The 437703-nt window shown below is 60.7% G+C and carries 486 protein-coding genes, 5 tRNA genes and 2 pseudogenes (2 of these 493 running past the window's edge); 235 read left to right on the top strand and 258 right to left on the bottom strand.

Going from position 1 to position 437703, the window contains the following annotated elements:
• Together ffh and KBY49_RS05840 are read right to left on the bottom strand one after the other, a co-directional pair.
• A protein-coding gene (ffh, locus tag KBY49_RS05845; RefSeq protein ID WP_254933784.1) for a signal recognition particle protein crosses the window boundary here: on the bottom strand, positions 1-52 show its beginning. The gene continues 1412 nt to the left of window position 1, outside the view; the window shows 52 of its 1464 coding nt (coding positions 1-52); its start codon is at positions 50-52; its stop codon lies off the left edge, out of view.
• A 55-nt stretch (positions 53-107) separates the two neighbouring features.
• Positions 108-2087 carry an ARC6/PARC6 family protein gene (locus KBY49_RS05840; RefSeq protein ID WP_254933783.1) on the bottom strand — a complete coding sequence of 660 codons (1980 nt, stop codon included), beginning with the start codon at positions 2085-2087 and terminating at the stop codon, positions 108-110.
• A 147-nt stretch (positions 2088-2234) separates the two neighbouring features.
• Between KBY49_RS05840 and pdhA the strand changes: the two genes are divergently transcribed.
• Positions 2235-3350 carry a pyruvate dehydrogenase (acetyl-transferring) E1 component subunit alpha gene (pdhA, locus tag KBY49_RS05835; RefSeq protein WP_254933782.1) on the top strand — a complete coding sequence of 372 codons (1116 nt, stop codon included), beginning with the start codon at positions 2235-2237 and terminating at the stop codon, positions 3348-3350.
• Positions 3351-3379: 29 nt separating this feature from the next.
• Here the strand turns inward: pdhA and KBY49_RS05830 are convergent, their stop codons facing one another.
• Positions 3380-4306, bottom strand: a complete 927-nt coding sequence (locus KBY49_RS05830; protein WP_254933781.1) for a sigma-70 family RNA polymerase sigma factor — start codon at positions 4304-4306, stop codon at positions 3380-3382.
• 265 nt (positions 4307-4571) lie between these two features.
• Here KBY49_RS05830 and mnmA point away from each other — a divergent pair, with 265 nt between their 5' ends.
• The gene (gene mnmA / locus KBY49_RS05825; protein ID WP_254934043.1) at positions 4572-5720 is read left to right on the top strand and encodes a tRNA 2-thiouridine(34) synthase MnmA; all 1149 of its coding nucleotides are present in this window, start codon (positions 4572-4574) and stop codon (positions 5718-5720) included.
• Between the two features lie 30 nt (positions 5721-5750).
• On the opposite strand, the gene KBY49_RS05820 is transcribed toward mnmA, so the two are convergent.
• Positions 5751-5990 (bottom strand): 2Fe-2S iron-sulfur cluster-binding protein, encoded by a 240-nt coding sequence (locus tag KBY49_RS05820; RefSeq protein WP_254933780.1) that lies wholly within the window; start codon positions 5988-5990, stop codon positions 5751-5753.
• Positions 5991-6136: 146 nt separating this feature from the next.
• Between KBY49_RS05820 and KBY49_RS05815 the strand changes: the two genes are divergently transcribed.
• Positions 6137-7021, top strand: coding sequence for an aromatic acid exporter family protein (locus tag KBY49_RS05815; protein WP_254933779.1), 885 nt, complete (start codon positions 6137-6139; stop codon positions 7019-7021).
• Positions 7012-8133: an FUSC family protein gene (locus KBY49_RS05810; protein ID WP_254933778.1), complete on the top strand. Its 1122-nt coding sequence runs from the start codon at positions 7012-7014 to the stop codon at positions 8131-8133. Before KBY49_RS05815 ends, KBY49_RS05810 begins: the two co-directional genes overlap by 10 nt.
• A 23-nt stretch (positions 8134-8156) precedes the next feature.
• Here KBY49_RS05810 and KBY49_RS05805 read toward each other — a convergent pair whose 3' ends face one another.
• The 3 genes from KBY49_RS05805 to KBY49_RS05795 form a co-directional block, all read right to left on the bottom strand.
• The gene (locus KBY49_RS05805) at positions 8157-9701 is read right to left on the bottom strand and encodes a cobyric acid synthase (protein WP_254933777.1); all 1545 of its coding nucleotides are present in this window, start codon (positions 9699-9701) and stop codon (positions 8157-8159) included.
• A 2-nt stretch (positions 9702-9703) separates the two neighbouring features.
• Positions 9704-10054, bottom strand: a complete 351-nt coding sequence (locus KBY49_RS05800; RefSeq protein WP_254934042.1) for a type II toxin-antitoxin system death-on-curing family toxin — start codon at positions 10052-10054, stop codon at positions 9704-9706.
• A gap of 330 nt (positions 10055-10384) precedes the next feature.
• Entirely contained in the window at positions 10385-10780 is a 396-nt protein-coding gene (locus KBY49_RS05795) for an Npun_F0494 family protein (RefSeq protein WP_254933776.1), read from the bottom strand.
• Between the two features lie 29 nt (positions 10781-10809).
• Between KBY49_RS05795 and KBY49_RS05790 the strand changes: the two genes are divergently transcribed.
• Entirely contained in the window at positions 10810-11406 is a 597-nt protein-coding gene (locus KBY49_RS05790) for a nucleoside triphosphate pyrophosphatase (RefSeq protein ID WP_254933775.1), read from the top strand.
• Between the two features lie 104 nt (positions 11407-11510).
• On the opposite strand, the gene psbC is transcribed toward KBY49_RS05790, so the two are convergent.
• Both psbC and psbD read right to left on the bottom strand, forming a co-directional pair.
• Positions 11511-12872, bottom strand: a complete 1362-nt coding sequence (gene psbC / locus KBY49_RS05785) for a photosystem II reaction center protein CP43 (protein ID WP_254934041.1) — start codon at positions 12870-12872, stop codon at positions 11511-11513.
• A gap of 7 nt (positions 12873-12879) precedes the next feature.
• Positions 12880-13938 (bottom strand): photosystem II D2 protein (photosystem q(a) protein), encoded by a 1059-nt coding sequence (gene psbD / locus KBY49_RS05780; protein ID WP_254933774.1) that lies wholly within the window; start codon positions 13936-13938, stop codon positions 12880-12882.
• A gap of 195 nt (positions 13939-14133) precedes the next feature.
• Here psbD and KBY49_RS05775 point away from each other — a divergent pair, with 195 nt between their 5' ends.
• Both KBY49_RS05775 and KBY49_RS05770 read left to right on the top strand, forming a co-directional pair.
• Entirely contained in the window at positions 14134-14694 is a 561-nt protein-coding gene (locus tag KBY49_RS05775; RefSeq protein WP_254933773.1) for a photosystem I assembly protein Ycf4, read from the top strand.
• The gene (locus KBY49_RS05770; protein WP_254933772.1) at positions 14694-15404 is read left to right on the top strand and encodes a peptidylprolyl isomerase; all 711 of its coding nucleotides are present in this window, start codon (positions 14694-14696) and stop codon (positions 15402-15404) included. The genes KBY49_RS05775 and KBY49_RS05770 overlap by 1 nt, the downstream gene beginning before the upstream one ends.
• A gap of 15 nt (positions 15405-15419) precedes the next feature.
• On the opposite strand, the gene ilvN is transcribed toward KBY49_RS05770, so the two are convergent.
• Positions 15420-15950 (bottom strand): acetolactate synthase small subunit, encoded by a 531-nt coding sequence (gene ilvN / locus KBY49_RS05765; protein WP_254933771.1) that lies wholly within the window; start codon positions 15948-15950, stop codon positions 15420-15422.
• A 34-nt stretch (positions 15951-15984) separates the two neighbouring features.
• A complete protein-coding gene (locus KBY49_RS05760; RefSeq protein WP_396099558.1) occupies positions 15985-16977 on the bottom strand; it encodes an alpha/beta fold hydrolase in 993 nt (330 codons plus the stop codon).
• An 84-nt stretch (positions 16978-17061) separates the two neighbouring features.
• Between KBY49_RS05760 and KBY49_RS05755 the strand changes: the two genes are divergently transcribed.
• The 4 genes from KBY49_RS05755 to KBY49_RS05740 all read left to right on the top strand — a co-directional run bounded on the left by KBY49_RS05755 (position 17062) and on the right by KBY49_RS05740 (position 19577).
• Complete coding sequence (locus tag KBY49_RS05755; RefSeq protein WP_396099448.1) at positions 17062-18219, top strand: N2,N2-dimethylguanosine tRNA methyltransferase; 1158 nt, start codon at positions 17062-17064, stop codon at positions 18217-18219.
• Positions 18174-18275, top strand: coding sequence for a cytochrome b6-f complex subunit PetM (gene petM / locus KBY49_RS05750; protein ID WP_254933770.1), 102 nt, complete (start codon positions 18174-18176; stop codon positions 18273-18275). Before KBY49_RS05755 ends, petM begins: the two co-directional genes overlap by 46 nt.
• Before the next feature lie 41 nt (positions 18276-18316).
• Positions 18317-19279 carry an NAD(P)H-binding protein gene (locus tag KBY49_RS05745; protein ID WP_254933769.1) on the top strand — a complete coding sequence of 321 codons (963 nt, stop codon included), beginning with the start codon at positions 18317-18319 and terminating at the stop codon, positions 19277-19279.
• 82 nt (positions 19280-19361) lie between these two features.
• A complete protein-coding gene (locus KBY49_RS05740; RefSeq protein ID WP_254933768.1) occupies positions 19362-19577 on the top strand; it encodes a hypothetical protein in 216 nt (71 codons plus the stop codon).
• 6 nt (positions 19578-19583) lie between these two features.
• Here the strand turns inward: KBY49_RS05740 and KBY49_RS05735 are convergent, their stop codons facing one another.
• On the bottom strand, positions 19584-20330 hold the full coding sequence (locus KBY49_RS05735) for a pseudouridine synthase (protein WP_254934038.1): 747 nt from the start codon (positions 20328-20330) through the stop codon (positions 19584-19586).
• A 215-nt stretch (positions 20331-20545) separates the two neighbouring features.
• Here KBY49_RS05735 and infA point away from each other — a divergent pair, with 215 nt between their 5' ends.
• Positions 20546-20812 (top strand): translation initiation factor IF-1, encoded by a 267-nt coding sequence (gene infA / locus KBY49_RS05730; RefSeq protein WP_094560946.1) that lies wholly within the window; start codon positions 20546-20548, stop codon positions 20810-20812.
• 36 nt (positions 20813-20848) lie between these two features.
• On the opposite strand, the gene trxB is transcribed toward infA, so the two are convergent.
• From trxB to KBY49_RS05715, 3 genes are all read right to left on the bottom strand, one after another.
• On the bottom strand, positions 20849-22246 hold the full coding sequence (gene trxB, locus KBY49_RS05725) for a thioredoxin-disulfide reductase (RefSeq protein WP_254933767.1): 1398 nt from the start codon (positions 22244-22246) through the stop codon (positions 20849-20851).
• Between the two features lie 148 nt (positions 22247-22394).
• Positions 22395-22661 carry a hypothetical protein gene (locus KBY49_RS05720; protein ID WP_254933766.1) on the bottom strand — a complete coding sequence of 89 codons (267 nt, stop codon included), beginning with the start codon at positions 22659-22661 and terminating at the stop codon, positions 22395-22397.
• Between the two features lie 126 nt (positions 22662-22787).
• The gene (locus tag KBY49_RS05715; RefSeq protein WP_254933765.1) at positions 22788-24260 is read right to left on the bottom strand and encodes a DEAD/DEAH box helicase; all 1473 of its coding nucleotides are present in this window, start codon (positions 24258-24260) and stop codon (positions 22788-22790) included.
• 131 nt (positions 24261-24391) lie between these two features.
• Here KBY49_RS05715 and KBY49_RS05710 point away from each other — a divergent pair, with 131 nt between their 5' ends.
• The 5 genes from KBY49_RS05710 to KBY49_RS05690 all read left to right on the top strand — a co-directional run bounded on the left by KBY49_RS05710 (position 24392) and on the right by KBY49_RS05690 (position 28770).
• Complete coding sequence (locus tag KBY49_RS05710; RefSeq protein ID WP_254933764.1) at positions 24392-24580, top strand: hypothetical protein; 189 nt, start codon at positions 24392-24394, stop codon at positions 24578-24580.
• 113 nt (positions 24581-24693) lie between these two features.
• Positions 24694-25851 carry an NAD(P) transhydrogenase subunit alpha gene (locus KBY49_RS05705; RefSeq protein WP_254933763.1) on the top strand — a complete coding sequence of 386 codons (1158 nt, stop codon included), beginning with the start codon at positions 24694-24696 and terminating at the stop codon, positions 25849-25851.
• Entirely contained in the window at positions 25848-26159 is a 312-nt protein-coding gene (locus KBY49_RS05700; protein WP_254933762.1) for an NAD(P) transhydrogenase subunit alpha, read from the top strand. Before KBY49_RS05705 ends, KBY49_RS05700 begins: the two co-directional genes overlap by 4 nt.
• Position 26160: 1 nt before the next feature.
• Positions 26161-27621, top strand: coding sequence for an NAD(P)(+) transhydrogenase (Re/Si-specific) subunit beta (locus KBY49_RS05695; RefSeq protein WP_254933761.1), 1461 nt, complete (start codon positions 26161-26163; stop codon positions 27619-27621).
• Positions 27622-27666: 45 nt separating this feature from the next.
• Complete coding sequence (locus KBY49_RS05690; protein ID WP_254933760.1) at positions 27667-28770, top strand: alpha/beta fold hydrolase; 1104 nt, start codon at positions 27667-27669, stop codon at positions 28768-28770.
• Here KBY49_RS05690 and KBY49_RS05685 read toward each other — a convergent pair.
• Both KBY49_RS05685 and KBY49_RS05680 read right to left on the bottom strand, forming a co-directional pair.
• Positions 28712-29077: a ferredoxin gene (locus KBY49_RS05685; RefSeq protein WP_254933759.1), complete on the bottom strand. Its 366-nt coding sequence runs from the start codon at positions 29075-29077 to the stop codon at positions 28712-28714. The genes KBY49_RS05690 and KBY49_RS05685 overlap by 59 nt on opposite strands.
• Complete coding sequence (locus KBY49_RS05680; protein WP_254933758.1) at positions 29074-30324, bottom strand: 1-deoxy-D-xylulose-5-phosphate reductoisomerase; 1251 nt, start codon at positions 30322-30324, stop codon at positions 29074-29076. Before KBY49_RS05680 ends, KBY49_RS05685 begins: the two co-directional genes overlap by 4 nt.
• A 63-nt stretch (positions 30325-30387) precedes the next feature.
• Between KBY49_RS05680 and KBY49_RS05675 the strand changes: the two genes are divergently transcribed.
• Complete coding sequence (locus KBY49_RS05675; protein WP_254933757.1) at positions 30388-30783, top strand: hypothetical protein; 396 nt, start codon at positions 30388-30390, stop codon at positions 30781-30783.
• A 126-nt stretch (positions 30784-30909) separates the two neighbouring features.
• Positions 30910-31143, top strand: coding sequence for a hypothetical protein (locus KBY49_RS05670; RefSeq protein ID WP_254933756.1), 234 nt, complete (start codon positions 30910-30912; stop codon positions 31141-31143).
• 22 nt (positions 31144-31165) lie between these two features.
• On the opposite strand, the gene KBY49_RS05665 is transcribed toward KBY49_RS05670, so the two are convergent.
• From KBY49_RS05665 to polA, 4 genes are all read right to left on the bottom strand, one after another.
• Positions 31166-31576: a PIN domain-containing protein gene (locus tag KBY49_RS05665; RefSeq protein WP_254933755.1), complete on the bottom strand. Its 411-nt coding sequence runs from the start codon at positions 31574-31576 to the stop codon at positions 31166-31168.
• Entirely contained in the window at positions 31577-31822 is a 246-nt protein-coding gene (locus KBY49_RS05660) for a type II toxin-antitoxin system Phd/YefM family antitoxin (protein ID WP_254933754.1), read from the bottom strand.
• Positions 31823-31893: 71 nt separating this feature from the next.
• Positions 31894-33387, bottom strand: a complete 1494-nt coding sequence (cysS, locus tag KBY49_RS05655; RefSeq protein WP_254933753.1) for a cysteine--tRNA ligase — start codon at positions 33385-33387, stop codon at positions 31894-31896.
• The gene (polA, locus tag KBY49_RS05650) at positions 33384-36350 is read right to left on the bottom strand and encodes a DNA polymerase I (RefSeq protein ID WP_254933752.1); all 2967 of its coding nucleotides are present in this window, start codon (positions 36348-36350) and stop codon (positions 33384-33386) included. Before polA ends, cysS begins: the two co-directional genes overlap by 4 nt.
• A 155-nt stretch (positions 36351-36505) precedes the next feature.
• Between polA and KBY49_RS05645 the strand changes: the two genes are divergently transcribed.
• Positions 36506-37759, top strand: a complete 1254-nt coding sequence (locus KBY49_RS05645; protein ID WP_254933751.1) for a cation:proton antiporter — start codon at positions 36506-36508, stop codon at positions 37757-37759.
• On the opposite strand, the gene gltX is transcribed toward KBY49_RS05645, so the two are convergent.
• From gltX to rplS, 5 genes are all read right to left on the bottom strand, one after another.
• Positions 37691-39133: a glutamate--tRNA ligase gene (gene gltX, locus KBY49_RS05640; protein ID WP_254933750.1), complete on the bottom strand. Its 1443-nt coding sequence runs from the start codon at positions 39131-39133 to the stop codon at positions 37691-37693. The genes KBY49_RS05645 and gltX overlap by 69 nt on opposite strands.
• A gap of 24 nt (positions 39134-39157) precedes the next feature.
• Positions 39158-39231, bottom strand: a tRNA-Asp gene (locus KBY49_RS05635).
• A 118-nt stretch (positions 39232-39349) separates the two neighbouring features.
• The gene (locus KBY49_RS05630) at positions 39350-39538 is read right to left on the bottom strand and encodes a hyperconserved protein Hcp (RefSeq protein WP_006043540.1); all 189 of its coding nucleotides are present in this window, start codon (positions 39536-39538) and stop codon (positions 39350-39352) included.
• Positions 39539-39574: 36 nt separating this feature from the next.
• Positions 39575-39647: transfer RNA gene (locus KBY49_RS05625), tRNA-Trp, on the bottom strand.
• A 62-nt stretch (positions 39648-39709) separates the two neighbouring features.
• The gene (gene rplS, locus KBY49_RS05620) at positions 39710-40207 is read right to left on the bottom strand and encodes a 50S ribosomal protein L19 (protein WP_254933749.1); all 498 of its coding nucleotides are present in this window, start codon (positions 40205-40207) and stop codon (positions 39710-39712) included.
• A gap of 131 nt (positions 40208-40338) precedes the next feature.
• On the opposite strand from rplS, the gene map reads away from it, so the two are divergent.
• Entirely contained in the window at positions 40339-41199 is an 861-nt protein-coding gene (gene map / locus KBY49_RS05615) for a type I methionyl aminopeptidase (protein ID WP_254933748.1), read from the top strand.
• A 4-nt stretch (positions 41200-41203) separates the two neighbouring features.
• Here the strand turns inward: map and KBY49_RS05610 are convergent, their stop codons facing one another.
• A complete protein-coding gene (locus tag KBY49_RS05610) occupies positions 41204-41920 on the bottom strand; it encodes an SDR family NAD(P)-dependent oxidoreductase (RefSeq protein ID WP_254933747.1) in 717 nt (238 codons plus the stop codon).
• Positions 41921-42049: 129 nt separating this feature from the next.
• Here KBY49_RS05610 and KBY49_RS05605 point away from each other — a divergent pair, with 129 nt between their 5' ends.
• Both KBY49_RS05605 and KBY49_RS05600 read left to right on the top strand, forming a co-directional pair.
• A complete protein-coding gene (locus KBY49_RS05605) occupies positions 42050-43123 on the top strand; it encodes a phosphotransacetylase family protein (RefSeq protein ID WP_254933746.1) in 1074 nt (357 codons plus the stop codon).
• Between the two features lie 36 nt (positions 43124-43159).
• Entirely contained in the window at positions 43160-43672 is a 513-nt protein-coding gene (locus KBY49_RS05600; RefSeq protein ID WP_254933745.1) for a DNA-protecting protein DprA, read from the top strand.
• 14 nt (positions 43673-43686) lie between these two features.
• Here KBY49_RS05600 and KBY49_RS05595 read toward each other — a convergent pair whose 3' ends face one another.
• Positions 43687-44124 carry an MAPEG family protein gene (locus tag KBY49_RS05595; protein WP_254934037.1) on the bottom strand — a complete coding sequence of 146 codons (438 nt, stop codon included), beginning with the start codon at positions 44122-44124 and terminating at the stop codon, positions 43687-43689.
• Between the two features lie 63 nt (positions 44125-44187).
• On the opposite strand from KBY49_RS05595, the gene KBY49_RS05590 reads away from it, so the two are divergent.
• Together KBY49_RS05590 and ggt are read left to right on the top strand one after the other, a co-directional pair.
• Entirely contained in the window at positions 44188-44679 is a 492-nt protein-coding gene (locus tag KBY49_RS05590) for a YajQ family cyclic di-GMP-binding protein (protein ID WP_254933744.1), read from the top strand.
• A 2-nt stretch (positions 44680-44681) separates the two neighbouring features.
• Positions 44682-46535 (top strand): gamma-glutamyltransferase, encoded by a 1854-nt coding sequence (gene ggt, locus KBY49_RS05585; RefSeq protein WP_254933743.1) that lies wholly within the window; start codon positions 44682-44684, stop codon positions 46533-46535.
• 5 nt (positions 46536-46540) lie between these two features.
• On the opposite strand, the gene KBY49_RS05580 is transcribed toward ggt, so the two are convergent.
• Entirely contained in the window at positions 46541-47065 is a 525-nt protein-coding gene (locus KBY49_RS05580; protein WP_254933742.1) for an HdeD family acid-resistance protein, read from the bottom strand.
• A gap of 151 nt (positions 47066-47216) precedes the next feature.
• Between KBY49_RS05580 and KBY49_RS05575 the strand changes: the two genes are divergently transcribed.
• From KBY49_RS05575 to KBY49_RS05540, 8 genes are all read left to right on the top strand, one after another.
• Positions 47217-47714 carry a DUF2231 domain-containing protein gene (locus KBY49_RS05575; protein WP_254933741.1) on the top strand — a complete coding sequence of 166 codons (498 nt, stop codon included), beginning with the start codon at positions 47217-47219 and terminating at the stop codon, positions 47712-47714.
• Positions 47714-48337 carry a DUF2231 domain-containing protein gene (locus KBY49_RS05570; RefSeq protein WP_254933740.1) on the top strand — a complete coding sequence of 208 codons (624 nt, stop codon included), beginning with the start codon at positions 47714-47716 and terminating at the stop codon, positions 48335-48337. The genes KBY49_RS05575 and KBY49_RS05570 overlap by 1 nt, the downstream gene beginning before the upstream one ends.
• A gap of 47 nt (positions 48338-48384) precedes the next feature.
• Entirely contained in the window at positions 48385-49281 is an 897-nt protein-coding gene (locus tag KBY49_RS05565) for a cytochrome c oxidase subunit II (RefSeq protein WP_315856998.1), read from the top strand.
• A 3-nt stretch (positions 49282-49284) separates the two neighbouring features.
• Positions 49285-50952, top strand: a complete 1668-nt coding sequence (locus tag KBY49_RS05560) for a cbb3-type cytochrome c oxidase subunit I (RefSeq protein ID WP_254933738.1) — start codon at positions 49285-49287, stop codon at positions 50950-50952.
• Positions 50953-50955: 3 nt separating this feature from the next.
• Positions 50956-51558, top strand: coding sequence for a heme-copper oxidase subunit III (locus KBY49_RS05555; protein ID WP_254933737.1), 603 nt, complete (start codon positions 50956-50958; stop codon positions 51556-51558).
• Between the two features lie 43 nt (positions 51559-51601).
• Positions 51602-53146, top strand: coding sequence for a GMC oxidoreductase (locus KBY49_RS05550; RefSeq protein ID WP_254933736.1), 1545 nt, complete (start codon positions 51602-51604; stop codon positions 53144-53146).
• A 4-nt stretch (positions 53147-53150) separates the two neighbouring features.
• Positions 53151-55844: an MGH1-like glycoside hydrolase domain-containing protein gene (locus tag KBY49_RS05545; protein WP_254933735.1), complete on the top strand. Its 2694-nt coding sequence runs from the start codon at positions 53151-53153 to the stop codon at positions 55842-55844.
• Positions 55845-55916: 72 nt separating this feature from the next.
• Positions 55917-57509 (top strand): GMC family oxidoreductase, encoded by a 1593-nt coding sequence (locus KBY49_RS05540; protein ID WP_254933734.1) that lies wholly within the window; start codon positions 55917-55919, stop codon positions 57507-57509.
• 12 nt (positions 57510-57521) lie between these two features.
• Here KBY49_RS05540 and KBY49_RS05535 read toward each other — a convergent pair whose 3' ends face one another.
• Positions 57522-57992, bottom strand: coding sequence for a DoxX family protein (locus tag KBY49_RS05535; RefSeq protein ID WP_254933733.1), 471 nt, complete (start codon positions 57990-57992; stop codon positions 57522-57524).
• Positions 57993-58147: 155 nt separating this feature from the next.
• On the opposite strand from KBY49_RS05535, the gene glgX reads away from it, so the two are divergent.
• The 4 genes from glgX (at position 58148) to KBY49_RS05515 (ending at position 63417) form a co-directional block, all read left to right on the top strand.
• Positions 58148-60214 (top strand): glycogen debranching protein GlgX, encoded by a 2067-nt coding sequence (gene glgX, locus KBY49_RS05530; RefSeq protein WP_254933732.1) that lies wholly within the window; start codon positions 58148-58150, stop codon positions 60212-60214.
• Positions 60215-60415: 201 nt separating this feature from the next.
• Positions 60416-61375 carry an SMP-30/gluconolactonase/LRE family protein gene (locus KBY49_RS05525; RefSeq protein WP_254933731.1) on the top strand — a complete coding sequence of 320 codons (960 nt, stop codon included), beginning with the start codon at positions 60416-60418 and terminating at the stop codon, positions 61373-61375.
• 31 nt (positions 61376-61406) lie between these two features.
• On the top strand, positions 61407-62546 hold the full coding sequence (locus KBY49_RS05520; RefSeq protein ID WP_254933730.1) for a major royal jelly family protein: 1140 nt from the start codon (positions 61407-61409) through the stop codon (positions 62544-62546).
• A gap of 136 nt (positions 62547-62682) precedes the next feature.
• A complete protein-coding gene (locus tag KBY49_RS05515) occupies positions 62683-63417 on the top strand; it encodes a hypothetical protein (protein WP_254933729.1) in 735 nt (244 codons plus the stop codon).
• A gap of 32 nt (positions 63418-63449) precedes the next feature.
• Here the strand turns inward: KBY49_RS05515 and KBY49_RS05510 are convergent, their stop codons facing one another.
• Positions 63450-64439, bottom strand: a complete 990-nt coding sequence (locus KBY49_RS05510) for a VOC family protein (protein WP_254933728.1) — start codon at positions 64437-64439, stop codon at positions 63450-63452.
• A 43-nt stretch (positions 64440-64482) separates the two neighbouring features.
• Complete coding sequence (locus tag KBY49_RS05505; RefSeq protein WP_254933727.1) at positions 64483-65472, bottom strand: DMT family transporter; 990 nt, start codon at positions 65470-65472, stop codon at positions 64483-64485.
• 72 nt (positions 65473-65544) lie between these two features.
• Between KBY49_RS05505 and KBY49_RS05500 the strand changes: the two genes are divergently transcribed.
• Entirely contained in the window at positions 65545-66351 is an 807-nt protein-coding gene (locus KBY49_RS05500) for a glucose 1-dehydrogenase (protein WP_315857005.1), read from the top strand.
• 8 nt (positions 66352-66359) lie between these two features.
• Positions 66360-67142: a potassium channel family protein gene (locus KBY49_RS05495; RefSeq protein WP_254933725.1), complete on the top strand. Its 783-nt coding sequence runs from the start codon at positions 66360-66362 to the stop codon at positions 67140-67142.
• Here KBY49_RS05495 and KBY49_RS05490 read toward each other — a convergent pair.
• Complete coding sequence (locus tag KBY49_RS05490; RefSeq protein ID WP_254933724.1) at positions 67129-68499, bottom strand: NAD(P)/FAD-dependent oxidoreductase; 1371 nt, start codon at positions 68497-68499, stop codon at positions 67129-67131. The two genes, KBY49_RS05495 and KBY49_RS05490, sit on opposite strands and share 14 nt — an antisense overlap.
• A gap of 93 nt (positions 68500-68592) precedes the next feature.
• Here KBY49_RS05490 and KBY49_RS05485 point away from each other — a divergent pair, with 93 nt between their 5' ends.
• The gene (locus tag KBY49_RS05485) at positions 68593-68847 is read left to right on the top strand and encodes a Nif11-like leader peptide family natural product precursor (RefSeq protein WP_254933723.1); all 255 of its coding nucleotides are present in this window, start codon (positions 68593-68595) and stop codon (positions 68845-68847) included.
• A 25-nt stretch (positions 68848-68872) separates the two neighbouring features.
• Here KBY49_RS05485 and KBY49_RS05480 read toward each other — a convergent pair whose 3' ends face one another.
• Genes KBY49_RS05480 through hemL form a run of 7 tightly spaced genes read right to left on the bottom strand, consistent with a single transcriptional unit; the run spans position 68873 to position 75908 of the window.
• Positions 68873-69589, bottom strand: a complete 717-nt coding sequence (locus KBY49_RS05480) for an ABC transporter ATP-binding protein (RefSeq protein ID WP_254933722.1) — start codon at positions 69587-69589, stop codon at positions 68873-68875.
• Positions 69586-70359 (bottom strand): ABC transporter ATP-binding protein, encoded by a 774-nt coding sequence (locus KBY49_RS05475; protein ID WP_254933721.1) that lies wholly within the window; start codon positions 70357-70359, stop codon positions 69586-69588. Before KBY49_RS05475 ends, KBY49_RS05480 begins: the two co-directional genes overlap by 4 nt.
• Positions 70356-71234, bottom strand: a complete 879-nt coding sequence (locus KBY49_RS05470; RefSeq protein ID WP_254933720.1) for a branched-chain amino acid ABC transporter permease — start codon at positions 71232-71234, stop codon at positions 70356-70358. The genes KBY49_RS05475 and KBY49_RS05470 overlap by 4 nt, the downstream gene beginning before the upstream one ends.
• 6 nt (positions 71235-71240) lie before the next feature.
• Positions 71241-72173, bottom strand: a complete 933-nt coding sequence (locus KBY49_RS05465; protein WP_254933719.1) for a branched-chain amino acid ABC transporter permease — start codon at positions 72171-72173, stop codon at positions 71241-71243.
• Between the two features lie 3 nt (positions 72174-72176).
• The gene (locus KBY49_RS05460) at positions 72177-73358 is read right to left on the bottom strand and encodes an ABC transporter substrate-binding protein (RefSeq protein ID WP_254933718.1); all 1182 of its coding nucleotides are present in this window, start codon (positions 73356-73358) and stop codon (positions 72177-72179) included.
• Positions 73359-73413: 55 nt separating this feature from the next.
• The gene (locus KBY49_RS05455) at positions 73414-74607 is read right to left on the bottom strand and encodes an ABC transporter substrate-binding protein (RefSeq protein ID WP_254933717.1); all 1194 of its coding nucleotides are present in this window, start codon (positions 74605-74607) and stop codon (positions 73414-73416) included.
• A complete protein-coding gene (gene hemL, locus KBY49_RS05450; protein ID WP_254933716.1) occupies positions 74607-75908 on the bottom strand; it encodes a glutamate-1-semialdehyde 2,1-aminomutase in 1302 nt (433 codons plus the stop codon). The genes KBY49_RS05455 and hemL overlap by 1 nt, the downstream gene beginning before the upstream one ends.
• Positions 75909-76040: 132 nt before the next feature.
• Between hemL and KBY49_RS05445 the strand changes: the two genes are divergently transcribed.
• Complete coding sequence (locus KBY49_RS05445) at positions 76041-77513, top strand: FAD-linked oxidase C-terminal domain-containing protein (RefSeq protein ID WP_254933715.1); 1473 nt, start codon at positions 76041-76043, stop codon at positions 77511-77513.
• Between the two features lie 3 nt (positions 77514-77516).
• Here the strand turns inward: KBY49_RS05445 and xth are convergent, their stop codons facing one another.
• Positions 77517-78323: an exodeoxyribonuclease III gene (xth, locus tag KBY49_RS05440; RefSeq protein WP_254933714.1), complete on the bottom strand. Its 807-nt coding sequence runs from the start codon at positions 78321-78323 to the stop codon at positions 77517-77519.
• 89 nt (positions 78324-78412) lie between these two features.
• Here xth and KBY49_RS05435 point away from each other — a divergent pair, with 89 nt between their 5' ends.
• Entirely contained in the window at positions 78413-78748 is a 336-nt protein-coding gene (locus KBY49_RS05435) for a hypothetical protein (RefSeq protein WP_254933713.1), read from the top strand.
• Here KBY49_RS05435 and KBY49_RS05430 read toward each other — a convergent pair.
• Positions 78681-79601, bottom strand: a complete 921-nt coding sequence (locus KBY49_RS05430; protein WP_254933712.1) for a lipopolysaccharide assembly protein LapB — start codon at positions 79599-79601, stop codon at positions 78681-78683. The two genes, KBY49_RS05435 and KBY49_RS05430, sit on opposite strands and share 68 nt — an antisense overlap.
• A gap of 22 nt (positions 79602-79623) precedes the next feature.
• On the opposite strand from KBY49_RS05430, the gene KBY49_RS05425 reads away from it, so the two are divergent.
• The 6 genes from KBY49_RS05425 (at position 79624) to KBY49_RS05400 (ending at position 84454) form a co-directional block, all read left to right on the top strand.
• Positions 79624-80265 (top strand): hypothetical protein, encoded by a 642-nt coding sequence (locus tag KBY49_RS05425; RefSeq protein WP_254933711.1) that lies wholly within the window; start codon positions 79624-79626, stop codon positions 80263-80265.
• Positions 80266-80299: 34 nt separating this feature from the next.
• A complete protein-coding gene (locus KBY49_RS05420; RefSeq protein WP_254933710.1) occupies positions 80300-80974 on the top strand; it encodes a hypothetical protein in 675 nt (224 codons plus the stop codon).
• Positions 80971-82200: a nickel pincer cofactor biosynthesis protein LarC gene (gene larC, locus KBY49_RS05415; protein ID WP_254933709.1), complete on the top strand. Its 1230-nt coding sequence runs from the start codon at positions 80971-80973 to the stop codon at positions 82198-82200. Before KBY49_RS05420 ends, larC begins: the two co-directional genes overlap by 4 nt.
• Positions 82197-83144, top strand: coding sequence for a lysylphosphatidylglycerol synthase domain-containing protein (locus tag KBY49_RS05410; protein ID WP_254933708.1), 948 nt, complete (start codon positions 82197-82199; stop codon positions 83142-83144). Before larC ends, KBY49_RS05410 begins: the two co-directional genes overlap by 4 nt.
• Positions 83145-83235: 91 nt before the next feature.
• Positions 83236-83853: a YqhA family protein gene (locus tag KBY49_RS05405; RefSeq protein ID WP_254933707.1), complete on the top strand. Its 618-nt coding sequence runs from the start codon at positions 83236-83238 to the stop codon at positions 83851-83853.
• 142 nt (positions 83854-83995) lie between these two features.
• Positions 83996-84454, top strand: a complete 459-nt coding sequence (locus KBY49_RS05400; RefSeq protein ID WP_254933706.1) for a Fur family transcriptional regulator — start codon at positions 83996-83998, stop codon at positions 84452-84454.
• Between the two features lie 13 nt (positions 84455-84467).
• On the opposite strand, the gene KBY49_RS05395 is transcribed toward KBY49_RS05400, so the two are convergent.
• The 6 genes from KBY49_RS05395 to KBY49_RS05370 all read right to left on the bottom strand — a co-directional run bounded on the left by KBY49_RS05395 (position 84468) and on the right by KBY49_RS05370 (position 89641).
• A complete protein-coding gene (locus tag KBY49_RS05395; protein ID WP_254933705.1) occupies positions 84468-84611 on the bottom strand; it encodes a hypothetical protein in 144 nt (47 codons plus the stop codon).
• Between the two features lie 66 nt (positions 84612-84677).
• The gene (locus tag KBY49_RS05390; RefSeq protein ID WP_254933704.1) at positions 84678-85745 is read right to left on the bottom strand and encodes a GTP-binding protein; all 1068 of its coding nucleotides are present in this window, start codon (positions 85743-85745) and stop codon (positions 84678-84680) included.
• Positions 85746-85896: 151 nt separating this feature from the next.
• On the bottom strand, positions 85897-87048 hold the full coding sequence (locus tag KBY49_RS05385; RefSeq protein ID WP_254933703.1) for a fatty acid desaturase: 1152 nt from the start codon (positions 87046-87048) through the stop codon (positions 85897-85899).
• A gap of 18 nt (positions 87049-87066) precedes the next feature.
• On the bottom strand, positions 87067-87906 hold the full coding sequence (locus KBY49_RS05380) for a metal ABC transporter permease (protein ID WP_254933702.1): 840 nt from the start codon (positions 87904-87906) through the stop codon (positions 87067-87069).
• Positions 87899-88693, bottom strand: coding sequence for a metal ABC transporter ATP-binding protein (locus tag KBY49_RS05375; RefSeq protein ID WP_254933701.1), 795 nt, complete (start codon positions 88691-88693; stop codon positions 87899-87901). The genes KBY49_RS05380 and KBY49_RS05375 overlap by 8 nt, the downstream gene beginning before the upstream one ends.
• Positions 88694-88699: 6 nt before the next feature.
• On the bottom strand, positions 88700-89641 hold the full coding sequence (locus tag KBY49_RS05370) for a metal ABC transporter solute-binding protein, Zn/Mn family (protein ID WP_254933700.1): 942 nt from the start codon (positions 89639-89641) through the stop codon (positions 88700-88702).
• A gap of 185 nt (positions 89642-89826) precedes the next feature.
• Between KBY49_RS05370 and KBY49_RS05365 the strand changes: the two genes are divergently transcribed.
• The 3 genes from KBY49_RS05365 to KBY49_RS05355 all read left to right on the top strand — a co-directional run bounded on the left by KBY49_RS05365 (position 89827) and on the right by KBY49_RS05355 (position 92232).
• The gene (locus KBY49_RS05365; RefSeq protein WP_254933699.1) at positions 89827-90264 is read left to right on the top strand and encodes a transcriptional repressor; all 438 of its coding nucleotides are present in this window, start codon (positions 89827-89829) and stop codon (positions 90262-90264) included.
• Between the two features lie 51 nt (positions 90265-90315).
• Positions 90316-91713: an iron uptake porin gene (locus KBY49_RS05360; RefSeq protein ID WP_254933698.1), complete on the top strand. Its 1398-nt coding sequence runs from the start codon at positions 90316-90318 to the stop codon at positions 91711-91713.
• 123 nt (positions 91714-91836) lie between these two features.
• Entirely contained in the window at positions 91837-92232 is a 396-nt protein-coding gene (locus tag KBY49_RS05355; RefSeq protein WP_254933697.1) for a MerR family transcriptional regulator, read from the top strand.
• Positions 92233-92245: 13 nt separating this feature from the next.
• Here the strand turns inward: KBY49_RS05355 and KBY49_RS05350 are convergent, their stop codons facing one another.
• A complete protein-coding gene (locus KBY49_RS05350) occupies positions 92246-94414 on the bottom strand; it encodes a glutamine synthetase III (protein WP_254934036.1) in 2169 nt (722 codons plus the stop codon).
• 112 nt (positions 94415-94526) lie between these two features.
• Positions 94527-94985 (bottom strand): 6-carboxytetrahydropterin synthase, encoded by a 459-nt coding sequence (locus KBY49_RS05345; RefSeq protein WP_254933696.1) that lies wholly within the window; start codon positions 94983-94985, stop codon positions 94527-94529.
• Between the two features lie 68 nt (positions 94986-95053).
• Between KBY49_RS05345 and hisIE the strand changes: the two genes are divergently transcribed.
• Positions 95054-95749 (top strand): bifunctional phosphoribosyl-AMP cyclohydrolase/phosphoribosyl-ATP diphosphatase HisIE, encoded by a 696-nt coding sequence (gene hisIE / locus KBY49_RS05340; RefSeq protein ID WP_254933695.1) that lies wholly within the window; start codon positions 95054-95056, stop codon positions 95747-95749.
• On the opposite strand, the gene KBY49_RS05335 is transcribed toward hisIE, so the two are convergent.
• Together KBY49_RS05335 and KBY49_RS05330 are read right to left on the bottom strand one after the other, a co-directional pair.
• On the bottom strand, positions 95688-96446 hold the full coding sequence (locus KBY49_RS05335; RefSeq protein ID WP_254933694.1) for a peptidase: 759 nt from the start codon (positions 96444-96446) through the stop codon (positions 95688-95690). The two genes, hisIE and KBY49_RS05335, sit on opposite strands and share 62 nt — an antisense overlap.
• A complete protein-coding gene (locus KBY49_RS05330; protein WP_254933693.1) occupies positions 96446-96946 on the bottom strand; it encodes a DUF2214 family protein in 501 nt (166 codons plus the stop codon). Before KBY49_RS05330 ends, KBY49_RS05335 begins: the two co-directional genes overlap by 1 nt.
• A 179-nt stretch (positions 96947-97125) precedes the next feature.
• Between KBY49_RS05330 and KBY49_RS05325 the strand changes: the two genes are divergently transcribed.
• From KBY49_RS05325 to KBY49_RS05305, 5 genes are read left to right on the top strand one after another with little or no spacing between them, the layout of a single operon-like run.
• Positions 97126-98049, top strand: coding sequence for an RNA polymerase sigma factor RpoD/SigA (locus KBY49_RS05325; RefSeq protein ID WP_254933692.1), 924 nt, complete (start codon positions 97126-97128; stop codon positions 98047-98049).
• 38 nt (positions 98050-98087) lie between these two features.
• The gene (locus tag KBY49_RS05320; protein WP_254933691.1) at positions 98088-98465 is read left to right on the top strand and encodes a YkvA family protein; all 378 of its coding nucleotides are present in this window, start codon (positions 98088-98090) and stop codon (positions 98463-98465) included.
• Entirely contained in the window at positions 98434-98829 is a 396-nt protein-coding gene (locus tag KBY49_RS05315) for a hypothetical protein (RefSeq protein ID WP_254933690.1), read from the top strand. Before KBY49_RS05320 ends, KBY49_RS05315 begins: the two co-directional genes overlap by 32 nt.
• 57 nt (positions 98830-98886) lie before the next feature.
• Complete coding sequence (locus KBY49_RS05310; RefSeq protein ID WP_254933689.1) at positions 98887-99174, top strand: hypothetical protein; 288 nt, start codon at positions 98887-98889, stop codon at positions 99172-99174.
• A 15-nt stretch (positions 99175-99189) separates the two neighbouring features.
• The gene (locus tag KBY49_RS05305; protein ID WP_254933688.1) at positions 99190-99684 is read left to right on the top strand and encodes a phosphate-starvation-inducible PsiE family protein; all 495 of its coding nucleotides are present in this window, start codon (positions 99190-99192) and stop codon (positions 99682-99684) included.
• Here KBY49_RS05305 and KBY49_RS05300 read toward each other — a convergent pair.
• Together KBY49_RS05300 and KBY49_RS05295 are read right to left on the bottom strand one after the other, a co-directional pair.
• On the bottom strand, positions 99620-100156 hold the full coding sequence (locus tag KBY49_RS05300) for a Nif11 domain/cupin domain-containing protein (protein ID WP_254933687.1): 537 nt from the start codon (positions 100154-100156) through the stop codon (positions 99620-99622). The two genes, KBY49_RS05305 and KBY49_RS05300, sit on opposite strands and share 65 nt — an antisense overlap.
• Before the next feature lie 19 nt (positions 100157-100175).
• Positions 100176-100652: a GNAT family N-acetyltransferase gene (locus KBY49_RS05295; RefSeq protein ID WP_254933686.1), complete on the bottom strand. Its 477-nt coding sequence runs from the start codon at positions 100650-100652 to the stop codon at positions 100176-100178.
• Positions 100653-100755: 103 nt separating this feature from the next.
• Between KBY49_RS05295 and KBY49_RS05290 the strand changes: the two genes are divergently transcribed.
• Positions 100756-101121 carry an AbrB family transcriptional regulator gene (locus KBY49_RS05290; protein WP_254933685.1) on the top strand — a complete coding sequence of 122 codons (366 nt, stop codon included), beginning with the start codon at positions 100756-100758 and terminating at the stop codon, positions 101119-101121.
• A 77-nt stretch (positions 101122-101198) separates the two neighbouring features.
• On the opposite strand, the gene KBY49_RS05285 is transcribed toward KBY49_RS05290, so the two are convergent.
• Together KBY49_RS05285 and KBY49_RS05280 are read right to left on the bottom strand one after the other, a co-directional pair.
• Positions 101199-103955, bottom strand: a complete 2757-nt coding sequence (locus KBY49_RS05285) for an AAA family ATPase (protein ID WP_254933684.1) — start codon at positions 103953-103955, stop codon at positions 101199-101201.
• Positions 103952-105199 (bottom strand): DNA repair exonuclease, encoded by a 1248-nt coding sequence (locus tag KBY49_RS05280; protein ID WP_254933683.1) that lies wholly within the window; start codon positions 105197-105199, stop codon positions 103952-103954. Before KBY49_RS05280 ends, KBY49_RS05285 begins: the two co-directional genes overlap by 4 nt.
• Positions 105200-105258: 59 nt before the next feature.
• Between KBY49_RS05280 and KBY49_RS05275 the strand changes: the two genes are divergently transcribed.
• The gene (locus KBY49_RS05275) at positions 105259-105633 is read left to right on the top strand and encodes a c-type cytochrome (RefSeq protein WP_254933682.1); all 375 of its coding nucleotides are present in this window, start codon (positions 105259-105261) and stop codon (positions 105631-105633) included.
• Here KBY49_RS05275 and KBY49_RS05270 read toward each other — a convergent pair.
• Genes KBY49_RS05270 through KBY49_RS05255 form a run of 4 tightly spaced genes read right to left on the bottom strand, consistent with a single transcriptional unit; the run spans position 105630 to position 107335 of the window.
• Positions 105630-105899: a YciI family protein gene (locus KBY49_RS05270; RefSeq protein WP_254933681.1), complete on the bottom strand. Its 270-nt coding sequence runs from the start codon at positions 105897-105899 to the stop codon at positions 105630-105632. The genes KBY49_RS05275 and KBY49_RS05270 overlap by 4 nt on opposite strands.
• A gap of 21 nt (positions 105900-105920) precedes the next feature.
• Positions 105921-106739: a tryptophan synthase subunit alpha gene (trpA, locus tag KBY49_RS05265; RefSeq protein WP_254933680.1), complete on the bottom strand. Its 819-nt coding sequence runs from the start codon at positions 106737-106739 to the stop codon at positions 105921-105923.
• Positions 106736-107074, bottom strand: coding sequence for a DUF3007 family protein (locus KBY49_RS05260; protein WP_254933679.1), 339 nt, complete (start codon positions 107072-107074; stop codon positions 106736-106738). The genes trpA and KBY49_RS05260 overlap by 4 nt, the downstream gene beginning before the upstream one ends.
• Positions 107075-107335 (bottom strand): NAD(P)H-quinone oxidoreductase subunit L, encoded by a 261-nt coding sequence (locus KBY49_RS05255; protein WP_254934035.1) that lies wholly within the window; start codon positions 107333-107335, stop codon positions 107075-107077.
• A 61-nt stretch (positions 107336-107396) separates the two neighbouring features.
• Between KBY49_RS05255 and KBY49_RS05250 the strand changes: the two genes are divergently transcribed.
• Positions 107397-107479: transfer RNA gene (locus KBY49_RS05250), tRNA-Leu, on the top strand.
• A 396-nt stretch (positions 107480-107875) separates the two neighbouring features.
• Here KBY49_RS05250 and KBY49_RS05245 read toward each other — a convergent pair.
• The gene (locus KBY49_RS05245) at positions 107876-109693 is read right to left on the bottom strand and encodes an SLC13 family permease (protein WP_396099556.1); all 1818 of its coding nucleotides are present in this window, start codon (positions 109691-109693) and stop codon (positions 107876-107878) included.
• Between the two features lie 125 nt (positions 109694-109818).
• On the opposite strand from KBY49_RS05245, the gene KBY49_RS05240 reads away from it, so the two are divergent.
• The 6 genes from KBY49_RS05240 (at position 109819) to KBY49_RS05215 (ending at position 115530) form a co-directional block, all read left to right on the top strand.
• Positions 109819-110265 carry an Rrf2 family transcriptional regulator gene (locus KBY49_RS05240; RefSeq protein WP_254933677.1) on the top strand — a complete coding sequence of 149 codons (447 nt, stop codon included), beginning with the start codon at positions 109819-109821 and terminating at the stop codon, positions 110263-110265.
• Positions 110240-111553 carry a chromate efflux transporter gene (gene chrA, locus KBY49_RS05235; protein WP_254933676.1) on the top strand — a complete coding sequence of 438 codons (1314 nt, stop codon included), beginning with the start codon at positions 110240-110242 and terminating at the stop codon, positions 111551-111553. Before KBY49_RS05240 ends, chrA begins: the two co-directional genes overlap by 26 nt.
• A 15-nt stretch (positions 111554-111568) precedes the next feature.
• Positions 111569-111910: a DedA family protein gene (locus KBY49_RS05230; RefSeq protein WP_254933675.1), complete on the top strand. Its 342-nt coding sequence runs from the start codon at positions 111569-111571 to the stop codon at positions 111908-111910.
• Positions 111911-112122: 212 nt separating this feature from the next.
• A complete protein-coding gene (locus tag KBY49_RS05225) occupies positions 112123-114909 on the top strand; it encodes a cation-transporting P-type ATPase (RefSeq protein WP_254933674.1) in 2787 nt (928 codons plus the stop codon).
• A gap of 4 nt (positions 114910-114913) precedes the next feature.
• Entirely contained in the window at positions 114914-115123 is a 210-nt protein-coding gene (locus KBY49_RS05220; RefSeq protein ID WP_254933673.1) for a hypothetical protein, read from the top strand.
• Complete coding sequence (locus tag KBY49_RS05215) at positions 115078-115530, top strand: chromate transporter (protein ID WP_254933672.1); 453 nt, start codon at positions 115078-115080, stop codon at positions 115528-115530. The genes KBY49_RS05220 and KBY49_RS05215 overlap by 46 nt, the downstream gene beginning before the upstream one ends.
• Before the next feature lie 100 nt (positions 115531-115630).
• Here KBY49_RS05215 and KBY49_RS05210 read toward each other — a convergent pair whose 3' ends face one another.
• From KBY49_RS05210 to KBY49_RS05175, 8 genes are all read right to left on the bottom strand, one after another.
• The gene (locus tag KBY49_RS05210) at positions 115631-116458 is read right to left on the bottom strand and encodes a nucleotidyl transferase AbiEii/AbiGii toxin family protein (RefSeq protein WP_254933671.1); all 828 of its coding nucleotides are present in this window, start codon (positions 116456-116458) and stop codon (positions 115631-115633) included.
• Positions 116455-117063, bottom strand: coding sequence for a type IV toxin-antitoxin system AbiEi family antitoxin domain-containing protein (locus KBY49_RS05205; protein ID WP_254933670.1), 609 nt, complete (start codon positions 117061-117063; stop codon positions 116455-116457). The genes KBY49_RS05210 and KBY49_RS05205 overlap by 4 nt, the downstream gene beginning before the upstream one ends.
• A 157-nt stretch (positions 117064-117220) precedes the next feature.
• Positions 117221-119578, bottom strand: coding sequence for an EcoAI/FtnUII family type I restriction enzme subunit R (gene hsdR, locus KBY49_RS05200; protein WP_254933669.1), 2358 nt, complete (start codon positions 119576-119578; stop codon positions 117221-117223).
• Positions 119575-119958, bottom strand: coding sequence for a HEPN domain-containing protein (locus tag KBY49_RS05195; protein WP_254933668.1), 384 nt, complete (start codon positions 119956-119958; stop codon positions 119575-119577). Before KBY49_RS05195 ends, hsdR begins: the two co-directional genes overlap by 4 nt.
• The gene (locus KBY49_RS05190) at positions 119945-120328 is read right to left on the bottom strand and encodes a nucleotidyltransferase domain-containing protein (RefSeq protein WP_254933667.1); all 384 of its coding nucleotides are present in this window, start codon (positions 120326-120328) and stop codon (positions 119945-119947) included. Before KBY49_RS05190 ends, KBY49_RS05195 begins: the two co-directional genes overlap by 14 nt.
• A 44-nt stretch (positions 120329-120372) precedes the next feature.
• A complete protein-coding gene (locus tag KBY49_RS05185) occupies positions 120373-121629 on the bottom strand; it encodes an ATP-binding protein (RefSeq protein ID WP_254933666.1) in 1257 nt (418 codons plus the stop codon).
• A gap of 207 nt (positions 121630-121836) precedes the next feature.
• On the bottom strand, positions 121837-122970 hold the full coding sequence (locus KBY49_RS05180; RefSeq protein ID WP_254933665.1) for a restriction endonuclease subunit S: 1134 nt from the start codon (positions 122968-122970) through the stop codon (positions 121837-121839).
• Positions 122970-124706 (bottom strand): N-6 DNA methylase, encoded by a 1737-nt coding sequence (locus tag KBY49_RS05175; RefSeq protein ID WP_254933664.1) that lies wholly within the window; start codon positions 124704-124706, stop codon positions 122970-122972. Before KBY49_RS05175 ends, KBY49_RS05180 begins: the two co-directional genes overlap by 1 nt.
• A 155-nt stretch (positions 124707-124861) precedes the next feature.
• Between KBY49_RS05175 and KBY49_RS05170 the strand changes: the two genes are divergently transcribed.
• Both KBY49_RS05170 and KBY49_RS05165 read left to right on the top strand, forming a co-directional pair.
• Positions 124862-125482 carry a DedA family protein gene (locus tag KBY49_RS05170; protein WP_254933663.1) on the top strand — a complete coding sequence of 207 codons (621 nt, stop codon included), beginning with the start codon at positions 124862-124864 and terminating at the stop codon, positions 125480-125482.
• On the top strand, positions 125479-126750 hold the full coding sequence (locus KBY49_RS05165) for an MFS transporter (RefSeq protein ID WP_254933662.1): 1272 nt from the start codon (positions 125479-125481) through the stop codon (positions 126748-126750). Before KBY49_RS05170 ends, KBY49_RS05165 begins: the two co-directional genes overlap by 4 nt.
• On the opposite strand, the gene KBY49_RS05160 is transcribed toward KBY49_RS05165, so the two are convergent.
• Positions 126741-128648, bottom strand: coding sequence for an APC family permease (locus KBY49_RS05160; protein ID WP_254933661.1), 1908 nt, complete (start codon positions 128646-128648; stop codon positions 126741-126743). The genes KBY49_RS05165 and KBY49_RS05160 overlap by 10 nt on opposite strands.
• Before the next feature lie 57 nt (positions 128649-128705).
• On the opposite strand from KBY49_RS05160, the gene KBY49_RS05155 reads away from it, so the two are divergent.
• From KBY49_RS05155 to KBY49_RS05135, 5 genes are read left to right on the top strand one after another with little or no spacing between them, the layout of a single operon-like run.
• Positions 128706-129779 (top strand): amino acid ABC transporter substrate-binding protein, encoded by a 1074-nt coding sequence (locus KBY49_RS05155; protein ID WP_254933660.1) that lies wholly within the window; start codon positions 128706-128708, stop codon positions 129777-129779.
• Positions 129779-130774, top strand: a complete 996-nt coding sequence (locus KBY49_RS05150) for an ABC transporter permease subunit (RefSeq protein WP_254933659.1) — start codon at positions 129779-129781, stop codon at positions 130772-130774. The genes KBY49_RS05155 and KBY49_RS05150 overlap by 1 nt, the downstream gene beginning before the upstream one ends.
• Positions 130774-132024 (top strand): amino acid ABC transporter permease, encoded by a 1251-nt coding sequence (locus KBY49_RS05145; protein ID WP_254933658.1) that lies wholly within the window; start codon positions 130774-130776, stop codon positions 132022-132024. The genes KBY49_RS05150 and KBY49_RS05145 overlap by 1 nt, the downstream gene beginning before the upstream one ends.
• A complete protein-coding gene (locus KBY49_RS05140; protein WP_261346204.1) occupies positions 132021-132761 on the top strand; it encodes an amino acid ABC transporter ATP-binding protein in 741 nt (246 codons plus the stop codon). The genes KBY49_RS05145 and KBY49_RS05140 overlap by 4 nt, the downstream gene beginning before the upstream one ends.
• Before the next feature lie 8 nt (positions 132762-132769).
• On the top strand, positions 132770-133786 hold the full coding sequence (locus KBY49_RS05135; protein WP_254933657.1) for a DUF475 domain-containing protein: 1017 nt from the start codon (positions 132770-132772) through the stop codon (positions 133784-133786).
• Here the strand turns inward: KBY49_RS05135 and KBY49_RS05130 are convergent.
• Complete coding sequence (locus tag KBY49_RS05130; protein ID WP_254933656.1) at positions 133740-134471, bottom strand: TrkA family potassium uptake protein; 732 nt, start codon at positions 134469-134471, stop codon at positions 133740-133742. The two genes, KBY49_RS05135 and KBY49_RS05130, sit on opposite strands and share 47 nt — an antisense overlap.
• A gap of 6 nt (positions 134472-134477) precedes the next feature.
• Positions 134478-135875, bottom strand: a complete 1398-nt coding sequence (locus KBY49_RS05125) for a TrkH family potassium uptake protein (RefSeq protein WP_254933655.1) — start codon at positions 135873-135875, stop codon at positions 134478-134480.
• A 395-nt stretch (positions 135876-136270) separates the two neighbouring features.
• Between KBY49_RS05125 and KBY49_RS05120 the strand changes: the two genes are divergently transcribed.
• The 6 genes from KBY49_RS05120 to KBY49_RS05095 all read left to right on the top strand — a co-directional run bounded on the left by KBY49_RS05120 (position 136271) and on the right by KBY49_RS05095 (position 143587).
• Entirely contained in the window at positions 136271-136519 is a 249-nt protein-coding gene (locus tag KBY49_RS05120; protein WP_254933654.1) for a FeoA family protein, read from the top strand.
• Positions 136516-138351: a ferrous iron transport protein B gene (feoB, locus tag KBY49_RS05115; protein ID WP_254933653.1), complete on the top strand. Its 1836-nt coding sequence runs from the start codon at positions 136516-136518 to the stop codon at positions 138349-138351. The genes KBY49_RS05120 and feoB overlap by 4 nt, the downstream gene beginning before the upstream one ends.
• A 106-nt stretch (positions 138352-138457) precedes the next feature.
• Entirely contained in the window at positions 138458-140374 is a 1917-nt protein-coding gene (locus KBY49_RS05110) for an NAD(P)H-quinone oxidoreductase subunit F (RefSeq protein WP_254933652.1), read from the top strand.
• Positions 140374-141849, top strand: a complete 1476-nt coding sequence (locus tag KBY49_RS05105; RefSeq protein WP_254933651.1) for an NADH-quinone oxidoreductase subunit M — start codon at positions 140374-140376, stop codon at positions 141847-141849. Before KBY49_RS05110 ends, KBY49_RS05105 begins: the two co-directional genes overlap by 1 nt.
• A 26-nt stretch (positions 141850-141875) precedes the next feature.
• The gene (locus KBY49_RS05100) at positions 141876-143153 is read left to right on the top strand and encodes a CO2 hydration protein (protein WP_254933650.1); all 1278 of its coding nucleotides are present in this window, start codon (positions 141876-141878) and stop codon (positions 143151-143153) included.
• A gap of 20 nt (positions 143154-143173) precedes the next feature.
• Positions 143174-143587, top strand: a complete 414-nt coding sequence (locus tag KBY49_RS05095) for a fasciclin domain-containing protein (RefSeq protein ID WP_254933649.1) — start codon at positions 143174-143176, stop codon at positions 143585-143587.
• A 20-nt stretch (positions 143588-143607) separates the two neighbouring features.
• On the opposite strand, the gene bioA is transcribed toward KBY49_RS05095, so the two are convergent.
• A complete protein-coding gene (bioA, locus tag KBY49_RS05090; RefSeq protein WP_254933648.1) occupies positions 143608-144876 on the bottom strand; it encodes an adenosylmethionine--8-amino-7-oxononanoate transaminase in 1269 nt (422 codons plus the stop codon).
• Between the two features lie 194 nt (positions 144877-145070).
• Here bioA and KBY49_RS05085 point away from each other — a divergent pair, with 194 nt between their 5' ends.
• The 4 genes from KBY49_RS05085 (at position 145071) to KBY49_RS05070 (ending at position 148157) form a co-directional block, all read left to right on the top strand.
• Positions 145071-146390, top strand: coding sequence for a cation:proton antiporter (locus KBY49_RS05085; protein WP_254933647.1), 1320 nt, complete (start codon positions 145071-145073; stop codon positions 146388-146390).
• A 30-nt stretch (positions 146391-146420) separates the two neighbouring features.
• Positions 146421-147503 (top strand): calcium/sodium antiporter, encoded by a 1083-nt coding sequence (locus tag KBY49_RS05080; RefSeq protein WP_254933646.1) that lies wholly within the window; start codon positions 146421-146423, stop codon positions 147501-147503.
• Positions 147504-147678: 175 nt separating this feature from the next.
• A complete protein-coding gene (locus KBY49_RS05075; protein ID WP_254933645.1) occupies positions 147679-148002 on the top strand; it encodes a helix-turn-helix transcriptional regulator in 324 nt (107 codons plus the stop codon).
• 26 nt (positions 148003-148028) lie between these two features.
• On the top strand, positions 148029-148157 hold the full coding sequence (locus tag KBY49_RS05070; RefSeq protein ID WP_254933644.1) for a hypothetical protein: 129 nt from the start codon (positions 148029-148031) through the stop codon (positions 148155-148157).
• A 258-nt stretch (positions 148158-148415) separates the two neighbouring features.
• Here KBY49_RS05070 and KBY49_RS05065 read toward each other — a convergent pair whose 3' ends face one another.
• On the bottom strand, positions 148416-148730 hold the full coding sequence (locus KBY49_RS05065; protein ID WP_254933643.1) for a DUF5615 family PIN-like protein: 315 nt from the start codon (positions 148728-148730) through the stop codon (positions 148416-148418).
• Positions 148727-148960 carry a DUF433 domain-containing protein gene (locus KBY49_RS05060; RefSeq protein WP_254933642.1) on the bottom strand — a complete coding sequence of 78 codons (234 nt, stop codon included), beginning with the start codon at positions 148958-148960 and terminating at the stop codon, positions 148727-148729. Before KBY49_RS05060 ends, KBY49_RS05065 begins: the two co-directional genes overlap by 4 nt.
• Before the next feature lie 494 nt (positions 148961-149454).
• Between KBY49_RS05060 and KBY49_RS05055 the strand changes: the two genes are divergently transcribed.
• The 3 genes from KBY49_RS05055 to KBY49_RS05045 all read left to right on the top strand — a co-directional run bounded on the left by KBY49_RS05055 (position 149455) and on the right by KBY49_RS05045 (position 150867).
• Positions 149455-149757 carry a hypothetical protein gene (locus KBY49_RS05055; protein ID WP_254933641.1) on the top strand — a complete coding sequence of 101 codons (303 nt, stop codon included), beginning with the start codon at positions 149455-149457 and terminating at the stop codon, positions 149755-149757.
• 394 nt (positions 149758-150151) lie between these two features.
• On the top strand, positions 150152-150472 hold the full coding sequence (locus KBY49_RS05050; protein WP_254933640.1) for a type II toxin-antitoxin system Phd/YefM family antitoxin: 321 nt from the start codon (positions 150152-150154) through the stop codon (positions 150470-150472).
• Entirely contained in the window at positions 150469-150867 is a 399-nt protein-coding gene (locus KBY49_RS05045) for a type II toxin-antitoxin system VapC family toxin (protein ID WP_254933639.1), read from the top strand. The genes KBY49_RS05050 and KBY49_RS05045 overlap by 4 nt, the downstream gene beginning before the upstream one ends.
• Positions 150868-151027: 160 nt before the next feature.
• On the opposite strand, the gene KBY49_RS05040 is transcribed toward KBY49_RS05045, so the two are convergent.
• From KBY49_RS05040 to KBY49_RS05030, 3 genes are all read right to left on the bottom strand, one after another.
• The gene (locus KBY49_RS05040; protein WP_254933638.1) at positions 151028-151252 is read right to left on the bottom strand and encodes a hypothetical protein; all 225 of its coding nucleotides are present in this window, start codon (positions 151250-151252) and stop codon (positions 151028-151030) included.
• A 478-nt stretch (positions 151253-151730) separates the two neighbouring features.
• Positions 151731-152144, bottom strand: a complete 414-nt coding sequence (locus tag KBY49_RS05035) for a type II toxin-antitoxin system VapC family toxin (RefSeq protein ID WP_254933637.1) — start codon at positions 152142-152144, stop codon at positions 151731-151733.
• 3 nt (positions 152145-152147) lie between these two features.
• A complete protein-coding gene (locus KBY49_RS05030) occupies positions 152148-152402 on the bottom strand; it encodes a type II toxin-antitoxin system Phd/YefM family antitoxin (protein ID WP_254933636.1) in 255 nt (84 codons plus the stop codon).
• Between the two features lie 132 nt (positions 152403-152534).
• On the opposite strand from KBY49_RS05030, the gene KBY49_RS05025 reads away from it, so the two are divergent.
• Positions 152535-152885: a hypothetical protein gene (locus tag KBY49_RS05025; protein WP_254933635.1), complete on the top strand. Its 351-nt coding sequence runs from the start codon at positions 152535-152537 to the stop codon at positions 152883-152885.
• Positions 152886-152944: 59 nt separating this feature from the next.
• Here the strand turns inward: KBY49_RS05025 and KBY49_RS05020 are convergent, their stop codons facing one another.
• From KBY49_RS05020 to KBY49_RS05005, 4 genes are all read right to left on the bottom strand, one after another.
• A complete protein-coding gene (locus KBY49_RS05020) occupies positions 152945-153340 on the bottom strand; it encodes a DUF86 domain-containing protein (RefSeq protein ID WP_254933634.1) in 396 nt (131 codons plus the stop codon).
• Positions 153324-153641, bottom strand: a complete 318-nt coding sequence (locus KBY49_RS05015; RefSeq protein ID WP_254933633.1) for a nucleotidyltransferase family protein — start codon at positions 153639-153641, stop codon at positions 153324-153326. Before KBY49_RS05015 ends, KBY49_RS05020 begins: the two co-directional genes overlap by 17 nt.
• 70 nt (positions 153642-153711) lie before the next feature.
• A complete protein-coding gene (locus KBY49_RS05010) occupies positions 153712-154422 on the bottom strand; it encodes a GAP family protein (RefSeq protein WP_254933632.1) in 711 nt (236 codons plus the stop codon).
• 66 nt (positions 154423-154488) lie between these two features.
• Positions 154489-154623 (bottom strand): hypothetical protein, encoded by a 135-nt coding sequence (locus KBY49_RS05005; protein WP_254933631.1) that lies wholly within the window; start codon positions 154621-154623, stop codon positions 154489-154491.
• 232 nt (positions 154624-154855) lie between these two features.
• Between KBY49_RS05005 and KBY49_RS05000 the strand changes: the two genes are divergently transcribed.
• The gene (locus KBY49_RS05000; RefSeq protein WP_254933630.1) at positions 154856-156094 is read left to right on the top strand and encodes an NAD(P)-binding protein; all 1239 of its coding nucleotides are present in this window, start codon (positions 154856-154858) and stop codon (positions 156092-156094) included.
• Here KBY49_RS05000 and KBY49_RS04995 read toward each other — a convergent pair.
• Positions 156091-156291 (bottom strand): hypothetical protein, encoded by a 201-nt coding sequence (locus KBY49_RS04995; RefSeq protein WP_254933629.1) that lies wholly within the window; start codon positions 156289-156291, stop codon positions 156091-156093. The genes KBY49_RS05000 and KBY49_RS04995 overlap by 4 nt on opposite strands.
• Before the next feature lie 92 nt (positions 156292-156383).
• Between KBY49_RS04995 and KBY49_RS04990 the strand changes: the two genes are divergently transcribed.
• Together KBY49_RS04990 and sepF are read left to right on the top strand one after the other, a co-directional pair.
• Positions 156384-156821: a hypothetical protein gene (locus KBY49_RS04990; protein WP_254933628.1), complete on the top strand. Its 438-nt coding sequence runs from the start codon at positions 156384-156386 to the stop codon at positions 156819-156821.
• Positions 156822-156829: 8 nt separating this feature from the next.
• Positions 156830-157108, top strand: a complete 279-nt coding sequence (gene sepF, locus KBY49_RS04985; RefSeq protein ID WP_254933627.1) for a cell division protein SepF — start codon at positions 156830-156832, stop codon at positions 157106-157108.
• A 24-nt stretch (positions 157109-157132) separates the two neighbouring features.
• Here sepF and KBY49_RS04980 read toward each other — a convergent pair whose 3' ends face one another.
• Together KBY49_RS04980 and KBY49_RS04975 are read right to left on the bottom strand one after the other, a co-directional pair.
• On the bottom strand, positions 157133-158086 hold the full coding sequence (locus KBY49_RS04980; protein WP_254933626.1) for an isopenicillin N synthase family oxygenase: 954 nt from the start codon (positions 158084-158086) through the stop codon (positions 157133-157135).
• 10 nt (positions 158087-158096) lie between these two features.
• The gene (locus KBY49_RS04975) at positions 158097-159650 is read right to left on the bottom strand and encodes a bifunctional aminoglycoside phosphotransferase/ATP-binding protein (protein ID WP_254933625.1); all 1554 of its coding nucleotides are present in this window, start codon (positions 159648-159650) and stop codon (positions 158097-158099) included.
• 102 nt (positions 159651-159752) lie between these two features.
• Here KBY49_RS04975 and KBY49_RS04970 point away from each other — a divergent pair, with 102 nt between their 5' ends.
• On the top strand, positions 159753-160622 hold the full coding sequence (locus tag KBY49_RS04970; RefSeq protein WP_254933624.1) for an acyl-CoA desaturase: 870 nt from the start codon (positions 159753-159755) through the stop codon (positions 160620-160622).
• Between the two features lie 65 nt (positions 160623-160687).
• Here the strand turns inward: KBY49_RS04970 and KBY49_RS04965 are convergent, their stop codons facing one another.
• Positions 160688-161068 carry an RNA-binding protein gene (locus tag KBY49_RS04965; protein ID WP_254933623.1) on the bottom strand — a complete coding sequence of 127 codons (381 nt, stop codon included), beginning with the start codon at positions 161066-161068 and terminating at the stop codon, positions 160688-160690.
• Positions 161069-161328: 260 nt separating this feature from the next.
• Between KBY49_RS04965 and KBY49_RS04960 the strand changes: the two genes are divergently transcribed.
• On the top strand, positions 161329-161811 hold the full coding sequence (locus KBY49_RS04960; RefSeq protein ID WP_254933622.1) for a thermonuclease family protein: 483 nt from the start codon (positions 161329-161331) through the stop codon (positions 161809-161811).
• 34 nt (positions 161812-161845) lie between these two features.
• Here the strand turns inward: KBY49_RS04960 and KBY49_RS04955 are convergent, their stop codons facing one another.
• Positions 161846-162238 carry a hypothetical protein gene (locus tag KBY49_RS04955; RefSeq protein WP_254933621.1) on the bottom strand — a complete coding sequence of 131 codons (393 nt, stop codon included), beginning with the start codon at positions 162236-162238 and terminating at the stop codon, positions 161846-161848.
• Positions 162239-162280: 42 nt separating this feature from the next.
• Positions 162281-163378 (bottom strand): TrkA family potassium uptake protein, encoded by a 1098-nt coding sequence (locus KBY49_RS04950; RefSeq protein ID WP_254933620.1) that lies wholly within the window; start codon positions 163376-163378, stop codon positions 162281-162283.
• A gap of 133 nt (positions 163379-163511) precedes the next feature.
• Here KBY49_RS04950 and KBY49_RS04945 point away from each other — a divergent pair, with 133 nt between their 5' ends.
• The 3 genes from KBY49_RS04945 to bchL all read left to right on the top strand — a co-directional run bounded on the left by KBY49_RS04945 (position 163512) and on the right by bchL (position 167409).
• Positions 163512-164753, top strand: a complete 1242-nt coding sequence (locus KBY49_RS04945; RefSeq protein ID WP_254934033.1) for a ferredoxin:protochlorophyllide reductase (ATP-dependent) subunit N — start codon at positions 163512-163514, stop codon at positions 164751-164753.
• Positions 164754-164759: 6 nt separating this feature from the next.
• Positions 164760-166349 carry a ferredoxin:protochlorophyllide reductase (ATP-dependent) subunit B gene (locus KBY49_RS04940; RefSeq protein WP_254933619.1) on the top strand — a complete coding sequence of 530 codons (1590 nt, stop codon included), beginning with the start codon at positions 164760-164762 and terminating at the stop codon, positions 166347-166349.
• A 175-nt stretch (positions 166350-166524) separates the two neighbouring features.
• Positions 166525-167409, top strand: coding sequence for a ferredoxin:protochlorophyllide reductase (ATP-dependent) iron-sulfur ATP-binding protein (bchL, locus tag KBY49_RS04935; protein ID WP_254933618.1), 885 nt, complete (start codon positions 166525-166527; stop codon positions 167407-167409).
• Positions 167410-167423: 14 nt separating this feature from the next.
• Here bchL and KBY49_RS04930 read toward each other — a convergent pair whose 3' ends face one another.
• From KBY49_RS04930 to pyrC, 5 genes are read right to left on the bottom strand one after another with little or no spacing between them, the layout of a single operon-like run.
• Positions 167424-170558 carry an efflux RND transporter permease subunit gene (locus KBY49_RS04930; protein WP_254933617.1) on the bottom strand — a complete coding sequence of 1045 codons (3135 nt, stop codon included), beginning with the start codon at positions 170556-170558 and terminating at the stop codon, positions 167424-167426.
• Positions 170559-170588: 30 nt separating this feature from the next.
• Entirely contained in the window at positions 170589-170804 is a 216-nt protein-coding gene (locus KBY49_RS04925) for a DUF3136 domain-containing protein (protein ID WP_254933616.1), read from the bottom strand.
• A 42-nt stretch (positions 170805-170846) separates the two neighbouring features.
• Positions 170847-172172, bottom strand: coding sequence for a cation:proton antiporter (locus tag KBY49_RS04920; protein WP_254933615.1), 1326 nt, complete (start codon positions 172170-172172; stop codon positions 170847-170849).
• Positions 172173-172178: 6 nt separating this feature from the next.
• The gene (locus tag KBY49_RS04915) at positions 172179-173801 is read right to left on the bottom strand and encodes a bifunctional orotidine-5'-phosphate decarboxylase/orotate phosphoribosyltransferase (protein ID WP_254933614.1); all 1623 of its coding nucleotides are present in this window, start codon (positions 173799-173801) and stop codon (positions 172179-172181) included.
• Positions 173798-174832, bottom strand: coding sequence for a dihydroorotase (gene pyrC, locus KBY49_RS04910; protein ID WP_254933613.1), 1035 nt, complete (start codon positions 174830-174832; stop codon positions 173798-173800). Before pyrC ends, KBY49_RS04915 begins: the two co-directional genes overlap by 4 nt.
• A 66-nt stretch (positions 174833-174898) precedes the next feature.
• Between pyrC and KBY49_RS04905 the strand changes: the two genes are divergently transcribed.
• A complete protein-coding gene (locus KBY49_RS04905) occupies positions 174899-175147 on the top strand; it encodes a DUF3136 domain-containing protein (protein ID WP_254933612.1) in 249 nt (82 codons plus the stop codon).
• A 174-nt stretch (positions 175148-175321) separates the two neighbouring features.
• Positions 175322-175864 carry an adenosylmethionine decarboxylase gene (gene speD / locus KBY49_RS04900; protein WP_254933611.1) on the top strand — a complete coding sequence of 181 codons (543 nt, stop codon included), beginning with the start codon at positions 175322-175324 and terminating at the stop codon, positions 175862-175864.
• Here the strand turns inward: speD and KBY49_RS04895 are convergent.
• Both KBY49_RS04895 and KBY49_RS04890 read right to left on the bottom strand, forming a co-directional pair.
• On the bottom strand, positions 175820-176143 hold the full coding sequence (locus KBY49_RS04895; RefSeq protein ID WP_254933610.1) for a hypothetical protein: 324 nt from the start codon (positions 176141-176143) through the stop codon (positions 175820-175822). The genes speD and KBY49_RS04895 overlap by 45 nt on opposite strands.
• A gap of 48 nt (positions 176144-176191) precedes the next feature.
• Positions 176192-176446 (bottom strand): hypothetical protein, encoded by a 255-nt coding sequence (locus KBY49_RS04890; protein WP_254933609.1) that lies wholly within the window; start codon positions 176444-176446, stop codon positions 176192-176194.
• A 153-nt stretch (positions 176447-176599) separates the two neighbouring features.
• Here KBY49_RS04890 and KBY49_RS04885 point away from each other — a divergent pair, with 153 nt between their 5' ends.
• The 3 genes from KBY49_RS04885 (at position 176600) to pstS (ending at position 179714) form a co-directional block, all read left to right on the top strand.
• Complete coding sequence (locus tag KBY49_RS04885; RefSeq protein ID WP_254933608.1) at positions 176600-176740, top strand: hypothetical protein; 141 nt, start codon at positions 176600-176602, stop codon at positions 176738-176740.
• 147 nt (positions 176741-176887) lie between these two features.
• Positions 176888-178495, top strand: coding sequence for an iron uptake porin (locus KBY49_RS04880; protein ID WP_254933607.1), 1608 nt, complete (start codon positions 176888-176890; stop codon positions 178493-178495).
• 244 nt (positions 178496-178739) lie between these two features.
• Positions 178740-179714: a phosphate ABC transporter substrate-binding protein PstS gene (pstS, locus tag KBY49_RS04875; RefSeq protein WP_254933606.1), complete on the top strand. Its 975-nt coding sequence runs from the start codon at positions 178740-178742 to the stop codon at positions 179712-179714.
• A 75-nt stretch (positions 179715-179789) separates the two neighbouring features.
• Here the strand turns inward: pstS and arsJ are convergent, their stop codons facing one another.
• Both arsJ and KBY49_RS04865 read right to left on the bottom strand, forming a co-directional pair.
• Complete coding sequence (gene arsJ / locus KBY49_RS04870; RefSeq protein ID WP_254933605.1) at positions 179790-181055, bottom strand: organoarsenical effux MFS transporter ArsJ; 1266 nt, start codon at positions 181053-181055, stop codon at positions 179790-179792.
• The gene (locus KBY49_RS04865) at positions 181052-182101 is read right to left on the bottom strand and encodes an ArsJ-associated glyceraldehyde-3-phosphate dehydrogenase (RefSeq protein ID WP_254934032.1); all 1050 of its coding nucleotides are present in this window, start codon (positions 182099-182101) and stop codon (positions 181052-181054) included. Before KBY49_RS04865 ends, arsJ begins: the two co-directional genes overlap by 4 nt.
• A 147-nt stretch (positions 182102-182248) precedes the next feature.
• Between KBY49_RS04865 and KBY49_RS04860 the strand changes: the two genes are divergently transcribed.
• The gene (locus KBY49_RS04860) at positions 182249-182572 is read left to right on the top strand and encodes a helix-turn-helix transcriptional regulator (protein ID WP_254933604.1); all 324 of its coding nucleotides are present in this window, start codon (positions 182249-182251) and stop codon (positions 182570-182572) included.
• Between the two features lie 9 nt (positions 182573-182581).
• On the opposite strand, the gene KBY49_RS04855 is transcribed toward KBY49_RS04860, so the two are convergent.
• Positions 182582-183529, bottom strand: coding sequence for a cation diffusion facilitator family transporter (locus KBY49_RS04855; RefSeq protein WP_254933603.1), 948 nt, complete (start codon positions 183527-183529; stop codon positions 182582-182584).
• A 160-nt stretch (positions 183530-183689) separates the two neighbouring features.
• On the opposite strand from KBY49_RS04855, the gene KBY49_RS04850 reads away from it, so the two are divergent.
• The 6 genes from KBY49_RS04850 (at position 183690) to KBY49_RS04825 (ending at position 188472) form a co-directional block, all read left to right on the top strand.
• Complete coding sequence (locus tag KBY49_RS04850; RefSeq protein WP_254933602.1) at positions 183690-184331, top strand: Crp/Fnr family transcriptional regulator; 642 nt, start codon at positions 183690-183692, stop codon at positions 184329-184331.
• 75 nt (positions 184332-184406) lie between these two features.
• Positions 184407-185099 carry a response regulator transcription factor gene (locus KBY49_RS04845; protein WP_254933601.1) on the top strand — a complete coding sequence of 231 codons (693 nt, stop codon included), beginning with the start codon at positions 184407-184409 and terminating at the stop codon, positions 185097-185099.
• Positions 185092-186219, top strand: a complete 1128-nt coding sequence (locus tag KBY49_RS04840; RefSeq protein ID WP_254933600.1) for a cell wall metabolism sensor histidine kinase WalK — start codon at positions 185092-185094, stop codon at positions 186217-186219. Before KBY49_RS04845 ends, KBY49_RS04840 begins: the two co-directional genes overlap by 8 nt.
• Positions 186220-186242: 23 nt before the next feature.
• Positions 186243-186965, top strand: a complete 723-nt coding sequence (locus KBY49_RS04835) for a Coq4 family protein (RefSeq protein ID WP_254933599.1) — start codon at positions 186243-186245, stop codon at positions 186963-186965.
• Positions 186962-187942, top strand: coding sequence for a cysteine synthase A (cysK, locus tag KBY49_RS04830; RefSeq protein WP_254933598.1), 981 nt, complete (start codon positions 186962-186964; stop codon positions 187940-187942). Before KBY49_RS04835 ends, cysK begins: the two co-directional genes overlap by 4 nt.
• 44 nt (positions 187943-187986) lie before the next feature.
• Positions 187987-188472, top strand: coding sequence for a CAAD domain-containing protein (locus KBY49_RS04825; protein ID WP_254933597.1), 486 nt, complete (start codon positions 187987-187989; stop codon positions 188470-188472).
• 17 nt (positions 188473-188489) lie between these two features.
• Here the strand turns inward: KBY49_RS04825 and gorA are convergent, their stop codons facing one another.
• The 3 genes from gorA to KBY49_RS04810 form a co-directional block, all read right to left on the bottom strand.
• On the bottom strand, positions 188490-189851 hold the full coding sequence (gorA, locus tag KBY49_RS04820) for a glutathione-disulfide reductase (RefSeq protein ID WP_254933596.1): 1362 nt from the start codon (positions 189849-189851) through the stop codon (positions 188490-188492).
• A gap of 64 nt (positions 189852-189915) precedes the next feature.
• The gene (locus KBY49_RS04815) at positions 189916-190254 is read right to left on the bottom strand and encodes a P-II family nitrogen regulator (RefSeq protein WP_254933595.1); all 339 of its coding nucleotides are present in this window, start codon (positions 190252-190254) and stop codon (positions 189916-189918) included.
• 6 nt (positions 190255-190260) lie between these two features.
• Positions 190261-191712, bottom strand: a complete 1452-nt coding sequence (locus KBY49_RS04810; protein WP_254933594.1) for an ammonium transporter — start codon at positions 191710-191712, stop codon at positions 190261-190263.
• 132 nt (positions 191713-191844) lie between these two features.
• Between KBY49_RS04810 and KBY49_RS04805 the strand changes: the two genes are divergently transcribed.
• The 4 genes from KBY49_RS04805 to KBY49_RS04790 are packed head-to-tail and all read left to right on the top strand — an operon-like array spanning position 191845 to position 194786.
• Positions 191845-193134 carry a glutathione S-transferase family protein gene (locus tag KBY49_RS04805; RefSeq protein ID WP_254933593.1) on the top strand — a complete coding sequence of 430 codons (1290 nt, stop codon included), beginning with the start codon at positions 191845-191847 and terminating at the stop codon, positions 193132-193134.
• 42 nt (positions 193135-193176) lie between these two features.
• Positions 193177-193767, top strand: coding sequence for a DUF2808 domain-containing protein (locus tag KBY49_RS04800; protein ID WP_254933592.1), 591 nt, complete (start codon positions 193177-193179; stop codon positions 193765-193767).
• Positions 193768-193814: 47 nt separating this feature from the next.
• Positions 193815-194474, top strand: coding sequence for a M23 family metallopeptidase (locus KBY49_RS04795; protein ID WP_254933591.1), 660 nt, complete (start codon positions 193815-193817; stop codon positions 194472-194474).
• 33 nt (positions 194475-194507) lie between these two features.
• Positions 194508-194786, top strand: a complete 279-nt coding sequence (locus tag KBY49_RS04790) for a DUF427 domain-containing protein (RefSeq protein WP_254933590.1) — start codon at positions 194508-194510, stop codon at positions 194784-194786.
• A 12-nt stretch (positions 194787-194798) separates the two neighbouring features.
• On the opposite strand, the gene KBY49_RS04785 is transcribed toward KBY49_RS04790, so the two are convergent.
• The 3 genes from KBY49_RS04785 to KBY49_RS04775 all read right to left on the bottom strand — a co-directional run bounded on the left by KBY49_RS04785 (position 194799) and on the right by KBY49_RS04775 (position 196008).
• A complete protein-coding gene (locus KBY49_RS04785; protein ID WP_254933589.1) occupies positions 194799-195383 on the bottom strand; it encodes an SgcJ/EcaC family oxidoreductase in 585 nt (194 codons plus the stop codon).
• Positions 195269-195529: a hypothetical protein gene (locus tag KBY49_RS04780; RefSeq protein WP_254933588.1), complete on the bottom strand. Its 261-nt coding sequence runs from the start codon at positions 195527-195529 to the stop codon at positions 195269-195271. The genes KBY49_RS04785 and KBY49_RS04780 overlap by 115 nt, the downstream gene beginning before the upstream one ends.
• Before the next feature lie 86 nt (positions 195530-195615).
• Positions 195616-196008, bottom strand: a complete 393-nt coding sequence (locus KBY49_RS04775; protein WP_254933587.1) for a Hepatitis C virus core protein — start codon at positions 196006-196008, stop codon at positions 195616-195618.
• A 53-nt stretch (positions 196009-196061) separates the two neighbouring features.
• On the opposite strand from KBY49_RS04775, the gene arsS reads away from it, so the two are divergent.
• The 4 genes from arsS to KBY49_RS04755 all read left to right on the top strand — a co-directional run bounded on the left by arsS (position 196062) and on the right by KBY49_RS04755 (position 199174).
• Positions 196062-196997 carry an arsenosugar biosynthesis radical SAM (seleno)protein ArsS gene (gene arsS, locus KBY49_RS04770; protein ID WP_396099553.1) on the top strand — a complete coding sequence of 312 codons (936 nt, stop codon included), beginning with the start codon at positions 196062-196064 and terminating at the stop codon, positions 196995-196997.
• A gap of 64 nt (positions 196998-197061) precedes the next feature.
• Positions 197062-198114 carry a methyltransferase domain-containing protein gene (locus tag KBY49_RS04765; protein WP_254933585.1) on the top strand — a complete coding sequence of 351 codons (1053 nt, stop codon included), beginning with the start codon at positions 197062-197064 and terminating at the stop codon, positions 198112-198114.
• Positions 198105-198680, top strand: coding sequence for a hypothetical protein (locus KBY49_RS04760; RefSeq protein WP_254933584.1), 576 nt, complete (start codon positions 198105-198107; stop codon positions 198678-198680). Before KBY49_RS04765 ends, KBY49_RS04760 begins: the two co-directional genes overlap by 10 nt.
• 41 nt (positions 198681-198721) lie before the next feature.
• A complete protein-coding gene (locus KBY49_RS04755) occupies positions 198722-199174 on the top strand; it encodes a translesion error-prone DNA polymerase V autoproteolytic subunit (protein WP_315856995.1) in 453 nt (150 codons plus the stop codon).
• A gap of 27 nt (positions 199175-199201) precedes the next feature.
• Here KBY49_RS04755 and KBY49_RS04750 read toward each other — a convergent pair whose 3' ends face one another.
• The 3 genes from KBY49_RS04750 to KBY49_RS04740 form a co-directional block, all read right to left on the bottom strand.
• Entirely contained in the window at positions 199202-199327 is a 126-nt protein-coding gene (locus KBY49_RS04750; RefSeq protein WP_254933583.1) for a hypothetical protein, read from the bottom strand.
• A gap of 121 nt (positions 199328-199448) precedes the next feature.
• Positions 199449-199592 (bottom strand): chlorophyll a/b-binding protein, encoded by a 144-nt coding sequence (locus KBY49_RS04745; protein WP_254933582.1) that lies wholly within the window; start codon positions 199590-199592, stop codon positions 199449-199451.
• A 76-nt stretch (positions 199593-199668) separates the two neighbouring features.
• The gene (locus KBY49_RS04740) at positions 199669-200034 is read right to left on the bottom strand and encodes an AbrB family transcriptional regulator (protein WP_254933581.1); all 366 of its coding nucleotides are present in this window, start codon (positions 200032-200034) and stop codon (positions 199669-199671) included.
• A 229-nt stretch (positions 200035-200263) separates the two neighbouring features.
• Between KBY49_RS04740 and KBY49_RS04735 the strand changes: the two genes are divergently transcribed.
• Genes KBY49_RS04735 through KBY49_RS04720 form a run of 4 tightly spaced genes read left to right on the top strand, consistent with a single transcriptional unit; the run spans position 200264 to position 202577 of the window.
• A complete protein-coding gene (locus KBY49_RS04735) occupies positions 200264-201217 on the top strand; it encodes an orange carotenoid-binding protein (protein ID WP_254933580.1) in 954 nt (317 codons plus the stop codon).
• Positions 201214-201984 carry a fatty acid desaturase gene (locus tag KBY49_RS04730; RefSeq protein ID WP_254933579.1) on the top strand — a complete coding sequence of 257 codons (771 nt, stop codon included), beginning with the start codon at positions 201214-201216 and terminating at the stop codon, positions 201982-201984. Before KBY49_RS04735 ends, KBY49_RS04730 begins: the two co-directional genes overlap by 4 nt.
• 50 nt (positions 201985-202034) lie before the next feature.
• Positions 202035-202352: a hypothetical protein gene (locus KBY49_RS04725; RefSeq protein ID WP_254933578.1), complete on the top strand. Its 318-nt coding sequence runs from the start codon at positions 202035-202037 to the stop codon at positions 202350-202352.
• 9 nt (positions 202353-202361) lie between these two features.
• Positions 202362-202577, top strand: coding sequence for a chlorophyll a/b-binding protein (locus tag KBY49_RS04720; protein WP_254933577.1), 216 nt, complete (start codon positions 202362-202364; stop codon positions 202575-202577).
• On the opposite strand, the gene KBY49_RS04715 is transcribed toward KBY49_RS04720, so the two are convergent.
• Positions 202570-203001 (bottom strand): DUF1499 domain-containing protein, encoded by a 432-nt coding sequence (locus tag KBY49_RS04715; protein ID WP_254933576.1) that lies wholly within the window; start codon positions 202999-203001, stop codon positions 202570-202572. The genes KBY49_RS04720 and KBY49_RS04715 overlap by 8 nt on opposite strands.
• A 38-nt stretch (positions 203002-203039) precedes the next feature.
• On the bottom strand, positions 203040-203552 hold the full coding sequence (locus tag KBY49_RS04710) for an NADPH-dependent FMN reductase (RefSeq protein ID WP_254933575.1): 513 nt from the start codon (positions 203550-203552) through the stop codon (positions 203040-203042).
• Positions 203553-203885: 333 nt separating this feature from the next.
• Here KBY49_RS04710 and KBY49_RS04705 point away from each other — a divergent pair, with 333 nt between their 5' ends.
• On the top strand, positions 203886-204548 hold the full coding sequence (locus KBY49_RS04705; protein ID WP_254933574.1) for an outer membrane beta-barrel protein: 663 nt from the start codon (positions 203886-203888) through the stop codon (positions 204546-204548).
• 143 nt (positions 204549-204691) lie between these two features.
• Here KBY49_RS04705 and KBY49_RS04700 read toward each other — a convergent pair whose 3' ends face one another.
• Both KBY49_RS04700 and KBY49_RS04695 read right to left on the bottom strand, forming a co-directional pair.
• On the bottom strand, positions 204692-205120 hold the full coding sequence (locus KBY49_RS04700) for a cupin domain-containing protein (protein ID WP_254933573.1): 429 nt from the start codon (positions 205118-205120) through the stop codon (positions 204692-204694).
• An 18-nt stretch (positions 205121-205138) separates the two neighbouring features.
• The gene (locus KBY49_RS04695; protein WP_254934030.1) at positions 205139-206335 is read right to left on the bottom strand and encodes a type III polyketide synthase; all 1197 of its coding nucleotides are present in this window, start codon (positions 206333-206335) and stop codon (positions 205139-205141) included.
• A gap of 29 nt (positions 206336-206364) precedes the next feature.
• On the opposite strand from KBY49_RS04695, the gene KBY49_RS04690 reads away from it, so the two are divergent.
• Both KBY49_RS04690 and KBY49_RS04685 read left to right on the top strand, forming a co-directional pair.
• Positions 206365-206724: a hypothetical protein gene (locus KBY49_RS04690; protein ID WP_254933572.1), complete on the top strand. Its 360-nt coding sequence runs from the start codon at positions 206365-206367 to the stop codon at positions 206722-206724.
• 30 nt (positions 206725-206754) lie between these two features.
• Positions 206755-207717 carry a Gfo/Idh/MocA family protein gene (locus KBY49_RS04685; RefSeq protein ID WP_254933571.1) on the top strand — a complete coding sequence of 321 codons (963 nt, stop codon included), beginning with the start codon at positions 206755-206757 and terminating at the stop codon, positions 207715-207717.
• Positions 207718-207719: 2 nt separating this feature from the next.
• Here the strand turns inward: KBY49_RS04685 and KBY49_RS04680 are convergent, their stop codons facing one another.
• Both KBY49_RS04680 and KBY49_RS04675 read right to left on the bottom strand, forming a co-directional pair.
• A complete protein-coding gene (locus KBY49_RS04680; protein ID WP_254933570.1) occupies positions 207720-207929 on the bottom strand; it encodes a hypothetical protein in 210 nt (69 codons plus the stop codon).
• A 378-nt stretch (positions 207930-208307) separates the two neighbouring features.
• Positions 208308-209384, bottom strand: coding sequence for an ecdysteroid 22-kinase family protein (locus KBY49_RS04675; protein WP_254933569.1), 1077 nt, complete (start codon positions 209382-209384; stop codon positions 208308-208310).
• Positions 209385-209512: 128 nt separating this feature from the next.
• Here KBY49_RS04675 and KBY49_RS04670 point away from each other — a divergent pair, with 128 nt between their 5' ends.
• From KBY49_RS04670 to KBY49_RS04665, 3 genes are read left to right on the top strand one after another with little or no spacing between them, the layout of a single operon-like run.
• A complete protein-coding gene (locus tag KBY49_RS04670) occupies positions 209513-210007 on the top strand; it encodes a 2,4'-dihydroxyacetophenone dioxygenase family protein (protein ID WP_254933568.1) in 495 nt (164 codons plus the stop codon).
• On the top strand, positions 209962-210417 hold the full coding sequence (locus tag KBY49_RS11745; RefSeq protein WP_396099380.1) for a CidA/LrgA family protein: 456 nt from the start codon (positions 209962-209964) through the stop codon (positions 210415-210417). Before KBY49_RS04670 ends, KBY49_RS11745 begins: the two co-directional genes overlap by 46 nt.
• Complete coding sequence (locus tag KBY49_RS04665) at positions 210414-211097, top strand: LrgB family protein (RefSeq protein ID WP_254933567.1); 684 nt, start codon at positions 210414-210416, stop codon at positions 211095-211097. Before KBY49_RS11745 ends, KBY49_RS04665 begins: the two co-directional genes overlap by 4 nt.
• A 51-nt stretch (positions 211098-211148) precedes the next feature.
• On the opposite strand, the gene KBY49_RS04660 is transcribed toward KBY49_RS04665, so the two are convergent.
• The gene (locus KBY49_RS04660; RefSeq protein ID WP_254933566.1) at positions 211149-211946 is read right to left on the bottom strand and encodes a sulfite exporter TauE/SafE family protein; all 798 of its coding nucleotides are present in this window, start codon (positions 211944-211946) and stop codon (positions 211149-211151) included.
• A 191-nt stretch (positions 211947-212137) separates the two neighbouring features.
• Between KBY49_RS04660 and KBY49_RS04655 the strand changes: the two genes are divergently transcribed.
• Genes KBY49_RS04655 through KBY49_RS04645 form a run of 3 tightly spaced genes read left to right on the top strand, consistent with a single transcriptional unit; the run spans position 212138 to position 214500 of the window.
• On the top strand, positions 212138-213091 hold the full coding sequence (locus tag KBY49_RS04655; protein ID WP_254933565.1) for a hypothetical protein: 954 nt from the start codon (positions 212138-212140) through the stop codon (positions 213089-213091).
• A complete protein-coding gene (locus tag KBY49_RS04650) occupies positions 213084-213968 on the top strand; it encodes a sulfotransferase domain-containing protein (RefSeq protein ID WP_254933564.1) in 885 nt (294 codons plus the stop codon). Before KBY49_RS04655 ends, KBY49_RS04650 begins: the two co-directional genes overlap by 8 nt.
• Positions 213958-214500, top strand: coding sequence for a hypothetical protein (locus tag KBY49_RS04645; protein ID WP_254933563.1), 543 nt, complete (start codon positions 213958-213960; stop codon positions 214498-214500). The genes KBY49_RS04650 and KBY49_RS04645 overlap by 11 nt, the downstream gene beginning before the upstream one ends.
• 1 nt (position 214501) lies before the next feature.
• Here KBY49_RS04645 and KBY49_RS04640 read toward each other — a convergent pair whose 3' ends face one another.
• Together KBY49_RS04640 and KBY49_RS04635 are read right to left on the bottom strand one after the other, a co-directional pair.
• Positions 214502-214789: a PqqD family protein gene (locus KBY49_RS04640; RefSeq protein ID WP_254933562.1), complete on the bottom strand. Its 288-nt coding sequence runs from the start codon at positions 214787-214789 to the stop codon at positions 214502-214504.
• 167 nt (positions 214790-214956) lie between these two features.
• Positions 214957-215958, bottom strand: coding sequence for a carbamoyl-phosphate synthase (locus KBY49_RS04635; protein ID WP_254933561.1), 1002 nt, complete (start codon positions 215956-215958; stop codon positions 214957-214959).
• A 444-nt stretch (positions 215959-216402) separates the two neighbouring features.
• Here KBY49_RS04635 and KBY49_RS04630 point away from each other — a divergent pair.
• The 3 genes and pseudogenes from KBY49_RS04630 to KBY49_RS04620 all read left to right on the top strand — a co-directional run bounded on the left by KBY49_RS04630 (position 216403) and on the right by KBY49_RS04620 (position 219489).
• Positions 216403-217474: pseudogene (locus KBY49_RS04630) on the top strand (site-specific integrase).
• A gap of 338 nt (positions 217475-217812) precedes the next feature.
• Positions 217813-218364, top strand: a complete 552-nt coding sequence (locus tag KBY49_RS04625) for a hypothetical protein (RefSeq protein ID WP_254933560.1) — start codon at positions 217813-217815, stop codon at positions 218362-218364.
• Between the two features lie 339 nt (positions 218365-218703).
• Positions 218704-219489 (top strand): transposase, encoded by a 786-nt coding sequence (locus tag KBY49_RS04620; RefSeq protein WP_254933559.1) that lies wholly within the window; start codon positions 218704-218706, stop codon positions 219487-219489.
• 274 nt (positions 219490-219763) lie between these two features.
• On the opposite strand, the gene KBY49_RS04615 is transcribed toward KBY49_RS04620, so the two are convergent.
• The 18 genes from KBY49_RS04615 to KBY49_RS04530 form a co-directional block, all read right to left on the bottom strand.
• Positions 219764-220726: a carbamoyl-phosphate synthase gene (locus KBY49_RS04615; RefSeq protein ID WP_254933558.1), complete on the bottom strand. Its 963-nt coding sequence runs from the start codon at positions 220724-220726 to the stop codon at positions 219764-219766.
• Between the two features lie 68 nt (positions 220727-220794).
• Positions 220795-220977 (bottom strand): hypothetical protein, encoded by a 183-nt coding sequence (locus KBY49_RS04610; RefSeq protein ID WP_254933557.1) that lies wholly within the window; start codon positions 220975-220977, stop codon positions 220795-220797.
• A 19-nt stretch (positions 220978-220996) separates the two neighbouring features.
• Positions 220997-221287: a DUF5615 family PIN-like protein gene (locus tag KBY49_RS04605; RefSeq protein ID WP_254933556.1), complete on the bottom strand. Its 291-nt coding sequence runs from the start codon at positions 221285-221287 to the stop codon at positions 220997-220999.
• Positions 221284-221505: a DUF433 domain-containing protein gene (locus tag KBY49_RS04600; protein ID WP_254933555.1), complete on the bottom strand. Its 222-nt coding sequence runs from the start codon at positions 221503-221505 to the stop codon at positions 221284-221286. Before KBY49_RS04600 ends, KBY49_RS04605 begins: the two co-directional genes overlap by 4 nt.
• 54 nt (positions 221506-221559) lie before the next feature.
• Positions 221560-221715: a hypothetical protein gene (locus KBY49_RS04595; RefSeq protein WP_254933554.1), complete on the bottom strand. Its 156-nt coding sequence runs from the start codon at positions 221713-221715 to the stop codon at positions 221560-221562.
• A gap of 151 nt (positions 221716-221866) precedes the next feature.
• Complete coding sequence (locus KBY49_RS04590; RefSeq protein WP_254933553.1) at positions 221867-222151, bottom strand: transposase; 285 nt, start codon at positions 222149-222151, stop codon at positions 221867-221869.
• Positions 222152-222337: 186 nt separating this feature from the next.
• Positions 222338-223330, bottom strand: coding sequence for a carbamoyl-phosphate synthase (locus tag KBY49_RS04585; RefSeq protein WP_254933552.1), 993 nt, complete (start codon positions 223328-223330; stop codon positions 222338-222340).
• Between the two features lie 543 nt (positions 223331-223873).
• Positions 223874-224863 (bottom strand): carbamoyl-phosphate synthase, encoded by a 990-nt coding sequence (locus KBY49_RS04580; protein ID WP_254933551.1) that lies wholly within the window; start codon positions 224861-224863, stop codon positions 223874-223876.
• A 265-nt stretch (positions 224864-225128) separates the two neighbouring features.
• Positions 225129-226025 carry a dihydrodipicolinate synthase family protein gene (locus KBY49_RS04575; protein WP_254933550.1) on the bottom strand — a complete coding sequence of 299 codons (897 nt, stop codon included), beginning with the start codon at positions 226023-226025 and terminating at the stop codon, positions 225129-225131.
• 258 nt (positions 226026-226283) lie between these two features.
• Positions 226284-226793: a VOC family protein gene (locus tag KBY49_RS04570; protein ID WP_254933549.1), complete on the bottom strand. Its 510-nt coding sequence runs from the start codon at positions 226791-226793 to the stop codon at positions 226284-226286.
• A 6-nt stretch (positions 226794-226799) separates the two neighbouring features.
• The gene (gene corA / locus KBY49_RS04565) at positions 226800-227816 is read right to left on the bottom strand and encodes a magnesium/cobalt transporter CorA (RefSeq protein WP_254933548.1); all 1017 of its coding nucleotides are present in this window, start codon (positions 227814-227816) and stop codon (positions 226800-226802) included.
• 200 nt (positions 227817-228016) lie between these two features.
• Positions 228017-228472 (bottom strand): DM13 domain-containing protein, encoded by a 456-nt coding sequence (locus tag KBY49_RS04560; RefSeq protein WP_254933547.1) that lies wholly within the window; start codon positions 228470-228472, stop codon positions 228017-228019.
• 32 nt (positions 228473-228504) lie between these two features.
• Positions 228505-229452 carry a DMT family transporter gene (locus tag KBY49_RS04555; RefSeq protein ID WP_254933546.1) on the bottom strand — a complete coding sequence of 316 codons (948 nt, stop codon included), beginning with the start codon at positions 229450-229452 and terminating at the stop codon, positions 228505-228507.
• Positions 229453-229469: 17 nt separating this feature from the next.
• A complete protein-coding gene (locus KBY49_RS04550) occupies positions 229470-230183 on the bottom strand; it encodes a DUF4079 domain-containing protein (RefSeq protein ID WP_254933545.1) in 714 nt (237 codons plus the stop codon).
• A 92-nt stretch (positions 230184-230275) separates the two neighbouring features.
• Entirely contained in the window at positions 230276-231556 is a 1281-nt protein-coding gene (locus KBY49_RS04545) for a 2Fe-2S iron-sulfur cluster-binding protein (RefSeq protein WP_254933544.1), read from the bottom strand.
• 83 nt (positions 231557-231639) lie between these two features.
• A complete protein-coding gene (locus KBY49_RS04540) occupies positions 231640-232515 on the bottom strand; it encodes a hypothetical protein (RefSeq protein ID WP_254933543.1) in 876 nt (291 codons plus the stop codon).
• A 2-nt stretch (positions 232516-232517) separates the two neighbouring features.
• Positions 232518-233078 carry a peptide deformylase gene (gene def, locus KBY49_RS04535; protein WP_254933542.1) on the bottom strand — a complete coding sequence of 187 codons (561 nt, stop codon included), beginning with the start codon at positions 233076-233078 and terminating at the stop codon, positions 232518-232520.
• A gap of 5 nt (positions 233079-233083) precedes the next feature.
• Positions 233084-233371 carry a hypothetical protein gene (locus KBY49_RS04530; protein WP_254933541.1) on the bottom strand — a complete coding sequence of 96 codons (288 nt, stop codon included), beginning with the start codon at positions 233369-233371 and terminating at the stop codon, positions 233084-233086.
• A 59-nt stretch (positions 233372-233430) separates the two neighbouring features.
• Between KBY49_RS04530 and KBY49_RS04525 the strand changes: the two genes are divergently transcribed.
• Positions 233431-233820 (top strand): hypothetical protein, encoded by a 390-nt coding sequence (locus KBY49_RS04525; protein WP_254933540.1) that lies wholly within the window; start codon positions 233431-233433, stop codon positions 233818-233820.
• On the opposite strand, the gene KBY49_RS04520 is transcribed toward KBY49_RS04525, so the two are convergent.
• Positions 233817-235316 (bottom strand): glycosyl hydrolase family 57, encoded by a 1500-nt coding sequence (locus KBY49_RS04520; protein ID WP_254933539.1) that lies wholly within the window; start codon positions 235314-235316, stop codon positions 233817-233819. The two genes, KBY49_RS04525 and KBY49_RS04520, sit on opposite strands and share 4 nt — an antisense overlap.
• A 336-nt stretch (positions 235317-235652) precedes the next feature.
• Here KBY49_RS04520 and KBY49_RS04515 point away from each other — a divergent pair.
• From KBY49_RS04515 to KBY49_RS04500, 4 genes and pseudogenes are all read left to right on the top strand, one after another.
• Positions 235653-236550, top strand: a pseudogene (locus KBY49_RS04515) (GNAT family N-acetyltransferase).
• Positions 236551-236763: 213 nt separating this feature from the next.
• On the top strand, positions 236764-237081 hold the full coding sequence (locus tag KBY49_RS04510; RefSeq protein WP_254933538.1) for a hypothetical protein: 318 nt from the start codon (positions 236764-236766) through the stop codon (positions 237079-237081).
• Between the two features lie 337 nt (positions 237082-237418).
• The gene (locus tag KBY49_RS04505; protein ID WP_254933537.1) at positions 237419-237712 is read left to right on the top strand and encodes a hypothetical protein; all 294 of its coding nucleotides are present in this window, start codon (positions 237419-237421) and stop codon (positions 237710-237712) included.
• 36 nt (positions 237713-237748) lie between these two features.
• Positions 237749-238045, top strand: coding sequence for a hypothetical protein (locus tag KBY49_RS04500; protein ID WP_254933536.1), 297 nt, complete (start codon positions 237749-237751; stop codon positions 238043-238045).
• Here the strand turns inward: KBY49_RS04500 and KBY49_RS04495 are convergent.
• Complete coding sequence (locus tag KBY49_RS04495) at positions 238042-238599, bottom strand: helix-turn-helix domain-containing protein (protein ID WP_254933535.1); 558 nt, start codon at positions 238597-238599, stop codon at positions 238042-238044. The genes KBY49_RS04500 and KBY49_RS04495 overlap by 4 nt on opposite strands.
• Positions 238600-238700: 101 nt before the next feature.
• Positions 238701-239759 carry an extracellular solute-binding protein gene (locus KBY49_RS04490; protein WP_254934029.1) on the bottom strand — a complete coding sequence of 353 codons (1059 nt, stop codon included), beginning with the start codon at positions 239757-239759 and terminating at the stop codon, positions 238701-238703.
• Between the two features lie 235 nt (positions 239760-239994).
• Between KBY49_RS04490 and KBY49_RS04485 the strand changes: the two genes are divergently transcribed.
• The 5 genes from KBY49_RS04485 to KBY49_RS04460 all read left to right on the top strand — a co-directional run bounded on the left by KBY49_RS04485 (position 239995) and on the right by KBY49_RS04460 (position 244617).
• Complete coding sequence (locus KBY49_RS04485) at positions 239995-241512, top strand: iron ABC transporter permease (RefSeq protein ID WP_254934028.1); 1518 nt, start codon at positions 239995-239997, stop codon at positions 241510-241512.
• 59 nt (positions 241513-241571) lie between these two features.
• A complete protein-coding gene (locus KBY49_RS04480; protein WP_254933534.1) occupies positions 241572-242687 on the top strand; it encodes an ABC transporter ATP-binding protein in 1116 nt (371 codons plus the stop codon).
• A gap of 404 nt (positions 242688-243091) precedes the next feature.
• Positions 243092-244108: a fatty acid desaturase gene (locus KBY49_RS04470; protein ID WP_254933532.1), complete on the top strand. Its 1017-nt coding sequence runs from the start codon at positions 243092-243094 to the stop codon at positions 244106-244108.
• Positions 244109-244132: 24 nt separating this feature from the next.
• Positions 244133-244348 carry a hypothetical protein gene (locus KBY49_RS04465; protein WP_254933531.1) on the top strand — a complete coding sequence of 72 codons (216 nt, stop codon included), beginning with the start codon at positions 244133-244135 and terminating at the stop codon, positions 244346-244348.
• A complete protein-coding gene (locus KBY49_RS04460) occupies positions 244336-244617 on the top strand; it encodes a hypothetical protein (protein WP_261346200.1) in 282 nt (93 codons plus the stop codon). The genes KBY49_RS04465 and KBY49_RS04460 overlap by 13 nt, the downstream gene beginning before the upstream one ends.
• Positions 244618-244986: 369 nt before the next feature.
• Here the strand turns inward: KBY49_RS04460 and KBY49_RS04455 are convergent, their stop codons facing one another.
• The 4 genes from KBY49_RS04455 to KBY49_RS04440 form a co-directional block, all read right to left on the bottom strand.
• Positions 244987-245187, bottom strand: a complete 201-nt coding sequence (locus KBY49_RS04455; RefSeq protein ID WP_254933530.1) for a hypothetical protein — start codon at positions 245185-245187, stop codon at positions 244987-244989.
• A 186-nt stretch (positions 245188-245373) separates the two neighbouring features.
• On the bottom strand, positions 245374-245919 hold the full coding sequence (locus KBY49_RS04450) for a mobile mystery protein B (protein WP_254933529.1): 546 nt from the start codon (positions 245917-245919) through the stop codon (positions 245374-245376).
• The gene (locus KBY49_RS04445; RefSeq protein ID WP_254933528.1) at positions 245916-246377 is read right to left on the bottom strand and encodes a mobile mystery protein A; all 462 of its coding nucleotides are present in this window, start codon (positions 246375-246377) and stop codon (positions 245916-245918) included. The genes KBY49_RS04450 and KBY49_RS04445 overlap by 4 nt, the downstream gene beginning before the upstream one ends.
• A gap of 247 nt (positions 246378-246624) precedes the next feature.
• Positions 246625-247290, bottom strand: a complete 666-nt coding sequence (locus KBY49_RS04440; protein WP_254933527.1) for a DUF6816 family protein — start codon at positions 247288-247290, stop codon at positions 246625-246627.
• On the opposite strand from KBY49_RS04440, the gene KBY49_RS04435 reads away from it, so the two are divergent.
• Positions 247289-247384 carry a chlororespiratory reduction protein 7 gene (locus KBY49_RS04435; protein WP_254933526.1) on the top strand — a complete coding sequence of 32 codons (96 nt, stop codon included), beginning with the start codon at positions 247289-247291 and terminating at the stop codon, positions 247382-247384. The two genes, KBY49_RS04440 and KBY49_RS04435, sit on opposite strands and share 2 nt — an antisense overlap.
• Before the next feature lie 103 nt (positions 247385-247487).
• Here the strand turns inward: KBY49_RS04435 and KBY49_RS04430 are convergent, their stop codons facing one another.
• From KBY49_RS04430 to KBY49_RS04420, 3 genes are all read right to left on the bottom strand, one after another.
• Positions 247488-247745, bottom strand: coding sequence for a helix-turn-helix domain-containing protein (locus KBY49_RS04430; RefSeq protein ID WP_254934026.1), 258 nt, complete (start codon positions 247743-247745; stop codon positions 247488-247490).
• Between the two features lie 35 nt (positions 247746-247780).
• Complete coding sequence (locus tag KBY49_RS04425) at positions 247781-248242, bottom strand: helix-turn-helix domain-containing protein (RefSeq protein WP_254933525.1); 462 nt, start codon at positions 248240-248242, stop codon at positions 247781-247783.
• Between the two features lie 279 nt (positions 248243-248521).
• A complete protein-coding gene (locus KBY49_RS04420) occupies positions 248522-248962 on the bottom strand; it encodes a thermonuclease family protein (protein ID WP_254933524.1) in 441 nt (146 codons plus the stop codon).
• Positions 248963-249030: 68 nt separating this feature from the next.
• Between KBY49_RS04420 and KBY49_RS04415 the strand changes: the two genes are divergently transcribed.
• Together KBY49_RS04415 and KBY49_RS04410 are read left to right on the top strand one after the other, a co-directional pair.
• On the top strand, positions 249031-249273 hold the full coding sequence (locus KBY49_RS04415) for a hypothetical protein (RefSeq protein WP_254933523.1): 243 nt from the start codon (positions 249031-249033) through the stop codon (positions 249271-249273).
• A 93-nt stretch (positions 249274-249366) separates the two neighbouring features.
• Entirely contained in the window at positions 249367-249756 is a 390-nt protein-coding gene (locus KBY49_RS04410; RefSeq protein ID WP_254933522.1) for a DUF4236 domain-containing protein, read from the top strand.
• Positions 249757-250288: 532 nt separating this feature from the next.
• On the opposite strand, the gene KBY49_RS04405 is transcribed toward KBY49_RS04410, so the two are convergent.
• The 4 genes from KBY49_RS04405 to KBY49_RS04390 all read right to left on the bottom strand — a co-directional run bounded on the left by KBY49_RS04405 (position 250289) and on the right by KBY49_RS04390 (position 251911).
• Positions 250289-250573: a DUF1651 domain-containing protein gene (locus KBY49_RS04405; RefSeq protein ID WP_254933521.1), complete on the bottom strand. Its 285-nt coding sequence runs from the start codon at positions 250571-250573 to the stop codon at positions 250289-250291.
• A gap of 7 nt (positions 250574-250580) precedes the next feature.
• A complete protein-coding gene (locus tag KBY49_RS04400) occupies positions 250581-250865 on the bottom strand; it encodes a galactose oxidase (protein WP_254933520.1) in 285 nt (94 codons plus the stop codon).
• Between the two features lie 541 nt (positions 250866-251406).
• On the bottom strand, positions 251407-251661 hold the full coding sequence (gene brnA / locus KBY49_RS04395; RefSeq protein WP_254933519.1) for a type II toxin-antitoxin system BrnA family antitoxin: 255 nt from the start codon (positions 251659-251661) through the stop codon (positions 251407-251409).
• Complete coding sequence (locus tag KBY49_RS04390) at positions 251648-251911, bottom strand: BrnT family toxin (RefSeq protein WP_254933518.1); 264 nt, start codon at positions 251909-251911, stop codon at positions 251648-251650. The genes brnA and KBY49_RS04390 overlap by 14 nt, the downstream gene beginning before the upstream one ends.
• Positions 251912-252245: 334 nt before the next feature.
• Here KBY49_RS04390 and KBY49_RS04385 point away from each other — a divergent pair, with 334 nt between their 5' ends.
• Complete coding sequence (locus KBY49_RS04385; protein ID WP_254933517.1) at positions 252246-252386, top strand: hypothetical protein; 141 nt, start codon at positions 252246-252248, stop codon at positions 252384-252386.
• 102 nt (positions 252387-252488) lie between these two features.
• On the opposite strand, the gene KBY49_RS04380 is transcribed toward KBY49_RS04385, so the two are convergent.
• The 4 genes from KBY49_RS04380 to gloB all read right to left on the bottom strand — a co-directional run bounded on the left by KBY49_RS04380 (position 252489) and on the right by gloB (position 255017).
• Positions 252489-252562 (bottom strand) — tRNA-Pro (locus tag KBY49_RS04380).
• 86 nt (positions 252563-252648) lie between these two features.
• Positions 252649-253047, bottom strand: a complete 399-nt coding sequence (locus KBY49_RS04375; RefSeq protein ID WP_254933516.1) for a Rid family detoxifying hydrolase — start codon at positions 253045-253047, stop codon at positions 252649-252651.
• A gap of 30 nt (positions 253048-253077) precedes the next feature.
• The gene (locus KBY49_RS04370) at positions 253078-254208 is read right to left on the bottom strand and encodes a hypothetical protein (RefSeq protein ID WP_254933515.1); all 1131 of its coding nucleotides are present in this window, start codon (positions 254206-254208) and stop codon (positions 253078-253080) included.
• A gap of 68 nt (positions 254209-254276) precedes the next feature.
• Positions 254277-255017, bottom strand: coding sequence for a hydroxyacylglutathione hydrolase (gloB, locus tag KBY49_RS04365; RefSeq protein WP_254933514.1), 741 nt, complete (start codon positions 255015-255017; stop codon positions 254277-254279).
• Positions 255018-255053: 36 nt separating this feature from the next.
• On the opposite strand from gloB, the gene hisG reads away from it, so the two are divergent.
• The 3 genes from hisG (at position 255054) to KBY49_RS04350 (ending at position 258061) form a co-directional block, all read left to right on the top strand.
• Entirely contained in the window at positions 255054-255710 is a 657-nt protein-coding gene (gene hisG, locus KBY49_RS04360) for an ATP phosphoribosyltransferase (protein ID WP_254933513.1), read from the top strand.
• Positions 255710-257509 (top strand): ABC transporter ATP-binding protein, encoded by a 1800-nt coding sequence (locus KBY49_RS04355; RefSeq protein WP_254933512.1) that lies wholly within the window; start codon positions 255710-255712, stop codon positions 257507-257509. Before hisG ends, KBY49_RS04355 begins: the two co-directional genes overlap by 1 nt.
• A gap of 63 nt (positions 257510-257572) precedes the next feature.
• On the top strand, positions 257573-258061 hold the full coding sequence (locus KBY49_RS04350; protein ID WP_254933511.1) for a GNAT family N-acetyltransferase: 489 nt from the start codon (positions 257573-257575) through the stop codon (positions 258059-258061).
• Here KBY49_RS04350 and KBY49_RS04345 read toward each other — a convergent pair.
• The 3 genes from KBY49_RS04345 to KBY49_RS04335 are packed head-to-tail and all read right to left on the bottom strand — an operon-like array spanning position 258058 to position 260581.
• Positions 258058-258816 carry a TIGR04283 family arsenosugar biosynthesis glycosyltransferase gene (locus KBY49_RS04345; RefSeq protein ID WP_254933510.1) on the bottom strand — a complete coding sequence of 253 codons (759 nt, stop codon included), beginning with the start codon at positions 258814-258816 and terminating at the stop codon, positions 258058-258060. The genes KBY49_RS04350 and KBY49_RS04345 overlap by 4 nt on opposite strands.
• Positions 258807-259454 carry a TIGR04282 family arsenosugar biosynthesis glycosyltransferase gene (locus KBY49_RS04340; RefSeq protein WP_254933509.1) on the bottom strand — a complete coding sequence of 216 codons (648 nt, stop codon included), beginning with the start codon at positions 259452-259454 and terminating at the stop codon, positions 258807-258809. Before KBY49_RS04340 ends, KBY49_RS04345 begins: the two co-directional genes overlap by 10 nt.
• 8 nt (positions 259455-259462) lie before the next feature.
• Positions 259463-260581 carry a trypsin-like peptidase domain-containing protein gene (locus KBY49_RS04335; RefSeq protein ID WP_254933508.1) on the bottom strand — a complete coding sequence of 373 codons (1119 nt, stop codon included), beginning with the start codon at positions 260579-260581 and terminating at the stop codon, positions 259463-259465.
• Positions 260582-260663: 82 nt separating this feature from the next.
• On the opposite strand from KBY49_RS04335, the gene dnaA reads away from it, so the two are divergent.
• Complete coding sequence (gene dnaA, locus KBY49_RS04330; protein WP_396099359.1) at positions 260664-262076, top strand: chromosomal replication initiator protein DnaA; 1413 nt, start codon at positions 260664-260666, stop codon at positions 262074-262076.
• A gap of 20 nt (positions 262077-262096) precedes the next feature.
• Here the strand turns inward: dnaA and KBY49_RS04325 are convergent, their stop codons facing one another.
• The 8 genes from KBY49_RS04325 to KBY49_RS04290 all read right to left on the bottom strand — a co-directional run bounded on the left by KBY49_RS04325 (position 262097) and on the right by KBY49_RS04290 (position 269123).
• Entirely contained in the window at positions 262097-262525 is a 429-nt protein-coding gene (locus tag KBY49_RS04325) for a hypothetical protein (RefSeq protein ID WP_254934024.1), read from the bottom strand.
• Between the two features lie 102 nt (positions 262526-262627).
• Positions 262628-263548: a CbbX protein gene (gene cbbX, locus KBY49_RS04320; RefSeq protein WP_254933507.1), complete on the bottom strand. Its 921-nt coding sequence runs from the start codon at positions 263546-263548 to the stop codon at positions 262628-262630.
• The gene (locus KBY49_RS04315) at positions 263545-263805 is read right to left on the bottom strand and encodes a 4a-hydroxytetrahydrobiopterin dehydratase (protein ID WP_254933506.1); all 261 of its coding nucleotides are present in this window, start codon (positions 263803-263805) and stop codon (positions 263545-263547) included. The genes cbbX and KBY49_RS04315 overlap by 4 nt, the downstream gene beginning before the upstream one ends.
• Positions 263806-263839: 34 nt before the next feature.
• The gene (locus tag KBY49_RS04310; RefSeq protein WP_254933505.1) at positions 263840-264976 is read right to left on the bottom strand and encodes a CO2 hydration protein; all 1137 of its coding nucleotides are present in this window, start codon (positions 264974-264976) and stop codon (positions 263840-263842) included.
• Positions 264976-266478, bottom strand: coding sequence for an NADH-quinone oxidoreductase subunit M (locus KBY49_RS04305; protein ID WP_254933504.1), 1503 nt, complete (start codon positions 266476-266478; stop codon positions 264976-264978). The genes KBY49_RS04310 and KBY49_RS04305 overlap by 1 nt, the downstream gene beginning before the upstream one ends.
• A 6-nt stretch (positions 266479-266484) precedes the next feature.
• Positions 266485-268329, bottom strand: a complete 1845-nt coding sequence (locus KBY49_RS04300; protein WP_254933503.1) for an NAD(P)H-quinone oxidoreductase subunit F — start codon at positions 268327-268329, stop codon at positions 266485-266487.
• Between the two features lie 12 nt (positions 268330-268341).
• Positions 268342-268815 carry a ferritin-like domain-containing protein gene (locus KBY49_RS04295; protein ID WP_254933502.1) on the bottom strand — a complete coding sequence of 158 codons (474 nt, stop codon included), beginning with the start codon at positions 268813-268815 and terminating at the stop codon, positions 268342-268344.
• Positions 268815-269123: a BMC domain-containing protein gene (locus KBY49_RS04290; RefSeq protein ID WP_261346194.1), complete on the bottom strand. Its 309-nt coding sequence runs from the start codon at positions 269121-269123 to the stop codon at positions 268815-268817. The genes KBY49_RS04295 and KBY49_RS04290 overlap by 1 nt, the downstream gene beginning before the upstream one ends.
• Between KBY49_RS04290 and KBY49_RS04285 the strand changes: the two genes are divergently transcribed.
• Entirely contained in the window at positions 269122-269559 is a 438-nt protein-coding gene (locus tag KBY49_RS04285) for a hypothetical protein (RefSeq protein WP_254933501.1), read from the top strand. The genes KBY49_RS04290 and KBY49_RS04285 overlap by 2 nt on opposite strands.
• On the opposite strand, the gene KBY49_RS04280 is transcribed toward KBY49_RS04285, so the two are convergent.
• The 9 genes from KBY49_RS04280 to KBY49_RS04240 form a co-directional block, all read right to left on the bottom strand.
• Positions 269556-269807: a carboxysome peptide B gene (locus KBY49_RS04280; protein ID WP_254928147.1), complete on the bottom strand. Its 252-nt coding sequence runs from the start codon at positions 269805-269807 to the stop codon at positions 269556-269558. The genes KBY49_RS04285 and KBY49_RS04280 overlap by 4 nt on opposite strands.
• Positions 269807-270088 carry a carboxysome peptide A gene (locus tag KBY49_RS04275; protein WP_254933500.1) on the bottom strand — a complete coding sequence of 94 codons (282 nt, stop codon included), beginning with the start codon at positions 270086-270088 and terminating at the stop codon, positions 269807-269809. The genes KBY49_RS04280 and KBY49_RS04275 overlap by 1 nt, the downstream gene beginning before the upstream one ends.
• A 1-nt stretch (position 270089) precedes the next feature.
• Positions 270090-271643: a carboxysome shell carbonic anhydrase gene (locus tag KBY49_RS04270; protein ID WP_254933499.1), complete on the bottom strand. Its 1554-nt coding sequence runs from the start codon at positions 271641-271643 to the stop codon at positions 270090-270092.
• Positions 271644-271649: 6 nt separating this feature from the next.
• Complete coding sequence (locus KBY49_RS04265; protein WP_254933498.1) at positions 271650-274025, bottom strand: CsoS2 family carboxysome shell protein; 2376 nt, start codon at positions 274023-274025, stop codon at positions 271650-271652.
• A gap of 140 nt (positions 274026-274165) precedes the next feature.
• The gene (locus KBY49_RS04260; RefSeq protein ID WP_254933497.1) at positions 274166-274507 is read right to left on the bottom strand and encodes a ribulose bisphosphate carboxylase small subunit; all 342 of its coding nucleotides are present in this window, start codon (positions 274505-274507) and stop codon (positions 274166-274168) included.
• 32 nt (positions 274508-274539) lie between these two features.
• A complete protein-coding gene (locus KBY49_RS04255; RefSeq protein WP_254933496.1) occupies positions 274540-275952 on the bottom strand; it encodes a form I ribulose bisphosphate carboxylase large subunit in 1413 nt (470 codons plus the stop codon).
• 63 nt (positions 275953-276015) lie between these two features.
• Positions 276016-276327 carry a BMC domain-containing protein gene (locus KBY49_RS04250; protein WP_254934022.1) on the bottom strand — a complete coding sequence of 104 codons (312 nt, stop codon included), beginning with the start codon at positions 276325-276327 and terminating at the stop codon, positions 276016-276018.
• Between the two features lie 247 nt (positions 276328-276574).
• Positions 276575-276856: a P-II family nitrogen regulator gene (locus KBY49_RS04245; RefSeq protein WP_254933495.1), complete on the bottom strand. Its 282-nt coding sequence runs from the start codon at positions 276854-276856 to the stop codon at positions 276575-276577.
• Between the two features lie 3 nt (positions 276857-276859).
• A complete protein-coding gene (locus KBY49_RS04240; RefSeq protein ID WP_254933494.1) occupies positions 276860-277855 on the bottom strand; it encodes a sodium-dependent bicarbonate transport family permease in 996 nt (331 codons plus the stop codon).
• A 112-nt stretch (positions 277856-277967) separates the two neighbouring features.
• Between KBY49_RS04240 and KBY49_RS04235 the strand changes: the two genes are divergently transcribed.
• Positions 277968-278573, top strand: a complete 606-nt coding sequence (locus tag KBY49_RS04235) for a non-canonical purine NTP pyrophosphatase (protein ID WP_254933493.1) — start codon at positions 277968-277970, stop codon at positions 278571-278573.
• Positions 278574-278575: 2 nt separating this feature from the next.
• On the opposite strand, the gene KBY49_RS04230 is transcribed toward KBY49_RS04235, so the two are convergent.
• The gene (locus KBY49_RS04230; protein ID WP_254933492.1) at positions 278576-279391 is read right to left on the bottom strand and encodes a BMC domain-containing protein; all 816 of its coding nucleotides are present in this window, start codon (positions 279389-279391) and stop codon (positions 278576-278578) included.
• A 119-nt stretch (positions 279392-279510) separates the two neighbouring features.
• Between KBY49_RS04230 and KBY49_RS04225 the strand changes: the two genes are divergently transcribed.
• Positions 279511-279972: a hypothetical protein gene (locus KBY49_RS04225; RefSeq protein WP_396099352.1), complete on the top strand. Its 462-nt coding sequence runs from the start codon at positions 279511-279513 to the stop codon at positions 279970-279972.
• Positions 279973-279988: 16 nt separating this feature from the next.
• On the opposite strand, the gene KBY49_RS04220 is transcribed toward KBY49_RS04225, so the two are convergent.
• The 3 genes from KBY49_RS04220 to psaM all read right to left on the bottom strand — a co-directional run bounded on the left by KBY49_RS04220 (position 279989) and on the right by psaM (position 281615).
• The gene (locus KBY49_RS04220) at positions 279989-280963 is read right to left on the bottom strand and encodes a protochlorophyllide reductase (RefSeq protein WP_254933491.1); all 975 of its coding nucleotides are present in this window, start codon (positions 280961-280963) and stop codon (positions 279989-279991) included.
• A gap of 31 nt (positions 280964-280994) precedes the next feature.
• Entirely contained in the window at positions 280995-281318 is a 324-nt protein-coding gene (locus tag KBY49_RS04215; protein WP_254933490.1) for a hypothetical protein, read from the bottom strand.
• Positions 281319-281510: 192 nt separating this feature from the next.
• On the bottom strand, positions 281511-281615 hold the full coding sequence (psaM, locus tag KBY49_RS04210; RefSeq protein WP_254933489.1) for a photosystem I reaction center subunit XII: 105 nt from the start codon (positions 281613-281615) through the stop codon (positions 281511-281513).
• Between the two features lie 139 nt (positions 281616-281754).
• On the opposite strand from psaM, the gene KBY49_RS04205 reads away from it, so the two are divergent.
• Together KBY49_RS04205 and KBY49_RS04200 are read left to right on the top strand one after the other, a co-directional pair.
• The gene (locus tag KBY49_RS04205) at positions 281755-282294 is read left to right on the top strand and encodes a CRR6 family NdhI maturation factor (protein WP_254933488.1); all 540 of its coding nucleotides are present in this window, start codon (positions 281755-281757) and stop codon (positions 282292-282294) included.
• A complete protein-coding gene (locus KBY49_RS04200) occupies positions 282264-283010 on the top strand; it encodes a lipoate--protein ligase family protein (RefSeq protein WP_254933487.1) in 747 nt (248 codons plus the stop codon). The genes KBY49_RS04205 and KBY49_RS04200 overlap by 31 nt, the downstream gene beginning before the upstream one ends.
• Here KBY49_RS04200 and KBY49_RS04195 read toward each other — a convergent pair.
• Positions 282973-284226 (bottom strand): site-2 protease family protein, encoded by a 1254-nt coding sequence (locus KBY49_RS04195; protein ID WP_254934020.1) that lies wholly within the window; start codon positions 284224-284226, stop codon positions 282973-282975. The two genes, KBY49_RS04200 and KBY49_RS04195, sit on opposite strands and share 38 nt — an antisense overlap.
• Positions 284227-284394: 168 nt before the next feature.
• Between KBY49_RS04195 and KBY49_RS04190 the strand changes: the two genes are divergently transcribed.
• Positions 284395-285039 carry a phosphoribosylanthranilate isomerase gene (locus tag KBY49_RS04190; protein ID WP_254933486.1) on the top strand — a complete coding sequence of 215 codons (645 nt, stop codon included), beginning with the start codon at positions 284395-284397 and terminating at the stop codon, positions 285037-285039.
• Positions 285039-285584, top strand: a complete 546-nt coding sequence (locus KBY49_RS04185) for a hypothetical protein (RefSeq protein ID WP_254933485.1) — start codon at positions 285039-285041, stop codon at positions 285582-285584. Before KBY49_RS04190 ends, KBY49_RS04185 begins: the two co-directional genes overlap by 1 nt.
• A 25-nt stretch (positions 285585-285609) precedes the next feature.
• Here KBY49_RS04185 and folE read toward each other — a convergent pair whose 3' ends face one another.
• The 6 genes from folE to KBY49_RS04155 form a co-directional block, all read right to left on the bottom strand.
• Positions 285610-286350, bottom strand: a complete 741-nt coding sequence (folE, locus tag KBY49_RS04180; RefSeq protein ID WP_396099348.1) for a GTP cyclohydrolase I — start codon at positions 286348-286350, stop codon at positions 285610-285612.
• 9 nt (positions 286351-286359) lie between these two features.
• Positions 286360-287088, bottom strand: a complete 729-nt coding sequence (locus KBY49_RS04175) for an SDR family oxidoreductase (RefSeq protein ID WP_254933484.1) — start codon at positions 287086-287088, stop codon at positions 286360-286362.
• Between the two features lie 19 nt (positions 287089-287107).
• On the bottom strand, positions 287108-288097 hold the full coding sequence (locus KBY49_RS04170) for an acetyl-CoA carboxylase carboxyltransferase subunit alpha (protein WP_254934018.1): 990 nt from the start codon (positions 288095-288097) through the stop codon (positions 287108-287110).
• Between the two features lie 38 nt (positions 288098-288135).
• The gene (locus tag KBY49_RS04165; protein ID WP_254933483.1) at positions 288136-289197 is read right to left on the bottom strand and encodes a long-chain acyl-[acyl-carrier-protein] reductase; all 1062 of its coding nucleotides are present in this window, start codon (positions 289195-289197) and stop codon (positions 288136-288138) included.
• Positions 289198-289262: 65 nt separating this feature from the next.
• Entirely contained in the window at positions 289263-290060 is a 798-nt protein-coding gene (locus tag KBY49_RS04160) for an aldehyde oxygenase (deformylating) (protein ID WP_254933482.1), read from the bottom strand.
• A complete protein-coding gene (locus KBY49_RS04155) occupies positions 290057-290860 on the bottom strand; it encodes a creatininase family protein (protein WP_254933481.1) in 804 nt (267 codons plus the stop codon). Before KBY49_RS04155 ends, KBY49_RS04160 begins: the two co-directional genes overlap by 4 nt.
• Before the next feature lie 50 nt (positions 290861-290910).
• Between KBY49_RS04155 and KBY49_RS04150 the strand changes: the two genes are divergently transcribed.
• The 4 genes from KBY49_RS04150 (at position 290911) to KBY49_RS04135 (ending at position 294381) form a co-directional block, all read left to right on the top strand.
• Positions 290911-292227 (top strand): S1 RNA-binding domain-containing protein, encoded by a 1317-nt coding sequence (locus tag KBY49_RS04150; RefSeq protein ID WP_396099344.1) that lies wholly within the window; start codon positions 290911-290913, stop codon positions 292225-292227.
• Positions 292224-293102, top strand: a complete 879-nt coding sequence (locus tag KBY49_RS04145) for a Tab2/Atab2 family RNA-binding protein (RefSeq protein WP_254933480.1) — start codon at positions 292224-292226, stop codon at positions 293100-293102. Before KBY49_RS04150 ends, KBY49_RS04145 begins: the two co-directional genes overlap by 4 nt.
• Complete coding sequence (gene pgeF / locus KBY49_RS04140; protein ID WP_254933479.1) at positions 293102-293920, top strand: peptidoglycan editing factor PgeF; 819 nt, start codon at positions 293102-293104, stop codon at positions 293918-293920. Before KBY49_RS04145 ends, pgeF begins: the two co-directional genes overlap by 1 nt.
• A 98-nt stretch (positions 293921-294018) precedes the next feature.
• Positions 294019-294381 (top strand): AbrB family transcriptional regulator, encoded by a 363-nt coding sequence (locus tag KBY49_RS04135; protein WP_254933478.1) that lies wholly within the window; start codon positions 294019-294021, stop codon positions 294379-294381.
• Here KBY49_RS04135 and KBY49_RS04130 read toward each other — a convergent pair.
• Complete coding sequence (locus tag KBY49_RS04130) at positions 294320-296041, bottom strand: NAD(P)/FAD-dependent oxidoreductase (RefSeq protein WP_254933477.1); 1722 nt, start codon at positions 296039-296041, stop codon at positions 294320-294322. The two genes, KBY49_RS04135 and KBY49_RS04130, sit on opposite strands and share 62 nt — an antisense overlap.
• 98 nt (positions 296042-296139) lie before the next feature.
• Between KBY49_RS04130 and KBY49_RS04125 the strand changes: the two genes are divergently transcribed.
• Together KBY49_RS04125 and KBY49_RS04120 are read left to right on the top strand one after the other, a co-directional pair.
• On the top strand, positions 296140-296283 hold the full coding sequence (locus KBY49_RS04125; RefSeq protein WP_254933476.1) for a hypothetical protein: 144 nt from the start codon (positions 296140-296142) through the stop codon (positions 296281-296283).
• A gap of 10 nt (positions 296284-296293) precedes the next feature.
• The gene (locus tag KBY49_RS04120; RefSeq protein ID WP_254933475.1) at positions 296294-296764 is read left to right on the top strand and encodes a hypothetical protein; all 471 of its coding nucleotides are present in this window, start codon (positions 296294-296296) and stop codon (positions 296762-296764) included.
• 57 nt (positions 296765-296821) lie between these two features.
• On the opposite strand, the gene KBY49_RS04115 is transcribed toward KBY49_RS04120, so the two are convergent.
• From KBY49_RS04115 to hemH, 5 genes are all read right to left on the bottom strand, one after another.
• Positions 296822-297037 carry a GIVxVP protein gene (locus KBY49_RS04115; RefSeq protein ID WP_254933474.1) on the bottom strand — a complete coding sequence of 72 codons (216 nt, stop codon included), beginning with the start codon at positions 297035-297037 and terminating at the stop codon, positions 296822-296824.
• Positions 297037-297438, bottom strand: a complete 402-nt coding sequence (locus KBY49_RS04110) for a nuclease (RefSeq protein ID WP_315856993.1) — start codon at positions 297436-297438, stop codon at positions 297037-297039. The genes KBY49_RS04115 and KBY49_RS04110 overlap by 1 nt, the downstream gene beginning before the upstream one ends.
• Positions 297435-299207, bottom strand: a complete 1773-nt coding sequence (ilvB, locus tag KBY49_RS04105) for a biosynthetic-type acetolactate synthase large subunit (RefSeq protein ID WP_396099549.1) — start codon at positions 299205-299207, stop codon at positions 297435-297437. Before ilvB ends, KBY49_RS04110 begins: the two co-directional genes overlap by 4 nt.
• A 163-nt stretch (positions 299208-299370) precedes the next feature.
• Positions 299371-299955, bottom strand: coding sequence for a M23 family metallopeptidase (locus tag KBY49_RS04100; RefSeq protein WP_254933472.1), 585 nt, complete (start codon positions 299953-299955; stop codon positions 299371-299373).
• Entirely contained in the window at positions 299936-301111 is a 1176-nt protein-coding gene (hemH, locus tag KBY49_RS04095) for a ferrochelatase (protein WP_254933471.1), read from the bottom strand. The genes KBY49_RS04100 and hemH overlap by 20 nt, the downstream gene beginning before the upstream one ends.
• A gap of 162 nt (positions 301112-301273) precedes the next feature.
• Between hemH and KBY49_RS04090 the strand changes: the two genes are divergently transcribed.
• The 5 genes from KBY49_RS04090 to KBY49_RS04070 all read left to right on the top strand — a co-directional run bounded on the left by KBY49_RS04090 (position 301274) and on the right by KBY49_RS04070 (position 305753).
• Positions 301274-302482, top strand: a complete 1209-nt coding sequence (locus KBY49_RS04090; RefSeq protein WP_254934015.1) for a site-specific integrase — start codon at positions 301274-301276, stop codon at positions 302480-302482.
• Positions 302483-302522: 40 nt separating this feature from the next.
• Positions 302523-303191: a cob(I)yrinic acid a,c-diamide adenosyltransferase gene (gene cobO / locus KBY49_RS04085; RefSeq protein ID WP_254933470.1), complete on the top strand. Its 669-nt coding sequence runs from the start codon at positions 302523-302525 to the stop codon at positions 303189-303191.
• A 101-nt stretch (positions 303192-303292) separates the two neighbouring features.
• Positions 303293-304003 carry a UMP kinase gene (pyrH, locus tag KBY49_RS04080; RefSeq protein WP_254933469.1) on the top strand — a complete coding sequence of 237 codons (711 nt, stop codon included), beginning with the start codon at positions 303293-303295 and terminating at the stop codon, positions 304001-304003.
• 44 nt (positions 304004-304047) lie between these two features.
• Positions 304048-304587, top strand: coding sequence for a ribosome recycling factor (gene frr, locus KBY49_RS04075; protein WP_254933468.1), 540 nt, complete (start codon positions 304048-304050; stop codon positions 304585-304587).
• An 11-nt stretch (positions 304588-304598) separates the two neighbouring features.
• Entirely contained in the window at positions 304599-305753 is a 1155-nt protein-coding gene (locus KBY49_RS04070; RefSeq protein ID WP_254933467.1) for an NAD(P)/FAD-dependent oxidoreductase, read from the top strand.
• Positions 305754-305761: 8 nt separating this feature from the next.
• Here the strand turns inward: KBY49_RS04070 and KBY49_RS04065 are convergent, their stop codons facing one another.
• The 5 genes from KBY49_RS04065 to KBY49_RS04045 all read right to left on the bottom strand — a co-directional run bounded on the left by KBY49_RS04065 (position 305762) and on the right by KBY49_RS04045 (position 311160).
• The gene (locus tag KBY49_RS04065) at positions 305762-306148 is read right to left on the bottom strand and encodes a Crp/Fnr family transcriptional regulator (protein WP_254933466.1); all 387 of its coding nucleotides are present in this window, start codon (positions 306146-306148) and stop codon (positions 305762-305764) included.
• On the bottom strand, positions 306145-307320 hold the full coding sequence (locus KBY49_RS04060; RefSeq protein ID WP_254934014.1) for a transaldolase: 1176 nt from the start codon (positions 307318-307320) through the stop codon (positions 306145-306147). The genes KBY49_RS04065 and KBY49_RS04060 overlap by 4 nt, the downstream gene beginning before the upstream one ends.
• A gap of 29 nt (positions 307321-307349) precedes the next feature.
• Complete coding sequence (locus KBY49_RS04055) at positions 307350-309158, bottom strand: penicillin-binding protein 2 (protein WP_254933465.1); 1809 nt, start codon at positions 309156-309158, stop codon at positions 307350-307352.
• 23 nt (positions 309159-309181) lie between these two features.
• Entirely contained in the window at positions 309182-309682 is a 501-nt protein-coding gene (locus tag KBY49_RS04050; protein WP_254933464.1) for a hypothetical protein, read from the bottom strand.
• Positions 309683-309747: 65 nt separating this feature from the next.
• Entirely contained in the window at positions 309748-311160 is a 1413-nt protein-coding gene (locus KBY49_RS04045; RefSeq protein ID WP_254933463.1) for a CPBP family intramembrane glutamic endopeptidase, read from the bottom strand.
• A gap of 77 nt (positions 311161-311237) precedes the next feature.
• On the opposite strand from KBY49_RS04045, the gene KBY49_RS04040 reads away from it, so the two are divergent.
• Positions 311238-312581 carry a histidine phosphatase family protein gene (locus tag KBY49_RS04040; protein WP_254933462.1) on the top strand — a complete coding sequence of 448 codons (1344 nt, stop codon included), beginning with the start codon at positions 311238-311240 and terminating at the stop codon, positions 312579-312581.
• A gap of 3 nt (positions 312582-312584) precedes the next feature.
• Complete coding sequence (locus KBY49_RS04035; protein WP_254933461.1) at positions 312585-313880, top strand: dihydroorotase; 1296 nt, start codon at positions 312585-312587, stop codon at positions 313878-313880.
• Here the strand turns inward: KBY49_RS04035 and lepB (KBY49_RS04030) are convergent.
• Positions 313837-314520, bottom strand: coding sequence for a signal peptidase I (gene lepB, locus KBY49_RS04030; RefSeq protein WP_254933460.1), 684 nt, complete (start codon positions 314518-314520; stop codon positions 313837-313839). The two genes, KBY49_RS04035 and lepB (KBY49_RS04030), sit on opposite strands and share 44 nt — an antisense overlap.
• Positions 314521-314582: 62 nt before the next feature.
• On the opposite strand from lepB (KBY49_RS04030), the gene KBY49_RS04025 reads away from it, so the two are divergent.
• A complete protein-coding gene (locus tag KBY49_RS04025; RefSeq protein ID WP_254933459.1) occupies positions 314583-316136 on the top strand; it encodes a hypothetical protein in 1554 nt (517 codons plus the stop codon).
• Here KBY49_RS04025 and KBY49_RS04020 read toward each other — a convergent pair.
• Both KBY49_RS04020 and KBY49_RS04015 read right to left on the bottom strand, forming a co-directional pair.
• On the bottom strand, positions 316105-316446 hold the full coding sequence (locus KBY49_RS04020; protein WP_254933458.1) for a Spx/MgsR family RNA polymerase-binding regulatory protein: 342 nt from the start codon (positions 316444-316446) through the stop codon (positions 316105-316107). The genes KBY49_RS04025 and KBY49_RS04020 overlap by 32 nt on opposite strands.
• An 8-nt stretch (positions 316447-316454) precedes the next feature.
• Positions 316455-316814: a 2Fe-2S iron-sulfur cluster-binding protein gene (locus tag KBY49_RS04015; protein ID WP_254933457.1), complete on the bottom strand. Its 360-nt coding sequence runs from the start codon at positions 316812-316814 to the stop codon at positions 316455-316457.
• Between the two features lie 81 nt (positions 316815-316895).
• Here KBY49_RS04015 and KBY49_RS04010 point away from each other — a divergent pair, with 81 nt between their 5' ends.
• Positions 316896-317564, top strand: coding sequence for a class I SAM-dependent methyltransferase (locus tag KBY49_RS04010; RefSeq protein WP_254933456.1), 669 nt, complete (start codon positions 316896-316898; stop codon positions 317562-317564).
• On the opposite strand, the gene KBY49_RS04005 is transcribed toward KBY49_RS04010, so the two are convergent.
• Both KBY49_RS04005 and KBY49_RS04000 read right to left on the bottom strand, forming a co-directional pair.
• Positions 317547-317816, bottom strand: coding sequence for a hypothetical protein (locus KBY49_RS04005; protein WP_254933455.1), 270 nt, complete (start codon positions 317814-317816; stop codon positions 317547-317549). The two genes, KBY49_RS04010 and KBY49_RS04005, sit on opposite strands and share 18 nt — an antisense overlap.
• Before the next feature lie 223 nt (positions 317817-318039).
• Entirely contained in the window at positions 318040-318420 is a 381-nt protein-coding gene (locus KBY49_RS04000; protein WP_254934013.1) for a resolvase, read from the bottom strand.
• A 173-nt stretch (positions 318421-318593) separates the two neighbouring features.
• Between KBY49_RS04000 and KBY49_RS03995 the strand changes: the two genes are divergently transcribed.
• From KBY49_RS03995 to KBY49_RS03980, 4 genes are all read left to right on the top strand, one after another.
• Positions 318594-320399: a proline--tRNA ligase gene (locus tag KBY49_RS03995; RefSeq protein WP_254933454.1), complete on the top strand. Its 1806-nt coding sequence runs from the start codon at positions 318594-318596 to the stop codon at positions 320397-320399.
• A gap of 35 nt (positions 320400-320434) precedes the next feature.
• Positions 320435-320869 (top strand): photosystem II protein Psb27, encoded by a 435-nt coding sequence (psb27, locus tag KBY49_RS03990; protein ID WP_254933453.1) that lies wholly within the window; start codon positions 320435-320437, stop codon positions 320867-320869.
• A gap of 80 nt (positions 320870-320949) precedes the next feature.
• Positions 320950-322263 carry an adenylosuccinate synthase gene (locus tag KBY49_RS03985; RefSeq protein ID WP_254933452.1) on the top strand — a complete coding sequence of 438 codons (1314 nt, stop codon included), beginning with the start codon at positions 320950-320952 and terminating at the stop codon, positions 322261-322263.
• A 6-nt stretch (positions 322264-322269) separates the two neighbouring features.
• Entirely contained in the window at positions 322270-323262 is a 993-nt protein-coding gene (locus KBY49_RS03980; RefSeq protein ID WP_254933451.1) for an adenosine kinase, read from the top strand.
• Here the strand turns inward: KBY49_RS03980 and KBY49_RS03975 are convergent.
• Positions 323213-324097, bottom strand: a complete 885-nt coding sequence (locus KBY49_RS03975) for a precorrin-6A/cobalt-precorrin-6A reductase (RefSeq protein WP_254933450.1) — start codon at positions 324095-324097, stop codon at positions 323213-323215. The genes KBY49_RS03980 and KBY49_RS03975 overlap by 50 nt on opposite strands.
• Positions 324098-324110: 13 nt before the next feature.
• Between KBY49_RS03975 and KBY49_RS03970 the strand changes: the two genes are divergently transcribed.
• The gene (locus KBY49_RS03970; protein ID WP_254933449.1) at positions 324111-324641 is read left to right on the top strand and encodes a single-stranded DNA-binding protein; all 531 of its coding nucleotides are present in this window, start codon (positions 324111-324113) and stop codon (positions 324639-324641) included.
• A gap of 27 nt (positions 324642-324668) precedes the next feature.
• Here the strand turns inward: KBY49_RS03970 and KBY49_RS03965 are convergent, their stop codons facing one another.
• Positions 324669-324875: a hypothetical protein gene (locus tag KBY49_RS03965; protein ID WP_254934012.1), complete on the bottom strand. Its 207-nt coding sequence runs from the start codon at positions 324873-324875 to the stop codon at positions 324669-324671.
• A gap of 22 nt (positions 324876-324897) precedes the next feature.
• Here KBY49_RS03965 and KBY49_RS03960 point away from each other — a divergent pair, with 22 nt between their 5' ends.
• Genes KBY49_RS03960 through KBY49_RS03950 form a run of 3 tightly spaced genes read left to right on the top strand, consistent with a single transcriptional unit; the run spans position 324898 to position 327518 of the window.
• Entirely contained in the window at positions 324898-325452 is a 555-nt protein-coding gene (locus tag KBY49_RS03960) for a DUF2854 domain-containing protein (RefSeq protein WP_254933448.1), read from the top strand.
• 14 nt (positions 325453-325466) lie between these two features.
• Positions 325467-326366, top strand: a complete 900-nt coding sequence (argB, locus tag KBY49_RS03955; RefSeq protein WP_254933447.1) for an acetylglutamate kinase — start codon at positions 325467-325469, stop codon at positions 326364-326366.
• A gap of 18 nt (positions 326367-326384) precedes the next feature.
• Positions 326385-327518, top strand: coding sequence for a DUF3153 domain-containing protein (locus tag KBY49_RS03950; protein WP_254933446.1), 1134 nt, complete (start codon positions 326385-326387; stop codon positions 327516-327518).
• A 29-nt stretch (positions 327519-327547) separates the two neighbouring features.
• Here the strand turns inward: KBY49_RS03950 and priA are convergent, their stop codons facing one another.
• A complete protein-coding gene (priA, locus tag KBY49_RS03945) occupies positions 327548-329812 on the bottom strand; it encodes a primosomal protein N' (protein WP_254933445.1) in 2265 nt (754 codons plus the stop codon).
• Positions 329813-330183: 371 nt separating this feature from the next.
• On the opposite strand from priA, the gene rpoD reads away from it, so the two are divergent.
• From rpoD to KBY49_RS03920, 5 genes are all read left to right on the top strand, one after another.
• Positions 330184-331542, top strand: coding sequence for an RNA polymerase sigma factor RpoD (gene rpoD / locus KBY49_RS03940; protein ID WP_254933444.1), 1359 nt, complete (start codon positions 330184-330186; stop codon positions 331540-331542).
• Between the two features lie 88 nt (positions 331543-331630).
• Positions 331631-332707: a glycosyltransferase gene (locus KBY49_RS03935; RefSeq protein ID WP_254933443.1), complete on the top strand. Its 1077-nt coding sequence runs from the start codon at positions 331631-331633 to the stop codon at positions 332705-332707.
• A 7-nt stretch (positions 332708-332714) separates the two neighbouring features.
• Positions 332715-334550: a glycosyltransferase family 39 protein gene (locus tag KBY49_RS03930; RefSeq protein WP_254933442.1), complete on the top strand. Its 1836-nt coding sequence runs from the start codon at positions 332715-332717 to the stop codon at positions 334548-334550.
• Between the two features lie 35 nt (positions 334551-334585).
• Positions 334586-336106 (top strand): glycosyltransferase family 39 protein, encoded by a 1521-nt coding sequence (locus KBY49_RS03925; protein ID WP_254933441.1) that lies wholly within the window; start codon positions 334586-334588, stop codon positions 336104-336106.
• Between the two features lie 4 nt (positions 336107-336110).
• On the top strand, positions 336111-337394 hold the full coding sequence (locus KBY49_RS03920; RefSeq protein ID WP_254933440.1) for a ChbG/HpnK family deacetylase: 1284 nt from the start codon (positions 336111-336113) through the stop codon (positions 337392-337394).
• Positions 337395-337416: 22 nt separating this feature from the next.
• Here KBY49_RS03920 and KBY49_RS03915 read toward each other — a convergent pair whose 3' ends face one another.
• Complete coding sequence (locus tag KBY49_RS03915) at positions 337417-338385, bottom strand: glycosyltransferase family 2 protein (protein ID WP_254933439.1); 969 nt, start codon at positions 338383-338385, stop codon at positions 337417-337419.
• Between the two features lie 91 nt (positions 338386-338476).
• Between KBY49_RS03915 and KBY49_RS03910 the strand changes: the two genes are divergently transcribed.
• The 3 genes from KBY49_RS03910 (at position 338477) to KBY49_RS03900 (ending at position 341947) form a co-directional block, all read left to right on the top strand.
• Entirely contained in the window at positions 338477-338884 is a 408-nt protein-coding gene (locus KBY49_RS03910; protein ID WP_254933438.1) for a DUF1824 family protein, read from the top strand.
• 83 nt (positions 338885-338967) lie between these two features.
• A complete protein-coding gene (gene hemC, locus KBY49_RS03905; protein ID WP_254933437.1) occupies positions 338968-339930 on the top strand; it encodes a hydroxymethylbilane synthase in 963 nt (320 codons plus the stop codon).
• Positions 339931-340048: 118 nt separating this feature from the next.
• A complete protein-coding gene (locus KBY49_RS03900; RefSeq protein WP_254933436.1) occupies positions 340049-341947 on the top strand; it encodes a chloride channel protein in 1899 nt (632 codons plus the stop codon).
• 4 nt (positions 341948-341951) lie between these two features.
• Here KBY49_RS03900 and KBY49_RS03895 read toward each other — a convergent pair whose 3' ends face one another.
• From KBY49_RS03895 to KBY49_RS03885, 3 genes are all read right to left on the bottom strand, one after another.
• Complete coding sequence (locus KBY49_RS03895; protein WP_254933435.1) at positions 341952-342131, bottom strand: hypothetical protein; 180 nt, start codon at positions 342129-342131, stop codon at positions 341952-341954.
• A gap of 110 nt (positions 342132-342241) precedes the next feature.
• A complete protein-coding gene (locus KBY49_RS03890) occupies positions 342242-342829 on the bottom strand; it encodes an inorganic diphosphatase (RefSeq protein WP_254933434.1) in 588 nt (195 codons plus the stop codon).
• Positions 342830-342859: 30 nt separating this feature from the next.
• Entirely contained in the window at positions 342860-344395 is a 1536-nt protein-coding gene (locus KBY49_RS03885; RefSeq protein ID WP_254933433.1) for a carboxypeptidase M32, read from the bottom strand.
• An 80-nt stretch (positions 344396-344475) separates the two neighbouring features.
• Here KBY49_RS03885 and KBY49_RS03880 point away from each other — a divergent pair, with 80 nt between their 5' ends.
• Positions 344476-344928 (top strand): DUF2721 domain-containing protein, encoded by a 453-nt coding sequence (locus tag KBY49_RS03880; RefSeq protein WP_254933432.1) that lies wholly within the window; start codon positions 344476-344478, stop codon positions 344926-344928.
• Here the strand turns inward: KBY49_RS03880 and KBY49_RS03875 are convergent.
• Positions 344925-345227: a hypothetical protein gene (locus tag KBY49_RS03875; protein WP_254933431.1), complete on the bottom strand. Its 303-nt coding sequence runs from the start codon at positions 345225-345227 to the stop codon at positions 344925-344927. The two genes, KBY49_RS03880 and KBY49_RS03875, sit on opposite strands and share 4 nt — an antisense overlap.
• Positions 345228-345265: 38 nt before the next feature.
• Here KBY49_RS03875 and KBY49_RS03870 point away from each other — a divergent pair, with 38 nt between their 5' ends.
• Genes KBY49_RS03870 through KBY49_RS03850 form a run of 5 tightly spaced genes read left to right on the top strand, consistent with a single transcriptional unit; the run spans position 345266 to position 347653 of the window.
• Positions 345266-345748, top strand: a complete 483-nt coding sequence (locus tag KBY49_RS03870; RefSeq protein WP_254933430.1) for a secondary thiamine-phosphate synthase enzyme YjbQ — start codon at positions 345266-345268, stop codon at positions 345746-345748.
• Positions 345749-345756: 8 nt separating this feature from the next.
• A complete protein-coding gene (locus tag KBY49_RS03865) occupies positions 345757-346227 on the top strand; it encodes an HIT family protein (protein WP_254933429.1) in 471 nt (156 codons plus the stop codon).
• A complete protein-coding gene (locus tag KBY49_RS03860) occupies positions 346220-346519 on the top strand; it encodes a hypothetical protein (RefSeq protein ID WP_254933428.1) in 300 nt (99 codons plus the stop codon). The genes KBY49_RS03865 and KBY49_RS03860 overlap by 8 nt, the downstream gene beginning before the upstream one ends.
• Positions 346516-346845 (top strand): 4a-hydroxytetrahydrobiopterin dehydratase, encoded by a 330-nt coding sequence (locus KBY49_RS03855; RefSeq protein ID WP_254933427.1) that lies wholly within the window; start codon positions 346516-346518, stop codon positions 346843-346845. The genes KBY49_RS03860 and KBY49_RS03855 overlap by 4 nt, the downstream gene beginning before the upstream one ends.
• A 34-nt stretch (positions 346846-346879) precedes the next feature.
• Positions 346880-347653 (top strand): Coq4 family protein, encoded by a 774-nt coding sequence (locus KBY49_RS03850; protein ID WP_254933426.1) that lies wholly within the window; start codon positions 346880-346882, stop codon positions 347651-347653.
• Between the two features lie 18 nt (positions 347654-347671).
• On the opposite strand, the gene clpB is transcribed toward KBY49_RS03850, so the two are convergent.
• Complete coding sequence (gene clpB / locus KBY49_RS03845; RefSeq protein WP_254933425.1) at positions 347672-350302, bottom strand: ATP-dependent chaperone ClpB; 2631 nt, start codon at positions 350300-350302, stop codon at positions 347672-347674.
• A 115-nt stretch (positions 350303-350417) separates the two neighbouring features.
• Positions 350418-350702 (bottom strand): hypothetical protein, encoded by a 285-nt coding sequence (locus tag KBY49_RS03840; protein ID WP_254933424.1) that lies wholly within the window; start codon positions 350700-350702, stop codon positions 350418-350420.
• 77 nt (positions 350703-350779) lie between these two features.
• On the opposite strand from KBY49_RS03840, the gene KBY49_RS03835 reads away from it, so the two are divergent.
• Complete coding sequence (locus KBY49_RS03835) at positions 350780-351010, top strand: hypothetical protein (RefSeq protein ID WP_254933423.1); 231 nt, start codon at positions 350780-350782, stop codon at positions 351008-351010.
• A gap of 54 nt (positions 351011-351064) precedes the next feature.
• Here the strand turns inward: KBY49_RS03835 and KBY49_RS03830 are convergent, their stop codons facing one another.
• The 9 genes from KBY49_RS03830 to KBY49_RS03790 form a co-directional block, all read right to left on the bottom strand.
• Entirely contained in the window at positions 351065-351406 is a 342-nt protein-coding gene (locus KBY49_RS03830; protein WP_254933422.1) for a c-type cytochrome, read from the bottom strand.
• Between the two features lie 98 nt (positions 351407-351504).
• Positions 351505-352533 (bottom strand): NAD(P)-dependent oxidoreductase, encoded by a 1029-nt coding sequence (locus tag KBY49_RS03825; RefSeq protein WP_254933421.1) that lies wholly within the window; start codon positions 352531-352533, stop codon positions 351505-351507.
• A complete protein-coding gene (gene hemE, locus KBY49_RS03820) occupies positions 352530-353588 on the bottom strand; it encodes a uroporphyrinogen decarboxylase (protein ID WP_254933420.1) in 1059 nt (352 codons plus the stop codon). Before hemE ends, KBY49_RS03825 begins: the two co-directional genes overlap by 4 nt.
• Positions 353589-353614: 26 nt before the next feature.
• Positions 353615-355939: a 1,4-alpha-glucan branching protein GlgB gene (gene glgB, locus KBY49_RS03815; RefSeq protein WP_254933419.1), complete on the bottom strand. Its 2325-nt coding sequence runs from the start codon at positions 355937-355939 to the stop codon at positions 353615-353617.
• Between the two features lie 50 nt (positions 355940-355989).
• Positions 355990-356784 carry a DUF3887 domain-containing protein gene (locus KBY49_RS03810; RefSeq protein ID WP_254933418.1) on the bottom strand — a complete coding sequence of 265 codons (795 nt, stop codon included), beginning with the start codon at positions 356782-356784 and terminating at the stop codon, positions 355990-355992.
• A gap of 36 nt (positions 356785-356820) precedes the next feature.
• Positions 356821-358437: a CocE/NonD family hydrolase gene (locus KBY49_RS03805; protein WP_315856992.1), complete on the bottom strand. Its 1617-nt coding sequence runs from the start codon at positions 358435-358437 to the stop codon at positions 356821-356823.
• Positions 358438-358722 carry a hypothetical protein gene (locus KBY49_RS03800; protein WP_254933417.1) on the bottom strand — a complete coding sequence of 95 codons (285 nt, stop codon included), beginning with the start codon at positions 358720-358722 and terminating at the stop codon, positions 358438-358440. It abuts the gene before it with no gap.
• A gap of 50 nt (positions 358723-358772) precedes the next feature.
• The gene (locus KBY49_RS03795) at positions 358773-359177 is read right to left on the bottom strand and encodes a DUF4332 domain-containing protein (protein WP_254933416.1); all 405 of its coding nucleotides are present in this window, start codon (positions 359175-359177) and stop codon (positions 358773-358775) included.
• Between the two features lie 9 nt (positions 359178-359186).
• Positions 359187-359654 (bottom strand): Ycf51 family protein, encoded by a 468-nt coding sequence (locus tag KBY49_RS03790; RefSeq protein WP_254933415.1) that lies wholly within the window; start codon positions 359652-359654, stop codon positions 359187-359189.
• Between the two features lie 79 nt (positions 359655-359733).
• Between KBY49_RS03790 and KBY49_RS03785 the strand changes: the two genes are divergently transcribed.
• The 4 genes from KBY49_RS03785 to KBY49_RS03770 are packed head-to-tail and all read left to right on the top strand — an operon-like array spanning position 359734 to position 366717.
• The gene (locus tag KBY49_RS03785) at positions 359734-364047 is read left to right on the top strand and encodes a translocation/assembly module TamB domain-containing protein (protein ID WP_254933414.1); all 4314 of its coding nucleotides are present in this window, start codon (positions 359734-359736) and stop codon (positions 364045-364047) included.
• A gap of 56 nt (positions 364048-364103) precedes the next feature.
• Complete coding sequence (locus KBY49_RS03780; protein ID WP_254933413.1) at positions 364104-364997, top strand: ROK family protein; 894 nt, start codon at positions 364104-364106, stop codon at positions 364995-364997.
• 22 nt (positions 364998-365019) lie between these two features.
• Complete coding sequence (locus KBY49_RS03775) at positions 365020-366324, top strand: glutamate-5-semialdehyde dehydrogenase (RefSeq protein WP_254934010.1); 1305 nt, start codon at positions 365020-365022, stop codon at positions 366322-366324.
• Between the two features lie 9 nt (positions 366325-366333).
• Complete coding sequence (locus KBY49_RS03770; RefSeq protein WP_254933412.1) at positions 366334-366717, top strand: dihydroneopterin aldolase; 384 nt, start codon at positions 366334-366336, stop codon at positions 366715-366717.
• On the opposite strand, the gene KBY49_RS03765 is transcribed toward KBY49_RS03770, so the two are convergent.
• Entirely contained in the window at positions 366706-367308 is a 603-nt protein-coding gene (locus tag KBY49_RS03765) for a DOMON-like domain-containing protein (protein WP_254933411.1), read from the bottom strand. The genes KBY49_RS03770 and KBY49_RS03765 overlap by 12 nt on opposite strands.
• A complete protein-coding gene (locus tag KBY49_RS03760; RefSeq protein WP_254933410.1) occupies positions 367305-368444 on the bottom strand; it encodes a phosphotransferase enzyme family protein in 1140 nt (379 codons plus the stop codon). Before KBY49_RS03760 ends, KBY49_RS03765 begins: the two co-directional genes overlap by 4 nt.
• Before the next feature lie 54 nt (positions 368445-368498).
• Here KBY49_RS03760 and KBY49_RS03755 point away from each other — a divergent pair, with 54 nt between their 5' ends.
• Positions 368499-368936 carry a 23S rRNA (pseudouridine(1915)-N(3))-methyltransferase RlmH gene (locus KBY49_RS03755; protein ID WP_254933409.1) on the top strand — a complete coding sequence of 146 codons (438 nt, stop codon included), beginning with the start codon at positions 368499-368501 and terminating at the stop codon, positions 368934-368936.
• An 86-nt stretch (positions 368937-369022) separates the two neighbouring features.
• Positions 369023-369595 carry a triacylglycerol lipase gene (locus KBY49_RS03750; protein WP_254933408.1) on the top strand — a complete coding sequence of 191 codons (573 nt, stop codon included), beginning with the start codon at positions 369023-369025 and terminating at the stop codon, positions 369593-369595.
• Positions 369596-369652: 57 nt separating this feature from the next.
• Here KBY49_RS03750 and KBY49_RS03745 read toward each other — a convergent pair whose 3' ends face one another.
• The 5 genes from KBY49_RS03745 to thrS form a co-directional block, all read right to left on the bottom strand.
• Entirely contained in the window at positions 369653-371797 is a 2145-nt protein-coding gene (locus KBY49_RS03745) for a M3 family metallopeptidase (protein ID WP_254933407.1), read from the bottom strand.
• A complete protein-coding gene (locus KBY49_RS03740; protein WP_254933406.1) occupies positions 371794-373347 on the bottom strand; it encodes an NAD(P)H-quinone oxidoreductase subunit 4 in 1554 nt (517 codons plus the stop codon). Before KBY49_RS03740 ends, KBY49_RS03745 begins: the two co-directional genes overlap by 4 nt.
• 62 nt (positions 373348-373409) lie before the next feature.
• Positions 373410-374363 carry a homoserine kinase gene (thrB, locus tag KBY49_RS03735; RefSeq protein ID WP_254933405.1) on the bottom strand — a complete coding sequence of 318 codons (954 nt, stop codon included), beginning with the start codon at positions 374361-374363 and terminating at the stop codon, positions 373410-373412.
• 51 nt (positions 374364-374414) lie between these two features.
• Positions 374415-375419, bottom strand: a complete 1005-nt coding sequence (gene glk / locus KBY49_RS03730) for a glucokinase (protein ID WP_254933404.1) — start codon at positions 375417-375419, stop codon at positions 374415-374417.
• Between the two features lie 8 nt (positions 375420-375427).
• Positions 375428-377146, bottom strand: coding sequence for a threonine--tRNA ligase (gene thrS, locus KBY49_RS03725; protein WP_254934009.1), 1719 nt, complete (start codon positions 377144-377146; stop codon positions 375428-375430).
• A gap of 145 nt (positions 377147-377291) precedes the next feature.
• On the opposite strand from thrS, the gene KBY49_RS03720 reads away from it, so the two are divergent.
• Positions 377292-377660, top strand: coding sequence for a DUF2605 domain-containing protein (locus KBY49_RS03720; protein ID WP_254933403.1), 369 nt, complete (start codon positions 377292-377294; stop codon positions 377658-377660).
• Here KBY49_RS03720 and trpS read toward each other — a convergent pair.
• From trpS to KBY49_RS03700, 4 genes are all read right to left on the bottom strand, one after another.
• Positions 377657-378694, bottom strand: coding sequence for a tryptophan--tRNA ligase (trpS, locus tag KBY49_RS03715; RefSeq protein ID WP_254933402.1), 1038 nt, complete (start codon positions 378692-378694; stop codon positions 377657-377659). The genes KBY49_RS03720 and trpS overlap by 4 nt on opposite strands.
• A 5-nt stretch (positions 378695-378699) precedes the next feature.
• Positions 378700-379287 carry a hypothetical protein gene (locus KBY49_RS03710; protein ID WP_254933401.1) on the bottom strand — a complete coding sequence of 196 codons (588 nt, stop codon included), beginning with the start codon at positions 379285-379287 and terminating at the stop codon, positions 378700-378702.
• A 16-nt stretch (positions 379288-379303) separates the two neighbouring features.
• The gene (locus KBY49_RS03705) at positions 379304-379852 is read right to left on the bottom strand and encodes a hypothetical protein (protein ID WP_254933400.1); all 549 of its coding nucleotides are present in this window, start codon (positions 379850-379852) and stop codon (positions 379304-379306) included.
• Positions 379853-380057: 205 nt separating this feature from the next.
• A complete protein-coding gene (locus KBY49_RS03700) occupies positions 380058-381383 on the bottom strand; it encodes an Nramp family divalent metal transporter (protein ID WP_254933399.1) in 1326 nt (441 codons plus the stop codon).
• Between the two features lie 88 nt (positions 381384-381471).
• Here KBY49_RS03700 and KBY49_RS03695 point away from each other — a divergent pair, with 88 nt between their 5' ends.
• Entirely contained in the window at positions 381472-382629 is a 1158-nt protein-coding gene (locus tag KBY49_RS03695) for a DUF4336 domain-containing protein (protein WP_254933398.1), read from the top strand.
• 44 nt (positions 382630-382673) lie between these two features.
• Here the strand turns inward: KBY49_RS03695 and KBY49_RS03690 are convergent, their stop codons facing one another.
• The gene (locus tag KBY49_RS03690; protein ID WP_254934008.1) at positions 382674-383021 is read right to left on the bottom strand and encodes a DUF760 domain-containing protein; all 348 of its coding nucleotides are present in this window, start codon (positions 383019-383021) and stop codon (positions 382674-382676) included.
• Between the two features lie 40 nt (positions 383022-383061).
• Entirely contained in the window at positions 383062-383685 is a 624-nt protein-coding gene (lepB, locus tag KBY49_RS03685) for a signal peptidase I (RefSeq protein ID WP_254933397.1), read from the bottom strand.
• A 49-nt stretch (positions 383686-383734) separates the two neighbouring features.
• On the opposite strand from lepB (KBY49_RS03685), the gene menD reads away from it, so the two are divergent.
• From menD to murF, 5 genes are read left to right on the top strand one after another with little or no spacing between them, the layout of a single operon-like run.
• Complete coding sequence (gene menD / locus KBY49_RS03680; RefSeq protein WP_315856991.1) at positions 383735-385504, top strand: 2-succinyl-5-enolpyruvyl-6-hydroxy-3-cyclohexene-1-carboxylic-acid synthase; 1770 nt, start codon at positions 383735-383737, stop codon at positions 385502-385504.
• A 9-nt stretch (positions 385505-385513) separates the two neighbouring features.
• The gene (menB, locus tag KBY49_RS03675) at positions 385514-386377 is read left to right on the top strand and encodes a 1,4-dihydroxy-2-naphthoyl-CoA synthase (protein ID WP_254933396.1); all 864 of its coding nucleotides are present in this window, start codon (positions 385514-385516) and stop codon (positions 386375-386377) included.
• A gap of 59 nt (positions 386378-386436) precedes the next feature.
• Complete coding sequence (gene glgA / locus KBY49_RS03670; protein WP_254933395.1) at positions 386437-387909, top strand: glycogen synthase GlgA; 1473 nt, start codon at positions 386437-386439, stop codon at positions 387907-387909.
• Between the two features lie 9 nt (positions 387910-387918).
• Complete coding sequence (locus KBY49_RS03665; protein WP_254933394.1) at positions 387919-388614, top strand: hypothetical protein; 696 nt, start codon at positions 387919-387921, stop codon at positions 388612-388614.
• A complete protein-coding gene (murF, locus tag KBY49_RS03660) occupies positions 388614-390020 on the top strand; it encodes a UDP-N-acetylmuramoyl-tripeptide--D-alanyl-D-alanine ligase (RefSeq protein ID WP_254933393.1) in 1407 nt (468 codons plus the stop codon). Before KBY49_RS03665 ends, murF begins: the two co-directional genes overlap by 1 nt.
• Before the next feature lie 88 nt (positions 390021-390108).
• Here murF and KBY49_RS03655 read toward each other — a convergent pair whose 3' ends face one another.
• Both KBY49_RS03655 and KBY49_RS03650 read right to left on the bottom strand, forming a co-directional pair.
• Positions 390109-391623 carry a cryptochrome/photolyase family protein gene (locus tag KBY49_RS03655; RefSeq protein ID WP_254933392.1) on the bottom strand — a complete coding sequence of 505 codons (1515 nt, stop codon included), beginning with the start codon at positions 391621-391623 and terminating at the stop codon, positions 390109-390111.
• Entirely contained in the window at positions 391614-392789 is a 1176-nt protein-coding gene (locus KBY49_RS03650; RefSeq protein WP_254933391.1) for an FAD-binding domain-containing protein, read from the bottom strand. The genes KBY49_RS03655 and KBY49_RS03650 overlap by 10 nt, the downstream gene beginning before the upstream one ends.
• A 189-nt stretch (positions 392790-392978) precedes the next feature.
• Here KBY49_RS03650 and KBY49_RS03645 point away from each other — a divergent pair, with 189 nt between their 5' ends.
• Positions 392979-393260 (top strand): hypothetical protein, encoded by a 282-nt coding sequence (locus KBY49_RS03645; protein WP_254933390.1) that lies wholly within the window; start codon positions 392979-392981, stop codon positions 393258-393260.
• On the opposite strand, the gene glmU is transcribed toward KBY49_RS03645, so the two are convergent.
• The 4 genes from glmU to KBY49_RS03625 form a co-directional block, all read right to left on the bottom strand.
• The gene (glmU, locus tag KBY49_RS03640; protein WP_254933389.1) at positions 393253-394602 is read right to left on the bottom strand and encodes a bifunctional UDP-N-acetylglucosamine diphosphorylase/glucosamine-1-phosphate N-acetyltransferase GlmU; all 1350 of its coding nucleotides are present in this window, start codon (positions 394600-394602) and stop codon (positions 393253-393255) included. The genes KBY49_RS03645 and glmU overlap by 8 nt on opposite strands.
• A gap of 34 nt (positions 394603-394636) precedes the next feature.
• Complete coding sequence (gene aroA, locus KBY49_RS03635; protein WP_254933388.1) at positions 394637-395932, bottom strand: 3-phosphoshikimate 1-carboxyvinyltransferase; 1296 nt, start codon at positions 395930-395932, stop codon at positions 394637-394639.
• A 64-nt stretch (positions 395933-395996) separates the two neighbouring features.
• Positions 395997-396437, bottom strand: a complete 441-nt coding sequence (locus KBY49_RS03630) for an Rrf2 family transcriptional regulator (RefSeq protein ID WP_254933387.1) — start codon at positions 396435-396437, stop codon at positions 395997-395999.
• Between the two features lie 2 nt (positions 396438-396439).
• On the bottom strand, positions 396440-398008 hold the full coding sequence (locus tag KBY49_RS03625; RefSeq protein WP_254933386.1) for a UbiD family decarboxylase: 1569 nt from the start codon (positions 398006-398008) through the stop codon (positions 396440-396442).
• 52 nt (positions 398009-398060) lie between these two features.
• On the opposite strand from KBY49_RS03625, the gene KBY49_RS03620 reads away from it, so the two are divergent.
• From KBY49_RS03620 to sds, 4 genes are all read left to right on the top strand, one after another.
• Positions 398061-398843 carry a 2-phosphosulfolactate phosphatase family protein gene (locus KBY49_RS03620; protein WP_396099312.1) on the top strand — a complete coding sequence of 261 codons (783 nt, stop codon included), beginning with the start codon at positions 398061-398063 and terminating at the stop codon, positions 398841-398843.
• A gap of 40 nt (positions 398844-398883) precedes the next feature.
• Entirely contained in the window at positions 398884-399702 is an 819-nt protein-coding gene (locus tag KBY49_RS03615; protein ID WP_254933385.1) for a carbon-nitrogen hydrolase family protein, read from the top strand.
• A gap of 66 nt (positions 399703-399768) precedes the next feature.
• Positions 399769-400593 carry a glutamate racemase gene (gene murI / locus KBY49_RS03610; protein ID WP_254933384.1) on the top strand — a complete coding sequence of 275 codons (825 nt, stop codon included), beginning with the start codon at positions 399769-399771 and terminating at the stop codon, positions 400591-400593.
• Positions 400594-400616: 23 nt separating this feature from the next.
• The gene (gene sds, locus KBY49_RS03605; RefSeq protein WP_254933383.1) at positions 400617-401588 is read left to right on the top strand and encodes a solanesyl diphosphate synthase; all 972 of its coding nucleotides are present in this window, start codon (positions 400617-400619) and stop codon (positions 401586-401588) included.
• A gap of 22 nt (positions 401589-401610) precedes the next feature.
• Here the strand turns inward: sds and KBY49_RS03600 are convergent, their stop codons facing one another.
• Entirely contained in the window at positions 401611-402276 is a 666-nt protein-coding gene (locus KBY49_RS03600) for an HAD family phosphatase (protein ID WP_254933382.1), read from the bottom strand.
• A gap of 94 nt (positions 402277-402370) precedes the next feature.
• Here KBY49_RS03600 and acs point away from each other — a divergent pair, with 94 nt between their 5' ends.
• Complete coding sequence (acs, locus tag KBY49_RS03595; protein WP_254933381.1) at positions 402371-404350, top strand: acetate--CoA ligase; 1980 nt, start codon at positions 402371-402373, stop codon at positions 404348-404350.
• Here acs and KBY49_RS03590 read toward each other — a convergent pair.
• Both KBY49_RS03590 and KBY49_RS03585 read right to left on the bottom strand, forming a co-directional pair.
• Positions 404347-405075 carry a DUF1350 family protein gene (locus tag KBY49_RS03590; RefSeq protein WP_254933380.1) on the bottom strand — a complete coding sequence of 243 codons (729 nt, stop codon included), beginning with the start codon at positions 405073-405075 and terminating at the stop codon, positions 404347-404349. The genes acs and KBY49_RS03590 overlap by 4 nt on opposite strands.
• A 5-nt stretch (positions 405076-405080) precedes the next feature.
• Positions 405081-405539 carry a peroxiredoxin gene (locus KBY49_RS03585; RefSeq protein ID WP_254933379.1) on the bottom strand — a complete coding sequence of 153 codons (459 nt, stop codon included), beginning with the start codon at positions 405537-405539 and terminating at the stop codon, positions 405081-405083.
• A 114-nt stretch (positions 405540-405653) separates the two neighbouring features.
• Between KBY49_RS03585 and KBY49_RS03580 the strand changes: the two genes are divergently transcribed.
• Entirely contained in the window at positions 405654-406481 is an 828-nt protein-coding gene (locus KBY49_RS03580) for a 3'-5' exonuclease (RefSeq protein WP_254933378.1), read from the top strand.
• Between the two features lie 92 nt (positions 406482-406573).
• Here the strand turns inward: KBY49_RS03580 and KBY49_RS03575 are convergent.
• The 6 genes from KBY49_RS03575 to KBY49_RS03550 all read right to left on the bottom strand — a co-directional run bounded on the left by KBY49_RS03575 (position 406574) and on the right by KBY49_RS03550 (position 409963).
• Positions 406574-406647: transfer RNA gene (locus tag KBY49_RS03575), tRNA-Pro, on the bottom strand.
• A 12-nt stretch (positions 406648-406659) separates the two neighbouring features.
• Positions 406660-406989, bottom strand: a complete 330-nt coding sequence (locus KBY49_RS03570; RefSeq protein ID WP_254933377.1) for a hypothetical protein — start codon at positions 406987-406989, stop codon at positions 406660-406662.
• Positions 406986-407153 (bottom strand): hypothetical protein, encoded by a 168-nt coding sequence (locus KBY49_RS03565; RefSeq protein ID WP_254933376.1) that lies wholly within the window; start codon positions 407151-407153, stop codon positions 406986-406988. The genes KBY49_RS03570 and KBY49_RS03565 overlap by 4 nt, the downstream gene beginning before the upstream one ends.
• Entirely contained in the window at positions 407153-407446 is a 294-nt protein-coding gene (locus tag KBY49_RS03560; protein WP_254933375.1) for a hypothetical protein, read from the bottom strand. The genes KBY49_RS03565 and KBY49_RS03560 overlap by 1 nt, the downstream gene beginning before the upstream one ends.
• A 15-nt stretch (positions 407447-407461) precedes the next feature.
• Entirely contained in the window at positions 407462-408139 is a 678-nt protein-coding gene (msrA, locus tag KBY49_RS03555; RefSeq protein ID WP_254933374.1) for a peptide-methionine (S)-S-oxide reductase MsrA, read from the bottom strand.
• A gap of 57 nt (positions 408140-408196) precedes the next feature.
• Positions 408197-409963, bottom strand: coding sequence for an ABC transporter ATP-binding protein (locus KBY49_RS03550; RefSeq protein WP_254934005.1), 1767 nt, complete (start codon positions 409961-409963; stop codon positions 408197-408199).
• A 52-nt stretch (positions 409964-410015) separates the two neighbouring features.
• Between KBY49_RS03550 and KBY49_RS03545 the strand changes: the two genes are divergently transcribed.
• The 9 genes from KBY49_RS03545 to KBY49_RS03505 all read left to right on the top strand — a co-directional run bounded on the left by KBY49_RS03545 (position 410016) and on the right by KBY49_RS03505 (position 420732).
• Positions 410016-410333, top strand: a complete 318-nt coding sequence (locus KBY49_RS03545; protein ID WP_254933373.1) for a DUF3288 family protein — start codon at positions 410016-410018, stop codon at positions 410331-410333.
• 153 nt (positions 410334-410486) lie between these two features.
• Positions 410487-411530, top strand: a complete 1044-nt coding sequence (trpD, locus tag KBY49_RS03540; protein WP_254933372.1) for an anthranilate phosphoribosyltransferase — start codon at positions 410487-410489, stop codon at positions 411528-411530.
• A complete protein-coding gene (gene carA, locus KBY49_RS03535; RefSeq protein ID WP_254933371.1) occupies positions 411527-412696 on the top strand; it encodes a glutamine-hydrolyzing carbamoyl-phosphate synthase small subunit in 1170 nt (389 codons plus the stop codon). The genes trpD and carA overlap by 4 nt, the downstream gene beginning before the upstream one ends.
• A gap of 23 nt (positions 412697-412719) precedes the next feature.
• A complete protein-coding gene (locus tag KBY49_RS03530; protein ID WP_396099306.1) occupies positions 412720-413127 on the top strand; it encodes an STAS domain-containing protein in 408 nt (135 codons plus the stop codon).
• Between the two features lie 34 nt (positions 413128-413161).
• Positions 413162-413545 (top strand): ribonuclease III domain-containing protein, encoded by a 384-nt coding sequence (locus KBY49_RS03525; RefSeq protein ID WP_254933370.1) that lies wholly within the window; start codon positions 413162-413164, stop codon positions 413543-413545.
• An 18-nt stretch (positions 413546-413563) separates the two neighbouring features.
• A complete protein-coding gene (gene rlmB / locus KBY49_RS03520; RefSeq protein ID WP_254933369.1) occupies positions 413564-415282 on the top strand; it encodes a 23S rRNA (guanosine(2251)-2'-O)-methyltransferase RlmB in 1719 nt (572 codons plus the stop codon).
• A gap of 73 nt (positions 415283-415355) precedes the next feature.
• On the top strand, positions 415356-415595 hold the full coding sequence (locus KBY49_RS03515; RefSeq protein ID WP_254933368.1) for a DUF1816 domain-containing protein: 240 nt from the start codon (positions 415356-415358) through the stop codon (positions 415593-415595).
• Between the two features lie 30 nt (positions 415596-415625).
• Positions 415626-417086: an Asp-tRNA(Asn)/Glu-tRNA(Gln) amidotransferase subunit GatA gene (gene gatA, locus KBY49_RS03510; RefSeq protein ID WP_254933367.1), complete on the top strand. Its 1461-nt coding sequence runs from the start codon at positions 415626-415628 to the stop codon at positions 417084-417086.
• 115 nt (positions 417087-417201) lie between these two features.
• Positions 417202-420732 carry a DNA polymerase III subunit alpha gene (locus KBY49_RS03505; RefSeq protein ID WP_254933366.1) on the top strand — a complete coding sequence of 1177 codons (3531 nt, stop codon included), beginning with the start codon at positions 417202-417204 and terminating at the stop codon, positions 420730-420732.
• Here the strand turns inward: KBY49_RS03505 and KBY49_RS03500 are convergent.
• The 3 genes from KBY49_RS03500 to ruvA all read right to left on the bottom strand — a co-directional run bounded on the left by KBY49_RS03500 (position 420729) and on the right by ruvA (position 422232).
• Positions 420729-421202: a PAM68 family protein gene (locus KBY49_RS03500; RefSeq protein WP_254933365.1), complete on the bottom strand. Its 474-nt coding sequence runs from the start codon at positions 421200-421202 to the stop codon at positions 420729-420731. The two genes, KBY49_RS03505 and KBY49_RS03500, sit on opposite strands and share 4 nt — an antisense overlap.
• A gap of 21 nt (positions 421203-421223) precedes the next feature.
• Entirely contained in the window at positions 421224-421493 is a 270-nt protein-coding gene (gene rpsO, locus KBY49_RS03495) for a 30S ribosomal protein S15 (RefSeq protein WP_254933364.1), read from the bottom strand.
• A 76-nt stretch (positions 421494-421569) separates the two neighbouring features.
• A complete protein-coding gene (gene ruvA, locus KBY49_RS03490; protein WP_254933363.1) occupies positions 421570-422232 on the bottom strand; it encodes a Holliday junction branch migration protein RuvA in 663 nt (220 codons plus the stop codon).
• A gap of 21 nt (positions 422233-422253) precedes the next feature.
• On the opposite strand from ruvA, the gene KBY49_RS03485 reads away from it, so the two are divergent.
• On the top strand, positions 422254-422748 hold the full coding sequence (locus KBY49_RS03485) for a hypothetical protein (protein ID WP_254933362.1): 495 nt from the start codon (positions 422254-422256) through the stop codon (positions 422746-422748).
• On the opposite strand, the gene KBY49_RS03480 is transcribed toward KBY49_RS03485, so the two are convergent.
• On the bottom strand, positions 422726-423601 hold the full coding sequence (locus tag KBY49_RS03480; RefSeq protein WP_315856990.1) for a DMT family transporter: 876 nt from the start codon (positions 423599-423601) through the stop codon (positions 422726-422728). The genes KBY49_RS03485 and KBY49_RS03480 overlap by 23 nt on opposite strands.
• A gap of 52 nt (positions 423602-423653) precedes the next feature.
• Here KBY49_RS03480 and dnaG point away from each other — a divergent pair, with 52 nt between their 5' ends.
• On the top strand, positions 423654-425762 hold the full coding sequence (gene dnaG / locus KBY49_RS03475) for a DNA primase (protein ID WP_254933361.1): 2109 nt from the start codon (positions 423654-423656) through the stop codon (positions 425760-425762).
• Here dnaG and KBY49_RS03470 read toward each other — a convergent pair.
• The gene (locus tag KBY49_RS03470) at positions 425714-425983 is read right to left on the bottom strand and encodes a hypothetical protein (RefSeq protein ID WP_254933360.1); all 270 of its coding nucleotides are present in this window, start codon (positions 425981-425983) and stop codon (positions 425714-425716) included. The two genes, dnaG and KBY49_RS03470, sit on opposite strands and share 49 nt — an antisense overlap.
• 136 nt (positions 425984-426119) lie before the next feature.
• On the opposite strand from KBY49_RS03470, the gene KBY49_RS03465 reads away from it, so the two are divergent.
• On the top strand, positions 426120-426365 hold the full coding sequence (locus tag KBY49_RS03465; RefSeq protein WP_254934002.1) for a hypothetical protein: 246 nt from the start codon (positions 426120-426122) through the stop codon (positions 426363-426365).
• 13 nt (positions 426366-426378) lie between these two features.
• On the opposite strand, the gene KBY49_RS03460 is transcribed toward KBY49_RS03465, so the two are convergent.
• Genes KBY49_RS03460 through KBY49_RS03450 form a run of 3 tightly spaced genes read right to left on the bottom strand, consistent with a single transcriptional unit; the run spans position 426379 to position 428313 of the window.
• Positions 426379-427683 carry a Y-family DNA polymerase gene (locus KBY49_RS03460; protein ID WP_254933359.1) on the bottom strand — a complete coding sequence of 435 codons (1305 nt, stop codon included), beginning with the start codon at positions 427681-427683 and terminating at the stop codon, positions 426379-426381.
• A gap of 7 nt (positions 427684-427690) precedes the next feature.
• Positions 427691-428056, bottom strand: a complete 366-nt coding sequence (locus tag KBY49_RS03455) for a S24 family peptidase (RefSeq protein ID WP_254934001.1) — start codon at positions 428054-428056, stop codon at positions 427691-427693.
• Between the two features lie 29 nt (positions 428057-428085).
• The gene (locus KBY49_RS03450; protein WP_254933358.1) at positions 428086-428313 is read right to left on the bottom strand and encodes a hypothetical protein; all 228 of its coding nucleotides are present in this window, start codon (positions 428311-428313) and stop codon (positions 428086-428088) included.
• 57 nt (positions 428314-428370) lie between these two features.
• Here KBY49_RS03450 and KBY49_RS03445 point away from each other — a divergent pair, with 57 nt between their 5' ends.
• The 3 genes from KBY49_RS03445 to KBY49_RS03435 are packed head-to-tail and all read left to right on the top strand — an operon-like array spanning position 428371 to position 431677.
• Entirely contained in the window at positions 428371-429003 is a 633-nt protein-coding gene (locus KBY49_RS03445) for a succinate dehydrogenase (protein WP_254933357.1), read from the top strand.
• Positions 429000-430922, top strand: coding sequence for a fumarate reductase/succinate dehydrogenase flavoprotein subunit (locus tag KBY49_RS03440; protein ID WP_254933356.1), 1923 nt, complete (start codon positions 429000-429002; stop codon positions 430920-430922). Before KBY49_RS03445 ends, KBY49_RS03440 begins: the two co-directional genes overlap by 4 nt.
• Positions 430919-431677, top strand: coding sequence for a succinate dehydrogenase/fumarate reductase iron-sulfur subunit (locus KBY49_RS03435; protein ID WP_254933355.1), 759 nt, complete (start codon positions 430919-430921; stop codon positions 431675-431677). The genes KBY49_RS03440 and KBY49_RS03435 overlap by 4 nt, the downstream gene beginning before the upstream one ends.
• Here KBY49_RS03435 and KBY49_RS03430 read toward each other — a convergent pair.
• The 4 genes from KBY49_RS03430 to KBY49_RS03415 are packed head-to-tail and all read right to left on the bottom strand — an operon-like array spanning position 431628 to position 433959.
• On the bottom strand, positions 431628-431963 hold the full coding sequence (locus tag KBY49_RS03430; protein WP_254933354.1) for a hypothetical protein: 336 nt from the start codon (positions 431961-431963) through the stop codon (positions 431628-431630). The two genes, KBY49_RS03435 and KBY49_RS03430, sit on opposite strands and share 50 nt — an antisense overlap.
• 39 nt (positions 431964-432002) lie before the next feature.
• Complete coding sequence (gene gap, locus KBY49_RS03425; RefSeq protein ID WP_254933353.1) at positions 432003-433004, bottom strand: type I glyceraldehyde-3-phosphate dehydrogenase; 1002 nt, start codon at positions 433002-433004, stop codon at positions 432003-432005.
• Between the two features lie 25 nt (positions 433005-433029).
• Complete coding sequence (locus KBY49_RS03420) at positions 433030-433455, bottom strand: hypothetical protein (protein WP_254933352.1); 426 nt, start codon at positions 433453-433455, stop codon at positions 433030-433032.
• Positions 433456-433467: 12 nt separating this feature from the next.
• Positions 433468-433959 (bottom strand): pentapeptide repeat-containing protein, encoded by a 492-nt coding sequence (locus KBY49_RS03415; protein WP_254933351.1) that lies wholly within the window; start codon positions 433957-433959, stop codon positions 433468-433470.
• Positions 433960-434029: 70 nt separating this feature from the next.
• Here KBY49_RS03415 and KBY49_RS03410 point away from each other — a divergent pair, with 70 nt between their 5' ends.
• From KBY49_RS03410 to secD, 6 genes are all read left to right on the top strand, one after another.
• Positions 434030-434392, top strand: coding sequence for a YraN family protein (locus KBY49_RS03410; protein WP_254933350.1), 363 nt, complete (start codon positions 434030-434032; stop codon positions 434390-434392).
• A gap of 39 nt (positions 434393-434431) precedes the next feature.
• Positions 434432-435253, top strand: coding sequence for a 16S rRNA (adenine(1518)-N(6)/adenine(1519)-N(6))-dimethyltransferase RsmA (gene rsmA, locus KBY49_RS03405; RefSeq protein WP_254933349.1), 822 nt, complete (start codon positions 434432-434434; stop codon positions 435251-435253).
• Between the two features lie 9 nt (positions 435254-435262).
• Positions 435263-436228, top strand: a complete 966-nt coding sequence (gene ispE / locus KBY49_RS03400) for a 4-(cytidine 5'-diphospho)-2-C-methyl-D-erythritol kinase (RefSeq protein WP_254933348.1) — start codon at positions 435263-435265, stop codon at positions 436226-436228.
• The gene (locus tag KBY49_RS03395; RefSeq protein ID WP_254933347.1) at positions 436228-436557 is read left to right on the top strand and encodes a DUF3082 domain-containing protein; all 330 of its coding nucleotides are present in this window, start codon (positions 436228-436230) and stop codon (positions 436555-436557) included. The genes ispE and KBY49_RS03395 overlap by 1 nt, the downstream gene beginning before the upstream one ends.
• Positions 436558-436621: 64 nt before the next feature.
• A complete protein-coding gene (locus KBY49_RS03390; protein WP_254933346.1) occupies positions 436622-437605 on the top strand; it encodes a pyruvate dehydrogenase complex E1 component subunit beta in 984 nt (327 codons plus the stop codon).
• Position 437606: 1 nt separating this feature from the next.
• Positions 437607-437703, top strand: the start of a protein-coding gene (gene secD / locus KBY49_RS03385) for a protein translocase subunit SecD (RefSeq protein ID WP_254933345.1). 1382 nt of this gene lie beyond the right edge of the window; the window shows 97 of its 1479 coding nt (coding positions 1-97); its start codon is at positions 437607-437609; the stop codon falls past the right edge of the window.

Raw genomic sequence — 437703 nt, 5'->3', positions numbered from 1 at the left:
CCCTCAGGCTTTTGACGGCATCTTCAAACCGCTGGGATAGCTCGTCGAACATCAGGCTGGGTACTCAGCAGTAAGAGGATCGTAAAAACTGGCCAATGGCTTGGCAGCTATTGGTTAGGGACTTTTTCGTAATAGACCAGTCGCCAACTGCCTCCGTCCAGGCCAAAAACGTAGCGATTGCGCAGGGTCATGGTGCTGGTGGGGCCCTGGGGCTTGCCGGCCGCATCGAGCACGGTTTCGCGGTATTCGAGGCTCACGTCGGCGGCAATGCGGTTGGCCCTGCGTTGATCGATCTCAAAATTGGTGATGCGGGTGCTGATCTGCTGGGTGGTGCCGCTGGCCTGGTCCGTGGCCCGTTGGGCCTGGAGGTGTTCGATCGGCGCTGGCCTGGCCATGGCCTCGAGGCTCTCTTTGCTGTTTTTGCCAGCCAAAACCTCGGCCTTTGCCGCTAGCCAGGCCTCCAGCAGGGCGCGCACCTGGTCATCGTTGGGCTCAGCGGCTACGAGGGGCACTGCCGCCGGCACCAGCTCCGGGGGCTTGGGGGGGGCTGGTTTTGGGGCGGCGGGCTTGATAGCCAGTGCCGGTTTGTTGGTGGCGCTGGTTTGCGGTTGGTTTGCGAGCTTCGAAACCACCGCAGCTGCCCCCACTGCCACGACTAGGGCTGCTGCAGCGGCGCCCCATTGGTTTTTGCTGGGCCTGCTGGGGATCAGGTTTTGGGGCAGGCCCCAGTTTTGGGGCCACTGCAAGTTTTCGGGCCAGCGCCAGTTATCCGGCCACTGCCAATTGGGTAGCAGCGAATCCAGCCAGGGTTCGTCCTCTAGATCGTCTTGATCGTCTTGGTCGTCTTGGTCGTACTGATTTGCTTGGGCGGGGCCTACGGCAAATGGGTTGGGGCCCCCTAGGGCCAGGGACGGGGCCGTTTGTTCAAACGGTGCTGGGATTTTGGGGTCATGGCGTTCCACGTAGGCCTGCACATCGCGATCGGCGAAGTAGGCCTCCAGGTCGGCATCGGCCTCCAGGTCGCGATAGCCGGGCAGCACATCGCGCTTGAGCCAGTCGCTGCAGTGGGCGCAAAGTTGGGCAAGGGGGTCGCTGCTCTGGCTGGCTACCCACTGCTTTTGGGCCGGGCTGGCACCCTTTTCAAACAGGGCCCTTGCCTGCTCCACTTCGCCCAGAAGCAAATGCAGGCAGGCCAGCAGGGTTTCGGGCTGCGCTTCTTTGCAGGCCTGAAGCCGTTGTTTGGCGGCGGCAATGCGATCGGGTTTGCGTTGGACAAAGCCCGAGGCGGTGAGGGCTTTTGTGGCCAGGGAATCGGCCTTGGCCGAGCGGGGCATTTCGCCTTCATCTGCCCAGCGACTAAACAAATCCACCTGTTCTTGAACGGTCAGGAAGGCGCGGATTTGCTTGAAGAAGGCTTCAAATTGCTCGCTGTCCAGGAGCGGATCAGCGATTCCATCGAGGCCGCCGCGGCGTTTGACCAAGTCCTCGAGTAAGGCCATGCCCTCGGCCCGTTCGCCGCTGGCGGTGAGGTTGCGGCTCAGTAGATCGAGTACCCGGTAGGGGGTGAGGCCCTCCAGCTCATCGCTGAGTTGCTGGCGTAGGGCGGGCCATTGGCCCATGCGCTGGAGCACCTGCAGACCCTGCTTGAGGATTTGGGCGGCGCCCTCATAGCGGCGTTGGGCGTGTAAATCGGCTGCTCCGGCCAGGCCCGCCAGACCAGCCAGAAGGGCCAGGTCTGCCTCGCGCCCACTGCCTAGGGCTGGTGCCTGGGGTGGTTGCAGGCTGCGACTGGCTAGTTCAAAGCACTCCAGGGGCTGGCCTGCCTCGAGCAGCAGCAGCAGACCACCCACCTCCAGGCTTGAGGACACATCCAGGGCTGCAATGGCCGCGCCGGCCGCCGTCGAGATGGCCGTAAGGTCGGTTTCGTAGGCCAGGCGCCGGTCGCTATCACTGAGGAGATCTGCCGTTGCCCGCAGCAATTCTTCTCTGGCCTGCAGGGTTTCCGGGGTGAAGCCCTGGCTTGGCGGGCGATCGAGCCGTTGCTGCAGGGTGTGCAGAACCGATTGGGCATCGGTGGTTGGCCCCACACCAAGCAACCGGAAGTGATCAATCGGTAGTTCCAACCTGCATCGCCCTTAGGTGGGTGACTTTAGGCAGGGTCAACGGTTTTGGCCGCAATTGGCCGACCCATTGGTGCTGGACCCCGTACAGTTAATTGAGGCATTGCACCCGAAATGACACAGGCAGACATGGGTCAGGAAACAGCGGCGGCCTCCGGTGTGCCCTCCTGCTCCGCCGATTCCACTCACGTGGCCGGTCCCCATGCCCAGCGCCTAGAAAATCTCTATCCGGCGACGCCCGCCGTAATCAACCGCGAGGAGGGCCTGATGCTCTACCGCGACATGACCCTGGGTCGGCGCTTTGAAGACAAGTGCGCCGAGATGTATTACCGGGGCAAAATGTTTGGCTTCGTGCACCTCTACAACGGCCAGGAGGCCGTCAGCACGGGCGTTATCAAGGCGATGAAGATGCAGCACGACTGGTTCTGCAGCACCTACCGCGACCACGTGCATGCCCTTAGTTGCGGGGTGCCTGCCCGGGAGGTTATGAGCGAACTGTTTGGTAAGGAGACCGGCTGCAGCAAGGGTCGTGGCGGCTCGATGCACCTCTTCTCCAAGGAGCACCACCTGCTGGGCGGCTACGCCTTCATTGGCGAGGGAATTCCCGTGGCCCTGGGGGCCGCCTTCACCAGCCGCTACAAGCGCGATGCCCTTGGCGATGCCTCCAGCGACTCAGTTACGGCTGCCTTTTTCGGCGATGGCACCTGCAATATCGGCCAGTTCTATGAATGCCTAAACATGGCGGCGGTGTGGAAGCTGCCGATTTTGTTTGTGGTGGAAAACAACAAGTGGGCCATTGGCATGGACCACAACCGCGCCACCAGCGACCCGGAAATCTGGCGTAAAGCAGCTGCCTTCGGCATGGCCGGAGAAGAGGTCGATGGCATGGATGTATTGGCGGTGCGGGCTGCCGCCCAGCGAGCGGTTGAGCGGGCCCGGGCCGGGGAAGGCCCAACCGTTTTGGAATGTCTCACCTATCGCTTCCGCGGCCACTCCTTGGCCGACCCCGATGAACTGAGGGCAGAGGAGGAGAAGGAATTCTGGGCCAAGCGTGATCCGATCAAGGGCCTAGCCGCCCAGCTAATTGAACTAAAGCTGGCCAATGCCGATGAGCTCAAGGCCATCGAGAAGGAAATCGATGGGGTGATAGCCGACTGCGTTGAATTCGCCCTGGCCGCCCCCGAGCCCAAGCCGGAAGAGCTCACCCGTTACATCTGGGCAGAAGACTGACTGAGCCCTGGCTGATTGCCTACTGAGCCCTAGAGGCTGGTGGGCATCCTTCTGGTCAGGTTGCGCAATTTGCGCAAGGCCTTCAATTCCACCTGGCGCACCCGCTCGCGGGAAACATCCAGCAGCCGGCCGATCTCGGCCAGGGTGTGGCGCTCTGCCCCTTCCAGGCCAAAGCGCAGGTGCAGCACTTGGCGCTCCTGGTCGCTGAGGTGGCTCATCCAGCGGCCCAGTTGCTCCTGGTGCATGCCCCGCTCGACCCGCTCCAGGGGCTCCTCTTCGCTGTTGTCGGCAATCAGATCGCCCAGGAAGCTGCGGCCTTCATCGCCATTGATTGGTGCATCAAGGCTTGAGGTGGTCAGGGATTGGCGCAGCACGCTGTCGAGTTCTTCGATCGAAATCCCCATTTCCTCGGAGATTTCACTGCGGCTCGGCATGGCCCCCAACTTGTGGGCCAGATCCAGGCTCACCTTGCGAATCGCCGTCAGGCGTTCGCTCAGGTGCACCGGCAGGCGGATCGTGCGGGATTGGCAGGCAATCGCCCGGGTCATGCTTTGGCGAATCCACCAGAAGGCATAGGTGGAGAATTTATAACCCCTAGTGGGGTCAAACTTTTCGACGGCCCGCTCTAAACCAAGGGAGCCCTCTTGGATTAGGTCAAGTAATTCAAGGCCTTTGCTTTGATATTTCTTTGCGACGCTAACCACCAGCCTGAGATTGGCTTTCATCATCCGCGCCTTGGAGCGCTTACCAATTTTTATTGTTCTTTTTTCCTTTTCTGTTAGCTCCCGATCTCCATCTTCCAGGATCGCCATCATGGCTTGCACCTGGTTGCCGAGTTCGATTTCTTCGGCTGGAGTTAGTAAGGGTTCGCGGCCAATTGTGGCCAGATACCAAGTGATCGGATCGCTACTTCGACGCCTACTGCTCTCGCTAGCCCGTGGGGAGGTGGAAGTCATGGGCTGGGTTTGGGTGCGGCAAATATGGGCTTCTTTTTTTGAATAGCCGAATGTTTTCATCAACGCTTTAGCTTTCAAACGCAAAACAACACATTCGCGGGCTTTTTGTTAGCCAACTCTGACGCAACCGCCTGGGGCGTGCGGCACGGCTTGGGGTTGGCATTCCCTCCATGATGGGAGCAAATCGGCGCCCGTCGCCCCGCCTGTCTTTTCCTTGAGCGCTACCCCTACCCCCCTAGTGGCCGCTTCGCCTAAGGCGGCAAAGATCGTTGCGGCCACCCCTGCGGGGGCAGAGGCCCTGGAGCGGTTGCGTTCTTGGCCTGGGGAGCATCGGGTGGCGGTGGGCCTTTCCGGCGGGGTAGATAGTTCGCTCACCGCAGCTCTGTTGGTGGAGGCGGGCTGGGACGTGGAAGGCCTCACCCTTTGGTTGATGAGTGGCAAGGGGGCCTGCTGCGCTGAGGGCCTGGTTGATGCGGCTGGCATCTGTGAGCAGTTGGAAGTGCCCCACCACGTGGTGGATCTGCGCGCCCACTTCCAGGAGCAGATCGTCGATTTCCTTGTTGCGGACTACGGCTCTGGCCTTACCCCCCTGCCCTGTTCCCGCTGCAACCGGGAGGTCAAATTTGGACCGATGCTCGCCTGGGCCAAGCAGGAGCGCGACCTGGAGCGAATTGCCACCGGGCACTACGCCAGGGTGCGCCAGGCCAGCCAAAGCGACAACGGCCGCCATCAGCTTTTGCGGGGCCTAGACGGCCTAAAAGACCAGAGCTACTTCCTCTACGACCTGCCCCAGGAGGTTTTGGGCCGGCTGGTGTTTCCCCTGGGGGAGCTCACCAAGGCCGATACGCGCCTGGAGGCTGCCCGCCACGGTTTGCGCACGGCCCAAAAGCCGGAAAGCCAAGACCTCTGCTTGGCTGATCACCACGGCTCAATGAAGGCCTTTTTGGATGCCTACCTGCCCGAGCGACCCGGGGAGATCGTGCTTGTCGATGGCACTGTGGTGGGCAGCCACGATGGCATCGAGCACTTCACCATCGGCCAACGCAAGGGGTTGGGGGTGGCCTGGAGCGAACCCTTGCATGTGGTGCGGCTAGATGCGGCCTTGAATCGGGTGGTGGTGGCGCCCCGCGCCCAGGCTGCCCGCTCCGAATGCATTGTTGGTGCGGTGAATTGGGTTTCGATTGGGGCCCCCTTGGAGCCGATGCAGGTGGAGGCGCAGGTGCGTTATCGCAGTGCCCCTGAGCCGGCCCTGCTCACCCCCTTAGCTGCCACCGATGCTGATGCGGCGGCGGATCGACCCAGTCGCTGTCAATTGCAGTTTCGCGATGAACAATTTTCGATCACCCCTGGCCAGGCGGCAGTTTTCTATGCCGGTGAGGTGTTGCTGGGTGGCGGCCTGATTCAGCGCGATTAAGGCAGCTTGGTTAAGGCAGCGTGATAGCAGTTACCAGAAGGGATCACTGACCAGCTCCACCCTGATCTCACTAATTGCTTCACTAGGAACAGTGGCGATGCAGGCCCGCACGGTTTCACCGTTGACATCGATTTCGCAGGCGCCGCAGCTGCCCCCCAAGCACCCCGTCGGAATGTCGTAACCGGCCCTGCTTGCGGCCTCAAGCCAATCGGTGCCGCCAGCTACCAGGCAGCTGCTGCCATCGGGCCAGTGGATCAAAACCTCACTCATGGCGTGTTCAGAAGGGGCTCCAGATTCACGTGCGGGGTCACCAGGCCTTTGTAATTGGAATCTCCTCTTCCCTAATCAGTGGTTTGGCATCAAACTCTAGGGAAATGTCCAGTTCCCACAGTTCTTGTTCTCCTGTCAGTTGGGTTTTGAATAAGGTCGTTCGCTTGACGCCGGATTTGTTGAGACAGAGTCTACGTCTGGCTGCAGTCATGTTCGGGACAGCAGCAATTGCTCTGTGGAGTGATCGCACGGCCTATCTCTGGTATTCGCTATATGCGGCGTTGATCGTTGTTGATGACAATGATGAGCTCACAATCCCGGCAGCTAAGGGAAGAATTTTTGGCACGATTCTGGGAGCATTAATTACCTTTCTTGTGCATACAATTGTATCCGGTTGGGTGGCGGTTTTGATCGCTTGTCTTTTTTGTCTTCCTTTGCTCCGCCTGATGGGTTGGCAAGGCGGTCTGTCCACTGCGATGACAATAATAGTGATGTTTTTGATGATTCCCGGCCAGGCGGATTTCAGCTGGAATTTTGTATTCAATCGCAGCCTAGATGTAATCATCGGAATAGTGGTGGCTGTGACTGTCTCTTTCCTCTTTTGGCCGCGCAATCGTCTGGTTGAGTTGGAGCGGCTTGATCTAGCACTAGATCATCAAATCAGATTGATTGGCGGATTCCATCTGATGTCTCCGATTCAACAGGCAACTTCAGCACACCTGATTAATGCAGAAGGCAGTCTTTTAAAATCGGCAGAGATTGATCTAACCGAGGGGCTGCTGCGTTTAGCCCGACTTGTTGAATTGGCGATGCGAAGCCAACAGGCCGCAATAGTACGCCGCAAGCGCTGGTGGCAACGTTTGCTGCTCTGGGAGACTTTGCTTCACCATTTCCTAGAACTTGAACGCCATCAAGCGCTGTTTATATCGGGGAAGCGCTCGCCGTTGCTTACTGCGGCCATCGATGATGAGCGGCAGCGGGTCCAGCAGGCCTTGCACAGCATGACCCTTTGCCGCAACGCATGTCGCTGATTCAGCGCGAAGACCTGCGTTTGGCTATCTCCATCGGCTTAGCGGCCGGGCTGGGCAGCCTCAGTTCCGTGCCAGATGGCTATTACATGCCGCTAACGATTGCTGCGGTGATGGCTGGAAGCTACGGAAGTTCCTACGTCTTGGGGCTGCAGCGAGTGGTCTGCACGGGGCTTGGAGCCATTGTGTTGTTGATTTGTCAGCCAGCCCTAGCCTTGCTGCCATTTCCGTTTGGCCTGGGCCTGACACTTGGCCTAATCAGGTTGATTGGCGGTTTACTGGGGCTGCAGGCTGGCTATAAAATTGCAGGCTTGGTGGTGATTATGGGTTGGACGATGCAGTCCACCGCTGCTATCGATAGTTCGCTACGGCTAAAGATCATCTGGACTGCCCTAGGAGTTCTGCTGGCGCTGCTCAGCCTGCATCTGTTCTGGCCAAATACGGCGATTAGAGATCACCATCGCAATGTTCAATCCTTGTTGGCAATGCAGCGTGAGGCGTTGCTTCAGGCGAGGGTTTTGATGACGGGTTCTACGGAGATTTGGCTGCAGCCAAGCGAACGTAAACAGATGCATCGGCAGTTAATGCATGCTCTGGTTGAGTTGAAAAAAAGTCGCCCTGCCGCGATTGTTGAATTAGGTGTTAATCCCTATGGCCAGCCCCTAGCCCACCTTTGGCACGAGTTGGAACGTTGTTGTGCGGCACTTGCTGGCTGTATTACTGCCTTGAGAGCTTTGAGAGAATCCCAGGAGTTTTCTGCTGAAATCGAGATTCTGCACTGTCAAGAAGCGGCACTTCTGGCAGGATGTATCGATCAACTTGGTGACTGGATAGCGCGCCTTCAGGCTAATCCACTTCAACTTTATTCAATTCAGTTACAGCAGAAACCTAAATTTATAAGAATCGATCTCGAGCGCCTAATGGATAAGTTACGAACTCAAGAAGAGGCTATTATTGCGCAGCACAAAGAGGTTTCTTTTTCGTCTTCTGTGCATTTTAGCCGATTGGCTCGGCGTTGCTTGCTTTGTTATCAAGTTGGGTCGATTATCAAGAATATGGATCGTCGCTGGCTGGAATTGTCAACCAGGCGTTACGGGGCGACAATTAATCATTAGGGGCCAGTGGATTAATACCTCACTCATTGCCTGTTCAGAAGGGGCTCCAGATTTACGTGCTGCTCAAAGGCATCGGCCAGACGATCAAGCAATGCCTCCCTTTGTTGGCTGTGGTGGGGTTGGCATTCATTTAGGGACGCCAATCCTTTGCGCTGTCGCAGATGGTTGAGCCAGCGCCTTCGCCAGGGGCCGCTCTCAAATACGCCGTGTAGGTAGGTGCCGGCCACGTTGTTTGCCACCCAGCCCAGCTCGGCGTCGGCGCAGAGCGGCTGGCAGGGGGCTAGGGCCTGGGTGCTGCCGCGGTGAAGTTCGAAGCCTTCAATTTGGAGGGTTTCGCAGTTGCTCCCGTTGCTGTTGAAGCTCAGCGCAGCTGGCCAAAGGGCCTGGCTACTGCGCTGTAGCAGGGCTTTGGGGCCGCCGAAAACGGTGCGCAGGGGCAGCAGGCCCAGACCTTCTGTTTGGCCAAATCCCTGGCCAAATCCCTGGTTGTTATCGCCCCCTTCGCCGCCTTCTAGTCCGCCAGGGTCACTGAGCTCCAGGCCAAGGATTTGCATGCCGCCGCAGATACCAAAGACGTGGCCGCCCTTTGACGCAAAGCTCTGCAGTTCGCTGCATAGGGCCGCAGCTTGCAGGGCTTTTAGGTCCCGCAGGGTCTGCTTGCTGCCGGGCACAATCACCGCATCGGGGCTGCCCAGCGCCTCCCCCGGGGCGACCCAGCGCAGTTGCACGCTTGGTTCGGCCTCCAGGGGATCCAGATCGGAAAAATTGCTGAGCGATGGCAGCTTGAGCACCACGATCTCAAGCTCAGCGCCAATCTTGCGGCCGCGGCGCTCCAGCAAGTCGAGGGAGTCTTCTGCCGGAAATAACTCATCCAGCCAGGGCATTACGCCAAGCACCGGAATCCCGGTTTCCTTTTCCAGCCAGCGGCGCCCTTCGTCAAATAATTCGCGGCGGCCCCGGAAGCGATTGATCAACAGGCCCCTAATGAGGGGCCGCTCCACTGGCCGCAGCAGGGCCAGGGAGCCCACCAGCTGGGCAAATACCCCGCCCCGCTCGATGTCGGCCACCAGGATGCAACGGGCCCTTAGGTATTGGGCCAGCCGCAGGTTTGTCAGGTCGCGGGATTGGAGGTTCACCTCCACCGGGCTGCCGGCCCCCTCCAGCACCAGCCGACCGCCGGGATAGGCGGCCTGCAGTTGCTCGAGCCCGGTGCGGATGGCGGCCCAACCGGGGCGAAACCAATCCCGGTAGTAATGCTCAGCCCGGGCATTGCCCACGCTCTTGCCCAGGTGGATTACCTCGCTGGTGCTGTCACCCTGGGGTTTAAGCAGCACCGGATTCATGGGGCACTGGGGCTCCAGGCCCGCCGCCCACGACTGCAGCGCCTGGGAATAGGCCATCTCGCCGCCGGCCTGGTCCACCCAGGCGTTGTTGCTCATGTTTTGCCCCTTGAAGGGCAGGGGCGTTTCGCCGCGACGTCGCAACACCCTGCAGAGGGCGGCCGTCATCAACGACTTGCCGGCACCGCTGGAGGTGCCAAGCACCATGAGGGGAGTGGGTCGTGCCATGGTCATTCTCTGCTGCCGCAGTGGCTGTTGAACCAGGCCTCCAAATCCGGCCCTGCCAAATCTCCTGCCGCGAGCCGCCGGATCGTCGACACGACGCTCTCGTTGGACGCATTGAAAGCACAGCCGTTCAGGCCAAGGAAGACCAAGGCAACAAGCAATCCCGTGCGCTTGTTGCCATCTGAAAATGGGTGGGCACGAACGATGGCCTCTGCATAGGCTGCTGCAATAGCTGGAATTGACTGCAGCTCGCCGTAGCTCCAGCGCTGTTGCGGCCTGGCCAGAGCTGCTTCCAATGTGGACTGGGATCGGATGCCCTGAAGACCACCATGCTCAAGAATCTGCTGATGGTGCATCGCTGTCACGGCGATAGCAGGAACCCAGCGGGGTTCCGATAGCAGGTTCAATGGGCGAGCTCTCTGAGGGCGTTTTGATACTGGCGGGCTGCGTCGGAAGCTAGGGCGAGAGCTTCCTGCACAGTTGGATCGAAGGGGGTCAGGAGTATGCCTTGCTCAGTTTCAATGGCCTGGATCCGGTCGCCCGGGGCGAGATGGAAACGACGTGCCATTTCGCCTGGAATTGTGGCGGTAACGGATCCGCCAGTTTTCCTCAACGTGATTTCCACCGTGGACAATACGTACAAGTTGTACAAAAATGCTACAGCGCAATTAGGGGGCTGGGTTCGTCTACCAGCGTGGTTTGTGTCTCCTAAAAGCGTTGCGCAGCGATTTAAGTAGGCCAGCCCGGGGAATCTCCCCTTGCCAGCCCTGCAACACTCGGCGGCCCATTGGGGTGAGGCGCACCCTGTGGGTGAGGCCCTGGCCATCCACTTCACGGCGTAGCACCCCAAGTTGGATCAGCCAGATCCAATCCGCCTCCATCCGATCGGCAGCCAATGGGCGGGGGCAAAGTTTGCGGGCATCAGGTCGCTGGTTGAGTTCAGCGCTGCCAAGGGCTGTGCCAGCCACAAGCCCATAGAAGGCCCGCAGGTAGGGGAGGCAGCGCAGGGCCAGGGAGGCCCGATCGATGGCCCTTTGATCGTGGAGCAGATCGCCAACGGATGGGGCCGACTGGTGTTGCATGGAGTGATTCTCCCTAATCCCCTGCGCCGATGTTGGTTCTTGCTTCAGCTTCCCCTGCCCGCCGTCGCCTGCTGGAGCAGGCCGCCATCCCCCACCGGGTGCAGGTGAGTGGTGTTGATGAGGATTCGATCGTTGATTCAGACCCCATTGCCCTGGTGCAGCGCTTGGCCCAGGCCAAGGCCCGGGCGGTTTCGTTGTTGGCCCACGGCGCCGATCGAGATGGCCACGTCGTTGGTGGCCAGGCCGTTTTGGGCTGCGATTCTCTCTTGGTGTTTGAGGGAGAAGTGTTTGGTAAGCCGGCCAATGCAGAAGAGGCGATTGCGCGCTGGCGGCGGATGGCCGGGGCCTGGGCGGAGCTGCACACGGGCCATTGCCTCCTGCCAGCCCCTGTAAATGCTGATGAAGGGCAAGGCGAACGCCTCACAACGGTCACCACCCGGGTGCAGTTTGCCTCGGTGGGCGAAGCTGAGATCCATGCCTATGTGGCCACTGGTGAGCCTTTGCAGTGCGCCGGTGGCTTTGCCCTGGAGGGCCGGGGCGGAAGCCTGGTGGAGCGAATTGAGGGCTGCTATTCCAATGTGATTGGCCTGAGCCTGCCCCTGCTGAGGCGGTGGTTGGCGCCTTAGCAGGGGTTAACACTTTCCTTCCCAGCAAAAAGCCCCCGCCTGGGGGGCGGGGGCTAAGGCGAATCAGGCTGACTGATCTGTTTAACCGGATCAGCTGAGCTTGATCAGTCGAGATCTGGCATGGCCAGGGTGGGCTCGGCCTGACGGTCGATACCCTTCTCAAAACCGGCAGCAGCAGCGCGGGCGCGGCCTGCATGCCAGAGGTGACCCACCAGGAAGAAGAAGGCGAGCACAAACTGCGTGGACGCCAGCCATTGGCGGATGTTCACGAAGTTCACCGAGTTGGGCTCGGTGATGATGCCGCCCACGGAGTTGAGGGAGGCGTTGGGGGCGTGGGTCATGTATTCAGCCGCGCGGCGCACTTGCCAGGGCTGAATGTCGTTCTGGAGCTTGTCGAGGCTCAGGCCATTGGGGCCGCGCAGCGGCTCCAGCCAGGGACCACGGAAATCCCAGAAACGCATGGTTTCACCACCAAAGATGATCTCGCCGGTGGGGGAGCGCATCAGGTATTTACCAAGACCGGTGGGGCCCATGGCCGAACCGATGTTGGCGCCCAGGCGTTGGTCACGCACCAGGAAGGTGAAGCTCTGGGCCTGGGAGGACTCGGCGTTGGTGGGGCCGTAGAACTCCGAGGGATAGGCGGTGTTGTTGAACCAGATGTAGGACGAGGCGATGAAGCTCATGAAGCTCAGGGCGCCGAGGCTGTAGCTCAGGTAGGCCTCACCGTTCCAGATGAAGGCACGACGCACCCAACCGAAAGGCTTGGTGATCGCGTGCCAAATGCCACCAAAGATGCAGATCAGGCCGATCCAGATGTGGCCGCCGATGATGTCTTCCATCGAGTTGACCCCGATGATCCAGCCTTCGCCACCAAATGGGGCTCGGGTCAGATAGCCGAAGATCACGCCGGGGCTAAGGGTCGGGTTGGTGATGATCCGAACGTCGCCACCACCTGGGGCCCAGGTGTCGTAGACGCCGCCAAAGAACATCGCCTTGAACACCAGTAGCAGCGCACCCACACCCAGCAGGATCAGGTGGTAGCCAATGATGTTGGTCATCTGGTTCTTGTCGCGCCAATCCTGGGCGAAGAACGAGGAGTAGTTCTCCAGGATTTCCGGACCGCGCAGGGCGTGGTACAGACCACCGATTCCCAGCACAGCTGAGCTGATCAGGTGGAGCACACCCACCACGAAGAAGGGATAGAGGTCGGTGACCTCACCGCCAGGTCCCACGCCGTAGCCCAGGGTGGCCACGTGGGGGAACAGGATCAGACCCTGCTCGTACATGGGCTTGTCGAAGGTGAAGTGACTCACCTCGAACAGCATCATGGCGCCGGCCCAGAAGACCATCAGGCCGGCGTGGGCCACGTGGGCTCCCAGCAAACGGCCGGAGAGGTTGATCAGGCGGGCATTGCCCGCCCACCAGGCATAACCGGTGGAGTCGAGGTCTTTGCCCCCGACCACCATGGAGGAATTAAAGGGCGTTTCCACGGGGCAGAACCTCTTCAGGGAAGACGAAGTTTTCATGCGGCTGGTCAGCCGGTGCCATCCAGGCACGCAGACCTTCATTCAGCAAGATGTTCTTGGTGTAGAAGGTTTCGAACTCAGGGTCCTCAGCGGCGCGGATTTCCTGCGACACGAAGTCGTAGGCGCGCAGGTTGAGGGCCAGGCCAATGATGCCGATGCTGCTGGTCCAAAGACCCATCACAGGCACAAACAGCATGAAGAAGTGCAGCCAGCGCTTGTTGGAGAAGGCGATACCAAAGATCTGGCTCCAGAAGCGGTTGGCGGTGACCATCGAATAGGTCTCCTCTTCCTGGGTCGGCTCAAACGCCTTGAAGGTGTTGGCCTGGTCGCTGTCCTCAAACAGGGTGTTCTCCACCGTTGCACCGTGGATGGCGCACAGCAGGGCACCGCCGAGGATGCCGGCCACTCCCATCATGTGGAAGGGGTTCAGCGTCCAGTTGTGGAAGCCCTGCAGGAAGAGCAGGAAGCGGAAGATTGCTGCCACACCAAAGGATGGGGCAAAGAACCAGCTGCTTTGACCCAGGGGGTACATCAGGAAAACACTGACGAACACCGCAATCGGGCCTGAGAAGGCGATGGCGTTGTAGGGGCGAATGCCGACTAGGCGGGCAATCTCAAACTGACGCAGCATGAAGCCGATCAGGGAGAAGGCACCGTGCAGGGCCACGAAGGGCCAGAGGCCACCCAGTTGGCACCAGCGCACGAAGTCGCCTTGGGCCTCAGGACCCCATAGGAGCAGAAGGCTGTGACCCATGGCATCAGCCGGGGTGCTCACCGCAGCGGTGAGGAAGTTGCAACCCTCCAGGTAGCTGGAGGCAATGCCGTGGGTGTACCAGGAGGTAACAAAGGTGGTGCCGGTTAGCCATCCACCCAATGCCAAGTAGGCAGTTGGGAAAAGAAGCAGGCCAGACCAGCCCACAAATACGAAGCGGTCGCGCTTAAGCCAGTCATCAAGGATGTCGAACCATCCCCGTGCTGCTGGCTGGCGCCCTACAGCGATCGTCATGGTGGTGAAACTGTGCGGAAAACCCGCGGGACTGATGGATACCGCGAGATGGTAACAACGGCGGCGGGTTCTGCGGGCCCAGTTGACACGGGCTGAAACCCCAGCCCTGGATTGATTTTTAGGTATTTCTTCTGATTTCCGCCCCCCTGGTCGGGCCCCACGCCAGGATGGCTAGGTGTTGTAGCCCTATTTCCCATGGCCACTCCAGCCGCGCCCACCCAGGCGGCAGACCTGTTGGAGCAATCGGTTTTGGGCTCCAGGCGGCTCTCCAATGTCTTGGTGGCTTCGGTTGTTACGACCGGTGGCGTGGGCTTTGCCCTGACCAGTGCCTCAAGCTTTTTTGGGGTGGATCTGCTGCCGATTGGCCACCCCGCTGAATTGGCCCTAGTGCCCCAGGGTTTGGTGATGGGTCTTTACGGCCTGGCCGCAATTCTGCTTTCCACCTACCTCTGGGTTGTCATAGCCATAGATGTGGGCGCTGGCTCAAACCGTTTCGACCGCGCTTCCGGCAGCGCCACCATTAGTAGGCAGGGTTTTCGTCAAAAAATTGATGTGCAAATTCCGCTGCGCGACATCCAGGCCGTGAAGGTGGATGTGCGTGATGGGCTGAGCCCAAGGCGGCGCATTGCTTTGCGGGTGCAGGGTCGCCGGGACATGCCCCTGACCCAGGTTGGCGAACCAATGCCCCTCGCCGACCTGGAGCTCTCGGGAGCCCAGCTGGCCCGTTTCCTGGGTGTTCCCCTGGAGGGCGTCTGATGGGCCGCTGGTTTTATGGCCTGTTTTTGGGCGGCCTACTTTGTCTTAGCCCCTTTGCCCTCGGCGCCTGCGCCGCCGATCAATCAACCCAATTGTTGGGCTGTAGTGCCACCGGTGCTCCTTGCCTGAAGGGGCTGGCCACTGTGAAGATCCAAACGGCTAAGGGGGAGGTGGAGATCCAGCTCGATGGGGATGCAGCCCCCCTGACCGCAGGCAATTTTGTCGACCTGGTCAAGCGCGGGGTCTACGACGGCACGGTCTTCCACCGGGTGGTGCGCGAGCCGGTGCCCTTTGTGGTGCAGGGCGGTGACCCCGCCAGTGCGGATCCGAAGGTGCCCGTCAACCAATACGGCACAGGTAGCTATGTGGATCCCAGCTCTGGGGAATCCCGCCTGATCCCCCTGGAGATTCGGCGCCAGGGGGAGCCCGAGCCCCGCTATGGCGTACCCGTCACGACCCCCGGCATCACCCGCCAATTGGTGCTGGCCCACCAGCGTGGCGCAGTGGCCATGGCCCGCTCAGCCGATCCCAATTCAGCCAGTTCCCAGTTTTATGTGGCTCTGCAGGCCTTGCCTGAGCTGGATGGTCGCTATGCGGTTTTTGGCCGGGTAAGTAAGGGTATGGATGTGGTCGACAAGATCCAGCAGGGCGACAAAATCACCAAGGCCACTGTCATTTCCGGGGGCACCCTGGTCCAGGGCAAGCCCTAGGTAATCGCCGATCGGCTAGGCCGGCACCCGCTTTTCGGAGCTGGTTGTCTTCAGGTATGCGGTGTTGACCCCTGAGGCGCGCTCCAGGGAAATACGGCCCGTGCGGGCGATTTCGAGGATGCCGTAGGCCTTCATCACCTGTTCTAGGGCCACCAATTTGCCGGGATCGCCAACCACCTCCAGGGTTAGGGCGTCGTCGGCCACATCCACCACGTTGGCCCTGAAAACCTGGGCCAAATCCAATATGGCGCTGCGGTTAGCGGCCGGTGCGGCCACCTTCAACAGCATCAATTCCCGCTCCACGGCTGGGATTGTCGAAAGGTCGATCACCCCGAGCACGTTGATCAGCTTGTCGAGCTGCTTTGTCATCTGCTCAACGGTGTGGGCGTCGCCATCCACCACCATCGTTAGGCGGGAGATCCCCTTGCGCTCCGCCGGTCCCACGGCCAAGCTTTCGATATTGAAGCCCCTACGGGCGAACAGTCCTGAGATTCGACTCAGGGCACCGGACTCGTCTTCGACCAGCACCGAAAGGGTGTGCTTCATCTGTTGCCCGGCCTGGGCTGTGGCTGTCTTCAAATTATGCAGGGAGCTCCCCCTGGCAATGGGGTAGTTGTTCAAGCCATTGAAGTAGGGCCTGGTTGAAGGCCTGGGGCACCTCGTCGTGGGGGCAATGGCCGCAGTGCTCCAGCACTACTAGGGGCAGCTGTGGCCGCAGGGCCTCCACCTGGCTGGCCACCTCGATCGGCACCAGTTGGTCGGCCCGGCCCCAAATCAGGAGTAGGGGGCGCTCCAATCGCCGCAGCAGGGTTGGCGCCAGGGCGCCGTGGGGCCTCAGGGCCATGGCGATGCTCATCGACCTAAGGGCCCTGACCGCCCCAGGCCTGCGGGCCGGCTTGGCAATCAGCCTGTGCAGATCCCGATCCCCCATCACCGCCGTCAGATAGGCCGACTGAATTCCCAGATCCAGCAGGGGGGAATGGGCCAGTAGCGGTACGAGCAGCTCCAGGGGGAGCAGCCTGCAGAGGCTGATCACCAGCCAACGCTTAAGCCGCCGCCGCCAGGGTTTGCGCCTTGGTGAGCGCAGGGGAACTGCCATCAGCAGGCTCGGGTCCGCCAGGGGAGCTGCCGCCACCGCCCGCACCCAGGTCGGGTGGAACACGGCTGCGCTGAGGGCCACCAAGCCCCCCAGGGAATTGCCCACCAACACCGCCGGGGAGCGCACTACCTGCTCGAGGAAGGCCTGCACCTGTCTTGCCCAGAGCCTGTTGTCGAGCCACAGGCGCGGTTGGCAGGAGGCCCCAAAGCCCACCAGATCAAGGCCATAGACCCGCCAACCCGCCGCCGCCAAGGGGGCCGCATTGCGGCGCCAGTGGCCGCTACCAGCAGCAAAGCCATGCAGCAGCAGCAGGGGTGGGTGGAGCGGATCACCTAGCACCCGCCAATGGCAAGTCACGCCGCGCCACTGCCATTGGTGGTGGAGTCCCCAATCGATGTCGCCGGTCGATGGGGCGTCAGGCTGGGGACCTGCAATCCCCCCGCGCCCAGGCAACTGCTGACCAAAGCTGTGGATCACTATTGCGAGGGTTTGGTCAGCCTGCAGCTTGGCGCAGGCTTTTTCCGACCGCAATCAAGGCCTTCCAGGGATTTAGGCGTCTTGCTGGCCCGCACCCTCGCGGCCCAGGGCCCAGTAAGGGTGCTCGATCTGATGGCGGGCTGCGGCATCAGGGCCCTGCGCTATGGCGTTGAGGGAGGAGCCGGCGAGGTTTGGGCCAACGATGCCGACCCCGATCGCCTGCCCCTGCTGCAGGCCAACTTGGCCCCCCTGGCGGCTGGCAAATCAACTTTGCGGCTGCGGACTACGGCCCGCACGGCCCAGCAGCTCTTGGCCGATTGCCTCCAGCGCCAGGAACGCTTCGAGTTGGTGGATTTGGATGCCTTTGGCTGTCCAACGGCCCTGTTGCCCCTGGCCCTAGAGGCGGTGCAATTTGGCGGAGCGATTTATTTGGCCAGCACCGACGGACGCTCCCCCACGGGCCACGACCGCCCGGCGGCGATTCGTTTGCTGGGTGCCGCCGCCCGGGCCCATCCCGCCAGTTGGGAGCTGGCCCTGAGGCTCCAGATCGGGGTGGTGGCTCGGGCTGCCTGGGCCATGGGCCGGGGCGTCGAACCATTGCTGGCCTTTAGCGAGGGGCGCACCTTTCGCACTGCGCTGCGGTTGCAGCGCCAGCCAGCCAGGGCTGAGGAGGAGCAGTTGGGGCTGATGGCCTATTGCCATGGATGCGGCGATCAGCAGGTGCAGAGCCTGATCAAGTTGCGCCAGTGGCAGCCCTGCAGTTGCCCGGTTCCGGTGCCCTTGAGCATTAGCGGCCCCCTTTGGATTGGCCCCCTGCAGAAACCAGAATTTTTGGCTGCTTTGCATAAAACTGCTTTGCACATAACTGCTTTGCACAAGCCAGATCGCGAGTCCGATGGGCAGTTCTCGCCAGCGTCGCTGCGGTTACTGGGCTGTCTGGCGGCGGATCCGGGTCTGCCGGCCCGCTGCTGGCCCAGCGCCGAGGTGGCCCGACGGCTCCAAACGGGGCCTCCACCACTGGCAGCACTTGTTTTGGCCCTGCAAGAGCAGGGCTATCGGGCCGGCGTCAGTGGGGTGATGGCTGGACAGCTACGCAGCGATGCCCCCTGGCCCGTGATTTTGCAAACCGCCAGCCAATGTCACCGCAGGGCCCCGGCAACTGCTAAACAGGAGAGCCAATCCCATGCCGGTCTATGGCCTCTGAAATCTTCGGCATCGCAGCAGCTTTTTGGGTGCTGATCCCCGTGGGCCTGGTGGGTGGCGCCCTGCTGCTCAAATTCGCAGACAACGACTAATCCCGCGTGCCCCTAGGCTCGGGCCCGCTTGATGGCTGAGTATGCGGGTTTTGGTGGTTGGCGCAACGGGAACCCTGGGTCGCCAGATAGCGCGCCAGGCCCTTGATGCTGGCCACCAGGTGCGCTGCATCGTCCGCTCTCCCCGCAAGGCGGCTTTTTTGCAGGAGTGGGGCTGTGAACTCACCCGCGGAGACCTGCTGGAGCCCGACAGCCTCGACTACGCCCTAGAGGGTCAAGAAGCCCTGATCGACGCCGCCACTGCCCGGGCAACCGATCCAGGCAGTGCCTACGAAATCGATTGGACCGGCAAGCAAAACCTTTTTGCCGCCTGCCAGCGCTCCGGCATCAAGCGGCTTGTGTTTGTGTCTCTGTTGGGGGCAGCCAAACACCGCGATGTGCCCCTGATGGATATCAAGGCCTGCACGGAGGAATGGCTTAACGCCTCCGACCTCGACTTCACGATCCTGCAGGGGGTTGCTTTCATGCAGGGCTTGATCAGTCAATTCGCCATTCCGGTGCTGGAGGGTCAAACCGTTTGGGTTAGCGGCTCCCCAACGCCAATTGCCTACATGAATACCCAGGATATGGCCCGCTTTGCCGTGGCGGCTTTGGCCCATCCGGAAACAGCCCGCCAGACCTATCCGGTGGTGGGCCCCAAGGCCTGGATCACCGGCGAAATCACCCAGCTTTGCGAGCGTTTCACGGGCAAGGACGCCAAGGTATTCCGGGTGCCGCCGGCGCTCCTGAGGCTGATGCGCGGCGTTACCAGCTTTTTTGAGGCCAGCTTGAACGTGGCCGAAAGGCTCAGTTTTGATGCCGTGACCGGTGGCGGCCAAGGCCTGGATGCACCGATGGAGGCCAGCTATGCCGCCTTTGGCCTCGACCCGGCTGAAACCACAGGCCTTGAGGCCTACCTCAAGGAGTACTACGACACCATCCTCAAGCGGCTGCGAGATATGGAAGCAGACCTCGACAAGGACGCTAAAAAGAAGCTTCCCTTCTGAGGTTCGGCCCAGGTTGCCGGTTCGGGCCACTGGCGTGCCGGGCAGTTCGTCTGTACTATTGCCCAATTGAAGTTTTCAGGCGATGTCCGTTGCCCAGATCAAAAACCTGCAGCGCCGTTTGGCCAATTTGGAAAGCGAAGCGGTCGATGAGTTGAACCGGGCCTGCGGCCATGAGCTCTGGCAAACCATCGGCTTTGATGCCCTCGACAGCCTGGAAGATCCCGATCGACGCTCAAGGGCCAACTACTACTACGGTCAGCTCCAGACCGTTCGTGAGCTCAAGGATGTGGTCGGCTAAACCGCCCTATCCACCTCCGCCTCCCCGGCCGGATTTCCCGCCGCCAGCCCTGCCGCCGCGCCCCGGCGAGGGGCGACCCTGCTGAATTCGACCGGGTGAAGTGCGGACCTGCGAACCCCGTTTTAGGTCTTTAGAAGGCACCAGGAGTTGATCTAGGCGTTGTTCTTCTGCGGGGCTTACTCGCCGCCATTGCCCGGGCTTAAGACCCTCCAGATCTAGGGGTGCTTCACCGTCCATCAGGTCAATGGCCACCCGAAGCAGCCTTAAGGTGGGCAGTCCCACGGCGGCCGTCATCCGCCGCACCTGGCGGTTGCGGCCCTCCCGCAATTCCAACTGTAGCCAGCTGGTGGGAATGGCCTGCCGCTCGCGGATCGGCGGATTGCGTTCAGGCAGGCCTGGATCTGGCAGCAGCATGGCCTTGGCGGCCAGGGTGCGCTGGCCTTGAATGGTCACGCCCTGGCGCAGGCTCTCCAATGCTTCGGGATGCTCGGCGGCATTGCCTTCCACCTGGGCCCAGTAGCGCCGCCAGTGGCCAAAGGCGGGATCGGTGAGTCTTTGCTGGAGCCTCCCGTTGCTTGTCAGCAGCAGCAGACCCTCACTGTCGGCATCCAGCCGCCCGGCGGCGTAAACCCCAGGCATATCAATAAAATCCTCCAGGCATCTCCAGGCACTTCCGGCCTCTGGGGTGAATTGGCTCAGGACCCCGTAGGGCTTATGGAAAATGAGGGTGGTCAGGACGGGCGCATTTTCCAGAGGTTCACCACCCCGATCGAAATCAACAGCAGGCCGAGATCCATTGAAATTGGGGGCAGGACCATGGCTGTTTTGGGTAAGGATGCGTGAGCACCTTTGCGCCCAGACCCTATCGCCTCCAGGCTGGCACTGGTCTCGCGGCGGCCATCGGTCTCGCGGCGGGCGCCAATTAGGATGAGATCAGCGTTCTGTTTTTTGCGCGAGTAACCAGCTGCATGATTGAGACCTCCGGCGTGATTGAAAAGGAGCAGGGAAACGGGTTTTACCTAGTCACCTTGGAGCAGCCGGCCGGTCACCAGTGCCTCTGCCGTGCGGCGGGCAAGCTCACCAAATTCCGTATCAAGTTGCTGGCCGGAGACAAGGTGTTGGTTGAGATCAGCCCCTACGACCTGACCCGCGGGCGGATCACCTATCGGGAACGCAATGCGGCCGCCGGTCCTCGCCCAGGGGGCAATCGCCCTGGCGGCCCCCGTCGTCGCTAAAGCTTGGCCTTGCCTGGGGCAGCAGACCTGCCCTTTTTAGAGAAGCGCTGAGATGGCCTCCTTAAAGACACTGCGCTGCTTGACGCCCCGGAAGGTTTCCTTCAGCTCTTTTTGGAAAAACAACTGAACGGTGGGCGTTCCAGTTATGCCGGCCTGCTGAGCAATTTCTTGGTCGGCATCGATGTCTATTTCCACTCCTTGGGCTGCCCCAGAGAGCTCCTCAAGAACCCGCTTTAGCTGGGGTTTGAGCACGTGGCAGGGGCCGCAACTTGGCGAGGTGTACATCACCAGTAGGGGCTTGGGGCTGTCGTGGTACAGCTTGCGCAGGGCATAGCTGCCTTTCTGCCAAAGGTGTGCCGGGTCAAAGTTTTCTGCATCACTCTCGGCTGTGGCGACCTTTTCGCCCGCGGGGGCTGGATCCACAGGGTTGTGGCTCACCGTGACAGCCAGGTCGTGGTGGGTCAGCCAGCGCTCTGCCGCCAGGGCCGCCTGGCAGCCACTGCCCGCTGCCGTAATGCCTTGGCGCCATTCCGCATCCGCCACGTCGCCGGCGGCATAAACCCCCTCCAGGTTGGTTTCCGGTCGACCTGGCTTGGTCACCAGGTAGCCGTGGGAATCCAGCTCCAGCTGGCCCGCCACTAGCCGGGTGTTGGGGGTGTGGCCAATGGCATAGAAGAGCCCGCGCACCTGCAGAACTTCTGGGTTGTTGGCTGCTGCTGGGCTGCTTCCTGATCCTGGGTGGCTGGGCTCGACCAGGCTGAGGCTTGCAAGCCACTGGTCGCCGTCCACATCCAGCACCTGGCGGTTCCAGTGCACGGTGATGTTGGGGTTGGCCAGCACCCGATCGGCCATGGCACCACTGGCCCTGAGGCGCTCTCCCCGCACGATTAGGTGAACCCTGCTGCCGTATTTGGTGAGGTAGACGGCCTCTTCGCAGGCCGAATCTCCGCCGCCCACAACCGCCAGCTCTTCCCCGCGAAATTGGGGTGTGGCCCCATCACAGATTGCACAGGCACTGATCCCCCTGCTCCAAAAACGTTCCTCGCTGGGCAAGCCAAGGCGGTTGGCCTTGGCTCCTGTGGCCATGATCACGGCCTGGGCGGAGATGGTTTGACCCTCGGCCTCGATGCGAAAGGGGCGACTGGAAAGATCGATCGCGTCGGCGTCGGCCTCCACCAGTTGGGTGCCCCAGCGCACGGCTTGGGCGCGCATGCGGTCCATCAGCTCAGGGCCCATGATCCCGTCGGGGAAGCCTGGATAATTCTCTACATCCGTGGTGGTCATTAGCTGACCGCCGGGGATGCCTCCGTCTTGAAAGCCAGTGATCAGAATGGGATTGAGGTTGGCCCGGGCCGCATAAATCGCCGCGGTGTAGCCGGCGGGCCCGGAACCCACGATCACCAGGTTTTGAACTTCCGGACTGCCCGTACCCATGGCTTAAGCGGATTGACTATGACTTAAGCCTATCGGGTCGCGCCGATAGTCGCGTTTGCCCCCGTCCCCCGCCCCGCCCCCCCGCAAGAAGGTCGCCGCCATGAACGGAAAAGGAGGGAATTTCCTTTCGATTCTCTTTAGATTTGGCTCAAATTTCCAGGATTCCGTCTTCTTCTCGCTGGCGCATTCCGTATTGAGCGCTGGAAGTACTGAGCCACTGCTCTAAATTGTTTGGCACCATCAGAACCGTTGTTTCAAGCAATTCAGGATGGTCGTCGAGGCAGAGCAGCCATTCGCGAAATTCTTCGCTGAGGGCATAGCTTTCTTCATAGCGCTCAAGGGAATCATGGGTGGCGACTCGAGCCAGTGCCCAACTGACTGCAACGCTTAATCTTCGTTCGATTGAAGCTTCCATTCCTCCCCCTTCCCCCTTGGATGGCGCCATGTTGCCGGTCGCTGGCCCTGGCGAAGGTATCGATTGAAACAATGTCGCAATTATTGGTTTTAGATTTGCTCTTAACCGGCTCTTATTGAGGGTTAATTAGGCGCTTTTGCGGCGAATCTGGGGCAGTTGGGGACCGCCGATGCGCAGCACCCCTCCGAGCTGTTCACCGATTGCTTCTAGGGGCAGCCCGGCGGCCCCCAGCCCGCCACCAGGATCCGGGGCTGGATCCAGGCCCAGCTTTGGCCGCAGGAGGTAGGGCTCGCTTAGCGACCAGGTGCGCGCGTAGCTGATCAACAGGGGATCGGCGGGGGCATAGACGTAGGAGGGATGGCGAGGAATCGTCTCCAGGGCCGAGCGCTGGCCGTCCATGCGCACTGCCCGGGTGATCGCCTGCACAAAACGGCTGCGGGTCACCACGGTGGTGAGATAAGCCACCACCCGCAACCTGGGGGCATCAAAGCCTTCGGCGCACATGTCGATGCTCACCAGCCAATCGGCTTCACCGGCCTGAAAGGAGGCCAAGCGCATGGCGGCTTCCGGGTCCTGGGAGTGCACCAGATGCACCCGATCCCCCTGCTCTTCAAGCAGGGCCGCCAGTTGCCGGGCGTGGGCGATGTCCCGGGCAATGGCCAGGCCGCCCGCCCCTGGGTGCTCCTGGCGCACCAGCTCCAGCCGGCTGCGGGCATTGAGCAGCAGCCGCAGGGCGATGCTGCTGTCGTCGCCCAGCTGGATGGCCCTACGCAAATTGCGGGAGCGCCAGCTTTCCCTCTCCTCCGCCGAGAGGGGGGAGGTCTCCCGATCGCCGGGCTCGTGGCGCCGCCCATGCTCAACCCAGCCATCTTGAAAGCGAAATTCCAGGGGGCGCACATCCCCCGCATTGATCAGCTGACGGGGTTCCACGCTGAGGTCGGGGGCAATCCGCTCGACGATTTGGTCCCCATCGCGGACCTTCACCCGCTTTGCGGCGCAAAAGGCCAGGTTGTCGGCTCGAAATGGGGTGCCAGTTAGGCCCAGGCGCAGTTGGGCCGTGCCGGTCAGGCGGCTAAAGGCATGACCCCAGGCGGCCGCCTCCGGTTCATCCGGATCCAACCCAAGGTGGTGCACCTCATCGGCGATGGCCATCCAGCGCCCAAACCCGGCGTGGGGCAATTCCTCCAGCAACCGCTGGCAATGGCGCCCAGCGGCCTGATAGCTCAATTGCAGGCCATGCCAGGTCTCGTTCTGGGGGATCGCCGCCAGGCCCTGGTCTGGATCCCACTCCAGCAGCCGCAGCCCCAGGCGCTCGGCGGCTTGTCGCCATTGGCGGGCGATCGAGCTGCGGTGGGAAAAGACCAAAAAGCGTTCAAGCCTTTGCTCCCGGTGGAGCTTCTGGAAACCAAGCAGGGCTCCGAGGGTTTTGCCTGCCCCTGGTCCCGCATGGATCAGCACGTCAGCCTCCGCGCCCCGCAATAGGCGGGCCCTCAGCAGTTGGATCAGCTGGCGCTGCCAATCCCTCGGCTCCAGGTTGGCTGGCCTGGGAGTTTGGTCATGGGCTGGCCTGGGAGCCAGGTCAAAGGATGGTGGGGCCATCTCCTTGCCTGGATCGGGGTCTGTGCATCGCCGCATTGTGGGTGCAGAGCGGGCCGATTAGGTGTTCTGGCCTATGGGCATTTGCTGCCGCTTCTCTAGCTTTTGTTCATATTCTCTGGCTTGACCGTTCCATGGCCCAGTCGTCTCCCCAGTCGGAGCCATGGGTGCTCCCCCTGGCCCAGCGCAGGCTCCATCTGGTGGCCTGTCTCTGGCTTGAGTGCGACATAGACCCGATGATTTTGCGGGCCAGGTTGTTGCGCCGTCAGGGTTGTGTCCCCCAGGCGGAAGCGATTGAGCAGGAGCTGCTGCCGGTGGTGTGACGCCGCTGCTCTGATGGCAATGGGTGGGCAACTGCGCACATTTGCCGCCACTGCCTGGGCTCCTGTTGCACATTGAACTGAGATTAGGAGCTACGGCTCCAGGGGGATCAGGTTTGCCAGATGTATTCATCCCCAGGGAAGAGCGCCACGGCGAGAAACGGGTGGCGGCCACACCGGAAACGGTGAAAAGGCTTTCGACCAAGGGCTTTACCTTGCATGTTGAGCAGGGAGCCGGGGTTGGGGCTGGCTACGCAGACGCCGATTACGCCGCCGCTGGGGCCGCATTGATCGGCGAGCCGGAGCGGGCCTGGGCCTCCACCGATGTGGTGCTCTGTGTGAACACCCCGCCAGCTGAATCCCTCGGGCGGCTCAAGGCTGGTGCCCTGCTGGCGGGCCTACTTTCCCCCTATGGCGCCGAACCGATGGTGCAAACCCTCAATAGCCGTGGGGTTTCAGCCTTCGCCCTGGAGTTGTTGCCCCGCATCAGCAGGGCCCAGAGCATGGACGTGCTCTCGTCCCAAGCAAATATCGCCGGCTACAAGGCGGTGCTGCTGGCGGCGGCGGCCCTGGATCGCTACATGCCGATGTTGATGACCGCTGCTGGCACGATCCAGCCGGCCCGGGCCCTGATCCTGGGTGCTGGCGTCGCCGGGCTCCAGGCCCTGGCCACGGCCCGTCGCCTGGGGGCAGTGGTCTATGTGAGCGATGTGCGGGCGGCAGCCAAGGAGCAGGTGGAATCCCTGGGGGGTCGCTTCCTGGCACCACCGGAGCAGCAGGAGGCCCCCGCCGAGTCCGGTGGCTATGCCAAGGCTGCCAGTGAGGCCTTTTTGGCTGCCCAGCGCCAGCAACTTGCCGAGCAACTGGCCCAGGCCGATATGGTCATTTGTACGGCCCAGGTGCCGGGGCGTCGGGCACCGCTATTGATCGATGAGTCGATGCTCGACGGCATGCGCCCAGGTTCGGTGGTGGTTGATTTGGCCGTTGCCCAGGGGGGCAATTGCGCCTGCACCCAACCAGGCACCACGGTTGATCGCAATGGAGTGCAACTGGTGGGGGGTGATGGTCTGCCCAGCAGCGTTGCCAACCACGCCAGTGCGCTCTATGCCAGGAATCTGGCGGCCCTCCTGGAGCACGTCGTTTCCGACACTGCCGCGGAGGCCTTTGCCCTTGACCTGGAGGATCCAATCGTGGCCGGATGTCTGCTTACCCATGGCGGCGCATGCCGCCTTCCAGAAATTGTTTCTACGACCATTAAGGAGGTGGTTTCATGACTTCCCTTACCCAGGCCCTGTGGGTGCTGTTGCTCGGGAGCCTGTTGGGCCTTGAGCTGATTGGCAAGGTGCCCCCTACCCTGCACACCCCCCTGATGTCGGGGGCCAATGCGATAAGCGGCATCACGATGCTTGCTTCTATCACCCTGATTGCCCAGGCCCAAAACAACCAGGTGCTGTTGGCCATGGGTGCCCTATCCCTGGGCTTTGCCCTGTTCAACGTGGTTGGGGGCTTTCTCGTAACCGACCGGATGCTGGCGATGTTCTCGCGGCCATCCAAAAAGGCCAAATCCCAACGCGGAGCCTGAAATGCACCCCACTTTTATGGCAATTCCTGCTGTCTTGACCGAGTCGCTGCCCTACGTAATCGACCTGGGGGCGGTGCTGCTGCTGGCCCTGGGCATTAAGGGCCTTTCGAAGGTGAGTTCGGCCCGCACCGCCAACGGCTTGGCTGCCCTGGCCATGGGCTTGGCGACCTTGGGCCTGTTGGTGCAGCTGCAACCTGGCCCCACGGCCTGGCTGTGGATCGCCGGCGGCTCCGCCCTTGGCGGCCTGGTGGGCTGGTTGATGGCCCTGAGGGTGCCAATGACGGCCATGCCTGAAACCGTGGCCCTTTTCAACGGCTGCGGCGGCATGGCATCTCTTTTGGTTGCCATGGGCGTGGCCCTGTTCCAGAGCAGCGAGCCCAACCTGGTGGCCCGCATCTCCATCGTGATCTCGGTGTTTGTGGGGGCGATCACCTTTAGCGGTTCGATCGTGGCGATGGCCAAGCTGCAGGGCTGGCTAGATACCCCCGCCTGGACCCAGAGCTCCCTGCGCCATGGGGTGAACCTCGCCTTGAGCGGCCTGGCCCTGGCCGGTGCCATTGGCCTGCCGATGCAGCCCGATGGCTGGGCCCTATGGCTGCTGCTAGGCGCTTCCACCCTGCTGGGCATTGGCGTCACCCTGCCGATCGGTGGTGCCGACATGCCTGTGGTGATCTCCCTGCTCAACTCCTATTCCGGGGTGGCAGCTGCGGCCGCCGGCTTCGTGGTGGGCAGCCAGCTGCTGATCGTTGCTGGAGCCATGGTTGGGGCGGCGGGCCTGATCCTCACCCAGGTGATGTGCACTGCTATGAATCGTTCGCTGGTTTCGGTGCTGTTTGGCGGTGCCCTGGGTGCCGCTGGCGGCTCCGGTGCTGGTGGAGCCGGCTCAGGGGAATCCAGCTACACCCGGATTACCAGCTGTAGCGCTGAAGAATGCGCCATGGCCCTGGAGCAGGCCGAGCGGGTGGTGTTCGTGCCTGGCTATGGCTTGGCCGTGGCCCAGGCCCAGCACGCCCTGAGGGAGCTATCCAAGGTTTTGGAGATCCACGGTGTCGAAGTCACCTATGCGATCCACCCTGTGGCTGGCCGGATGCCTGGCCACATGAATGTGCTTCTGGCTGAGGCGGATGTGCCCTACGAACAGTTGATCGAGATGGATGCGATCAATCCGGAATTCCCCCGCACCGACGTGGTGATCGTTTTGGGCGCCAATGACGTGGTCAATCCAGATGCCAAAAATGACCCCACCAGCCCCCTCTACGGGATGCCCGTGCTGGAGGTGGATCAGGCCAGGCAGGTGTTTGTGGTGAAACGCAGCCTTGGCGCCGGCTATGCCGGCATTTCCAATGCCCTCTTTGAACTGCCCCAAACCGCCATGGTCTTTGGAGATGCCAAGGCCGTGCTCAACGGTCTGCTCAGCGAATTGCGCAGCATGGGCGTCGGCAAGGTGGCCGCTCCCCTCTAGGGGCGGTTTTGCTGGCAGCTGGTTGGCAGGTCTGTAGTTAGTGGGATGGCGTCGGGATTGGAGTCGGGATTGGCAATGGAGGGCCCTTTCCAGCAACGCTGGCCCTGGCTTGGCCCCGACCTCCAAACCCTCAGGGATAGCGTTTGGCCGGCCTGCTTGCCGGCGGATCGGGGCATCGCCCGCAGCATTGAGATTGGCCCGGGGGAAGAGCTAATTGCCTTTGAGGACAGGCCATGGGGGGCGGCTCTCTCGCCAGGGCCGCCGAGGGGCTGGGTGCTGCTGCTCCATGGCCTGGGCGGTAGCAGTAATCGCCAGGGGGTTCGGCGCCAGGCGCTGGCCCTGCAAGCCGCGGGCTTTGGGGTGTGGCGGCTCAATTTGCGCGGTGCCGGTGCCAGCCGCCCCCTTGCCAAAGGCACCTACGCGGCCAGCTGCAACAGCGATCTGTTGCCGGTGCTGGCCCAATGCCGCCAATGGGCGGGTGGCCTTCCCTTGCTTGGGGTAGGGCTTTCCCTGGGGGGCACGATGCTGCTCAACGCCCTCGCCGCCCAGCCCGACGGCCTCGATGGCCTGGCCCTAGTGAGCAGCCCCCTGGACCTACTTGCCTGTGCAAGCCAAATCGAACTGCCCCGCAATGGCTTGTATCGGATTTGGTTGCTCCAGCGCCTGAGGGCCCAAACCCTGGCCGATCCCTTTGGTCTTACTGCCGAGGAGCGGCAATCACTGGAGGCTGGCGGGGGACCCCGCACGATTCGGGGTTTTGATGCGGCGATCACCGCTCCGCGCTGGGGCCATCGATCGGTCGAGGCCTACTACCAGGCGGCCTCCCCCCTGGCTTGGCTGCCAGAGCGGGCCCCGGACTTGCCCCCGACCATCTTGATCCATGCCGCCGACGACCCCTGGGTGCCAGTGGCAGGCGCCCTTCAATTGCGGCAAGCCGTCGAGCAAGCCGTCGAGCAATTTGGCCCAATCAATTTTGAGGTGCTGATTTCAGCCCAAGGCGGCCACAACGGATTTCATGGGCGCAAAGGCCGCACTGGGCGATCTGGCCGCAACCCGGATGGCTTTAAGGCCTCCTGGAGTGATGGCCTGGTCAGGAGCTGGTGCCTGCAACGCAGCTCGGGGGGGCGCCTTGGAAGGGCAGCCGCTTGATGATCCACTCCTCAATCGGCCGTTGGCCGATCACGTGTTCCCTGACGATTCGCTCGATTTGATCGGGCCCCACGCCGCCATAGACGATTCCCTCCGGCCAGATCAACAGCACCGGACCCTGGCTGCAGATGCGCAGGCAGTCGGCCTTGGTGCGCAGCACGATGCCCCCAGGCCTGGCCGGATCCTCTAGCCCCAGCTCACGCACCAAACGCTTGAGGGTTTCCCAGCTGGCAACTCCGAGCTCGGGATCGGGGCAGCAGAGCCCCTTGGTTGGGGTCGCGCAGAGCAGCAGGTGATGGGCAATCACGCCGGCAACGCCGCAGTTGCCTTGGTTTCCAGCTGGGCTGCAGCCTCCCGCACCGCCTGACGGGACCAGCTGTCTATGGCCAGCACGTCGTCGAGGGAGGGATCGCTAGTGAGGTCGCCCCGGTGGCGATCACAGACCCGCTCGATCAATTTTGGAATGTCGAGGAAGTGGATCTGCTCTTCTAGGAAGAGGGCCACGGCCTGCTCGTTGGCGGCATTCATCACCGCGGGCATGGTGCCGCCTGCCCGCCCGGCGGCATAGGCCAGCTGCATGCAGGGGTATTTGGCGGGATCGGGAGCCCGGAAAGTTAGGGAGCCCACTTCGGTGAGATCGAGGCGGCGCCAGGGGGTTTCCAGCCTTTCAGGCCAGCTCATGCAATAGAGAATTGGCAGCTTCATGTCCGGCCAACCCAGTTGGCCGAGCACCGAGGAATCGGCCAGTTCGACCATCGAGTGGATGATCGATTGGGGGTGAATCACGATTTCGATGTGGTCGTAATCGAGGCCAAACAGGTAGTGGGCTTCGATCACCTCCAGGCCCTTGTTCATCAGGGAGGCCGAATCCACCGTGATTTTGCGGCCCATGCTCCAGTTCGGATGGCTGGTGGCATCGGCCACGGTGGCCTTGACCAGGTCGGCGGCATCCCAGTCGCGGAAGGCACCGCCGGAGGCGGTGAGCTGGATCCGGCGCAGGCCCGGGGTGGGCTGGCCGGTGCTCAGGCGCGCCGTTTCGGCATAGGGCGTGCCCTGCAGGCACTGAAAGATGGCGGAATGTTCAGAATCGGCCGGCAGCAGGCGCGAACCGCTCTTGGCCAGTTCTGGCAACACCACCGGTCCTGCGGCGATCAGGGTCTCCTTGTTGGCGAGGGCCAGGTCCTTGCCGGCCCGGATGGCGGCCAGGGTGGGCAGCAGGCCCGCGCAACCGACGATGCCCGTCACCACTAGGTCGGCCGTGGCCCAGGCTGCGGCAGCGCAGAGTCCGTCGCTGCCCCCCAGCAGCTCAGGCATGCGCCGGGGCTTTTGCTCAGGGGCCAGGGCGGCCAACCTTTGCCGCAGTTCGGCCACCTTTTCGGCGTCTGCCAGGGCCACCACCTCTGGGGCATGGCGTTGGATCTGGCTGATAAGCAGATCCAGGTTGTTGCCTGCGGTGAGGGCTACCACCTTGAAGCGATCGGGGAAGTCGTCCACGATCTCCAGGGTTTGGGTGCCGATTGAGCCCGTGGATCCCAGCACGCTGATGGCTTTCACGGTGCGATCCCTAGAGCTTTCGGCGTTTCAGTTTCCCATTCGCGCCGCTGGCCAACTTTTGTGGTGAATGATCTGGCTGGTCGCTTGATCTACCAAGACCCCTGGTTGGCGGCTTTTGATAAGCCAGCTGGCCTGTTGTGCCAGCCGGGTTTGATCTTGATGGCCACCAATGCCTCCATGCACCGCCAGCTCAGTGCCCTGTTTGCCCAACGCCAGATCCGTAAGGCCCGCACCGGCACCCGTCCGCCCCGCTACGGATCGGTGGTGGGCGGCAAGATCGCCATCAACCGCTGGCGACTGCTGACTCTGGATGTGGATCGCACCGGCAGGCCCCTCTCCCGGGTGTTACCGGCCCCACGAACGGGCCGCTCCCACCAGTTGCGGGTGCAGATGGCTGAATGGACCATCCGCTGCTGGGCGACCCCCTCTACGGAGATGGCAATTCGGCGCCTGGGCTAAGGCTCCATGTCCTGGGGCTGGGCTTTTGCCATCCAGCCACAGGCCAAGGGCTGCGCCTGCGCTGTCTGCCCAGTTGGTGAACCAGCTGGGTGCACACTGATGGTCTCCTATGGGCCCAGGCTCGCCATGGCTGAGATGCCCGCTTTTTTACGCCGCTGGAATTTCATTGAGCGGGCCAAGCTTGAGCGCCAGCTGTGGGATGCCTTTGAGCGGGGCGACGACCTGGAGGCCACTGTGGCCGAATGTCGCCAGGCGGTGGCAGAAGGGGATCAGGAGCGGGCCTTTCAGCTGGAGGTCTGGGCCACAACCCTGCTGCGCATCCGCAAGATCGAGCGGTTGATGAAGGACCGCTCCAGTTGATGGTGGCTCACTCGCAAGTTGCTCAGTCGCTGGGGGCGAGTGCTCTGATCTCGAGACTGCCCGAGGCTTTCTTAAGGCGGCCGTCATTGGTGACTAGGGCCTGACAGTTGTGGCCCAGGGCGGTGGCCAGGTGCAAAGCATCCGGGGTTCGCAGCCGATGCTGGGCCCGCAGCTCGGTGGCCAGCTCAAAGGTGCTGTCCTGGATCCTCACCGATTCGAACAGCTGCAAAAACCCGTGGCAGCGATGCAGCCTTTCGCTGTGGCCCAGCGCCAGGGGTTGCACCAGGCACTCCAGCCGCACCAGGGCAGAGATCACCGGTTGCAGGCCTTGCTGCCTCAGTTCGGCTAGGGCCCCTTTGGCCGCTTTGCCAAAGCGGGGATCATCTTCCAGGGCGTAAATGACCACGCAGCTGTCGATGTAAGCGAGGGCCATTCAGTCCCACCCCTGCCGCTCGGTCTGAATGCTTGCTTCGATCGCTTCATGGCTACACCTGAGCTGCTCGGGCAGGGGGTGGGCCTGCAGCCAAGCCAGCGGGTCAGGCGTCGGTTCGGCAGGGGAGATCGCCACCAGTCGCACAGCGGGCACACCACGCTGGGCAATTACCACCTCTTGACCAGCCTGGGCCGCCTTGACCAGCTTGGAAAGCTGGTTCTTGGCCTCAAGAATGTTGACCTGCATGGCTAAAGCCTAGCCAGGTTGATACTGATCTGGCCAGGTCAGCCCCGGGAGGGCTCAGTCCCAGGCAGGCCTCAGCCCCGGAGCCAGTCGGTGATGCCGCCGGGCTTGTCGATCAGCTCGATGCCGGCTTCTTGCAGCTGGGCCCGAATTTGATCGGCGGCGGCAAAATCCTTGGCGGCCTTGGCGGTACGGCGCTGCTCGATCAAGGCAAGGATCTCGGCCTCACTGGGGCCAGTGGTGCTGGCTTGGTTTGCCGCCACAGGCGACTCAGAGTCCGCCGTGGTCGCAGACTTCGCCGTTGATGGCTCTGCTTTTAGGCCCAGCACATCCGCCAGTTCAGCCAGCAGGGCTGCCTGCTGCTGGAGCTGGGAGTCTGCCGCCACCAGCAGGGCGGCGTCCCGGTCGCCCCGGTCGATCCGATTGGCTATGGAGCGCAGGGGCTTGGCCAGTTCAAACAACACGGCCAGGGCGGCGGAGCTGTTGAGGTCGTCGTCGAGGGCGGCCTGGAAACGGTTGCGGGCATCGGCCAGTTCGGTAGAAAGCGACGCCTGCTGCGGGGCGGGGCCCCCAACTGCCATGGCCAGGGCCCCATTGAGCCCCTTCCAGCCGGTGGCAGCGGCCCTTAGGGCCTCGGCGGTGAAATCCAGGGGTTTGCGGTAGTGGGCCTGCAGCACAAATAGCCGCAGGTTCATCGGACTCACCCCGCTTTCCAGCAGGGCGCGGATCGTGGTGAAGTTGCCAAGGGATTTGCCCATCTTCTGGCCGCCCACATTGACCATGCCGTTGTGCAGCCAGTAATGGGCGAGCTGCTTGCCGCTGGCGGCCTCGGACTGGGCAATCTCGTTTTCGTGGTGGGGAAAGATCAAATCCGCCCCACCCAGGTGGATGTCGATCGTGTCGCCCAGCTCCTCGCGCACCATGGCTGAGCACTCGATGTGCCAGCCCGGACGGCCAGGCCCCCAGGGGGAGGGGAAGCTGGGCTCTCCCGGTTTGGCTCCTTTCCACAGGGCGAAATCGAAGGGATGCTGCTTGCGGGCCTCCTCGGCATCCGCCACCCGACCATCGGCGTTGTGCTGTTGTTCGGCCAGATCCCGGCCGGAAAGTTTGCCGTAGCCGGCGTGTTTCATAACAGCGAAATAGACGTCGCCATCGGCCGAATAGGCCGCACCCTTGGCCTCCAGCTCGCCAATTAGGGCCCTGATCGCATCCAGGCTGCGGGTGGCCCTGGGCATCCGGTCCGGAGGCAGGATGTTGAGCTGGGCCATGTCGGCACAGAAGGCGTCAATATTGCGTTCACTCACCGCGTCCATGGAGCTGCCCTCCTGGGCGGCCCGATTGAGGATCTTGTCGTCGATGTCCGTGTAGTTCTGCACGAAGGTCACCGAGAAGCCACTCCAAATCAGGTGGCGGCGCAACACATCCCAGGCGATGTAGCTGCGGGCATGGCCCAGGTGGCAGAGGTCGTAGACCGTGACCCCGCAGCAGTAAATGCTGACCCGGCCCGGTTCGATCGGGCGGAATTCCTCCAGACGGCGGCTGAGGGTGTTGGTGAACCGCAGGCTCATTTCGCTTCCATCCAGTTCGGGCCCACGCCGGTCTCCACCACCAGGGGCACAGACAGCTCGACGGCGCGCTCCATGGTTTCACGGGTGAGGCTCAGCACGGTCTCGAGGGCCTCGGGGGCGACCTCGAGCACCAATTCATCGTGCACCTGCAGCAGCAGCCTGGCCGGTAGGCCCAGAGCGATCAGTTGGTCGTGCAGTTGCACCATGGCCAGCTTGATGATGTCGGCGCTGGATCCCTGGATAGGTGCATTGGCTGCAGCCCGCAGTTGCTGGGCCTCCATGCCGCCGCGGCGGGCCACCTCCAGGTCGATCTCCAGGGGGTCCTTGCCCAGCAGCCGGCCCAGGCCCGTGGGATCAAAGCCAAATGGCCTGCGCCTGCCAAAGATCGTTTCCACGTAGCCCCGGCTCAGGGCCAGGCGCTCCTGCAGCTCCAGATAGGCGAAAACCTTGGGATAGCGCTGCTTGTATTTCCCCAGGAACTCCTTGGCCTGGGCTTGGCTGACCCCGGTTTCCCGGGCAAAGCGCTGGGCACCCATGCCGTAAATCACCCCGAAGTTAATCGTCTTGCCAAGGCGCCTTTCCTCGGCACTTACCTGCTCGCCTGCTGCCTTGTCGAGCAGCAGCCGGGCCGTGAGGGCGTGCACGTCGTCGCCGTCTTTGTAGGCCTCCACCAGCACCTCCTCCCCGGATAGGTGGGTGAGGATGCGCAGCTCGATCTGGGAGTAGTCGGCGCTGATCAGCTGCCAGCCAGCCTCCGGCAAAAAGGCCTTGCGAATGCGCCGGGAAAACTCGGTGCGAATCGGAATGTTCTGCAGGTTGGGGTTACTGCTGGAGAGCCGGCCGGTGGCCGTAACGGCCTGGTTGAAATCCGTGTGCACCCGCCCCGTTTCGGGCTCCACCAGGGCTGGAAGGGCATCCACGTAGGTGCTTTTCAGCTTGCTGAGGGTTCGGTGCTCGAGCACCAAGGCCACCACTGGATGGTCGGCCTCAAGCTTTTCCAGTACCGCTGCATCGGTGCTGAAGCCGGTTTTGGTTTTGCGCGATTTTTTGCGATCCAAGCCCAGGGTTTCGAACAGCAGTTCCCCGAGCTGCTTGGGGGAGGCGAGGTTGAAATCGACCCCGGCCGCTGCTTTCGCCTCCGCCTCCAGGCGGGTAAGGGCGCCCAATAGCTCCGCAGACAGTTCGCCCAGGTAGGGAATGTCGATCCGGATACCCGTGGCTTCCATCGCCGCCAGCACCGGTTCGAGGGGCAGTTCGATCTGCTCCAGCAGCTTCGTCAGCTGGGGGCCCTGGGCTTCCAGCTGGGAGGCCAACAGGCCCGTGAGCCGAAAGGTGAGGTGCCCATCCATGCCGCAGTAGAGCGACGCCGCCTCGATGGGCACCGATGCGAAGTTGGCCCCCTTGGGCACCAGCTCAGTGAAGCTGGTGGGTATGAAGCCAAAGTTGCGCTCGGCCAGGGCCTCCAGGCCGTGTTTGGCATTGGCATCGCGCAGGTAATCGGCCAGCAGGGTGTCCATCACCACCCCGGCCAGGGCCAAGCCATGGCGCATCAGGATTAGGCGGTCGTATTTGGCGTTTTGGAGGGTTTTGGGGTGGGCTTTGCTGGCCAGCCAAGGGGCCAGGGCCTGGAGCACCTGGTCGAGGGGTAGCTGCCCTGGCGCTTCCGGGGCCGGGCTAAGTAGGTCGGCGGCGGCGGGCGGATGGTGGCCAATCGGGATGTAGGCCAGCTCAGATGCCCCTTCGCCCCAGCAAATTCCCAGGCCCACCAGTTCGGCCTTGAAGGGGTTTAGATCCGTGGTTTCGGTGTCCAGGGCGATCGGTTGGCTGGGGTCGGTGGCGGCCATCAGGCGCTCCATCAGGGCCCCGAGCTGCCCTGGGCTGCTGATTACTTGCGGCTCCAGCACCGGCATTGGCGATTCTTGTTCGGCTGGTGCTGGTGCGGCCGCTGATGCTGGTGCTTCTGGCGGCTTTGCTGGCTTATTTGCCAGTTCGGGCGGATTGGCTGAAAAGATCTCCGCAAAGCTGGGTACCAGCCGCACCAGGCTGAACAGCTCCAGCTCCTCCAGGCGGCTGGCCAGGGCTTCAGCCTTCACCTCGCCGAGCCCCAACCGCGGATCAGTGGGCAGGGGAATATCGATCAGGATTTCCGCCAGCATCCGCGAGCGGTAGGCGTTCTCTTTGTCGTTGGCGAGCTTGTCGACCAGGGCACCCTTGAGGGCGCCTTTGGGATCCGTGGCCTTGGGGCCAGCAGCCTGCAGGGTTTCGAGGGCCCCGTACACCCCATCGAGGTTCCCGTGGGCTGCCAAGAGGGTGATGGCGGTTTTTGGACCCACCCCTTTGACCCCTGGGATGTTGTCGGAGCTGTCGCCGGTGAGGGCCTTGAGGTCCACCACCTCCTCTGGTGTGACCCCCAGCTTGGCGATCACACCCTCCCTGCGGATTTCGGTGGGGCCACTGTTTTTTGCATAGGGGCCGCCGCCCATGTAGAGCACGGCAATGTCGCGGCCGTCGTCAACCAACTGGAAAAGGTCCCGGTCACCGGAAAGGATGCGCACCCGCCAACCGCCATCGGCAGCCCGGTTCGCCAGGGTGCCGAGCACATCGTCGGCCTCGAAGCCCGGTGCCATGCATAGGGGCACGTCCAGGGATTCCTCAAGGATGCGTTGGAGGTTGCCCAGGTCTTCGAAAAAGTGTTCGGGGGCGGTGTCGCGGTGGGCCTTGTAGGCCGGGTCGGCCCCGTGGCGGAAGGTTGGCTCGGCGGTGTCGAAGGCAATCACCACCCCCTGGGGTGTCAGGCCCCTGCAGTTCTCCAGCAGGGCCTTAAGGAAGCCATAGGTGACGCTGGTGGGAATGCCCGCCTTGGTGGCCAGGCCCCCTTCGCCCCCCTTGGCAAAGGCATAGAAACTGCGAAAGGCCAATGAATGGCCATCCACCAGCAGCAGCAGGGGCTTGTCTCCTGGCATGGCAAGCCCGCTTTATTGGCAGCAACGTGGGTCCCAGCCTGCCATCCTGAGGGCAATGAATTCGGGGCTAAAAATCTGGTGATGTGCCCCGATGCCCCCATCACTATTTGGGTTGGGCCTACTCCCCGGGCTTTGCTTGCCCGGGCCTTAGCCACTTGAAGCCCCTGGAGCTGCTCTGGGGAGAGGCCTTCTTTGCCGGCTCCCTGGCCCAATTGCTGGCCCGGCTAAGCGGTTTGCCGGCGGTGGTTTTGCTGCTCGCTACGGGCCTTTTGGTCGGTCGAGCCGGCTTCGGTTGGGTGCAGCCCGAATCCCTGGGCCGTGGCTTGGAACCCCTTGTGGGGCTGCTGGTGAGCCTGGTGCTGTTCGATGGCGGACTCAATTTGAGGCTGGCCGGCCGGGACCTCCAACGCACCGTGGTGCAACTGGTCTTGGTACGTGGAGTGCTCGGCCTCCTGGGTGGAGCCTGGTTTGCCCACCAATTGGCGGGCCTGAGCTGGCCCCTGGCCTGGGTTTTTGGGGCCATTGCCCTGGCTACCGGCCCCACGGTGGTCACCCCGATGGTCAAGCAGATGCGGCTGCTGCCGGGCCTGGGCAAGGTGCTGGAGGCAGAGGGCCTGATTCTTGAACCGGCTGGTGCGGTCTTGGCCCTGCTGTTGCTGCAGTTGGCCCTGGGGGATCTGGGCGGTTGGCAGGACGTGGCCGTCCTGTTGCTGCTGCGGCTTGGTGGCGGTGTGCTGGTCGGGGCCTTTGGGGGACTGTTGTTGGTGGAGGTGCTGCGGCGCCTGCCCGCCGATGCAGATGCCCTCAAGTTGCAACTAAGCCTGGGCGTCCTGTTTGTGGTGGTCAGCGGTGTCCAGGTGTTTTTGCCCGAGGCGGGTCTGCCCGCAGCGGTAAGTGCTGGGGTGGTGGTGGGTTTGCGCCTTGATGAGCAGGCCAGCCAGCTCGATGAGCTGATTGCCCAGCTTGCCCAGTTGGCGATCACGGTGCTGTTTCCGCTGCTGGCGGCCGACCTCTCCTGGAGTGAACTGAGCCCCCTGGGCTGGGGCGGGGTGGCCTGTGTGTTCGCCTTGATGTTGTTCCGCTGGCTGGTTATCCAGGCCGGTGGCATTGGCCTGCCGGCCCTGGCCTGGCGCGAAAAATTGATCCTCAGTTGGATCGCCCCTAGGGGGATCGTCACGGCAGCGGTGGCGAGTTTGTTTGCCCTACAACTCGATCAAGCCGGGATCCCGGGGGCTGGCGCCCTGAAGGGCCTGGTCTTTTTGACGATCCTGCTCACCGTGGGCATCCAGGGCTTCACCGCACCTGTGTTGGCAAGGCGGCTGGGTCTGGTGGTTGACGATTCAGAGACAGCGCTCGATTCGGGCCCGGTCCTGGCCAAGGCGGTGGAGCAGCAACCAGGTGGCCAGTAGGTCGGGGCCCTGAAGGCTGCCCAGCAGCGCTGCCCGCAGGCTTTTCATCACCACTCCTTTCTTCACTCCAGCACTGGTCGCCGCCTCCGTCAGCAGCTTTTGGGCCTGTTCAGACCCCAGCTCCCCCGGGGGTAGGAGGGCTAGCAGGGCAACCAATACGGGTTTTGCCCCCTCGCTTTCCAGCTGGACCTGGGCGGCTTCATTGAGGGGCGGGCAACTAAAAAATGGCTCGGCCTGGGCCACCCCATCGGCCAAGAGGGTCATCGATGGGCCTATTAACTCACAGAGATCCGCCTGCCACTGGTTATCTGCTTTGTCTAATTCCCAGCCCTTGGCCTGCCAGAGGGGGAGCAGCTGTTCCAGCAGGACAGCGGGACCCTGCTCCTTCAACACCTGGCCGTTGAGCCAATTGAGCTTGTCCCAATCGAAGCGGGCGCCTGCCCTGTTGACCCGCTCAAAACCAAAGGCATTGGCAGCCTGCTCCAGGCTGAAGCGCTCATCCATGCCCTCCGGCGGCGACCACCCCAGCAGGGTCATGTAGTTGACCAGAGCCTCAGCGGTGTAGCCCATGGCCTGGAAGTCGCTGATCGAGGTGACCCCATCGCGTTTGGAGAGTTTTTTGCCCTCCTGATTCAGGATCAGGGGGGTGTGGGCAAACACCGGGGCCTGGGCACCTAGGGCCCCATACAGCAGGAGTTGCTTGGCGGTGTTGGCGATGTGGTCTTCGCCGCGGATCACGTGGGTGATCGCCATGGCGGCGTCATCTACGACCACCACCAGGTTGTAGAGGGGGTCGCCAATTTGATCGGCCGGAGCCCGGCGGGCCACCACCATGTCGCCGCCGAGGTCGCTGCCAGCCCAGCGCATTTCGCCCCGCACCAGGTCTGTCCAGCCGATGCTGGCCCCGTCGTCGATGCGGAAGCGCACCGTTGCCTGGCGACCTTCGGCCACAAAGGCAGCCTCCTGCTCGGGGCTGAGGTCGCGGTGGCGGTTGTCGTAGCGGGGTGCCTGCTTGGCCGCGGCTTGCTGCTCCCGCATGGCGGCGAGCTCCTGCTCCGTGGCGTAGCAGCGGTAGGCATGGCCGCTGTCGAGTAGCTGCTGGATCGCTGCCCGATGGGCTGCGATGCGCTCGCTCTGGATTACCGGCTCGCCATCCCATTGCAGGCCAAGCCATTTCAGCCCGGAGAGGATGTTCTCCGTGAATTCCGGCTTGGAGCGCTCCTTGTCGGTGTCTTCAATCCTCAGCAGGAATTGGCCGCCTTGGTGGCGGGCGAACAGCCAATTGAAAACTGCGGTCCGAGCCGTGCCGATGTGCAGGGTGCCGGTGGGGCTGGGGGCAAGACGAACCCGAACAGCAGAATCCCCAGCACCCAACTGCCTAGCTCCGAAATTTGTAAACGGGACTGACGGGATTCGAACCCGCAACTTCCGCCGTGACAGGGCGGTGCTCTAACCGGTTGAACTACAGTCCCAGGCAGGCTTTTGACCTGATGGATGTCGCCTAGACGACTTGTGAAGTATCCGCGATGGCCGGCCCCATCGTCAACCGATTGGATCGGTTGGTGGCACCGGCCGCCACGGCTGATTGGCCTAGGGGCGGAAGCCGGCCGGTTCAATCAGGCGCACCTGATTGCCCCGGGCGGTGAACTCCCGACCCTGATCACTTTGAACAACCACGCGGCCTCCGGATTTAACCCGGATGACCCGTGCCCGCACCCAGCCAAGGGCAGCGGATTCGAGCACCTTGACCACATCACCGGGTTGTAGATCCAACTCCATGTTCGGAACCACGAAACTGCAAGTGGGAGCATCGAACGCGCCGTGGAGGACTTGAACCCCCGACATCAGGTTTTGGAGACCTGCGTTCTACCAACTGAACTAACGGCGCAATGCCGATGCCCCCGTTAACTAGAGGGACTCTTAGGGAAGGCGGTCTGCCTAAAAAGAGACCTAGCGGTCGAAGCGCTGCTTGACCCGTGTGGCTTTACCCACCCGATCCCGCAGATAAAAGAGCTTCGCCCGGCGCACCTTACCGCGGCGCTCCACGGTGACGGACGCCACCTGGGGGCTGTGGAGCATGAAAACCCTCTCCACGCCAATGCCCTGGAAGATTCTGCGCACGGTGATGGTCTCGTTCATCCCGCCGTGGCGCTTGGCTATGACCACGCCCTCGTAGGGCTGGACCCGCTCCTTGGTGCCTTCCCGAATCCGCACACCCACCTTGACGGTGTCGCCCACGTAGATCTCGGGTAGACCGCTCTTGAGTTGCCCGGCCTCGAAGGCGCGAATCATTTCGTAGGCGCTCATCTTGCCAGTGGTTGGCTTTGGTGCCGCAGTGGCCACAGCTGTTTTGGCCTCTGCGGTTGCAGTTCCTGCAGAAACAGCGCCCTCTTCTGGGGCTTCCAGCACTTCCGAGCTGTCGTTTACTTCGTTCGAATCCGTTGCCATCTCAGCTCCGCTACGCCTGGCCAAAGAGTCAGTGTACCGGCTCAAGTGCCAGCTCCCCCCAGCCGCCCTCCCATGGGCGGCCCGCAGTTGGTAGCTTGAAAGCTCTTGAAACGCTGATAGCTGGCGGCCGCATGAACCTCTTTGCCGACCTGCTGGCGAGCACTAAGGAGCGCAAGGCCCCCCAAGCCCAAGCTTTGGAAACGGGCCCCCGCATCCAAAAGGGCCGCCGCGGTGTGGAGATCAAATCGGCCCGCGAGCTGGAAACCATGCGCCGGGCCAGTCGCATCGTCGCCACGGTGTTGCGCGAAATTATGGACCTCGCTGCCCCTGGGATGACCACCGGCGACCTGGATCGCCATGCCGAGCGCCGGATCCGGGAGATGGGGGCAACCCCAAGCTTCATGGGTTACCACGGCTTCCCTGCAAGCATCTGCGCCAGCATCAACAACGAAGTGGTCCATGGAATTCCCAACAGCAAGCGGGTGATCAAGGCCGGCGACCTGGTGAAGGTGGACACAGGTGCCTATTTCGATGGCTACCACGGCGATAGCTGCATCAGTATTTGTGTGGGGGAAGGGGCCAGTGAGGAGGCCCAGCGCCTCAGCCGGGTGGCCCAGGAATCCTTGATGAAGGGCTTGGCCAAGATCAAGGCGGGCAACACCCTGCTCGACATCGCCGGTGCCGTTCAAGACCATGTGGAGGCCCATGGCTATGCGGTGGTGGAGGACTACACGGGCCACGGGGTGGGCCGCAACCTCCATGAGGAGCCCTCCGTATTTAATTTCCGCACCCGCGACCTGCCCAACATGACCCTCCGGTCCGGCATGACCCTGGCGGTGGAGCCGATCCTCAATGCGGGCAGCAAGGCCTGTCGCACCCTCAAGGATCGCTGGACCGTGGTAACCAAGGATGGCAGCCTTTCGGCCCAGTGGGAGCACACCGTCGCCGTCACCAGTGATGGCTGCGAAATCCTCACTGACCGCGATTTTTAGGAGCTTAAAAACTTGATTTTGTGAATACGGAGTTGTAAAGCCAGCGGCCCATGGTGGCGATTGGCATCAACAGATAGGTGAGGGGGTTGGGGGTCACAATTATTAGGTTGCAGCCCCAATTCGCCTGGTTGAGTATCTGATTGGCGACGAAATCTGCCCCCATCACCCCAATTGGGTTCAGGTTGGATCGAAATGGACCCAAGACCAGCCGGCGGATGCGCAGTGGTTGGGCGCCTGACTGCCAATCGAGGGCCCTCAGGCTGATCAGGTGACCCAAAAGGCGCTTGCTAATTTCGTAGAGCGGACTGGCGGCCGGCTGGATTTCCGCCTCTGAGGTGTTGATCCAAATCTCCTTGCCAGGTTTTTTGGCCGTGGTCGCCATTAGTTCGGCCAGGCGCCAGCTGCTCAAAGCGTTTACCTCCAAGCACCTGGCGGTGGCTGCCTGGCTGCGATCTTGATGGCTATTTATTCCGTGGTTCAAAACGAGCACATCGACCGCTGCCAGCAGGGGAGCCAGCTGCTCCTCCTTGCCCACCTGCCAGCTCACCTGCCTAAGGGGAATGGCCACCCCCTTTTGATCGCAAATCTCCAGGGGCTTGTCACTGCTAGTTAGGGCAACAAGCTGGGCGCCCCGGCGATGCCAGGCCCGCAGTAGGGCCTGGCCGAGGGCACCGCTGGCACCCGTAATCGCCACGGTTGGGGCTGAACCAGATTGCGACAAACCAGTATGGAAGCTGCGCTCAGGCTTACATGACCTCCAACGGTTTCTGGGCGGCCTTGCTGCCCCAGGCGTTTTGGTGCCAGCTGCGCCTAAATTGCCGGCCACCTAACAGCCCAGCGAGATCGAGAGATGGCGCCCACCTTGCTGGTTGGATCCTGTGAGCCCTACAGCGGCAAGTCGGCGGTGGTGCTGGGGCTGGCCCGCCAGCTGCGGCAGCAGGGGGTGGAGGTTAGGTTTGGCAAGCCCCTGGCTGCGGCCAACGGTGGCGGCCTGCTGGATCCCGATGTGAGCTTTCTGGGCACCACCCTCGGGCTGGGCGAGGGCCAACTGATCGCCTCCCTGCACGAATTGGGACCCATTACCGCCCACCAGCGCCTGATCGCGGCAAACCTGGAAGCGGGGGCGGGCTTTGCGGCCCTGCGTCAGCAGCTTCAAGCTGCCCCTTCCGGTTTGACCCTGCTCGAGGCGGGGGGGAGTTTGCACGAGGGCCTGTTGTTTGGCCTGGGTTTGGCCCAGTTGGCAGAAGGGCTCGATGCTCCGGTGTTGCTGGTGCATCCCTGGACTGACAGCTCCAGCGTCGAGGCGCTTCTGGCCGCCCAGGCCCAGCTGGGCAGCCGCCTGGCGGGGGTTGTGCTCAACGGGGTGGATCCCGATGGGGTGGCGGCCCTGCTCCAGGAGGTGGTGCCGGCCATGGGGCGGTTGGGCTTGTCCGTGCTGGGCGTGATGCCCCGCAGCCCCCTGCTGCGCAGCGTCACGGTGGAGGAGTTGGCCCGGCGCCTGCAGGCGGAGGTGCTCTGTTGCAGTGATCGCTTGGATCTGCTGGTGGAAACCCTGTCGATTGGGGCGATGAATGTGAATTCGGCCATGGAATTTTTCCGCCGCCGCCGCAACATGGCCGTGGTTACCGGTGCCGATCGCACGGATATTCAATTGGCGGCCCTCGAGGCCTCCACCCAGTGCCTGATCCTCACCGGTGCTGGTGATCCCTTGCCCCAGTTACTGAATCGGGCAGAGGAGCTAGAGGTGCCCCTGCTCAAGGTCGACCACGACACCCTCACAACCGTGGAGGTGATCGAGCAGGCCTTTGGCCATGTGCGGCTCAATGAGGCTGTCAAGGCCACCTATGCCTTCCGCCTAGTGGAGGAGCACTGTGATTTCTCGCCCCTGTTTGGCCAGCTGGGGCTGGGCGCAAAAGCTGCCTGAGACTGCTAGTTTCAATGGGCAGACTGCGGTCTATTGGTGACCCGATCCATAGATCTTCCGGGACTTGAGCGGATCGATACCCTGGCCCAAGAGCTGGCCATGCTCCAGGACCGGGGCAAGCGCCGCATTGCGATTCTTGGCAGTCGCCATGTGCCCGTGGTGGCGATTCACCTTGTGGAACTGGTGGCCCGCTCCCTGGCCCAGGAGGGTCACAACCTGATGACCTCCGGCGCCCAGGGGGTCAATTCAGCCGTAATCCGCAGCGTGCTCGATGTGGAGCCCAGCCGGCTGACGGTTCTGTTGCCCCAAAGCCTCGACCGCCAGCCTGGGGAATCCCGCGACCAGCTGGAAAAGGTGCTCCACCTAGTGGAGAAGCCCGAACACGACGACCTGCCCCTGCCGATAGCCAGCAGCCTCTGCAACCAGGACATCATCAGCAGGTGTGACCAGTTGATTTGCTACGCCTTCCACGACAGCGAAACCCTCTTGGCCAGTTGCCGCTCCGCCGAAGACATGGGCAAGGTGGTGACCCTGCTCTTCTTCGACTGAGGGCCGAGATAGCCCTAGCCCGCCAGTAGGGCCCTCAGGCCCCCCACGTAGAGCAGGCCAGTGCAGAGCAGGCCACCGGCCCAGCACATGCCCCGCAGGGGGGGCACATTGCCCACGTAGGCACAGATGTACACCAGCCTTAGGGCCGGGTGAATCCAGGCGGCGGCCATGGTGATGGCATCGCTGGCAATGGGCGAATTCGGCCCGGCCACTAGGCAGAGCAGGCAGGCAGGCGCATGCAGGCCGAAGGCCTCAAAGCTGTTTTGGTGGGCCCAGGCGGCCCGTTTCCCCCAGGCGGGTAGCCGTTCAAACATCGCCCTGGGGGCGGCCAAATCAGCCATGCTGAAATCGGCCTTGGAGCGGCCAGCGCCCAGGGGCACCACGCTCAAAACAACCACTGCCCCCGCCAGCACCAGGGACCAGGCATAGGGGGCTAGGGCGATGTTCTCCATGGCTTGCAAGGGCTTGTTGGGCTCTTTTCTAGGCTGGGGCCATACCCGGATGTGAGAGCCGCGATGGCCGATACCTATTCCTTCGACGTGGTGAGCGATTTTGATCGCCAGGAGCTGGTCAATACCCTCGACCAGGTGCGCCGTGACGTGGGGCAGCGCTACGACCTCAAGGACTCAGGCACGGAGATAGAGCTGGAGGAAACCAGCTTCACGATCACTACCGCCAGCGACATGTCTCTGCAGGCCGTAGAGGACGTGCTGCGCCAGAAGGCCACCAAGCGGGATCTCTCGCTCAAAATCTTCGATTTCCAGACCCCAGAAGCCGTTGGCGGCAACCGGGTCAAGCAGGTGGTCAAGCTGCGCAAGGGCCTCACCCAGGAACTGGCTAAATCCCTGAGCAAAACCGTCCGCGACGAACTCAAAAAGGTCACCGTGGCGATCCAGGGCGACAGCCTGCGGGTGACAGGCAAAAACAAGGACGATCTCCAGCAGGCCATCCAGCTGCTCAAGGGCCAGGACGTGGACGTGCCGCTCCAGTTTGAGAACTACCGCTAGCCATGCTCCCTGGCCTAAGCACGGTTGCTGGCCAAGGCAGGAGCTGGTTTCGGGCCCTTGCGCTCCTGGCTGTAGGGGCCAATTGTGTGGGATTGCCGGCCCAGGCCAATGTGCTCCAGGAGCAGGGCCAGCGCTTTCAGCCGATCTGGTCGGCCAAGGGCATGGTGGCGAGCCAGGAGCTGATCGCCTCCGGGGTGGGCGCCCAGATCCTGCGCCAGGGGGGTAATGCGGTAGATGCAGCCGTGGCCACCTCCTTTGCCCTGGCCGTAACCCTGCCCCAGGCCGGCAATTTGGGCGGGGGCGGTTTTCTGGTGGCCTGGTTGCCCGGCCCCTCGCCGGCCCGGCGGCGGGGTTGTTTGGCGGCGGCCAATCCGGAGGTTCCTGTGGGCAAGGGCACCGCAGTGGCCGTCGATTTTCGCGAGACGGCCCCCCTGGCGGCCCAGCCCCACCTATTCCTGAAGGCCGATGGCAGTGTCGATCGGCAACGGACCAGCCGCAGCCTGCTCAGTACCGGGGTGCCAGGTACTCCCGCGGGCCTGTTGTTGAGCCAGCGCTGCTACGGCCGCCTGCCCTTGGCCGCCGTAATGGCACCGGCCATTCGCCTGGCAGACCAGGGCTTCCCCGTGGGTAAGGCCCTGGCCGATTCCCTGGCGCAGGCGGCACCCTTGCTCCAGGCCGACCAGCTCTCGCGCCGCATCTTTTTCCACCCCCCGGCCCGGCCTGGCGGATCGCCCATCCCCTATCGCCCGGGGGAAATCCTGCGCCAGCAACTGCTGGCCACCAGCCTTCGGCGCATCGCCCTGGCGGGGGAGCGGGGCTTCTACCAGGGGCCCACCGGCTCCGCCCTGGTGCAACTTATGCGCAGCCGCGGCGGCCTAATTAGCCAGCTCGACCTGGATCGCTACCGGGCCCAGTTACGGCGCCCCTTGGTGGGCCAGTTTCGGGGCTCGCCGGTGGTCACCATGCCTCCCCCCAGCGGCGGTGGAGTCACCTTGCTGCTGTTGCTGCAAATTCTGGAGCCCCTCGATTTGGCCGCCCCTGGCCTCAATAGCGCCGCCACCATCCACACCATGGTCGAGGCGTTGAACCTCGCCTACCGCGACCGCAACCAATGGCTCGGCGATCCAGATCAGATCCCAATCCCCCTGGAACGCCTGCTCAGCCGGAGCTACGCCGACCAGCTCCGCCAATCAATCAATACCAGGCGCCATCGGCCGGCCCTTGAGCTTGCCAAGGGTGCCAGTGGGGTGACCGGCGGCACCAACACCACCCACCTTTCGGTGGTGGATAGCCAGGGGGGGCTTGTGGCCACCACCACCACCTTGAACTTCGCCTATGGCAATGGGGTGAGCGTGCCAGGAGCGGGATTCTTGCTCAACAATGAAATGGATGATTTCAGCTTCAAAGCCGGCACTGCCAACGCCTATGGATTGGTGCAGGGGATGGCCAATTTGGTGGCCCCGGGCCGCAGACCCTTGAGTTCGATGACCCCCACCCTGGTGTTGCGCCCTGATGGCAGCCCCTGGTTTGCCACGGGAAGCCCGGGCGGCAGCCGCATCATCAGCACCGTGCTGCAGGTGCTCCTAAATCGGATCGTGCATGGCCTGAACCTGGCCTCGGCGGTGGCCGCACCCCGCATCCACAGCCAGCTCTGGCCCGACCAAATCAACATCGAACAGGGCATCAGCCCAGACACCCAGCACCTACTCAAGGCGATGGGCCACCTGCTGGAGCAGGGCCAGGCAATGGGCTCGGCCAACAGTGTTGAGGCCTTGCCACGGCAGCAGGGGCGCTGGGCCGGCAGCCTGGGGGTGGCAGATCCCAGGCGCCTGGATGCGGCTGCGGTGGCTGAATGAATGGCCTAGCTGGCCGATCCGGTCGGCTGGCTAGGGGCGGTAAGCAGGTTGATGGCGGAGAAGGCCATGCCAATGCCAAAAAGCATGCCAACGGCCCAGATGCTGTCGCTCGGCCATTCGGCGATCAGCATTACCCCCAGGATCGCGGTGACGATGCCGTCGACCAGCACCAAGCCCCGCGCCGCCCCTTGGCCGGTGGCTGAGGCGGCCAATTCCATCACCCCTTCGAAGGCCAGCAGGAAGCCCACAAACAGGGTGAGGCTCACCTCGCTATCGATCGGGAAGGCCAAAACCCAAATGCCGCCGCCCACGTAGAGCAGGCCAGATAGGAGCCGAAAAAGCTTTGCTTTGGCATCGCCTTCGCCGGTCAGACGCAGGATTTGCGATACCCCTGCGACGGTTGCCACCGCGCCAATGGCAATCGTCAGCAGCGTTGCCGAAACAAACGGCAGGGCGATCGAGAGACCGGCCGCGGCAAACAGCAGGGCGGCGGTCAGCCAGCGCAGGGCGGGTGAAGCAGGAACGGACACCAATTAAGGGCAATTGGTGGCGAGCTTAGGGGCAACCCACGGGGCCAGGGTTGCATGGGCGAATGAGCACATTTACAGGGCAGAACTTCACATACCGGCGGGGTCCCTGATCGCTTCGGCCATTATTTGGTCTGGATGGATCAGGGCTTCCATGCTCGAGTTTTTACCACCGCTCAACGACCACAACCTGCCCTGGATGGATACCCTCCATCCAATCGTGGTGCACTTTGTTATCGCGATGGGGTTGATCGCCTTCGTTTTCGATCTGATTGGCACCTTGGCAAAGAAGCCGGCTCTTTTTGAAGTCAGCTTCTGGAATTTGCTATTTGCCACCACGGCCATCTTTGTGGCAATCATTTTTGGCCAGGTGGAGGCCGGACTCGCCGATCCCTATGGCAAATCCAGCGAAATTCTCAACTTGCACACCACGATCGGCTGGTCGCTGGCGGGAGTTTTGTCGCTGATGTCGGCCTGGAGATACGTGATTCGCAGCCGGGACCCCCAGCAATTGCCCTTGAGTTTCCTCGGGGCCGGCGGACTGCTGAGTGCCCTGATCGTGCTGCAGGTGAGCCTGGGCAACCAATTGATTTGGGTCTACGGTCTCCACACCGTCAAGGTGGTTGAGGCGATGCGGGCAGGTTTGGTGTGATGGCCAGCTCCTTTATCCCCACCGATTCCCCCATTCACCAGCTTGCCGGTGACCTCGGGGCCAATGGCTTGCCCTACAGCCTGCCGATCCATCCCAACCTGGTGCACCTCACCATTGGTTTGTTTGTAATTGCAGTTGCCTTTGATATTGCCGGGGCCCTATATCCGGTTGAGAAGCGGGTGTTTCGCTTCCTGGCCCTGCCCATTACCCGCCAGGGTTTCCACGATGTGGGTTGGTACAACCTGCTGGCCTGCGCCATTTTTAGTTTTTTTACCGTGGCGGCCGGTTTCTTTGAGATGCTCCTGGCGGTGCCCCTGCCCGGGGTGACCAGTTCGATCGGCTTGCAAAGCATGGAAACCATGCTTTGGCATGGAGTGGGTGGCGTGCTGATCCTGTTGGTGATCATCGCCATGACGGTTTGGCGGGGCTATCAAAGGTTTGTTTGGCGCAAGGACATGGGCCGCCAGGTCCAGTGGCTCTATCTGCTCGTGGGCATGGGGATGTTTTTGGTCATTGGCTTACACGGCACGCTTGGTGCCGAACTGGCCGCCGAATTTGGCGTGCACATCACCGCTGATCAGTTGCTGGCGGCCGGTGCAGATCTCAAGGAGGCCCTGCCATGACCAACCCCAGCGGACCCAAGTCTTCCCCGATAACGAAGCCAGAGTTGGTGGCTTTGGCCATCTCCGTTGTGGCCCTGGTGGCAGCAAGCTGGTGGATGGGCCAACAGGCTTACCACTGGATGCCCGTCCAGGCCTCCACCGCCGCCCCGCTGGTGGATGGCCTGTTCAGCTTTGAGACCGCCCTCGGCACCTTTGTATTTGGCGCCGTGGTTGCCGTAATGCTTTGGGTGGTGGTGATGCACCGCGCCGATAAGTACGACGAGAGCGATGCGGTGCCGATTGAGGGCAACACCCGGCTAGAGGTGATTTGGACGGTGATTCCGCTGGTGGTGGTTATGGCCATTGCGGTCTATGCCATGCGGGTTAACACCACCTTGGGAGTGCTTGGCCCCATGGAGCACATCCACATGGCCGATGCGAGGGAAGAGCAGGGGGGCTTTGCAGGAGATCGCTTGCCCACGGAGCAGGTCGAGGTGATCTCCAGGCAATGGTCTTGGGAATTCCGCTATCCCCAGGACCATGTCTCATCCAGCGAACTGCATTTGGCCGTTGATCAGCCGGTGACCCTGCGTCTGGTATCGGAAGACGTGATCCATGGTTTCTTTATCCCCGCTTTTCGCCTAAAGCAAGATCTAATTCCTGGCCGGGCCATTAATTTCAATATCACCCCAACCCGGGAAGGTCGCTATCGCCTCAGGGATTCCCAATTCAGTGGCACCTGGTTTGCCGCTAACCAGGCGGATGTGGTGGTGGAAAGTGAAGAGACCTATAAGGCCTGGCTTAAGAATGCTGCAACCCAGCCACTGCAGCCGGGCCTAAGTGATGCCGTCGGCCAGTATGAGGCCCGCAAAAAGCTTAAAAATCCAGGCTGGGCAACCGTGCCGCCTGCCCCACCTCCCCAAGTGAATGTTCCTGGCTCCAACACCCTGCCGCACGACGCCTGACCCATGACCTCAGCAACATTTAGCGAAAATTTTCAGCCTGAGCAGGGTTCCTGGAAGCGCTACTTCAGCTTTAACACCGACGCGAAGGTCATTGGCATCCAGTACATCGTGCTGGCCTTCTTCTATTTCCTAATCGGTGGCCTGCTGGCCATGATTATTCGTGGTGAGCTGATCACCCCGGCATCCGACCTGGTTGATAGGTCCGTATACAACGGCATCTACACGATGCACGGAACAATCATGTTGTTCCTGTTCATTTTCCCCGTGCTCAATGGTCTCAACAACCTATTGATCCCAACGATGATTGGGGCACCGGACATGGCCTTCCCCAGGCTGAACGCGGTGGCTTTTTGGCTGGTGCCAATTTTTGGCACCCTACTTATTTCCAGCTTTTTCGTACCTGGCGGCCCTGCCTATTCGGGCTGGTGGTCATTTCCGCCCGTAAGTATCCAGAACCCCATTGGCACGTTCGTCAATGGCCAGGGCCTTTGGATTACGGCCGTTGCCCTGTCTGGCGTCTCCTCGATCATGGGCGCCATTAATTTTGTGACCACAATCTTGAGGATGCGGGCTCCGGGGATGGGTCTGTTCAAGATGCCTATTTTTTGCTGGACAGCCCTTGCGGCCCAATGTCTGCAACTTGTGGGCCTGCCTGCCCTCACGGGCGGGGCGCTGATGTTGTTGATGGACCTCAGTTTTGGCACAAGCTTTTACCGGGCCGAGGGTGGTGGAGACCCAGTGCTTTACCAGCACTTCTTTTGGTTCTATTCCCACCCTGCTGTCTATGTAATCATTCTGCCCGTATTCGGAATCTTTTCCGAGCTTTTCCCCGTTTACTCTCGCAAGCCCCTATTCGGCTACGTTTACGTGGCGTTGGCTTCTTTCATTATCGACTTCCTGGGGCTGATTGTTTGGGTTCACCACATTTTCCCCAGTGGGGTGGCCCAGTGGATGCGCAACTTCTTCATGTTCTCCACGATGTTGATCGCCGTGCCAACGGGGGTGAAAGTTTTTGCTTGGCTTGGCACTATTTGGCGAGGCAAGCTTCGCCTAACGACGCCAATGTTGTTTTGTCTGGGGGGCTTATTTAATTTTGTTTTTGCCGGTATCACCGGGATCATGCTGGCCACAGTGCCGATCGACATCCACGTAAGTAATACCTATTTCGTGGTTGGTCACTTCCACTACGTGATCTATGGCGCCGCCGTTATGGGCATTTTCGCCGCCATCTACCACTGGTTTCCCAAGTTCACGGGCCGCATGCCCTACGAAGGGCTGGGCAAGCTGCACTTTGCCCTGACCTTCATTGGCGCAAACCTCAATTTTCTGCCCATGCATCCCCTCGGTTTGATGGGTATGCCCAGGAGGGTTTCTTCCTACGACCCGGAGTTTGCCTTCTGGAACGTGCTCGCCAGCCTGGGGGCCTTCCTGCTGGGGGTTTCGATTATTCCCTTCCTTCTCAACATGATTAGCTCCTGGGTTCGGGGAGAAAAGGCCCCCGCCAATCCTTGGAATGCCATTGGCCTTGAGTGGCTGTTGCCTTCCCCTCCCCATGAAGACAACTTTGGCGACTTTGTGCCCACTGTTATTTCCCGCCCCTATGGCTATGGCAGTGGGCTGCCGCTGGTGGAAAACCAGGCGGCCTACGAACAGGCCCTCAAGGAGAACTAAGCAATGACTTTCACTACACCGCCAAGCTCCCTAATTGTCGAGCCCCAACCCCAGCCCCATGACGAGAAAAAGCATAATCTGACGGGCTTTATTATTTTTCTGTGCTCCGAGAGCGTAATTTTCCTGGCTTTCTTTAGCGGTTATGCAGTGTTGAAAACCAGTGCCCTGAACTGGTTGCCGCCCGGGGTGGCGGGGCTGGATGTGCACATGCCCTTGATAAATACAATCGTTTTGGTTTCAAGTAGTGGCACCATCTACTTGGCAGAGCGTTTTAAGGCCAAGGAAAATCTTGCCCTCTTCCGCGGTTTTTGGCTTTTGTCCATGGCCATGGGGGCCTATTTCCTCTACGGCCAGTACGTGGAGTGGAGTGGGCTGGAGTTTGGGTTTACCTCCGGCACCTTCGGTGGCACCTTCTACTTGCTTACTGGTTTCCACGGCCTGCACGTTGCCACGGGCATTGGCTTGATGGGTCTGATGTTGGTCAAATCTTTTCTACCTGGAAACTACGAAAAAGGTGAGCAGGGGGTAGAAGCCACTTCGCTTTTCTGGCATTTTGTTGATGTGATCTGGATTGTTCTATTTATCTTGATCTATTTGTGGCAATGATTTTGATCCTTTCCCTAGCCCAAACCACCGGAGGTAATTTGACGTGATTATCGACGACATCAGCTATGACGTGATCGTGGTTGGCAGCGGTGCTGCCGGGGGCACCTTCGTTGCCCAATTGGTGGGCTCCGGTCTCAAGGTCTTGCTTTTGGAGCGGGGTGGGCAAATGCCTGCCGAGGATCAAAACGTGGCCGATGTGGGCCTTTTTAGAAAGGATCGTTACCACCCGAAGGAGCAGTGGTTTGGCACCGATGGGGATCCCTTTTCCCCCCAGGCCATCTATGCCCTTGGCGGTAACACCAAGATTTGGGGTGGGGTGCTTGAGCGGATGCGGGAGCGGGAGTTTGGCGGGCTTGCTCTGCAGGCAAGTCATGCCCCTGCCTGGGGACTGACCTACGACGACCTGGCCCCCTGGTACTGGCAGGCCGAGGCACGTTATTGCGTGCATGGCCGTGCCGGAATTGATCCGACCGAACCGGCCCGCAGCCACGACTTTGCCCAGGCGCCAAAGCCGATTGAGCCCTTCATGGAGGAGCTGCGCTCGGCGCTGCAGCGCCATGGCACCAATCCCTATGACCTGCCAATTAGTTGGTCTGATTCGCCCCAGGATCCCTCTGGTGATGCCGAGCTTTTTGGGGTTGACCTGGCCCGATCTGGCCCTGGTTCCCAAGGGCAGGATGGGGCAATCACGATTCGAACGGGCGCCGATGTGCGCTCCCTCCATGTCAACCCCAGCGGTAATGAGGTGCGGGGTGTGGAGGCCCTGATTGATGGCCAGAGCTGGCTCTTTCAGGGGCATCAGGTGGTGTTGGCGGCTGGTGCCATCAATACGGCGGCGATTTTGTTGCGCTCCGCCAGCGACCAGCATCCCCGGGGATTGGCCAATGGTTCAGACCAGGTGGGTCGCAACCTTATGCATCCCCAGCTCACTTCAATTATTCAGCTGGCGGCAAAGCCAAATAACGGCCGCTACCCCCGCAGTTTGGGTGTAAACGACTACCTCTGGGGTGACAAAAATGTGAGCTTCCCCCTGGGTTCAATCCAGAACGGGGGCGGAGTTCTGCAGGATGCCCTGTTTGCGGAATCGCCGCCGGTGCTCTCCCTGGTTACCAAGTTGCTACCCAACATGGGCCTCGAGCAGCTGGCAGCCCGTTCAGTTACCTGGTGGGCCCTCAGCCCAGTGTTGCCGGATCGCCACAACCGGGTCAGCCTGCGCGGTGATCGTATCCAGCTCAACTATGTGCACAACAACCGTGAGGCCCATGACCGTCTGATCTACCGCTGGATCGACACCCTCAAGGAGGTGGAGGCAGATCCCCTCACCCATGTGGTTAGTGCGGCTCCCACCCATCCCCGTGGTGAGGCTCCCCTTTCGGCGGTGGGCTACGCCTGTGGCACCTGCCGAATGGGAGATAACCCGGCCACTGCCGTTGTTGGCCTCGACGGCCGCTGCCATGAACTAGCCAACCTCACTATTGCTGATGCCAGCCTCTTCCCCAGTTGCCCTGCGGTGGGGCCTGGCCTCACGGTCATCGCCAATGCCATGCGTATAGCTGAATCCCTGAAGGCTTCCCTTTTCAAATCCTAATCTGATGACATCTTCTCCCACTCAATCCATTGATCAGGGCTCGATGCCTGCGGAGTTGCAGCGTATTTCAGAACGGGACCAGGGCCTAGAGCCCTGGTCCCTATGGGGCAGCTATCTGCCTGAGCGCCAATGGGGCACGGTTAGGGAGGATTATTCGGCCGACGGTGACGCCTGGAGTTCCTTCCCCCATGACCATGCCCGCTCCCGTGTTTATCGCTGGGGAGAAGATGGATTGCTGGGAATCTGCGACGAGCAATGTCGCCTCTGTTTTTCATTGGCCCTCTGGAATGGTGTTGACCCAATTCTGAAGGAGCGTCCATTCGGCCTTGCCAATCAGGAGGGTAACCACGGAGAGGACATTAAAGACTACTACTTTCATATTGATAATACGCCAACCCACAGCTTCATGCGGGGCTTGTATAAGTATCCCCAGGCCGCATTTCCCTATCAGCATTTGCTCGAGGAGAATGGCAGGCGTGGCCGTGATGTGCCTGAATTTGAACTTGTAGATACCGGAACCTTCGATCAAAATCGTTATTTTGATGTCTTTATAGAGTATGCAAAGGCATCATCTACAGACATTTTGATCAGGATTCGTGCGGTTAACCGAGGGCCTGATCCAGCTCCGATACATCTTTTGCCTACCGTTTGGCTTCGCAACACTTGGGCATGGGGTTATCCAGGCGAGGTTCGTAAGCCTATGTCGCTTGAGAATGATCGTGTATTAATCCCCCAGCTCGCTGATTTGCCGGCATGCGAGCTTTTGTGTAAGGAGACTGGCCAGTGGTTGTTTACTGATAACGAAACTAATTATCAAAGACTTTTTAATCAGCCGAATACCACTCCTTACCAGAAAGATGGATTCCATCGCTTCTTGATTGGCTCTGAGCATGGGGCTATTAATCCAGATCAAAATGGAACAAAAGCGGCTTGCCTATTACAGCGAACACTCGCTCCTGGCGAGGAGTGGTGCCTGGAACTGCGTTTGAGGCCTTGCGACCATACCGATGAACCCTTTGGAGTGGAATTTGACAATATCTTCTTTGCCAGGGAGAAAGAGTGCCAAGAATTCAATGAATACTGCACCCCTGGCCTTTCTGGTGATCAAAGCTTGATCCATAACACGGCATTGGCCGGGTTGCTTTGGTGCAAAAAATACTACGGCTGGAGTGTTGGTAGATGGTTAGAGGGTGATCCCACCCAAGAAAAGCCGCCTGAAGGGCGAAGGTTTACGGAAACAGCCAGGTGGGATCGTCTCCATGCCCATCAGGTTATTTCGATGCCAGATGCTTGGGAATATCCCTATTTTTGCCAATGGGATTTAATGTTCCATGCCGTTGCATTTGCCACTCTTGATCCCGCAACTGCAAAGACTCAGTGCATGCTTTTGCGCTCTCCCCATTACACCAATCCTACCGCCCAAACCCCTGCCTATGAATGGGCATTATCCGATCCCAATCCTCCCATTGGGGCATGGGCGGCCATGCGAATTTTCCAAATTGAAGAAAGGCAAACCGGCAACCGGGACACGATGTTCCTCGCCTCATCAATGCGCAAGCTGCTCTTGGAATATGGTTGGTGGGCTAACCGAAATGCTAGGGATGGTGACAACATTTTTGATGGAGGCTTTCTAGGGCTGGACAATATTGCTGTTTTTGATCGCCGTTTCCCGCTTCGCGATGGTAGCCGAATCGAACAGTGCGATGGCACTGCATGGATGGCATCGCTGAGCCTTAATATGTTAAATATAGCGGTAGAGTTAAGTAAGGATGTTCCAGGATATTGTGACATTTGTGAGCGTTTTGTTTATGATTTTTCTCTACTGGCAATCACTCTCAATTCGCCGGCTTCCCAGTCTGCCCATGGATTCGTAAATTGGGATGAGGATGATGGTTTTTACTACGATGTTCTCAAGCGTCCAGATGGAAGTTCTGCCTATCTGCGGACCCGCTCCCTGTCCGGCTTAATCCCCATGCTCGCCGTATCCAGCTTTGATCGTGAGACAGTCGATCGTTTGCCAGTGTTAGATGTTAAAAGTAGTTTGGCTTGGTTTGTGCATGAGCGCACTTCCCCTACCTGGCTTGAGCACAATTTAGGCAAATGGAATAACGATCGCCTCTTATTTACCCTCGTACCCATGGATCGTCTCCGAAGGATCTGTGAACGTCTGTTTGATGAAGAAGAGTTCCTTTCACCCTATGGCATCAGGGGGCTTTCAAAAGTATATGAATCAGATCCCTATTCATTTACGGAGGGTGCTGATAGTGAGCGGCTGGCCTATAGCCCCGGGGATAGCCCTGTCGGCATGTTTGGCGGCAATTCGAATTGGCGCGGCCCAGTCTGGATGCCACTTAATTTTCTTATAATTGAGTCCTTGCAGAAATATGCCCACTTCTATGGCGACAATTTCAAGGTTGAGTTTCCTGCACGCTCTGGCAATTGGATTAATCTCTGGGAGGCCTCCCTTGAATTAGAGAAACGCCTGGTAAGCATCTTTACTAGAAATCAAGATGGCCAGAGGCCTTTTAATGGTGATGTTCAGCTGTTTCAGGAAGATCCCCACTGGCGTGACCTAATTGCCTTTAACGAATATTTTCATGGCGACCATGGGCGAGGCATGGGGGCTTCCCACCAGACAGGCTGGACAGCGATGGTGGCCAAGATGATTACACAATTGAACCGTTACCCGAATGGGTAGCGGCTAGCTTTCGCCTGCTTTTTGTTCACCATGGCTATCCATCAAAACAACGCTGCTTTGCCTGGGCCTTCCATGGCCATCTCACCTTTGCCTGAGGCACGTCAGCTGGAGGTGGCCGATGGCGCCCATTTTGATGTGGTGATTATCGGTAGTGGCGCTGGCGGAGGCACCTTGGCTCGCCATTTGGCACCCAGTGGAAAAAAAATATTGATTCTGGAACGGGGGGATTGGCTACCCCAGGAGCCCGAGAACTGGGATGCGGAGGAGGTATTTCAGAAGGGTCGCTACGTTTCTAAGGACACCTGGTACGACAAACAGGGCAAGGCATTTCAACCTGGCAGCCACTATTTCGTTGGTGGCGCTACAAAAATGTATGGCGCGGCCCACTTCCGCCTGCGCCAACAGGATTTTGAGGAGTTGGTCCACTTTGATGGTATTTCTCCTTCCTGGCCCCTGCGCTATACCGACTTTGAGCCCTATTACCAGCGGGCTGAGCAGATGTACCACGTGCATGGACTGCGGGGTGAGGATCCCACCGAACCACCCTGCAGTAGTGCCTATCCCCATCCCCCAATTGCCCACGAGCCCCGCATTCAGAAGCTCGTCGACGATCTTCGTTCAGCTGGGTTACACCCCTTCCATGCTCCCACTGGGGTAATGCTTGATGAGGATAATTTTCCCTTCAGCCGTTGTCGAAAGTGCAACTGCTGCGATGGCTTCCCCTGCTTGATGCATGCCAAGTCTGATGCGGAAGTGCTTGGTGTCAGACCTGCTTTGGGTGCCCATAACGTATCTCTGCTAACCCGGGCCCATGTAAAGCGGTTGGTGACAGATCCATCTGGTCGTTCTGTTAAATCTGTCGAGCTCGAGCGAGATGGCGCCCCCATGACCGTCAGTGGTGATGTGGTGGTGGTCAGTTGTGGTGCTGCAAATAGTGCGCGTTTGCTGCTGATGTCGGCCAACGACAAGCATCCAAATGGCTTGGCCAATGGCTCTGACCAGGTGGGTCGTAACTATATGTTCCACAATAGTAAGGCAATGGTTGCCCTGTCCCATGAGCCGAATACCACAACTTTCCAGAAGACTATTTCTGTAAATGATTGGTACCTAGGTGATGCCGATTTTGATTACCCCATGGGTAATATTCAGATGACCGGTAAGACCAATGGCACGATCATGAAGGGCTATGCCCCCCTTGAAACTTTCCTGATGCCTGGCTGGTCGATGGATAAGATTGCCGAGCATGCCCTTGATTTTTGGATTTCCTCAGAAGATCTCCCCGCTGCTGAAAACCGAGTAACCGTTAATGGCAATGGTGATATCAAGCTGAATTATACGCTCAATAATCAAACTGCTGCCCACCGCCTCTATGGACGTTTGACCGATCTGCTGGATCGCCTTTACTTAAAAAATCATCTTATTGAGCGACAGTTCTATATCAAGAGCGATATGAATATTGCTGCAGTCGGGCACCAGGCCGGTACATGCCGTTTTGGCAAGGACCCAGCAAGCTCGGTTTTGGACCTTGATTGCAAGGCCCATGAACTCGATAACCTTTACGTTGTAGATACCAGTTTCATGCCCACAATTGGCGCGGTCAACCCATCCCTTACCGCCATCGCCAACGCCCTGCGTGTTGGGGATCATCTGTTGGCTAGATTGTAGAACTATATAACTTCAGCCCAACAGGCTTGTAACTAGGTCTGCGATTAGGAGGTTGTCTACCGAAAAGAGGCCGCCTCCACATGTGGCTAGCACCAGACACATCACCACATACATAGCTGCTTTTTCCCAGCTGGGAGGCTCGCCCACTCCCATGGGCCCTGCGTAGTCGCCTTCGGGAATTTGGTAGGGATCGGGTGCGATGAATGGTGTGCCCGCAAATATTTCGAGCACCATTGCGTAGGCCATCGACACAAAAATGGCGATTGCGGCTAGAGGCGTTAGGAATCCAGGAATTAGGGCTATGCCTGCACCCCACATTGAGAAAGCTGATAGGAAGCAGAGCCAGGCAGGCGTTTTCATCGCCGTCGACCAGGTTTTCAGATTGCGCAACTTCGGCCAGCCGTGGCGGATAAAGCAGATCCCCGTAAATACCCGCAATACCAGAAGCGCTACCTGGCCTAGGTCAGAGGGTACCGATGGCACCAAAATTTCTACAACGTTGAATTCCACTGGGATTTTTCAATTCCCGCCAACTTAGGCCGGTATTTCAGTTCAGAACTGTTTTGTTTGCAACCCCAAATGGGTTTTTCGGCCATGATGCAGCTACGACCGGTTTTTTGCTTTCCCATTTCCTAGTCATGGCGTTTGCCCCCCTTGCCCCTGGTTCCAGTTCGCCCCTAGGTGCCACTCCTTTATCAGGCGGAGTGAACTTCAGTATTTACTCAAAGGATGCAACGGCCGTAGAACTTTGCCTGTTTGACAGCCCCGATGCAGTTGAGCCCAGCCAGGTGTATCGGCTGGAGGGCGAGCAATATCGCACTTTTCATTATTGGCATTGCTTTGTGGCGGGTCTTTCGCCCGGGCAGGTTTACGGCTACCGGGTGGAGGGCCCTTACGAACTCGATCGGGGTTTGCTCTTTGATGTAAACAATCTGCTCCTAGATCCCTATGGCCTTGCCCTGGTGATGCCCGCAAATTATCGGCGAACAGCCAGCCAACTGGTTGATCGCTCCATGAAAAGTGTGGTTGTCGATCCTGCTGCCTACGATTGGGAAGGGGATAAACCGTTGCGTCGTCCGAGCCGTGATAGTGTTATTTATGAGCTCCATGTGAAGGGTTTTACTGCAGACCCTAGTTCCGGTGTTGAGGCTCCAAATGCTGGAACCTATTTGGGTTTAATTGAGAAAATTCCCTATCTTCAGGATCTTGGGGTTACGGCCGTTGAATTGTTACCGGTCTTTCAGTTTGACCCCTTTGATGCTCCCGGTGGCCTAACGAATTACTGGGGTTATCAGCCAATATCATTTTTTGTTCCCCACCATGGCTACTCCAGTGGTTCGGGACCGATGGCGCCCCTTGATGAGTTCCGTACCCTCGTAAAGGCGCTACACCGCGCTGGCATTGAGGTGATTTTGGATGTGGTGTTTAACCACACGGCCGAGGCTGATGCAGATGGCCCAACATTTTGCTACCGGGGCCTTGCCAATTCTGACTATTACTTGCTTAAGGATGGGGGAGCTGGATATGCGGATTACACCGGGTGCTTTAATACCCTTAATGCTAATAATCCGATAGTGAGGCGCTTGATTCGCCATAGCCTGCGCTATTGGGTTGAGCACATGCATGTTGATGGTTTTAGGTTTGATCTGGCCTCTGTCCTCTCTAGGGATGAAACTGGAGCGCCCTCTGCTTTGCCCCCTATCCTATGGGACATTGATACTGATCCTGTTTTAGCTGGAACTAAGCTGATTGCTGAGGCTTGGGATGCGGCCGGCCTTTATCAAGTAGGCACCTTTGTTGCTGATAATTGGCAGGAGTGGAACGGCAGGTTTAGGGATGATGTTCGTCGTTTTTTGCGCGGTGATTCGGGATTTGTTAGGTCGGTAGCCCAGAGGCTTATTGGCAGCCCTGATATCTATGGGTATGAAAATCGGGACGCAGAATCCAGTGTGAATTTTGTGACCTGCCACGATGGCTTTACTTTGTCGGATCTTGTTTCCTATAACACTAAGCACAACGAGTCTAATTTAGAGTCTAATCGTGACGGCAGCAATGATAATTTTAGTTGGAATTGCGGCGCCGAAGGCTACACGGATGAGCCTTCTGTCTTACGGCTACGTCTTCAGCAAAGGCGTAACTTCTTGACATTACTGCTACTTTCTAATGGTACGCCCATGATTGGCATGGGCGATGAAATTGGTCGTTCGCAATCAGGAAATAATAACGCCTATTGCCAGGATGGAGTCATCAGTTGGATGGATTGGGTTAATGTTGGGACATCATCCGACCTTGGGAGGTTTGTCAGCTTATTGATTGATTTTCGTCAACATAGAGACTTTGTTTCTGAGCATCAGTACTACACCCTGAATTCCCTCATACAACTTAATCAACTCCGTTGGCATGGTGTGAAATTAGATCAGCCGGATTGGTCCGATGAATCCCACTCTTTTGCAGTTACGATCATCAGTATTTGTAGACGTTTTTGTTGGCATCTGATGGTTAATGCCTATTGGCAAACCCTTAACTTTGAGGTTCCCGTCCCTCCCCTAGCTGGGGATGCAACAGTTGGTTGGCGTGAGTGGATTGATACGGCAAAAGCATCTCCCGATGACATTTCAATATTTGGCAAAGGATCCCGATTTATTGATTCGGATTGCCAGGTTTCTGCCAGATCAATCAGAGTTCTATCCTGTTACCAGGCCTAGTTAGGTTTCCTTTGGCTGGTTTTGTCTCCCCATCCTTTTTCTCTTTACATCCTTATGTTGCTAGCAGAAACTCAACCGACTAGAATAGATTGAGTTGTCTTTCCAGAAATGCCATCGCCTTCTACACGACGAGATCTGGTGATGCTTTCCAGGCATACCAGATCGCTTTCTTGCTTGCCATTCGGTCCGAAAGCTCTTAGTTTGGCAGCAATTTTTGCTATCAGCACTGTTTTTTGGGGCGTAGCTAGGGCAGCAGAGCATTCTTTGGCTAAATGGCAGTTGAAGGTTCTTGCCTCCTATAGCCAGCCTTTAGCCCATGAAGGTCCTGTGATATTGGCGGATCGAAACCAACTCTTCTTCACATCGAATCGTCTTCGCCGCTCAGATGGTAGTCAGTATGTGATCGCTTCCATATTTGATTTAAAATCATTGAAAACTGTCGATCTTGGTCTTACTAATTCTATCCCTATGGCTAATGGGGCTTTTCGTCTTAGTAATGGTAATCTTGTGATTACGATGCAGGGCAACAAATCTAAGTCCGCAGGCTTGGCAGAGTTTAATGTTGCTAATGGTCAAGTCAAATTGTTGACAACAGGTTTTTCCGATTATCAGTTCAATAGCCCTAATGATGTGGTTCAGGCAAATGACCAATCTATTTGGTTTACGGACCCACAGTATGGATACGAACAGGGTTTTAGGCCTAGGCCCACCATCGGCAATTGGGTCTGGCGAATTGATCAGGCTGGTCGCCATCAACGCCTGATGATGGATGGTTTTTCCAAGCCAAATGGTATTGCATTTAGCCTTGATCAGGAGTATGTATATGTTACCGATTCAGGATTTATTGCTGGTGATGGTCAGCGCAATAGTGTATTGCCGCGCACTATTTACAGGTATCGAATTTTGCAGACACCAAGCGGGCCATTGGCTACCGATAGGATTACTTTCTGTGTGGTCACTAAGGGAATTCCCGATGGCTTAAAGGTAGATGAATATGGTAGAGTTTGGACAGGTACCGGTGCTGGTCTGGAGATTTTTGACAAGGATGGTAATCCCTTGGCTGTCATCCCAGTAGCTAATGGCGTAAGCAATTTCGCCCTGATTCCAGGAGGGGGAGCTTATGTTATGGGCGAAACCAAGCTGTTCCGTTTAGACATTTGAAACTATGAATCTCCACAGATTGAGCCTAGTTTTGGCCCTGGCATTACCGATCTCGGCTTTGCCAGCCAGGTCTGAGCCCAAGGCTAATCCTGTTGCAGGTGTATCTGTTAACTCTAAATCCAACTCGGATAGCTTAGTGCCCGAAGCAACTGTGGTAGCAGTTTCGCCTACCTATCCATGGAATGGTGTCACAGTTTCTAAGGCTGGTCGAATTTTCGTTAGTATGCCACGTGCTACTTCTGATTCGACTACCCCTTCGGTCGGCGAGATACTTTCAGATGGATCTATTCGTGCCTATCCTGGTGGCCGATGGAATAATTACAAATTCGGTGGTGCTGGTGATGATCAGTTTGTAGGTATAAATTCAGTTGTCTCTGATGCGAGTGATCAGCTTTGGGTTGTTGACCCCGCTGGCATAGGTGGCAAGCCAATTCTTGGCAAGGCGAAGCTTGTTCAAATTGATCTGGCTAGCAACAAAATTGTTCGTGTCTACAGGCTCGGATCTGATGTTTTGCCCCTAGGCGGGTTTATTAACGATGTTCGGGTCGGGGGAGGTTACGCCTACCTTCCTGATTCTAGCCTTGGTGCTTTGATTGTAATCAACCTGCGTACAGGTGTTGCAAGGAGGGTGCTAGCTGACGATCCTAGGTTGCGTTCTAATCGCAGGTTAAAATTAACAGTAAATGGCGTTCCATATCTCAATTCCCATGGTCAGTTACCCAATGGGAATATGAGCGTGAACCCTGTCGAGCTTTCCGTTGATGGAAAGTACTTTTATTTCCAGCCCAGTGGTGGCCCTGTCTTAATGCGTATCAGGACTACTTTGCTGAACGATTTCAATGCTTCTGATGCCACCCTATCTAAGGCGATTGAACCCTTGGGTCCTGGTCCATTTAATGCCGGTATGTCGATGGCCTCCGATGGCTCAATTTATTTTAGTGACATAGAGTTAGGCGGAATTAAACGGCGTTTTCCTGACGGACGTTTCGAGACTGTTTCAAAGGGGCCTGCCTCAATATTAGTTTGGCCAGATGCCTCAAGGATTGGGCCAGATGGTTACCTTTATTTCCCCTCTTCCCAAATTAATAGATTTCCAGGCAATAGTAGATCTGGCAAGTCTGAACTTAAGTTTCCCTTCCACCTCTTCAAGGTAAAGATAAATCCTAACTAGTTTTAGTCTTTTGGATAAATCATCTATGTTATCCATGGTGTATTCTGGACCTGTCTTACTTTTGCTTCTTGTTTTCTTTCTGCCTCGAGCAGTCAGTTCTGAGACTCTCACAAACGCGTTTGTAAGACCTGCTCAGATGTCTAAGCTCACATTGACACCGCCAAATTCTTCTAATCGTTTAGAGATAAACCACTTTCAACCTCTAATCAAGGGAGATAAGAGCCTCTCTTTTTTCGACAATACTGTTTATGCTAAGGCCCAGCCCTCTGACTCCTGGTCTGATAGCAATGGGTTTGTCAAACAGTGGGGAAATAGCATACGGTTTGGCTATCGAAAGCTTAGCAGTGATCTCTCTTCGTATCATGGCTTTAACGGAGGATATGATGTCGCTTGGTTTGGTAATTCATTCTTTCAGCAAATCGGAGTTGGTGGTGAGCTAATTCGCCCCTCCTACAATTTAGTTGCTACGGCCTCTTTCCCCCTAGGAAACGGCGGTGCTCAGGCTTCTGGGCAATCCGCTGTTTCCTCGGCAAATTTACAAATCGGATTCCCCCTTGGTATACCAGGTTTTTCTGGAGCTGCTCGAGCATATTATCTATTTGGTGAAGTACCTAACCCTTCCCCAGGTGCTCAATTGCAAATTGGTTATGGATTTAATCACAACTTAAGTGCAACGCTGTCAGGAAGTTTTGATGATATAAGTGGTTTCGGAAGCTCTCTTCAGTTCAAATTCTTATTTAGGCCACCCTCTCCAGCTTCTATCCCCGCTGGTATGCCATATTCAACGGCCGTTCCCTATTCCCAGGCGCTTGGGAATACCGGCAGTAGAATTATTAGGCTTTCAGGTTCAACACCAGCCTATGGGAACTAGATTGTGATTCCAATGAGTCTGTTTTCTAATATCTAAATCCCAACTACTATTATTGCGTGTTTGTCTGGATCTCTACTGTGGAATCCCCTTTGGTATCCATTTAACCCGTCATATAGTTGAATTATAGGCCCGCATTCTGACCCCCACTCTGATTCTTTAATTTTTTTATGTATCTTTTCCAAATCAGTTGTCTCGAGAATTAGGCGCCAGTCACATATTTCGTTTGCCTTGGGTAGGTTCCGTCGCCTTCCACCAGTGGGTTTCTCATATTGCAGTAGCTCTATTCCCATAACATCTTCTTTGGCGTCTGGCCTGAGGGATGTAATCACTACATGTGTATCCTTTATTCCGTCAAGTCTGTCTTGCTCAACACCGTAGTTTACACCACCTCCCATTACATGAAAACCCAATAGTTCTTGATAGAATCGCAGGCTTTCTTTTGTGTCAGATATTCCAATGGCACTGTGATCGATCCCTAAATTTGGGCCTGTACTGTTTGCGTCATTATCGAAATTTTCCTTTTCATGGATACTATTTACGTGCCACCTATTATTACCTTTGTCTTCGGGAAACTGCAGAAGTTCAAGTGGTTGGCCGATCGGGTTCTTAAACTTAATGGCTTTAATGCCACTGGCCCCCCTATTCCATTCAGGCAAGGTCTGAATATTTGTAGAGATTGTATATTGGAGATTAATTAATTCTTTTTTGAGGCTTTTCTCTATATTTTGTGTGACGATACAAATGTGCTGAAACCACAGGTCGTTGCTGGCAGAATCATGAGGTATTGGTATGTTGCTTTGAGGTGAAGTTTGCTCCCATAGTTCAAGTTTTTCATCGCCAAGGCGTAATACAAACCGCTTTATAGTTATTTCTTGCTGCCCACCAATTAGCTGTGAGAGACAGTTTTCACTATTGTTGATTTGTGATTCAGGCTTAAATCCTAGTTCTTTGCAGTACCATTCAGAAATAGCTCTTCCATTATCACATGGCTGGACTACTGAAACGATTTTCTTGATGGCCATCTAGGATTGCTCTGTTTTTGATGTGGTTTCTAGTCGAGTTTTTTTAACTTGTTATTTCCCCCGGGTCATCCTTTCTTGCACCTATGCTCATTGCTCCGCCAATACAAATAAATGCAGAGCCTACGTAGGTTTCCATCCCTATGGGCTCGTTGAATATAAATATTCCAAATAGGGCGGCAAATATAATGGAGCTATATTGAAAAGCGCCTATCTCATGTGGCTTGGCATATTGATATGCTTTAATTAGAAGGAATTGAAATAGAACTAGGCACGCCCCTGTTGCGATTACCATGTGCAGGTCATGGCCCGCTATTGCCTTAAATTTGCCTATAGATAGAATTGTTGAGCATACTGATCCAAATAATAGGAAATAGAATATTTGCGTAATTGCCGATTCACTGTTGTCTAGCTTTTTTACCGTCAAAAATTCAATGGCTGTCATTAAGCCTGCGGCAAGAGCAATTATGTTGCCTGGGTTTGTAAATAATGAAGAATCAGGTTTGACTATTATTACCATTCCTGCAAAGCCAAGCCCTATGGCAAGCCATAACGACTTTTGAATGTTTTGCTTGAGTACCAGTAAGGCTAGGATTGGGATGAATATTGGTGTGGTATTTAGTAACACATTTGCATCCACGAGGCTTGTTAGTTGGGCAGATGTAATAAATAGAAAGAAGCCTGCAATGCCAGTGGCTCCTCTCAGCAGGTGATACGGGGCGACTGAGGTGTGCAGATCTTGAAACTTTCGAATCACCATTATTGGTGTTACGAAAATCAGGGCACTTAGAAAGGTTGCCCAGGTAAATAGCTCAACGCTTAACTGGGTTCCTATCTGTTTGCCTAGCACGCTCTGCACCGTGTTGGCCAGGAAGGCCAGCACAATAAATATCGCACCTTTGGCTAGCTGTCCGCTACTAGGCTTGGGAATAGGCGTCATGTGTTTGGGACTCACTTTTTTCAATTTAGTCTCCTTTGAGCGTTTTGCCATCTTCTCCGCAGGCATAGCTTTGCTTTTGTTTTGAAATGCCAGCATGATCTCTTGCTATTGCTGACCAAATCGACCCGTTTGTCTATGATTCCTCTGAGTATTATCTTGATTCCCTCCATGTCTTCGACCAATCCCTTCGCTGGTATGGCGCTGTCCAGCTTTCTCCAGGGCAAGGTGGCAATCGTTACTGGTGGCAACAGCGGCATCGGTAAATCAATCGTTGAGTGCTTGGCCCATCTTGGCGCCAAGGTCGTAATTGATTACCGTTCCCATCCCGAGGCTACCGAGGCGATCGAGCGGGAAATTGGTGAATATGGCGGCTGCAGTTTTGGGGTGCAGGCCGATGTCGGCAAGCTCGACGATCTGCAGCGCTTGATCGATTCGACGGTTGCAAAGTTTGGCCGACTTGATGTGATGGTTAATAACGCTGGTATCGAAACCCGGACTTCCATTCTCGACACCACCCCCGATGATTTCGACAAGGTTTTGAACGTCAACCTGCGGGGTGTATTTTTCGCTACCCAGTACGCGGCAAAGCAAATGATTGCCCAGGGCAGCGGTGGGAGAATCATCAATATCTCATCAGTGCATGAGGATTGGCCCATGCCCAATAACACCCCCTACTGCGTAGCCAAGGGTGGTGTGCGCATGCTCACTCGCACTGCCGGTGTGGAGCTTGCTTCTAAAGGTGTCACCATTGTCAATGTGGGGCCCGGTGCCGTTGCCACCCCGATCAACGATTCGACCATGAATAATCCTGAGTTGCTGGCTAAGTTGAATGCCGCCATCCCCATGGGCAGGATGGCCCAGCCTGAGGAAATAGCCAAGGTTGTGGCATTTTTGGCCAGTGATGCTGCGAGCTATATCACAGCCACCTCCATCTTTGCCGATGGTGGGATTATGCAGAGCAGCCCTGGGCTTTAGTTAGTTAGTTGGCTGGTGTAGTGGTGAAGCTCCATCATCGCTTTTATCGCCGACTATTTTTTCTTTCCCTGTTGGAAATGGTGGCGATTGCGCTGCCATTTCCTTTTCGTAGAGTTACTAGCTTTGTTTCCTTAGCCCTTGTAGCTTTGCTGGCGGTTGAGCTGGGAAAGCCTCTGCGTGGACAGCGAAGGCCTTTTTGGTTTGACCGTTACTATCGGCTACTTGGCCTAGCGTCGTTTCTTTTTCAACTGATTTGGTTGATTTCGCCTCAGTCGCTTCACTTTTTAAGTGGCTTGCCATTTCTTTTGAGCCTTAGCTGCTTTTTGTTCTGGAGTCTTAAGAGGCTTTTATCTTGCCTGTCCCAGGAAACTTTCATAGGCGGTGATGTCATAGTTGGTGCAGTGGCTGGCTACCTCCTGTTGGGGCTTTGTGGGGGAATTATCTTTAGTGTTATGGAAACTGTTGTGCCAGGTAGTTTTATTAACGTTGATGCTGCTCGTGGAAGCCTTTATTTGGCTGATCTGTCTGGTGCAGGCTCCCAGCTTGCGGCTTGGTCTTATGACTACTCGCGTATATATTATTTTGCTTTTGTGAGTCTTACCACGGTCGGCTATGGCGACATAGTTCCAGGTACCACAACTTCCCAGATGGCAAGTGTGGCCCTAAGTGTGTGTGGTCCGCTCTATCTGGCCATAGTAATGGGCTTGCTGATTAGCCGCTATACGGTTCAAACTGAAGAGATTGCTGAGGCTGACAGGGAGAACCATAATGAAAAACCTAAGGACTCGTAGCCCCTTCCGGCAGGCCCACTTCCACTTCCATATGTTGATTTGGACGCCCAATAATTAGCATTGCAGCCCGCTCACGGGTTGCTATTGCCCATAGCCATTTGCTCAGCAGGGCGATTCGATTCTCATTGGCTGGCATGAAGGCAAGGTGGGCTACGGCCCACATCAGCCAGCCGATTAGGCCCGTGAATTTGAGGCCCCGCAGATCAGCCACCGCATGCAATGGTCCTATTACGGCCATGCTGCCGAAATCAAACCAACTAAATGCTTTGTGTTGCTCGTTTGCCAGGTTTGCAACTATGTCTGCTGCCACCCAGCCGCCCATTTGCACGGCTGGTCCGGCCATTCCAGGCAGGGGTTTGCCATCGGCGGTGTGGCTATAGGAGCAGAGATCGCCAATGACCCGAATTTCTGGGAATTGGGCGATGGAGAAGTCTGGTTTGACGATTACTCTTCCCCCCTTATCTATGGCGCAGCCGGTGGCATCGGCCAACACCTTGCCCAGGTGGGATGGCTTAACCCCTGCTGTCCAGCAGATTGTGGCCGCTTCCAGGGTTTGCTCTCCCCCACTGGTCGTAAGTACCACTTTCCCTTCGCTTATTTCCTTAACCCTGCCACCTAGAAGTAGGTCCACCCCCGCCGATTTGAAATAGGACTCCGCCGATTTGGAGATGGCTGGAGCCATGGCCCGCAGCAGCCGATCGCCTGGGTCTACCAGGGTCACCTTGCAGAGCTCGGGGTTTAATTGTTTGAAATCCCTGCCCAGGGCGTGCTTCATCAATTCATTGAGGGATCCGGCCAGTTCACAGCCAGTAGGACCCCCTCCCACCACCACCACAGATTGGAGAAACTGGCGGCGTTCCGGATCCGGTGTCTGCTCCGCTTCTTCAAGGGCTGTCAGAACCCGGCGCCTGATTTCATCTGCGTGCTCCAGGATCTTCATCGGGGGAGCTAGGGATCGCCACTCTTCCTTGCCGAAGTAGCTGCTGCCGGAGCCCGTGGCAAGGATTAGGTGGTCGTAGCCGAAGCGTCGGTTGTTAAAGACAATTTCCTTGGCTTTGGCATCAATTTCGGCCACCTCCCCAAGCAGGATCTGCACGTTTGGCGCTTGACCCACCATTTGGCGTAGGGGGCTTGCCACATCCGCTTCTGCCACCAGCCCAGATGCCACCTGGTAGAGGAGGGGCTGGAACAGGTTGAAATTGCGCTTGTCGATCAGGGTGACCCGCACCGGCTTGCCGATAAGGGCATGGCAGGCCTTCAGACCCCCAAAGCCACCGCCCACAATCACAACGTGGGGCAGGGATTTGAGGCTGGTGTCGGGGGGATCTAGCTCCAGGAAGAAGCGTTCGGGCGCCATCGTTATTCGGTTCGTTTGCACAAGGTATCTGGCTTTGCCTGCCTTAGCCCGCCTGGTGCCTGCTAAGACTGGGAACCCAATTCATTTGCTGCCATGTCGGTTGCGTCGATAAAGGCCTTTGTTGACCGTGTTTCCGGCGACGAAGCCCTACGCAGCAAGCTCCATGCCGCGACCGGTGTGGACGACATCGTTGCGATCGCCGCCGACCACGGCCACGACTTGAACAAAACCGTGCTGTTGCGGGAGCACGCCAGGGCCATCGCCGATGCCCATGACCACGAACTTTCCGGCATCAACAGCTGGGGAGATGCCCTGATGCATGCCTTCGGCGCCACCGATAAGGACTGAGTAAGGCCTGTTTACCCACCAAGGCCTACTTGCCTAGGTAGGAGGCCTGCAAGGCTGCGTTGTTTTTTAGGTCTGTTGCGGAGCCTTCCAGGCTGATGCGGCCCGATTCCAGCACGTAGCCCCGATCGGCAATGGCCAGGGCAGCATTGGCGTTTTGCTCCACCAGCAGGATCGTTAGGCCATCGGCATGCAGGGCCCTCAGGGCCTGCATCACCTCTGCCACCAGCTTTGGAGCCAGGCCCAGGCTCGGTTCATCGAGAAGCAACAGGGAGGGGCGCCCCATCAGGGCCCGGCAGATCGCCAGCATCTGTTGCTCCCCACCTGAAAGTGAGCCGGCCAGTTGGTTGCGCCGTTCCCCCAGCCGCGGGAACAGGCTGTAGCTGCGTTCGAAGTCGGCTCGGATACCTGCTTTGTCGCGCCGCAGCCAGGCCCCCAATTCGAGGTTGTCGGCGATGCTCTGGCGGGCCAGCACCCGGCGACCCTCGGGGCAATGGCCTATGCCGAGCTTGACGGTGCGCTCGGTGCTGATGCCGTTGATGCAGCCACCGTGCCAGCGAATCGCGCCAGAGGCGGCCCCCACCAGCTGGGAAATGGCCTTCAGGGTGGTGCTTTTACCAGCGCCGTTTGCACCGAGCAGGGTCACCAATTCGCCTTGCCTGACCCTTAGGTCGATGCCATGCAGGGCGGTGATGCCGCCATAGCGAACCGTTAGGCCTTCCAGCTCCAGCAATGCCGCTGTCATGGCTGCCCCCCCAGGTAGGCCTCAATCACGGCGGGATCTTGGCGTACCTGTTCTGGGGTGCCGAGGGCAATGCGGCAGCCGAAATTCAGTACCGCCAGCCGGTCGCATAGCCCCAGCATCAAAGGCACGTGGTGCTCAATGATCAACACCGTGAGGTTGAACTGCTCCCGTATCTGCCTGATTAGGTCGCTCAACCCATCCTTCTCATTGGCGTTCATGCCGGCGGCCGGTTCGTCGAGCAGCAGCAGCTCCGGCGAGCTGGCCAGGGCCCTGGCGATCTCAAGGCGGCGGCGGTCGCCGTAGGCGAGGGAGGCGGCATTTTGTTCGCCCAGCTGGCCGATCTCCAGCAACTCCAGGAGGCCCTGGGCCCGCTCCACCAGCTCCCCCTGCTTTTGCCGCGCCAGGCCCGTGCCCAGCAGGGCTGCCCCCCAGGGCACGAGGTCGTGGCGGTGGAGCCCCACCATTACGTTTTCGCGGCAACTCATCGACTGGAACAGCCGCAGGTTTTGAAAGGTGCGGGCGATCCCCAGCCGGGCAATGCGGCTGGCATCAAGGCCGTTGATTTGGCCGCCTCGCCAGAGCAACTCACCCTCGCTGGCCTCAGTGACCCTTGAGATCAAATTGAAAAGGGTGGTTTTACCGGCGCCGTTTGGCCCCAGGAGCCCGAAAATCTCGCCGCTATTGATCTGCAGGTTGATGCCTTTGAGGGCCTGGATGCCGCCGAAGCGCACCCCCAGATTGCGGGTTTCGAGCAGGGGTGGGGAGCTCATCTTTTAGGAAGATTCCCCCTTAGCCAACCCAACAGGGCCGGATTAATTAACCCCTGGGGCAGCAGTAAGGGGCCCACCAGGATCACCAGGCCAAAAACGATTAGACGCAGGTCACCGACCGGTCGCAGGAGTTCGGGCAGGGCGGTGAGCACCAGCCCCCCCAGCACCGGCCCGGCCCAGGTGCGTGAGCCACCAAAGACCACAAAGGCGAGGGTGGTGATGCTGGCGTCAAAGTTGCCAAGCCGTGCATTCCAGCTGTTGAGGAAGTGGGCGCTGATGACGCCCGTGAGGGCCGCCACCACCGCACTGAGCACGAAGGCCACCAATTTGGCCCGTTCCGTATCTATGCCCTGGCAGGCGGCGGCCAATTCGTCGTCGCGGATGGCTGCCATGGCCCGACCGAGGCGATTGCGCTCCAGCCGATCGCACAGCCAGCAGACCAGTGCCAGCACGGCCAGGCTGAAAACCGCATAGCCGGCGGGATCGTTGAAGGGCTGGGGGATGCCGAAGATTCCAACCGCTCCCCCCAGCGACTCCTGGTTGAGGGTGGTGACCCGCAAAATTTCAACCAGGGCAATGGTGGCGATTGCCAGGTACACCCCCCGGAGCCGCAACACCACCTTGCCGATGCCGGTCGCCAGCAACCCGCAGAGCAGGCCAGCCAGCAGCATCTCCAACATCACAGAGCTGATCGGATAGGTGGGATCGCTGCCGCCAAGGGCGCCCACCCGGGTGGAGAGCAGGGCCGCCGTGGTGCCGCCGATCGCATAGAAGCCCGGGGTGGCCAGGGAAAGCTGGCCGCAGCGCAGGGGCAGATAGACCGAAAGCCCGAGCAGGGCCCCAATCAGCATCTGTACAAACAGGCTTGTTTCCATTCCTCCTCAAACCTTGGTGGGCAGAACCTTGCCCAGCAGACCCTGGGGCCGCACCAGCAGCATCACAAACAGAAAGCCGTAGGCCACAACATCGCGATAGCCAGATAGGTCCGCAGGCACGCAGGCCTCTGCCAGGCCAATGATTAGGCCCCCCAGCACCGCCCCGGGCACGCTGCCTAGGCCGCCAAGTACCAAAACCCCCAGGCCCTTGAGGCCATAGCCAATGCCGAAATAGGGGCCGGCGATGCTGACACTCAGCCCCACCAGGCCGCCGGCAATGCCCGCCAGGAAACCGCTGAGGCCAAAGGCGATTTGGATCATGCGGCCGCTGGGAATACCCAGTAGCTGGGCGGTGATTGGATCCTCGGAAACGGCCCGGAGCGCCTTGCCGCTGCGGCTCCCATCGATCCAAATGCTCAGAACCACCACCAGGCCAGCTGCCACGGCCAGCAACAGCAGTTGGACCGTGCGTACCTGGGCGCCCAGCAGCTGAATCGCCGCCGGCAGGTTCCCCAGGCTTCCGGTGGGGATGGCATAGCTCTCGGCCCCCACCAGCAGCTGGATCAGGTTCACGAGCACCACCCCAGCCCCCAGGCTGGTGATCAGGGCCAGCAGGGGGTCGGCTCCCTGGGCCCGCAGGGGGCGGAAGGCGATGCGCTCTATCACCAGGGCCACGGCCGCCGCCATCAAGCCCGCCAAGGGCAGGGCAAGCCAGAAGGGCAGGGCAAAGGGAAGTTGCAGGCCGGCCAACAGTCCGTTGGCCCCGGCGCCACCACCGATCAGGAAGTAGGTGAAGTAGGCCCCCAGGGTGAACACGGCCCCATGGGCGAAGTTGATCACCCCCAGCACTGAAAACACCAGGGTGTAGCCCAGGGCAAACAGGGCATAGACCGCTCCGGTGGAGAGGCCGTTAAGTAGCAATTGCACCAGGTCTTGCATGGTTTAGGGCTGCAGCACGAAGCGACCACTGCGGCCATCGGCATCCATGCTCACCCGCGCCACGCTGAAGTCGCGCTGCACCACCTCCCCCTCCGGCGAGAAGCGCAGCTCCCCCAGGGGGGTTTGGTAGGTGCCCGCCAGCAGGGTCTTGAGCAGGCGCTGGCGTAGGTCGGCCAGCGGCAGGGAAGTGAGGCTCTGGCCCTTGGGCAGGGTGCCCTTGAGCTTCGCCAGGGCTTCGTGCACCACCTGGTAGCCGGTGTAGGCCTGGGCCGTCACCTGGGGTGGCACGGCATCGGCGGGGCGGCCCCGGCGGAACAGCTTTAAAAGGTCGCGGTTGCTGGCGTTGTCGAGGCTGGGGTTATAGGCCTGGGTGATCAGCATTCCATCGCAATGCTTCTGGCAAACGGGGTAGATGTTTGGGGTGTTGAGCCCATTTCCGGCCACGATTTGTCCCTGATAGCCGAGTTCCCGCAATTGGCGCACCAGGTTGCCGCCGTCGGCCACCAGCGCCGAGATCACCACCAGTTGGGGCCTGCTGCGCAGCACATTGGTGATTGGGATTTGGAAATCGGTGTCGGCCACGGAGGTGCGCTGCACCGCCACCAGATCCAGGCCCTTGGCGCGGATCGCCTGCTGGAAAATCTGCGTTTCCGAGGTGCAGAAGACGTCGTCTTGGGCGAAGAACACCGCAACCCGACGGATGCCCGGGTTGAGTTGCAATGCCTTGGCCAGGGACCGCGGAGCCACCACCGTCACCGGTGAGGCCACACGGGCCACAAAGGGGCCGAGCTGGGGGATGCCTGGGGCCGTGGTGGAAACCCCGATCACCGGAATCCCGGCCCGGTCGGCCATGGGCATCACGGCAAAGCCCTGCTGGGAAAGGGATGGCCCCAGGATTGCCACTGGTTTGGCGTTGATCAGGCGGCGAAAGGCAACTGTGGCTCCCACTTCATCGCTGCCGGTGTCTTCCAGTTCCAGCTCCAACCTCGGCTGTAGCTGGGCAAACTGCAGCTTCGCCAGATCCAAGCCGGTGCGGGCGTCCTGGCCCAGCAGACCGGCATTGCCGGTGAGGGCGATGCCGGCGCCCAGGCGAAGTTGGTCGCTGCGGTTGCTGCTGCAGCTGGCAAGGGCGGCACCAAGACCCACCAGGGCCAAAGCTTTCTGGACGCGACGCAAGAGATCCATCAGTTCAGGGGAGCCATAAGTTCAGGGGAGCCATAAGTTCAGGGCAGCCATCAGATCAGGGAAGTAGGGCAAATCGACCGCTGCGGCCGCCGGGGTTCATGCGCACCTGGGCCACAAAGAATTCTTTTTGCACCACCTCACCAATGGGGGTGAAGCTGATTGTGCCTAGGGGGGTCTGGTAGGTGCCGCCCAGGATTTCATCCATCAGGGCCTTGCGGGCTGCTGCCACTGTTAGGGATTTGAGTGGTTTTTGGGTGTCAAGTCGGCGCAGGGCTTCGCCGATTACCTGCATGGCGGTATAGGCCTGGGCGGTTAGTTGGGGTGGAATCGTGCTGGCATTGGGGTTGCGGCTTTGGGCCTTAGCAAAGGCGGCAAGGAATACCTGATTGGCAGGATTCTTCAGTTCGGGGCTATAGGCTTGGGCTATCAGGATGCCGTCGCAATACTTTTGGCAGATCGGGTAGATGTTTGGTGTATTCATGCCGTTGCCCACCACGATCATGCCGCGATAGCCCAGCTCCCTCAACTGGCGCACCATGTTGCCCCCATCTACGGCTTGGAGGCTCAACACAATCAGATCCGGTTTCTTGCTGAGGGCAGAGGTGATCTGATTTTGGAAGTCTTGATCGTTCAGCTGGGTGCGCTGCACCGTCACCGGTTTCAGGCCCTTGTTGGTTAGCGCCTTCTGGAAAATCACCGTCTCAGCGGTGCTGTAGGCATCGTCCTGGGCATAGAAAACTGCCGCTCGCCTAATGGCGGGATTGATTTGCAGGGCCTTGGCAATTGAGAGCGGCGCAATTACGGAGCTTTGGGCAGAAACACGGCTAATGAAATGGCCGATTTCAGGTATGCCGGTGGCGGTGTTCGACGGGGCCACCACAGGTACCCCGCGCCGCTGGGCAATGGGGTCTGCTGAAAAAGCTTGTTGGGAGAGGGTGGGGCCAATCAGGGCCAACACGCCCCGATTGATTTGGAGATTGAAGGCGGCGTTGGCGCCAGGCTCATCACTGCCGCTGTCTTCGATCTGCAGGGAGATTGCTTGGCCGTTGAGTTGGGCAAGGGCGAGGTCGATGCCGATTTTTTGGTCTTGGCCATAGACATTGGCATTGCCGGTGAGCGCCAAAACAGCCCCCACCGGTATGCCCTTAGTGAGGTTTACGGGCCCATCCGCAGACCTATTGCTGCAGCCGGCGAGCAGGGCCGTAGCCGCCAGCAACGCAATCAGCTTTGGCCTGAAGCTGCGCCCCATCAGGCGATGGCAGCGAAACTCTCGCGGAAGGCCGCCAGGGTGGCGTCGATGTCGGCGTCGGAGTGGGCCAGGGAGGTGAAGCCCGCCTCGAAGGCACTCGGGGCCAGGTAGACACCCCGCTCGAGCATGGCCCGATGGAGCTTGCCGAAGCGCACCGTGTCGGCGGCCTTCGCCTGTTCGAAGTTGTGCACCGGGCCTTCGCAGAGAAAAAAGCCAAACATGGCGCTGATCGAACCACCGCAGATGGGCAGACCAGCGGCCTTGGCCGCTTCCTGGATGCCATCACTGAGGCGCTTGGTGATGGCCTCTAGCCGGTCGTAGGTGCCGGGCTGCTTCAGCAGCTCCAGGGTCTTGATCCCGGCGGTCATGGCCAGGGGATTGCCGCTGAGGGTGCCGGCTTGATACATCGGGCCCGCGGGAGCCACCATCGCCATGATGTCGGCCCGGCCGCCATAGGCCCCCACCGGCAAACCTCCGCCAATCACCTTGCCCATGGTGGTGAGGTCCGGGGTGACGCCGAATTTGGCCTGGGCGCCGCCGTAGCTGATCCGGAAGCCGGTCATCACTTCGTCGAACACCAAAAGGGCACCGTGCTCCTTGGTCAGTTCGCGGATGCCCTCCAGGAAGCCAGGTTCGGGGGTGATGAATCCGGCGTTGCCCACCACGGGCTCCAGGATTACGCCGGCTATTTCGCCGGGGTTCTCCGCGAAAAGCTGTTTGACGGCCTCTAGGTCGTTGTAGGGGGCGGTGAGGGTGCTGGCGGCGGTGCTGCGGGGCACGCCGGGGGAGTCGGGCAGCCCGAGGGTGGCAACCCCAGAGCCCGCCTTCACCAAAAACATGTCGGCATGGCCGTGGTAACAGCCTTCAAATTTGATGATCTTTTCGCGGCCGGTGAAGGCCCGCATCAGCCTCAGCACCGACATGCATGCCTCGGTGCCGCTGTTGACGAAGCGCACCATTTCCACCGAGGGCACCGCCTCGATAACCATCTCGGCGAGGGTGTTTTCCAGGGCGCAGGGGGCCCCAAAGCTGGTGCCCCTATCGAGGGCTTCATGGAGGGCCGCCAACACCTCTGGGTGGCTATGGCCGCAGATGGCGGGCCCCCAGCTGCCGATGTAATCGATGAAGCGGTTGCCGTCCACATCCCAGGCGTAGGCGCCTTTGACCCGATCGAAGATCAGGGGTTGGCCCCCAACCGACTTGAACGCCCGCACCGGTGAGCTGACGCCACCTGGCATCAGCTTTTGGGCGGCACTGAAGAGTTCCTGGGAACGGGAGGTGTTCAAGGCAGCAGCCGACACGGGAGCCGAGGTCAAGGGGGAAAGCCAGCGAAAGACCGCCGCCCATCTTGACCCAGAACCGGCAATAACGGTTACTAGTTAGGTTGATCCCGAGTTGAGCCCACCAAAATTGGCGGGTTGGGGCGAGAACAATTGGGCATTAATTGGCCAGCTCTAGAACGCCAACTGCGCCAACTGCTGCCCCAGAGGGCAGTGGTGTCAGCCAGGCAGGAGCTGCTTTCCTACGACTGCGACGGCCTGACCCTTAGCCGTCACCAGCCGCCCCTGGTGGTTTTGCCAGAAACCACAGCTGAGGTGTCAGCGGTGCTGGGGCTCTGCCATCGCGAGGGGGTGCCCTTTGTGGCCCGGGGCAGTGGCACGGGCCTTTCCGGTGGGGCCGTGGCCGAAACCGAATGCCTGGTGATCGCCACCAGCCGCATGCGCCGGGTGCTGGCAATCGACCTGCCCAATCGACGCATCACCGTGCAGCCAGGGGTGATCAACAACTCGGTAACCCGGGCCGTGGCGGGCGATGGCTTTTATTACGCCCCCGATCCCTCCAGCCAGGTGGCCTGCAGCATCGGCGGCAACATCGCCGAAAACTCCGGGGGGGTGCACTGCCTCAAATACGGAGTCACCAGCAACCACGTCTTGGCGATGGAAGTGGTTTTGCCCGATGGCAGCGTGATCCAGCTGGGCAGCGAGCTCGATGAGGCCCCAGAGCTTGATTTACGGGGAGCTTTTGTCGGTAGTGAGGGCACCCTGGGTGTGGCTACGGCCATCACCTTGAGGTTGCTGCGCAAGCCCCAGAGCGTGGCCGTGCTCCTGGCCGATTTCAGCTCGATGGAAGCCGCCGGTGAGGCCGTGCGGCTGGTTACGGCGGCAGGGGTGCTGCCGGCCGGCATGGAAATGATGGATCGCCTCTGCCTGGAGGCCGTGAACAACGCCTTTGGGATCGAGGAATACCCGGCCGATGCGGCGGCTGTGCTGTTGATCGAGCTCGATGGTCAGGAGCGGGAGGTGGCCGCAGCAGTTGAGCTGGCCACCGATTTTTGCCGCCAGGCGGGGGCCCGCTCGGTGCGGCAGGCCTGGGATCAGGCCGAACGGGATTTGCTCTGGAAGGGCCGGAAGTCGGCGATTTCCGCCCTGGGCCGCAGCTACCCCAATTACTACCTCCAGGACGGTGTCGTCCCCCGCAGCGCCCTGCCCCAGGTGTTGGCGGCGATCGAGCAGCTCAGCCAAAGCCATGGCCTGCCCGTAGCGAATGTGTTCCATGCCGGAGATGGCAATCTCCACCCCCTGATCCTCTATCGGGCCAATGAGCCGGGGATCAAGGAGCGGGTCCAAGAACTCGGTGGCGCAATCCTGCGCCTGTGCGTCGATGCCGGCGGCAGCATCACCGGTGAGCACGGGGTGGGCTCCGATAAGCGTTGCTACCTCGATTGGATGTACAGCAGCGACGACCTGGCCACCATGCAGTTGGTGCGTCAGGCCTTTGATCCGCTGCGCAGGGCGAATCCGGGCAAGATCTTCCCCACCCCCCGCAGCTGCGCCGAATCGGCCAGGCGGGTCGAGGTGTTGGCGGCCGAGGGGGTACGCCTGCCGGCAGGGGCAGAGGTTTTTTGATTTTTATTCCTCTGGCGGCCAGGCCAGATTGACCACGACCGGGGCATGGTCACTGGGTTGGATGTTGCCTCGGGTGGCCTTGTGGATCACGCAGCCAGTGGCGCAGTCGAGCAGCTCTTCGCTCAGATAGATGTGATCGATCCGCCAGCCCCTGTCGCGGTCCCAGGCGCCGGAGCGGTAATCCCACCAGCTCCAGTGGCCAGTGTCCGGTTCGAAGACTCGAAACACGTCGCTGAGGTTTTCCCCGAGGGCCTCGCGCAGGGCCTCGCGCTCAGGGGTGCTGGCCATGATGCCGCCGGTTTGGCGGCCTGGGTCCGGCAGATCCCGCGCCTCAGGGCCAATGTTGAAGTCGCCCACCATGCAGAGGGGGTCGCCCTGGTCGCCCTGGATTGCCAGATAACGCTTCAGACAGCCCAGCCATTCCAGTTTGTAGGGGTATTTCTCCGAATTGAGGGCTGAACCGTTTGGCACATAGAGATTGAGCACCCTGACCCCTTCCACCAGGGCGCTGATCACCCGCTTCTGTTCGCTCAGTTGGGCTGCCCCGGGATCACCGCTCAGCAGGGCATCGAAGCCGATTTGCACATCCTCCAGGGGAGAGAGGCTGAGCATGGCGACGCCGTTGTAGGCCTTCTGGCCACTGATCGCCAGCTGGTAGCCGAGGTCTTCAAAGGCACTGCGGGGGAACAGCTCATCGGTCACCTTGGTTTCCTGAAGGCAGAGCACATCGGGGCTTTCCTGCCCGAGCCAGGCCACCACCTGGTCAAGGCGGGTGCGAACTGAATTGACGTTCCAGGTGGCAATCCGCATCGAAAAAACAAATAAACGGAACTGTCGGGTCCCGTGGGGTCCCCTAGCATCGGCCCATAAGTGGGGGTGCTGCCATGGAAGGGTGCCAAATGGGTAGATCGTTTCTGGTGCTTGGCGTGGGCACCTTGATGGGGTTTGGTTTGGCCACGGCCCAGTCGGCTTTGGGCCAGCCAGCTTCGGGCTCCGGCCAGACCTACTCCAGCCCCCAGATGCAGCGGGAGCTCGATTACGGCTCCGGCAAATCCCAGGACACCAACATCTTCAACACGGCCAATCCCATTGACCTGATGAACAAGTTGCGCAAAAACAGTGCCATGGATGAGGCCACCAACCCGTCCGATGCGGTGGATGCGGCCCTCAAGGGTTTTGACGCCCCGGCAACCCCTGCCCCGAAGGCGGGTTCAGCCCAGGTGAAGGCGCCTTAGCTCCAGGCCCTCCAGCAGCCAGGCCCTCCAGGCCCCAGGCCGTGGCCAACCCGTTCCAGGCCGCCTGGTTTTTGGCCGGCACCCTTTGACGGGCCAGCTCTAGGGCCTTCTGGGCGCCGCTGTTGTCGCCCCGTTGGTGCAGCAGCAGGGCCATGGCCAGTTGGGGGCGGGGATCCTTGGGGAAGGCGGCGGCCAGCTTGACCAGCAGGGCCTGGGCCTGGCCCCCTTGGCCCTGGCGTTCGAGCACATTCGCCAGCAGCAGCCCCAGGTCAAGGGCCTGGGGCTGTAGTTGGGGCTTGCTTGCCCCATCAAAGGCCGCCTGCAGTTGGCTGATGGCCAGCACCCCCCGGCCCGATTCCACCTGCAGCAGGGCCATCAACTGCAGGGCCTGGATGTTGTTGGGATCTTGGTTGAGCAGTTGGCGCACTTCCCGTTCAGCGCCTGCCCGATCGTTTTGGGAGCGGCGCAGCTCCGCCAGCACCAGCCGCAGGCCCGGCCGCTCCGGTTGTTGGTCGGCCAGCCGCTCGGCCAGCAGGGTGGCCTCCGCCTGGCGATTGAGGCCAATCAATAGCTCCAGCAGGCGTTGCTGATCGGCGGCAGAGGCGTTGCCGCGGTCGAGCTGGCTCTGCAAATCGGCCACCTGGCGCCCTAGGGCCTGCTGTTGGCTGGCCCTGCCGGGGGGCGATTGCAGTTGACCAAGCCACCAGCCCCCGACCAGGCCCAGGCCCACCAGGCACCCAGCCCCAAGCAATAGCCAGCGCTTCAGGTGGGACGGGGCAGGGGCCATCCGGTGGCGGGTGTGCAGCTGGCTCCAGTTTGCCTTGGCCGCCGTGGCCCTTGCGCCCACTGACATTTGGACGCTTACACTGGTAGCCATGCGTCACCATCCGATTTCCCCGGTCACCGAACCGATGCAGTACCGGGCCATTGGCGTGGTGCGGGGGATTTACGTGCCTGCCGATCCGGCCCAGCTCACCCGGGGGATGATTCGCACCGCAGATGGCAGTGAAATAGATGCCGTGGTCTTAGGACGCCTCCTCACCTTGATGAAGCGCCACATCAATCTCGAGGAACCCCATCTTTGGGTCGTATATCCCCGCTCCCGTGAGGAGGCTGGCCTGCATCTACAGATGGTCGGCGTTTGGGAGCCCAGCACCCTGGCAGATGCGGAAGCGAGTGACCAAATCCCCGAGGGCGACGATTACCTCTCCATCCGCGGGGAGCTGATCTACACCCGCCCTGAAACTGGCGATTTGGTGATCAAGGTGCGGCAAATGCCCCGGCCCGATGGCAGTAGGCCCGTGCCGTTCAAGCTGCAGTTGAAGGGCGATGTGCCCCTGGAGCACCTGCGCCACTTCGTGGATCTGAATGTGCGCCGCCAGGGCGAATTTCTGCAGGTGGAAGCCTGTGAAGTGGTGGGTCCGGTGGCCCAGCGCGGCAACCGGGGCGGCAAGAAACGTCCCCCTGCGGCCGGTGGTGCCAGAAGTGCCACCAAGACTGCCAGGCCCAGTCGCTAGGCGATCGGGTGCAAACCAGCCCTAGCCCACTCGCATGAAACAACCGCTGGGGGCTGGCTTCGTGGTTTTTGGGGTCACAGGCGTTGCGGTGGTTGGGCCCCTGCTCGGACTATCACCCGCCTGGATTGCCCTGGCTGCAGGCTTTGGTTTGGCGGCCCTCACCGTGGATGCGGCCCGTTTTGGTGGCCGCGGCGGCCATCTCTTGGCCGAGGCCCTACCTGGCGGGGAAGCCCGGTTGCGCCGCATTGCGGTCCACGAAGCCGGCCATGTTTTGGTGGCGGGCCATGAGCAGATGCCGGTGGCCCAGGTGCTGGTGGGCAGCCTGGCCTGTCTTCAGGCAGGCCTGCAGAGCAATGGCTGCACCCAGCTGGAGCCGCCGGCCCACGCCAAGTTGGCGCCAGCGGAGTTGCGTCGCTGGAGTCGGGTGCTGCAGGCGGGCATGGTGGCCGAACAGCTGGTCTATGGCGAGAGCTTGGGCGGGGCCGATGACCGGGCCCTTTTGGGCCGCCTTTGGGGCCTTTCCGGCAAGGATGCCCAGATGGCCCAACTGGAGCAACGCCGGGCCCGCCGGGAGGTGGAGCAGTGGTTGGGGCAACGCCAGGCCGAACTGGAGTCTGAGGCTGAACTGCTGCTGCAGATGGCTCCCCGCCTAGTGCGTTCCCAGCCTGCTGCCATGCCTGCTTCCCAGCCGCCGGAGTTGGAGCGATGAGTCGGCTGGCCATAGTTGATTGCCCCTCTGGCTTGGCCGGCAACATGTTGCTGGCGGCCCTTTTCGATCTCGGATTGCCGCAGCAGGTGGTGGACCTACCCCTGGCGGCCCTGGGGCTGGAGCGGGCCTATCGCCTCGGGCTGGAGGAGCGCCAGAGCGCCGGTTTGCGGGGCTTGCACCTGGAGGTGACCCCGCTCGAGCAGCAGCCACCCCACCGGCATTGGTCCCAACTACGCCTGCAGATCCAGCAGGCAGCCTGGCCCGAGCTTCTGAAAAGCAAGGTGCTCGAGGTTTTTGGCCTGCTGGCCACGGCGGAGGCGGCAGTCCATGGCATCGAGCCAGAAAAGGTGCATTTCCACGAGGTGGGAGCGGTGGATTCCCTGGTGGATGTGGTGGGGGTGTGCGCCGGCCTAATCCATTTCGGCGTGGACGGGCTTGTTTGCACCCCCCCTCCAGCCGGCCATGGCTCGGTTCAAACGGCCCATGGAATCCTGCCCCTGCCTGCCCCTGCCGTACTGGAGCTGGCCCGCCTCAAAAAGGTGCCTTTGGCCAGCAGTGGCTCCTATCCAGCGGGGGAACTCACCACCCCCACGGGGCTGGCGCTGGTGGCCTGCTGGGTTCAAAGCTTTAGTCAGGCCCCCGACCATGTGCCGGCTTCGATTGGGGTGGGTTTGGGTAGTCGTCAGTTCGCCGTAGGTGCCGATCAGCCCCCCCGCCCGAACCTGTTGCGCATCACCCTGGCCTCCCCGCCCCAACTCCTGGGGCAGCGAGAAGCTGGCGATAGCGCCCAGCCCAGCCTGGAAACCCTGGTGGTGCAGCAGGCCCAGGTGGACGATGCGACCCCAGAGGATTTGGCCTATCTGCTCGAGAGGTTGCGCCAGGCGGGCGCCCTGGAGGTTTTTAGCCAGGCGATTGCGATGAAAAAGGGCCGGCCGGGCCAGCTGGTGACGGCCCTGGTGCGACCGGAAATGGCCGCTGAGCTGCGCCTGCTTTGGTGGCAGCACAGCAGCAGCCTGGGCCTAAGGGAGAGCACCCAAAACCGCTGGGTGCTGCCCCGCCGCAGCCGCAGGCTGCAAACCCCCTGGGGGGAGGTGGGGATTAAGGAGGCCCTGCTGCCCGATGGCCGTTGGCGAGCTAAGGCGGAACATGCCGACTTGGTGGCCCTGTCGGAAAGCCAGGGGCTTGCCCTCGACCAGGTCAGGGCGGCGGTGGAGGGACTGCTGTGAAGCTTGCGGCGCTGGATCTGAAGAAGTGGATTTCGCTGCTGAGTGCTGGCTTTTTGCTGGCGGCCCTGGTGGGCCACGGGCAGCAGCTGTTGCAGTTGAGCCTTGATGCCCAGGGTTGGCTGTGGTTGTTGCTGGGGGTGGGCCTCAGCCTGCTCAGCCTGGTGGCCAATGGCCTGGCCCTGGGTGTGGTGCTGCAGTGGTTGGGCCTGATCCCCCGCTGGCAGGCCCTGGTGCTGGCCTACCTACAAACCAACCTGCGCAAGTATTTGCCAGGCGGGATCTGGCACCTCAGCGCCAGGGTCAACCTTTTGCGGAGTGTGGGTGCCCCCTTGGCAACGCCGGCATCGGGGGGCGTGGCCCTGTTGGCCGTGTTGCTCGATCCCCTGGTTGCCGCTGTTACGGCCCTGGCCCTGGTGGCCTTGGGTGGTTTGCAGGGGGGCTTGGGCCTGCTCTGCCTACTGCCCCTGCTGCTGCTCTTGCCCCGCTGGCTGAATCCCCTGTTGGCGTGGCTGGAAAGGCGCCGGGCTCCTGAGCTGGCATTGGAAAATTGGCAGGGCCTGGTGGACCAATCTCCCCGCCTGCCCAGCTACCCCTGGCCCCTGCTGCTGGCCCAACTGGGTTTTGTCCTGCTGCGCTTTGCGGGCTTTGCCTGCTGCGTGCTGGCCTTTGATTTGCAGTGGTCCCTGGAGTGGACCGGCTGGTTGGCGGGCTTCGCCCTGGCCTGGACCGCCGGCCTGGTGGTGCCAGGGGCCCCGGGGGGGCTGGGGGTTTTTGAGGCCGTGTTGCTGCTGAGGCTGGGCTTTGCCGTGCCAGAAGCCCCGATCCTGGCCATCGCCATCAGCTACCGGCTGGTGGTGAGCCTGGCAGATTTACTGGCGGCCTCCACTGCCCGCCTTGATGCAGCCAGGATCAATGGTGGGAGTTCTGGTGTGGATCGAAGCTAAAGCCGGTCATTGCAAAATTTGTGCCGTCAAATTAATAAATCCCAATTTATTTGAGGTGCCCTTGTGATGGCTGATTAGCTCGGTTATTTGTTTGGGCGCGGTTGAATTAGCAGCTATGCTGCAGAAAGAAGTTGATTTTCCGATGCAGGAAGTTCCCCAGGTCCCCAGGCGCTCCAGGCTTGCCAAGCAACTCGAATTGCGCCTAGAACGCATGATTTGGCGGTTTCGGCTGATTGCAATTGTGCCGGTGTTGATGAGCCTGCTCAGCACCCTGCTGACCTTTGCCATAGGCACCCGTGAGATTTTTTATTCGATCGGTGTTTACTTTGAAAAGCCGGGAGGCCATGCAGAAATCTCTTACTACAAGGCTTTGGCTGGGATGGTTTCTGGCATTGATTTTTATCTGATTGGGGTTGCTTTGTTGATATTCGGCTATGGACTCTATGAATTGCTGCTTTCGCCGCTAGATGCCTATCGCGAGGAGACCAACCATGCCGATGGTTCGGGTCTACTAGATATCAAGAATCTCGATCAGCTCAAGGAAAAGCTGGTCAAGGTGTTGATCGTGGCGTTGATTGTGTCGGCTTTCAAGGCCATGCTTTCGATTGAGGTTAAAGATGTGCAAACACTGGCCTATTTCTGCCTTTGTGTGTTGGCGCTTGCCCTGAGTAGTTTCCTGCTCTCCCTAAAGGTTGAGAAAAAGCACTAATTCGCCAAAAATCAACCACCTTTTTTCCACGGTTTCCTACGTGAAGACGGTGCAGGCGGTAAAGACTGAGGAGTCGGTGGAGGCGGTGGCGTTTATTCGCAACTGTGCCTATTGTTGAGAAGTTCCAGCCCAGCCCAGTGCCGTGCCTTCGCCAGCCAGCCCAGTCGGCAGCACCACGGGACTGCGCTCCAGCCTGCATGACCGCGGCCAGCGCCTAACCCCCCAGCGCCAAAAGGTGCTCGAGCTTTTTGAGCGAATCGGCGAAGGTAGCCATCTCGGTGCGGAGGAGGTGCACCAACGTTTGCTGCGCAGCGAGGAGAGGGTTTCGCTGGCAACGGTTTATCGCACCCTGCGTTTGCTGAGCGGCATGGGCCTGCTCCAGGAATTGGAGCTCCCCGAGGGCGGCCGCCGTTTTGAATTGGCAAGCGATGCCCACCGCGACCACCACCACCTGGTGTGCGTTCGCTGCGGTCGCACTGAGGAATTTGAAAACGCTGAGGTTTTGGCAGCTGGCGAACAGGCTGCCGGCAGCCATGGTTTTCGCCTACTGGAGTGTGTTCTAAACGTGCGAGCCCTTTGCCCAGATTGCGCTGCTGGCTAGGGGCCTGGAAGGTCTAGCGGTTCTGGCGCACTCGAACTGGCACCAGCACCGGCTGCATCAGGCCGCCGCCGCCATTGTCGTCGTCGGAGTCGGCGGTGAGCAGGAAGGCCAGGGCCAGCACAGCCAAAACCCCGGTGAATAGGAGCAGTTCGGCCATGACTTACCTGCGAGATGTGACAAATCTAGTCGGTTTCGACTGAAGTGGTGTAGCAACCGTTCCCCTTTAGCTGAACCCCTTGCCGGCATTTTTGGCCACGCAGGCTTGCAGTTGCTGGCGCAACTTGGCGTGATCCAGCTTTTTGCCGATTAAAACGATTTGGTTTTTGCGCTCCTGGCTGGGCCAATCGGAATCGTCGATCGAAAAGCGTTTGCCGGCCAGGTGAAACACGTGGCGCCGCTCACTTTCGTTGAACCAGAGGATGCCTTTTGCCCTGAAAACCGAGCCAGGCAGCTGGTTGTCGAGGAAGTTTTGGAATTTGCGCAGGGCAAAGGGGCCCTCTGCTGCAAACGACAGGGAAGTGAACCCCTCAATCGCCTGGTGATCTGGATGGTCGTGATGCTCGTGCTGGTGATGGGCGTGCTCGTGATGCTCATGCCCATGCTCATGGACGCATTCACCGTGGTCGTGGTCGCAGTCGTCGTGGTTTTGGGCGACCACCACCTTGTCGCTCTCAAATAGGCCCACACTCAGCAACAGCGCCAGGGAGACCTCCCCTTTGACCGACCGCAGGATGCGGGCATCGGTTTTGATTTCCCGCAGCTGTTTTTCAAGGGCACCTAGGCGTTCCTCCTCCACCAGGTCGCACTTGTTGAGCAGCAGCATGTCGCTGTAGACGATTTGGGCCCTGGCAACCTCCCCCTCCAGCAGCTCATCGCTGAAGTTTTCGGCGTCTACCAGGGTGATGATCGAATCGAGCCGGGTCTGGTCGCGTAGGTCGCTGCCCAGGAAGGTCATCGCCACGGGGAGGGGATCGGCGAGGCCCGTGGTTTCGACCACCAGGTAGTCCACGGGATCGGGGCGATCCAGAATTCGATAAACGGCTTCCAGCAACTCTCCGTTTATGGAGCAGCAAATGCAGCCATTGCTCAGCTCCACCATGTCTTCGCCGGTGGCCACCACCAGGTCGTTGTCGATGCCGATTTCACCAAATTCATTCACCAGCACGGCGGTTTTTAGGCCCTGCTGATTGCTGAGGATGTGGTTCAGCAGGGTCGTTTTGCCCGCACCCAGGAAGCCGGTAAGGATCGTTACGGGTAGGGGCTTGGCGCTGGCGGTGCTGCTGGGGCTCATGGATCGGGTGTGCCGCTTACCTAAACATTAGGAAGCGAGGTGGCGGTAGGGGCTTTGCCATCCCCAATCTCTGCCGGGCCGGTAGCTGGGGCAGGTGTCCAAACCCTCGCACTTGCCTCCCCTAGAGGCTGTCCAAAGGAGCTTTAGCGCATCATTGCTGCGGCGCATTGCGCCAGCTCGTGTGAGGACCACCATGAAATTGTTTAAGCAGCTGCTGGTTGCCCCTGCTGTTCTGGGCCTGCTGGCTCCCCTGGCACCTGCTGCCATCGCCGACGAGCAAGTCACCAGCATCAGTACTAGAAGCAATGGCGACCAACCGTTGATGCTCCCTGTCCCAGAGCCTAAATTTTGAGCAACCAAGCATGGTCCCTAGTTTGAGCTTGGGCACCTCCTTGAGTAGGTGGGCATTGGCCAGGTGGGCGGCCCTGAGGTTGTAGTTGGGGATTCGCTCGGATAGGTGGTGGATATTGTGGTAGCCGATATCAGCCGTAAACCAGTTCAATAGGGCTGGTAGTACCAGGTAGCTGGTGCCAGATAGGGCCCCTTCGAGGGAGTTCCAGCCCTCAGTGCGGTGGGCATAGGTGCCCTCGAAAATATGCTGGACAAAGAAGATCCAGATAAAAAACATGGCGGCAAATGTCAGGGTCAAGCTATACATGCCCAGGATTAATCCGTAGCCCCAGGTGTTGCCGGCCAGAATCAAAATGCCAAATACGCAGATGTTATTGAGCAGTAGGTCCCAAAATTCTGGGTCCTTGGAAATTTTCCCGGTGCGAAGGGCTTTGGCTAGTTCCTGCAGTAGGGATAGGCGCGGTTGGAGTGCAAGGTAAAAAAAGCCGCCTGGAATGGCCATCAATGGGTGGCGCAGGAATCCGTAGAACCATTGCTGCCGGCGGCTGAGCTCGGCAAATTCCTGGGTGGAGAGGAAGTCGGCCACGCCGCGGTAGCGCTCCCAGTCGCCGTTGGTGCGGTGGTGGTAGGCGTGGTCCTTTGACCAGGCCAATTGGGGCATTGCATTGATTAGTCCGAGCAGAAAGCCTGCAATGCGGTTTAGCTGGGGGCTGCGAAATAGGGATTGGTGCCCGCAGTCGTGCATTAGCGAAAAGCAACGCAGGGCAAATAGCACCAGCACCACCCCTATTAGGGGCAGGGCCCAGACGGCATGCTGGGCGGCCTGAATGGCCAGGGCCCAGGCGGCTAGGTAGGGCCCAATGGTGTTTAAAACCTGGAGGGCGCCGCGGCGGTTGCTGCTGCGGACATAGGGAGCAATAACAAAGTCGCTTCGCCGGATTTTGGTGCCCATGGCAGCGAACCTAGGGGACTAGCTACTGGCGGCGGCGAAACGCCTCCGGCTGGTGAGCGCGAGCGCCAATAAAAAGCCACTGAACTGGACGATCACCACACAGGGGCCGGAGGGCAGGTTGGTAAGGCCGGAACCAAGTAGGCCCAATAGGGCACAGCTGCCCCCCAGGCCCGCCGATATCAGCACGTAGACGGGGAAGCGCCGGCTCAGCAAGCGGGCGGCGCAGGCTGGGATCACCACAAAGGCGCTGATTAGCAATACGCCGACGGCCTTAATTGACACTGCCACCACCACCGCCAGCAGGATGATGAAGGCGAGGCGATGGCGGTTTGCCCGCACCCCTAGGGCTCCGGCCAGATCGTCGCTGAGGGTAAGCAGCACCTGGGCCCGCAGGCTCAGGCCCAGGTAAACAGTGGCCGCAACTAGAAGCAGGGCAATTACGCCCAGATCGCTCCAACTGATTCCGAGGATGTCGCCGAATAGCAGCTGCTGGATGCCGCCCCGGTAGGTCTCCACCAGGCTCAGGGCCACCACGGCGAAGGCCAGGGAGCTGGAATAGACTATATTGAGCAGGGCATCGGCCGGCAACCCACTGCGGGCCACCAATTGGTTCACCAGCAGGGCAAAAAGCACGGCGAAGGGAATCAGCACCAGGGTGGGGTTGACCCCTAAGAGGATGCCGATGCTGATCCCGAGCAGGGCCGAATGGCCGAGGGCATCGCTGAAGAAAGACAGTTGCCGCAACACCGCAAAGCTTCCCAGCAAACCTCCCAGGCCGCCGGTGAGCAGGCCACCCACCAGGGCCCGCTGCATGAACGGCTGGGTCAGCACCGCCGCCACCCCCGAGGCATCAACCATGGTTTTCCTTGCTGGGGGTGTGGTGTTGGTGGCGATAGGGCACCACGTTGGCCCCATAGAGCTCCGCTAGGCGCGCCGAGCTCAGGGCATGGTCTGGGCTGCCGCTACAACGCAGCCGGCGGTTGAGGCAAAGCACCTGATCAGAGCTGCGTCTGACCATGTCGAGGTCGTGCGACACCTGCAGCACGGTCCAGCCCTCCTGGCGGCGCAACTCCAGCAACAACTGCTGAAACTGTTCGCTGGAAGGGGCATCGAGGCCGGCCTGGGCCTCATCTAGCACCAACAGTTGCCGGGGCCGTACTACGCAAAACGCCAACAGCACCCGCTTGAGCTGGCCACCGGAGAGCTCGTTTAACAACCTTTCCGCCAAATCGGAGCAGGCTGTGCGTTCAAGGGCCCCAGCCACCGCCTGGCTGCGGCGCCGGCCCCCAAGCCAGGCCAGGTTTGGGCCGGGTGGATCAAAGCCAAAGCCCACGAATTCAGCCACCGTCAGGGGGAAACGTCCCTGGAGCGCCAGGGTCTGGGGCAAGTAGGAAATCTGGGCGCGCACCGAACGGGGCAGCTCTCCAGCCGGACCCATTTGCTGGCCGAGGATTTGAACAGTGCCAGCGGATCTGGGCAGCAAGCCGAGCAGGGCGGCCACCAGCGTGCTTTTACCGGCCCCATTGGGCCCCACCAGGGCCGTGTCCGTTTCTGGTTCGAGCTGAAAGCTCACCCCATCCACGGCCAATTGGCCATCGCGCTGGACACTTAGGTCCTGCACCTGCACCACCGGTTGCTGCCCCATCAGTGATCAACCACCAAAGGCCTGGATCAGGTCGGCCACGTTGCGCCGCATCACTTGAAGATAGGTACTGGGGTTGTCGGCGGCCAGGGCTGCGCCGGTTTCGAGGGGGTCAAACACACTGATTTTTACCCCCAGGTCTTGGGCCAGGGTATTGAAGGAGCGCTGACCCTCCTGGGGTTCGCTGAGCAGGGCCTTGAGCTGGGTTTGCTTCACTTCAGCGGCCACCCGCCGTAGATCGGCAGGACTGGGATTCAGCTCCGGCACATCCACCAGGAAATCGGCCTTGAGGCCGTAGCGCTGGGCAAAGTAGGGGGCGAAATCGTGGAAGGCAACGAAGGTTTTGCCGCTGTAGGGCTTGAGCTGACCTGCAATCTCGGCGTTCAGGGCCCGCAGCTGGGATGTGTAGCTGGCTGCATTGCGTTTGTAGCCCTCGGCGCAGCTGGGATTTGCTTTCACCAGGCCAGCTCGGATGGTTTCCACCTGCTGAATTGCCCGCAATGGATCCAGCCAGATGTGGGGGTTCACCTCGCCGTGGGTATGGCCCCCATGGCCATGCTCTTCGGGGGAATCGAGGGTGGCAACGCCCCGGCTGGAGTCGATAACGATCAGTTTGGGGTTGGCGGCTGAGGCCACCAGCTTGTTGAGAAAACCCTCCATCTCCAGGCCATTCTTGACCAGCACATTCGCCTGTTTCAGGGCAAGCAGATCACCTGGTTTGGCCTGAAAATCATGGGGCCCACCGTTGGCTGGGATCAGCTGCGTGACCGTGGCGCAATCCCCTGCTAAGGCTCGGGTGAACAGGCTGATGGGCAGGAAGGTGGTGACTACCTGCAGCTGCTTGGGTTTTGAGGCCCTCTCTGCGCCTGGTCGGGGTGCTCCGCAGGAGGCCGCGGCTAGGGCCAAGAACAGAACGCCTACCCGGCCAATCCAGGGATGCATCGACTTCATCGAGGGAATCGGGGGGCCTGAAAGGGCGAAAACGGCCCCAGCCTCTCCCTGGCATTTGTGAGAATGATTCTCAGTCTACTGGCCATTGGCTACCCGCTGGCTAGGTGTTGTTGTTGGGCCACTGACCGGGTGGGGAAGGGAATATCTCCATAGGATCAATGCATTCAGCTCCAGCCGATCTGGCCATGACCTCCCAGGTTGCCGCCCCCAGCGACCGCCAGCAGCTGTTGTTGTCGCAGTTGCGCAGGGCCAAGCGCGAACTCTCTGGCCAGGACCTGCACGCCCGTTTGCGCCAGGGCAGCCAGCCCATGGGCTTGGCGACGGTGTATCGCAACCTGCGCCAGTTGCAGCAGTGGGGCTTAATTCGTTGCCGGCACCTACCCAGTGGAGAGGCCCTTTTTGCCCCCGCCGAACGGGATGAGCACCACCTGACCTGTGTCGACTGCGGCACCACCGTGGTCTTGCCCCAGTGCCCGATGCATGGGGTGCACCTGCATGGTGGGCAAACCTTTGGCTTTCAACTGCTGTTCCACACCCTGGAATTTTTCGGCCTCTGCCAGAGTTGCCAGCTCCAGCAAGCCGCCCAGCTCCAGCCTCTAGAGGCAGAGCCAAAACTGGCATAAAGAATGAGAATCCTTTTAATTGCTCCCTCTGTTCTGGGCCTGCTGGCTCCCATGGCACCTGCTGCCATCGCCGACGAGCAAGTCACCAGCATCAGTCAGTTCTCTGACGTCAAGCCCACCGACTGGGCTTACCAGGCCCTTTCGAACCTGATCGAGCGCTACGGCTGCGTCGCCGGTTACCCCAACGGCACCTACAAGGGCGGCCAGGCGATTACCCGCTTTGAAGCAGCTGCCCTGCTCAACGCCTGCCTCGATCGCGTTACCGAGACCACCGACGAACTGAAGAAGCTGATGAGCGAGTTCCAAAAGGAGCTCGCCATCCTCAAGGGCCGTGTTGACGGTCTTGATGCCCGCGTAGGCACCCTGGAAGCTAATCAGTTCTCCACCACCACCAAACTGTCGGGTCTGGCCACCTTTGTGGTGGGGGGCGTCAGTAACAACCCCGCCGGCGGCCAGGTCACCTTCAACTACGACCTACAGCTCAGCCTCGACACCAGCTTCACGGGCAAGGACCTACTGCGCACCGTGCTGCGCTCAGGCAACTTCGATGGCGATCGCAATGCCTTTGGAGGGGGGCTTTCCAGCCTGGAGATTGCATTCCAGGAGGAGGGCGGCCCCGACCTGGTCGGTATCGACAAGCTCTATTACCAGTTCCCGATCGGCGGCAAGTTCACCGCCACCCTGGGCGGCCGGGTGGGCCAGGAAGACATGCTGGCGCTCTGGCCCAGTGCCTATCCCAGCGACACCATCCTCAACGTCCTCACCCTCAACGGGGCGCCCCTGGCCTACAACAAAAACCTTGGCCCTGGTTTTGGCCTCTGGTGGCAGGACAACGGTTGGAGCGTGAGTGCTAACTACGTAGCTGCCAATGCAGCGAATTCCTCAGAGGGCCTGTTTAACAGTGCTTCTGCGGGCACCAGCACGGTCCAGCTGGGTTATGGCAAGGAAAATTGGGGTATTGCCGCTATCTATTCCTATCTGGATGCCGGCGTGGATGTGCCGGGGGCCACTTCTTTTGTCACCAGCCAAATCGCGCCAGAGGCTGGGGGAGGGGCCACCACCAACGCCTTCGGCCTTAGTGGTTTCTGGCAACCCTCCCAGGCGGGCTGGGTCCCCTCGATTAGTGCCGGCTATGGCATCAACAAAAGCTCCGGCAACGATCTCGGCACCAGCCAGTCCTGGATGGTGGGCCTGCAGTGGTCTGATGTGCTCGCCAAGGGCAATAGCTTTGGCATGGGCTTGGGCCAGCCCGCCTTCGCCAGCTCCACTAGCAATGGCGCCACCACTGAATCGGGGGTGTGGGCTTGGGAGTGGTGGTATCAGTGGCAGATCACCGATGCAATTTCCCTGACGCCGGCAATTTTCTATCTGAATAACGCCGGCAACCAAGATGCAGCCGGCGGCGGGAGTCAAGTCGGCGCCCTGGTCAAGACCACCTTCCGCTTCTAGCCTGGCCTAGCCCAGCATTGATGCGCCCGGCCCCGACAACCCACCATGGTTTCGGTTGAATTTGCTGTGAAGTACCCACCTCTATTCAGGGTTGGCCATTAGGTGGCTAAAAGGTGATTAAGGATGGCTTCAGATAATTATTCCGATGGGCCGGCCCTGAAGATTGGCCAGGTGGCCAAAAACACCGGGCTTTCGGTTAAAACAATCCGTTTTTATTGCGACCAGGGCTTGGTGGTACCGAGTTGCCGCTCGGAAGGGGGCTATCGCCTATTTGATCAGCACGCTGTGGCGGATCTGGTAATCATTCGCGCCCTTCGGTCGATGGATGTGCCGGTGGGGGAGATTCGCAAGATATTGGACGTGCGCAGGTCTGGTGTATGCAACTGCGCGACCCTGAAAAATAGTATCCAAGGCCAGTCTGCCTCCATTGAAAGGCGCGTCAGTGAGCTGCTAGTTATGAAAGAAGAACTTGACCACCTCCTTGCCGGTTGGCAAGATTGCGGAGGGGTCAAGTCCTAGGGGTACGCAGCTTCTAGCGGACGAAAAGCATCTCCTGGTAGGTGGGCAATGGCCAAAGGTTGTCGTCGACTAGGGCCTCGAGGCCGTCGACCACCCCGCGTAGCTCATCCATCAGGGGCACCAGGGTGCTGGCGGAATAGCGCAGGTGCTCTTCCGTGCCATGGGGCGGTTGGTCGATCGCGCTTTGCAGCTGGCCGCTGATGTCCATCAGCGACTGGCAAAGGGCTGCAACCTGCTTTGTATTTTCCGGAGCCACCTGAATGCCAAGGGTGCTCTGAAGTTGGAGCGATCCCGCCAATTCGCCCAGATAGCGAATTGCCGCTGGATATACCTGGGTGCGGGCGATTTGGACCGCCAGCTTGGCCTCCACATCGATCGCCAGGATGTATTGCTCGGCGTAGACCTCGAAGCGGCTTTCCAGTTCCACCCCGGTGAGCACCCCCGTGCGCTCAAACAATTCGCGGATGGCTGGGCGGGTCAGCACGGGTAGGGCATCGGCGGTGGTGCGCAGGTTTTCCAGGCCCCGCTCCTCCACGGCCATCCGGTGCCACTCATCGGAGTAGCCGTTGCCGCCAAACACCACGGCGCCGTGCTGTTCAACCACGGTCTTGAGCACCGCCAAGGCCCCTTCCTCCAGGCCCATGCCACTGGCCAACTTGCTGGAAAGTTCGCTGGCGATCCAGGCGAGGGAATCGGCCAAGATCGTGTTTAGCGACACCAGCGGACCGGCCACCGATTGGCCAGAGCCCACGGCGCGGAATTCGAAGCGATTGCCGGTGAAGGCGAAGGGGGAGGTGCGGTTGCGATCCCCCGCGTCCTTGTCGAATTCCGGCAGGGTTTCAACCCCGAAATCCATCACGCCACCGATCGATGAACCGGAGAGCCGGCCCTCCCTGATCTGGTTGAAGACGTCCTCCAGCTGGCTGCCGAGGTAGACGGAAATGATTGCCGGCGGGGCCTCGTTGGCACCGAGCCGGTGGTCGTTGCTGGCGGTGGCGATCACGGCCCGCAGCAGGGGGCCATAGAGATGGACCCCGCGAATGACGGCACCACAGAAGAGCAGGAACTGCAGGTTTTTGTGGGGGGTTTGGCCGGGATCCAGCAGGTTCCCCTGGGTGGCATTGCCAATCGACCAATTGACGTGTTTGCCCGAGCCGTTGATGCCGGCGAAGGGTTTCTCATGCAGCAGGCAGGCCAGACCATGCTTCTTCGCAGTGCTGCGAAGGATTGTCATCGTCAGCTGTTGGTGGTCGGTGGCCACGTTGGCCGCCTCGAAGAAGGGGGCAATCTCGAACTGGGATGGGGCCACCTCGTTGTGGCGGGTTTTGGCGGGGATCCCCAGCCGATACATCTGCCGCTCCACCTCCTGCATGAACACCTGCACCCGCTCAGGGATGGCGCCGAAGTAGTGGTCGTCGAATTGCTGGCCCTTGGCGGAGGGCCTGCCAAACAGGGTGCGACCGGCCAGCAGCAGGTCGGGGCGCAGGGGTACATAGGCGCTGTCGATCAGGAAATATTCCTGCTCTGCGCCGCAGCTGGAATTGACCGGGGCAATGTTGGTTTCGCCCAGCAGGCTGAGCAGCTTGTGGGCCTCCTTGTTGACCGCCGCGATGGAACGCAGCAGGGGGGTTTTCTTGTCGAGGGCCTCTCCGGTCCAGGAGACGAACACCGTGGGGATACAGAGGGTGATGCCGTTGGGCGTCTCCATCAGCCAGGCCGGGCTGGTGATGTCCCAGGCGGTGTAGCCGCGGGCCTCGAAGGTGGAGCGGATGCCTCCATTGGGGAAGGAGGAACCGTCGGGTTCACCCTGCACCAACAACTTGCCGGTGAATTCGGTGATCGCGGTGCCATCGCCCTGGGGCGAGATGAAGCCGTCGTGCTTCTCCGCCGTGGAGTTGGTGAGGGGATAAAAGACGTGGGAGTAGTAGAGGGCACCGCGGCCGGTGGCCCATTCCTTCATCGCCTGGGCCACCACGTTGGCCACCGAAACGTCGAGCTTGCTGCCCTCCTTGATGGTGCGCTGCACCGACTTGAAGATCTCCTTCGGCAGCGCCGCCTTCATCTTGTCGAGGCCGAAGACATCGCTGGCCCACAGCTCATCAAGCTTTTGGGGGCCAGGGGTCAAGGTGGCGGGCCGCTGCTGGATCGTCTGCAGGGCCGCAAGACGTTGGGGGCTGGGCATGGAGACACTGTTGTTGTATTGATCCAATAGCAACGGCCCTCCCCCCTGGCGACGCTGTTGTTACCAAACTCACAAGCACGGCTCCCCGGGCTAGGGGGCTTTTTTCTTCAAATCAACCGATCCAGCTGGGAGTGGCTTCGTAGTAGGCGGCGTTTTTTTCATTTTCTCGGGCTTCTACCTTCAGGCAGTAGCTGCGGCCACCATCCCGGCTCCTGAGCAGATCGTTGGCCCAGGTCCAGACCAGTTGGGCGCTGGCCTCCATGCCCACGTTTTGCATCACCCGCAAATCGAGGGCGCCCTGCTGGTGCAGGTCTTGCCATTGCTCGAGCAGGGGATCGTCGGCATTCACCAGAAAGGTGTGGTCAAACTGCTCGGCCAGCTGGGCCTCAAGGGCCCCAAGGCTGGAGAAATCCACCACAAAGCCGCATTGATCTAGCTCCCGGGCCCCAAACCAGCAGGTGAAACTGCGGCTGTAGCCATGCACAAAGCGGCAATGGCCAGGATGGCGCCATTGGCGATGGCAGCAGGGAAAGCCGCCAAAGGTCTTCGAACAGGTGAGGGCGGCGGTCATTCCCTGGGAAACATCAAGGGCAGTGGATGGTTGTGGGCTTGGCGGCTGTTGCGGGAAGATTGGCCCAAATGGATCGGCTGCCCGTGCAGGCATCATTTCAGGCCCCGGATCCAGATTTGATCCGTGCGCTCCGTTTTAACGAGGCCGGCCTCATCCCCGCCGTGGCCCAGGACTGGCTCGATGGGGCCGTGTTGATGGTGGCCTGGATGAACAGGCAGGCGATCGAGCACACCCTCCAAAGCGGGGAGGTGCACTACTGGAGCCGCTCACGCCAGGAGCTCTGGCACAAGGGCGCCACCAGCGGCCAGATCCAGCGCCTGCGGGGCCTGCGCTACGACTGCGATGCCGACGTGCTGCTGCTGACCATCGAACAGCAGGGGGCCGGGGCGTGCCATACCGGAGCCCGCAGCTGTTTCTACGACGAGGGCCCCTTGCCCAGCGCCGGTGGCCCCCAGGCGGCTCCGCCTCCGGCGGATGTATGCACCGAGTTGATGCGGGTGATCGAGGCTCGCCGTGATTCTCCGGAGCCAGGCAGCTACACCAACAAGCTGCTGGAGGGGGGCGACAACCGGATCCTCAAGAAAATCGGTGAGGAGAGTGCCGAATTTGTGATGGCCTGCAAGGACAACAACGCCGCTGAAATCGCAGCTGAGGCGGCCGATATTGTCTTCCACCTGCAGGTGGCCCTAGCCCACCATGGCGTTAGTTGGCGCCAGGTTCAGGAGGTTTTGGCGACCCGCCGGGGAGGGCCCCGGCGGGAGTGACTGGGGTGGGAGTGACTGGCCCAGCTTCAAGCTTGAGGCCCGGTTGGCCGTAAAGCCAGCGCAGGGTGGCGCGATCGCGCTCGCTCAGCTTAAGAATCGGTTTGGCCCCAGGGGCCACGGCCATGGCATCTGCGGGGTTGTCGCTGTGGCCCCAAAGGCCAAAGGCATGGCCCAGTTCGTGGAGGGCGGTGGCCTCGATCGCCTTGGGGCCTTGGCCGGGGCTGATGGCCACACTCACCTTTGGTTCGAGTTGCCAGCCCGTGGCCGTCTGCCGGCGCACCAGCTCCAGCTCTGCGCGGCCGTGGCTGGCCCGCTGGTTGCGGATCGGCGGCCTGCGGCGAAAAATCAGGATTTGGGCCTGGGCTGGATCATCCACCCTCTCAACCGACAGCACCCCCTGCCAGTGGCCCAGGGCCCCCTCTATGGCGCCCAGCCAGCGCTGGTCCCAAAGGGCGTCTGGGCCAGTGGTGGCAGCAGGTTCGACCCATACCCGCCAATGGGGAAGGATTGGCCATCCCCAGGGGGTGCTGCGCAGTTTGTCCCGGTAGTCGCCGGAGATGGGACCAGAGATGGGGCTGGCAGGGGGGCTGGTGGCTGGCTGGTTGGGGATCGCTGGATTGGCCAGGGCCATCCCACCAAGACAGGTCGCCAAAGCCGTGGCCGTCGCCAAAGCCGTGGCCGTCGCCCAAGCCTTCATCAGCTGGGCAAGCCCACACCCCGGGACATCAGGGTTGCCATCAGGGGAATCAGGGCAAAGCCCACCAGCTCAATATTGAGAATCCAGCCCAGCCGGGTGGCCAGGGCCTCGCTCACCTTGGGCAGCTCCCCTTTGCTCAGGGGCAGGGCCCAGAGGATGTAGGTGATGGTTGGGTAGAGGGAAAGGCCGCCAACGGCCAGGTAGACCCCAACCTTCCACCAAAACAGGGGGTTCTCCGTGTAAAACTCCGCCCCCTGGCCGAAATAGAGCACCCGCAGAATTCCCGAACCCAGCACGGCCAAGGCCGCCAAGCCGTAGACCACATCGGTGATCACCATCAAGGTGGCTTCCTGCTTGCTCGGATCTGCCTTGATTAGGCGGCGCTCCAGGACCAGGGCCCCAAAACAGACCATGAAGCTCACGTAGTGGAGATAGGCCACGCCAGCGCGGCTCAGCACTTCTGGGGGGATGGCGGCAAAAAGGGTGTGGGCGACGCCCATGGGGCCTTTTTCAGAGTGGAGCAACCGTAGCGGCTGCCTGTCGACCCCTGTCTGGGGTGAATTGGTTAAATATGAAATCTTCCTGAAATCAGTAGTAAAATTGAAAGTCGGAAGCTTTTCGGCTGCTTTTACTAAGCCCGCTAAATCCCCCTAGATTTCTTTAATAAAGGAGGTGAAACATGGCGAGCTCGTTGAGTGCCTATCTCGGCGAGATCGGTCGCCATTCCCTGTTAAATCCTGAGCAGGAGCTCATCCTGGGCCGCAAGGTGCAGTCGATGGTGGTGTTGCAGCAGCGCTGCATGGAAGCCGGTGGTGCGGGGCCTGCCTGCGAATACAACGACCTTGAGCTACGCACCATGAAGGTGGGCGAGAGGGCAAAAAATCAAATGATTACCGCCAACTTGCGCCTGGTGGTCAACCTGGCCAAGCGCTATCAAAATAAGGGTCTGGATCTGTTGGATCTGATCCAGGAGGGCACCTTGGGCCTGGCCCGTGCCGTGGAGAAATACGACCCCACCAGGGGGCACCGCTTCAGCACCTATGCCTACTGGTGGATTCGCCAGGGTCTTAACCGTGCCCTTTCCACCCAGAGCCGCACCATTCGTATTCCGGTGAACGTGAATGAAAGGCTCACCCGGTTGCGGGCTGCCAAGGCCCGCTATCTGCAGGCCAATGGGGTATTGCCAACCGCTTCCCATTTGGCGGTGATGTTGAAGCTGCCGATCGAGGAGGTAGTGGAGCTGCTGGGTTGCGAGCTGCGCAGTATCACCGTCAGCCTGCAGGGGGTGGTCAAGTCGAAGAATGATCCTTCCGAGTTGGTGGATGTGCTGCCCAGCAGTGAGCTGGCCCCCATGGAAAAGGCCGAATTGGCTGAGCGTTCGGCCTCGGTTTGGACCCTGCTTGATCGCTCCAGCCTGACCCCGAAGGAACGCACCGTGGTGATGCTGCGCTTTGGCCTTGATGGCGGCAACGAGTGGCGCACCCTGGCCGAGGTGTCGAAGTACCTCAACTGCAGTCGCGAGTACTGCCGCCAGATGCTGCAACGGGCCCTGCGCAAGATGCGCCGCACCGGCATTGAGAGCGGCCTGGTGGAGGTGGTCTAGGCGGCCCCGCCCCAGGGGGAGTTGCCTAGGCTTTTTCGATGACGAGCGAAGCCAAATCTGGAGCGGGGCCCTGGGCTGATGCCCCCCTTGAGGCCGAAGTGCTGGAGAGCAAGGTCGTTGATGAAATGCTGATGATCCGGGTGCTGCGGCGGGCCGGGCGCCTGGTGGCTCGGCCAGCTTTGGAGTGCCTGGAGCTGCTGCTCGACCCCCAAACCCCCGCCACTGTTAAGGCGACGGTGCTTGCGGCCCTCACCTACTTACTGATGCCGATGGACGGGATTCCCGATTTCATCCCAGCTTTGGGTTTCAGCGATGATCTGGTTGCCATGACTGCCCTATTGGGGCTATGTGCCCGTCATTTGACTCCCTCGGCCGCTAAAGCTGATGTCCTCAACAAATTCCCCCAGCCCAAATAGATCCACCCTCACGGCCGAGCAGCTAGAGGATCTCCAGTCGTTTCTCAAGGACTGGCTGCGCCACACGGGCCGGACCCAGGCCGACCTGCGGAGGGCCCTGCGGGCAGCTTCGATTCGCATGCCGGTTTTGTTGGAGGAGCTCAACCGCACCTACAGCCGCTCGGGCCTCGATGGCTTGGTTCAGCAGCTGTGCGGGATCGAAGACCTTTGGTACGGGGAGGACGGCTGGGCCCCATCCAGCGGCGCAGCTTCCCGACCACCCCTTGCTAGCCCAGAAGCTGATCTCGGCACCCCAAGCCTGGAGGCTTCCTTGGGGCAATTGGATCTGCTGCTGCAGGAAATTCGAGAGGATCACAATCCCTAACGCCCCAGCCCAGGCAAAGTGGTGACATCGAGTAACGCGATCCCAGTGATGCCATCCATGCCTGGCCATTCCCAGCCCAACCGCAGCGGCTCCGTTGGCCTACTTCTGGCAATGGGCACAACTGTTTTATCCCTATGGGCGGCATCGGCATTGCTGGCTGCTCCGGCCCAGGCCCAGGCCCAGCGATTCCTTTGGAGCCCTGGGCCCTCGGTGGGCCCTGAGACCAAGGTGGAGCCGTCCAATTGCCTAATGGCCGACGACGGCACCATCACCTGTGACACCCGGCTGGTCAATCCGCCTAGCGACACCCAGGCCAAGCCCCAGTTCAACTATTTCCAAAATTAAGGCTCCCTAATCACTGTGTTCAAGCGCCTTCGTAACCAGTGGGCTGATGCCCGATTTCTTGAGTTAGCGGACCTGGCGGAGCACCAGCTCGCCAAGGTCCTGAGTGTGGTGCTGTTTGTGGTGATGGTCGCCGGCACCATCCAGCTAATCGGCCAGGTTTTTTGGGCGTTATTGGCACCGTCCACCCCCTGGATGGCCAGCAAGCTCAACCAGTTGCTGGGTGATTTGCTCACCCTATTGATTGCCATTGAGGTGCTTCAAAACATCACCTCCTATCTGCGCCGCCATGTGGTGCAAATTGAGCTGGTGTTGCTTACGGCGATGACGGCCGTGGCCCGCAAGGTGATTGTTTTGCCGCCTGGGGCAGAAAATAAGCCCGCCCTTTTGGCTGGCTTGGGTTTGGCAGTGTTGGCCCTGGGGGGTGCCTTTTGGTTGGTGCGAACCCTCAACCTGCGCCAACCACCGGCCAGAACAGGGCCAGCCAAACGCAGCCCGGCGCTGGATCAGTAGCCACGAGCCGATGGCGCCGATGGGCCCCAATCAACAGGCTGTCGCCTGGGCCCAGGTGGCGTGATTGGGCTTCATCCTCAAACTGAAGTTCGGCGCATCCCTGCATCAGCAGTACCCATTCCTGCTCCGGTTGGTCGTACCAAAAATCCCTGGGGCTGGCGTAACCACAGGAGTGGATTTGCTCGATGCGCAGGCCTGGCTGCTCGATTAACAGCTGGTGGGTCTCATGGCCCGGGGGCGGACATGGGCTCGAAAAGATGTTGCTCTGTTTTGCCGGTTGTTCTGGTTGTTGGAGTTCCCCCCAGCGGCGACCAATCTCAAGGCCATGCTCGCGGGCCAAATTGACCACCTGCTGGTGGTTGCTGCAGTCTTCAAGCTGTTGGCGCAGGGCCGGTTGGGCCTCAGTCAAGGCGACAAATTGATTGAGTTGGCGCACCTTTTCAAGGAACTGCAGCAGTTGCTCTTGGGCCACGGGGCTCGCTTGTAGGTGTTTACAGAAACTTGATCATGCGCCAACGCACGAAGGCTGTGCCAGCAAACAGCACTTCCTCCTCTTGCTCCACCTGCCAGCCCTGCCGCAGTAAAAGGGGCCTGGAGAGTTGGCTGGCCTCCGTTCGCAATTGCCGGCAGCCCCCTTTGCGGGCCAATTGCCCTAGGCCTTCCAGGAGCTGGCCGCTTCTGCCCTGGCGGCAGGATCGGCCTCTGCAATAGAGGAGGGAAAGACGATCAATTGGATCCAGTACCCCAAAGGCCTCAATGCTGGCATTGCTAGTTGCACTGGAAAGGCTGGCCAGGCCCTGACCAGCTAGCAATGCTTGATCAAAACCCCCATCCTGCCAAGCATGGTTGGCCCAAGCTTCAACTTGTTCAGCTGTATAGAGAGCGCTGGCTTGGCTTCTTACGGCGTCGGCATACACCAGCGCGATCTCATCACGATCATTGAGGTTGAGTGTCCGCAGGAGATCCATGGAAGAGAGAGTTTTCGGGCTTGAATAATTGTGCTGATGGTGTATGTTCTGTAGGTCTTCTCTGGGTGATCACCCAGGACTGTTCAACATTTCACGTAACGCGATGCTTACAGGATCAGAATTGCTTGCCAAGGTAAAGGAGCTTGGCGACGTCGGCAAATCCGACATTGTTAGGGCCTGTGGTTATGTCTCTGGCAAGAAGGACGGCGGTGATCGCCTGAATTTCACTGCCTTCTATGAGGCCCTGCTTGAAGCTAAGGGAGTTGAGCTGGGCGGTTCCAGCAAAATGGGCAAAGGCGGTCGCAAGCTCAGCTATGTGGCCACTGTCCAGGGCAATGGCAACCTGCTGATCGGCAAGGCCTACACGGCTCTGCTGGATCTCAAGCCCGGCGATGATTTTGAAATCAAACTGGGTCGCAAGCAGATTCGCCTAATTCCCGCTGGCGCCACCGACGAAGACGAAGATTGATTCCTCAGGCATCTGCCTGAAGTAAGTAAAGCCCTGGCATTGCCAGGGCTTTTTTTGTGGGTATTTTCTGGGCTTTTTTAGGGGACCTGGCTTGCCATGATCTGGATCGAGCCCCTGCCCTTAGCCAGGCTGCGGTAATCCTCTGGGTTGCAGGAGAGCAGGATTATTTGGATGCCCGCTGCGATGCCGAGTTCAACCATGCGGCCCAAGCCCTGTAGCCGTTCTGGATCGCTATTGGTGAAGGCGTCGTCAAAAACTAGGGGCAGGCAATTGTCATAGGCGGGCTGGAGCACTTCGGCCATGGCAAGCCTGAGGGCGGCCGCCAGTTGTTCACGCATGCCGCCACTGAGCTGCTCAAAGGCAAAACCTTGCTGACCCTGGCGTAATTGCAATTCGCCAAAACCAGCCTTTGGATCGAAGCCCAGGCTGGTTGCCCGGGAATTGCCACCTAGTTTTTCCAGGTAGCGGTCCATTGCCTGCTTTAGGGGGGCGCTGTATTGGTCGGCAAGGGCACTGCGTTCCTGGTGAAATAACCCCTGCAGGCGCTGGAGTGCCTTGGTGTGCAGTTGCAGCCGATCCATTTCAGCGTTAGCCCTTTCCAGGCTGGCCTGCCAATACTCAACCTCTGCCGCTGGGTCTTTGGCACTTAGGCTCAGGCAGCGTTGTTCCTGCTGGCCCCTGGCGGTGAGCAGGGAATCCTTTTCGGCCTCTAGTTGTTGGCTGCGCTGTTCCAATCCAGCTGTCTGGTTGTTTGCTTGGCCAAGTAGTTGCTGCTCCAGGGAATTCAATTCGGCTTGCTTGGCGCCTAATTCAGCCTGCTGGGCGGCCAATTCGGCCACTTTTTCTTGGCGCCTTTGCTGCAGTTGTTCTCCGGTGCCATGGCTTTGTTGGCCGTGGAGCCGGCGTTGCTGGAGGGTTTCCAAGGAACCCGCCAGCTGCTCGAGGCGGCTTTCCAGTTGACGCTGGCCGTTTAGGCACTCCTCCCACTGCCCCTGGCCCCGCTTCAGTTGGTGTTCCAGTTGGCCCAACTGGTTGGCCAGCAGCCTGGCCCCATCCCGCTGCGCTTCCAGCCAGCTTTGGAGAGCCTCGCGGCCGCTGGGCAGGAGGCCCCCAGCCTCCAGCTGCCTGGGCACCTCCCTGTGGAGTTCGAGGGCTGCGAGCAGCCTTTGGCGGCGGGGCTGCAGTTCGGCGAGTTGGGCATCCAGCCGGTTCCAGGGAATGGCACTGGCCGCCAGCCGCAGGCGCTGCAGTTGGGCCGTGAGGTCGTGGCGCTTGAGGGCGAGGGGTTCGGCTGTTTCGCTTCCGGCAACGCCCAGTTGCTGGAGTAATTCCTGCAGTTGACCTTGGCATTTGGCCAATTGCTGGTCGGCCTGGGCCGTGGCTTCCCCTCCCCCGGGGCTTATGCGCAGGCGCACCCCTTCCCCCACCAGCAGCTCCTGGGCGCTGCTGATTTGATAGCTGCTGCCTACGGCCAGGGGCTGGCCTTCTAGCTCCACCGGTAGGTCGGCGGCCAGCAGTTCGATGGAGGTGGCCATGGCTTGGCAGCGGGCCTGGGTCTGGGCCAATTGCTGCTCCTTTTGGCGCAGTTTTTTGACATCGTCGGCATCGATTTTGGGCAGGGCGGCCAATTCCGCCTTCACCGTTTCCGCCTGCTGTTGCAAGAGGCCGAATTGATCCTTGTGCTGTTGCAGTTGCTTGGCCTCCTGCTCCAGTTGCTCGAGATCAAGTTGCTGTTGCCCCCATTCCTGCAGGCCCTGATTGAGCTGTTGTTCGGTTTGCAGGCGTTGTTGTTGTTCCCGCAGGGGGCTGAGTTGGGCTTGCTGGTTTTGCAACTCCAGTTGGCTTTTGGCCAGTTGTTGCTGGAGTTCCAATTGCTGCTTCGCCTGGAGGTTGAGCTGTTGTTCCAGGCCGGCCATCTCCGAGAGGACCTGCTCGATGCTGCGGAGCTCCTGGTGCAGGGGCTCGGTTTTGGCCTTGTGCAGGTTTAGGGCCGCCTCCAGCTTTTGACGGGCCTGCTCCTGTTGGCGTTGGCTTTGGCGCAGCTGCTCCAGGGCCGGCCGCTCCTGGTTGCCAATTTGATCGAGCCGCAGGCCAATCCGGCGCAACTCCTCCATGGCCCCCTCCAGTTGCTCCTGCAGGCCCTGGGCCTGGCTGAATTGGAGCTGGGCACCGTTGAGTTGCTCTTGGGCAAGGGCTAGATCGCTGCCTGCTTTGACCTTGCCCGTGGCGGTGAGACGCTGGTCGAGTTGCTGCTGGATGTGGTCGCCCACCCAGCGATCGATCCCTGATTCCAGGGCCTGGGTGCTGCCCTGCTGTTGCAGTTGCTGCACCAGTCGGTCTAGGTCGTAGCCATTGCCTGGCCCGTCGAGCAGGTTTTGGCCCGCTTCCCCCTGGCGCACCCAGAGGTGGGCCCAGCGCTGGGGCAATTGGGCGATCCTGCGCCCCTCGATGGCCCCATCGACCCCCAGCAGGCTGGCCAGCCGTTCCTCGGCGGTGGGGCCACTGAGGGCCACACCCGAGGCCGTGCCCGAGGCTGTGCTCAGTTGGCAGGTGCCGGTTGCCCCGGCAAAGCGTTTGCGCAGTTGCCAGATCTGGCCCTGGGCCTCAAAGCTGATATCCACCTCCGGCAGGCCGCCGTGGAGCCGGGAACGCAGCTCCTCCACCCCCCGACCGGTGGCGTTGGCCTTCAGAAATAGGCCCTTGTGGAGGGCCTCCACCACCGTGCTTTTGCCCGCCTCATTGGGGCCACCCACCAGGGTGAAGTGGCGATCAAAGCTGAGCTGAAGTTGCTTGTGCTGGCGCACATTGCGCAGGCAGGCTTCGATCAACCTCATGGTGGGTTGCCAGCCAGCTGCTGCTCCGCCAGATGCACGGCCCGGTAGAGCTCGGCCAGGGCCAGGCGGGCTACGGCATCCCCACCGTCGGGATCAGCTTCCTGGGCCGTTGCAGAGTTTTTGAGACTGATGGCCACCTGGGCCACCAGGGGGTCGCCGGGGCGCTGGGTTAGTTCGGCAAGTTCCGCAGCCCCCGGGGCCACGCTGCAATGGCCCCGCAGCTTCAGCCGCAGCACCTGGGCCTCCACCCTCTCCAGCAGTTGGGAGTAGGCCTGCTGGCCGGCCAGGCTGAGGCTGCCGCTGATTTCAAGCAACAGCAAATCGGCCCCAACCCGTTGGCCCAGCAGTTCATCGAGCTGGGTCTCTAGGCGGGCCAGGTCGCTGTCGTCCTGGCAATGGAAGGGGAGGGGGTGCCAGCCCAGGCAGCCGGTGGAAAGGGGCGTCACCTGGGGCATTTGGCCACGCAACAGATCCACCTGCAGGACATAGCCGGATTGGTAATCAGCGCTGCGGGGGAAGCGATCGGGTTCGGGGGTGCCGCTGTACCAGGCCTTTGCTGAGACCTGCTTCAGGCCATGCCAATCGCCCAGGGCTAGGTAGTCGATTGCATCTAGCCAGGGCCCCTCCAAGCGCAGCCGGTTATTGGCGTTGGCATCTAGCTCGCCGGCCCCAAAGCCATGCACCGATCCATGGGCGAGCACCAGCCTTGGTTTATCGGCTGGCAACCCCTGCCAATCGAGGCTGTGCAACCAGCCACAGGGATCGCTGCTGTCGTTGCGCCGCAATAGGGGACAGGGTAAAACCACGGCCCCCGCCACCTCGAAGGGGGAAAGTTCAAGCAGCACCGTCAGGTTTTCGGCGCGGCGCTGCCGTTCGGCTTGAAAGAAGGGCGAGTGCCAGACACTGCCCGGGGCGCCATGGTCGTGGTTCCCAGGGATGGCCAGCACAGGGCAGGCAATTTTGCCGATGGCGGCGCAGACGGCACTGACATCGGCGCTGTTGGGGGTGGGGGAATCGAACAGGTCTCCAGCCACCACCACCAGGTCTGCGCCCTGGCTTTGCACCAATTCAGCGAGCCGCCCAATGGCGGCGAAACGCACCTGGCGGAGCCGGGCCCTCTTGTCGGGGTCGAGCACCCGGGCATAGGGCTTGCCGATCTGCCAATCGGCGCTGTGCAACACCCGTAGGGGTTGATGGAGTGGTTGGGCTGGTGAGGTTGCGGCCAGGGCTAGTTTCCGCAGCAAGGGCCCATCTTTAGCGCCTGGAATCGCAGACTGGAAGCACTTATCGCCCGCTTCCCCAGGTGCCAACCCGGTTTCGTGATTTTTTCCTGGCCCTAGGGGCGGTGCTGGTTATGGCTGGCCTATTTGCCCCTGGAGCGGCGCTGGCTGATCTGGCCCTGGCTGATGTGGGAGTGGCTGATGTCTCCGCTGGGGAGGCCCTGTTCCAAAACCACTGTGTGGGCTGCCATGTCAATGGCGGCAACATCCTTAGGCGCGGCAAGACCCTCAAATTGGCGGCCCTGGAGCGCAATGGCATCACCAGTGCCGATGCCGTGGCCTTGATCGCGGCCAACGGTTTAGGCCAGATGTCGGGCTATGGGGCGGTGCTGGGCGATGGTGGCGCCGAGCAGGTGGCCAGCTATGTGTGGAGCCGGGCCCAGGCTGGCTGGTCCTAAAAAGCCTGAATCCAGGGGTAGATCTCAACGGCGGTCCAAATGCCTTCTCGCCAGTAGATATCCCCCTTGACCAGGGCCTCCACCTCGACCTGGCTGCTGGCTTCGTAGATCCCAAACACGTGGCTGCTGGTTTGCGTGGGGCCAAGGGTCACCAGGGTGCCGGCATGCTTCAGCTGCTGCAGCCCGGCTAGGTGGGCTTCCCTAAAGGGGGTGCGCTTCTCGAGGGCGTTTTCGCAGTAGGTGCCCCAGAGCACGAATTTGGCCATGGTTTTGTCAGGGATTGGTTCTTAGTCAGCGTCGAGGGCGGTGCGCAGTTCGGAGCAGAAGGCGCCGGCCGCGGCCCCCACATTCTCCTGGCGGCCATGGGCTTCAGCCATCACCTTCACCAAAGCGCTACCAACGATGGCGCCATCGGCACCCCAGTCGCGCACTTGACGGGCCTGCTCGACGCCAGAAATGCCAAAGCCCACGGCCACGGGCGTGCTGCCGAGGGCCTTGAGTTGCCCCACCAGGCCACCCACCCGTGATTCGAGGGAGGTGCGGACGCCGGTTACTCCGGTGACACTGACGAGGTAGGTGAAGCCGCGGCTGGCTTGGTGGATCCGGGCCATCCGTTCACTGGGGGTGGTGGGGGCGACCAGCAGCACCAGATCTAGGCCTTGGGCGCTGGCTATGGCGGAGAGTTTTTCGGCCTCCTCGAGGGGGAGATCAGGCACCACCAGGCCGGCGGCGCCTGCAGCTGCGGCGGCCCGGCAAAAATCCTCCATGCCCCGGTTGAGCAGGGGGTTTGTGTAGGTGAAGAGCACCACCGGCAGGGTCAGTTCGCCCTTGAGGCCGGCGAGCATCTCGAGCACCTTGGCGGGGGTGGTGGCGGCTGCCAGGGCCCGGCTGGCGGCGGCCTGAATCACCGGACCATCGGCCAGGGGATCGCTGTAGGGAATGCCCAGTTCGACCATGTCGGCCCCTGCGGCCTGCAGGGCCAGCAAGGTGGCCCGGGTGGTGGCCAGGTCGGGATCGCCTGCCATCAAAAAGGGCATCAGGGCACAGCGCCGTTGCTGCTTGAGCTCCTGGAAGCGCTGCTGAATGGGGGTGGTTGGGGCAGTCATGGGGGGCTGGGGTCGTCTGCCAACTGGCCGGTTTCGCGCAGTAGTCGTTCCTGCTCCTCGGGGCTGAGGGCGTCGAATTTGGCCTGTAGCTGCTCGTTGGTCAGGGAGTCGTAGGCCTCTCTGTACTCGCGCCGCTGCTGCATGTAGGTCATCTTGCCGGTGAGCGCCCGCAGCAGATAGCTGCTGGTCCAGCCGAGCACCAGCACCGTGAGCACGGCCGAGGTGGCAATACCGGCACTAAAACCTTCAAGGCCATTGGCCTGAAAAAGGGCGTAGCCGATGCCCCCCAGGGCAAAGATGCCAATGCCCAGCAAGATCGCTTGGCCGCGGTTCACCTAGGCAACCTCGCCTTGGCCGGCCATGCGCAGGTTGATGAAGGGGGCAAACAGGATCAGGCCGGGGAAAAATAGGAACACCAGGCCATAGACCCCCAGGCGCTCGTATTTGCCCATCACGGTCCAGCGTTTGATCATCCAGGCGTAGAGGGCCAGGGGCACGGCCACCAGGTAGGTGCCGCCAATCACCACGTAGGCGGCTATCAGCAGCAGGATCTCCGGGGTGAGCCAGGGGCCAAGGGAGCTGGTGATCGAATTCATAGACCCGAGGAGGGGCACGGCTCAGATGCTGATGGCAATCAATTTAGGATGGTTAGGCCATGGGGGTATGGCGTAATTGGTAGCCGCATCAGACTTAAAATCTGCTGGATTTCATCCGTGGGGGTTCAAGTCCCCCTGCCCCCATCACGATCCCGAGTCAGATCGGGATCCAGGGGCCGCTGGCGTGTACTATTAAAGAGCTGGCAGAAGCCATCGAGCTATGGCTCGAGCAGGCCGGCAAAAGCACCATCCATTCCCTTGCTTCCTGGGGTTGGTTCCGTGGGTCTGTGTTGACTTTGGCCAGGTTGTTCGTTTGACGAGCCGCCTTCGGTGCGTGATCGATATCCGTTTGAGTTCATTTTTAGTTCACCATGTTTTTTCCCCGTTCGTTTTCCTTCTGGGCTTGGCCCGGATTCAGCTTGGCTTTTGGCCAGGTAGCCCCCACCAGTCCTGGTGCCCCCCGTCCTGGCGGCCAGGGGCCAATTTCCTGGGAGGAGTTGCTGGGGCGCCGCTGAATGATCTGGCTGGAATTACACCGGCTCAGATTCCAAACCAGCGGCTGATCAGAAAAGGAACCACCATGGTCATAACGAGGGTGAGGGGAAAGCCATAGCGGGCGATATCCAGAAAGCGATAGCGACCTGGGCCGTAGACCATCAGGTTGGTCTGATATCCCACTGGGCTTAAGAAGCTTTGACTGGCCCCAAAGAGCACCGCAAAGATGAAGGCCATTGGTGGTTGACCTAGCCCCAGGGCTAGTTGACCGGCAATCGGTATCAACATCGCAACGGTCGCCGAGTTGCTCATTACTTCGGTCAGCAAAGTGGTGAATAGAAACACCACCACCAGGGCCCAGAAGACAGGCCAGTGCTGCAGCCCGGCGATCAGCCCCTGGGCCAGGGCACGGGCCAGGCCTGTTTTCTCAATGGCCACACTGAAACTGGCCAGGGAGCCCAACAGCAGGATCACATCCAGGCGAATTGCCCGCTGCAATTCTCCAGCCCTAAGGCAGCCCGTGGCCACCATAGCCACCGTGCCTAGCAGGACGGCTCCCACCAGGGGGATCAGCTTTAGGGCCGGCAAAATAACAACCAAGGCCGCAATTGAAATTGCAATCCTCTTCCTGCTGACCGTCGGTAGATCCTTTTCCAGTTGCTCCAATACGACCAAGTCGTTGTTTGCCTGTAGGCCCCTAATGGCGTCCTTTGGCCCCTGTAGGAGCAGCACATCCCCCTCCTTCAAGGCGGCCCGACCGAGCCGTTCCCGCAGCAATTGGTTGCCCCGCCGCAGGGCTAGCACCGTCACGTTGTAGCGCTGACGAAATCGCAAATCCCTAAGGCAATCGCCCGCCAGGGTGGAGCCAGAAGGCAGGAGTACCTCCACCATCCTTTGGTCGTTTTGTTTGTCAGCCGAGGGCCTTTCCGCTGGCGTGGATTCCGGTGTGGGGGCCACCTCAACGGTGTGGTCCTGCTGGAGACGCAGCAGGTCCGCCTTGGTGCAGCGCAGCAGGAGCCGATCTCCTACCACCAGGGTGCGATCCGCCAGGGGCGGCAAAAACCTTTCCGCCCCGCGATGGAGCTCGAGAACGTCGACGTCAAAGCGCCGTTGCAGCCGGCTGGCGTGAAGCGATTGGCCAATTAGCTCCGATCCCGCAGGAATTTTCACCTCTGTGAAATAGCCGTTGTTTGAGAGGTCGGCGACCAGGTCGTCGTCGTTTTGGCCCCGATCGGGCAGCAGGCGATCGGCCAAAAGCACCATCACCAAGCCACCACTCAGCCAAACGCCAATGCCGATGGCACTAAAGCTGAACAGTTGGAAGGCGCCGTAGCCCAGTTTTTCGCTGACATCGCTTGCCAGCAGGTTCACGGAGCTGCCCAGCAGGGTGATCGTGCCCCCCAACACGGTGGCAAAGGAGAGGGGCAACAAAACCTTGGAGGGTGAGATCCGGCGGCGCTTGCACCAGCCTTCAATTACCGGCAGCAGGGTGGCGACGATCGGCGTATTCGGCACAAAGGCCGACACCGGACCCACCAGCCCCACCATCAGGGCGATCATCCGTTTTGGCGAGCGCACGGCATCGGAGCCAATGGCCTCCCGCAGCCGATCCAAGCCCCCGGAGCGAAATAGGCCCGCAGATAGGGCGAATAGCCCCATCAAGGTGACCAGGGCGGTGCTGCCAAATCCCTCGACGGCTTCGCTCGGTTTGAGGACGCCAAAGGCAATCAAAAGGCCGGCGGCGAGAAGGCCCGTCACCTCGGGGGCCAGCCAGCCGGTAATGAACAGAACGACCGCACCCAGCAGGACCGCCAGGGTTATCAGGCTGGGCGGATCCAGAAATACTGAAGGCAAGGCGTCCAGGGCTGAGGAGATCTAGGGGGTGATACTACGGCAACTGCGTCGGAAAACCGGAAAAGGCCTCCTCTCTCTGTCTCGCGTGCTTTAGCTGGCCTTTGCTGCCTTTTGCCAGACTGGATTCAAGCCATTTGCTGCAACCCGACTTGGCGTTTAGTGCCAAAACCAGTTATGGGCTCCTGGCCCTAATGGAATTGGCTAGCCAGGTGGCCAACCAGTCTTTGTTACAGGTTGCCGAAATTGCCTCCAGGCACCAAATCCCGGAGCGCTACCTCGAGCAGGTGATGGCGGGCCTGCGGCGCGGTGGTTTGGTGGGCAGCATCCGGGGGGCCCAGGGGGGCTACAGGCTTTGCCGCGCTCCGGCGGAGATCTCCCTGGCGGCGGTTGTGTTGTTGCTGGAGGGTGATCCCGGGCCCACCACCCTCTCGGCAAAGGCCAGCCCCGAGGCCCAGGTGCTTAGTAGTTGGTCGCTGCAGCTTGACCAGTTGCAGTGGCAGAAATTGGAGGCCACTAACCTTCAGGATTTACTGGAACTGCGCGACCAGCACCAGCATGGCCAGGCGATGTATTTCATCTGAGGATTCCCTCGGGGGTTCCCACGGGGGCTCCCTCGGCGTTTCCCTTGCGGCCGCTTCGCTCTTCTGGCTGAAGCTGGGCTGGATCAGCTTTGGCGGTCCAGCTGGCCAGATAGCGCTTTTGCACCGCGAGCTGGTGGAGGAGCGCAAATGGTTGTCGGATCGCCACTTCCTGCATGCCCTCAACTTCTGCATGGTGTTGCCTGGCCCGGAGGCCACCCAGTTGGCCACCTACCTGGGCTGGCTGATGCATGGGGTGGCGGGGGGCCTGGTCGCCGGACTGCTGTTTGTGCTGCCCTCGGTGATCGTGCTGATCGCCCTGTCCACTGTTTATGTGCTGTGGGGCCAGCTGCCGCTGCTGGCGTCAATTTTTTGGGCCCTTAAGCCAGCTGTGCTGGCCCTGGTGATTCAGGCGGCCTGGCGGGTGGGGCGGCGCACCTTGCACACGCCAGTTTTGGGTTTGCTGGCGGTATTCAGCTTTGTGGCCTTCGTTTGGCTGCGCTGGCCCTATCCCCTTGTGGTTGCCATCGCCGCAGCGGTGGGTTGGCTGCTGCCTAGTGCCAAAGAAGAAGCCCCAGCCAGCGGCAAAGCCCCTGCAAGCAGCAAAGCCGAGCCTTTTCCCCTGCGCCATTTGCCCCCAACTTTGTTGATTTGGGGGCTGGCCACGGCCCTGCCCCTTGGCGCCCTGGGCTGGTGGAACGGCTGGGATGGTCCCCTGGTGACGATGGGTCGGTTTTTTAGCCAGGTGGCCCTGGTCAGTTTTGGTGGGGCCTATGCAGTGTTGCCCTACGTGGCCAAGGCGGCGGTGAGCCAATTCCACTGGCTTTCCGCCAGCCAGATGGTGGATGGCCTGGCCCTGGGGGAAACCACCCCCGGCCCCTTGATCATGGTGCTGGCCTTTGTGGGTTTCATGGGCGGCTGGAATGGCGGCGTCTTTGGGGCTCCGGGAATTTGGTGGGATGCGCTGGTGGCCAGCTTGGTGGTGGTTTGGTTCACCTTTTTGCCCAGCTTTGGCTTCATTTTTGTGGGGGCCCCCCTGATGGAAGCCAGCCGGGAAGACCTGCGGCTCCAGGGCCCCCTCAGTGCCATTACGGCTGCGGTGGTTGGGGTGATAGCCAGCCTGGTGCTGTTCTTTTCGGGGCCCGTGCTCTGGCCCACCGGCCGTCCCGATCTGGCCGCCGCCGCCCTGGCTGCCTTGGGCCTGCTGGCCCTAATCCGTTGGCGCTGGAGCGTGCTCCAGCTGATCGGCGCTGCTGCCCTGGTGGGGGTGCTTGCAGAATTGCTGCATTAATTGGGCTTTGCCCCCTTGATTTCCTCCGATTTGTTCAGCACGGCCGACCTGCAGGCCCTGCTCCAAACCTGGGGCTATGGGGTGGTCTTTGGGGCCATGTTGCTCGAAAGCGCCGGGGTGCCCCTGCCGGGTGAAACCGTGACCCTGCTCGGCGGTTATGCCGCCGGCAGCGGCCACCTCAATGGGGTGGGGGTGATAGCAGCCGCCAGCAGCAGCGCAATCTTGGGGGATTCGATTGGCTATTGGCTGGGGCGCCGGGCCGGTTGGCCCTTGGTTTTAAGGGTGGCTCGCCTGCTGCGTAAATCGCCCGAGCAGATGGAGGTGCTGCGGTGCAACTTACTGTCGGCCGCGGGCTGATCAGCAGCTGCGGAGTTTCAGATACCAGGGGGTTGCAGAAGCTCGCCTGCGATCGGAATGGGCAAGGCCCTCGGGGCGAACGTGGCGCCTGCTTTGCCAGCGGAGCCGCTCGCCAGCACCGACGCCAGCCTCCGGGACCTGCTCGTGAACAATTCGATAAGGAAAAATCCCTAGGCTTCCGCCCACCTGACTGTTCATCTTCCAGGAGCTTGATGCCGCCCACCGTTCATCCCTGGCATGCCCTGACCGGCCCTGCCTGTCTGGAGAAGCTCCAGGCAGGCACCGATGGTCTCAGCACGGTGGAAACAAGCCGGCGACGGGCCGAGGTGGGAGCCAACCGCCTCGAGCTGGCCGCCGGCCGCAGCACCCTGGAGATCCTCTGGGATCAGTTCAGCAACGTGATGCTGATCATGCTGCTGGCGGTGGCCGTGGTGTCGGCAGCGATCGACCTGTACCAGGGCAGCTTCCCCAAGGACGCCATCGCCATCCTGGTGATCGTGATCCTCAACGGCCTGCTGGGCTACCTGCAGGAGAGCCGCGCCCAGAAGGCCCTGCTGGCACTGCGTGACATGGCTCAGCCCATGGTGCAGGTGCGCCGAGACGGTGAGTGGCGGCGCCTCTCCAGTGAAGACCTGGTGCCGGGGGATCTGATCCGGCTGGAGGCAGGTGATCGGGTCCCCGCCGATGCCCGCCTGCTCGAAGGGGTGGATCTGGGGGTTCGCGAAGCGGCGCTCACCGGCGAGGCCGAGGCCGTTTTCAAGAAGCCCGATCTGCTGCTCGAGGAGACCACGCCGGTGCTCGAGCGTCAGAACTGCCTGTTTCAGGGCACTGAGGTGGTGCGTGGTCGCGGCGTGGCGGTGGTCAGCTCCACCGGGATGGCCACCCAGCTCGGCCAGATCGCGCAGCTGATCAACACCGCCGGTGGCGAGAGCACCCCGCTGCAGGAGCGGCTCGATGGCCTCGCCAAGGTGCTGGTGGGCAGCGCCCTCGGCCTGGTGGCGCTGGTGGTGGGGCTAGGCCTGTTGCTCAAGCAGGACCCTCTCAATCTGCTGGAGGTGTCGCTGTCGATGGCGGTGGCGATCGTGCCGGAGGGCCTGCCGGCTGTGATCACAGTCACATTGGCGATCGGTACGCAGCGGATGGTGCGCCGCGCGGCTTTGATCCGGCGGCTGCCGGCGGTGGAGGCCCTCGGCTCGGTCACGGTGATCTGCTCCGACAAGACCGGCACCCTCACCCAGAACCGCCAGGTGGTGCAGGAATTGCGCTTTAGCACCGAGGCTGTGGGCGTGAGCGGTGAGGGTTACTTCCCAAGCGGCGAGTTCAGCCCCCGCTCTCTGCAACCGCCCGCCGGCGCCAGCGCCGGGGTGCCGGCGGGGCTGCAAAACCTGCTGCTTCAGGCTGCCGTGCTCTGCAGCGACGCCGAGCACAAACGCAACGGCAAGGGCGGCTGGGAAATACTCGGCGATCCCACCGAGGGTGCTCTCTCGGTGGTGGCCGCCAAGGCTGGCTTCGATGACTTCGATCTGCGCAACCGCTATCGCCGTGCCGCCGAGATCCCCTTCAGCTCGGAGCGGCAGCTGATGGCGGTGTGGGTGGAAGATCGCGATGGCAGCCTGCAGTACCCGCTGGGAGCCGCAGCCCAGGGTTCCGATCAGCTGCTGATCAGCAAAGGTGCGCCGGAGGTGATCCTGGCTGGGTGCAGCCGCTGGGTGGATGGTGGCGGTGTGGTGCCCATCGATGACGGCCAGCGTCAGTGGTGGCTGGATCAGGCCCGCCAGCTGGCCGCCTCCGGCTTGCGGGTGCTGGCCTTTGCCTGCGCCCCGCACCATCCCAGCCCGGATCACCCCATCGAGGGGCAGGTGCTGCTTGGGTTGATGGCTCAGCTCGATCCCGCCCGGCCCGAGGTCACAAAGGCCGTGGCCACCTGCCGCACCGCTGGCATCCGGCCGGTGATGATCACCGGCGATCACCCCCTCACCGCCCGCGCCATCGCTGCTGATATCGGTCTGGCCAGCGAGGATTGCGAGGTGGTGCTCGGCCGCGAGCTCGAGGCCAGCAGCGATGAGGATCTGCGCGCGCTGGTGGCCCGCTGCAACGTTTATGCCCGGGTGCCGCCCGAGCAGAAGCTGCGCATCGTCAAGGCGCTGCAGGCCAATGGCCAGGTGGTGGCGATGACCGGCGACGGTGTGAACGACGCCCCCGCCCTCAAGCAGGCCCACATCGGCGTGGCCATGGGCATCACCGGCACCGAAGTGAGCAAGGAAGCTGCCGACATGGTGCTGCTCGACGACAATTTCGCCACGATTGTGAGTGCGGTTGAGGAAGGCCGCCTGGTGTATGCCAACATCCGCCGCTTCGTGAAATACATCCTTGGCAGCAATGTTGGTGAGCTGATCACGATTTCCGCTGCACCGCTGGTGGGGATCTACGGGGTGGCGATGACGCCCCTGCAGATTCTCTGGATGAACCTGGTTACCGATGGCGTGCCGGCGCTGGCCCTGGCCCTCGAGCCTGCCGAGGACGGCTTGATGGCGCGTCAGCCGGCTCGCCCAGGTGAATCGATCTTCGCCCGCGGGATCGGGCGCTACATCCTGCGGGTTGGTGTGGTTTTCGCGCTGTTCGTGATCGCGCTGATGGTGTGGAGCTACCGCACGGCCGGCTCGGATGGTCCCTGGAAAACGATGGTGTTCACCACCCTCTGCCTGGGGCAGATGGGGCATGCGCTCTCCGCCAGGAGCGATCGCCCCCTCACCCAGGTGAATCCCTTCAGCAATCGCTGGCTGCTCTGGGCGGTGATTTTCACCACGGCTCTGCAGATGTTGCTGCTGTATGTGCCCTGGCTGGCGCGTTTCTTCGGCACGGTGCCGCTTTCGGCTGCCAACCTTGGCGTGTGCGTGGGCGTGAGCCTGCTCTTCTTCGTGTATCTGGAAGCCAATAAGATCCTGCGCTCCTTGTGGATCCGAGCCACAGCCGATTCGCCTGTTTCCGGCAAAGCCTGATCTGATGGCCGACTTCATCGAGAAGCTGCCCAAGTTGCTGCTTGCGGCCGTTGATGCCAATCCTCTGCTGGGCTATGGGGCCATTGCCCTGGTGATGCTCCTCGAGAACGTGGTGCCGTCGATCCCTTCGGAGGTGGTGATGCCCCTGGCTGGCTTTCCGCCAGCCAGATGGTGGATGGCCTGGCCCTGGGGGAAACCACCCCCGGCCCCTTGATCATGGTGCTGGCCTTTGTCGGATTCATGGGCGGCTGGAACGGCGGCGTCTTTGGGGCTCCGGGAATTTGGTGGGATGCGCTGGTGGCCAGCTTGGTGGTGGTTTGGTTCACCTTTTTGCCCAGCTTTGGCTTCATTTTTGTGGGGGCCCCCCTGATGGAAGCCAGCCGGGAAGACCTGCGGCTGCAGGGCCCCCTCAGTGCCATTACGGCTGCGGTGGTTGGGGTGATAGCCAGCCTGGTGCTGTTCTTTTCGGGGCCCGTGCTCTGGCCCACCGGCCGCCCCGACCTGGCCGCCGCCGCCCTGGCTGCTTTGGGCCTGCTGGCCCTAATCCGTTGGCGCTGGAGCGTGCTCCAGCTGATCGGCGCTGCGGCCCTGGTGGGGGTGCTTGCAGAATTGCTGCATTAATTGGGCTTTTGATTACGTAACCAGAAGATCGAGATCGGGGTCTGGCCGGGCTATCTCAGCTGGCCGGGCCGTTTTTCAGGCTTGCGGCATCGAGGAGTGCCTACATCAACCCTTCCCGAAGCAACGTCACCACCTCCGGCAGGGCTGACCCAGACAGTTCGTTGCGCTGTAAGAAGGCCTGCCATTGCTTCTGCTTCCCAGGATCTTCTCCATACTCAGGACTTAGCCCCATGGGCACCTGTTGCGGCAGGGGTGTGGCGCGACCCACGAAGGTGCTCAGCACCGCCCTTGCGAGGGTCTCCCGGTCGAGCTGCTCGCGCGCCAGCAGCACCTGCAGATCGAAGTAGTCCTTTAGGCGACTGTTGACCATGCCCAGCTGAACTATCGCCTCCAGTTTTTCCGCGATTACCGTGTAGATGGGATAGGCGCCTAGACGTGGTGGAAGTAGGTCTTCCAGGAGCACTGGGTAATCAACCTCCTCGGCTGCTGGGGTGACCGCGTCACCAAAGCCGATATCAACCTGAAGAGGAATACGGGCCTGGTCAAGGGTGGCGTTCAAGGTGACCCTTGCGCCGGCGTAACTGGCTTCCTTACGGATCTCTTCTACCTGCACCGACTCGGAGAATCGCAATCCATCGTCTACGGCTTGTTGACTGATCTCACGAAACACCCCTTCCAATACCAATAGATCCCCTGCTCCGAAGCCCAGCAGGTCCATGTCCCTGGTGGGGCGGTGGGGCATGTCATACCAGAGGGCAAAGAGCATGGCCCCCTTGAGCAGAAACTGTTGGCTGTACTCCGAGATGCCGATCCGATAAAGCAATTGCTCCCTGCCAAAGCGGTTCAGTACCGCATCGAATGGCACCTGCTCTTGTCGGGCGCGGTTTAGCAGGCGTTGTCGGATAGATGCAGCCAGGTTGGCCGTCACAGGAGGGCTTCCAGATAGGGGGACATAACCCGCAGCATTTGCTGGGTTTGGGCCTGCCGCCATAGCTCATCGACATTCAGTCGCCGCTGATGGATCGCGTCCTTTAGGGCTTCCAGCACCGGCTCCATGCCAAGCCGGCGACGATGGCGGAAGCAATCGACCAGAGTTTTCTCGACCCCATAGACCTTGAGGAGGATCGGGCCGGAGCGCTGGGTTTCCACCTGCAGGCGGTGCTGCGCAGGCTGCAGGTGGATTACCTCGAGAAGAGGGAACTGCAGGACGGGCGTGTGCGCACCACGGGGGAGGCAGATCCAGGCTCTCCTTGGCTGTTGCGTGCCCAGGCCATGCAGCCGTAGGGCGGTGAGCAGGCAGAACACCGCCTGGGGAACCTGCTTGGCAACGATCTCGAGATCAACGTGCTCGCGAACTTCCGCGGCCGGCAGGCCATAGAGCCCGCGCCCCAGGCGCTCCAGCAGGCCCCGTTCGCACAGGCGGGCCAGGGTTGAGCGATCTACGCCAGCGGCTGCGGCCTCCCCGGTGCGTAGTAGGCCCTTGCTGCGCACCAGCTTCAGCGCCATTTCTTTCCTGTCTGCCACTGCCTTCATGGCTCCATTATGCGACAAAAGCTACACACCTGTAGCGGGCAGTGCCTTTCTCGTCGCAGGTCTGTGGCGCTGCTCCCCCGCCTAACCGGCGGAGAAAAGCAGCAGTTCGATCGCCTCCACTAGGCGAGAGAGGTGGGTTTTGGCTCGAGCATGTTCACTACCGTCGGGCCTGAGGCTGGGGCTCATATAGATACCGCTGGAAGTTGGCAAATAGTTGGCCAATTTCTTCCGGTTTGCCAAGGTCAGCAACCGCATCGGAGATGGAGTTTTGGTAGCGCAATAGCAATAGGGGGCTGAGCTTTTCTTGGGCTAGTTCTTGAACACCCATGCTCACGTAGTGCTGGAGCACGAAATCCAGGAAAAGTTGTTGCTTGCTTGTAAATCGAGAATTTATGTAGAGGCGTGCTTGCTGGGCGCGCTCCTCGCGGGGGATGGGCGGTAGGGCGTAGGCCACGTGGGCCAAAACATCAAATAGATCGCTGTTCTCTGCTGATATCAGCGACTGCATCTCGGCTAATTGGTCGCCGCCAAAGCCTTTTTCTGCCAGGCCCTGCAGCAGTTTGGCGCGGGTATCAGGTGCGCTCCAAAGGGCACGAAGCTCGGCCTCATCTTTCACGAATTCCGGCAGCTGGCCGTAGAGCAGCTCAATGAACTGCTGGGAGCTCATTGGCGTGCCATCGGGATGCCAAAAGCTTGTCACCATCATGTGCTGGAGAGAGCGCTCCTTGCCATCTCCGAGCTTGATACGCAGTTTGCTTCTACGGGGCGAATCATCGTTTTCGCCGGCTGGCGAATCCTGTTTGCTTGCGCTTTCTACTGCCTTCTCGGCTCCTGGATTGGGCAAACCTGGAGGTTCCGGCTCCAGGGGCTCGCCATCCCAATCGTGGTCATTGAAGTGGTGATGGGCTTTTACGAAATCGAGAATCGTGAAGTAGTCCTTCCCTTCGTAGAGGCGGGTGCCACGGCCGATGATTTGTTTGAACTCGATCATTGAGTTCACCGGCCGCAACAGCACGATGTTGCGCACGTTGCGGGCATCCACCCCGGTGGAGAGTTTCTGCGATGTGGTGAGGATGGTGGGGATTGTTTTTTCGTTGTCTTGAAAGGCCCTTAACCAGGTATTGCCAAGCTCGCCGTCGTCCGCGGTGACGCGATGGCAGTAGTTGGGGTCTGGGCTGGTTTTTAGTTGGTTGATCAGGTCGCGAATCGCCAGGGCATGCTCCTGGGTGGCGCAAAACACCAGGGTTTTCTCCTTGGGGTTGATCTGGCTGAGCAGGATTTCCACCCGCTGTCTTTCTCTCTGTTCGATCTCAATAATCCGGTTGAATTCTGCTTCGTTGTATCTACGCCCTTCCTCCACTTCACCTTCCACCACCTTGTCGTCGGGGGTGTAGACGTATTCATCAAGCGTTGTGGTGAACTGCTTTACGCGAAAGGGCGTAAGGAAGCCGTCGTTGATGCCCTCCTTTAGGGAGTAGATGAAAACTGGTTCGCCAAAGTAGTTGTAGGTGTCGGCGTTGTCTGTGCGGCGTGGGGTAGCAGTTAGGCCGAGCTGCACAGCTGGTTTGAAGTATTCGAGGATGCCGCGCCAGGTGGATTCGTTGTTGGCGCCACCGCGGTGACATTCATCGATCACGATGAAATCAAAGAAATCGGCGGGGTATTGGCCAAACCAGGGAGAGGGCTTGCCCTCCACCGGCGGGCCGCTCATGAAGGTTTGGAAAATGGTTAGGAAAACGCTGGCGTTTGTGGGCACGCGGCCCTTTTTGCGCAGGGCATCTGGTTCGATCCTGGCGAGGGCGTTGTCTTCGAAGGCGGCAAAACCGGTGAAGTCGTTGAAGGCCTGATCGGCGAGGGTGTTGCGATCAGCCAAAAAAAGGATTCGCGGCCTTCTGGTGGGCTGGCCGCTGAGGTTCCAGCGGGCCTGGAACAGCTTCCAGATGATCTGAAAGGCGATTGAGGTTTTGCCAGTGCCCGTGGCCAGGGTTAGCAGGATGCGGTCTTGGCCGGAGGCGATCGCCTCAAGCACCCGCGCCACGGCGATGTTTTGGTAGAAACGGATTTGCCAGCTGCCGCCCTTATCGGGGTATGGAATGGCTGCAAAGCGATCCCGCCAGGCGTTCTCCTCGGCGAAGGTGAGTGCCCACAGTTCGTCGGGTGTAGGGAAGGCCTTTTGCGGACCTTCTGCCCCGGTCTCCATATCGATGGCGTAAACACCGAGGCCATTGCTGGCGTAGGTGAAACGCAGATTCAGCTTGCCGGCATAGTCCTTGGCCTGGGCCACGCCCTCTGTGAGTGGAGCCGTGTCGGGCTTGGCCTCCACCACCGCCAGCTGGGTGTTGCGGTAGGTGAGCACGTAGTCGGCGGTCAGTGGCTTGCCGCGGCGGCCGCCGCCCTCGATCCGGCCGGGGGTAATCGAAAACTCGCGACGGATGCGGCTGCCCTCCACCACTCCCCAACCTGCGGCTGTGAGCAGCGGATCAATCAACTCGGCGCGGGTTTCAGCCTCGTTCATGGCAGCAGGCTGGCCACGTGGGCGAGCAGGTCTGCGCAGAGCTGGTTCCAGTCGGTGCGGTCGAGGTGTTCCAGATCCGGATCTTCGTCGTAGCGCCACACCACGGCATACAGGGTGAAGCGGCTGAGGCCAACGAAGGGCTCAACAGCGGCGCCCTGATCGCGCAGCATCTGAAACAGCAGCCTGAGGTTGTGACTGAAGGGTGGCTGCTCTGGCGTGAGCACAAGCAGCCAGGCCTTCAGAGCCTTCTCGATCGCCTGCTGAAGATGAAATCCCCAGGTCGCTTCCTCAAAGAGCGAAGCATCCGCCATGGCCGAGGCGGTGCGCAGGTCGCGGTGCGCGATGCGCAGAAAGCCGGTGGCCGTTTCAGCCGGGGCCATACAGGGGCTTCGCAGGATCCAGCCGGCGCCCATAACGGAACGCCTCGGCAATCACGTTCTGACGCCCATGGCGCCGCTCCTCCACTTCACTGGCGGAGAAAAGCAGCAGTTCGATCGGCAGGCGGTGGTGGGCCAGCTTCCAGCCCAGGACATCCGTTTCCTCCAACCGCGAATGGCTGGCCATCCATTCATCCGGCACGGACACCAGCAGATCCAGATCGGAATCGGGCCGCTCGGTGCCGCGGGCGCGGGAACCGAAAAGGCGCACCTCGGCGCCCGGAATCGCCGCCTGGATCTCGGCCGCGATCGTGCGCAGCAGCGACTCATCCACCACGTAGGAGTAGCTGGAGGGGCGGTCTAAGGCGCTCATGGGGGGAGTCTGGCGTGACTTGGCTGGCTTTGCCTCCTGCTTGATCACGGAGCTAAAGCCCCAGCCGGCACTACGGCGATGCCATCGGCTCGCCGATAGCCATAGCCGCTGCCACAGACCACCGCCAGAAAGGCGGGTTCGCCGGATAGGCGCGTGTCGATCTGCTGGCGAAAGCGCATCAGCCCTGCGGCGGCGGCCTCTACCTGGCCCGGTCCGAGCTTGATCTCGATCGCACCCCAGCGGCCATCGCGGAGCTGCACGATCGCGTCCACTTCGATGCCGTAGTCGTCGCGATAGTGGAAGACTTCGCCCTCCAGCGCCTGGGCCAGCACCCGCAGGTCGCGGATCACCAGCGATTCGAACAGCAAGCCCAGCCACTCCAGATCGTTGAGCAGGCGATCGGGGCTGCCCCCCAGGGATGCCACCGCCAGGGAGGGGTCGCAGAAGTGGCGCCGAGGCGCCTGACGCAGGGCCGCCTTTGACCGCAGATGGGGCCGCCAGGCGGGCTGATTTTCGAGCACCATCAGCCGTTCCAGGGCGTTTAGGTGGTCGGCCACGGTGCGCGGGTCGAGGGGGCCATCGGCGCCGCCGGCATCGGCCGCCAGGGTGGACAGCCTCGCTTCTGTTGCGACATTGCGGCCGAGGGAGCGCAGCAGGGCCCCCAGCCGCTGGGGATCGCGCCGCCGCCCATCTAGCCGCTGCACGTCCACCCGCCGCACCTGCTCCAGGTAGTCACGGGCGGCCCGGCAGGCCGCCGCCACGGGCCGCTCCAGCTGGGCCGGCCAGCCGCCTCGGCAGACGAGCTCAGCCAGATCCGACAGCGACAGCCCTGGATCGGCGCAGCTCGGCGGCTCCCCCGCCAGCAGCGCCGCCAACGAGACACCGCCCTGGCCGGCGCCACTTTCCACCAGGCTCATCGGCCTCAGCCGCAGAAACGAGAAGCGCCCGGCCCCGGTGTGACGCTCGGCGTCATCGGCCGGTACCGCCGAGCCGGTGAGCAGAAATTGCCCGGGTTCAGCGGCGGCATCCACGGCCCGCCGCACCTGGTTCCAGAGCGCCGGCTCCACCTGCCACTCATCCAGCAGACGCGGCCGAGATCCGGCCAATACCAGGGCCGGATCCACCGCCAGCGCCTGGCGGGCGGCGGTGTCGATATCAAGCAGCACCATGGAGGCAGCCAGCTGCTGGGCCAGGCGGGTCTTGCCACAGGCCTTGGGGCCTTCGATCACCACGGCTCCGGCGGAGCCCAGGCAGGCGCGCAACTCGGCGTCGGCGATGCGGGGGCGATAGCCGGAGGCCATGGCGGGGCGAGCAATGCAGGAAATGCCGGAATCCTAATGCAGAAAAAGCCGGCCTTCTGATGCAGAACAAACTGCTGTGCCGATGCAGGAAAACGGGAGGCGGCTGGGGGTTGCGCTCGCTGGGAACCGCCATCGACCTGGAGGCCAACGCCCCGACGTTCACGCACTCCCCATCGGGGCGCCGAAGGTCATGAAGACCGCCACGAATCAGAGTTCGCCGCTGAACGCTTGGTGCAGGAGGGATTTTTTCAGGTCCGCCAGTGCCGCCTGCTTTTGCTCGTAGAGGCTCGCGAGGCGTTGGGTTTCGGTGGCGAGGGCGTCGAACTTGGCCGCGATGCGCTGCTGTTCTGCGCGTGATGGAAACTCCAATTTCAAATTTTTGAGGGAGGAGTTTGAAATAACCGGCTGTGCGGCCTGCCTCGCAAGACCGCGAAGGTTTTTGTAGTTCAAAAGGTATGTGAGGAATCCGTTGTCAAAATCAGCATTAACATCGACCAGCTTGAATGCGTTATCAGTCAGCCAGATTTTCTCAGTGATGTGCCTCGCATTCCCGCACAAAGCTCCTACCCGTCCAATAATCACGTTGTCGCCGGAAAGGTTGAAATCGTTGTGCTGGCCAGCGATTCCATTGCCCCCAAAGACGGGATAAGCACCGTATTTCATTTCTTTGCTGATTAGACCGTCGCCGCTCTTAAGCCTGAAACATTCACCGAGCGCCTTCTCCATCCACCCCTCGCCCCGCTGAGTGAAGACGGATTGGAGGTGGCTTTCAAAAAGCGCACGGGCGTTCTGGAGGTTCCTGGCAGCGTTGGCCTGGGCGGTGGCGAGGCCGGCAAACGCTTCGTCCAGCACCCCGACAATCCGCTGCTGTTCGGCCAGCGACTTTGGGAATCGGACGAGAGATTTCTCGGCCAGAAGCGAGCGGTTCAATTCGGTTTGCCCACCGCAACCTTCGCCACTCTTTTTGAGTTCTTCCTCAATGTCCCGAAGTACGTAGCCAAAGAACTCGGTAAAGAAGATGCCGGGTTCAGGCCGAACAATCGTGACGTGCGAATCTACAGTGGTTGGTTCTGGTGGGGCATAGCGAAGCTGGGCGACGCGACCGAGCGTTCCTTCCCCGGTTGAGTTCACCAACACATCGCCAGCTTGCACGAAACGTTCGGCGCTGACGGCCTTAGCCATGATGTCGTGCCGACGAGCAACCTCGAAGTTCACGCGATGATCGCGGATGCATCTTTGGTTGATGACCACGATTCCGCCATTTTCGACATACTTCGGCGACACGCCGCGATTCAGAAACGAACAAACGTCACCGAGCTGCTTTGTCTCCCACCCGATCATCATGCGAGCAGCCCCTTGATGGTTGCCAGAACGTCCGCGCTCTCGGTATCAAGCGAAGCGATCTCCGCCATGATCTCCTGTGGGCTGCGGTGCGTCACAGCCTCGCCCCCATTGGGGTTCTTCACCGATAGGTCGAAGCTGGCGGGATCGATCGTGTCTGCAGCGACGCTCCAGCTCTTGGCTGAATCAGCAAAGGTTTTCTGCAGCTCCACAAACTCCGCCAGGTCGGCGTCGTTGAGGGGATTGGTCTTGCCCAGATTGCGGCCGGGATCGAGCTGGTAGAACCACACCTTGTGGGTGGGTGCGCCCTTCTCGAAGAACAGCACCACCGTTTTCACGCCCGCCCCCTGGAAGGTGCCGCCCGGGCAATCCAGCACCGTGTGCAGGTTGCAGCTCTCCAGCAGCTGCTGGCGCAGGGCCACCGAGGCATTGTCGGTGTTGGATAAAAACGTGTTCTTGATCACTACCCCGGCGCGGCCGCCGGCCCGCAGCAGGCGGATGAAGTGCTGCAGAAACAGAAAGGCCGTTTCACCGCTGCGGATCGGGAAGTTCTGCTGCACCTCCTTGCGTTCGCTGCCACCGAAGGGTGGATTGGCGAGGATCACATCGAAGCGATCCCTCTCCTGCACATCGCTGAGGTTTTCAGTGAGGGTGTTGGCGTGGATGATCTTTGGCGCTTCGATGCCGTGCAGGATCATGTTCATGATCGCGATCACGTAGGCGAGGCTCTTTTTCTCCTTGCCGGTGAAGGTGCGCGTTTGCAGGGTTTCGAGATCGGCGGTGCTGAGATCCCGGCCGCCGGTGCCGCCCTGGCGCATGAATTCAAACGCTTCACACAAAAACCCCGCCGAACCCACCGCTGGGTCATAGACCGTTTCACCGATTTGGGGATTTACCACTCCAACAATTGCGCGGATCAATGGCCGGGGCGTGTAGTACTCGCCGCCATTGCGGCCAGCGTTGCCCATCCTCTTGATCTTTTCCTCGTAGAGCATCGAAAGCTCGTGCTTTTCGCCCTGGGAGCGAAACCGCAGGCCATCGATCACGTCGATGATTTCGCGCAGGTTGTAGCCGCTGGAGATTTTGTTGCGGATCTCGCCGAAGATTTCACCGATCTTGTATTCGATCGTGTTTGGGCCGCTGGCCCGTTGCTTGAACTGCTCCAGGTAGGGAAACAGACGTTGATTCACAAATTCACGCAGGTCGTCGCCGGTGATGGCAACGTTGTGATCGAGTTGGCCGCTGGCGTTTTTTGGTGCTGCCCAGCTATTCCAGCGGTAGGGCTCCGCCAGGATCGGGCTATAGCTATGGCCCTCCAATGCAGCCACGGTGGCCTTGTCATCTTCCAGGCCATCGAGGTATTTGAGAAACAGCAGCCAGGAGGTCTGCTCGGTGTAATCGAGCTCAGTGCCGCAGCCGGCCTCCTTACGCAGGCAGTCGTCGATGCCGCGAAAGGCCTGCTCAAAACTGCTGGCACTATTGGCTGGTTTCGCTGCGCGGGATCGCCCATCGCCTAGGGAAACGGATCCGCCCCTGCCACGACCCAGCACGATCAGTCCCCGATCGAGCAGCTCCGCCTTGACTGCCCCATAGGTGGCCTCTTCCCATTCCAGTACGCCACGTAGCCCTTCATTTCCGGCTGATCCCCCCAGGGCGGCCAGGGCCCCAAGGAACTCGTCCTGGAGATCTTCCTGTTGGTTTTTGTCTGGCTGCGGGCTCTCTGCGGTGAAGGTCAACGGGGGCGGAGGACGAGCCAGCTAAGCCTGACATCAAATCGGGTTTTACTTCCACGCCCCGCTGGCGCTGCGGCCCGCTAGCGCTGCGGCCCGCTAGCGCTGCGGCCCTGGTGGGGGTGCTTGCAGAATTGCTGCATTAATTGGGCCTTGCCCCCTTGATTTCCCCCGATTTGATCAGCACGGCCGACCTGCAGGCCCTGCTCCAAACCTGGGGCTATGGGGTGGTGTTTGGGGCCATGTTGCTCGAAAGTGCCGGGGTGCCCCTGCCGGGTGAAACCGTGACCCTGCTCGGTGGTTATGCCGCCGGCAGCGGCCACCTCAATGGGGTGGGGGTGATAGCAGCCGCCAGCAGCGGCGCAATCTTGGGGGATTCGATTGGCTATTGGCTGGGGCGCCGGGCCGGTTGGCCCCTGCTCCTGAAGGTGGCTCGCCTGCTGCGTAAATCGCCCGAGCAGATGGAGGTGCTGCGTCAACGCTTCCTGCGCCATGCCGGTAAGTCGGTGTTTTTTGGCCGCTTTGTGGCCCTACTGCGGGTGTTTGCTGGACCCATGGCCGGCGCCGTTGGCATGCCCTATGGGCGCTTTCTGATCTGCAATGTGGCTGGCGGCTTGCTCTGGGCCACCACCATGGTGAGCCTGGCCTGGCTGGGGGGGCGCTGGATCCCCATGCAGAGGATGGTGGAGGGGGTAATGCAATTTGGGCTGGTGGCCATGGCGCTGGTATTGGTGGTAGTTGTGTTGCCGAAGCTGTTCTCGCGGTGGGCCGCGCGGCCATGAGCCTGCAACTCACCGGCGCCCAGAGGCGTTTCGCCACCCTTTCAGCCCTGCTGGGCAATGCCCTGGAGTGGTTTGATTTCGCCGTCTATGGCTATCTGGCAACGCCCCTGGGCAAGGCCTTCTTCCCCGCCGAAGACGGCGCCATGCAGGCGGTGGCTGCCTTTGGCGTGTTTGCCGTGGGCTACTTGATGCGACCAGTGGGCAGCTTGGTGTTGGGGCCGATTGGCGATCTTTTTGGCCGGCGCGAGATGCTCAGCCTCAGCATCGTTTTGATGGGCGCCTCCAGCCTGGCGATAGCGCTTTTACCCACCCACGCCCAGGTGGGCATGGCGGCCGGGCTGCTGCTGTTGTTGATGCGGATGCTGCAGGGGTTCTCGGTGGGTGGTGAGTTCACCGGTTCGATGACCTACGCCACGGAGGCGGCCCGCCCAGGCCAACAGGGGTTCTTGGCCAGCCTGGCCACGGCAGGTGGTTTGGTTGGTTTCAGCCTGGGCTCCCTCACCGTGGCCCTGTTGGCCGGTTTTTTGGGGGATGGCGCCATGGATGCCTGGGGCTGGCGGCTGCCCTTTGGCCTCGGTGCCTTGGTGGCCGTGGTGGGTCTGTGGATGCGGCGGCGCATGCCGGAAACCCTCGAAAAAGAGCCCTCAGAGGTGGAAATCAAAACACCTGGCGCCCTCATTGGAGCGATGGCCGGCCGCCTGCAGCAGGTGGCTTCCCAGTGGCGATTGGTACTGCGCATTGCGGCCTTGGTGTCTTTTGCCAACGTTGTCTTTTATGTGTTGTTTGTCTATTTGGTCGATTACACCGGCCACCAAGGGGGAGCCAACCTGGCCGAAGCCAATGCCATCGCCACCCTGGTGCAAAGCCTGGGTTTGCCCTTTGTGCTGCTGGGTGGGGTGTTGGTGGATCGATATGGCAAGCGGCTGATAAATCGCATCGGCAACCTGATGCTCCTATTGGTTACCCCATTGGTGCTGCCCCTGGTGCAATTGGGCGGCACCCGGGGGCTGCTGCTGGGCCAGGCCATTGGGGTGCTGCCGGTGATGTTGACGATGGGGGCCCAGGGGGTAACGGCGGTGGAAATGGTGCCGGTGCGCCAGCGCTGCGCTGTCTTTTCGATTGCCTACAGCCTGGCGATGGCCCTGTTTGCCGGCACATCCCCCTTGGTGAGTAGCTGGCTGTTGGAACAACAGGGTTGGCAATGGGGGCCGGCTCTCTACTGCTGCCTGTATGCAATCCCAGCCCTGTGGGCCCTGCGTCAGAGGTAGAAGCCGACGGTGGTTACCACCCTGGTGCCCTGGGCCCGCAGGGCACTGCGCAGGGCAATGGTGGATTGGTTGTGCAGGATGTTTTCCCAGCGATGGCGGGTCACAAATACGGGCAACACCACGGTGCAAAAGGTGTCGCGATCTTTTTTGTGCTCCACCTCAAAGCTGCCCACGAAATCCAAGACCGGATCGATTAAGGAGCGGTAGGGCGACTCCAAAATCACCAGCGGAATGCCCGGCAGCTGGCGCCGCCATTGCTCCTGGAAGGCCTCGGCCTTCCCCAGGCCCAGGTCAACGTGCACCGCCACCAGTTCGCGGGCGATGGAGTGGGCGTAACGCACGGCCTCGAAGCTGCCCCGGTGTAGTTGTCCGACCAGCACCACCACCGGCGCCCCGCCATGCTCCGGGGCAGGGGGCAGGCTCAGACGCTTATCGGTGGCCAGGCGCAACCTTTTAGCCACCTGCACGTAGTGGCGCTTGATCGCCAAAAACAGCATCACCAGGATCGGAATGGCTACCACGACCAGCCAGGCCCCATGGGTGAACTTGCTGAACAGCAGCACCCCCGTAACCATCAGGGTCACCAGGCTGCCAAAGGCATTCACCAGGGCCTTGCCGATCCAGCCAGCGGCCCGATCCCTCCACCAATGCACCACCATTCCGGCCTGGGAAAGGGTGAAGCTCAAAAACACCCCCACCGCATATAGGGGGATTAGGCGGGTCACGCTGCCGCCAAAGACAATCAGCAGCAGGCCGGCAAAGCCGCTGAGGGCCAGGATTCCGTTGCTGAATACGAGCCGATCGCCCAGGGAGGTGAGCTGGCGGGGCAGATAACCGTCCTGGGCCAGGAAATTTGCCAGGCGCGGAAAATCTGCATAGGCGGTGTTTGCTGCCAAAAGCAGGATCAACAGGGTCGATATCTGCAGCACCAACAACAAAAAGCCATTGCCAAGCACCTGTTGACCCAGTTGGTAGAGCAGGGTCGGGCCGTTTTCCACATAAACAGTGCCCAGCTTTTGGGCCAATACGCTCATGCCGCCAAACATCGTGGCGAGCAACACCACCATCACCGTGAGTACCCGGCGGGCGTTTTTCCATTCCGTGGGCTTGAAGGCCATCACCGAATCACTGATGGCTTCAATGCCGGTAAGGGCCGCACAACCCGAACTAAAGGCCCGCATCAGCAGCACGATGCTTACGGCCGAAAGCTCCCGGTGCTCTGCGGCCATGATTAGGTCTTGCTGGGAGGCGGCCATTGGGGCGAGGTCGCCATGGAGCACCTTGGCCAGGCCCATCACCACCACGGTGAGCACCGCCGCCATAAATACATAGGTGGGGGCGCTGAGTAGTTGGGCGCTGGAGCGCACCCCCCGCAGGTTGGCCACCATCAATAGGCCCAGGCCCAGCAGGCAAAGGGGCACTCGAAAGGGTTCAAGGGCTGGAAAGTAGGAGGTGAGGGCTGAGATGCCAGCCGCCGTACTCACCGCCACGGTGAGCATGTAATCGATGGCCAGGGAGGCACCCGCCACCAGCCCGGGCACGTCGCCCAGATTCTCGTGGGACACCCTGTAGGAGCCGCCGCCCTGGGGGTAGGCCTTGATGGTTTGGCGATAGCTGATCGCCACGATCAGCATCAGGGCAATGATCAGGCCCGTGATTGGCAGGGTGAAGCCCAGGCCTGCCGCCCCGGCCATGCCCAGCACCAGCACAATTTCCTGGGTGGCGTAGGCCACCGAAGAAAGGGCATCGGAGCTGAGAACGGCTAGGGCTTCTGCGTTGTTGAGCCTTTCTTCTGCTTGGGCGCTGGTGGGTAGGGGGCTGCCGATCAGGCTGCGCCGCAGCCGACCTAGACCGAAAAAATCGACCCGCGCCATGGCGGAAGCCACAAATAGGGCCAAACCCTAGGTCTCTGGTTGAGCTGCGGCTGCCAAACTGCACCGATTAGTTGAAGGTTCATGCCCCGGTTGCGTCAGCTCACCGCCAAGCTTTCCGTGGGGATTTCGCTTGGCGCCCTGTGTGCCCTGGCCGGTTGCGCCGGCGACGGCGCTGGGATCGAAAGCCAGAAGCTGGCCACGATTAAGGGCCGCGGCACCCTGGTCTGTGGAGTGGATGGCAAGTTGCCCGGCTTCAGTTTTGTGGGGCCGGATGGCAGCTACAGCGGCCTTGATGTGGAGGTGTGTCGGGCCGTGGCCGCGGCGGTGCTGGCCGATCCAAACAAGGTGGAATACCGCGATCTCAACTCCAGTGAACGGTTTGCGGCCCTCTCGAGCGGAGAGGTAGATCTCCTTTCGCGCAACACCACCCTGACCCTCAGCCGCGACGGCGCCGGCGGCAATGGCCTCAGCTTTGCCCCCACCGTTTTCTATGACGGCCAGGGGGTAATGGTGCCCGTGGCCAGTGGCATCAAGGGCCTCAAGGATTTGGCCGGCAAGCCGATCTGTGTGGAGAGCGGCACCACCACCGAGCTCAACCTGGCCGATCGGATGCGGGAGATCAATGCCCCCTACACGCCGCTCAAATTCCAAACCGGCGACCAGACCTACGCCGCCTACCTGCAGGACCGCTGCGTGGCCGTCACCAGCGACCGTTCCCAGCTGGCCGCCAAGCGCACCAGTTTCCCCAACCCCGCTGGCCACACCCTGCTGCCCGAGGTGCTCAGTAAGGAGCCCCTCACCCCTGCCACCGTCAATGGCGATCCGGCCTGGGCCGATGCGGTGCGCTGGACGATCTATGCCCTGATGCAGGCAGAGGAATTGGGGATTACCCAGGCCAATCTGCAGGCCAAGTTGGCCGAGGCCAAGGCCAATCCCAACCTGGCGGACCTGCGCCGTTTCTTGGGTGTGGAGGGGGATTTCGGCAAGCAGCTGGGCCTGCCCGCCGATTTCGTTGTCAAGGTGATTGCAGCCGGCGGAAATTACGGCGAAATTTTTGAGCGAAGCGTGGGGGTGGGCTCCAAGCTCAAGCTGGAGAGGGGCCTTAACCGCCAGTGGAAAGACGGTGGCCTGATCTATTCGCCCCCCTTCCGTTGATGGGCCCAGCCCCGCTGCCGGCCGCGCCTCCCTGGTGGCGTAACCGAAGGCTGTTGCCCTGGCTAATCCAGGCCGGAGTGGGCCTGGTGGTGTTGGTGCTGGTGGCCTTTTTGGTGGGCAACCTGGTGCGCAACCTCACCGCAGCTGGCTTGCTTTTGAGCTGGAGCTGGCTGGATAACCCGGCCGGTTTCGACCTTGCCGAATCCTCCATTCCCTTTTCAGCTAGCCAGCCCTACTGGCTTGGCCTGGTGGCTGGCCTGGTAAACACCCTGAAGGTGGTGCTAGTGGGCCTGGTGGGTGCCACCCTGTTGGGCACCCTTTTGGGGGCAGCGGCCTTCAGCGGCAATGGCCTGCTGCGGCGCCTGGCCCGGATCTATGTGGAGCTGGTGCGCAACATTCCCCTGCTGTTGCAGCTGGTGTTTTGGTATTTCGTGGTCTTTTTGGCCTTGCCCAACGGGCTCCAGGCCTGGCAGTTGCCGGGGCTGGTGCTGGCTAAATCGGGCCTTTATCTGGCCTGGTTTGGCAAGGGTCTGGCCTGGCAAGCACCCCAGCTGGTGGATGGGGTTTGGCAGGCGCCGCTGCGACTCACGGTGGAATTTGGGGCCCTGCTCACGGGCCTGGTGGTTTACACAGCTGCCTTTATTGCCGAGGTGGTGCGTGGGGGCATTGCTTCGGTGCCCCAAGGCCAGTGGGAGGCGGCGCGGGCTTTGGGCTTTTCACCCCAGCTCACCCTGGGGCGGATTGTGATGCCCCAGGCCCTGCGGGTGATCGTGCCTGGCCTCAATAGCCAATACATCTCCTTGGCCAAAAATTCTTCCCTGGCCGTGGCCGTTGGCTACACCGACCTCTATTCCGTGGCCGAAACCACCCTCAACCAAACCGGCAGGGCGGTGGAGGTGGTGCTGTTGCTACTCGGCTCTTACCTGGTGATTGACCTGCTGATCTCGGCGCTGATGAATGGCCTGAACCGGCTTGTGCAGTTGAGGGAACGCTGATGCAGGCCAGTGCTCCACCGCCGATGTTGCGCCCTGGTCCGTGGCAACGGCTGCGCCGCGAGCTGTTTGGCAGCAAGCTCGACGGACTGATTTCCTTGGCCCTGTTTGCTGCCCTGCTGGCGGCGGGGGCGGGGCTATTGCGCTGGGCACTCACCCAGGCCCAGTGGGCCGTGATTCAAACCAACAGCACCCTGTTTGCGGTGGGCCGCTACCCGATTGAGCAGCAGTGGCGGCTCTGGCTGCTTACGGGCCTTTTGGCCGCCGCCGCCGGTTTGAGCTGGGGTCTGTTGCGGGGTGGGCCCAGGGCCCAGGCCAACCGCTGGCCGACCAACGACCGCCTGGCAGCAGGGTTTTTGGTTGCCCTGGCGGCCCTCCTGCCCCTGCTGCTGCAGCTCAGCTTGGCGATCCAGGCGCGCTGGTGGGCGATCACGGGCCTGCTGTTGGGGCTGCGCTGGGCCAGCGGCAATTGGGCCAGTGGTAGGCGGGCTGGCGAGCGGACCCTGCTGCTGCGCCTGTTCCCCCTGCTGTGGCCCCTGCTCTACCTGCTGGGGATGGTGTTGATCAGTGGCGGCCTGGGCCTGATGCCCGTGGCGCCCTCCAACTGGGGCGGCCTCCTGCTCACCCTGCTCGAAGCCAGCTTTGCCATCCTGATCTGCTTTCCCCTGGGGCTGCTGCTGGCCCTAGGGCGCCGCAGTGAATTGCCCCTGCTGAGCTGGGGCTCGGTGATCTATATCGAATTCATCCGTGGAGCACCCCTGATCACCCTGCTGTTTCTGGGCCAAAACATCCTGGGCTTTTTGCTGCCCGGGGGCCTGGCGCCAGATCGGGTTTGGCGGGCGGCCTGGGTGCTTACTTTCTTTGCGGCGGCCTATGTGGCCGAGGCCCTGCGCTCCGGCCTAAACGCGGTGCCCCGCGGCCAGTTGGAGGCGGCCCAGGCCCTAGGGCTGTCGATGCCCCAGGCCCTGCTGCAGGTGGTGATCCCCCAGGCGGTGCGGGTGGCCCTGCCCTCGGTGGTGGGCCAGTTCATCACCCTCCTCCAAGACACCACCTTGCTCTCCCTGATTGGCCTGCTTGATTTGCTAGGTACGGCTCGCACGGTGATGGCCAACCCGGCCTTCCTTGGCCGCAATGCCGAGGTTTATCTGGTGCTGGCGGTGCTGTTTTGGTGTTGCTGCGCCGCCCTGGGCCTGGGTAGCCGCGCCCTCGAAACCCGCCTCAATCCCAATTCCCCCCTGCGTTCTGCCCCATGAGCACCGATCCGATCGTTGAGGCCAGGGGCGTGCAGAAGTGGTACCCGAATGGCTTCCACGCCCTCAGGGGTGTGGACCTGACGGTCCATCGCGGTGAGGTGGTGGTGATCATGGGGCCCTCAGGTTCTGGCAAGAGCACCTTCCTGCGCACCTTTAATGCCCTTGAAGATTTCCAGCAGGGTTCGATCACGGTCGATGGCATGGCCATCGATGCCGACACCCGCAACATCGAGGCAATCCGCCGCGAGGTGGGGATGGTGTTTCAGCAGTTCAACCTGTTTCCCCACCTCAGCGTGCTGGAAAATCTCACCCTGGCGCCGGTGCTGGTGCGTAAGCGCCCGAAGGCCCAGGTGGAGAGAGAAGCCCTGGAGCTGTTGGAGCGGGTCGGCATTGCCGAGCAGGCCCATAAATTCCCCGGCCAGCTCTCGGGCGGTCAGCAACAGAGGGTGGCAATTGCCCGCTCGCTTTGCATGGAGCCCCGCCTGATGCTCTTTGATGAGCCCACCAGTTCCCTCGATCCGGAAATGGTGCAGGAGGTGCTGGAGGTGATGCAGGAGCTGGCGGCGGAGGGAATGACGATGGTGGTCGTCACCCATGAGGTGCGCTTTGCCCGTCAGGTCGCCAGCCGGGTGGTGTTGATGGCGGAGGGAACCGTGGTGGAAATCGCACCGCCTGAGCAGTTCTTCTCCTGCCCATCGCACCCGCGCACCCAGCAATTTCTCCAACAGATCGCCTAACCCCACCTATGAACCGTCGTTTGCTTCGCTATCTCGCCTTCCCCTTGGTCATGTGCGGCTTCGGTCTGGCGGCCATATTGGGATTTCAGGGGTTGGAGGCGGCCTGGCTCACCTTGGTGTTGCTGCTGTTGGAGGTGTCGCTTTCCTTTGACAATGCCGTGGTTAATGCCCGAGTTCTGGACCGGCTAACCCCAGGCCAGCAGAGCTTCTTCCTCACCTGGGGCCTGGTTATTCCCGTCTTTGGCGTGCGCTTTCTGGGCCCATTGCTGATGGTGGCCATCGCCGGCCAGGTGGGTTTGGGTGAGGCCCTGGATGCGGCCCTGCGCCATCCCAACGAATACCGCAAACTGTTGGAAATTGCCGAGCCGCGGATCCTGGCCTTTGGGGGCATGTTTTTGCTGATGGTCTTTTTTCACTACTTTTTCGACGATGCCAAAACCCTCCACTGGTGGCAGGCCCTGGAAAGGCGCCTAAGTGCCGCCGGCCGCATCGAAGCCCTGGAGGTGGCCATCGCCCTGATCATTCTGGTGGCCTTGGTGTTTGTGGCTCCAGTTGGGCTGCGCGGCGATTTGATGGTCAGTGGGGTGTTGGGGGTGGTGCTGCAGCTACTCACCACCTCCCTGGCCGATGGCTTTGACTCGGGGCCCCAGATGGCAGTTCGCAGTGGCATCGCCAGCCTGATCTATCTGGAATTGCTGGATGCTTCCTTCAGCCTCGACGGCACGATCGGCGCCTTTGCGATCACCGACAACATTGGCCTGATCATGGTGGGTCTGGGCCTAGGCGCCCTGTTTATCCGCTCGCTCACCTTGATGCTCAGCCGGGAGCGGGCCCTCGACCACCTGATCTATCTCGAGCATGGAGCCCACTACGCCATTGGCGCCCTGGGCCTGGTGATGTTGGCTGGCATCCCCCTGGCCGCCCACCACATCCATGTGCCCGAGTGGCTTACGGGCTTGATCGGGGTGCTGCTGCTGGCTATTGCCCTTTGGGATTCCCTGCGTCAACGGAGGGCAAGCTCGTAAGGGCCTCCTGGCTGCCCATCACCACCATCAGCTCCCCAGTTTCCATCACGTGGGATGCCGGTGGATTGACGGTCAGGTTGTTGTCGGGGCCTACGGCCAGCACACTGACCCGAAAGTTTTTGCGCAGGTTGAGGTCCCGCAGGCTTTGGCCCACGAATTGCTGGGGCACCCGGATTTCCTCGATGCTGTTGTTGTCATCGAGCCTGAGGCGCTCGAGCAGGTTGGGGCGCACCAGCTCCTGACCAAGCCTTTGGCCCTGCATTTGGGAAGGGAAGATCACCCGGTCGGCGCCGACCCGCTGGAGCATGCGCATGTGGATGTCGCTGGTGGCCCGGGCGATTACCTGTTTGACCTGGGAGTCGGCGCTGTCCTTGGCAATCAGGGTGGCGGTAACGCTGGCCTCGATCGGTTCGCTCATCGCCACCACCACAGTGGCCATGTCCAGTACCCCCGCGGCCCGCAGCGCCTCCTCGTCGGTGCAATCCACAACCCTGGCCTCGATTGCCGGCTGCCGCTGCCGCAGCTCATCGATGGCCCGCTGGTTGCTATCGATGGCCAGCACATCCGCTCCGGCCTGGATCAATTCCTGGCAGAGGGCCGAACCGAATCGACCCACGCCGATCACTGCAAATCCACCCCTGTAGGTGGAGTTGGCCGTTTGAAGTGGTTGCCACCAGGTGCCCATGGGTCGTTAGAGGTAGAGGTCTTCGCGGGGGTAGCCCATGCGGGGTTGGGGGCGGCTACCCAGGATGGCCGATAGCAGCAACAGGATCCCCATCCTGCCCACAAACATGCCCACCATCAGCACCAGTTGACCCCAGCGGTTCAGCTGGGCGGTGACCCCCAGGTCGAGGCCCACGGTGCCAAAGGCCGACATGCAGGTAAATAGTTTTTCGAGGAAGGAAAAGGCCTTCACCGAACTTTCACCCCCCGGGGTGGGGCCGAGGCCCAGCAGCAGGGTCATCAGCACCACAAAAACCAGGGAGGCCAGGGTGATGCCTACGGCCTTAAGCAACAGGCTGTCGTCGAGGCGGCGTTTGCGGATGATCACTTCCTCCTTGCCTTCGAGGGTGGAGCGGGTGGCGCCGATCAAGACCGCCATGGTGGTGGTTTTGATCCCGCCGCCGGTGCCCCCAGGGCTGGCTCCGATGAACATCAGCACGATCATCAGCAGCAGGGCCGCATCCGAGAAGGTTTCGAGGGATAGGGGCACCGTGTTGAAACCAGCGGTGCGGGTGGTGATCGATTGGAACAGGGTGACCTGAAGGGCTGACCAAAAGGGCAGGGTTTGGATCACCCCATCACTGGCGAAGTGCTCGGTGATCAATAGGCCGATCGCACCCAGGCAAATCAGGATCGAGGTGCTGCGCACCACCAGACGGCTGTGCAGGCTGAATCGCTTGAACTGCAGTTTGAGCAGGCTTTTGCGGTTGCTCCAGAGTTCATTGGATACCCGCCAACCCAGGCCTCCCATCACTATCAAAGTGCCGATTACCCCGTTGACCCAGGGGTTGTCGCGGTAGTGCACCAGGTTGTCGCCCCAGAGGCCAAAGCCGGCGTTGTTGTAGGCGCTGATGCAGTGAAACAGCGCCGCCCAGAGCCTCTCGGCCGGATTGCGGATATCACTGAAACCGAAGGCATAGAGCAACACCGTGCCCATGCCCATAAAACAAAAGGCCGTCAGCAGGATGCGGTTAAAGGTGGGGCCGATGCCGCCCACGCCAAATTCATCGAGGGAGCGGCCCTTGTCGAGGCGATGGCGCAGGCCCGATTTGCCCTGCACGAAGCCCTGCAAAAAGGTGGTGATCGCCATCAGGCCCAAGCCCCCCGTGATGATCAATCCCGCCAGGATTCCCTGGCCAAACCAGGTGAGGTCGCGGCTCACATCAATGATTGAGAGGCCGGTCACGGTGATCGCCGAGGTCACGGTGAAGAGGGCTTCCCAGAGGCCCACGTCGTCGGTTGAGCAGGCCGGGCTAGCCAGAAGGATGGTGCCAAAGCCGATCACCAGCACACCGGTTACGGCGGTGAACTGGGGTACCGACAGCCGATGGCGCCATTGGTTTAACCCACCCAACAAGCTCGACATTTAATTCTTCAAATCCCCTTACTTTTCCCGGGCAGAATCCATTATCGCTGAGGGTTCGCTGTTCCCCGAGCCACGCACGACCGTGTAGAAGCCTCCAGCTAGCACCAGGCAAAACATCAGCAGGTAGGCCCAGGCTTTCTGGCGTGCCTGGGGCTGGCTATGAATTTCGTTGCGGGGATGGCCGCAATCTGTGCAGACCAACAGGGTTTGGCTAACCCCCACCTTGGTGACCATGCGACAGCCACATTTGGAACATGACATCGCCATAGGAGCGGATCAGCACCCTTACCCCAAACCTAGAAGCGCAGACGGGCAGCAAATGTTCACTGCAAACCAACTGGGCATCCGCCCAGGGGCTTACGATATTGAAACTCAATCTCAATAAGCCCGCGGCGATGCGAAAGCAGGCTCACCTGGCGGATTTGGCCCCGGGCCATTCCGCCACCATCAATGCCATTGAGGCGACCGCTGGCCTGCGCCACCGCCTCGAGGCCATGGGCCTGAGCCAGGGCAAGCAGGTGCTGATGCTGCGGCGCGGCTGGTGGTCGGGGCCCCTGCATGTGCGGGTCGGCATGACCGAGCTGATGTTGCGCCGCCGGGATGCGGCCTGCGTGGGCCTCGAACCGCAGCCGGCCCTGCCATGACCACGATTGCGGTGTTGGGCATGCCCAACACGGGAAAATCCACCCTCTTCAACCAGCTCACCGGCAGCCACGCCCATATCGGCAATTGGCCTGGGATCACGGTGGATTTAATGCAGGCCAGCCTGGAGCTGCAGGGCCAGAGCGCCCAGCTGGTGGATCTGCCAGGCATCTACGACCTGCGGGGCCATTCGGAAGATGAGGCGGTGGTGCGCCGCTTCCTTGAAGCCACCCCCTTGGACCTGGTGGTGCTGGTGCTCAATGCCAGCCAGCTGGATCGCCAATTGCGCCTGGCGATCCAGGTGCAGCGGCTGGGGCTACCGGCGTTGGTGCTGCTGAACATGGCCGATGAGGCCCGTCGCTTTGGGGTCTCGATAGATCTGGGCGCCCTCTCCCGGGAGCTGGAGATGCCGGTGCTGCTGGTCAGCGCCAAACACCGGCGCGGGCTGGGGGAGGCCCGCCACGCCATGGTCAAATTGCTGGCGGCTGGGTGCGAGCAAGGGAATGGCGAGCGCAGTGGCGATCGGGGTGATCAAAAGCCCCTGGCCCAACTGGAAAACTGCCTCGAGCTGGGCGATGCCGGCCTCCAGGCCCAAATCAGCCACCTGCTTGGGCTGGCGGTGACCCTGCCGCCCCAATGGCGGGACCGGCTCAGTCGACGGCTGGATGGGGTTCTGCTCCATCCCCTGTTTGGTCTGCCCCTCTTTTTCCTGGTGATGGCCCTGATGTTTCAGGCCATCTATGCGGTGGGGGTGCCCTTGCAGGAGGGCTTGGGCTCACTCCTAGATGCCTTTGGCAAAGGGGTGATCGCCCCATTGATTGGGGGCTTGCCGGTCTTTTTGCAGGGTTTCCTGCTCGAGGGGCTCTACCAGGGCATTGGCACGGTGAGCGCCTTTTTGCCCGTGATCTTTCTCTTCTTCCTGGCCATGGGCGTGGTGGAAGACAGCGGCTATCTCTCTCGAGCCGCCTACCTAATGGATGCCTTTATGGAGCGGCTTGGCCTCGACGGCCGCTCCTTCGTGCTCTCGCTGATGGGCTTTGGCTGCAATGTGCCGGCGATCCTTGGCACCCGGGTGATGCGTGATCGGGGCCTGCGGTTGCTTTCGATGCTGATTATTCCCTTCTCGCTCTGCTCGGCGCGCCTGAACGTCTTTTTGTTCATGGCCTCGGTGTTTTTTGCACCCAGGGTTGGGGCCTTGGTGATTTTTGGCCTCTATGTGATCAGTTTTGCTGCGGCGATTCTCACGGCCCTGATTTTTAAGGGCCGCTTCAACAGCTCTGAGCCCCTGGTGTTGGAGTTGCCGCCCTATCGCTTCCCCACCCTGCGCCAGATGTTTTCGCGGGCGTGGCTTGAGGTGCGCCACTTCTGGTTTTGGGCTAGGCGCTTCATCATTTTTGGTGTGATTGCGGTGTGGCTGCTAAACAACCTGCCCTTTGGGGTGGAGCCCGCCTCAGCTGAGTCATTTTCCGGTTTGATGGGTAGGGCCCTGATGCCAATTCTGGGGCCGATAGGCATCAATCCCAAGCTGGCCGTTGCCCTGGTGTTTGGCTTTATTGCCAAGGAGATTGTGCTGGGAGGTTTGGCGGTGATCTACAGCCAGGCCGATCCAATTGCCCTTGGCAATGCGATTGCGGCTGATGTCACCTGGGTTCAAGCGATTAGTTTTATGTTGTTTACCCTGCTCTATACCCCTTGCCTGTCAACGGTGGCGGTGATTCGAAGTGAATCAAAGAGTGCCAAATTCACCACATTTTCTGTGCTGTGGTCGCTGCTATTGGCCTGGGGCACCAGCTTTGCCTTCGTGCAGGGGGCGCGGCTGATGGGCTGGAGCTAGCCATCACCATTTCTTGTTGATCCCATAGGCAGCTCGATTGCCCAAAAGTCGCCAGTTGTGGGCCATTGGTCCCTATGGTTCGCGGCCACCCTTTCTTATCTAATTGATGACCGCTGCCTTCCTGCAGACGGCCTGGTTGGTGCCGCTGTACCCCCTTTTGGCAGCGGTGTTATCGCTGCTCTGGTCGCCAGGGATAATTACCCGCACGGGCCCCCGCCCCTGCGGCTACATCAACCTTTCGATGGTGCTGGTGGCCTTTGGCCACAGCGTGCTTGCCCTAATTGCGCTGCATACCAATTCGGCGGCGGGGGCTGAGGCTGTATACGCTCCAATCCGCTTTGGCTGGGTATGGCTTTCAACGGCTGGATTGCGCCTGGGCTTCGATGGCCTGATCACCGAGCCTGCCCTGATCGCGATGACCGTGATCACGGGCCTGCATGTGCTCACCCAGATCTATGCGATTGGCTATCTGGAAATGGACTGGGGTTGGCCCCGTTTCTTTGGTTGCCTCAGCTTTTTTGAGGCAGGTTTGTGCGCCCTGGTGCTCACGGACTCGCTGTTTTTTAGCTACGTGCTGCTGGAGCTCCTAACCCTGGGCACCTACCTGGTGGTGGGTACCTGGTTCAACCAGTCCTTGGTGGTGAAAGGGGCCCGCGATGCCTTCCTGACAAAGCGAATTGGCGATTTGGTTTTGCTGGCCGGCCTGGTGGCGCTGCTGCCCGTAACCGGTAGCTGGAACTTCCACGATTTGGCTGACTGGGCCCAGGGTTACCAGCAGGCCCATGGGGAAGGGGCGGCCCTGCCCTGGAGCCTCAGCTTGATCCTCTTGGCCCTGGTGGCGGGCCCCCTTGGAAAGTGCGCCCAAATCCCCCTGCACCTCTGGCTGGATGAGGCGATGGAAAGCCCCCTGCCCTCCACGGTGTTGCGCAATTCCGTGGTGGTCTTGGGCGGAGCTTGGGTGCTGCTGCGCCTCCAGCCCCTGCTGGCCCTGAGCCCCCTGGTGCAGATCGTTTTGGTGGCCGTGGGCGGATCCACGGCGGTGGTCGCCTCCCTGATTGCCTTGGCCCAAACCGATGTGAAGCGGGCCCTTTCCTTTTTGGTGAGCAGCTGGCTGGGCCTGCTGTTTGTGGCGGTGGGCCTGGGCGGCACTGCTGTGGCAGATCACCTGTTGCTGGTCTATCCGTTGCCGATGGCCCTGTTGCTGATGGCCGTGGGCACAGTGGTGATCAGCAATGTCAGCCAAGACCTCACCCAGCTGGGCGGTCTCTGGAGCCGGCGCCCCCTGATGGGGCTGGCCTTCCTGACCGGCGCCGCCGGCCTGATGGGCCTACCCCCCTTTGGTGGTTTTGCGGCCCTGCGCGAATTGCTCGTGCTCACCCAGGCCAGTGCCCAGCCCTGGCTGCTGGGGGGCCTGGTACTGCTGACCAACGCCCTGATCAGTGCAGGTTTGATTCGGGTCTTTTGTCTGATCTGGGGCGGGGATCCCAAGCCCTTCACGGTTCGCTCGGCCGAGGTGCTTTGGCTGATGGCACTCCCCACCACCCTGTTGATGGGCCTAGTGCTGCACCTGCCCCCCCTGTTGAGCCTCAACGGTGTCTTCGCGGGCGGCCCCCTGCTGGGCTGGGGCCCCCTGGGCTGGCCGCTGGTGGCCACAACCCTGGTGGGTGGGGGATCTTCGGCGTTTTTCTATCTCAGGCCCCACCCCCTGACCCACCTACCCTCTGCCCTGGGGGGCCTCCAGGATTGGCTTTCGGCCGACATGCAAACCGAGCGCTTCTACCAGCGCACCGTGGTGGGCTTGGTGGTGACCCTGGCCCGTTGGAGTGCCTGGTCGGATGAGCGGCTGGTGGATGGCTTCAGTGGCCAGGCGGGAGCTTCGGCGATGGCCAGTGCCAGGCGCCTAAGCCTCACCACATCGGGTAGGTCCCAGGCCTATGCCCTCTCCCTGGTGGTTGGGGTGCTGTTGATGGCCACCTGGTTGTTGGCCCGCACCAGCTTTGTTTCGCTGGCTGGGGTGAATTGATGAACCCGCTGCTCCTATTGGTTTTGTTGGCCTTCCCCCTGCTGGGCGGCATCGCCATTCCCCTTTTGGCACCGGCCTGGGCACGGCCTGCGGCCCTGGTGGCGGCGGCCGTGCAATTGGCCACGGCGATCGCCTGTGCCATCGGCTTGTCTGGGGCTGAACTGAACTTCAGCCAGGCCTGGTTGCCGCGGCTGGGGCTCTCCCTCGACCTGGGCCTGGATGGCCTTTCTATGCCCTTGGTGCTGCTCACCGCCCTGCTCACGGCCATGGCGGTGCTTTCCAGCCCGGTCGATCAGGGACGGCCGCGGCTCTATTTCGCCCTGATGTTGGCCACCAACCTGGGGCTGGTGGGTGCATTTTTGGCCCGCAACGCCCTGCTGTTTGTGATCGCCTATGAGCTGATCTTGATCCCCACCACCCTGCTGGTGGCCAGCTTTGGCGGCGAGAAGCGGGCGGGGGCAGCGATTCGCTTCCTTACCTATGGGGCCGTTTCCGGCGTGGCGCTGGTGGCTGCCGTGCTTGCCCTTGGCTGGAGCCAGGCCGGTGGCCCCAGCTTTGCCTTCGCGGATCTGGCCGCCATCACCCACGGGGAAAGCCCCCTGGCCCTCGGCACCCAGCGCTGGATCATGGCCCTGGTGCTGCTGGCCTTTGGCCTGAAGCTCCCCGTGGTGCCCCTGCATGGCTGGCAGCCAGCCACCTACAGCCAGGCCCCCACGCCGGTGGCGATGTTGATGAGTGGCGCCGTTTCCAAGCTGGGGGCCTATGGCCTGCTGCGTTTTGGCCTGGAGTTTCTGCCCGAAACCTGGCAGGCCTGGTCGCCTTGGATTGCCGCAGTGGGGGCAATCACCGCCATCTACGGAGCCCTCAACGCCATTTCCCAGCTCGACATGCGGCGGCTGGTGGCCTACAGCTCCCTGAGCCACATGGGCTTTTTGGTGCTGGCCCTGGCGGCGGCCACCCCCTTGAGCCTCCAGGGCGTGGTGGCCCAGATGTTGGCCCATGGTCTGATCATTGCCCTGCTCTTCTCCCTGGTGGGGTTGATCGAGCGCAAGACAGGCACCACCGCCATTCCGGAGCTCTCCGGTTTGCTCAATCCCCAGCGCGGTTTGCCCTTCACCCTGGGCCTGATGCTGTTGGCCCTGATGGCCGCGGCTGGTGTGCCTGGCTTGGCGGGGTTTGTGGCCGAACTGCTGGTTTTTGAGGGCAGTTGGTCGACCTTTCCCCTGCCCACCCTCACCTGCCTGGCCGCTTCGGTGCTCACGGCCGTTTACGCGGTGCGCCTGTTCAACCGGGTGGGCTTTGGCCGACTCGACAGCGACCGGGCCGATTGGGCCAGCACCACCTGGGTTGAACGCCTGCCATCCCTAACCCTTACGGCTGCTGTGTTATTGGCCGGTATTTGGCCCACCGCACTGACTGGCTGGAGTGAAACCGCCACGGCGGCCCTGGCTTTGCATTCCCAACCGTTCTTGTAAACCAACAGCCATACCCACCCACAGCCATGCCCCCCACCCCCATTCCCGCCTCAACCCACCCCTTCGCCGAGGTGATTCACCGCTTGGAGGCGGGCGGTTCGATGCTGCCGGATACGCCTGAAAATCTCCAGCAAATCATCGGCATCTACAAGGCCTATGCGGTGCCGATGGATTTTTATTGGCGTGATTTGCTCTACATCGCCGAGAAGGTTTTCCTAAATCCCCTACCTGCCTTTAAGTATTTCATCTCCCAGAAGTATCTGGACCTACCCAATAGCTATGGGGGCGACCAATCCCAGCTGCGCATATGGCGCGGTGGTGAAAAGGCCCATCCAGAGCTGCTGGCCTTCATGGATAAGGGCGAAACCAAGGCGATGCCAAAACTGCTGCATCACCTGTGGCACGACCGGGTCAACATGGAGTTTGCGGAGGCCTGCATGCAGGCCATGTTTTGGCACCAGGGCATGGGTGGCCGATTCAACGACTATCTAGATAGTGAGGCCTATAGGGCCAATGCCGACCGGGCCATCAAAGCCTATTTCAAGGGCAATCCCTTGATGCTTGGTCTCCATAGGCTTTTTCCGGAAATGTTTATGGAGAAGGTGCGACAACTTTCTTTTTACGCCAATTTGGGATTGTTCTGGGAGGTGATGGCGCCGGTTTTCTTTGAAATGAGTGACCTCTACGACGAAGGCAAGCTAACAAGCGTGCCCGAGGCCATGGATTTTCTGGTAAATGGCATTTTTGCAGTGGCCGGCAGGCCCATCTATCACCATGTATTCATTGGTGGTGAATGTTTTGAAATCATCCCTAAGAGTGAGGGTTTTACCTGGCTCTATGAGGCTGCCCTTCCCTACGTGGAGGCGGTTTTCTATCGCACTTCCCCCTTCAGGGGCACCAAGAGCTACAACGCCCAGGCGGGGCAGGTTCCAGCCGATCAGGCGGATTTCCACTACGGAATTTTGTATGCAGATGTCTATCCGGTGGGTTCGGCCGGAATCCCACCGACCCTGCTAATGCAGGACATGCTCCATTTTCTGCCCCCCTACCTGAAGGAGCTCTATGGCCAGCATCGGCGGGGGGAGGGGGATCAGCTGGTGCAGCTGGGAATTACCTTCCAGCGCTCGATGTACAACGTGACCTCGGCCGTAATCCAGGCCCTGCGGGCCGCCCTTTTCTATCCCTTGGAAGATTCCGATCCCGAGCACTTGATGGCTAACCGTCGCTTTTTTGAGGCCCAAATGGATCGTTTCCTGCGGCCAGAAGCTCGCCTCACTGATATCCAAAGCCAAGATTATCGCTAGCTCTTAAATCCAGGATTCCCATGGCCACCATTCTCGAGACCGCTAAGGGTGCAGGTGTTTTTAATACTTTGCTTGCAGCCGTGGATGCGGCGGGGCTTCGCTCTGCCCTAGAGGGCCCTGGGCCCTTCACGGTGTTTGCGCCCGTGGATGATGCCTTTGCGGCCCTGCCCCCGGGCACGGTGCAAACCCTGGTGGACAACCCACCCCAGCTGGCCCGAATTCTCAAATACCACGTGCTGTCCGGCTTCTTTTTGCGGGCCGAAATTGTGGCCCAGGCCGAGTGGACCAGCCTCGAGGGAGCTCCAATTCCGATCCGACGCGGTGGCGCTGGCGATGAACCCTTTGAGATCAAAAATGCCACCGTGCTCACGGCGGACATCGCCTGCGAAAACGGCGTGGTGCACGTGATTGATCGGGTTATCTTGCCGGGCTAAATCCAGGTCGATGGGCCCTGTTAGGGCAGCTGGCTGATGGCCCATTCCAGGGCGCCGTAGCACTGCTGCAGTTGGCTGTCGCTGATCCCCAGGGGTGGCAGCAGATACACCACATTCCCGAGGGGCCTGAGGAATACCCCCTTCTCCAGGCAAAGCCGCTGGATCAGGCGCCCCACCGGGTTTAGGTAGCTGTTGGCTCCCGATTCCAGTTCAAAGGCGGCCATGGTGCCCAGGCAGCGCACCCGAGCCACCTGGCTATGGAGGCTTAGTTGCTCCAGTTGGGGAATGTGGCGGGCCTCAAATTGCTGGAAGCGCTCCGGATTTTGCTGGAGTAAATCGAGGCTGGCCAGGGCTGCGGCGCAACCGAGGGGGTTGGCGGTGAAGCTATGGCCGTGAAAAAAGGTGTGGCTGGGGTTTTCGCTAATGAAGCCCTGGTAGAGCCGCTCACTGGCCATGGTTGCCCCCATCGGCAGGAACCCCCCGGTGAGCCCCTTGGAGAGGGCCATTAGGTCGGGCTGGAGGGCAGCCCTCTGGCTGGCAAATAGGGAGCCGGTGCGGCCAAAGCCCGCCATTACCTCATCGGCAATTAGTAGGGCACCACTGGCTTTTAGGAGCTTTTGCACCTCCCTTAGGAAGCTGGCGCGCACCATGCGCATGCCGGAGGCCCCCTGGATCAGGGGTTCCACGATCAGGGCCGCCGTGGGGGTTTGCAGGGCGATCTCAAGCTGGCGCAGGGATTCGGCCTCGCGCTGTTCGAGGTTTTCGTCACCCCAATGGGTGTGGGGCCAGGGGATTCGCGCTACATCAAATAGGAGGGCGTCGTAGGGGTCGGTGAAGATCGAGCGGTCACCCAGGGCCATCGCCCCGAAGGTGTCGCCGTGGTATGCCCCCTCAAAGGCGATCAACTGGCGCCGGTCGCTGCCCTGGTTGCGCCACCACTGCCAGGCGATCTTGAGGGCCACCTCCACGGCGGTGGAGCCGTTGTCGGAGAAGAACAGCCGGTTCAGCCCGGTGAGGGCGGCCAGGCGGGTGGCCAGCTGCTCGGCGGGGCCATGGCTGAAGTTGGCGAAGATCACCTGCTCCAGCTCCAGGGCCTGGCGGCCGATGGCGGCGGCGATGCTCGGTTCGGCGTGGCCGTGCAGGGTCACCCACCAGCTGCTGATCGCATCGATCAGGCGACGGCCGTCCTCCAGTTCCAGTAGGCAGCCCCTAGCCCCCAACACCCGCAGGGGTTCGGGGGCCACCGCCACCTGGGTGGTGGGGTGCCAGAGGTGGGGATGCCAGCTCATCGACTCAGGCTTCTAGGTGATCGGGTGATGCCCACCAGTACGGCGGCGCCGAAGCGGTTGTCATTACTACAGGTATTGGTTGGCGATGAACAATAGGCAGTGCCGCCCAGGGTTAGGGCATCGGTCTCCGGGCCGTTCCCCCTCCCCAACTGGCGCCGCCCCTCACCCATAAAGCTGGGAATTGTGTGATGTTGATGTTCCCCATTCCCCCGCTGCTCTTGGAGTTCAGTTCCCACCAGCTCGAGGTGGCGGAGACCCTGATTCAGGTGGGCCGCTTTGTGGTGATCTTCATTGCCGCCCGGGCCATTGCCGAGGTGATGGTGCGGCTGCAGCTGCCCACGATCCTGGGGGAGCTGGTGGCCGGCGTGTTGATCGGCGTCTCGGGCCTGCACCTGATTGTGCCGCCCGAAACCCAGGCCCAGATTGGTGCGGGAGTTGCCGGGCTGTTGGCCTCCTTAGCCGAGATCAGCCCGGATGCGGTGCGGGAGATCTATGCCGAAACCTTCCCAAACCTGCAGTCGGTTTCCCTTTTGGGGCTGTATGCCCTGCTGTTTTTGACTGGCCTGGAAAGCGAGCTGGATGAATTGGTGGCCGTGGGCGTGCAGGCCACCACGGTGGCCGTGGCCGGGGTGGTGCTGCCCTTTGTGCTGGGTACGGCCGGCCTCTACTTCCTATTCCATGTGCCGCTGATCCCTGCGGTGTTTGCGGGGGCTGCCATGACGGCCACCTCAATCGGGATCACCGCCAGTGTGTTTGGTGAGCTCAAGTGGCTTAAGCGCCGTGAGGGCCAAATCGTGATCGGCGCTGCCGTGCTCGACGACATCATCGGCATCGTGATCCTGGCGGTGGTGGTTGCGATCGTGGGTGGGGGGGCCTTCAGCGTGGGTCCGGTGCTGAAGCTTTGCCTGGTGGCGGTGGCGTTTGTGGCCGTAGCCCTGGTGCTGAGTCGTAAGGCAGCCCCGGCCTTCGACTGGCTGGTGGACCAGCTCAAGGCCCCAGGTGATGTGGCGGTGGCGAGCTTTCTCGTGCTCACCCTCTGCTGTTTTGTTGCCCAGGCGATTGGCCTGGAGGCGGCCCTGGGGGCATTTGCCGCCGGCCTGATCCTCAGCGCCTCCAAGCACTCCCACGACATTGAAGCCGCCGTAAAGCCCCTGATGGCCCTGTTTGCCACCGTCTTTTTCGTGCTGATCGGCACCGGCCTAGATCTGTCGGTGCTCAATCCCTTCGATCCGGCCAACCGGGAGGGCCTGATCGTGGCGGCCTTCCTGCTTTTGGTGGCGATTGCCGGCAAGGTGGCCGCTGGCTGGAGTTACTTGAGTGCCGAACCCACCAATCGACTCGTGGTGGGACTGGGGATGATGCCCCGCGGCGAAGTGGGTCTGATCTTTTTGGGCCTGGGTAGCCAGGCTGGGATTCTTACCCCTGCCCTGGAGGCTGCGATTTTGTTGATGGTGATCGGCACCACCTTCCTGGCTCCAATCCTGTTGAGGCTTGTGATCCCAGCCGAGACTTAGTGCAGAATTGAACCGAAACAAAGCCCATCTATGGCCTACGGCTTGAGTTTGGTTGAGATCGTGGTGGGGATCCTGCTGCTATTTGGCGGCGGCGAGCTGTTTGTGGCGGGATCCGTAGCCATTTCCCTGCTGCTGGGGATCCCCCAGATCGTGATTGGTCTGACGGTGGTGTCGCTTGGCACCAGTGCCCCCGAGCTGTTTGTAAGCCTTATTTCCACCCTCCAGGGCGGCAGCGGCGGCGATGCCCTGGCCGTTAGCAACATTGTGGGCTCCAATATTTTCAACGTGCTGGTGGTGTTGGGGGTCAGTGCCCTGGTGATGCCCCTGCGGGTCAAGAGTCGCCTGGTAAGGCGGGATGTGCCCTTGCTGTTGGGGGTTTCGATGTTCACCTGGGGAATGGCATCCGGGGGACGGCTCACCTGGCAAGCCGGCCTGGCCCTACTCACGGGCACGGTGCTGAACCTGCTGTGGGAAATGCGCAGCGCCAAGGAGGAGCCCGCCGAGGTGCAGGAGGAATTTGAAAACGAAGGCCAGGCTTCTGCCCCCGTAGCGGCCATCAAGTTGGCGGCGGGATTGGGGCTGTTGATTTGGGGCTCCCAACTGCTGGTGAAAGGGGCCACCGCTGCAGCCCTCGGGCTGGGGGTAAGTGAAACCGTTATTGGTCTGACGATCGTGGCAGCGGGCACCTCGATGCCAGAGCTGGTGACCTCCGTGGTGGCGGCCTATCGGGGCAAGGCGGATTTGGCGATCGGCAACGTGGTCGGCAGCAATCTGCTCAACCAATTAGTGATCTTGGGGATTTGCGCCACCGTTTCCGGGACCCGCGGGCTGGGGGTTGATCCCCTAATGGTGGCTAGGGATTTTCCGATCATGGTGCTCACCACCCTGGTCTGCGTGCCAATTTTCTCGAGTGGTGGCGTGATCACCAGGCTGGAAGGCGGTCTGCTCTTGGGGCTCTATGGCCTCTATCTGGTGGAGCAACTGGTGCTGAATATGCTCCCCGCGGCAGTGGATGAATTTCGGCTGGTGGTTTTGGTGGCGGTTCTGCCGGCGGTGCTGGTGTTTGTCACCTGGAGCGCCTTGGCCTGGATGAGGAAATCCCGAACTACCTAATAGGTGGATGGGTTGACGCTTCCAAGCCTCGAGCCCGCTCATCAAGGCCGAGCCGATGGGCAGGATAGAAAACCCCTCCCTGAACACCCTGTCGCTGAGATGGGGTGCAAGCGGGGTGGCGCCAGCCATGATGCTTTTATCGTCATAGGTGATTGCAATGGGTGAGCCGATCTCCATGCCCTCCCCCCAGCTGCTGGAGGAATACAGCCAGTTCTTTCGGCTGCTGAGCGAGCCAGCAAGGTTGCAGTTGCTCAGTCAGCTCAAGCGCGGCGGCGCCATGGATGTGGTCTCCCTGATTGATGCCACAGGCTTTTCCCAGTCCCACATCAGCCGTCAGCTCGGCCAGCTGCAGCGGGCGGGCCTGGTGCGCTGCGAGCGTGATGGTGTCCGCACGATTTGGGAAACCGAGGGTGATCTGGTCGATCAGTTGTGCAATCTTGTCCAATCCCGCCTTAAGCAAAGGCTTGAAAACCAGTTGCTGCAATTCCAATCCACCTAAACGGCTTCCAGCATGGAATTCTTCCATTGCCTACTGGATGGGGTTTTGATCCCAGGCTGGCGGGGATCGGCGGCGACCTCGGCGCTACAGCGGCGGTGTCGGTGTTTGCGGTGCTGGGGGCACGGGCCCTGGTTGAGACGTGGCTTAAGCGTTAATGCAGCATCCGGATCCAGATCCACCACAGCAGGGCCACCGGCACCATTGCCAGAGCGAGCACGGCCAGGCCCTGGAGCTGTTCGGAGTTCATTGCCCCCACTTTGGCCGGGTAGGGAGCAGGCTCGGGCTCCTGTTGGTCGGATCAGGCCGTCAGCTGCAGTGCACGGGCGTGATTGAAAACATTTCTGCTTGGGGAAGTATTGGGTGCCGCCAGCTGTAATTGCAGCAACGTCTGCGCAGATGAGATATGGGCTGGATTATTGGCGAATGATAATGGCGGAGCGATGCAACTCAACCAGTTGGTGTGCTGCAAAAAGGTTTTTTAGAAGAGGAAGTGCATTGAGCACAAGTGCGCTGAGCTCTGCATTGCGGATATTGCCTTTGGCGATTACCAGCAGCTGCCTCGGCGTGCCTTGCAGTAGATGGCTCTGGATGAAGTCAGTATCTTTGCTAAAGACCACTCTTTGTTGTTGATCAGCAAGTGTGCTAATCAATGCATCGGGTGTGCGGTTGCCATCCGGAAGATCCAACGTATGCAGTGTGTCGCAACCTTCAGCCGGCAGTGAATTCATGCGGAGAGCAGTTCAACACTCTGCACGCGGGTCAGTTGTGCGGCATAGGCCAGTGCAGCGCAAATGTCAGCGTCCTCAAGATCCGGATAATCAGAGAGGATCTCTTGATGGCTGGCCCCAGCGGCGAGCAGATCGAGCAGAAGCTCAACTGGGTAGCGCAGGCCGCGGATAGTGGGCTTGCCGTGGCAGATGGCTGGCTGGATGGTGATGCGATCGAGCAGATTGGTCATGTTCGCCGCGTAATTGGAACAATTCTAGTGAGGGAAGGGGCTCTCAGCTCCCAAGCAACCAATCCCAGGCTTCCAGCACCATCATCCGTTCGACCATCAGCTCGCAGAGAAGCCTGTAATCACCCACTGGAAATCTCAACTGCCCAGCCCAATGTCTTGCATCACGACATCAATGGAGCGGGTGCTTGATTCACCCCTTCGCACCCGCTCAGCTTCCAGGGCACCCAGGTAAGAATCCTCAAGTTCATCCATCCCCTGTTGGATCAGCTCTAGCCGGGCATCAATGGTGGGGACGAGCTAAATGGTGGTGCTCACGGTGCTCGATGAAGCATTTGACAAATGCTATTAGTGGTGGGCATTCACAGCTGTGGTTCTGGCAAAAGAAGGAGCAGGCCGAGCAGATCAATCGCCTCTGCCGCATCACTCAAACAGCCACGACCTGATCTCGTATGACAGCCATGCCAAAACCAATCTGGCTTTCAGCTGCCGCTGCCTTGACACTGCTATCTGCCATTGCCAGCAGCGCCCTGGCCCAGCAGCCGGTGCGGCCCCTGCCAAAAGCGGGTAGCTGCCCCATCGGTTACTACAGCTCCGGCAGCTATTGCGTGCCCAGTAAGGGCGGCAATACCCGTGGCGCCATTGAGAAAAGCGGCAACAGCTGCCCCCTGGGCTTTTATGGCTCGGGCAACTACTGCCTCAGCAGCCCCAGCAATAATCGCGAGGCGATCCAGAAAACCGGTAATTCTTGCCCGCTGGGCTGGTTCAGCTCCAGCAGCTACTGCGTTAAAAGCCGCTGAGAGCTACGAGCCACCGCCGCACCTATTGCCAGCGATCGCGTGCACATTCGCTGGTGCTTTGGTCCCGGCTTGGCGCAGCATCTCTTCTACGCAACGGTTTTGGTGTTTCGCCTTTTGGGAGATAGGGGCCCAGCAGCTGGTCAATCTGGCGATGGACTGATCAGCCGCAGGCCAGGAAAGGCCAGCACGGTGTGTCGCGAACCGCCCTGAGCTCCGTAGTCGGCGTGGGCCCTGGCAGCCGTTGCAGGCCTTCGCTGCCAGGCGATCCCTCCGTGGGTTCCTTTTCGATCAGCACCCGGCCTTCCTCCACCAGGAGGCGCTGGGAGCCCTGACCGAGGCCCTACACCAGTAGCAAGAGCATGTCCTGCAGTCCAGATGACAGTGGACTTAGTCCATGGCTAAACTAACTCAGTTAATGGCAGAGGGTGCCATGCAGGGGGATTCCATGCGAATGGTGAACGTGCACCAGGCCAAAACCCATCTGTCGCGCCTGATCGATGAGGCCCATGCCGGTGAAACCATCGTGCTCGCCAAGGCCGGCAAACCCTGGGCGCGGCTGATGCCCCTGGCGCCGCCGGTTCCCCAGCGCATCCCTGGCCGGTTGCGCAGCCGGGGTCCCCTCAGCCAGCCCAACGTGCTGCTCGAACCCATCGACCCCAGTGAGCTGGAGCTCTGGGAATCGAGCCCCCTGCTGGCTGAGGTGCCGCAGCCATGAGCAGTAGCGAGTCCTATTTGCTCGACAGCCACGCTTTGCTGTGGTGGTGGTTTGATCCCGATCGCCTCTCCACCGCAGTGCGCGAGCTGCTCAGCAACCCAGCCACGCCAGTGCTGGTGAGTGCGGCTTCTGTCTGGGAGCTCAGCCTCAAGCACCACCAGGGCAAGCTGCCCGAACTGGACGGCGCCATCAACGATCTGTCTGGTTTACTGCAGGCCGATGGCTTTGAAGGTTTGCCGATCTCCCTGGCCCATGGCCTGCGGGCGGGCGCTTACAGCCAGCCCCACCGTGATCCCTTTGATCGCATGCTGGCCGCCCAGGCCGAACTGGATCATCTGGTGCTGCTCAGCGCCGATCCCCAGCTCTCCACCTTCCCCTGCCAAATCCTCTGGTGAGATCCAAAAGATCCTTGAGCACATAGCTGGCTTGGTGGTGCGTAAGGAGTGCTCGATTACCTGATCCGCCAGCTATTGCCCTCCCAGTAAGGGCGGCAACAGCTGCCCCTTGGGCTGGTACAGCGCCAGGGGCTATACACGTTTGTGGAGGCGCTGAGCGCTACGAGCCACCGCTGCACCTATTGACCGCGATCGCATGCACAATCGCTGGTGCTTTGGTCCCGACTTGGCGCAGCATCTCTTCTACGCAACGGTTTTGGTATTTCGCCTGTTGGGATATAGGGGCCAGGGATGCAGCAATCACGACCAATGCCACCGTGCTGACGGCAGCCAGAACGGGATAGGCGTGGGCCCGGATCATTTCGCGGGGGCTGTGATCAGACATCTGGCGTGAACCGACGTGGTGTGCTGATTCTGGCGGGCCGTGCCGCTGCGCTGACGACCAGCTCAGACCTGCATCAATCGCTCGGTTTGCGATGGGAGGTGACTTCCACCTCCTCACCGGCCTGCACGCGGCCGAGCCATTCGCATAGGTGGGCCTTGAAATCCCGCACCGACGCCCAATTTGTGACCTCTTTAGCCGCCTTCCGCCGTGGTGCGGCGTTGGGCGGAGTGTGAGCTAAGCCTTGCCGCAGGTGCAGCCGGCCTTGCCACAGCCGCAACCACAAACGGTGCAGCAACAGATGTTGGTAGTCATGGGATTTGCCTCGGTGAGATGAATTCAAGTTGGCCTTAGGGGCTTCCCCTGAACAGCGCCAATTTGCTGCCTTTGGCTGGGCCTTAATAGGATGCAGATAACCGCCTAGATCAATGGGGAGTGGTTGGTTGGTCTGTAGTTAATTCAGTCGCCCCTGTTAGCTCGGCTAGCCGCCCCCAGTGAATGGGTTCAGCAGGGGAACATCTAAACGGCTGAAATCGGCCACGTTGCGGGTAACCACCGTGAGCTGATGCACCTTGGCGATGGCGGCGATCATCGCGTCCTCGTAGAGGGTTTCGGACTGGCGGTGCATCAGCTGTGCCCACCGGCGAAATGCAGGGCCATCCATGTTGAGGATGTTGAAGGTGGTGCAGACCTGCTCAAGCCAGTCTTCAATCTCGCCTGCTTTGGCAGGGTCCTGTTCTCGGGTGATTTCGATTCCGGCCTGGATTTCGCCGATGGTCACGCTGGCGAGATACAGATCGGCATCATCAACATTTTGAATCCAGGCGAGCACGCCGCCATGGGGGCTTCGCTTGCGTAGTTCAGACACCACGTTGGTGTCGAGCAAAAAGGCCATGGCCTACAGCTCCACCACAGCCCGACGGCGGGCACCACCGCGGGGTGGCACAAGCTCTTCGATACGGGCATTAGGTGCCAGTAACAGCTGCTTGAGGCTGGGCCTGGCGGCAGCCTGTAGGCGATGCCACTGCTCGATTGGCACGAGTACCGCGGCTTCGGTGCCGCGCCGCGACACCACCTGGGGGCCTTCCCTCTGACAGGCGTCGAGCAACTCACTGAAGCGCGCCTTTGCGTGCTGCACAGGCCAGATGGTCATGATTTGTTTGCATCAGACTAGTTAGATGACTAGTCTAAAGGGCTCGCGAGGGCCTTTCTCCCCAGCGAAGGCCCACTCAAAATGGCTATCAGTTAACCCCTATTGGGGGTTGCTCAGCGGCGGGCTTGTTCGATGAACCCTGTCTTGGAAGCTTTATTTGGCAACAAGACCGCGGCATGCGTGCTGCTGTTTTTGCAGTGCTACGGCGAGGGCCATGCCCAGCGCATCGCCAAGACCTTTGGCTTTGGCCTCAACATGACCCAGCGTCAGTTGAAGCGACTGGAGGAGCAAGGCGTCTTGCTGAGCCGCCGGCTGGGCAACATGCGGCTGTTCAGTTTTAACAATCGCAATCCCACGGTTTGGAATCTCCGCAAGCTCTTGGAGCTTGAGCTGGCCGCTTTACCGGAAGACGATCAACAGCAATTCTTCCGACAAAGACAACGCCCCAGGCAGAGCGCTAAGCAGCTTGTGATGAATGGCTGAAATTACCCCCGAGACCTCGTTGCAGGAGCTCGCAGTCATCATCAATTAGCTACTAGCCACTATCCAGAAGCTTCACAGGAAGCCTTGATCTGTTTGAGGTTCTGGAGAAGAGAAGGCAACGCCTCTTGTGTGATCCAAAGAACCTGGCGGGGATCAATATTGAAATACTGATGGGCCAGTACATCCCGAAAGCCCATCATTCCTTTCCCGTCTTGCTCCGGGACTTGCTCTTGCAATGTAAAGCCAGTGAGTTTATCGAGCTGTTTGACTGCTTCACCAAGAGCTAGATACTGCATGCAGACCGCATCCAGAAGCAAACGGCCTGCTTCTGTTTTGGAGAGATCAGTCGCAGAATAAACGGTCTTCATGCGCTTCAAGACTGACTCAATCAGGCTGAGCATCTGAGAGATGACGGATACCGCAAGCCGCTCCTCTTGTTCAGATGGAAATCGCATCTTGCTGGATCTCATTCATCAGGGCCGGATTCATGCCGGGCCAGCGAGTCACAACATCCACGCGCCTGCCTAGCTGCTGCTGTACGGCCTGCTGAAAGTGAACCAGTGCGAAGGGATTGGGGGGATCCAGGCTCACGCACAGGTCCACATCACTGTTTTCAGAAGCTTGATTGCGGGCCATGGAGCCGAACAGGGCAAGCTCCTGGATGCCATAAAGCCTGCGCCATTCCGGTAAGTGCTGCGTTAGCAGCGCAACGACCTGGTCGCGGCTGATTGAGGTTCTTAAATCGACTGGGTTCATAACCGGCTTCTGCCCTCCGTCTCAAAGTAGTTCCAAACCACCCGATTAATCCTGCATCCGATCAGCATCTTTAAGCCAGCGCACCCATCTGGTTGAGGCCATGCAGGCCCTCGTAGAGCAGGTAGGCGCCAAGGAAAAGAGCCAGCACGCCCACCAGCCATTCGGCCTTGTGCTGGAGCCAGTTTTCCAATTTGGCGAGGGGTTCGCGAATCGCCCCGCCACTCACCAGCCAGGCCAGGGGGGGCAACAGCAGCAGGGAGCTGGCCACCAAGGTGAAGATGCCGGTCACCTCGGCATCAGCGGTTAGGCCCGGTTCATTGAGCAGCAGCAGTCCCGCTTCTTTTAGGTAGAAAACCAAATTTTCTGGGGTGAGCAGGGCGCTTGCCGCACCCACGCCCACCAGGGCCAGGCTGCTGAAGTCGGGCAGTTGGTTCATCAACTTGAGGGCCATGCCCTCTTCCCCCAGGTTTGCCTGGGGCGTCAGCTGGTAGAGCCCCAGGCCAATTAGGGCACCAGCACCGAGCAGGTCGATCAATACCTGCTCCCTTTCGCCATGGCTAAGGCTGATCGAGAAGGCCTCACCGATGACCATCAAGACAGTGATGGCCAGGGCATTGGCCGCAGCCCAGCCGGCCACATAGGTGAGGGCCCGTTGCACCGGCGAGCGGCCCAGCAATAGGAGGCTCACCACCCCAATGTGGAGGGGGCTGAAGGCAATGACGATGCCAAACAGCGAAGACTTGGTAATCAGGGATGGGGTGAGCAGGGCCAGGGAGACCAATGGGCAGCCACAGGTGGAAGCCGATTCTCGAAGATCTTTGGCCTGTTCGTGGAGTTCGCCTAGCTCCTAGCTAGCGATTGCGCTTTCGGGTGCCCACTGCCGGATCAGGGTCTCGATGCGCACCACCTGGTAGCGGGTCACTTCGTTGGGCTGCTCGGCGTAGGCGCTCCGCATGGCCCTGAGCTGGGCGGAAAGCGACATGAAAACGGGATGGTTTTCGTTCACTGAGGTTTGCTCCTAAAGACTGGACGCCTTGGGTCTTGGGTGAACGGCAGGCGGCTTAGCAAATTGCTTAGCGACCGACCGTCTGGCCTTAACACTTTCAGCTTAAGACATTCTTAAGCCCCGAATTTGCCACTGGTGGCCTGCGTCTTCGGATCAGGACACGGGTCAGTTTTGCCGTTTTGGCCCTGCCGTTGGCATCCTGGCAACAATGGCTCCAACGGCTAGACCTTCGACCTCCCAGTCCATCGCCGTCATCGGTGCTGGTGTGGCCGGTTGCGCCCTGGTGGCCCAGCTGCGTCGCCTGGGGGTGCAGTCACCGATCAGTCTCTGGGAAACGGGTAGGGGCCCGGGCGGCAGGGCCAGCACCCGCTTCTCCCGCCTCGATGGGGGCTTTCGCCTCGACCATGGGGCGCCCCTGCTCAACCTCAGCGGTGCGCCCGATCCGCAGCTTTTGGCTCCCCTCCTGGAGGGGGGCTGGCTGGAGCCCTGGGCTGGCCGGGCGGCACGGCTAGAGGGCGAGGCCCAGCTGCGGCTGGACCTGGCTGATGCCTATGGCCTGGGCGGGCTTTGGGTGGGGAAGGGCGGCATGCACCAGCTGGGCAAGGGGCTGTTGCAGCTCGCCGGCCCCGAGGTTGAGCAGCATTTCGGCAGCTTTGTGCGGCATCTGCAGCGCCCGCGCGGTGGGCCCTGGCGCCTGCTGGGCGTAGGTCGGGAGCTGCTGGTTGAGGCCGATTGGCTGGTGTTGAGCAGCACCCTGCTTGCCCATCCCCGCAGCCAATTGCTCTTTGGCTGGCCGGAAGCGCCCCTAAAAACGGCCGCGGCGAGCCTTGGCGACCTCCAACTCGACCATGCCCTTACCACCATTGCCGGCATTCGCGTAGAGGCCCGCAGCAACCTGCTGCTGGTGATCCCCGAGGGCTGGGCCCATGCCTGGCTCGACCTGCCTTTTGGCTTGCTGCACTGTGATGGCCCTGCCCAGCAGCGCTGGGGCATCCGGCGGGTTTCGATCCAACCCCTGGCCGATGGTCGCTGTGGGGTGGTGGTGCACTCCAGCGACGTTTTCGCCGCCGACCATCTCGATGTCTACGGCAGCCATTCCGCCGTGGCCACCATGCTCCAGCTACCCCCCGATGGGGGTAGGGAGGAAACGGTGATCTCTGCCCTCACCTCGGCCCTGGTGCAGATGCTGGCCCCCTGGCTGGGGGATGCCGCTGGCTGGCAGAGCCGGCTTGAAACCCTGGGGGCCAGCGAACGGCAGTTGATGCGCTGGGCGGCGGCCTTCCCCGTGGCGCCCGGCTTGCCCACCGAATTGATGTTCTGCCGCCAGAGCCGCGTGGGCTTCTGCGGCGACTACCTGGCCGGGGTGGGCTTTGGCCGGATCGAAGGGGCCTGGCGCCGGGGCGAGGAGTTGGCGGCGCTGCTGGTCAACCAGCTGCAGCGGCACTAGGGCGAAGTAGCCGGTTTGCTGGGCGCGGGTTGCTTTTGCACTGGTTGGTTAGGCGCAGCTGGAGTGAGGGTCTGATCCAGCACCAGGTCGAGTTCGGCCACCCAGAGCACCAGGCCGCCAATGCAGGCCAGGGCAAAGATCAGAAGCAGCAGGTGGCGGCGGTCAAAGCGCCTGGGCCGGTGTTCAGGGGCTGACATGGGGCAACGCTCACTAACAACAACCACTGAATCATTGCTTTCCACCCGTGGCAGGGCTATTCCTTAGTGATAGGGAGATTGGGGGAGATCTGATGCGGGTGGTCCCAGAGTCCAGGAGATGCCGCCGGGTGCCAGAAACCCTGGCTGATCAGTGGGCGGTGGTAAATCGGGTGATCGGCTATTTCGGGGAGCATTTTCAAGAAGCCATAGAGCTCGAAGCGGTAGCCCTTCTGATGGGGCTAAACGGCGAATGGCTTGATCTCTGCTTCGACCACTGCCGCGGCAAGACCCCGTTTCAGGCCCTGCAGCACGTGCGCCTGGGTCAGCTGTTTGAGAGCATCGTCAACCAACCCCAGCAAACCTTGCAACAGCAGGTCGATCGCTGTGGATTGGTTTCGGTGATCTCTGCCAACCATTCCTTTGAAGATCTCTACGGCATTGGTCTTGCCCCATTTCGCCGCGTCTGTCGGCGGGCAGAGGCCGACCGCCAACTGGTGGGCAGCTGTAATCGCCATCGGCCCCGCCACTGAGCCAAGCGATGCAAAGTGCTTTTGGCGATTGGCGACCGGAGGTGGTGGTGTTCAGGCCCACCCGTTTTGCCGAGGCGGAGTGGATTGTCCACAACGTGCGGGAGCAGAAAACCGTGCTGGTCCAGGCCAGCGGCATGGAGGTGGGCGAGGCCCAACGCCTGATTGATTTCGTGGCTGGTGGGGTGGAAGCCCTTGATGGCCATGCCGAGTGCCTGGGGCCCCTCACCTTTGTGTTTGCCCCCGAGTTGGTTTCCCTGCGCCGCGATTCAGGCTCCCCCCTGGCCTAGGGCGCCTGGCTAGCTGGCTGGCGCCTAAGCCAGCAAATTGATCCGGTAGAGCACGTCTTCGAGGGCGTCGGCGGCGCTGATGCCAGCGTAGCGCTGGGGATTTTCGGGAGTGCAGCAGCAGGCCAAGGGGGCCAGGCTTGTGGTGGGCCTGGCATGGCAAAACTGCACCACGCTCAGCCGCTCCCGCTGGCTGCCTGGCGGCGCCACCACCCGGTGCCAACCCACGGGGATCAGGCCATTGCTGAGCCGCTCCAGCATGATTCCGGTGTTGAGGATCACCCGCCCCTCTGGCGGCAGGGCATCCAGCCACTGCCCCTCCACCTGCACCTGCAGGCCCGGACCGGTGGCCCGGGGCAGGGCCGTGATCAGGTTGATGTCGCCATGGGCCTCCGCCCAGACGTGGCCGGCGGCCGGGGCATCGGCCATCGGGGGGTAGCGGATTGCCCGGGTGAGGGTGGGGGCATCGCTGGTCATTTCCTCAAAGAAGTCTTCCGAGCAACCCAGCCCCAGGGCAATGATCCGCAGAAAGCGGCGCTGAAGATCGGCAATGGCGTTGTGGAAGGTCTCCAGCACGCTGCTAATGCCTGGCACCACTTCCTCGGGAAGCACCCGCTCGGGGTATTGGAGGGGATAGCGGCGCCTGAGGGGGTGGTTGGCGGGGAGGGGCAGCCCCCAATTGAGCATTTCCTTCCAGTCGGCATGGCTGCTGCCTTCAGCTGTCTCAACCAACAGGCCGGTGTAGCCGGTCTGGCCGCCCGAGCCCGGCGCCACGAAGCGTTGCTTGCTCTCGGGAGCCAGGGCAAAAAACTCAGCCAATAGGCCATAGGCCGTGTCGAGTAGGTCGGGCGAGAGATCACTGCTGGTGTACACAAAGCCCGTTTGCAGGCTGCGCCGCACCCCATCCACCACCGCGGCCCGGGCCAGCTCGCTGCCCCGCTCAAAGGCCAGCAAATCAACGTCGCAAATGGCCTGACCCATGGCCTGGAGCCTAGGGGGAGAGTGCTGGACCAGCCGCCTCGGCGCAGAAAACCAATGCCCCTTCCTCGGCAGTGAGGGGCTCCAGCCAGAGCCGTTGTTGCTGCATCACCTCCACCGTGGCGTCGGAGGGATCGCTGCCGGCCGCGGCGCGCCCAATTAGCCGTTGGCGCAGGGTTGCTTCCGGCGCCCCACAAACCACGATCTTTAGTGGCAGGCCCAGGCGCTGCGCCAGCTCCGCCATTTGCCGGCGCTCGCGTTGCTTGAGGAAGCAGGCATCCAGGATCACCGCCAGGCCGCCGGCGCTTGCAGCCTCCACCAGGGCCGGCAGGGTGATCTCGTAGAGGTGTCGGCTGGCTTCCGGGCCGTAGAGCTCCCCCTCCAGCCGGCGGATTGGTGCCTGGCCCCAAAGCCCGAATAGGCGCTTGCGTTCCACATCAGAGCGAAACACCACGGCCCCCAGGATTTGGCTGAGCCGAGCCGCCTCGGTCGACTTACCGCTGCCCGAAAGCCCGTGCATCAACAGCAGGGGCTGGGCCGGGCGCCCGATCCAGGCCCTGGCCAAGGCCAGGTATTGCCCCAGGTCGGCCTGCCCCTGGCTGATCTCCTCTGCCGAGAGGCCGCTTTGTTTCAGCCGCAACCAACTCACCTTGGCCCGCACCAGGGCCCGATAAACGCTGTACCAGGCCCAGCCCCGCAGGCCGGCCCCATCGCCACTGGCCTCCAGCCAACGGTTGAGCAGCAGGCTGCCCAAATCGGGGCGGCCCCGCACCGCCAGATCCATCACCAGGAAGGCCATTTCGCTGATTGGATCAATCCAGCGCAGGCTTTCGCTGAATTCCAAGGCGTCGAAGACCTCGATCCCCGCTGGCCCCAGCAACATGTTGCCCAGGTGCAAATCGCCGTGACATTCACGAATCTGCCCCTCCCCTTGGCGTTGCCGAAACCAGGGGGCCAGGGCTGCGGCCTGGACCCCAACCCAGGCCTGGAGCGGGGCCAGGTCGGCCTGGGCCGCCGGGCAATCGGCCAGGGCCGTGAGGTTGTCGAGCACCGGTTGCAGCACCAGATCGGGCTGGCCCCAGGCGCTACCGGCCTCGGTGCTGGCCGCACTCCGGTGAAACTGCGCCAGCTCCTCGGCCAGCTGGCTGATGGCCCCTGCATCAACCAGGCCAGAGGCCAGGGCCGCCGGCAGCAATTGGGCCTGGTCGAATTGCACCATCCGCACCGCCCAGGCGATCACCGGTGGGGAGGCAACTGCTTCGATGGCAACTGCTTCAGGGGCCACAAAGCTGGCCTCCTCCTTTGGGCCATAGACCGGCACCAGATCCAGGTAGCGCTCTGGTGAAAGGCGGCGGTTCAGGCGCAACTCCTCCCGGCAGGCCTGCTCCCGCAGCTCGGCCGTGGAGAAATCGACAAAGCCAAAGGCCACGGGCTTTTTGAGCTTGTAGGCATAGGGCCCACTCAGCAGCACCCAGGAGAGGTGGGTCTCGAGCAGCCGGGGAGCATCGGGCCCCAGCGGGTGGCCGTAGGCCTCGGGGCGCAGCAGGTTTTGGATCATCGGATCCATGGCAGCTCCTGGGGAATAAGGGCCATTGACTAGGGTCGCGCTTCACCTTTACAGCCGAGTGGAGCAGATTTGCGCCCTGAATTGCGGCACGGCCAGCCCGGATTGGGACTCCCCCTGATGCTGCTTTACGCCCTCGGACCTGTCTTCATCATCCTCAGCCATCTGGGTTGCCTGATCCTGCTGTTCACGGGCCTGGACCTGGCCGCCGCCCTCTGGGCCCTCGGCCTCTATGCCATTCGCATGCTGGCGATCACGGCCGTCTACCACCGGCTGATTACCCATGGCAGCTATCAGGCCCCCAAGGCGGTGGCCTGGCTGGGAGCTTTGGTGGCGGCCTCCGCCGGCCAGATGGGCCCGAGCTGGTGGAAGGGCCACCACCAGCAACATCACCTCCATGTAGATACGGCCGCCGACCCCCACAGCCCCCTCTTGCCCCAGGCGGGCTGGGGTGGCTTCTGGCATTCCCAGGTCGGCTGGTTGCTGTCGCCCAGCTTTTTCCCAGAGCAATTGCCCGCGGATGTGGAGGCTGATCCGGTGCTGCGCCTAATTGATCGCTTCCATTCCTTGCCCCTATTGGGCCTGGCCGCCCTCTCCTGGCAGCTGGGGGGCTGGGCTTGGCTGGGGGCCTTTTGCTTGAGCACCGCCGTGCTGTTTCACGGGGTGGCCAGCGTTAATTCGGTGGCCCACCTGGTGGGCGGCCAGCCCTTCGCCACCGGTGATGCCAGCCGCAACAACCGCTGGGTGGCCCTAATCACCTTTGGGGAGGGTTGGCACAACATGCACCACGCCTTCCAGGCTTCGGCTCGCCAGGGCTTCACCCTGCGCGGCGGCCAGCTGCGCCTGCTGCCCGATCCCACCTACCGATTTATTCGCTTGTTGCAGTGGTTTGGCTGGGCTTCCAAGCTGCGGATTCCCTCCGATCGCGCCCTGCTGGCCAGGGCTCTGAAGCAAGATCCGGCGATCGCCCAATAAAAAACCGCCCCCGAAGGGACGGCTCTTGGGTGCTTATTAACTCAGCAGCTTGAGGAGCTAGGGGCTCAGTAACGGCCGCCGCCGCCGCCGCCACCGCCGCCACCGCCGTAGCCGCCGCGACCACCGCCGCCGCCACCACCGCCGTAGCCACCACCACCACCGCCGCCGCCGTAGCCGCCGCGACCGCCGCCACCACCACCGCCACCGCGGGGTTCAGCTTTGTTTACGCGGATGGCGCGACCCATCCACTCAACGTCTTGAAGATCTTCAATGGCCTTGGCTTCTTCAGCCTCATTAGCCATCTCCACAAAGGCGAAACCGCGCTTGCGGCCGGTGTCGCGATCGAGGGGGAGGCTGCACTTGCTCACTTCGCCGTATTGGCTGAAGAGGTGTTGCACGTCTTCCGCTTCGGCGTCGAAGGAAAGATTGCCGACGTAAATGGTCATGAACTGGGAACTAATCAAGAAAACTTATGAATTGATCCGCTGAAGGCCCAAGAGAAAGTTGGCTGATTGCGAAAGCAAAAACTCTCGAAACGGAAACTTGCTAGAGAGAAATCTGTGAATCACCCAACACCTTACCGCCTGGCTGGCACCTGTGCATGGCTGATGGCGGATCTTTACGCTCTGGCTGGGGCAGGGGAGGTGATTGGGTGTACGCCGATCGGGGCTGGTTGCCGAAGCCGGCAGCGCTCTTGGTTCTGTGGATGGTCCTTGGCGCTTCCCTTGGTCGTGCTGGATCGCCAATTGATTTGCAGGCCAAGGTTTTGTCAGTTGGTGATGGCGACACGATCACGGTCGTGGCTGCTGCTGGCCAGATGAGGGTGCGTTTGGCCTGTATTGACGCGCCTGAAATGGCCCAAAAACCCGCCGGTCCAGCTGCCCGGCTTGCCCTACAGCGTTTACTTCCCCTTGGCTCCACAGTTGGCTTGAAGCTGCAGGGCAGTGATCGCTACGGGCGCCAGATTGCCGAGGTATTCCCCAGCGGCAATCCTGTGCCTGTCAATCTCACCTTGGTTCGCGATGGTGATGCCTTCGTTTATCGGAGATATTGGAGCCACTGTGACCAGGAAAGCTACGGAGAAGCCGAACTCAGCGCCCGTTCATTTCGCCGCGGCGTATGGGGAGCTGGTCTTGGCGAAGGATTAGCTCTGCCGTGGGATTTTCGGGCCCAACACCCCAGGCCTTAGCCGTTATCCCTTGACCATCATTGCCAGCTTGTCCCTATGGAATGTTGCCCTGGGGGGCGCCGTTGTAGATCACTGATTTGATGCTTTTGCCATCTGGCGACACAAGGATTTGTGTTTGCAAAGTTGCCGCCTGCTTGTTGGTTTCCCAGCCGGGGGCGCCACCTAAAAAGTTAAATAAATAGCCTTTGTCACTGAGGCTTTGCAGGCAGGAGCCGCCACCCTGCTGATACATGCAATTGGCGGGAAAGTAGTTGCCCAGGCCGCCATTGATTCTCTCGGCCTCCATCCTGGCCAGGTTTGCAGCCCGTAATTGGGATTTTTCCACCTGGGCATTTGCCGCTGTTGCCAGGGGCAGGCACAGGCAACAGGCGGCAGCCAGGGCTGGCAGCACCCGTTTGGCAAGGCCTTGCAGGAGCTTGCTGGCCATCGATTTATAGGGCAAATAATTTTTCAATCCCATTTCTAGCCCCTAATTGGCCATGGCATCCACGCTCTTGAGCGCCGGGCCGAGAAGTTGTTCGACCCGCTCTAGTTGCTCCTTGCTGCCCATCACCACCAACATTTGACCCGCCTCCAGGCGAACGTCGCTGCTGGGGTTAGCGATTAGGCCCTGGTCGCCATCTCCTTCGCGCTGGGAGAGGGAGGGAACGATCGCCAGCACCAGGGCGCCGGTGCGGCGTCCCAACTGGACCTCCGCCAGACTGGCGCCGGCCAGCTTGCCCAGGTCTTCGCTGTTGCTGCTCAGTTGGAATTCCTCCACCTCACAGTCGGAGCCCGCCAGCAGGTCCATAAAGGTGACGGCCAGGGGCCTTAGGGCGGTTGCCGCCATGGTGCGACCCCCACTCACGTAGGGGCTCACCACCGCATCGGCTCCGGCCTGACGCAGCTTGCGACCGGCCTCATCGCTGTCGGAGCGGGCGATTAGTCGGCATTGGGGCGCCAGGCCCCGGGCGCTCAGCACCACGTAGAGATTGGCGGCGTTGCTGGGCAGGGCCGCCACCAGGGAGCGGCAGCGGTAGATGCCCGCTTCGATCAGGGTTTCGTCCAGGGTGGCGTCAGCCATCACCACCGGCAGGCCCCTTTCCTCGGCGGCGGCCTGTCTCTCGGGGTCCATCTCCACCACCAGCAGGGGTACCCCCTCGCGGGCCAGTTGTTCGCCAATCTCCCGGCCGATGCGGCCATAGCCGCAGAGAATCACATGGTTGTGCATGGTGGAAAGCCAACTGCGAAAACGGCGCTCGCGAATGCGCCTGTAGTAGCCGGATTCAGATAGCCCCAGCAGCGCCTGGATGGTCAGTTGCACCACCACCAGGCCGCCGGCGATCAGCAGGGCGGTTACGACCCGGCCCTCGGCATTGAGCACCTGGGTGTGGGGGTCGCTGAAGCCCAGGGTGCTGATCGTGACCAGCACCATCCAGTAGCTATCTCCCCAGTCCCAGCCTTGGGTGAGGTGGTAGCCCAGCGCTGCGGCGTTCACCACAATCGCCAGGGCCAGGGGGGCTTGCCAGGGTCTTAGGGGCCGCCGGGAGGGGGGGCGGCGGCTCCGGCGCCAGGGTGCAACAGGCATGGCGATCTGGATCCGGACATCCAGATCTGTGGTTTCACCTTAAAGGCGCGATCCCGAATTTTTCTGCTCGGAGTGTGGCGGATGGGGCCAGAGGCGAGTAGCCAAGATGGGTGTTTTGAATCGGCTAGGCGCGATGGGTTTGCCAACCCTGCTCAAGGAGAGTGGCCAAAGGGAGGTGTTTTGCGGTCTCACTTCGATCGTGTGGCTGCACCGCCGGATGCCAGATGCCTTCTTTCTGGTGGTGGGCTCGCGCACCTGTGCCCACCTGGTGCAGAGCGCCGCAGGGGTGATGATTTTTGCCGAACCCCGCTTCGGCACAGCGATCCTGGGGGAACGGGATCTGGCCGGCCTGGCCGATGCCAACGAGGAGCTCGACCGGCTGGTGGCCGACCTCCTGGCCCGCCGCCCTGAAATTCGCACCCTCTTCTTGGTGGGCTCATGCCCCAGTGAGGTGATCAAGCTCGACCTGGGCAAGGCCGCAGAACGGCTCAACACCCGCCTGGCGGGCCAAGTGCGGGTGCTCAATTACACGGGCAGTGGCATTGAAACCACCTTCACCCAGGGGGAAGACCAGGCTCTGACGGCGATGTCACCCCTGCTGCCCAGCAGCGACGAACCCCAGCTGCTGATCGCCGGCACCCTGGCCGATGCGGTTGAAGACCGCCTGGTGGACCTATTTGGACGGATGGGGGTGGCGGTCGTGCGCAGCCTGCCGCCCCGCCGCTCCACCGAGCTGCCCCCCGTGGGCAAGGGCACCAAACTGCTGCTGGCCCAACCCTTTTTGAGCTCCACCGCCCGGGCCCTGATGGCCCGTGGTGCCGAGCTGGTCACGGCCCCCTATCCCCTGGGGGTAGAGGGCAGTAGCGCCTGGATGGCTGCCGGCGCCAAGGCCTTTGGCATTGATCCGGAGCGGGTGGCCGCCGTGCTCGATCCCCTGGTGGAGCGGGGCAAGCGGGCCATCGCCCCCCATCGGGAAACCTTGAGCGGCAAACGGCTGTTTCTGCTGCCCGATTCCCAGCTGGAGCTCTCCCTGGCCCGCTTCCTGCATCGGGAGTGCGGCATGGAGCTGATTGAGGTGGGCACCCCCTACCTCGATCGGCAGCTCCTCGATGGGGAGTTGGCCCTGCTGCCCGATGACATCACCCTCAGCGAGGGCCAAGATGTGGAGCGCCAACTCGATCGGGTACGGGCCGCCAAGCCAGACCTGGTGGTCTGCGGCCTGGGCCTGGCCAATCCCCTCGAGGCCGAGGGCTTCACCACGAAGTGGTCGATTGAATTGGTCTTCAGCCCGATCCATGGCTGCGACCAGGCCGGCGACCTGGCCGAATTATTTGCCCGCCCGATGCGTCGCCGCGGCGCCATCTCCTTCGCCTGAACCCCCATGGAACTGACCCTCTGGACCTATGAAGGCCCCCCCCACGTGGGGGCGATGCGCATCGCCACTTCGATGGAGGGAGTGCACTACGTGTTGCACGCCCCCCAGGGCGACACCTACGCCGATCTTTTATTCACGATGATCGAGCGGCGCGACCGGCGCCCTCCCGTCACCTACACCACCTTCCAGGCCCGGGACCTCGGGGGCGACACCGCCGAGCTGGTCAAGAAATCGATTAGCCAGGCGGTGGAGCGTTTCCAGCCCGAGGCCCTGCTGGTGGGTGAGAGCTGCACTGCCGAACTGATCCAGGACCAGCCCGGCTCCCTGGCCCAGGGCATGGATTTGGGGGGCATTCCGGTGGTGAGCCTGGACCTGCCCGCCTATTCAAAAAAGGAAAACTGGGGCGCCGCCGAAACCTTCTATCAACTGCTGCGCAACCTGCTCAAATCCCAGTTGCCGGCCCCGGGCACTGCTAAGCCCTTGCCCAGCCGCTGGCGCGAGGAGGGCCGCAGGCCCAGGGTGAACCTGCTGGGCCCCAGCCTGCTGGGCTTCCGCTGCCGCGACGATGTGCGCGAAATTACCGGGCTGCTGGAGGAGTACGGCATTGAGGTGGTGGTGGTGGCTCCCCTGGGGGCGCGGCCAGCTGATTTGGCGCGCATCCCCACGGCCGACGCCAATGTCTGCCTCTACCCGGAGGTGGCCGGGGTGGGCTGTAGCTGGCTGGAGCGCCAGTTCGGCATGCCCACGATCAAAACCGTGCCGATCGGCATTGGGGCCACGGCGGCCTTCCTGCGGGAGCTGCACGGCGTACTCGAGCTCGAACTGCCGGCAGCGCTGCAACCCGATGCCAGCGGTGAATGTGGGGCCGAACGGCGCTCCCGCCTGCCCTGGTATTCCCGCTCGGTGGACTCCACTTACCTCACCGGTAAGCGGGTGTTCATTTTTGGCGACGCCACCCATGCCATCGCCGCAGCGCGGATCGCCAGCCAGGAGCTGGGCTTTGCCGTGGTCGGTCTGGGCACCTACAGCCGGGAGCAGGCCCGTGAGGTGCGGGCAGCGGCGGCCGAGTTGGGCCTGGAGGCCCTGATTAGCGACGACTACCTCGCCGTGGAGCGGGCCATGGCCGAGGCCAGCCCGGAGCTGGTGCTAGGCACCCAGATGGAGCGCCACAGCGCCAAGCGGCTGGGGCTGCCCTGCGCCGTAATCAGTTCACCCCTGCATGTGCAGGATGTGCCGGCCCGCTATTCCCCCCAGATGGGTTGGGAGGGGGCCAACGTGATCTTCGATTCCTGGGTGCACCCGCTGATGATGGGCCTGGAGGAGCACCTGATTGGCATGTTCCGCCACGACTTTGAATTCGTGGAGGGCCACCGCAGCCACCTGGGCGAGGCTCCAGCCCCAAACTTGGAAACTGCTCCGGCTGCTTCCATTGATGGCCTGGTTTGGAGTGCCGATGGCGAGGCGGAGCTGGCCAAGATTCCCTTCTTTGTGCGCGGCAAGGTGCGGCGTAACACCGAAAACTTTGCCCGGGAGCGGGGGCTGGCGGTGATCGACAGCGAGGCCTTATACGAGGCCAAATCGCACTTCAGCCGTTAGGGGAGCCCAATAGCCATCGATTTGGGTATTTGCACTTAGCCATATGTGAGCAGATCACCATCAACGTAGCTGGGATGTTTCGCTTTCCACCCAGGAGTGTTGCGGCGGGCCAGGGCAGGCCTTGGATGGAAGCAGATCTCTATAGGCGTTTGGGTTTTCCCTACGTCGCCCTTCGATGACAGCCACGCTCACTCGCCCGGATGGTGAAGGCAGTGTTCAGGTCCACCAGGAACCGGGCATGGATATTGAAACAGGGGCGTTGGTGATCGCCGTCTACGGCAAGGGCGGCATCGGCAAAAGCACCACCTCCTCCAACCTCTCGGCGGCCTTTTCCAAGCTGGGTAAGCGGGTGCTGCAGATCGGCTGCGATCCCAAGCACGACAGCACCTTCACCCTCACCAAGAGGATGGTGCCCACGGTGATCGACATCCTCGAGACCGTGGATTTCCACACCGAGGAACTGAAGCCCGAAGACTTCGTGTTCGAGGGTTACAACGGCGTGATGTGTGTGGAATCCGGCGGCCCGCCGGCCGGCACCGGCTGCGGCGGCTATGTGACGGGTCAAACGGTGAAGCTGCTCAAGGAGCACCACCTGCTGGAAGAAACCGATGTGGTGATCTTCGATGTGCTGGGCGACGTGGTCTGCGGTGGTTTCGCGGCACCGTTGCAGCATGCCGATTACTGCCTGATCGTGACCGCCAACGATTTCGATTCGATCTTCGCGATGAATCGAATCATGCAGGCCATCAATGCCAAGGCCAAGAATTACAAGGTGCGCCTCGGTGGTGTGATCGCCAACCGCTCCGAGGAGACCGACGAAATCGACAAGTTCAATGCCCGCACAGGCCTGCGCACGATGGCCCATTTCAAGACCGTGGACGCGATTCGCAAATCCCGTCTGAAAAAGTGCACCATCTTCGAGATGGAAAGCACCCCGGAAGTTGAGGCTGTGCAGCAGGAATACCTGAATCTGGCCCGCCGGATGCTGGAGAACGTCGAACCTCTCGAGGCGGAATCCCTCAAAGATCGGGAGATCTTCGACCTGCTCGGCTTTGATTGATTGCTTGCTGATGCTCAGGTAATGAAGTTGCCTTTGCCAAACCAGTTGAGCTCCCAACCCTTCAGGATCCGATAGACCACCGGCACCACAAACAGGCTCAGCACTGTTGATACCAGTAGGCCGCAGAAGACCACGGTGCCGATGCTCACCCGGCTGCCGGAGCCAAAGCCACTGGCAAAAAGTAGGGGAACAAAGCCCGCCAAGGAGGAAAAGGCCGTCAGCAGGATCGGCCGCAGCCTGGCGATGGAGGCCTGGCGAATCGCCAGCTCCAGGGGGATGCCCTCCTTGAGGCGCTGGTTGGCGAATTCGACGATAAGGATGCCATTTTTGGCGGCCAGGCTCACCAGCACCAGTAGGCCCATCTGGCCATAGACATCCAGGGGCAGGCCCCGGGCGGCCAAGCCCAGCCCGGCGCCAAGCAGGGCTAATGGCACCGTGATCAGGATCACGATCGGATCGATGAAGTTGTCGTAAAGGGCGGCGAGCACCAGCAGCATCACCAGGATCGCCAGGCCAAATACCCGCAAATTGCCGCCCGCAGCCTTCATTTCTTCCCGGGCCAGGCCGGCCCAGGCCAGTTCGGTGCTGCCGTTGCCCACCTCGCTTTGCACCCGCTCCAGGATGGCCATTGCCTGGCCAGTGCTCACCCCGGGCTTGGGCAGGGCCCGAATGTTGATGGCCCGCTCCAGTTGGCTGTGGTTGATCGTGGTGGGGCCGCTACCGCGCTCCAAACTCACCAATTCGGCAAGGGGAATCAACTTGCCGTCGCGGCTTTTTACCCGCAGGCTCAACACATCCCCCGCATCCTTGCGGGAGCTGCCATCGAGCTGCACGATCACCTTGCGCACCTCCCCGCCTTCGAAGCTGTCGTTTACATAGTTGGAGCCAAAGCTGGCCCCTAAAACATCGATCACGCTGCTGAGATCCACCCCCAAGGAGGCCATCTGCAGCCGGTTGGGAACCAATTGGATCAGGGGTGCTCCGGCACTGAAACGGGTCGAGACCCGCTCAAATTGACCGGTGGCCGTGGCGGCCTTGATGAAGTTGCGCGATTGCTTTTCAAAAGCCTCCAGATTCATCAATCCGTTGCTGCTGTCGAGCAGTTCGATCTCCAGGCCCCCTTCCGCGCTGAAGCCCCGCACCGAGGGGGCTTCGCTCAGTTGCACCACTGCCCCCCTGACCTGGCGGCGCAGCTTGGCGTTTAGCCGCTCCCCGACGGCCCGGGTGGAGGCATCCGGGCCGCGCCGTTCTTCGATCGGGGCCAGCCGTAGGTATAAGACGCCCTTGTTGGGGCTGCTGTCGCCAAAGGAACTGCCGGCGTTGAAATTGGCGCGGGTAATCAACGGTTCGGTGGTGACCACCTGGCGCACCTGGTTGAGCACGGCCTGGGTTTGCTGGATGCCCAGGCCATCGGCCAGGATCACCACCCCCCGCAGCTGGCCGTTGTCTTCCTGGGGGATGAAGGTGGTGGGCCGGGTTTGCAGCACCACCGCCGTGAGCAGCAGGCCCGCCAGCAGTAGGGCCATCACCCGGCGCTTCTGCCCCATCACCCGATCCAGCCAGCGGCCATAGGGAGCTTCGAGGGATTCCAGGGCCCTGCGGGGTGGATCGATCCAGCGGGCCAGCCAGGCAGGTACCCGTTGGCCTGGCTGCAGCAATCTGGAGGCTGCCACCGGCGTGAAGCTCAGGGCATTGAGGGAGGAAAAAGCAATGGCGGCGCTCACCGTGATCGCAATTGGGGCGTAGAGCCGGCCGAGGCTGCCGTCTAACCCCAACACCGGAATGAACACCACAATCAGCACCAGGGATGTGGCGATTACGGCCCCGGCCAGCTCGGCCATTGCTTCGCGGGCCGCCTGCAGGGGCGGGGTGCCCCGTTCGAGCCGGCGGCCAATGTCCTCACTCACCACGATGGCGTCATCTACCACCAGGCCCGTGGCCAGCACCATCCCAAACAGGGTGAGGGTGTTGAGGGATTGGCCGCAGAGCTTCAGCACGCTTAAGGCCCCAATCAGGGCCACCGGCACGGCCGAGGCGGTGATCAGGGCCAGCCGGGGATTGCCCAGGCCCAGCAGCAACACCACAAACACCAGCACCACCGCATCCCGCAGGCTGTCGGTGGTGCTTTGGATGCTGCCGCGCACGTAGTCGGCCTCATTGGTAATGAGCTGCAGGTCCACGCCGGGTGGAAATTTCGGCCCCAGCCCATCGATGGCCCGGTTCACCGCATCACTTACGGCGATCGCATTGCTGCCATCACGCTGGTAAACCGCCAGGGAAACGCTGGTCTGGCCCTTGAGGTTGGTGGCGATGGTGCCGTAGCCCTCGTTGCCAAGCTCCACCCGGCCCACGTCCTTGAGCAGGGTCACGCCGCCATTGGGGGTGCGGGCCACCACCAGTTGGTTGAAGGCTGCGGGGCTATCTAGCCGACCCTCCATCCGCAGGGGCAGGGTGATTTCCTGGCCCCTGGGGCTGGGGGCATCACCCGCCTGGCCCAGGGCCGCCAGCAGGTTTTGCTGCTGCAGTGCCGCCGTCACATCGCCGATCGTGAGGCCCCGCTCCTCCAGGAGGGCCGGATCAAGCCAGAGGCGGAAGGCCAGGTTGCTGCCGCCCGATACGGTCACATCACCCACCCCCGGTAGCCGCTGGATCCGTTCCTTAATCACCTGGTTGACCCAGCCACTGAGGAAGGTGTTGCTGTACGTGTTGGCATCGGCGCTGAAATTCAGCACCATCAGCAGATCGTCGGAGCTGCGGCGCACCTGTACGCCAAAGCGCACCACCTGGGCCGGGAGTTGGCGGTTGATCACCGCCACTTCGTTTTGGGTATTGATCTGGTTGAGCTCGGGATCGCCGCCGCTGAAGGCGAGGGTCACCGTGCTGCCATTGGCCGAGCTGGTGGAGCGAATCGTGTCGAGCCGCTCCAGGCCATTCAGTTGTTTTTCGATCAGGGCCGTTACCCCCTGTTCCACCACCTCGGGGCTGGCGCCGGGATAGTTGGTCCGCACCGTGACCCGGCCCGGGGCAATCGGCGGCAGGTTTTCCACCTGCAATAGGGGCAGGCTCACCAATCCGGCTAGCAATACCAACAGGCTCAGCACCAAGCTGAGCACCGGACGGCGCAGGAAGGGATCGCTGATTGATTTCACGGGAGGGGCCAGTTCACGGGAAATAGCTGGTTAGCCGAGGTCGCGCTTCAACACAACACATAGATAGTCGGGTGCCTTGTAGCGACTTGGCAAGCAAATGTGCAACTGCTCTAGGCGACTCCAGCACACCGTGCGCTGGATGGCTGCCAGGTTTTTTCCTTCCTTCAACAGAATCCTTAGGGCCTTGCAGTAAAGCGAATAGTTGGCTTCCAGCTCCCCAATCGTTAGACCTTGACTATGGCTCATCACCCTTTGTGCACCCGGGAGTTGCGGGGGTGCTGTTTCAACCTAAGTGGCCGACAGATTCAGCCGTGAACAGAGCCGGGGCAGGCTGAGCCCCTGGACCAGCAAATTCAGCACCACCACTATGAAAACAATGCTCTGGGCATTCTGGGTTAGGGAGTACACCATGGAGGGATCTATGCCCCGTATTTTTGGAATCTCAGCCATCAATTTGTAGGAGAGGGCTAGGGGCACGGCACCGCGCAGGCCGCACCAGGAAACCAGCAGGTTTTCCTTGGTGGTGAAAGGTGATAGGGGTTGGAAGATCAGCACACTCAAGGGCCTGGCAACCAGCATTAATGCCGCAGCCGTAAGGATGCCAACCGGGAGCGCTGGCATGAGGCTGAGGGGGTTGACCAGGAGGCCAAAAAGAATAAATATGGTGAACTCAACCATCGTGTTGAATGGCAACAATACTTCCTGTAGGGAATTGTGATTTATATCGTTATTTTTGTAGGTCATATTTGTCATCAGTAGCCCCGTTAGGTAGACCGCAATAAAGCCGGAGCCCCCCAGTACCTGGGTGCAGCCATAGTCGGCAAAGGCGATTGCAATGGCCACAATTAGGAGCTGGGATCGCTCATGGGCCAGGTGGTCGATCACGAATTTGGCCACATAGCCAAATAGGGCACCAATGATCAGGCCACCGCCCACCTGCTGGAGGAAGTCCCGCAGGCCGGTCAGGCCTATGCGCACTAGGGAGGCCTCCGTATTGAGGTTGGCCGCACCCGAAGACAAAAAGATGCCCCCGATCACTCCGAATACCAAAATTGCCGCCGGATCGTTGACGGAAGACTCAAATTCGAGCAGGTGCCTGAGGCGATCGGGAAGGAGGTTTTGAACCTTGGCGAGCACGCTGATCGTGGCCCCCGCATCGGTGGAGCCCAGGCAGGCGGCGATCAGCAGGGCAGCGCCGATGGGCATGTTGTTTAGGAAGCCGGGGGCTATGAAATCTCCAGCCGGGGAGGAGAGGAACCAAATCAGGCCCCCCAGCATCAATGAGGAAATCGCAACGCCGCCGATGGCCAGCACTAACCCGTATTCCAGGAAGCCCCGGATGGTTTTGATATCGGTTTTTAGGCCTGCGTAGAACAGCAACAAGGCCAGGCCAAAAACAAATATCTTTTCAGCTTTTTCAAAGCTGATATTTAGAAATTCAAAATTTAGCGACAGACCAAGTAGGAGTACCCCCAGGATTGCGGGCACACCAATCTTGATCGAAAAGCGGCTGATTATAAGGCCGCCCAGAAAAAGTAGGCCAATGAATAGCACCTGGGTTTCCAGGGGAATCTTTTCCAGGCCAGTGGTGGCGGCGAATGGGAAGTAGGGCATTGGCTATTAGCTTTTAGGAAGCTGGTCTGCTTTGCCAAGGCTGGCAGCCTGCCCTGGGCTGAGCCTACCGGCCGCCAGCAGCACCTCAGTAATTTGCTCGATGGTGAGCACGGCGTGGCAGCGGTAGCCAGCTTCGGCTAGCAGTTCCTTGGCCTGGCGGTCATGGTCGCCGCCGTGGTCTATGAACACCACCACATCGCGGACGATCAGGCCCGAGCTCTCCAGTTTGGCGATGCCACCCATTACCGAACCGCCCGTAATCAGGATGTCGTCTACGACCACCACCTGCTCGCCCTCGTAGAAATCGCCTTCGATTAGGCGGCGGGCCCCATGGGCCTTTACCTCCTTGCGGGGGTAGATCAATGGTTTGTGTAGTTGCAACGACAGGCCGGTGGCAGTGGGCAGGGAGCCGTAGGGAATGCCGGCAATGCGATCAAATTGCAGCCCCTCCAATTTGCCGGTGTAGGCATGAAGTACCCGATGGAAGAGGTTGGGGTCGGAAATTATCTGGCGCAGGTCGATGTAGTAGTTGAAAAGTGCGCCCGATGCCTGCACATAGTCGCCAAATAACAGGCAGCCAATATCAAACAATTCCACAATTAATTCGCCAAGTTCCGCCGCAAAGGGATCTGCCGCAAGGGGATCTTTCGCAAAGGGATCTTTCGCAAAGGGATCCGTCGCCATTTGGCCAGTGGCCAGGGCGGGCTTGGCCGCTTCCGGTGGAATCCACAGGGCACAGCTCTCGGCCTCCGGGCTGGGGGCTTGGCTGGGGCTGGTTTGGTTTTGGTTGCTCTGGCGCTGCTTTTCCCTGCGCTCTAGCCAATGTTCGCGCTTGGCACGGATTTGTTTTTTCAGGGCCTCGGCCCTGGCCCCAATCGAGTCTTCGATCAAGAGGTTTTGGGGAAGGGGCAGCAGCAGCCCGTCGGCGGCATCGCTCAGGCCCGCTTCGAGCATCGCTTCGAGGCTGTCCTCCCCTGACCAAAGACTGCGCAGGATCACAAACCGCTGCGGGGCCGCTTTTCGCACCCTGGCTAGCACCGCCGGGTCGCTGGTGCCCACCTCCAGCAGCACCTGCTCGGGGGTGCCCCAGAGCTGGGTTTCGCGCACGATCTGCAGATAGAGGGGCTCGGCCTCATTTGGGTAGTGCTGGATCAGGCGGGCCGCTTCGTTGGAGCTGTGGCAGGTCATCACCACGGCCTTGCCGGGATAGAGCAGGAAGGGGGCGGCGATGTCCTGGCCCGCCAGGGGCGAAAGGGTTACGGCATCGGCGCCAAATTCCTTGAACAGGTAATGGGCGAGGGCCGATGAGGAGTTGAGATCCCCGTGTTTGGTGTCGACGATCAGGGGCAGATCCCGCGGCACCAGATCCCGCACCTCCAGCAACAGCTCCAGGCCCACGGGCCCCAGGGCCTGATAAAAACCCAGGCTGGGCTTGTAGGCGCAGACATGGGGGGCGGTCTCCTCAATTACCGCCTTGATCCACTGGCGGGCCTGGCTGAGGAAGGAGCGGCCACCCATCCCCCGCTGCTGCGCCCAGCTCTGCAGCATCTCCGGGTTGGGATCAAGGCCCGTTACCAGCAGCGACTGCCGCTCGCTAATCGCATCGGTTAGTTGGACGAAGAAGCTCATGGCTGCAGCCGCCAGGGCAGGTTTTCACCGGCGTGGAAGGGCACCAGCTCGACGCCCGAGAGATGGAGGCGTTCAGGAATCAGCTGGGGCTCGCGACTGAGCCTGATTGTGCCCTGGTTTTGGGGAAGGCCATAGAAGCGGGGTCCAAATTCGGAGGCGAATCCCTCCAGTTTGTCTAGGGCACCCTCCTGTTCAAACACCGTGGCGTAGCTCTCGATGGCAAAGGGTGCACAGAAAATCCCGGCGCAACCGCAGGCCGATTCCTTGGCGTTGCGGGGGTGGGGGGCTGAATCGGTGCCCAGGAAAAATTTCGGGTTGCCCGAGGTGGCTGCGCTGCGCAGGGCGATGCGGTGCAGTTCGCGCTTGGCCACGGGCAGGCAGTAGAAGTCGGGGCGCAGGCCACCCCTAAACATGGCGTTGCGGTTGATGTGCAGGTGGTGGGGTGTGATGGTGGCGGCCAGGTTGGCCGGGCCGGCGGCCACGAAATCCACTGAATCGGCTGTGGTGATGTGCTCCAACACCACCTTCAGGCCTGGATGCCGCTCCAGAAGGGGGGCGAGCTGGCGTTCGATGAAAACCGCCTCCCGATCAAAAATATCGATCTCGGCATCGGTCACCTCCCCGTGGATCAACAGGGGAATGCCGATCCGCTCCAGGGTTTCGATCACTGCAGTGATGGCCTCCAGGCTGGTAACGCCGGCGGCGGAATTGGTGGTGGCGTTGGCGGGGTAGAGCTTGCAGGCGCTGAAGACCCCCTCCCTAAATCCCCGTTCCAGTTCGGCCGGATCGATGGAATCGGTTAGGTAGGCGGTGAGTAGGGGGGTGAAGCCGCCGCCAGCGGCCTGGCGGATCCGCTCCCGGTAGGCCTGGGCCGCCTGCACCGTGGTGATCGGCGGATTGAGGTTTGGCATCACGATCGCCCTGGCAAACTGCCTGGCCGTGCTCTTCGCCACCGCCTCGAGCATGGCGCCATCGCGCAGGTGAACGTGCCAGTCGTCGGGTTGTCGAATCGTGAGCGACTGGTCGGCCATGGCTGCGGGCCTGGGGAGATTTGTTTGGATAATGTCAGAATCTTTAGGTTTATTGCAGATCCTTGGATGTCCGCTGGAACGCCCGTTGTCTCAAAGCCCACGATCGGTGAACTTGAAGCCGGCTATCCCAGCTGCTGCAAGGCCCTACGGATCCTGATCAAGGACAAGAAAAGCATTGAGGCGATCCAGCGCACCGTTGCCTGGGAAAGGCTGACCCTGCTGAACAAGAGCTTGCCTAGCCGCTACAAGGCCCCCGATTACCTCTATTTCATGCTTAAGCGCGAGATTGAACAGCCCGTTTCTGCGGCTGCCTGAGCCTGCTCCCGCTGTGGTGGGTTAAGCGCAAATTCATGCCCGCGCCCAAGGTTTAAGGCCACCCAGCCTGGCCCGTGGGCCCCGCCAGAGGTGCTGGCTGACGGCAATGGGGGGCAGCCGCGTCAAAAATGATTTTCCAAGGGGTATGGTTAGAGATTGTTTGCCGCGATCTTGATGAACCAGCTGCTTTCTTCGCTTCACCCGAATCCAGGATGGACCGGAGCCGCTCTCGCACCCGTTGCGAACCAACCGATCTCCGACACGGTGGGTAAACATTGCATTCTCGAGCTCTACGGCTGTAGTAGCGCCAAGCTCGACGACGAAGTTTTCCTTAGGGACGCCATCACCACAGCAGCGCAACTGGCTGGCGCCACCCTGCTCAACCTGATTACCCACCGTTTTGAGCCCCAGGGCGTAACGGGTTTGGCCCTGTTGGCTGAATCCCACATTTCGATCCACACCTGGCCGGAATCGGGCTATGCGGCCGTGGACGTGTTCACTTGCGGTGACCACACTATGCCGGAAAGGGCCTGCCAGGTGCTGGCAGAAAGGCTGGATGCGGGTAATCACAAGCTCACCAGCTTCCGCCGTGAAACCCCCAACGCCATCGCCGACACCCCCCGCGAACCTGAGCTCGAACCCCATTGGTTGGCATCCGTTGGTGCGGGCATTTCAGCTGAGCGCCTGGCAGAACACCTTGGGCAGCCCTGCTTTTAGGGCATCGCTAAGTAGGGCGGCGCGGTTGCGGTTTCTACTGCGTTGGGGTTCGCTGCTGCGCACCTCAACCAGGTAACCATCGCTGCGTTGGGGGCTCCAGGAAATCAGCAGCCGTAGATCTTCTCCGGCGGTTTTTTTGGTGGGGTTTGCCTCGGCAAAAATCACCCCGCTTTGCCAATCCGCAAGGCAAAGGCTCATGCCTAATTGCTCTAGGTAGAGGGTTAGGGATTCGCTCTCAAACGAAATTGAACAGCTGTGGTGCCATTGATGAAAGGCCATGGGGGCTTTGTAGATCTCAGCATCTGGGGATGTAGGTGATCTGGATCACTAGGTCAGGTTGTTTTTACTGTCCTTGAGCTCCTTCCAGATTTTGCGAATCTGGTCATAGGCCTGCTCCTGGCTCAATTTGCCGTTGCTTTGTAGGCCAACGATCAGACCGATGCGTTCTGCAAAGGTTTCTAGATTTTGGTGAAAGACCAGGCGCTCAGGTGTCCAGTCCGAGCCCCGGTAGCTGGAATGGACTTCCAGGGGAGATTGAACTTCAGGCCCTGGGCCATCGCCGTCAAGGGGGGCGCTGCCCATTACGAAAATTTTCCAATCTTAAACAATAGGCAGTCCAGGTTAAGCATTCTTAAAGACGCCGCACCTTGCCGCACATGGGCTTGTTGTCTGCAGCACAACTATCTGCGGACCACCGCCCTCAACATGCTGTAGCCCGGTTGGGAGATTACGGACATGGTCAAATTTCTCGATGATTGGTTCCCCCAGGTGGTGCTCTGCCTGCTGATGCAGGCTTTCATTATTGGTGGCGCCAGGGTGCTTGATCGGATTGGCCCTTCGCAGCCCCTGGGCCCCAGCGCCCAATTAGCACTCTGAAAAGGCCGGCCCTACAGGCTATTTTGCTGAATTGTGATCTGGGATACATCGCCGGGTGATCTATTTGGTGGCGCGCAGCCGATCTGAATAGGTAAAGTATGGCTGACTTCTGTCTGAAGTCAAAAACCTATCGGTGTGAGGACCCCGATGAAACTTTCTAAAAAGCTAGTGCTGGCCATGGCCGGTACCGGCCTGCTGGCCCCCATGGCCGCTCAGGCTCAAGAGGTCGCTTCGATGGGCAGCCGTGCTGCCATCAACGAGTACTCCCAACAGCAAGACAACGACACCTTCCGCGCCTGGGCTTCTAAGAACCAGGTGACAAGTGTCAACCAGTTTTCCGATGTGAAGCCCACCGATTGGGCCTATCAGGCCCTTTCCAACCTGGTGGAGAAGTACGGCTGTGTGGCCGGCTATCCCGATGGCAAGTTCAAGGGTGCCCAGGCGATGACCCGCTTTGAAGCGGCCGCCATCCTGAATGCCTGCCTCGATCGCGTCTCCGAGAAGACCGACGAGCTGCAGAAGCTGATGGATGAGTTCGACAAGGAACTCACCGTGCTGACCGCCCGGGTTGATGGCCTCGAGAGCAAGGTGGGCAAACTCCAAGCCCAGCAGTTCTCCACCACCACCAAGCTGAAGGGTGAAGTGAGCATGATCCTGGGTGGGATCCCTGGTTATTCAACTAAATCAGGTACAGGTGGCACAACAAGCGCGAAGCAAGGCAGCACCACGTTTAACTACGACCTGCGCCTGAGCTTCGACACCAGCTACACAGGCCAGGATCTATTGAGAACCCGCCTGCGCTCAGGCAACTTCAGCTCCAGGCCCTTCGGTAGTTCTGCTACTCCATTCAAGCTGGACAAGGCAGAGCAATCAACTGCTGGCTCCAGCAACATCTGGGTTGATCGCCTTTACTACACCTTCCCCGTTACTTCCGATAAGAGCGTCAAGCTAACCCTTGGCGCCATTGTTCGTAACACCGAAATTGCCTGGATAGCCAGTGCCTATAAGTCTGACATTCTCGACATCTATGCCCTGGGCGGCACCAGCGCCGTCTACAACAAGGCCACTGGCCAAGGCGTGGGCCTCCAGTGGAAGCAGAATGTGGAGAAGGGCAAGCCATTCTGGGTGGCCAATGCAAACTATGTGGTTAACGGGACTGCTTCTGGAGTTGATGATGGTGCTAGTTCTAACCAGGGTGTTTTTAATTCAAATTCCGGTCTAAACATGTTGGCCCAGCTGGGCTACAAGGCTCCCCAGTGGGGTGCTGCCATCGGCTACCGCTATGGCACTACCGATTCAACTAACCGTGATGGCAACGGTGCTGCCGGAGCGACACTTCTCTCTAACCAGTACAGCAACGCAGTTGCCTTCAACACCTACTGGCAGCCTGTCAAGACCGGGGTTATCCCCTCTGTGAGCTTTGGCTATGCCTACAATTTTGTAGACAACGGCGTAGGCTCACAATCTGCTACTGGCACAGCTTCTTCTTCCCAGTGGTTCGTTGGTTTCCAGTGGGATGATGCCTTCGTCAAGAGCAATGCCGCCGGTATTGCCTTGGGTCAGCCTATGAATGCTGTAGGTGGTAACCAGGACAACCCCTGGCTGTTTGAATTCTTCTACAAGATTCAAGCCACCGACAACATCTCCATCACCCCCACCCTGTTCTACGGCTCTGGCATCGCCAACAGTGCTGCAAACATCAACACTTCCTTCCAGGGCCTCGGCGGCGTGATTCAGACCACCTTCAAGTTCTGATAATTCAGGGCTTGTTTATCAGCTAACACTCCTCACGCAGTCCTCGAACTGCTTCTCACACGAAAACCCTCCAGCCCCCCAGAAATGGGGGGCTTTTTTATGGTCGTGCTCCTTTGGCCCTGGCCGGCGAATCCTGGCCCTGGCCGGCGAATTAAATCCCAGTCTTGATCGGCTCTTAATGGTCCATTAACGACCCGGGGCCGTGCTTTTTGCTACTAATAGCTCGACCCCAAACGTCTGACCCATGACCTTCGCAAAGAAGGCCCTGATTTTTGGCTCACTGGCCCTACTGGGTGCAAACAGTGCAGCTTTTGCCGCCGATCGTCTCAACGGTTCTGGCGCTACCTTCCCCGCCGATATCTACACCAAATGGTTTGCAGGCCTCGCTAAGAGCGGTGGCCCCAAGGTGAACTACCAGAGCGTGGGCTCCGGTGCCGGACGCAAGGCGTTCATCGATGAGACCGTGAGCTTCGCCGCTTCCGACGACCCGATCTCAGCAAAGGACAAGGCCAAGGTTTCCCGTGGTGTGGTGCAGATCCCCACCGTGGGTGGCACGATCGCCCTGGGTTACAACTACCCCGGCTGCAACCTGAAGATCACCCAAAAGCAGGTGGTATCCGTGTTCATGGGCTCTATTGACGACTGGAAGGAGCTGGGTTGCAAGCCCGGCAAGATCACCGTGGTGCACCGCTCCGATGGTTCAGGCACCACCGCGGCCTTCACCGATTCACTTTCTACCTTCTCCAAGGAATGGACCCTGGGCAGTGCCAAGTCCGTGAATTGGAAGGTGGGTGTGGGCGGTAAGGGCAATGAGGGTGTTTCTGGCGTAGTTTCCACCACCCCCGGCACGATCGGCTACATGAGCCAGTCTTTTGTGAAGGGCGCAATCAAGGCGGCTGCCGTTCAAAACAAGGCCGGTCAGTTTGTGTTGCCTGGCTTCAAGAGCGGTAAGGCTGCCCTTAGCGGCATCACCCTTGACCGTGATCTAGCCGGCGGCAACCCCAACCCCTCCGCCAGCGGCGCCTATCCGATTACCACCCTCACCTACCTCCTCCTTTACAAGACAGGAAACGGTGCCAAGACCGATGCCCTCAAGCAGATGCTCAACTACATCTTGAGCGATAAGGTCCAGGCCCAGGCCGACGACCTCGGCTTTGTGCCCCTTAGCGAGGGCATCCAAGCCCAGGCTAAGGCGGCTGTAGACAAGATCAGCCAGTAATTGCTGTTTGTCAGTTGCTAGCCGCAACTGGCTTCTGTTGATTTCCCAGGGGGGCTCCAATTTGGGCCCCTTTTTTTATGCGCTGATAGCTCCTTTTCCATTTAGCTGGCGGGGTGGCGTTGGCAGCTTGGTGCTCACCCCATAGGCAAGGGCCACCAGCAGGCACGAGCACCACAGGCAGGCCTGCATTCCACCGACCAGGAACAGGGCGCCGGAGAGCAACGTGCCCACAAGCCGGCCAGCGGCATTGGCCATGTAATAGAAGCCCACGTTGAGGCTCACCGATTCGGCATCGGTGTAGGCCAGCACCATGTAGCTGTGGATCGAGGAATTCATCGCAAACACGGCCCCGAAGGCCGCCAGCCCCACCACCACGGCGATGCCGGGATTGCCCACGTCGCGCCACAGGCTGATGGCGATCAGGGCGGGGATGGCCGTCAGTACGGCGCTCCAGAACTGCACCGCCGACACCCCCGGAGGCGCACTTTTCCCCCAGCTGCGCCGCAGGGCAGGGGCTGAAGCCTGAATGATCCCGTAGCCGATCACCCACAGGCCCATGAAGCCTCCCACCTCCCAGTACTTCCAGCCCAGGGCCGCCTGCAGAAACACCGGCAGCGCCACCACGAACCAGACATCACGGGCGCCGAACAGGAAGAAGCGAGCTGTAGAGAGCACATTGATGCCCTTCGATTTCGAGAACAGGGCCGTAATGGCGGGCTTCTCCTTCATGCGCCCGATCTCACCCGGCAGCACCAGGGTCATCAGGAACGAGAGAAATAGTCCGGCCGCCATGGCGCCCACGGCGGCATTGAAGCCGACCGTGGTGAGCAGCAGGCCACCAAGAAAAAAGCCCACCCCCTTGAGGGCGTTTTTGGAGCCGGTGAGGATCGCCACCCATTGGAACAGCTGGTTCTCGCCCCTGCTGTGATCCTCCGGGGTTTCTGGCACCACCGTCTTGATGGCGCTCTTGGCGCTCATCTTGTTGAGGTCCTTGGCGATGCCACTGATCGCCTGGGCCACCATCACGTAGGCCACGCTCCACCACTTGGGCCAGGTATCCGCCACCGGAATCAGCATCAGCAGGGCAGCCACCTGCATCAGTGTTCCGGCCCAGAGTGTGAGCCGCAGCCCAAAGCGGGCCCCCAGCCAGCCGCCGTAGAGGTTGGTGAGAATGCCAAAAAACTCGTAGAAGAGAAACAGAAAGGCGATCTCCAGGGTGGAGTAGCCGAGCTGGTGGAAATGGAACACCACCAGCATCCGCAGGGCCCCATCGGTGAGGGTGAAGGCCCAGTAGTTGGCCGTGACGATGGCGTACTGCTGCAGGCCCGTGAGGTGTTTCATGCGCCGACACCTTCAAGAGCCGCCACGTGGCAGGCCAGATCGGCCATCCGGCAGCTATAGCCCCATTCGTTGTCGTACCAGGCGTAGACCTTCAGCTGGGTGCCATTAACCACCATGGTTGAGGGCCCATCGACGATGGCGCTGCGGCAATCGTTGACGTAGTCGATCGATACCAGCGGCCGGCTCTCAAAGCCCAAAATCCCCTGCAGCTCTGCCTTGGCGGCCGCCTCAAAGGCCCGGTTCACCTCCTCCGCATCGGTGGCCCGCTCCAGCTCAAACACCGCATCGGTGAGGGAGCCATTGAGCAGGGGCACCCGCACGGCGTGGCCGTTGAGCTTGCCCTGCAGCTCGGGAAAAATCATGCCGATGGCCCGGGCCGAGCCAGTGGTGGTGGGAATCAGGCTCTGGCTAGACGAACGGGCCCGCCGCAGGTCGCTCTTGAAGCCATCAACCACCACCTGGGTGTTGGTGATGTTGTGCAGGGTGGTGATCGAGCCGTGGCGGATGCCAAAGCCCTCCTGCAGCACCTTCACCACCGGGGCCAGGCAGTTGGTGGTGCAGGAGGCGGCGGTGAGCAGCCGGTGTTGGCCTGGTTCGTAGAGCTGGTGGTTGATTCCGTAAACGATGTTCAGGGCCTCTGCCCCGGCGATTTCTCCCTTCACCGGGCAGGCCACGATCACCCGCTTGATCCCCAGCTGCTCGAAGTAGGGGGCCAGGGTTTCCGGTGTTTTGAACTTGCCGCTGCACTCGAGCACCATTTCCACGCCGGCGGCTTGCCAGGCCACGGCGGCCGGTTGCAGCTGTTGGGAATAGCCGATCTCCTGGGCAGCCACCCGGAAGCTCTGGCTGCCCCCGCTGTTGTTGCTGCTGCAGCTGACCGGTTGGTTCCAGCGGCCGTGGACGGAGTCGAACTCGAGCAGGTGGGCAGCTGCCCGGGCATCACCGCCTGGATCGTTGACATGGACCAGCTCAATGCCGGGACGGCCCCAGAGGGCCCGAAACACCAGCCGCCCGATGCGGCCAAAACCGTTGATGCCGATGCGCATGGCCAGTTCCGCAGCAGAAGACAATTACTCATCAATCTTACTTGATGCATCAATCTTTTTTGTTGGATTTGGCGTGTCTGTGGCTGCTCAGGGCTGCTGTGGCTGCCAGGGTTGGGCTGTGTTTGGCTTGGAGTGGCTTAATTGGCTATGGCCTTGATCGCTATTGCCCCCCTTTCGGCTGAGCAGGCCCGAGCGCTGCTCAAGGCCCTGGCCGATCCCCTGCGCCTGCAAATCCTTGATGCCTTGGGCCCTGGTGAGCGCTGTGTCTGTGATCTCACTGCCGATCTGGGCCTGGCCCAGTCCAAGCTTTCCTTCCACCTCAAGGTGCTCAAGGACGCCGGCCTGTTGCTCGATCGCCAGGAGGGCCGCTGGGTCTTCTATCAGCTCCAGCCCCAGGCAATTGGGGCCCTCCAGGGCTGGCTGGACCAACTGGCCCAGGCAAAGGAGCGCCCCAGCTCCAGCTGCTGCTGAGGCCTTCCCCTACTTGCTGGGCTCCAACTGGATGGTGCTGTGGGCGATTCCCAATTCGGCGAGCTTTTGTTTGGCCTGATGCAGCAGGGCCATGTCGTCGACGGCGCCGAGGGGCCGGCTGATGTGGGTGGTGAGGGCGTTTTGGGAGGTGCTGATTCCCCAGACATGCAAGTGGTGCACGTCATCTACCCCGGGAATGGCCCGCAGGGTTGCCTCTACTTCCGCCAGATCAATGCTGCGGGGCACCGCATCGAGGGCAATCATCAGGGCCTCCTGCAGTAGCTCCCAGCCGCTGTAGCCCACGGCCAGGCCCACGCCGATCGCGGTGAAGGCATCCACCCGATGCCATTGGGTGAACTGCACCACCAGGGCGCTCAACAGCACGGCTGCCGACACGGCCGCATCAGTTAAAAGGTGCACCACGGCGGCCCGGCGGTTGAGGTCGTGGCTGTGGTCGCGGCCAAATAGCCGGGCTGAAAACAGGTTGACCGCGATGCCAGCAGCAGCAGCTATCGCCACCGGTCCTCCGCTGATCGGCACCGGCTGCCAGAGGCGCTGGATGCCCTCCACCACCACCACCAGGGCGGCGATCAGGATCAAAATTGCATTGATCAAGGAAGCCAGCTGGGTGCTGCGGCCAAAGCCGTAGGTGAAGCGCCCCTGGGCTGGCCTGGTGCTCAATTTCTCGGCACCCCAACCAAACAGCAGCCCAGCCACGTCGCCCAGGTTGTGGATCGCATCACCCACCAGCGCCAGGGAGCCAAAACCGAGCCCAATAACAAGTTGGAAGGCCGAGAGGAAGCTGTTGAGGATCACGCTCCAGCGAAAGGCCGTTGCCGAGCCAGGGCGGTGCTCGTGCTGGCGCCAATGGGGTTGGCGCTGGATAGCCACGGCCGGATGGACCGGCTGCCCGTGCTGGTGCCCCTGCTGGTGGCCGTGCTGGTGGTGGTCGCCCATGCACCCTTTTAGGAGGTCCACTGTTTCTAGGGGCAAACCTGGCTTTCAGCAGCGGGGTCTTGGCTCCGTAACCAACCCTTAAACGGCTAACTACCTGCCCTTTGCCCTGGTGCTGATGGGCCTCCATAGGGTTTGCCTCGTAACTTGATTTGGCGCCGCGATGGTCTTCACGCCCTCCCGCGACACGAGCTCCAATCCGAATTTTCTTGAGCTGCTGGAAACCAGCTACGAGAAACGCAATTTGGTCCACCTGCCCTCCGGCAGCTCCGTGCCCATGCTCAAAAAGAGTGTTTGGCTGGTGGTGCGGGGCATGGTGAAGCTCGGTGCCATCTCGATCCAGGGCGATGAGCTGGTGCTTGGTATTGCCGGGCCCAATGAGCCCTTCGGTGATCCCCTCTCCAACGTGGATGTCTACGGCGCCACCGCCCTGGTGGACACAGACCTGCTCTGCCTGAGCTGCGAGGAGATTGCCGGCTCCCCCCACCTGGCCATGGCCCTGCTGCAGGGCATGGCGGCCCGCTACCGCCAAAGCGAGGCGATGTTGGCCCTGCTGGGCCTGCGCCGGATCGAAGATCGGCTGCGGGGCTTTTTGGAGCTGCTAGCCCACGATTACGGCCAGCCCTGTAAGCAAGGCCTCCGCCTCAACATCAAGCTCACCCACCAGGAATTGGCCAGCGCGATCAGCACCACCCGCGTCACCGTGACCCGGGTTTTGGGCCTGCTCAAGCAGGAGGGCTGGCTCCTCCAAGACGAAGATCGCCGCTTGGTGGTGGCCCACCTGCCCCGGCGTGCTGCTGGTTAAGTCCGTTGACTAAGTCCGTTGGTTAAGTCAGCGTTCTGGGCTGCAATTCTCCAGGCCCCCGTCCAGAATGGGGAAATGCAGCCTTCTTTGCTGGTCGTCGAGGATGACGAAACAATCCGGGAAACCCTGCGCGATGCCCTCGAGCTAGAGGGTTTTGCCGTGACGGCCTGTGGCAACGGCCGCGATGCCCTGCAGATTTTGCAGCGCACGCCAGAAGAAGACGGATTCGCCCTGGTCGTTCTCGACCTAATGCTGCCCGGCTTGGGTGGTTTGGAGGTATGCAGGCAGTTGCGCCAAGGGGGCAACCACACCCCAATTCTGGTCGTTAGTGCCCGCGACACCGAAACCGACCGGGTCCTGGGTCTGGAGGTGGGCGCCGACGACTACCTGGTCAAGCCCTTTGGCATGCGTGAGTTGGTGGCCCGCTGCCGGGCCCTGTTGCGCCGCTCCACCAACCAGCAGGAGCCGGCGAAGGTCCTGGAGCACTCCAACCTGCGCATCTACACAGAGGAGTGCCGGGTTACCCGCGATGGCTTGGATGTGAACCTCTCCCCGAAGGAATACCGCCTGCTGGAGCTGTTTATGCAGTACCCACGCCGGGTTTGGAGCCGCGACAAATTGCTCGAGCACATCTGGGGCATCGATTACATCGGCGACAGCAAAACGGTGGACGTGCATATCCGCTGGATGCGTGAAAAGTTGGAAGAGAATCCCTCCAGCCCGGTCCATCTCATAACCGTTCGCGGATTCGGCTATCGCTTTGGCTAGTGCCTGGCTGGCCCTTGGCCTATTGATCGGCCTTTGCACTGGCCTGGGAATTTCCTGGCTAGGTCAGCGGCGCCTTGCCAGGCCGCAGGGCTCCAGCCGTCTATTGCCCAGTGTGCGGCAGTTGCTCCAGTGGATTAATGCCTCGCCTAGCGGCTGGATCCTCCTTGATCGGGGCGGCCTGATTCGCCACATTTCCCCAAGGGCCGAGCGCCTGCTGCAGGTGAATGCGGGCCGTAGCCTAAATGGCCGCTCTTTTCGGGAGGTGTACGTCGACCAGGCCCTCAATAGCGCCATTGCGGTGGCCAGCTGCCAGGACCGGACCCAGCGCCTCGACTTGCGCCTCGGCGAGGAGGAGGTGGAGGTGTTGGTGGTGCCTGGCAGCAAGGGCTGGCTGGGGGTGCAATTACAAACCCGCCGATCCCTCGAGGCCCAGCTTGAGCAGCAGGAGCGCTGGGTTAGTGACGTGGCCCATGAGCTGAAAACCCCACTTACCGCTTTGCTGTTGGTGGGCGACAGCCTGGCGGGCCAGGTAAATAGCCAAAACGCCCGCATGGTGGAGCGTCTGCAGCGGGAATTGCTGCGGCTGCAGGAATTGGTGGGCGATCTGCTCGAGCTCTCCCGGTTGGAGAACATCACGCCTGGGGCCACGGCCCGCAGCGGTGAGGTGGTTTTGCCCGAGCTGGTGGAGCAGGTCTGGCAGGGCTTAAGGCCCCTGGCCGATCAGCGTGGGGTGGCCCTGGAGCTCGAACCTGCCCCTTCCCTTGCCCTGCAGGCCGATCGCTCCAGGCTGCACCGGGCGGTGTTGAATTTGCTTGATAACGCCCTGCGCTACAGCCCCGATGGCGGCGCCATCACTGTGGCGATCGAGGAGCGCAGTGGCTGGCTCCAGCTGCGGGTGAGCGACCAGGGACCAGGTTTGAGCGAGGAAGATCTCGATCACATGTTTGAGCGCTTTTATCGGGGTGATCCCTCCAGGGTGCGCAGCCCCCGGACAGGCAGTGGCCTGGGGTTGCCGATCGTGCAGCAAATTGCCGCCACCCATGGCGGCCGCATCCAGGCCTTCAACCACCCCAAAGGTGGAGCGGTGCTCGAGTTGACCCTGCCCCTAGGCCAGACTTAGCCAATCGTTTTGTAGGGCTAGGCGTGGCTCGTTTTGCTGAGTTGCTGCGGGCAGCCAACAACCTCAAGCTGCTGGCCGCCGTTGGCCGCAGCCAGGGAGATTTGTCCTGCATTGCCGACCTCGTCGACCATTGGATAGACACCCCCCAGATGGTCGATTGCCTACGCCGCTTTCGCCAGGTGCCAGGTGGCGCGGAGCTCCTGGATGGGCGCTATCCCCCCCTCCAGCCAAACATTGAAAGCCTGATCCAGTTGCCCGAGGGCAGCCTGGGCCATAGCTATGCGGCCCTGATTCGCAGCCTCAATTACAACCCAGAATTTTTCCGGCCTCGCCCGGTCGACACCGAGGGCCGCTGGCTCACCCAGAGGGTGGCCACCACCCACGACATTCACCATGTGGTGAGTGGGTTTGGCACCTCCCAGGAGGGCGAAATAGGTGTGCTGTCTATTACCGCCGCCCAGATCGGTTTCCCTGCCTATGTGCTGCTGACCAGTGCCGGCCAACTGGCCACTTTCCGCTTCCAAACCGAGCGCTTTAGCCAGCTAAGTGCGGCCCAGGCCCATGGCACGGCCATGGCCCGGAGCGCCAGCTGTCTGGCGGCCGTGCGCTGGGAGGAGGGCTGGGATCGGCCCCTGGCCGATTGGCGGCGGGAGCTGGGCATCACCGAGCCCGCCAATGATGAGCCCTATGGCTTGTCTATTCCTAGGCTGGATCCAATTCAGAGTGCTCCCCTCCCCCAAGGATGACCAGCATTTACGCCGATAACAGCTTCACCATTGGTAAAACTCCCCTGGTGCAGCTGAACCGGGTTAGCGCCGGTTGTAAGGCCAGGGTGCTGGCCAAGATTGAGGGGCGAAATCCTGCCTTTTCGGTGAAGTGCCGCATTGGTTCGGCCATGATTTGGCAGGCGGAAAAAGATGGCCTGCTGGGTCCTGGTAAGGAATTGGTGGAGCCCACCAGCGGCAACACCGGCATTGCATTGGCCTTTGTGGCGGCTTCCCGCGGCATCAAGCTCACGCTCACCATGCCGGAAACGATGAGCCTGGAGCGCCGCAAGTTGCTCACCGCCTATGGCGCCCACCTGGTGCTCACCGAGGGCAAATTCGGTATGTCGGGTGCGATCCAGGCGGCCCAGGAATTGGCCAGCTCCGATCCTGATCGCTATGTGCTTCTGCAGCAGTTTGCCAACCCGGCAAATCCCCAGATCCACCACGACACCACGGGCCCCGAGATCTGGAATGACACCGATGGCTTGGTGGATGTGTTGGTGGCTGGGGTCGGCACCGGCGGCACAATTACGGGGGTCAGTCGCTACATCAAAACCACCCTCGGTAAGCCGCTGGTGTCGGTGGCGGTGGAGCCGATCAGCAGCCCGGTAATCAGCCAAACCCTGGCGGGCGAAGAGATCAGGCCCGGCGGTCACAAGATTCAGGGGATCGGGGCCGGTTTCGTGCCCGCCAATTTGGATCTGGCCATGGTGGATGAGGTGGAAACCGTGGGCGATGAGGAGGCCGTGGCCATGGCCCGGCGCCTGATGCGTGAGGAGGGCATCTTGGCTGGAATCTCCTGCGGGGCAGCCACCGTGGCGGCCCTGCGCCTAGCCCAGCAGGAGCGCTTTGCCGGCCAAACCATCGTGGTGGTGCTGCCCGATTCCGGTGAGCGCTACCTCAGCTCGGTGCTGTTTGAAGGCATGTTTAACGACAGGGGGCTAGCCCTGGCCTAAAGCCTGCCCTATAACTGCCGCGGTCTTCAGCGCGTGATGCCCTGGTGAACGAACCCAACCCCTACGAACAGGACCAGTCTCCAGAGCCGGCCCCAGAGCAGGCTCCCGAGCTCACTATGGAGTTGAGCCCTGAGCCAGCAACTGCGGTGGAGATCCCTGTCGCAGAAGCGGCACCGATCGTGCCGGTGGAAGCCCACGGGGCGGGCGCAGAGGCCAAAGAACTGTTGGGCTTGCCCCTGCAGTTTCTGAATCTGCTGCTGCAAAAGCTTGGCGCCACCAGGCTCGACAGCCTGGCTGAGTTTCTGCCAGCCCTGCGGCTACTGGCCATTGCCCTGGTGGCGGGCATCGCTTTGAAAATCACCGGCTCCACCCTGGGGGCGATCAATGAAATCCCCTTGGTGGGTGGGCTGCTGGAGCTGCTGGGTTTGGTTGGCTTGCTGAATTTTCTAGCCCGCAATGCCCTTAAGCAGCAAAAACGGGCGGAATTGCTGAGCCGCATTGTCAAACTTAGGAAGGATTTTCTGGGATAACGCCCTTAGGTGCAGGATCAATTAGCCATCGTCACGAATTCTTCGGAGACGCTGGGGTGGAGGGCCATGGTGCGATCGAAGTCGTCCTTGGTGGCGCCCATGCCAATGGCAATGGCTGCCATTTGAATGATTTCGGCGCTGTGTTCACCCACCATGTGGCAGCCCAGCACCTTGCCGCTGCTGGCTTCCACCACCAGCTTCAACAACACCGCCGGGCCCCGCTTGGGTAGGGCCTGGGCCATGGGCCGGAATTTGGCCCGATGCACCCTGATGCCTTCGCTGCCATGGCGCTCTATGGCCGCTTCTTCGCTCAGGCCCACGGTGGCCAGTTCCGGCTGGCTGAACACCGCCATGGCCACTAGATCGTGGTTCACCTGCCGGGGCCTGTGGCAGTAAACCGTATCGGCGAAGGCCCGCCCCTCATCAATCGCCACGGGAGTGAGGTTGATGCGGTCGGTCACGTCTCCCACGGCGTAGATGTGGGGCACATTTGTGGATTGATCGGCATCCACCGGAATTCGCGACCCCTCGGTTTCGACGCCGGCCGCTTCCAGATTTAGGCCCGCCAGGAAGGGCCGGCGGCCCGTGGCCAAAAGCACTCCGCCGCAGGCCAGGGATTCTTCCCCGGGGCTGGTAACAACCGTGATGGCGCCGGGCTTGCCCTCCAGGGCGGTGGGGCTGGTGCCGGTGCGGATGTCGATGCCCTCTGCGACCATCGCCTCCTGCACTGCCAGGGCTGCCTCCCTGTCGAAGCCCCGCAGGATTTGCTCGCCCCGCACTAACAGGGTCACCTGTACGCCCAGGCCATGGAGGATGCAGGCAAATTCGCAGGCGATGAAACCAGCTCCCACCACCACCATCTGCTTTGGCAGGGCCTCCAGCAGAAACATCTCATCGCTCACCCAGCCCAGTTCGGCTCCTGCAATGGCCGGACGCTGGGGGCGACCGCCGACGGCGATCAGGATGCGCTCGGCGCCGTAGTGAAATACCTCTTCACTGGCACTTCTAACGGCCACGGTATGGCCGTCTACAAAGAATCCCCAGCCGCGCATCAGGCTGACGCCAGCTTTTTCTAGAAAACCGAGGTGCAGTTGGTTGAGGCGGTCGACCTCGGCACGCACGTTGGTGAGCAGGGTGATGGGGTTGGCTCGGTAGGCCTCCACTTCCCAGCCGTAGCTAGCCGCGTCGCCCAGCAGGTGCCGGTAGGCCGAGCCGTAGACCAGCAGTTTCTTGGGTACGCAGCCTCGGATTACGCAGGTGCCGCCCACCCGATCGCCCTCCACAATGGCCACCTTGGCGCCATGGCTGGCGGCCCGCTTGGCCGCTGCCAGGCCGCCGGAGCCGGCACCAAGCACGATCAGATCAAAATGCTCTTGCATGGGTTGGTCGGGCGCTTCGACCAATTAAAAAGCCCCCAGGGTTACTGGGGGCAGGATTTGGTAACTAGAGGGCAATCTCGCCGGATTCGCCGGTGCGAATCCGAATTGCCTGCTCCACGGGGCTTACAAAGATCTTGCCGTCGCCAATTTCACCGGTGTGAGCTGCCTTGGAGATGGCCTCGATTGCTGCAGTTACCTTGTCGTCTTTGACCACAAGGATCACCTTTGCCTTGGCAATGAAGTCGACTTTGTATTCATTGCCCCGATAGCGCTCTACCTGACCCTTTTGTTGACCGAATCCGCGGGCTTCGGAGACGGTCATGCCGACAATTTCGATGTCAACTAGGGCTGTTTTAACGGCATCCACCTTGGATGGCCTAATCATGGCCGTGATTTGTTTCATGATCGATTAACCGTTCATGGGATCGTAGGCCTCTTCACCATGGGCAACGAAGTCGAGACCGCGCTCCTCTTCGGATTGGCTAACCCGTAGGCCAATTGTGGACTTGATGATCAAAAGGATGATCAAGGTGCCAATACCTACGAATCCCCAGGTGACCAGCACTGCCTGGAATTGGGCGCCCAGCATGGCCAGGTTGCCGCCCTTGGCCAGGATCTCGGCGGATTTGGGGAAATAGTCCGCAGGGACCAGGGCTGGAGCGGCCAGCAGGCCGGTTAGCAAGGCGCCAACCGTGCCGCCGATGCCGTGCACCATGAAGGCATCCAAGGAATCATCGAATTTGATCGAGGCCTTAACCCGCACCGCAATCAAGCAGGCGGTGGCGCTCAGGGCTCCAATTACCAGGGCTGGACCCATGTAAACGAAACCAGCTGCGGGGGTAATGCCCACAAGCCCTGCCACGGCACCGGTGGCGCCACCAACTGCGGTGGGCTTGCCATCCACGAACCACTCGATCATGCACCAGGTGAGCAGGGCAGCCGAGGCTGCTGCGGTGGTGGTTAGGAAGGAAAGGCCGGCCCCCTTGGCTGCGAAATAGCTGGCGCCGTTAAAGCCAAACCAGCCGAACCAAAGCAGGCCTGCACCCAGGAGGATGTAGGGCACGTTGTGGGGAGGGCGTTGACCGTCCGGGTAGGTGCTGCGGGGGCCCACGATGGCCGCAGACACAAGGGCGGCAACACCGGCAGCGATGTGCACCACGGTGCCACCGGCAAAGTCGATGGCGCCGATTGCACCGAAGGGACCGATGTAACCACCACCCCAAACCATGTGGCAGAGGGGGCAATAGATAAAGAGGCTCCAGAGCAGGCTGAACCAGAACCAGGCCTTGAAGTTGATCCGCTCAACCACCGCGCCTGAGATCAGGGCTGGAGTAATGATTGCGAACATGCCCTGGAAAAGGGCAAATGATGTGGCGCTGATGTTGAAACCATCGGCCAGGGGAGCATCCCCCAGCGGACCACCGACGCCATTGAGGAACATTGCCCCCAGGCCACCAATGAAGGGGCTGTTGAAACCAAGGTCGAAGGAAAGGCTGTAGCCAATTACTACCCAGAGCACCCCGATGAGACCCATCAGGAAGAAGCTCATCATCATTGTGTTGAGCACGTTCTTGGCGCGCGTAAAGCCGCCGTAGAAGAACGCCAGGCCCGGGGTCATCAATAACACCAGGGCTGAGCCCATCAACATCAACAGGGTGTCGGCACCATCGGTGACCCCTGGAGCGAGGGCTGCCTGGGCCTTGCCAGCCATCAGGGGCAGGAGGCCTGCGCCTGCGGCCATCAGAATTAACGCGTAGCGCTGCATCTGGGGCTGTTGAACGCCAGCTAGAACTCGCTGACGAAAAAGATCAAAGGTGGCAAGTGGTGTCTTTCCACCGCCGGCCATGGGGACATGGGTCATGAAGGGGAGATGCCTCGCCAACGTTCGCTTAGGCACAGTCCCCCACGGCGGGGGGGAGGGTGTGTAGCAACTGCAACCAAACTCCAAATTGGTGCCGGGCTGCCTAAAACGGAACCCAGTTCTTCTTCCCCCATGGCCGCTTCAACTGCTCCCAGCTGGCAGGAGCTCGAGCAGGCGGTAGGCGCCCTCCAGCCCCTGGATCGCATCGAGGGGCCCACCAACGCCCAGGCCCAGTTGCGTTTATTTGGCCTGCCGGAGGCCTCCGTGCGGGTGACCCTCTACCGCGACCACCACGCCTGGTGCCCCTATTGCCAGAAGGTCTGGCTGTGGCTCGAGGAAAAGCGGATCCCCTATCGGATCCGCAAGGTGACGATGTTTTGCTACGGCGAAAAGGAAAGCTGGTTTAAGCAGCTGGTGCCCTCGGGCATGCTGCCCGCCCTCCAGCTGGATGGCCGCCTGATCACCGAAAGCGACGTGATCCTGGAGTCGCTCGAGGCTGCCTTTGGACCCCTGGGGGCGGGGCTAAACGATCCGGAGGTGTTGCCCCTGCGGATGTTGGAGCGGCGAGTCTTTCGCGCCTGGTGCCAATGGCTTTGCCGGCCCAATCCCAATTCGCAGGAGGAGGAAAGCGGCCGTTTGCGCTTCCAGCGCAGCGCCGTGGCCATGGAAGAGGCCCTTGCCGTAACGGCCGGACCCTTTTTGCTGGGGCCAGAGCCGGAAACGGCCGACCTGATCTTTGTGCCCTACCTCGAGCGGATGGCGGCGAGCCTGGCCTACTACAAGGGCTACCTGCTGCGCCAGGAGCATCCGGCGATCGACCGCTGGTTTGCGGGCCTAGAGCTGCGCCCCACCTACCTGGGTACCCAGAGCGATTTCCACACCCACGCCCACGATTTGCCGCCCCAGATGGGGGGCTGCCATGCCAATGGCAGTCGGGCCCAGCTGGCCTTGGCCAGCCGCATTGATAGGGGGCCCTGGCCCATTGGCAGTGGCCCCTGGCCCATCGGCAGTGATCCGGGCGCGCCCGATCTGGAAACCTCCCAGGCACCGCCAGCCAATTCGGCCCTGCTGGCTCTAGCCCGGGTGCTGGCCCATCGAGGCCCAATTTTGGAGCGCAATCCCTTGGGTGCGGAGCTGTTTGATCCGGCCCTGCGTGCTGCCCTTAGCGGTTTGCTGCCGGGCTGCGAACCCCTGGCCCCGCCGCCAGGTACGGCGCCAGGCCTGCGTTACCTGCGCAATCGCATCAACGTGCCCCGCGACATGCCCCTGCATGCGGCCCGGCGGCTGCGCCAGGTGCTGGGGGCCAGCGCCGATCTGGATGGGGCTTGTCAGGGATCTGCCGACCCCGCCCTGGAGGGGCCGCCGATCCCGTTCCAGCATCGCCGCGACCAAAACCCCCTGCCCTTCCTGGCGGCCAAGTAAGCCCACCATCCCTAGGGTTTGATCACTTTGCAGCGGAAGTCCGTGAAGCGAATAGAGGTGAAGCGAATAGAGGTGAAGCGTCTGTCGGGTCGGTTGGCCGGCGGCTTGATCTCGGGTGCCCTAGGGGCGGCCTTGGCGGTTTTGCCCGGCTTGGCCCTTGAGCTAAGGGGTGCCACCTACTTCACCAAGCCGCCCTGGTCGGTGGATTTGATCAGCTACCAAACCTACACCTATGAAACCCGGCCTGAGTATTACTTCCGGGTCAGTTTGGATGCGGCGGCAGGGGCGCCCCTGGGGGGGCTGACGATTCGCCAAACCAGGGGTGTTGATCGGCAGTTTCCCTTCTCCGTAGATCGCACCACTGCCTTCCTTGGCGGCACGCCCCGCCGGGGGGGCGAGAAGATCCCCGTGGGGGCCAGCTTCGAGGAGGCAGCCAGGCTGTTCACGATCACATTCCCCGAACCGGTTCAACCCGGCAACACGGTCACGGTGGTGTTGCGGCCCTGGACCAACCCCTCGGCTTCCGACACCTACATGTTTGAGGTGATGGCCTTGCCGGCCGGTCCGAACCCCTCGCCAGCCTCGCTTGGATATGGCACCTTGCGGATATACAACTTCGGCGACTTCAACTGAATCGCCTTGCTGCCGGCATGCCCACTCGCCCAATCAAACATCTGGGCATGCCACTTCTGGCGATGCCGCTTGTGGCGATGCCGCTTGTGGCGATAGGGGCGCTGCTGCCGGACCAGGTCCGGGCCCAGGTGCAGGCCGAAACCGCCCCCTCCCAAACCGCCCCCAGCCAGGCCGCCATTGGTCCAGCACTGGTGCCCAGCAGTGTTTCCGTAGCTGATGTGATTGCCCTGGGATCCCTGCCGGAGCCATCCCTGGGCAGCGCCGTGGAGCCAAACCTGAACCTTGCCTATCCCCTCGGCCAAATGGCCGAATCGATGGACCCCTGGGGTTGGCGCTATTCCACCGCAAGGGCTGCCTGGCGGATGCACACCGGCGTTGATCTGGCGGCCCCATCAGGCACCCCGGTCTTGGCGGCCCTTGCTGGCCGGGTGCTGGCGGTGGATGTGGTTTCGGGTTACGGCAACACCGTGCTGCTCGACCATGGCCAGGGGGTGCAAACCCTCTATGCACACCTCCAGCAGGCATCGGTGCGGCCCGGCGATTGGCTGGAGCAGGGCGAAGGGTTGGGTGCCGTCGGCATGACTGGCTCCGCCAGTGGGCCCCATTTGCACTTTGAATTGCGTCATCGGGGCCCGGTGCTGAGGGCCCTAGATCCCACCCCCCATCTGCCGCCCCTGATGGCCCCACCGGTGTTGGCGGCTCGATAGCCTGGTTTTAGAGCCCTAGAACCTTTTCCCAGCATGCAAGCCCAGTGGAATGGCCAGGTGATTGCCACCAGCGACGACATCGTCAGCGTCGACGGCAACGCCTATTTCCCCTTGGATTCAATTGAACCTGCCTGCCTGCGCCCCTCGGATCACACCTCGGTCTGTGGCTGGAAGGGCACTGCCAACTACTACGACGTGGTGGCAGGTGGCGAGGTGAATGCCAATGCGGCCTGGTACTACGCCGATCCCAAGGAGGCGGCAAAGGAGATCAAGGGCCGAGTGGCCTTCTGGAAGGGCGTCAAGGTCAGCTAGCTGGGTAATTAGTCAGCTCGGCAGTAATGAGGAGTGGTGGTGCTCTATGCGCCAATTCTGCCCATCAAATCCGTAGACAAAGGTGAAGCGGGCCTCCACCGTTTCCTCGGGGTTGTGCAGCTCGAAGCGATAGCTGCCCGCATCCACGGCCTGGTTGCAGCCGAGCAAAACGCTGTGGCTGGTAACCGTGGCATCCGGATGGCGTTTGAGGAACTGGTCGAAATAGGCGCCGATTCCCTCCGGATTGGCCCGGTTTTGGGCCGATAGGGTCGGCAGCAATAGGGCATCTTGGCCGTAGAGCTGGGCCACGGCCGCCCCATCGCCGCTGTGCAGGGCCTGGTTCCAATTTTCAAACCAGGCATCTAGCTGGCCGGCTGAGATTGGGGCGCAACTGACGGCTGCCTGGGGCAGGGCCTGGATCTCAAGGGCTAGGGCAGGGGGGCTGAACAGGCAGACGAAGAAGCCGGTCAGAAGTAGGGCCGCTAACCAGCTGGCGAGCCGCCGGGATGGCGCAGGGTGCGCCAGCTGCCGCTGGCCGTGCTCACTTCCACCCCAATATCGATGCAGCCTTTCTGCAGGCCAAATTCCTGTTGCCACCACAGCAGGGCCTCTGCCCAGGCCGCATCCAGGGATTCGTAGAGGTCGTCGAGCACCGGATGGGGGGAGCCACTGGCGTCGACCAGGCGGTAAAACCTGGTTGCCGTTTGGCGGCTTAGGCCGGGGAGATTCGCGGCTTGGGGCATGGCTCATATGGCTACACCGAAACCCAATGATGGCCGTGGCCTAATCGGCTTGGCTGTGCTCTCCACGACAACTTTCAAGGTGGGACTCAGCTGAGGTAGCGCCTGATGCTGGGCCGGCACCAATAGATCAGGGCCGCGGCGCTGGCGCCCCAGAGCAGGGCCGAGAGCACGGCCGTGGGGCCCCGGTCTTGATGCAGCAGGACCATGCGCACAATTCCGTAGGGCACGCCCACAGCTAAATCGAGGGATAGGGCCACAATTGCCAGGATTTGGCCCCAGGGGCGCCACTTCAATAGGGCAATGCTGGCCACCAGGCCTAGGGCGGCGATCGGCAGCACGGCCCCTGCTCCCACGGCGATATTGGCGGTCCGCCAGGTGGGATCAAGCAGAATCAAGGCAACCGCCAGGGGAATGGTCAGACCGTTGCCGATCAGGCCAAGCCAGGCCAGGGTTAGATAACCGCTGGGATGCGGGGGCATCGCGGGCCGCTGCAGTACTTCACCCACTTTCCCCCACCGCCCCCTCTCCCGAAATCTTGACTGCGCCCTTCCCGGCCCTGGGCCGTGATTCCCTAACCACCCTGCAGGTGAACCTGGGCTATCGCTGCAACCAGGCCTGCAGCCACTGCCATGTGAATGCGGGCCCCACCCGCACCGAAATGATGGATCCGGCCACCCTGGCCCTGATCCCCCAGGTGCTGGCGGCGCGAGGCATCACCAGCCTTGATCTCACCGGTGGGGCCCCGGAGCTCCATCCCCAGTTCCGGGAGTTGGTGGCCGGGGTGCGTTCGATGGGGGTGGCCGTGATCGATCGCTGCAACCTGACGATCCTCAGCGAGCCAGGCCAGGAGGATTTGGCGGTATTTCTGGCTGAGCAGGGCGTCACCGTGGTGGCCTCCCTTCCCTGCTACCTGGAGGACAACGTCGATCGCCAACGGGGCCAGGGCGTGTTTGGGCGCAGCATTACCGGCTTGCAGGAGCTCAATGCCCTCGGCTTTGGCCGCGATGGCTCGGGGCTGGAGCTCCACCTGGTCTTCAATCCCCAGGGGCCAACCCTTCCCCCGGACCAGGCGACCCTGGAGGCCGACTACCGGCGGGTGCTGGCCGAGCGCTACGGCCTGGTCTTCAACCAGCTCTTCGCCCTGGCAAACATGCCAATCCAGCGCTTTGCTGCGGTTTTAGATCAGGCCGGCCAGCTGGAGGCCTACCGCCAATTGCTGCACCGGAGCCATCGGCCTGAAAACCTTGGCTCCGTGATGTGTCGTCAGCTGATCAGCGTCGATTGGCAGGGCCGGCTTTTTGACTGTGATTTCAACCAGCAGCTGGCCCTTGGCATGCTCGGCCAGGTGCAACACCTGCGCGACCTCCTGGCCCGGGACCCCAGCGGGGATGCGATTGCGGTGGCTGACCATTGCTTTGGCTGCACCGCCGGCAGTGGTTCCAGTTGTGGTGGAGCACTCACGGTTTAGCCGCGTTGTATTGGCGCCTAGAAGCTTCAGACTGGGTTGGGTCTTTCTCGTTGCCGTGTCGCGGATGCAGAGCGCTGTTCAGGAGTACTACGGCTCCACCTTGAAGGGCACCGCTGACTTGCGCACCAGCGCCTGCTGCGATGCCACCAGCGTGCCCGCTGCCCTCAAGCCCCTGCTGGCCCAGATCCATCCGGAGGTGCTCTCCCGCTACTACGGCTGCGGCCTGGTGGCCCCGCCCCTGTTGGAGGGCTGTCGGGTGCTGGATCTGGGCTGCGGCAGTGGCCGTGATGTCTACCTGCTGGCCCAGTTGGTGGGCCCCAGCGGCGAGGTGGTGGGGGTCGACATGACCCCGGAGCAGTTGGCGATCGCCCGGACCCACCAGGATTTCCACGCCGGCCAGTTTGGCTTCGCCAACATGCGCTTTCTGGAAGGTCGGATTGAGCAGCTTGAGCAGCTGGATCTGGAGCCCGAAAGCTTCGATGTGGTGATCTCCAACTGCGTGGTGAATCTCTCCACCGACAAATTGGCGGTGTTGGCCGGGGTGCGCCGGCTGCTCAAGCCCGGCGGGGAGTTTTATTTCGCCGACGTCTATGCCGACCGCCGCGTACCTGGGCCCCTTCAGCAGGATCCTGTGCTCTACGGCGAGTGCCTCAGTGGCGCCCTCTACTGGAACGATTTCCTGCGCTTGGCCCGCCAGGCCGGCTTCCCTGATCCGCGGCTAGTTGCCGATCGTCCCCTGGCGATCAACGATCCCGAGCTGCAGGCCAAGACCGGCCTGTTGAACTTTTTTTCAGCCACCTACAGGCTGTTTCGAATTGAAGGGCTGGAGGATGCCTGTGAAGACCACGGCCAGGCGGTGATCTACCGGGGCAGCCTGCCCGACCAGCCCCACCAGCTGGCCTTCGACAAGCACCATCTGATCGATGCAGACCGGGTGTTCCCGGTCTGCGGCAACACCTTCCGCATGCTCCAGGAGAGCCGTTTGGCACCCCACTTCAGTTTCATTGGCGATGCCTCGCGCCATTTCGGCCTGTTTCCCGGTTGCGGCGGCAGCATGCCCTTTGATTCGACAGCTGCTGGGGCTGGGGCTGCTGCTGACGCCGGCGCATGTTGCTAATTGCCCTATGGCTGGCGGCACTGTCGCCCTATCCCCAGCCCTGGCAAGCCACCGGTCGTGAAGCTGAGCCGGTGGCCGTATGTGTGGTGGCGCCGCGGGTCGAGCCGGTGCAGCAGGGGGACGCCCTTGGCGTTGTGCCCACGCCCCGGCCCCAGCTGCTGGTGACCGAACCATTGCTGGAGTTGCGGCTGGAGCGCAATGGCCGGCTGGCCTGGCAGAAATTCGGCACGTCAAGCCAGCCGATTACTGGTCCGATTGCCTGGCCGATCGCCCCCCTTGCCCCCGGGGAGGTGGTGTTGGTGCGGCTGCGCCCCCTGCGGGCGGCGGCAGACAGCTTCGCCCATGTGCAATTAATTGGCGCTTCCGCCCAGCGGATGGCCAGCACCCATGCCTTGATGCGCTCCCTGGCCCAGCGGCCTGCAGCGTGGCTGAAGGCGGTGGATACGGCCCTCGACCGGGGCGATGTGCCCCTGGCCTGGACCCTGCTCTTCGCCCCGGCAGCGCCCCAATCCCCGGGCCTGCAGGACCTGCGCGACCAGGTGCTTCGGCAGGGCTGCGGCGACTAGTACGCCCGAACTATGCTGGCCGATGTGTGGGCGTGCATGGCGTGATCTCTGCTGACCTGGTGCTCCTGGGGCCGCCGCTGGAGGAGCTGGAGGAGCTGCTCTTGCCCCTGGCCACGGAGACGGTGTCGGCGGGATTTCCCAGCCCGGCGGCCGACTATGTGGACGGCTCGATCGATCTGAATGTGGCGCTGATGCCGCACCCCAGCTCCACCTTTTTCATGCGGGTGGATGGGGAGGCGATGCGGGCGGAGGGGATTCACCATGGCGACCTGCTGGTGATTGACCGCAGCGTGGTGCCCGTGGCTGGATCCACCGTGGTGGCGGTGCACCAGGGGGAATTTTTGTTGCGTCGGCTGGAGGGTGGCACCTCCCGCTGGCGGCTGGAGGCCGCCGATGGCCACACCGCGCCGATTGCCCTGCAGGGAGAAGACCCCGACCTCCTGATCTGGGGCGTGGTGATCCACGCGGTGCATCACCTGCTGCCCCACCGCTAGGGCTGCCCCACCGCTAGGGAAATTTTTTTACCAAAAACCCTTGCTGTTGAGCCAAAGCCCCAGCAGCAGCATCGGCACAAACACGACACCGGCAATTTGCAATTTCATCACCAGGGGCGATGGCATGGCTGCGGCGGGCTTCTTGAGGGGCATGGCAGGGGCTCTTGGCGGTTAACGCTGGGAGATTTAAAGGGCACAAGAAAGCCCCTTGGCGATGGCCAAAGGGCTTGCGAGCTGCTTAGTGGATTGGCCAAAGCCAAACCTTGGCAGGGAATCAGCCGAGGCCGATTTGGCCCAGGATGCCTTGGCCGGTGAGCAGTTCGGTGGCGAGGCCAATCACGAAACCCATCATGGCCAGGCGGCCATTCCAGGTCTCAGCGAAACCGACGAAGCCAAAGCGGGAAGTGTTGTCAGCCATGGGAGGTGTGACGAAACGTTGAGCGAAGTGTAACAGGTCGTGAAGGAATGTTGCCAATGCCTGCGCGACCCAGGCCTCACTCCTCTTCGCCGCCGGAGGGGATCAGTTTGATCTGCTTGCGTCCGAGCTTGATTTCAAACTCGTCGCCGGGCTTGAGATCCAGCATGGCGGTGTAGGCCTTGCCGACCAGCAGGTTGCCGTTGCCCTGGACGGTCGCCACGTAACTAAGGCTCCGGCCACCCTTGCCTTTGCCTTTGCCACCGCCATCACCCAGGCTTACCCCTTTGGCCTCCAGGAGGGCTTCATAGAAGGAGGTGAAGTTGAGTCGTTCGCTGCCATCTTTTTTGGAGCTTACGTAGCCACAGCTGCGAACTAGGTCCGACTTTGAGATGTCGCCCAGTTCTTTTACCTTGCTGAGGAGATCGGAACCAGTGAGAGCCATTTGGTGTTTGTTGACTGATTAAAAGATAGGGGCTGGGTGAACCACTGGCAAGCCCTTGAGTATGAATTGGACAGTGAATGCTGGGTTTATAAACTACCAATAGCTATTCAATAGGTCATGCCAAGAAGGCCGCCAAGGCCGGCCCGACGGGCTCCTCGCGCCCGACTAACAGACGAGGATGCGTCATGCTAAGATTCGAAAGGTTTTTTAACAATTCGGGAAAAGACGCATGTTTACGCTTGACAGGGCTTCCAAGATTTTCCCCGAGACCCTTTCCGCCGACGTGGTTCCGGCGATTACAGCTCGCTTTCTGCTGCTAAATGCAGAGGACCAGCTCGCCCTGATCTGGTATGCCTACCTAGAGATGGGAACCACCATCACCGTGGCCGCCCCAGGCGCTGCCCGCATGCAGTTTGCGGAGCCCGTGCTCAACCAGATGAAGGCAATGTCGTTTGCCGAACAGAGCCAGGTGATGTGTGACCTGGCCAACCGCAGCGACAGCGAAATTTGCCGCACATACTCCTGCTGGTCAGTAAATATCAAGCTGGGCTTCTGGTATCAGCTGGGTGAATGGATGGCCGCTGGCCTGGTGGCTCCGATTCCCGAGGGTTACAACCTCTCAGCAAACGCTTCCGCAGTGCTCAATTCTGTCAAGGCCGTGGAGCAGGGCCAACAGATCACCCTGCTGCGCAATTTTGTTGTGGACATGGGTTACGACCCCGCCAAGGGCGAGGGGCAACGGGTGGCTGAGCCCATTGCTGCCCCCACCCCTGAGGAACTGCGCAAGAAGGTGTTCATCGAAGGCGTTATCAACCCCACGGTGAACAGCTACATGGATCTGTTGAACGCCAACGACTTCGAGAATCTGATCGAGCTCTTCCTGCCCGACGGAGCCCTCCAAGCCCCCTTCCAAAAGCCGATTGTTGGTAAGGATGCTGTTTTGCGCTTCTTCCGTGAGGATTGCCAGAACCTGAGCCTGTTGCCCGAGCGGGGCTATTCCGAGCCGACCGAGGGTGATTTCACCCAGATCAAGGTGACCGGCAAGGTGCAAACCCCCTGGTTTGGAGCCGGCATCGGCATGAATGTGGCCTGGCGTTTTCTGCTGAACCCCGAGGGCAAGATTTACTTCGTTGCTATCGACCTACTGGCTTCCCCAGCCGAGCTACTCAAGTTCGCCCGTTGAGCGCCCCATCCCGCACGGGGCTTTTGCTCAGCGCGACGATCCTGTTGTTATGGCTGGGTTCGCTGTTTGGCCTGCTCAGCCTGCCTTTGGGATCGTTGCCATGGCAGCTAATCCTGGTGGCGCTATTGGGGCGCACCCTGCTCCAAACAGGCCTTTTCATCGTCGGCCACGACGCCATGCACAGGGTGCTTGTGGCAGAGCAGGTCGGCTTAAACGACCGGCTTGGGGCCCTTGCCCTGGGGCTCTATGCGGCCCTGCCCTTTGCTGATTGCCTCCTCAACCACCGCCATCACCACGATTTTCAGGCCACCGAGGTTGATCCTGATTTCCATGGCGATGTCAAGGATGGCGTCTTTGCCTGGTACTTGGCATTCATGGCCCGCTACCTGAACATCGCCCAGATGGCCAGGTTGCTCACGGGCTGGGGATTGCTCGCCCTCTATGCCTCCTGCTTCAGCCCAATGGGCTGGATCAATGTGCTCCTCTTCTGCACCCTGCCTTTATTGCTGAGCTCTGTTCAATTGTTTGTAATCGGTACCTACCTGCCCCACCGGGGCCAGAGGGCACCTATTAACCGTGCGACAGCAGACAGCCTTGACCTACCCGCTTGGCTTTCGCTAATAGCTTGCTTTCATTTCGGTTACCACCGCGAGCATCACGACTTCCCAGGCCTGGCCTGGTTTGAGTTGCCCGCCCACCGTGCCCGTTGCCGCCAGGAGGGGCTCCTGCGCCAGCAGGGTGTTCTCCGTGAACTCGCAACGGCCTAATACCCCAACTAGCCTCACTCGCAAGGAGATTTTTAAGGATGATTGAAACCATGCTGCAGGGTTGGAATGAGGTCGAACAAACGGTCGCCCGCAAGGCATTTGATCTTGCCTATTGCCGCGCCGTTGAAAAGTTGGTGGCCACGGTGCGAGATAAGGCAGGCAACCTCGATTCAGCGGAGGCCGTATGGCAGCTCCACGACTTTCTGAGCATCGAAAGGCACACGATTGAAGGGCGTTTCGATTTTCGTCTTGATGGGATCCTGTTTGTCTTTGCCAGCTTGGTGAAGGACAGCCTGCTGCAGACCGATGAATTGACGGGGCTAGACGACGAGAAACTGGCCAAGATTGTGGCCATGTCCAAGTTTTAGTTAGTAACCATGGCGGACCAGCAGTTTCAGTACGAGCCAGTTGAGAGATTCGGCGAAGGGCTAACCACCCCCAGGCCCTGGAATAAATCGGCCCTGGCTGATGTGGAGCTACTCAACGGCCGGGTGGCGATGTTGGGCTTTGTGGCTGCCCTTATTGGTGAATTAATTACCGGTGAGGGGCCCGTTGGCCAAGTAATGGGCCTGCTGCGCTGGTATCTCAGCTAGGGCTTTGGCTTGCTTGCCAATCCTTTAGCGCTGATTCAATTTTTTCCAGGCGCTTGCTGTTGACGCCGAGATCTGAATCGCCAAGCCTTGATACGGAGCGGGCCTGCAACTGGCCGTTGTCTGTGTCGGCAAAGAGTTCGAGGTCATCGACGAAACCAAACAAGGCACTGGTGGCCGTGGCATGGAGGTAGCCATCTCCCTGGTTGACCACCAAGCTGCGCGGCATGGCCTCGATTGTGGGCACAAGGCTAGAGAGCGCTGCGCCTGGATCTGCCACTGCCCAGCTGGCCTGGGCGCAGTGGGCTGGGGTTGGGCAAGGCGAAAGGGAGCCGTTGTGAAGCCCTAATTCAGGGGGCACTGGCCCCACCAAATTGAACAGGGCCAGGGTGATCAGCAAAAAACCTTGCTGCAGGAAGGAAGCCATCTATCGGGATCGGTGCGCCTACCCATTTTTACGGGTGCCTAGGCCCTTAGTTGAAATAGGGCACCTATTACGTCATCGATGCTTTGTTGTTTGGCTGGTCTGTCGTTGGTGCAGACCAGTTGCCTGCCCAACACATTGGCACCTAGATGGGCTAATTGAATGCGCAGTGCCGAGAGGCATTCATAGCCGCCACCGCCAGAATGGCTGGCGATAGCCACTGGATGTCTATTGAAAAGGGCCCGGAAATCGTTGCCCTGGGTAGATAGCCAGGCGATGGCACTGGTTAGGGAAGGTGGTATGGAGCCGTTGTATTCCGGAGCACAAATTATCCAGTGGGATGCCGATTCCAGTTGTCGCTGCAATTCGATCACATCAGGCAGTACCAACTGTTGCTGGTTGCGGGGCGTGAATAGGGGGAGCGAACTGAGTGTTAAATCGATCACCATTGTGCGCTTTCCCAAGGCGGCAGCAGCCTCGGAGAAGCGATTGGCTAATTTTAAATTTTCTCCGCAGCTTGCTGCTAATACAAGTAGATCAAAAGGATCTTCCATCACTATGATTTTGATGTTGATCAGGCCCCTAATAGGTTAGCAGGTATTGCCAGGGTTAAATTGATCCTGGAAATCTTTTAGGTGTTTCCGTCAGTTGCCCCACTCCCATTTTGGGCTTTTGCCCTTAAGGCAATGCTGATTAGGGCGCCGGCAAGGATTTTGCTGCCTGCTCCGAGGGCAAATAGCTGCCAGCTCCAGAGCTGGGCAAGGTGCAGAAAAACGGCCGTATTAACCGGTGAACTGGCGCCACCCCTGCCATATAGGCACCGGCTGCACGCCAGTAGGTTCCCGTCATAGGATTAAGTGCTGGTAACTGTCAAAATTTAGTGTCTCATGATTCGCAACTATTCTTTTTTGCTTGCAGCTAGTGTTCTAGCTGCCCCCTTCCTGTTGGGCCCGGTCCATGCGGAGGCAGTTGATCCCGCATTAAAGCCAGGTGTTTATGGATCCTTGGGAATTGGTGTTGGCTTTGGCAGTTCGATCGGTATCAATGACCCTTCCACATCTGCATTTTCCAACGAGTCGTTTAAAACCAGCACGACCGTTGGCCCAAACGTGGCCATTGGCTACGTATTCCCCGGCGCTTGGCGAGTTGAGGCTGAATATTTAGGTCTATTTGCAAGTGCCACAGATTCATTTACGTATAACGGACAGCCGGGGAGCATAAGTGGAAATCGAATATCAACCAATGCTGTGCAGTTTAATGTAATCAAGGATATTCCCACCGGCTCTAAATTTGTTCCCTACATCGGTGGCGGCATTGGCTTTGCCTCCACCCATTATGGTGTGGCTGATGGTTCCACAACTGGCACTACTTTTGCTGGTCAAGGGAAGGTTGGTGTTTCCTATGTCTTGTCAAAAAATACCAGTATTTACCTAGGCTATCGCATAATAGGAATTGGTGGGGGTACGGATCTTAGTTTTTATGATGATAGCCCCACTACCAAATCACGAATTCAACAAGGGCTTGACGCTGGTTTCCGTTTTCGTCTTTAGGGCTACTTCTTTGATTCATACATGTGACAGGCCTAATCGCTAATTAGTTTACCCTTGTCATATAGCTGGATGCTGAGGTGAGCGGCTTCTAGATAGATAATTGGCAATCGCATTCCCCTCGCCTCCAGTTGGTCTTAGTCGTACTAGTTTGAGCCTAGTTCAATGCAATCATCCCCTCCATGGCTTGCTGGTGCAATATTTAGCCATACCAGATCTGTTGGGCCAGTGTTTTCAATGCCATGGATTTCATATGGTTCGATCGAATAAAGATCTCCGGTTTCGAGATCCTGCTCTTCCAGGCTTTCTGCTTTGTCCTGCTCCCCTTCTGATTCATTGCCTATGCGCCCTGTCGTTAGCCTACCTTGACCCTGCAGGACAAGAAAGATATCCCCACCTTGCCTGTGATAGTGAAGAGGCAATGCCTTCCCTGGATTCAGCCTGGCCATGGTGCATTGGTTTTCTGTGTTTTTGTTTAGGAAGGCTACTATTTCCATTGGGAATGATTGGCTTGGATCTGGTTCCCAGTCCTGGCAGCCCTGGACTTGATTAAAAAGTTTGATTATGCGTGTCATGGTTTCTTTTTTGTAGGGTTAGGCGCCTATTTCAAAATGAAGCATTTCCGTGCCAATTCCCGGTGAAAATGAAAATGCCAATCCTTGCTTGCCATTGCTATTTTGTATTTTAGCAGTGTGCTCCGTCATCTCCACTGCTTCCTTTGGATTGCCTCCGTGCCGACAGGCGTAGATATGGCGCTCAAGTACAAACAGGACTGCGCAGCTCAGCATGTTGCCGTACTCTTTTAGCACGTCCCAGGAGTGGCTCAATTGATTGTCTTTTAGGGATAGGCTGTTTTGAACTGCCTCTAGGATTTTTGTGCCGCCTGGATGCACTGCCCAGATGTCAATGTCTTCCCTTGTTAGACCTGCTGCTGCTAGGTGCCCATCCGTGACGCTTGGAAGTGAATTGCCGATCATCTCCGGCAGATGGCGTGAGAGTGTACAAGTAATCCCGTTATCGCGTATCCCGAGCACTATCCCTTCTTCCGTATCAGGAGCTAGCACGCTTCGCTGCTGATGCAGAATCGCCCGTCCCTTGGGAATGTTTTCCTGATCCTTTGTTGAACGTAGTACTACTGCTGCACAGCCATCTCCAAAGATGCTGTGGATAATCACATCATTTAGATCATCCTCCAGGGAGGCATTCAGTGAGCTCAGTTCTAGGCATACCACTAGAGCCCCATTGCCTGGATGGGCTCTCACGTGATCACTGGCAATGCGCAGTCCCACCAGGGCGGCGGCACACCCCATGAACAGCACTGGGTGGCGAGCCGTGTCTAGATTTAGTCCTAGTTTCCTAATTAGGAAGGCATCTACCCCGGGCGCCACAAAGCCTGTACTCGATACAAACACGACCAGCTGAATGTCACTGGCTGAGCAGGTCGCATCTTCAAGCGCCGCCCTTGCGACCCGTTCGGCTAGGGGCAGGGCATGGCTTTCATACATTGCCATCCGTGTTTCCAGCGTTCCATGTTCCCTGAGGAAACTTGCTGCCCCCGGTTCGAGTAGGGAGTAGGCCAAATGCCGTTCGTTGATGCGGGTATGTTCAAATATGGTTTCGATCCGGTTGTGGGTGGCCTCCATTCCGTCGAGATGGCCCATGAAGGCAGCCGCATCTTTTTGGCTAAGGCGCGCTGCAGGGGCCCCACTGGCAATCCCCTGTATGTAGACCTGTGGTGCAGACAAGATGCATTCAACTTCTAGCTGCTTTAGAGTGGCACCAGTCACCATGATTTTCAATGGGTCTTCACGAAGCCAGCATGGAACTGCTGTATCACAGGCCTGATGACTGCCCTGGACCCTATCGAGTGGTTCACAAGCTACCTGTTTTGCCAGAAAGCCTTAAGGATCACATTGAAATTGATAATGTGGTCGCTGATTCTCTGTTGGCCCATCAAGATTTCCTCGACGACATTGGTGAATTAACAGCGCGCGCCCTTTTGCAGGTCCATGGTGCTAACGCCGACTTCGACATGGCTGCGGTAAGGGGAATGGCTGGCCAGATAGCCACATCTCTTGCGGTTGCGATGTTGCGGGGGCAGATGCTCGAGACTGCCATCTCCACTGCGATTGAGCGACTCAACGCCGAAGGTCAGGCCCAGCTGGCGTGCCCTGAATAACCTGGGAAGGGCCTCATTTCTGAGACACAGATGCCCCTTCGCGTAGGCCTTGCTGGTTTGGGTCGTTTCGGCCAGCTGCACGCCAATGTTCTTGCCTCCTTGGCTGATGTGCAGTTAGCGGCTGTGGCGGACCCAGATCCTGTCTGCCTGGCTTTGGTGGCGGATCGTTACCAGGTGCCGGCTTGCCATACCGATGCCATGGCGTTGATCGAAGACGACACTCTGGATGCCGTGATCTTGGCAACGCCGGATGGACAGCACGGTGAACAGGCCCGATTCGCATTGGTTCGGCGTCGCCATCTATTTGTCGAAAAACCGCTTGCACCCAGCTGGCTGGAGGCAAAGGAATTACAGGAGTTGGCGGTTCGATCGGGCCTTGTTCTGCAGACCGGGCTTTTGCTGCGTTATGAGCCCTCCCATCGGCTGCTGCAGCGGCGGGTGAGCGCCGGTGAGTTTGGCGATTTGGTGTCGATCCGTGCCAAACGCAATTGCAGCCGCAGCTCCTTTGCAGCCATTGCCGATCGCATTCACACGGCGCACCGCACCCTGATCCACGACATCGATTTGGTGCTCTGGTTGAGCCAGAGCCGGATCACTTCGGTTATGGCCCTCGACTACCGAGATGGGAATCATCTGGCGCCCCAGGGTTGTTTTGTGCTGCTGCGACTTGCCGATGGCAGCGTGGCCCAGTTGGAGAGCAGCTGGTATCTACCGGACCCGGTTGATGGCACCACCTCTCATCGCAACACACCCCATGGCAACACTTCCCATGGTGGTATCGATGCCGAGCTGGCCCTTTGGCCCGTCATTGGGGGCCGGGTTGGGGGGGCTCTGCGCGACCAATTGGCCGATTTTTGTGCCTGCGTGCGCAATGGTCGACCTTCCCCCGTTGCCGACCTGGACACGGCGGTGGAGGCTCTGCGCATCGCCGAGGCTGTTATCGAGGCTGGCCGCAGCGGCGGCGTGGTGGTTCTTGGCCCGCAGGGAGGCTGAGCCTATGCACCCTTTTCACCCCGGCCCATTAGAAGATCGCGTGCTCCATTTACCAGCTGCATGGTGTTGTGCTCACCGCCCCGATCAGGGTGATGCACTGCCGCCGCTAGCTTCCAGGCACGGCTGACATCGGATTCGCTGAGCCGTCCAGAAAGGGGCAAATGCAAGCGCTTCCTTGCCATGATCCCGTCGAGGTCAGGATGCTTTCCCATCGGACCCCAGTCGGCCTTGCTCAGGGTTGGAGAGCGCTTCTTCCCCCCTTTTCGCCTGGTACCGCTGCCGGAGCTTCCTCCCCCAAATCCCTTGCGCTCCATGGGAGGTTCGGTGCTGGGATCGGAGGTTGGTTGGCGTGATTGGTTCCCATCCCTATTTATGGCTACTAACGACATAGGCCGACGGCGCAACTTGGGAATCAACTAGTTCACCCATCATGGCCCGTTGCCCATCCGATCTTCGCAGGCGAGAAAGATACGGATTACATAAATAACTACTTGCTGGCCAAACAAATAACTACTTCCTGGGCGGTGGAAGTAAATCAGCCTTTTTCAATAATTGATGAATTTATTGTGGTGATCCCTTGGGGGTTGTTCTCACAGCTTGGTGAGAGCTTCGCTGGCGTGCACCTCTAGGGCCAGCGCGCAGAAACGCTCGATTGCTTCGTCGTTTAGCAGGATGCGGCGCGGGCTGATGCTGGAGTCGAGCTGCCAATGGTGGAGTCGCAGGACCCCGCTCAGACAGCGCAGGCAGCCCAGCTGGAGGTCCCGCCAGGCCTCCTCGAAGCTGTAGTCGCCCACCCCCTGCTCCAACAGGGTTTGGTGCCAGCCTGCCAACAGCTCCTTCAGTCGCCCCCTGCGTTGGGGCATTGGTGTGCTGCCGCCGATCAGGCAGGCCACGTCTATTGCCGCCAGGCTGCGACAGGGTGAACCCCAGTCCACGATTTTTACCCGTGGCCCTGTTCCGATAAGTGTTTCAGGCTTGGCCTGGGGGTTGTCGTCGAATAGCAGGTTGTCGGCCCGCAGGTCGCCGTGCACCAGGGTCCAGGGCCGTTTAGCCAGGGCTTGATCAATTGCCTCGCTGCTTTCGGCGACCGCCCGAATCAGCTCGATGGCCTCCGGCTCAACCCTCAGCTCGTAGTCGTGTAGGAACGGCCCAACTAATTCCGTCAGCTCCCCGGTGGATCCCTGGTACCAGAATTGGTGGGCCGGTAGCCAGGTGTTTTCCAGCAGGCAGTCGTTTTGCCAGAAGCGGCCATGCAGGGCGGCCATCGCCGCAAGGGCGGCGGCGGTTTCATCGGTCCGCATGCCGCGCACCTGGTTGCCAGCCCTCAGGGCGGAGAGGTCTTCCAGCAGGAGCCAGCTCATGCCTTCATGGCCCCCGTGGCTAGATGCCTGCAGGCGGGGCACCGTGGCCTCCAGCCCGGCGGCCAGATTTCCGTAGAAACTCGTTTCCTTTTCAAAGGCGCCCAGATCCTTCGCCAGCTGGCGCATTGCCGGATCGTCGCTTTCAGTTTTTAGGATCAATGATGCCGGCAGGTTGGCGCCCGGCTGGACGTCCAATTCCAGCCGTAGGGTGCGTGAAACGAGCCCAAGGCCCTCACCCAGGGGCTCTGATCGCACCCCAAGCACCGTTTGCCCCAACACCTGGCTGAGCCAGGCGGGTTTTGTCATTGACTCAAGGTTCAACCCAGCCATCTCTTGAATGCAGCCATTCTTAGGTATCCCTGCGGCCATGTTGGCTGGCTGGAGAGAAGGTTAGTTGACTATGATATTTCGAAATTACTATTGAGATCTTCACCATGCTGACCGGCACTGAAGGTGATCACCCCATCCATCGGGAATGGATGCAGCAGGCGCCTACTGCCGTGCATGTTGGAGCTAATGAAACTCCTTTTGTTGATATCGGTGCTGGCAATTTATTGCGGGTGTTGCAGGTATTTCCCTCTGAGAATGTTTGGATCACGGAGAATATTTTTCAGAAAGGCTTTGAAAGCCCGATGCATATGCACACCGGCAGCGTATGGGGGCACACCTTTTCTGGCTCCTGGAAGTATCTCGAGTCTGATTTCGTAAACCGTGCCGGTTCATTCCTCTTTGAGCCTGCCTCCTCTGTGCATACCCTCCACATCCTGGAGGACAACACCCACGTTCGCTGGCACATTCATGGAGCGAACCTAAACGTAGATGCTGAGGGCTCTATTGCCAGTATCGTCTTTGGTAAATCTCGCCTCGATACCTACTTAAAGCTATGCGAAGAACAGGGTTTAGGAAAGCCGCCGGTGCTGGTGCTCTGAGCGTTTTAAAAGACCGCGGCAGCATCCCGCGTTGGCTCAGGAATGTTCTTGTGGTTTTGCTGCAACTGGCTGGGCTTGTTGCCATCAATCAAATAGCAATTGTCCTTACCCAGTATCTGGCCCTGCCCCTTCCTTCCAATTTAGTTGGGATGCTGCTGCTGGCCCTATTTCTACTAACGGGTCTGGTTAGGGAGTCGTGGCTGGCGCGGGCGGCAGGCCTATTACAGCGCCATCTCGCATTCTTTTTCGTACCTATCGCGGTCGGGCTGATGGCCTACGGCAGCCTTCTCCGTCAGCACGGTGTTGTCCTGTTGTTAGTGATTCTGGTGAGTACGGCTGCGGGGATTGCCACGTCTGGTTGGATCGCTTCCAGCCCCCGTGGGCCGGCCCAACCGACGGTGGCGCCATGACAGTCACCCTTTTAGATATGGCAATCACGGTGGCTGCCTATGCCATCAGCCGCCTAATCAACCGTCGCTTTCCATTTCCCTTCACGGTTCCGGTGCTGTTGAGCACCCTGCTGGTGATGGGGGCGATCACCCTCACCGGCGGCGGCCTGGCTGGCTACCGAGGTGCTAGCGATGCCATTACCTGGTGGCTGGGGCCGGCCATTGTTTCCTTGGCTGTGCCCTTGTATTGCCATCGCCAGGTGCTGATCGACCATGGCCCCCGCGTTTTGGCCGCAGTTGGGGGTGGTACTGCAGTGGCGATGGTCACGGCCTTGGTGCTCTCCCGTCTGTTGGGCCTGGATATGGCTCTCCAGGGAGCGCTGGTTCTAAAAACTGCCACTGCCCCGATCGGCATTGCCCTGGCCAGTCGGGTCGGCGCCGATGCTCCAATAGTGGCTGGCATGGTGGTGGCCTCAGCCCTGACGGGAACGATCATTGGCCCCGCCCTACTGACACGCCTAGGCGTAACCAACCCCCTCGGCCGTGGGATGGCCTTGGGCACAATTTCCAGCGGCCAAGGAGTTGCTGCTGCATTCCGAGAAGGCGACCTTACGGGTGCTACTGCCACCGTTGCGATGGCCCTGGCCGCCCTGGCGGTAGCCCTGCTGGCCATGCCCCTGGCGACCTGGCTGGCGACCTGATCTACCCCCTCCCCGGTGCTGTAACTGCCAGCAAAGATGGAGCCGAACTAGTCAACTGATGCTTGCCATCGGCATCGGCATGCGCATGGCCGCAGGCGGCCATCCCAACAGCATGGCGACGAGCTCCAGCACCAGGGTGCCAAGCAATAGCCGGTAGATCCACACCCGGGCATTGGCGCTCAGGGCCAGGGAGGCGCCAAGCCACCCTCCCAGTGAACTGCCAACCATCAGTGGCAGCCCTGCCGCCCAGTTCACCGCGCCGCTGCTGATGAACACTGCCAACGAAACCACAGTGGCGGCAAAGATCAGCACCGCTTTGACAGGGTTGGCCTGCTTCAGGGTCAGGCCTCCCACCAGCACAAGGCTCATCAATAGATAGGTCGCCGCATCGAGCACGATCAGGCCGGTCCAAAGGCCCACCCCGGCAGACAGCAACAGAAGCCAAGGGCTTGGGTTTTTGCTGGTGTTGCCGGGATCCCCATCCCGCATCCAGCTATGGGGCCTAAGCAGCAATAGCACCAGTGCCAGGGCGATGGCGACGTGCACCAGCACCCTGATTTCGCCCATCGGCAGGATCGTGGCCAGCCTGGCCCCTACCAGCGCACTTAGCGCAAAGCACGGCAACAGCCGCATGCATAGCCGCCAGGGAATCGCCTTGCTTTTGTGAAAACGCCAGATTGCAGATCCAAAGCCCACGAGCACCGGCAGTCGGTTGGTGCCATTTGCCACCGCCGGCGGCAGCCCCAGGGCCAATAGCAATGGCAGGGTGATGGCTGCCCCGCTGGAGGCGACCGCATTGAGGAAGCCGCACAGCACACCGGCAACCAGCAGCAGGATCCAGTTCGTCAAGGCAGGAGAAGGTTTGCTCCAGGATTGCAGAGCTGAACAATGATTGCGCGACCGGTGCCAGTTATTTGGATGCTGACCTAGGAACTGGTTCAGTTTTTGGGGCCCACGTCAATCCACGCCTTGCTACCCATAACAAACAAGCTCCCCTTCCCTGCAAGAGGATGGGAGTGCCAATGGGTAGGGAGCTCTGTTTGCCGTACTTCAGCGCCCATGGCCTGCTGTTGAGCAGTGATTTGGTTTTGCCGGAGTTGCGTGAGGTTGAGCAGGCTTCCGATCAGGAGCTGGTGTCGATAGGAGCTTCTGATCCAAAGCGATGGCCGGGGATGGAGGTGAGTTCCCATAGCACTCCAGCTTTGCAGCTTGGGCCAGCTGAGTGGCGCCTTGAGCTTGAGGGAATTGGTTGGTTTCGGGCGCTGGCGGGTACGGGGGTGGAGTGGGCTCGCTGGGACGACAGCGTCAGCGATCGCGACCTGCGCACATTCCTTGTAACCAGTGGTTTGGGAGCCGTGGCGATTCAGCGCGGCCGCCTGGCTCTGCATGGCACCGCTCTGCAGCGCGACGGCCAGGCAGTGTTGCTTTTAGGACGCCCAGCGGCGGGTAAATCCACATTGGCCTGGTGTTTATTGCAACAGGGCTGGCAGTTGCTGAGTAGTGAGCTGGTGGTGGTGGATCGCCTGGGTCAGATTTGGCCTGGCATGCAACAAATCAAGCTTTGGCACGATGCAGCCGTGGCCCTGGGCATCGATTGGCAGGAGCTGCCGGCGGTGCGCCGTGGTCTCAAGCGCTATGCACTCCTGCCCCGGGAGTTACCCCAGGGAGTGGTCTGCGCACAAAAGCCGGTGACGCTGCGCTGTATCTATCAGCTGGCAAGGGAAAGGGAGGAGACTCCTAATCCAGCCCTAACTGCTTCCAAATCATTTTCTCAACAGGGTGCGTTGCTGGCGCTACGTAATCAGATGTTTCACGCCAGGATGGTTCGTGGTATGGGCATGGAGCAGGAATTGTTTTTGCAGGCGGCGCAGTTGGCTCGAACGGTACCTGTGCATCGTTTGCGGGTTGCCGATGGAATCAAGGCGATGGCCGCTGCTGTTACTGCTGCAGATCTACTTGATCCTGCTTCTTTAATGGAGGCGAATGATGGCTGAGCAGGATCAGGGCTATTGGTATCTTGCGTCCTATCCCAAATCAGGCAATACCTGGTGCAGGGTTTTTATTACTGAACTGTTGCGGCTTGCAGGGGAAGTGGCCCCCGCCGAGCTTGATCTCAATAAAGATATTGAAACAGGAGCCATAGCATCGTCCCGCCTGTGGCTTGATGATCAGTTGGGTATTAATAGCTGTGATCTGAGTTTTGCCGAACTGGATGCCGTGCGTGGCCAAGCTGGTGCCAGTTCCTGGTTATTTGCAGAGGGCGAGCGGTTTCACAAGGTTCATGACGCCTTTAAATCTCCAGATTCGCGTGGGCGACCTGTAGTTAGCACCCAAGGTTGCAGGGGTGTTGTGTATATCATGCGTCATCCAGAGGATGTGGCTGTATCACTGAGTCATTTCTTTTCTTGGCCATTGGAGCGCTGCGTTTCTTTTCTGTTGGACCCATCTGCAGCACTTGTTCCATCTGATCGAATCGGTGGCAATCAGGTGCGTCAGCATATGGGCCGCTGGGATAATCATGTGCTTTCCTGGGCTGATCAGCAACAATTACCAGTGCTAGTTCTCCGCTATGAAGATATGCTCGCCAATGGACCAGCAAGCTTTGAAGGATTAGCACAGTTTTTGCAGTTGCCTGCAGATCAAAATTTAGTAAATCAGGCTCTGGCCAACACTTCCATAGATCGTCTGCAGAAGTTGGAGGAACAACTTGGTGGATTTATGGAGAAGCCAAAGGGTTGTAAGCGATTTTTTCGCTCTGGCCGAACCGGTGAGGGGGCTGAGTTGTTGAGTATTGCCCAGCGCAGCTTGCTGAATTCTGAGCTCAGGGAAGTGATGCAGCGCTTTGATTATGGAGAAGCAGATGGCCTCTAGTTTCTCGATTGAATTTATATTTGGCAACCTTAATGATGGTTTGCGATCTGAATTGCGCTCGTTTTGGGCCCTCAATCAAACGGCTTTTCAGGCCGAGTTGCAAGGCTTTCGATCTGGGCTAGCCCAAAATCGTTTGCTGGAACCAAAAGGTTTGATGAAACGGCAGCCTGCGGCAATTGCCCGTGATCAGGGCGGCGAAATTATTGGAATTGTCTTTTTGGCCTTGAGAGAGCTTAATGCTGGCCTTGATCTAGGCACGCATGCATATTTTCAGCGAATGTATATATTGCCCAGGGAAAGGAATGCTCGGCTTGCCAATCAGCTGTATCTAGCTTTCCTAGCCGGCTTTGATAACGCCCTTGAATTGCGGGACCATCGAGCAAGATACCTTTTGTCTGAAAATATAAATGTAGGGCTGCAGTCTGCATCTATGCGGCGTTATTTTGCCCGCCATGGCTTTCGGATTTTGGGCTCTAATCAATTTGGGAGTGAGGTTTGGATCCGAAAACTTGAAACACTGTTTGTTTTTTGAGCTAATCGCTTTTGATCTGGCTGACAACCTTTTTGCGTAGGGCTTCTTCTAGCCAGGCCGTTACGTCTTTGATGCAGGATGGTCGATCGATTTCATATTCTTTTGCTAGTTCCTCGCAGATTTGGTTAATCGTTGGAGCATTGCCAAGGCTATTCCAGATTGCAGTGCCAGATTCATTTAGCACAAGATATTCGGAGGTGTTGCTTTGAAACAGGGCAATTTCACCGTCAAGTTCGCTGCAAACTGCCTGGGGGTGTCGCTTGAAGCGATCTGTGTTGGAGAAGGTCATGGAACAAATAATAGAGCCGCAAGGCCTAGAAGAGCCAATGGCATTCGTAATGGCAATAGAGAGCTAAGTATGTGGAGATATGTGAGTGATTAAAGAAATAAAAAGCCCCTGTGGTGGTAGGGGCTTGTGGGGTTACGCTTTCAGTTGAGGGTGTTGGTGGCAGGCAGTCACTTTGCGGGGAGGGTTGGATGGCAACCGTAGGAACCCGATACGTTCGTGGAGCATCGTGTGGATTTATCGTGCACCCTGACATCCCTATGTTTAACAGTCTCAGTTAAGGCTTGAATAACAGGTGTTTTCCATTGTTTTTTGCTACTTGGTGCGCCATAGCCATTGCTGCCAAAGCGATATTTTAAGTCTCCTGAAACACGGGTATCAAAGGCATCATCATAGGAAAGATTGACGCCAAGAGTAAGCCCATTGGTGATGTTGTAGGCAAGCCTGCCTAAGACACCAGAGCCATCGGCGGTATTGAGGTCACCATTTTGATAGTAGTAACCAATAGAGGCACGAAAATCAGGGGTGATGCTGTAGCCAACATCTAAACCATAGGTATCTAGTGCGCCGCCTTGATAAACGCTATTGAGCTTGGCATTTGTGGTGCCGATTGGAACAAGGGCATAGGCATTGAAGTTCCAGCTATTGCTAACAGCTTCTAAGCCTGCTGCAACTTGCTGAAAGAAGACTGTTTGAGAGTTGCTAACACTTACACCAGTATCTGCAGGACCTGCAGCCACTGGGCGGCTGTCGTAGCCAGCATTAACGCCAAACATCCAGGAGCGATCTGAGTTCAGCCAGCGGTAGCCCAAGCGTGTAGAGGTTGATAAAGTGGTGCCTGAAACCTCAGTATTAATCAGGCTGCTGTAGTTGCCGTAGTCACTGAAGTTGGCATTTACCAAAAAGTCTACAAAGGCAACGCTATTTTTCCCTACATTGAGTGGAATGAAAGCACCCAGCCCAGCTTCATTTGGAGTGCCAGCGCCTTGTAATTGCCCTTGAAAGCCGTAGTTGAGCTTAACGGCATCTCTGAGGTTGAGATCCAGCACACCTGTTTCCTTGGCTGGTTCAGTTTCTTCTGCGGCAACAGGGCTGATGGCAATAGGCGTGTAGGCAAGCGCTAGGGCGGCGCTACCAGTAATTGCAAGCGACAGACGAACAGATCGCAGCATTCCTCAGGCTCATCGCAATATTAAGCTGATTTTGAAGCGGAGTCGTTGCGGCGTAAGGCTTTCGGGGGTCAGTTCTCCTTTTGGTAGCAGGCAGGCATCAGGCTTTGCGAGTTCATAAAGCCACTCCCATAGCCATTACGCCTCCAAGTGCCTCCCCCAGCAACGCAGGTCTGAATGGAAAGCTTGGGTGGTTTTTAAGGTTGGCAGTAGTGGGATACACCACTGCGAGAAGCGAGCCTTGGCATTTAAAAGCTCAAGCTGGGCTTGATTTTTGAGGATTGTCATTAGGGCAGCCAGCCAATAATCAAGCCACCGCAACCGATTTACCTGATATTTCCTTCCAGTAGGGCGCCAACCGCTACAAAGTGCTACGACTTTTAGTGGCTCTGTTGGATAAATCAGTGGTGGAGCCTTAGCCCTGGTGGCAGCAATACCCCCATAATCTTGCTGAAACCACCTTCCTTGCGCAATAACAATGGCAGCCTCCAGGTGCGGGTAAGGATTGATGGGCGTGATGCCTTTATCAACCGCTTAGGTCGCTGGAGTGACCCAGTGGCAGTTGCCAAAGCCCACGCCATTGCCGCCCAGATATGGAGCGATTACCAGCAGGGAGTATTTGATCGGAGCCTGATGGCTTATCAACCCCTTATCAACGGCAAGGAAGTGGGGTTACTGGAGGCGTTGAGGGTAAGGGCAGAGAGCAAGCGACAGGCTGCTGCCATCCACGCCTACAGGCTGCTACAGCGCTATGACAAGCCCATTCGTAACCGGCAGTGACGCAGAAGTATTTCTGGGGTGGTTGAGGGCAGAGGGATTGGGCGATAGCACCATTGCTGGGCTGATGACCCATTACCGCCAGTGCTCTGTAGGCAACCGCCACCTGTTTTCCCACCAGCTGAAATGGCAACGGCGCTCAGTGTTGAGTGATGTGCTGAGCGCAGAAGAAATCCAGGCAGTGCTGAGCGATTTGGAGAGCAAGGAGAGCTGGTATTACCCGTTGTTTTTGCTCTGGCTCAGCACTGGGCTAAGGAATGCTGAAATCAGGGGTTTGACCTGGGATTGCCTGAAGTGGGAGGAAGGTGAGGTGCTGGTTTGTAAGAGCCTCAGGCGTGATGGGTATTCAAGCTGCAAGGTGGAGTGGGCTCCAACCAAGACAGGGAGAGAGCGTGTGGTGCCCTTGACGCCCCAGGTGCTGAAGACCTTGAAGCAGCACAGGGCTGAGATGGAGCAGTTGGGTCTTTATGACCCCTATGGATTGGTGTTTGTCACCCCCACCAGTCACGGCAATGTCTACGACCATCTGCTGGCTCGTGTGTGGCACCGCAGCCTCCAGCGTTGTGGCTTGAAGCCCCGCCGCCTCTACGCCCAACGCCATAGCTTCTTGTCTCACGCATTAGCGATGGGAAACTCACCCGCTGATTTGGCAGCGGCGGCAGGTCATTCCACCAAGATGCTGCTGGATACCTACGCCAAACCAACAGGCAGATTGACGATGCCGAGTTGGCAGACAGCCTGAAACGAAAACCCAAAAAGGATGCTTATTTCTGAGCTATAAAAGTGCATGCGCCACCAATCAATTAAATAGGCACGAGCAACGAGAAATAGCAATAAAAACAAGCCTTAGCGAAGCAGCTCTCTTGTGGTCTTTACCCGCAGATGTTGGTGCGTCACCAAATCCCCATAGGCAGACCCTGTAAAACTTATAAGTCGCATAAATAATCACTGCCCGCAGTGCTTACTCAGTGGATTGAGAAGCTTTAGCTGCGAGCAAATCAACAGAAGAGATGTGCTGGATGCCGAAGGGTGTGCCAGTGCTTTTGCGTGAAAAGAAACCAAAGATACCCCTAAACACAAATGAGCTCAATACAAAGCCAATATCAACAAGAGCGCCATCAAGCCCAAAGGTTGAAACGCAATATCAAACGCCTCATTCACGATCAGCTCCACAGCATCAACCCCTGGTGGCTGATTAGCTTTCACTACCGAGACCACCACAATAAAGAAGATGAGTTGCTAAATGATGTTGCTGACCTCAAGCGGAAACTACAGCGCATCATCTTTAAATCCCGTGATAAGAGCATCAAAGGTGCTGGTAGCTTCCCTTACCCAAAGATGCTGTTTTTCCACGAAACCAGCCACCAGGGCACAGGGCAATATCACACGCATCTAATCACAGAAAAGCTACCAGCAAGCCTAAATAGCCAATATGAGACGGAAACCCTGTTTTCTAAACGATTACCCCATAAGGTCAAAGCGTTGTCTAAATGGAAATCTATTGATATTCAACGCATTAACCCACAGGATGATGATTATAGACGCATCAGCAGTTATTTGGGAAAGCAGAGCAGCTTAGAGCTGATTGCCCTTGACCCATTCAATAGCGACCTATCAACAAGAAGAAAATGAGAAGAAACCAACTCACCATCACCTACCCAGAAGGCGACGCCAATCAGCTCCACCAAACGCTACTGGCATTGAAGAAAAGCCGTTGCTTGAATGTCTCAGCATTTTGTAGAGCAGCGATTGCTGAGAAGTTGGAGCGATTAATGCCACTGGAGGCACTCCAGTGAAGACCATCACCATACGGTTGCCTGATGTGGAGGCAGCAATGCTCCTTGAGGTTGAGAAGGTGAATAGGGGGTATAGAGACCTCCAGGGTTTGCTAATCAGCCAAATCCAAAATGAATACAGGAAGACGCCAAAAGGTAGAGCATCAAAGTGAAATAGACAGCCAGAGCAGCAGCAATGCCCCGCCCACCACGCCGTTTGCCTCAGGGGTATTCGTTTCATATCACGCTCAGGTGTAATAGCCGCCAGTTTTTGATTGCCAAAGGCTTGAGACGGGATGTGCTGCTGGCAGTGCTCGCCAAGGCACAAGCAAAGGTGCCGCATAGGTTGTATGCGGTGTGTCTAATGGCAAATCACCTGCATCTCCTCATCAAGCCTGATAATGCCTCCCAGTTACCCCGTTTGATGCACTGGGTTGGCTGGTATTCAGCAATGGCACTCAACCGACTTTCTGGGCGTTGCGGGCACTTCTGGGAGGCACGGTATTACGCCACTGCGATTGCTCCCAAAGACCACAGAAGGGTGCTTAATACACTCAGGTATATTCACGCCAACCCCAAAGCAGCAGGAGTGCGTAAGGGCTTTTATGACCCCTATTCCAACTACGGGCACTACGGCAGATTGGAATGCGATGGCATCAGTGAATGGCATCCAAGTTTCCTGCAACTTGCACCAAGCCTGAAGGAATGCTCCAAGCGTTATGAGCGTTTCTGCCAGAAGTATCGCCATCACAGCAAAGGAGCAGCCAAGTGCCACTGGGGCTCAAGGATGCTGAAGCGACTGATTGCAAAGGGTAGGGGTCTGCAGAGTAATAGGAAGCGAGTATCACCAGGGCAACAGCAACTCCCTTTTCTCTTTGATTGTCGTCTAAATCAAATCCCCGATGAGTGGCACCAGATAGCGTTTAGATTTAAGCGAGCCAATGGCATCCGTGACGGCGACAGTGAGCGAAGTATTTGGTAGTTGTGTTGGGGCAATAAATGTATTTTTTAAAAGCAAGTATTACCGAAGCATAGCTTTGCTGCGCTTGAGAAAAGGTGAAATATTTTTATGGCAGTAAAAGCGGCTCAAAGTTGGCAGGAAGTTGGGAGATGGTGCCAGGTATAGGAAGGTCTTTTGGAGGATTTGGGAATGATTAAAGAAATAAAAAGCCCCTGTTGTGGCAGGGGCTTGTGGGGGTACGATTGCTCTTCAAAGGCCCATCGACATCAGGTACACAGCTCAGGTCCAGCCAGAATCAGAAACCCGTTGCTGATTCCATTCCATAATCGTGAACCCGTACATCCCTATGTTTAACTGTCTCAGTTAGTGCTTGAATAACAGGTGTTTTCCATTGTTTTTTGCTACTTGGTGCGCCATAGCCATTGCTGCCAAAGCGGTATTTTAAGTCTCCAGAAACACGGGTATCAAAGGCGTCATCATAGGAAAGATTGACGCCAAGAGTTAGCCCATTGGTGATGTTGTAGGCAAGCCTGCCCAATACACCAGAGCCATCGGCGGTATTGAGGTCACCATTTTGATAGTAGTAACCAATAGAGGCACGAAAATCAGGGGTGATGCTGTAGCCAACATCTAAACCGTAGGTATCTAGTGAGCCGCCTTGATAAACGCTATTGAGCCTGGCATTTGTGGTGCCGATTGGAACAAGGGCATAGGCATTGAAGTTCCAGCTATTGCTCACGGCTTCTAAGCCTGCTGCAACTTGCTGAAAGAAGACTGTTTGAGAGTTGCTAACGCTTACACCAGTATCCGCAGGACCTGTAGCCATTGGTCGGCTGTCGTAGCCAGCATTGACGCCAAACATCCAGGAGCGATCTGAGTTCAGCCAGCGGTAGCCCAAGCGGGTAGAGGTTGATAAAGTGGTGCCTGAAACTTCAGTATTGATGAGGCTGCTGTAGTTGCCGTAGTCGCTGAAGTTGGCATTTACCAAAAAGTCTACAAAGGCAACGCTATTTTTCCCTACATTGAGTGGAATGAAAGCACCTAGCCCAGCTTCATTTGGAGTGCCAGCACCTTGTAATTGCCCTTGAAAGCCGTAGTTGAGCTTAACTGCATCTCTGAGGTTGAGATCCAGCATGCCAGTTTCCTTGGCTGGTTCTGTTTCCTCTGCGCCAACTGGGCTGATGGCAATAGGCGTATAGGCAAGCGCTAGGGCAGCACTACCAGCAATGGCAAACGACAGACGAACAGATCGCAGCATTCCTCAGGCTCATCGCAATATCTAAGTTATTTTGAAGCGGAATCGTTGCGGCGTAAGGCTTTCATGTGTCAGTTCTGCTTTTGGTGGCAGGCATCAGGCTTTACGAGTTCATAAAGCCACTCCCATAGCCAGCGCACCCACCCAGCCCTTGCACCACTACTGCGTCTGGCGCCCTGGTGAGGTGACTCCCGGTAACTGCCAGCAAAGATGACCCGCTCGACAATGCGGCGCGCCTTTTGGGTGAATGTCAAGCCAAGGCCTCAGGGCCTGCTACTTGATCGCCTCGATTCGTGTCCATATCCTGGCAAGAAAAGCGTGAAACTCGCCGCGGCGCATGTTCCCGAAGCGAAGATGCACCACCCACGGCGGTGGCGAGTTGAGAATGATTCGATTCGAGAAGTCAGTGTCTTTCGTCACGATCACCAGCTCCTCCAACCTGGCGACCTCCCAGATCTCTCTATCACTCATGCCTCGACCGAGTTCAGCCACATGGGTGAAGGGGAGCGACGGCTGGAAGCGCAGCTGCCGGGGCACATTCTCATCAAAGACGAAGCCCTTCAAGCGACGCTTTGCAGCGAGAACTGATGGCTCATCAGATCGGAGGAGAAGCGGATGCAGGCCAGGATGTCATCCCGGGTCAGGGTCGGATACTCCTCTAGGACATCCTCGATGGCATCGCCAGCAGCAAGAAACTCCAGCACCGTTCGGGCCGTTACACGGGTGCCCTTGATGGTCGGCTGACCATTGCAGATGTTTGGCTCAACGACGATTCGCTCCATGCTCTTAGCCTCCTGAGGGCATGCTAGTTGCCGTGGAGGGCCAAGACCACGCCGTCATTGCCGAGGGCTGAGGGCTCGTTGCATCCAGCTGGTGAGCACGGTTTCGATGTTGCCGGCATGCCACTGAAGCGGACTCTTGCAGTCGGTGCAGCCCCAGCGGCGGAAGTTACGCCCCGGCTTGAGGATCCCCCGGAGCCGCAGACGGCGCACCGATTCACGGCTGACACTCAGCAGCTTGCAGGCTTGTGCGGTTGATGAAGTTGGCGATGCTGGGCACGTGGAACTGGGAGCGGAAGGCCCGGAGGGTCGGAATCGCTGGGACTGGGCTGCAGCTCACCTGCTTCAGTCGCAGTAGATGGGGTTAGCCCAGTCCTCGCTCCCGGCAGGAGGCGTTGAGCTCCGTGACATTGAGGCCTGCGGTCTCGAGAACCCTCGTAAACGTGTCAGCAGCACTCCAGCTTTCTGGTTCCTTCTCGGATGTCGGCACCACCTCTTCCTGCAACCGCCAGGCCTTCCTCCAGTTGTAGAGGATGACTATGTGAATGCCATTCTCTGCTGAGATCTGAGAAACGCTCTGCCGCATTGGCGGACTCATCCGCCTCCTGACTTCAGCCTTGACAGCCTCGCTGTAACGACGCTGAAGCAAGTATTAGTGAAGCAGAGCCTTGCTGCGCTTGGAAATAGTTCAAATAGTTTTATGGCATCAAAAGCAGCTCAAAGTTGGCGGGAAGTTGTTAGATGGTGCCAGGTGTCGGAAGGTCTTTTGGAGGATTTGGGAGTGATTAAAGAAATAAAAAGCCCCTGTAGTGGTAGAGGCTTGTGGGATTACGCTTCAGTTAGATCTGCGCGCCACTGGTGTGGTTTCAGGGTGTGGTTGATTATATGTGGCTTTATCGTGCACCCTGACATCCCTATGTTTAACAGTCTCAGTTAAGGCTTGAATAACAGGTGTTTTCCATTGTTTTTTGCTACTTGGTGCGCCATAGCCATTGCTGCCAAAGCGATATTTTAAGTCTCCTGAAACACGGGTATCAAAGGCGTCATCATAGGAAAGGTTGACGCCAAGAGTTAGCCCATTGGTGATGTTGTAGGCAAGCCTGCCCAATACACCAGAGCCATCGGCGGTATTGAGGTCACCATTTTGATAGTAGTAACCAATAGAGGCACGAAAATCAGGGGTGATGCTGTAGCCAACATCTAAACCATAGGTATCTAGTGCGCCGCCTTGATAAACGCTATTGAGCTTGGCATTTGTGGTGCCGATTGGAACAAGGGCATAAGCATTGAAGTTCCAGCCATTGCTAACAGCTTCCAAACCTGCTGCGACTTGCTGAAAGAAGACTGTTTGAGAGTTGCTAACGCTTACGCCTGTATCTGCAGGACCTGTAGCCATTGGTCGGCTGTCGTAGCCAGCATTAACGCCAAACATCCAGGAGCGATCTGAGTTCAGCCAGCGGTAGCCCAAGCGGGTAGAGGTGGAGAAGGTGGTGCCTGAAACCTCAGTGTTCAGCAGGCTGCTGTAGTTGCCGTAGTCGCTGAAGTTGGCATTTACCAAAAAGTCTACAAAGACAACGCTATTTTTCCCTACATTGAGTGGAATGAAAGCACCCAGCCCAGCTTCATTTGGAGTGCCAGCTCCTTGTAATTGCCCTTGAAAGCCGTAGTTGAGCTTAACGGCATCTCTGAGGTTGAGATCCAGCACACCTGTTTCCTTGGCTGGTTCAGTTTCTTCTGCGTCAACAGGGCTGATGGCAATAGGCGTGTAGGCAAGCGCTAGGGCGGCGCTACCAGTAATTGCAAGCGACAGACGAACAGATCCCAGCATTTCTCAGAATTATCTCAATATCTAAGTTATTTTGAAGCGGAATCGTTGCGGCGTAAGGCATTTGGGGTCGGTTCTGCTTTTGGTGGCAGTCATCAGGCTTTGCGAGCACAGCAAGGTACTCCAATAGCCATTACGCCTCCAAGTGCCTTCCCTAATCTCCCCACTGCTGCTTTTGCCGCCCTGCTGAGCTGGTTACCCCCGATGAGTGCCCAATAGCGTTTAGATTTAGACGAGCCAATGGCATCCGTGATGGCGATAGAGAGCGAAGTATTTGGTAGTTGTGTTGGGGCAATAAATGTATTTTTTAAAAGCAAGTATTACCGAAGCATAGCTTTGCTGCGCTTGAGAAAAGGTGAAATATTTTTATGGCATCAAAAGCAGTTCAAAGTTGGCAGGAAGTTGTTAGATGGTGCCAGGTATAGGAAGGTCTTTTGGAGGATTTGGGAATGATTAAAGAAATAAAAAGCCCCTGTTGTGGCAGGGGCTTGTGGGGGTACGATTGCTGGGAGGCTGTCCGAAAGAAAAATGTGATCGTCAAGGTCTTCACCCAGGGTCAGTAATCCACCTCCAGCAGGTGCTACTCATACAGGTCCAGGTGCTATCGTGAACACGTACATCCCTATGCTTAACTGTCTCAGTTAGTGCTTGAATAACAGGTGTTTTCCATTGTTTCTTGCTGCTTGGTGCGCCATTGCCATTGCTGCCAAAGCGATATTTTAAGTCTCCAGAAACAACGGTATTAAAAGCGTAGTCATAGGAAAGATTTGCTCCAAGTGTGAGCCCATTGGTGAGGTTGTAGGAAAGCCTTCCCAATACACCAGAACCATCGGCGGTATTGAGGTCACTATCTTGATAGTAGTAACCAATAGAGGCACGAAAATCAGGTGTGATGCTGTAGCCAACGTCTAAACCGTAGGTATCTAGTGCGCCGCCTCGATAACGACTATTGAGCATGTAATTTGTGGTGCCGATTGGAACAAGGGCATAGGCATTGAAGTTCCAGCCATTGCTTACAGCTTCTAAGCCTGCTGCAACTTGCTGAAAGAAGACTGTTTGAGAGTTGCTAACGCTTACGCCAGTATCTGCAGGACCTGTAGCCATTGGTCGGCTGTCGTAGCCAGCATTAACGCCAAACATCCAGGAGCGATCTGAGTTCAGCCAGCGATAGCCCAAGCGGGTAGAGGTTGATAATGTAGTTCCAGCAACGGTTGTATTGATGATGCTGCTGTAGTTGCCGTAGTCGCTGAAGTTGGCATTTACCAAGAAGTCAACAAAGGCAACGCTGTTTTTACCCACATTGAGTGGTATGAATGCACCTAGTCCAGCTTCATTGGGAGTGCCAGCACCTTGTAGTTGCCCTTGAAAGCCGTAATTGAGTTTGACGGCATCTCTGAGGTTGAGATCCATCACACCAGTTTCCTTGGCTGGTTCAGTTTCTTCTGCGCCAACAGGGCTGATGGCAATAGGCGTGTAGGCAAGCGTTAGGGCGGCGCTACCAGCAAGGGCGAGCGACAGACGAACAGATCCCAGCACTTCTCTGATTTGCCACAAATTTTGTGAATTTCACGGCGAAATTGCTGCGCTGTAGGTCTTTCGGGGGTCAGTTGTGCTTTTGGTGGCAGGCAAGCATCAGCCTTTACGAGCTCCCCCAGCAACGCAGGGTTGCCTGGAAAGCCTTGAGCTTTCAGCCATGGATAACCTCAGGAGGATGGTGGTGTGCGTCTATCTCCCCGCCTTAGACAGCCGGTTAATCAACCCGATGGTCGACCTTGGCCGTCTGTCTGCTTGCTCTCACGATTCAGATCAGTGTCTTGATCCCTAGCTCTTGGCATAGGGCCTGGAATTGACGCACGAGATCCTGGATTACAGCCTGTTGTTCGTTTGTCGGGTCGTTAATATTTAGTCGGCTTAGGGGCAGAATCTCAAACCCCCGTGCCGCCAGAGCAGCCTTGACGCCCAGGGGAAACGGAAGAGATTGCAGAAGTACAGCATCGGTCTGGCCAATCCACTTACATAGCCGCTGAATCGATTGGATTTGGCCCCCATCGCGCCAGTGGCGGCAGAGAAAGGTCAGTAGCTCTGGGAAACAGGCTGCACAGAAATCCATCACTCCGCTGGCACCAGCTGCCAGCGTTGCTGCCAGCTCGGCTGTGTTGGCCTCTAGAAGTGTGAAGCTTGCGCCTGCCGCCGCTCTCAGTGCGGCGATCTGTTCTGGCTGTCCCTGGGTGGTTTTCAGCATTTGGTAGGTGCCCAGAGCCGCCAATGTGTTCAGCGACGAAGGTGTCAGCGTGCGGTGAAATGGGCTGTTCGCTTCGTACAGCCCTAGGGGGCCCGAAGCGCGTTTGCCCACAGCCACCAGGCGTTTGAGAGCTTCGGCCTCAGGCACGCTTGCATTAGCAAGCAGTCCCGGAATCACCAAAGGCAGACTGGCACCAGCCTTACGTAGGGCTGCGGCTCCTTGAACACACGCCTCAACGCTGCGGCCGCAACTGATGCTTGCCCATGTGCGCGCCGCCCCAAAGATGCTGCTGGCCATGCCTGTGAGTTGTAGTGCCTCAGGCCAAGACAGCGACAGCATCTCTCCGGTGGATGCCACTGCGAGCACTGCATTAGCTCCAGCCTGTTGGTAGAAGCGCAGCAAGCGGCGTTGTGCTCCTAGATCGATCTCAAGTGAGGAGCTGAATGCTGTGGGCATGGGCACGCCAAACACTGGCAGCAGATCAAACAGTGCTCTTCTTTCCCTACTTTGGCCGGCATTTGTTGCTAATGCAGGTCCAAGGACAATGCCGGCCGCACCGCCAATGCCGCCAAGGATCAGCGATCTGCGGGAGATTGAGTTAGACATGCGAATTGGGTAGAAACTGTGGGGTTCATTATTACTTAATAGGTGCTGGTCATGGCGACCCCCCCTGGTGCATCCATTCCCGATGCTTTAGGTGTGAGTGAACTGGATTTAACCAGGCTTTGCGGCCTGTTCAAACAGAGCCAGACTGGCTGGAAACTGCCGTTGTTCCGGATCTCGATCCGACGCCAATGGTTGTCTCACTCGAGTGGTGTATTCCAAGCGAAGGCGATTTACGGGATCTTCAAGGAAGAATGACCTATAGGGATCCAGATCCAGCACAGCACCCACCACCACCCCTGCTGCGATGAGTGCCAGCCGCCTCTCCTCCAGCCCGACGAGGGAGGCACAGCGGAAGGCGAAGTGGAATGTGCCGTTTGGCACCCCCAGGCCGCGGTTGATGCCGGTGTCGTAGTCACTTGGCACCCCAGGTACCTGCTGCCATTGCATGAAGGCCAGGGCACAGTCGCCGCCGCAATCGAAAAACACGTGCTCCACCGTGCCGCCCTCCTGCATCAACATGCGCTCGTGAATCATTACCGGTAATCCCAGTTGTCCCTCGTAGAAGGCCTGGGTCGCGGCGATGTCTTGAGTGCCAAAACTTATGTGATCTAGGGTCATATTTGATTACTGGCGACGGGTGTTTGACCAGTCTTCGAACCATCCCCGTTTCCACAACAGGGTGGTTTGAATGGTGGCTACGGTGGCCATCAGGGCCAGGCATAGGAAGTAGCCATATCGCCAATGCAGTTCAGGAATATTGTCGAAGTTCATGCCATAGACCCCGGCTAAAAAGGTGATTGGGGCGAATATTGCCGAGATTATGGTAAGTGTCTTCATGATCTGATTCATGCGATTACCAGTGCTCGCCATATGGGTATTGGTAACGGCGTCGCATTGGTGCCTGAGTAGTTCACAGCTTTCAAATATTTGAGCCACATTTTCCGCAATCTCCCGGAAGCCATTGAGGCTTTTCTGGCCCATCAATGGTTGATTCTGCTTAAGAAAGAGTAGGGTCTGATTTCTCAGGGGCCAAAGCTGCTGGCGAATTCTGCGCAGGTTGCCCCTTAAGTGGTAAGCACGGCCGAGGATTTGCGGACTGGGTGCACGCAGTGCGGCCTCTTCCAGGCTGTCAAGACGGCTTGCCAACTGCTCCAGCATCGGAAATATGCCATCTAGAAGCGTGTCGACCATGTAGTGCAACAGATCATCCAGTTCTTCGTCTGCCGCATTTGGGTGTTCGTGTAACAGCCAGGATGTGAGCGAGTTAAAGCCATCTTGAGTGGCCACCTCCTCTATGGATATCAGCAGTCGATGGGTAAGCAAGATGCTCACCTGGTCGCTGACAAGGTTTAGCGCCTTGTCGGTTAGATTTAGGCGATGCACCACTAGGGCTACCACGTCCGCAAAGGAATCCAGCCTTGGAGATTGGGGTGTTTCAAGGGCCAGAGGTAGAAATACTTTGGGGATATTGCATCGCTTAAATAGTTCTTCAATCAATTCTGGCTGGCCGTGCCCATTAACGCGGATCCAGAGCGGAGCATCTGCCTGGAGGAGTTGATCTAATTGCTCCAGATTGTCGAGGGCCTTTTGTTTTGCCCCCTGCACATCCAGAACTAGAACTGATATTTTGGTTGGCGCCAATCCCCCTGATACTGCCAGGTGGCTTGGCAGGGTGCCTGGTCGTTCTTCCAGCCTTCGAGATGCCAGGCTTCCTGGTGTCGGACGGAATTGGGTCATGGTTTCCGTCGTTTCTGCATTCCTTGCTTAGCTGCAGATATTCAGCTGGTTGATAAAGCTGGGGACCCCAAGGGCCCCCAGCAGATTTAATTGGGGGTTCTTATTTACTTAAGGGGTGCCCAGGCCATGGTGGCGTTGGCAACCTTGCACCAAATCAGAACCGAGCCGTAGGCCTTTACATCCACGCCTGCGGGCAGGGTGTAGGTCTGGGGGCCCTTGGCACTCTTGAGGGCTGCCACCTGGGTGTAGGAGCCAGGGGTGAGGGGGTAATGGGGGGCCTTAAGGGCCTTCAAGGGAGTGGCTGATTTCACCAGAATCACCTGCAGGGCAGGGGCCTGGGGGTTGGTGCTGAAATCCTTGCTGAAGACCAGAGTTGTCTTGTCTCCTTTCTTCTCCACGCTGAAGCTGCCGGTTACGGGCGCCTCGGCCTTTTGGAAGGAGATTGCCTTGCTCTGGGCAGAGGCGATCAGCTCACCGGTAAGGGGGCTGGCGGCTTGGGCGTTAGGTACTGCTGTTGCAATTCCCAGGCTCAGTACGAGCAGTGCGGATGCCTTGAACATTGACTGGTTGGAAATTTTTGACCAATTCGACCCTAGGGAGCTTGGCCTGGTCTGTCATCGCCATGGACCCTTGAATTCCAGGGCTGCAGACCGATGGCCACCAGAATTAGGGCCGCGCCAACCAGCGCCGGCCAGTGCAGGGGTTCATCCAGCACCAGATGGGCCTCGGCCAGCGAGACCACGATCGTGAGCGATGCCCAGAGAGATACCTGCACCACGCTCAGTCGCCTGTAGCACTGCATCAGGCTCCATTGGCTTCCCAGGCTGATCACTAGGGCGTAGCCGCCGATCACCCCAAGGACCCACCAACTGCGCAGGTAAATAAAGTGGCTGGGGCCAAATAACAGCAGGGCAATCACGGCAAAGGCCACCGAGGCGGCCAGGCTGGAGATGCCTACCGTGAAACCAACCCCCAGACCCCTCTGGCCGGTGAGTCGGTTCACCACGCTGCTGAACCCAAAAGCCCCAACTCCCAGTAGGGCCCAGAACAGGCCGCGAGGGTCGAGATGGGCATCTACTGGCGCAGCCATGGCGCCAGCCATGGCGGGGTGCATGGCCAGCAGAAGGCCGGTGGAAAGGAGCACAACGCTGGGGGCAAAGGTGCGGGGTAGGGGCTCCTTCAGCAGTAGTCGGGCTAACAGCGCCGTAGCTGGCACCGTCAGGCTAAAAAGCAGGGTCTGTTGCACCACCGTGAGGCGGGCCAAGGCAAGGAAAAATGCCATTGGGCCCAAAAAGAAGCCGCTGAAGCTCTGCAAAACCAATAGCCACCTGTTCTGGTGGCTCAGCAGCGGTAATTGGCTTTGAACGTTCTGACGGTTGGCCAGCAGCAGCACTAATCCAGTAACCAGGCTCGAGAAAAAGAACACGTTGCAGAAACTGATCGCTTCAGGGCCCCCGGCGGCGTGGGTTGCTTCGCCCGTCTGCTGCAAAAACTTCAACAGGGTGCTGTCACTGCCTCTAAGAAGAATGAACAGGGCCATGAGCCCCAGCCCTTCTTTCAAGGGGCGGGGGGCTGGCTGGCCAGGGGCGGACATTTCAGGGTGTCGAAATTGCACTGATAGATAGTTGCTAACTGCCAGCCCGGGGGAATCTGCAGCAGATCCCTGGTGCCGGTGATCCCCTGAATGCTGAACAGCACTGCCGCCAGAAGATTGGCTGCCACATGGATCCGGCGCCAACGCAGCTGACGCAAAATCTCAGGCCTTGCCCCCAGCGAAAACAGCATCAGACCCGTCACGCCAACCCCTGCCCAGTAATGGGACGTCCAGAACATCGGATCGAAGGGATTATCGCTGACTCTCCACACTTCGGGTTGGGCCCCCAGGCCGATCACCCCCAGCCAGGTCAACAGGGAAAACAGCAGGCGTAGCGATTTGCTGGTGGCCTGCCACAACGCCACCAGGGAGATGCTGGTGCCCAGCAGCACCATCAGTAGCTGCAGACCCCGCGCCCAGCCACCGCTGAAGGCACTGAGGGGATTTTTGGTAACGATCGCCGCCACCAGGGCGATCAAAACAACAATCACCACCCCGGCCGAGAGCCAGCGGCCCAGGTCGGTGTGTTCACTGCCACTGGTTCTTGCAATATTGCTTTCGCCCATTCGTCGCTGCCTGGTTTGCACCCCTAGGCGCACCACCATGCCAATTAAGGGATAGATCAACACCACCGCCAGGGCGGGGTGCAGGATCGTTAGCCAATCGGCGCTTTCCATGCTGAATTCGGTGGGGTTTGGCTGAGGGGGAAGTTCTTTGCTGAGGATTGTCGATCTGGCCTAGGTGGTCAACAGATCGTCTTTTGTCGATGTCATTGCTCGAGTTCCAGGGTTTCGCTGGCGGGCCTGGCGATGCAGATCAATGCCGAGCCAGGGGCAACCTCGGCCGTGGGCTCAGCCAGGTAGTTGATCGAGCCGCTTTTCACCCGGGTGATGCAGGTTCCGCATACCCCGGCCCTGCAGGCAAAGGCAGGCTGCAGTCCGGAGGCCTCCGCCAGTTCCAGCAGGCTTTGCTCAGGATTGTTGTTGCTCCAGGTGGCGGTGGTGTTGCTGCGACAGAAGCGAACAGCAGAGGAGGCCACGGGCGCGGTGCTGCCTTCTGCACCAGCTCCAGTGCTTGGGGAAACGCGGGGGGCCTGGCTGAAGCTCTCAAAACGAATCGCCCCCTGGCCAACTCCAGCCTGTTGGAGCGCCATCACCAAGCTGTCCATGAAGGCCGGTGATCCGCAGAGGTAATAGGAGGCCGGGCCCTTAATTAGGCCACTTATCAGGGCTCCGTCTATGTAGCCCTGGCTCTGATAGCAGCCCCCATCGCTTGGCAACGGGCGGCTGTAGGCCACGTGCACCTGCAGGTTGTTGTGGCTGCGGGCCAGGTCGGCGATTTCAGTTTGGAAGGAGTGATATTCACTGTTGCGGCAGCCGTGCAGAAACCAAATGGGCCTTTGGCTGCCGGAGCTAAGGGCTGCTTTCACCATGGCCAGCATCGGTGTGATGCCTACGCCATTGCTGACCAGCACTACCGGTTCAGTGCTTTCGGTGTCGAGCACAAAGCTGCCGGCGGGGGGCCGAATGTTCAGCTTGCTGCCCTCCTGCCCATGGTCGTGCAGAAAATTGGAGCCCAGCCCCGGCGCCACATCGAGCCCCTTGGGGGCGGGCTCCCTTTTGACTGAAATCCGGTAGTGATCTGGGGCCTTCCCCTCGCTTGGAAAATCGGAAAGCGAATAGGTGCGCACCACCGGCTTGGCCATCCCTGGGATTGGGAGCTGAAGAGTGAGGAATTGGCCGGGCAGAAACTTCGGCAGTGGCCCTCCCCCAACCGGGCGCAATTCAAATGATGTGATCTCGGCGCTCTCGCGCTGCTTGCGCACCACCACAAACTGTCGCCAGCCTTGCCACGGGGCGCGCCGCCGTCGCCCCTGGGCCGCGGTGGCTAAAAGCAGCCCTGCCAGTGCACCAACCGCAGCGCCGTCAGCTGTTTGCCTAAGCCCGCTGAGGGCCTGAACATCTGGCGAGACTTTGCCATTTTCAGCAGCCTTGTGGTCTGCCGGCAAAAGGGTCAGTGCCGCAAAGGTGGCAATGGTTCCTGCTGCCATGCCCGCAACCAATCCCCTCAGAAGCAGCAAAACCACAGGCCCGAGCCAGTCAACTGTTGGGAAGCTAATGGCTGCTGGGTGATTTAGCCAGTGATCTGTGTGGCGCCGCCAACGGTCTCAATGTTGTTAAGCTTTTGAATATTTAAGTGCCTTTGACCCCGCTTGTCCGTGCTAACAAGATCTCCATATCTGTAGCCAGTTAGCACATCCTTGATTGAATATAGGTGGGTTTGCAGCAGGCCTGAGCCGGTGCTTTCGTCGATGCCTTCCACCAGCGGCATGATCACGGCATTGCGCCTTTGGAGCTCCTCAATCCCCATCAGGAAGATCGGGCTTTGCTCATCAAGCTGATGGGTGAGTGTTGCGGTTTGGCTTAGTTGGGGCGTTCCCTGATTGAGGATTGAAAGGGGCACGATTCGCCTCTGCCACAGGCCGGACTCCGGCTCGTCGTCGTAGATAAGGCTGAGGGAATAGTTAACATTGAGCCATTGGCTTTTATCGCTTGTCACAAACCTGCAAAAGAGGTGACCATTTTGGGTGTTGCTGATGCAGAGATGGCGACTAAAAATTAACGGCATTTCATTGCTGCTCAACCTGGAGAAGACAACGGCTGTAAGGGTTGAGAGTGTGACCAGACCCGCGATCAGATCCAGCACTGCCACGCCGTAGACGAAGGGTGAATTTGGGGATAGGTCGTCGAAGGTATTGGCGAAAAATGCCCCTACGGCAAATGAAATTGGCCGGGGAATACCCATGACTGGATCGCCCTTGATATTTGAAGCATCGAGGCTAAAAATCAGGGCAAAAATTAGTATTTCGGAAATATAGATCAATACCATGGTGCCGAAAAATACGGCCCAGGGCATCCTGATTAGGGCGGCAAGGGGTTGGCGCCAAAGCTCGTGCCAGGGGGTGTGTTGGTGGTTTTGCTGAATCCTGCGGCGGTTTAAATTGAACATATTCAGGCTGGTACGGCTGGGATTTGTCCCGACAAAACTAGTTCTTCAATGTAGCCAATTCGGGTTGGCGAAATCAAGCGATCAGGGAAGAGAATGCCATCCAAGTGGTCGCACTCGTGCTGCACAACCCTCGCCTCGAAGCCCTCCAAAATTCGATCAATTTCCTGCCCGTTCGCGTTGCATGCCTGCAGGCGTAAACGCCGCCAACGTTGCACTTCGCCCCTTAGCCCAGGCACGCTCAGGCAGCCTTCCCAGCCGGTTTGCATCTCAGATTCAGTTTGCTGCCCGGTGCATATCGCTGTGAGTATGGGGTTAATTAGTACCGTTTCCTGAATTATCCCCGCGTCCGGATAGCGGGGATTGGGGGCTCCATTGCCATAGATCAGAACCCGTTTGGAGATGCCAATTTGTGGTGCGCAGAGCCCTGCGCCACTCCTGGCCTGCATCGTCTCCCGAAGATCCGTGATCAACTGCTGGATATCAGCCGCAAGGGGATTTTCAACGGGCTCGGCTATCTGGCGCAGCAGCGGATTTCCCATCCGCAATACTTCTCTTATGGCCATGGCGATCAGCGCCAGCGCCTACGAAAAGCCCAGAAATCCCTTTCGATGCGTCGGTGTAGCGGGGTGACATCAATCATCTGCTCCCGGGCTGGGGCATCCAAATCGATGCCTGCTCGCCTGGCCTCTTTCCTTAGTTGGCGCAATACGGGGATGAGCAATAGGGCCATCACCAACGACATGAACAGCAACGCCGGCAGTGCACTGACCACCAGGGAAATCAGCACTGCTCCCGCGGCAATCTGGCCGCCGAGTACCAGCCACCTGGGCCTTGTTTTGCCTGGAAGCGCCTTCATGGAAAGCAGATTAGGGCCATTGCTGCTGCAAGGTGGGAGCGTTGCGACCTAACCAAACAATGGCCGATGCTCCCTATCTCATTGCCTTGGCGCTGGTCGAGTTTTCCGGTAAGCGGGCCCTACCCCTGGCGGGCAAAACCCAATCCGCAGATGCAGCCACCGCCACCGACCCTGGCGAGAAGGGTCGTGGCCTAGCCCTGGAGCTGCTGTTGCGCCTCTGGCAACGTAGCGACGAGGGCCCCCTACGGCGGGCCGCCGGTGATGCCAGCCTGCTGCTGGTGGAAATGCCGATGGAGCTGATGAGTGAGCAGCTTCCCGTGATCAAGGCCCAATGGGTATCAGGCGGCGATACCGAAACCTTCCTGGCCAGCCTCAGGGCCCTCAGCCCCAGGGCCTGGCGTATTTCGGTGGCTAAATACGAGCCGGTGAGTTTTGTTGACTGGCCCTAGTTTTGTTTAGCTAGGCCGATTAGGGCAGAACCCCTGCGGTGGATTTCGCTGGCGTAGTCGGTCCAGGCCCCCTGCCCCCAATAGCGGAAACAGCTGGTTTCCAACAGCAGTAGGTGCAATAGCGCCTCCTGGTATTGGGGGCTTTTGGTTATTGCTGGATCCTTCGCCACGAGGGGATCAAATACCTGGTGGAATTCGGCACTGAGTTGGTTCATCGGTTCGAGCACATTGGCGTAGCCCTCAACCCAGCTGAGGTTGTTGGTCCAGGAGGCCCCAGCCATCGAAAAGGTGTGGTCAGTGGCCTGTAATTCAGCAATAGCAGCTTCTGTGGCCTGCTGCGGTGCCGGCTGGGGGGCTTGGTTGCCAACCTTTTGCCAAAGCTTGTGTTGGTGAACTGGCTGAATCATTGGGTAGTCAGTTGGCTTGATACCGCTTTGCTCCAACAGCTCCAGATATTCACTGCCATTGATTGCAACGGTTGACTGGCTAGATGCCCCGCCAGAGGCCCCATCTTTTGCCCGGGCGGCGATGGTTTGGTTTGCCTGGATGTAGGCCGATGGAAATTCGTTCATCATCACGCCGCCATTCTCTCCATCGGCAATCTGGGAAACAAGCGACGGGACCATTACGCCCGCCAGCGCCTGGCGCCCCAGCCCGATTGCCTCATAGCAGGGCTGCATTTGACCCACCAGTTTGGTATCGGAACCCTGGGTCTTAATGAGGGCCAGGATGGTTATGGTTTCGCCGCTTGAGTTGCGGGCCACCAGTTGGTTTGGCAGATATTTTTGGCCATGGCTGAGGCATGAGCCATCTAGGTTCTCGACGCTGTGCTCCTGCACCAGCAGCCACTGGTAGCCACACTCCTTGAGGGCTTTTACAAATTCATAGAAGGTATCTGGATGGTTTGGCAGGTGCATTTCCGGCGGTGAGAATCCCTTCACCCTTTGGAGGGCTTCGTTGCCAAATAGGGCTGCAAAATTGTGCTGCCAGGCCAAGATCTGCAGCTTCAGGTCTGGAATTGGTGTTGAGGGTGCCACGGCGTGGCTCCAGAAGGTGCCGAGCCATTCCACGTGCGGTTGCAGGCTGGGGTCGCAGGCCAGGCTTTTGAGGCCGTCGATGATGTCTTGGCGGCCCATTTGGCCAATTCCCCAGAGCAAATTGCCGGAATAATCCAGCATGATCCTGGGATTGCAGCCGTCCCTTATTAGCTGGGGCAGTATTTCGGCGAGGCGCCGATAGCAGTTGGCAAATGCTTCGGCGTTGTGATTGTCTCCTTCGCCGGGGTGATCCAGCATGTATTGGAGATGGGAGATCAGTTCCCCATGGGCCCCGGCTGGAATTGTGGGTTGGTGCATGTGCAGGGCGCAGGCAAAGCCTGAACTGATCTGCTCCAGCTTGAGATTGGTGTTTGCTAAAAAAACAGGCCCTGGTTTTTGCACCAGGGCGAGAATCTCGGCCTCGTTGCCCGCGATCGGTGGCAGGGATTGGTGGGCCATGGTTTTGGAGCCGGGTTGGTTTATCTAGCCGTCCCCTGTTCAATGGCGGCTATGTCGCCATGGGGAACTGAGAATGTTGGCAGCCGGTGCCTGCTCAGGGGCCATCGCCGCACCCATACCGAATCTGAAAACTCATCCAGATTGACCACCTGGTAGTGGGAATCGGGGCTTGAACGAAGGCTGACGATTGCTCCAGATTTAATAAACACGAGGAAAACTCTCGAGTGAATTAAGCAAAGCATCCTTTTTGTCAATATGCCTTAACTGTTTGTTATGGCTGACATTCTTCCTCCTGATTGCGGCGCCCCTTCCCTCTCTTCGGCTCGGGCGGAGCCGATGCGGATTCGGTCCCTGCGGGAGGCCGATCTGGATCTTGTAACTGGCTGGGCCCGGGCCGAGCGTTTTGCCCCGGGAATTGGTGATGTGGCGATTTATCGCCACACCGATCGCCAGGGACTGTGGGTCGGTTGCCTTGGCGGCCGGCCAATCGGTTGCATCGCTGGGGTGCGTTACAACGATTTCTATGGGTTCATTGGCCTATTTCTGGTGGAGCCTGCCCAGCGCGGCAAGGGCTATGGCCGCCAGCTCTGGGCCCATGCCCTCGACCATCTGAGCGGTTTGGCTTGCATTGGCATTGAGGCGGCCCCCGATCGGATCGCCGATTATGCGGGCTGGGGTTTTGAACCGGCCTCTTAAACCAGGCGCTGGCAATGGAATGGCAGCCCCGCTGCTGGCGGTCCAGGTGCCGGTGTTGGCCCAGGTGTCGTTGGTGCAAGTGATCCGGCAGACGGCCTGATCCTGCTGGAGGGCCCTGCGATTCCTAGAGCTGCGGTGCAGGCCTATGACGCCGCCCGTGAGCCCAGCCCCAGGCCCCACTTTTTGGGCGATTGGCTCGACCATCCCGCCGGTACCGTGCTGGCCCTGGTCGACGACAAGGGGGTCTGCCATGGCTTTGGCCGGATTCGTCCCTGCCTGTTGCAACCGGGCCTGGGCTGGCGGCTTGGCCCCCTGCTGGCCGACACCCCGGCCCTGGCCCCGCTTGCTCAACGCCCTGCTGCAGCGCCATGCCGGTGTGGTTTTGATTGATGCACCTGGGGCCAATCCCCAGGCCGATCTCCTGCTCGCAGGACTGGGCTTCACGGTGGTCGGCGAAACCCTGAGGATGTACCGGGGCGTGTCACCCTCCGTCTCCCTGCGGGACGTTTATGGCCTGGCATGCCTGGAACTCGGGTGAATTGTTGTGTCCAGCGCAAAGCTGCGCCGGCGCCAGCGGGAGCGGGAAACGGGACTCGATGGCTGAGACGCTATCGGTAGTGTTTGGCGCGCCAGTGGCGTGCATATCTGGTGTGGGGTGCCTAGATTTGGCTCGGCGCCCCATTGATGGCCATCACCAGCCCCTTAGCCCCCTTTCCCCATGAGGCAGTTTCTGCAGACGCTCAGTAAAGGCTTGGCTGACGACACCCCCGCAGTCACACCCTTCGTTTATGTGACTGCTATCCGGTCCGATGCTGGCCTGACCAACTCACTGGCTGGCATCAGCCTGATTTCTAAGGAGATGGGGTTCGAGCGGGAGGTGGAAACCCTCTACTCAAGTGATGCCCAAAGCGCCACTTACCACGCCCTCCACAGTGAAAGCGCCGTTTCCCTGTCGGTGGAGGCCTGTCCGCCCCGCCAAACCGTCTCGATAGCCGTAGCGGGCGAAGACGATGAGACCACCTACCAGCTCTTTCTCGAGGCCGACGCTCGCCTTTTTGGTCGCTGCTAGTGGCATGGGGCCTTCCAGGGCTGTTTTCCAGTTCTGTTTGTCGGTGCTGTTTATCGGTGCTGTTTGTCGGTGCTGTTTGTCGGTGCTGTTTGTTGGCGCTCTCCGGCAAGTTGGTCAATTGACCAAGTTCTTACACAGTTCACAACCGTTGACTTCCCAGTTTCGTAAAAGCTCCAGACCTGGGCAACAGCAACCACATCCAATTGATCGCTCGCTTGAGCGCTCGATTGATCGCTCCTCCTCCTCGGGGCCTCTGTAACGACAGATCAAAGTGTTCCCTGGGATACAGCGGGATGCCCCTGGTTCTGGCCAAGGTATTGAGCCAAGGAGAAGGGATATGCCCGCAACCGGTCCAACTGCTCTGCTGCGTACAACAGCTCTGCTGAGCAATGGAGCCAAGTCAAGTGAGCGCCGTTTCCGCCTGATCGATGACAGCTGCCAGCCCCACAGCCAGCTCGATGGCCAATACAGCTCCCTTGAAGACGCCATTGCCGATGCGATCGAGTGGGTTGGCCATTTCAGTGAGCCCGACCATCCCACCAGCCTGATCGGCGTCGAGGTGAGTAGCAGCAATGGCGACTGGCGCACCTACCGGGTTCCGGGGCCCTTGCTTTGCCCGCTGCCCCGCTGATCGAAAGCCAAAGTGGGAGGCCACGCCACCACATCCATGACCCCAACCCGTGAGCAGATTCTTGCCGCCTCGGCCGGCTGGGTTGCGGTGCTGCTGAATGTGGTGCCGGGCCTGGGGGCTGGCTACCTGTATCAACGGCGCTGGAAGGCCTACTGGATCACCTCTGCCATCGCCACTTCCTGGTTTGTTGCCGGTGTGCTGCTGGGCCAAAACGCCGATGCCGCAGCAGAAGGCCAAAACCAGTTGGTGGGGCTTTTGGGCTTGCTGGCGCTGGCGGCAGGTTCCGCCACCGAAGCAGGGCTCGCAGTGAAAAAGGTGCGCCTAACTGACTAAAGCGCGGCTGCCAGCGGGGCCGATTCAACTAGGGCCGGTGCCAGCCGCAGGCAGTTGACGCCACTGGGTACCTGCAGTAAGTCGGCATGGCGAATCTTGGAAATCATCCGGGTGGTGGTGACCCTGGTGGTGCCGATCAATTCAGCGATGCGCTCATGGGTGAGGCGGAAGGGCAGGTCGCACCAGTCGCCGCAGCGGCGCCCCAGGCGGCGCACCAACAGGCTCAGCAGGGCGTGTAAACGCAGTTCAGCATTGCCGAGGTGGCGGATCCTCAGCAGCTGCAAAGTCCACTCATTGACCGGATCAAACCCCGCATTACCCCCCGTGGATTCGGCCTCGGTGCTGAATATCAGGGGGGTGAGCGCCTCCACGCAGACCCCTTCGCTGCAGAGACGGTCGGTGCGCAGCTGGTCGCCGGGCTGCAGAAAGGCGAGGGTCATCCCTTCGGTTTCTTCACAGGGGCAATACACCCGCGCCATGCCCTCCAGGACCTCAATGCAGCTGCTCCCGGGCCGCAGGTTGGGATCGAGCAAAACGCTCTGGCCAATCGGCATCCTCACAGCAACTAATTGCGAATGCGTCGCAATGTAGACAAAGATCTTGCCTTTTGCAAGCGATTCTCATTAACGATAACCAGCTGCGAGTCGCCGCCCTCCTATTTCCAGCCGTTGCTGGCCATTAGCTGGATGGCGGCCTTGTTTTTGGCGCCCATCTGCTCGGCGGAAACGCCATCGCCCTTGAAGCTCCCGAAGCGCTGGAGGATGGGATTGTTGCCGTATCCCTTGAGGGGATATTCGTTGTTGGCTTCGGCGTAACCGCGGCCGCCCGTTGGAGAAGCCAGAAATTCGATCAACTTGAGGGCCGCCTCGGGGTTCTTTGATGTCTTCACAACGCCGGCACCGCTGATATTCACGTGGGCGGGATTGGGGAAGATCACCTTCACCTGGCTGGCCAGGGCTTTGTCTGCTGCGCCGTTTTCCCCGGAGAGCATGCGCGCCACGTAGTAGGTGTTCACCAGACCCACTGCGCACTGCCCACCGGCAACCGCACGGATAAGGGGGGTATCGGAGCTGAAATAGGGCTTGGTCACGTTGGCAGCCATTGCCTTGACCCATGTCGCCGTGGCGGCATCACCCCGCAGGATCATTTGATCGGCCACCAGCGACTGGTTGTAGACACTTTTGCTGTCGCGCAGGCAGAGCTTTCCCTTCAGGGCCGGATTGGCAAGGTCGGCGTAGGTGCGGATGCTGCTGGGATTCACCAGCTTTGGATTGACAATCACCACCCGCACCCGGCGGGTAAGCCCATACCAGCGGCCCCTGCCATCGCGCAAATTTAGGGGTACGTCCCTGAGTAGGGCGGCAGATGGGCTTGCTCGAAACAGGCCCAGGTCGGCGGCGTTGTCCAGTCGGGCTGCATCCACCAGCACCAGCACATCTGCAGGGCTGTTTTTCCCTTCCGTGCGCAGGCGCTCAATCAGGGCGTCGTCCTTGGCCTCCAACAGCTTCACCTTGATGCCGGTGCGGGCCGTGAACTGTTGATAGAGCTGCTTGTCGGAGTTGTAATGCCGGCCGGAGTAGACCCCGATCTCCTGGGTTTGGGCCTGGGCTGCTTCGATGCCGATGGCTGCGATAGCCACTCCGGTGGCGCCTAAGGCCAGTAGGGCCAAGGCTCCTTGACGCCGGGCTTGGCGAAGCAATTGCAATGTTTGCATGCGGTCCATTTGCAAGCGGTTTAGCTAAATGCTGAACGGCACTATGGCCACGCAGGAGCCCGTCTAGGCCCCCCTCATAAGCGCCGCGATCATTGCCCACATTCAGATGTGATATTTGTCACGTCAAAACGGTCAAATGCGCAGCCCCGTAGGCTTTTTGGGCAATATTTGATTCACCATTTCAGGCACCATCTCAAGTACCTTCCCAGTTCCCTCGCCCCGTTCCGATCGCAGCCTGCTGGGAATCGGCGTACTGCTGCTCTGTGGGCTGGCGTTGGCGCCGCTGCTGGGGTTGGTCTGGTTTGCCTTCGGGCCCGGCGAGGCGGTAGGCGGGGCGGTAGGCGAGTCGCTCAGTTTTGATCTGGGTGCCGACGGCCCAGCCCAGGCGCAAAACACCTTGGCCCTGGTGGCCCTTGTTGGCCTGCTCAGCGCTCTGCTGGGCACCGCCACCGGCTGGATCACCGCCCGTTGCAGTTTTCCAGGAAGGCGCTGGTTGCGCATTGCCCAGTTGCTCCCCTTGGCCAGCCCGAGCTATCTGCTGGCCGCCACCTGGATCGACCTTGGCAGCCGTTATGGCATCAGGATCCATGGCTTTGCTCCAACGCTGGTGGTGTTGCTGTTGAGCACCTACAGCTACGTGTTTCTGCTCTCCACGGAGAGCTTCTCAGTTAGCGGGCGCCGCCAGTTAGAAGCAAGTCGCAGCCTAGGAGTTGGGCCATGGGGCAGCTTTTGGAGGGTGGCCCTGCCCATGGCGTTGCCCTCGATCGGGGCTGGCGTGGCCCTGGGGGGAATGGAGGTGGTGAATGAACTTGGAGCCGTGCAGCTGCTGGGTGTTCCCACCCTCTCCTCCGGCATCCTGATGCGCTGGCAACAGGACGGCGATCCCCAGGGGGCAGTGGCCCTGGCATTGATGGCCCTGGTGATTGTGGTGTTGCTGGTGGCGGCTGAGCGCAATTTGCGCGGGCGCAGCCGCTGTTGGAACCTCGGCAACGATGGCGACTCCGATCTCCGCTGGCCCCTGGCCCGGCAGCGGCGCTGGCTGGGCCAGCTGGTTTGCCTGCTGCCACCGCTGGTCAGCCTGGGGGTGCCCCTGCTGTGGGCCCTGCTCAGCTGGGATCAAATTCGCAGTGAAGACAGCAGCGAATTGCTGGCCCTCGGTGGCCGCAGCTTTGGCTTGGCCCTACTGGCGGCCTTCCTTACCGTGGCGGCCGGTTTGGTGCTGGCCATCGCCAAACGCTGGCTTGCCAACGGCCTGATCCAACGACTCTCCTTCGTGGCGGGCCTGGGCTACGCGATCCCGGGGGCGGTGTTGGCCTTGGCACTGATGTTGATTGGCGGGCCCCTGGCTCTGGCGCCAATGCTCCTGTTGGTTTGGGGCTATGCCGATCGATTTTTAGCGGTGTCGAAGGGGGGGCTTGATGCGGCCCTTGAGCGCATTCCTCCAAGTGTGGATGAGGCGGCCACTTCCCTTGGCAGCAGTTGGCTGGGGGTATTGCAACGGGTCCATCTGCCCCTACTGAGGGGCCCGCTGTTGGTGGGGGGGCTGCTTGTGTTTGTGGACACCGTGAAGGAGTTACCCCTCACCTTCGCCCTACGGCCCTTTGATTTCGACACCCTGGCGGTGCGGGTGTTCCAGTACGCCAGCGATGAGCGGGTGGGGGCTGCCCTGGTGCCAGCTCTGATGATCTTGGCTTTGGGAATCCTGGCGGCCATGGCCCTAATCCCCAGCCTTGATCGGCTTGAGCGCAACTAAATATCCGAATGGTCATGCGGGGGGGAAGATGGACGCAGCGCCCGTGGCCCCGCCGCCTAATGCCAGTTGAGCTGAACCACCCTGAGCTGCCGTTGCCGCCCCAGGTGGAGCTTGATGGTCTTTGGCACCGCTATAGCGGCCCCGCCTCCAGCGGTGACTGGACCCTGCGCGATATCCACTTCCAGTTACGTCCTGGGGAGCTGGTGGGTCTGTTGGGGCCCTCCGGCTGCGGCAAGACCACCCTGCTGCGCTTGATTGCCGGTTTTGAAAAGCCCGACCGCGGCGTGGTGCGCATCGGCGGCCAGGAGGTGGCTGGCCCCCACCGCTGGCTACCGCCCGAACGCCGTGGCGTGGGCATGGTGTTTCAGGACTACGCCCTGTTCCCGCACCTCGATGCCTGGCGCAATGCCTGCTTTGGCCTCAGGCGAGGCCAGGACAGCAGTCGGGCCGCCTGGCTCCTGGAGTTGCTGGGGTTAAAGGGTCTGGAGCGCCGCTATCCCCATGAGCTCTCTGGCGGACAACGCCAGCGCCTGGCCCTGGCTAGGGCCCTGGCACCGGGCTGCTCGCTGGTGCTGCTGGATGAACCCTTCTCCAACCTCGATGTGGAGGTGCGGCTGCGCCTGCGGGCAGAGCTGCCCGGGGTATTGGCCAGCTGTGGCGCCAGCGGAGTGATTGTGACCCACGATCCGGAGGAGGCCCTGGCGATCTGTGGCCGGGTGGCGGTGCTTGAGGCGGGCCGGCTGCACCAGTGCGCCAGCCCCCAAGAACTGGTCTCCGCTCCGGCTACGGCCTTTGTGGGGAGATTCGTGCTGCAGAGCAATCTGTTGCCGCTCCAGTGGCAGGGCGGTCGCCTCACCACTGCCCTTGGGGCGGTTCAACCCCTGGCAGGAGCCCAGCTTCCAGCGATGGATCCAGCTGCTGATCTGCAGCTGCTGGTGGGCCCCCGGGGTATCGAACTGACGCCCGATGAGGCGGCTGAGGATCGCGTGCTCGCCCGGGAATTTCTGGGTAATGAGTGGCTTTATCAGGTGCAATGCGGTGAGCATCGCCTGCGGCTGAGGCTGCCCTTGGCGCAGGAGTACGGCTGCGGGCAGCGCTGCCGCCTGCGGCTGCGGGCCGGGGAATCGATGCGTCTTTTCCCAGGTGGGGTGGAGTTGGTTGCTCTTAGTTCTTGAACCTGCGATCTAACCACTGGGTGAGTAGATAAACCCCGATAAACATCGGCAAATAGGCTATCCACATGTTTGGCAAATCAAACTCTGCATTGTTGATTAGCACGAGCCCCCCATAGCTAATAACGCCATAGATAAGGGCCCTGCGCAGTGGTCCGGTGATCTTCTGCAAGCGAAATTGGCGGGGGATTTGGCTCAGGATATGTTCAACATCGTCTGCTTGGGCCTTGTTAGCGTGGCTGCGTCACCCAATCGGCCCATTGGTTACTTCTGTTTCGCTTCGGCCCCTTGCTACGGGGTCGCTTCCTTTTGATCGTCCTGTCTACCCCAGTAAAGCTGAACTGCTGGCAAGCCTGCCCCCCGAGCTTCTACGCATCCATCCAGTCAAGGCCTGGGGAAGTCTGGGGATGTCCCTCAGCCTCACCCTGCTGACCTACGCATTAGGAACGAAAATTCCCTTGACAGCCATGGCGGCGCCGCTCTGGCTTCTCTATGCGGTGGTGGCCGGCACCGTGGCCGGCGGTTGCTGGGTGATCGCCCATGAATGTGGTCACCGGGCTTTTCATCCCAACCCCCGGGTGGAGGCTGTTGTTGGATTCGTCTTGCACAGCCTGCTGCTGGTGCCTTACTTCAGTTGGCAGCACAGCCATGCGGTGCACCACGCCAATTGCAACCACATGGAGGGGGGGGAAACCCATGTGCCCCCTCGGGCAGGGTCGCCCGCAGGACGCCTTGTGGCGCGGATTAGCAAGCAGCTCGGGCCAGAGCTTTATGGGGTCACCTCCTTGATCACCCATCTGCTGTTGGGCTGGCCGCTATACCTGCTGTTTGGTGTGGCGGGTGGTGAAAACTACGGTGCGCCAACTTCCCACTTCACCATAGCTGGGCCGTTTCGCAACGGCAGGCGCGCCCTGTTCCCGAATGCCTGCATCGGCTTGATGCGGCTCTCGAATCTTGGCCTGCTGGGGATGTTGGCGATCCTGGTGTTGGCTGCAATTCAATTCTCTCCAGCGAGGGTATTATGTGTCTACGGACTGCCCTACCTGGTGATCAATTCCTGGCTAGTGGGTTATACCTGGCTCCAGCACACCGACACCGATATTCCCCACTTTTCCACCCCTGATTGGACCTGGGCCAAGGGTGCCCTCCAGACCGTGGATCGCCCCTACGGCCCAATTTTGAATTTGCTCCACCACGGCATTGGTTCCACCCACGTGTGCCATCACGTCAATCCTCGGATTCCCCACTACAACGCCTGGAGGGCCACTTCCCTACTGAAGGAGCGCTTCCCCCATCTCGTGCGCTATGACCCCACCCCGATCCATCGGGCCCTATGGCGGGTCGCCACCCGTTGTGCCGTCGTGCAGCAGCCCAGCTCCGGTGAAGGCTTTTTCTACCAACCGCAGCCCGTTAGTGAGGCTTGAATTGCAGACCCTGCCTGGCTGTCAGTGGCGCCTATGCTGCGCTATTGGGATTTTAGTAAATTGAATAGGGAAGAAATCTTGCATGAATACAAGCAAAGGCCTGGTGCATTTATTCCTGAATTCGTAGCCTTGGATGATCTTGTGGAGATTTATCTAAACAACCCTGGCTTCCACTCGAGCTTCGAAGACTTTATGGATGAATGGCAAGAAGAGGACAATGCTGTAGAATGCGAGTTCTAAATAGGAGCCAAATTGATTTGGATATCCCTCCCCAAGAGCTGAATCCAAAGTGGTTTAAAAGTCACTTGCTGGACCGCTCAGTTGAGCTTCAAGAGCTTTATGAGTTGCCCCAAGGGGAGCTAGATCTAGTAATGGCAGAGGCTGCCGAGGTCAGGACTGATGTAGCCAATCGCGAGCGTAACCACGGCAAGTGGTGCACAGCTGGCTATTTCCTGGAATTGGCAAAGATCATTACTAAACGGCGATTCGACCAGCTCGATAGCAAGTAAGGCCGCACGACAGCAGAAAAATCCCAGTAGTGGCGAGACCCAGCCCATTAAATCGCCTTCTGCGCCTCTAGCGCCCACAAACCGAATCGACTGACGTAAAGCCCAGCAATCAGCTTTTTTTGAGGAGCTGGTCGTACTGAGCATGCGTGCCGATCCAGACCCAGACCAGCCCATCCTCTGAGGCTTGCACTGCCAAGGCGCGATGTCTCAGGCCAACCCTCACGGACCAGAACCTCCCAATGCGTTTGAGGTGTAGTGATGGGTGGCGGGGGTCGGCCTTGAGCTGCCCATAGGCCCGATCAGCGAGCTCCTGCACAGCAACTGGGAGGGCTTCATATGAGGACCAGAAGCGAGGACTGGCGCGATGCTTCACCGATCGGTGCAGCGCCCGGCGCTCAGATCGGCGAGGGCCTCGTCAGCCAACCAATCCAGGCGACCAGCACCAAGGTCCTGGTCCATCTGCTGGTCCCATTCGCGGGCATCAAAAGCATCAAACCAGGCCCGGAACTGGGCCCGTTGCTCGGGAGCCAGCTGCTCGACAGCAGCTTCTATGGCTTGCACAGTGGTCATCCCTGAAGGTTAAGTCTCTTCGTGGTGAATAGTTCGTTCCTCGGCTGCCATCCCACAGATAGCCGAGACGGGTCATGGCCGAAACCGCAACACACAACAGCTCCAGGAGAACAAACAAGAGCAGCGAGCTGCTTGAGCATCACCACCAGCAGATCAATGTCGGAATCAGGCCGAGCATCGCCCCGATCAGCTAGCCCGCGCAAAGGCGAGCAGGGCGCTGATGTTGCCCCGGTCTGCTTGTTGAAGCGCAGCGATGTACTTCTGGCGCTGGGCAGAGGCATCGACGAGGTAGTTGCTGCCTCCCCAGGAGAAGCGAGGTGCCCCCAGCTGCTCGATCAACACATCAGCGATCAGGCGCGGATGGCGCCCGTTGCCATTTGGGAATGGGTGGATGGAGACCAGCCGGTGATGGAAGCGGATGGCGATGTCTGCCAGCAGGGCCGGCACCTGCATGCGAATCTGCCGCCAGTCGGCACCGATGTTCTTGTCGCTGTTGAGGTATTGACCGGCCCAACGCCAACTCTGGCCAAACATCTCGCGGTGCAAACGACGTAGCCAGTTCTCTTCCAGCGGCCGCGGCCTCCGTAGACGTGATAGCCAGAGTAGGCAGGCCTCGATGTTCTGTTGCTCCCATTCGTTGAGCTGGCTGCGGTTCACTAGATGGGTGGGCAGCAGCCCCTCCAGCTCCTCCCCATCGAGAGGCGTCGCCCCGGCCGGTAGGTCGTCGTTCATACCCACAGCCGGCTGCCGCTGGTGCGGAGGATCTCCTGGGCCATGGCCTCGAGTCGCTCATCCGGCGTTGCAGAGGGCGAGGTAACGGGCTGGGCCTCCAGCGCCATCGTTCGACCGGCGCGCTGCTGCCACTGCTGCGCAAGGTGCAGAGCCCGTTTCCATCTCATCTCCCGCAACGGGCGCCTGGGAACGAGGGCGTACTGCAGATCACAGTCGAGGGCCTCGGCCACCCTTCGCAGGGTGCCGAGCGTGATGGCCTCGGCCGCCTCGGCCTGCTCCAGCTTTCGCACCCCGGAGGCAGTGATTTCCAAGCGAGCCGCCAGTAGGGGCGAGGTCATGCCCAGGGCCTGGCGTATGGCCCGCAGCCAGCCCGTCGGCGGACGGGGCGGCAGCGGATGACTCGCGGCCTCGATTAGCACCGCATCCATCTGGGCCAGCAGTAGCTCCTTGGTATTCATGGTGGAGGGGAACGATCAATCCCGGCAAGGCGCAGCTAAAGCTACTTATCACTCCCAATTTGTGCAGTCCGGGGAGAGCGATAGGTTGCTCGGATGGTCTCAAGAGTCGTGGCAAGTTCAGGGCGGCCCGTGGAGTGGAACTCCTCATGGGTCCAGATGGCATAGGGGGCCCAACCAAGCTCACGGGCAGCAGCACAGCCCCTTCTGCCGGCCGGCATCGCCGACCACCTTCTGCTCGAACCCCTGTTCAACTGACGGGATCGGATTGTGCTGGAGGTGGGGCGGGGTTGAGCGGTGTCAGGGTTAGGTGGAAGTGGCCACTGCTGCTGGCCGCGGCGGCCAGACCTAGGGCAGGAGAGGGATAGCTGGCCTGCCACTGCTCGGTTGTCACCGTGCCGTCGGGGTTTTGGCTGTAGTGACTCAGGGTTTCCACCCGGCTCACCCGGGGGTCGCCGGGGCCATGCAGCACCTGCAGGGCCAGTTCGTCAGACCAGAAGCCGCTCGGCATGGACGATTCGCTGCGGCGTCCCACCACCGTCGATTCCAGCTGCTGATCATTCGCCAGCAAGGCGATCTGGCGGTTTGGGTTGGTCGGATCATTTCGCACTTGCAGCAGGGCAGCGCCAAGTAGGGCCCGGCCGATCGCGGTGGCATTGAAGGCCCGATCTCCCACTACCGTTCCGCCTGGGTCGGGGCTGAAGCGCACCTCGTACTCCAAGTCATCGCTGCGCACCTGCCAGCGCCCGGCCATCCAGTCGGGGTAGCTCAGGTCCTGGTGGCCGGGTCGAGCTGAGGGGCGCTCCAGGGGAGCGGGTAGGCGCCACTCGGGCCAGTGGGCGGCCCGTTCCGCCAGCACGCCCGGCCCGATCGCCAGCAGCAGCGCCAGCATGGGTGCCAGTAGGGCTCCAGTCATGTCCGATTCCCTGTTGCGGGAGCTTGATCATTACGTGGTGCTGGAGCCAGGTGGCGGCGAGCGGATTCTCACGGCGGCCGAACCCCTGGCCTGAGCACCGCAAGGAGCCAGAGCCGGTAGAAGAGCCAATCAACTGGGAGTTGGTAGCAGCAGATCTGAACATGTATCTCGGCCCTGATTGGCCAGCACCTCCGTATTCAGCAGAGCAGGCCAACACGTTGGCGATGAGCTTGGCCCTGGCGCAGGATCGGTTTTGGGATTAAACGCCCAGCCCCGGCTTGCCTGCGTCTACCCACCTGTTCCGAAGCTGGCGAATCTCGCGTTCGTAGTCCCTTTGCTTGATGAAGAGCATTACCAGCAAACTGCCTGCGCCAGCGCTGCAGGGTGGTCAGACCCACGCCGAGTAGATCGGCCACCGCACGAGCGCGAGCACCATCAGCAATACCCTCATCCAAGATCTGCAGAGCCTTCTGACGATCGCCGGGGGAGGTCAATCGTCCCCGTCCTCTGGCCAGAAGGCCTGGATCTTTTTTGCAGCCAACAGCAGTGCCGCCGCCTCCGCCAAGGCCTTTTCTTTACGCCTGAGCTCCTGCTGCAGACGTTTGATCTCCCGTTGATCCTCCTGGTGCCGCTTCTGGAGGTCCTTCTGGTCACTCATCGTCAGCAGAGGCTGGGCATTGGCATCTTGAGCCGCCTGCCGCCAAATTCCTACCTGTTCCGGGTACAAACCCCTCTCGCGGCAGTAACCGCTGAGCTCGGTGGCATTGAAGCCAGCGGTCTCGACCACCACCGTGAACTTATCGGTAGAACCCCAACTCTCCGGATCCTTTTGCGATGCCGGCACCACCTGACCCTGCAGTCGCCAAGCCCTTCTCCATCTGTAGAGGGTGGCAAGGTGAATGCCCAGCTCCTTGGAAATCCGGGCCACGCTCTGCCTTTGTGGAGGACCCATCCGCCTTCTCACATCAGCTTTAACGGCCTCGCTGTAACGACGCATTGCTCTGCTCCATTGAGCCCCCTTTGTGATCGAAATGGAGAGGCGTCAACTTTCCTGGCAGAGGGGGGTGCGGCTGGCCCTGCTCGCCAATGCGCTCAGCGCAAACTTTCGCAGGCCTCGCCATCACTATTGCTATCGAGATAGCTATGCCCATGGCCTATAAGCTCTTGGGCACGCTCGTAGGAATCGATTTCGCTGCAGCGGTAGCGCCTGTCAAGCGTCACCCACTTCTGGTCAGGTGCTCGGCGTCCAGATACCCCTTGGTATTGCAGCCGCCCTAGTACTGGCGATAGGCAAAGGCCTGACCGCCTTCCACCAATGCAAGGTGATGATCACGCCGCTGAACACCTCCGCCACGAAGCGGCCGTAGCGGTCTGTGGTTTTCACATCGAGGCTGACCTCCCGGCCAATTGGCAGCCTCTGTTGCAAATACGTGCGGGCCTGTTGGCCGTATGGGCTCTGGGCGGTATCTGGGGCATCGATGCAGGCCAACCGCACAGTGATGGTCCTGCCGGCCTGGCGTACAGGAACCGTGTCGCCATCGCCGATGGAAAGCACGGTGGCCGTGACGCTTTGGCTATGGACTTCAGCTGGCCCGGCCACGGACACCCAGAGCGCGACACCCAGCAGAACCCATCTGACCGTCGCCGGAGTTTGCACCGGCGCCGTTTCCATGCGGCCCCTGCATCGCCTAGGCGGGCTGGTGTGCTTCAGGCCAATCTGGAGCTCTGCTTCTGCCTCCGATGGGCCGCACTCCCCTGCTGATCCCCCTCGCTCTGGCGGCTCTTGCAGCCGGCAGCGCCCTAGCCCAGCAGCCCATTCGCCCTCTCCCAAAAGTGGGAAGCTGCCCGCTGGGCTACTACAGCTCCGGGAGCTACTGCGTGCCGAGCAGTGGCGGCAATACCCGTGGCGCCATAGAAAAGAGCGGCAACAGCTGCCCCTTGGGCTGGTACAGCTCCAGCGGCTACTGCGTTAAAAGCCGCTGATCGCCATGGGCTTCCGTTTCCGTCGCTCCGCCCGCCTGGGCCCGCTGCGCTTCAACTACCGCTACGCGGGCCTACCGCTACAGCAAGGGGGGCTTGAGCTCGATCTCTGTTGGCGGAAGGGGTGCTTCCTTCAATATCCCCCTAGCTCGCAGCGGTGGCCCCCGCACCACCCTGGGGCTGCCAGGGACCGGCCTGAGCTGGAGCGTTGAGCATGAACCTGGCCCTGCAGCGGGTCTACCCAACAGCCGCCGGCTGCGGCCCGGCCAACTCGATGCCCTCAAGCAGTCGCTGCTAACGGTGCTGCGTCAGGAGCTTTTTTCTCCTGGCTCCTTAGGAGAGCAGCTGTGGGAGCACGGCCTGATGAGCCGCCTGCTGGCTGATGGTTCCCTCAGTGCGCGCACCACGGGCTTGTTGACTCTGATCGAAACCCCGGAGGCGATGGAGGGCTATCTATTGCGGGCCCAGGGCCAGGACGATGCCTAGCCGCAGGCTTCTGCTAAGCAGTGGCGCCGCGCCCAGCGCTGCATTGAGGCGGTGCAGCTGGCGCAGCGGTTGAGCGCCGAAAAGGGCTGGCTGGGCTGAGACAACAAAACCCCTGAGGAAAACCTCAGGGGCGCTGGCTAAGAACATTCCAAGGCAGTGGAAAGAAGCTGCTGACGTTGGCACCTGGGGCCATACATTCCAGGTGTGGGGCGAATAGTTCTCCTGTGGGCACCTGAGGCGGTGCAGTTGGAGTGTCGATCAGTCAGGCGCACGAGGTGAGCTGCACTGGGGAATGCTGCTCTCTTGCCCGGCTGAACGACCCGCCCACGTATAGATAAAGACTGTTGGAGCAGGGGCCTGTAGTCAGCGTGCTTCTTGTACCTGGCGGGGTGGCGTGTCGTCCATGTGGGCGCCTCCTGGGTTGATGGGCACAGCATCGCTGGGCCAGCGGTTCAGCACAATCGGCCTTTACACCCATTGCCTCCCGCTGCAGATGGGAAGAAGCTGAAAGTCTTTGCTGTGCTGCAACAGCTCAAGCCCGTGGCAGCGGTGGCGGCGTCCACTGCGGTTTGCATACCTGCCAGCCCTGCTGGTGCTTCTGGGCCCAAAGCTTCATCGCTTGCTCCCGCGTTAGCTCTTTGCGGCGTTTCAGCAGCGGCGGCTCGCCACTGGTCATCACTTCTCCCAGCGTCACCTCCAGGGTCTGGCTCCAGCGGTCGTAGCGGCGCGGCTGGAAATGCAGGACCTGACGGCCATCACTGATCCAGCCCTCCAGAGGGGAGAGCGGCGGCTGGCCTGTCCTGTCCGTGACATTCATCGGCCGCTCACGCCAGCTCCGGCGCCCAGCCGCGGCTGTGCGTCATGTCATCAGTCCAGCCCTGGCAGCGGCTGGTCAGGTGCTCGCCATGGGCGACCAGCCCTTGGTGCAGCTGGCAGGTGAGCACCGGGATGCAGTTCACCCCAGCGTGATGCCTAAACCAATGGCAGGTCATGCAGACCTTGCGGCTGCGGGTCTTGAGCAGCACAGCCTCATCGAGGTAACGCCACTCTTCGATAGGGATTTCAAGCCGGGCGGCCAGGGCCGCAGGCCGTGGGAGGTGGACACCCATGAACCGCTCCAGATGCGTACACCTGTACTAGCACGCTTCCAGCCTTCTGGCTGTCGCTTGCCCTCGCCATCGGAATGCTTTCCACAGGCAGCAGCGCCCTGGCCCAGCAGCCTGTTCAGCCCTTGCCAAAAGCGGGGAGCTGCCCCATCGGTTACTACAGCTCCAGCGGCTACTCGCTAAAAGCCAGTGATCCCATGGCATTGGCTGATGTGCCTGTGCAGGTGACCCGGCCTGCAGCACGGTTGCCCCTTTGTTGTCCCTGCTGCGATCCTGACCTGAGTCTGCGCAACAGGCCCAAGCCATCCCAGCGGCACTCCCCCGATGCCACGCTCCGCTGCCCTTTCTGCCAAGGCCCTGCTGGCCGCCATCCGCACGGGCCATGGCCGCAAGAGTGCCTTCTGGCAGCGGATGCAGGAGCTGGGCCTGAGTTGATAAAGCTGCTCATCTGTGGCGCCGAGAGGCACCTGCCGAGGAGATCGACGGACGCTGACTAGGTCGAACTCAAACACCAGGACCGATCTGTCTCTGGTGATGGGGCCCTTCAGGTGAGGGCGGCCATACCCGGATTGGATTCAGTGCGTCGCTCCAGTCGTTCTGCCAGCCAGACCTTGATGATTGACTGCCGTGTCACCCCAAGGCGGGTGGCCTCATGGTCGAGCTGTTCGACCATCCAAACTGGAAAATCCACATTTACGCGCTTCTGCTGCAGGCGGGGCCGCGTCGCGGCGTTGAGATCAAGTGCGCCTAGAACAGCGTCACCAGCATCGAAGCAACGATCAAATTCAGAGCTGTTCATAGAGCTTTACCTCTTCTGGGCGTGAGCAACGGACAGAAATGAGACGGATGGCCTGGCTGCGATGGGTGATCACGGCTGACCAGTGCTTGCCATGGATCTGAGCAATGACGAGAAACCGCAGCTCATCAGTTGTGCGGGCTGGTATTTCCAGCAGGTCGGGATCGTTCCATAGAGCTTGTGCATCCACGAAGTCGATACCGTGCTTGGCCTGGTTGGCTTTGCTCTTGAGCGGGTCGAACTCAAAGTCCATAGAGTTCAGAATCTATACCTTTTTAACTCAAAGAATGGGCGGCGCTGCCGCGGTTCTGACTTAGAGCGCAAACTGTTAATGCTGTTGGTGCTGATCTGCCGGACGCACCGATCTGTTCTGCTGAGCGCACCAACCTGTGCGACACCAAAAAAGCTTCGATCCACTCGTGATGGCGTCGCTGGCAGATCCGATCCGCGATCGAGGGAGCCTCTTCCGGCACTTGAAAGCGCTTGCGAAACGCCTTGCTGAATCCTTACAGCGCCGAACAGGTCAATACGCTGGCCATGAGCCTGGCCTTGGCGCAGGACCGCTTTTGGGATTAGCTGTGTGCCCCATGCCCAATTTCGCCATGTTCTTTGATGCTGCTGCTGGCGCCGGCATCCAGAGGGTGCAGGCGCTCGATGCTGGGCACGCGGCCGACATTGTGCAAGCAAACCATCCAGGGGCCCGACTGGGTGTTGTGGACCTGCCCTAGTGGAGGGTCAGAACCTCCGTCGGTTGTTGCAGGGGTGGCTTAACTCCAGATCTGGGGACCAATCTGGAGACCTGGGTTAGGTGCCAATCCCTGAAAAGTCAATCGGGGCGACAGGATTCGAACCTGCGACCTAGTGCTCCCAAAGCACCCGCGCTACCAAGCTGCGCCACGCCCCGCCCTTCCCAACTTAGCCCTCGGCCCGCCAGCCACAGCTGGCGTCGGTTTCAAAAAGGGGATGGATCGCTGTGAGAGCTATGTGGGCCTAACCCAGTAGGGCAATGCAGTCGATTTCGACCCGAGCCCCCTTGGGCAGTGCCGCCACCTCCACGCAGGCCCGCGCCGGGGCGATGCCAGCGCCGAACATCTCGGCGTAAAGGGCATTGACCTTGGCGAAGTCTGCAAGATCCGCCAGAAACACGGTGGTGCGCACCACCTGAGCCGCACTGGAGCCAGCGGCAGTGAGCACGGCCTGGAGATTGGCCAGTACCTGCCTGGTTTCTGCCTCCACATCTCCGCCCCCCACCATCGCGCCGCTAGCTGGATCGAGGGCAATTTGGCCGGAGCAATAGAGCACCCCGCCGGCCTTTACGGCCTGGTTGTAGGGCCCTACGGGAGCTGGTGCTCCGGCCGTGGTTACGGCCTCCTGGGGGTGGGAATCCATTGGGCAGCGTGCCTGGCTAATTACAGATATTTAAGCCTTCCAGGCCAAGGAGGCAACTACAGCCATGGAGATTACCGAACCAAGCTGAAAAATTGTATCCACTTTATTGATCCGGGTCAGGGTAGTGATCTTTTGATCCTCATCTGCGCCCTGGTAAGCATTGGTGCCCCAGACAAACAACAGAAAAGTGGCAATTGAAATTAGGTAGCCAGCCGCATAAAGCCAATCTAGGAATGTGAGGTAATCAAGGGGCGGCAAGGTTGAATCGTAGGTTTGCTGAAGGAAGATTAGGGTCAGCATTCCGGTTGAGGGTATCGCCAGGCGGATATCACCAAGCTCACCTGCTACGGATGGTGCCAGCAGCACAATGCCCACCACAATTAGGAGCGGAAATACCCAGGTAAGAAAGCTGGAAAAGCCGGAGCTTCTTAGCTTGGTGACCACTTGAATTGCCGGATAGGTCAGGTTTCCCTTGTCCTGGCCCCAGCTGGTGCCATAGGAATGGACCATGGGCTCTAGGGCCGTGGAAGAAATTTTATAGCCATCTATCTCTGAATAGGATCCGAGCAGCTGATCTTTGCCCTGGTCTCCCACAAGCACTACATTTGAATTTTGCAGGGCCAGTTGGTCGTCTTGCACTTCTATGATAAGGGGAAGTGTGAGGCTTTCAAACGGAGAAAGCTTTAGGTTTAGATCGGGTATGTAGAAATTTCCCGAGAAGCGAACCTGGTAGTAGTTGTTGCCATTGGGGAGCTTTCGGGCACCTGGTGTGACGCTGCGAATTTTCGAATCCCATTCGTCGATTTGGTTTGTGATTTCAACTATGTCACCTGGCGCTATCTCGTTTGCGTCAAGAATCTCTTCAAGGGAATCTGGCCATTCCAGCCAGTAGTAGCCCTCGGCCACAAAGCGGCGCCCCTGAAGTGAAAGATCATGGTAGTTCTCTATATAGGCTCCAACTTTCACCGGGATTGCATTTGCCTTGCTGAGCAGCTCTGCCGTATTTGCGGGCTCGAAGCGTTGCGGCAGTGTTTGTTCAGTCGCGCTGGCCAGGGAGCCGTCAAGGTTTGAAACCAGGAGCACCAAGGCAACTACGAAGGCGCTGATCCAGAGCCCCCTGCGGCGCGTGATGGCAAGCCAGTTCTTTGCGGGGTTAGGCATTGCTATGGGTAACAGCCCTTAATCACCACTGTTAATTATCGCTCCCCAGGGCTGGTGGTTCATTTGGCCTAACGCCAGTTGTCCTTACGTTGGCGCAGGGCGGCCAGTTGCTCGGGGCCTTCTGCCCTCATAAACAAATTGGTTGCCTGCTCCAGGTCAATTGTGCTCGGGATGGTGGCAACGCCATCTGAGCGCAGCGCCAGCACCTGGTTTAGGCGTTTGGCAATGGCTGGGTTCTGGGGTTCTTCCGCCGCCGCCCAGCCCAGGTTGGAGGCCGTGTACTCATGGGCGCACCACACCTTGGTGGCCCCAGGTAGGGATCCCAGTTTTTGCAGGGAGCTGTGCATTTGCTGCGCCGTGCCTTCAAACAGGCGGCCGCAGCCGCCGGCAAACAGGGTGTCGCCGCAGAAGAGGTGGCCGGATTCGGGTAACCAATAGGCCAGGTGGGCCCGGGTATGGCCTGGCACATCGATCACTTCCACCTCCTCCCCCAGTAGTTGGAAGCCCATTCCTCCGGCCACCCCCTCGGTCTGCAGGGGAATGCGGTCGCGGTCGGCATGGGAGGCAAACACTGCTGCCTTGGGCCAGCGACGCAGCAGGCCCGCCGTGCCGCCGATGTGGTCTGAGTGGTGGTGGGTTTGGAGGATGGCGATCAATTCCAAGCCCCGCTCCTCAAGAATTGCCCGCACCGGTTCGGCAATGGCCGGATCCACCACCACCGCCTGGCCCCCACGGCTCAGCAGAAATACGTAGTTGTCGTTGAGTACGGGGATCAGCTCCACTCCCAGGCTCTCGGCAGGCAGCGCCATCGTTAAAATCCTTTTTCCGGACCACGGTGCAATTCCATGATCACCGTCGCTCTGGCGAAAGGGGCCCTTCTTAAGGACAGTGTCGGACGGTTTGCCGCTGCCGGGCTTGATTTTTCGGCCGTGCTCGACCCTAAAAACCGCCAGCTGATGGTGCCCAGCACCTGTGGCACGGCCCGGGCGCTGTTGGTGCGCAATGCCGATGTGCCGGTCTACGTGGCCTACGGCCAGGCCCAGCTGGGGGTGGTTGGTTTCGATGTGCTCCAGGAGCACCAGTTGCCCGTGGCCCAGCTGCTCGATTTGGGTTTTGGTGGCTGTCGGATGAGCGTGGCGGTTAAGGCCTCCAGTGGTTACCAGCGCGCCGCAGACCTGCCGGCCCATTGCCGCATTGCCAGCAAATTCACCCGTTGCGCCGAGACCTATTTCCAGGCCCTGGACCTGCCGGTGGAGCTGATCCATCTGGCGGGCTCGGTGGAATTGGGCCCGATTACGGGCATGAGTGAGGCGATTGTGGATTTGGTGGCCACGGGCCGCACTCTCGCCGAAAACGGTTTGGTTGCTATCGAGGATTTGTTCCAATCCACCGCCCGGCTGGTGGGCCATCCGATCTCGCTGCGCCTAGATGGCGGCGCCCTGCAGGAAATTGTCGATCGCCTTGCCCTGGCATCGACAGCTGGGCTGGCTAGCTCCAACTGATGGCCAACCTCGATCGACAGCGGCTACTGCGCCTGCTGCCCTACCTGGGCCGCGATCGGCGCCGGCTCACCTTCACCCTGGTGCTATTGCTCCCTGTGGCCTTTGCGGCCGCCATCCAGCCCCTGCTCGTGGGCCAGGCGATCTCGGCCCTACGCCACGAACCGGTGATGCCATGGCTGGCGGGCCAACCCGTCGCCCAGCAGCTGCGCACCCTGGTGAGCCTGCTGTTGGTGGCGGTGCTGGTCAGGCTCGGTCTGCAGGGCTTCCAGAGCTTCAACGTCCAGGCCGTGGGCCAGCGCCTGACCGCCCGCATCCGCGACGATCTCTTTGCCCATGCCCTGGGCCTCTCGCTGCGCTTCCACGACCGCACCCCCGTGGGCAAGTTGCTGACCAGGCTCACCAGTGATGTGGATGCCCTGGCGGAGGTATTTGGCAGTGGCGCCGTCGGCGTTCTCGCAGACATGGTCACCCTGCTGGTGATCGCCGTGACCATGATCACGATTGAGTGGCGCCTGGGGCTGCTGCTGCTCCTCAGCCAGATCCCAGTAATTGTCGGCATCCTTTGGCTGCAGAGCCGCTTCCGCAAGGCCAACTACCGGGTGAGGGAGGAGCTTGGCCAACTCAATGCCGACCTCCAGGAAAACCTGCAGGGATTGGAGGTGGTCCAAATGTTTCGGCGTGAGGCCTACAACAGCGCCAGTTTTGCCCGCACCACCGGCTCCTATCGCCAGGCCGTAACCGGCACGATCTTCTACGACAGCTCGATTTCGGCCTTCATTGAATGGGTGGCCCTCAGTGCCGTGGCCGTGGTGTTGGGCCTGGGCGGTTCGATGGTTAGCGGTGGCTGGATTGGCCTGGGCACCCTCACCACCTTCATCCTCTATTCCCAACGACTTTTTGATCCCCTGCGCCAACTGGCCGAGCGCTTTACCCAGATCCAGGGTGGTCTCACCGCCGTCGAGCGCATTGGTGAGTTGCTGGAGCAACCGATTGAAATTGCCGAATTGCCAGCCAGCCAGCGCAGTGCCGCGGCGGTGGTCAGTGGCCGGGAGCGCCGCAGCGCCGGCGAGGTGATTTTTGAAAATGTCTCCTTCTCCTATCGCCCCGATGACCCGATCCTTACGGACCTCAGTTTCCGCGTAGCACCGGGGGAACATGTGGCCCTGGTGGGTCCGACGGGCTCGGGCAAAACCACCGTAATTCGCCTGCTTTGCAGGCTCTATGAGCCCCAACAGGGTCGGATCCTGCTGGATGGGGTCGACATTCGGGAACTGCCAATTCCCACCCTGCGCCAAAGGCTTGGGGTGGTGCTGCAGGACACCTTCCTGTTCAGCGGCAATGTGGCCGACAACCTGCGCCTTGATTCTCCCGTTAGTAACGAGCAGCTCAGCCAGTTCTGCCGTGATCTGGGCCTCGATCCCCTGCTCTCTCGCTTACCCGACGGCCTGACCACCGAACTGCGCGAACGGGGCGGAAACCTTTCTTCTGGAGAGCGCCAGCTGTTGTCGGTGGTGCGGGTGGCCATTCGTGATCCCTCGGTGCTGGTGATGGATGAGGCCACGGCCTTCCTGGACCCCTCCACGGAAGCCACCCTGCAGCGCGACCTTGATCGCCTGCTCCAACAGCGCACGGCCATCGTGATTGCCCACCGATTGGCCACGGTGGAGGCGGCAGACCGGATTTTTGTGCTCAAAAAAGGTCGACTAATCGAGGAGGGCAGCCACCAGGCCCTGCGGGCGGCCGGCGGCCTCTATGCCCAGTTGGCGGACCTCCAGGAGCGCGGCCTGGCAGCCCTTTAGGCCATGGGCAGGTGGCCGTGATCAGCGAAGATCGGGTCAGTTCAGCGCTTCTGCACTTCGCTTTTGGCCACCGCCGAGCTCCTCACCAGCCTCTATGGGCAGCAGCATCGGATCTGCCCCACCCCCAAGGCCGATTTGTCGCTTGTCTTGAGCCGGGAGCGGCCGATTGACCTGTTTGAGCTGGAGCGGCTCTGCGACGCGGTGGGCTGGAGCCGTAGGCCGATAAGGCGGGTGCGTAAGGCCCTGGAGCACAGCCTTTTACGGGTGGGCCTGTGGCGCCACGATCCCCGGCTGCCCAAGTTGGTGGGATTTGCCCGCTGCACCGGCGATGGGGTAGTTGAGGCCACGGTTTGGGACGTCGCCGTCCATCCCCTCTACCAGGGGGCGGGCCTGGGCAAGCAGTTGATGGTCTACGTGCTCGACCAGTTGGGCGAGCTGGAGCTGGATCGGGTCACCCTGTTTGCCGACCCCGAGGTGGTGAGCTTCTACGAGGCCCAGGGCTGGGAGCTGGAACCCCTGAATCGCCGCTGCGCCTTTTGGTATTCGCCCTAGGGGCTTGCGTAGTAGCGGGCCGCCAGGGCCCCGCTAGCCACGCCGCGGCGCCAGGCCCGCCGCAGTTGCCAGTTCTGCCAGCAGACCCGCCAGATTCCCCTTTGCTGCCAGCGCCGGCCACTCACCGTGATCGCCTTTCCGAGGCAGCGCAGTTTGCCCCGCCGGCGCAATCGCTCCACAAATTCCAGGTCTTCCATCAGTGCCAGGGGCCTAATCCCCCCGGCTGAGTCGTAGGTGGCTCGCTTGATCAGTAGCCCCTGGTCGCCGTAGGGCAGTTGGCGCCAGCCACTGCGCAGGGCCACGGCCCCCTCCAGGAGCCGATAGCCGAGCCCTGCCCCGTCGATGCGCAGGGAGAAATACCAGGCTTGCTGGGCTTGGCCATTTGCTGGGCCATTAGCGGCATCTGGGCGATTTATTCCAGCGCTGATGGCTTGATCCCATTGCCTGGCCAGGCGGCCATCAGCATGCAAAAAAAGCAGCCAGGGGGCGCTTGTTTGGGCCGCACCCCAGGCCAGCTGCGCCCCCCGGCATGCCGGGGCTGGCAGCACCCGGGCCCCCGCCGCTCGGGCGATGGCACCGGTGGCGTCGCTGCTGCCCCCATCCACCACCACCACTTCCGCCACCAGGCCGGGGGCGGCCTGCAGATCGGCCAGCAGCAGGGGGAGGTGCTCGGCCTCATTGCGGGCCGCAATCACCACGGCAAGGGGCGGGTTATGGGCCGACAGACGCGGCGACCGATCGGGCTTCAACGCCATGGCACCAGGTCCGCAGGCCAATCCAGGTCGCTGCGCTCCTGCAGCAAATGGGGTTTGATACCGAGCGCTGAGGCCTGCTCCGTGGTGGCGGCCAGCACCCGCTCACTGCCCCAGGGAATGCCGGCGAACAGCCTCGGCCAGGAGCGGTTTAGACCCACCAGCCAATAGCCCCCATCGCTGGCGGGCCCCAACACCAGGCAGCTTCTGCCTTCTGCCCCGGCAGACCCCAGTTCGGCAAAGGCCTGCTCCAGGTCCGTGGCCTCGAGGCCAGGTAGGTCGCTGCCAATTACCACCACCTGGGGCGCCCCCTCCCTAAGCCCTCTATGGACCTGCCGCTGCAGGCGCAGGCCCAGGGATCCGCTGCCCTGGAGCGCCATGCGATCGGCCCCCAGGGCACTGGACCAGCGCTGGGCTGCCCTGGCGGCCAGGCCACTGACGGCGAGCACAACCTCAAAGTTGCGCAGGCTGTTGGTCGCGGCCAGACTGCTGGCTGTGGCAAGGGTGTGGGCCGTTAGGGCCCGTTGGACCTGGGCTGCCCGGCCGTCACCCAGACCCCGGGCCAGGCGCCCCTTGCAGCGCCCAGGGGCAGGCCAACGGGCCATCACCACCAGCTGGGCTGGCCGCGGCCGTTTTGGCACCAGGTCGCTCAACCTTTCTGGGGCAATTCGACCGGGTGAAGCATCAGGTTTTTGATCGTGTTTTGGCGCCTGGCCACCAGGACGAGGGGCTTGCCGACCTCCCCCTGCTCCACGGCTAGTTGCACCTCTGAGGGGTTCCTGACGGCCCGATCACCCACCTTCTCGAGCAGGTCGCAGGGCCGCAATCCAGCCCTGGCGGCCGGGCTGCCAGGTACCACCTCCACCACCACTACCCCATTCACCTCGGGCACCTGGCACTCGCTGGTGCTGGCGTTAATTTCCCTCGCCAGCTGGGGGGTTAGGGCCTGCAGGCGCACGCCGATGTAGGGATGGCTGGCGCTGCCCCGCTGGAGAATCTGGCCTGCGATTTGGCGGGCCACATTGATCGGGATCGCAAAGCTGAGGCCGGCGCCAGGGGCCTTGCGAATCGCCGTGTTGATGCCAATCACCTGGCCGTTGTCGTTGATCAAGGGGCCGCCGCTGTTGCCCGGATTGATCGCCGCATCGGTTTGGATGTAGGGCACCCGTTGACCCTCGCCGAGGGCATTGGTCCGCTGGATGGCGCTGATGATCCCGGCGGTCACCGTGTTGTCGAGGCCAAGGGGATTGCCGATGGCAATGGCCCATTCGCCCGGGCGCACCTTGGCTGAATCCCCCAGGGGGGCCACCGGTAGGCCGCTGGCCACAACCCTCACCACCGCCACATCCGTAACGGGATCAGAGCCCAGCACTTTGCCGCTGAAGCTGCGGCCATCGGGCAGGGTGACACTCACCTCCGAGGCCCCTTCGACCACGTGGGCGTTGGTCAGCACAATTCCGTCGGAGCGGGTAATGAAGCCGGAGCCCTGGCCCTGTTGCTGCTGGATCGTGGGTCCATTGCCAAACAGGCCGCCGAGGGGATTTACCAGGCGCTTGAGGGTGTCGATCCGCACCACCGCCGGCCCCACCTTGGCCACCGCAGCCACGATCACGTTGTTGCTGCCGCTCAGCACGGCCGCGGGGGCGGCATCGCTGATCCGGCCATCCTTGGGGCCCTGGCTAAAACCTGGAAAGCCCGTGCCGCAGCTTGCCAGCAGCGTTAAAGGGAGCAGCAGGCCAGTGCTGAGGCCCAGGGAAAGGCGGCGCATGGGCGGGGGTGTGGGCCAGGTGTGATTTCGACTCATTTAAGACGGACGGACCCGTTTGATCTGCGTATATTCAGCACCCTTGGTGGCGAAGTTTCTGGTGCTGCAGGAAGACCAGCTGTGGCACCAGGTTCAACAGGCACTCCAGGCCAACCTCAGTAAGCCCACCTTCGAGACCTGGATACGGCCGGCCCGTTGCACCTCCTTCACGGACGGCCAACTGCAGCTTTTGGCCCCCAACAGCTTTGCCTGCGGCTGGCTGCACAAGAACTACCTCGGCACGATTGAGGCGGTGGCAAGCGAAATTGCCGGCCACTCCGTGCAGGTGTTGGTGTCGGCCGCCAGCGGCGATGACATCCTGGCCCCCCCAGTCGCCGGATCACCAGTGGCGGGATCACCAGCTGCCGGGTCTCCAGCCCCTGCGGCGCTCCCCGCCAAGGCCACGGGCGAAGCACCTCGCAAAATGGCGCCCGGACTGAACCCCCGCTACGTCTTCAACCGTTTTGTGGTGGGTCCCAACAGCCGCATGGCCCACGCCGCCTCATTGGCGGTGGCGGAGGCCCCAGGCCGGGAATTCAACCCCCTGTTTCTCTGTGGTGGCGTGGGGCTAGGTAAGACCCACCTGATGCAGGCCATCGGCCAATACCGCCTGGAGATCAACCCCGAGGCACGGGTTTTCTACGTGAGCACCGAAACCTTCACCAACGACCTAATCCAGGCGATCCGCAAGGACGGCATGCAGGCCTTCCGCGACCGCTATCGCGCCGCTGATCTGATCCTCATCGACGACATCCAGTTCATTGAGGGCAAGGAGTACACCCAGGAAGAGTTTTTCCATACCTTCAACGCCTTGCATGAGGCGGGCCGCCAAATCGTGATTGCCTCCGACCGGCCCCCCGGCCAAATTACCCGCCTCCAGGAACGTCTGATCTCACGCTTTTCGATGGGTTTGATCGCCGACATCCAGGCGCCTGATCTGGAAACGCGCATGGCGATTCTCCATAAAAAGGCCGAGCAGGAGCAGATGGTTTTGCCCCGGGAGCTGATCCAGTTCATTGCTGGGCGTTTCACCTCCAACATCCGAGAGCTGGAGGGTGCCCTCACCCGCGCCGTGGCCTTCGCTTCGATCACCGGTCTGCCCATGACCGTGGAATCGGTGGCGCCGATGCTTGACCCGGCCGGGGTGGACGTGGAGGTCAAGCCCGAAAAGGTGATTGAGAAGGTCTCTGAGGTGTTTGGGGTGGGCGTCGATGAGATGCGCAGTGCCAGCCGCAAGCGGGCCGTGAGCCAGGCCCGCCAGGTGGGGATGTTTTTAATTCGTCAGAGCACGGACCTTTCCCTACCCCGCATCGGCGAGGTCTTTGGCGGCAAGGATCACTCCACCGTGATGTATGCCGTGGATCAGGTTGAAAAACGCCTCAACACTGATCCCCAGCTCTCCCGCCAGGTCCAGCAGGTGCGCGATTTGCTGCAGATTGACTGCCGCAAAAGGCGCTAGGGAAACCCGAGCCCTTTAGATCAGAGGCATCCCTGCACGGAGATGCGATAGCTGAATCCAAGGGCCCCCGGGTCGTTGCTGGCTCCCACCTTGAAGTTCATCTGGCTGGTCTGCTTACCTGGAATAGAGGGGAAAGGACCAAACATTTTCCCGGTGCCCATCGGCGGATTCATCAAGGTGTTGACAACCTGCAGGTTGGAGCCATCGCTGAACTTCATGTAGGCCTCTACCGGGTACTGGGCATTGGGGTCAGAGGAATTTGCGGTAAAGAAGAATTTGTAGCTGCTATAGGGCTGGGTGACAAAAAAGTCGGTGTTCCAATTGGTTTGGCCGATCAGTTTGCCCCTACCCACCGACTTGGCAACTATTGGCGAGCTGCCATTGCCACCTATGGGTTGCAGGAAGCTGCATGGGCCAGCAACGCCGGCGAGGGGATCAATGATTGCCATGCCCAGCCCCAGTCCCACCGCCAATCCGACCTTTGCCAGGTTGTCTTGGGCTTGGCGGATCAATTTCATTGGGGGAGGCTGCGAAGGGGATTTCGGCAGACCCTAGGTGAGGGGCTTGGCAGGGTCAAGCCCTTCAACTTCGCCTGCAAACACGCTGCTGGCGGTGATGTCCTCCGCCTCCAGGGTCATTAGGTCGAGCTTGGTGAGCGGGCTATCCATGCGACTAAACAGCCGGTTGGCCTGACGCATCCGGGTCCGGTCAATCGCATTGCGAATGGAGCGGGCATTGGCAAAGAAGGGCAGTTGCATCCGCCTTTGGATGTAATCGGCAAAGGCCGCCACTGCCTCTTCACTAAAGCGATAGTTTTCCGCCGCCAGGATCAGTCGGGCAATGGCCAGTAGTTCATCGGCGCTGTAGTCGGGGAAGTCGATGTGGTTTGCAACCCGTGAAGAAAGCCCGGGATTGGATTGATAAAACACATCCATCCGATCCTTATAACCAGCAAAGATCACAACAAGATCATCGCGGTTGTTTTCCATCACCTGCAGCAGGATTTCAATTGCCTCGGAGCCGTAGTCCCTTTCGTTTTCTGGGCGATAGAGGTAATAGGCCTCATCAATAAACAGCACCCCACCCATGGCCTTTTTGAGCATCTCGCGGGTTTTGGGCGCCGTATGGCCGATGTACTGGCCCACCAGGTCGTCGCGGGTGGCCGTGATCACGTGCCCCTTGCGCACATAACCAAGGCCGTGCAGGATTTTGGACATCCTTTCTGCCACTGTAGTTTTGCCCGTGCCGGGGCGGCCGGTGAAGGACATGTGCAGGCTTGGGGGAGCCGTCTCCAGGCCCACCTGCTGCCGGGCCCGGTCAACCACCAGCAGGGCGGCTATTTCCCTGAGGCGGGCCTTTACCGGCCGGAGGCCAATCAGCTCCTGGTCCAGTTGCTCCAGCACGGCTTGAATGCCTGCCCCTTCGTAGGCGGCCCGCAGATCGACCTGGTCGCCATCGGCACCAGTGCTCATTGGTTTAGGAGGGCGTCGATTGCGGCGGCAAAGGCCTGGTCTTGCCCATCAATCGCAGCCCCATCACTTTCTGGTCGCACCGTGAGGTTCACGTAGGTGCGACCAAAGCTGATATCGGGAAAGCGCTGTTGCTCCTCCGAAAGGGCATTCAACTGTTCAAGAAATAGGCGAGTTGCCTCGTAATCCCCAAATTCAATCCGCCGCTCTAGTCGGTCGGCTTGTTCCGGTTTGGGGCGAGGGGTCCAGGGCTGATCCATGGCCCTAACCCTAGGCCAGCTCTGCTCTTTCTCCCTAGAGGCAATCGGTGCGGGCCAGGCTTAGGCGGCTCGCCCAGCTGGCCGCATAGGCGCTGTTGGCGGCTGTTTCTGCCGGGTCGCTGCTGGCCAGGGAGTGGGGAAAGGTGCCCCTGATGGCCGCATTGGTCACACAGAACATCGACTTCTGGAAACTCATGCAGATCTTCACCCTCACATCCCCTTCGCCCCGGCCCTTCTGGCGGTAGAGCTGGTGCAAACGCTCCGGTAGATGCCGAAACATGTCTTGCATTAACAGGCTGGGGGGAATGCCAGATCCCATGGTCGGCAGGGGATCGGCAAATAGGGCCCCATAGGCGAACTTGCCCTGGTCGGGGGAAATTTGCTGGGCCTGGGCATTGAAACTGACCGTACCCAGGAAGGGCAGGCCCCGCAGGAAAACGGCCTCCACGTAGGGCACGGCCACATCCCCCAGGAAGGTAAGCCCCGCCTCTGGAGGTAGCACCCAAAACTTTTCACCGTCAATTTCCACGGCGTAGGTAATTGGCTGGGCCGCGGCGGCCACCAGGCCATCTTTAATAAATTCCACCACCTTCTCAATCGAATCCACCCGCCCATCGGCCTCAGCCTGGGCGAGGGCCACAAACAAATCACTCATTACCCGCCAAAACTGGCCAAGGGCATGGGTGGTGGCTGCGGTGCGAATCAACTCGGGCAGGAAGTTGCGAAATAGGGGATTGAGTAGGGCGAGCAGGGGATCGCGTTTGGTTTTGCGGCGGATGATCGCCCTGCAGGATTCAGCAAAGGCTTCCGAATCCAGGTAGGCATCCATGCCCCCTGTGCCATGCCAGAGCATCGCCTTCATGCAGTATTCGGCGTACTCAAAGTTGATCCGGTCGTGCCAGAGATGGCGCCAGATTTTTGCCGGATTGACGTCGCCATCGAGGTACTTGAAAAGGGGAAAGGGCACCAGGAACTGCCGCTCTGCCTGGTAAATCAGATTGATGCTGTAGGCATCCAGCACCTCCCCATAGCTCGCCAGCACATCCACCACCTCGATTAGGTGCTCGCGGCTTTCGCTGAGCAGGGTTTGGCCGCCCAACAACTGCTCCTGCAGCTCGCTGGCCGTGGCCATGGGCCCGCGGCGGACCAGATCGGCCGAGATAACAGGCATCAGCCCAGGCCTCCGGGTAACAGGGCCAGGGCCGTGCTGGCGGATTCACTGATGCGGGAAAGCCAAGATGGCACCAGGCCGAGGCCAATTACCAGCAGGGAAAGGGCTAGGGCGGGCACTATCTCCCTGGGGGCCACTGGCGCCAGTTGCACATCGAGACGGCGATCGGTGCTGGGATCGGTGGGCGGGGTGATCGCCAATCGCCCGAAAAAGGCCCGGTTCACAAGCAATAGGAAATAAACGGCGGTCAGGCCAGAACCCACCATGGCGAGCAGGGTGGCGACCGGAAAGCTAGCCACACTGCCCCGGAATACCAGAAATTCCGAGATGAAGCCCGCCATGCCAGGCAGTCCGGCACTGGCCATTACGCCAAGAATCATCAAGGTACCGGTCAAGGGCAGGCCCCTCTCGGGGTTGAGCAGACCACGGAGCACCTGCAGATCGCGGGTGCCGGTTTTGCGGTACACGATGCCAACCAGCAGAAATAGCAGGGCTGAGATCAGGCCATGGCTGACCATTTGGAACACTGCCCCCAGCAGGCTGATTGGCGTAGCTGCAGCAGCGGCTAGGAGGATGTAGCCCATGTGTCCCACCGAGCTGTAGGCCACCATCCGTTTCATGTCCTGCTGGGCAATGGCGGCCAGGGAGCCGTAGAGCACCGAAATGGCTGCCCAGATGGCAAGCCAGGGGGCCAGAACGGCCCAGGCCTCAGGAAATAGGCCCAGGCCAAAGCGCAGCATTCCATAGGTGCCCAGTTTGAGCAGCACCCCGGCCAGCAGCACCGAAACGGGGGTGGAGGCCTGGGTATGGGCGTCAGGAAGCCAGGTGTGGAAAGGGAATAGGGGGATTTTGATCCCAAATCCCACCAACATCGCCCCCAGCAATACCAGCTGACTGCCCATGGCCAGGGTCTCGCTAGTGACCGGGGTGAGGCTGAAGTCCACCGAGCCCGTAAAGAGTGCCAGGCCCAGAAAGGAACCCAGGATCAGCATCCCCGAGATCGCTGTGAAAATCAGGAATTTGGTGGCGGCGTAGGCCCGGTTGGCCCCGCCCCAGATGCTGATCAGGGCCCACAGGGGAATTAGTTCCAGTTCGTAGAAAAGGAAAAACAGCAGCAAATTTTCCGCCAAAAACGCCCCATTAACCGCCCCACTGATCACCAGCAGCAGGGCGAAGTAAATGCGGGGCCTTTGGCTGATGTCCCTGGTGCAGATTGCGGAAACCAGGGTCAGGCCTGCGTTGATCAGGACCAGGGGCAGGGATAGTCCATCCACCCCCAGCCTGTAATCGAGGCCCAGGCTCACCACCCAACTGAGTGATTCCTGCAGTTGCATCCCGCTTTCACTGGGATCAAAGCGCAGCAGCACCAGCAGGCTGGCCAGCAGTTGGGTCGTCAGTACGGCGATTGCCACCGCCCGCAGCTGGCCCGGCTCTGCCTTGGTGGGCCAGAGCAGCAGCAGCAGGGCTCCCAGGAAGGGAATCAGTAGGAGGGCGCTGAGCATCTGGTCCTACGCGAAGAGCCAGGTGAGGGAGCTGAGCAGGATCACGATCGCCACGATCACGGTGAGCACGTAACTCTGCAGTTGGCCACTCACGCCCAGCTTGAGGTTCTCGGCACTCACTAGCGAAAACCGCCCCAGGCCATCTACAAAACCATTCACCACCATCCGATCAAGCCAATCGGTGAGTTGGGCCAGGCGGGATACAAAGGCCACCACGGTTTTTCGGTAAATCGTCTCGGTGTAGAAGTCGTAGGCGAGCAGATCCTGGAGCACCCGCAGGGGCTTAAGGAGGGAGCGCGACCAGAAGGTGTCGAGCCTTAGTTGGCAGCCAATCAAAACCCCTGCCAGGCCACTGGCCGCCACGGTTGCTGCGACCGGTATGGAGAAGGAGGCGATGCCGGGCACCGGATCAATGCGGGCCATGATCCAGGGCATCAGCAGCACCACCACGCTCAGGGCCACCATCGGCGTGGCCATTAGCCAATTGACCTCAGGTGCCCGCTTGGTTTTTGGCCTGGCAGGCCCCAGGAACACCTGGCGGAATACCCGGGTGAGGTTGAGGGCCGTCAGCAGGTTTGTGACCACAAAAACAGCTGCAAACCAGGGGGCACTGGCACTCAGGTTTTGAACCAGCAGGCCGTAGCACCAGAAGCATCCCAGGGGGAGCAACCCCACCAGGCCGGCGCCGCCCACCAGGTAGGCAATGGTGGTGGCTGGCATCCTGCCGGCCAGGCCGCCTAGCTCGGTGAGGTCCTGGCAGCTGGTGGTGGCAATCACGCTGCCAACGCTCATGAACAGCAGGGCCTTTGCCAGGCCATGGGCAAATAGCAGGAGCAGTGCCAGGCCCGGTTTTTGCAGGGCAATGGCGATAAAAACCAGGCCCAAATAGGAGCTTGTGGAATAGGAGAAGGCCCGTTTCAGGTCCACCTGGGCAATCGCCACCAGGGCGCCGCCCAGGGCGCTGATCACGCCCACGGCCAGCAGCACCTGGGTTGCCAGGGGCGACATCTGCAACAGGGGCATCAACTTCAGCAAAACCAGGGCACCAACGGTCACCACCACCGAATTGCGCAGGATTGAGGCCGGGTTGGGACCCTCCATGGCCTCATCCAGCCAGAGGTGCATCGGGAATTGGGCGCACTTGCCTATCGGCCCAGCGATCAGGCCTAATCCCAGCAGGGTTGCAGCCAGGGGCCGCAGGTTTGCCTGGGCGCTCCAGGCATAGAGATCGTTGAATTCCATCGAGCCGGCCCAGGCCGACAGGGTCACCATGCCCATCAGTAAAAGCACATCCCCCACCCTTTTGGTCAGGAAGGCATCCCTGGCTGCGGTAATCACCAGGGGTTGGGCGTACCAAAAACCCACCAGTAAATAGGTGGAGAGGGTGAGCATTTCCAACAGGAAATAGCTCAAAAAGAGGTTGCTACTCAGCACCACTCCCGCCATGGCCCCCTCGAAAAAGCCCACCAGGGCATAGAAACGGGCCAGGGACCAATCCTTATCCAGGTAGCCCAGGGCAAAAACCTGGCTGACCAGGCTCATGCAGGTAACCAGTTCGAGGGCCGCCAGGTTGGTGAGCGAAAGCTCGAAGCCGATGCGCAGATCTAGGTCGGCCACCGTCAACCAGGGCCAATCCAGGTGTTGGGGGCCCAGCTCCCAAACCAGCCCCAAAATCCAACTGCCGTGTAAGACGGCTACGAGAGTCAGGAGCAGATTGAGGTAGGCAGCGGGCCGGGGGCCATTGCGGGGGAACCAACCGGCCGTCCAGGGCAATGAAAACACCATGCCGCTGAACCCGTAGAGCGGTATCAGCCAGACCAGCTGGATCGGCAGGGGAAGGGGGGGATTCAAGGGGGCTTGGTTTTAGAAAGTGGCCCGCTCGAGGTGTCGGCTGCTTTGTCCGCCCAGGCTCTTGAGCCAGGCGTCCAGTTCGGCACCGTGGTGCTGTTCGTCGCTGAGAAGCTCTTGGAAAAATTCTGCATTGGCGCCGTCGCCAATGAGCAGGCAGAAGCGCACTGCTTCGCCGTAGTGCTGGATTAGGTCGTTTTCCAGCACGGTGTTGTGGCGCAGCAGCCCCACCAGGTCAGGGGCATGGGCAACGGCGCGCAGCTGGGATGCGGCAGGGGCCACCCCAACGGCCAGCATGCGCTGCACAATTTTTTCAGCGTGCTGCATTTCCTCCACGGTCTCGTGGCGAAAACGTTCGGCCGCGTCCATATCTCCCCATAGCCCCACAAGGGAGGCCTGGGTCATGTACTGCTGCACAGCAGACAGTTCAAGGCTTAGGGTGCGACCGAGATAACCCAGGACGCGCGGATGGACGGCGCCCATGGTCATCAGAGACGGCGGGTGGTGGCGGTGGCGATCAGGGCGGGCTCCACTTCGGTGTGGGGGCGGGCAATGATGTGGGCAGCGACAAGGCCGTCGCCAACGCGCTCACAGGCGTCTGCACCGGCGCGCACAGCGGCATTAACGGCACCGGTTTCGCCGCGAACCATCACGGTGACGTAGCCGCCGCCGACAAATTCCCTGGAGATCAGGGTCACTTCAGCCGCCTTGGTCATGGCGTCAGCCGCTTCAATCGCGGGGACCAGGCCACGGGTTTCGATCATGCCGAGGGCGATGCCCTGAATGGAAGGAGCCATGGCGTTGCTGCGGGGGGAGTTGGTGGGACGGGAGGTGCCAGCGCCGCCACCGGCACTGGTGTTGCGGGCCGGAGTGCTGGCCCCGGTTGCTTTGGACGTGGTAGCCCTGGAGCTAGCTGCCGAAGACCTGGCTGCCGAAGACCTTGCCGTGGTCGCCTTGGGGACGACGGTGGCTTTGACGACGGTGGACTTGCTCTCAGCAGCCTTGATCTCGGAAGCCTTGGTATCAGCAACCTTGGGTGCGGCTGCCGGCAGGGCCTTGGGGGGCACTGATGCAGGGGCTCCTGTGCCAGAGGGCGCGGCTGAACTGCCTTGCGCCTTGGTGGCTGGGGCTGTTCGGGAGTTGGGAGGTGGTGGTGGGGTGGCCATGGCTCAGGGGGGTTGGGGGCTGTGGGTAAGACCGGGGTTGGGGCAGAAAACTGCCCGATGCCCCTAGCCGTCTGGCTCCCAAAAATCGATGATTCCGCCGATCGTTAGATCGGTTTGGACCTCGGGATTGCCGCAGGCGAAGCGGGCCGCGGAGCCGCTGGCGGTGAACACCCAGTTGCCTGGAGATGCACCCACCGGATCAACGGCCACGCTGAGCTTGCCCTTGGGGGTCCGTAGCACCCGCAGGTTGGAGTGTTCCAGCCCGGGCACCCGCTGGGTGCAGACCAATGAACCGGTGACCTGCATGATTTCCATTAGGCGGCAACCCCAGTTGGAGCAGGTGGTTTGCCGGCTTCCGGATCCCAGTGGTCAATGATCCCAACAATTGTGAGATCGCTCGGGTACGACTTACTGCCCGCCGCTTCCCGAGCTGCCGAGCTGCCGACGCAGATCACCCAGTCGCCGGGGATGCAGCCAACCGCATCTACCGCCACCTTTTGGGTGATGCCATCGAGCACCACCTGCAGGTGTTTGTGCTCGAAATCGGGTATGCGGTTGGTGGATACCAATGGCTTAATCACCTGGCAGATCAACATTTCAGTGCCCCCCTCCGCTGGTGAATGTGATGGTGGAACCTACTGCCTCGGCAGGGGTGTGGCGGTCCTGGTCCCGCACGGTGAGGAGGGCATGCAGCAACCCCTGGGAGAAGAGGTCCGGATAGCGGTTTTCCATGGCGGCCAGAACCCGTTTGCAGCTGCGAATCGCCCGCTCTTTGGCGCCAGGCACCTGGCCGTTGTAGTCAAACCGCACGACCACCGGCACTGGCAGACCCCGGGAAACATTGAGGCCGCTGAAGATTTTTACGCCCACATCGAGGTCCGGGGCTCCCTCTTCAACGGTGTCCATATATGCGAAGTAGGTGAGATTGCGCAGGTGGATTTCCTTGAAACCAATGCCCACACCAATGAACCGCTCGGCATGGCCGGCATCGGCGTAACTGCTGGCGTGGTGTTGGCGCACGTAGTCGATCTGGGAGATGTTGTGCTCAAGAAGCCGGGCCACCAGCTTCACCATGCCGGGGTCAGGACTTGAGGCAGCGGCCTGCTCCACCAGCGCCTGGATGCGAACCCTGGCCTCAGCGCTGCCCAGGTGGGCGGTGGCGCCATAGACCTCTTGGGCATCGAGCCAGCGTTCCAGGTTGGTGCTGCCGTCCATGCCTGGTACATGTACGCGGATGGCGTCGGTGTCGGTATCGATGCCCATCAACAGCAGGTCCACCGAGGCTCCGCAGCAAAAGCTGTTTTCCACGGCCTGCTGGAAATCCTTCAGCCGGTTTAGGCCGCAGCTGGCGGCCAGGCCGTCGTCACTGCCATGGGCTGCGCAGCCCTCGTGGCTGGGGTCCTTGGAGCTGAAGTGATACAGCACCACTTTCAGGTAGCGGCTGTCCTCATGGGCCGGGTTAGGTAGGCCTTCCCGGTAGCGGCGATGCTCGGTTTTTACCCAGCGGTTGACCGTGTTCTCCACGTCAAACAGGGCACCGGCATGGGAGCGCCGCCGCACGGAACTAAAGGGCAGCCGCAGGGCGTAGGCGATCGCATGGGCAAGGCGCCCATCGGCACAGGGGGTCACATCCAGCAGGTGGAAGCCGCAGGAGAGCAGGAAGGCGTTGAATTCTTCTGCCGCCGGGCTGCCCGGTTTGCCCTGCAGGGGATCAACCTGGAAAAAACTGTCGCTGGTCTGTTCGTAGGTTTCAAATACGCACCAGGCAAACAGGGTGCGCATGTCCAGCTGACTAACCCAGGCCTTCTGCAGGATTGGCAGGGGCAGTTCAAAACCAAGCTCTGCCCTCGATAGGCCCTGGGCCGCTTCGATGAAATTGTCCTCGTGCTGCAGGGCGGAGAGCCGCTTCAGAAGCGGCACAATCCGATCAAAGTTGCCTTTTACCTGGCTTTCGTAGGCATGCAGGCTGGCGTTTTGCTGGCGCTCTGTCAGGGGATGGAGGCTGCCACCTCTGGCGCCATTTCCACCGACAACTGCGGGCGAGCCGGGGCTGAAGGCTGACCGGGAAGCCACTGCTGGAGCCCCAGGGCGCCGGCGGGGAGCCGTTGCTGCCATGGGGCGGTAGGGGGTGGCTGCAGGTCGGCGGGGCATCAGGTTTTAACCGCGGGCTCCGCCGGAAACCGTGATCAAGGAGCCGGCGCTGGTGTTCCCGCTTGAACCGGTCACCCGGCTGACGGGCTCAGGTACGGCGTCATTGCGCTTCGGCTGTTGGCCGGCCATGGCCGACATCGGACCGGTGCGGGTGGGATTGCGACGCCGGGCCGAAACCCCTTCCGTACCGGTTACCCGGTCGCCACGGTCCCAGTCGTCGCCGGTGATTTTCAGGCCAGCTGAAATTCCTTCGCCGGTGACCCTTGAAACGGGACGGGCGTCTTCATCCACACTGACAGGGGCGACAGTGGCGTGGGCGGCTTCAGGGGCCACCGGTCCGCGGGAGAACTGGGCACCACGGCGGTCAAAGCGGAACTGCTCGGTGCCGGTGACTTTGTCACCGGCCATATCAAAAGGGCCGGTAATCCTGCTCCCTTGCTCGTAGCTAGTGCCGGTTACGGCCTTGCTCTGCTCACGGGCGGTGTGGGCCACGCGGGCTGGGGATTGGACGCTGAATTGCTGCCAGGGTTGGCTGCCGCCCAGGGCTTGGGGAAAGTCGGCATCAGTGGCACTGGCCGCACCGCAGGCTTCAGCCAGTTGGTCTGAGCCGATGTAAGGAGTGCCACTAATGGATTCACAGGCACCGCGGCCGGCACCGGTCATCACGCCGCCAATGCCTGGCTGGATTCCACTCATCCTGTTTGAGCCGCGTACCGGAGTGCGCTGGCGAATTTCCCTGATCTGGTTGCTATTGCAGAAGCTGCCTGCCTGGTCAAGGCCTGCATAGGGGGTGCCGGTCACAACTTTGCAGCTGCCAGGCTCATCGCCCGTCACCTTTTCGGAGCGGCCGGTGCGGGTGCCGCTCACCACCTGGGCCCGGTTGGTGACGCTAAAGCCCACCTTGGCGGCCTCGGGGGCGGGCTTGGTGCCGCAGAAGCTGTCGTATTGCTGGCTGCCCACATATTCGTCACCGGTCACCATGCGGCAACTGCCGGGTTCGTCGCCGGTCACGTGCTGGCTGCGGCCCACGTGGGTGCCGGTAATGCCAGTGCCCCTAAGGGTGTTGAGGGTGGAAACCTTGGTGGGAGCCCTGCCAGCGATCTGGCTTTGATCGCCCACGTATTGGCTGCCAGTGAGTTGCTTGCCTGAACCGGATTCATCGCCAGTCACCTTTTCAGAGCGACCCACCATCACCCCGGAGACAGCCTGGCCCGATTGGGTCTGGCTGCGGCCCACCTTGCGGGGGCTGGGCTTGCCGCCGCCGCAGTAGGAGGCCATTTGGTTGGCCGACACATATTCAGTGCCGGTCACGTTTTTGCAGGTCCCGGGCTCGTCGCCGGTGACCTTCTCGGATCTGCCCACCTCATTGCCGGTGACCCGGTTGCCGTGGCTGGTGTCGGTGACGCGCACCTTGGCCGGCTGGCTGGGGCTGGGCTCGCTCTTGCAGAAGGTGCGGAAGATCTCCGCCCCCATGTATTCGGTACCTGTGATCGAACGACAGGTGCTGGCCTCATTGCCAGTGGTTTTGACCGAGCGGTTGGCTTGGGTGCCCGTGACCACCTGGCCACTGGTGGTTTCACTGACGCCAACCTTCCAATGGGCTTCAGCGGCGGCTGCCTGCTTGGAGCCGTGGATGTTGGGGCCGGAAGGACGGGTGCCACCGCTGCGGCTGGTGCCGGCGCTGCCAACTTTTGCCTTCAGTTCCCGCACCTTTTGGGAAAGTTCACGGCCGGTCATCTCGCTGTTGCCTTGGCGGGCAACGGCTGCGGCACTGGTGCTGGAGGGTGTGCTGGCCGACTTGCCGCGCTTGGAAAGGGATTCACGGCGGGCCAAAACCAGGGCCCGGCTGGGGTTTGTTATGGCGGTTCTCTTTGCGGTGACCCTGCGATCAGCACTCTTGGCAGCTGGATTCGAAAGGGACAGCTGGGGAACTGCAGAACGGGCCGATTCTGTGGCGACCTTTTGATCATCCACGCTGGCCTTCACGGGCGCAGCCTTGGGAAAATCAGTGCGGGTACGGTCTTTAGAGGTGTCGGCACGCTTGCCGCCCTTGGCCAGGGCTTCGCGGCGGGCCAGCACCAACTCACGGCTGGGGTTTGAAACTGGCTTGGCGGGACTGCGGCGTCCAGCGGCAGGGGCTGTGCCCAGCAGGGAGCGGCTCGCAGCCCGGGCTGGTGCATGGGCTGCCTGAGAGGGGGCTGCCTGAGAGGGGGCTGCCTTGGCTGGTGCGGCCTCTGCGGCACCTGTCCGGGTTGGACGGGCGTCGCCGACCGTGCGGACTCGGCTTGGAGCTGAGGTGTAGCGGCTTACGGCTTTTTTACCGCCGTTGGTGAGGGCCTTACGGCGCTCAATAGCCGCTTCCCGGCTGGATGTGCTGGCCATGTCCGCCCGTCGAAAGGAATGCTTAAAAGGATCTGTCCAGCGTTAGCTGGACAGAAAGGGGTTGGTCCCAGCTCAAGCCGGGACCGGATTTGTCCGTGAAGATCAACATTGAAGTTCGAAATGAACTTCAGTGTCGAAGATCAGCGGCCTTCGAAAACCACGAAGCAGGAGCCCTGGCTTTGGGTGTAGGCGTCGTAGCCGACCAAACGCACGTGGTGGTCGGGGTAGGCGCGGTGGCAAGCCTCCAGCTCGCTCACGATTACACCAAGATCCTTCTCGCCGAAGAAGGGCAGTTTCCAGAACGACCAGTAGGTCGTCATGGAATTGCTGGGATGGACATGCTCAACGAGCGGGCTCCAACCCTGGGCAATGATGTAAGCGATTTGATCGTAGATCTCGTCCTGGGTCATCGGCGGGAGGAAGCCGAATGTCTCCAGGGTGGCGACTGTTTGATAGTCACCCACGGTGCTCTTGAAAGGCATGGGGATCCTTTAGGTGGATGGAAATGGATTAATCAGTTGACGTCGAGTTTGTCGACGGTGTCGAACTCGAACTTGATTTCCTTCCAGGTCTCAAGAGCGATAGCCAGCTCGGGGCTGTGCTTCGCGGCTTCCAGAAGGATGTCGCGACCTTCGCGCTCGATCTCGCGACCTGCGTTGCGAGCCTTGACACAGGCCTCGAGGGCCACGCGGTTGGCTGCTGCACCAGCGGCGGAACCCCAGGGGTGACCGTGGGTACCACCACCGAACTGGAGCACGGAATCGTCGCCAAAGATGGCAACCAGTGCGGGCATGTGCCACACGTGGATACCGCCGGAGGCCACGGCGAACACGCCGCCCATGGAACCCCAGTCTTGGTCAAAGAAGTTGCCACGGCTGCGATCTTCGGGAACGAAGGATTCACGAAGTTGGTCGATGTAGCCCAAGGTCGACTGGCGGTCGCCCTCTAGCTTGCCGACCACGGTGCCGGTGTGGAGCTGGTCACCACCGGAGAGGCGCAGGCACTTGGCCAGCACCCGGAAGTGGATGCCGTGCTTGGGGTGACGGTCAATCACAGCGTGCATTGCACGGTGAATGTGCAGCAACATGCCGTTCTTACGGCACCACTTGGCAAGACCGGTGTTGGCGGTGAAGCCACCGGTGATGTAGTCGTGCATGATGATGGGTTGGCCCAGTTCTTTGGCGAACTCGGCCCGCTCATACATCTCCTCAGGAGTGGCGGCGGTGCAGTTGAGGTAGTGCCCCTTCTTCTCGCCGGTTTCCTGCTGGGCCAGGTTGGTGGCTTCAGCGACGAACTCGAAACGGTTCTGCCAACGCTGGAAGGGCTGGGAGTTGATGTTTTCGTCGTCCTTGGTGAAGTCAAGACCACCGCGGAGGCATTCATACACAACCCGGCCGTAGTTCTTGCCGCTCAGGCCGAGTTTCGGCTTGATGGTGCAACCAAGGAGGGGACGGCCGTACTTATTCATACGGTCGCGCTCAACCACGATGCCGTTCGGGGGACCCATGCAGGTCTTGATGAACGCCATCGGGAAGCGAATGTCTTCCAGGCGCAGGTTGCGCAGGGCTTTGAAACCAAACACGTTGCCGACCAAGGAGGTCAGAACGTTGGTGATCGAACCTTCCTCGAACAGGTCGAGGGGATAGGCGATGAAGGCATAGAAGGCTTCCTTGTCGCCAGGAACGTCTTCGATGCGGTAGCAACGGCCTTTGTAGAAGTCGAGATCGGTGAGGAGCTCGGACCACACAGTGGACCAGGTGCCGGTTGAGGATTCAGCGGCCACGGCTGCGGCAACTTCTTCCTTGGGGACGCCTTCCTGGCCGGTGCACTTAAAGCACGCCAGCAGGTCGGTATCTAGGGGGACGTAATCAGGAGTCCAATACGTGTCGCGGTACTCCTTAACCCCGGCGTCGTACTTCTTGCTCATGGAGTTTCTGCGGTTGGGTCGGTAAGGGAATGGGTTGGTTTAACGCCTCAGGCGTCGCTCAACTCAGTCCTTTTGACCTGCGTAGTTGCCATTGCCTAGCGCGGGCTCCACTTCCTTGTGGGGGCGGGCAATGATGTGGGCTGCCACCAGGCCGTCGCCGACGCGCTCGCAGGCATCAGCGCCAGCGCGCACAGCTGCGTTGACGGCACCGGTTTCGCCACGGACCATCACGGTGACGTAGCCGCCGCCGACAAATTCGCGACCGATGAGGCGCACTTCCGCGGCCTTGGTCATTGCGTCTGCCGCTTCGATCGCGGGGACAAGACCCCGGGTTTCGATCATGCCTAGGGCGATGCCCATGGATTCGTTAGCCATTGCCTGCTCCTGAAGGAGGGGGTGGAATGTTCGCAAGCAACCATGCTCGTCTGATCAGCCTCCCGTCAAGCCATTTCGGCCCGTTTTGCCATCACCTTCTTGGCTGCCATTGATAAGTGAGGCTGATTAGTTGCTTACAAAACTTTGGGATCGCTTCTGGGCCCAGTGTTTGCAGGGGTTCTCAATGGTGTGAATTTGAGCACCTTGGCGGCTTTTGGTGTTGACCGCGGCCGAATTTTTTGTTCAGCTAAAGAGTTGTTGCTTCGGAAACGAAGGCCACCCCGCCGTAGTAATCGAGCAGGGGTTGGATCCCTTCCCGCAACTTCACCAGAAGTTCGGGCTCGCAAAACAGGATCACATGGGCATTTGCCCCCAGACCGCTGAAGTCCATGGCTTCGGAAACTTCGCCGTGGGGCCCCTTGCCCGTCACGTGGCGCATCACCGAATAGCCGGGGCAGCCGGAGGCCTCGATGGCCCTGATTACCCGGTCTAGCTCCCGTTCGCTCAGGATTAGGTCAACACGTTTCATGGCTTAGCTGGCGGCGGGGAGAAATTTGTTGACCAGGGCCATGTAGGCAGGAATGCCCACAATGATGTTGAAGGGGAAGGTGACCCCCAGGGCCGTGGAGATGTAGAGGCTTGGGTTGGCCTCCGGCACGGTCATTCTCATCGCCGCTGGAACGGCGATGTAGGAGGCGCTGGCGCAAAGCACCACAAACAGCAGGGCGTTGCCATGGCCCAGTCCTAGCCCCTTGGCGATCAGAACCCCCACTAGGGCATTGAACAGGGGCATCAACACTGCAAAGCCAATCAGGAAGGGCCCTGCCCTGCGCAGATCTGAAAGCCTTTGGGCGGCCACAATGCCCATGTCCAGGAGGAAAAAGCTCAGGGCCCCGTAGAAGAGCTTGTCGGTGAAGGGCAGCATCTTCTCGGCGCCGTGGGGGCTGCTACTGGCCACCAGCACGCCAATAATCAGGCTGCCCACCAGCAGAAAAACCGAGCTGTTAAGGAAGGCTTCTTGCAGCACGGCCCCCCAGCGCATCCCTTTTTCGTCGGGCCTTTTTTGCGGTGCGGCCAGTTTCACCAGCAGCAGGCCCACGATGATCGCCGGCGACTCCATCAGGGCAAGGGCCGCCACCATGAAGCCGTCGAAGGGGATCTTTTGGCTTTCGAGAAAGCTCTGGGCGGTGATGAAGGTGACCGCACTGATCGAGCCAAAGGTGGCAGCGATGGCGGCGGCGTTGAAGTTGTCGAGTTTGAGCTTAAGGATCAAAAAGCTGTAAACAGGCACGGCCAGCGACATCAAAATCGCGGCCACAATTGTCGGCAAAACCTGGCCCCCTAGGCCGCTATGGGCCAGTTCCAGGCCACCGCGAAAGCCAATCGCCAGAAGCAAGTAGAGGGAGAAGAGCTTGGGCAGGGGCGCTGGAATATCCAGGTCTGAGCCCACTAGCACCGCCAGTACCCCAAGAAAGAAAAACAGAACCGGTGGGGTTAGAAGGTTCTGTAGAACCAGGCTTGTCTCCATGCGGGTTCTGGCCACCAAGGTCGCGGAACGATAGGTCCTTGGCAGCGGTTAACTGACATCCCACCGGCGATGCGACACGCTGCTTGAAACTGCGGTGCCCTGGGCGGGCACAATGGCCCTATCCGAGGGGGCATCCGTGCAGCGGCCAGTTCTGGTGATAGCCAGTGGCAACCCCTTCAAGGTGGCTGAAATTTCGGCCATGCTCGATGCGGTGGAGCTCGAGGTCCGTCAGCAACCGGATGGGGTGGAAATAGAGGAAACGGGCAGCACCTATGCCGCCAATGCCCGGTTGAAGGCCGAAGCGATTGCCCGGCTCACCGGTGAGTGGGCCCTGGCCGACGACTCTGGCCTGGAGGTGGATGCCCTGGGTGGGGCGCCCGGTGTCTGGTCTGCCCGCTATGCCCCCACCGACCGGGAGCGGATCCAGCGACTGCTTAATGAGCTGGGGGACACCCCCTACCGAAGCGCCAGTTTCAATAGCGCCATGGCTCTGGCCGATCCTTCGGGCACAACAGTGCTGGAGTCGCAGGGAATTTGTCGCGGCGAAATTCTGCCGGCTCCTGTTGGAACCGGTGGGGGCTACGACCCGATTTTTTGGGTGCGCGAGGCCGGTAATAGCTACGGATCCTTGGGCGCACACCTGCGCTTCAGGCTGGGTAGCCGAGGCAAGGCGGCCAGGGATTTGGCCCCGGGCCTAAGGCGTCTGCTGGGCCTCTAGCCCTATTGGGCAGATTGGTTGATGTGGTGAATGGCCCGCATCGCCGCAGCTGCAGCCTCCTCCACATCGCCCTCTTTGCCAGCCAGGGTGAGGCGACCGAAGGCCCCGACCGCTTTGACATCCACCACCGTGATGTTGGACGACTTCTCTGCCTCGTTGGCCGCTATGAGCACGTAGCCGGCGGGCTCGGTTTCGAGGATGAACATGCTCATCCCCGACTGGATCATCGAGCCGCGCCGGTTTTGGCGGTTGATCAGCACCGCATGGTCTGGGGTGATGGCTCGAATGATTTCGGTCCAGCTCACTTCACAGCGGCTGCGGCGCTCGATGCTGCTGCCGATCGCTTCCAGCACCACATCGCCGGAGTGGAGCACATTGCTCTGGTCGCGGTGGTAGAGGGCGAGCGAGCCAAAGGCCCGCTCCACGATCATTTGGCCCAGGCGCACGGTGCTGGCCTTGAGGGCTATGTCCGTGACCCTGTGCACCGCCATCCCCGGCGACACCTCAAGCCAGAGGCAGGCATCGCCTGGAATGGGCAGGAATCCCTGGGAGACCGTGCCCATGTAGGCAGCCAGTTGGGGCTGCAGGGAATCGAGGAAAACGTAGGTGCGCAGCTCAATCGACTGCACGTGGCTGGACTGCCGCGCCAGCCTTGAACCTTCGCTGTCGGTGGTGATGACGCAGCTGGCTCCGCTGCTCTCGCCGCTGACCACTGTGCCCGTAATTGCAGTGCGCTCACCAGATCTGGCCCCAAGGGCTCCAGATCTCGCCCCTATCCGGGCGGCAGATCTCGAGGGTGGCAGCGAGCTTGGGGGCATCTAATTATGTGGCTCGCCCCGCGCTACTTACTGGTGGCGAGACTTTACCGCTCAGCCGCCAGGCCCTTGCGGCCTGAAAAGGAGCCGGTACCGTCCAGCCATCGTTGGACCTGATTCCGATGGCCACCAAGCGCAACTCCCAGACCGCCACCGCCACAACCACTACCTCCACCACCGCTAAACCGATGCAGGAATGGATGGCCCAGGCCGCCGCCGATGGGGTGAAGCCCGAACAGGCCCTGGCCTTCATTGGCCTGGGTTTGATGCAGAAAATGGCCGCCGCCGGCCAGGACCTGCCCTGGTCCTGGAATGAGGGAGAGGATGGTGGTCAAGCGGACCTGGCCGCCCTGCGCCAACGGCTCGAATTGATTCAGCTGGCAATTCAGACCAGCGCACCCTTGAGCACCGCTGAAGTGAGCCACCTGCTGGGGGCCAGGCCTGGTACTGCCCTGGTGGAGCGCGGCGGCCTGTTGGCCCGGCGGGTCAGCCGCAACGTGTGGAAGCTCAGCCGCAGCTCCGACGACGGCGAGAGGGGTGCAAGCAATGGCTTTGGTGGCGATGGTTTCCGCCGCCGCCTTTGATGGTTAGCTGTTTGGGCTAGGCCAGGCCCACCAGCTTCTTGGAGAGATCCCAGACCCCTTGGGCCGTTTCTGGATTGCTGGCCTTGCCAGATAGCTCCTGGCTGAACTGCTTGCCGCCTTCCTTTTGGCGATTGCCCCAGCTCCAGTGAACCCCGGAGCTGGCAAATTCTGGATCGGCTACCACCTGGGCCACCCGCTCACCGGCTAGGGCTTGGCTCACGTAGCCCCCGGTGATGTTTTTCTGAAACCAGGGAAAGATCTTTTGAAATGCCCTTGGGGCATGGCGAAAAAGGGGCGTGTCAGCCACGCAGCCCGGGTAGAGCGAGCTGAACACAATCCCGGTTTGGGCGTGGAGCCGGCGGTGCAGTTCCTGGGTGGTGATCATGTTGCAGAGCTTGCTGTCCTTGTAGGCCTTGCCGGGCTTGAAGGGCTTGGCATTGGCCATGGCGATCGGAGCCTTAAATCCCGCCTTGAAGCCGGCCAGGTCGCCGAGGTCCGCTGGGGCCGGGATGGGGATTTTGCCGCCCAACTCCTTGGAATTCGCCGTGACGGTGCCCATGATCACCACCCTGCGGGAGGGGTGCTCAGAGCGTTGAATTTCCTCCAGCAGCAATTGGATCAGGAGGAAATGGCCCAGGTGGTTTGTGGCCATTGAAAGCTCGTAACCCTGGGGGGATCGCTCGGGTTGCTTAAGGCGGGGCTTGTAGACGGCCGCATTGATCAACAGGGCATCTAGGGGCTGGCCCAGGGAGGCCACAAGGGTTTCGACACCAACCCGGACGCTATCCAGATCGCCTAAATCCATGCGCAGATGGTTCAGGAATTGATCTGGAATATCCATGGCTTGGGCCGCCGCCGCCGCCTTGACCGGGTCCCGATTGGCGGTGACCACGGTCCAGCCCCTGGCCACCAGGGCCTTTGTGGCATTGAGCCCAACTCCCGAGGTGGTACCGGTTATCAGAACGGTTCCGGTGCGGGAGATGGCAGCCATGGATGGGCCAGCTTGGCTAAGGGACTCCAACCTACGGCTGGCGCTGCCAGACGACCCTCAGCTTGTTGGGGGAAATCCACTGATTTTGTTCGCGGATCAATTGTTGTTCTCCGCCTGCGGCAAACAATTGATCAAATCGGTCACGGGCCTTGCTGAGCTTTGAGTTCTCCAGTTCAAGCACCGCACTCAATTCGCCTTGGCGCTCCATCCGCTCCTGGTAGGCAACACCAAGCCTCATCAGGCTTACCCCAGTCACCGCCACCAAGCTGAGCTTGACCGTAAGGCCCACCAGGCTGCAGAGCAACTCTTGGCTGGCAGATGAAAGGCTCAGTAGCTCACCATTGCTCCCAAACACAGCATGTTTCGAGGGCACAATGGTGGGTTTGCTAAGCAAATTGTTGGGCTTGCTAGCTGCCGGCTGGTGGGGGCGTGACCGGATTGCCAATTGATAAACCAACGCCGGATTGAGGGTTTTTTAGCGGTTAAAGCGTGCCGCCGCAATCTATCCCCCCTATCCGAACAGGATTTCAGGATCAGTTTTCCCGAATCAGGCCTCGTAGAGGCTGAAGCAGAGGCGAACGGCCAAAACGCCAGCGTGGGCAGCCACCACCAGGGCAATCAGGATTTCGGCTTGGCTGAGGGAAGACACCATGGCTCAATAGAAGTTGTGGTTGATCCATTGTTCTGCTTGAAGTAGCTACGGTCCAGGAATTAATGGCCTGCTGTCACAGCTCTTGATGGCCATTGACCCAGGGAGTTTTGATCAAGTGCAAGCACAAGAGGAAGGGGCCATGGCCGCGCCAGGGGCCGCACCAGGGGCCGTAGAAATTGGGGCCGCTGCCATCGGGCGCTTGGATTTGACTCCCTTGGCCAGCTGGGCCGAGCTTGGGGCTGTTGATCTGGTCAGAGCTGCGGGCTGCCTAGAGCTCAGCTACCTCTGGCCCCGCCAGGCCGATGATCCGCGCGAACTTTCCGAAATTGCCGAGCTTCGCCTCTGGACCCTCTACGCGGATGCCACCTATCCATGGCTGCCCCTGGTTTTAGAGCGGGCTAGCGGCCAGCTCACCCGCCATGTGGCGATGCTGTTGCCCCACCATTTCAGCCGCAAAGAGGGCATTCGCTTCGCTCCAGAGGCCATGGAGCTCTGGATTACCCATCGCCTGTTTGGGCTAGATGCCTGGGCCCAGGGCCAGGGTCTCAATTGCCGCCAGGGTTTGGCCCAGATGGCGGCAGTCTTGGGTTACGAGCTGGATTCGGGATTTTGGGAGTTGCTGCCTGCTTCTCCAGGCAATCTGGGTCAATGGCCAACCGTGCCCCAGCTCCAGCCCTAAACCCATCAGCTGGGGCCCGGTGGCTGCCAACCCTGGAGTTGGAAGGTAGCTGGCAGATGGCCCTGGATCGCTGGTTGCTGGACCAGGGGCGACCGGCCTTCCGGCTCTATCGCTGGCAGCGGCCAACCCTGTCGCTGGGTTTTCACCAGCAGCAGTGGCCGTCCCACTGGTCAAGCCTGGCTGAGCAAGGGGTGATCGATATGGTGCGCAGGCCCAGCGGCGGGCGGGCGGTTTTGCATGCCGGCGACCTCACCTATGCCCTGGTGTGGCCAGGGGCTCCCGCCAATCGCCAGGAGGCCTATCGCCTCTGTTGCACCTGGCTGCAAAGGGCCTTTGCCGCCATGGGAGAACCGTTGCAATTTGGCGACCAGCAGTTGCTGGGGAGCAGCGGCAATTGTTTTGCGCTGCGTACGCCAGCTGATTTGGTAAACGCCAGGGGCGTCAAGCGCATTGGCAATGCCCAGCTATGGCGCCAGGGCAACCTGCTGCAGCACGGCTCAATTCCGGTGAATCCTCCGCCAGAGCTGTGGCAGCAGCTTTTTGGCCAATCTCCTACTCCCCTAGCTTTTCCCAGCGAGGAGCTTGAGGGACAGTTGCTGGCCGCCGCCCGTTTGGCCTTGCCAGCAGCCCTGCTGCCTGGCTCGCTTGAGCCTCTGCAGGAGTCCGAATGGCAGCAAATCAGTCGGTTGCTTCCCGAGCTTGCACCTCACCGGTAGCCACCATCGTGCGCACCACCTGGGGCAGGCCCAGGCCGAGGGGATAGGTGTTTTGCCTGCGGGCCATTTCCAGTAGGGGGGTAGGGAGTTTCAGTCCTAGGCGGGCCAGCACCGCGGCCCCGAGTTCGGGGCGCTCCAGGGTGCCGCAGGGCAAACCAGCGGCACTGAGTACCAGCAGCCGGCTGTGGTTCCCATCTTCTAGTTGTTGTACCGCCTGCCAGAGGGGGGCAGTGGCCGCAATCGCCGGCAGGCTATCGAGGGGTTTGATGTGGTCCCCGATCCGGTCGGTGTCCCAGCGCTGTACGGGCAGTTGTTGGAGGAGTGCGTCGTCGATCACTCCTTTCCAGCGGCCCCGATCGCAGACAAGCAGCCAATCCCCCTGGCCCATTTCCTTGGCCTCACCAAGCTGGATTTGGCTGAGCTCCCTGGGGGATCCATTGGCCTCCAGTACCCGGTAGCGCCGGCCTGCCGCATCGGCCACTGCCATCTCATGCAATAGGCGTTGCAGGGTCAGCAACTGGCTTTGGTTGCGGGCTGCTCCCAGGCCAAACCAGCCCAGCAGGATCAGCCAGGTGCCACTTAGGCCGGAACCCTTAAAGATTAAAAGTGCGCCTAGGCCGATTGCCATGAAGGCCAGAAAGCGGCCACAGCTGTTGGCCACCTCCACTCCCCGGCGCTGGTTGCCGCTGAACTGCCAGACCAGGGCCTTGACGATCAAGCCCCCATCTAGGGGCAGGCCGGGCAACAGGTTGAAAAGGCCAAGCACCAGATTCAGGGCCCCCAATTCGCCGGCCATGGAACCCAGCAGGGGGGAGGAATTTTGCGCGGCCTGGCTGATGGCCAGTAGGGCGAAGCCGAGCACGAGGCTGACCGCAGGACCGGCCACCGCCACCTGCAGGGCCCCCATGGCCGAGCTGCATTCCCGCTCGACACTGGCGACTCCACCGAGCAGAAACAGGGTGATGCTGCGCACTTTCACACCCTGGGCCAGGGCCACCAGGGAATGGCCCAGTTCATGCAGCAGAACCGAGACAAACAGCAGTAGGGCTGTGACAAACCCCATGCTCCACTGGGTGGGCACCGAAATGGCCGGATCGATCCTGGCGGCGTATTGCTGGGAGAAGGCCGCCGTGGCCAGCACCAAAATTACAAACCAGCTCGGGTGCACCCGCAGGGGTATGCCCCTGATTGTCATTACCTGCCAGCCATCGCCCACGGTTGCCCCCTTCGAGTAAGTCCAACTCCAGGGCTGGACCTCGGCCATCGATCCTAGAAAGGTCTGGCGTACCGACCTAAATTCCCCGCCCGCTAGCTCCGACATACCCATTTCACCTCCCCATCGCTAACAGTGGGCTTCCCATCCCCCAACCTCAAAATCTGTGGCTTGACCCGGCTGGACCAGGCCCAGGCTGTGGCCGGCCTGGGGGTGGCTGCGATTGGTGTGATTGCTGTGCCCCAATCGCCCAGGTTTCTGCCCCAGCCTGAGCGCCGCCAGCTATTTGCTGGCGTGGCGGAGATAAATCCCCTCTGCCAAGGGGTCCTGGTGGTTGCCGATCCCAGCGATGCCGAGCTTGACAGCCTTAAACCCAGCTGGGGCCATCGGGTTCTCCAGCTCCATGGTGGTGAGAGTCCGCAGCGGTGCAGTTTTTTGCGCCAGCAGCTCGGTTGTGAAATTTGGAAGGCCCTGCGCATCCGCTCTGCTGCCGATCTGGCTGGGGCGATGGCCTATGGCGATGCGGTGGATGCCCTGCTTTTGGATGCCTGGGTGCCGGATCAGTTGGGGGGCAGCGGCCATCGCATTCCCTTGGAGTGGCTCGAGGGTTTTGCTCCCCCCTTGCCCTGGTGGCTGGCCGGTGGCATGCGGGCCGATCGGGTGACCAAGGTGTTGGCCCGCCTGAAGCCCGATGGCCTGGATGCTTCGAGTGGGGTGGAGCGTGCCCCAGGCGACAAGGATCTGCAACTGGTGAGGGAGCTGGTGGCTGCGGTGCGCGACAACAGCCAAGATCAAGGAACTTCAACCGGTCTTTGATGACTTCGCAACCCCGTTTCAGAACGGCCCTGCTCGGCGCTTCGGTGCTGGGGGTTTCCCTGCTTGGATCCTTTGCTGGTCTCCCAGTTGGTGCCGGCAGGGCCCAGGACCTGGTGGGTTGCCAAATTGTTGATGGCCTCCTCTCCTGCGTGCCCGGGGTTAGCCCCCAGCCCGCCGCGCAAATCAAGGCCCTGCGCTCTGAGATTGCCAGCGATATCCAGCTAGAGGGAGCAGTTCAGCAGCAGATCAATGGCCTCAATCAACTGGTGTTGGCGGGTCAGGCGGTGCAGGGGCAGATTTTGGCAGCCACGATCAACGCCGATCTGCTGGCCAGCCTGCCTCCGGGGGCCTTCCATTGGTATAGCCGCCAGCCAGGAGCCAGCAACTGGATCTTGATCCAGGGGGCCTCTGGTCCAACCTACGTGCTGAGCGCCAGCGATGTATCTAACCAGGTGATGCTGGTGGTGGCCCAACCAACGGCCACCGGTAGCCAGCGCCAGGCCAGCCCTGCCGTGGGCCCGATTCAGCCGGCCAATTCCCTTTAAAGGGCTGATTCGCTACGGCAGGAATTCAGTACAGAACAGATTCCTGCTGTTTGACCAATTCAAAGAATTCGGCCTTCAGGCTGGGATCGTGGCGGAAATCACCCCGAACTACTGAATTGACCATCGAGGTTTGGGGCTCTTTGACGCCGCGCCACTTCATGCAGTAATGCTGGGCTTTGACCAGGATCGCCAGGCCCTGGGGCTTGCAGAGACGTTCGATTTCATCGGCCAGGATGATTACCGCCTCTTCCTGGATGTGGGGGCGGGAAAACACCCAGTCGGCCACCCGGGAGAACTTGGAAAGGCCAATTACCTGGTCACCGGGTTTGATGCCAATCCAGCAGTTGCCCAGAATTGGCACCAGGTGGTGGGAGCAGGCAGACCTGACGGTGATCGGGCCAACCGTATAGATCTCGTCGAGCTTCTTGACATTGGGGAAGCTGGCGATCTTGGGCTGCTCGTGATAACGCCCCTTGAAAACCTCGTGCAAATACATCCGAGCTACCCGCTCGGCCGTTTCTTCGGTGTTGTGGTCGTTGTCAATATCGATCACCAGGCTGCGGAGCAGCTCCCGCACCTTGCCAGCCACTTCGATTTCGAGCTGGTCGAGCTCACCATCCTCTAGATGGTCGGCAATGTTGTCGTTGGCCAGGTAGGGCACCTGGGCGGCATCTAGGCGCTCGCGGATGCGCAAGCTCACCGGGCCTGGCCCCATCTCGGGAGCAGTTGCCCGGGCGGGGAGGCTGGAAGGCAGGGTGGACGTCATTTGATAGCTCTAGAGAGCGCCGACAGCCGGCATAAGTGTGAGGTCTTCGATGACCTGGTTGGAGGGCTGTTGGGCCAGAACAAGCAGGGCCTCAGTCACCTGACCAGGATCAAGCATGGCACGGCGATCAAACGAACTGTTGACCGTTTCACTGTCCCAAAGGGGCGTATTTACCGCCCCCAGGGTGAGGGTGCAGACCCTGATCCCATGGGCCCGTTCCTCGGCGGCCAAGCAGCGACTGAAGGACACCAGTGCGGCTTTGCTGGCGCCGTAGGCACCCCAGTCGGGAAAGGTGTTGTGGGCTGCGTGGCTACTCACGTTGATGATCAGGCCTGCACCGGCCTGGCGCATGCCGGGAATGACGGCCTGGCAGACCTGAAAAATGGCGGTCAGGTTTAGCTGCAGTAGCCACTGCCAGCGGGCCAGATCCATGGCCGCAAGGGGGCCGGTGTAGGCGGCGCCGGCGTTATTGATAACCACGTTGGGCAGGAGGCCGCGCTGGAGCAGTTCGGCCATCGCTGCTTCCGTGCTGCCTGCATCGGCCAGGTCAATGCCTGCGGTTTCCACTCTCCTGCCCTGGGTGCGCAGGGCATTTGCCACGGCCTCGAGCTCTGGGCTGGGCAGGCCATCGGGGCCGGGCCGGGAGAGCAGCAGTAGGTCGTAGCCAGCTTTGGCAAAGCCCGCCGCCGCCGCTGCGCCAATGCCGCGGGAGGCGCCGGTGATCAGGGCAACAGGCACGGGTTTTTCGGCATGGGGATTAGGTGCTCAGCGAAGGAGCTGGGACGCCGTTTTCCAGGAAGCGGCCCATGCGTCGAAACTTGGCATAGCGCTGTTCCAGCAATTCCGCTTCACTCAGGCTTTGGAGCTGGTTGAGCTGCTCAAGCAGGGCTGCCTTCAGGGTTTCGGCTGCCTGCAGGGGCGACCAATGGTTGCCCCCGCAGGGTTCGGGAAGCACCTGGTCAACGATGCCCAGTTGGAGTAGGTCAGGGCCGGTGATCTTGAGGGCTTCTGCGGCAATTGGTGCCTTGGCGGCATCGCGCCAGAGGATCGACGCACAGGCTTCCGGGCTGGCAACGGTGTAAACGCTGTGCTCAAACATCAGCAGTCGGTCGGCTACGCCGATACCAAGGGCCCCCCCCGAGCCCCCCTCCCCAATCACCGTGGCGAGCACGGGTACCCGCAGCCGAAACATCTCCCGCAGGTTGACCGCAATCGCTTCGCCCTGGCCCTGCTCCTCCGCCAGCACTCCTGCGTAGGCGCCAGGGGTGTCAATGAAACTGAGGATCGGCAGACGAAAGCGATCGGCATGCTCCATCAGGCGCATCGCCTTGCGGTAGCCCCCTGGCGAGGCCATGCCGAAATTGCGGGCCACGTTTTCCTTGGTGTCTCGCCCCTTCTGGTGGCCCAGGAGGACCACTCCCTGGTCGCCGATCCTGCCCACGCCACCAACGAGGGCCTGGTCGTCGCTGCCGCGGCGATCCCCATGGAGCTCCACCCATTCATCGGTGATCACCTGGATGTAATCCAGGGTGTTGGGCCTCTGGGGATGGCGGGCCACCTGGATCTTTTGGGCAGGGGTTAGGGCCTCAAAAATTTCGCTGCGACGGCGGGTGGCAAGGGTTTCGAGCTGGAGTAGCTGCTGGCTCACGTCCACTTCTGAATCGCGGGCCAGCTGGCGGATTTGCTCGATTTGCTCCTCCAACTCCACCAGGGGCTTTTCAAAGTCCAACAGAGCGCGGCGGGCCATGGCTTGGGGACGGGCGGTGGTGTTTGTGGGTGGTGGACTCACGCTGGGGCCAGAGCGTCTTGGCGGGCAGGGACAGCAGCCTGGTCTTCGAGGCCCAGGGCCTGGAAGCCATGGCGGAGCGAGGCGGCGCCAATTAGGTCCATTTTTTCGAGGCTGATGTTGTTGCGCCCCCAGCTGAAATTGGTGTGGATATCTTCGAATTCCAGCAGGATTGCCTCAGCGAAGCAAGCAAACATCTGCTGCTGGGGTTTCGCCATCTCGGCTGCCTCCATCATCTGCCAGCCAATCTCGCTCCAGAATTCGACAATCCCTCCCTTCAGCACATGGATGCCAGCACCGCTGGCCTTGCGGTCGAGGTTTTTGGGATAGCCCCCGTCAATCATTAGGCAGGGTGATTTGAGGTTGGCTGAATCGATGGTCAGGGTTTGGGGCAGGCTGGCCACCCAGACCACCACATCCGCTTCGGGCAGGGCCTCCTCGAGGCTGAGGATCCGCGCACTACCCAATTCTGTTTGCAGATCCAGCAGGGGCTGCTGCTGGCGAGCCACCAAAAGCAGTTCCTTGACGCCGGTGCGTTGACTGAGCCAGCGGCAAACGGCACTGCCGATGTCTCCGGTGGCCCCTACTACGGCCACTTTCGCTTGCTTGAGGTCTATACCGAGGGCAGGGGCATTGGCCTCAACCTGGCGGCAAATCACCCAGGCGGTGTGGGTATTGCCGGTGGTGAAGCGCTCCCATTCCAGGGTTGTGGCGCGGATCTGTTGCTCCTTGAGCAGGTTGAAGTTCTCGAAAATGATCGAGGTGAATCCCCCCAGGGCGGTGATGTTGATGCCTGATTTCTGGGCCAGCTCCATGGCGTTGAGCACCTTGCGCCGAGCGGTTTTGAAGCGGCTGAGCATCTCCGGCACAAAGCAGGAGTCGATGTAGGCACCCTCGATCGTTTTGCCGGTGCGGCTGGTCAGGGAGACCCGCTCTATTAGCTGGGGCGGGGCACTACACCACATATCCAAATCCCCATCCGCAAATTCGGGGAAGCCCAGGCCTGCCGCCTTGCTGCGGGCCTGCTCAAAACTGGTGGAGTGACCGATCAGCCCAAACATCCTTTCAGCCCGGCGATGTCGCCGACGCTACAGCTCGCCGAGTTGGGGATGGGAGAGGGTCCCGCTCAAACCAGGGCGGCGGCGGCCATTTTGGCGATTTCCCGGGTGGTAAAGCCAATCTCAACCAGGGCTTCCTGGTAGGCGATCAGGAAGTCTTCGATCAGGTCTTCCTTGTCCATGTGAAGAACCGCCGCATCGCCGGCCACCTGGTTGAGCATCTCGCGCACCAGGGGCAGGTTTTCGCGGTTGGCCTGCTCCAGTTCTTCGCGGCTGGCTTCCAGGTTGGCCTTCAACCACTCCTGGCCGTAGTTGAGGTGGGTGTATTCGTCCTTCACCACCCCCTCGGTGATCTTGCGGGCGAAGGGATCGGCCACAGGGATATAGATGTGATAAGCCGCAATGGCGAAGGCCTCGATCAGCAGGGCCTGAATCAGCAGGCAGGTGACCACCTTGCCCTCAGCCAGAGCCTTTTGGAAATTGCCATGGAGGGGTGAAAAGAACTCCTTGGCAAAGGCCATGTCTGCGGTTACGCCCAGGTTGTTGGCACAGGCCGTGAAGCCCTTCATGTGCTTGAGCTCCATCCGGGCCAGCCTGGCCAGCTCCTCTGCCTGGTCTGGAATCAGGCCGCCGAGGGAGATGTAGTTGTCGTGGGCTTCCTGCTCGCCCTCAATCACGATGGCGTTGATGCGGCTGTAAGCGTCTTTGTAGGTCTCGGTGCTGAAGTCAGGCAGCTGCTCGCCTTGGGCTGCTGCTGATGGGGCTGCTGCTGATGGGGCGGCGTCTGAGGGGGCAAACCCTGGGGAGGTAATGGTTGCCATACCGACATCACTCTCAATTAGTGCATCGACTGTAACCACCCTCATCGGGCTTCAGGCCTATCGGTGGGGGGCCAATCACTGGCAAGCAACGACTCAAAGCGTTGCAACCAGCCTTCCCCAAGTTTCTGCCAAAGCTCAGCGCCCAGCTCCGCATTGGCGCCAGAGCTGTTGCCCACCACCCCCGTGCTGCTGAGGTCTCGGGTAAGCCAGGCATTGGGTGCTGCCCCTTCCAGGCTCCAGCCCCGGGGGGGCAGGCCGCCCTGGTTGCCATCGATCGGCCGTTCCGCAGCCACCAGCCCCGGGGCCAGGTGCAGCATCAGGCTTGTTTCGGCCAGTGCGGCGTGGAGGCCTTCGCTGCGCTCCGGTTCGGGAATCAACTCCTGGATCCCCTCGGGCCCACTCCAAATGAAGCAGGGCAGCACCCCCAGGGTGGGCAACGAGCTGCGCAGCTGCCTGGCCGCGGTCTGCAGCAAGCTGATCTGGCCGCCATGGCCGTTGAACAGGACAAGACGCTGGAAGCCATAGCCCGCCAGCTCCTGGCCCACCGCCACCACCTGGGCAATCAGCAACTCGGCCGGCAGGCTCAGGGTGCCGGCAAAACCCCTGTGCTCAGGCGAGAAGCCAAGCGGCTGCAGGGGCAGTCGCCAGATCGGCAGGTTCTCTGGCAAGCGTTCCAGAACGCTGTCGATCAGCCGCTCCGCAAACAGGCTGTCCGTGTGCAGTGGCAGGTGGGGCCCGTGTTGCTCCATGGAGCCAAAGGGCCAGACCACCGTGCTGCCTGGCCGGGCCGCGGCCTGGGCGACCTCGGGCCAGCGCATTTGCCCGAGCTGAAACTCCCGCGTCATTGCCCTTAGAACAGATCACTACAGTGTGGGGCTCCCCGCCCTATGTGGTGATGCCCGGAACCGGCAACCAGCAGTCCGCTTCCTCGGCTCGGCCAGTGCCCCCGGGTGCGCAGCGCCCCCAGCAACCCCAGTTGCAGGCGCCCCTGCGCAAGCCGCCCCAGGTGCTGATGCTCAAAAAAGACGAGCCCCAGCCCGAGGCCCTCGAGCAAGAAACCGCCCCGGCCTCCAGCCAGGCTCCTGCAGTTCGCTTGGCGCCCCCAGCACCGGTGCCGGTTGCCACCGCCGGTGCACCGGTTAGGCGCAGCGACGAGGATCTCTTCGACATGGGCTCCATGGAGGGCCTGACCATGGCCGATTTGCTGGGCCCAGATTCCAGCCGCAAGGCCAAGGGGAGCAGTGGTTCAGCCAAGTCCCAGGGGGCCAGCCTGCCTGGCGCCGGTGCTGGTGGGGCCAGCAATGTGGTTACCCATAGCGTCGACGACTTCGACTTCGACGAGGAGGCCTTCCTCTCCGCCCTCGATGAAAACGAGCCGGTTGGCACCACCGGTGAAGTGGTCAGTGGCGTGGTGATTGCCCTCGAGAGTGATGGTGTCTATGTCGACATCGGTGGCAAGGCACCGGGCTTCATGCCCAAGGCCGAGTGCGGTCTGGGGGTAATTACCAACCTCAAGGAGCGTTTCCCCAAGGGACTGCAAATTGAGGTTTTGGTTACCCGGGAACAGAATGCCGATGGCATGGTCACCATCAGTGCCCGGGCCCTGGCCCTACGCCAGAGCTGGGAAAAGCTGCGGGTCATGGAGAAGGACGCCAAGGTTGTGCAGGTCAAGGTCACTGGCTTTAATCGCGGCGGTTTGACCTGTGATCTGGAGGGCCTGAGGGGCTTTATTCCCCGCTCCCAGCTGCTGGAAGGTGAAAACCATGAGGCCCTGGTGGGCAAAACCCTGGGGGTCACCTTCCTGGAGGTGAATCCGGAAACCCGCAAGTTGGTGCTTTCCGAAAAGAAGGCAACCACTGCTGCCAAATTTGCCGAACTGGAGGTGGGCCAACTGGTCGAGGGGCTGGTGGTGTCGGTGAAGCCCTATGGCTTCTTCGTCGACCTGGGCGGAGTCAGTGGGCTGCTGCACCAGTCCTCGATCTCAGGTGGGCAGTTGCGCGACATTCGCGAAGTGTTCAACCAGGGAGACCGGGTCAAGGCCCTAATTACCGACCTGGATCCAGGCCGCGGCCGCATTGCCCTAAATACGGCCCTGCTGGAGGGTCAGCCCGGTGAATTGCTGATCGAAAAAGACAAGGTGATGGCTGAGGCCGCAGACCGCGCCAACCGGGCCCGCTCCGTGCTGCGCCAGCACGAACAGGCCGCCGGATGAGCTCAGGGGATTGGGGCCCCGATTGGGAGCTTGATTACTACTCCAGGCCGATCCTGGAGAGCGATGGCAAGAAGCGCTGGGAGCTGTTGATTAGCTCCACCCCTGAGGTGGGATCAGAGGATCCCTGTTTCCGTTTCGTCAAAGCTTGCCCAGCCACCAGCGTCAACTCGATCTGGCTAAGGGAGGCCCTTGAGCAGGCCTTTGGGGAGGCCACCGACCAGGGCTTTGCCGCCCCCCGCCGCCTGCGCTGCTGGCGGGGATCGATGCGCACGATGGTCCAACGGGCCGCCGAGGGCCTGGCCCTTGAGCTGGTGCCCAGTCGCCGCTGCTATGCCCTGGTGAATTGGTTGCAGGAGCGGGAGCGCGAGGTTTACCCCCTCGAGGACGGTTACATGGCGGGCCCATTGGCTCCAGCACCCCTGCCCATTCGTGCCGTTGCGGTGCCCTTGCCTGAGGCGGCCCGGGGCGACCGTTGGGCCTGGGCAACCTTGCCCCTCAAGGACCTGGCCGAGGCCCCCGACTGGGAGATGGGTTTCCAGGGACTGGTCCCCCTGCCTGAAGGCCTGGATCCGGAGGCGCCGGTGCCGGGAATCAGGCTTTTTAGTGCCACCCGCTCCCTGGCCATGGCCGGCTGGATGGCAGGCCTGGAGCCCGTGCGACTGGAAATCGCTGACCAGCAGTTGGTGCTGGAGGCCGGCCTGGAGGACAGATGGCTGCTTACCAACCTGGAGGCGAGTGAGGCCAAGACCGCTGCCCAGGCCTTCGCCGATTCGCGGCAGCGGGCCGGGGGCCTGCAGTTTGTGGCCATCCAGGCCGATGAGGAGGAAACCCGCTTTGAGGGCTTTTGGCTCCTGCGGGACCTGCCCGATGCCTAATGGCTGAAGCAGTCGATCCGCCCTTTGATCGCCCCGACCTCGAGTTCAACCAGCTGGAGGATTGGACCTGGGTGGGCTGCTACGGCGGCTACTACCTCCAATCAGATCTGCTCGCTGATTTTGAGCACGGCTTTTTCACCCGCCAATGGCAGGGCCGCACCCCAGAAGTTTTGGCCGGCTATGTGAGTGCTGGCGTGAGTGTGCATCGCCCCCAGCAGGTGCACAGCGCCTTGGTGATCCCCGCTAGCCAGGCCAGCTGTGCCCCCTGGCCGGAGGCCGATGGCCTGGTCAGTGATGGGGGCGGCCAGAGTTTGTGGGTCTGTGGAGCCGATTGCACGCCCGTACTCCTGGCCGACCCGGCCACGGGGCATGCCGCCGCCTGCCATGCCGGCTGGCGGGGGGTGGCAGGTCGGATCCTGGAGCTGGCGGTTAGGGCTTTGGTTGTTTCTGGTTCCCGCAGTTCGGATTTGTTGGTGGCCCTCGGACCAGCCATTGCGGCTGCTGACTACCAGGTGCAGCGGTCCGTAAGCGAGCAGGTGGCCCTGGCCCTGCGCCCCTCAGAGGCAGAACCCATCCCCTTGGACCAGGCCCTGGCCGACTTGGCCGAGTGCGGCGGCCTGCAGGCCGATGGCCTTGCCGGCCATGACCGCCTGGACATTCGCTCCGCGGCCCGTCAACAACTTATCCACCTCGGAGTTGGGTCCAATCAAATAGCGATATGCCCCCTCAGTACTGCTACCGAACCCCTGCTATTTCATTCCTGGCGCCGTGACCAGGTGAAGGCTGTGCAATGGAGTGGCATTGTTTCCCAGGCTTGAGTCGGCAAGAATTTAATTATTTTTGTTTTTGAGCTATGGCCCACTTGCGAGTAGTGGCAATGGGGTGACATAATGCGAAGGTTGCATATCTAGGAAAAATGCTCACTGGATCTGAACTCTTGGCTAAGGTCAAGGACATGGGCGATATCAGTAAATCTGATTTGGTTCGCGCCTGCGGTTACGTTTCCAGCAAAAAAGACGGCAGCGAACGCCTCAATTTCACCGCTTTCTATGAAGCCCTGCTTGGGGCTAAGGGTCTGGATTTTGCCGGCGTAGGCAAAACTGGCAAGGGCGGTCGCAAGTTGAGCTACAGCACCAAGGTGCAGTTCAACGGCAACCTGATGGTGGGCAAGGCCTACACCGCCATGCTGGATCTCAAGCCCGGCGATGAATTCGAAATCAAGCTTGGTCGCAAGCAGATTCGCCTGGTTCCCCTTGGCGCTGAAGACGACGAAGAGTGATCTGGGCCAGGGCGAGCTGCTCTGCCACCTTGATCCCATCAATGGCAGCTGAGAGAATTCCGCCGGCATAGCCCGCCCCCTCTCCTGCCGGATATAGCCCTGGGGTGTTTATGCACTCCAGGGTTTCTTTGTGCCTGGGGATGCGCACAGGTGAGGAGGTGCGGGTTTCGACGCCGGTCAGCACGGCCCCTTCCATCAGGAAGCCGGGAATGTTTTTGGAGAAGGCTGGCAGGGCCTCTCGAATCGCCGCAATTACAAAACTGGGTAGGCAGTTTTCCAGGCTGCCAAAACTCACTCCCGGTTGATAGGAGGGCTTAACTGCTTCGCTGCTGTCGGGGCTAGAGGCCTCACCCCTTAGAAAATCGCCCAGCCTTTGGGCCGGCGCTTTGTAGTTGCCGCCTCCAGCCACAAATGCCTGGGCTTCCCAGTGGCGCTGGAAGGCGACCCCGGCCAGGGGATCGCCCGGATAGGCCCCATAGGGCTCGAGATCGGCCCCATTCACGGTCACCACAAGGCCGCTGTTGGCATTGCGCTCGTTGCGGGAGTGTTGGCTCATGCCGTTGGTTACCACCCGCCCCGGCTCTGAAGTGGCACCTACCACCAATCCGCCAGGGCACATGCAGAAGCTGTAAACACTGCGCCCAGAGCTGTTGGTGCCAGTGCAGTGGTGCACAAGTTTGTATTCCGCCGAACCCAATTTCGGGTGGCCGGCGGCGGGTCCCCAGCGGGCCCGATCAATCAGCGGTTGGGGATGCTCGATCCTCAAACCCACGGCAAAGGGTTTTACCTCCATGGCTATGCCCTCCGCCTGGAGCATGGCGAAGCTGTCCCGGGCGCTGTGGCCGATAGCCATCACCACCTGGTTGGCGGCGATCCGCTCGCCACTGGCCAGCACTAGCGCCTGGATGGCCCGGCTGGCCTGGCAGCGCTCGAGCCGATCCACCCTGGCTTCAAATCGCACCTCTCCGCCGAGCTCCTCGATGCGGCTGCGCAGACCCCGCACCACGGTGGCCAATTTGAAGGTGCCGATGTGGGGGTGGTGCAGGGTGAGGATCTCCGGATTGGCCCCGGCCGCCACTAGTTCCTCCAGCACCTTGCGCACATAGGTCTTGGCTTCACTCACCTGGCTGTAGAGCTTGCCGTCGGAGAAGGTGCCCGCCCCTCCCTCGCCAAATTGGGCGTTGGATTCGGGATTGAATTGCAATTTGCCGCGCCAAAAGCCGAAGGTGTCGGCGCTGCGCTCCTTAACGGCCTTGCCGCGTTCAAGGAGTAGCGGTTTTAGGCCCATCTGGGCGAGCAATAGGGCGGCGAAGTAACCGCAGGGTCCAGCCCCGATTACGACCGGACGCAGCAGTGGTGGGCATGCCAATTCCGCTGGCTCGCAAACCAGGCGGTAGCGGGTGTCTGGACTGGCTTTTAGGTGGGGGTCGCCCCGGAAGCGCTGCAGCAGCTTCGCTTCGGCCTTTGGGCTGAGCTCTAGTTCGAGATCAAAGCTGTAAACCAGGGCCAGCTGCTGGCGTTTGCGGGCATCCACGCTGCGCTTCACCAACTGGTGAGTCCTGAGTTGGTCAGGTGTGATCCCCAATCGCCTGCAGATGGCAGCCTTGAGCTCCACCTCGCTGTGGTCAAGGGGTAATTTCAGCTCACTGAGCCGCAGCACCGGCGAGTCTCCAGGAAGGTTTTGGGACGCGATTTATTTCAGCCGCCCTCCAGAACCAGCATGGCCTGTCATGGTGGATTTATCGAGGGAAGCGGGCCATGTCGATTACCCATTGCCCCCTCTGCGTGGGCCTGGCCGTCCTGAGTGCGGTGCGCTTCATGGCCCACGGCCTAATGCTTTGGCCCCTGGTCCGTGCCCAGTCTGGCCTAGGCGAAAGATTAGAGCCGCTTTTCTCGACTTGAGGCTCCACAGATGGCACAGTGGGGGCAACTAATCCCCTCCTGCCCGGTGGTTTTGCGTTCCGTTGTGGCCCTTTCGGCCACTTGCCTAAGTGCCTTTGTTGCCTCAGCGGGTCCCGTTTTTGCCCAGGCAGCGGCTACACCACCGGCAGCCAGCCAGCCGGCAAGTATCAATTTGATGAATGACCTAACGCTCGCCGCAGCCGTAGGGGTCTGCAACCTGGCCGTAGAGCAAAAGGTGCCTGTTCAGGCGGCGGTTATTGCCCTCTCCCAGGGTGCTGCCTATGTGGTCAGCGCTAAATACGGCAGTGAAATTGCCGGTAGCGGCAAGTTGGAAGTTGGCCAGATAGTCAATGGCACGATCGTGCAAGTGGTGGCGCAGGTCAAGCAAGGTTGTTACCCGAAGGTCACGGCTGCTGATCAAAAATTCGTTGACACTCTGCTCGCCGATTTCACCAAGCAGCTGAAGAGCAAGCAGAAGTAAAACTTTTTGCCCTGCTGTGCTGCTGATTTGGGCACTAGTTAGCTTTTGATTAGGGCCCTATTCCACTTCTGAGTCTGAGCTGGATTCTGGTCCCGATTCTGGGAGCAATTGGGCCAGCAGGCCCGCCCCCATCAGCACCCCGCCCAGGGCAAGGGCCAGCCCCTTGTTGCTGGCTGCTGGGCCTTCACTCCAGGCTGCTGCCGCCAGAAATGCCCCCCCCAAAAGCAGGCTTGGCACCAGCACGATGCCCTTGGCGGTGCGGTTGATGCCCATTAGCTAGTAGCTGAACCGGAGCAGCTGTTTTGGGCCAGGCCCGCATCCACCAGGCCGCCTCCCATGTCGTTACCGATGTTGTTGCCCATATTTTTAGAGGAAGAACCAAGCTTTTGCACCTTGGCCACTATTACGCCAGCTTCCTGGCCGATGGGCCGCAGGTTCACCTTGCTTCGGCGCGGGAGCTGGGAGCGCAACCAGGCCGTGGCTTGATCGTTGTCCGCAGCACTTACCTCAATGCAGGCAATCTGAACGCTGTAATTGCGGTTTTGATCGCCCACCTGCAGCAGGGTGCCGCTGCGCACCTGAAGCACCTCAGCCGCCTGGGCTGCCGAAGCCAAGCCAAAAGGTGCCAAAACCAATAGCAAAACCGCCGAGAGCAGGGCCAGCAGTGATCTCAAAGCTTGGCGCCGCAGCTAGGGCAGAAAAGATGGGCACTTTCGGTGGTGCTGCCGCAGGCATGGCAAAGGCGACTGGTGTCGATTGCCAGTTCAGGGTGGCTGGGTAGGCCCACCATTTGGGCATTGCTGGCCCCCGGCGGCACCATCGGATAGCAGTTTTCATTGCGGCGAACCTTCACATTGATGAAGGCCGGACCAGGGTGATCCAGGGCTTCCTTCAGTTGTTGATACAAGTTGGCCCGCTCCGTAATTGAGAAACCACGGACGCCAAATGCCTCTGCCACCGCGGGGAAATCGGGCATGCCGCCGGTCATTTCGGAGGCCGAGTAGCGCTCCTCGTAGAAGCTTTCCTGCCACTGGCGCACCATCCCCTGCCAGCCGTTGTTAATGATCACCACCTTCACGGCCAGGTTGTACTGGCTGAGGGTGCCCAATTCCTGGATATTCATCAGGATGCTGGCGTCACCTGCCACGCAAATCACCTGCTCATCGGGAAAGGCGGTTTGCACCCCCAGGGCTGCGGGCATGCCAAAACCCATGGTGCCCAGGCCCGCACTGCTAATCCAATGGCGGGGACCGTTGTGTAGGAACTGGGCAGCCCACATTTGATGTTGGCCCACATCAGTTGTGTAGTAGGCCTTGGGGGCCAATTCCTGCAGGGCAACCACCACTTCCTGGGGGGCGATATCCCCTTCTGGGGCAGGCACCACCAGGGGGTAGTTGGTTTTCCAGGTCTCAATTCGATCCAGCCAGGCCTCGGTGCGGCCTTCTGAACCCTCCTGGGTTGAGGCGGCCAACAGGGCCTGAAGGGCGGCCTTTACATCGGCCACCACCGGCACATCGGCTGGTCGGGTTTTGCCCATCTCCGCCGCATCAATGTCAATGTGGATCACCTGGGCCCTGGGGGCAAAGCCATCAAGCCGTCCGGTGACCCGGTCGTCGAAGCGGGCGCCCACCGCAATCAGGAGATCGCACTCGGTTACGGCGAAATTGGCATAGGCGGTGCCGTGCATGCCAAGCATCCCCACCGCCAAGGGATGGGTTTCATCGAATGCTCCCTTGCCCATCAAGGTGGTGGTTACGGGCAGGCGGAAGCGATCCGCCATTTGGGCCACCAGATCGTGGGCGCCACTGCTAATTGCGCCACCGCCCACGTAGAGCAGGGGGCGACGGGCTTGGCGAATCAGGCCAAGGGCCGCTTCAATTGCCGCGGCATCGGGAGCGGGAGAGGGCTTAAATCCCGCTGGGATGACACTGCCAGGGGCCACCGGCACGTATTCGAATTCCTCTGCCCCCACATCCTTGGGCACATCAATCAACACCGGCCCTGGCCGACCACTGGCGGCAATCAGGAATGCCTCTGCCACGATCCGGCCGATGTCGCGGGGGTCCCGCACCACCCAGGAGTGCTTCACGATCGGCAGGGTGATGCCGAAGATGTCAGTTTCCTGGAAGGCATCGGTGCCGATCGACGCCCGGGGTACCTGGCCAGTGATTACCACCATCGGCACGGAATCCATTTGGGCCGTAGCTATGCCCGTAACCAGATTTGTGGCGCCAGGCCCGGAGGTGCCGAAGCAGACCCCCACCTTGCCGGTGGCCCGGGCATAGGCATCGGCCGCATGGGTGCCCCCCTGCTCATGGCGCACCAGGATGTGCTTGAGCCAGCCGCGGCTCTCAGCTTTGTGGAGCTCGTCGTAGATGGGCAGGATTGCCCCGCCCGGGTAACCAAAGATGTGCTCCACGCCGTGGAGCCTCAGGGCATCCATCAGGGCATAGCCGCCCTTGACCCTCTTCACCCCTGCACTGGCTTCGGTGATGGGCTGGAGCTCTGGGGTTCTTGGCGGAGCCGAGGTCATGGGTGGAGGGAATACGGCTAGCTAATTGGGCGGGGCTGGCCAAGATTCTGGCCACCTTCTAACGGGATCAACCCTAAGTGCTGGAGGGGCTTTTGGGGCTAATTCCCCCAGCCGAGACCGGCGGCGGTATGCGGCGGCTACGGGCCATTGCCCGCAGAATTGCGGCAGGGTTGAGCCATTGGCCCCGATAACGCATGCCCCAATGGAGGTGCGGACCGCTGGTGCGACCGGTCATGCCCACATGGCCGATGGTTTGGCCAGTGGCCACGAATTGCCCCTCCCGTAGCTGGGCAGGCCTCCACGAATAGTGCATGTGGCAATAGATGTGTTCGTAGCTTCCGGAGCGAATTACCAGGCCCACCCCACAGCGGTCGTCGTTGAGCAGTTGGCTAACCCGGCCGGCCCACCAATTGCGAATTGGCGAGCCCAGGGGGGCGGCAATGTCCAGGCCGTAATGGGGTTCAACGGCGCCCCAGGGCCCGCTGCGGCTGCCAAAGGCACTGGTGTAACCCAAGAAGCTGGCCACCGGAAATACCCCGAATTTCCAGGCCGGGTCAGCTGCCCTTGCCGGCCCTACGGCTGGGGCTCCAAGGCAGGTGAGGGCAGTCAGCAGGCCGGCAACGGCAGGGGCCGTGGATCTAGAGAAGCCCGATGGCATGGAGCGGACCGCGCCCACTGAGCAACTCAACTAGGAAAGCGGAAAATCCCACCATCGCCAAGCGGCCATTCCAGACCTCCGAACTGTTGTTCCAACCCCAGGCCCACTTGTCTTGGGGATAGAGCTTGACCTTGGTGGGCAGCTCGGCGGCCTGGTCCAAATTGACTTCCGGGCCGGCCATGGCCCTTTGCACCAGATCTGCCAGGCCGCAAATGAAGGCAGGGTTGGTGTCGAGGGCGGGCACCCGGCGGAAGTGGGCAATGCCGGCCTCATGGGCCAGCTCCCGGTATTCGATATCGATCTCTTCCAGGGTTTCGATGTGCTCGCTCACGAAGCTGATGGGCACCACCACCAGTTCGGCCACACCAGCTGCGCCTAAATCGGCCAGGGCCTCCTCTGTGTAGGGCTTGAGCCATTCCACTGGACCAACCCGGCTTTGGTAGGCCAGGGTTGAGGGGTTGCCATGGCCCAGCAGCTCGGCCAGGCGGGCCATGATCAATTCGCTGCAGACTTCGATTTCCTTTTGGTAGGGATCGCCCGCCTCTTCCACGTAGCTCTTGGGCACCCCATGGGCACTAAAGAAAATGTGGGCCGATTCCGGTGTGTTGCAGGCTCGGATTTGGGCCGCAATCAGGCCGGCCATGGCGTTGATGTAACCGGGGTCGTTGAAGTAGCTGCGGATACAACGGATGGGCAGCCTGGAGAAATTTGGATCTGCCTGCCTGAGGCGCTGCAATTCACGGAAGCTGGAGCCGCTGGTGCTGATTGAGAAATGGGGATAGAGAGGCAATACCACCACCTCATCGATGCCATCGGCCTTGATGTCAGAGACCGCCGATTCGGTGAAGGGATGCCAGTAGCGCATCGCCACATAGCTGGTGGCTTCTATGCCTCTGCTGCGCAATTCGCTTTGCAGTTCACGGGCCTGTTGCTCGGTGATTCGCCTTAGTGGTGAGCCACCACCGATGGAGCGGTAGGCCTCCTGGGATTTGCCGCTGCGCAGGGTGCTGATTAGCCAGGCCAAGGGCTTTTGCAGAACCGGGTTTGGCAGTCGGATGATCTCCGGATCGGAAAACAGGTTGTAAAGGAATGGACCCACGTCCTGGATCCGCTCCGGCCCCCCGAGGTTCAGCAGCAGCACGCCAACTTTGGCCATGCCAGGTTCGAGGCGTGTAGAGCATGAGAGCGTAACCCTGTCTGCCCGGCCCTAGCGCCCTTGGGCTGGCATCGATATGGTCTGGTACGCAAAGGTCTGGATCTTTTTGCTGGTTTGGCCTCAGTGAGCGATGCGTCCCTGACCCAGCAACTGGCCCTGCCCATGGCCCAGCAACTGGCCCAGCAAAATGGTCTCTGGGCCGCAGCTGGCATCAGCTTGCGCCTGGAGCAGCGCGGCGAAAGGCTTGGCCTGAGGGGCCCCCTGCCCTGTCGAGGGGGCAGCGGGCGTTTCCCCGTGCAGCGCATCAGCCTGGGCCTGCCGGCAACGGAGGCCGGCTTCATGCAGGCCCGAATTGAAGTAAAGGCCATCCTGCGCCAGCTCCAACAGCAGCAATTTGATTGGGCCGATTGGGTTCGTAAAACCCCCCAATCGCAGGCGAAAGCAGCAGCTGCTACTGACGCCAGCACGCCCAGCCCCGGCAAGTCCAGTGATGGCCAGATAAATCTGCTGTTGGCCGAGTTCGAGCAGGCCTTTTTTGCCGATTCCCGGCGTCGCCGTAACCCGGCCGGCTGCCGCACCACCTGGACCGGCGCCTACCAGCCCTACCTGCGGCGGCTCCAGGCGGTTGCCGATGAATTCGCCTTGCCCTGGGGCCTTCAGTTGCTGGAGCAGGTGCTCGAGAGCTACGACCCCGCCAGCCGCAGCCTCCAGCAGTGCGGCACGGCCCTCGCCGCCCTGGCCCGCCATCGGTGCCTCGAGCTGCCAAGTGATTGGGGTGAGCGCTCAGCTGGCTATGGGCTCCATGCCGCCCAATTTCGGCAATTGCCCAGTGACAGCCAAATCCTCCAGTGGATCGACCAGATCCCCAACCCTGGGTGGCGCCTGGCCTACGGCCTGATGGCCACCTACGGCCTGCGCAACCACGAGGTTTTCTTCACGGATTTATCAGCCTTGGCCCCTGGCGGCGACCGGGTGATTCGGGTGCTGCCCACCAGCAAAACGGGGGAACACCAGGTTTGGCCCTTTCAGCCGGCATGGGTTGAACGCTTTGCCCTGCCCTCCCTGGGCGAGCAACCGCAACTACTGCCCTCCGTATGTAAGGATTTGCGGCGCACAACCCTCCAGCAGGTGGGGCGGCGGGTGGCAGAGCAATTCCGCCGCTATGGCCTGGCCTGCACCCCCTATGACCTGCGCCATGCCTGGGCCGTTCGCACCATCCACATCGGCCTGCCCGACACGGTGGCGGCCAGGATGATGGGCCACTCGGTGGCGATCCACACCCGCACCTATCACCACTGGATCACCCGTAGGGATCAACAGCAGGCCGTCGATGCCGCCCTGGCCAGGGCGGGGCAACGACTGGTGGCATGAGCCGCCAGAGTGGGGTCAGGTTCGAGATTGCCCCCTTCCGATGGCTGATCTAAACGCGGCGGACCAGGCCGCCGAGAAGCTCGGCCCCGGCGGTGCCCTTGCCCCCGAAACCGATCCAGATGGCTACCAGAAGCGCATGGCGCGCCGCAAGGAGGTGCAGCAACAGCGGGTGGGCGAGCGCAACTTGGAAAAGGGCCTGGTGTTGGTTTTTACCGGTGATGGCAAGGGCAAAACCACCGCGGCCCTTGGCCTGGTGTTGCGCACCCTGGGCCATGGCGAGCGGGTGGCCGTAGTCCAATTCATCAAGGGTGGCTGGCAGCCAGGCGAGGCGAAGGCCCTGCAGATTTTTGGTGATGATCTCCACTGGCATGCCCTGGGGGAGGGATTCACCTGGGAAACCCAGGATCGGGAGAGGGATCGTCAACTGGTGCAGCTGGCCTGGGACCGTTCCCTGACCTACCTGGCTGATGCCAGTCGCAAATTGGTGGTGCTCGATGAGGTGAACGTGGCCCTCAAGCTGGGATATCTGGATATTGAGCAGGTGTTGGCAGGTTTGGCCCTGCGGCCCGCCCTTACCCATGTGGCCCTCACTGGCCGTGGAGCCCCGGCGGCCCTGGTGGAGCGTGCTGATTTGGTCACCGAGATGAAATTGGTGCGCCACCCCTTCCGGGAGCAGGGGGTTAAAGCCCAGGCCGGGATTGAGTTTTAAATAAAATCCTCGACCCAGGTTCCATTCCGCTCACCAGCGGGAACTGGCCTGGGTGGCAAGGGGCAAGGCTGTTGCTACGGTCAGGAAAATCAACGGTGTAGATGGCCTACAAGCGCGTGCTCCTCAAACTCAGCGGCGAAGCGCTGATGGGTGAGCAGGGCTATGGCATTGATCCCGCCATCGTGCAATCCATTGCCACCGATGTGGCCGCAGTGGTGGCCAGTGGTACGGAACTGGCGATTGTGGTTGGTGGCGGCAATATCTTCCGCGGTTTGAAGGGCTCTGCCGCCGGCATGGACCGGGCCACCGCCGATTACGTGGGCATGCTGGCCACGGTGATGAACGCAATCACGCTCCAGGATGGGCTCGAACGGGCCGGCGTTCCCACCCGGGTCCAAAGCGCCATTTCCATGCAGGAGGTGGCCGAGCCCTACATCCGCCGCAAGGCGATTCGCCACCTGGAAAAGGGGCGGGTGGTGATCTTTGGTGCAGGCTGCGGTAATCCCTTTTTCACCACCGACACCACCGCCGCCCTGAGGGCCGCCGAAATTGGCGCCGATGTGGTCTTTAAGGCCACCAAGGTGGATGGGGTCTACAACAAGGATCCCAACAAATACCCAGATGCCGTGCGCTACGAGAGCCTTTCCTTCCTGGAGGTGCTCAGCAGCGAGCTCGAGGTGATGGACGGCACGGCCATTGCCCTCTGCAAGGACAACTCCATCCCCATTGTGGTGTTTGATCTATTTGGGCCCGGCAATATCGGCCGGGCCGTGGCTGGAGAGCCAATTGGCACCAGGATCCAGCCGGCCTAATCGCTGGCCCCGCCCCTTCTCGCTTTAACCACCTTTTGGAAGCCATGGATTTGGAAGCCAGCATGCGTAAGTCGTTGGAATCCACCCAACGCACCTTCAACACGATTCGCACGGGCCGGGCCAATCCTTCCCTGCTCGACAAGATCACGATCGAGTACTACGGCGCCGAATCTTCCCTGAAATCCCTGGCCACGGTTTCCACGCCCGATTCCCAGACAATTCAGATCCAGCCTTTTGATGGCTCTTCGATGGGGCTAATCGAGAAGGCGATCGCCATGAGTGACCTGGGCCTCACCCCCAACAACGACGGCAAGGTGATCCGGATCAACATCCCACCCCTCACCGAGGAGCGCCGCAAGGATTTTTGCAAGATCGCCGCCAAATACGCAGAGGAGGGCAAGGTGGCCCTGCGCAACGTGCGCCGTGATGGCATTGACCGGATCAAAAAGCAGGAAAAGGAGGGCGAGCTGTCTGAGGATCAAAGCCGCGATGAACAGGAAAAGGTGCAGAAACTCACCGATAAGTTCATTGTTGAACTGGAGAAGCTGCTGGCTGCCAAGGAAGCCGACATCCTCAAGGTTTGACGCTGACTGGCTTGAAGGCTTTTTTTGATGGGATTGTGGTGGGGGCAGGCGCCGCTGGTGGTGCCGCCGCCTATCACCTGGCAGCCAAGGGCTGGAAGGTGCTGGTGCTCGATGCCGCCCAATTTCCCCGCCCCAAGCCCTGTGGCGGGGGCATGGCTGCCTCGGTGCAACGCCTTTTCCCCTTTGACCTCAGGCCGGCGGTGGATTCGGTCATCGATGAGGTGCGTTTCAGCTGGTGTCTCGCCGATCCCGTCAGTGCGCCCTTGGCGGGCGACTCCCCCTTTTGGATCGTGAGGCGCTCCCAACTGGATGCCACCTTGATGGAGCAGGCCCAGGCGGTTGGAGCCAGCTTTGAGCAGGGGGTCAGGGTCGTTTCCGCCAACCGGGAGGGGGAGCACTGGCAGGTGCAGGCCCTTAGCTCCGCTGGCGAGAGTCTTCGGTACCGCAGCCGCAGCCTGGTGGTGGCGGATGGATCGGAATCCAGCCTGGCGGCAGGTTTGGGTATTGGTCCAGCCAGTCCCCGTTATGCCTCCACCGTGTCAGTCCAGCTGGAGGGTGAGGTGGCCAGTCCCCAGGCGGTGTTGTTTGATTTTGGCCTGGTGCGCCATGGTTTTTGCTGGGCTTTCCCACGGCTTGGGGGCTACAGCATCGGAGTTGGCACCTTCATTGGTCGCCAGGAGGCCAACAGCGATGCGGTGCTCTCCCAACTCCTGCCCAGCCTGGGTTTTGCCGCGGATGCGGGCCAGCGCCAAGCGGTGTCTTTGCGGATCTGGAATGGCCACCATCCCCTCCATGGCAGTGGAGTTAACGCCGGAGCCGTTGCTGTTGGCGATGCGGCCTCCCTCTGCGATCCCTTCCTGGCGGAGGGACTCCGTCCGGCGCTTTTGAGCGGCTGCCTGGCGGCCCAGGCCCTGGATCGCTGGCTGGCGGGCGAGCAGGGAGCCCTTGGCGAATACACCGCCAGGGTGCGGCGGGAATGGGGTGAGTCGATGGCCTGGGGAAAGCGCATCGCCCAGGTGTTTTATCGGGTGCCGGGTGTTGGATACCAGCTGGGTATCAAGCGGCCCACCGCCCCCCAACGGATTGCCCAAATTCTCTCGGGTGAGATGGGCTACGGCGACATCGCCCAACGGGTGATCAAGCGCCTGTTGTTCCAACGCAACTGAGCTGGTGCTCAGCCAGCCGTAGGTCGGGTGTAGTCCTTGAGGGCCCGCAGCCGTTGGTCAATCGAGCCCAACAGTTCGAGGGCAAACATCGGTGCCTCCTGAACTGCGAATAGGAACTTTTCCCGATTCATCCTCAGGATCCTGCAGGCGGTCAGGGCCTTTGCACTGCCATAACGGCGATGGTCACTGGTGACTAGGGCACCAGCGCCGAAAACGTCACCAGCTTGTATTTGCTCAAGACCCTGCTCCCCATTCCAGCTGAGCTCGATTGAGCCCTCCAGCAGGCCAAACATGCAATCCCCGGCCTCTCCTGAATTAAAAATCACCTCGCCCGGTTCAACGGTCATCACCTCGCCCTTGCTTGCCAGGGCACGCATGGTGTCGAGGGCGTTCATGGACGGCCTGCCAGGGCTAGGGCAGAGCCGAAGCCACCCCGAACATCGGCGGGCAGAAGACGGCCGTCATGGTCGGTGTCGAGGGCATCGAATACCGCATCACTGCCCAGCCATTCTTCCCGGCTAATGCAGCCATCGCCATCTAGGTCGTTGAGCAGGAAGATTTCCTGCACAGCGTGGTCAAAGGCAGCGCCCCCCTCCAGTTCGGCCAGGCGGTGGGCCAACTGGGCCACAAGGGTCACGATCGCCTTGGTGAAGCCGGTGATGCCCTCTTCTAGCTTTTCAGTGGCCATCTGATCTTTGGCCATCATTTCGCGGAATCCGCTCTCGTCGAGGTGGATTTGTGGTTCGGTGGGGCCCGGGTCGAAGGCGTTCAGCTTGCGCTCCAATTCACCGGTATTGGCCTGCAATTTATCGAGCAGGGTGGGGGAAATTGTGAGCAGATCGCAGCCGGCCAGTTCGATGATTTCATCGGTATTGCGGAAGCTGGCCCCCATTACCTCGGTTTTGTAGCCGTAGGTTTTGAAGTAGTTGAAGATCTTGCTTACTGAGAGCACGCCGGGATCCTCTGGACCCGGATAGCTATCTCGGCCGGTGCTCTTCTTGTACCAGTCGAGGATGCGGCCAACAAACGGTGAGATCAGGGTTGTACCGGCCTCGGCGCAGGCGACGGCTTGGGCAAAGCCAAACAGCAGGGTGAGGTTGCAGTGGATTCCCTCCTGCTCAAGTTTTTCGGCGGCCTTAATCCCCTCCCAGGTGGAGGCAATTTTGATCAACACCCGGTCGGTGCCAATGCCAGCCATCCGATACAGGCCGATTAATTTGCGGGCCTTGGCAATGGTGCCGGCCGTATCGAAGCTGAGCCGGGCATCCACCTCCGTGGAAACCCGGCCGGGCACGATTTTGAGAATTTCGAGGCCAAAGGTGACGCAGATTTCATCGAGGGCCTCATGCACCACTTCCTCCGCGGAGGCACCGGTGCCCATCACGGCCCGGCTCTCCCGCAGGGAGCGGTCAATCAGCTCCTGGTAACGGGGGATCTGGGCCGCCGCCAGGATTAGCGAGGGGTTAGTGGTGGCATCCCGCGGGGTGAACTGCTTGATCGCGTCAATGTCTCCGGTGTCGGCCACGACCACGGTCATGGCGGCAAGTTGATCAAGCAGGTTGGCCACTGAAGGGGAGATCGGCACTCTGGCCAACGCTAGCCAGACCGTTTGGCCGTGCCTACGGCTGCTGTGGGAACCGCCACAGAAGGGGGGATGTTTTGCAGGACCAGTAGGGCTTCGATGATTTGCTTGGCCACCGGCACGGCCACCGTGGAGCCATAGGCGTTGCCCCCCTGGGGCTCATCGACCACCACCAGCACCACGTAGCGGGGATCGTCGATCGGCAGGTGGGCCACAAAACTGCAAATCCGGGCCCCTGCGATGTAGACCCCCCGCTCCGCCTTTTGGGCGGTGCCGGTTTTCCCGCCGATGCGGTAGCCAGGAATCTTGACCCCCTTGCCACTTCCTTTCTCAACCACCGATTCCATCCAGCGCATCACCGTTTGGGTGACCCCCACATCCAGCAGGGGAATGCCGCTGGAGGGGGCGCTGGTGGCTAGGGAGTCGCCGGAGCGCAGGCCGCGGGTGATGTGGGGGCTGACGAGTCTGCCGCCATTGGCCAGCATGGCGTGGAGCTGGAGCAGCTTCAGGGGAGTGAGCGAAAATCCCTGGCCAAAGGAGGCCACGGCCGATTCGATCGGCTGGCCCACAAAGTCGGTTTTCTTTTTCAGTTCCCCGGCCACGGCTCCCGGTAAATCCGTATCCGGACTGGCGTCAATGCCGAAATTGCGGAGCCACTGCCAGAAGCGATCGCGTTTGACATGCTTCATGGCCTGGACCATGCCCACGTTGCTCGAAACCTGGAGCACGGTGGGGAAATCGATCACACCGTTGCCCCGGCGGTCGTGGTTAAAAATCGGCCAACCGCCAATGGACAGTGAACCGTTGTCGGTCACCTTGCCGTTGGGGTCGATCGCCTTTTCCTGGAGGGCAAGAGCCAGGTTGATCGGCTTAAAGGTCGAGCCAGGCTCGTAGAGGTCCTGCACCGACCATTCCCGAAATAGCCCTGGTTTGAACTTCCAGAACTTGTTGGGGTCGTAGGTGGGGGTGGAGGCCAGGGCAAGGATTTCGCCGTTGCGCACATCCATCACCATGGCGGCCCCCCGCTTGGCGTGCCATTGCTTTACCTGTTTGACCAGGGCCTGTTGGGCCACCTGTTGCAGGCGGGCGTCAAGGGTTAGCTGCAGCTTTAGATCGTCGCCGTAGAGGGAGCCAGCCGCCAGTCCCTGGGGTAGGGGGGTGCCGTCTGCGCCCCGGAGCATGCGCACGGTGGTTTCGTGGCGCTTGAGATCACTGTTGCGGCTTTGCTCCAGGCCGGCCTGGGGGACCCGCTCCAGGTTTAGGAAGCCCACCACGTTGGCAAACAGGGGCCCCTGGGGATAGATCCGGTGCGGGTAGGCCTCCAGGTCCAGGCCACTGATCCCCAAGGCCTTGACCCGAGCAGCGGTCTCGGGATCGAGGTCGCTGGCCAGCTTCACGCCACTTTTACGGTTGCCAATGGCCTGCAGCAGGGTTGCCTTCGGTTGGGCGAGAACCGTGGCCAGTTTGCTGGCGACATCCGCCGCTGGGCGGATCGATTGGGGATCGTCGCCGGGGAAATTGAAATAGCGGGGATGGGCCCACAGGATGAACCGTTCCTCGTCTAGGGCGACCAGGCTGCCGTTGCGATCGACAATTGTGCGCCGCTCTCCGATCGGGGCGATCGAGGTGGTTTGGATGGATCGGGCCCTGGCCTGGAGTTTGCCCCCCTCCACCAGTTGCAGCCAGGCCAGCCTTATCCCCAGGCCGCAGAGGCTGGCGGAAAGCAAGATGAAAACCGCCACCAGCCGGGGGCTTGGCACCGGGTGAATGGTCAAGACGCGCCGTTTGCCAGATCGGGCGGCAGCTCGGTTGGATTGGGCCATAGACAGGGCGGAGCCCAAGGAAATCAGTAGCCAGGCGGAATGGGCGCCAGCTGAATCGCACTCAGGAGGGCGGTTGCTTGCTTTTTAGGGTCGCTTTGGGGGGCCTGGATATACACCAGGTTTTCACTGTTGGTGGGCACCAGCTGGCCCGGCCGTTTGACCACGCCCAGGTGGTGTTGTTCAAGTACGGCGGCGGATTCCTGCATTCGCTGCTCCAGGGACTGGGAGTTTTCCAGTTGTTGGTACTGGTGGCCCCATTGGTTTTGCCAGTGCAGGGTCAGGCCACTGAGGGCAAGCATGCAAATCCCCAGCCCGACCAGTGTGCCATCGGCAGCCCGGTGAAAGCCAGCTAGCCAGGGGCTCTGACGTTCAACCTTGCGGCTTGAAAGGGAGCCCTGGATCAGCTCCAGGGCCTTCGAGTTTTTCCTGGCCTGGGAACCAGTGCGCCGGGCTGGGCGGCTGCTTAACCAACTGGGGCCCGGGGCCTGGCTTGGTGCTTGTTGGGCTGAAAACGTGGCGACCAAGAGCTAGGCCATTAGCTGAGCAAGTGAACCACTTCAAGTCCCTTGCAGCAAGGGGCAGGTGGGCATTAACCAGCTAATAACAACAAATTGGCAAAGGTGAGCCCGTTCCAGAGGCCATGCATCAGCACGCTCGGGGCCAGCCTGCCGCTCTGCAGCCGCAACCAACCAAGGCCCAGGCCCAATACAAATAGGGCCGGCAGTTCGCCCAGGCTGAGGTGGGCCAGGCCAAAGGCCAGGGCGCTAACCAAAACCCCAATCCCACCTCCGTAGCGCTGGCCCACCACCGGCAGCAGCACCCCCCTGAAGAGGGTTTCCTCAAACAGGGGCGCCAGCACGGTGGCGGTGAAGGCAAACAGACCCAGGGCCAGGGGTTGATCGGCGTTGAGCACCAATTCCAGGAGGGGATTGCTGCCGCTATTAATGCCCCCCCACCGGTCCATCAACCAGCCCACGCCGCTGACCAGGGGCAGCACCATCAGCATTTGGCCCACTGCCCCCAGCCCCGCCGTGCGGAGGGGCCGCCAGCCCCATTGCAACCAGCCTCCCTCGGGGACCGGGCCCCGGTGGCGCAATTGGCCCCAGAGGATCAACAGGGGCGCACTCATCAGACCGCCGTACATCGCCAGCACGGTGATGGCCTGGACCAGGGCACTGGCCGGAGCCCCTGGATTGGCTGCACTCCCCAGGCCTGAACTGCCCAGGGCGGCTTGAATCAGGGGGGCCAGAAAAATGGGGGTCAGCAGTTCTCCGCAGACCACAAAGCCGCCCGCAATGAGCAGGGTGGCATCGAGCAGGTCGAGGGGAGGGCCCAGGAGGGCCGGGGCTTGCTGTTTCCCACCCCGCCAGCGCCTCCAGGCCTGCCTTACCAGCAGGCTCAGGCCCAGCAGAAGGAGCAGAACTGGAGCGGCGCTAATGCCCAGCAGCCTGACCAGGGCCCGCCTAGCCGATGCTGGTGTGGCAGCGCCTGGGCAAGGGGGCTCGCTGCCGAGCTGGGCGCAGACCAGCTGCCCTTGGAAGGGGCTCAGATTCCATGCCCAACGATCGCCACCGGTTCCCTTGCCCGCTAGTTGCTGCAGTAGGGGCCTCTGCTCCGGTGGCACCTGGCTTTGGAGATCGAGCAGTCGCTTTTGCCCCTGGCTTGTTTTGCCGGTTTGAATTTCCAGGAGGGCCAATTCGAGGGCCTGGGCAGCGGTTGGGGGTGTGGCCTCCGCCTCGATTTGTTGGGCGAGTTCCTGGCGCAAACTTTCCGCCGGCGTTGGGCCGCTCAAAAGGCCCTGGAAGGGCCCAGCCATGGCCGGGGCAGCTTCCACAGCCAATTCCAGCTGGCGCAGGCTGAGGGCATTACCCACCGATGGCCGCTGCAGGCTTTCGATCAGGCCGCTGACCCAGAGCAGGGCACTGAGCACCAGGCTGAGTAGGGCTAAGAGCCACTTCCACGCCGGTGTGGCCCGGGTTGGTTTGGGATGGCTAGCACTCAACCGCGGGGCTCCAGATCTGCTTTGGCCCGATTCTCCCAGGCCCTCCCATACGATGGCCCACCAGCTGCGCCAAGGCCGTGCCCCTTCGGATTGTGTTGGTCCGCCATGGGCTGAGCAGTTTCAACGTTGACCACCGCATCCAGGGCCGAGATGACCTGGCCAGCCTCACCGAAGTGGGGGAGGCCCAGGCCCAGGCCACTGGCCAGGCATTGGCCGATTTGGTTTTTGATGTCGCCTACAGCTCCCCCCTGCGCCGTGCTGCCAGCACCGCCGCCACCCTTTTGGCAGCCCAGGGCCAGGGGCTAGGGGCCAGCCTCCAGGACGGTCTGTTGGAAATCGATTTGGAGCCCTGGAGCGGCCTGGTCCGCAGCGAGCTGAAGGAGCGTTACCCGGATCAGGAACGCCAATGGCGGCATGCCCCAGAGGCCCTCGAGCTGCAACGCCGCGACGGCACTAGCTATTTGCCCCTGCCCGAGCTGATGGAGCAGGCCCTGGCCTTCAAGGCCTTTTTGCTCGAACGTCATCCCCAGGCCATCGATCCCATCAACCAGACCACGGTGCTGGTGGTGGGCCACAACGCCATCTTGCGCTGCCTGCTGTTGGCCCTTTTGGGTCTGCCAGTTCAGGGCTTTAGGCGTCTTCGCCTCGACAATGCCTCGATCTCGGTTTGCAATTTGGCCCCAGGCCCCGAGGGACATCTGGCCTGCCAGCTGGAATCCCTAAATGGTGTGGGCCATCTGGGCATGCCCCTGCCGCCAAAGGGGCCGGGCGCCCGCATGCTGCTGGTGCGCCACGGTGAAACCGACTGGAACCGGGAGGGTCGCTTCCAGGGCCAGATCGACATTCCGCTCAATGCCAATGGCCGGGCCCAGGCAGAGGCCGCCAGTGGCTTTTTGTCGCCTGTGGCCATTCAGCGGGCCTACAGCAGTTCGATGACCAGGCCAAGGCAAACGGCTGAGGCGATTCTTGCGGCCCATCCCGGGGTGCCCCTAACCACCGCTAAGGGTTTGGTGGAGATTGGCCATGGCCTCTGGGAGGGGCGCCTGGAGGCGGAAATTGCCGAGGGATGGCCGGATTTACTGGCCGATTGGAAACGGGCACCAGAAACCGTGCAGATGCCCGAAGGAGAAACCATCCACGATGTTTGGGCCCGCTCCCTGGCCACCTGGCACGGGATTGCGGCCAGCCTTGATCCCCATGAAACGGCCCTGGTGGTGGCCCACGATGCGGTCAATAAGGCGATTCTCTGCTCCCTACTGACCCTGGGCCCAGCTGATATCTGGGCAATTAAGCAGGGCAATGGTGGCGTGACAGTGGTCGACTACCCCACGGGCCCCGATGGGGTGCCGGTGGTGGCCGCGATGAATTTGACCAACCATCTTGGGGGGGTATTGGATCGCACTGCTGCCGGTGCCCTTTAAACCTTGAATCCTTCCGTTTGGCTGCGCCAGTTAGATCTCCTGCGCGGACCCGACCAGCCGACCATCAGCACCGATGCCCTATTGGATGGGGATGGGGCTCTGGTGGCTTGGGGTGAGGAGGCCGCTGGGCAGGCCCAGGCCCAGGGTTTGAGGGCCCATGACGCCCAGGGCTGGCTGCTAGCCCCTTCCTTGGTGGACCCCCACAGCGTGCTGGAGGACCCCTTTGGGGGCCGGGCCGAAAACTTGACCAGCCTGGAAAAGGCGGCTGCGGCCGGTGGTTTTGGCACCGTTGCCCTTTTGCCCTGGGGGCCGCACTGGCGGGATCGGCCGGAGCGGCTTGGCTTGAAACCAAGCGGGCCCATGCAGCTAAAGCTCTGGGGCAGTTTCAGCTGCGATGGCCTCGACCAAGACCTTGCTCCCCAGGCAGAGCAACTGGCCGCAGGGGCCGTCGGCTTGGCAGGGGCCGATGGGATGCCTCCTTTGGCATTGCTGGAGCGGGGCCTGACCCTGGGCGACATGGCTGCCTCACCACTGCTGGTGGCTCCCCGCCAGGCTGAACTGACCGCGGGCGGTTTTGTGCGGGAATCGGTGCAGGCCCTGCGCTCCGGCTGGCCCGGTGACCTGCGCATCAGTGAATCCCTTCCCCTGCAGAGCCTGCTGGCCTTGGTCTCGGCCCATCCCCAGCGCCGGCTGGTGCTGATGAATCTCTCCACTGCCGAGGGGGTGGCACTGCTGCGCCAGGCCAGGCCCCAGCAGAAAATCCCCGCCGCCTCTGTCTGTTGGTGGCACTTGGTCAGCGATAGCGGCAATTTGGATCTGGCCGCTGAGGGCTGGCGCGTGGTGCCCTCCCTGGGGGCCCCACCTGATCGCCAGGCCCTGCTGGATGCCCTCGCCGAGGGCTTGATCACTGCGGTGGCCGTGCACCATCTCCCCCTCGATGGCGAAGAGCACCTGCTGCCGATAGACCAGCGCCGCCCCGGGGTAGCCGGCCACGGTGCTCCCCATGGTCTGATCTTGCCCCTGCTTTGGCAGGAGCTGGTGGTGGGCCGTGACTGGAGTGCGGCCCAGCTCTGGCAGGTGCTCAGCTGGGGGGGCTCAGAGCTGCTTGGCCAGCAGCCCGAGCAGCTGACAGCCGGTTCAAAACGCTGGTTGCTGTTTGACCCCTGTGCTGATTGGGATTGGCAGCCCAGTCAGTCGCTTTCTCTGGCTGCCAATCAGCCCTTTGGGGGGTCCAGGCTGCGGGGATTAGTGCGGGCTAGCGGGCTGACGAGCCCTGCAGACTGGGCCCTTTCTGCGTGAGCTCCCCCAGGTGATTGAAGGGGTAGAAGCGCCAGAAGGCCCGGCCGATGATTTCCGATTTGGGCAGGAATGCTCCGCCTGGCCAGAACCTGCCATCCCAACTATTAGCCCGGTTGTCCCCCAGGGTTAATACGTGCCCTGGGGGCACAACTCCCTGGAGGGGCCTGCAGGGCCCGACACCCTGTTGATCTACGGGGCAGTAGTTCTTCACGTAGGGCTCCAGCAGCTTTTGGCCGTTGATCACCACATGCCCCGTGGGATCAACGCTGACCTGCTCACCGGGCAAGGCCACCACGCGCTTAATGAAGGCGTCGCAGGCCGGATTGGCCAGGCCGGGCAGATTGCCAATCCCCGGCAAATTCACCAGCAGGCAGCGAAGCGGGTTGCGATCGCTACCGCTGGCCAGCACCGGATCAAAATGGTACGGGGAATAGAAGACCACAATGTCGCCCCGCCTTGGCGGGTGGCTCAGGTAGCCCAATTTCTCCACCAGCAGGCGATCCTGGATTTGCAGGCCTGGCAACATCGAGCCGGAGGGGATGTAACGGGCCTCCACCAGAAATTGGCGAATCCCCAGGGCCACGGCCAGGGTGAGAACCACACTGCGCCAAAACTCCCCCGGATTGCTCTTCTCGCTCAAGTGCTGTCCCCAATCCGGAGACGGCAGATTAGTCACCGCAGCCCCCTGTTTCGCCCCACCTGATGGCCCTACCCCGCTGGCAAGAGCGCTATCCGATGCCAGTAGGTCGCTGGAGCCGCAGCTGGGACAGGTTTGTGGCGCTCTGGGCCGGCATAAACCTTTTATGTGTGGCCTTTGACATCAGCTATGTGCCAATACGAACCTTTTGGCTGCAGCGCAACCTCTACCCGATCCCATCGGTGCCCCTGGTGGTGCCCTTGGCGGCCATTCCCGACATCACACCCTGGGTCGATCCGATCAAGGGAATTGAGCCCCACAGGGAAACCCAGGCCTACCTGCGCCAGTTCAGGCAGCTGGATGCCGCCCTAAGGGTCCAGCCAGTAGGGGCCGCCCTTTCGCCAGCCCAGCTTTCCCTGCTGCAACGGCAGAGGCAGCTGACCCTGACCTTGATCGAAACCAACCCCTTTCTGGCTTCGGAGGGTTCGGGCACCCTTGAGAAGATCAAATCGCGGCTGCGCCAGCGGGTAAACACTGACTCCGCCAGGGATGCGGCCCGCACCCTGTTCAGTACGGCCTGGCTCCAGCAGCACGGCTGGCAAGGGGAGCGGCTTTTCTGGCAAGAACAAGTACTGCCGCTGGTTGCCACCAATTACTGGCGCTCCATTGATGGCAATGGCAGGCCCACGGACCATTTCTGGAGAATTGACCTACTGCTCTTCCAGAGCGTCTTTGCCCTCGACATCCTGCTGCGGGTAATTCGCCTGCGTCGCCGTTTGCCAGGGCTCAGCTGGCGAGATGCCCTGCTCCGGCGCTGGATTGATCTACCGCTGCTGCTGCCTTTCTGGCGTTGGCTGAGGCTTTTGCCCGTGGTGGAAAGGTTGCAGAGTTCTGGTCTGATCACCATCGAACCATTGCGGGCGGTGGTCAGTCGGGCGGTGGTGGCCCTTTTGGCCGTGGAGTTATTTGAGGTTCTCGCCCTGCAGCTCCTCGATGGCGCCCAGGGGGTTATTCGCTCCCGCCAATGGCCCCAGCGAATTCGCAGCCTCTGCAGCCACCAGAGCGTTTCGGGCAGCAAAGAGGAGAGGGAATTGGCGGCCCTGGTGCGCATTTGGGCGCCCCTGCTCTTGAGCCAGGTTTTGCCCCGGCTGGGGCCGGAGCTGCAGGGGGTTTTGGGCTATGCACTCAAGCAAAGTTTTGAAAACTCCGTAGTGCCCGCGCCCCTGCGGCCCCTCCAGCCCCTACTTGGGGTGGAAACGGGCCTGGGCCAGCAGTTGGCATCAGGGATGGTGGAAAGCCTGTTGGATCTCTCGAAGAAAACCGGCCAACAGCTCTCCCGCCGCGACCAGCAGCAGTTGGACCTACTGCAAAGGGTCCTAGATCGTTTTTGGGAAGAACTTGCCGTGGCCCTGGAGCAGGGCGAAGGGCTGGCCCGCTCCCAGGAGCTGCTTTGCGTGCTGATTGACGGGCTAAAGGGCACCTACCTGAGCCAAATCAGCCGTTCCAGCATCGAGACCTTGATCCGGGAGCTTGATGCCCTCACCACGGCTGCTGCCAGTGCCGACTTCCCTGCCAGTGCAGCTAGCCCTAAAGCAGCTCCTGCCACTCCTCAGCCTTGAAGCCCGTTACCACCCTCGGGCCATCGATCACCAGGAAGGGGCGCTTGATCAATTTGCCATCGGCGGCGAGGGCTGCCAATGCCTGGTCGTCGTCCATGGCGTTGACCACGGCCGAGCCCAGGGCCCGATAGCTCAGGCCACTGGTGTTGAACAGCCGTTTGCGGCCCAATTGCTCGAGGGCCAGGGCTAATTCCCCAGGGCTGGGTGGAATGGTGGTGATGTCTATGGGCTCAGGGCTGTAGCCCCGCTCTTTGAGCCATGCAATCGCCTTGCGACAGGTGCTGCAGGATGAGTAGCTATAGAGCTTCACCGGCAGGCCTATCTGCCGATTAGGGCCTTGAGGGCACCCATCAGGCTGTTGGAGCCAGAACCAACCGCATTGCTGGGTCGGGTGCGCACGGTCACGTCGCCGTTGACGCTGGTGCGGCAGCTGAGGCGGTAGTTGGCGGGGCGATCAGCCAGGTACACCTCCTCGACGTCGCTGCGGGGGGAAAGGTTTTTGGCGCCCTCGATCACCTCAACTACGCAGGTGCCGCATTGGCCCAGGCCTCCGCAGTTGTTGACGTTGTTTAGGCCCTTGTAGGGGTTGATTCCCGCATCCAGGGCTGCCTTGCGCAGATTGGCACCCTCAATGCATCCGACCTGCTGGCCTTCCTGTTCAAAACGGATGGTGGGCACGGTCGGGAAATCGAAAGGGCGCCGCCAAACTTAATCCACGCCGGACGCCCTGCGTAGCATCAGCTTCCCTGCCGTCTCAGAGTGGCTGCTCCCCTGGGCTACGACCTCACCGTCCAGCAGTTGATTCCCGGCTACGCCAGCCTGGCTCGCCTGGCCGTGGCCCTGCTGGCAGCCTCCCAGCGCGCTTCCCTGCCGGGGGCTTCGGTGTTGGTGGCTGGCTGCGGCACCGGTGCGGAGTTGGTCGAGGCCCGTTCGCAGCGCCCCGATTGGCAGCTAAGGGCGATTGATCCTTCCGCCGAGATGTTGGCTGAGGCCCAGCAGCGGCTTGGGCCAGCCTCGGAGGGGATCAACTGGCAGCAAACCACCGTTGAGGGGCTGGAGGCCCAAAGTTGTTTTGCAGGGGCTCTTTCGGTCTTGGTTTTGCAATCCCTGCCCGACGACGGCACCAAATTGGCCTTCCTTACAGCCCTGGCCCGCAGCCTTGAACCTGGGGGCCAACTGGTGCTGGTTGATCTGATGGCCCCAGACCGTTCTCCCCTCCAGGCCCAGGTGGAAGCGGCCTGGCTCGGCTTCCAAAGGGCAAGCGGCCTGACGGCCGATACCGAGGAGCTGGAGGCCCTCACCCATGGTCTGCACCCGATCGGCAGGGCCCGCTTGACAGCCCTGGTCAATGCCGCTGGTTTCGGGGACCCGGCCAGGATTTTCCAGGCCCTTGGCTACGAAGGCTTCCTGCTACAGCGGCTGGGTTAATCCGGCGCCACCCTCGGCTGGGCCACCTCCCGCGGGGCTATTGGGTCGGGTTGATACCACCGCAAAGATGGGTACCACTACGGTTGCTACGGCGATGACCATGCCAAGCAGGTATGGCAGGGCTTGGGGGCCCGTACTGAAGGGGTCTTCTGCGGCCTCACCTTGGTGCTCCTGGGCAATCGCGCCAGTTTCAGCAAGGGCTGGGGAAGTTGATGAAGTTCGGGTTTCAGAAACTCGGGGAACGGGATCCATAGAAGTGTGGTGGGCCAAATACGGCGAACCACTGTTGAAGGCGAAGGGGGCAATTTGGCTGGAGTTTCAAGGCTGAAACCCAGATGAATCGATTTGATCTAAATCAGATCTAAATTCGATTCTGGCCACCCATCATAGCTTTAGAAACCCAAATCAAGCGGATGCGGGTCAAAGCCAGCTAATAAAAAGTCTCGAGAAGATGGATTCTGGGTTTTTCAGCCCCTTACCCAACTGATTGGTTGACCTCAAGCTGGGAGCGGATTGCCTTGAGCTCCTCCAGAATTGATCCCAGCAGCTGCTGGGTTGCGGTTGAAGGTGAGTTGAGTACCTCAACCGTGACTTCCTTAATGCGCAACACATCCCGGGCGAAGCGGGCCACCTCATGGGGGTGGAAGAGCAGGGGATCTTTTTGATCGGTGCGGTACTCAGGGTTGAGTTTGCGCGGGTTAAAGGGAGGGTTGAGGTTGCGGGGATCCGTATTTGTGTAGCGATAAACCGAGGCACGGGAGCGGTTGATTGCTTTCTGAACCTCATCGATCCCGATCAGGGCATCTCCGCCCTCCTGGGCTATCGCCGCTGCTAGTTCCCCGGGGTTTAGCTCCAGGCTGTTGGCCGCTTGCCCCAGGCTGGCCGCCGCATGGATCTGGCCAGGATGGGGAAGCACGAGACGGGCCTTGGACTGCTGGAAATGAATCGGGAACCTAGCAGAGGTATCCCTGTGATGCTGCTCACTGCAGGACAGTGATAAGTTCCGCAACTACCTGATTTGCAAGACCCATGCGCGTCTCCCGCCTGATGCTGGTGACGTTGCGCGATGACCCGGCCGAGGCGGAGATTCCCTCCCACAAGTTGCTGCTCCGGGCTGGCTACATCCGCCGGGTGGCCTCCGGGGTCTACGCCTATTTACCCCTGCTTTGGAGGGTGCTGCGCAAGGTATCCGAAATCGTGCGCCAGGAAATGGATCGCACCGGAGCATTGGAAACCCTGCTGCCCCAGCTCCAGCCGGCCGAACTCTGGGAACGCAGTGGCCGCTGGGCGGGCTACACCGCCGGAGAAGGGATCATGTTTCACCTTCAGGACCGCCAGGGTCGGGAATTGGGCCTGGGTCCCACCCATGAGGAGGTAATTACGGCCCTGGCAGCTGATTTGCTGCGCTCCTACCGGCAACTACCGGTAAGCCTCTATCAAATCCAGAGCAAGTTTCGCGATGAAATCAGACCCCGCTTTGGCCTGATGCGGAGCAGGGAATTCATCATGAAAGATGCCTACTCCTTCCACGCCGATGAGCCATCCCTCAAGGAGGGCTACGCAGCCATGGATGGTGCCTATCGGCGCATTTTTGAGCGCTGTGGCCTGCGGGCGGTCGCCGTTGAGGCCGACAGTGGGGCCATAGGGGGCTCGGCCAGCCAGGAATTCATGGTCACGGCCGATGCCGGCGAGGATCTGATTCTGTCCAGTCCTGATGGGCGCTATGCCGCCAACCAGGAACGGGCGGTCTCCCTGGCACCCCAGGCCGTGGCCCTGCCCGCTGGAGCATCTGCTTCCCTGGCCACCCCCGGTCAGACCAGCATCGATCAGCTGGTTTCTGGCCATGGCTTTGATCCCACCCAGATCTTGAAGGTGTTGCTGCTGTTGGCCCGTTTCGCCCAGGCGCCAGCCCAGCCGGTTTTGGTCAGCCTGCGGGGTGATCAACAGCTCAACGAGGTGAAGCTGGCCAATGCGATCAGGGCGCGGGTGCCTGCGGAATTTGGAGCCCTGCTGGAGCTTGCCCCCCTAACGGCAGAGCAGGTGGCAAAGCAGGGTTTGCCGCCCCTGCCCTTTGGCTACATGGGCCCCCATCTCGAAGACGCTGCCTTTGCCGCCGCCAAGGATTGGCAACCCCGGCTGCTGCGCCTGGCCGACAGCACCGCAGGGGAGCTGGAGCGCTTTGTCTGCGGAGCCAACGAGCTGGATACGCACCTGGTTGGGGCCAGTTGGGGCGAATTGGTGGCCAGGCCCGAGCAGGTGGATTTGCGTGCTGCCCAGGACGGAGATGGGTGCTGCCACGACCCGGCTCAGCAACTGGTTAGTTCCAGGGGAATTGAGGTGGGCCACATTTTCCAACTGGGCCGGAAATACTCAGAGGCCCTCGGGGCCAACTTCACCACTGAGGGGGGCCAGCAGGAGCCGCTCTGGATGGGTTGTTACGGCATCGGGGTGTCCCGTCTAGCCCAGGCCGCCGTGGAACAGCACCACGATGCCAATGGCATTTGTTGGCCCGTGTCCATTGCCCCTTTCGAAGTCGTGGTGGTGCCAGCCAATGCCGCGGAGCCAGAACAGAGTGCCCTGGCCGAGCAGATCTATGACGAGTTGCTGCAGGCAGGCGTGGATGGCCTGCTGGATGACAGAACGGAGCGGGCGGGGGTGAAATTCAAGGACGCCGATCTGATCGGCATTCCCTGGCGAGTGGTGGTGGGCCGCGGCGCCGCAGAGGGGCTGGTGGAGCTGGTCGAACGGGCGACGGGTGCCAAAACTGACCTGGCGGCTTCCCAGTTGTTGCAAACCCTGCTGCCCCAATTGGAGCGCCAGCGCCAGGGGCTCTAGCGCCACCTACGATCCGAATACACGTCATTAAATCCATGGGTTCCCTTTTCCCTGCCTGGTGCCAGCGGTGGATGGGGGCCCTGAGGAGTTCGCTCCTGGCCGTGGTGCTCTGCAGTTGCCTATTCCTGAGCGCCTGCTCCGGCGCCTCAACCGGTTTGAGTGGCAACTACTTGGATGACACGGTTGCCGTTGCCGATGTGTTGCTCTCCACCATCGCCCTGGGCGCCGACGACCCTGGCCGTCCTGAGGCTGAAACCCAGGCCCGCAGCCTTATCAACAACTACGTGGCCCGCTATCGCCCCAGGAGTTCGGTGAACGGTTTGGCCTCCTTCACCACCATGCAGACCGCCATGAATTCCCTGGCTGGTCACTACACCAACTATCCCAATCGCCCCTTGCCGGATGCCCTGCGGGAGCGTCTTACCAAGGAGTTGAACAAGGCTGAGGTCAATGTGGCGAGGGGCGCCTAGGCCCCAGGTTTTGACGAAGGGGCGTTTGATCTGAGAAGCTCACCGATTGTGCTTTGAAGCGGCTTCGGGCCGCTGTTTCCTTGGCCAACGTTGTCGTCATCGGTGCGCAGTGGGGTGACGAGGGCAAGGGGAAGATCACAGATCTGCTCAGCCGCTCCGCCGACGTGGTGGTGCGTTACCAGGGCGGGGTCAATGCCGGCCACACGATCGTGGTCGACGACAAGGTGCTCAAGCTGCACCTGATCCCCTCGGGCATCCTTTACCCAGAAACCATTTGCCTGATCGGTTCCGGCACCGTCGTGGATCCGAAGGTGATGCTCGGTGAGCTCGACATGCTCAGCGACTACGGCATCGACATTGGTGGCCTGAAATTGGCCAGCACGGCCCACGTGACCATGCCGTACCACCGCCTGCTCGACCAGGCGATGGAGCTACGCCGGGGTGATCGACGCATTGGCACCACGGGCCGGGGCATTGGCCCCACCTATGCGGACAAGGCCGAGCGCAACGGCATTCGCATCCTCGACATCCTTGATGAGGCCAAGTTGCGGGAACGGCTGGCTGGCCCCCTAGCTGACAAGAATGAAATTCTCCAGAAGCTCTACGGGCTGGAGCCCCTGGATTTTGAGGCCGTGGTGGCCGAGTACGTCAGCTACGGCCAGCGCCTGGCGCCCCACGTGGTCGACTGCACCCGGGCGATTCACCAGGCGGCCCGGGATCGCAAGAACATCCTGTTTGAGGGGGCCCAGGGCACCCTGCTGGATCTCGACCACGGCACCTATCCATATGTCACCTCCTCCAATCCGGTGAGTGGTGGAGCCTGTATCGGCGCCGGGGTGGGCCCCACCCTGATTGACCGGGTAATAGGGGTCGCCAAGGCCTACACCACCAGGGTCGGCGAAGGTCCTTTCCCCACCGAGCTGGAGGGCAGCCTTAATGATCACCTCTGCGATCGCGGCGGGGAATACGGCACCACCACCGGCCGCCGGCGGCGCTGCGGCTGGTTTGACGGTGTGATCGGTCGTTACGCGGTGGAGGTCAATGGCCTTGATTGCCTGGCCATTACCAAGCTGGATGTGCTCGACGAGCTCGATCAGATCCAGGTGTGCGTGGCCTATGAACTAGATGGCCAGCGGATTGATTACTTCCCCAGCAGCTCTGAGGATTTCTCCCGCTGCAAGCCCATTTTTGAAACCCTGCCCGGCTGGCAGTGCTCCACTGCCGATTGCCGCAAGCTCGAGGAGCTACCCCCCACGGCGATGTCTTATCTGCGCTTCCTTGCAGATCTGATGGAGGTGCCGATTGCGATTGTCTCGCTGGGCGCCAACCGCGACCAGACCATCGTGGTGGAGGATCCGATCCATGGCCCCAAGCGGGCCCTGTTGAGCCTTTAAAACCCCATGACCACCAAAAGCTTCGATGTCGTAGGCATCGGCAACGCCATTGTGGATGTGTTGGTGCAGGCCGACGACGCCTTCCTCGACAACCACAACCTCACCAAGGGCACCATGGCCCTGGTGGATGAGGGCCAGGCCGAGCGCCTCTATGCCAGTGCGGGCCCGGGCCTGGAAACCTCCGGCGGATCGGCCGCCAACACCCTGGCGGGCATTGCCCAGCTGGGCGGTCGGGCTGGCTTTATTGGCAGGGTGCGCGACGACCAACTCGGGGCGATCTTTGCCCATGACATTCGGGCCGTTGGCGCCCGCTACGAGACCCCTGCCGCCAGCAGTGGGGCCTCCACCGCCCGCTGCCTGATCCTGGTGACCCCAGACGCCCAACGCACGATGTGTACCTATCTGGGCGCCTCGGTGGGCCTGGATCCGGCCGATCTCGACCTGGAGATGGTGGCCCAGGCCCAGGTGCTCTACCTGGAGGGTTACCTATGGGACAGCGATGAGGCCAAGCAGGCCTTCATTGCCGCTGCCGATGTGGCCCGCTCCCATGGCGGCAAGGTGGCCTTGAGCCTTTCGGATGCCTTTTGCGTAGAGCGCCATCGCGAGAGTTTCCAGGCACTGGTAGATGGCCATGTGGATGTGCTGTTCGCCAATGAAATGGAGATCACAGCCCTATATAAATCCAATTCCTTTGAGGAGGCGCTCGAGCAGGTGCGGGGCCGCTGTGCCATTGCAGCTTTGACCCGCAGCGAGCAGGGATCGACCGTGCTCAGTGGCGACCAGACCTTCACCATCCCCCCCTACAGCCTGGGTCCCCTGGTTGACACCACAGGGGCCGGTGACCTCTATGCCGCCGGCTTTCTGTTTGGGCTCACCAGGGGTGAGGACCTGGAGCGATGCGGTCAGCTGGGCTCCCTCTGCGCCGGTGCGGTGGTGACCCAACTGGGTCCTAGGCCCCAGTGCTCCCTGCCGGATTTGCTGGCCCAGCATCTGGGCTGAACAGTCCCTTAATGCCGGCCAGCCTCGCAAGCAGCTCAGCTTCCAAAAGGCATTCCACCCCAGGCGGTTCTGGGGGCCGCTGCAGCAGCAGCAGCTTCACCCCGAGGCCTGCGCAGGCCGCCCGCCAACTGGCCTCCGTTATCCCCCCCGACTGGCGGGCCACGACCACCGTGATCCCCCACTGGCGCAGCAGGGCCGCCTCGATCGAGTCTTCCCAGCGGGCCGTGGGTTCGGCTGGCCGCAGGCAGGCCAACTGGCCCTCCCCTAGCCCCGAGGCCATGGCCTGCTGCAGGGCCGTTGGCGTGGGCAAGATCCGGGCATGGTGCACTGCACCCTTGCTAAGGCCAATCGCCTTGGCGAGCTGGCGCGCCCCAATCGCCCATAGCAACCGTTCCCCATGCCAGGGGTAATCGGCCAGGGCCTCCAGATTGGCTTGCAGCTGGATCTGCCCTGGCCCTTCCAGGCTTGGCCTCAATAGCCGCAGCAGGGGCTGCTGGCGGGCCATGCAGGCCTTGGCCAAATCTGCGCTGATCTGGCGGGCAAAGGGGTGGCTGGCGTCGACCACTGCGGCAAAGGAATTGCCCCTTGCTTGGGCCTGCTCGAGCATCTGGCCAATCGCCCCATCGCCGCCGAGGGCCCCAATCCTGATGTCCAGGTTGGGATGGGCTACGTAGGGCAATGCCGCCGATCCGCTGACCAGGCTGAGCTGCACCTGCCAGCCCTCAGCCAGCAGCTGCTTGGCCAACGGGGGCCCCTCACCGGTGCCCGCCAGCAGCCAAATCCTTGGTTTCCCCTGGTGCATTTCAGCTCGGTGCATCAGGATGGGCAACTCCAATGGCTCCTGGGGTGTGAATCACTGTTTGCTCGAGGTTGATGTCCTGGAAGCACCCCAGGTGCGCTACACCCAAGACAACCAGACCCCCGTGGCCGAGATGGCTGTCCAGTTGGATGGCTTGCGCCCCGACGATCCCCCGGGCCAGTTGAAGGTGGTGGGTTGGGGCAATCTGGCGCAGGACCTGCAAAACCGGGTGCAGGTCGGTCAGAGGCTCGTGCTGGAGGGGAGGCTGCGCATGAACACCGTGACCCGCCAGGACGGGGTAAAGGAAAAGAAGGCCGAATTCACCCTGGCCCGCATCCATTCGATTGGCGCCGCCAGCCCTGTGGGTTCCGGCGGCAATGCCCCAGTTGCCAGCTCGACCCCACCCCCCCAGCGCAGGGTTGTCGGCAATGCCCCGGCGCCCATGCCCGCCATCACGCCGGTGGCTTCTGCCTCTTCTTCTTCCCAAGCGGCGTCCCCAGCTGCTTCAGCCCCAGAGGCCCCGGCCTGGAATAGCTCACCGCTGGTGCCGGATCTGGGCGATGACGACATTCCGTTTTGACTCGGCCCCTTGCTGCCTAGAAGCCCCCTACTTGGCTTCCATGGTTTGGTGCACTTGGTCGAGCAGCTGGCCCAATTCCCTCTCGAGGGCCGCTAGGTCGAGGCGCCATTCGCCATAGTTGCCGGCATCGATTTGGCGTAGCAGCCAAAGCCGATCTGCCCTGAGCTGCTCCAGCAACTCCTGGGTGCCCACAACGGTTGACTCCGCCCCTGGGCTCTCCAGCTCGCTCGCCATTGGAATAACCGACAATTGCCATATGCAAGCACTTTTTTCGCCCGGCAGCCTGATCACCCTCGCGGGCGCCCTGCTGACGGTGATCGGTTCAATCGCTTACCTCACTGACAGTCCGAATCTCAGCTTGCCCACCATTTTTTATGGGGTGCCGATCTTCATTGGTGGGCTTGCCCTCAAATCCTCCGAACTGCCCCCCGCCAAGCGCCTAAGCCCCCCAGCCCAGTTCAAGGCCCTGCGCGAACTCCCCGAGAGTGAGCCCCTGCGCAAGCTGCTGGTGGATGTGGTGCGTTGGCGCTATGGCCAGAAGGCCCACCTGGAAAGTTCCTTGGAGGTGCTCAAGCTCTGGGATGAGGACGTCCCCCCCCAACTACTCAGCATTGAGGAGTTGGATTGCCAGGGCCACTACGGCCTGCGTATGCACTTCCAATGCGGGGCGGTGCCCCTGGAGAAATGGCATGCCCAGCAGGATCGGCTCGGTCGCTTCTTCGGGGCAGATCTTGTGGCTGAAGTTCAACCAAGAGGCCAAGCTGAGTTCATCCTGAGCCTTCTCCCTCAGGCTGGAGTTCCAGTTCCTTGACCCCTAGCGATTCTTTGGCTTCAAGCGATTCGTTGGTCACCAGCGACGACACCCTGCGCGTCGCCGTGCTCAGCGAGGCCCTGCCCTACATCCAGCACTTCGCTGGACGGAGGGTGGTGGTGAAGTACGGGGGGGCGGCGATGGCCACCGCCAACCTGCGGGACGCGGTCTATCGGGATCTGGTGTTGCTGGCCTCAGTCGGGGTGCAACCGGTGGTTGTGCACGGCGGCGGGCCAGAGATCAATGATTGGCTCGGGCGCTTAAACATCACCCCGGAGTTTCGCAATGGCCTGCGGGTAACCACGCCAGAAACCATGGATGTGGTCGAGATGGTGCTGGTGGGCAGGGTCAATAAACACATCGTCAACGGTCTCAATACCGTGGGCGGCAGGGCCGTAGGGTTTTGCGGTAGCGACGGCGGCCTGGTCACGGCCCGGCCCTATGGAGATGGTTCCAATGGTTTGGTGGGGGAGGTGGCTTCCGTCAATCCCGCCGTGCTCCAGCCCCTGTTGGCGGCGGGCTACATCCCAGTGATCTCAAGCGTGGCTGCCGATCTCGCCGGCCAGGCCCACAACATCAATGCCGATACTGTCGCTGGCGAGTTGGCGGCAGCCCTGCAGGCGGAGAAGTTGATCCTGCTTACCGACACGCCCGGAATCCTGCGGGATCGTGAATCGCCGGAATCCCTGCTGCGGCAGCTCACCTTGGCCGAAGCCCGGGAATTGATTGCCGCTGGGGTGGTGAATGGGGGGATGACCCCCAAAACCGAATGCTGCATCCGCGCCCTGGCCCAAGGGGTCTCGGCGGCCCACATCATTGATGGCCGCGTACCCCACGCCCTTTTGCTGGAGATATTCACAAAAACGGGAATTGGCACGATGGTCGTTGGCAGTCAGCGTGCCCTGCTCCACTGAGTTGGCTCCGGCAGCGTGATGGAGGAGCTCGCCCAGGAAGATCCTTTTCTGCCGGCCCGATCGGCCCTGGAGCGCGGTGATTACGGCCTGGTGCTGCGCAGCCTCGAGCCCCTCGTAGCAACTTTTCCGGCGGCAACGCCCCTGGGGGCCGAGTTGCAGTTGTTGATGGCCACGGCCTGGATGGGCCAGGGCAACAGCGTGCGGGCCATGGCCTGCTGCCGCCAGGTAAAGCGCTGCTCCGATGCCAACCTGCGGGCCCAGGCCAGTGACTTGCTTTGCGTACTGGAGGCCCCAGCCCTAGAGCGTCCCAGGGAGTGGTCCATCTCCCTGCCTTCCCTTGGTGAGGCCGAGCCGATTGCCGGGCGGATGCAGCAATGGGCCAGCAGCCGTCGGCGCAAAAAAAGTGACGACCCACCGCCTCCGCCGGTGGGCCCGACCAAGGCACCCCTGGGATTTGTGCTGGTGACCGCTGTTTTACTGCTTTTGACACTCCTGCTGGGGGGGTGCATGGAGGTGCATACCCAGGTCCATTTCCAGGGGCCAGGCCGGCTCCAGATTGGATACCAGCTCCAGACCAGCCGCAGCCCCATACCCCCCTGGCAGCGCCAGTTCAGCCAGGCCCTGCGCCGCGCTGGCCTGCACTACAGCGCCCCGGAGCGATCTTCCGGTGGCGCCGATGACCAGAACCAATTTCTGTTGGGCCCAGTACAGCCAGCGGCTGAGGCCCTGCAGTTGTTGAGAGCCAATTTGGCTAGCGCAGCCCAACTGGCGGGAATCCAGCTGCCAAAACCTGATCTTTCACTGAAGGAGCGCAATTGGCTGGTGGGGGTTCGCCAAACACTGCTGCTGGAAATTGACCTGCGCCAGGTGCAGGAGATTGCCGGGGTCCAACTGAGCATCGACCTTGATCCGGCCCGTCCCCGCTCCATCAGGCGGGCAGAGCCCCAGGCTGCCCAGCGCCTGGCGGGTAGGCGGCCTGGCCTGGCCTGGCAGTTGAGTTTTGGGGCCCTGAATCGATTGGAGCTCCAATCCTGGCGCTGGAGCCCCGTGGGCTTGGGTGGGCTTGCAATTGGCCTCGGCCTGCTGCTGGTGCTCACCCTGCAGAGGCTGAAGGTACTGATGGGTTTTGGCTTGCCCGAGCTGCCCGCCTAGCCATTTCGTTTCTGCCAAAGCCCTTTGATCTAGAGCGTGATTGGATCGGGGTCGATGGCCAGGCCAATGCCCGCGGGCAATCCCTGGCGCAGCTCCGCTTCCGAGGGTAGGGGCAAGATCGAATCGGCAGGTCCATGGAGCAGCAGCTGCCAGCGGCTCTTGCCTGCCACCTTCGCCACCGGGGCCGGTGCTGGCCCGATTAGCAACCAGCCGGCCCTTTCCACCGATGCTCGAATTTGTTCAGCCAAGCTGGTGGCGGCGGTGGCCGTGCCGCTGGCGGTCGGCCCATGGATCCGCAATAGGCAGGCCCGGCTAAAGGGCATCAGGCCCGCCTGGCGTCGCAGGTTAATTTCCTCGGCGAGGAAGGCTTCGTAGCGGCCATCCACCAGGTGGTTGATCACTGGATGGTCGGGGCTGTAGGTCTGTACCAGCACCTCCCCGGGTTGCTCGCCCCTGCCGGCCCTGCCGGCCAGTTGCAGCAGTAATTGCAGGCACTGCTCCGAGGAGCGCAGATCGGGCCGGTGCAGCAGGCCATCTGCCGCCAGGACCGCCGCCAGGGTCACCCGGGGCAGGTCCATGCCCTTCGCCAACATCTGGGTGCCCACCAGCACATCCGCTTCTCCGTCGGCAAAGCGGTCCAGAAGGCGCCTGTGGCCATCACGGCCACGGGTGGTATCTCGATCGAAGCGCAGCACCCGGAGATCCGCCAGCTCGCTGGTGAGTTGCTCCATTACCCGCTGGGTGCCGGCGCCAAAGGGCTTGAAGGCCGTAGATCCGCAGTGGAGGCAGCGGGAGCTGACCTCGGCGCGGTGGTCGCACCAATGACATCGCAACCATTCCTGGCCCGTGCCCCGGCGGTGCACGGTCAGGGCTACATCGCAGTGGGGGCACATCACCGCCTCACCGCAACTGCGGCAGCTCATGAAGGCCCGATAGCCCCGCCGGGGCACCAACACCACCGCCTGTTCCCCCTTGCTCTGCAGGGTCTCGAGCCTCCCCATCAGGGCCCTGCTCAACAGGCGCCGGTGGCCCTCCACCAATTCCTGCCGCATGTCGATAATCCGCACCGCGGGCAGGGGGCGGGAGCCGATCCGCTCCGGCAGGCGCAGCAATTTGGAGGTGGGATTTGGCCCCTGGCAGCTCAGCCAGCTTTCCAGGGATGGGGTGGCGCTACCCATCACCAGGGTGGCCCCCTCCTGGCGGCAGCGCAGCTGGGCCACATCCCTGGCGTGGTAACAGGGCATCGGGCTTTCCTGCTTGTAGGAGCTGTCGTGCTCCTCATCGAGCACGATCAGGCCAATGCTCAGCAGGGGCAAAAAAATCGCCGACCTGGTGCCCACCACCACCAGGGGCCCCTCGTGTAGGCAGCGGCGCCAGGCGGCCACCCTCGCCCCGTCTGCCATGCCGCTATGGAATTCGACCACCCGCGGGCCAAAGCGCTCGCGGCTGCGATCCAGCAGTTGGGGGATTAGGCCGATTTCCGGGGTGAGTAACAGGACGCTTTTAGCCTCCGCCAGGGCCCTGGCCGCGGCCTGCAGATACACCTCGGTTTTGCCGGCGCCCGTCACCCCCCAGAGCAGAAATTGTTGACTGCCAGCAGAGATCGATTCGGCTATCTGCGTAGTTGCGCTCTGTTGGGCTGGGGTAAGGGCCCTGGCGCCCGCGGGGGTCCCTAAAAACTCGGCTGATCCCTGAGCTCCCAAGCCAATGCCGCAGCCCAGGGGCTCCCTTTTCACCAGCCCCCGCCGCTCGAGGCCCGTGAGCACAGATCGACTCCAGCCACCGCTGCAGAGCTCTGCCAGGGGAACTGGCCCCGGGCAGAGGCCGAGATGGTCGAGCAGTTCCTGTTGTTTAGCGGTCAGTTTGGAGCCGGCTTCGCCTGGAGCTTGAGCTGCGTCTGGAGTTGGAGCCAGTGAGACCTGCCAGCGCGGCCTGGGGTTTGGTTCTGCCGCCTGGCGTCTCTGGCCAAGCCAGCCAGGGGGAAGGGCGGTTTTTAGGGTTTTGAAGTGGCTGGTATGGCAGGTGCTGGCCACGGCTGCCATCAGTTTTTGCCAGTTCGCATCGATGGCTGCCCGTTGAACAATCCCCTCAATCGGTTGAATTGTTTTGCCGGCCAGCTCCGCTGGACATTGGCCGAGAACCTCGACCACCAGGCCGACATGGCGCTTCCCCTGGAGCCGTACCCGCACCAGATCTCCTATCCCCGCAGTGGATTCGCCCCCTGGATCGAGATAGGTGAAGACCTGGCCCTCACGACCCGCTTCTAACCAGATTTGAAGCCAGGGGCTTGGCAAGCTTGCAAAGGTGTCTAGCCATTCTTAAGATAATTAGGTTGGGCAGTCCAAAGGCTGCCGTCGGAACCCTGCAGAGTTCCTTCCAGTGGGAAGACCTGAAGAGAGAGCCCGGGAGCATGCCTCCCAATTTTTGGCCTCCCGGTCTGCGAAAACCCCTGACAGCCCTGCCCAGGCTTCGGCCGCCAATCCACTGTTTTTCTGGATTGTTATTGCTGTTCGGCGTGTTTGCCGCTCCGCCTAGCCCACCTAAATGTCGTTTTGAACCAAGGCTTTCCCCGAATGTGGGGCCCCATTGCCATGGCATGTCCGTTGGGCGGCTTGCCAGGCAGTTGGGGGTTGGGCCTGTCTTCTGAATTCATTGCCATCGTTCCATGAGCCCTGCTGCTGCAACCCCTGCTACTGCTGCTAAGTCCAAAGCCAAATTGGCGACGCCTGAAGCTTTGTTAGTTAAATCCGCCACTGGTGAGGTGCTCGAAGCACCCGATACATCCGTTGCTGATGGCGTGGCTAAAAAGCCTGCCGCCAAGAAGCCTGCGGCTAAAAAAGCCACTGTCAAAAAGCCTGCTGTCAAAAAGCCCGCGGCCAAAAAGCCCGCGGCCAAAAAACCTGCAGCTAAAAAAGTCGCTGCCCCTAAGGCCGATCTAGATGCGGCAGCAGCGGGCCTGGTGGCAGCTGCCGTCCAGCCAAATGTGGATGCGGCAGAGGCTGAGTTTGAGGACACCGCTGAGGTGGACGACAAGGCGGCGAAGGCCTTGGCGAGCATCAAGGTGGGACCTAAAGGGGTCTACACCGAGGATTCAATTCGGGTTTACCTCCAGGAAATTGGCCGTATTCGCCTGCTAAGGGCGGATGAGGAAATTGAACTGGCCCGCAAAATTGCCGACCTACTGCACCTAGAGGAGCTGGCCGCGCAATTTGAAGTGGACCATGGCCATCTGCCTGACAACAAGGAGTGGGCTGCCCTTGTTGAGATGACCAATATCAAGTTCCGGCGTCGCCTGATGCTGGGGCGCAGGGCCAAGGAAAAGATGGTCCAATCGAACCTCCGCCTGGTGGTCTCGATCGCCAAGAAGTACATGAACCGTGGCCTGTCCTTCCAGGACCTAATCCAGGAGGGCAGCCTGGGCCTGATCCGGGCCGCAGAAAAATTCGACCACGAAAAGGGCTACAAGTTCTCCACTTATGCCACCTGGTGGATCCGTCAGGCCATTACCCGGGCCATCGCCGATCAAAGCCGCACCATCAGGCTGCCGGTTCACCTATACGAAACGATCTCGCGCATCAAAAAGACCACCAAGACCCTCTCCCAGGAATTTGGCCGCAAGCCCACAGAGGAGGAGATTGCAGAGTCGATGGAGATGACCATCGAGAAGCTGCGCTTCATTGCCAAGTCTGCCCAGCTGCCGATTTCCTTGGAAACTCCGATCGGCAAGGAGGAAGATTCTCGCCTAGGTGACTTCATTGAGGCCGACATAGAGAATCCCGAGCAGGACGTGGCCAAGAACCTGCTGCGTGAAGATCTTGAAGGGGTACTCGCCACCCTTAGCCCAAGGGAGAGGGATGTGCTGCGTCTTCGCTATGGCCTTGATGATGGCCGCATGAAGACCCTAGAAGAGATCGGTCAAATCTTTGATGTGACCCGTGAGCGCATTCGTCAAATTGAAGCCAAAGCCCTGCGTAAGCTTCGCCACCCCAACCGCAACGGCGTACTGAAGGAATACATCAAGTAGGAAGGTTAGGTTAGAAACGGTGAATAGGGCACCGCAAATCACAGAACATTCGCCTGGGCAGAGGAATCTGCTTAGGCGAGTTTCTGTTGTGCTGCCAACCTTTAATGAGCGCGGCAATATCGAAGCTGTGATTATGCCGCTGCTAAGTTTGTCCGATAAGTTTGATTTGGAGATACTAGTCGTTGACGACGACTCTTCAGACGGCACCGCTGAGCTTGTTTGCAGCCTTTCTAGGCAAATACCCGAAATTAGGTTGATTCGGCGAGTTGGACGCTCTGGCCTGGCAAGTGCAATCAAGGAAGGCCTACTCGATTCCACCGGAGAGCTGGCGGTGGTAATGGATAGTGATGGGCAACATGATCCATCAGCAGTCCACGAAGCTCTGGAAAAACTCCTAGATGATGATCTTGATGTTGTAATTGGAAGTCGTTTTCACCTCGATGCCCAATTACATGGGCTTAGTTCTAGAAGAGAATTTGGCTCTAATTGGGCAAATGCCACTGCCAGATTCAGCCTGCCCGATGTCTATGGGAACCTCACGGATCCCATGAGCGGATTTTTTACCCTTCACCTGAATAGGGTCATGGGCCTGATCAGGGGAGTTGATGTCAACGGGTTCAAGTTCCTCTATGAGCTATTGGCCGTTAGCAGGGGCAGCCTGCGCGTGAGAGATGTCCCCTTAACTTTTCAGCCGCGTCACTATGGCAGTTCAAAATTAGATTTGGCAATCTTCTGGGACTTTTTGATTTCAATTTTGCATAGCCTTAGTTTTCGAATCCTGCCAAGAAGGGCCATAAGTTTTGCGATTGTAGGAGCAAGCGGGGTGGTGGTTCAATTAATGGTTACCCAGCTATTAATGCTTTATCAGCGCATCGCATTCGAGAACGCTTTGCCATGGGCTGTTATTACAGCAGCCACCTCGAATTACCTTGTAAACAATGCATTGACCTTTAGATTTCAGAGGCTTAAGGGGCTTGGCTTAGTTCGTGGCTTAATTAAGTTTCTGCTGGTGGCTTCCCTGCCCGTAGTTGCGAATGTTGGGGTTGCTTCTGCATTCCATCGATTTGTTTCTAGTGATCTGGTTGGAGCTCAAATGGCAGGGATATTAGTTGTGTTCGTTTGGAATTATGCCGCTTCTAGCCGGTTTGTTTGGAACACCCCCTAGGAAGTCCATGATCAATTCTCTCGGTAAATGGTGTGAGGTTGAAGGACGTCGACCTGCACTAGCTGGCTTTTTGGCTTTGCTTGGTTTATGCATCTTGGTCTTTTGGAACCAGCTGGGAAGCTTGGGCTTGATGGATAAAACTGAGGGTTTATTTGTTGAGATTCCTCGACAAATGCTGCTCTCTGGAGACTGGATCACCCCCAGATGGAATGGCGAAACCTTTTTCGACTACCCAGTCTGGGGCTACTGGATGGTTGCCCTCAGCTTTCGTGTATTTGGTGTGACGGAATGGGCGGCTAGGTGTCCAACAGCCTTATCAGCCACGGTCACGGTTTTGGCCCTTTTTGGGGTTGTCTTGAGGTTGGGATCCCGGGAGGAGTCGAGTCGCAATCGCGTTGGCAGAGCAACCTTGGCAGGCACCTTGCTTGCCCTTTCACCGGGTTGGATTGGTTGGGCCAGGGCTTCAGTTACAGATATGTTTCTTGCAAGTGCCATTTCCCTGGCTCTGTTGGGCTTTCTTCTGGCCTACTTAGCTGGATCTTGCCTGAACCAGCGAAAAATCGGTCATGTCACCTTGGCATTATTTTGCGGCATTGCAGTGATGGCAAAGGGGCCCGTGGGCCTGTTGCTGCCAGGTTTAGTAATCATTGGTTTTTTGTTTCTAAAAGGTCAACTTTTCTCTGAGATTCGCGCTACTCCTTGGATTCCGTTGGTTTCCCTCTTCCTTGGGGTAACACTGCCTTGGTATGTGGCGGCTACCCAGGCAAATGGGTGGGAGTTTTTACAACGTTTTATTGGATATAGTAATTTTCAGCGCTTCACGTCTGTTCTTTATTCTCACCCAGGACCACCATGGTTCTATTTGCCTTGGTTGCTTTTATTGATGTTGCCATGGTCCCTGTTTTTGCCGGTCGCACTGGTCAGGCTTCGCTTTTGGCAGCTCAGCGAATGGAGGCAAAATAGATCGGAAAGCGATGTTGCATTGTTTGCTGTGCTTTGGATAACATTGATCTTTCTTTTCTTTTCTTTAGCTTCAACTAAGCTCCCCGGCTACATATTGCCAGTTCTACCGGCTGGTGCATTGACGGTTTCTCTCCTGTTTCAGCCATTTCAACCCGATCGTCCATTTGGCAGAGGCCTGGTAATTACCGGCTGGATCAACTCTGGCCTATTGGCTGTTTCTTCATTGGCGATTGTCCTACTGCCGCGATTTCTACGTCCCATTCCTGATTTCCCCAATTTTAATCGGGCGCTTCTTAGCGCTCTGAACCCTGTTGCAATCAGCATTTACCTCGCCCTACTCTCGGGCGCAATAATATTTCTCTCGATAAGGCCAGGTCGTCTTCCGTTTATTTGGGTTCCAAACGCAGTCGTGCTGCTATCTGCCATTACCTTTTCCCTACCTTTAGTTTCTCCAATAGTCGATCGAGAACGCCTTAAGCCAGTGCGTGAACTTGCCCGTATTGCTGGTGATATTTCAGCACCAGATCAACCCATTGTTGTTGTTGGTTTCAAGCGCTATAGTTCCATTTTTTATTCGAATAGAAGCGCTTTATTTGTGCGAAAGTCTGATCAGGTTTTTGAGGCTTATATTGGTAAGCAGGCCGCCTTGAAAAACGAACCGGAGTTTGATAGTAGATCTATTAACAGTGATCAGTCAGTTTTAGTTTTGGGCACCGGTAGGGAGTTGAAGGAATTTGGCTTTTCTGGTGAGGGGTTTGGCCTTAATTCCTTGGCTTACCCCTATTCAATCTCCTTATACGGAGAGACCTGTAGTCTCATCGCCCGACGAAGTTCACATTTACTGATCAGATGCCCCCTGCAAGTATTTTTTAAGCACTAGGACTGATCATTATTTAATAATCATTTTTTCGTAGCATGAAAACAATGCTGGACTGGAAACTAATTGCATTGAGGAGTTGGATCCACGGCAATCCCCTTTTGGCCCTAGTGGCGGCCATTGCCATGGTGAGGTTGGCAATGTTGGCTACATATCCCCTTATGGATACCACTGAAGCTCGCTATGCCGACATTGCTCAAATTATGGCCGATAAGAATGATTGGATAACCCCGTGGTTTCGGCCTGGTGTTCCATTCTGGGGTAAGCCACCGTTGTCATTTTGGGCTACCGTCATTAGCTTTAAGTTATTCGGTGCTAACGAGTTTACTGCCCGCTTTCCCCATTGGATTCTGGGGATAATTGGTGGTTGGTTTGTCTGGGATCTTGGCATTCGTCGCTCAAAACGAGAGGCCGTCATAGCTATCTCCTTGTTAAGTGGATGTTTGATTTATTATTTTGCTTCTGGTGCAGTAATGACCGACATGGCCCTAACCCTTGGGCTAGTTGTATCAATGTGGAGCTTTTGGTTGAGTGTCCAATCTGCTTCTGAGTATCCTCGAAGCGGTGGTGTTATTTGGTTATTTTTTGTTAGCTTGGGTTGGGGTTTATTGGCAAAGGGACCCCTGGCCATAGTACTTGCCTTTCTTGCCATAGGTGCCTGGCTACTTTTCAATCGATCATTTTTCCCTGCTGTAGTTAGATTGCCCTGGATCAGAGGTCCCCTACTTAGTCTTTTGGTTGCAGCTCCCTGGTATTGGGCAGCCGAGGCTAAGACCCCTGGCTTTCTAAATTACTTTTTGATTGGGGAGCATATCAATCGCTTCCTAGTCCCAGGCTGGAATGGGGACTTGTATGGCAATGCCCATCATCATGCCCATGGAACTATATGGATATATTTGATTTACATGCTCATCCCTTGGACAATCCTGCTTCCTCTTTTTCTGTTCTACCGTAATCGCAGATTGAGTTTCCCAATCTCCCAGCTTCAAGCTCCATTTGCTGTTGCGGGCGACGACGGCTGGAGAAACTATTTGCTTTGTTGGGGCTTAGCACCTGCTGTATTTTTTACTTTTTCTAGGAATATCATCATGCCCTATGTATTGCCAGGCATCCCGGCGTTGGCCTTGCTAGGTGGTTACTATCTTGTCCGCTTTGATCCTGCAAGGGTTGATCGGCTGCTTACCCTCGGCTTGAGAATCATATTGATCGGCTCTTTACTATTCATGCTTGTTTTCCCGTTGACAGGTTACGGTGAGCGTAAATCACAACGATCACTAGTTAATGTATATTCACGATTAAGTCAACCTGGATCCCGTTTGGTTTACTGGGATCAATATCCATTTTCGGCTGGATTTTACAGTAGGGATAGGGTGGTTTCCGTTTTTGACAAGCAACAACTTACGGCCCAGCTTGATCAGCCTGGTCGTTTGTATCTGGCATTGGGACGTGGTGATCAATCCCTCCTTCAGAGTTCGGAATTTGTTGGTAAGTTTGACAGGATCAAGGATTTTCGCCGTTATTCCCTGTATCGCGAAAGTATTGCTTCAGCTAAGACTTAAGCCCATGTTTGCAGACCTGGGGAAATATGGATTGGTGGGCGTGCTTGCCGCTCTACTGCATGCGTTTATATTATTAGCTCTTTCGGGATTGGGTTTTTATTTGCTGCTGGCCAACCTGCTGGCTTTGCTATCAGCTTCAATCTGGAGTTTTGTTGCTCACTCCAGATTTAGCTTTAAGAAGCAAACCGGTGGTCGTCTTTTCCCCAGGCCTTGGCTCGCACTGCAGTTGATAGTTAACGTAGTTCTTAGCCTTCTTTTGCCAATTGCTTTAGGGGCATTTGCCCGATCACTGACTGCAACGGTCCTGTTGGTATTGACCCCAACAGTTGTAAATTACCTGGTTTGGAATTCTGCGGCTCGCCATACGGCTCGTCTACATTCTTCGCCTGAGCCTGATTTTGTCTTGCCCGTGCGTTTCCATGCTGATGATCTAGGCCTGGCAAAATTTGTCAACGAAGCAATTTTTGAGCTGTTTGATCGCCACCAACTTGATAGTGCCAGCCTGATGGTGTCCGCCCCTGCTCTTGAGCATGCCCTAGCAGGTTGGCGTAGGCGTCCCCAAATGGAATTGGCCCTTCACCTTGTGCTTACGGAGGGTCCCCCAACTGCCCCTGTCCACCTCATCCCCGATTTAGTTGATGGTAAGGGAAACCTACGTTTGGGTTTTGGTTTTTTATTAATGGCTTCCGTTCTGCCCCTTTCCAGATCGCGCCGGCTTTTCCAGCAAATCGGCATTGAAATTCAGGCCCAGATTTCTAAATATAAGCAATTAACTGGCAAGACCTCTTTCTCCCTTGATGGTCACCAACACGTGCATTTGTTGCCAATTGTCTGGCGTCAATTGCTTAGGCTTCCTCCATCGATGCGACCAACTTGGATCCGCACTATTAATGAACCATGGCCGCCAGGATTGGCCTACAGATTCTGGCTTTCGGCCCTAGGCCATGGCGGCGTTGTTAAGAGCTTAGTTTTGAAATACTTGAATAGCGTCATTACACCTGTTTTGGCTTACGAGCAGATCTCTACCAATGGGTCTTTTTCAGGAGTCCTATTCACTGGCCGCATGGCCGGAGCTCCTCTTGCTGCCTGCCTCATAAAACTTAGGCAGGTTTCAGTTTCGTCTGCTTCTACCCCTTCCCTGTTGCTAGTTCACCCGGCCTTTATTGATGTGGATCGTCCCTCAAACCTCGAGGTGATAGATCCCAGTTACCACCTGTCTCGTAGGTTTTATGCTTCACCTTGGCGCCAGAGGGAGTTCGAGTCGCTGGCCTGTTTAATCCGTAAATGAGTTGGGAATTTGGCTTACGTGACTAGAACTGTTTCTTAATCTTTCTAGACTTCTTCGGGACGCTGCCATCAACTGCCCTGACTAAATAGTTTGGTCGAGTTTTGACCTCCAGAAAGATGCGGCCGATGTACTCCCCAAGGATGCCAATGCCAATCAGTTGAATACCGCCCAAAAATGTAATTGCTACAATCAGGCTTGGAAAGCCTGCCACGTCTATGCCGTAGAGCAGCGTGTGGATTGCAAAGTAGATCGAGTAGAGCACGCTTGAGGCTGAAATAAATGCACCTATTCCTGACCAGACCTTCAGGGGGACCAGTGAAAAGCCAAAAATGCCATCAAGGGCATAGTTCCAGAGACTGGATAAATTCCAGGATGTTTGGCCACTACCTCTAGTTGGACAGGCATAGTAAACGTCTACATTTTCAAAGCCAATCCAGGGGAATAGCCCCTTTGAGAACCTACCCCCCTCCCTTAGCTGGGTAAGGGAATTCAGGGCTGCCCCACTCAGCAGTCGGTAATCGCCCGCCCCATCCACCAGTTGAATCGAATCGACCAGGTGGTTAAACAGTGAGTAAAACCAATGGGCACTGGTGGCCTTAATCCCCGATTCTCCCTGACGATCGCGCCGGATTGCCGTAACTATTTCTGCCCCAGCCTGGAAGGCCGCCACCATTTCAACCAGAAGTTCTGGCGGATGTTGCAGGTCTGAGTCCATGAGAACTGCTGCATCGCACCTGCCTTTGGCAAAGTCGAGGCCGGCCAGCATTGCCGCCTCCTTGCCGAAGTTTCGGGTTAGGGAGATGAGGCTGATTTGGCAATTGATGCCTTGGCCTGCCTGTTTATCTGCCGCAATCTGTTGCCTGACGATCGCCGCGCTTTGGTCCTTAGAACCGTCGTCTACCAATACCAATCTGTTGATACAACCCTGGGAACGGACCGCCTCGATAAAAGAAGCAATACCTTGCGCTTCGTTGAAACAGGCAGAAACCACCCAGATCTGTGGTGTGGAGGCTGGATCTTCCAGGGTTTGCGTTTGACCTGCTGGAGGTGATGCTAGGTGGCGTTGAGCTTTGACTTAAATAATGGCGAATTCCACCTCCCTAACCCTTGCTGATTTGAGGGTGCTTCGCACGGCCCCCGAGCTCGGCACTGGCCAGGCTGAGCAGTTGGCCCTGGAGCTGGCGGCCGTCATGGCCCGTTGCGCCTGGTTTACGGCCGGGATCATGGCTCCCTCTGCCGATTTGGCGGTGGATTCCTTGAGGGCGATGGAGCAACGGCTCGGTTGGACGCGCCTCGAGCCTGCTCCTTCTGAATCCGCTAATCCAGTTCCAGGCGGACCCGTTTTCCTCAAGGCGAACCAAAACACTGGCTCCTATTTGATCCGCCCTGAAGATGGCCTTGGGGAGGGCATTCTCATTTCCGGCCAGGACTCGAGCGAGCCGGATGGCGATGCCACCTGGGGCCCCTTGCCGCTCAATTTTTTCGCCTGATCACGGTCTGGTGCCGCGGCCTTGGGCAGGTGGCCTCGCATCTTTAGGCTGGGCAACAGTGATTTGCTTCTAGCCGGCACCGAATGGCCAATACCCTGCGCATCGCCTCCCGCCGCAGCCAGCTGGCCATGGTGCAGACCCATTGGGTGCGCGATGAACTCCTCCAGGCCCACCAGGGCCTGGAGATCAGCATCGAGGCGATGGCTACCCAGGGCGACAAAATTCTCGATGTTGCCCTGGCCAAAATTGGCGACAAGGGCCTATTCACCAAGGAATTGGAGGCTCAGATGTTGGTGGACCAGGCCGACATCGCCGTCCATAGCCTCAAGGACCTGCCCACCAACCTCCCGGATGGCTTGATGCTCGGTTGCATCACAGAGAGGGAGGATCCTGCCGATGCGCTTGTGGTCCATGCCAGGCACAGCGATAAAAGCCTGGCGACCCTGCCCGAGGGGGCGGTGGTTGGCACCAGCTCCCTGAGGCGGTTGGCCCAGCTGCGCCACCACTATCCCCACCTCACCTTCAAGGACGTGCGGGGCAACGTGATCACCCGCCTGGAGAAGCTGGATTCCGGTGAATTCGACTGTTTGATTTTGGCTGCAGCGGGCCTGGGTCGCCTCGGCCTGGCCGATCGGATCCATGAATTAATTGACCCTTCCATTTCCCTGCATGCTGTCGGTCAGGGGGCCCTGGGCATTGAGTGCCGGGAGGGCGACGAGGCAGTTCTGGCCCAAATCAAGGTGTTAGAGCACTTACCTACGGCACGGCGTTGCTTGGCTGAACGGGCCTTTTTGCGTCAGCTGGAGGGTGGCTGCCAGGTTCCGATTGGGGTCAACAGCTGCTTTGAGGGGGAGGCTGAGCAGGCCGAGTTGGTGCTCACCGGCATGGTTGCCAGCCTTGATGGCCTACGGCTGATTCGGGATGTGAGACGCGGCCCCCAGCAGGACCCTGAGGCCATTGGCATTGCCCTCGCCGAGGCCCTGCGGGCCCAGGGTGCGGGCGAGATACTGGAGGAAATCTTTGCGACCGTTCGGCCAGAAGCCTGATCCCCTAGATCCCGCTGAGCACAGGGGACCGATTGACCATAGGGGACCTGCTGATCAGCCCGGCCCCATGGAGGCCAGGGCGTTGCCATTCCAGTGGAGTTTGCTGGCCTGGGCTGCCTTGGTTGGCACCCTCACTGGCCTGGCCGTGGTCGCCTTCCATGAGTTGCTTGGCTTCATCAACAACGGTCTGTTCGGACCTTTCGTAGACCTGCTTCTCTCCTTTGGGCGCAGCCAGCCAGCCCAGCTGCCCATGGAGTTGCCCCCCCTGCCCCCGGCCACTACGACTCCGCTCCAGGCCCTGCTGCAGGTGGGCCTAGGCGGGCTGGGCTTTTTGCCCCCCCCCTTGGCGGCGCCGGAGCCTCCGCCCCTGCCGACCTCGAGCCTGTCCGACTGGCTGAGCCTTTGGCCCGTGGTGGTGGTGCCCACCCTGGGGGGATTGGTGGTGGGCCTGTTGCGGCGTTTTGGTGGTGATTTGGGTCCAGGCCTGCCTTCGGTGATGGCGATGGCCGATGGCTCGGTGGCCGCCAAACCGAAGCTCCCCTTCCAGCGTTTGCTTGCTGCCTCCTTGAGCCTGGGCAGTGGTGCCTCCCTGGGCCCGGAGGGGCCAAGTGTGGAGAGTGGCGCCAACCTTGGCCTCTGGGTGGCCCTGCGCTCGAGCCTTTCGCCTGAAAGTCAGAAGGCCCTTGTGGCTGCAGGGGTGGCCGCCGGTTTGGCAGCGGGTTTCAAGGCCCCGATCGCTGGTGTGTTTTTTGCCCTGGAGGGCAGTTTTAGTGCGCTGCCGGGCCGGCCCAACGTCCGGGCGGTGTTGGTGGCGGCGGTTGCTTCCACCCTGGTGACCCAGTTGGTGCTGGGTGATACGCCAATTTTGAGGCTGCCTGCCTACGAGGTGCGCTCGCCCCTGGAATTGCCCCTATATCTGGGCCTGGGCCTGCTGGCCAGTGGCCTTTCCTGGGCTCTGATCAGCCTGTTGTCGCTGGGGCGCAGTGAGGCACTTCAGCAATGGCTGCGCCGTTGGCCCGCCGGTGTGCCGACGGCCTTGGGGGGCGCGGCAGTTGGTCTGATGGCCCTGGTCTTCCCCCAAGTGCTCGGCGTCGGCTACGACACGATTGAGGCCCTGCTTGGCAGCAATGGCGGGCTGCCCTTGCTCACCCTGCTGGGTCTGCTTTGCGTAAAGCTATTGGCCACGGGTGTCAGCAATGCCACTGGTTTTGTTGGCGGTGGTTTTGCGCCTTCCCTGGTGCTCGGAGCTTTGCTGGGAAATTGCTATGGCCAACTGCTGGGGGAGAGCGGCTTGCACCTGCCGGTGGCGGAACCACCTGCCTATGCCATGGTCGGAATGGCGGCGGTGCTGGCGGGCAGTGCCAGGGCCCCATTGACCGCCCTCTTGCTGCTGTTTGAACTAACCCGCGACATCAGGATCGTGCTGCCCCTGATGGCGGCGGCGGGCCTCAGTGCCCTGTTGGTAGAGCGCTGGAAGGGCATTAGCGATCCTGGCTTGCTGGGCCCCGATCTTCAGGAGGAGCAGCGCCGGCGCCAGCTCACCGCCACGGCTGTGACGGAGGCGTTTGAGCCGGAGGCCCCCCTGCTCTTGCCGATTGATTTACCCGCCGACCAGGCCCTGGTCAGCTTGGTCAGCAGCCATGGCCACTGCTTGATGGTTGTGGATGGTTCCTGGGTTGTCGGTTTGGTGACCCTGCCCGATTTGCAGCGCTCGATCACCGCTGCTCGATCTGCTGAAGGCGCTGCCGCTGCCGTTGGAGAAGCCCCAGCGGCCATGCCCTGTCTCAGGGAGTGCCGGCGGGGGGATTTGGTTTGGCTGCCCGAGACAGCCCACCTGGCCCAACTTGAGGACCAACTGAGCCCCAACGGCCTGCGTCAAGTTCCCGTATTCGAAGTAAATAGCCAGGGATTAGGGGCCTTGCCCCAGGGCCTGCCAGCCGCTGGACTACCAATTGATTCGCTTAGGGGCCTGGCTAGCCGCGATGGCATGGCTAGGGCCCTAGCTCGCAAGCTATAGCTAGTTAGTTGCCCATCCCACCAAGGTTGTTGCTTTCCTGGCCTAGGGCCTGGAGGGCTGGATCCACCGTGGTAAGCCGCTCCATGATCCGTTCGAGGTCCAGGGCCGAGAGCTCCCCATCACTGGCCCATTTCAGGGCGGTGCTATTCAGCTGATCGCAGTGGTGGGAGGAAAAGCTGGACATCAAAACTACCTTTGGCCCTAAAATGTAAGGGCCAAATGTCTTGAAACCAGGTTTTTGGCCCCAATCTGCAGAAAGTTTTCCGGGTTGCGCTTGATTCGGGTGCCTTGGGCTCAGTTCACCAGTTTGGCTTCGATGGTGTCGAGGTAGCGCTGCTCACAGGCCTTGATGATGGTCACTGCCTCTGCTGCTTCAAAGAAGCCATTGACCTTGCAGGTGCCGGGTTTCTTGAGGTCCTTGTAGTGCTCCCAGTAGTACTTGGTTTCCTTCTCCCACTGGGCTCCTAGCTGGGTGTAGCTGGTGATGTGGTCCATGCGCTTGTCATCGGCCAGCACCGCAATCACCTTGTCGTCAACCTCACCACCATCGTCGAAGGTCATGATGCCAATGATGCGAGCTTCCACGATCGAACCCGGCACCAGCGGTTCGGTGACGTTGACAATTTCAATATCCAGGGGATCCCCATCCTCATCCCAGGTGCGGGGGATGCAGCCGTAGGCGAAGGGGTAGGCCAGGGAGCTGTAGCCGACCCGATCAAGCTTGAGATGGCCGGTTTCAGTGATCAGCTCATACTTGTTGATCGTCATCGAGTTGAGCTCGACGATCGTGTTCAGCCGCAGCTCGGCTTCATCGGCGAAGGCTGGCAGCACGTGCAGCAGGTTGAGCATCGTGCGGCTGGGAGCGTGGTCGATATTCGCCATGACAGGGAAAAGATTTGTCGTCGCGGCATCTTAAGGAGCCGTCAGCCGCTCCACCTTGGCCCCCAGGTAGCGCAGAAATGGCTGGGCACTTAGGGCTTCTCCGCTGACCTGCCTAACCAGCTCTTCGGCATTTACCCGCCGGCCAAACGGATAGACCTGGGCCCGTAACCAGTCGAGCAGGCTGCTTTCGCTGCCCGCTGCAATCAACTGCTCGATGGCACCTTCGCCACCGAGATCTCGCTCCATGATGGCGCCCAGTTGGGCACTGATTAGGTAGCCCAGGGCATAGGAGGGGAAATAGCCAAACAACCCCTCACTCCAGTGCACGTCTTGGAGGCAGCCCTCTTGATCGTTGCTCGGTTCTATTTCAAACAACTCCTTGAAGCGCCGATTCCATTGGCTTGGCATTTCTGCGGCCGGCAGATCCCCCTCCAGCAGCGCCAGCTCCAGTTCGTAGCGCAAAACAATGTGCAGGCAGTAGCTGAGTTCGTCGGCCTCAACCCGAATCAGGCCGGGGCGCATCGGATTGAGGGCCCGCCAAAACTGGAAACTGTTTTGCCAGGGATCGGCACCTAGGGCGGTTGCAAAACGGGGATGCCAGCGCTGGGCGAAGGCCTGGCTCCTGCCAATGCGGCATTCCCAGAACAGGCTTTGACTCTCGTGAATGGCCATCGAGGTGGCTTCGCCGAGGGGCCAGGGGAAGTAGTGGTCATCGCTGCGGGGTAGACCCTGCTCATAGAGCGAATGGCCCCACTCGTGCGCTGTGGCCAGGAAGGCTGAGAGGGGTTGGCCGGGCACCATCCGGGTGGTGATGCGGAAGTCCTGGGGGCCGAGGGTGCAGGAAAAGGGGTGGGCCGAGCGGGAGCGCTGGCAACGGCTGCCGTCGTAGCCCCAGCTTTGGAGAAGCTCTTTGCAGAGCTGCTCCTGCTGGGCCTCAGATAAAGCGGTGGCATCTGCCTGCTCCTTGGCGGCCTGCTGGGGCTTTTCTGCGGCGGCGACCCGCTCCAGCAGTGGCGGCAATTGCTCTTTCAGGGGCGCAAACAATTCCTCCAGGCGCACCTTGTTCAGATCCGGCTCAAAGGGCTGGGCGAGGACTTCCCAGGGGCTGCGCTCAACTGGCTCAGCTGCTGCCAGCTGGTTGGCCTGCTGGCGGCGCAGGGCGATCAACTCCTCGAGGGCCGGGGCGAAGGCTGGGAAGTCGTTGCGGGCGCGGGCGTCCTGCCAGACGGCATTACCGCGGGATTGGGCCCTTGCCAGGGCAGTCACCAGGGCTGGATCAAGGCAGCGCTGGCGTTGCAGCTCCAGCCGCAACAGTTCCAGGTTGCGGCGCTGCTCTGGTGCCGCATCGACCCCGAGCTCGGCCTCTGCTGCCGCCACCAACTCCCCGTACTCGCTGCTGCTTTGGCGCCCATGCAGCTGCCCGGCCAGTAGGGCCAGCTGCTCACCGCGCCAATCGGCCCCTGCAGGGGGCATCACGGTGTTCTGGTCGTAATAAAGGGCGCTGCTGATCGAGCCCAGCAGGCGGCTCTGGTGCAGGTGCTGGTGGAGCTGGTCGAACGCCGTCATCTTTTCTATTGCTGGGATTCAAAAGATCTGGCTAGGCAGTACGGGTAGGTTTGCCGGACGGTCTTTGCCCCATAACCACCATGCTGCTTGCCGTCGTGGTTCCTTCAGCTCCCATGGAGGGCTTGGCCCGGGCCATTCAGCTTTCGGTGGCCCCTGTCTTTTTACTGGCTGGCATCAGCGGCCTGCTCAATGTGCTCAGCCAGCGGCTAAACCGCATCGTTGATCGCGCCAGACGCCTTCAGGAGGCGGATCTCAATGATCCGCTCCATCAATCCAGGGATGGTCGCCAGGAACTGCAGGTTCAAAAGCGCCGTATTTCTCTGGTAATGAGGGCGATTGTCTGCGCCACCGTCACGATCCTGTTGGTGGCGATGGTGGTGGCGATCGTGTTTCTGAGTGCGGTGACCGCCATCGATCTCACCCTGGTTGTTGCCCCCCTATTTGTCTTGGCGATGGCCTGCCTGATGGCTTCGGTGCTGCTGTTTTTGAGGGAAACCCAGCTGGCTATCGCCCAATTAAGGCGCCGCTTCTAGATCTTTTTACGGCAGTAGCCACCGCCCACGTTTGCCCAACCCGTGGGGCAAGCCTGGCCGTTAGTGGGCTGCACCGTGTAGGTCATCAAGCCCAGGGTGCTGCATTTGCCGTTGAAGGTGTCCACATAGCCCAGGGGGCAAAGGGTGCCGAGCTTCGGCACAACCCGTTGGGCCTGGGCGGGTGTGCCGCTGATGCCAGCCACCAAGGCGATCAGGGATGCCCCTGAAACCAGTGAGGCCAGGCGCGCGAGGCCATTCGCACTAGCTGTTCTGGGCTTGCTCTTGGGGCGAATGTTCATCTCAGCAGGGCCTTGGGGCCAGCTCGACTCTGCTAACAATGCTAAACCTGTTTAAAGAGCGTCACAGCGCCTTGGCCCAAAGTCTGCAACAACTAACTCTTTTAACCACGGGCGAAGGATTTACTGATATCACGAGCGATATAAATCGAGCAATTGGGACAAGTGGTTTGAATTTTGGATTGGCCAATTTGTTTTGTTTGCACACTTCCTGCAGCCTCACTATCAACGAAAATGCTGATCCAAGGGTCTTATGCGATCTGGCTGCCTATTTGCGGGCGCTGGTGCCCCAAAGGGGATTTTCGCCAATCAATGGCAAGGGGGAATTTGTGACCTATGGCCACGATGATGAGGGCCCAGACGACATGCCGGCCCACATCCGCACGGCCCTTACGGCCACCTCTCTTCAGTTCAGCTTCCAAAAAGGTGGCCTGCTGCTCGGCACCTGGCAGGCTGTCTACCTCTGGGAACACCGCGCAAGGCCCCACCAGAGAAGGCTCAACCTGCACCTGATGGGCGAATGAGGTCGCCCATGAAATCAGCTGACAGCTGCGGCGTATGTGCTGCCCATGGCGATGCCGAGCTCTGCACGCGATATGAAATTGGCCGCAGTCGGTTGTGGTTGTTGCGCCACCATCCCGATCCGTCCCCCTTGCCTGGCTGGTTGCTACTCGATTCCCTGAGACACCTGGGCGGGCCTGGGGATTTTGAGCCGGAGGAGGCATTGGCCTGGGGCAGCGAGGTGCAGCGGGCTTGTCTACTGGTTAAGACGTTGACCGGATGCGATCGGGTTTACATAATTGGTTTTGGAGAAGGGGCTCGTCACTTGCACTTGCATTTGATTCCACGTTTTTCATCCGACAGCGCGACGGCGGCCTGGTCAGTGGCTGACCACTACAGGGCCGTTGAGAGGGGAGAAGCGATGGCTGCGGAACCCGTTGACGTGGCCGAGCTGGTTCAAAAAGCCCGCATGATCTATGCACCGAGCCAGCAAGATGGTTAGCCCCGAGAATCAGCCCATCAATCTGGAGGCTGAACTCGGAGCCATTCGCCAGGATCTTGCCCAATTGCGCCAGTTAGTCGAGGATCTCCATGGAGCCCTAATTGGCGAGGCCAAAAGCCCATCCACCTCGACCCTGTTGGCCCGTCCCAGCGCCCACCGTCTTGCTGCAGAGGTGCAGCGCCGCTTTGGAGCCCAGGCCCTGGGAGCCGAAATTGATCACGATGCCAGCGATACGGAGTTGGATTTACTGATCGACAGACTGCATGATTTGGCCTTGGAGCAGGAACCATGAGCACCCATCGCCAGCCAGCTAGGGCCCTCAGCCCCGACGAAATTGCGGCCCTTCCCAACATGTTGACCCAGTGGGAGTTGTTAGAAGGCAAGCTGCATCGAAAGCTGGTCTTTGCCTCCTTTGTGGAGGCTTTTGGTTTCATGGCCCAGGTGGCCCTAGTCGCTGAAGCCATGGACCATCACCCCGAGTGGAGCAATGTCTGGAATCGGGTCAGCATCAACTTGACAACCCACGACATCGGCGGCCTCTCCAACCTCGACCTGCAGCTGGCCCAACGCATTGATGGTTTGGCCAATGCTTTGACTGGCCTGCGCTCCAACAACTGAACTAACCCCCTCCAAACCCCATTAACGGCCACCCATGGGATTTCGTTATCTCGATCAGCTCGCTGACCCCGCGCAGATCCAACAGTTCCTTGAACTGGCTGACCTTTTTGCCGGTGCTGGGCAGTCAGCTCAAAATATTTTCGAGCTTTCCAATCGTTTGAGGCATTCAGCGCCGATGCAGTTGTGCCGCAAGCGCCTTGCCCGAAATCCCGCCTGCCAGGCCCTGATCGACCAGCGCCGCCCCTGCGGTCCCTACAACGGCGAGCAGCTTCTGGCCATGCCCAAGGGAACCCTGGGGCACACCTATGCGACCGCACTCCAGGCCATGGGCTACGACATCGGTTTTTTCCCTGAACCAGCCTTTTTCAACCACCTCCAGGAAGATGCCGATTACATCAATTACAGGGTGTACGCAACCCACGACATCCATCACATCCTGAGCGGCTTCAGCCTCGACAACTTTGGTGAACTGGGGGTGATCAGCATCAGCGTTGCCCAGTTCAGCCATCCGGGTTTGGCCTTTTCCAATCTGATGGCCATGTTGTTCAGCTGGTCTCAGGCAGACACGCCAATCGATGAGCTGGAGAGCCCAAGCGAACAGGCCCGCACCCCCGTCTATGGCTTCCGCCACATCAGCCAGGGGCTGGAGATGGGGGCAGCAGCTAAGCCCCTCTTCCCAGTGATCTGGGAAGAGCGCTTCGAGCAGAACCTTGAGGAGCTGCGGGCGGAGTTGGGCATCACACCGGTGCGCGAAGGTCCCTGGAGTTGGGCCGAGACACCGGCTATTCGCGATGCCCTAGCCCGCTGAGTCTTGACGCCCGCAAGCTCAGACCAGCAAAGGTATTTGGGCGGGTTCGCTCTGCTGGAAGCGCAGCCGCTCGTTGGCCACATCCACCCTGATGCTGTGGCCCCCAGTGAATTGGCCAGCCAGGATGCCCTTGGCGAGGGGCGTTTCCAATTCGCGCTGGATGGCCCGCTTTAGGGGCCTGGCTCCGTAGACCGGGTCGTAGCCAACTGCGGCAAGCCAATCAAGGGCATCGGCATTGAGCTCCAGGGCCAGTTTCTTCTCCTCGAGCCGGCGGGCTAGGCGAGCCACCTGCAGTTCAACGATCTGGCGCAGTTCCTCCTGCCTAAGGCTGTGGAAGATGATCGTTTCATCGAGGCGGTTCAGAAACTCTGGTCGGAAGTGGCCCCTTAGGGCTTCATTGACCCTGGTTTCCATCTCGCCATGGCGGGCCGGATCCCCGGCCAGATCCAGGATCGAGGCACTGCCGATGTTGCTGGTGAGGATTAGCACCGTGTTGGTGAAGTCCACCGTGCGGCCCTGGCCATCGGTGACGCGGCCGTCATCGAGGATTTGCAGCATCACATTGAAGACATCGGGGTGGGCCTTTTCCACCTCGTCGAACAGGATCACCGCATAGGGCCTACGCCGCACCGCCTCTGTTAGCTGGCCGCCCTCTTCGTAGCCCACATAGCCAGGGGGCGCTCCGATCAGGCGGCTAACGGCGTGCTTCTCCATGTATTCGCTCATGTCGATGCGTACCATCGACTCCTCGCTATCGAATAGCTGGGTGGCCAGGGCCTTGGAGAGTTCGGTCTTGCCCACACCGGTGGGACCCAAAAAGAGGAAGCTGGCAATCGGCCGGTTGGGATCACTTAGCCCTGCCCGAGATCTCTGGATCGCATCGGCCACTGCCGTTACGGCTTGGCTTTGGCCTATCACCCGGGTGTGCAGTTCATCCTCAAGCTGGAGCAGTTTCTCCATTTCGCTCTGCACCAACTTGGCCACTGGAATGCCAGTCCATTTGGCAATCACCTCGGCGATGTCGTCCTCGGTGACTTCTTCGCGCAGTAGCGATTTGCCCTGGCCTGCCTCGCCTGCAGCGGAATTGAGCTCCGCCTCCTTGGCGGCCAGCTTTTTGTGCAATTCGGCCAGGGTGCCGTATTCCAGTTCTGCGGCCTTGTTGAGGTCGTAATTGCGTTTGGCCTGCTCCACCTGCAGCTGGACCTGCTCAATCTCCTCCTTAACTGCACTTAGCTCATCGATTGAACCCTTCTCCTTTTGCCACTGGGCATTGAGGGCGCTCTGCTGCTCACCGAGGTCGGCCAGCTCCTTTTCCAAACGCTCGAGCCGATCGCGGCTTGCCGTATCTGATTCCCGGCCCAGGGAAAGTTTTTCCATTTCCAACTGCAGGATCCGGCGATCAAGTTCGTCGATCTGCTCTGGCTTGGAGGTGATTTCCATTTTCAGCCGCGCAGCAGATTCGTCCATCAAATCGATGGCCTTATCCGGCAGGAAGCGATCGGCGATGTAGCGGCTACTGAGCACGGCGGCCGCCACCAGGGCGTTGTCTGCGATGCGCACCCCGTGGTGCACCTCATAGCGCTCCTTCAAACCCCGCAGGATCGAGATCGTGTCTTCAACTGTGGGCTGGTCCACGAACACCTGCTGGAAGCGGCGCTCCAGGGCTGGGTCTTTTTCGATGTGTTGGCGGTGTTCATCCAGGGTAGTGGCACCAATGCAGCGCAGTTCCCCCCGGGCAAGCATCGGCTTGAGCAGGTTGCTGGCATCCATGGCCCCACCGCTGGCGCCGGCACCCACCACGGTGTGGATCTCATCGATGAACAGCACGATTTGGCCCTGGGATGCCGTGACCTCCTTGAGCACGGCCTTGAGCCTTTCTTCGAATTCACCCCTGTATTTAGCGCCCGCGATCAGGGCCCCCATATCCAGTGATACGAGCTGGCGATTTTGGAGGGCCTGGGGCACATCACCATTGACGATTCGCTGGGCTAAGCCCTCCACGATCGCCGTTTTGCCAACCCCAGGTTCGCCAATCAATACGGGGTTGTTCTTGGTGCGGCGGCTGAGGATCTGGATGGTGCGGCGCACCTCCTCATCGCGGCCAATCACCGGATCGAGCTTGCCCGCCCGGGCGGCGGCGGTGAGATCGCGGCCGTATTTCTCGAGGGATTCGTAGGTGCCTTCTGGATTTTGATCGTTCACGTTTTGGCTACCTCGGATTGCTCCGACGGCCTCCTTAAGTTTTTCGGCGTTGACCCCGGCCTGGGAAAGCAGCTGTTTGCCACAGCGATCATCGATCGCCAGGGCCAGCAGCAGGTGCTCAATGGCGATGAAGCTGTCGCCGTAGCTGCCCTTGAGGGCATCGGCCTGATCCAGCACGGCATTGAGCCCCTTGCCCAGGTAGACGTTGTCGGGGGCGGCGCTAAGGCTGGGCTGGGCAGCGACGTGGGCGTCCACCTTTTGGCTAAGCGTGCCCACGTCCACTCCGGCCTTCTCCAGGATCCGACCCGCCAATCCCTGTTGGCCCAGCAGTGAAGCGAGCAGGTGCTCGCTTTCCATCTGCTGCTGGCGCTTCTGTTGGGCCAGCTGCTGGGCGCCGACTACGGCGGCCCAGGCTTTCTCCGTAAAAAGTTCGGCGGTGGGATGCATGGGGGAATCTCCTTGGTCGGAGTGCTGCACCAAAACTATGGCCAGTTCCCCTGGGGCCTAAGCCGGGCGACCGAACATTGCCTGGGGGCAAACCGGTGTGGGCCCCTTGATTTGCCTAGTTGCTGTTTAGGGGGATTACGCCGGCATTGGCGCCGCAAAGCTTTTGTGGGCAGCCATTTGTTCCGTAGATCGCATCTGCGGGCGAAAGGCAGCCGCCGGCATTTTTAGCCTTTACCTGGGCTGGGTTAATGCGTTTTGGTTGAAGCAAGGAGTTTTGGGGTGTCACCACCAATGGGCAGCTGCCAGCCATCCGCTCCTGGGCTAGGGCCGGCGGCACCATGGTGGCCGGCAGCGCCATGGTGGCCAGCAGCAGCAATGGCAGTGTAATTTGCGCTCGCAAGGGCCCAGTCATGCTTTGATCCATCCTTCGATCCACTTTGCCCCGGCTTCGGGGCGCTGACACCTAAGCAGGCTGCCATGGAGAAACCTGGATTAGATGAATCTGGAGGCAAGCAAGGGGCATTGGTTGAACTCCTGGCCGAGGCTTCCCGGGAATTTGATGCCACGGCCAAGGATCTGGAGCGCAACTGCTGGATGGCTGTGCACCGCCATGTCCATGGGGTTTTGCCCAGCGAATACGACATTCGTGAGGTGCCGGAAGACCTCTACCTGGCCGTTTTGGCTGCCCGTCGCCAGCTGGATAGTTAGCCAATAAAAAAGCCCCAGCCGGAGCCAGGGCTAGCAATCAAAAACGTTCAAGGATCAAGACCAGCCCTTGCCAGACATTTCGATCACATAGGCGGCCACATCGTCGATGTCGGTGGCACTGAGCTTGCCGCCGAAGGCGGGCATGGCGTTTTTACCGTTGGTCACCTGGTAGGCCACGGCAGCCTCAGGGCCACTGCTGTAGTTGGCCAGGTAGGCCTCGAGGGCTTCTTTTTTGAGGGTCCGTTCTGCGTTAACCACGTTTCCGCCACCCATGTGGCAGGCGGCGCAGTTGGCAGAGAAGATCTGGCCACCGTGGGCCGCGTCAGCCGCGAAGCTAGGAGCTGCACCCAGCACGAGGGCTAGGCAAAGGGCAATCAAGGAGAAGAGTCGGCGCATGGGAGGGCGCATCAAGGCAGGCAACCCATCGAAATTAAGGCCTGGTTGGCGCCGGTGCATGGGATCCGAGGTGCTTCGAAACATTTAGATCGCCCGAGCTAGCCCCTGACTTTCCCGCGCCTGGGCAGACCCGCCATCTCAAATACCGCCTCCAGGGTTGGGGCGGCGCTCACGAGGCCAAAACGCTCCGGCGGACTGACCGGCTGGTGGATGAAGTGGCGATAGCGGATTGAGAAGAGGTCCCAGGGGGTGATCTCAATACGTAAAAACTTGATTAGGCCATTGATCAGCCAGCCTTTGAGATCGAGGCCAAAGCTTGGATACCAGCTCCGGCGCCACCTACAGAGGCTGGCTACGGTTTGGTTCACCGTCACGGCTGCCTGGCCCAGCACCAGCCGGCGGATTGGCCCCTGGCCAGGTTCGGGGTTGGCCTGGTGGGGGGTGGTGGCCAGGTGGGCACAAACCTTGGCAATGTCTGCGGCGTGGATGAAATGGAAGCTGGCGTCGGTGCGCAGCCATTTGGCCAGGCCCATGAATCGCACCGCTTCTTTGAGGCCCGCTGTTAGGTAGCTGGTGGGATGGAGGTCTCCCCCATTGGGCCGCCCCGCTTCCCCCAGCTTGCCCCCAAAAACGAGGGTGGGAAAGATCGCCACCACCCTTTCGGCCAGCCCATGCTGCTCGAGCTGCCCTAGGCAAATGGCCTTGGTTTGGATGTATTCGGTGCCATGGGCCTGGGCTTCTGGCAGCAGTTTTAGGTTCCGATCGAGCAGGCTGGCGGTGGAGAAGTAAATCACCTGCTCCAGCACCTGGGGATTGGCGAGCCGCAGCAGTTCCTTAACTGCATCCACATTCACGGCCTGGGCCCGCACCGGATCGCCCCAGGCGGTGGCGGTATGGATGATGCGGGTGGCTGAGGCGATGGCGTCTGCGTGCACACCCAGCTCCCGCAGATCGCCAACCAGCAGGGTGACCCTCGGGTCTTGCCTGGGAATGGCCTGGAGTTTGGCTGGATCCCTCAACAGCAGCAGCAGCTCGGCATCGCTGTGGCGGTAGAGCTCTTCGGCGATGTATTGGCCAACGCAACCGCTGGCCCCGGTGATCAGGATCCGGGCCTGGGGGCCGCTCAAGCCAATGCTCCGAGGCGCTCCATCACCGTTTTCCCAGCCTCAAAGAAGGCACGGCCATTCTCCTCGGGGGTGCCGGGCAGGATGCCGTGGCCGAGGTTGAGGATGTGTTTACGGCCCCTGGCCTTGCGCACCGTGTCGTCGATGCGCTCCTGGATCGCCGCGGGGGTGCCAAACAGAAGGCCGGGATCAACGTTGCCCTGCACGCCCACATGCTCGGGTAGGCGAGCCAGGCCTTCGGCCATGTCCACGGTCCAGTCGAGCGAAACGATGTCGACGCCGGTGCGGGCCATGCGCTCGATCACACCCGCACTGCCTGAGATGTAGAGGATGAAGGGGGTGTCGGGGTGGGTTTGCTTGACCAGATCCACCACCTTCTTCTGATAAGGAGCGGCGAAGGTGTCGTAGTCGATTGGGCTGAGCTGGCCTGCCCATGAATCAAACATTTGCACCACCTGGGCTCCGGAGTCGATCTGGTAGCGCAGGTAGGTGGCGATTGAGGTGGCGAAGTGGTCGAGCAGCCTGTGCAGCAGAGCGGGCTCGCGGAAAGCCATTTGCTTAATCACGGCATAGCTCTTGCTGCTTTTGCCTTCCACCACGTAGGCGGCCAGGGTCCAGGGGGCACCCACAAAGCCGAGCACAGCAGCTTCATTGCCCACCGACTCCCGTAGGCGGCTAAGTACCTCACCCACAAATGGCATGCTTTCGGCCGGTTGGAGGGGGCGCAGGGCCTCCACCTGGGCCATGGTGCGGATGGGGTCCTGGATCAGGGGCCCCTGGCTCTCGACGATGTCGAAATCAATCCCCATGCCTGGCAGGGGGGTGAGGATGTCGGAAAAGAGGATTACGCCATCGGGTTTGAAGGCGTGGAAGGGCTGCATCGAGATCTCATAGGAGAGATCGGGGTTTTCCGAGCGCTCGCGAAAACCGGGATGGCGATCCCGCAGATCCCGGTAAACCTTCATGTAGCGGCCCGCCTGGCGCATCATCCAGACCGGCGGCCGCTCCACCTGCTCACCTTGGGCGGCGCGCAGCAGCAGGGGGGCGGTTCCGGTCATGGTTAAAAAGGAGGCCAGGGGCGAACTTACCCGAGCAGTGCCCCGCTGGTGGGGGCTTCTTCACAGCTGTCGGCAATGGCGAGCTGGCTGCGTTTTTCATCGCGCCTGAAGACCAGCACCGACAGAGGGGGTAGACACAGATCGAGGGACTGCTCATAGCTGTGCATGCCCCATTCATCGGTGAACTTGCCGCCGAGGTTGCCGAGGTTGCTGCCGCCGTAACGCTCGGCATCGGTGTTGAACACCTCCTCGTAAAAGCCGTCCATGGGCACGCCAACCCGGTAATGGGAATGGCTCTGGGGGGTGAAGTTGGCCACCACCACCAGCCAGCGACCCGTGGCGCTTTCGCGGCGCATGAAGCTAATGATTGAGTGCCGGTTGTCGTTGCAATCGATCCACTGGAAGCCGAATTCGCTGAAGTCGTCGCCCCAGAGGGCCCGCTCCGATTTGTAGAAGCTGTTGAGATCGTCCACCATCAATTGGAGCCCCTGGTGGGCGCTGTGTTGGAGCAGATCCCACTGCAGATCTCCCCACACATTCCATTCGGAACGTTGGCCAAACTCCATCCCCATGAAGATTGTCTTCTTACCGGGGTGGGTCCACATGTAGGCCAGCAGGGCCCGCACGTTGGCAAACTTTTGCCAGTCGTCGCCAGGCATTTTGTGCAGTAAATGGCTCTTGCCATGCACCACCTCGTCGTGGCTGAGGGCGAGCATGAAGTTCTCGGTGAAGGCGTACCAGATCGAGAACGTCACATTGTTCTGATGGAACTGGCGGAACCAGGGATCCAGCTCGAAATAATCGAGCATGTCGTGCATCCAGCCCATGTTCCACTTCAGATTGAAGCCCAGGCCTCCGATGTTTGTGGGCTGGGTCACCATCGGCCAGGTGGTGGATTCCTCGGCAATGGAAAGGGCTCCAGGGAAGTGCTCAAACAGCACATGGTTGGCCTGCTGGAGGAACTGCACGGCCTCGGTGTTTTCCCGGCCACCGTGCTCATTGGCTAGCCACTCCCCATCGGGGCGCAGGTAGTCGCGATAGAGCATCGAAGCCACCGCATCCACCCGAATTCCATCGATGTGGAATTGTTCAAACCAATAGATCAGGTTGGCTACCAGGAAGTTGCGAACTTCATTGCGGCTGTAATTGAAAATAAGGGTGCCCCATTCCTTGTGCTCGCCAATGCGGGGATCGGCGTGCTCGTAGAGATGGGCCCCATCGAAGAAGGCCAGGCCGTGGGCGTCCTTGGGGAAGTGGCCTGGCACCCAGTCGAGGATCACGCCAATGCCCTCGGCGTGGCAGCGATCCACAAAGGCCCGGAATTCATCGGGGCTGCCGAACCGGCTGGTGGGGGCATACCAGCCCGTCACCTGATACCCCCAGGAGCCATCGAAGGGATGCTCTGAGATCGGCATCAATTCTATGTGGGTGAAACCCCTGGCCTTCACGTAGGGGATTACCTTGTCGGCCAGTTCGGGGTAGGTGAGCAGGCGGGCACCGGGTTTGAGATCGGCGGCAGCCACAGGGGGCCGGGCCGTGCCATCGGCCTCGATGTAGGGCTGGTCGGCGCTGGCGTGCATCCAGCTACCTAGGTGCATCTCGTAGACCGAAACGGGCTGATCGAGGGGGTTGCGGCTGTCACGCTCGGCAATCCATTCGTTGTCTGCCCAGGTGTAACCGGCCAGGGGGGCCACTACGGAGCCGTTGTCGGGCCTTACCTGGTGCCGGAAGCCATAGGGATCGGATTTTTGATAGCAATGCCCGTTTTGGGCCCGCACTTCATATTTGTAGATCTGGCCGGCTTCCAGGCCAGGGATAAACAACTCCCAGCCGCCGCCCAGCCTTGACTGCATTGGGTGGTGGCGGCCATCCCAGCCGTTGAAATCCCCCAGAACAGCCACGCTGAGGGCATTTGGTGCCCACAGGCAGAACATCACCCCGGCAATGCCATCGCGTTCCACCAGGTGGGCGCCCATGCGCTGCCAGATGTGGTGGTGGTTGCCCTCGGCAAAGAGCAGTTGATCCAGCTCACCCATCCATTCCTCGCGGAATGCCCAGGGGTCGTGCTGGATGTGCTCAATGCCAGCCCGCAAAACCTTTAGTTGATAGCCGCTGCTTGGCTTCTGCTCAAATTTGGTCTCGAATACCCAGGGGTGGTTGGGGCACTCCAGGGCCTGGTTTTGCCCCCCGGCGATCAACTCAACCCTTTCCGCCTCGGGCATCCACACCCTTACTACCCAGCCGCCGCTATCGAGGGGCTGGGGGCCGAGCACCGCAAATGGGTGATCGTGGCGGCATTCAGCAAGGCGCTGGCCGTCTTGCACCATCCATTCGAGGTTGAGCAAGCCCATCGTCCAGCCGCGTGAGCCGCGAGCTTAGGCGCCGCCAGGATCTCTTCGCCTCAGCGCACGGGCTCAGGCTTGAGCGGATCGATGGGGAAGTCGATCCCGGTGATTTGGTTGTTGGGTCCCATCACCACAAACAGGGTGTCGGTGAGGCGATTGAACTCTGTTAAAACCAGCACCAATTTGCCCGTGCTGTTGCTGCTGGCCTCAACGGCCCTTTTGACGCGAACAAAATTGCCGGTGAGTTGCTGCAGCTCTTGCCATTTCCGTTGCAGGGACGCTGCACTGACATCTTTTTGCAGATCCAGGCTCAGGAAACCACGCGCACTGATGTATTGGCCATCGGCCAGGGTCTGGACGAACTGAATAGCTACTTTTGAGTCGGAGAGATCGGAACGGTCAATGTGATAGCCAATCAATTTGACCTTGCTGTTAAAAACGATAAATACGTTTCGAATGCCGGCCGAGGTGGTCAGGGCAGCCTCCACGGTGGTGCTCCTGCTGCCGCGGCTCACCCCCAGGACTTTCCAGCTCAACAGCTTGGGCCAGCTTTTCATGGTGCGTTGCACCATTGACGGACTGGTTACGGCCTTGAGTTCGTCGGCGAATTGGTTGTAGCGGGCATTGCCATCGCGACGCTTGACCGCATCTAGAACCGTATTGGCGGCGGCCCTGGCCTGCTCCACACTCAGGGGGGTTTCACTAACTGGTGTGAGGGCAGCAGCGTCGATAGCGCTGGGTGTCTGGGCAAAAGCAGGGCGATTTGGCAGTATCGGACCCGCGATTAAGCCCCCTCCCACTAGGGCGCTGGCTAGCAGCGTTTTGCTGAGAGAATCAAAAAAGCGCTGCATCGGGGCCCTAAAAATCATTCGCGGCAACAGTTTGCCCTAATTGACGCCGGGTTGCTCGCCAAGCAGGGAATAAACGCCAAGGCTTGGTTTGCCCAGTTCCAGGCTGATCACGCGATGGTTGGCGCTGGTTCCTCCCATCGGCATGGTGCCATCGCCAGGATTTAGGGCGATCTGGGGCCAGGCACTGGCGGCTAGTGATAGGCGCAGGCGCTCTCCTGGCTCGAGCTGGACCATTAGGGGTTGGAACTCCAGCTGGCGAATTCTTTTTTCCAAGCAGTGCTCACCTAGGAAGCGGGCCACGCCAGTGCAGAGCTGGCGCACCGAGCCATTGGTGTGCAGCACCGAGAGGCAGGCGCAAAGATCAAAGCCCGGTTGATCGGCGGAAATTGCCAGCTCCAGCCTGGGCCTGCCCAGCAGGGTGAACGGCTGCTCCAGCGGCGCACTGCTGAAGCAGATCACGTCGTTGCGGGCATCGAGATCGGCCCGATCACAGGGGCCGCTCTCAAGGCCGAGGTGGCCGCCGCGCCCCGGCACCGGCCGCCAGGGGTCATGCACCAAATACTGGCTCCAATCCTGGTCAGGATCCTGGGCAGATGCATTTTCAGGATGGAGTTCCCAGTAGATCGGCGCCTCCTGCTGGGGCCCTGGGCCCCAGGGGCCATGGGCACTGGCTTGATAGGCCAATTGCTCCTGGTGGTTTTGGGGTAGGGCTTTGTCCTGGAGATGGTGCTGAAAAAAGGCCAGTTGCATGGCATCGGCCCCACCAGGCCAATGCAGGTGGCCCCAGGCCCCTATGCGCAGCTGGGGATCTCCCCCCGCCCTTCGGCTCCGTTCCCATAGATCCAACACCCCGCGCAGATGGGGGTCATGCCAGCCGCCAATGAGCAGCATCGGCTTCCTCAGCAGGGCTTCTGGCGGTTGGTGGCGCACCCAGCCCTGGGCCTTTCGGGGGTCTTGCCGCAACCAGGCCAGGGCCATGCCCGAGGGGTCGTAGCTCTCCAGGAGCTGGAGGCCTTCGTTTAGGAAGCTGCCGTCTTCGAGGCTTGTCCGAATTTTTTGCCAACCTTCCAGGTCTGAATCTCTTTGGCAGCGTTGGGCCGCCAGCTGTAGCCCCCAGCCCAGCCCCAGGGCCCACCAGTGGGCTCCGCCCTCACTGGCCCAATGCAGCCGCTCATCAAGGCCCGCCATGGCCGGGGCCAGGCAGTCGGGCAGGGAAGCTGCCTCTGAGCTGCTGCTGTCGTTGAGTAGCTGGGTTAGGCCCTGGTAAGAGAAGCCGTAGCTGCCAACTCGTCCATTGCATTGGGGCAGTTGGCGAAGCCAGCTGATGGTGTCGGCGCCATCTCGGGCCTCCTGGGTGAATCCTTGAAAATCTCCTCCGGAATCTCCCCGGCCCCGCACGTCCTGGACCACTACCAGAAAACCGTGCTGGGCGTACCAGGCCGGATGGGCATAGGTGACGCTGGAGGCGATGGCCCTGGCGTAGGGCTGGCGCATTAACAGGGCGGGCCAGGGGCCTTTGCCAGGGGGGCTCCAGAGCCGGCTGACTAGCTGGATGCCATCGGTGCAGGCCATCGAGACGTCTTGCCAGGTGACGCAAGGCCCTATGACGCCTTGGCCTCTGACGTCTTGGCCGGTGACGCCATCTCCACCCACTCAGCGCACATCAGGGCAGTGGAGCCCGATCACGTAGGTGCTGAGAACCTCAGCATCCATGGGTGAAAGGTTGTTTTGCTTGGCGATTACCTTGATGGCCTGGGGGGAGGTTGAGCTGATCCCCGAGCTGTTGAGCTGGCGCAGTTCTGCGCAGATTTGCCTTGCTTCAGCTGGATTTTGCTTGACTTTTTCAAGTAGCTGGGATTGGGCCAAGGCCGGGTTGGTAGCTCCCAGGCTTAGGGCGGCCAGGAAGGCCCATCCCATGGCAGGCGATTTGAGTTGCATGGCTTTAACCCGCATCCATATACCTAAGGAGCGCCATGATCCCCCGGCGATCAGCTGTGGTCAGTTTGCCTCCTGGGTTTTCTCTTCTTGGCCCTAAGGATCCAGCTCCGCAGGGTTGTCAGATCCAGCAACGGTGCAGCCATCCCCGTGAGGCTGCGTTGCAGCCGCCCCATTTGGACAAGCAACTGGTGGGCATCGGCTTCGGCCAGCCCCTGGCTTGTGGCCACACCTGCGTAGAGCAGTAGGGCGGCCTCCTCAGGCTCCAGGCCCACCTCCACGATCAGGCGGGCCTGGCCGCGCAGCTTGATCAGCCTTGCCTCACTGGCTCCCCCCTGCCGGCCTAGGCGCCGTAGGTCGGCGTCGTTGATTGCGGCGAGTTGGGGCCAGCTGGCCAAATTTGCCTGGTCAAGCTGTTTCAGCTCTCTTGAGAAATGGGCCGGAAGCTTTAGGGCCATCTGCCTAGATCACCGGCCCGGGGTGACGCTGCCGCTGGCCAGATCACGGGTCACCTCGGCCAGCACCACTGGTTTGCTAACGCCAGGGCCGACGGTTTCCACCCGGCGCAGGCGGACATGGACCAGGCCATCAGGGGAACTGCGGCCGCTGCTGCGCAGATTTTGGGCCACCTGCTGCACGGTGGGCTCGTAGCTGGCGGGGGGCAAATCAGCTGGAGCCGCAGCGATTACCAGGTCGCTGCCGTTATCGAAAACCAACGGCACACTTACTGCCCCCTCCAGGCTGACCCGGGGGGTGTAGCTGATCGCAAATGCCAGGCAGGAAAGGGAAAGTAGGGCCGTGAAGCTGGTTACCCCCACCAACCGGAAGCGAATGCCCCAGCGGGCCAGGTAGGCCGTGATGGTGACAACCGCCAGGGCCCCGCTCGCTGCTCCCAGCCACTGGCCTGCCACGAACAGGATCGGATCGGCGGCCATGCCCACGGGAGATTTGCTCTCGACAACGCCCCTATATTGCGCTGAAACAAGGCAAGCAAGGCCCCGGGGGATGGCTTAGGTGCCTGAGCAAGGCTTCCAACCCAGCCGCAGGCCCTCCGCCCTGGCCCTTCGGGTCACGGCCCTGGTGGCTGTTGTTGCAGGGGGATCCCTTTGGACCTCCCATTGGCTGGTGGACCAGGCCCTCAGGCAATTTTTTGCCCGCTGGAATCCTGTGCTGGAGAGCCAGGTGGCCCGGGTGATGGGCCATCCATTCAGCCTCGGCGCCTACCAGGGCCTCGGTTGGGGCGGGGTGCGGGTGGGTCCCACTCGCCTGGGGCCAGGCCCTGCGGATCAATCCCAGCTGTCCTCAACGGGCGGCTCCGTCAGCCTGGACCTGGGGGCCAGCTTGATCAGCTCAACACCGGTTGTTCAGATCGGCCTTGAGGGGGTGAGGGCGGAGCTAAAGCCCAATCGCCAGGGCCAGTATTGGGTCTTGGGCCCCCCTGCCGTTGGCCAGAAAGCTCCACGCCTGGATCTTCGCTTCCGGCTGCGCGATGCCGCCGAAGTGCGGATTGGCAAGGGCAAGCAGCCCCTTTTGCTGACCGGGAGATTTGCGATTCAGCCGCACCTGCATCAATTGGCCCTGAATGCAACGGTGCGTCCCAGCCCCCCGGCTGGGCGGGGACCGATTAACCCGGCCGGATCCCTGCAGATTGGGCTCGGGGGCAATTGGGGCGACCGCCGCTGGCACGGCCAACTGGGATCTAAGTTTCTGGACCTTGGTGCTCTGGCACCGGCCCTAGGACTTCCCATCCAGCTCAAGGGTTCCGTGGCCGGTTTGTTGAAGTGGAACTGGCAGCACCAGCAGCCCAGCTGTGGGGGACAACTGCAGGCAAGGGATTTGGCCTGGCATCAGGCGGCTCCGGCAGGGCCATTGCGGATTTCCCGCCTTGAGCTGCGCTGCCAGGGCAACAGTTTTGCGCTCAAGCCCCTGCTCTGGCAGTGGGGCAAGCTCCAGGGCAATTTCCAAGGGCGCGGCCATTGGAGTGGCAGGGGCCCAAGGGGTTCTGTGGTTTTCGACAGGCTGCTGCTTCAGCGACAGGGTTCCTGGCTAAAGGGCAAGGCAACCCTGGGGCCCTTCGCCAAGGGCCTGCCCCCGCTGAAGGCCCAGGCCAGCTGGCAGCTCAGGCCCCATGATCTCCGGCAGGGAACAGCCCAGCAGAGCTGGCTGGGGCGCCAGCCGATCCAGGGCAACCTCCAATTGGGCCTGGCCCGTAATCAGAGCCAGCTAGAGGTCCAGGCGCGTCAGGCGACAAATCCCCTGGTGGGCCCCTGGCAGGCAGCTTTGGCTTGGCAAAACTCGCTCCTAAGGCTTCAACACTTCCGCAGTAGCTATCTGCAGGCCTCCGGCCGCCTGCCCGTTGCCCTTGGCCCTAGGGGCGGCCTGGGCAGCGGCGAACTCCAGCTGGATCTCGCCCTTGCCCCCATGCCCCTGGCCCGCCTAGGCGGCCTGGTGGGGGCACCACTGCAGGGGGTGGTGTCTGGCCAGGGCCAGCTGGTTGGTCGACTGGGGGCCATCACCCCCAACCTGCAAATACAACTTGACCAACCCGGCGCGGGCCCCCTCGGCTCAAGGGAGGCCTGGGCCGGCAGTTGGCTGGGTAATGCCGCTGGTGGCGGGCGCCTGGAGTTACGCCCCCAAACCCCAGGCAGCCCAGGCCTTTTGACGGCCGATTTCAACCGCAGCTGGGTGCCAATTCAGCTGCGGTTGCAGCGGCAAGGCGGCAGCCTGGTGCTGCAGGGCACGCCCCGCCTATACCGCTGGCAGGCCCAAAACCTCCCCCTAGATGGGGTCCAGTTGGCCCTGGGGCCAAGTCGGCGCCTTCAACCCCTGTCGGGGGGCCTCAGCGGCCAGGGTGACCTAACCCTTCAGCCCTTGGGTTTTGGGGTCAGGGCAGCGCTTGATCGGCCGGTCTTTTTGGGGGTCTGGGCCCGTTCAGCCACGGTCGAGGGTTCCTATCGCAACCGCCAATTTTCTGCCAAGGGTTCCCTGTTGCCCCTCGGGGGAGGCCAGCTGGGCTTCGATTGGGGCGGCCGCTGGCAGGGCCCATTTTGGGCCAATTTCCAGGCTCGCCAGCTTTCCGACAAATTTTTAAGGCAGCTGGTGGCCGCAGCCCCCCAGTGGCGGGGCGCTGGCCTGGCCCGCCAGGGCAAAGCCCAGGACCTGGGCCTGCTTGCCATCGACAGCCTGGGCCAATCGCTGCAGCAGCAACTGGCCGCCTTGCTAGCTGCCCAGGAACATCTTGCGGCAGCTCGAGCCGATCGCCAGGCCAACAGCACCTCCCTTGAAAAAATCGAGCGCTTACGGGCTCTAGTCGACGCCGATCTCAGCCTTGGGGGATCCAGCATTGCCGCCGCCAAGCTGGGCTTGACGGTCAAGGCCCACCTCTGGCAGGCGGACAACGACCAGGACAGGGCCCTCGGCCTGGAGCCTGTGCAAATCACCCTCCAGGGACCACTTTTTAGCGGCGACGGCAGTTTCAGTGTGGCCAATTTGCCCCTCTCGCTTTTGGCGCTGCTGACCCCAGTGCCCCAGCAGCTACGGGGCTCCCTGCTGGCCCAGGGACGGTTTCGCCTCGGGGGCAAGCGTCCCCAATTCAGCCTGGACCTGGGGCTCAGTGGTGCGGCCCTGCAGGACACCGCCCTCGAGCTCAAGCGCGGTCGCATTGCCCTCGAGGCAGACAACCTGGTGCTTGACCTGGCCCTGCAGGGTGCGGGGGCCCAGAATTCCCTCGAGCTGGCCGGGAAAGTGCCACTCGATGCCCAGGCCCAGGGCCTGGAGTTGCGCCTAGCCAGTCGGGATGATGGCCTGCGCTTCTTGACCCGGCTAGCGGAACCGGCCGTGGATTGGCAACGGGGCCGAGCGGATCTACAGCTGTTGGTGCGCGGCAGCGTTGCAGATCCGATTGCAAATGGCTTCTTGAGGGTGAGGGATGCCGAATTGGGATTTATTGGCCAGAAATTGGCATCGGTCCAGCTCCTGGCCTTGTTTGATTTTCAGCAGGTGGTGGTGCAGGAACTTTCTGCCAAGGTCGGCGCCGCCGGCCGCATTGAGGGCAAGGGAATCCTGGGGCTGTTGAAAGCACTGTCCGATTCAAACCCTGCCAACTCAAATCCGGGCAATCCCAATTCTGGCAATCGGAGCTTGGTCATAGGTATCAAGGCCGTGCCCTTTTCCCTCCCCCGGATCAAGGCCCTGGCCAATGGCGAACTCCAGATCGACGGTGGCCTGACTTCGATGCAGATGGCCGGCGACCTGGCGATTTCCAAGGGCAGCATCAACGTGGCGCCTGGCGAAATGGTGCCCGCTGGCGGTGGCCGCCCCAGCAGCTCAGTGAAAGAGTTGCTGGAACAGCGCTGGAATTTCCAGAAACCTCTGGTGCTACTGGGGCCAGAACTTGAAAGTGCATCCAGTGCCTCCGTGCGGGAGGCGATGCCGCGCTTTTCGGCTTTGGGTTTCAACAACCTGCGGCTCAAGCTTGGCCCCGATCTGATGGTTGGTGTGCCGAATGTGGCGAGTTTTGGTACGGCCGGCTCGCTCCGACTGAATGGGCGCCTGGACCCCAGCCTTTCGCTTTCCGGGGTGGTGCGGCTGCAGAAGGGCCGCTTAAGCCTCTTTACCACCAGCTTTAGCCTGGATCAAGCCAATCCAAACGTCGCTGTCTTTACCCCCTCCATGGGGTTGATCCCCTACATCGACATCGCCCTGCAAACGCGCATATCCGACAGCCTCAATCTGCCCGGCAACAGCCTCGGGACCCCCCTGGGCCCCTCCCTCGACAACTATTCCAACCAGGGCAGCTTGAGTTCGTTGAACCAGTTGAATTTGGTCAAGGTCTATTTAAGTGTCAGCGGCCCGGCCGACCAGCTTGCCCGCAACCTGAAACTGCGCAGTTCCCCTCCCCTGCCTGAGGACCGGCTCCTGGCGCTGATTGGCGGCAACACCCTTGCCGGATTGGCGGCTGGCCAGGCCGGTGCGGCCCTGGCCACGGCCCTCGGCCAGACCCTGCTTTCACCGGTGCTGGGCGGATTGAGTGATGCCCTTGGCCAGCGGGTCAGCTTTGCGCTCTATCCCATTTTTGTGAATACCTACGTAAACGGCACCACCAGCCAGCGCTCCGGCCAGGTGCCACCGCAACTGGTGCTGGGTTCGGAAATTGGTCTTGATATCACCCAACGCTTCAATACATCAATTTTGGCGGCTCCGAATCGATCCGATGTGCCTCCCCAGCTCAACCTCAACTACAGGGCATCTGATTTGATCAATCTGCAGGGGACTGTTGACAGCCAGGGTGCTGTCGGCGGCCAGTTGCAATTGTTTCTGCGCTTTTGATTCCCATCAAGGCCCCTATTAGCGATCCCCTAGCCCCTATTCACCCTGCCTTTGTAATGCCCAGTTCGATCGAACAAGTTATCGGTGTGGACCTGGGCGGCACCGCCATCAAATTGGGCCGCTTCAACGGTGCAGGCGAGCTGCTGGCTGGTTTGGAGCTGCCCACTCCCCAACCGGCCATGCCTGGAGCAGTTTCGGTTGCGATTGCCGAGGCTATTCAACAATTGGATCCGGAGCGCCTTGCCCCGCGGGTGGGGATCGGCCATCCCGGTCCGGCGGACCGCAGCGGCCGGGTGGCTCGGGTGGCGATCAATTTGCCCGGGTGGATAGATGTGCCCCTGGCCGATTGGCTGGAGCCGATGCTGGAACGGCAGATCACCCTGGCCAACGATGCCAACTGCGCCCTGGTGGGTGAGCATTGGCTTGGGGCGGCCCAGGGCTGCAGTGATGTGTTGCTGTTGACCCTCGGCACCGGAGTGGGGGGGGCTGTTTATCTCGATGGCAAGTTGTTTACGGGGCGCGGCGGTGCGGCGCCAGAACCCGGCCTTATCTCAATTAATGCTGAGGGTCCTGTTTGCCACAGCGGCAATCGGGGCTCCCTTGAGCAGTACTGCAGTTTGGCCGGCCTGCGCCGTTTGAGCCCCCTAGATCCAGCTGAGTTGGTCCAGCGAGCGGCAGCTGGCGAGCCGGAATCCCTGGCAGTCTGGGCTGAGTACGGCCGCTTGCTGGGGGTGGGCATCAGTTCGCTCGTTTACCAATTCACCCCGGAGCGCGTTCTAATTGGCGGTGGCTTAGGCGCGGCCAGTCCCTATTTTCTGCCGGCCGTCTGGGCCCAGGTGCAGGAGCGGGTGCAGGCGGTTAGCCGGGAGGGGCTGGAGATTCAGCCCTGCGCCCTCGGCAATGGGGCCGGCCGGCTTGGTGCAGCCAGGTTGGCCCTTGGCTGGAGATGATGGGGGGCTAAAGCTCCTGGCCATGGCCGTTCCCGATCCGAGTTCTGATTTGATCCAGCGGGCCGCAGTGGTCCGCCGCGCCGCCATGGCCCTGGGCCAAAGCACCGATGCGCAGAGGCAGTTGGCCGTGGTGGCTATGGCCGATGCCCTGGAGGCCGCGCGGGAATCGATCCTCGAGGCCAACCGGGCGGACCTCGACGCAGCGGCCCTGGAAGGTTTGACCCCGGCACTGGTGGCCCGCCTGAAGTTGGATGCGGCCAAACTCGACGCTGCCATCGCCGGCGTGCGCCAGGTGGCCGCCCTGGCAGATCCCCTGGGTCGCCGCCAACTCCACACCGAACTCGACCAGGGCCTGACCCTGGAGCGAATCACCGTTCCCCTGGGGGTGGTGGGGGTGATCTTCGAAGCACGCCCCGATGCGGTGATGCAGATTGCCTCTCTGGCAATTCGCTCGGGCAATGGCGCCCTGCTCAAGGGGGGGCGCGAGGCCTCCGCCAGCTGCGCCGCAATCCTGGAGGCCCTGCGTGGGGGCCTTGCCGCCAGTGTGGTTTCTGCGGGTTGCCTCGAACTCCTTACCAGCCGTGAGGAAAGCTTGGGTTTATTGAAGCTTGATGGGCTGGTGGATCTGATCATTCCCCGCGGCTCCAATGAGCTGGTGCGCTTCATCCAGGACAACACCCGCATCCCGGTGCTTGGCCATGCCGATGGGATTTGCCATTTATATGTGGATCAGGCGGCGGATCTGCCCCAGGCCCTAGCGGTGGCGTTGGATTCAAAAATCCAGTACCCAGCTGCCTGTAATGCCATCGAAACCCTGCTGGTTCACCAGGCGGTCGCCGCCGATTTCCTTGCCCTGGCGATTCCGGCCTTTGGCCAGGCCGGGGTGGAGCTGCGGGGCGACGCAGCGGCCCAGGCCCTCGGTGTGGAAAATCCAGCCACCGAGGCAGATTGGGGCACGGAGTATTCCGATTTGATCCTGGCGGTGAAGGTGGTTGCTGATCTTGAAGGGGCCCTAGGGCACATCCGCAGCCATGGTTCGCGCCACACCGACGCCATTTGCACAACCGACCAGGCAACGGCTGATCGCTTCTTGGCGGCGGTTGATAGTGCCGGGGTCTATCTCAATTGCTCCACCCGCTTTGCCGATGGTTTCCGCTACGGCTTTGGTGCTGAGGTGGGCATCAGCACCCAAACCCTGCCGCCCAGGGGCCCGGTGGGCTTGGAGGGTCTGGTGACCTATCGCTACCGACTGCGGGGCGACGGCCATGTGGCCGGCGATTACGCCTCCGGTGCCCGTTGCTTCAGCCATCGCAGCCTGCCGCTGTAGGTCGAAAGCATGGATAGGGCTTCGATTGTGGTGCGTGGCCTAAGGCTCTGGGCCCATGTGGGAGTGCTGGAAAGTGAGCGCATCTGTGGCCAGTGGTTTGAGCTGGATCTGCAACTGGGCCTAGACGCTGCTGGCTTGGCCGCCGCCGCCAGCTCCGACGATCTGGCTTCTTGCCTCGATTACAGCCAGGTGGTTCAGCTTCTCCAAAGGCAGGCCAGCAGCATGGTCTGTCGCACCATTGAGCACTACAGCGAACAAATTCTGATGGCGATTGAGCAGTTGTATGGTCCGGTGGCAATACAATTGGAATTGCGCAAGTGTGCGGCTCCCATTGCTGGCTTTGATGGCATAGTTGCAATCCAGCGCTGCCGCCGCTGGCCCCTACAGGCTTAGGGTCCAGCCCTGGCGGTTATGGAAATCGGCTTCTTCTCCTGGGTGGGCTAGGGCCCAGTAGCTGAGATCAATAATTGAATTTTGGGGAATTTTGGCGCTTCGGCGGGATTTGATCACGGCGCAGATTCCCAGCTCCAGGGTTTGGGCATGGCCAAGGGCGGGTGGCAATGGGCAACTCAGATCGAGGCTAAGAATGTTTTCCTGCCGGGCCACCGCAAAGCCAAGATTTTCTGCACTCTGGTCCACCTCTAATGCTTGTCTGTAATCCGCAAGCCGATAGAGATTCCAATCGCCACTGGGGGAGAGGTTGCATTCCCAGTAGGGAGCCTGGCCCGCTACAGCGCCAAACCATTCGAAGCAGGTGTTCTGCCAGAGGTTGTCACAGCGGCTCGCTTTTTGAACTCTATCTGGGATTAAGAGCTTTTGTAAATCTCCCTCAAGTCTGTAGTGGATCCGCAGCAAATTTTGGCCTGCAGAGCGCTCTGCCCAGCCGCTAATTGCGATCTCAGGTTTACCTGGGGACCCTGCTGGTTGGTTGTTACCGATAAAAGGCTTCAGCTGAAATGATTGCTTGGCAACTATTTCATTCATCTACGGAGCTTCTCGATAATGGCTTCAATTTGAATTTGCTGGCTTTCTATGCTTTTGGTCAGTTGGAATTGAACCCTTGCACGATCTAGGTTGTGGCCGGGGCGGCTAACCTTGAAATAGGTGTTGCCGGCCAGGTGGTCAGTTAGAAATCTCAGCCCCAGTTCGAAGCTAATCAGGCGAATTGCAGTGTAAATGTAGTTGAAATCCTGCGCTGAAAGGGTATCTCCAACGGCGCCGCAATAGCCCTCCAGGATTGCTTCGCAGCGCTCTAGATCGAATACCACAGACGAAAAATCTCGGGTCTCCTCACCAAGCGGATTACAGGCAGAGCGGCAGCAATCGCCAATGTCGTAGTGCAACAGCCCCGGTTTCACCGTGTCGAGATCCACCAGGGCAATGGCGCAACCCGATTCGCTGCACAGCATCACGTTGTTGATCTTGGGATCGCCGTGGATGGGCCGTTGCCTTAATTCGCCCCGCTCCCTAGCCGCTTCCAGCACCGGAGCCAGCTGCTCTCGCTCGGCCACAAAGGCCAGGCAGGCTTCCAGTTCCTGATTTGCCTGGAGGGCCTGGGAGCTGCGGGCCTGGGTCAGGCTTGACTTGAAGTTCTGCAGATAGAGCGGAGTTATGTGAAAGCCGGGCAAGGTGTCGTGGAGCTCCGCGGCCGGCATGGCACTTACTAGACGATGGAAGAGGCCTAGGCCTCGGCCAATTTCGCGGGCCTGGACTGGGGTGCTCAGGATTTCGAGGGAGTGGGCCTTCTCCACAAAGGTCAGCAGGCGCCAGGTTTCGCCTTCGACCTCCAGCCAGGTTTGGCCGTTTTCTGGCACGGCAACGGTCTTGGGCACTTGCCAGCGCTCGCCATGGAGCCAGGAATTGGGGCTTTTGGCCAGCAGTTCACCGTGCTCCACCAGCTGCTGGATGTTCTGCATCACCAGGTCACACCTGGGGAATACCCGCTGGTTGATCTTCTGCAAGACGAAGCGCTGGGCTTCCTTGCCAGCGGTGACAACTAAATAGGTGTCGTTTACGTTGCCCCTGCCCAGGGGGGAAATCTCCACAACCGGGGCCGGCAGGGCGAAACGGCTGGCAATCGGGGATAGGGCCTCCAGGAGCGTGTCTGAAGGGCTTACCAACGACCTGGCTGCTATTGATTTACGAGTTTTGCACGTTCCCTTTCGCCTGTTGCTGTGCTCAATCCTTCCCGGGTCCGCTTGATTGCCGTTGGCAAGGTGCGCAAGCGTTGGTTGCAGGAGGGGGCCGATGTCTACCTGAAGCGTCTTCCCGGTTTGCAGGTGGTGGAGGTGAAGGATTCCTCCCCGGCCAGGGAAGCTGCGGCGATTTCTGCCCTGCTTAAGCCAGAGGAACGGCTTGTAGTGCTTACGGAGGAGGGCACCCTCGCCAATTCAGTGAGCTTCTCCCAGGAGCTGGAAAGCCTTGCCTCCGAGCGTTTGGCCCTGGTGATCGGCGGTGCTGAAGGTATTGCCCCCGACCTGAAGGCCCGTGCCCACCGGAGTTGGAGCCTGTCGCCCATGACCTTCCCCCACGAGATCGCGCGCCTGCTGTTGCTGGAGCAGCTTTACAGGGCGATCACCATCCAGCAGGGTGGCCCGTACCACAAGGTTTGATTTTGGGCTTGGACCTTAAGGGCGAATTGGAGCTGGGGGCCAGAGAAGTTGCCACCCAAGGTGACCACTGCCCAATCCCTTTGGTGATGGTCCACGGTCTCTGGGATACCCCAAATTTGTTTCGCCGCCTGGAGGCCCATTTGGGTGCTGGCCGGCCGGAAAGGTTGGTGCCCCACCTGCCCCACCGGCTTGGTGCTGTCGACCTTGGCAGCCTGGCCCGGGATCTCGATGGCCTGATTCAGTCGCGTTATGGCCCTGGACAGCCAATCGATTTGCTTGGCTTTTCGATGGGGGGGGTGATTGGCCGTATTTGGCTCCAGGAGTTGGGGGGCCATCACCGCACCCGACGTTTTTGGAGTGTGGGCAGCCCCCAGCAGGGCACGCTGGCGGCCCAGCTGGTACCGCGCTGGTTGCTGCCGGGGATTGCGGATATGAAAATCGGCAGTTCCCTGTTGCGGCGTCTCAACCAGCAGCCCGATGCCCTTAGGGGGGTCAGCTGCGAGAGCTTTTTCTCTGCCACGGACATCACCGTGTTTCCCGGTTGGCGGGCGGTTTTACCCATGGGCCCGAGATACCGCCTACCCGTATGGACCCACCGGCAGTTGATCGTGCATCCCCTAGCCCTGGAGAGGCTTGGCCAGGCCCTGCTGGCTAATTGATCAGTTCCCAATAGGGATACCCCTGGCCAAGGCTTTTGCTCCATAGGCCCATCAACTTCACTGCCGAACCAGGCCGGAATGGCGGATTAGGGCTGCGCTTGATGGGGGACGGCCGCGAAAAGCCTCAAAGATTTCGGCTGGGGAGCTGCTCCCCCCCATGGCCAGCACCGTGGCTCGGAAACGGCGACCCAGCTCAACTATTTCCCCTTCCTCCCCTAAACCAGCTTCCTCAAAGGCGCTGAAGGCATCCGAGCTGAGCACCTCGGCCCACTTGTAGGAGTAGTAGCCCGCTGCGTAGCCACCGGCGAAGATATGGCTGAAGGAGCAGAGAAAGGCGTCTTCGGGGATGGGGGGGAGCACCGTGGTGGTTTTTGCCAGGTGGCGCCGCATTTGCTCCGGTGTTTGGCCGCATTCGGGGCTCCAGTTGCCGTGCAGTTGCAGGTCCGTGAGGGCAAAGTGCACCTGGCGCAGGGTGGCATTGCCTCCCATGAAGGTGCGTGCTGCCAGCAATTTCTGGTAGTCGGCCTCCGGCAGCGGTTTTTGGCTCTGCCAATGGCGCGCCATGCCCATCAATGTTCCCCTCTCGTAGCACCAGTTCTCCATGAACTGGCTGGGTAGTTCCACCGCATCCCACTCCACGTTGTTGATGCCGGCGGCCTGGGGGCGATCCACGCTGGTGAGCATGTGCTGGAGGCCATGGCCAAATTCATGGAAGATGGTTTCCACTTCCTCAAAGGTCATCAGGCTTGGCACCTCGCCCACCGGCGGGCTTTGGTTGCAGATCAGGTAAGCCACCGGAAGCACCGGTTGGCCCTGCCTGTTGACGGAGCGACCCAGGCACTCATCCATCCAGGCCCCGCCCCGCTTACTTCCCGGACGGCTGAAGGGATCTAGGTAGAAAGCAGCAATGGTTTCGCCGGATAGCTCATCAAGCACCTGGAAATAGCGGACATCCTGGTGCCAGGTGGGCGCATTCCCTGGCGCATCAGCTGGCGCATCACCTGGCGCAGCAACGATGCGAATGGCGAACAGCCGCTGGCAGAGGCCAAATAGACCTTCCAGAACTTGCCCCAGGGGGAAATAAGGTCTGAGGGCTTCGCTATCTAGATCAAAGTTTTCCTGGCGCACCTTTTCGGCCCAGAAGCTGACATCCCACGGCTGAAAATCCTTCGCTTCCCCTGCCCCATGGCGCCCGGCACAGGCCCGTAATTCTTCTATTTCTGCCTGGGCCATGGGGTAGGCCGCTGCCCTTAGCTCCTCGAGCAGTTTTTCTACGCTCGCCACGGAGTCGGCCATTTTCGAAACCAAACTCAGCTCGGCCCAGTTGGCGAAACCGAGTATTCGGGCCTGTTGGCGCTTGAGCTCGAGGATTTGCTCAATCAGGGGCCAGTTGTTTAATTCACCGCTGGAAGCCTTGCTGACCTGGGCTCGATAAACCTGCTCACGCAGGTCCCGCCGTTCGCTGTACTTAAGGAATGGCCCTACCCGGGGCAGATCCAGCCCCATGCGCCAACTGCCAGGCTGGCCGGCCTCCTCCGCTGCCTGGGCCAGCAAGCCCTTGAGGCTGTCAGGCAAACCGGCTAGCTCATCAGGGTTGGTAAGGCTCAAGCTCCACTGGTTGGTGGCATCCAGCACGTGGTTGCCAAAGCTGTTGGCCAGTTCTGCTAGCTGCTGGCACCTGGAGTTAAAAGACAGTTGGGCCTCCGCCTCCAGGCCAACTCCCCGCAGTCGCATGTCGCGCAACTCGGATTCGAGGATGCGCTGTTGGGCCCCATCTAGCTTTTGGCTGTGCTGCTGCAATGCTTCTAGGGCCTTGTAAATGGTGCGGCTTTGGCCGGCCCTGTTGCCAAAACTGACCACCGAGGCCTGGTGCTTTTGGTGGACTTCCCTAAGGGCCGGGCTATTGCAGACCCCATTTAGGTGGCTGACTACCCCCCAACTCCAGCGCAGCCTTTCCCCGAGGTGGTGCAGGGGATCCATCAACTCATCCCAGCCCAGGGGCTTTGCGGCCTGGGAGCTAGCAGTTAGGCGGAGCTCTAATGCTGCCTCGAGCTCCCCCAGCTCTTTGTGCAGCCCCTCCAGCAGCAGGGGGATGGCCTGATCTATTTGTTCTGGGGTTATGGCTGAGTATTGGGGTAGGCCTTGGCCCGCCAACAGGGGCAGATCTTCAACCGATTCAAGGGTGCTAATCACCGGGCTCATGGCAGGGGGATGGAACCCAGGCTGATCGCAGTGGCACTGGCCAGGGTGCTCGCCAAGCTATTGGTTGTGGCCTGGTAGAGGTCGATGGCGATGCGGGGCCAGAAGCCGATTACCAGGGTGGGCACCAGCAGGGTGAGGCCAATCACCAATTCCCGGGGCTTCATGTCGCCAACCACGGCCAGGGCTGGGATGCGGGGGCCAAAAAAGACGCGGCGGCACAGGGAGAGCAAATAGACCGGCGTAAGCACAAGGCCTATCGCCGCGAGCACGATTGTGATTACCCGGAAGCCGATGGTGAAGCCATCGTTGGCGGTGACCCCAAGAAAGACGGTGATTTCGCTGACAAAGCCACTCATGCCAGGCAGGGCTAGGGAGGCTAGGGAGCTGGCAAGGAAAAATGCGAAGGTGATCGGCAGGGCCTTAGCCAGGCCGCCCATGTTGGGAATCGAGAGGGTTTCGGTGCGCTCATAGAACACCCCAGTCACGAAGAACATGGCCGCAGCGATAAGTCCATGGCTGATCATTTGCAACATTGCACCGCTCATTCCCAGGGCATCTACGGCGCCGATACCCAGCAGCACAAAACCCATGTGGCTCACTGAGCTGCAGGCGATGCGCCGCTTGACGTTGTCCTGGGCAAAGGCGTTTAGGGCCCCATAGACGATGTTGACGATGCCTAAAACGATCAGGGCCGGCGCCAGGGTGAGGTGGGCGTCGGGCAGCATCTGCACGTTGAAGCGCATCAGGGCATAGCCCCCCATCTTCAGCAGCACCCCGGCCAGCAACATCGACACCGGAGCATTGGCCTCGCCATGGGCATCGGGCAGCCAGGTGTGCAGTGGGAACATCGGCAGCTTGACGCCAAAGCCGATTAGGAAACCCAGGTAACAGAGCAGGCCAAAAACGCCACCGGGGGAGCGGGTGGCCAGTTCGCTGAGGTTGAAGGTGAATGGGCCGCTCAGGGCCAGGGCCAGGCCACTCAACAGAATCAGGAGCGAGGCCGTTGCCGTGTAGAGAATGAATTTGGTGGCCGCGTATTGGCGTTGCTTGCCGCCCCAGATCGCAATCAGTAGGTAAACGGGCACCAGCTCCAATTCCCAGGCCAGGAAGAAGAGCAAGAAATCCTGGGAGAGAAAAACCAGGCCCTGGGCGGAGGCCTGAACCAACATCAGGCCGAAATAGAGCCGGGTTTTGCTTTTGATGTTCCAGCTGGCGGCCACCGTCAGCAGGGTCACTAACCCTGAGAGCACCACCAACGGCACCGAGAGGCCATCGGCGCCCAGGGACCACTCCAGGCCCAGGGCCGGCACCCAGCTAATCCGTTCCACCAGTTGGAGCCCAGCTTCTTGGCCATCAAAGTGCTGGCTAAAGGCCACCAGCATCAGCACCAAATCGGTGAGGAGGGCACCGAGGGCCAGGGTCCTGGGCCACTTCGGGTCGGTGCCGTCTCCTGGAAGCAGTGGCATCGCCAGGGCCGCCGCCGCTGGCAGCAGCACAATCAGGCTGAGCCAAGGGAATGACGCTGTCTGAATGGGCAGATTGGCGTCCATCACAGCCCTGTTACAGCCATGGCAAATCTATCAGTTCCCCCTGGGCGACTGAGTACATCTACTCAGTCGATTTTGTCGGGAAGGGGGCTCCAGCGGCTGCCCTCCTGCTGTATGCCCAAAATGGCCGCTCGCGATTCGACGCCCGCCTTGTGCCAGGCGCGCACCATCGCTTGGCTGACGGCCTCGGCTACCGCTGGCGGGCAAAGGGCCAGCAGGCTGGGACCTGCGCCGCTGATCACGCATCCCCAGGCGCCTGCCTCGATGGCCGCCTCGCGCACCACCTTGCCCCCGTGGATCAGGCCCCAGCGATAGGGCTCATGGAGCCGGTCGTTCATGCCATCGATGATCAGGTCGCCGTTGCCGGTGCGCAGGCCCTGGAGCAGCAGGGTCAATGAACCCATGTTGATGACCGCATCACCCACGGGTATCGCCTTGGGCATGGCCCGTCTGGCTTCGGAGGTGGTAAGCCGAATGGCGGGAATTGCCACCACGGCCTGCACCAGGGGCGACCATTCGCAGCGCACAACCCGCCAGCGCTGGGATGCCGCCTTGGCCGTAAGACACAGGCCCCCCACCACCGAGGGCACCACGTTGTCGGGATGGCCTTCAATATCGATGGCCAATTCCAGCAATTTTTCCTTGCTGAGGGGTTCGCCAACCAGGGCATTGGCTCCGATTAATCCGGCCACAATTGCCGTGGCACTGCTGCCCAGGCCCCGGGCCGGCGGTACGGCCAGGCGCACCCGTGCCTCCAGGGCCACCGGCTCCTCGCCTGCCTCCTTCCAAACGCGTTGGGCAGCTCTGTAAACCAGGTTGTCGGGACCGCCGCGCAGGTGGGCTCCCTCGCTCCCTTCAATGATTAAGTCAAATCTTTCGCTACCGCCTTCGATGGCGCGCATCTCGAAAACATTGTCGAGCTCAAGGGCCGCGCCAAGGCAATCAAAGCCTGGCCCCACATTGGCTGTGGTGGCCGGCACATGAACCTCAACCCCTTGGCCTAGGCGGGGGCGAACCATCTAGTAACTACTACTAGCTCCAGTGTCTCAGGCCACCAGGATCGGCCTGGCCTAGGCCGCCAGCATCCGGGCCCTGCAGGCCGCACTGAACTGGCCGATGGTCGGATCGATCACGGCCGTAATAGGAATGCTTTCGAGGACGGCCGCCAGCCTGCCCTTGGAGAGGAAGCCCCGTTCAAAGCCACCCGCCTGCAATTCGCTGAGCAGCTTGCCCGCGGTTCCTCCGGCCAGCCAGATGCCCCCTTGGCAGAGAGTTGCCAGGGCCAGATCACCACAGACACTGCCGTAGAGATCAATCCAGTGGTCGAGGGCTTGGCGGGCTAGGGGGTTGCCTAGGGCGGCCTGTTTGGCCACCTGGGCCGGCAGGTCGCTGTCGGGATCGGCGGCCACCAGCTGGAGCGGGTGGTCGGGTTCCGCTTGGGTTGCGAGCAACCAACGGGCCAACAGGCCCAGACCAGTGCCGCTAACAACCCTCTCGGTGGAGATGCGTGGCAGTGAAAATTCGCTGGTAAGCCATTGCTTTAGTTCCCACTCAGCCTGGGTTCGGGGGGCGAACTCCCCATGGGAAGCCTCGCTGGCCATCGCCACCAGGCCAGATGCGGTTTGCACCCCGAAGGCCACGCCCAGGCCGGTGCCTGCGCCGATCACCATTAATGGGGCCCGGGAATTGGGCTTGCCGGAGCGGATTTGGGCCCGCTGGTCATCCCTGAGATGGGGTAGGCCGTAGATCAATACGGCGAAATCATTGACCAATTCGAGCTGGCCAATACCCAGCTGCTTGGCAAGTTGGTCCTGGTCCAATTTCCACGACAGGTTGGTGAGCTGGGCCTGGCCCTTAGCCACCGGACCTGCCACAGCAAAACAGGCTGCCTCCGCTTGGTCGCCGCCCAGGAAGGCCTCCACCATGGGGGCGAGGTCGGCCCATTCGCCTGAGTGGTAGTGCTGGGAGCGAATTAGCTCAAGTGTGGAGCTGCGATAGAGGGCCAGCAGGGTTTTGGTGCCACCGATGTCGCCGGCCAAGACAATGCCCTTGCCTTCACATTTTAGTTCTGGCATCGGCAAACTCATGCCGGCTTAAGGCCCAGGCTGGCGGCGCGCTGGCCGTTGGCCTGGCGGGCTGCCTCTGCCACGGTGCTGAGGTCTAGGGCTCCCAAATCCCCATCCCTGCGGCTGCGCAGGCTGAGGGTTTTGTTCTCGGCTTCCTGGCCGCCAATGACCCCGAGAACGGGGATTTTCATCTGTTCGCCGTTGCGAATTAATTTGCCCAGTCTTTCGCCACTGCGATCAATGGTGGCCCGAATTCCAGCTGCCTTAAGGTCTGTAAGAACCGTTTCGGCGTAGGGCATCACCTCATCGGTGACGGGCAATAGGCGGATTTGCTCGGGGGCAAGCCAAAAGGGAAAATCACCGGCGTAGTTTTCGGTCATGATCCCGAAAAATCTCTCCAGGGAGCCGAAGATGGCCCTGTGAATCATGATGGGACGCTGCCTTGATCCATCGGCTGCCACATATTCGAGGTCAAAGCGCTCAGGCAGGTTGAAATCGAGCTGGATGGTGGAGCATTGCCACATCCGACCAATGGCATCTTCTATTTTGAGGTCGATCTTGGGTCCGTAGAAGGCCCCACCCCCCTCGTCGATTTTGTAGGCCCAGCCCTTGCGATCCAGGGCTTCGATTAGGCCATTGGTCGCCAGTTCCCAGACAGCATCTTCACCGATCGACTTTTCTGGCCTGGTGGAGAGATTGATTTCGTAATTTATGAAATCAAACGTGCTCAGGATTGTTTCGGTGAGATTGAGAACCCGCAGGATTTCATCGCCGATTTGGTTGGGCAGACAGAACACGTGGGCATCGTCTTGGGTGAAGCCCCGCACTCGCATCAGGCCATGCATCACCCCAGGCCTTTCGTAGCGATAGACCGTGCCCAGTTCTGCCCAGCGAATTGGCAACTCCCTGTAACTCCGCAGGGTGCTGGCGTAGGTGAGCACATGGAAAGGGCAGTTCATTGGTTTGAGCTGATATTCCCTTTCGTCAACCTGCATCGGCCCAAACATCGATTCGCTATAGAAATCGAGGTGGCCGGAGGTCTTCCATAAACTGATATCAGCCACGTGGGGGGTATAGAGCAACTCGTAGTCGTCGGCGAAATGGGCCTGGCGCCAAAAGTCTTCGATTAATAGCCGCATCCTGGCGCCGCGGGGGTGCCAAAACACCAGGCCGGCGCCGGCCCCATCCTCGATCGAAAAAAGATCCAGGTCGGCCCCGAGGCGGCGGTGGTCCCGGCGCAGAGCTTCTTCCTTGCGGCGTTTGTATTCGGCCAGTTGCTCTGGCGTTTCCCAGGCCGTGCCGTAGATGCGCTGCAACTGGGCCTTGGTTTCATCGCCACGCCAGTAGGCCCCGGCCACGCTCTCAAGTTCAAATGCCTTGGGGTTCAGCTCACTGGTGTTGGCCACATGGGGGCCGGCACAGAGATCCCACCATTGCTCCCCAAGGGTGTACAGGGTGATGGGCTCCTGAATTCCCGCCAAGATTTCGAGCTTGTAGGGCTCGTTCTGCGACTGGATACGGCGCTCTGCTTCGCTGCGGCTCACCTCAATGCGATCGAGCGGCAAGCGTCGCCCAATGATTTTGCCCATCTCCTTTTTGATGGCCTTGAGATCGGCATCGGTGAAGGGTTCGGGATTGTCGAAGTCGTAATAGAAGCCGTTTTCGGTCCAGGGGCCAATGGTGGCCTGGGCCTTGGGATGGAGGGTTTGCACCGCCATGGCCATCACATGGCTCATCGAGTGGCGGATCCTAAGTAGCTGCTCGCTCTCGCTGGTTTTGGGTAGGGCGATCGGGGCCGGCTCGGGAATGGTTGCGGGCGCGGCCACGAAATTCAGGCGATATGTCGGGATTTGATCCTACCTAGCGCCCTAGGTTTGGAAGATGGCCCTTCCCTCCCCCACCCCTGAGCCAGCAGGGGTTTTGCTCGACCAGGTATTGGGCTCCCTGCTGGCGGATTTCAGCAATTGGTTTGGCCGGGGCCTGGTGTTGTTGGATTCCTGCCCCGATGCGGTGATGGGGATGGCGGAGCGCCAGGAGCTGCGCCAAAAGCTGGAGCTAGCCATCAGGGAATTGGCCGCTGCCACCAGCCTGCGGCAGGCGACCCCTGCACCAATGGCCCTGGAGATGGCGACCCTGGCCCCCTGGCACCAATTGGTGCTTTCGGTCTGGCAGCTCTCGGCCAACCTGAGGCGGGCCGGTGTGGCCCTGCCTGAGATGGAGCCCCTGCCCCAGCCTCCCGGTTTTGCCTAGGTGGCCGTTGGGGCGGGGAGAAACCCCAGGGCATGGCGCACCCGCTCGAGGGTGGCCTGGGCCACGGCCGAAGCCCTGGCCTGTCCCTGCCGCAAAACATCGTTGAGGTGGCGTGGATCCGCCCGCAACTCCCCGTAGAGCTGCTGCACCGGCCTCAGCGCTTCTACGGCGGCTTCGGCCAGCAGGGGCTTAAAGGTGCCCCAACCCATGGATGCACATTCCTGGCCGGCAGCTTCCATGCCTTTGCCACTCAAAAGGGCATAGAGGCTGAGCAGGTTTTCCGCTTCGGGCCGTTCCTGGTTGCCAAATTCCAGCCCCATGGTGGGATCGGTTTTGGCACGCTTGATCTTTTTGACGATCAGCTCCGGGGGGTCGAGCAGGTTGATTCTCGATCCCTCATTCGGGTCGCTTTTGCTCATCTTGCTATTGCCGTCGGTGAGGCTCATCACCCTGGCCCCGGCCTTAAGAATTAGGGGTTCGGGCACGGTGAGCACGGGTATCGGCTCGCCGGTTTCGTCCTTTTTGCCAAAGCGGCTGTTGATCCTTTGCTGGGCAATGTCGCGTGCTAATTCCAGGTGTTGTTTCTGGTCTTCGCCAACGGGAACTAAATCAGCCCCATAGAGAAGGATGTCGGCGGCCATCAGCACCGGGTAGTCGAGCAGCCCAACCGACACCTGGTCGCCCTGCTTCACGGCCTTCTCCTTGAACTGAATCATTCGCTCGAGCCAGTTGAGCGGAGTGACGCAATTGAGCAGCCAGCAAAGCTCGCTGTGGGCGCCCACTTGGCTTTGTACAAAGACGGTGGAGAGTTCCGGGTCGATGCCGCAGGCCAGATAGAGGGCCGCCGTTTTAAGGGTGTCTTCAGCTAGCTGGGCCGGATCATGGGGCACGGTGATCGCGTGCAGATCCACCACACAGAAAAAGGTTTCATGGCTTTTCTGCAGATCGACCCAATTGCGTATGGCACCCAGCCAGTTGCCCAGGTGAAGGGCGCCGGTGGGTTGAACTCCGGAAAGGACCCTGGGCCTTGCCATGGATATCAGGCTTCAGCAGGGGCTGTTTCTTCTGAAGCTGTTGTTTCTTCTGAGATGGGGGTCTGGGTGTCGACTTCTGGTGCGTTCTCGGCAACTTCAGTCTCAGCAACTTCAGTCTCAGCAACTTCAGTCTCAGCAACTTCAGTTTCGGTAACTTCAGTTTCGGTAACTTCGCTTTCCTCAACTGCTGCGGCAACGGGAGCTGCCGGCTTGGTGGGCCTGGCAAAGGGATTGGCCTTGGGGGTTCTGTCGCCGCCCTGGTTCGGTCGCTCATCCCGGCCCCGGCGCTCGTCACGGGGGCCCCTGTTGTCGCGGCTGCGGTCATCGCCATCGCGACTAGGGCCGGCCTGGGAGCGCTGCTGGGCGACTAGTTCGTCGAGCTTGCCCTCCTCAATTAGCTGGGCAACAGTGCGAATCGAGAGGCCAAGGGCGGCCACGGTGGAGCGCAGTTGGAACGCCTCTTGCACGGCCCGGGCAGCCCGCATCTCGTTGTCGCTGAGGCGAATGCGGAAACCACCTGGTTCCCGATTACCTCCAGGCCTGCCGCCACGGGCAGGATTTTCTTGACGGGGTGCAGCGTTGTCTTCGGCCATTGCCGCAGGCTTGTAACTAAAGGCAAGTGTGCCGCATTGGCGGTCCGCCGGGCCCGATCCAGAGGAGTTGATGGGCCTCGTTTTGACCGGCCCGCGCCAGTACGAGCAAGGGGAGTTGGCGGGGCGAAGATCCTTTCCAGAGGCCCCGATAGGTTTCGATTAGCTCGAGATAGCGCTGCAGGGTCCACTGGTTGTTGCCCTGGTCCTGGAGCGACCAAAAGCGTTGTTGGGCTTGCTGGCAGGCGGGCTGGCCAAAGTCTTGCCAGCACTGCAGTTGGGCTGTCCAGGGATTCAGCCCGGCGGCTATCAGTTCGCGATAGCGCACAAGCTCCGGTGCGTCAGCACTGCTGTCGGGGGGCAACACGGCGGCAAGCCGCTCCACCGGTACGGCGCGTAGCTGCAGCCAGCAGCGATCCAGCAGGGCAACCGGCATTCGACCGCTCCAATCGGGAGTTGCTTCCAGCTGGGCCAACCACTGGTCGATCCAGAGTCTTTGGCGCTGGCTCAGGGGCGGAAGCAGCAGGCCGGGGTCGGCGCTGGGGCTGGGTCGGTGGCGCCGGGGCATCGGGCTTTACCAAAATCAGCAGCTTTTTCATGTCCATACTAGTTGTTTTGCAAAGTTCCTAAAACTTGGCAGCAAGATGGGTCGTTTTTGGCATTCTGTTGATTCCGTTTATACCCTTTACCATTTTGAATCTTGCCGTTTAAGAACTTGCCATTTTAAAATTGTTTTTTAAAGCTTTTCTGTTCAGTCTCGACTTCTCCAGTTTTTAGTGCCCGATAGCCGCCGATCCAGTTGAAATTAGTAGGGCAGCATTGATCACAACGATCAGGCCTGCACTCAGCCAGCCAAGAATTTGTAACCAGCGAGGGGCTACCAAATCACCCATGATTTCAGGCCTGCTGCAGATCCATACCAGGGGAATGGCAGCGAATGGCAGCTGCAGACTCAATAGCACCTGGCTGAGCACCAACAGTTTGTTGATCCCCATATCCCCCAGCACTATTACGGTCACCATGGCCGGTATAAGGGCCAATCCCCTGGTAAGCAGTCGACGTTGCCAATCCGGTAGTCGCAAATTGAGGAAGCCCTCCATCACCACTTGGCCAGCCAAGGTGGCAGTAATCGTGGAGCTTTGCCCTGCGGCCAGGAGCGCAATACCAAATAACAGGCTGGCCAGGGAGGTGCCCAGCACAGGTGTAAGCAGGTGATAGGCCTGGCCCAGGTCGCTAATAGGATTTTCAAAGCGGCCGTAGAAACTGCCCCCAGCCAGCACCAGGATGGCCGCATTCACCACAAAGGCCAGGCTGAGGGCGATAAGGGCATCGAGGGTGCTGAAGCGCAGGGCTAGTTGTCGTACGCCCGGCTGTTTTTCCCACACCCGAGACTTAACCAACGATGAATGCAAATAGAGGTTGTGGGGCATCACCGTGGCCCCCACAATCCCTGCAGCTAAAAACCACTGCTGACCTCCCCGTAGTTGGTCTATCTGGGGAATAAAGCCCTGGGCAACAGCTGTCCAATTCGGTTGCAGTAACACCAGTTCAACGGCAAAGCAGCTCCCAACTAGGACCACAAGGGCGATCACAATCGCCTCTAGGTGTCGCACTCCCCACCGCTGTAAAAGCAGTAATAGCAGGGTGTCTAGGGCAGTAAGGGCCACGCCCCAGGGCAGGGGGAGCCCAACCAGTAACTGCAGGGCAATGGCACTGCCCACAAGTTCGGCCAGGTCGCAGGCGACGATCGCCAATTCCGCCAGCACCCAAAGGGGTAGGCGCATTTGCTCGGGTAGGTGTTTGGCGCAGGCCTCGGCCAGGTCGAGTCCGGAGGCAATCCCAAGTCGGCAGCAGAGCGACTGCAAAAGCATGGCCATCAGGCTCGAGATGCCAACCACCCAGAGCAGGGAGTAGCCAAACTGGGAGCCCGCCGCCAGGTCGGTGGCCCAGTTGCCTGGGTCCATGTAGCCCACCGCCACCAGATACCCGGGCCCAAGAACCCTTAAAAAGGTGGAAAGGGCAGATCCATTGGCAGGAATCCACACTGATAGTGCCCGGCGCTGCCCCGTCTGATCGGCTCGGCTTGGTGGCAGGTGCACGATCAGGGGATCGCATGGTCTTGATCGCTGAGGTTAGGTAACCCCCTTCGGCGATGCTGGCCCAGCGATGCTTCCGGATTCCGTCCCCGTGTCTTCCTCCCCAGGCCAGGCCTGGCCCTGGTGGCCCCTGCTTCCCCTCTATCCCTACGGGCTGCGGCGGACCCTGGTCCGGGAGATTGTGCCTGGCCAGGTTTGGAGCTTTGAGCAGCTCCAGGGCGTTTTTTATGTGGCCGTGCCAATTCGGATGACGGTGCTGCGGCTCGACCGGGGCCTGCTGCTCTACGCGCCGGTGCCGCCCACGGCTGAGGTCTTGTCGGCCCTGGCAGCCCTTGAGGAGCGCTTTGGCCCGGTGAGCACGATCGTGCTGCCAACCGCTTCCGGGCTTGAGCACAAAATTCCCGTGCCAGCCATGGCCCGGCGCTTTCCCCAGGCCACGGTTTGGGTGGCTCCTAACCAGTGGAGCTTCCCCCTGCGCCTACCCATGGGATGGCTGGGCTTCCCCCGGGGGCGTACCCAGGTGTTGGGGGAGCAGGGCTACCCCCATGGCGATCAACTTGATTGGCGAACCCTCGGCCCCCTGGACCTTGGTTTGGGTTCATTCGTTGAGGTTGCCTGCCTGCACCGAGCCAGTGGGGCATTGCTCGTCACCGATGCCCTGGTGACCATTGGCCCCTGTCCACCTGCCCTATTTGAGGCAGATCCCACGCCCCTCCTGTTCCATGCCAGGGAGCGGGGCGACGAGCCCCTGGTAGATGGCTCTGGGGCCCGAGAAAGGGGTTGGCGGCGGCTGGTGCTGTTTGCCTCGTACCTGCGGCCCGGCAGCCTGGAGGTGGCTGGTTTTGGCGAGGTTTTGCGACAGGCCTTTGGCCCTGACCTACGCAACCCACGCAGCTATTTTGGCCTTTACCCATTTCGCTGGAGCAGCGATTGGCAGCAGGACTTCCTGGATTTGGTGCCGGGGCCCGAAGCGGCACCCCAGGTGGCGCCGGTTCTTGAGCGGCTGGTGTTTCCCCGCTGCCGCGGCGCCCTTTTGGCCTGGCTGCGGGAACTTGGCAACCTTGATGGGGTGAGCTGCCTGGTGCCGGCCCACTACGAGGCTCCAGTGCCCTGCTCGGCTGGGCAGCTTGCAGAGCTGGCAGATCGTTTAGAGCAGCGCAGCTGGGCCCCAGATGGGGGTAGCTGGAGCTATCTGGCGGGGATTGATCGGGCCCTGGTGGCCCTGAAGTTGGTGCCTGAAAAGCCCTGATAAACCTGGAAGTAGCTGGCAGGCCCTGCCCTTGGCAATTGCTGTCAGAGCTTCAGTTCGCCGGGATCGCTGTCCAGTTCGCAGCTGCCCAGCAGGGAGCTTTCCAGCTCCATGCGCTGCTCCATCTGGCGCAAGAAATAACCGGTCATCATGGCGGAAGCCAGCAGGCCAGCCAGGTTTTCCCGATTGGTTTGGATCTTCACCTCAAAGTGCTCACTGGGCAGCATCCCCAGCAGGCCCTGCACGTTGTGGCGAATGATGTCCTGGATATCTCCACTGGCTGAGCGGGCCACCCTTTGCAACACGTCAGGAGACTGCTCCTGCAGGTATTGGATCAGGGAATTGCCGCTGATGGCTTCGTTGTCGGTCGTCAGGAACTCCGGGTTGAACATTGCCGGTGTGTTCTGCGTCACGACTTGCACCATAACCCAGCTAATCGGAGGGGCCGGGGGCGGTTGCAGGGGGTGAAGTCCGTATCAAACCGAACCTGGCCAGGGGCCAATAGCGGAAAACCGCAGTGCCAATAACATCCGAATTGGCCAGGGGTCCCCAGAGGTGGGAATCGAGGCTGGAGTTGCGGTTGTCACCCATCACCAACAGGCTTTCTGGCGGCACCGTCACCGGGGCCATTTGGTAATTGGGGGCCTCCGTTGCCCAGTCCTGGGCAACGGGAAGGCCATTGCGCCAGAGCTGGCCCCCCTTTACCTCCACCCTGTCGCCCGGAATGCCCACAACCCTTTTGATCAGGGCAGCGTTGGGGTCGTAGCCCGCCTCCTGGAGTACCTGGGGCGCATGGAAGACCACCACTGTCCCCAGGGGAAGGGGCATGCCCAGGCGGCTGCGGACCTTTTCGACCAACACCCGATCCTGGATCTGCAGGTTGGGCAGCATCGATCCCGAGGGGATCCAGCGGGGTTCCAAAACTGCCCAGCGCAATAACAGTGCCACCCCAACCCAAGCCAGAATGGGCACGACTTGTCTGCGCAGGATTTCTGCCCAAGAAGCACGCTGGGAGGAATCGCTGGTCAAGGATTGGCGGGATGATTGATACACCATCCTGCTGGGCCTTGGTTTGGAGCTAGCCCAACGCAATCTCAGGGCGTGCTTGGTCCTGCTTCGGACCCTGATGGACCAGGGTCTGGCCCTGGTGGTGGTTTGTCCGGGCAGCCGCTCCGGGCCCTTGGCCGTGGCGGCGGGCCTGCTGGAACCCCAGGGCTTGGCGCTACGCACGGCCCTCGATGAGCGCTCAGCTGCTTTTTTTGGCCTGGGCTGGAGCCGGGCCCAGGGCAGGCCAGCGGCGGTGATCACCACCTCCGGCACTGCTGTAGCCAATTTGTTGCCGGCCGTGGTGGAGGCCGACTACGGGGCTATTCCCCTGCTTTTGCTAACGGCTGATCGTCCAGTTGGTCTGAAGGGATGCGGTGCCAACCAGACGGTCAATCAGGAAATGTTCCTGGCCGCCAATGTGCGCTGGCTGGGCTGTTCGCCCCCGGAGGGCCTGGCTGCAGCTGAGCCAGATCAGATCAGGGAGTTGGCCCAGCGGGCCATGGCCTATTCCCTTGGCATTGCTGGTCAACAGACACCATCTCTTGCTGCCCCCGGGCCGGTCCACCTCAACCTGGCCTTTGCCGAGCCCCTCCATGCCAGTGGCGGGGTGTTGTTGGCGGAGGCCTTTGGCGTCTTGACTGCCCCTGGCCTAGCCAGTGCTGCAGGCCCTGCGGCAACAACCGGGCCCCTTCCTGCGCAAGGCATTTCCTCGCCCATTCCCCCTGGCCTGGCGGGCCTGGATCCCGATCGCCCCGGGGTGGTGGTGGCTGGCCCCTGGCGCGGCATGCCCGGCCAATGGCAGGGTTTTGAAGTTGGCCTGCGCCGTTGGCACAAGCGCACGGGCTGGCCCCTGTTGGCTGATTTTCTCAGTGGCCTTAGGGGCCTGCCGGGCCTGGGCCAGATCAATGGCTACGACCTTTTGCTCGAAGCCGCTGGAGCCCCCCTTGAAACCTGCCAGGTGCTCAGGTTGGGCCCCTTGCCCGCCAGTCGCCGTCTGCAGCGCTGGTTGGAGCAGATCCAGGGCCACCAGGTTTTGGTTAGCCAGGGCGATCCACGGAACCTCAATCCCCTTGGCGGTGATTGTGTGCAAACTTCGATGGGATTGGAGGCCTGGCTGGATCAGCTGCCGGAAGCCCTCTGGAGCCAGCCCGCCTCTGAAACTTGCACCGCCCAGGCAGCCCTTTGGCAGCAGCGGGAGCAACGGCTTCAGCTGCAGCTAGGCCAAGCCCTCTCTGGCAGCGGCCTCAATGAACCGGCCCTTGCCCGCCAGTTGAGCCAGTTGTTGCCGGCGGGGGTTCCCTTGGTTTTGGCGAACAGCAGCCCGGTGAGGGATTGGGAGAGCTTTTCGGATCCAGCGGCCCCAGCCCGCCAAGTTTTCGCTTTTCGCGGCGCCTCAGGCATTGATGGCACCCTTTCCCTGGCCTGTGGAGTGGCCGATGCCCTCGGCAGCGCCGTACTGGTTACTGGCGACCTGGCCCTCCTGCACGACAGCCATGGCTGGCTCTGGCGCCAGCAATTGGCAGGCCGACTAACGGTGGTGCTGCTCAATAACAACGGCGGCGGCATTTTTGAGCAGCTGCCCATTCGGCCTGAACCGGGCCAGGCCATGGATTTTGAACGGCTATTTGCCATGCCCCAGCAGGTGGTTCCCCTGGCCCTGGCTGCCGCCTATGGGGTGCCGGGTCGCCGCTGCCGGCAAGCCATAAACCTGCCGGCCGATTTGGAGTGGGCCCTAGGCCAACCGCTGGCCCTACTTGAGCTGGGCACCGATCGCCGCAGCGACGCCCTGCTGCGCCAGCAATTGCGCAAAATGTGCCAGACAACCTGATCGACCGGCATGGCCGCCCATCCCTCCGTGACCTGGCAGGCGGCCTGTATCGATGGGCCGATCCATTACGAGGACATACTTTTTGACCTTAGTGGTGATGGCATTGCCCGCATCACGATCAACCGGCCCCACAAGCGCAACGCCTTTCGCCCCCGCACGGTGCAGGAGCTCTGCGATGCCTTTTCACGGGTGCGCGATAACCCTGCGGTGGGGGTGGTGCTGTTGACCGGAGCCGGACCCGCCGCCGATGGCGGTTGGGCTTTCTGCTCCGGCGGCGACCAGAGCGTCCGCGGTGATGGCGGTTACATCGGTGAGGACGGGCTGCCCCGCCTAAATGTTTTGGACCTGCAGCGCCTGATTCGCAGCCTGCCCAAGGTGGTTATTGCCCTGGTCGCCGGCTACGCCATCGGTGGCGGCCAGGTGCTTCATCTCCTGTGCGATTTGAGCCTGGCTGCTGAAAACGCTGTTTTTGGCCAAACCGGCCCCCGGGTGGGCAGCTTTGACGGGGGCTTTGGCGCCAGTTACCTGGCCCGGGTGGTGGGCCAGCGCAAGGCAAGGGAGATTTGGTTCCTATGCCGTCAATATGGCGCTGCCCAGGCTCTGGATATGGGCCTGGTTAATGCGGTTGTGCCCCTGGAAGAGCTAGAGATGGAGGGGGTTCGCTGGGCCCGGGAGGTTTTGCAGCACAGCCCCACGGCGATCCGTTGCCTGAAGGCTGCCTTTAATGCCGAAACCGATGGCATGGCCGGTCTGCAGGAGCTTGCGGGCCAGGCCACCCATCTCTTCTACCGAACCGCAGAGGGCCAGGAAGGGCGCAATGCCTTTTTAGAAAAAAGGAACCCGGACTTTTCTGAAAACGACTGGCTTCCCTGAGGTGCCAGGTCGCTTTTGGCAGCGCCCGTAGAGTTGGTGCCGAATCTTGAGCCACGCTGATGCGCGTCTTGTTTGCGGCCGCCGAATGCGCGCCGATGATCAAGGTGGGAGGCATGGGGGATGTGGTGGGTTCCCTGCCGCCGGCCCTCAAGGCCCTTGGCCACGACGTGCGAATCATTCTGCCGGGATACGGCAAGTTGTGGGCCCTTCTGAAGGTGCCCCAGGAGCCGGTTTGGCGCGGCCACACCATGGGCAACGACTTTGCCGTCTACGAGACCAGCCATCCCACCAATGGCTTGCCGATCTACTTGGTGGGCCATCCCGTCTTTGATCCAGAGAGGATCTATGGCGGTGAAGATGAGGATTGGCGCTTTACCTTCTTTGCCAGCGCAACGGCCGAGTTCTGTTGGCACCACTGGAAACCCCAGGTTTTGCATTGCCACGATTGGCACACGGGGATGTTGCCCGTCTGGATGCACCAGGACCCAGAAATAAGCACGGTTTTCACTATCCACAACCTCAAATACCAGGGCCCTTGGCGCTGGAAGCTGGATCGAATTACCTGGTGCCCCTGGTACATGCAAGGGGATCACACCATGGCAACGGCCCTGCTCTACGCCGATCGAGTTAATGCGGTGTCTCCCACCTATTCGATGGAGATTCGCACTCCCGAATACGGAGAGCACCTCGATGGCCTGCTCAATTTTGTCAGTGGCAAGTTGCGGGGCATTCTCAATGGCATCGACACGGTCGATTGGAATCCGGAAACGGATCCGGCCCTGCCAGCCGCCTTTAGCGCCAAGAACCTCGCCCCCAGGGCCAAAAGCAAACGGGCCCTGCAGGAGCGTTTTGGCCTCACGGTCAACCCCCGCACCTACCTGATGGGCCTGGTCAGCCGTTTGGTGGACCAGAAGGGTGTTGACCTGGTACTGCAGGTGGCTGATCGAGTGCTGGCCTACACCGACAGTCAGTTTGTGGTGCTGGGCACCGGCGACCGTTCCCTCGAGTCCGCCCTTTGGCAGATGGCGGCCCGCTATCCCGGTCGCTTTGCCGTTTTCCTCACCTACGACGATGCCCTGTCGCGGTTGATCTATGCGGGCAGTGATGCCTTTTTGATGCCGAGTCGTTTTGAGCCCTGTGGCATTAGCCAGATGCTGGCCATGCGCTACGGCTCCATCCCCGTGGTGCGGATGGTGGGTGGTTTGGTGGATACGGTGCCGCCCAACGATCCCCTGGAGGCAACGGGCACCGGTTACGGCTTCGACCGCTACGAGCCGATCGATTTCTACACAGCAATCGTGCGCTCCTGGGAGGCCTATCGCAACCAGGACAGTTGGCAGGAGCTGCAACGGCGAGCCATGGGAGTGGATTTCAGCTGGGCCCGTTCCGCCCTTGCCTACGACGAGATGTATCGCGATGTCTGTGGGGTTAAGGAACCCACCCCCGAGGCCTCCGCTGTGGAGCGCTTTTCCCAGGGCCAGGATGCCGATCCGAGCCGCAGGGGGCTTGCTTCCCTGCTTAAGCGCCGCTAAGCCCAGTAGGTGATCCCGCCTAACTCCTCCCAGGTCGGCGGCCCGCCCCTGCCGGTGCCCTATGAAAACCCCTGGGGCCGGCTGGCGGGGGATCTCGTCGCGGTCTTCGCCAGTTTGCGCCTCCAGTTGCGGGCCCTCTGGCGGCGTAACCGGGAAGGCGACCTCCCCTCCCCAAGCTTTTGGCCCCGGGATTTGGCCCCGCTCTTTTGGCCTGGCCTATTGCTGGGCCTTTTGGCCTTAGGACTGGTTCTGGTGCTGGCGTTGGCCGGTGGTTTGCCCCGGGCCGCTTCTTCTGCTACTGGCCCCCAGCCTGTGCCGGAAGCCCAGCCTGTGCAGGAAATTCAACCCGAGCCAGAACTTCAGTCCAAGCCAGATCCCCAACCCACGGCAGCGCCCCAGCCTTCAGCCCTGGCAACAGAGGCCCCTGAACCGCTGCTCACCCTTTTTGCAGAGCAGGATCCCAAGGGCATGATCGTTTTGGCTACGGCCGAGGGGGATGGTTCGGTATTGAGCTTGGGCGTGGCAGCAGCCTTCACCACGGCCACTGCCAGGCAGCAGGGGGACCTGGCCCGGCAGTGGCTCGAGCGGGCCCAGCAACTGGGCTTTGACCGACTTGAGATTGTGGATTTACAGGGCAGAACCATTGGTCGGCAGGCCCTTGTTGGTTCCGGCATGATCCTGCTTTCACCCCAGCATCTCTCCTGATGGAGCTTCGCCTTAGCCAACTGGTGAACCTCTGGGGTGAGCCTGCCACTGGCGCAATCGCAGCTGATGCTGTTGTCTCTGAGATCACTACCGACAGCCGTCAGGTGGTTGCTGGTGGCCTGTTTGTACCCTTGGTGGGGGAGCGTTTCGACGGCCATCGCTTCCTGGCCGAGGCCCTGGCCGCCGGTGCCCATGGCCTGGCCCAACTTGATCGCTTCGAACCTGCCGAAGTCGAAGCACTGCATGCCCAGGCCCAGCAGGCGGGCTGTTGTCTTTGGTGGGTAGGCAACAGCCTGGCCGCCTATCAGCAGTTGGCGGCACTTTGGCGGCAACTACTAGCTCTGCCCGTGGTGGCGGTTACGGGTTCAGCCGGCAAAACCAGTACCCGCGAGTTGATTCGTGCTGCCCTAGCTCCCCTTGGCCCGATCGGGGCGAGCAGTGGCAATGAAAACAACGACATCGGCGTGCCCCTAACCCTGTTAAACACCAGCCCCGAGCAACGGGCAGTGGTGGTTGAGATGGGCATGCGTGGCCCCGGGGAGATCGGGCGCCTAAGCCGCTGCGCCAGTCCTTCGGTGGCGGTAATTACCAACATCGGCACGGCCCACATTGGTCGCTTGGGCAGCCGCGAGGCAATTGCCCAGGCCAAGTGTGAAATCACCACTGCCCTTGATCCCGATGGGCTTGTCGTTATTCCTGCCGGTGATCCCCTTTTGGATCGAGCCCTGGCAGCGGTCTGGAGCGGCCGGGTGCTGCGGGTGGCCATTGCTGGGGAGGGCTTTGAGGCGCAAGCCGATTGGCTTGGTTGCCTGGATACGGATGCCGGCACCATGGCGATTCAAGGGGTGGTTTTGCCATTGCCCCTGGAGGGCAGGCACCATGCCCGAAATCTCCTATTGGCCCTTGCCGTAGCCCAGGAGTTGGGCCTGGAGCCTGGCCAATGGCAGCCCATCAGGGTGGATTTGCCTGGGGGCAGGAGCCACCGACTCGAAATCGGAGGGGTGCAGGTTCTCGATGAGACCTACAACGCCTCGCCGGAGGCGGTTTTTGCTTCCTTGGAATTGCTCCAATCCCAGGGAGGTCGCCGTTTCGCCGTGCTGGGAACGATGCTTGAGCTGGGTGAATTGAGCCTGTCGTTGCACCGAGAAGTGGTTGAACGGGCGCTTTGCTTAGGCCTCGATGGCCTCGTGATTGTGGATGCGGGCGTAGAGGGCCGGGTAATGCTGGAGGCGGCGAAGGGCTTGCCATTGCTGGCCCAAGTTGGCTCTCCGTGCGAGGCGGCCCAACAAATCGCCCATTGGCTGCAGCCCGGAGATCACCTGCTGCTTAAGGCCAGTAGGGGAGTTGCCCTTGAGCAATTAATTCCCTTGCTGCGGGATTTGCTGGAAACCCCGCCTACCCCCTAGGCGCCATGATGGAAATGGATCGGCATTTCACGATGTTGATGTCTTAGGGCAGGGGCCCCGGGTGGTGGTTCACCTGGGGTCTTTCCGTTTAAAGGGGCAGGGTCACCCTGGTGATGAAGGATTCACCAAGGTTGAAGAGCCGATCACGCTTGCTGGGCTCCATCCGATCGAGCAGCGACACCATCATTGAGAGCCTGGGATTTGATCGAAAAAAGGATCGATGCCGATCGATGAAGCGCCAGTAGAGGCCATCCCAGATCTCACACCAGGGCCCGCGCTTTGCCCCTCCCATTTTGAGTATGTAGTTGGAGCCGCAGATATAGGGCTTGGTGGCAAAAATGCCGCCATCACTCATTAGCCCCATTCCATAGACGTTTGGCCCCATCACCCAGCCGTAGGAATCCAGGTAGCGCTCCATGAACCATCCGTAGACTGCCCGTGGCTGGATTTCACATAGCAGCATTAGGTTGCTGATCACCATTAGGCGCTCGATGTGGTGGTTGTAGGCCAGGCGATTAACCTTTTCTATGGCGGCATCCAAAGGTGGTAGGCCCGTGGTGCCATCGTTCCAGCATGGGCCCAGTTGGCGATGGTGATTCCAAAAGTTTGTCTCGCGTTGGCGTTCGCCAAACTCCAGGTCTATGCCCCGTATAAATTCCCGCCATCCAATAATTTGCCTGAGGAAGCCCTCCAATGAAGCAATTGGAATGGCCTCAGCTTTGGCATGTTCAAGGGTTGCTTCTAATACATCTTCTGGATCTAAAAGGCCGCAATTGAGCAGGGGGGATAGCAATGAGTGCTGGAGGGTGTCGTGCTGGAGGCTGAGGGAGTCTTCATAGGGGCCAAAATCCCTAAATCTTCCCCGTAAAAATGCCGTTAACCACTCTTTAGCCCCCCTGTGGTCATAGGGCACATATAAATCCCCCAGCTCCCCTGGATTGCCTGCAAAATAGTCATTGATTAGCTGCCTTAGGGGCTGCTCATGGCGACTGGGGGCAACCGCAGGTAGGGCAGGTTCTTCGTAGCCCTTGGGCAGCTTTAGCCGGTTTTCAGTGTCGAAGCTCCAGCGTCCCCCGATCGGGCTGCCATCGGCTTCTAGAAGCAGGTTGAGACGCTTGCGCTGTTGTTCATAAAACCGTTTCATAAATGGACGTTTCTTGCCGCTGAAATCCTGCTTGCTTACTGCAGCAGAGCTCAAAAATGCTGGCGATGGCAATATCTCTAGATCAATCTCTTTGCTTAGACAAAATTCTGCCAACTCCTTTTGAAATGGGGGGTCTGCTATTTCAGCAACCCTTAGGCATGCTTTCTCGCCTTGACCCTCGCCATTGAGTAATGCTTGGCTGAGCCGCTCAAGGAATGGCGTTTTGATTGAGTCTTGAAGCTCGAAGTAGTGGACCTCAATGCCAGCATCTTCTAGGGCATCGCGAAAGCAGCGCATTGCTGTAAAGCAGTGCAGTAGGCGTAATTTGTGATATCTAAATTGACTCGCGATGGCCAGATCTTCCACCATGATCACCCTGTCGGCCTTGCTTAGCAACAGGGGGCCTTCACAAAGCCAGCCCCGGTGTAATTGATTGCCGAGAATTAGGGTTAGGACCATAATTTCAGATAACTGCCTCTGGGATCATAGATTTTAAGTTGCTTTTCCAGATCGAAGTACCTTGGACCGGCGCTGCCAAAGCTGCGGGGGTCAGCTCCAACGCCAGCCAAATAGGACCAATTGCCAATGTTTTGGCTTGGAGTTGAATCGATTAGTTGCCATGCAAACCAGCGGGCTCCCCAAAGCCATGGCAGTCGCAGCCGATGAACAAAATCCGAGGCCACCCATTGGCGCACGCGATTGGAGAGATAGCCAGTGCTATTGAGCTCCTTCAGGGCTGCATCAATTAGTGGATTGCCACTGTTGCCGTGGCACCAATTGGCAAATAGATCCCGATCCTCAAGGTATTCATAGGAGCGCCCTTGGATGCCACCAAGCTGATCAAAGTTTTTGGGATTGGCGAGCTCCAGCCAGATGAAAAACTCCCGCCAAAGCAGTTCCTGTTGCATCGCCTGGGAACCTTCATCTTCGCCGTTTATGGCCTGATAACTCAAAACTTCTGCCCAGATTCGACGCACCGACAGGGTGCCGATCGAGAGCCAGACCGAAAATTTTGATGAAAACCCCACCCCTGACAGGCCGTTGCGGGTTTGCTTGTAATTCCTGAGGCCCGCACTGCCGTGCACAAAGTGCTGCAGGTGCCTTAGGGCGCTTAATTCATCACCGGCAAAGGGAAACGAGCTGCGGCTATCGCCATCACTTCGGCTTGCCCCATCGATCGCCGCATCTATTCCCGAATTGCCCCCTATGGGGGCTTCAACCTCAACCGGGCCGTTGGCCGCTAGTTGGCGGCGAAAGTCCGCAAAGACCCGTGGAAAGCTCTCGAGGGGGATTGGCGGGCTTGCGAAGAGCCGGTTGGGCCCACAGCGCCCAACTTCGCTGACCCCAGCAACCAATTCAGATTGATCCTCAAGCCATTCAATCCCTAGGGATGGCAGCCTCGCCTTAAGGCCTTTAATCGCCTGCTTTGTCAGCTTGCTTTGGTGGGGCCCTTGCAGGGGCCGGGCTTGGCTGGGGCCTCCCGTAACTCCCAGGCGAAGCGACTTAGGGTCGCCCAGCTCGGCCATGGCCATGGCGCTTGCCATCGCTCTGGCCAGGGAGGGTTGATCGTCGAGGCGCCACTGGCCCTGAAGATCCACTACTACCAGCGGTCTTTGGGCAGCCATGGGCAGATTTAGCGCTTGCCCAGGTCGGTGGGGCGGCTCACCACATAGACCACTGCGCCCGTGAGCAACAGGCCGACGGCAATTAGGCCCGCAATTGCTCCGCTGAAGTCAGTGCTTTCCATGGTTAACGGCTCAACTGGTTCAACCTAGACGCCGGGGTTGCGCCGGGAGTACGACCGTACTACCCTAATGATACAGATGTACTTCACCTGCGTGGCCCCCTGGCAAATCGATCCCGCAGTCGAGACCCTGCGGCAAGCCAATCCCAAGCGCTTCCACGATGCCCGGCCCGGCCACCTGGCTGTGGTGGCGATGGCGGGTAGGCCCTGGTTCATCGGTCGGGTATGCGACATAAGCCGCCCCGTTAGGGGGCCGATATCTAAATACGCCCAGGTGCTCAACATCGACAGCGGAGATATGGAGCGCATCCCCCTAACGGGGATCGTCGAGTTGCTGGCTGCCGCTAACTAGGTTCGGGCCAGTCGGTCTTGATTACTTGCTTGGAACGCCCCAGGGCCAACGCCCCACTGGGCACATCCTTGGTGATGGTTGATCCGGCTCCCACCGTTACGTTGCTTCCGAGGGTTATGGGGGCCACGAGTACGGAATTGGCCCCGGTCTTGCTGCCTGAGCCAATAACGGTGCGGTGTTTTTGCACGCCGTCGTAGTTAGCGGTAATTGTGCCTGCCCCCACGTTTACCCTTTCGCCCAGGTCCGCATCGCCGATGTAGCTCAGGTGGTTCACCTTCACCCCCTCGCCAAGTTGGCTGTTCTTGATCTCCACAAAATTGCCGATGTGGCAACCGGTTTCCAGCTTTGTGCCCGGCCTTAATTGGGCGTAGGGACCAATGGCGCAGTTATCCCCCACCACCGCCTCGCGAATCACCGAATAGAGCACGGAAACATTGGCTCCCAGGCTGGCGTTTTCCAGGAATGTGCCTGGGCCGATTCGGCAGCCATCCCCCACCACGGTTGAGCCGCGCAAATGGCATTGGGGCTCAATCACCACATCACGGCCAAGCCGGCAGTTCTCGCTGAGGGTGCAGCTGGCGGGGTCCACAAAGCTCACCCCCTCCGCCATCCAATGGCGCTTAAGTCGCTCCTGGAAGACCGCCTCGCATTGGCTTAGTTGCAGTCGGTCGTTGATGCCATTGATCTCATCTGGATCTGCCACCTCCATGTGCATGGCAGGTTGGAGCAGGGCGACGCTGTCCGTCAGATAGAGCTCGCCCTGGTCGTTATCAGTGGTGAGATGGGGCAAAACCTCCGCCAGTTTTTGCCAGTTGAAGCAGTAGATACCCGCATTGGTGAGGTTGTTGAGCCGCTGTTCGTCTGAACAGTCGCGGTGCTCAATGATCTGGCTAACTGCCCCATTTTGGTTGGCAAAAACCCTCCCATAGCCACTGGGATCCTCCAGACGTGCCGTCAAAAGGGTCACCGCCGCCCCCGAGCTCCGATGCTGGCCAAGCAGTTGCTCCAGGGTCTCGGGGCGCAGCAGTGGCACATCACCATTCAGCACCAATAGGTCGCCCCCAAAGCCCTGGAGCGGATTAAGTAGTTGTTGTACGGCATGGCCAGTGCCGTTCTGGGGTTGTTGCAGCACAAACTCCAGCCCGGCCAGCTTCGCCAAGGACTGCTCCACCTTGGCGGCCTGGTGACCAACGATCAGGATTCGCCTCTCCGGGGCCAGGTGCTGGCAACTGGAGAGCACGCGCTCCACCAGGGTTGCCCCCGCCAGGGGTTGCAACACCTTGGGCAGGTCGCTTTTCATGCGGGTGCCTTTCCCGGCGGCCAACACGGCAACGGCGAGCATCAGGGGGTGGGGCGACTGCGCCGGAATCTAAGGGTTAGTTACGAAGGCGGGCCAGGTCGTTCCAGAAGCTTGGATAGGAAACGGCAGCGGCCTCGGGCCGGTGCAATTTGCTGTCGCCCACTGCCACCAGCGACGCCACAGCCAAGCTCATGGCGACCCGGTGATCGGTCTCGCTATCTAGCTCCGCACCCTTGAGCTTCTGCCCTCCCACAATCACCATCCCGTCTTCGAATTCCTCGATCTGGGCCCCCATGGCCCCCAGTTGGCGAGCCATTACGGCCAGGCGGTCGGTTTCCTTGACCCGCAGCTCGCCGGCATCCCTAACCCGGCTAACCCCTGTGGCGTAGCAGGCGGCCACCGCCAGCACGGGAATCTCATCGACCAGTCGGGGAATTAGTTCGCCGCCAATGTCAAAGGCCTGTAGTGGGCCATGGGCCACGTGCAGATCCCCCACCGGTTCCCCTGCCACATCCCTGCTGTTTAAGACGCTGATGCGCGCCCCCATCTGTTCGAGAACCTCAAGGATGCCGGTGCGACTGGGATTCAATCCCACATTCTCGATCTTCAGCTCCGCTCCTGGCGTGATGGCGCCGGCCACCAGCCAGAAAGCGGCCGAACTGATGTCACCCGGTACCACTACATCCTGGCCCCGCAGGTTGCTCCCAGGACGGATGGTTATCTCGGTGCTGTTGGTTCCACCTACCTCCAGGTCGGCGCCAAAGGCCCGCAGCATCCTTTCGCTGTGGTCCCGGGATTGGGCCGGTTCAATCACCGTGGTTTCGCCTGTGGCCGTAAGGGCGGCCAGCAAAATCGCACTTTTCACCTGGGCGGAAGCAACCGGGGTGTGGATGGTGCGGCCATGCAGTTGGCGGCCCTGAACCGCCAGGGGGGCAAAGTTGCCGTCCAGGCGTCCGTGGATCAGGGCCCCCATCTCCGCCAGGGGTGCTCCTACCCGCCGCATCGGCCGACCCCGCAGGGAGTCGTCGCCAGTGAGCACAAAGTGGCGGCCTGCCCGTCCGGCCAGCAAACCCAGCATCAACCTCATGGTGGTGCCGGAATTACCGCAATCAAGGACGTCGCCGGGCTCGAGTAAGCCATCTAGGCCAACCCCCTGCACCTCCACCGTTTCACCGGCCCTAATTGCTGAGACCCCAACCCCCATGGCCCTCAGGCAGTCGGCCGTGCTCAGGGGATCCTCCGCAGGCAGCAGGCCATCGATTCGGGTGGTGCCTTCGGCAATGCCCCCAAACAGCAGGGCCCGATGGGAAATCGACTTGTCACCCGGCACCCTCACCTGGCCCCTCAGGCTGCCGACCCCGGGCAGGGACATGGGGGCCGATTGGTCTGGGGCTTGGGCCAATGGGGATGGGCGAATTTACTGATCCTATGGAGATCTATCCCAGTAATAGGCCGCCGTCTTCCTGTCTGCTCGCCAGGGCACTGCGTAGGTCGAAGTAGAGGTCTTCCACCGTCAGTTCGGCCAGGGCCCTTTGTTGGGCCATTACCAGGTGGCGCTCGAGGCTGCTTGTCACCTGATCGGCAGCTGAGATCTCTGAGGCATCAGCAGGATTTAGCGGTTCTGCTTGGCGGGCCACGGCCCCAAGGACCAGGCCGATGGAGATCTGCTGGGCTGGTCTCGCCAGGCGGTAGCCCCCGAGCCGGCCCCGACGGGCCTGCAGCAGGCCGGAGCGCCGGAGCTTCAGCAGCACCTGCTCCAGCATTGGCTCCGGTAGTTGCTGGGCCCTGGCCAAATCAGCCGTGGATCGCCATTGCTGGGGGCTGGCAGCCAGTTCAATTAGGGCCTTGACGGCCTGGGCACCAGCTTTGCTGAGCATGGTTAGGCACGGCTTTTTGCCAGCCTCTCGAGCACATGCTCGAGGGTGTAACCAAACAGGGCGGGGTCGGGTTCCTGCCCTGCTAAATCGGCGAGCCCCAGTTCGTCCCAGCGACTGTCCACCTGAGCCTCTAGCTCCGCCGGCCGGCCGAGCGCTTCGCCCCAATCGTGGCGTTTTTCTGGTCCGATTTTGGTGGTGGCATCGATGGCCAATCGCCCGCCCAGGCCCAGCCGCTCGCTGGCGAAATCCAGGGAGTCAAAGGGGGTGTCCTCGAGCACAAAAAGATCTCTTTGGGGATCCACTTGGGCGCTAATTGCCCAGATCACCTGGCGGGGATCGCGAATGTTGATCTGTTTGTCGACCACCACCACAAACTTTGTGTAGGTGAATTGGGGGAGGGCACTCCAGAAGGCCATGGCTGCCCGCTTGGCCTGGCCCGGGTAGGCCTTATCGATGGCGATGATGCCGAGCTTGTAGCTGAGCCCTTCCATCGGCAGGAAGAAATCGACGATTTCCGGAATTTGCTGGCGCAGGATTGGCGTGTAGATCCTGTTGAGGGCAATTGCGAGCATGGCCTCCTCCTTGGGGGGCCTGCCGCTGAAGGTGGTGAAGTAAATCGGGTTGCGTCGCTGGGTGATGCACTGGAACCTGACCAGGGGCGACAGTTCTTCTCCACCGTAAAAACCCATGTGGTCGCCGCAGGGTCCATCACCCAGCTCTTCGCCGGGGGTGATCGTGCCTTCGAGCACCAGCTCGCTGTGGGATGGCACCTCCAGGTCCACGGTTTTGCACTTCGCTAGTCGAACCCCCTCTCCGGCATAGAGGCCCGCAAACAGCCATTCGCTCAGTTGCACCGGAATAGGGGTGGCTGCGGCCATCACCAGCAGGGGATGCACACCGATGGCGATGGCGATCTCCAGGGGCTTGCCGAGGGCCGCTGCCTTGCGCAGGTGGCGGGCGCCGCCCCTCACGCTCAACCAATGAACGGTCATCGTGTTGATCGACTGCTTTTGCAGCCTGTAGACCCCCACATTTGGCACGCCGGTTTCCGGGTCCTTTGTGATCACCAGCCCCAGGGTGATCACCTTGCCCGCATCCCCTGGCCATGGCCGTAGTAGGGGCAGGGCATCGAGGTCTACGTCGTTGCCCTTGAACACCTGCTGCTGGCAGGGGGGGATCAGGTCCCGATCTGGTCGTGCCTTGATCAGGTCCCAAAGTACTCCGCCGAAGCGGGCGGCTTCGCGTATCCCTTTAGGGGGTTTGGGCTGCTGCAACAGGGCCAGTCGCTCTCCGAGGGCCTCGAGCTCCAGGGGGGTTTCCATACCCATGCTCCAAAGCACCCTCTCCACGGTGCCCAGCAGATTCACTGCCACGGGCATGGTGGAGCCGATCACATTTTCAAACAGCAGGGCTGGCCCCCCCATCGCCAATACCCGGTCGGCGATGGCCGCCAACTCCAGGTCTGGATCCACCGGCGCGGTGATGCGGCGCAGCTGGCCGCGTTGCTCAACTAGTTCAATGAATCCGCGCAGGTCACGGCGGCTGCGTTGGGGGATTGCCGTCGCTGGCATCGGGCTTGACCGGTGCTTCCTACTGTGGCGCACCCAGGTGGAGCATGTGCCCGTGCAAATTTTTTACTTCCCTACCTCCGAGGCGGTGCCTACGCAGCCCGCGACTGCAGCCAATGGGCCAGAAGCTCCCGATGCAGCTGTCGTCATCGACGTCCTGCGGGCCACCACCACCATTGCCTGGTCGCTTCAAAACGGTGCTGAAGCCATCCAGGCCTTCGCAGACCTGGACGAATTGGAGAGCGCCGCTGCGGCTTGGCCAGCAGACCTTTGTTTACGGGCAGGTGAGCGGGGTGGCCAGCGGGTAACTGGCTACGACCTGGGCAATTCCCCCCTGGCTGTGACGCCGGAGCTGGTGCGGGGCAAACGCATTTTCATGAGCACCACCAATGGCACCCGCTCCTTGGCCGCCGTAAGGCAGGTGCCCCTGCTGCTTACGGCCTGCTTGCCCAACATCAGCGCCGTCGCCCGCCGCTTGATTTCGGCCGCCGCCCAGCGGGTTTGGATCGTCGGCAGTGGCTGGGAAGGGGACTATTCCCTGGAGGACAGCCTGGCTGCGGGGGCTGTGGTCTCGGCGTTGATGGAGCAGGCAGGCCCTGGCCAACCCGAAATTGCCAATGACAACGGAGTGGTTTGTGGCAACGATGAGGCCCTGGCTGCCCTTGCCCTCTGGCAGCAATGGCGCCATCAGCCGGAGGCCTGCCTGCGGGCCGCCAGCCATGGCCAACGCCTGATTGGGCTGGGTAATCACGATGCCGATTTCGCCTGCTGCGCGGCCATCGACAGCCTTGAGGTGGTGCCGATGCAGGTGGAGCCTGGGGTGCTCAAGGCCAGCTAGGCCCTCGCCCCTAAAGTTGGTCGATTACTCAGGGCCTCTGGTGAGCAGTTTTTTGGCGGCAGCAGTGCAGCTCACCAGCACCTCTGATCCCACGCGAAACTTCGCCGCCGCCGAGGAGCAGATCGAGCTGGCGGCCCGCCGAGGGGCGGATTTGGTGGGCCTGCCGGAGAACTTTGCCTTCATGGGCGATGACTCCCAGCGGCTGGAGCTCGCCACCGACCTGGCGGACCAGTGCAGTCGCTTTTTGGTGACGATGGCTCGCCGCTACCAGGTGACCCTGCTGGGTGGGGGCTTCCCGGTGCCGGCCGGCAACGGCCAGACCTACAACCGGGCGGAACTGGTCAGTACGGAAGGGCAGCTATTGGCCCAATACGACAAGATCCACCTTTTCGATGTGGACTTGCCCGATGGCAATACCTATCGGGAATCGGCCACTGTTAAACCTGGCGATGCCTTGCCACCGGTGGTGGAGGTGCCCGGGCTGGGCCGCATTGGCATCTCCATTTGCTACGACGTGCGCTTCCCGGAGCTTTATCGCTACCTGGCCAGCCAGGGCGCCGATGTGTTGATGGTGCCTGCGGCCTTCACGGCCTTTACCGGTAAGGACCACTGGCAGGTGTTGCTCCAGGCCCGGGCCGTTGAAAACACCGCCTATGTGGTGGCCCCAGCCCAGGCCGGCAACCATTACGGCCGTCGCCAAAGCCATGGCCATGCCCTTGTTATTGATCCCTGGGGCACTGTCTTGGCCGATGCAGGTGTGGCACCTGGTCTGGCCGTAGCCCCTGTGGATGCCGGCCACGCCACCAGGGTTCGGGCCCAGATGCCAAGCCTCAAGCACCGCAGGCCCGTACTTTTCTGATGCCATGCCTGGAAAAACCACTTTCCGCCGAATGGCGATGGCACCGGCCCTAGGGCCCAGTCGGCGATGAGCATCCTGGTGGGTTTGTTTGACAGCGGTCTGGGGGGCCTGACCGTGCTGCGCCAGATCCATGCCACCTATCCCCATAGCCGTTGCCTCTTTTTGGGCGATACGGCCCGGGTGCCCTATGGCCAGCGCAGTGTGGAAGAGATCCGCACGATTGCGGCAGAGGTGGTGCATTGGCTCAAGGGCCAGGGGGTGGGGGTTTTGGTGATGGCTTGCAACACCTCCAATGCCCTAGCCCTTGATGTGGCGGTGGCTGAGGCTGGGGTGCCGGTGGTGGGCCTGATCGACAGCGTTGCCGCCCAGCTCCAAAGTGATCGCGTTGGTGTTTTGGCAACTCCGGCCACCGCCGCCAGCGGCGCCTATCGACGCACCATCCAGGCCAGCCGCCCCCTAGCCAAGGTTGTGGAGGTGGGCTGCCCCGCTTTTGTGCCCCACATCGAGGCGGGTGACCTCGATGCCCCGGCCCTGAGGGCTGCGGCCACCCAGGCGGTGGCACCCCTGCTGGAGGCAAATGTGGACACCGTGGTTCTCGGTTGTACCCACTACCCGATGCTGCGGCCCCTGCTCAAGGAGCTTTTGCCGGAGGGGGTTAACTTGGTTGACCCGGCTGAGGCGGCGGTGCAGCGGCTTGGCCCCCTTTTGGCCAGCCTGGGGGACTCCCCCGAGGCAGATTTGGGCGGGGATGCCGTTATCCCTACCGATGCGCGCTCGCGACTCTGTGTGACAGGCTGCGCCCTCGACTTTGCCGCCGCTGCGACGCCCTGGCTGGGGCATTGTCCCAGTGTTCAGCAGGTTGATCTGCGGTCGACCGAGCGAGCCTTCTAGGATCACTGGACAGCGGAGGTGTTGTGGCAACGGTTGCTGAGCTGCTACAGCCCGTAGAGGCTGATTTGGATGCCCTGCTGGCCGACTTGCGCAGCCTGATAGGTGCTGGCCATCCAATTCTCCAGGCTGCTGCTGAGCACCTTTTTGCCGCCGGCGGCAAGCGTTTAAGGCCCGGCATTGTGCTGTTGATTTCCAGGGCCATCTCTTCTGACGGGGAATTGGGTTCCCGCCATCGGCGCCTGGCGGAAATCACGGAGATGATCCACACCGCTTCCCTTGTCCACGACGACGTGGTCGACGAAGCTGCCACCCGCCGTGGTGTCGATACGGTTCACAGCCGCTTCAACCACAGGGTCGCCGTACTTGCCGGTGATTTTCTGTTTGCCCAGGCCAGCTGGCACCTGGCAAATCTCGATGACCTCGCGGTGGTCAAATTGCTTTCTCGGGTGATCATGGATTTGGCGGATGGGGAGGTGCGCCAGGGCCTTTTCCGCTACGACACCGGCCAGACCTTCGAGACCTACCTCGAGAAGAGCTACTGCAAAACCGCCTCCTTGATGGCCAACAGTGCCAAGGCAGCCGGGGTGCTTGGGGGGCTGCCCTCCAACCAGCTCGACGATCTCTACCGCTTTGGTCGCCAGCTCGGCCTAGCCTTCCAGGTGGTCGATGACATTCTCGATTTCACCGGCAGCGACCAGCAGTTGGGCAAGCCTGCCGCCAGTGATCTGGCCTCCGGCTATCTCACCGCCCCAGTGCTTTATGCACTTGAGGAGCGCCCAGCCCTTGCTGGCCTAATTGAGCGGGAATTCAGTGAAGAGGGTGACCTGGAGCATGCCCTTGAGATGGTCCGAAGCTGCGAGGCAATACCCCGCTCCAACGCCTTGGCTGAGGGCTTTGCCCATGATGCCGGCAATGCCATCGACTGGCTCGATCCTTCCGAATCCCGCAGTGCCCTGCTCTGCCTGCCGGAGTTTGTTTTGAGTCGTCTCTACTGAGCCCCCACCCCTGAGGAGCCCACTAGGACAGTTCAACTTCGCCCAGGTGGTTAAGCAGATGGATCCCAGGTGGATAGGCGGCAGCAAGTTCAGCAGAATCCATTTGGGCAGGCGGCACCACAAAAACCCTGCAGCCTGCAGCCATGGCGCTATGGGCGCCAGCCGGTGAATCCTCGAAGGCCCAGCAGGCCCCTGGATCGACGCCCAGGCGTCTAGCTGCGAGCAAAAAAACGTCAGGGGCTGGCTTGCCAGCCCCCAATTCGGGATCGTCGCCGTGCACCCTGGTGCGAATTTGCTCCAGCCAGGGATGGGGGGCGGCCTTAAGTGCAACGGCCTGCCTTGAGCTGCTGGTGGCCAGGGCGATTGGTATCCCCAGAGCGCCACAGGTATCAACTAACTGCTTTGCTCCCCGGGTTGGTTGGGCATGGATCAGCAGCGCTTCGGCCACCGGTTGACGCACCGCTAACAGTTGATCCGAGCCTGGATCTTCCCCACCATTTTCCAGAATCCAAGTGCGAACTGTTTTTGTGCAATCCAGTCTGCGCCTGCCCCGCAGGGCCATCAGTTGGGCAGAACTTAGTGGGCAGCCAAAGTGCTGGGCTGCCATTTGCCAGGCTTGGGCATGCAGGGGCTCGGTATCGAGCAACAGCCCGTCCAGGTCAAAGAGGCAGGCTGCGGGGTGGGCCATTGACCCATCCTGCAAGAAGGCCGCAACTCTTTGGGGAGGCTCTTAATTGATGCTTGGATGGACTTATCCCTAAATATTGATCAACAGCGCTGCCATGAGTGATGCCGCTTCGAGTTCCACGATCGAATCGGTTTTGCAGGAGCAGCGACTTTTTGCCCCACCCGAGTCCTTGGCCGCCGGTGCCCGCATCGGCTCAATCGAGACCTACCGCGCCATGGTGGCCCAGGCCGAGGCCGATCCAGATCGCTTCTGGGGAGATCTGGCCCGCCAGGAACTCCATTGGTTCGAGCCATTCCATACCGTGCTCGATTGGAGCAATCCCCCCTTTGCCCGCTGGTTTGAGGGCGGCAGCACCAACCTTTCCTTTAATTGCCTAGATCGGCATCTGGCCGGTCCGCGGGCTGACAAGACCGCCCTGATCTGGGAGGGGGAGCCCGGCGATGGGCGCAGCTTTAGCTACCGGGAACTTCATCGCGAGGTTTGCAAGGCAGCCAATGCCCTGAAGGCGCTGGGGGTGAGCAAGGGCGATTGTGTCGCTCTTTATATGCCAATGGTGCCTGAGGCCGCCATTGCCATGCTGGCCTGTGCCCGCATTGGTGCACCCCACTCGGTTGTGTTCGGCGGCTTCTCCGCCGAGGCCCTGCGCGATCGGCTGGTTGATGGCCAGGTGAAGGCGGTGGTAACAGCAGATGGCGGCTTCCGCAAGGACAAGGCCGTGGCCCTGAAGCCCGCTGTGGATGAGGCCCTGGCTAACGGCGCCGTGCCATCCGTTGAGGCGGTGCTTGTGGTGGCCCGCACCCAACAGGGCACCGCCATGGTCGGCGTGCGGGACCACTGGTGGCATGAGCTTGTCGACGCCCAGAGTGCCGATTGCCCCGCTGAGCCGATGGCCAGCGAGGACCGCCTGTTTGTGCTCTACACCTCTGGCTCCACCGGCAAACCCAAGGGCGTTGTCCACACCACGGCGGGCTACAACCTCTGGGTCCACCTCACCTTCCAGTGGATCTTCGATATTCGCGAGGACGACATCCACTGGTGTACGGCCGACGTGGGCTGGATCACCGGCCACAGCTACATCGTCTATGGGCCCCTCTCCAACGGGGCCACCACCGTGATGTACGAAGGGGCACCCAGGCCCAGCAAACCAGGTGCCTTTTGGGAGGTGATCGAAAAGCACCGTTGCACCATTTTTTACACAGCACCCACGGCGATTCGTGCCTTCATGAAGGGCGGTCGCGAAGTGCCAGATCAACACGACATGACTTCGTTGCGGATCCTGGGCACGGTGGGTGAACCGATCAACCCTGAGGCCTGGATTTGGTATCGAGATGTGGTCGGTGGTAAGCGCTGCCCGGTCGTCGATACCTGGTGGCAGACCGAAACCGGTGGCGTGATGATCAGTCCCCTGCCGGGGGCTACGGCCACTAAGCCGGGCTCCGCCACCCTGCCCTTGCCCGGTATTGCCGCCGACATCGTCGACCACGAGGGCAATTCCCAGGGCCCGGATCAGGGTGGTTACCTAGCCATTCGCAGGCCCTGGCCGGGAATGATGCGGACAGTGCACGGTGATCCCGAGCGCTTTCGCAAGAGCTATTGGGAGGAGATTCGCCCGGCCGACGGCTCCGCCATCTATTTCGCCGGCGATGGGGCCCGCCGCGATCGGGACGGCTACTTCTGGGTGATGGGTCGGGTGGACGACGTAATCAATGTCTCCGGCCATCGCCTGGGCACGATGGAGATTGAATCGGCCCTGGTAAGCCACCCGGTCGTTGCCGAGGCGGCCGTGGTGGGTTGTCCCGATGAGCTGAAGGGGGAGGGCATCGTGGCCTTTGTCACCCTGGAATCGGGGCGAACTGGTGATGACGCTTTGATTGCAGAGCTGCGCACCCACGTGGGCCAGGAAATCGGCCCGATCGCCAGGCCCGACCGGATTCAGTTCACCGAGGCCTTGCCCAAAACCCGCAGCGGCAAGATCATGCGCCGTTTACTCCGCTCCCTCGCCGCAGGGGAGGAGATAAAGGGGGACACCTCGACCCTGGAGGATCGTTCCGTGCTCGACGCCCTGCGGGTTTAGGAAGACCAGCCCCTAATCAACTGACAGAGCTCGTTTATTACCGCTTGCCTCTTGGGATCATCCGCCCAGCTACCAAGCAGGTTTTGGCGCAGCCCCGCACTTGCGGGCGTGAGGTGATCGCCAGCAAGTGTTTTGAGCGTCGATTGATCGTTGGGGCGGGATTGCAGCACCTCCAGGAGCCCCATGCTCTGGTCGATCGAATCCTTAGAAAAACGCACCAGCAGGTTGCGGGCCTGGCCGTAGTGCTGGGCGACCTGCTCCAGGGTTTCAGCTGGTGATGGGCTGAATTCACTGCGGAAGCCAAATTGCTGTCCCATTTCGGCCAGCAGGGGAACGGAGCGCTCGGCTGAGAAATTGTTGAAGCTCAGGGCCGCCAGGCCGCTACAGCCCCTGCCACCGTCTGGGGCAAGCAGGTGCAACTTGCAACCCAGGCTGTGCCCCAGCCGCATCAACGGCTGTTGGGGGTCGCGGTGGTAACCCGTTGCTTTTAGCTGTCGAAATTGCCGCCAAGCCTGATTTGCTTGGGCTTGGTGGTCAAATCCCGGCACATAGCTCCAGGCCGCCAGCCGCCAGCCCTGCTCCCCCAGGGCCTCCAGCATTCGGCGATAGCTGAGTTGAGGTTTGGCGGCCAGATAGCTGCCGCCAATGAATTCAATGGTGCCCATGGCCGAGCCAAGGGAGGGCTCGAGCAACCAGATATCCCCCTGTTGGCGCCAACGGCCCATGCTTTTTAGTTGGACAACAGCTTTTGCAGGGCCGCCTTGGCCTCATTGCGGTGGGCCGGACCATCCAGCAGGTTGTTGAAAATATGGCGCACCACGCCATTGGCATCGATCACATAGGTGACTCGACCGGGCAGCAGCCCGAGCACGTTTGGCACGCCAAAGGCCTTCCTCAGGCGCTGGCCTGCATCGACCAGCAGGGGATAGGGCAGCTGGTGGCGGTTGGCAAAACGCTGGTGGCTGGCTTGGTCATCGCCGCTTACGCCCCAGACCTCGGCTCCCATGGCCCGTAGATCTGCGTAGCTGTCCCGGAAGGCGCAGGCCTCCATCGTGCAGCCGGGGGTGTCGTCCTTCGGATAGAAAAACAACACCAGGGCCTTGCCGTCTAATTGGTCACTGCGGTGCTCCTCGCCGTTTTGATCGCGCAGGGCAATGGGGGGGGCAGTATCACCGACGCTTAGGGCCATGGGCTGCAGCTGTTTGCTTCTTAGAACTTGATGGGGGCAAACCTAGGCACTTTCGATGCTGGCGATGGGGCTTGCCCCGCCTGGGAAGATGGGATTGAGCTTCTGGTTACTGGGATGGGGGAGCAACCCAGTTTTTGGGAACAAAACGATCTGCAGGCGCTACTTGTTGAGGCACCGATGCCTGCTGTGCCGGAGCAAACCCCCTTGCCCGTGCAAACTCCCTTGCCCGTGCAAACCCCCGTGCCCGAACTGCTCCTGGTGCTGGATACCGAGACCACTGGCCTGGATCCTTCGCGGGGCAAGTGCATAGAGGTGGGTGCGGTTCTCTTCCATGTGGCCAGCAGGGCAGTGCTCAGTCAGGTGTCGTTCCTGATGCCAGCCAGCAGCAACCCCGCCGAGCATGTCAACGGCATTGCGGCTGAGGTAACCCGGCTAAGCCAGCCATGGCAGGCGGGTTTGCTTTGCTTTGAGGCCATGCTCGCCGCGGCCGATGCGGTGTTGGCCCACAACGTCGCCTTTGATCGCCAGTGGTTCGGCCAGGCCCCCTTGCCCCATATCGACAAGCCCTGGATCTGCTCCATGGAGGACATCAAGTGGCCAGCTGACCGTCACCTGCGTCCTACGCCCTCGGTGCGGGATTTGGCCCTGGCCTATGGGGTTCCTGTCTGGGCCGCCCATCGAGCCCTTACCGACTGCATCTACTTGGTGCAGGTATTTGAGCGCTGTCCCCAGCTGGAGGAGTTGCTGGCTGCCGCCCTCGAGCCCCGCCAATTGTTTTGCGCCCAACTGAGCTATGGCGAGCGCCATCGCGCCAAGGAGGCTGGTTTTCGCTGGAATGATCCGGTGCCGAAGGCCTGGAGCCGTCGCCTCAGCGCGCGGGAGGCTGGGGCCTTGCCATTTCCTGTGCATGCAGTCGACAGCGCAAATTCAGCCGCCGCCTAGGCGGACCAGTCCGCTTCCTTGGCCAGGGGAGGGGTTAGGCACAAAAAAACCGGCATGGGAAGCCGGTCTGGTGGGATTTAAAACCGGTTGAATCGGAGCGACAGGATTTGAACCTGCGACCCCCACTACCCCAAAGTGGTGCGCTACCAAGCTGCGCTACGCCCCGGCAAGAAGGAAGCTACCACAGCGCTTTACGACGTTTCAGCCGCCGCAGGAGCCGGGCACTCAACCTATCTCGACTGAGACTGGCGTAGCCAGGAAGGCGGCAGCTCTTGGCCAGCTGGCGCAGCTGGGCGAAGTCCATGGAGGCCAGCTTCAACTCCGGCAATCTTCGCCAGGCAGCCGCAGCTGGAGGCAGATTTGCCTGGCCCCGACTCCGCAGCCAGCCCAGCATGGCGCCATCGGCCATCCACTCAGGCACCAGCACAAACAAAACGGCCAGCAGGCCGTAGAGCTCCACCAGACCCTTCGGCAGTGGGTGGAGTTGGCGCTTCGACTTACTACTCACAACAATTGCCCCGAGGTTCCAGATTGCCTTGTGGGCTGCTCACGCCATTGCATGGGCGGATCGGTAGCGGGATTTAGCCGCACAAACCAAAACACCAGGGCAAAGCAGATGCCCAGGGTGGCGAGGATGCCCACAATCGCCACGCGGTCGGGTAAAGGATTCATCAAACCTCCTGGCTGCGCATGCAGTCGAAACGGTTGTTTCGCTCCTCCATGGTGAGCACATCACCCCTGAGGATCAGGCGCATTTGGTCATCGCCGAAGCGCAGGCCAGGGAGATCCGATTGCTCACGGAACAGGGTGGTGCGGAAGCGACCACTCAGGACAGAGGCCTGAACATCATTGCGCTCGATTACCAGGCTCAGCTGGTTTGGGCACAAAAAGATTTCGCTCTTGCCGTAGTCCTCCCACCAGGGAGAGCCCATGGCAATCGTGGAAATGGCAGCTAGGGCAAACATCAAGGCCTCTGCCGCCTAGGCCACGGCCAATCGGATTTGGCTGTTGTCTCCCCTCAGCACGCAGTGGGAAACGGCCCAGTCGTAGTGCTCCCAGACCCTTGGATCAAGCTTGAAGTTGGCACCCTCGAATTGGCTGAGCCTCTGGCCCGTGGGTTGGGCGGAGCAGTAGGGACGACTACCCGGCTTGGCCAGATATTGCTGGTGGTAGGTCTCGGCGTAATACAGGTGTTGATCGGCTTTCACTTCGGTGGTGATGCTGCCTAGGCCTGCCTGGTCGAGCAGGGATTGATAGGCCTGCCTACTGGCCTCAACCAGCGCCATCAGCTCCGGGCTGTTTACGTAGATCACGGATCTGTACTGGCTACCCCGGTCGTTTCCCTGGCGATCCCCCTGGGTGGGATCGTGGCATTCCCAAAACAGCTTGAGCAGGTCACTGAAGTCGACCTGGTTGGTGTCCCAAACCACCCTCACCACCTCGCTGTGGCCGGTCTGTCCCGAGCACACCTGCCCGTAGTCCGGGTTCTCGAGATGGCCTCCGGCATAGCCCACGGCGGTGCTGAATACCCCTGGCAGCCGCCAAAAACCCTTTTCCGCTCCCCAAAAGCAGCCACAGCCAAAAACCGCTTCCCCTTGGCCTGGGCCCGGGGGCGTATTGATTGGCGTACCCAGCACGGCATGCAAGGGAGAGCTCATGGTGGCCAATAAGCCCCTATTTGGGCAAATCAAGTGAGGGCCTGAGCCTAGGCAGGCCTAGCTGGCGGCGCGCAATTGTTCGCTGGCCTGTTCCCGCTCCCAGAGGCGCCGGTAGGTGCCGACCTGATCCACCAGTTCGCTGTGGTGACCCTGCTGCACAAGTCGTCCCCCGTCGAGCACCAGGATTCGATCACAGGCGGCGGCGGCCGTGAGTTGGTGGCTGATCATCAACACCGTGCGTGACTGCAACTGCCTTCCCTTTTCAGCCCGAATGGTGCGCAGAATTGCTGCGGCTGTGTTGTTATCAACGCTTGCCAGGGCGTCGTCTAGTACCAGTAGGGGTGCATCCACCAGCAGGGCCCGGCCAAGGGAGGTGCGCTGGCGTTGGCCACCGCTGAGGGTGATTCCCCGCTCGCCCACCAGGGTTTGGTAGCCATCGGGAAAGCTCTTGATATCCCCCTCTAACCGGGCCTGCTGAGCCGCACTCTCCACCGAGCTGTCGGGGGCATTTGGGTCGCCGTAACGGAGGTTGTCGGCGAGGGTTGCCGTGAACAGGAAACCCTCCTGGGGCACCAGGGCCACCCGGCGGCGCAGTTCCGAAAGGGCCAGGTGGGTGACATCACATCCGTCGAGCCAAAGGCAACCTGGCGCCACCTCCACCATGCGGCCGAGGGCCCGGGCCAGGGTGGTCTTGCCGCAGCCCACCGGTCCCACCACGGCCACCAGCTCCCCTGGCCGCAAATCAAAGCTCACATCCAGCAAAGCCGGCCTGCTGCTTCCTGGGTAGGTAACGGTCAGGCCCCGGGCCTGAATGGCTCCATGCCCCAATTCGGCAACTTCTATTGGTTGGGGCGGCGAGACGATCTGCGGTTGGCGGTCCAGCAGTTCTTCGATTCGCTCCAGGCTCACCTGCCCTGTTTGGAAGGTGTTCAAGGTGAAGCCAAGCAGGGCCGTGGGGAAGACCAACCGCTCCACAAACAGGATCAGGGCGACGATGTCGCCGATCGACAACCTGCCCGATTCGAGTTGGCCACTGCCCAGGGCCAGCAGCAACAGCAGACTTACGGAAGAGATTCCCTCCAGTAGGGGAAAGAGGGTGCTGCGGGTGCGGGCCAGGTTTAGGGCCGCATCCCGATAGCTGCGATTGCGGGAGGCAAAGGCCGATTGTTCGGTGGCCTCCTGGCCATAGATCTTGATCGCACTGATGCCGGAGAGGTCTTCCTGGATCAGATCACTCATGGAGGCCAGGGCTTCCTGCTGGCGCCTCTGTTGGCCCATCATCCGGCCGCCGAAGAGGCGAACCACCAGCAACATCAGGGGGTAGAGCCCAACGGCCGCCAGGCTTAACCAGGGGTCGATGGCCAGCATGGCTGGCAAGGTCAGGGCGTAGGCCAGGGCAGTGTTTGTGAGGCTCAGAACGGCAAAGCCCAGCAGCCGTCGCACGTTTTCCACGTCGCTGGTGGCTCGACTGATCACCTCACCACTGCCGGTGGTTTGAACCCAGCCGGGTTCCTGCTTGAGGAGGTGATCGAAAATTTGCTGCTTGAGATCGGCCTCCACCTGGCGGCCCACCCCAAACACCAGCATTCGTGACCAAAGCCGAAATCCACCCATCAAGGTGGCCAGGGCCACGATCAATAGGGCCTGGTGCAGCAGGGTTTGCAGGCTGAAGCCGCTGTTCAGCTCATTAATTACCTGCCTCACCAGCAGGGGGATCGAAACGCTGAGCACGTTGACGATCACTAGGGCCAGGGCCCCCAGCAGCACCGTTTTTTTGTGGGGGCGCAAATAGCGCCGGATCAGATCAACCCGATAGGCCCCCACGCTGGAGTTCGTCACACTGGGGCCAACCTAGGGATCCGAATCCCCTGCAGCGATGCCTGAGCAAAGCCACCCCCTATACGCAAAGGACCGCGATCTGGTGGATCGTTTGCTGGCGGTCGAGTCTCCGGCCGATGAGCATCTGGTGGATGCGGCCAGGTTGCTAATGCGCTACGAGGGCTTCCCAGGCGCCAGAGACCTCCAGGAGGACCTGGCAAAAACCCTGCGGCTTTGGGGGCTCAATCGGGAGTCGTTGCACAGCCAAACCAGGGCCATCTGGGCCGCTGGATTCCGGCCCCATGCGATGGGCCTCACCGCGCCTGCGGAGGCGGTGGGATCGGGTTTTGACACCTCTGATCAGGAGGGTTCCTAGGGAAATTTTTCAAAAAAGCGTCCCCAGACATCGCCAAATTTGCCCTCTTCGGGTAATAGTGGAGTTGTCCCCATCACCCGGCCCGGCGTGCTCTGCACCCGGGCTTTTTTCTGGCAAATTTTAGGTAACCCCTAGGCAACCTCCTCATTGGCTATGGCAACCACCCCGGCTTGGTCCCCTCTGCTCAATCAATTATTAGAAGGTGATGACCTAGACACCGCCGAGGCCACAGCCCTGATGCAGGGCTGGCTTGATCAGCAGATTGAGCCGATTTTGACCGGAGCCCTGCTGGCTGCCTTGCGCGCAAAGGGGGCGACCGGTGCGGAGTTGGCCGCCATGGCCCAGGTGCTGCGCCAGGCCTGCCCCATCCCCGCTGGCCGCCCCCCCATGGCCCTGGTGGATACCTGCGGCACGGGCGGCGATGGTGCCGACAGCTTCAATATTTCGACTGCAGTGGCCTTTGTGGCGGCGGCCTGCGGAGCCGCAGTGGCAAAGGCGGGAAATCGCAGTGCCAGCGGCAGGGTTGGCTCGGCCGACGTGCTCGAGGCCCTGGGCATCAACCTGCAGGCCCCCCAGGCAGATGTGGTTGCGGCCCTGCCAGATGTGGGCGTCACCTTCCTATTTGCCCCCGGGTGGCATCAAGCCCTGGTGGGGTTGGCATCCCTGCGCAGGACCCTGGGGATCCGTACGGTTTTCAACCTGGTGGGGCCCTTGGTGAATCCGCTTCGGCCCGAACGGCAGGTGCTGGGGGTGGCCCGGGCCGACCTGCTGGATCCGATGGCAGAAGCCCTTGCCCTGCTGGGTCTGGAACGGGCCGTGGTGGTTTTCGGTGATGGCGGACTCGATGAGGCCTCCCTCTCGGGTATCAACCAACTGCGCCTTGTGGAGGGGGGGCAGGTGCGCTCAGAGCAGCTGGATCCCCAGGCCCTGGGTCTGGCCAGGGCCCCCATTAGCGCCCTGGCTGGCGGTGATCTGGCTGAAAATTCGGCGATCCTGACGGCCGTATTGATGGGCAATGGCAGCCAGGCCCAGACCGACGTAGTAGCCATCAACGCCGCGCTGGTTCTCTGGGCGGCTGGTTTGGCAGACAGCGTGGCGGCAGCACTTCCTATCGCCCAGCAGGCCCTCAAGAACGGTGCGGGCTGGCAAAAGCTGCTGGCCCTGCGCCAGGCCCTGCCCGCTGCCTCTGCGGGATGATTGGTGATCTGCGTCCCATCCCAGCACCAGTGAGTGAGCCCCCAGCTACGGCCCTGTTGGTGTTGGCCGACGGCACCGTGTTGCGCGGTGAGGCGTTTGGTGCCACCGGTACGGCCATCGGTGAAGTGGTTTTCAACACCGGCATGACCGGTTACCAGGAGGTGATGACTGACCCCAGCTATTCGGGGCAGCTGGTCACCTTCACCTATCCGGAGCTAGGCAACACAGGGGTCAATTCCGTTGACCAGGAGGCGGACAGGCCCCATGTGCGGGGGGTAATTGCCAGGCAAATTTCGCCAAGCGTCAGTAACTGGCGTGCTGAGGGTGACCTGCCCCAGTGGCTGACTAGCCATGGAGTTGTGGGTATCCATGGCGTTGACACCCGGGCCCTGGTTAGGCACCTGCGTGATGGCGGGGCCATAAATGGTGCCATCAGTAGTGATGGCACCCCTGCTGCCACCCTGCTGGAGAGGGTGCGTTCAGCGCCTTCAATGGCCGGACTCAACCTGGCGGAGCAGGTCAGCACTGGCCAGCCCTATCACTGGACAAAGCCCTGTGCGGCCGCCTTTGATGCCCGCCACCAAAGCCAGCCAGCCACGCCCTACAAGGTGGTGGCCATTGATTTCGGCATCAAGCGGGCCATCCTCGAGCGGCTCGTGGCCCATGGCTGTGAAGTCACTGTTTTGCCTGCCGCCAGCAGCTTGGAGCAGGTTCTGGCCTGCGGGCCCGAGGGGGTATTCCTCTCAAATGGGCCCGGGGATCCAGCTGCCGTCCATGGAGGCATTGCCCTGGCGAAGGGTTTGCTGCTTCAGCCCAACCTCCCCGTTTTTGGCATCTGCCTGGGCCACCAAATCCTGGGATTGGCCCTGGGCGGAACCACCTTCAAGCTCGGCTACGGCCATCGCGGCTTGAACCACCCCTGCGGTAGCCCGGGGCAGGTGGAGATTACGAGCCAAAACCATGGTTTTGCCCTGGAGCCAAGCTCCCTGGACGCTGATCGGGTCACCATCACCCACCTAAACCTCAATGACCGCACGGTGGCAGCCCTGGCGATGCGAGAGCAACCGGTATTTGGGGTCCAGTACCACCCGGAGGCCAGCCCTGGCCCCCACGACGCCGACCACCATTTCAGTCGTTTTGTCGACCTGATGGCCCAGCGTCGGTAGGAGTGGGGCCTGCAGCTTCAAATTTGCTCCCTACACTTCGCCCCAGTGCAAATTTCGGAGAGGGAGCGATCAACGACCTGCAACGACTGACGGTTTCCCTCAGGGGAGGTTTCGAGCAGCAGGCCACCTGTCAGCTGTTTCGCTTTACGGGCCAGCTTGATGCCTATTCCGACAAGCAGTTTGGAGATTTTGTGGCCACCCACCGCATTGCGGCCATGCCGATGCTGCTTGATTTGAGCCATATCGATTTCATCGATTCCTCGGGCCTGGGGGCCCTGGTGCAATTGGCCAAGCAATGCAATGGCGAAAAGCAGCAGTTTGTTGTTGTGGGCAATACCCGGGTTGCCCAGACGGTGAAATTGGTCCGCCTGGAAGAGTTCCTGCATCTCCAGCCCGATCTCGACACGGCCCTTGGTCAGCTCGCCGCCTGATTCCCCAGCCGGATCCGTTTCTACGGATTGGCTTATGGGGCGTGAAGCCCTTGCTTCCCAAGGCGAGCTAGGGCCCCTTCAGCTGGCCTGGCTTGGCGATGCGGTTTGGGAATTGCACCAGCGGTTGCAGCGTTGCCGAACCCCCACAAAGGCCCAGCACGCCCATGCCGCGGTGGTGCTGGAGGTCAAGGCTTCTGCCCAGGCCCTTGTGCTGGAGCGGTTGGCTTGCTTCCTTTCCGACCCCGAGAAGGATCTGGTGCGCAGGGGGCGAAATCGGGCCGGCCGAGGTCCCCGCAATGGCGATCCAGGGGCCTACGGAGCTGCCACTGGTTTGGAGACCTTGCTGGGCTGGCTATTCCTTCATCAGCCAGCCCGGTTGGCCGAGCTGCTAGATCACTTGAAGGAGAACGATCCATAACCTCTGTCTCGATTTGCCATGAGCCCACGTTTTGATAGCCGCCCCTCCCGTTTCAGTGGCCCCAAGCCTGAATGGAGTCGCGGCAAGGATGGGGGCTCGCGAGATGGGGCCCCCCGGCGGGCCGAAAGTCGATCTGAGGGCAGACCGGAGGGCAGGCCCGACCGCAGGCCTGATAGGCGCCCAGACAGTCGTCCGGGTACTCGTTCAGATAGCCGTCCGGATAGTCGAGGGGGCAGCAGGGAGGAGCGCTCCTTCACCGACCGTTTCCCCAGGGGGGATCGCCCCCGCTACGAGGGCAAGGCCTACGGAGAGAGACGCTTTGACGGCAAACGTCCTGATCGCAGTGGCTCCGATCGCCCTAGTTCAGACCGTTCCAGTTACGACCGCTCCAGCAACGACCGCTCCACTGGCGACCGTGGTCGGGCTGGGGGCCGCCGATTTGAAGACAGGCCCTACGGCGACCGGCCCAATGCAGGTCGGCCAACTTCAGGTCGGACGAATGCAGCTCGGCCCAATTCAGATCGAAGCAATTCAGACAGGCCCAATCCGGCCCGACCCTTTACGCCTAGGCCCCCCGCGGGCCGCCCCGATGTGGGCCGTTACAGGGGCGCTGCCAGGCCAAGCTTCGATGGCCGTGATCGCCCAGATCGTCAGGGCCGCCCGGAGCGCCAGGGTCGCACGGAGCGCCAGGGTCGCCCAGATCGCCAGGGCCGTTTTCAGGCTCGAGAGCCCTTCCGCCCTAGGCCACTAATTATTGAGGCCGATTCCGTTCCCAGCTCCGGTGAGTCGGAGCGGCACGGACCCGAGTCCGCACCCGATCTTGTCTGGGGTAGGCATTCGGCCCTGGCGGCTCTAGAGAGTGGCCGTCCGATCCATCGCATCTGGTGTACGCCGGAGATGCGCTTTAGTCCGAAGTTTTTACAGCTCTTGCGCGAGGCCAAGTCCTCTGGCGTTCTGGTCGAGGAGGTCACCTGGGCCCGCCTAGGCCAGCTCACGGGCGGAGCGGTGCACCAGGGCATCTCCCTCCAGACTGCAGCTGCTGAAACCCTCGATCTGCGAACCCTTATGGAGGGCTGTGCTGACCTGGGCGAAGCTCCCCTGCTGATGGCCGCTGATGGTCTGACGGATCCCCATAACCTTGGCGCCATCGTGCGCAGCGCCGAGGCGCTCGGCGCCCATGGCCTGGTCCTGCCCCAGCGGCGCAGTGCCGGCCTAACCGGTTCGGTGGCCAAGGTGGCTGCCGGCGCCCTCGAACACCTTCCCGTTGCCCGGGTTGTCAATTTGAACCGTGCCCTTGATGCCCTAAAGCAAGAGGGGTACAGGGTCGTGGGATTGGCCTCAGAGGGCACTGTGAGCCTGGAGGAGGCTGACCTGGAGGGGCCCCTTGTGATCGTGACTGGTTCGGAGGGTGATGGGCTCTCGATGCTTACCCGCCGCAATTGCGACCAGTTGGTGCGAATTCCATTGCGAGGAGCCACCCCCAGTCTCAATGCCTCCGTGGCGACCGCCCTATTGCTGTACGAGGTTGCCCGCCGCGGCTGGATGAAGGGCCTTAGTGGTTCCCAGCCAGCCCCCCGCATCGTCAGGCCCCAGCTGCCTTCAAAGGCGGAGGCAGATGGCCAGGAACATAAAGATTTTTCATCCCCTAGCGATTTGCTGGCCGAGGCGAATCTCGATGAGATGGCGTATCTAGACACTTTGGAGGGCCAGAACTCCATCGAGGCGACCCAGCCCTAGATCCAGCTTTGAGCACCTGGGCGATTTTGGGTGGGTCCTCCGGGCAGAATGGATAGTTAATCGCCCTTGGTCCATGAACCCCCTACTTTGGCCCGCACGGAGCTGCGCCAATGGTTTGGGTTTGGCATGGTGGGCGCGGGTCGAAACCAAGTCCCCTGATGTCATTTACTGGTTCGGACCCTTTCTGAGCCGCAGCACCCTGGAGAGCAACCTGGTTGCTTTCCTCAGCGATCTGCGCGCTGAAGCCCCTGGCCAACTGGAATACACCGTGGTTCGTCAGCGCCGCAGCGAGCCGCTCACCGAGCCCGGCTGATAGCGTCCAGTTCACCTGGTTTGAAGCTGGATGGGGATCGCCGAATGGCGTCAGCAATTGGCTAAGGGCGAAGTCTCCGCCCGAGAGCTAACTGACCAATACCTGGCCCGCATCGAGTCGGTGGATCCCACTGTCCATGCCTTCTTGGAGGTTACGGCGGAACGGGCCCGAGCCGATGCCGATCGCATTGATGGCGCGCGCTCAGCGGGGGAGTCCCTTCCTCCCTTGGCTGGGATCCCCCTTGCCATCAAGGACAACCTCTGCACCCAGGGCATCCGCACCACCTGCTCCAGCCGGATGCTGGAGCATTTTGTTGCCCCCTATGAGTCCACTGTCACCGAGCGTCTTTGGCGCTCAGGTGCGGTTTTATTGGGGAAAACCAACCTCGATGAGTTCGCCATGGGCAGCTCCACCGAGACCTCGGCCTTTGGCCCCAGCCGCAACCCCTGGAATCCGGAAAAGGTGCCCGGGGGGAGCTCGGGCGGTAGCGCCGCAGCCGTAGCCGCCGGCGAATGTATGGGGGCCCTGGGCTCCGACACCGGGGGATCGATCCGTCAACCAGCGGCCTTCTGCGGTGTTGTGGGCCTCAAGCCCACCTATGGCCGGGTAAGCCGTTACGGGCTGGTGGCCTTCGCCAGTTCCCTCGACCAGGTGGGCCCCTTCAGCCACTCCGTAGCCGATGCGGCCGAGCTACTCCAGGTGATTGCTGGGGAAGATCCCCGTGACTCCACCTGCTTGAAGGCGCCGGTCCCCGATTACACGGCTGGCCTGGAGACGCCGGTTTCGGGCCTGAGGGTTGGGCTGGTGCGGGAATGCTTCGAAGCAGAGGGGCTAGATCCCCAGGTGAAGGCCTCCGTGCTGGCTGCCGCCGACCAGTTGCAAAGCCTGGGCTGTGAGCTGGTTGATGTCAGCTGCCCCCGTTTCAACGATGGGATTGCGACTTACTACGTGATTGCCCCGTCTGAGGCCTCCGCCAACCTGGCCAGATATGACGGGGTCAAATACGGCTACCGAACTGCCGAGGCCCAGAGTTTGGCGGAAATGACAGCCCTCAGCCGCGCCGAGGGCTTCGGAGATGAGGTTCAGCGCCGCATTTTGATTGGCACCTACGCCCTCTCAGCCGGCTATGTCGATGCCTATTACAAGAAGGCCCAACAGGTGCGCACCCTGATTCGTCGGGATTTTGATCGAGCCTTCACTGCTGTTGATGTGTTGCTCACCCCCACCTCCCCCACCACCGCCTTTGGCTTTGGCGCCCACAGCGAGGACCCCCTCGCCATGTACCTGGCAGACCTACTCACCATCCCCGCGAACATGGCTGGGCTGCCGGCCATCAGCCTGCCCTGTGGCTTTGATTCCCAGGGACTGCCCATCGGTTTGCAGCTGATCACCGGAGTGCTGGAGGAGCCGCGCCTTTTGCAGGTTGCCCACCAATACGAGCTGGCGGCCAAGGTGATGGCACAACGGCCCAAGGCTGCCCTGGTGCCCTAGCCCCAAAGCGAGCCTGACCCCACCACTGGCGTGCTTTTAGCAGATTTGCCAGCTTGCACACTGGATATTGGGTCGCCCCCTTAGCCTGGTGCCCAACCGACTTGCAGCTTGCGCCTTGGCGTTCGTCCCCCTCCACAACCACAGCGATTACAGCCTGCTGGATGGGGCCAGCCAGTTGCCGGCCATGGTCGATCGCGCGGTGGCCCTGGGCATGCCCGCCCTCGCCCTCACGGACCATGGCGTGATGTACGGCGCCATTGAGCTGCTGAAGCTCTGCACAAAGGCGGGCATCAAGCCGATCATCGGCAATGAGATGTATGTCATCAATGGCTCCATCGATGATCCCCAGCAAAAAAAAGAGCGGCGTTACCACCTGGTGGTTCTTGCTAAGAATGCCAAGGGCTACCGCAATTTGGTGAAGCTCACCAGCATCAGCCACCTGCGGGGCATGCGTGGCAGGGGCATCTTTTCGCGGGCCTGTATCGACAAGCAACTGCTTCAGCAATACAGCGAAGGGCTAATTGTGTCCACGGCCTGCCTCGGTGGTGAGATTCCCCAGGCAATCCTGAGGGGAAGGCCCGATGTGGCTAGGGAGGTGGCTAGTTGGTATCGGGATGTGTTTGGCAATGATTTCTACCTAGAAATCCAAGACCATGGCGGGCTTGAGGATCGAATTGTCAACGTGGAGATCGCCAAGATTGGGGCTGAACTTGGTATCTCCCTGGTGGCCACCAATGATGCCCACTACCTCAGTGCCAATGATGTGGAGGCCCACGACGCCCTGTTGTGTGTGCTCACGGGCAAACTGATTAGCGATGAGAAAAGGTTGCGTTATACCGGCACCGAATACATCAAGGATGGGGCCCAAATGTTGGCCCTATTTGGTGATCACCTCGAGCCAGAAGTGGTGGCAGAGGCGGTTTCAAATACGGTCAGGGTGGCTGAAAAAGTAGAGCAATACGATATCCTTGGTCGCTACCAGATGCCCCATTTCCCAATTCCGGACGGCCACACCCCGGTTAGTTACCTAGCTGAGGTTACCGAGCTAGGTCTTCGTGATCGCCTGGGTTTGGCAGCTGATCAGCCCTTTGACACTACCTATGGCGGCCGCCTGCAATTTGAATTGCAGGTGATGGAGCAGATGGGATTTCCCACCTATTTCCTTGTGGTTTGGGATTACATTCGCTTTGCCCGCGAAAGTGGCATCCCCGTGGGCCCTGGCCGGGGATCTGCTGCCGGTTCACTGGTGGCCTATGCCCTGGGCATTACCAACATCGATCCGGTGCTGAATGGTTTGTTGTTTGAGCGCTTCCTGAATCCGGAACGCAAGTCCATGCCTGATATTGATACGGATTTCTGTATCGAGCGGCGGGGTGAGGTTATCGACTATGTCACCCAGCGCTACGGCGAAAAAAAGGTGGCCCAGATTATCACCTTTAACCGGATGACATCGAAGGCGGTGCTCAAGGATGTGGCGCGGGTGTTGGATATTCCCTATGGCGACGCCGACAGGCTTGCCAAGTTGATTCCCGTTGTACGCGGTAAGCCCGCCAAACTTAAGGAGATGATTGGTGCAGAATCTCCTGCGCCTGAATTCCGTGAAAAGTATGAATCTGATCCCCAGGTAACCCGCTGGGTTGACATGGCCATGCGCATCGAGGGCACCAACAAGACCTTCGGGGTCCATGCAGCCGGTGTGGTTATTGCAGCCGAGCCCCTAGATGAACTGGTGCCCCTCCAGCGCAACAACGACGGTCAGGTGATCACCCAATACTTCATGGAAGATGTGGAGTCGATGGGCCTGTTGAAAATGGACTTTTTGGGCCTTAAAAACCTCACCATGATCGACAAAACAGTCGATTTGGTTGAGCAAAGTAGTGGTTTAAGGGTTGATCCTGATGCCCTTCCCCTAAACGATGAAGGCACCTATGCGCTTTTGGCGAGGGGTGATCTGGAGGGTATTTTCCAGTTGGAATCGAGTGGCATGCGCCAGATCGTGCGCGATCTCAAGCCCTCATCTCTCGAAGATATCTCTTCGATTTTGGCTCTCTACCGCCCTGGCCCCTTGGATGCGGGTCTGATTCCCAAATTTATCAACCGCAAGCACGGCCGCGAGCGCATTGAATTTGCCCACGCAAAGTTGGAGCCAATTCTTCAAGAGACCTACGGAATCATGGTCTACCAAGAGCAGATCATGAGGATCGCCCAGGACCTGGCTGGCTATTCCCTAGGCGAGGCGGATCTCTTGCGCCGGGCCATGGGTAAGAAGAAGAAAAGTGAGATGGAAAAACACCAGAGCCTCTTTGTTGACGGGGCTACGGCAAGGGGTGTGGATTCCCAGGTGGCAGAGTCACTTTTTGAGCAAATGGTTCTGTTCGCAGAATATTGTTTTAACAAAAGTCACTCCACTGCCTACGGTGCCGTCACCTATCAGACCGCATACCTAAAGGCCCACTATCCAGTGGCCTACATGGCCGCCCTACTCACGGTAAATGCGGGCGCCAGTGACAAGGTTCAGCGTTATATCGCAAACTGCAATGCCATGGGTATTGAGGTGTTGCCCCCGGATGTGAATGCTTCCGGCATCGACTTCACCCCGGTCGGTGATCGAATTCTCTTTGGCCTTTCTGCCGTGCGCAATTTGGGCGATGGGGCGATTCGCCAGCTGATTGAGGCCCGCCAGACGGATGGCCCCTTTGTGTGCCTGGCAGAACTTTGTGATCGCATCCCTGGCCAGCAATTAAACCGTCGGGCCCTGGAGGCCTTAATTCACTCCGGTGCCCTCGACAGCCTTGAGCCTGGTGCGAATCGTGCCCAATTGATGGCCGATTTGGATTTGGTGGTTGATTGGGCTAGTTCGCGGGCCAAGGACCGGGCGAGCGGTCAGGGCAATCTGTTTGATTTGCTGAGCTCTGGCCCCGATTCCGGCGTCCCAACCAGCGTCGTGGGCGACCTGAGCACTGCCCCCAAGGCGGCGCCGGTTCGTGATTACCCCCCCACTGAAAAGTTGCGCCTCGAGAAGGAATTGGTGGGCTTCTATCTCTCCGATCACCCGCTCAAACAGCTGGCCAAGCAGGTGAAATTGCTTTCACCGATTTCCCTGGGCAGCCTGGATGAATGTGCGGATAAGTCGAAGGTCAGCGCAGTGGTGATGGTGCCGGAGATTCGCCAGGTCACCACCCGCAAGGGCGATCGCATGGCTGTTTTACAGCTAGAAGATCTCACCGGCAGCTGCGAGGCCGTGGTGTTTCCAAAGTCCTACGCCCGTCTCGCCGACCACCTGATGGTGGATTCCAGGCTGCTGGTATGGGCCTCGGTCGACCGCCGCGATGAGCGGGTTCAGTTGATTGTCGATGACTGCCGCAGCATCGATGACCTCCAGCTGCTGATGGTGGAGCTACCAGCAGACCAGGCCGCTGACATCGCCATTCAGCACCGGCTGCGCGAATGCCTGCACCAGCACCGGCCCCCCCAGGATGAGGTGGGGTCAAGGGTCCCGGTCGTCGCCCTAGTGCGTTTTGAGGATCAGACCCGCTTTGTCAGGCTTGGCCCTCAATTTTGTGTGGGTGATGTCAACGCTGCCCTCAGCACGCTCACTTTGGCGGATTTCCAGGCCCGCATCACTTCGCCACTTGTTGCGGCCTAGCGGTCTTCTGGCTTCGGCATAGAAGCTGGATTGGGCCTTGAAGGATCTCTCATGGCCCGAATTGAGCCTCGGATTCGGCTGATGTTCACACCGATTTGTTCGCTTCCTAGAAGGGTCCCTGGCTCGGCCTCCCAGCTGGCGGAGAGCACTCCATAGCTGAGGCCAAGGACACCCAGCAAAAAACATCCCCCCGATGCCGTCAGGGTTACGCCTGTGGACAATTCAACGATTTGGCGGGTAACCAGCAGGTAACTGCCGATAAAGACCCCCATACCCATCAAGGTGGGGATGCCAGTGGCGATGGCAATGCGTCTAGCCATGCGATTCGCCACTGCATCGGGAATACCGGGCTGGCGCCTGGCCTTTGCAGGGCCAAGGGATTTGGGTGCCTTACTTGTTTTTGGTGCCGACTTACTGGCACCGGTGCCAGTAGCTCCGATGCCTTTACCTGCCATGCCTTTGCCGGCCATTGCCAGAACTCCGGGGAGGGATCAGCCGCGGATGCCCAGCTTGCTGATCAACTTGGAGTAGCGCTCCTGGCTGATGCCCCGCAGGTAGCCGAGCAGGCGCTTGCGGCGGCCAATCATCTTGAGCAGCCCCTGGCGGGAGGAGAAGTCGTGCTTGTTCTTCTGCAGATGGCCAGTCAACTGGGTTACCCGCTCGCTGAGCATGGCCACCTGAACCTCGACCGAACCCGTGTCGGTGCCGTGGGTTTGGTGGCCGTTGATCAGTTCCTGCTTTTGGGTGATGGTGAGCGGCATGGGCTGGGAAAGAAAACGCAGGCTGGGCCCCGTTTCGGGAACCTACGGTGCAATGCAACATCTTAACGTCCAGCGGTCAAGCCACTTCGCGAGAAAGCCAGCGCAGGCATTCGCGAATCCAATCATCGGCAGTCGGGGCTTCCGTTAGGCCCATGCCCGCCACGGCCCTGATGGCGCGGTGGATTTCCAGCACCTCGTAGCCCAGGGCGCCCAGGGTTATTTGCACTGCCTCGCGATCGCTCCCCTCCGGGCCCGAACCGTCGCTAATTTCTGCCTCGCCGCCGAAGCCTTCAGGCCCCGAGGGATCGAGTGATGCCGCATATCTCTGTTGCAGTTTTGTGCGCAGCTCCACCGCGAGTCGCTCGGCCGTGCGCTTGCCGACCCCAGGCGCCTGGGTCAACTGGCGCAGGTCGGCATGGACGATTGCCTTGATCAGGACAGCCGGCTCCAGGGTTCCCAAGAGGCCCATGGCCATCTGTGGGCCAACCCCACTTACGGCTACTAGTTCGCGAAATAAATCCCGCTCGTGGCGTTCGCCAAATCCAAATAGGGTCCAGGCGTCTTCCCGGATTGAGGGGTGGATATGGAGGCTGAGGTTTGTTCCCGCTGGGGGCAATTTCAGCCACTGCCTCTGGGTGATCAGCACGTCGTAGCCCACCCCTTGGCAGCGCAGTTGGAGCCCGTAACGCTTGTCGAGCTGCCACGGATCAGCCAGTTCGCCTTGCAGCCAGCCGATCATGGGAGCAGTGAATGGCTCCCCATGCTGCACTCCGTAGCCGATCCTGCCCAGCGCTCCAGCCCCCAGGCCCGGCTCCTGGCCGTTGTGGTGGCATGGCTGCTCTACCTCGGGCTGGCCCTGGGTTTGGCTGGCTGCGATGGTCGCTCCCAGCCGCCAACTGCAGTGGTGCAGAGCGCTTTGAAGCTCCAGATAGAACTGACCCAGGCCGATATTTCCGAAGCGCTTCAGGTGAAACCCCCTGGCAGCCCAGAGGTGAGCCGGGTAAGGGTCGAGCAACGGCAGGGCCTGGCCATCGGTGCTGGCCGGGGCGTGCGGGTGGAGGGCCAATTTGATTGGCGCCTTCCCGGCGACCCCGTGCGGGTTGATAGCCCCTTCGAGATTTATCTGCAGCGGGGTGAGCGCGGCCAGAGCTGGCGTTTGGCCCGACCCCGTGGCGATCAGGATCCCCTAACTCCCGAAACTGACAGCCCAAACAAAGGCAACCAGCAATGGATCACCGATCCCCTGCCGGTTTGAGTTCGCCGTTGGCGGGGCGGTGGGGACTGCTCAGGCTGATCAGGGTGGCAGCCATCACCAGCAGCGCGCCGGTGATGGTCCACCGGTTGATTGTTTCCCCAAACACGATCCAGCCCCATAGGCCAGCAAAAATTACTTGCACGTAGCTGATGGCGGTGGCCCTGGCCGCCGGCAGGGCCATGATTCCGCGGGTCAGGTACACCTGGCCGATCTGGGTGAAAAGGCCTACTCCCACCAGCCAGATCAGCTCCACAGGGGTGGGCAGAACCGGATCCAGCCAGACCAGCGGGATGCTCATCGGCAGGGCAACCAGGGGGAAATAGAACACCACCACAAGAGGGTGCTCGGTGTTGGCCAGGGAGCGCACGCTCACGTAGGCAATGGCCGTTAGGAGGGCGCCACAGATGCCAACTAAAACCGGTATGAGCGGTAGGGGCATGGAGCCGCCAAACAGGGTCGCCGGCTGGGCCACTATCAGCACGCCCAGCCAGCCGATGGCAATGGCCGCCACCAACCGCTTGCTGAGGTGTTCCCGAAGACCCACCCAGGCCAGCACCCCCGTAAAGGTCGGATAGAGGTACTGCAAAACCGTGGCAGAGGCCAGGGGCAGGCTGGCAAGGGCGCTGTAAACGCACAACAGCGCTCCCGTACCTACGCATCCGCGCCAAACCAGCAGGCCCCTGCGATTTCCCCAGGGCGATATGGCCGCCCGCTTTAGCAACCACCAGCTCAACACCACACTCAACAGGCTGCGGGCAAGCACCACTTCCGCCGCCGGAATTCGCGTGCCCACTTGTTTTACGCAGAGGCTCATCAGGCTGAAGCTGAAGGCGCTGGCCACCATGTGCAGCATGGCCAGGCGACGCCGGTCAGAATCCGGGCCTGCCTCGCTTGGTTGATCGCCTTTGAGCTTGCCCCGTCTCCACCCCCGCACGATTGAGGCCGTCAAGGAACGTGCTGACATCGTTGATGTGGTGGGCGAGCACGTGGTGCTCAAGAAAAAGGGACGGGAGTACGTCGGGATTTGCCCCTTCCACGACGACACCTCACCGTCAATGACGGTTTCTCCGGCCAAGCAGTTCTACTACTGCTTTTCCTGTGGTGCCGGCGGCAACTCCATCAAGTTTTTGATGGAGCTTCAGCGCAACAGCTTCAGCGACGTGGTGCTGGAGCTGGCCCGCAAGTACCAACTGCCGATCGAAACCCTCGATGGCCCCCAGCAGGAACGGCTGCGCAAGCAACTCTCCCGACGGGAGCAGCTGCACAGGGTTCTGACCCTGGCGGCAGGTTGGTTTCGGGGCCAGCTGCGCAGTCCGGAGGGGGCCGGTGCCCTGGCCTACCTGCGGGAGGCCCGAGGTCTGAGCGAAGCAACCCTGGAGGCCTTTGAGTTGGGCTACGCCCCCGACCAGTGGGATGGCCTGCTCAACCATCTGCAGCAGGTGCACAGCTTGGGACCTGAGCTCCTGGAGGCGGCGGGTCTGGCGGTGCCCCGTAAGGCCCGCTCCGGTGAGACCAGCCAGGGTTTTTACGACCGTTTTCGGCACCGGGTGATGGTGCCGATCAGGGACCGCCAGGGCCGGGTGATTGGTTTTGGCGGCCGCAGCCTCGATGGCGGTGAGCCTAAATACCTCAATTCCCCCGAGACCGAGGTATTTGAAAAGGGTAAGAACCTATTCGGCCTGGAACGGGCCGCCAGTGCGATTCGCAAGGACGATCGGGCCGTGGTGGTGGAGGGCTATTTCGATGTGATTGCCCTGCACGCCGCCGGCATTACCAATGCCGTGGCCTCCCTGGGCACTGCCCTCAGTAGCCAGCAGATCACCCAGCTCTGCCGTTGCTGCGAAGGTCGAAGGCTGATCCTCAATTTCGACAGTGATGGGGCCGGGGTGCGGGCGGCCCAGCGGGCCATTGGCGAGGTGGAACAGCTGGCCTTACAGGGCCAATTGGAGCTGAGGGTGCTCCATTTGCCATCGGGAAAGGATCCCGATGAATTCCTCAAGGACCACGGCGCTGGTGATTACCGCTCCCTACTGGATCAGGCGCCGCTGTGGCTGGATTGGCAGATCGAGCAGGTGCTGGCCGATCGTGATTTGGCTAAGGCCGATCAGTTTCAGCAGGCCGTATCCAGCTTGGTGGTGCTGCTTGGCAAGCTGCCCCAGAGCGCCGTTCGCAGCCACTACCTGCAGCGGGTGGCGGAACGCCTATCCGGCGGCCAGGCCCGCATGGCCCTGCAGCTCGAAGATGACCTGCGTCAACAGGTCAAGGGCCAGAGGTGGCATGGCCGCTCTCAAAAATGGGAACAGCCTGGAGAAGCCGGCCTGCGGGAGCGGGCTGAAGCTGAACTGCTCCGGCTTTATTTGCACTGCCCCAGCCATCGCCCTGCGATTCGCCGGGAATTGCGCCAACGGGATGTGGAGGATTTTGCCCTCCAGCACCACCGCTTGCTCTGGGCGGCGATCAGTGGCCTTGAGGAGGACAACCTTGGCCCAGGTCGCATTGAGGCGATCAACCGGGGTGGCGATCCCGGTGACGAGCTGGCGGACCTGGATCTCCCCAACCTGCTCAGCGACCAATTGCTGGTGGAGCAGAGCGCCCTGCTCAGCCGTCTGACGCCCCTTTTGGAACCCAATGAGCTGCAGCGCATGGCCTTGAGCCAGCCCCTGCTGCAGTTGCGGGGGGCCACGGCGGCCTTAGAGCGCCAGCGCAGCCTGAAACGATGTCGCCACCTGCTTGATGCCTGGAGCAGCCAGCGCTTGGAAACCCTGGAGCGCTGCATCGCCCGGCTACTGGAAACCGAGAAGCAGGAGGCCCATGCAGCCCCATCCGGCCTGGCACCGGTGAGCGACATGGAGAACCGCATCGAAGGACTCTTTGCAGAGCTAAATGGCGACGCCCTGCGCTTTCAGGAGCTCTATTACAAAGAACGGCGTTACCTCGAGGAATTGGATGCCCGACGCCGGGCCGGCTATGCAGAGGTGGTGCAGGCTGCGGCTGGCGACCTGCGGGGCGAGTGACTTTTGCGGTTTAGTCGCACCCTGTAGGCGTTTGAAGCGGCACCCAGTTGGTGCATCAGGGCATCGCGGGCTTCTTCCTGCAGTTCTTCGAGGGATGCCGCTTCGATTTCAATCCTGGGATATGTGGCAGCCACAATTAACTGGGTGGAAGCCATTAACTGGGCGGAGGCCCTCAGCTGACCCGGCTCCTCACTGTGTAAATCAAAAACAACGTCGCGCATGGATATCAACTTCAACAGCACCAGCTTGACCGCGATCTATGCGCTTGGGATGTGTCGCTGGGCACGGAGAACCGTATTTCTGCGGGCGGTTTAACGCCCGTTGCTGGCTACCATTTGGTTCTATTGATCAGCTTTAATTGTGGCCTTTTTTGAGGTGCTCTGGCACGGAGAAGGCATCGGCGATGGCGGCGATCTTGAGGAAGCCCTTGCTGGCTACTTGGCCGTCAAGCCTGAGGCTGGCACCTGGGCTGAAGCCTGCGCTGCCCCGGGTGCTTCCCCCTGCATCAGGCGTTATGAATCCTTTGAGGCTTTTCTAGACAACGCCGATGAGTTGGAGACCATCCCTGTGACCGCAGAGATGATCGAGCAGGCCCTCGCTTGAGCCCCCTATCCAGCTAGGCCCTGGCGGTGGGAATGGCCTCGAGCTTGGTGGTGGCAGCCCTGGAAAGGCGGGATCGGCCCATGCGCCAGGGGGCGTTGAGACCACAGGCCGCCCATTGCACCGATCCCTGGCCATAGCGGTGGTTAAGGCCATCGACCGTGGCCATCAAAACCTCCCGTTTGCGTTGTTGTTCAGGCGATAAGGAGACCAGCAGGTGGTGCTGCAACAACCCATCTCCCACCAGCTGCTGCATCAGCACCCCAGCTTTTTGCAGCGGTTTGTGGGGGTGGAAGAGCTGCTCGGCCAGGGGCAGCGCTGCCGCCAGCAACACGGCGGTGTCGTTGCTGGGCACGGCCAGGCCCACCGTGGCAGCCCGGCTATAGAAGCTCGTGCCATTGAACGGGCTACTGCGTACAAACACCGTGACCATGCCGGTGCATTGGCGTTGCTGGCGCAACTTCTCTGCCGCCCGGGCCAGGTAGGTGGCGATCGCCTCCCTGAGCTGGCCCAGCTCGCGGATTGGCTGGCCAAAGCTGCGGCTCACGCAGGTTTCCCTTTTGGCGGCTGGCAGCACCGTGAGTGGCAGACAGGCCACGCCCCGCAGCTCCTGTTGCAGACGCAGCCCCACTACCCCACATTTGTGCCGTAATTCGCCGCTGGCCATGTCGCGCAGGGCCCTGGCGTCGGCAACGCCCCTCAACCGGCACCAGCGAGAGAGTTTGCGGCCGATCCCCCACACGTCTTCGATGGCTACCGCCTCTAGATAGGGGTCGGGATCGTCGATGGCCCCAAGGTCAAGGATTCCTCCGTGGACCTGGTTCCCCTTGGCGAGCTTGTTGGCCAGCTTGGCCAGCACCTTGGTGGAGGCCACCCCCACCGCCACCGGTAGGCCGAGTTGGCATTGCACCGCATGGCGCAGCTGCAGGGCCCATTGGCTGAGATCACCATCGCCCTGGGGGCGGTGCAGTTGGCCGAAGGCCTCATCGATCGAATAGATCTCCAGCTCCTCCACCCACCGCTCCAGGGTGGCCATCAGCCGCTGGCTCATGTCGGCGTAGAGGGCGTAGTTGGAGCTGCGCACCAATACGCCCTGGCACTCGAGACTCCGCTTCACTTGGAAGTAGGGAACCCCCATGGCGATGCCCAGGGAGCGGGCTTCGCGACTGCGGGAAACAATGCAGCCATCGTTGTTGGAAAGCACCACCAAGGGCCTTCCCAGCACGCTGGGGTCAACCACTGCTTCACAGGAGGCGTAAAAGTTGTTGCCATCGATCAGGGCTACGGCAACTGGCCTGGGCCCGCGGTGATTTGGCTCCATCCCAACCTCAGAAACTGTGGATGCGCTGGGTCGCGACGCCCCAGAGCCGTGCGTCATCGCGGCCCGTCAGGGGGAGATCTCGATAGGCGGGATTGGCGGCCACCAGCAGCCAGTTTTCGCCCCTTTGGACCAGGCGTTTCAAGGTGAAACCATCTGCCAGTAGGGCCACCACGATGTGGCCGTGGTGGGCGGCCAGGGCCCTGTCTACGAGCAGCCAGTCGCCGCTACGGATGCCGGCCCCCTGCATCGAATCACCGCTGACCCGCAGCAGCACGGTGGCCTGTCGGTGGCGCACCAATTCCTGGTTCAGGTCAATGCCCATTGCTTCTTCACCCTCTCGGTCCACCCCGTCGTTCACACCGCTGCCCAGCACCAACGCAAACCGACGCTAGTTCATTTGAACTATTCTGGTGTGGTGTCGCTGCCACCCGTGAAGCGGCGATAGAGGGCGAAGCCGCCGGCGCCCCAAGCCAGCGTCCAGATCACGAAGGTGGTGAGGGTGCCGAGCTGGCCGGTTTCCAGGGAATAGATCCCGGCGTTGATCAGGCCGGCATCGATCAAGGAGCCGCCAATGCCCCAGCCCAGCACCCAGCTGAATAGAAAGCCGATGGCTTGAAGATTGCCTGTCATGGCCAGGAAGTTAGGCGATAATGGCTATCTGGCTCCAGCTTGATAGCTCGATTTGTAGTGATCCCATCAGCTGTTGCGCCTTGGATTGCCCGCTCGGGGTTGTTCCTGGTGCTGTTTTTATTGCTACATCTGGCCGGGGTAAGCCTGGCCCTGCTGCAACCGACGGCATTTGAGGCCTATGCCACCTCGCTGCACCAAAGCCCCTGGTTGCTGCCCGCAGAGGGCCTGCTGACGGCTGCCCTATTGGGCCACCTAACGCTGACGGCCGTGAAGGTGATGGCCAACCGTCGGGCGGGCAACCGTGCCCAGTTGGTCAGTCGGCGGCCCGATGGCTGGGGCGCCCTGGCGGCCCGCAGCCTGCCCCTTAGCGCTGGGATTCTGCTGCTGTTCATGGCGGTGCACCTCTGGCAGCTGCGTTGGCCCAGGCCGCCGGCAGGCCTGGAGTTGGCCAGGCTGCTCGAGGTGCTCAGTACCCCCTGGAGCCTGCTGCTTTATGGCCTGGCCGGATTGGCGGCGGGGTTTCACCTCTTCCATGGCGGCGAAGCGGCCCACCGCAGCCTGGGCCTGCTGGATCCCGCTAATGCCCAGGCGATTCGCCTCGGATCGAGGCTGGTGGCCCTGCTGGTGGGTGGTGGTTTCGCCCTGGTGCCGGTGTTGCTAAGCGGAAGGGCCGCGGGGTGGCTGGGATGAGTGGCCTGCCCGATCCCCGCATTCCCGATGGCCCCCTGGCCACGGCCTGGCGCCGCACCCGGGCTGGCCTGCCCCTGATCAGTCCGCTGCGCAAGCGCAAATTGCGGATCCTGGTGGTTGGCAGTGGCCTGGCCGGATCAGCGGCGGCGGCCACCCTGGCCGAACAGGGCTACCAGGTGCAGCTGGTCACCTTCCACGACAGTCCCCGCCGGGCCCATTCGGTGGCAGCCCAGGGGGGGATCAATGCCGCCAAGAACTACGCCAACGATGGCGACAGCGTGGAGCGCCTTTTTGCCGACACGGTCAAGGGCGGCGACTTTCGGGCCCGGGAGGCAGGTTGTTATCGCCTGGCCGAGATCAGCGGCTCAATCATTGACCAATGTGTGGCCCAGGGAGTGCCCTTCGCCCGGGAGTACGGCGGCACCTTGGCCAACCGCAACTTCGGCGGTGCGCTGGTCAGTCGCACCTTTTATGCCCGGGGTCAAACCGGCCAGCAATTGCTCTATGGGGCTTACCAGGCCCTGATGCGCCAGGTGGCAGCAGGGCGGGTGGAGTTGCTAACCCGGCGCGACATGCTGGAGCTGGTCAAGGTTGATGGGGTCGCCCGCGGCGTGGTCTGCCGCAACCTGCTAACGGGAGCGCTTGAGAGCTACACCGCCAACGCTGTGTTGTTGGCCAGTGGTGGTTATACAAACGTCTATTACCTCTCAACCAATGCCCTGAAGTCCAATGCCAGTGCGATTTGGCGCGCCCACCAGCAGGGGGCATTGTTTGCCAATCCCTGTTTTACCCAAATCCATCCCACCTGCATTCCCAGTGGTGATGCCTACCAAAGCAAGCTCACCTTGATGAGTGAAAGCCTGCGCAACGATGGCCGGGTCTGGTTGCCGCTCACCCCTGGGGATTGCCGCCAGGCCGACCAGATTCCCGAGGCAGAAAGGGACTACTTCCTAGAGCGTCAATACCCCAGCTACGGCAACATGGTGCCCCGGGATGTGGCCTCGAGACGGGCCAGGGAGCTCTGCAATGGCGGCCGTGGGGTGGGTCCCGGTGGCCGATCCGTGTATCTAGATTTCAACGACGCCATCCAAAGCCAGGGTTCAGGGGTGATTGGGGCGCGTTACGGCAACCTATTTGAGATGTATCAGCGGATCACAGGTGACGATCCGATGCGATCACCGATGCGGATATATCCCGCACCCCATTACACGATGGGAGGCCTGTGGGTGGACTATCACCTAATGAGCTCGATTCCGGGGTTGTTTGTACTCGGTGAGGCCAATTTTTCGGAGCATGGCGCCAATCGGCTTGGAGCCAGTGCCCTGATGCAGGGTTTGGCCGATGGCTACTTCATTGCGCCAGCAACCGTCACGGCCTGGCTGGCCGAGGCCGGTGCCCTGGGCCAGGGGGATTCCCCGCTCCAGGAGGCCTGCCGGGAGGCGATGGACAGGGCTGGGCTGCGTATAAATGGTTTGCTGGCCGTGGCTGGCGATAGGCCCGTCGACAGCTTCCACCGTGAGCTGGGCCATTTAATGCTGGAACACTGCGGTATTAGTCGCAGCGCCGCTGGCCTACGGGCCGCTCTGGTGGCAGTGGCCGATTTGGAAGGGCGTTTTCAGCGGGAAGTTCGGGTGCCAGGCGAGGCGCTGGAGCCCAATGCGGAGCTGGAGAAGGCCCTACGGCTCAGTGATTTCTTTGGTCTGGCCCAGTTGATGCTCCGGGATGCCCTGGCCCGGGAGGAATCCTGCGGGGCCCACTTCCGGGAGGAGCACCAGAGCCCGGAAGGTGAGGCCGTCCGCGACGACAAAAACTTTGCCCACATTGCGGCCTGGGAATATCGGCAGGGCGCTGATCCAATCAGGCACCAGGAGCCCCTTGCCTTCAGCCAGCTCCAGCCCAGCACCCGCAACTACCGATGAGTAATCCGCTCTCCCTAAACCTGCGGATTTGGCGTCAGGAAAGGGCTGACCTGCCTGGCAGCTACGTCAACTATCGGCTGGAGCAGGTCTCGGCAGATCTCTCCCTGCTTGAAGCTCTAGACCTACTCAATGAGCAATTAATCGTGTCGGGCGAGCGGCCGGTGCTTTTTGAGCACGATTGCCGCGAGGGAATTTGCGGCAGCTGCGGCTTCCTGGTCAATGGTCAGGCCCATGGTCCCCAGGCGGCTACCACCGTTTGCCAGCTCTATCTGCGCCGTTTCAAGGACGGCGACACCCTCACCCTTGCACCTTGGCAGGCGAAGGCATTCCCCTTGATCCAAGACCTGGCCGTGGATCGAGGCGCCCTTGATCATCTGATCGAGGCAGGTGGTTTTTGCTCAGTAAATACCGGCAGTGCCCCAGATGCCAATGCCCTATTGGTGGGCCGCCAGCAGGCCAGTTCAGCCTTTGAAACCGCCACATGCATCGGCTGTGGCGCATGCGTAGCAAGTTGCCGCAACGCATCCGCCAGCCTGTTTGTGGCCGCCAAGCTGGCCCACCTGGCCCAGCTTCCCCAGGGGCAACCTGAGCGCGCGACCAGGGCTGAAGCGATGCAGCGGCAGATGTTGAAGGAAGGTTTTGGAAGTTGCAGTAGCCAGCTCGAATGTGAAGCGGTTTGCCCCAAGCAGATTTCCGCCGATTGGATCAGCTGGATGCATGGTGAGCGGCGCAGGTTGGCTGAAAGCGCTGGATGAATTGTTCGAGCTGCATTGGCCCACAGCGGCGCTGCCAGTTACTTGAATTGGGGTAGCGCCGCCAGCACTCAAGGCTGATGCCGTTGGCTTTCTGCTCCAGGCGGTATTGATAACTGCAGTCGATACCGCATGCCTGCCCCCTGATCTCACTTGGCAGCAGGCCTTCGCAGGCGATGGTGGCTGCCAGCCAGGCAGCCACATCCTGGGGCCGGCCGGCAGGGAGCAGCAGGTTTAGGGGCGGCTGGGAGCCCTGGCTGCTGAAGGTAAGGATGGCTTTTGGACCCACGGGGCAAGGAGCGACACCCTTACCTGTGCCACACCTGTCTCAGACAACCGTCGCCATGTGGAGCATCAGGTCAAGGCACTTGCAGCTGTAACCCCATTCGTTGTCGTACCAGGCGACCACCTTCACGAAGGTGTCGGTGAGGGCAAGGCCGGCGCCGGCATCGAAAACCGAGGTGCAGCTCTCACCGAGGAAATCGCTGCTGACCACTTCGTCTTCGGTGTAGCCAAGGATGCCGGCCATGGGCCCCTCAGCCGCTGCCCGCATGGCGGCCTTGATCTGCTCGTAGCTGGCCGGCCTCTCCAGGTTCACCGTCAGATCCACCACCGAAACGTCGGGGGTGGGCACCCGGAAGGACATCCCGGTCAGTTTGCCGTTGAGTTCAGGGATCACCCTGCCAACCGCCTTGGCGGCGCCGGTGGAGCTGGGGATGATGTTCTGGCCAGCACCGCGGCCACCGCGCAAGTCCTTGGCCGAGGGGCTGTCGACGGCCTTCTGGGTGGCTGTGGTGGCATGCACCGTGGTCATCAGGCCGTTGACGATGCCGAAATTGTCGTTGAGAACCTTGGCCATCAGGGCCAGGCAGTTGGTGGTGCAGCTGGCATTTGAGACCACGTCTTGGCCGGCATAGCTGCTGTGGTTGACCCCCATCACAAACATCGGCGTTTCGTCCTTGGAGGGGGCGCTCATTACGACCCTTTTGGCGCCGGCGTTGATGTGGGCACGGGCACTTTCATCACTTAGAAAAAAGCCGGTGCTTTCCAGCACGTAATCGGCGCCAATCTCCCCCCACTTGAGCTGGTTGGGATCGCGCTCGGCCGTAATGCGGATGCTCTTGCCGTTGACCACCAGCTGGCCGTTTTCTATGCGTACATCACCCTGGAATCGGCCATGGGTTGAGTCGTAGCAGAGCATGTAGGCCAGGTACTCCACATCGATCAGGTCATTGATCCCCACCACCTCAACTTCGCCCAGGCTGCAGGCCCGGCGAAAAGCGAGGCGGCCGATGCGACCAAAACCGTTGATACCGATGCGAATGGCCATGGACACTGACTAGTCAAAAACCAACCTAGGAGCTTTCTCCTAGGTCATCGTCTTCGAGTAGCAATTGCTGAAAAACGGTGTAAAGCTCGGCGTCCCCCATGCCAGGGGCCCGCTTGGGTTTCCCCGTGTTGGTGGGGGACTTCCCTGAAGCAGCTTTATTCGGGAGAGCTGCTTGGGGAGGAGCCACTGCGGTGGCCCGCTGCCCCTCGGCCTTTTTGAGTCTTTCCAGCAGATGGGGGGGCACCGTTCCATCGGGGCTTACCTGCATCAATTCGCGAAAAAGGGCATCCGGGTCCTCTTCGGTTTCGACCCGATGGCGCCTCTCACTGGCCTTGGTGCCTGCAGCAGACTGGCTGGGGATGTCGCTGTTTTTGACAGGTGTAGGCAGGGCTTTAGGCAGGCTGCGGCCCAGCTCCTTAAGCCGCTCCAGGCTGTGGGCGTCAAAGCTCATGGCACACTCCGCTCAACTACACCCAAGGGTGTCGCGGGTGCTGCGACCTGTCACTGAATTGCTGCCATGGGCACTGGCGCACAGGGTTTTCAGGGCATCGGCGCGCAGGGGCACATTGGTGAAATCGGCGCCCTCGATCACTACATTCTTGAATTTGGTGTTGAACGCAAAGGCGTCTTCGAGCACGGCATTGGTGAGGTTGGTGCCATCGAAGATCGCTGAATCGAGGGTGGCCTCCTTCAGGTTTGTGTTGCTTAGGTCCGCATCCTGCAATTTCGCGCCAAAGAGGCTTGCCCCCTGCAGGTCAGAACCGGCAAAGGTTGCATCCCTCAGGTTCGTGAGATTGAAGGTGGCTCCCCTCAGCTCCTGGCCGCTGAAATCGGCCCCAATTAATACCTGCTTGGCCACGTCCATGGCCGCGTAGGCGGGCTGGGCAAAAGCGCCTGAGAGAAGCAGGCATAGGGCACAAAGCAGCCCCCAAACAGGGCGGTGGCGGCGGGCCATGGCGGCTGTGCAACAAACCCCAGCCTACGAACCTTCCCCGTGGGAACCATGGGCTAGCGGCAATTTTCCGATGGCCTTGCCCCCAAAAATTGGCGGTGGTTGGGCCGAGCAGCGGGCCCTGGGGCTCCTGCGTCAAAACGGCTGGCAAATGCTCGATCGCAACTGGCACTGCCGCTGGGGGGAAATCGACCTACTGCTCCATAAGGCTGGTCGGTTGCTTTTGGTGGAGGTGAAGGGTCGCAGCAGCAGTGGCCGAGATGGCTGGGGATTGGCTGCCATCAATGTTCTCAAGCGCAAGCGCCTGGAGAGGGCCTTTAGTTGTTGGCTGGCGGAGCATCCCCACTGGCAACACAGCACCCTGGAACTGGTGGTGGCCCTGGTGCCCCTTCCACCGGTAAGAAGGCCAGTGCGTTGGATCCGCTGGGGACATTAGTTACTTCGCCAGGCAATCTGGGGCGAGAAGTTAACAGCCATGGGCTTTGCCGCACACCGCGCCCGCAAACGTTTCGGCCAGCACTGGTTGGTGGATCAAGGTGTGCTCAGGGCGATTGTGGCTGCTGCCCAGCTAGGTGCTGGGGATCGGGTTTTAGAGGTGGGGCCTGGCAGGGGCGCCCTCACGGAAAAACTGCTGGAATCCCCGGCTGCTGCGGTGGCGGCGGTGGAGCTGGACCGGGATCTCGTGGTCGGCCTGAGCGGGCGATTTGGGGGGGAGCCCCGCTTCAGCCTTACGGAGGGCGACGTGTTGGCGGTGCCGCTGCCGCAGGCCACCAAGGTGGTGGCCAACATCCCGTACAACATCACTGGCCCCCTATTGGAGCGGCTGGTGGGTCGGTTGGATCGACCCGTGGAGCGGCCCTATCAAAGGCTGGTGCTGCTGGTCCAACAGGAGGTGGGGGAGCGAATTCGCTGCATGCCGGGCAGCAGCAACTATTCAGCCCTGAGTGTGCGGATGCAATTGCTGGGCCATTGCCAGAGCATCTGCCCCGTGCCGCCTCGCTGCTTTCAGCCACCCCCCAAGGTGATGTCAGAGGTGATTGCCATCGATCCCCTACCGGCTGATCAACGGCTGGCCCCAGCACTAGCTCGCACCGTCGAACAACTGCTTAAGCGCTGCTTCCTGGCCCGTCGCAAGATGCTGCGCAATACCCTCGCGGGCCTTCAGCCAGAAGCCCGGCTGGAGGCCCTGGTATCTGAAGCTGGTGTAAGCCTGCAGCAACGGCCCCAGGAGCTGACCCCCTCCCAGTGGGTGGCCCTGGCGGCCGGCTTGAATCACAGCACTTCCGACCTGGGATAGAGCGGCGCCATGGCCCAGCTGACGGTTTCTTCCCCCGCCAAAATCAACCTCCATCTCGAGGTGTTGGGCCAGCGCAGCGATGGCTTCCACGAGTTGGCGATGGTCATGCAGACCATTGATTTGGCCGACACCCTCAGGTTCAAAACCACGGCGGACGGCCAGATCCAGTTGGAGTGCAGCCGCCCTGACCTGCCCACCGATGCCAGCAACCTGGTTGTGCGGGCGGGGGAGTTGCTAAGGGCCCGCTCTGGTTTCCCCGAACTGGGCGCCCATATTCAGCTGGATAAACGCATTCCGATCGGTGCTGGCCTGGCCGGGGGGTCGAGCAATGGGGCGGCCGCCCTGCTCGGCCTGAATCGGCTCTGGGGCCTGGGATTTGAGGCTCCAGAGCTGACGGCCATGGCCGCAGAACTTGGCTCAGACATGCCCTTTTGCATGGCAGGCGGCACTCAGCTTTGTTTTGGCCGGGGTGAATTGCTTGAGCCCGTGCTGCCTGCTGCCGCAGACACCTTGGCCGTGCTGTTGATCAAGCAGCCCGAGGCCCACGTCAGTACCCCCTGGGCCTACGGCCGCAGCAGGGAGCTGCGCGGCGACTTCTACCTGAGCGAAGAGCAGGAATTTGCCCAGCGCCGCGATGCCCTGCGCCAGAACCCCCTACTGGCCCAATTGGCCGAGGGGCGCTGCCCCCCCAGGCTGCGAAATGATTTGCAGCAACTGGTGGAGCCGGAGGTGGAGAGTGTCCGCGGTGCCCTGGCGTTGTTGGCCCAGCTATCTAATGGCTCCCAAACAGCAAACCCCCAGCTTTCCTCACCCCTGACCGTGGCGATGAGCGGTTCGGGGCCGAGTTGTTTTGCCCTCTTTGCTGACCTGGGCCAGGCGACGGCCGCCCACGGCCTCTTGGCGAATGCCCTTGAGACGGCAGGATTTGAGGCCTGGTGCTGCTCTTTTAACCCGGTGGGTGTCAGCCTGATCTGATGGCAGATATGAATACTGATCAAAACCCACCTGCCCCCCAGGAGGCTGGGCCGCCCCGCAAGGGGCCCCTCAGTTTTCTTTCCGGCTCGATCACGGCAGCTTTGCTGGGCTGGCTTTGTCTGGGGTTGAGCCAGCGGGTTGTGGCCCATTACGCCCTGCATCCGCCGGTTTTTGCGGCCGCCTTCGCCCAAAGCATTGCCACTGCCATCAAAACCCTGGCTGTGGGCATGTGTTTCCTTGCCACCTTTAGTTTTGGCTTCATCGCCATCGGCCTGTTTTTAGTCTTCATCCGCAGCCTGTTGCCGATTAAGGCCGAAGAATCGGCCTAGCCCCTCGCTTGCCAGGGGTGTGAGTGGCTGAGATAGGTTGACCCCAACCGGTTCAAGCCAACTCGTGGCAGAGACGCTGCTGTTCAACGCCCTGCGCGACGCCATCGACGAGGAAATGGCCCGCGATCCCCACGTATGTGTGATGGGAGAGGACGTCGGCCAATACGGCGGCTCCTACAAGGTGACCAAGGACCTCTACGAAAAATATGGCGAGCTGCGGGTGCTCGACACCCCGATTGCCGAGAACGGCTTTACGGGCATGGCGGTAGGTGCCGCCATGACGGGGCTGCGCCCAATCGTCGAGGGCATGAACATGGGCTTCCTGCTCCTGGCCTTCAACCAGATCTCCAACAACATGGGGATGCTCCGTTACACCAGTGGCGGCAATTACACGATCCCCACCGTGGTTCGGGGACCCGGGGGTGTGGGGCGCCAGCTCGGTGCGGAACACAGCCAGCGGCTAGAGGCCTATTTCCACGCGGTTCCGGGCATCAAGATTGTGGCGGTGAGTACGCCCACCAACGCCAAGGGCCTGATGAAGGCGGCGATTCGCGACAACAACCCCGTGCTCTTCTTTGAGCACGTGCTCCTCTACAACCTCTCGGAGGAAATCCCTGAAGGTGATTACATCTGTGCCCTTGATCAGGCTGAGGTGGTCAGGGAGGGCAAGGACGTTACGGTTTTGACCTACTCGCGCATGCGCCAGCACTGTTTAAAGGCAGTGCAGCAACTGGAGCAGGAGGGTGTCGATGTGGAGCTGATCGATTTGATCAGCCTCAAGCCCTTCGACATGGAGACCGTTGCCAGGTCGATCCGTAAGACCCACAAGGTGATTGTGGTGGAGGAATGCATGAAGACCGGTGGCATTGGAGCCGAATTAATTGCCCTGATTACGGAGCATTGCTTCGACGACCTAGACGCCCGCCCGATCCGGCTCTCTTCCCAGGACATCCCCACCCCTTACAACGGCACCCTGGAGAACCTGACGATCATTCAGCCCCACCAAATCGTGGAAGCTGCCAAGGCACTCCACACAGGCCAGATCTGAGATGGCACGTCAGCAGGGGTGGTTTGCCCTGATTTTGGCCCTGGCGATTGCGGCAGGAGCCCTGGTCCTAAATGTGCCGCCGCCCTTGGGCCTGGATC

Origin of the sequence: Cyanobium sp. WAJ14-Wanaka (assembly GCF_024345375.1) — a bacterium.
In the GTDB taxonomy this organism is placed as follows: Bacteria; Cyanobacteriota; Cyanobacteriia; order PCC-6307; family Cyanobiaceae; genus Cyanobium_A.
This window is presented reverse-complemented; position numbering and strand designations above follow the sequence as displayed.

Coding starts and splice junctions, on each gene's coding strand:
- pdhA (WP_254933782.1), top strand. CDS start 2,235: ATGACACAGGCAGACATGGGTCAGGAAACAGCGGCGGCCTCCGGTGTG.
- KBY49_RS05830 (WP_254933781.1), bottom strand. CDS start 4,306: ATGACTTCCACCTCCCCACGGGCTAGCGAGAGCAGTAGGCGTCGAAGT.
- KBY49_RS05820 (WP_254933780.1), bottom strand. CDS start 5,990: ATGAGTGAGGTTTTGATCCACTGGCCCGATGGCAGCAGCTGCCTGGTA.
- KBY49_RS05810 (WP_254933778.1), top strand. CDS start 7,012: ATGTCGCTGATTCAGCGCGAAGACCTGCGTTTGGCTATCTCCATCGGC.
- KBY49_RS05805 (WP_254933777.1), bottom strand. CDS start 9,701: ATGGCACGACCCACTCCCCTCATGGTGCTTGGCACCTCCAGCGGTGCC.
- KBY49_RS05800 (WP_254934042.1), bottom strand. CDS start 10,054: ATGCACCATCAGCAGATTCTTGAGCATGGTGGTCTTCAGGGCATCCGA.
- KBY49_RS05795 (WP_254933776.1), bottom strand. CDS start 10,780: ATGCAACACCAGTCGGCCCCATCCGTTGGCGATCTGCTCCACGATCAA.
- KBY49_RS05790 (WP_254933775.1), top strand. CDS start 10,810: ATGTTGGTTCTTGCTTCAGCTTCCCCTGCCCGCCGTCGCCTGCTGGAG.
- psbC (WP_254934041.1), bottom strand. CDS start 12,872: ATGGTGGTCGGGGGCAAAGACCTCGACTCCACCGGTTATGCCTGGTGG.
- psbD (WP_254933774.1), bottom strand. CDS start 13,938: ATGACGATCGCTGTAGGGCGCCAGCCAGCAGCACGGGGATGGTTCGAC.
- KBY49_RS05775 (WP_254933773.1), top strand. CDS start 14,134: ATGGCCACTCCAGCCGCGCCCACCCAGGCGGCAGACCTGTTGGAGCAA.
- KBY49_RS05770 (WP_254933772.1), top strand. CDS start 14,694: ATGGGCCGCTGGTTTTATGGCCTGTTTTTGGGCGGCCTACTTTGTCTT.
- ilvN (WP_254933771.1), bottom strand. CDS start 15,950: ATGAAGCACACCCTTTCGGTGCTGGTCGAAGACGAGTCCGGTGCCCTG.
- petM (WP_254933770.1), top strand. CDS start 18,174: ATGGCCTCTGAAATCTTCGGCATCGCAGCAGCTTTTTGGGTGCTGATC.
- KBY49_RS05745 (WP_254933769.1), top strand. CDS start 18,317: ATGCGGGTTTTGGTGGTTGGCGCAACGGGAACCCTGGGTCGCCAGATA.
- KBY49_RS05740 (WP_254933768.1), top strand. CDS start 19,362: ATGTCCGTTGCCCAGATCAAAAACCTGCAGCGCCGTTTGGCCAATTTG.
- infA (WP_094560946.1), top strand. CDS start 20,546: ATGATTGAGACCTCCGGCGTGATTGAAAAGGAGCAGGGAAACGGGTTT.
- trxB (WP_254933767.1), bottom strand. CDS start 22,246: ATGGGTACGGGCAGTCCGGAAGTTCAAAACCTGGTGATCGTGGGTTCC.
- KBY49_RS05720 (WP_254933766.1), bottom strand. CDS start 22,661: ATGGAAGCTTCAATCGAACGAAGATTAAGCGTTGCAGTCAGTTGGGCA.
- KBY49_RS05715 (WP_254933765.1), bottom strand. CDS start 24,260: ATGGCCCCACCATCCTTTGACCTGGCTCCCAGGCCAGCCCATGACCAA.
- KBY49_RS05710 (WP_254933764.1), top strand. CDS start 24,392: ATGGCCCAGTCGTCTCCCCAGTCGGAGCCATGGGTGCTCCCCCTGGCC.
- KBY49_RS05700 (WP_254933762.1), top strand. CDS start 25,848: ATGACTTCCCTTACCCAGGCCCTGTGGGTGCTGTTGCTCGGGAGCCTG.
- KBY49_RS05695 (WP_254933761.1), top strand. CDS start 26,161: ATGCACCCCACTTTTATGGCAATTCCTGCTGTCTTGACCGAGTCGCTG.
- KBY49_RS05690 (WP_254933760.1), top strand. CDS start 27,667: ATGGCGTCGGGATTGGAGTCGGGATTGGCAATGGAGGGCCCTTTCCAG.
- KBY49_RS05670 (WP_254933756.1), top strand. CDS start 30,910: ATGGCTGAGATGCCCGCTTTTTTACGCCGCTGGAATTTCATTGAGCGG.
- KBY49_RS05665 (WP_254933755.1), bottom strand. CDS start 31,576: ATGGCCCTCGCTTACATCGACAGCTGCGTGGTCATTTACGCCCTGGAA.
- KBY49_RS05660 (WP_254933754.1), bottom strand. CDS start 31,822: ATGCAGGTCAACATTCTTGAGGCCAAGAACCAGCTTTCCAAGCTGGTC.
- cysS (WP_254933753.1), bottom strand. CDS start 33,387: ATGAGCCTGCGGTTCACCAACACCCTCAGCCGCCGTCTGGAGGAATTC.
- polA (WP_254933752.1), bottom strand. CDS start 36,350: ATGCCAGGAGACAAGCCCCTGCTGCTGCTGGTGGATGGCCATTCATTG.
- KBY49_RS05630 (WP_006043540.1), bottom strand. CDS start 39,538: ATGGAGTTGGATCTACAACCCGGTGATGTGGTCAAGGTGCTCGAATCC.
- rplS (WP_254933749.1), bottom strand. CDS start 40,207: ATGGCAACGGATTCGAACGAAGTAAACGACAGCTCGGAAGTGCTGGAA.
- map (WP_254933748.1), top strand. CDS start 40,339: ATGAACCTCTTTGCCGACCTGCTGGCGAGCACTAAGGAGCGCAAGGCC.
- KBY49_RS05605 (WP_254933746.1), top strand. CDS start 42,050: ATGGCGCCCACCTTGCTGGTTGGATCCTGTGAGCCCTACAGCGGCAAG.
- KBY49_RS05595 (WP_254934037.1), bottom strand. CDS start 44,124: ATGGAGAACATCGCCCTAGCCCCCTATGCCTGGTCCCTGGTGCTGGCG.
- KBY49_RS05590 (WP_254933744.1), top strand. CDS start 44,188: ATGGCCGATACCTATTCCTTCGACGTGGTGAGCGATTTTGATCGCCAG.
- ggt (WP_254933743.1), top strand. CDS start 44,682: ATGCTCCCTGGCCTAAGCACGGTTGCTGGCCAAGGCAGGAGCTGGTTT.
- KBY49_RS05575 (WP_254933741.1), top strand. CDS start 47,217: ATGCTCGAGTTTTTACCACCGCTCAACGACCACAACCTGCCCTGGATG.
- KBY49_RS05570 (WP_254933740.1), top strand. CDS start 47,714: ATGGCCAGCTCCTTTATCCCCACCGATTCCCCCATTCACCAGCTTGCC.
- KBY49_RS05560 (WP_254933738.1), top strand. CDS start 49,285: ATGACCTCAGCAACATTTAGCGAAAATTTTCAGCCTGAGCAGGGTTCC.
- KBY49_RS05555 (WP_254933737.1), top strand. CDS start 50,956: ATGACTTTCACTACACCGCCAAGCTCCCTAATTGTCGAGCCCCAACCC.
- KBY49_RS05545 (WP_254933735.1), top strand. CDS start 53,151: ATGACATCTTCTCCCACTCAATCCATTGATCAGGGCTCGATGCCTGCG.
- KBY49_RS05540 (WP_254933734.1), top strand. CDS start 55,917: ATGGCCATCTCACCTTTGCCTGAGGCACGTCAGCTGGAGGTGGCCGAT.
- glgX (WP_254933732.1), top strand. CDS start 58,148: ATGGCGTTTGCCCCCCTTGCCCCTGGTTCCAGTTCGCCCCTAGGTGCC.
- KBY49_RS05515 (WP_254933729.1), top strand. CDS start 62,683: ATGTCTAAGCTCACATTGACACCGCCAAATTCTTCTAATCGTTTAGAG.
- KBY49_RS05510 (WP_254933728.1), bottom strand. CDS start 64,439: ATGGCCATCAAGAAAATCGTTTCAGTAGTCCAGCCATGTGATAATGGA.
- KBY49_RS05505 (WP_254933727.1), bottom strand. CDS start 65,472: ATGCTGGCATTTCAAAACAAAAGCAAAGCTATGCCTGCGGAGAAGATG.
- KBY49_RS05500 (WP_315857005.1), top strand. CDS start 65,545: ATGTCTTCGACCAATCCCTTCGCTGGTATGGCGCTGTCCAGCTTTCTC.
- KBY49_RS05490 (WP_254933724.1), bottom strand. CDS start 68,499: ATGGCGCCCGAACGCTTCTTCCTGGAGCTAGATCCCCCCGACACCAGC.
- KBY49_RS05485 (WP_254933723.1), top strand. CDS start 68,593: ATGTCGGTTGCGTCGATAAAGGCCTTTGTTGACCGTGTTTCCGGCGAC.
- KBY49_RS05480 (WP_254933722.1), bottom strand. CDS start 69,589: ATGACAGCGGCATTGCTGGAGCTGGAAGGCCTAACGGTTCGCTATGGC.
- KBY49_RS05475 (WP_254933721.1), bottom strand. CDS start 70,359: ATGAGCTCCCCACCCCTGCTCGAAACCCGCAATCTGGGGGTGCGCTTC.
- KBY49_RS05470 (WP_254933720.1), bottom strand. CDS start 71,234: ATGGAAACAAGCCTGTTTGTACAGATGCTGATTGGGGCCCTGCTCGGG.
- KBY49_RS05465 (WP_254933719.1), bottom strand. CDS start 72,173: ATGCAAGACCTGGTGCAATTGCTACTTAACGGCCTCTCCACCGGAGCG.
- KBY49_RS05460 (WP_254933718.1), bottom strand. CDS start 73,358: ATGGATCTCTTGCGTCGCGTCCAGAAAGCTTTGGCCCTGGTGGGTCTT.
- KBY49_RS05455 (WP_254933717.1), bottom strand. CDS start 74,607: ATGGGGCGCAGCTTCAGGCCAAAGCTGATTGCGTTGCTGGCGGCTACG.
- xth (WP_254933714.1), bottom strand. CDS start 78,323: ATGCGGATTGCCACCTGGAACGTCAATTCAGTTCGCACCCGCCTTGAC.
- KBY49_RS05435 (WP_254933713.1), top strand. CDS start 78,413: ATGGGTAGATCGTTTCTGGTGCTTGGCGTGGGCACCTTGATGGGGTTT.
- KBY49_RS05430 (WP_254933712.1), bottom strand. CDS start 79,601: ATGTCAGTGGGCGCAAGGGCCACGGCGGCCAAGGCAAACTGGAGCCAG.
- KBY49_RS05425 (WP_254933711.1), top strand. CDS start 79,624: ATGCGTCACCATCCGATTTCCCCGGTCACCGAACCGATGCAGTACCGG.
- KBY49_RS05420 (WP_254933710.1), top strand. CDS start 80,300: ATGAAACAACCGCTGGGGGCTGGCTTCGTGGTTTTTGGGGTCACAGGC.
- larC (WP_254933709.1), top strand. CDS start 80,971: ATGAGTCGGCTGGCCATAGTTGATTGCCCCTCTGGCTTGGCCGGCAAC.
- KBY49_RS05395 (WP_254933705.1), bottom strand. CDS start 84,611: ATGGCCGAACTGCTCCTATTCACCGGGGTTTTGGCTGTGCTGGCCCTG.
- KBY49_RS05390 (WP_254933704.1), bottom strand. CDS start 85,745: ATGAGCCCCAGCAGCACCGCCAGCGCCAAGCCCCTACCCGTAACGATC.
- KBY49_RS05385 (WP_254933703.1), bottom strand. CDS start 87,048: ATGGGCACCAAAATCCGGCGAAGCGACTTTGTTATTGCTCCCTATGTC.
- KBY49_RS05380 (WP_254933702.1), bottom strand. CDS start 87,906: ATGGTTGATGCCTCGGGGGTGGCGGCGGTGCTGACCCAGCCGTTCATG.
- KBY49_RS05375 (WP_254933701.1), bottom strand. CDS start 88,693: ATGGGGCAGCAACCGGTGGTGCAGGTGCAGGACCTAAGTGTCCAGCGC.
- KBY49_RS05370 (WP_254933700.1), bottom strand. CDS start 89,641: ATGAAGTCGATGCATCCCTGGATTGGCCGGGTAGGCGTTCTGTTCTTG.
- KBY49_RS05365 (WP_254933699.1), top strand. CDS start 89,827: ATGACCTCCCAGGTTGCCGCCCCCAGCGACCGCCAGCAGCTGTTGTTG.
- KBY49_RS05360 (WP_254933698.1), top strand. CDS start 90,316: ATGGCACCTGCTGCCATCGCCGACGAGCAAGTCACCAGCATCAGTCAG.
- KBY49_RS05355 (WP_254933697.1), top strand. CDS start 91,837: ATGGCTTCAGATAATTATTCCGATGGGCCGGCCCTGAAGATTGGCCAG.
- KBY49_RS05350 (WP_254934036.1), bottom strand. CDS start 94,414: ATGCCCAGCCCCCAACGTCTTGCGGCCCTGCAGACGATCCAGCAGCGG.
- KBY49_RS05345 (WP_254933696.1), bottom strand. CDS start 94,985: ATGACCGCCGCCCTCACCTGTTCGAAGACCTTTGGCGGCTTTCCCTGC.
- hisIE (WP_254933695.1), top strand. CDS start 95,054: ATGGATCGGCTGCCCGTGCAGGCATCATTTCAGGCCCCGGATCCAGAT.
- KBY49_RS05335 (WP_254933694.1), bottom strand. CDS start 96,446: ATGAAGGCTTGGGCGACGGCCACGGCTTTGGCGACGGCCACGGCTTTG.
- KBY49_RS05330 (WP_254933693.1), bottom strand. CDS start 96,946: ATGGGCGTCGCCCACACCCTTTTTGCCGCCATCCCCCCAGAAGTGCTG.
- KBY49_RS05325 (WP_254933692.1), top strand. CDS start 97,126: ATGGCGAGCTCGTTGAGTGCCTATCTCGGCGAGATCGGTCGCCATTCC.
- KBY49_RS05320 (WP_254933691.1), top strand. CDS start 98,088: ATGACGAGCGAAGCCAAATCTGGAGCGGGGCCCTGGGCTGATGCCCCC.
- KBY49_RS05315 (WP_254933690.1), top strand. CDS start 98,434: ATGTCCTCAACAAATTCCCCCAGCCCAAATAGATCCACCCTCACGGCC.
- KBY49_RS05310 (WP_254933689.1), top strand. CDS start 98,887: ATGCCTGGCCATTCCCAGCCCAACCGCAGCGGCTCCGTTGGCCTACTT.
- KBY49_RS05295 (WP_254933686.1), bottom strand. CDS start 100,652: ATGGATCTCCTGCGGACACTCAACCTCAATGATCGTGATGAGATCGCG.
- KBY49_RS05290 (WP_254933685.1), top strand. CDS start 100,756: ATGCTTACAGGATCAGAATTGCTTGCCAAGGTAAAGGAGCTTGGCGAC.
- KBY49_RS05285 (WP_254933684.1), bottom strand. CDS start 103,955: ATGAGGTTGATCGAAGCCTGCCTGCGCAATGTGCGCCAGCACAAGCAA.
- KBY49_RS05270 (WP_254933681.1), bottom strand. CDS start 105,899: ATGGCCAAATTCGTGCTCTGGGGCACCTACTGCGAAAACGCCCTCGAG.
- trpA (WP_254933680.1), bottom strand. CDS start 106,739: ATGACTGCCCCAACCACCCCCATTCAGCAGCGCTTCCAGGAGCTCAAG.
- KBY49_RS05255 (WP_254934035.1), bottom strand. CDS start 107,335: ATGAATTCGATCACCAGCTCCCTTGGCCCCTGGCTCACCCCGGAGATC.
- chrA (WP_254933676.1), top strand. CDS start 110,240: ATGGCCAGGCGATGTATTTCATCTGAGGATTCCCTCGGGGGTTCCCAC.
- KBY49_RS05225 (WP_254933674.1), top strand. CDS start 112,123: ATGCCGCCCACCGTTCATCCCTGGCATGCCCTGACCGGCCCTGCCTGT.
- KBY49_RS05220 (WP_254933673.1), top strand. CDS start 114,914: ATGGCCGACTTCATCGAGAAGCTGCCCAAGTTGCTGCTTGCGGCCGTT.
- KBY49_RS05215 (WP_254933672.1), top strand. CDS start 115,078: ATGGTGGATGGCCTGGCCCTGGGGGAAACCACCCCCGGCCCCTTGATC.
- KBY49_RS05205 (WP_254933670.1), bottom strand. CDS start 117,063: ATGAAGGCAGTGGCAGACAGGAAAGAAATGGCGCTGAAGCTGGTGCGC.
- hsdR (WP_254933669.1), bottom strand. CDS start 119,578: ATGAACGAGGCTGAAACCCGCGCCGAGTTGATTGATCCGCTGCTCACA.
- KBY49_RS05195 (WP_254933668.1), bottom strand. CDS start 119,958: ATGGCCCCGGCTGAAACGGCCACCGGCTTTCTGCGCATCGCGCACCGC.
- KBY49_RS05190 (WP_254933667.1), bottom strand. CDS start 120,328: ATGAGCGCCTTAGACCGCCCCTCCAGCTACTCCTACGTGGTGGATGAG.
- KBY49_RS05185 (WP_254933666.1), bottom strand. CDS start 121,629: ATGGCCTCCGGCTATCGCCCCCGCATCGCCGACGCCGAGTTGCGCGCC.
- KBY49_RS05180 (WP_254933665.1), bottom strand. CDS start 122,970: ATGATCGGGTGGGAGACAAAGCAGCTCGGTGACGTTTGTTCGTTTCTG.
- KBY49_RS05165 (WP_254933662.1), top strand. CDS start 125,479: ATGAGCCTGCAACTCACCGGCGCCCAGAGGCGTTTCGCCACCCTTTCA.
- KBY49_RS05155 (WP_254933660.1), top strand. CDS start 128,706: ATGCCCCGGTTGCGTCAGCTCACCGCCAAGCTTTCCGTGGGGATTTCG.
- KBY49_RS05150 (WP_254933659.1), top strand. CDS start 129,779: ATGGGCCCAGCCCCGCTGCCGGCCGCGCCTCCCTGGTGGCGTAACCGA.
- KBY49_RS05145 (WP_254933658.1), top strand. CDS start 130,774: ATGCAGGCCAGTGCTCCACCGCCGATGTTGCGCCCTGGTCCGTGGCAA.
- KBY49_RS05140 (WP_261346204.1), top strand. CDS start 132,021: ATGAGCACCGATCCGATCGTTGAGGCCAGGGGCGTGCAGAAGTGGTAC.
- KBY49_RS05135 (WP_254933657.1), top strand. CDS start 132,770: ATGAACCGTCGTTTGCTTCGCTATCTCGCCTTCCCCTTGGTCATGTGC.
- KBY49_RS05130 (WP_254933656.1), bottom strand. CDS start 134,471: ATGGGCACCTGGTGGCAACCACTTCAAACGGCCAACTCCACCTACAGG.
- KBY49_RS05125 (WP_254933655.1), bottom strand. CDS start 135,875: ATGTCGAGCTTGTTGGGTGGGTTAAACCAATGGCGCCATCGGCTGTCG.
- KBY49_RS05120 (WP_254933654.1), top strand. CDS start 136,271: ATGCGAAAGCAGGCTCACCTGGCGGATTTGGCCCCGGGCCATTCCGCC.
- feoB (WP_254933653.1), top strand. CDS start 136,516: ATGACCACGATTGCGGTGTTGGGCATGCCCAACACGGGAAAATCCACC.
- KBY49_RS05110 (WP_254933652.1), top strand. CDS start 138,458: ATGACCGCTGCCTTCCTGCAGACGGCCTGGTTGGTGCCGCTGTACCCC.
- KBY49_RS05105 (WP_254933651.1), top strand. CDS start 140,374: ATGAACCCGCTGCTCCTATTGGTTTTGTTGGCCTTCCCCCTGCTGGGC.
- KBY49_RS05100 (WP_254933650.1), top strand. CDS start 141,876: ATGCCCCCCACCCCCATTCCCGCCTCAACCCACCCCTTCGCCGAGGTG.
- KBY49_RS05095 (WP_254933649.1), top strand. CDS start 143,174: ATGGCCACCATTCTCGAGACCGCTAAGGGTGCAGGTGTTTTTAATACT.
- bioA (WP_254933648.1), bottom strand. CDS start 144,876: ATGAGCTGGCATCCCCACCTCTGGCACCCCACCACCCAGGTGGCGGTG.
- KBY49_RS05085 (WP_254933647.1), top strand. CDS start 145,071: ATGTTCCCCATTCCCCCGCTGCTCTTGGAGTTCAGTTCCCACCAGCTC.
- KBY49_RS05080 (WP_254933646.1), top strand. CDS start 146,421: ATGGCCTACGGCTTGAGTTTGGTTGAGATCGTGGTGGGGATCCTGCTG.
- KBY49_RS05075 (WP_254933645.1), top strand. CDS start 147,679: ATGCCCTCCCCCCAGCTGCTGGAGGAATACAGCCAGTTCTTTCGGCTG.
- KBY49_RS05065 (WP_254933643.1), bottom strand. CDS start 148,730: ATGAATTCACTGCCGGCTGAAGGTTGCGACACACTGCATACGTTGGAT.
- KBY49_RS05060 (WP_254933642.1), bottom strand. CDS start 148,960: ATGACCAATCTGCTCGATCGCATCACCATCCAGCCAGCCATCTGCCAC.
- KBY49_RS05050 (WP_254933640.1), top strand. CDS start 150,152: ATGGCTAAACTAACTCAGTTAATGGCAGAGGGTGCCATGCAGGGGGAT.
- KBY49_RS05045 (WP_254933639.1), top strand. CDS start 150,469: ATGAGCAGTAGCGAGTCCTATTTGCTCGACAGCCACGCTTTGCTGTGG.
- KBY49_RS05040 (WP_254933638.1), bottom strand. CDS start 151,252: ATGTCTGATCACAGCCCCCGCGAAATGATCCGGGCCCACGCCTATCCC.
- KBY49_RS05035 (WP_254933637.1), bottom strand. CDS start 152,144: ATGGCCTTTTTGCTCGACACCAACGTGGTGTCTGAACTACGCAAGCGA.
- KBY49_RS05030 (WP_254933636.1), bottom strand. CDS start 152,402: ATGACCATCTGGCCTGTGCAGCACGCAAAGGCGCGCTTCAGTGAGTTG.
- KBY49_RS05025 (WP_254933635.1), top strand. CDS start 152,535: ATGAACCCTGTCTTGGAAGCTTTATTTGGCAACAAGACCGCGGCATGC.
- KBY49_RS05020 (WP_254933634.1), bottom strand. CDS start 153,340: ATGCGATTTCCATCTGAACAAGAGGAGCGGCTTGCGGTATCCGTCATC.
- KBY49_RS05015 (WP_254933633.1), bottom strand. CDS start 153,641: ATGAACCCAGTCGATTTAAGAACCTCAATCAGCCGCGACCAGGTCGTT.
- KBY49_RS05005 (WP_254933631.1), bottom strand. CDS start 154,623: ATGTCGCTTTCCGCCCAGCTCAGGGCCATGCGGAGCGCCTACGCCGAG.
- KBY49_RS05000 (WP_254933630.1), top strand. CDS start 154,856: ATGGCTCCAACGGCTAGACCTTCGACCTCCCAGTCCATCGCCGTCATC.
- KBY49_RS04995 (WP_254933629.1), bottom strand. CDS start 156,291: ATGTCAGCCCCTGAACACCGGCCCAGGCGCTTTGACCGCCGCCACCTG.
- KBY49_RS04990 (WP_254933628.1), top strand. CDS start 156,384: ATGCGGGTGGTCCCAGAGTCCAGGAGATGCCGCCGGGTGCCAGAAACC.
- sepF (WP_254933627.1), top strand. CDS start 156,830: ATGCAAAGTGCTTTTGGCGATTGGCGACCGGAGGTGGTGGTGTTCAGG.
- KBY49_RS04980 (WP_254933626.1), bottom strand. CDS start 158,086: ATGGGTCAGGCCATTTGCGACGTTGATTTGCTGGCCTTTGAGCGGGGC.
- KBY49_RS04975 (WP_254933625.1), bottom strand. CDS start 159,650: ATGGATCCGATGATCCAAAACCTGCTGCGCCCCGAGGCCTACGGCCAC.
- KBY49_RS04965 (WP_254933623.1), bottom strand. CDS start 161,068: ATGACCATTTACGTCGGCAATCTTTCCTTCGACGCCGAAGCGGAAGAC.
- KBY49_RS04960 (WP_254933622.1), top strand. CDS start 161,329: ATGGTCCTTGGCGCTTCCCTTGGTCGTGCTGGATCGCCAATTGATTTG.
- KBY49_RS04955 (WP_254933621.1), bottom strand. CDS start 162,238: ATGGCCAGCAAGCTCCTGCAAGGCCTTGCCAAACGGGTGCTGCCAGCC.
- KBY49_RS04950 (WP_254933620.1), bottom strand. CDS start 163,378: ATGCCTGTTGCACCCTGGCGCCGGAGCCGCCGCCCCCCCTCCCGGCGG.
- KBY49_RS04945 (WP_254934033.1), top strand. CDS start 163,512: ATGGGTTTGCCAACCCTGCTCAAGGAGAGTGGCCAAAGGGAGGTGTTT.
- KBY49_RS04940 (WP_254933619.1), top strand. CDS start 164,760: ATGGAACTGACCCTCTGGACCTATGAAGGCCCCCCCCACGTGGGGGCG.
- bchL (WP_254933618.1), top strand. CDS start 166,525: ATGACAGCCACGCTCACTCGCCCGGATGGTGAAGGCAGTGTTCAGGTC.
- KBY49_RS04925 (WP_254933616.1), bottom strand. CDS start 170,804: ATGAGCCATAGTCAAGGTCTAACGATTGGGGAGCTGGAAGCCAACTAT.
- KBY49_RS04920 (WP_254933615.1), bottom strand. CDS start 172,172: ATGCCCTACTTCCCATTCGCCGCCACCACTGGCCTGGAAAAGATTCCC.
- KBY49_RS04915 (WP_254933614.1), bottom strand. CDS start 173,801: ATGAGCTTCTTCGTCCAACTAACCGATGCGATTAGCGAGCGGCAGTCG.
- pyrC (WP_254933613.1), bottom strand. CDS start 174,832: ATGGCCGACCAGTCGCTCACGATTCGACAACCCGACGACTGGCACGTT.
- KBY49_RS04905 (WP_254933612.1), top strand. CDS start 174,899: ATGTCCGCTGGAACGCCCGTTGTCTCAAAGCCCACGATCGGTGAACTT.
- speD (WP_254933611.1), top strand. CDS start 175,322: ATGAACCAGCTGCTTTCTTCGCTTCACCCGAATCCAGGATGGACCGGA.
- KBY49_RS04895 (WP_254933610.1), bottom strand. CDS start 176,143: ATGGCCTTTCATCAATGGCACCACAGCTGTTCAATTTCGTTTGAGAGC.
- KBY49_RS04890 (WP_254933609.1), bottom strand. CDS start 176,446: ATGGGCAGCGCCCCCCTTGACGGCGATGGCCCAGGGCCTGAAGTTCAA.
- KBY49_RS04885 (WP_254933608.1), top strand. CDS start 176,600: ATGGTCAAATTTCTCGATGATTGGTTCCCCCAGGTGGTGCTCTGCCTG.
- KBY49_RS04880 (WP_254933607.1), top strand. CDS start 176,888: ATGAAACTTTCTAAAAAGCTAGTGCTGGCCATGGCCGGTACCGGCCTG.
- pstS (WP_254933606.1), top strand. CDS start 178,740: ATGACCTTCGCAAAGAAGGCCCTGATTTTTGGCTCACTGGCCCTACTG.
- arsJ (WP_254933605.1), bottom strand. CDS start 181,055: ATGAAACACCTCACGGGCCTGCAGCAGTACGCCATCGTCACGGCCAAC.
- KBY49_RS04865 (WP_254934032.1), bottom strand. CDS start 182,101: ATGCGCATCGGCATCAACGGTTTTGGCCGCATCGGGCGGCTGGTGTTT.
- KBY49_RS04860 (WP_254933604.1), top strand. CDS start 182,249: ATGGCCTTGATCGCTATTGCCCCCCTTTCGGCTGAGCAGGCCCGAGCG.
- KBY49_RS04855 (WP_254933603.1), bottom strand. CDS start 183,529: ATGGGCGACCACCACCAGCACGGCCACCAGCAGGGGCACCAGCACGGG.
- KBY49_RS04850 (WP_254933602.1), top strand. CDS start 183,690: ATGGTCTTCACGCCCTCCCGCGACACGAGCTCCAATCCGAATTTTCTT.
- KBY49_RS04845 (WP_254933601.1), top strand. CDS start 184,407: ATGCAGCCTTCTTTGCTGGTCGTCGAGGATGACGAAACAATCCGGGAA.
- cysK (WP_254933598.1), top strand. CDS start 186,962: ATGACCAGCATTTACGCCGATAACAGCTTCACCATTGGTAAAACTCCC.
- gorA (WP_254933596.1), bottom strand. CDS start 189,851: ATGCAAGAGCATTTTGATCTGATCGTGCTTGGTGCCGGCTCCGGCGGC.
- KBY49_RS04815 (WP_254933595.1), bottom strand. CDS start 190,254: ATGAAACAAATCACGGCCATGATTAGGCCATCCAAGGTGGATGCCGTT.
- KBY49_RS04810 (WP_254933594.1), bottom strand. CDS start 191,712: ATGACCCATGTCCCCATGGCCGGCGGTGGAAAGACACCACTTGCCACC.
- KBY49_RS04805 (WP_254933593.1), top strand. CDS start 191,845: ATGGCCGCTTCAACTGCTCCCAGCTGGCAGGAGCTCGAGCAGGCGGTA.
- KBY49_RS04795 (WP_254933591.1), top strand. CDS start 193,815: ATGCCACTTCTGGCGATGCCGCTTGTGGCGATGCCGCTTGTGGCGATA.
- KBY49_RS04790 (WP_254933590.1), top strand. CDS start 194,508: ATGCAAGCCCAGTGGAATGGCCAGGTGATTGCCACCAGCGACGACATC.
- KBY49_RS04780 (WP_254933588.1), bottom strand. CDS start 195,529: ATGCCCCAAGCCGCGAATCTCCCCGGCCTAAGCCGCCAAACGGCAACC.
- KBY49_RS04775 (WP_254933587.1), bottom strand. CDS start 196,008: ATGCCCCCGCATCCCAGCGGTTATCTAACCCTGGCCTGGCTTGGCCTG.
- KBY49_RS04765 (WP_254933585.1), top strand. CDS start 197,062: ATGCAGAGCGCTGTTCAGGAGTACTACGGCTCCACCTTGAAGGGCACC.
- KBY49_RS04760 (WP_254933584.1), top strand. CDS start 198,105: ATGTTGCTAATTGCCCTATGGCTGGCGGCACTGTCGCCCTATCCCCAG.
- KBY49_RS04750 (WP_254933583.1), bottom strand. CDS start 199,327: ATGCCCCTCAAGAAGCCCGCCGCAGCCATGCCATCGCCCCTGGTGATG.
- KBY49_RS04745 (WP_254933582.1), bottom strand. CDS start 199,592: ATGGCTGACAACACTTCCCGCTTTGGCTTCGTCGGTTTCGCTGAGACC.
- KBY49_RS04740 (WP_254933581.1), bottom strand. CDS start 200,034: ATGGCTCTCACTGGTTCCGATCTCCTCAGCAAGGTAAAAGAACTGGGC.
- KBY49_RS04735 (WP_254933580.1), top strand. CDS start 200,264: ATGTTTACGCTTGACAGGGCTTCCAAGATTTTCCCCGAGACCCTTTCC.
- KBY49_RS04725 (WP_254933578.1), top strand. CDS start 202,035: ATGCTGCAGGGTTGGAATGAGGTCGAACAAACGGTCGCCCGCAAGGCA.
- KBY49_RS04720 (WP_254933577.1), top strand. CDS start 202,362: ATGGCGGACCAGCAGTTTCAGTACGAGCCAGTTGAGAGATTCGGCGAA.
- KBY49_RS04715 (WP_254933576.1), bottom strand. CDS start 203,001: ATGGCTTCCTTCCTGCAGCAAGGTTTTTTGCTGATCACCCTGGCCCTG.
- KBY49_RS04710 (WP_254933575.1), bottom strand. CDS start 203,552: ATGGAAGATCCTTTTGATCTACTTGTATTAGCAGCAAGCTGCGGAGAA.
- KBY49_RS04705 (WP_254933574.1), top strand. CDS start 203,886: ATGATTCGCAACTATTCTTTTTTGCTTGCAGCTAGTGTTCTAGCTGCC.
- KBY49_RS04700 (WP_254933573.1), bottom strand. CDS start 205,120: ATGACACGCATAATCAAACTTTTTAATCAAGTCCAGGGCTGCCAGGAC.
- KBY49_RS04695 (WP_254934030.1), bottom strand. CDS start 206,335: ATGGTGACTGGTGCCACTCTAAAGCAGCTAGAAGTTGAATGCATCTTG.
- KBY49_RS04690 (WP_254933572.1), top strand. CDS start 206,365: ATGGAACTGCTGTATCACAGGCCTGATGACTGCCCTGGACCCTATCGA.
- KBY49_RS04685 (WP_254933571.1), top strand. CDS start 206,755: ATGCCCCTTCGCGTAGGCCTTGCTGGTTTGGGTCGTTTCGGCCAGCTG.
- KBY49_RS04680 (WP_254933570.1), bottom strand. CDS start 207,929: ATGGGAAAGCATCCTGACCTCGACGGGATCATGGCAAGGAAGCGCTTG.
- KBY49_RS04675 (WP_254933569.1), bottom strand. CDS start 209,384: ATGACAAAACCCGCCTGGCTCAGCCAGGTGTTGGGGCAAACGGTGCTT.
- KBY49_RS04670 (WP_254933568.1), top strand. CDS start 209,513: ATGCTGACCGGCACTGAAGGTGATCACCCCATCCATCGGGAATGGATG.
- KBY49_RS11745 (WP_396099380.1), top strand. CDS start 209,962: ATGCGAAGAACAGGGTTTAGGAAAGCCGCCGGTGCTGGTGCTCTGAGC.
- KBY49_RS04665 (WP_254933567.1), top strand. CDS start 210,414: ATGACAGTCACCCTTTTAGATATGGCAATCACGGTGGCTGCCTATGCC.
- KBY49_RS04650 (WP_254933564.1), top strand. CDS start 213,084: ATGGCTGAGCAGGATCAGGGCTATTGGTATCTTGCGTCCTATCCCAAA.
- KBY49_RS04645 (WP_254933563.1), top strand. CDS start 213,958: ATGGCCTCTAGTTTCTCGATTGAATTTATATTTGGCAACCTTAATGAT.
- KBY49_RS04640 (WP_254933562.1), bottom strand. CDS start 214,789: ATGACCTTCTCCAACACAGATCGCTTCAAGCGACACCCCCAGGCAGTT.
- KBY49_RS04635 (WP_254933561.1), bottom strand. CDS start 215,958: ATGCTGCGATCTGTTCGTCTGTCGCTTGCAATTACTGGTAGCGCCGCC.
- KBY49_RS04625 (WP_254933560.1), top strand. CDS start 217,813: ATGAGCTCAATACAAAGCCAATATCAACAAGAGCGCCATCAAGCCCAA.
- KBY49_RS04620 (WP_254933559.1), top strand. CDS start 218,704: ATGCCCCGCCCACCACGCCGTTTGCCTCAGGGGTATTCGTTTCATATC.
- KBY49_RS04615 (WP_254933558.1), bottom strand. CDS start 220,726: ATGCTGCGATCTGTTCGTCTGTCGTTTGCCATTGCTGGTAGTGCTGCC.
- KBY49_RS04600 (WP_254933555.1), bottom strand. CDS start 221,505: ATGGAGCGAATCGTCGTTGAGCCAAACATCTGCAATGGTCAGCCGACC.
- KBY49_RS04585 (WP_254933552.1), bottom strand. CDS start 223,330: ATGCTGGGATCTGTTCGTCTGTCGCTTGCAATTACTGGTAGCGCCGCC.
- KBY49_RS04575 (WP_254933550.1), bottom strand. CDS start 226,025: ATGCCCACAGCATTCAGCTCCTCACTTGAGATCGATCTAGGAGCACAA.
- KBY49_RS04570 (WP_254933549.1), bottom strand. CDS start 226,793: ATGACCCTAGATCACATAAGTTTTGGCACTCAAGACATCGCCGCGACC.
- KBY49_RS04560 (WP_254933547.1), bottom strand. CDS start 228,472: ATGTTCAAGGCATCCGCACTGCTCGTACTGAGCCTGGGAATTGCAACA.
- KBY49_RS04555 (WP_254933546.1), bottom strand. CDS start 229,452: ATGGCCCTGTTCATTCTTCTTAGAGGCAGTGACAGCACCCTGTTGAAG.
- KBY49_RS04550 (WP_254933545.1), bottom strand. CDS start 230,183: ATGGAAAGCGCCGATTGGCTAACGATCCTGCACCCCGCCCTGGCGGTG.
- KBY49_RS04545 (WP_254933544.1), bottom strand. CDS start 231,556: ATGGCAGCAGGAACCATTGCCACCTTTGCGGCACTGACCCTTTTGCCG.
- KBY49_RS04540 (WP_254933543.1), bottom strand. CDS start 232,515: ATGTTCAATTTAAACCGCCGCAGGATTCAGCAAAACCACCAACACACC.
- def (WP_254933542.1), bottom strand. CDS start 233,078: ATGGCCATAAGAGAAGTATTGCGGATGGGAAATCCGCTGCTGCGCCAG.
- KBY49_RS04530 (WP_254933541.1), bottom strand. CDS start 233,371: ATGAAGGCGCTTCCAGGCAAAACAAGGCCCAGGTGGCTGGTACTCGGC.
- KBY49_RS04525 (WP_254933540.1), top strand. CDS start 233,431: ATGGCCGATGCTCCCTATCTCATTGCCTTGGCGCTGGTCGAGTTTTCC.
- KBY49_RS04520 (WP_254933539.1), bottom strand. CDS start 235,316: ATGGCCCACCAATCCCTGCCACCGATCGCGGGCAACGAGGCCGAGATT.
- KBY49_RS04505 (WP_254933537.1), top strand. CDS start 237,419: ATGCCCGCAACCGGTCCAACTGCTCTGCTGCGTACAACAGCTCTGCTG.
- KBY49_RS04500 (WP_254933536.1), top strand. CDS start 237,749: ATGACCCCAACCCGTGAGCAGATTCTTGCCGCCTCGGCCGGCTGGGTT.
- KBY49_RS04495 (WP_254933535.1), bottom strand. CDS start 238,599: ATGCCGATTGGCCAGAGCGTTTTGCTCGATCCCAACCTGCGGCCCGGG.
- KBY49_RS04490 (WP_254934029.1), bottom strand. CDS start 239,759: ATGCAAACATTGCAATTGCTTCGCCAAGCCCGGCGTCAAGGAGCCTTG.
- KBY49_RS04480 (WP_254933534.1), top strand. CDS start 241,572: ATGCCAGTTGAGCTGAACCACCCTGAGCTGCCGTTGCCGCCCCAGGTG.
- KBY49_RS04470 (WP_254933532.1), top strand. CDS start 243,092: ATGTCCCTCAGCCTCACCCTGCTGACCTACGCATTAGGAACGAAAATT.
- KBY49_RS04460 (WP_261346200.1), top strand. CDS start 244,336: ATGCGAGTTCTAAATAGGAGCCAAATTGATTTGGATATCCCTCCCCAA.
- KBY49_RS04455 (WP_254933530.1), bottom strand. CDS start 245,187: ATGACCACTGTGCAAGCCATAGAAGCTGCTGTCGAGCAGCTGGCTCCC.
- KBY49_RS04450 (WP_254933529.1), bottom strand. CDS start 245,919: ATGAACGACGACCTACCGGCCGGGGCGACGCCTCTCGATGGGGAGGAG.
- KBY49_RS04445 (WP_254933528.1), bottom strand. CDS start 246,377: ATGAATACCAAGGAGCTACTGCTGGCCCAGATGGATGCGGTGCTAATC.
- KBY49_RS04435 (WP_254933526.1), top strand. CDS start 247,289: ATGTCCGATTCCCTGTTGCGGGAGCTTGATCATTACGTGGTGCTGGAG.
- KBY49_RS04440 (WP_254933527.1), bottom strand. CDS start 247,290: ATGACTGGAGCCCTACTGGCACCCATGCTGGCGCTGCTGCTGGCGATC.
- KBY49_RS04425 (WP_254933525.1), bottom strand. CDS start 248,242: ATGGGTCCTCCACAAAGGCAGAGCGTGGCCCGGATTTCCAAGGAGCTG.
- KBY49_RS04420 (WP_254933524.1), bottom strand. CDS start 248,962: ATGGAAACGGCGCCGGTGCAAACTCCGGCGACGGTCAGATGGGTTCTG.
- KBY49_RS04415 (WP_254933523.1), top strand. CDS start 249,031: ATGGGCCGCACTCCCCTGCTGATCCCCCTCGCTCTGGCGGCTCTTGCA.
- KBY49_RS04405 (WP_254933521.1), bottom strand. CDS start 250,573: ATGAATGTCACGGACAGGACAGGCCAGCCGCCGCTCTCCCCTCTGGAG.
- KBY49_RS04400 (WP_254933520.1), bottom strand. CDS start 250,865: ATGGGTGTCCACCTCCCACGGCCTGCGGCCCTGGCCGCCCGGCTTGAA.
- brnA (WP_254933519.1), bottom strand. CDS start 251,661: ATGAACAGCTCTGAATTTGATCGTTGCTTCGATGCTGGTGACGCTGTT.
- KBY49_RS04390 (WP_254933518.1), bottom strand. CDS start 251,911: ATGGACTTTGAGTTCGACCCGCTCAAGAGCAAAGCCAACCAGGCCAAG.
- KBY49_RS04385 (WP_254933517.1), top strand. CDS start 252,246: ATGCCCAATTTCGCCATGTTCTTTGATGCTGCTGCTGGCGCCGGCATC.
- KBY49_RS04375 (WP_254933516.1), bottom strand. CDS start 253,047: ATGGATTCCCACCCCCAGGAGGCCGTAACCACGGCCGGAGCACCAGCT.
- KBY49_RS04370 (WP_254933515.1), bottom strand. CDS start 254,208: ATGCCTAACCCCGCAAAGAACTGGCTTGCCATCACGCGCCGCAGGGGG.
- gloB (WP_254933514.1), bottom strand. CDS start 255,017: ATGGCGCTGCCTGCCGAGAGCCTGGGAGTGGAGCTGATCCCCGTACTC.
- hisG (WP_254933513.1), top strand. CDS start 255,054: ATGATCACCGTCGCTCTGGCGAAAGGGGCCCTTCTTAAGGACAGTGTC.
- KBY49_RS04355 (WP_254933512.1), top strand. CDS start 255,710: ATGGCCAACCTCGATCGACAGCGGCTACTGCGCCTGCTGCCCTACCTG.
- KBY49_RS04345 (WP_254933510.1), bottom strand. CDS start 258,816: ATGGCGTTGAAGCCCGATCGGTCGCCGCGTCTGTCGGCCCATAACCCG.
- KBY49_RS04335 (WP_254933508.1), bottom strand. CDS start 260,581: ATGCGCCGCCTTTCCCTGGGCCTCAGCACTGGCCTGCTGCTCCCTTTA.
- KBY49_RS04325 (WP_254934024.1), bottom strand. CDS start 262,525: ATGGCAATCATTGATCCCCTCGCCGGCGTTGCTGGCCCATGCAGCTTC.
- cbbX (WP_254933507.1), bottom strand. CDS start 263,548: ATGAGCACTGGTGCCGATGGCGACCAGGTCGATCTGCGGGCCGCCTAC.
- KBY49_RS04315 (WP_254933506.1), bottom strand. CDS start 263,805: ATGGATCAGCCCTGGACCCCTCGCCCCAAACCGGAACAAGCCGACCGA.
- KBY49_RS04310 (WP_254933505.1), bottom strand. CDS start 264,976: ATGCCTGTTATCTCGGCCGATCTGGTCCGCCGCGGGCCCATGGCCACG.
- KBY49_RS04305 (WP_254933504.1), bottom strand. CDS start 266,478: ATGCTCAGCGCCCTCCTACTGATTCCCTTCCTGGGAGCCCTGCTGCTG.
- KBY49_RS04295 (WP_254933502.1), bottom strand. CDS start 268,815: ATGACCATGGGCGCCGTCCATCCGCGCGTCCTGGGTTATCTCGGTCGC.
- KBY49_RS04285 (WP_254933501.1), top strand. CDS start 269,122: ATGGCGTTGCTGCGGGGGGAGTTGGTGGGACGGGAGGTGCCAGCGCCG.
- KBY49_RS04290 (WP_261346194.1), bottom strand. CDS start 269,123: ATGGCTCCTTCCATTCAGGGCATCGCCCTCGGCATGATCGAAACCCGT.
- KBY49_RS04280 (WP_254928147.1), bottom strand. CDS start 269,807: ATGGAAATCATGCAGGTCACCGGTTCATTGGTCTGCACCCAGCGGGTG.
- KBY49_RS04275 (WP_254933500.1), bottom strand. CDS start 270,088: ATGTTGATCTGCCAGGTGATTAAGCCATTGGTATCCACCAACCGCATA.
- KBY49_RS04270 (WP_254933499.1), bottom strand. CDS start 271,643: ATGCCCCGCCGACCTGCAGCCACCCCCTACCGCCCCATGGCAGCAACG.
- KBY49_RS04265 (WP_254933498.1), bottom strand. CDS start 274,025: ATGGCCAGCACATCCAGCCGGGAAGCGGCTATTGAGCGCCGTAAGGCC.
- KBY49_RS04260 (WP_254933497.1), bottom strand. CDS start 274,507: ATGCCTTTCAAGAGCACCGTGGGTGACTATCAAACAGTCGCCACCCTG.
- KBY49_RS04255 (WP_254933496.1), bottom strand. CDS start 275,952: ATGAGCAAGAAGTACGACGCCGGGGTTAAGGAGTACCGCGACACGTAT.
- KBY49_RS04250 (WP_254934022.1), bottom strand. CDS start 276,327: ATGGCTAACGAATCCATGGGCATCGCCCTAGGCATGATCGAAACCCGG.
- KBY49_RS04245 (WP_254933495.1), bottom strand. CDS start 276,856: ATGAAACGTGTTGACCTAATCCTGAGCGAACGGGAGCTAGACCGGGTA.
- KBY49_RS04240 (WP_254933494.1), bottom strand. CDS start 277,855: ATGGAGACAAGCCTGGTTCTACAGAACCTTCTAACCCCACCGGTTCTG.
- KBY49_RS04235 (WP_254933493.1), top strand. CDS start 277,968: ATGGCCCTATCCGAGGGGGCATCCGTGCAGCGGCCAGTTCTGGTGATA.
- KBY49_RS04230 (WP_254933492.1), bottom strand. CDS start 279,391: ATGCCCCCAAGCTCGCTGCCACCCTCGAGATCTGCCGCCCGGATAGGG.
- KBY49_RS04225 (WP_396099352.1), top strand. CDS start 279,511: ATGGCCACCAAGCGCAACTCCCAGACCGCCACCGCCACAACCACTACC.
- KBY49_RS04220 (WP_254933491.1), bottom strand. CDS start 280,963: ATGGCTGCCATCTCCCGCACCGGAACCGTTCTGATAACCGGTACCACC.
- psaM (WP_254933489.1), bottom strand. CDS start 281,615: ATGGTGTCTTCCCTCAGCCAAGCCGAAATCCTGATTGCCCTGGTGGTG.
- KBY49_RS04205 (WP_254933488.1), top strand. CDS start 281,755: ATGGCCGCGCCAGGGGCCGCACCAGGGGCCGTAGAAATTGGGGCCGCT.
- KBY49_RS04200 (WP_254933487.1), top strand. CDS start 282,264: ATGGCCAACCGTGCCCCAGCTCCAGCCCTAAACCCATCAGCTGGGGCC.
- KBY49_RS04185 (WP_254933485.1), top strand. CDS start 285,039: ATGACTTCGCAACCCCGTTTCAGAACGGCCCTGCTCGGCGCTTCGGTG.
- folE (WP_396099348.1), bottom strand. CDS start 286,350: ATGACGTCCACCCTGCCTTCCAGCCTCCCCGCCCGGGCAACTGCTCCC.
- KBY49_RS04170 (WP_254934018.1), bottom strand. CDS start 288,097: ATGGCCCGCCGCGCTCTGTTGGACTTTGAAAAGCCCCTGGTGGAGTTG.
- KBY49_RS04165 (WP_254933483.1), bottom strand. CDS start 289,197: ATGTTTGGGCTGATCGGTCACTCCACCAGTTTTGAGCAGGCCCGCAGC.
- KBY49_RS04160 (WP_254933482.1), bottom strand. CDS start 290,060: ATGAGGGTGGTTACAGTCGATGCACTAATTGAGAGTGATGTCGGTATG.
- KBY49_RS04155 (WP_254933481.1), bottom strand. CDS start 290,860: ATGACGCGGGAGTTTCAGCTCGGGCAAATGCGCTGGCCCGAGGTCGCC.
- KBY49_RS04150 (WP_396099344.1), top strand. CDS start 290,911: ATGCCCGGAACCGGCAACCAGCAGTCCGCTTCCTCGGCTCGGCCAGTG.
- KBY49_RS04145 (WP_254933480.1), top strand. CDS start 292,224: ATGAGCTCAGGGGATTGGGGCCCCGATTGGGAGCTTGATTACTACTCC.
- pgeF (WP_254933479.1), top strand. CDS start 293,102: ATGGCTGAAGCAGTCGATCCGCCCTTTGATCGCCCCGACCTCGAGTTC.
- KBY49_RS04135 (WP_254933478.1), top strand. CDS start 294,019: ATGCTCACTGGATCTGAACTCTTGGCTAAGGTCAAGGACATGGGCGAT.
- KBY49_RS04125 (WP_254933476.1), top strand. CDS start 296,140: ATGTCGATTACCCATTGCCCCCTCTGCGTGGGCCTGGCCGTCCTGAGT.
- KBY49_RS04120 (WP_254933475.1), top strand. CDS start 296,294: ATGGCACAGTGGGGGCAACTAATCCCCTCCTGCCCGGTGGTTTTGCGT.
- KBY49_RS04115 (WP_254933474.1), bottom strand. CDS start 297,037: ATGGGCATCAACCGCACCGCCAAGGGCATCGTGCTGGTGCCAAGCCTG.
- ilvB (WP_396099549.1), bottom strand. CDS start 299,207: ATGGATGCCCTGAGGCTCCACGGCGTGGAGCACATCTTTGGTTACCCG.
- KBY49_RS04100 (WP_254933472.1), bottom strand. CDS start 299,955: ATGCCATCGGGCTTCTCTAGATCCACGGCCCCTGCCGTTGCCGGCCTG.
- hemH (WP_254933471.1), bottom strand. CDS start 301,111: ATGGCCAAAGTTGGCGTGCTGCTGCTGAACCTCGGGGGGCCGGAGCGG.
- KBY49_RS04090 (WP_254934015.1), top strand. CDS start 301,274: ATGGCCCAGCAACTGGCCCAGCAAAATGGTCTCTGGGCCGCAGCTGGC.
- cobO (WP_254933470.1), top strand. CDS start 302,523: ATGGCTGATCTAAACGCGGCGGACCAGGCCGCCGAGAAGCTCGGCCCC.
- pyrH (WP_254933469.1), top strand. CDS start 303,293: ATGGCCTACAAGCGCGTGCTCCTCAAACTCAGCGGCGAAGCGCTGATG.
- frr (WP_254933468.1), top strand. CDS start 304,048: ATGGATTTGGAAGCCAGCATGCGTAAGTCGTTGGAATCCACCCAACGC.
- KBY49_RS04065 (WP_254933466.1), bottom strand. CDS start 306,148: ATGAACGCCCTCGACACCATGCGTGCCCTGGCAAGCAAGGGCGAGGTG.
- KBY49_RS04055 (WP_254933465.1), bottom strand. CDS start 309,158: ATGGCCCAATCCAACCGAGCTGCCGCCCGATCTGGCAAACGGCGCGTC.
- KBY49_RS04025 (WP_254933459.1), top strand. CDS start 314,583: ATGGCCCTACCCCGCTGGCAAGAGCGCTATCCGATGCCAGTAGGTCGC.
- KBY49_RS04005 (WP_254933455.1), bottom strand. CDS start 317,816: ATGGATCCCGTTCCCCGAGTTTCTGAAACCCGAACTTCATCAACTTCC.
- KBY49_RS03995 (WP_254933454.1), top strand. CDS start 318,594: ATGCGCGTCTCCCGCCTGATGCTGGTGACGTTGCGCGATGACCCGGCC.
- psb27 (WP_254933453.1), top strand. CDS start 320,435: ATGGGTTCCCTTTTCCCTGCCTGGTGCCAGCGGTGGATGGGGGCCCTG.
- KBY49_RS03980 (WP_254933451.1), top strand. CDS start 322,270: ATGACCACCAAAAGCTTCGATGTCGTAGGCATCGGCAACGCCATTGTG.
- KBY49_RS03965 (WP_254934012.1), bottom strand. CDS start 324,875: ATGGCGAGCGAGCTGGAGAGCCCAGGGGCGGAGTCAACCGTTGTGGGC.
- KBY49_RS03960 (WP_254933448.1), top strand. CDS start 324,898: ATGCAAGCACTTTTTTCGCCCGGCAGCCTGATCACCCTCGCGGGCGCC.
- KBY49_RS03950 (WP_254933446.1), top strand. CDS start 326,385: ATGGAGGAGCTCGCCCAGGAAGATCCTTTTCTGCCGGCCCGATCGGCC.
- rpoD (WP_254933444.1), top strand. CDS start 330,184: ATGAGCCCTGCTGCTGCAACCCCTGCTACTGCTGCTAAGTCCAAAGCC.
- KBY49_RS03930 (WP_254933442.1), top strand. CDS start 332,715: ATGATCAATTCTCTCGGTAAATGGTGTGAGGTTGAAGGACGTCGACCT.
- KBY49_RS03925 (WP_254933441.1), top strand. CDS start 334,586: ATGAAAACAATGCTGGACTGGAAACTAATTGCATTGAGGAGTTGGATC.
- KBY49_RS03920 (WP_254933440.1), top strand. CDS start 336,111: ATGTTTGCAGACCTGGGGAAATATGGATTGGTGGGCGTGCTTGCCGCT.
- KBY49_RS03910 (WP_254933438.1), top strand. CDS start 338,477: ATGGCGAATTCCACCTCCCTAACCCTTGCTGATTTGAGGGTGCTTCGC.
- hemC (WP_254933437.1), top strand. CDS start 338,968: ATGGCCAATACCCTGCGCATCGCCTCCCGCCGCAGCCAGCTGGCCATG.
- KBY49_RS03895 (WP_254933435.1), bottom strand. CDS start 342,131: ATGTCCAGCTTTTCCTCCCACCACTGCGATCAGCTGAATAGCACCGCC.
- KBY49_RS03890 (WP_254933434.1), bottom strand. CDS start 342,829: ATGGCGAATATCGACCACGCTCCCAGCCGCACGATGCTCAACCTGCTG.
- KBY49_RS03885 (WP_254933433.1), bottom strand. CDS start 344,395: ATGACGGCGTTCGACCAGCTCCACCAGCACCTGCACCAGAGCCGCCTG.
- KBY49_RS03880 (WP_254933432.1), top strand. CDS start 344,476: ATGCTGCTTGCCGTCGTGGTTCCTTCAGCTCCCATGGAGGGCTTGGCC.
- KBY49_RS03875 (WP_254933431.1), bottom strand. CDS start 345,227: ATGAACATTCGCCCCAAGAGCAAGCCCAGAACAGCTAGTGCGAATGGC.
- KBY49_RS03870 (WP_254933430.1), top strand. CDS start 345,266: ATGCTAAACCTGTTTAAAGAGCGTCACAGCGCCTTGGCCCAAAGTCTG.
- KBY49_RS03865 (WP_254933429.1), top strand. CDS start 345,757: ATGAAATCAGCTGACAGCTGCGGCGTATGTGCTGCCCATGGCGATGCC.
- KBY49_RS03860 (WP_254933428.1), top strand. CDS start 346,220: ATGGTTAGCCCCGAGAATCAGCCCATCAATCTGGAGGCTGAACTCGGA.
- KBY49_RS03855 (WP_254933427.1), top strand. CDS start 346,516: ATGAGCACCCATCGCCAGCCAGCTAGGGCCCTCAGCCCCGACGAAATT.
- KBY49_RS03850 (WP_254933426.1), top strand. CDS start 346,880: ATGGGATTTCGTTATCTCGATCAGCTCGCTGACCCCGCGCAGATCCAA.
- clpB (WP_254933425.1), bottom strand. CDS start 350,302: ATGCATCCCACCGCCGAACTTTTTACGGAGAAAGCCTGGGCCGCCGTA.
- KBY49_RS03835 (WP_254933423.1), top strand. CDS start 350,780: ATGGAGAAACCTGGATTAGATGAATCTGGAGGCAAGCAAGGGGCATTG.
- KBY49_RS03830 (WP_254933422.1), bottom strand. CDS start 351,406: ATGCGCCGACTCTTCTCCTTGATTGCCCTTTGCCTAGCCCTCGTGCTG.
- hemE (WP_254933420.1), bottom strand. CDS start 353,588: ATGACCGGAACCGCCCCCCTGCTGCTGCGCGCCGCCCAAGGTGAGCAG.
- glgB (WP_254933419.1), bottom strand. CDS start 355,939: ATGGGCTTGCTCAACCTCGAATGGATGGTGCAAGACGGCCAGCGCCTT.
- KBY49_RS03810 (WP_254933418.1), bottom strand. CDS start 356,784: ATGCAGCGCTTTTTTGATTCTCTCAGCAAAACGCTGCTAGCCAGCGCC.
- KBY49_RS03800 (WP_254933417.1), bottom strand. CDS start 358,722: ATGCAACTCAAATCGCCTGCCATGGGATGGGCCTTCCTGGCCGCCCTA.
- KBY49_RS03795 (WP_254933416.1), bottom strand. CDS start 359,177: ATGGCCCTAAAGCTTCCGGCCCATTTCTCAAGAGAGCTGAAACAGCTT.
- KBY49_RS03790 (WP_254933415.1), bottom strand. CDS start 359,654: ATGGCCGCCGATCCGATCCTGTTCGTGGCAGGCCAGTGGCTGGGAGCA.
- KBY49_RS03780 (WP_254933413.1), top strand. CDS start 364,104: ATGCCCAGTTCGATCGAACAAGTTATCGGTGTGGACCTGGGCGGCACC.
- KBY49_RS03775 (WP_254934010.1), top strand. CDS start 365,020: ATGGCCGTTCCCGATCCGAGTTCTGATTTGATCCAGCGGGCCGCAGTG.
- KBY49_RS03770 (WP_254933412.1), top strand. CDS start 366,334: ATGGATAGGGCTTCGATTGTGGTGCGTGGCCTAAGGCTCTGGGCCCAT.
- KBY49_RS03765 (WP_254933411.1), bottom strand. CDS start 367,308: ATGAATGAAATAGTTGCCAAGCAATCATTTCAGCTGAAGCCTTTTATC.
- KBY49_RS03750 (WP_254933408.1), top strand. CDS start 369,023: ATGGTCCACGGTCTCTGGGATACCCCAAATTTGTTTCGCCGCCTGGAG.
- KBY49_RS03745 (WP_254933407.1), bottom strand. CDS start 371,797: ATGAGCCCGGTGATTAGCACCCTTGAATCGGTTGAAGATCTGCCCCTG.
- KBY49_RS03740 (WP_254933406.1), bottom strand. CDS start 373,347: ATGGACGCCAATCTGCCCATTCAGACAGCGTCATTCCCTTGGCTCAGC.
- thrB (WP_254933405.1), bottom strand. CDS start 374,363: ATGGTTCGCCCCCGCCTAGGCCAAGGGGTTGAGGTTCATGTGCCGGCC.
- glk (WP_254933404.1), bottom strand. CDS start 375,419: ATGCCAGAACTAAAATGTGAAGGCAAGGGCATTGTCTTGGCCGGCGAC.
- thrS (WP_254934009.1), bottom strand. CDS start 377,146: ATGAGCCATGTGATGGCCATGGCGGTGCAAACCCTCCATCCCAAGGCC.
- KBY49_RS03720 (WP_254933403.1), top strand. CDS start 377,292: ATGGCCCTTCCCTCCCCCACCCCTGAGCCAGCAGGGGTTTTGCTCGAC.
- trpS (WP_254933402.1), bottom strand. CDS start 378,694: ATGGCAAGGCCCAGGGTCCTTTCCGGAGTTCAACCCACCGGCGCCCTT.
- KBY49_RS03710 (WP_254933401.1), bottom strand. CDS start 379,287: ATGGCCGAAGACAACGCTGCACCCCGTCAAGAAAATCCTGCCCGTGGC.
- KBY49_RS03705 (WP_254933400.1), bottom strand. CDS start 379,852: ATGCCCCGGCGCCACCGACCCAGCCCCAGCGCCGACCCCGGCCTGCTG.
- KBY49_RS03690 (WP_254934008.1), bottom strand. CDS start 383,021: ATGTTCAACCCGGAGTTCCTGACGACCGACAACGAAGCCATCAGCGGC.
- lepB (WP_254933397.1), bottom strand. CDS start 383,685: ATGGTGTATCAATCATCCCGCCAATCCTTGACCAGCGATTCCTCCCAG.
- menB (WP_254933396.1), top strand. CDS start 385,514: ATGGCCGCCCATCCCTCCGTGACCTGGCAGGCGGCCTGTATCGATGGG.
- glgA (WP_254933395.1), top strand. CDS start 386,437: ATGCGCGTCTTGTTTGCGGCCGCCGAATGCGCGCCGATGATCAAGGTG.
- murF (WP_254933393.1), top strand. CDS start 388,614: ATGGAGCTTCGCCTTAGCCAACTGGTGAACCTCTGGGGTGAGCCTGCC.
- KBY49_RS03655 (WP_254933392.1), bottom strand. CDS start 391,623: ATGGTCCTAACCCTAATTCTCGGCAATCAATTACACCGGGGCTGGCTT.
- KBY49_RS03650 (WP_254933391.1), bottom strand. CDS start 392,789: ATGGCTGCCCAAAGACCGCTGGTAGTAGTGGATCTTCAGGGCCAGTGG.
- KBY49_RS03645 (WP_254933390.1), top strand. CDS start 392,979: ATGATACAGATGTACTTCACCTGCGTGGCCCCCTGGCAAATCGATCCC.
- glmU (WP_254933389.1), bottom strand. CDS start 394,602: ATGCTCGCCGTTGCCGTGTTGGCCGCCGGGAAAGGCACCCGCATGAAA.
- aroA (WP_254933388.1), bottom strand. CDS start 395,932: ATGTCCCTGCCCGGGGTCGGCAGCCTGAGGGGCCAGGTGAGGGTGCCG.
- KBY49_RS03630 (WP_254933387.1), bottom strand. CDS start 396,437: ATGCTCAGCAAAGCTGGTGCCCAGGCCGTCAAGGCCCTAATTGAACTG.
- KBY49_RS03625 (WP_254933386.1), bottom strand. CDS start 398,008: ATGCCAGCGACGGCAATCCCCCAACGCAGCCGCCGTGACCTGCGCGGA.
- murI (WP_254933384.1), top strand. CDS start 399,769: ATGAGCATCCTGGTGGGTTTGTTTGACAGCGGTCTGGGGGGCCTGACC.
- KBY49_RS03600 (WP_254933382.1), bottom strand. CDS start 402,276: ATGGCCCACCCCGCAGCCTGCCTCTTTGACCTGGACGGGCTGTTGCTC.
- acs (WP_254933381.1), top strand. CDS start 402,371: ATGAGTGATGCCGCTTCGAGTTCCACGATCGAATCGGTTTTGCAGGAG.
- KBY49_RS03590 (WP_254933380.1), bottom strand. CDS start 405,075: ATGGGCCGTTGGCGCCAACAGGGGGATATCTGGTTGCTCGAGCCCTCC.
- KBY49_RS03585 (WP_254933379.1), bottom strand. CDS start 405,539: ATGGCCCTAAGCGTCGGTGATACTGCCCCCCCCATTGCCCTGCGCGAT.
- KBY49_RS03580 (WP_254933378.1), top strand. CDS start 405,654: ATGGGGGAGCAACCCAGTTTTTGGGAACAAAACGATCTGCAGGCGCTA.
- KBY49_RS03565 (WP_254933376.1), bottom strand. CDS start 407,153: ATGAATCCTTTACCCGACCGCGTGGCGATTGTGGGCATCCTCGCCACC.
- KBY49_RS03560 (WP_254933375.1), bottom strand. CDS start 407,446: ATGTTTGCCCTAGCTGCCATTTCCACGATTGCCATGGGCTCTCCCTGG.
- msrA (WP_254933374.1), bottom strand. CDS start 408,139: ATGAGCTCTCCCTTGCATGCCGTGCTGGGTACGCCAATCAATACGCCC.
- KBY49_RS03545 (WP_254933373.1), top strand. CDS start 410,016: ATGCCTGAGCAAAGCCACCCCCTATACGCAAAGGACCGCGATCTGGTG.
- trpD (WP_254933372.1), top strand. CDS start 410,487: ATGGCAACCACCCCGGCTTGGTCCCCTCTGCTCAATCAATTATTAGAA.
- carA (WP_254933371.1), top strand. CDS start 411,527: ATGATTGGTGATCTGCGTCCCATCCCAGCACCAGTGAGTGAGCCCCCA.
- KBY49_RS03525 (WP_254933370.1), top strand. CDS start 413,162: ATGGGGCGTGAAGCCCTTGCTTCCCAAGGCGAGCTAGGGCCCCTTCAG.
- rlmB (WP_254933369.1), top strand. CDS start 413,564: ATGAGCCCACGTTTTGATAGCCGCCCCTCCCGTTTCAGTGGCCCCAAG.
- KBY49_RS03515 (WP_254933368.1), top strand. CDS start 415,356: ATGAACCCCCTACTTTGGCCCGCACGGAGCTGCGCCAATGGTTTGGGT.
- gatA (WP_254933367.1), top strand. CDS start 415,626: ATGGGGATCGCCGAATGGCGTCAGCAATTGGCTAAGGGCGAAGTCTCC.
- KBY49_RS03500 (WP_254933365.1), bottom strand. CDS start 421,202: ATGGCCGGCAAAGGCATGGCAGGTAAAGGCATCGGAGCTACTGGCACC.
- rpsO (WP_254933364.1), bottom strand. CDS start 421,493: ATGCCGCTCACCATCACCCAAAAGCAGGAACTGATCAACGGCCACCAA.
- ruvA (WP_254933363.1), bottom strand. CDS start 422,232: ATGATCGGCTGGCTGCAAGGCGAACTGGCTGATCCGTGGCAGCTCGAC.
- KBY49_RS03485 (WP_254933362.1), top strand. CDS start 422,254: ATGCTGCACTCCGTAGCCGATCCTGCCCAGCGCTCCAGCCCCCAGGCC.
- KBY49_RS03480 (WP_315856990.1), bottom strand. CDS start 423,601: ATGCTGCACATGGTGGCCAGCGCCTTCAGCTTCAGCCTGATGAGCCTC.
- KBY49_RS03470 (WP_254933360.1), bottom strand. CDS start 425,983: ATGCGCGACGTTGTTTTTGATTTACACAGTGAGGAGCCGGGTCAGCTG.
- KBY49_RS03460 (WP_254933359.1), bottom strand. CDS start 427,683: ATGGAGCCAAATCACCGCGGGCCCAGGCCAGTTGCCGTAGCCCTGATC.
- KBY49_RS03450 (WP_254933358.1), bottom strand. CDS start 428,313: ATGACAGGCAATCTTCAAGCCATCGGCTTTCTATTCAGCTGGGTGCTG.
- KBY49_RS03440 (WP_254933356.1), top strand. CDS start 429,000: ATGAGTGGCCTGCCCGATCCCCGCATTCCCGATGGCCCCCTGGCCACG.
- KBY49_RS03435 (WP_254933355.1), top strand. CDS start 430,919: ATGAGTAATCCGCTCTCCCTAAACCTGCGGATTTGGCGTCAGGAAAGG.
- gap (WP_254933353.1), bottom strand. CDS start 433,004: ATGGCCATTCGCATCGGTATCAACGGTTTTGGTCGCATCGGCCGCCTC.
- KBY49_RS03420 (WP_254933352.1), bottom strand. CDS start 433,455: ATGAGCTTTGACGCCCACAGCCTGGAGCGGCTTAAGGAGCTGGGCCGC.
- KBY49_RS03415 (WP_254933351.1), bottom strand. CDS start 433,959: ATGGCCCGCCGCCACCGCCCTGTTTGGGGGCTGCTTTGTGCCCTATGC.
- KBY49_RS03410 (WP_254933350.1), top strand. CDS start 434,030: ATGGCCTTGCCCCCAAAAATTGGCGGTGGTTGGGCCGAGCAGCGGGCC.
- rsmA (WP_254933349.1), top strand. CDS start 434,432: ATGGGCTTTGCCGCACACCGCGCCCGCAAACGTTTCGGCCAGCACTGG.
- ispE (WP_254933348.1), top strand. CDS start 435,263: ATGGCCCAGCTGACGGTTTCTTCCCCCGCCAAAATCAACCTCCATCTC.
- KBY49_RS03395 (WP_254933347.1), top strand. CDS start 436,228: ATGGCAGATATGAATACTGATCAAAACCCACCTGCCCCCCAGGAGGCT.